The following is a 461,373-nucleotide window of genomic DNA, read 5'->3' on the forward strand; positions in this document are numbered from 1 at the left end:
CATCGTGGTCACCGTGTTCCCGTTCCCGAGGACCGCGTTCACGCTCGCCGCCGGGCTGCTGTTCGGCCCGCTCCTCGGCGTCGCCATCGGTGTGGTCGCCAGCACCATCAGCGCGGTCATCGCCCTGCTCCTGGTGCGCGCCGCGGGTTGGCAACTCAGCCACCTGGTCAAGCACCCGCGGGTCGACGTGCTCGACGCGCGGCTCCGCGAACGGGGCTGGCCTGCGATCCTGTCGATGCGGATGATTCCTGCGGTGCCGTTCTCCGTGCTCAACTACGCGGCAGGCGCCTCCGCGGTGCGGGTGCTGCCCTACACGCTGGCGTCGTTCGTCGGCCTGCTGCCCGGCACCGCCGCCGTCGTCATCCTCGGTGATGCACTCACAGGAAACATCAGTCCCCTGCTGTTCCTGGTCTCGTTGTGCACGGCCGGCCTCGGCGTCGCAGGGATGGTCTACGAGATCCGCACACACCGCCGCCACCACAGGGCGCACACGTCCGCGCAGGTCTCCCCTACGAGCGAAGCCGAGCCGGCCGTCACGCCCTGACCGAGGGCCCCTTGAGCGTCATCGCCGCGTACGTCGCGAGGAACGCCGCCGCGGGAATGGCATTGACGGGCTTGTCCTTCGCGCGGACGTGGGCGCCGACGGCGAGACCGAAGTACACCGTCAGCATCGCCGTGGTCAGTCGCGCCAGCCGGGGATACCGGCCGACCGACAACAGTCCGACGGCCGCCGCGACCTTCACCGGCGGGACGATCCTGCGCAGGTTCGCGGGCACCCCAAGATCGTCGAAGGACTTGGAGATGGCCGGCAGGGGTATCGCACATGCCACCGCGTCGCCCGCCTGGAAGGCGGCGAGCGCCGCGTAGGTCCGCTTCGACGTCAGCGCACTCATTGACCGTGCCGCGGCTGCCCGTAATCAGGGGTTGGCGGCTGGGCCTGCTGCGACAGCGGCGCGTACTGCGGCGGCGGGTCGATGACCCCCTGAACCGGAGTCCGCGCCTCGGCCACCGCCTGGGCAACCGCCTGCGCGATCTCGGGGTCGGTCTTGGTGTTGAACCACTCGGCGACCTCGGTGGAATCGTCCTCCGGCTTGGGCAGGTCTTCCTCGACGGGCGACGGCGTGTAGCGGAAGACGCCGTCCTCTCCCGGCGCACCCAGCATCTTGGCGAAGCCTTGAAGAGCGGCACCGAAGTCGCTCGGCACCAGCCAGACCTTGTTCGCCTCGCCCTTGGCCATCAGGGGCAGCGTCTGCAGGTACTGATAGGCCAGCATCTCGGGGGTCGGGCGTCCGGCCTTGATCGCGGCGAACGTCTTCTCGATGGCCTTGGCCTGGCCCTGCGCCTGCAGGTAGGACGCGGCACGTTCACCCTGGGCACGCAGCATGCGGGACTGACGGTCGGCTTCGGCGGCCAGGATGGCCGCCTGCTTGGCGCCCTCCGCGGAGAGGATCTGAGCTTGCTTCTGTCCCTCCGCCTGCTTGATCGACGCCTCCCGGTTGCCCTCGGCGGTCAGGATCATGGCACGCTTCTCGCGGTCGGCGCGCATCTGCTTCTCCATCGAGTCCTGGATCGACGGCGGCGGGTCGATGCTGCGGAGTTCCACCCGCGCGACGCGCAGTCCCCACCGGCCGGTGGCCTCGTCGAGCACGCCGCGGAGCTGGCCGTTGATCTGGTCGCGCGACGTCAGTGCCTGCTCGAGCGTCATACCGCCGACCACGTTGCGCAGCGTGGTGGTGGTGAGCTGCTCGACACCGACGATGTAGTTGCTGATCTGGTACACCGCGGCCTGCGGATTGGTGACCTGGAAGTACACGACGGTGTCGATGTTGACCGTCAGGTTGTCCTCGGTGATCACCGGCTGCGGCGGAAATGACACGACTCGCTCGCGCAGGTCGACCCTGGCGCGGATCTTGTCGATGAACGGCAACAGCAGCGTCAGCTGACCCGACACGGTCTTGCTGTAGCGGCCAAGGCGTTCGATCACCGCGGCCTCGGCCTGCGGTATCACCTTGACGGACTTGGCAACGACGACGATGGCGAACAGCACCAACACGGCCACCAGGACTAACCCGGCAACGGCACCTTCCATGACTGAATCCTCCCCAATCTCAAATGGTCTTGAAGACGACCGCGGTTGCGCCGTCGATTCGCATGATGGTGACGTGGTCGCCCGGTTCGAAGACATCGTCGTCGTTGAGCGGCCGTGCCGTCCATACCTCGCCGTCGAGTTTCACCTGGCCCTCGTGACGACCCACCCGATCGAGCACCAGTGCGCTCTTGCCTTCCAGGGCCTTCATCGGCTCGGGAAGGCCGGTGCCTGCGGTGAACCGGCGGCGCAGTGCGGGGCGCACCAGCACCACCAGCAGGAGTGCGACCACCAGGAAGACGACGCCGTCGAGCACGTAGTTGTCGACGAGCAGGCTCGACACGACGGCGGCCAATGCGCCTCCGCTGAGCATCAGGAGGAAGAGATCACCGGTCAGCGCCTCGGCACCAGCGAGGCCCAGCGCCGCGACGAGCCAAAGCAACCAAACGGGCATGGGCGCAGCCTATCGCGTGCGCAGCCTGCCGAGCCGGCAACAACTACACTGCGAGCATTATGTGGAGCCCAAGTGTTTCGCTGTCGGCGTGGAGCAACGCCTGGCTTGCCGGCCTCGCCGCGCCCGACGACGTTCTGGACGCGTTGTCACAATGGGCACCAAGGCATTCCGTCACCGCCTATGACTCGGTCGCGGCGGGGCGTACCGGGCTTCCTTGGCCCGATCTCACCGACGCGGGCGCGGTGTCACTGTTGCAGACGCTGCGCACCGCGGCGGGGCCCATCACCGGGGAGCCCGCCATCTCGGTGGCGTTGCCGGTGCCCGGTGACGTGCGGGGCCTTGCTGCAGGCACCCAGTTCCAGGCCGACGCCCTGACGGCCGGTGAGGCGATCATCGTGTCGCGACCGGGTTCGGAGGCGGTGGGACTGGTCCCGGAGTTCGCCTACGACGACGGCTATGGAGACGCTGACGAGGACCACGACTACGACCCGGAGATCAGCTGCCTTTCGTGGACCGTGTACTCGCTGTCAGACGTACCGGTCGGCGAGCACGTCGATCTCGGGGCTGCGGAGTACGAGCTCCGATCGGCGGTGCGTGCGGCCGCCGACGCCCTCACCACGCTGCGCGCGGGAGCGACGGGTGCAGACGTCGCCGATCCACGCGGACTCGTCGAGCAGGTGCTCGAGGCGGGGCGGTTGCACAAACTGCCCGAGCACGCCCCTGAGCGGGCACTTAGGGTGCTGGAGAACGCCGCCCACGTCGACGCCATCATCACCGTGAGTTCCGGGCTGATGCCGATCGGGCTGCAGTCGTCGTCCGAGATGCAGATCGCCAACGAGGCGCTTCGGCCGCTGAACGGCGTGGTGCGCACGGCGCGGATCGCCGCCGTCAGCGCGATCCTGCAATCGGCCTGGCGCCGGTAGTCACACCAGGAGGACCGCGGCGAGCGCCGCGAGGATCAGCACCAGAACAACTGCCCCGATGATCCACGGCAGCTTGCTCTTCGGTGGCGGATCCAAACGGTGGGGGTCGAAGCCCGGTTGCAGGTAATCCGGGAGGGGCCTGCCATGATCGGCAGGCTCTTCATAGGGGGCACTATCCCCGTAACCTGGCTGCACTCCGCACTACCCCCTGACTCGCGGCGCCGGTGTAAATCGACGCTATCACGGCATTTCGAGGTAGCTGCGCGGCTTTTCAGTCCGGCGCGTCTGCCACGCTACAGCCGCATTCGGGCACGGATTCCGACCCGGGCAGTCGTGCGGGTTCACTGCCGAGACGCAGCTCGTCGATCAGCTCGGCGGCCAGCCGCGCGAATCGCGGATCGGCGTTCGGCGTGGTTGCCCGTGCGAATGCGATCCCGGCTTCGTCGGCTTGGGTGCGCAGCTCGTTGTCGAGATCCCACACCACTTCGATGTGGTCGGCGACGAAGCCGATCGGGCAGACGATCACCGCCCTGGTACCCCCCTCGGCGAGCGCCGAAAGGTGGTCACCGACATCGGGTTCCAGCCAGGGCACGGTCGGCGGACCGGAACGCGACTGCCACACTTGATCGTATTCGTCGTACCCCGCGGCCGTAGCGACCAACCGCGTCGCGTAGGCCACCTGCCTGCTGTAGACCTTCGGCCCCTCGCGCTCGTCGGCCGCGATCGGGACCGAATGCGCGGTGAACACCAGCCGGGCACCGGCACGCAGGTCATCGGGCAGCGACGCCGCCGCGGCCGCGATCCCGTCGGCGAACATCTCCACGAACAGCGGATGGTCGAAGTAATGCCGCAGCTTGACCAGCTCGGGCGCGCCCTCTCCCGCCGCCGCCCTACCGCGGGCGATGTCCTCGAGGTATTGCGTGCAGCCCGAATATCCGCCCCAGGCCGACGTGGCGAACACCGCCGCTCGTCGAATACCGTTGTCCCGCATCTGGGTAACGGTGTGTTCGACGTATGGATCCCAGTTGCGGTTGCCGAAGTAGATCGGCAGGTCGGCGCCACGGCGATCGAATTCTGCGCGCATCTCCTCGATCAGCGCGCGGTTGATCCCGTTGATCGGCGAGACCCCGCCGAAGTGGAAGTAGTGCTCGGCGACCTCGTCGAGGCGTGCCGGTGGGATGTTGCGACCGCGGGTGACGTTCTCCAGGAACGGCCGAACCTGCTCGGGGCCTTCTGGGCCACCGAAGGACAGCAGAAGGACGGCATCGAGGTCCATCGCTAGAGCAACTGCGTGTGCGCGCCGCCGTCGGCGTACACGATCGTCCCCGTGGTCGCTGGCAACCAGTCGGACAGCAAAGCGCAGACGGTCTTCGCAACCGGCGTGGGGTCCTTCATGTTCCAGCCGACCGGGGCACGCTGATCCCAGCCCTCCTCGAGCAGCCGCATCTGATCGCCAGCCTCGGCACCGAGCGCACCGCCCACGATGGCACTCATCGCGAGCGTCCGGATCGGGCCTGCGGCAACCAGATTCGATCTCACCCCGAACGGACCTGCCTCACGGGCGACGAACCGGTTCACCGACTCCAGCGCGCTCTTGGCCACCGTCATCCAGTTGTAGGCAGGCATCGCACGGGTCGGGTCGAAGTCCATGCCGACGATGGAGCCGCCCGAGTTCATCACCGGCAGAGTCGCCTTGGCCAATGAGGCATACGAGTAGGCCGAGATGTGGATGCCCTTGGCGACGTCCTCGTAGGGGGCGTCGAAGAACGGGTTGATGCCCATTCCGGTCTGTGGCATGAACCCGATCGAGTGCACAACGCCGTCGAGCTTGTTGCCCTCACCGATCACCTCGGCGACGCGGTCGGCGAGGCTGTCCAGGTGCTCCTGGTTCTGCACGTCCAGCTCCAATAAGGGAGCCGGACTGGGTAAACGACCAATGATGCGCTGAATCAGCTTCATCCGATCGAACCCCGTCAGAACCAGCTCCGCCCCGGCCTCCTGCGCGACCTTGGCGATGTGGAATGCGATCGACGCGTCGGTGATGATCCCCGTGACGAGGATGCGCTTGCCTTCGAGAAACCCTGCCATGAAAGTCCTTATCTCCTTTAGTGGCCCATGCCCATGCCGCCGTCGACCGGGATCACCGCACCGGCGATGTAGCTGGCGTCCTCGGATGCGAGGAAGCTGACCGCCCCTGCGACCTCCTCGGCGGTGCCGACGCGCTTCGCAGGAATGAACTCCAGCGCCCCTGCCTGAATGCGGTCGTCCAACGCCCGGGTCATCTCGGTGTCGATGTAGCCAGGAGCCACCACGTTCGCGGTGACCCCGGCCTTGGATAGCTCCCTGGAGATCGAGCGGGCCATGCCGATCAGACCGGCCTTGGCGGCCGCGTAGTTCGCCTGGTTGCCGATACCCCACATACCTGAGACCGAACCGATGAAGATGATCCGGCCGAACCGCTTGCGCTGCATGCTCCGCGACGCGCGCTGTGCCACCCGGAACGCCCCGGTGAGGTTGGCGTTGATGACGTTTTCGAAGCGCTCCTCGGTCATCCGGATCAGGAACGCGTCCTGGGAGATGCCGGCGTTGGACACCAGCACCTCCACCGCGCCCTGGTGCTCCTCGACCTCCGTGAACGCGCGATCGACGGCAGCGGTGTCGGTGACGTCGCATTCGACGCCGAAGAGGCCCTCGGGCGCGCCCGACCCGCGGTGGGTGACGGCCACCTTGTGACCGTCGGCGGCCAGTCGTTGCGCGATGGCCAGACCGATACCGCGGTTGCCGCCGGTGACCAGAACGGAGCGCGAAACGAACTCAGGCATCCGGTAAACCTATCGTCCCGCCGCGGTCAGCCCGAAATCGACCGCCACGTCTCAGCCGGGCAGGCGGCGATTCAGCAGCAGTGCCGCCAGCGCCGCGAACGCAAGCACCAGCGCGCCGATCCGCAGCCAGCCTGCGCTGGCCTCGCCCTTGGTGGTCTCGTAGCCGATCTGCTGCTGGAGCGTGGTGAAGACCTCCTTCAGCTGCTCGAGGCTGGACGCCGTGTAGGCGTTGCCGCCGGACAGCTCGGCGATCTTCTTGAGCATCTCGGAGTCGACCGGCACCGGCTGTTGCTGGTCGTTGATCGTGACGGTGCCATACGGCGTTCCGAACGAGACCGTGGAGATCGGCACGCCCTGATCCTTCGCGGTGCGCGCGGCGGTGTAGGCGCCCTTCGGGTTCTCCGGGTTGGACGGCACCGTCTCCTTGCCGTCGGACATCAGCACGATGCGCGCGGGCGGGGGTTCGTCGCCGCCACCCATCACCGCACCGACGGTCGCGATGGCCTGCAGCGCGGTGAAGATGCCCTCACCGGTGGCGGTGCGATCGGCGAGTTGCAGTTGGTCGATCGCGGCCTTAGTGGCCGCACGGTTGGTGCTCGGCGACGTCAGCACCGTGGCGGTACCGGCATAGGCGATCAGGCCGAGGTTGATGCCAGGAGTGAGCTGGTCGGCGAACTGCTTGGCGGCCTCCTGCGCGGCGACGAGGCGACTTGGCGCCACGTCGGTGGCCCGCATCGACTGCGACACGTCGATCACCAGCATCACCACGGCGCGGTTGCGCGGAATCCGGACGTCGTGGGTGGGTCCGGCCATGGCGGCGGTCAGGAACGTCAGCGCTACCACCAACAGGATCGCGGGCAGGTGCCGCCAGCGCGACGACCGCTTCGGCGCGACGCTCTCCAACAGCTCCATGTTGGCGAAGCGCAGCATCCGCTTCTGGCGCCGCATCTGCACGACGACGTAGAGCCCGACCACGGCGAGGACCACCAAGAGGAACAGGAAGTACCAGGCGTGTTCGAAGCCCGAAAGCGTCATCGGGCCGAGCAACGGCAATGTCATGTGCAGCTAGTCATTTCGGGTCTAGCGGCCAGCGGTGAGAGCACCGCGGCGGCGATTGGCGGCAACGAACCTGACCACGTCCGCGATCCAGTCCCGGTCGGTGCGCAGGGTCATCAGTGGCGCGCCGCAGCGGCGAAGCGTGCGGGCCACCTCGGCGCGGTGGGCCTCCGCGGCCTTGGCGAAGTCGGCGCGCAACTGTGCATCGATGGTGAACTCACGGGTGACCCCGGACTCGGTGTCCTGCAGGATGACCTCGCCGACGTCGGGCAACTCGACGTCGCGCGGGTCGATGATCTCGACGCCGAGCACCTCGTGTCGTCCCGCGATGGCGCGCAATGGCCGCATCCAGTCGATCGGGCCGAGGAAGTCACTGATGATCACCGCCATGCCGCGGCGCCGCTCGGGACGGCGCAGCGCGTCGATCGCGGCACCGAGGTCACCGCGCACCCCGAGTGGCGCCTTGGGCGTGGTGGCGATGGCCCGCAACAACTCCTGTTCGTGCAGGCGGCCCGACAGCGCGGGCACCCGCCTGGTGACGTCACCGTTGGTGATGATCGCGCCGAGTCGGTTGCCGCCCCCGCTGTTCAGGAACGCGATGGACGCGGCTGCCGCCACGGCGAGGTCACGCTTCTCACACCCGGCGGTGCCGAAGTCCAGGCTCGCGGACACGTCGACCACCAGCCAGGTCTCAAGCTCGCGGTCGGCGATCATCTGTCGGACGTGCGGGTGGGTGGTGCGCGCCGTCACCGACCAGTCCATCCGCCGCACGTCGTCACCGGGCTGGTAGATGCGCGACTCCCCCGGCTCCGAACCCGGACCCGGCATCAAACCCTGATGATCACCGTGCAGGACGCCGTCGAGCTTGCGGCGCACCGTCAGCTCGAGCTTGCGCAGCGCCGCCGACAGTGCGGGATCGCGAATCTCGCCGCGTTGCAGCGACGGCAGGTCTACACGGCCCTTCGCGCCCCCAGAAGAGGGAGTCACCGACCGCTGGCCGCCGCCGCCGCGGGCATGGCGGGTGCCACCGAATGACCTTGCTGCGGAATGGCGTTCACCTGAGGCAGCCCAACCGTCTGAAGGATCCGGTTGATCACGGTCTCCGAGGAGATCTCGTCGGCGAGCGCATCGTAGGTGAGCACCAGACGGTGCCGCAGCACGTCGGGGATGACCTCGACGACGTCCTGCGGGATGACGTAGTCGCGACCACGGATCAGCGCCAGCGCGCGCGAGGACGCGATGATGCCAAGCGAGGCGCGCGGCGATGCGCCGTAGGCGATCCACGCCTTGGCATCGGGCATGCCGAACTTGTCGGGCTCGCGGGTCGCCGTGACGACGCGGACGACGTAGTCGACCAGGGCGTGGTGCACGAAGATGTTCGAGGCGACGTCCTGCAGTCTCAGCAGGTCGCCGGGGTTGAGGATCTGCTTCGGCTGGGGTGGCGTGACACCCATCCGGTAGATGATCTCGCGCTCTTCCTCGGGCGTCGGGTAGTCGATGTTCAGCTTGAACAGGAAGCGGTCACGCTGCGCCTCGGGCAGGGCGTAGACGCCTTCCTGCTCGATCGGGTTCTGCGTCGCCATGACGAGGAACGGGCTTGGCAGCGGGAAGGTCTTGCCGCCGATCGACACCTTGCGCTCGGCCATCACCTCGAGAAGGGCCGACTGCACCTTGGCGGGAGCGCGGTTGATCTCGTCGGCCAGCAGGAAGTTGACCATCACGGGGCCGACCTCGATGTCGAACTCCTCCTTGCCCGCGCGGTAGATGCGGGTACCGACGATGTCGGTGGGCACCAGGTCGGGGGTGAACTGAATGCGGGCGAACGTGCCGCCGACGACCTTGGCGAACGTCTCCACCGCCAGTGTCTTGGCCACGCCTGGCACACCCTCGAGCAGGACGTGGCCCTTCGCGAGCAGGCCGACCAGCATCCGCTCGACGAGCCGGTCCTGGCCGACGATGATGCGCTTGACCTCGAAGATCGCGCGCTCCAGCGTGTGCACCTCAGCCTGAAGTCCGCCAGCCTGTTGGCCTCCGTTGGGCGGGCCCTGCTGGGTACCCGGCGTGAAACCCTGGGTCGGGCCCTGACCGGAGAAACCTCCTGCGCCCTGCGGCGGCCCACTCGGTGACGTCATTCAGCTTCCTCCCACATGTTCAATTCCGACGGGCAGTTCAGACCGCTGGTCATGGTCCATCTTCAGGTGGCGCCAAAGCCACTCGGCGGACGCTCCCCGTCAACTATTCCAGGCACTTCGGGATCCGTCGACGTGCCCTGTCCCGAGATGGTCTCGATCAGGACTCGATGAAGCGGACCAGATGCGGCGACATGCCCGCCATTCGCACCGGACTGACGGTCACCTTCTCCGCACTTCCGGAGGCTTCGAGCATCTTGCCGCCGCCGAGATAAATCGTGACGTGTTGGCTGCCGCCAGGGCCGTAGAAGATCAGATCACCGCGTTTGGCCTGCGACGGCGCGATCGGCCTTCCCGCGTTGTACTGGTCGCCCGAGTACTTCGGGATCTGCACGCCGACGCCGGCGAACGCGTACCGGGTGAAGCCCGAGCAGTCGTAGCCGATCTTGCCCGCGTCGTAGTCGACGCCGGCGCTGGGGCCGTTGAGCGAACCGCCGCCCCAGGAGTACGGGACGCCCATCTGCGACCCGCCACGCCTGATCACGTATTCAATGGCCTGCGGGCCGCGGACCCTGCCCCCGGGATTCGCGCCGGAGGAGGGCGACGGTGCGAGACCGATGCTCTGCAGGAACTGACTGCCAAGGCTCTGCGTGGTCTGCAGTGCGAGTTGACTCACCGAGAACGCCGCGTTCGCGGCGGCCACCGGGTCGCCGGGCCCGCCGGAACTGGCGATCTTCGGCAGCGTCGGATCCCAGGCTCCGGCGTCGGGGTCGGCCACGGCGGGCGCCGCGGCACCGACCATGAGAGCGAGCGCGCACATCAACGGTGCGAGCAGCGCGGCAAAGCGAAAAGGCATTGGGGGCAAGGAAATCACCATCAGTAATCGATATAGCGGATGACGTACGGCGTCATACCGCTGGTGCGTACGGGCGAGATCTTGACGGTCGATCCGGTGTATGGGGCCTCGAGCATCTGCCCGTCACCGAGATAGAGCGTCACGTGCTGACTACCGCCGGGGCCGTAGAAGATGACGTCGCCCCTGCGCATCTGGGAGGACGGGATCTTTTGGCCCATGTCGTACTGGGCACCTGAGTAGTGCGGCAGCTTGATGCCCACCCCGGCGAAGGCGTAGAGGATTAGGCCGGAGCAGTCGAAACCGACTGTGCCCGAACCCGAGTCGATGCCGTTGCTCGGCCCCGCGGCGTTGCCGCCACCCCATGAGTACGGGACGCCCATTTGCGAGCCTGCCCGCTTGATGACGTACTCCGCGGCGTCCCTGCCGTAAACGCGGGGTATCGCACCGTTGGTGAAACCGCTTGGAGTCGGCAGGATCCCGAGCTTCTGCAGGAAGCTGCGGCCCATGTCGGCGGTGGCCTGCGCTGAGCTCGATGCGATGCCGAGGATCGTGTTGATGATCGCGATCGGGTCGCCGCCGACGAACGCACTGGGGATCGCGGGCAGCGTGACGTCCCACTCGCTGTTCGCGCCAGGATTGGCAGGCGCCGCTGCAGCCGGGGCACGATCCCAGTTGGCCGCCGGGTCGCTCGCCGCTGCTGCGGGCGTCGCAGGCACAGTGGCACGCGGTGCGGGGGCACCTGCGGGTGCCGACCACTGTTGCCTGGCCTGCTCGAGCTTGGCCTGCGCCGCTGATCGTTCGGCGGTGAGCCTGTCGAGTTCGGTCTGCTGGCCGCCGAAGGTCTGCTGCGCCTCGGTGAGCGCCGTGACGGCGGTGTCCTGGCTGGTCTGCGCGTCGATGACGGCCTGGTCGGCCTTCTGCTTGGCCAGCCGCGCAGCGGACTCCCGATTCGCCTGCTCGGTGCGGGTGCGCTGCAGGTTGGCGATGACCTGCTGGCTGCTCAGCGACAGCGTTTGTCCGGTCGCCGCCGTGTTCAGGATGTCTGCGGGATCGGTTGCGGTCACGTATGCCGCCGACGGTCCGTTCACGTAGGTCGAGGCCGCGAACTCGTCGAACCTCTGCTGCGCAGCGGCGATCGCGGCGTTGGCGTCATCGAGACCCGCCTGGCCTGCGTCGACCTCGTGCTGGGCGGCCGCGGCGGCGTCACGTGCGGTCTGAACGTCGACGATCGCCTTGTTGACGCTTTCCTGCTGGGTCTGGATGGCCGCGCCGAGGTCCTGCAGCTTCTGGTTGGCGTTGGCCACGGCGGCGACGAGTGTTGCGATTCCTTCGGGGTTGGCGGGTTCGGCGTTGGCCGTGCCCGTGCAGTGACCGAATGCCGACGCGGCCATTATGGCGACCGCAATCGAAGCCGCTCCGAATCGTCCGCGCAGCCGCGTTGCAGAGGCGCGAGAAAGGCGTCTCATTGGCTTGTGGTCTCCTCGGGCTCGACGCGAACGTCCCGGTACGTTCGTCGGGTGCTTAGTCACAGGAGTCACTTGAACAACAACTGCAACAGCAGGCACCTTTTGCACCGTACGTCACATGAAGCTCTAAAGAAACGTTAGTAACAAATTACAAGATTGTAATTGGAATGAGCGTTATCGAATGGTGATCTTGAAATTCACCACGCCCGTTTTGTGCTCAGTCAGCAGACGTGACGGGCGCCTCGGCTGGTGCCTCGACGGGTACCTCGACGACGGCCGACCGCCTGGCACGAACCTGCAGCATGCGGGTGCCCACGGCGGCCAGCGCCACCCCAAGCACGAGAATGATCGTGAATGGCGTCCATGGGAAATGCGATGCGGTCAACTCACCGACGAAATTCTGCGACGACAGCACCGGATTGCCGGTCTTCGCGACGTCTTGGCCCGCCTCCAAAGTGACGCGGTCGAACTGCCTGCTGTAAGTGCCCGCGAAGAACGGGCTGATCGCGAGCACCGTTGAATCGGGATGGAGCTTGCCGACATCGGTGGCGATATCGCGCAGTGGTGTGTCGATCGGCGGGTTGGTCGCGATCACCACGATCTTCAGGTCGATGCCCTTGGCTGCCGCGTCGGCCACGACCTGCTTGAGCGCGGCGACGTCGGCACCAGGAGCGCTCACCCCGTCGGCGGCGACGGCCGCGTTGACCGCGTTCATGTCCACGTCGGGCGGGATGTAGTCCGGCAGGAAGGGGATGACGAGCGGTCCGGTCACAGGGGCACGCTACCGCGACTCCCGATCGACTGGCAGTAGGCACGGATGAGGACAAGACTGGGAACCGCCCCGGGGGGTGGTTTACAGGACAAGCGTACTGTTAGAATCATGACCGCCGGCGACACAGCCCGTCACGGCGACAACTAAACCGGGAGTTGATGTGAGCAGCAAGGATTCCGTGAATTCATTCGGAGCCCGCGACACACTAAAGGTCGGGGACGACAGCTACGAGATCTACCGCCTCGACGCGGTGGCCGGTACCGAGAAACTCCCGTACAGCCTCAAGGTGCTCGCCGAGAACCTCCTCCGCACCGAAGATGGCGCCAACATCACCAAGGACCACATCGAGGCGATCGCCAACTGGGATCCCGAGGCCGACCCGAGCATCGAAATCCAGTTCACCCCGGCACGCGTCGTGATGCAGGACTTCACCGGCGTGCCGTGCATCGTCGACCTCGCCACGATGCGCGAAGCTGTCGGCGACCTCGGCGGTGACGCGGAGAAGGTCAACCCGCTGGCGCCCGCGGAGCTGGTCATCGACCACTCCGTGATCGTCGACGTCTTCGGCCGTGCGGACGCCTTCGAGCGCAACGTCGACATCGAATACTCGCGCAACGGCGAGCGCTACCAGTTCCTGCGTTGGGGCCAAGGCGCTTTCGATGACTTCAAGGTGGTGCCACCCGGCACGGGCATCGTGCACCAGGTGAACATCGAATACCTGGCGCGGACGGTGATGGTCCGGGACGGTGTCGCGTACCCCGACAGCTGTGTGGGCACCGACAGCCACACCACGATGGTCAACGGCCTCGGCGTGCTCGGCTGGGGCGTCGGCGGCATCGAAGCCGAGGCCGCGATGCTTGGCCAGCCGGTTTCCATGCTCATCCCCCGCGTCGTCGGCTTCAAGCTGAGCGGCGAGATCCAGCCCGGCGTCACCGCCACCGACGTGGTGCTGACCGTGACCGAGATGCTGCGCAAGCACGGCGTTGTCGGCAAGTTCGTGGAGTTCTACGGCAAGGGCGTCGCCGAAGTACCGCTGGCCAACCGCGCCACTCTTGGCAATATGAGCCCCGAATTCGGTTCCACCGCAGCGATTTTCCCGATCGACGACGTCACGATCGAGTACCTGCGCTTGACTGGCCGCGACGAGCCCCAACTCGCGCTGGTCGAGGCCTACGCCAAGGCGCAGGGCATGTGGCACGACTCTGGAGCAGGCGGGGCGCACGAGGCTGCATATTCCGAGTACCTCGAACTGGACCTTGGCGACGTCGTGCCGTCGATCGCCGGGCCCAAGCGTCCGCAGGACCGGATCCAGCTCAGCGACGCCAAGTCGGCGTTCCGCAAGGACATCCACAACTACGTCGAAGAGAACATGCCCGTCGAGTGCAGCAAGCTCGACGAGGCCGTCGACGAGTCCTTCCCCGCAAGTGATTCGGTTTCGCTGTCGTTCGCCGATGACGACGCCGTCGACGTGCAGTCGGCGGCCAATGGCGCCGAGGGCAGGCCGACCAAGCCCATCAAGGTCCGCACCGACGAGCAGGGCGAGTTCGTGCTCGATCACGGCGCGGTCGTGGTCGCGGCGATCACGTCGTGCACGAACACCTCGAACCCGTCGGTGATGCTCGGTGCCGCCCTGCTTGCCAAGAAGGCCGTCGAGAAGGGCCTGACCTCGAAGCCGTGGGTCAAGACCTCCATGGCACCCGGCTCCCAGGTGGTCAACGACTACTACAACAAGGCCAACGTCTGGCCGTATCTGGAGAAGCTGGGCTTCTTCCTGGTCGGCTACGGCTGCACCACGTGCATCGGCAACACGGGTCCGCTGCCCGAAGCGATCTCGGCGGCCATCAACGACAACGACTTGTCCGTGACGGCGGTGCTGTCGGGCAACCGGAACTTCGAGGGCCGCATCTCCCCCGACGTCAAGATGAACTACCTCGCGTCGCCGCCCCTGGTCATCGCCTACGCGCTGGCCGGCACGATGGACTTCGATTTCGAGACCGACCCACTCGGTCAGGACACCGACGGCAACGACGTCTTCCTGAAGGACATCTGGCCCTCGGCGAAGGAAATCTCCGACATCATCGCGTCGTCGATCAACCAGAAGATGTTCTCCGACAACTACGCCGACGTGTTCAAGGGCGACGAACGCTGGCAGAACCTGCCGACGCCAGCAGGCAAGACATTCGACTGGGATCCCAAGTCCACGTATGTCCGCAAGCCACCGTACTTCGACGGCATGCCCGCCGAGCCGACACCGGTCACCGACATCGCAGGCGCCAGGGTGCTGGCCCTGCTGGGAGACTCGGTCACCACCGATCACATCTCACCGGCGGGCAACATCAAGGCTGGCACGCCGGCCGCGGAGTATCTGGAGGGGCATGGCGTCGACCGCAAGGACTACAACTCCTACGGCTCGAGGCGTGGCAACCACGAGGTGATGATCCGCGGCACGTTCGCCAACATCCGCCTCAAGAACCAGTTGCTCGACGACGTCTCCGGTGGCTACACGCGCGACTTCACCCAGGACGGCGGCCCGCAGAGCTTCATCTACGACGCGGCGCAAAACTATGCGGCGCAGGACATTCCGCTGGTCGTGCTGGGCGGCAAGGAGTACGGCTCGGGATCGTCCCGCGACTGGGCGGCCAAGGGCACCAGCCTGCTCGGCGTGCGCGCGGTGATCACCGAGTCGTTCGAGCGCATCCACCGGTCCAACCTCATCGGCATGGGCGTCATCCCGCTGCAGTTCCCCGCTGGTGAATCGGCGGCGTCGCTGAAGCTGGACGGCACCGAGGTGTTCGACATCTCTGGCATCACGGGCCTCAACGAGGGCAAGACGCCGAAGACGGTGCACGTCACGGCCACCAAGGCAGACGGCTCGAAGACCGAGTTCGACGCGGTGGTGCGCATCGACACCCCAGGTGAAGCCGACTACTACCGCAACGGCGGCATCCTGCAGTACGTCCTGCGCAACATGCTGAAGACCGGGTAGCGCAGCCGGTCATGCCAAGGGTCACCGAGGATCATCTGGCTGCCCGCCGTCGCCAGATTCTCGACGGCGCACGCCGATGCTTTGCGGAGTACGGCTATGAGAAGGCGACCGTGCGGCGTCTCGAACACACCATCGGGATGTCGCGCGGCGCCATCTTTCACCACTTCAAGGACAAGGACACCTTGTTCTTCGAGCTGGCCCACGAGGACGACGAGCGGATGGCCGACGTCGCGTCGCGCGAAGGCCTGATCCAGGTGATGCGGGACCTGCTGGCCGCGCCCGATCAGCACGACTGGCTTGCCACCCGGCTGGAGATCGCGCGCAAACTGCGCAACGACCCGGCGTTTCACCGCGGTTGGTCGGAGCGCTCGGCGGAGTTGTCGGCCGCCACCGCGGAGCGCCTCCGTCAGCAGAAACAGGCCGGTCGACTGCGCGACGACGTTCCTGGCGGGGTCCTGCAGACCTATCTGGATCTCGTCCTTGACGGCTTGGTGGCGCGGCTGGCCTCCGGTGACGACCCCGAGAATCTCAGTGCGGTATTGGACTTGGTCGAGGCGTCGGTGCGCCAGCAGAGCTAGCGCGGGTTGCGGTGGTTGGGCCCGCCGCGGCTTCGCATGGTGGTACCGGACTCGCGCAGCATGCTGTGCACCGAGCCGTACGAACGTCCCGTCGCCTCGACCAATGACCTGATGCTGGCGCCTCGTTCATAGGCGTTGCGCAACTCGGTGAGCAGCTGGTCCCGAGAGTTGTTCACGTCCTGCATCGAGCATCGCCCCACTTTCCCGCGTCTCCGACTTCATGACCCGTACAACCGTCTGTTACCCAGGTTGCGAATGGTTCAATCGGGGTGAAGCGAATTCGTGGATCGTGCGGCGTCAGGCCAATTCGATGAGATCGCGGTATTCGTCGGACCAATAATCCTCTGTGCCATCGGGAAGCAACACGACGCGCTGCGGATCCAATGCCTCCGCGGCACCGGGGTCGTGTGTGACCAACACCACTGCGCCGTGGTAGCTGCGCAGCGCATCGAGCACCTGCTCACGTGACGCGGGGTCGAGGTTGTTGGTGGGCTCGTCGAGCAGCAGCACGTTCGCGGTCGACGCCACCAGGCCGGCCAGCGCCAGCCGGGTCTTCTCGCCACCGGACAGCGTGCCCGCAGGCTGATCGAGCTGTGGGCCGGTGAACATGAAGGCGCCCAGCAGGCTCCGCAGATCCTGTTCCCCGGTGTCGGGCGCGGCGTGCCGGATGTTCTCCCACACCGACGCCATTCCGTCGATCGTGTCGTGTTCCTGCGCGAAGTAGCCGAGCTTCAGCCCATGGCCTGGCTCGATCGCTCCTGCGTCGGCCTTCTCGACGCCAGCGAGGATGCGCAGCAGCGTGGTCTTGCCCGCACCGTTGAGCCCGAGTACGACGACGCGCGAACCCTTGTCGATGGCCAGGTCGACGCCGGTGAAGATCTCCAGCGAACCGTAGGTCTTGGTGAGCCCCTTGCCCACTAGTGGGGTGCGACCGCAGACCGCGGGTGTGGGAAACCTGATCTTGGCGACCTTGTCGGCCACCCGTTCGTCGTCGAGTTCAGAGATCATCCGCTCGGCGCGCCGCAGCATGTTCTGTGCGGCAACGGCTTTGGTGGCCTTGGCGCCCATCTTGGCCGCCTGGGTGCGCAGCGCGGATGCCTTCTTCTCGGCATTGGCGCGTTCGCGTCGTCGGCGCTGTTCATCGGTGGCGCGGGCATCGAGGTACTTCTGCCAGCCCATGTTGTAGACGTCGGCCTCGCCACGCACGGCGTCGAGGAACCAGACCCGGTTCACCACGTCGGCAAGCAGTTCCACGTTGTGGCTGATGACCACCAGACCACCGGTGTGGTTCTGCAGGAAGCTGCGCAGCCAGCCGATGGAGTCCGCGTCGAGGTGGTTGGTCGGCTCGTCGAGCAGCAGCGTGGTGTCCGAGCCCGAACCGGTGTCCGAGGCGGCGAACAGGATGCGGCTGAGCTCGACTCGGCGTCGCTGCCCGCCTGACAGCGTCCGCAGCGGCTGGGTCAGAACCCGTTCCGGCAGACCGAGACTCGCGCAGATCCGACCTGCCTCGCTCTCGGCCGCGTACCCGCCGAGCGCCGAGAACCGCTCCTCGAGCTCACCGTAACGACGTACTGCTTTGTCGCGGGCGGCATCGTCGGCCACCTCGGCCATGAGCGCCTGCTGCTTCTCCAGGTCGGAGAGCAGGGTATCGAGCCCGCGCGCCGAGAGCACCCGATCCCTGGCCAGCATGTCGAGGTCACCCTCCCTGGAATCCTGTGGCAGGTAGCCGATCTCGCCGGTCCGGTCGATGCTGCCTGCGTAGGGCTCACCCTCGCCCGCCAGGATCCGCATGGTGGTGGTCTTGCCGGCACCGTTGCGCCCCACCAGGCCGATCCGGTCACCGGGCTGGATCCGTAGTGCGGCTCCCTCGATGGACAGCAGCGTGCGCGCGCCGGCGCGGACCTCCAGGTCCGTTGCGGTGATCACGCTGCGTCTCCCTCTGTTCTGTTACTTGTCGTCGGTGGCCGTCGACTCCTCGCGCAAGCGCTCGTCGGTGAAGACCGGGGACCGCTTCTCCGCGCGCGCAGCAACCGCTTCCTCGAAATTGGCGGTGAGTAGGCGCACGAAGAGCTGACCCAGGCCCTCGGCCTGCATGTGGGCCTCCAGGCTACCGGCGTCCAGTCCACTCCATAGCGTGCGCTTGGTCAACTCGATACCCGGCCGCGAGAACGCGCCCATCCGCTCCGCCATCTGGTAGCAGGTATCGAGCAGTTCGTCGTCCGGCACCGTGCGCGACACCAGACCGATGCGCTCGGCCTCCTGTGCGTCGATGTCGCGGCCGGTCAGCATCGCCTCGAAGGCCCGCGACGTCCCGATCGCCTTCGGCAGCAGGTACGACAGCCCGAGCTCGCTGGCGGTCAGCCCGTTGTTGATGCCCGCCGCGCGGAAGTACGCACCCGCCGCCGCGATCCGGATGTCGCAGGCCAGGGCCAGGCACAATCCACCACCGATGGCCGCTCCGTTGACCGCGGCGATGACCGGCTGGTGCATCTTGCGCAACGCCAGGATGACGTCGTCGAGCACCTCCATCGACCGCAACGCGAACGTGGGCCTGGTCAGGCCGTCGATGTGTGGCACCGAACCTGCCGACTTGTGGTCGGCCCCCGACGAGAATCCGCGCCCGGCACCCGTGAGGACGACCACACGGGTGTCGTTGTCGTAGGTGAGCTCTTCGAGCACCTTCTTGAGCGGAACCATGACGTCGAACGCCATCGAATTCATCCGCTGGGGGCGGTTCAACGTGACCAACGCCACGTTCGGCCGGGGGTGGTCGACGAGGACCAGGGAATCGCTCGAGTTTTGCTCGCTCACGAGCAAGCACGCTATCGCGTGCCATCACGGCACTACCCCTATTGCTGTCCCGTCGCTTCGCTCGCCCCAGCCTTTAGTGCTGCTCGGCCTTGGCGTCCTCGGCGATCGCGGCGTCGATGTCGAACTCCTTGATCTTGCTGATCACGTCCTCCAGCTGCGCGGCAGGCAGCATGCCGGAGTGGCGGAAGACCATGTGGCCCTTCTTGAAGGCCATCAGCGTCGGGATCGCCTGGATCTCCGCCGCTGCGGCGAGACCCTGTTCGGCCTCGGTGTCCACCTTGGCGTGCACGACGTCGGGGTGTTTCTCCGACGACGCGGCGAAGGTCGGCGCGAACGCGCGACACGGCCCGCACCAGGACGCCCAGAAATCGACAAGCACGATCTCGTTGTCGTTGACGGTGTCGTTGAACTTTTCGGCGGTGATGTCTTGCGTACTCACACCTCTCCTAACATTGCGGTTTACCTGCTTGTTCCCAGCATGTGGTCAAGTCAACTGGGCCAGGGCCGTTTCGGCGTCGAACCCATGAAATCCATCGAGAGAATCATCGCGCAGTCTGTTCACCCATGTCGGGTCGGCGAGCAACGCCCGCCCGATCGCGATGACGTCGAACTCGCCGGATCCGAATTGGTCGAGCACCTGGTCGACCGACGCGGGCGGGATGGGCCCCCCTGGACGACCGGGCGTGAACTCGGTCTCAAGGCCCACCGAGCCGACCGCGATCACCGGGACTCCCGTGACCTTCTTCGTCCACCCGGCCAGCGTGAGGTCCAAGTCGGCGTCGGGGAAGGCGGACTTGTAGTGCCTGCGGGTGGACGGGTGGAAGACGTCGACGCCCGCGTCCACCAACGGTGCCAGCAGTTCCTGCAGTTCGGCGGGATCGTCGGCGATCGACGCGGTGTAGTCGGTCTGCTTCCACTGCGAGAACCGGAAGATGATCGGGAAGTCCGGCCCGACGGCGGCACGCACCGCGGCAACCACCTCGGCAGGGAACCGAGTGCGTCCTGCCATTTCGCCGCCGTACCCGTCGGTGCGCAAATTCGTGTTCGCCCAGAGGAATTCGTCGAGAAGATACCCGTGCGCGCCGTGCAGTTCGACGGCGTCGAAGCCGACGTCGCGCGCATTGCGGGCGGCCTTCGCGTACGAATCGGCCACGCCGGCAAGTTCGTCGGTGCGCAGTGCCCGTCCCCGTGGTTCGCCTGCGCTGTTCACCCCGGATGGGCTGACGGCGCTGACGCCGTCGGAGTCGCGACGCTCGGCGCCCTGGTGCCACAGCTGGGCGGCGATCGCGCCGCCGTGCCCGTGCACGGCCTTGGTCACCGCGCGCCACCCGGCCAGCGCTTCGTCGCCTGCCATCGTGGGCACGGTGGCCGGATAGCCAGCTTCTGGCTCCGCGAGCCTGACCCCTTCGGTGACGATCAGCCCGACGCCGCCTGCGGCGCGACGCGCGTAGTACGCGGCCACGTCCGCGCCGGGTATCCCGCCGGGCGAGGCCGCGCGGGTCATGGGCGCCATCGCGAACCGGTTGCGGATCGTCAACGACCGCACCGTCAAGGGCTGGAACAGATCGCTCACGCGTTCGTCGTAGGCCATGGGTTGGTTCAACGTCCTCTCGGCGGGTTCGATTCCGCTGGTTCGATTACTGGGCTCAGCCGAAGTTCTTGAACGCGTCGAGCAGGCGATCGCGAAACGCCGGGTCCAGCTGGTCGTCGCGAATGCTGCCGACTGCGCGCACCGTATCGCGGAACTGTTGCAGGTAGTTCTCGCAGCCGTCGCATTCGAGCAGGTGCGCGTCGAACCGGGCGCGGGTGTCCAGGTCCAGTGAGCCGTCGAGATATGCGGTGACCAGCTCGACGAGTTCGTTGCAGTCCATGGTCAGGACACCTCCCCCAGATAGTCCTCGAGCACGGCTCGTACGGCTGCGCGGCCGCGGTGCAGTAGCACCCGTTGATTGGCCCCGCTGATGTCGAGCAGGTCGCACACCTCGGCCGCGTCGAATCCGAGCATGTCGCGCAGCGTCACGACGATCCGCTGCCGGTCCGGCAGCCCGTCGAGCCCGCGCTTCGCGACCTCGACGAGTTCGCCGTCCAGCAGCGATCCCTCTGGGATCTCCGGAAAGGCTGCGGGCACGGCGTCGGATTTCCAGTGGCCAGGCCACGGATCGTCGCTGCTCCGAAACCGGGCCGGGTCGACGGTGCCGCCGGTGAACGCGGCGATCGCAGCGTCGGCGTCGCGGCGTTCGCGGATCCCGCGTGACTTGGCGATGTTGATCATGACGGCGAACAGCCACGTGCGCAGCGACGACCGGCCCTCGAATCCTGCGATCCCCTTGAGCACCGCGATCCACGCTTCCTGGACTACTTCCTCGGCGATCTCGCGGCTGGGCACGTAGCCCCTGGCCACTCGCAGCATCGCCGGGGCGTGCAGGTCGACGAGCACGACGAAGGCCCGTTCGTCGCCGGCACGGAGGCCGTCGATCAGCCGCGCTTCGTCGACGGCAACGCCCTGCGCCGCCGCATCAATTCCCCGGTCGCTACGCTGGAGCCGCGCTTGCGTGGACTGCCCGCCGATGACCATGTCACCCATCGTCGGTGAGCCGGTCGCGGGCCTGCCGATAGAAGGCGACGACGTCGTCGGCGAGTTGGTCGACGTCGTGGGCCGGGTCCAGCGGCAGCAGCGCGCCGAACGGCGCATTCCAGAACGGCCCGGTGCGGGCCGCCCACGGCCCGACGTAGGCGTAAGGCGTGTCGTGGAGGGAATCGCCTGCGGAGACCCCGTAGTTGACCTCGTCATCGGTGACCGCGACGTCGAAGTGTTCGGGCCACAGCACCGGATGTGATTCCGGCAGAGCCTGTTTCAGCGCGTACCCGCCGGCGTACAGGCTGCGATGAATCAGCTCGGCTGCTTTCGGGTCGATGTCGAGCACGGCGTCGGCGGCCAACGGGTCGACGATCTCGTAGACGCCCTCGGGCGGCCCGTAGTCGACGCCAGCGGCCGCGGCTAGTTCGCCGGGACTGCCTGCCAGCTGTGCACCCCCGTTCTGCCACACGAGGTCGGTTCCGTGCACGGCGAGCGCAAGTGCGACGCCGACGAAGCCGTCCGGTCGCACGGCGAGACGGATGGTCCCTGCGGCACGGTACTGCGGACCGGCGATCATGCTCTCGGCGATGCCGCGCAACTGTCGCCGGGTCGCGACGAACTCCATGGCTCCTCCAGCGTCAGATGAATGAGAGTTACCCGCTTTGCGTCGAGCGTTACACGTCCAACGGCTTTTCGAACCAATGATCGGCGTAGGGCTCGTCGTTGAACGCGGCGACCTCGGTGTAGCCGGACGTGCGGTACATCTGGATCGCCTCGGTCAGAACGTCCTTGGTCTCCAGCCGCATCAACCGGACGCCGTTGGCGCGGCCGTATTGCTCGAGTTCGGTCAGCAACCGCCTGCCGAGGCCGAGGCCGCGCACGCTCGAGTCCACCCACATCCGTTTGACCAGTCCGACGTCGTCAGGAAGCCAGATCAGCGCACCGCAGCCGACCGGTTCGCCGTGCAACTGGGCGACGAGCAACAGCCCCGCCGGTGGCGTCATCTCCTCGTCGGCCACCGGGCTGACCGCAGGGTCGTAGCCATCGGGGAACCGCTGCGTCAGTTCGGAGTAGTACGTCTGCAGGCAGTGCCTGGCGTTGGGATCACGGGGATCGCAAGGGCGAACCTCGACCGTCGAGGCCGTCAGCAGGCGCTCCACTTCGGCCATGGCGGTGACCAGCCGCGTCCGCTGACCGTCGTTGAGCGGACGCAGGATCGCGGCGGCAGCGTCGTCGGAGCGACGGCCAAGCGTGACGCGTTCGCGTCGTCCGGCATCGGTTAGTCGCGCCGTGCGGACGCGTCCGTCGGCGGTGCTCTGTTCGATCTGGACCAGCCCGCCGGCCTGCAGCGACCGCAACAGCCGGCTGACGTAGCCGGAGTCGAGGTCAAGCCGCGATCGCAGCGCCCGGATGTCGGCGCCGTCGACACCGATCTCCCATAGCAGCCGGTTCTCGCCGAGCGACCGGTCGCTGGCAAGGAAGTCTTCGTTGAGCACACCGATGCGCTGCGTGACGGTCCGATTGAACCGACGAACGTGCGCGACCATCTCCGCGGACATGTCTCTGACTTTAGTCAGAGGTTTCGGTTTGGTCGGCCAGTTTCGCGGCGCAATCCGAATTGGTCAGCAGCTGCTCTTGGCGCGTTGGCCACCAGGTGACTTCGATGACCAGCAACGCGAGATACACGCAGGAGGCCACGGCGTCGCGTGCCGAACCGGAGACGGTGTCCCATATCGCCATCGCCGCGGCCACCGTCAGGACGAACCAGATCAGCCACCGAAACGGGCGGGCGTTGTCGGCAGCCGCGTGCATGCCGTCGCGGTAGTCGGCGACCGGAGCCGCGAGTCGCGGATCGGTGATTCTCTCGCCGCGGCGCGCAGCACGGACCACGCTCACCCGCTGTTCGCCGGTCAGATCCCTTGCCCCAGGCCAATATCGGGTCATCCGGCGATCCATGACGATCCCCCAGCCCACACCGAGGAGGATGAACACGATCACACCGGACAGCACGATCCCGGAGTCGAGAATCGCCAAGCTGCCAAAGAAGAGCCCGGCGGCGGCACCGACCATCACACCCCTGGTCGTACGACCGCCACGCCATACCCAGGCCGGGACGGTCACCATCGACTAATTGTGCGGTTTGAGCCCCGAGTTAGACGGTGAAGCCCAGCGCCCGCAGTTGCTCGCGGCCGTCGTCGGTGATCTTGTCGGGTCCCCACGGCGGGTTCCACACCCAGTTGATCTTGATGTCGGTGACCAGACCGGCACCCACCAGTGCGGTACGCGACTGATCCTCGATGACATCGGTCAGCGGGCAGGCTGCCGACGTCAGCGTCATGTCGATCAGTGCGATGGCTCCGGCATCGGTCTGCTCCAGGTTCAGCCCGTAGACCAACCCCAGGTCGACGACGTTGATCCCCAGTTCGGGGTCGACGACGTCGCGCATCGCCTCCTCGAGGTCGGCAAACACCTCATCCGGGAGTTCTCCCCCAGTCGCTTCGCTCGTAACCTCAGGCGCTGTCTCGCTCATCCTGTTCCTCCTTCAAGTCTGATTGTGCGCTCGCTTGGGCCAATGCGTCCTTGAATGCCATCCAGCCAAGCAGCGCGCACTTCACCCGTGCCGGGTACTTCGCGACGCCTGCGAAGGCAATCCCATCGCCGATGACGTCCTCGTCACCTTCGACGGTCCCCCGCGACGACACCATGTTGGAGAACGCAGCGATGGTCGCGAGCGCGTCGTGCACGTTCTGACCGATGATCTGGTCGGTCAGCACCGATGTGGAGGCCTGACTGATCGAGCAGCCCTGGCCGTCGTACGAAATGTCGGCGACTGATGACCCGTCGTCGGACAGCGCCACCCGCACCGTGACTTCGTCACCGCAGGTCGGGTTGACGTGATGCACCTCGGCGCCGAAAGGCTCCCGCAGCCCACGGTGATGCGGGTGCTTGTAGTGATCGAGGATCACTTCCTGGTACATCTGCTCGAGCCTCATGCAAAGAACTCCACGGCACGCTTGACTCCCGCCACCAGCCGGTCGACCTCGTCGAGCGTGTTGTAGACCGCGAACGATGCGCGTGCGGTGGCGGCGATGCCGAACCTGCGGTGCAGCGGCCACGCGCAGTGGTGCCCGACGCGGACCGCCACGCCGTCGTCGTCCAGTACCTGCCCGACGTCATGCGCGTGAATCCCGTCCACCACGAAGCTCACCGGCGAACCACGCAGCTCGAGTGACGCGGGCCCGATGATCCGAATGCCCTCGATCGCGCCGAGCCCTGCCAGTGCGGCAGCGACCAGTTCGTTCTCGTGGGCTTCGACGACATCCATCCCGATGTCGCTGAGATACCTTGCGGCGGCGGCCAATCCGACCACCTGCGACGTCATTGGCGTGCCCGCCTCGAAGCGCTGCGGCGCCGGCGCATACGTGGTGGCCGCCATGGTAACGGTCTCGATCATCGAACCGCCGGTGATGAACGGCGGCAACGCTTGGAGCAGGTCCCGACGGCCGTAGAGAACGCCGATTCCGTTGGGGCCAAGCATCTTGTGCCCGGAGAATGCGGCGAAGTCGACGTCGAGGGCATGGAAGTCGACCGGTTGGTGCGGCACCGACTGGCACGCATCGAGGACGGTCAGTGCACCGACCGCCTTGGCCCGCGACACCAACTCGGCAACCGGCGCGATCGCACCCGTCACGTTCGAATGGTGGCTGAACGCAACGAGCTTCACCCGCTCGTCGAGTTCCAGCGAGTCCAGGTCGATTCGGCCGTCGTCCGTAACGCCATACCAGCGCAACGTGGCACCGGTACGGCGGGCAAGTTCCTGCCACGGGATCAGATTGGCGTGGTGTTCCAGCTCGGTGGTGACGATGACGTCGCCCGGGCCGATCGCGCGCTCGAAACGGTTGTCGCCCAACGTGTACGACACCAGGTTGATCGACTCGGTGGCGTTCTTGGTGAACACCAGCTCGTCGGTGTCGGCGCCGACGAAGGCCGCGATGTCCGCACGACCCTGCTCATAGGCGTCGGTGGACTCCTCCATCAGCTGATGGGCGCCGCGGTGCACCGACCCGTTCGAGGTGATGAGGAAGTCCCGCTCGGCGTCGAGCACCTGCAGCGGACGTTGCGAGGTGGCACCGGAATCCAGGTAGGCCAGCTGATTTCCACCACGCATCACCCGCGCCAGGATCGGGAAGTCCGCCCGGATGCTGGAGAGCTCGCGGCCGAGATCGGCAATTCGTGCCGCGGTCATGTCAGGCCCCGGCGGCCGCGGCCTGCGTGAACCGCTCGTAGCCGTTCTCTTCGAGCTCATCGGCGAGCTCGGGGCCTCCGGACTCGATGATCCGGCCGTCGACGAACACGTGCACGAACTGCGGCTGGATGTAGCGCAGGATGCGGGTGTAGTGGGTGATCAACAGGACGCCGCCGTTCTCGGTCTCGGCGTACCGGTTGACGCCCTCGCTGACGATGCGCAGGGCATCGACGTCCAGACCCGAATCGGTCTCGTCGAGGATCGCGATCTTCGGCTTGAGCACGCCGAGCTGCAGGATCTCGTGGCGCTTCTTCTCGCCGCCCGAGAATCCTTCGTTGACACTGCGTTCGGAGAAGGCCGGGTCGATGTCGAGGTCCTTCATCGCGGACTTGACCTCTTTGATCCAGTGCCGCAGCTTGGGTGCTTCACCGCGGACCGCAGTGGCTGCCGTGCGCAGGAAGTTCGACATCGAGACGCCGGGCACCTCGATCGGGTACTGCATCGCCAGGAACAGCCCGGCGCGGGCGCGCTCATCCACGGTCATCTCGAGGACGTCCTGCCCGTCGAGCGTGATCGAGCCCGAGGTGACGGTGTACTTGGGATGGCCTGCGATCGCGTATGACAACGTCGACTTACCGGACCCGTTGGGTCCCATGACGGCGTGTGTCTCCCCCGACTTCACGGTGAGGTTGACGCCCTTGAGGATCTCGATGTCGGCGCCGCCTTCGGGCGAGACGACCGAGACGTGCAGGTCCTTGACTTCCAGTGTGGTCATGTTCAGCTACTCTTCGATTCGGTGATGGCTAGTTCTCGTTCAATGGCGTCGGTGAGGCGCTCACGCACCGCGGGAACGGCGATCTTGGCGATGATCTCGCCAAAGAAGCCGCGCACGACGAGTCGACGGGCCTGCTCTTCCGGGATGCCGCGGGCACGCAGGTAGAACAGCTGCTCGTCGTCGAAACGTCCTGTCGCACTGGCGTGCCCGGCGCCGACGATCTCGCCTGTCTCGATCTCGAGGTTGGGCACCGAATCGGCGCGGGCGCCGTCGGTGAGCACCAGGTTGCGGTTCGCTTCGTAGGTGTCGGTGCCGGTGGCCTCTGCACGGATCAGCACGTCGCCGATCCACACGGTATGGGCGTCGGGCAGCTTGGAATCCGGATCACCTTGCAGCGCACCCTTGTACAGCACGTCGGACTTGCAGTTGGGCTGCGAGTGATCGACCAGTAGCCGCGACTCGAAGTGCTGACCGTCGTCGGCGAAGTAGGTACCGAGCAGCTGCGCGTCGCCGCCGGGGCCGGCGAACCGCACCGTCGCCGAGGTCCTGACGACCTCACCGCCGAGCGTGACGGCGACGTGTCCGAGAACCGCGTCCTTGCCCAATCGTGCGTGATGGGAACTCACGTGCACCATGTCGTCGGCCCAGTCGGCAATCCAGATCACACCGACATTCGCCGAGTCGCCGACGATGATCTCCACGTTGTCGGCGTACGTTCCGCTGCCTCGCAGGTCGACGACCACGGTGGCCCTCGACAGCTCCTCGACGCGGATCTGCAGGTGGCCGTACGCCGTCGCACCCGCGCCGGGACCGGTGACGGTGATCTCGATGGGCTCGGCCACCTCGGTGTCCCGTGCCACGGTGACGATCGTCGCCTGGTTGAACGACGAGAACGCCTGCGCTGCAACGCGGTCAGCGGGAACGCCGGCCTGGCCGAGACGCTCGTCGCCCCGACGGGCGGTCTCCACCGTCACGCCCGGCTGCTCGACGACCTCGATGAGTGCACTTCCGGTCGCGGGCGCTGACCCGTCGTGCAGGCCACGCAGTCGCTTGAGCGGGGTGAACCGCCACAGTTCGTCACGACCGCCGGGCACCTCGAAGGCGTTGACGTCGAACGAGGCGAACATCTCGCCCTTGTTCTTGATGATCCCTTCGGCAGCCTCAGTCAAATTCTGGGTCACTATCCGACTGCGCCTTCCATCTGAAGCTCGATGAGCCGGTTCAGCTCGAGCGCGTACTCCATCGGGAGCTCCTTGGCGATCGGCTCCACGAAGCCGCGCACCACCATCGCCATGGCCTCGTCCTCGGTCATGCCGCGGCTCATCAGGTAGAACAGCTGGTCCGCACTGACCTTGGACACGGTCGCCTCGTGACCCATCGTGACGTCGTCCTCGCGGATGTCGACATACGGGTAGGTGTCGCTGCGGCTGATCGAGTCGACCAGCAGCGCATCGCATTTCACGCTCGACTTGGAGCCGTGCGCGCCCTTGTTGACCTGAACGAGGCCGCGGTAGGACGTCCGGCCGCCGCCACGCGCGACGGACTTCGAGATGATGTTGCTCGACGTGTTCGGCGCGAGGTGCAGCATCTTGGCGCCGGTGTCCTGGTGCTGGCCCTCGCCGGCGAACGCCACGGAGAGCACCTCACCCTTGGCGTGCTCGCCGGTCATCCACACCGCCGGGTACTTCATGGTCACCTTCGAGCCGATGTTGCCGTCGACCCACTCCATGGTGGCGCCCGCCTCGGCCCTGGCCCGCTTGGTCACCAGGTTGTAGACGTTGTTCGACCAGTTCTGGATGGTGGTGTAACGGCAACGGCCGCCGGGCTTCACGATGATCTCGACGACGGCCGAGTGCAGCGAGTCGCTCTTGTAGATCGGAGCGGTACAGCCCTCGACGTAGTGCACGTAGGCGTCCTCGTCGACGATGATCAGCGTGCGCTCGAACTGACCCATGTTCTCGGTGTTGATCCGGAAGTAGGCCTGCAGCGGGATGTCGACGTGCACACCCTTCGGCACGTAGATGAACGATCCGCCCGACCACACCGCGGTGTTGAGCGCGGAGAACTTGTTGTCCCCTGCCGGAATCACGGTGCCGAAATACTGCTTGAAGATCTCGGGATGCTGCTTCAGCGCGCTGTCGGTGTCGAGGAAGATGACGCCGAGCGCCTCGAGGTCTTCACGGATCGAGTGGTAGACCACCTCGGACTCGTACTGGGCAGCGACACCGGAGACCAGCCGCTGCTTCTCCGCCTCGGGGATGCCGAGCCGGTCGTAGGTGTTCTTGATGTCGGCGGGCAGGTCGTCCCACGTGGCAGCCTGCTTCTCACTCGACCGCACGAAGTACTTGATGTTGTCGAAGTGGATGCCCTCGAGGTCGGAGCCCCAGTTCGGCATCGGCTTCTTGCCGAAGGTGCGCAGCGCCTTGAGCCGGACGTCGAGCATCCACTCGGGCTCGCTCTTCTTGGCCGAGATGTCCCGCACCACGGCCTCACTCAGACCACGCTGCGCGCTGGCGCCCGCGACGTCCGAGTCGGACCAGCCGTAGCCGTAATTGCCAAGGGAGGCAATGGCTTCCTCTTGGGTAAGGGCATCCGGGGTGGTCGTCATGTCGACACTCCTTGCTGGGTGGTGGTGGCTTCGGCGCGGGCTGAGCGCCGAATGGTGGATGGCTTCTCGGGACCGAGCGGTACGTGGGTGGTGCACGCACAGTCGCCGTTGACGATGGTGGCCAGCCGCTGGACGTGGGTGCCCAGGATCTCGGCGAAGGCTTCGCGTTCGGTCTCGCACAGCTCCGGGAACTCCTCTGCCACGTGTGAAACCGGGCAGTGGTGCTGACAGATCTGCACGCCGCCAAGCGGTCCGGTGACCGGCGTGGTGGTGGTCGCGTAGCCCGCCTCGGTGAGGGCGGTGGCAACCCGGTCGGCGGCACCCTTGACGTCACCGTCGGAGGCGTCGGTCACCCCGGCCAGGATCGTGTCGATGCGCCTGCGCGCGAACGTCTGGATCGCTTCGTCGCCACCGATCTCGCGCAGCTGACGCATGGCCGCGACCGCGAGGTCGTCGTAGGTGTGCTCGAGCTTCCCGCGCCCAGCCGCCGTGAGCCGGTACCGCTTGGCGGGCCTGCCCCTGCCGTTGTGCTGCCAGCTGGCCGCGGCGTTGGACTCGGCGTCACCATTATCGATGAGCGCATCGAGGTGACGACGCACGCCCGCCGCCGAAATGCCAAGCCGGTCACCGATCTGACTCGCCGTGACGGGGCCCTCCAGCAACAGCTGGACGATCGCCTTCCTGGTGTGACCGTCGGAGGTCGGCGCGGCAACGGCCACGCTCGAAGACTCCAAACTTAATTTCACAACACCATTGTGACGGAATTAGCGAAGCGGGGCTAGCAAGGCAACCCTTACCAGGCAGGCCCCCAGAACCCCGCCGGTTACGCTGCTCTGATGGCAGCCCGCCTACGGTCCCTCAGCTCGGCCGTCGCCCGCTGGCACGCCGATGAGTCCACCGTAGGGTCGCCGCTCGTCGCGAGCGAGGTGGCCGCGCTGCGTCGCACCCGCGTCTTCGGCGCGACGGGCACCGTATTGATGGCGATCGGGGCCCTCGGTGCGGGCGCTCGTCCCGTCGTCCAGGATCCCACGTTCGGGGTGCGGCTGCTGAACCTGCCGTCCCGCATCCAGACCGTCTCGCTGACCATGACCACCACCGGCGCGGTGATGATGGCGCTGGCGTGGCTGATGCTTGGCCGCTTCGCGCTGGGCAGCCGCCGCATGTCGCGCAGCCAGATGGACCGCACCCTGCTGCTGTGGGCGCTGCCGCTGCTGATCGCGCCGCCGATGTACAGCAGGGACGTCTACTCCTATCTCGCACAGAGTCAGATCTCGTTGCTCGGGCTCGACCCGTATCGCGTGGGGCCTGCGCCGGGGCTTGGCCTTGACCACGTGTTCACGCTGTCGGTGCCGAACATGTGGCGCGAGACGCCTGCGCCGTACGGGCCGCTGTTCTTGTGGCTGGGCCGTGGCATCTCGGAGCTGACGGGCGAGAACATCGTTGCCGCGGTGCTGTGCCACCGGATCGTGGTGCTGTTCGGCGTGGGCCTGATCGTCTGGGCCACACCGCGTTTGGCGCGGCGGTGCGGGGTGGCCGAGGTCAGCGCACTGTGGCTCGGACCGTGCAACCCGCTGCTGCTCATGCATCTCGTCGCGGGCATCCACAACGAAGCCCTGATGCTGGGTCTGATGCTGGCGGGCACCGAGTTCGCCCTGCGCGCCATCAGCCGTACTCGCGACAACCACCCCGCGGGTCCCCTGTTGCCGCGTCCTCTGCACTGGCCACAGGACCGTGCCGACTGGATGACGTGGATGCCGCTGGTGATGTTGGTCGCAGGGACCACGCTGATCACCATGTCGTCGCAGGTGAAGCTGCCGTCGCTGCTGGCAGTGGGGTTCGTTGCGATGGCTCTGGCGTGCAAGTGGGGCGGAACGTTTCGGGCCTTCGTGAGGGCGGGCGGGCTGGTGACGGCGATCGCGGTCATGGTGACGGTGCTGATCGGCTGGGCCAGCGGGCTTGGCTTCGGCTGGCTGTTCACCCTCGGCACCGCGAACGTGGTCCGGTCGTGGATGTCGCCACCGACCCTGCTCGCCCTCGGCACCGGTCAGGTGGGCATCCTGCTCGGACTCGGCGACCACACCACCGCGATCCTTGGCCTGACCCGTGCCATCGGTGTGATCCTCATCGCAATTCTGGTCTCCTACCTGCTGCTGGCCGTGTTGCGTGGCCGGCTGCACCCGGTCGGCGGCCTCGGCGTCGCACTGGGTGCGACCGTGCTGCTGTTCCCGGTGGTGCAGCCCTGGTACTTGCTGTGGGCGATCATCCCGCTGGCGACCTGGGCGACGCGGCCGGGTTTCCGCGGTACCGCCATCGCAAGCAGCCTGGTGGTGGGTATTTTCGGGCCGACGGCCAACGGCGACCGGTTCGCCTTGTTCCAGATCCTCGACGCGACGCTGGCGAGCCTCGTCATCGTGGCCATCCTGATCGCGATCACCTACCGCAGGCTGCCCTGGCGCCCACTGCCCGACGTCAACGGCACCGGGCCACCGCAGGAACCCTCCAGCGGGGAAGAGTCGCGACCACCGCCGACACCGGCCGCCAAACCTGACGCTTACGCTGAGTACCCGTGACGTCCCGTTCTGCCGTTAGCCGCTCCTCGCGCGAGCGCTCGTCGGAAATCCCAGTGCTCATACGCGGGGTGAGCAAGCGGTTCGGGTCGACGACGGCGGTCGACGGGCTCGATCTCGACGTGCAGCGGGCCGAGGTGCTTGCGCTGCTCGGGCCGAACGGCGCGGGCAAGACAACCACCATCGAGATGTGCGAGGGGTTCACCCGGCCCGACTCCGGCACCATCGAAGTCCTCGGCCTCGATCCCATCGCCGACAACGCCCAGCTGCGTGAACGCATCGGCGTGATGCTGCAGGGTGGCGGCGGCTATCCGGCGGCGCGGGCCAGGGAGATGCTCGATCTGGTCGCCGCCTACTCGGCCAACCCGCTCGACCCCGCATGGTTGATGGACACCCTCGGCCTTACCGAGTCCGCCCGCACCACCTATCGGCGGCTGTCCGGCGGCCAGCAGCAACGCCTCGCGCTGGCGTGCGCCGTGGTGGGCAGGCCGGAGCTGGTGTTCCTCGACGAGCCGACCGCAGGCATGGACGCGCACGCGCGAATCGTGGTGTGGGAGTTGATCGACGGACTGCGCCGCGACGGCGTCACGGTGGTCCTCACCACCCACCAGCTGTCCGAGGCCGAGCAGCTCGCGGACCGGTTGGTGATCATCGACCACGGCGCCGCGGTGGCCGCAGGGACTCCCGCCGAGCTGATGGGGCGCGGCGCCGAGAACCAGCTGCGCTTCTCCGCTCCCCCGAAACTCGATCTCTCACTGCTGATTTCGGCCCTGCCCGAGGACTATCGGACGGTCGAGACGACGCCAGGCGAGTACCTGGTCGAGGGCCACGTCGACCCGCAGGTACTGGCCACCGTCACCGCATGGTGCGCGCGGCTCGACGTGCTGGCCACCGACATGCGCGTCGAACAGCGCAGCCTCGAGAACGTCTTCCTCGATCTCACGGGACGGGAGCTGCGACCGTGACGAGCGCTTGCGCGAGGAACCGAGGATTATGACTTCGCTACACAACCGCTTTGCACCAGGCACCTTCACCCCCGACCCGCGACCCGCGACGGTGCCCAAGATGCTGGCCGCGCAGTTCCGCCTCGAGCTGAAGCTGTTGCTGCGCAACGGTGAACAGCTGCTGCTGACGATGTTCATCCCGATCACGCTGCTGATCGGACTGACACTGCTGCCCCTCGGCTCGTTCGGGGACAACCGGGCAGCCAGCTTCGTCCCAGCGATCATGGCGCTCGCCGTGATCTCGACGGCCTTCACCGGCCAGGCCATCGCGGTGGCCTTCGACCGGCGTTACGGCGCGCTGAAGCGATTGGGTGCGACCGCGCTTCCGGTGTGGGGAATCATCGCAGGCAAGTCGCTTGCCGTCGTCACCGTGGTGTTCCTGCAGTCGATTCTGTTGGGCGCCATCGGCTTTGCGCTGGGCTGGCGGCCGGCGATCGCCGGGCTGGCGTTGGGCGCGGTGATCATCGCGCTCGGAACGGCCGGATTCGCCGCACTGGGGCTGCTGTTGGGCGGCACCCTGCGCGCCGAGATCGTGCTGGCGGTGGCCAACCTGCTGTGGTTCGTCTTCGCAGGCCTCGGCGCCCTGACGCTCGGCGGTGGCATGGTCTCGCACGGCGTGAAATGGGTGGCCAGGCTGACTCCTTCCGGCGCCCTGACCGAGGCATTGACTCAGGCGATGATGCCGTCCGTGGACTGGTTCGGCATTGCGGTGCTCGCGGTGTGGGGCGGGGTCGCGGCCCTTTGCGCGCTGCGCTGGTTCCGCTTCACCTGAGCACCGCCGCAGGCGTCGCGCGCAGCGCCTCGACGATCAGCCTGCCGCCCAATGCGGTGACCACACCGCCTGCCACGCGATCGATCCAGTGCTTCCCGCGCAGATAGACCGCACGTGGCCGGGACGAGGAGAAGAGCACCGCAACGATGGTGTACCAACCCATTTCGACGGCGAAGGTCAGCGGCGGCAACGCCCAGAACATCCACACGGGAATCTGGGCGGGAAGGAACGCCGCGAAGATGCTCGCGTACCAGATCGCCGTCTTCGGATTGCTGAGCTGAGTCGCAAGCCCGACTACGAAGGATCGGCGCCATCCACCGGTCGCAGGCCGCCCGTCGTCGGCCGCGACGGCAAGCGGCGTTCGTGCCCCGCGCCAGAGCCGGATGCCGAGGTAGACGAGATAAGTGCCGCCAGCCACCTTCAGCGCCATGTACAGCCAGTCGACCTGCATCAGCAGCGCCTGCAGTCCGCCGAGCGCGAGGCCCGAGAAGACCATCCCACCGAGTCCCATGCCCAGCGCCGATGCCAATCCGTCGCGCCGCGACAGCGCGGCGGCGGCGCGCACCACGACGACGAAGCTCGGCCCAGGGCTGATCGCGCCGATGGCCAAGGTACCGAGAATGCTGAGGAGGGCGAGCTGTGCGGACATGACTTCATGTAACCGTCCAACTCGGCACCGCGCACGTGAGGAGCAAGACGGACAGAAGTCGAGCCCTACTACATTCTGTAGTTGAGGTTCCTTTACGATCGGTCGGTGCCCGTCGGACGGTTCTTGCTGCGGCTGGTGGACGTGCTGCCCATGCCGAGCCTGCGAACGCAACGGCTGGTGGCCGCCACGGTCGTGCTGACCCAGGGCGGTATCGCCGTCACCGGCGCCATCGTCCGCGTCACCGCGTCCGGCCTCGGCTGTCCCACCTGGCCACAGTGCTTCCCAGGCAGCTTCACACCGGTCCCCCACGCCGAAGTCGCCGTCGTCCATCAGGTTGTCGAGTTCGGCAACCGGATGATCACCTTCCTCGTCGTACTCACCGCGGCCCTTGCACTGCTGACGGTGACCCGTGCCCGCCGCCGGCGCGAGGTGCTGGTCTACGCGTGGCTGATGCCTGCCTCGACGGTCGCGCAGGCCGTCATGGGCGGGATCACGGTACTGACCGGCTTGCTGTGGTGGACGGTCGCGATCCACCTCGTCGCGTCGATGACGATGGTCTGGCTGGCAGTGCTGCTGTACGTCAAGATCGGTGAACCCGACGATGGCGTGTCGACGCCCGTGGTGCCAAGACCGTTGCGGCAATTGACCGCGTTGACGGCCGTCGTGCTGGCAGCGCAACTCGTCAGCGGCACGCTCGTGACGGGCGCCGGGCCACACGCAGGCGACAAGAGCGTCGAACAGCCGGTGCCGCGACTGCAGGTCGAGATCACCACGCTGGTGCATGTGCACAGCTCGCTGTTGGTGGCCTACCTGGCCTTGATCGTCGGCCTTGGCTTCGCCCTGGGTGCGGTGCGCGCGCCGAAGCCGGTGGTGCTGCGCCTGTGGGTGCTACTGGTGTTGGTGTGCGCGCAGGGAATGGTCGGGACGGTGCAGTTCTTCACGGGCGTGCCCGCGGCGCTGGTCGCCGTGCACGTCGCGGGGGCGGCCGCGTGCACGGCAGCCACCGCGGCGCTATGGGCCTCGATGCGAGAACGGGCCGAGCCCAAGCCGGTCGAGGGCTGACTCGACTCCAAGGGCGAATGCGCGCTGCTGCCTTGCGCGGTCTACCTCGTCGATCTGCCGCCAGCCCAGCGACGGCTCGACCAGCTCCAGTTCCAGCAGCCGCGGATCCCGAGGTCCGCCGATGACGTCGACGCGGGCGTAGAGGAACTCCGACGGCGCGATGCCAAGGTGGGCGCCTGCGGCCGCCAGCGCGGCGTGGCCGACGTCCCACAGCTCGAAGTCGGGCTCGGCGGCCTGCAGCGACTCCTCGGCGTACGTGCCGGAATCGTCGAACTCGGGCCGGTGCCCCGGCGGCGGCAGGATCGGCCCCTTGGTAAACGCGTGGGACTGCTCGCCCGCGAGGAACACCATCGCAGTCTCGCCGTCGGCGATCCGCGGGTCGTAGGGCTGCACCAGCACGGTGCGCCCAGCATCCTGCAGCGTCGCGGCGTGCTCCCGCGCCGCATCTGGATCGGTGAACCGTTGCGCGCCAACCGATCCCGCACCGACCGCCGGTTTCACGACGACTTCCCCACCGTCCAGGCTCAGCCGCTCGCCAGGGGCGAAGAACCGGCTCGGCACCGTCGGCACCCCGGCCGCGGCCAGGTCGGCCAGGTACCGCTTGTCGGTGTTCCAGGCCACCACGTCCGGCGCGTTCAGCAGGTTGGGCACCCGTCGCGTCCATGCGAGGAATTCGTCGAGCCGGTCGATGTAGTCCCACGTGGCACGCAACACCACCACGTCGGTGCGCTCGGTGTCGGGATCGTCCCAGGACAGCCAGCGGGCGTGCAGGCCGCGTGCCCGCAGCGCCTCCACCAACCCCGAATCGTCGCCGTCACCCTCCACGAGAGCGCGACAACCTGCGAAGACGATGTGCGGATGGCGAACGTTGGGCCTGGCGAGTTTCACCTTGGAATGATAGGTCGTATGTACGTCATCGAAGTCGCCGAAACCGGTGATCCAGAAGTCCTGAATTACGTCGAACGCCCGGAGCCCTCACCCGGCCCCGGCCAGGTGCTGATCAAGGCGGAGGCGATCGGCGTCAACTTCATCGACACCTACTTCCGGGCCGGCCTCTACCCGCGACCGACGCCCTTCGTCGTAGGCACCGAGGTGTGCGGCACCATCGCCGCGGTCGGTGACGACGTCGCCGCCCTGAGCGTCGGCGACCGGGTGGTCACTGCACAGGCCGACGGCGGCTACGCCGAATTCTGTTTGGCACCAGCCGATTTCGTGGCGTACGTGCCCGACGCCGTGCCCGCAGAAGTCGCCGCTTCGTCGCTACTGAAGGGCATGACCGCCCACTACCTGATCAAGTCCACCTACCCCGTGCAGCAGGGCGATACCGTTCTGCTGCACGCCGGGGCCGGCGGCGTCGGCCTGATCCTGACGCAATGGGCCACCAGCCTGGCCGTGCGGGTGATCACCACGGTGTCGACGCGGGAGAAGGGCGAGTTGTCTCGCAAGGCCGGCGCGATCGAGGTGCTCGACTACCCCAGCGAGAGCGAAGGCGGCGCGGCCGAGTTCGGTGCTCGGATCCGGGAGCTCACCGGGGGCCAAGGGGTGGCGGCGGTGTACGACGGGGTTGGCGCGTCGACGTTCGACGCCAGCCTGGCCAGCCTCGCGGTGCGCGGCACACTCGCCCTGTTCGGCGCGGCGAGCGGGCCGGTGCCACCGGTCGATCCGCAGCGGCTCAACGCTGCCGGTTCGGTCTTCCTGACGCGGCCGACCCTGGCGCACCACTCCCGCACCGCCGACGAGTTCGGCTGGCGCGCGGGTGAACTGCTCGACGCGATCTCGCAGGGCACCATCGACGTCACGGTGAGCAACCGGTACCCACTGTCGGACGCCGCCGACGCCCACCGCGACCTGGAGGGCCGCAAGACGGTCGGCTCGGTGGTCCTTGTGCCGTAAGGCCAGGCACCGCTCTAACCTTGTCGACGTGGCCGAGGACCTGATCGTGTCGCGGGCCATGGTAATTCCCGCGTCCGACTTGAGCGAACGCTTCTCCAGGTCCTCCGGCCCCGGCGGGCAGGGGGTGAACACGGCGGACAGCCGGGTCGAGCTGTCGTTCGACGTGGCCCGTTCGCCTGCGGTACCGGAGTGGTTGCGCCCTCGAATGCTGCGCCGACTCGAGGGGCGTCTCTCGGACGGCGTGCTCAGGGTGGCGGCGAGTGAGCATCGCGCGCAGCTCCAGAACCGCGCCGCCGCCCGCGAGCGGATGGCGCGCCTGCTTCGCGACGCCGCGACCGCACCTCCCCCGATCCGCAGGCCGACCAAGCCGACCAGGGGCTCGAAGGAGCGCAGGATCGAGGACAAGAAGCGTCGTGGCCAGACCAAGCTCGGCCGGCGCGGAGGCTGGGACACGAGCTAGCGGGTGTTAGTGCCCCAACACCGTCGGCAGGGCCAGCGCGGAGTCGACAGCCAGTGCGCAGAACACGACGGCAAGGTAGTTGTTCGACTGAAGGAACAGCCGCAGCGGCTTCACGGGCTCACCGCGCTTGACCCCCGAGTACAGCTGGTGGGCCATCACCAGGAACCACGCGCCCGCGATCAGCGCGACCGACGCGTACAGCCAGCCGGTGACCAACGCGAGCGCCAGGGTGGTCAGCACGGTCAGCCAGGTGTAGATCAGGATCTGCCTGGTGACCTGCCGTTCGGTGGCCACCGTCGGCAGCATCGGCACGCCTGCGGCCTTGTAGTCGTCCTTGTAGCGCATCGCCAGCGCCCAGGTGTGCGGTGGCGTCCAGAAGAAGATGATCCCGAACATCACCAGCGCAGGCCACTGGATGGTCCCCGTCACCGCGGACCAGGCGATCATCACGGGCATGCAGCCTGCCGCGCCGCCCCACACCACGTTCTGCGAGGTGCGGCGCTTCAGCAGCAGCGTGTAGACGAAGACGTAGAACAAGATCGTCGCGACGGCCAATAGGCCCGACAGCAGGTTGGTGGTCCACCACAGCCAGGCGAACGAGCCAACGGACAGCACCAGGCCGAAGATCAGCGCGTGCCGGGTTGGCACGGACTCGCGCGCCAACGGGCGCCGCGCGGTTCGCTTCATTACCTTGTCGATGTCGGCGTCGGCGACGCAGTTCAGGGTGTTGGCGCCCGCCGCGGCCAGCAGGCCGCCAACCAGGGTGTTGAGAATCAGCAGGGGGTTCACGGTGCCGCGATCGGCAAGCAGCATCGCCGGGATGGCAGTGACGAGCAACAGCTCGATCACCCGCGGCTTGGTCAGCGCGATATAGGCCAAGAGCGTGGTGCCCGTGCGGCCAGGCGCCTCGTGAAAAAAACGGCGCTCGCGAATGCTCACGCAGTTGTCTCCTCGGTGTTTCGCGGCAGCGCGCAGCTTCTACTACAGACGATGGTAGACCGCGTTCCGGGGCATCCGACAACTCAGGGTCGGTTCGGGTGAACGCCCGGACAACTTGGCCAATGCGGTCTGCAACGCCATAGCGTTCCGCACTAGGGTATTGATGGACCAACCTGCCGACCCGAGGGGTTAATACGTGACCACAGTGGAAGAGATCTCCGCCCTCACCCGCCCCAACCATCCGGACGATTGGACCGACGTCGACTCCCTCGCCGTCGACACCGTTCGGGTGCTTGCCGCCGACGCCGTGCAGAAGGTCGGCAATGGGCATCCTGGCACGGCGATGAGCCTGGCGCCGTTGGCGTACACGTTGTTCCAGCGCCAGATGATCCACGACCCGAGCGACCTGCACTGGTTGGGCAGGGACCGCTTCGTGTTGTCCTGCGGGCACTCCAGCCTCACCCTCTACATCCAGCTCTACCTTGGCGGATTCGGCCTTGAGCTCGCCGACATCGAGGCGCTGCGTACGTGGGGCAGCAAGACGCCAGGGCATCCGGAGTTCCGGCACACCCCAGGCGTGGAGATCACCACGGGACCGCTGGGCCAGGGCCTCGCCTCGGCGGTCGGCATGGCGATGGCATCACGCTACGAGCGCGGCCTCTTCGATCCGGACGCCGCACCGGGCACCAGCCCGTTCGACCACTTCATCTACGTCATCGCCTCGGACGGCGACATGGAGGAAGGGGTGACCAGCGAGGCATCGTCACTGGCAGGCACCCAGGAACTCGGCAACCTCATCGTGTTCTACGACCACAACCAGATCTCGATCGAGCACGACACCAACATCGCGCTCTCCGAGAACGTGCCCGACAGATACCGCGCCTACGGCTGGCACGTGCAGGAGGTCGAGGGCGGCGAGAACGTCGTCGGCATCGAGGCGGCCATCGAGGCGGCGAAGGCCGTTACCGACAAGCCGTCGTTCATCTCGCTGCGCACGATCATCGGCTACCCCGCACCAACCAAGATGAACACCGGTGGGGTGCACGGGTCCGCGCTCGGCGAAGAGGAAGTGGCCGCCACCAAGCGCGTGCTCGGCTTCGATCCCGACAAGACCTTCGAGGTGCGCGACGAAGTCATCGAGCACACCCGCAAGCTGGTGGACCGCGGCCGCGAGGCGCACGAGAAGTGGCAACCGGGATTCGACGCGTGGGCCGAGCGCGAGCCCGAGCGAAAGAAGCTGCTGGATCGACTGTTGGCCCAGGAACTGCCAGAGGGTTGGGACGCCGACCTGACCTACTGGGAGCCCGGCTCCAAGCCGCTGGCCACCCGCGCCGCATTCGGCAAGGTGCTCAACGACGTAGCGCCGAAGCTGCCCGAACTATGGGGCGGCTCAGCAGATCTGGCGGGCAGCAACAACACCACCATCGAGGGGGTGAACTCGTTCGGGCCGCCGTCCATCTCGACCAAGGACTACACCGCGGACTGGTACGGCCGGGTGCTGCACTTCGGCATCCGCGAACACGCGATGGGCTCGATCCTGTCCGGCATCGTCCTGCACGGGCCGACCCGCGCCTTCGGCGGCACCTTCCTGCAGTTCTCCGACTACATGCGGCCAGCGGTGCGGTTGGCCTCATTGATGGACATCGACACCATCTACGTCTGGACGCACGACTCAATCGGTCTTGGTGAAGACGGGCCGACCCACCAGCCGGTCGAGCACCTCGCCGCGTTGCGCGCGATCCCCAACCTGTCGGTGGTGCGGCCAGGCGATCCGAACGAGACGGCATACGCGTGGCGCACCATCGTGGCGCGAGGCGCGAGTAGCGGGCCGGTCGGTTTCATCCTGACCCGGCAGGGCATTCCAGTTCTGGAGGGCACCGACTCCGAGGGCGTGGCCAAGGGCGGCTACGTGCTTGGCGGCGGTAACCCCGCCGACGACGCCGACGTGATCATCATCGGCACCGGCTCCGAGCTTCAGTTGGCGGTGGAGGCACGTAAGCAGTTGGCGGAGAAGGACATCACCGCCTACGTCGTCTCGATGCCCTGCGTGGAATGGTTCGAGAGCCAGCCCAAGGAGTACCGCGACAGCGTGCTGCCCCCCGAGGTGTCGGCGCGCGTGGCGGTGGAGGCCGGCATCGCGCAGAGCTGGCACAAACTCGTCGGTGACACCGGCGAGATCGTCTCGATCGAGCACTACGGCGCTTCGGCCGACGACAAGACGTTGTTCCGTGAGTTCGGATTCACCCCGGAAGCCGTGGTGGCCGCCGCGGAACGATCAATGGACAACTGACACATCAAACCGAAGTACTAAGGAGCACCCCATGACTCAGAACCCGAACCTCGCGGCGCTGAGTGCCGCAGGCGTGTCCGTATGGCTCGACGACCTCTCGCGTGAGCGTCTGCAGACCGGCAACCTGCAGAACCTGATCGACACCCACAGCGTCGTCGGCGTCACCACCAACCCGTCGATCTTCCAGGCTGCGCTGTCGAAGGGCACCGCCTACGACGCCCAGGTGGCCGAGCTTGCCGAGCGCGGCGCCGACGTCGACGCCACCATCCGCACGGTCACCACCGACGATGTCCGCAACGCCTGCGACGTCCTGGCCAAGGTCTACGAGGCGTCGGGCGGCGTCGACGGCCGGGTGTCCATCGAGGTGGACCCGCGTCTCGCCCACGACACCGACAAGACCATCCTGCAAGCCATCGAGTTGTGGAAGATCGTCGACCGGCCCAACGTGCTGATCAAGATCCCGGCCACCAAGGCCGGGCTGCCTGCGATCACCGCCGTCATCGCCGAGGGCATCTCGGTCAACGTCACGCTGATCTTCTCCGTCGAGCGGCACGAAGCCGTCATGGACGCCTATCTCGCCGGACTGGAGAAGGCCAAGGAAGCCGGCCACGACCTGAGCAAGATCCACTCCGTCGCATCGTTCTTCGTCTCACGCGTCGACACCGAGATCGACGCAAGGCTGGAGACGATCGGCAGCGACGAGGCACTCGCGCTGCGCGGACAGGCCGGCGTGGCCAACGCGCGACTGGCGTACAAGGCCTACGAGGACGTGTTCGTCGGCGGCGCCCAGTATGAGGTCCTCAAGGCCGAAGGGGCGCGCGTGCAACGCCCGCTCTGGGCGTCGACCGGCGTGAAGAACCCCGACTACTCCGACACGCTGTACGTCACCGAACTGGTGGCGCCGAACACCGTCAACACGATGCCCGAGAAGACCATGGATGCCGTGGCCGATCACGGCGTCATCACCGGTGACACGATCTCGGGCACGTCGGAGGCGGCACAGGAGGTCTTCGACAAGCTGGAGGCCATCGGCATCGACCTGACCGACGTCTTCCTGGTGCTGGAGAACGAGGGCGTGGAGAAGTTCGAGAAATCGTGGCTGGAGCTGATCGACGCAACCCAGGGTCAGCTCGACGCAGCCGGCAAATGACATCGGGTTCCGACTGGATCAACCCGCTGCGGGACAAGCGCGACAAGCGGTTACCGCGCATCGCGGGTCCGTGTGCGGTGGTGATCTTCGGAGTGACCGGCGATCTGGCCACCAAGAAGCTGATGCCCGCGATCTACGACCTCGCCAACCGCGGGCTTCTTCCGCCCACGTTCTCTCTGGTCGGGTTCGGCCGTCGGGACTGGAGTGACCAGGACTTCGCCGACGTCGTGCTCAAGGCAGTGCAGGGACACGCGCGCACGCCCTTCCGTCAGGAGGTCTGGGACCGACTGAGTGAGGGCATCCGCTTCGCCCAAGGCGAATTCGACGACGACAAGGCCTTCGAGCGGCTGTCCGAAACCCTGGCCAAGCTCGATGCCGAGCGCGGGACCGGTGGCAATCACGCCTTCTACCTGTCGATTCCGCCGAAGGCCTTTCCCTCGGTGTGCGAGCAGCTGTCCAAGTCCGGGCTGGCCAGACCCGAAGGCGACCGGTGGAGCCGCGTCGTGATCGAGAAGCCGTTCGGTCACGATCTGGACAGTGCCCGCTCGCTCAACAAAGTGGTCAACAGCGTCTTTCCCGAGACGTCGGTGTTCCGCATCGACCACTACCTTGGCAAGGAGACGGTGCAGAACATCCTTGCGCTGCGCTTCGCCAACCAGCTGTTCGATCCGATTTGGAACGCCCACTACGTCGACCACGTCCAGATCACGATGGCCGAGGACATCGGGCTTGGCGGGCGTGGAGGTTACTACGACGGTGTCGGCGCCGCCAGAGACGTCATCCAGAACCACCTGACCCAGCTGCTGGCACTCACCGCGATGGAAGAGCCGGTCAGCTTCAAGCCCTCGGAGTTGCAGGCCGAGAAGATCAAGGTGCTTTCGGCGACGAAGCTGGTGGAGCCCTTGGGCGAGAACACCTCCCGCGGTCAGTACACCGCCGGTTGGCAGGGCGGCGAGAAGGTGGTCGGGCTCCTCGAGGAGGAGGGCTTCTCCAAGACCTCCACCACCGAGACCTTCGCCGCGATCACGTTGGAGGTCGACACCAGGCGCTGGGCGGGTGTCCCGTTCTACCTCCGCACCGGAAAGCGACTGGGCCGCAGGGTGACCGAGATCGCTCTCGTCTTCAAGCGCGCCCCGCATCTGCCGTTCGACGCCACCATGACCGACGAACTGGGCAAGAACGCGTTGGTCATTCGGGTGCAGCCCGACGAGGGCATCACGCTGCGGTTCGGCTCGAAGGTGCCGGGGCATGCCATGGAGGTCCGCGACGTCAACATGGACTTCTCCTACGGGTCGGCGTTCGCCGAGGACTCCCCCGAAGCATACGAACGCTTGATTCTCGACGTCCTGCTCGGCGAGCCGTCGTTGTTCCCCGTGAACCAGGAGGTCGAATTGTCCTGGGAGATCCTTGATCCCGCGCTCGAGTACTGGACGGCGCACGGCAAGCCCGACCCGTACGAATCGGGTGGCTGGGGGCCGGATTCGGCGTTCGAGATGTTGCAGCGGACCGGCCGGGAATGGCGGCGGCCATGACAAGCGCTTGCGCGGAACACCGAGCGGCCGTGATGAGCGCTTGCGCGAAGAACCGAGGACACTGATGATCGTCGATCTGGAAGCCACCACGACAAACGTGGTCAACAAGAAGCTCGACGGGCTGCGCGAAGAAGGTGGCGCGTTCACGATGGCCAGGGTGTTGACCCTGGTCATCGCGCCGGACAGCGAGGCCATCCTCGAGGAGTCCATCGAGGCGGCCAACGCCGCCAGCCGTGAGCACCCCTGCCGGGTGATCGTGGTCTTCGCCGTGGACCGCGATGCCGCAGACGCCCAGCTGGATGCCCAGATTCGGGTAGGCCACGACGCCGGCGCCGGTGAGGTCGTGGTGCTCAAGCTGTACGGACCGTTGGCCGCGCAGGCCAGTAGCGTCGTGACACCCTTCCTGCTGCCGGACACGCCGGTGGTGGCCTGGTGGCCTGACGTTGCCCCCCGGGTGCCGGCTCAGGATCCGTTGGGCCAGTTGGCGATCCGTCGGATCACCGATGCGACGTACGGGACCGATCCGCTTGCCTGCATCAAGAGCAGGTTGGAGGGCTACACCCCTGGCGACACCGACCTGGCGTGGAGCCGCATCACCTACTGGCGGGCGATGCTGACCTCGGCGTTGGATCAGGGGCCCCACGAGCCGATTCAGTCGGCTCTGGTGTCCGGTCTCAAGACCGAACCTGCCCTGGACGTCTTGGCTGGCTGGCTGGCCGGCCGGATCGACGGTCCGGTGAAACGGGCCGTCGGCGAGCTGAAGGTCGAGTTGGTCCGCGCCAGCGAGACGATCACGCTCAGCAGGCCACAGGACGGCCGCACCGCCACCCTGACTCGTACCGCCAAGCCCGCGGCCCTACTTCCGTTGGCGCGCAGGGAAACTCGGGAGTGCCTGGCGGAGGACATGCGCAGGCTCGACGCCGACGAGATCTACTTGTCCGCACTGCAGGGCATCGACAAGGTGGAGTATGTCTGAGACCGTCATCGAGAAGTACGCCGACGCCGACGCCCTGGTCTCCGCCGTGGGCGACCGGCTGGTTGGCGCCATCACTGGCGCCATCGATGCACGCGGCGTCGCGTACGTCGTCCTGACCGGCGGCGGAACGGGCGTCAAGCTGCTCAAGCACGTCGGCGCGCATGGTGCTGCGATCGACTGGTCGAAGGTGCATCTGTTCTGGGGTGACGACCGGTACGTGCCTGCGGACGACGACGACCGCAACGACAAACAGGCCCGCGAGGCGCTGCTGGACCACATCGACGTGCCCGCGGCCAACGTGCACGCGATGCCCGCAAGCGACGGAGAGTTCGGCGACGACATCGACGCCGCCGCCCTGTTCTACGAGCAGGTCCTGGCCGCCACCGCCGCAGACGGGGCGCCAGCACCGGATTTCGACGTGCACCTTCTCGGAATGGGTGGCGAGGGCCACGTGAACTCACTGTTCCCGCACACCCCTGCCGTCAGCGAGACCACCCGCTTGGTGGTGGGAGTGACCGACTCCCCCAAGCCGCCGCCGCGCCGCATCACGTTGACGCTGCCCGCTGTTCAGCGCTCACGCGAGGTGTGGCTGGTGGTCGCGGGCGCGGAGAAGGCCGACGCGGTGGCTGCCGCAGTAGGCGGCGCCGCAGCGGTCGACGTGCCCGCGGCGGGCGCCATCGGACGCGATGCCACGGTGTGGCTGCTCGACGAAGCCGCCGCGGCGAACCTGTAATACTGACGTCCATGGCAGACAAAGGCGTCGGCACTGGTGGACGCACCCGGCCGGCCACCGGACGGCAGCGAATCAGGACGTTGACCCAGGCTGCGCTGAACGCCGACGTCACGGTCGAGATGGTGGAGACCATCCTCACCGACCTCGGCGACACGCTGACCGTCCTCGACAAGACGACCGTCGGCCTGGACACCACGATGGACCGCTTCAACGAAACCATCACCCGCATCGACGAATTGGCGCCACGGCTGTTCAGCATGGTCGACCGCCTCGAGGCGATCGTGGAGCGCGTCGAACGCATCGTGGGTGTCGGCGAATCGGTGGTCGCGCCGTGGGCGGCGACGGAGAATGCCGTACGCGGCGCGGTCAACGCGATACGCAAGACCACCGGGCTGTAAGGGTTCCCGACCGAGTGCGGTCACCACTGGACGTCCTTCCCACTGCCGACGGCGTCGGATTGCCTTGGGACGTTCCCGTCGACGACGCCGTCGCCGCCGTTGCCACGGCACGCACCGCGTGTGGCGATTCGTTCGTGCTGCGCAGCGGCGGCACCCACTACCTGTTCACGTTCTCCCCGACCGGTGTCGAGTCGTTCTACGCGCTGCTGGAAGAAGCGGCGAGCAAGGGCGTCGCCGACTATCTGATGTTGCGGCGCAAGCTGCCCGACGAGCTATTCGCGGGCAGGCGCACGCTACCCGGGTCGTTGTTCCGCCGCGACGACGTGTCGTCATACCTGGCCAATCTCGAGCACGCACTCGACGCCACCGAGGCCGAGCTTGGCGAACGCGGCTCGGTCGACCTGTTCGGGCTCACCCGGCGGCTCGGGCACCGGATGGGGCTGGCGTCGTGGGCCGGGCCTGGCTGCGCCGACGGCGATGCCTTCGAGCGGCTGGTCGCCGCGTTCGACACGGTCGACGGGTCGGACGCGTTCGTGCACCCTGATGCGATGGCCGCGGTCGCCGCATCTGGGATGCGAGGCGAGCGGGCGGCCCTTGACGACGTAGCTGCGGTGATCGAAGATGCTCTGCTCCAGCATGATTCGGAGATTGCGCGCAACGGGTTGTTCGCGCGGATCGTCGAGGCGTGGGGGTCAGAGCCTGCGGAGGTGCGCACGCGCGGCATCGCGATGGACGTCGTCATGCCGACTGACATGGTCGTCGATCTATTGAAGTGAGGGACTTTGCTCGACGTCGGTGATGGCCAGCGCATCCACTGGGAGCTTCACGGCAATCCCGACGGCATACCAGTGGTACTGCTCCACGGCGGCCCCGGCGCAGGTGGTCCGCGCGGCACCCGAAAGCTGTTCGATCAGAAGCTCTTCCGGCTCGTCCTGTTCGATCAGCGCGGTTGCGGTGAGAGCCTGCCGAACGTGGCCGATCCCGACGTCGCGCTGGACGCGAACACCACCTGGCACCTGGTCGACGACATCGAGCGGCTCCGGGTTCAGGTGGGCGTCGAACGCTGGCTGGTGTACGGCGGGTCATGGGGGTCGACGCTCGCGCTCGCCTACGCCCAACGGCACCCCCACCGGGTCTCCGGCCTGCTCCTGGTGGCGGTCACCACGACGACTCCCGACGAGATCGACTGGCTCTATCGTGGCGCCGGACGGCTCTTCCCCGAAGCGTGGGATGCCTTTCGGGCGGGCGCGGGCGACATCGGCGACTCGAGCGCGGAGCTGATCGCCGCGTACGGCAGCCTCATCAGCAGCCCCGATCCGCGGGTGCGCGAGCGGGCTGCCTACGACTGGTGCACGTGGGAGGACGCGCTGATCGCCCACGAATCGTCCGGCTCGCCCGGAAGTTACAGCAGCCGAACGGGTCTCGACCGCATTGCCTTCGTGCGACTGTGCGCCCACTACTTCGGGAACCAGGCCTGGTTGAGCGACGGTCAGCTGCTGGCCGACGTCGGCCGGATCAGTGGCGTCCCGGGACGGCTGGTCCACGGGCGAAATGACATAGGATGCCCACCGCAAACGGCGTGGGAGCTCGCCAAGGCGTGGCCGGCCGCGCAGTTGGCGCTCATCGACGACGCCGGGCATACCGGCAGTCCCGCGTCCGCGGCAGCCATGCACGCCGCTGTCGCCGACTTGAGTCGGATGCTGGCCTAGCCGCTATTGCGCAGTGCGGTGGCCAGCCCGCTCATGGTCAGCAGGATGCCGCGCTGGACGAGTTCCTCGGTGTCACCGGAGCGATAGCGCCGCAGTAGCTCGACCTGAAGGTGGTTCAGCGGTTCGAGGTACGGGAACCGGTTGAACACCGAGCGGGCCAGCGCCGGGTTGTCGGCAAGCAGGTCGTCGTGACCGGTGATCAGCTTGTGCATCCGTAGCGTCCGTTGGTACTCGTCGACGATCTTGTCGAACACCCTGTGCCGCAGTGCTTCGTCGTCGACCAGCTCCGCGTACCGCGCGGCCAGACCCATGTCGGCCTTGGCAAGTACCTGCGCCATGTTGGACAGCACGGTCCGGAAGAACGGCCACCGCTGGTAGAGGTCCTGAAGCACCTTGAGCCGCGCCTCGGGGGTTTCGGGGCCTGCCGCGATCCAGTCCTCGAACGCCGTCCCGGTGCCGTACCACCCTGGCAGCATGACGCGGGACTGGCTCCAGGCCAGCACCCACGGGATGGCCCGCAGGTCGGCGATCGACGTGGTGGGTTTGCGGGAGGCGGGGCGGCTGCCGATGTTCAGCGCGCCGATCTCGCTCACCGGGGTGGATTCCTTGAAGTACTCGACGAAACCCGGTGTGTCGTGCACCAGTTCGCCGTACGCCTTCTGTGCCCTTGCGGCCAGGTCGTCGAGCACCTCGTAGGCGGGGCCTGCCTCGTCGCCAAGGCCCTCGACGTCCAACAGTGTCGACTCCAGCGTCGCGGCGAGCAGCGTCTCCAGGTTGCGGTGTGCCGTCCGCGGCTCGGCGTACTTGGCGGCGATCACCTCACCCTGCTCGGTGATGCGCAGCGACCCCTTCACCGCTCCTGGCGGCTGCGCGAGGATGGCGTCGTAGCTTGGCCCACCGCCGCGACCGACGGTGCCGCCGCGACCGTGGAAGAGCCGCAACCGGATTCCCGTCTTGCGGGCCGACTCCACCAGATCCAGCTCGGCCCGGTAGAGCGCCCAGTTCGCCGCGAGGTAACCGCCGTCCTTGTTGGAGTCCGAGTAGCCGAGCATGACCTCCTGGTGTTCACCGCGAGCGTGCACCAACGCGCGGTACAGCGGAAGGTCCAGTACCGCCTCGAGAATCGCCGAGCCGCGCTGCAGGTCGTCGATGGTCTCGAAGAGCGGCACGATCCCGACGGGGCTGTACGGATGCTCTCCAGATGCGTCCAGCAGGCCGGCTTCCTTCAGCAGGATCGCCGCCTCGAGCATGTCCGACACCGACTGACACATGGAGATGATGTAGTTGGGTACCGCGTTGGGCCCGAACACCTTCACCGCGCGGGCGCCTGCCGTCACGATGTCGAGTTCCTTGCGGGCGAGCTCCGACAGTTCGGCTCCCGGGCCGACAAGCGGCCTGCGCGTGGCCAGCTCGGCGACGAGCACCTCGACGCGCTCGGACTCGGGCAGGGACAGGTAGTCGGGATGCACTCCGGCCCAGGCCAGCAGCTCGGCGACGACCTCCTCGTGCACGTCGGAGTTCTGCCGTAGATCCAGACCGGACAGGTGAAAACCGAAGACGCGCACGGCTTCCCGCAACCGGGCCAGCCGGTCGTCGGCAAGCACTTCGCTGCCGTTCGCCCGAAGTGAGGCGTCCACCACGTCGAGGTCGGCCAGCAGCTCGCCAGGCGTCTCGTATCGCGGCATGCCCAGGTCGAGCAGCCGCTCGGGTTGCCTGTCGAGGATCTCGGCGGCGGTGGCCGTGAGGCGGCCGTGCACGACGCGCAATGCCCGCCGGTACGGCTCGTCCGCGCGGGCCGGCTCGGCGCACGTGTCGGCAAGGGCGGCCAGTTCGTCGCTGATCTGCACCAGCCGCACCGACATCGAGAGTTCCTCCTCGAGTGCGGTGAGCTCGACGAAGTAGTGGGCGAGTGCCATGTAGGCGGCGCTGCCGGTGGCCAGCCGGACCACGTCGGCGGTGACGTTCGGGTTGCCGTCGCGGTCGCCGCCGATCCAGGAGCCTGGCCGCAGGATCGGTTCCTCGAGCAGCTGCGCATCCGGCCAGCGCGCCTGTAGAGCCGCGCGGACCTCGGCGTTCACCCGCGGGATGACCTCGAAGAAGGCCGCAGGGTAGTAGCGAAGGCCGGTTTCGATCTCGTCTTGAATCTTCAACCGGGACAACCGGATCAGCGCGGTCTGCCACAACACCAGGATGTGGCGGCGTAGTTCGAGTTCGATGCTGCGGCCGTCGTCGGTGTGGCTGTGCCCGTGCGCGCGCAGGCGCAGGCGCATCAACTCGGTGATGCGGTGCTGGGTGTCGAAGACGGTGCGCCGCCGCGTCTCGGTGGGGTGCGCGGTGATCACCGGCGACACCAGCGCGCCGGTCAGCGCGTCGGCGACGGTTGCGGAGTCGAGGTCGGCCGATTCCAGCTTCAGGTACGTCGAGGCCAGGCTGCTGTTCTGTGGCGGCTCCCCCGCTGCGACGTGCACGGCGCGGCGGCGTTCCCGGTGGATGTCCTCGGCGACGTTGGCCAGCAGGGCGAAGTGGGTGAAGGCGCGGATGACCGGGATGGCCTGATGCACGTCGATGCCGTCGAATAGGCCAGCGAGTTCGGCACGATCGATCTCCGAGCGGCGAACCCGGAACGACTCGACCCTGGCGCGCTCGATGAGATCGAACACGGCGTCGCCGTTCTGCTCGCGGACGGTGTCGCCGAGGATGGTGCCCAGCAGCCGAATGTCCTCCCGCATCGGCTCGGTTGCTTCACGACCCACTTGCGTACGGCGCACTGAGCCGATGGGTTCGAGCACGGTGTCGGAAGCATCGGCCATGTGTCCAGTATCGACGCCCCTGGAATACCGCGCATGGTGAGGTTCCGCTCACGGAGCCGGTGCCACGATCGTGGTGGGGGCCGTTCCGATGGACGGCGCACCCACGGGGACGATCGGTTTGGCCGGGGTGGACGTGCTCGTCGACTCGGAATGCACCGCAGGCGGAGCCTTCTGCCCGTCTGGCATGACGATCGGCGTGGCCGTGGCGCCCCCGCTGCCGCCGTCGTCGGAGCCCGAGATCGAGTTCTGTGGCGGCGGCCAGTCCACGGCCGTCGGGGGCCAGCTGTCGCTGCTGCCCGAACCCGACGAGTCGCCGGGAGGCGGACAACCGGCGCCTGCCCCGAAGTCACCGGCGACGGTGCAATCGGCGGCGGCGACGCCTGTCGGCAGCACGGCGACCCACCCCGCGACCAACACGGCCGCGAAGACAGCCCTTCGAGCGGATATCCGGGACGGGCTCACAGCGAGAGGATGTCCCCGTAGGCGTTGACACTGTCATCGGACCTGTCGGTGTCGATCATCGCCGTGGCGAAGAACCGGACCGACACCGCGCCACCACAGGCATCGACCTTGACGTGCGCATCGTGGACGACGATCTCGCCGGTTCGGCCCTTGAGCGCCTTCTTGCCGAGACCTACGTTCGTGATCGTCCCTGGAAGGAGGTTGATCGACACGTTGCCGCCAAGGTCCGCGTAGGGGCCGATGTCGCTCAGTGCGTCACCAGCCCCGAGGCCGGGGTTGATCCCGATGTCTGCGTTTCCCCCGACGCTCCCACCCTCACTGAGGTCGATCTGACAGCCCAGCTGCAGGCCGAAGACGAGGGTGCCCGAGTTCACCGCGACCGCACCGTTGCCGTCGATGGTCGCGGCGGCCTTTCCCGTGACGAACCCCTCCCTGGTGAAGGCAGTGGCGGCCATGTTCGGCACGGAGTTGATGGTCATTCTGGTGAGCGCAGCACTCAGGTGCCAGCCATCGTCGGTGTCCGCGGATTGGGTCACGTCCGCGACGGGCAGCGGATCCGCTGCGGCAACGCCAGCACTCACACAGAGAAGTGCGGCGGAAAAGCCGCCGACACGCAGAAGTCCCAGCAGGTTCGCGGCCACGGCGCCGATGTTAAGGGGCGCTGCTGAGTGATTCCTGACCGTGAGCTGGGCCAGGCGAGCGGGGCTGACGGGTGCTAGGCGCCGTACTTGATCTGCAGCGCGACGCCGATGATCGAGACGACCCAGATACCGGTGACGAAGTACGTCAACCTGTCCAGGTTCTTCTCGACGACGGTCGAGCCCGAGAGGCTGGACTGAACGCCACCGCCGAACAGAGTGGACAGACCGCCACCCTTGGCACGGTGCAGCAACACCAGCAACACCACCAAGACACTGGTGACGATCAGAGTGATCTGCAGCGCGAAAACCATGAGCGCCAGAATACCGGGCGGCGCGCCGGTTTACGGAATCGGCCCGCCTGCGGCGATGGCGGACAGGATCGCGAATTGCTCCCCGTCCAGCGATGCCCCGCCGACCAGGGCGCCATCGACGTCGTCCTGCGCGACGATCTCGCCGACGTTCTTGGCGTTGACCGATCCGCCGTAGAGCACCCGTACGCCTGCAGCAATGGCCGGAGTGGACAGCTCGGCGAGTTCCTTGCGGATCGCTGCACACACCTCCTGCGCGTCGGCGGCGCTGGCGACCCGGCCGGTGCCGATCGCCCACACTGGCTCGTAGGCGATGACGATGGTGGTGAGCTGTTCTGCGGTCAGCCCGGCCAGTGAGCCCCTGAGCTGATCGGTGCAGTGCGCGACGTGGTTGCCTGCCTCGCGGATCTCCAGACCCTCGCCGATGCAGACGATCGGGGTCAGGCCGTGCTTGAACGCCGCGGCGGCCTTGGCGGCCACCAGCGCATCGTCCTCGGCGTGGTAGGTCCTGCGCTCGGAGTGCCCGACGACCGCGAACGTGCAGCCGAGCTTGGCAAGGAACGCACCGCTGATGTCGCCGGTGTAGGCGCCGGAGTCGTGCGGAGACAGATCCTGCGCCCCATAGGTGAGCTTGAGCTTGTCGCCGTCGACCAGCGTCTGCACGCTGCGCAGATCGGTGAACGGCGGGATGACGGTGACGTCGACCTTGGCGAAGTACTTCTCCGGCAACGAGAACGCGATCTTCTGCACTAGGGCGATGGCCTCGTAGTGATTGAGGTTCATCTTCCAGTTGCCGGCGATCAGCGGCTTACGGGACACGGGTCTCCTCGGTTCTTCTGGACTGCGGGGCGATCAGGACTGCTCGAGCACGGCTTCGAGAACTTCCAAGCCCGGCAGCGTCTTGCCCTCAAGGTATTCCAGCGAAGCCCCGCCGCCGGTCGAAATGTGTGAGAAGCCGTCCTCGGGCAGTCCGAGCTGGCGCACCGCAGCTGCGGAATCGCCACCGCCGACGACGCTGAAGGCGCCCTTGGCGGTCGCCCCGATGATCGCCTCGGCGACACCCTTGGTGCCCGCCGCGAACGCCGGGAACTCGAATACGCCCATGGGGCCGTTCCAGAACACGGTCTTCGCGTTCGAGAGCAGCGCGGCGAACCGCTTGACCGACTCCGGGCCGACGTCCAGGCCCATCTTGTCCTCGGGAATCTTGTCCGCCGCCACGGTCTCGGGCGGCGAGTCCGCGGCGAACTCCGCCGTGACGACGATGTCCACCGGTAGGTGGATGACATCGCCGTAGTCCTCGAGAAGCTTCTTGCAGGTGTCGATCATCTCCGGCTGACAAAGCGAGGTGCCCACCGAAAGTCCTTGCGCGGCAAGGAAGGTGTAGCACATACCGCCGCCGATGACGATGCTGTCGGCCTTGGTGGCGAGGTTCTCGATGACCGCAAGCTTGTCGGACACCTTGGACCCGCCGAGTACCACGGCGTAGGGCCGCTTGGTCGAGCTGGTGAGCTGCTCGAGCACCTTCACTTCGGTGGCCACCAGGGTGCCCGCGTAGTGCGGCAGCAGCGTGGCGACGTCATACACCGACGCCTGCTTGCGGTGCACCACCCCGAAACCGTCCGAGACGAACGCACCGTCGTCACCGACGAGCTCGACCAGTTGTTTGGCCAGCGCCAGCCGTTCGGCGTCGTCCTTGCTGGTCTCCCGCGGGTCGAAGCGGATGTTCTCCAGCAGCAGCACGTCACCGTCGGTGAGTCCCTCGGCGCGGGCCAGCGCGTCCGTGCCGACCACGTCACCAGCCAGCTGGACGTGCCTGCCGACTTGCTCGCCGAGGGCGGCCGCGACGGGCGCCAGCGAGTACTTCGGCTCCGGCCCACCCTTTGGCCTGCCGAGGTGGGCGGTGACGACGACCTTGGCCCCGGCGTCGGCCAGCGCCTTCAGCGTGGGTGCCGAGGCGATGATCCGGCCGGGATCGGTGATGTTGCCGTCTTCGTCCAGTGGGACGTTGAGGTCGGAGCGCACCAGCACTCCCCGACCCTCGACGCCAGCTGCGAGCAGGTCCTCGAGTGTCGAAACCGCCACGGTCAGAGCGACTTACCGACCAGCGCGACCAGATCGACGAGGCGGTTGGAGTAGCCCCACTCGTTGTCGTACCACGACACGACCTTGGCCTGGTTGTCGATCACCTTGGTCAGGCCGGAGTCGAAGATCGAGCTGTGCGGATCGGTGACGATGTCGCTCGACACGATCGGCGCGTCGTAGTACTTGAGGATGCCCTTGAGCGTGCCCTCGGCGGCCGCCTTGAACGCGGCGTTGATCTCGTCGGCGGTGCCGGACTTGGCCAGCTCCACGGTCAGGTCGGTGCACGATCCCGTGGGGATCGGCACCCGCAGCGCGTAGCCGTCCAGCTTGCCCTTGAGCTCGGGCAGCACCAGGCCGATGGCCTTGGCGGCACCGGTCGAGGTGGGCACGATGTTCAGCGCGGCCGCGCGAGCGCGGCGCAGGTCGCTGTGCGGGCCGTCCTGCAGATTCTGGTCCTGCGTGTAGGCGTGGATGGTCGTCATCAGGCCCTTGACGATGCCGAACTCGTCGTTGAGGACCTTGGCCAGCGGGCCGAGGCAGTTCGTGGTGCACGACGCGTTGGAGATGATGTTCTGGCTGCCGTCGTACTTGTCGTCGTTGACGCCGATGACGATGGTGATGTCCGGATCGGTGGCAGGCGCGGAGATGATGACCTTCTTGGCGCCCGCGTCCAGGTGGCCCTTGGCCTTGGCGGCGTTGGTGAAGATGCCGGTGGACTCGACGACCACGTCGACGCCCAGATCGCCCCACGGCAATTCCGACGGACCGGCCTTGACCTCGAGCGCCTTGATCTTGGTGGAGCCGACGACGATGGTGTCGTCGCCCTCCAGGCTGACGTCGTAGGGCAGCCTGCCGAGGATCGAGTCGAATTTCAGCAGGTGCGCCAGCGTGGCGTTGTCCGTGAGGTCGTTGACCGCCACGATCTCGATGTCGGTGTTGTTGCCGAGCGCCTTCTGGGCGTCCAGCGCCCTGAAGAAGTTGCGCCCGATTCGGCCGAAGCCGTTAACGCCTACCCGAACCGTCACGATCGTCACTCCCTGTTCTGTTGCGAACTACCCGGTCTACTGAGAATTGCCCGCAACCAGCCTAGTGGTGCGGCGACCGCTGCGCGACGGCCGGTCAGTGCGCGGCCAGGCTCTGGTCGATGTAGGGGTTGCCGAGCCACCTGCGCCGGATTCCCTGCAGCGTGCCGTCGTCCTCGAGTTCGGCTTGCGCGGCCGCGATTCGCTGCAGCGTCGCGTGGTCATCGAGGGCCACCGCGATCGCGATGTCCTCCCTGGAGATATTCCGTTGCACCACCTCGACACCGGCGAAGGGCGTGACGAGTTCGGTGAGCACCGGTGCCAGCTTCATGAATGCATCGCAGCCGCCGGTGGTCAGGTCTGTCAGCGCGGTGCGGATGCTGTCGTAGTCGTAGACCCGGACCGCCTTTGCCTTGCCCTCGGCCACCAGGTGTTCGGCGATGGGTTGGCTGGTGTTGCCCTGCTGGACACCGATGGTCAGCCCGGCCAGGTCGTCGATCGACCTCACTCTCGGCCATCGCTCGGTATCGATGGCGAGCGACTGGCCGGAGATCAGATAGGGCGGCGCGAAGGCGGCCTTGTGCTGCCGCTCCGGCGTCACCGTGGTTCCGGCGATGACGCAGTCGTATAGGCCTGCGGCGAGTTCGTCGAAGATGCCGTTGAAGTCGGAGCCGTCGTAGGCGACGAGCTCGACCGTCCTCCCCATCGCCACGGCGATCGCGTGGATGACGTCGATGTCGAGGCCGCCGTCACCGACGCCGTTGAACGGCGGGTCGGGGTACGCAACGCCCACTCGCAAGGTCGCCACGTGCCCAACCTAGGCCTCTTCGCCGTCTCCAACGTCGTCGTCGAGAAGTTCGTGGTCGTGGTGGATGTGGTTGATCTCGGGTGGGTCGTCGCCGATGGTCCAGGCGAGTCGGCCCTCGGGGGTGACGGTGGTGCTGGCGTGCCCGTCGCTGAGGAGTTTGTGGTCGGGCGGGCAGGCGAAGTGCAGCGTGTCGGCGTCGGTGGCGCCGTCGGGATACCAGTCCGGGGTGTGGTGCACTTCGCAGTCATAACCACCCGCGGTGCAGTCAGGCCGGGTGCAGCCCTTGTCGCGGGCGTGGCAGACGATGCGTTGGTCGGCGGTGGCGATGCGGGTGCTGCGCCCCAGATAGATCGGCCGCTCGGAATGCCCATCGAACACCGTCAGGTAGTGAAAGCCGTTGCCGGCCATCCGGATCAGATCCCGCATGGGCAGCGACGACCCACCACCGGTGCGCGCCGGCGCGGGCATCGGCACGTCCGGATCGGCCATCGCGCGGGCGGCCTGCTCCATCTGATCCACCGTCACGGTCGCGATGACAGTGACCGGGACGCCGCGATGAGCACCCAGGTTTCCCGATTCTGTGGCCGTGCGCAGGCCCCACACGACCGCGTCGTGCAGGCGCTGCGGACGGGTGCGCGTGTCGGTGACCGCGTCGACCACGGTCTGTTCGGCACCGGGCAGGTGGTGGCCGGGCCGCACCGCGGCCTGCACTGCTTCGACATAGGCCCGGCCTTCTGGGGTGATCCAGCCCGACAGTCGACTCAACCCGTCCGGGCCCTGCCGGTCCAACGTCATCGAGCGGCGGTTCATCCGGTCACGGTCATCGAACAGCCCGTCCGGGTTCAGGGTGTCGGCCAGGCGGCGCCCGACCGTCGCGACGAACGCCGCATCCTGCTTACGGGCGTGGCGCACCAGGGTGCGTTCGGCGCGGTCCTTGTGCTGGGCGGCCGCGGCGGGCAGCGCGTCGATCGCATCGCACACCTCCTTGATGTGGCCCTCACCCACCGCGCCCGCCTCGACCGCGTCGGCGAGCGCCGGAAGTTCTGGTGGCAGCGGTGTCCCGGTCAGGGAGCGGCGCGCAGTGATGCGGGCCGCGACCTTGAACCGGCGCCCGACTTCGGCGGGCACGATGCGCAACCGGCGGGCCAGCACGTCGCGCAGTTTCACCCCCGGACGTGTGACGGGTCGGTCCTCGCCGTCGGGTGGGTCGGCCAGCTCGGCGAACATCCGGTAGGACAAGCCGCCGGTGACCCGCAGCTGGGTCTCCAGCCTGTCGGTCATCTCGACGCGAAAGGCGTTGCCCACCATGTCGGTTGACGTCTCCCGCAGCCGAGTCAAGGCCGCGTCGATCACGTCGAGGTCAGCGCCAACTCGGGCGCGGGCCACCTCGGCGGCGAGGAACGGACGATCAACGGACACACCTGCACGCTAATCGCACATACGTTCGAACAACAGGCACCAAAGCCCAACCTGTGGATGAAAACGCGACTGTGGATAACTGCGGCGTCGGCGCACCAAATCGGCGAAAACGCAGACCCCTCGACCGATCGAGCCGATATGGTCCGGCTGAAGTGGGAGGCCCCAATTGTCCAACAGTCCCGTGTGCCCGTTCGCGAGCCGCACATCGGCGTTGCAGGTGTGGCTGAGGCTCACACTCGCCGCCTTCTTGCTGGCCGTCTACACCGTCATCGCGATGGCCGGTGGCGTTGCCCGTGCCGACGACGATCCGTCCGCTTCTGGTGGCGAGTCCGGTACGACGGGTGCGACTTCCCAACAGTCAGGCCCGCAGAAATCGGGCTCGGGTAGCTCCGGAACGAATGCGACGTCACACCCGGCGCCACCCGCCGATGTGGAGAAACCGGCGAAAGTTGACCCAGCCAAGCCCGATGAATCCGATCCGCCTAGCACCGGCGACACGTCGATCACGACCCCGAAGACCAAGACCCCGAAGCCCACGGCAACCACCGAACCCACTACCGCCGCGACGGCGACTGACACGACACACGCCGACACGATCAGCCCACCGCAGAACACCCCGGTCGGCACCACGGCCTCCGAGACCCCGCCGACACCCGAGACCCCACCGCTCGTGGTCCCCGAAGAAGGCTCAGCCACAACCGATTCGCCCGGAGTCGACGCCGAGCCGGCAAAGACCCTGCCTACCAACGTCTCACACGACTCGAGGCGGCCCAGCCAGCCGGCCAGTGTGGCCGCGCCAGCCAGCGCCGAGCCACGGCCGACCGCGACCGTCGAATCCAACGTGCGCAGCCTCAGGCCCCAGGTCGAACCCGACCCTGCCAGCGCCGTCGCAGCAGCCATCGCGCCGCCCGATCCTGCTCCGGTCAATCCGATTTCGTTCAATCCGCCACAGCTCGTCCAGCAGCTCACCGGGTTGGTCGCGGACGCCGGAACGATCATGGTGTCGGTCGTGCACACCGCCGCAACCGCCGTGGCGCAAGCCTTCGGACCCGACAGCTTCCTAGGCGTGCCCTACATGCTGGCCACCACGGTGGCCAACGTCGCGGCGGCCGTCGGCCGGTCGATCATCGGGGCGCCGATGTTCGAACCCACCACGGGCCAGTTCACCGTCAACTACGGCATTCTCGATGGACTGGCGTTCTTCAATCCGACCAAGCCGCCCGCCGGTGCCAATGACGACGACATCAGCGTGACCGCGGGACATCCACTACCGATCATCCTGCTCAACGGCACCCTAGCCACCCAGGGCACCAACTGGTCCGTCGGAGCACCGGTCCTGGCCAATGCGGGATACAAGGTCTACACGTTCAACTACGGCAACACCACGGGGAACCCGAACTTCCCGATCCAGGCCGTCGGCGACATCAACGACCAGTCCAGCGTGGAGCTCGCCGCCGAGGTGCAGAGAGTGCTCGACGAAACGGGTGCCCCGAAGGTCATCCTGGTCGGGCACTCTCAAGGCGGCGGGATCCTGGCCGTCAACTACATCAACAACATGGGCGGTGCGGACAAGGTGTCGCAGCTCATCGGGATTTCTCCGAGTAATCACGGTACCGACGTCGATGGCCTTGGCGGGCTACTGTCGCTGCCGATCCTGGGGTCGTTGTTCGCCGGTATCGCCAATGTGCTCGGGCCTGCCCTCTACCAACAGGCGCTGGGTTCGCCCTTCCAGCAAGAGGTCTATGGCAACGGCGATACCCGCCCAGGTGTCCTGTACACCACGATCGCGTCCGTCAACGACGAGGTCGTCACCCCCTACACGCAGCAGGCCCTCAACGGTCCGAACGTCACGAACATCGTGCTTCAGGACCTCTACCCGGGACTGGTCCTCGGCCACGCGAACATCTTCTTGAGTCCACAGGTGTGGTCGACGGTGCTCGACGCGCTGGCGAGCAACCCGGCAGCCAATCCGCTACAGGCTCACAGCACCGTCGCGGCCTGACGAACGAACTAGGCGTCCTCGAGCAGGTCCGGCGTGACCGCCGACTCGGTATCGGGGATCCCGTCCTGCTTGGCCTTGCGGTCAGCCATCGACAGGAGACGCCGAATACGGCCTGCCACGGCGTCTTTCGTCATCGGTGGCTCGGCGAGGCGGCCCAACTCCTCCAGGGATGCCTGCCGGTGCTCGACCCGCAGCCGGCCCGCCGCGGAGAGGTGATCGGGCACCGTGTCGCCGAGGATGAACAGCGCGCGCTCAACCCTGGCCGCCGCGGCCACCGCCGCCCTCGCCGAACGGCGCAGGTTCGCGTCGTCGAAGTTGGCCAGCCGGTTGGCGGTGGCCCGAACCTCGCGGCGCATCCGCCGCTCTTCCCACGTCAACCGGGTGTCCTGCGCGCCCATCCTGGTCAGCAGTGCGCCGATGGCCTCGCCGTCGCGCACCACCACACGGTCGCTCCCCCGCACCTCGCGAGCCTTGGCGCTGACACCCAGCCGCCGCGCAGCGCCGACGAGCGCGAGCGCCGCCTCCGGGCCAGGGCAACTGACCTCGAGCGCCGACGATCGACCGGGCTCGGTCAACGAGCCGTGGGCCAAAAACGCTCCCCGCCAAGCTGCTTCGGCATCGCCGACGCTGCCGCCGACCACTTGCGCTGGCAATCCGCGCACCGGGCGACCGCGCAGATCGAGCAGCCCGGTCTGCCGCGCGAGCGACTCGCCGTCCTGCGCGACGCGCACCAGGTACCGGGTGCTCTTGCGGATGCCGCTTGCCGACAACACGTGCACGACGGCGTTGTAGCCGTAGAGGTCGTGGATGTCCTTGCGCAACCGCCGCGCGATGATGCCGAGATCGACCTCTGCCTCGACCACGACGCGGCCCGCCACGATGTGCAGACCGCCTGCGAAGCGCAGCAAGGACGCCACCTCAGCACGACGCGCACTCACCGAGTTGATCACCAACCGGCTCAGCTCGTCCTTGACCTCGGCTGTCATAGCCACGAAAACGTCACCTCTCGTCGACCGACCTCACGGCGGCGGTGGGAACCGTCGGCGGCACGGGTGCGCTGCCACGTAGGCGTACGCGCTCCAAGGCAGCCGCCAATCTCGCCGGGTCATGTAATGGTGTACCAGGTCGAGACACGTCAGCAAACTCGACTTCGGCATTGAGGATCGCCGCAGTGCGCCTGAGCTGTTCACGTTCGCGCTCGCCAGGCGCCCCCGCCGCATCGACGACGATGTCGTGCACGGTGAATCCGGGTGCGTGCTGGGCCAAGACGTGGATGTGGCGTTCGGCGGAGAACCCTGCGGTCTCGCCAGGCTCGCCCACCAGATTCAGCACCAGTGCGCGCCGAGCCTGCGTCGCCTGCAACGCCTCCGCCAGCTGCGGAACCAGGACGTGAGGTATCACACTGGTGAACCACGACCCTGGTCCGAGCACCACCAGATCGGCCGCCATGATCGCGTCGATGGCCTGCCGCGTGGCAGGCGGGTTGCTCGGCAGCAGCCGCACCCGCCGCACCTTGCCCACCGTGGTGGCGAGTGCGACCTGGCCGCGGATGACGCGGCTCATGCGCGGATCGGATTCCAGACCACCGACGTCGGCCTCGATCTGAAGCGCGATCGGACACATCGGCAGCACCCGGCCCTTGAGGTCAAGGATCCGGCCCAACTCGTCGAGCGCTGCGACGGGATCGGCGAGTACCTCGTTGAGTCCGGCGAGCAACAGGTTGCCGATCGGGTGGCCGGCAAGTGCCCCGCTGCCACCGAACCGGTGCTGGATGATGGTCCCCCACATCTGACCGTGCGGACTGTCAGAGGCCAACGCCGCCAACGCCATTCGCAGATCGCCCGGTGGGACCACGTCGAGCTCGTTGCGCAGCCGGCCAGAAGAGCCACCGTCGTCGGAGACCGTCACCACGGCCGTCACGTGTGGGGTGAGCCGCCGCGCAGCGGACAGCGTCGCGTACAGCCCGTGGCCGCCGCCGAGCGCAACGATGCGGGCGCTCATTCGCGCCCCAGATCCCGGTGCAGCACGCGCACCGTCAACTGATCTCCACCCTCGAGAAGCCCGGCCAGCGCCTCGGCCATGGCCACACTGCGATGCTTGCCGCCCGTGCAGCCGATCGCGACGGTCATGTAACGCTTTCCCTCCCGGCGGTAACCGTCGATGACGACGTCCAGCAGCCGATGGTAGGTGTCGAGGAACTCCTGCGCGCCCGGTTGGCCCAGGACGTAGTCGCGCACCGCGGGGTGCTGGCCCGTGTGGAGCCGCAGTTCGTCGACCCAGTGCGGGTTGGGCAGGAACCGTACGTCCATCACGGTGTCGGCGTCCATCGGCAGCCCGTACTTGTAGCCGAACGACTCGACGGTGACGCTGGTGTCCGCGACGGTCTCGCCACCGAAGGCCCGTTCGATGCTCGCCCGCAACGCGGGTACCGACAGTGCCGACGTGTCGATCACCAGATCGGCGGTCGCGCGCACCGCCGCCAGCAGCTGCCGTTCGGCGCTAATGCCTTCGGCGAGAGTCTGATTGCCCTGCAGCGGATGGCTGCGCCGGTTCTGCTCGTAGCGGCGCACCAAGATCTCGTCGGAGGCCTCGAGGAAGAGCACCCGTGGCGTGATCCCGCGGGTGGCCAGTTCGTTGCGCACCCACTCCAGGTCGCCGGTGAATCCGCGCGATCGGACGTCCATCACCACGGCCAACTGCGTGATTCGGGAACCAGCGGCCAACCCCAGCTCGACCATCCGGGCGATCAGCTCGGGCGGTAAGTTGTCCGCGACGTACCAGCCGATGTCCTCGAGCACCTTGGCGGCCGTCCCGCGACCCGCACCGGACAGCCCGGTGACCAGGACGACGTCGATGCCTCCTGCGGTGTCATCCGCCACTGGGTCTTCTACGCCGTCCCGCAATTCCTCGGTCATTCGCGATCCGCCTCCGGCTTCTCGCTGTGTGTCATCCCCGACCCCGTCATCCCGATGCTGTGCTCCGATCATGGTCGATGATCGGTTCGGGCGCGCCCGATTCGGCTGGCACACCCAGCGCCTCCAGTACTGCCTTCGCCGTGGCCACGCCGATCCCCGGCACCGAGGTGATCTCCTCGACGCTGGCCTGTTTCAGCCGGGCCAGCGAGCCGAAGTGGGTGACCAGCGCCTTACGACGGTGCTCCCCCAGACCGCGCACCGAGTCGAGCGCCGACGCCGTCATCCGCTTCGACCGCTTGCTGCGGTGGTAGGTGATCGCGAATCGGTGCGCTTCGTCGCGTACCCGCTGCAACAGGTAGAGGCCTTCGCTGTTGCGCGGCAGAATTATGGGATCGGGTGCGTCTCCTTTTTGCGATGGTACCCACACCTCCTCCAGCCGCTTGGCCAGCCCGATCACCGCGACGTCGGTCACGCCGAGTTCGTCGAGCACCGCCGCCGCGGCGTTGACCTGCGGGGCGCCGCCGTCGACCACGAACAGGTTCGGCGGGTACGCGAACTTGCGCGATCGGCCCTCGGCGACGAGCGGGCGGTCCGCGTCGGCGACGTGCCGCAAGAACCGCCTGCGCGTCACCTCGGCGATGGACGCGACGTCGTCGGAACGGCCGCCGCCCGCGGCCTCGCGAATGGCGTAGTGCCGGTAGTCCGACTTGCGGGGCAACCCGTCCTCGAACACCACCAGAGAGGCCACCACGTCGGTACCCTGGACGTGGCTGATGTCGACGCACTCGATGCGCAGCGGCGCTGCCAAAAGACCCAGGGACTCCTGAATGCTCTGCAGTGCAGCCGATCTCGCGTTGAAGTCACCGGCACGCTTGAGCTTGTGTTGAGCCAGCGCATCCTGGGCGTTGCGGCGCACCGTCTCACCGAGCGCCCGCTTGTCGCCGCGATGCGGTATCCGCAACTGAACCCGCGATCCACGCAAGCCGGACAGCCAGATCTCAAGCTCCTCCGCGTTGCTCGGCAGCACCGGGACGAGCACCTGTCGCGGCACCGGATTGGTCGCCTCGTCGCCCGTTCCACCGAGCTCGGCCTGGTCGCCGTAGAACTGCGTGAGGAACTGTTCGACGAGCAGCTCCTGGCCGGATTCACCTGGCTCACCTGGCTTGTCGACGACCCAGCCACGCTGGCCGCGGACCCGTCCGCCGCGCACGTGGAACACCTGCACGGCCGCTTCGAGGTCGTCGTCGGCGAACGCCACCACGTCGGCGTCGGTGCCGTCGCCGAACACCACGGTCTGCTTCTCCAGCGCGCGCTTGAGCGCACCGATGTTGTCCCGCAACCGGGCGGCCCGCTCGAAGTCGAGCACCTCGGCCGCGGCGTTCATCTGCTTTTCCATCTCCCGGACCAGCCGGTCGGTCTTGCCAGCCAGGAAGTCGCAGAAGTCCTCCACGATCACCCTGTGCTCCTCGGCGCTGACCCGGCCGACGCACGGGGCCGAGCACTTGTCGATGTAGCCGAGCAGGCAGGGACGGCCAATCTGGTTGTGCCGCTTGAACACCCCTGCTGAGCAGGTCCGCGCCGGGAAGACTCTGGTCAGCAGGTCGAGGGTCTCGCGGATGGCCCAGGCATGCGAGTACGGACCGAAGTAGCGCACCCCCTTGCGGCGTGGCCCGCGATAGACGAAGAGCCGGGGATACTCCTCGTTGAGCGTCACCGCAAGAACCGGGTACGACTTGTCGTCGCGGTAGCGGATGTTGAACCGCGGGTCGAACTCCTTGATCCAGTTGTACTCGAGCTGCAGCGCCTCGACTTCGGTGCTGACCACCGTCCACTCGACGCTGCTCGCGGTCGTCACCATCTGGCGCGTGCGCGGAGCCAGCCCGTAGACGTCGGCGAAGTAGGAGTTCAGCCTGCTGCGCAGGCTCTTGGCCTTGCCGACGTAGATGACCCTGCCGTGCGGATCCCTGAACCGGTACACGCCGGGCTGCACGGGGATGGATCCCGGAGCCGGTCGGTACGTCGCTGGATCGGGCACGGGTCCCAGGTTAGTACCGCGGTCCGACCCGATTCGACGAGCGCGCTCGACACCGAGGTCGGGCGCCCAAGTCGGCTGGCCGACTGCACCCGGCGGACCATGCCGATGAACTACCGTCGAGTGATGCGGATCCCGCCCCTGACGAAGGCGACGGCCCTGCTGGCGGGGGTCGTCCTGGTACTGGCCGGATGCGGTGCCGACGAAAGCCCACCATCGACTGTGGCTGGTCCTTGCTCCGTCGTCCCCAACGGCACACCAGCCCCCAAGACGACGACGCCTGCCACGGCAGCGACCACCTCCCAGAACATCTCCACCAATCCCGAGGTCGCCACCGGCTACCGCAAGGACATGACGGCTGTGCGGACGAGCACCTTCGCGGTCGTCACCGCCAATCCACTGGCCACCCAAGAGGCCTGCCTGGTGCTGAGCAAGGGCGGCACCGCAGCCGACGCGCTCGTCACCGCGCAGGCGGTGCTTGGCCTCGTCGAGCCGCAGTCGTCGGGGATCGGGGGTGGCGGGTTCCTGCTGTACTACGACGCCTCGTCCGGCAGCGTGCAGGCCTACGACGGACGTGAGGTGGCACCCGCGGCGGCCACCGAGAACTATCTGCGGTGGATCTCCGACACGGACCGCACCGAACCCAAGCCCGACGCGCGGGCATCGGGTCGCTCCATCGGGGTACCCGGCATCCTCGCCCTCCTGAAGGAGGTGCACACCGAGCACGGCAAGACGGACTGGCGCGAGCTGTTCGACCCCGCCGTCACACTGGCAGACAACGGATTCGACGTCAGCCCGAGGCTGGCGGCCGCGATCGCGGATTCCGCACCTGAACTGCGCGTCGACGCGAACGCGTCGGCCTACTTCCTCAACGCCGACGGCGGCCCCAAGACCGCAGGCACCCGAATAACCAACCCCGCCTATTCGAAGACGTTGGGCGTCATCGCATCCGACCCGCAATCCTTGTACACCGGAGATGTCGCCCGCGCCATCGTCGCCGCGGCAACCGATGCGTCCGGGGGGCGCACGCCGAGCTTGATGACCGTCGAGGACCTGTCCGGTTACACCGTCAAGAAGCGCGAGCCGTTGTGTACTCCCTACCGCGGCAAGGAGATCTGCGGTATGCCGCCACCGTCGTCCGGGGGTATCGCGGTGGCCTCGACCCTTGGCATTCTCGAGCACCTTGCCATGGGCGACCACAAACCCGCCGATGTCGACCTCAACGGCGGCCGTCCGTCCGTGATGGGAGTTCACCTCATCTCGGAGGCCGAGCGGCTGGCGTATGCCGACCGCGACAAGTACGTCGCCGACACCGATTTCGTTCCGCTGCCCGGCGGTTCACCCAACTCGCTGCTGAACAGTGACTACCTGGCCGGCCGGGCCGCACTGATCTCCGAGCAGCACACCATGGGCACCGCGAAGCCCGGCGACTTCGGATTGCCGACCACACCTGCGCCGCCCATCCCCGAGCACGGCACCAGCCAGATCAGCGTCGTCGACGCGCAGGGCAATGCGGCGTCACTGACCACCACGGTGGAGTCGGCGTTCGGGTCGTATCACATGGTGGACGGATTCATCCTCAACAACCAGCTCACCGACTTCTCTGCCGAGCCAATGGGTCCGGACGGAGTGCCGGTGGCCAATCGGGTCCAGCCGGGCAAGCGGCCCCGCAGTTCGATGGCGCCGACGCTGGTGTTCGAGTCCGGCCAGGCCGGCGCGAGGGGCCCGCTGTACGCGGTGCTTGGCTCGCCCGGCGGCTCGGTGATCATCCAGTTCGTGGTGAAAACCGTTGTGGGGATCCTGGATTGGGGCCTCGATCCGCAGCAGGCAGTGTCGGCCGTCGACTTCGGGGCCGCGAACTCGCCGAAGACCAACGTCGGCGGTGAACACCCCGACATCGATACCTCGGATAACGGTGACCACGACCAGCTCGTTCAGGGCCTACGCAAACTCGGACACGACGTCAACCTCGCCGACCAGTCCAGCGGACTGTCAGCGATCGTGCGGACCAGCCCCGGGTGGGTGGGCGGCGCAGACCCGCGCCGCGAGGGTCTGGTGATGGGCGACACCGGCCGCTGACGGATCACCCGAGGCCGTCGATGAAGCCGCAGAACGCAGCGCCCTTCGCCTCGTAGTTCACGAACAGGTCGTAGCTTGCCGCCCCTGGCGACAGCAGGACGACGTCGACGTCGGGCAGCGCCGCGGCCACCCGGACTGCCTCGTCAAGACCGTCGACCACGTGCGTATCCGACGGACGTTCTCTGGCGAATCCGCTGCCGATGACCGTGCCGTTGGTCGGCGCTTGGATGAGCGTCACCCGCCGGGCATCGCTGCACAGGTACGCGTCGACCTGATCGTAGTTGAGGTGCCGGTCCATGCCGCCGACGATCAGCGCGATGTTGTCGTCGGGCCGCATCGACTTGAGCGCGGCGACCACGCTCTCCCCCGTCGTCGCCAACGTGTCGTCGATCCACCGGGTCTGCCCCGTGATCCGCACGGTCTGCAGCCGGTGTGGCAGACCCACGAACGTCTCGAAGGCGGCATCGGCCTCGTTCGGTGTGACCGGTCGGCCAAGCACCTCTTCGGCGGCGAGGACGGCGAGTGCGCCGTTGACGACGTTGTGTTCGTAGGCCATCAGGGACGTGCCCGCAGGTCGGCGGACCGTTTCAGGGTCGACGAGCCGCAGTGACGGCGGGAACGTGGTGACGCCGATGCGTTGGAAGGCGGCGATTGCGTCTGGAGTGGACACCAACGTCCGTGCTCCGTTGCGGAAGACGTTGGCCTTGGCGAGGTAGTAGGAATCGGTGCCGCCGTGCCAATCCAGGTGGTCCTCATAGAGATTCGTCACGACGGCCACCGCTGGCGAGGTGGTCAGCAGCGCGGCCTGCTGGCTCGACAACTCCGCGACCACGATCGCGTCGGGCTCCGGTGACAGGTCCGACAGCGGGGTGCCGATGTTTCCGGCCACCACCGCGTTGACGCCGAGTCTGCCGAGCAGGTGATTGAGGAACGACGCCGTGGTGCTCTTGCCCTTGGTGCCCGTGACGCCGATGGTCTGCGCGCCGTGGCGCGACACGAACCAGTCGGCCGCACTCGAGATGCGCGCGCCCGTGGCCCGCAGTTCGGCGAAGACGGGCTGCCGCCAAGGCACCCCAGGGCTGATGAACACGATGTCGCAGTCGCGCAGGCGATTCAGATGTTCCGCACCGCGAAACACCGTGACGCCCGCGATGTCGGCAGGCACCTCGAGGCGGCCCCGACCCACGTCGTCGACGGCCTCGATGCGCGCCGCGCCTGCGGCCGCTGCGGTCCTGGCCATCGAGACGCCTTCTCGGCCGAAACCCCAGATGCCGACGACATGACCGGCCAGCTCAGCGCTTTGGGACGGCGCCATCTCGGTCATCCAGGGTCGACGCGTACTGCGCGGGCACGTAGTGAACGTCGGGGCTCGTGTCGGCCGTGGCGGCGACGGCTTCCAGTTCGGCGCGCCGTGCTCGGAACTCCTCCACCAGCGGCAGGCCTCGCCAGTCGTCGTCGTCCACGATCGACACCAGGGACTCGGCGGCTTCGTAGTACTCCCCGACGCACTCGAAGGGCTTGTGCACACCCAACCCGACGATGTCCGAGAAACCCAGTCGATTGTCGTTGTCCGCGAACAGGTTGTGGCCGAAGATGGCCTCCACCTCGGCGCGCCCGAGGCGCGGCCCCATGAGCGCGAAGACGAATAGGCACTTGGGACAGTGCCCACACCACGTCGCACCCCGACGCCCGGCATCGAGCGCGAACGGCCGGTTGCAGCTGATGAACACCCGGAAGTATTCGGGGCTGTTGCGGAACCGGTCGGCGATCTGGGATTCGGAGAGGCCGCGCAGCAGTGAGAAGTACCGGTCCGGGTTCATGCCGTACTGCGACAGCGTGTTCCGCAGAAGCGTCTCGTAGGCGATGCTCTTCGACCATTGGTGGTTGATGTCGCGGCCCATCCAGCTGACGTTGCCGATGTTGGAGGACCGCTCGTTGGACAGCACGACGGGGCCAAGCCCGTTGGCGTCGGCGACGATCAGTCCGATGACGCTGTTGATCGCCGTGACGGGGACGTGGCCGTTGTACGCACCATCATCGTTGGCTTCGATGAGCCGCCGAGCGACGGTCCTTGTCACGTGCGTGCTGTCCAGTCCGCTGACCTCGATGCACCGGTCAATCGGATCGAACTTGTTGACGCTGAACAGCATCGGGCGCATGCCGTGATGTTTGAGGGTCTCGATGGTCACCACCGAGTCCTTGCCGCCGCCGACGGGTACTAGCGGGGCGCGCGTGCCGTCCCATTCCTCGTCCCCGACACCGGACGCCGGCGCGGCCTCAGGACCGGTGATGTCGGGGGTGAGCGCGTCGGGCAGGTCGTTGCGGTAGGCAAACTCGCCCAGTCCACCGGCGATGAGGTCGCGCAGGTAGGTCCTCTCGAAATCCGACGTCGGAAAGGCGATTTCGATCCTGGGCGGCGCGGCGGCCTTGTAGTAGCTCGGCACGCACGTCAACGTGAGCAGTCGTAGCAGCCGGACGTCCGGTGACTTCTGGAGTGCCGTGCCGAAGTTCACCGCCTCGGTGAACGACACGTCGTCAGCGGGGTCGGTGCCGCGCAGCGTGTAGCGCGCGGTGAACGCGCCGTCGGTGACGTCGTACCCGTCGATCGTCAAGACCGAAAACACCTTCGGGTCGAATCGGCGACTCATCGCGACACCAGGAACGGTGGGCGCACCTCGACGTCCACGTCGAAGACGGTATCGGCGATGCTCGCGACCGGATGCGTCTGGAAGCCCGGCGAGATCCACCATGCGCGGTCGGCGCCGGCCGGGCGGGCGTCGACCCTGCGGACGCCGGTGGTGACGCCGCAGTGATCGAGTAGGTCGAGGATGGAGGTCGGCTCGGGGTTGTCGATGCCGACCAGCCCGGCAGCGGTGTCGAAGACCAGCGCACCGAGCAGCGGAGCGCCAGCGAGCGTCCCAGCCGGGACGCCGTCGGCGTAACCGCCGTCGTTCAACCACCGCTGGATCTGGTCGACCGCGGCGCGGCTCGTCGTGCGGGCCGCCATCCGCAGCCACAGCGGATCGGTCGTACGCGGCACGTGCGGTCCGGTGTCGCAGCCGGCAATGCGCACGGCGGTCGAACCGATCGGGTCCACCACGGCGCCCGTCACGACGAAGTCGGGGCTGCCGTCGATCTCCAAAAGCGTCACGGTGGCCGCGATCAGCGCACGATCCCGTCCCGCGGCGGCGCCTGCGAATCGGTCGAGTGAGGCGTGCAGCGCGTCCCTGTCCGGCATCGGGACGTCGAAGAACTCGGCGGTCTCGGTGAGATACCGCCAGATGCCGTCGGCGTCGGGCACGGCGCCGGCGATCATCGGGACGGTGATGGTGGGCTGCGAACACAGTGAGGCAATGACTTGCGTCACTGGGACGAGCGGAGTATCGATTTCGTGTATCCGATGTGCCGACGAGGGCGCCAAGGCCAGCGTCGTCGACATGCGAAAATCGGTCACTGACAGCGAATTCTACCGTACTCGATGAACGGAGCCGTGCGACGCCGCATGAGTGCCCCCAGGGTCGCCCAACTCAACGAGTCGGATTGGCGGGTGTTCGCCAACCTCCGGCTGCGGGCGCTCGCGGACACCCTCGGGACAGACGACCCTCAGTACCGGCAGGAGATGTCGTTCACCGCAGCTCAGTGGCGGCGCCGGTTGCGTGTTCACGCGCAGTTCGTTGCGGCGATCGACGACCACCTGGTGGGACTCGTCGGCGCGCAGCGCGAGAGCGTCGAGTCCGTCTACCTGTACTCGCTGTGGGTGGCACCGCCCGCCCGCGGTCACGACCTGGCCGCGGTCTTGTTGACTGCCGCCGTGGACTGGGCCCGCGCTCAGCACGCCCGCATGGTGACGTTGCGGGTCAGCCAGGACAACGCCGCAGCGCGCGCGGTGTACGAGCGCTTGGGATTCGGCGTGACCACCGCCAACGGCAAGGCCGCCGGCCACGCCGACGAAGTCACGATGTCGTTGAGCGTGGGCTGACGTCTGGGCGGTAGCGGACGATTAGTTCGCGCACGCGATCCATCGCCACCACGGCCCGGTCCTTGTCAACGGCCTGGATCGCCATCGCCGGCGTGTACTCGTCATCGGGCAGGTCGACCCGCGCCCAGCGTGCGCCGAGCGGGAATGACACGTCGACGACCTCTGACCATGGAATCAGCTTGTAGGCCAACAGGTTCCGCACCGCTATGCCCGGTGCGCCGACGCGTAGCCGGGGCCTGGCGAACAACAGAACCAGGCAACCGATGATCACCCCGAGCAACCCGATCGCAACCTGATCGGACGTCTGGAAGATCACCCCCGACGTGCCGACCTTGAGCAGGAAACCCACCGCGATGTGAGCGGCTGCGATCACGAACGCGGCGGCGTAGGCGAAGTACGGCGTAAGGTGTGGCCGCACTTCAAGGTCCCAGGTCGGAGCGGAGCTTGCGGAGCGACCTTCCGGCACAGGGGCGGAGTCCGGACTGGTCACGAACGGGCGCGCAGGTCACGCAGCGTCAGCGCGGTGGACAGCGCTGCCGCGGCGGCCTGAGCGCCCTTGTCCTCCGCCGACCCTGGCAGTCCGGCGCGGTCGAGGGCCTGCTTCTCGTCGTTGGTCGTGAGCACGCCGTTGGCAACGGGTTTCGAGGAGTCGAGTGACACCCTGGTCAACCCCTGGGTTACCGCGTCGCAGACGTAGTCGAAATGCGGTGTCTGTCCGCGAATCACCACGCCGAGCGCCACCACTGCGTCGTGGTCCCTCGCCAAAGCCTGTGCCACGACCGGGATCTCGATGGCGCCGAGCACCCGCACCACGGTGGGCTCGGAGATGCCACTGTCCTTCGCGACGCGCAGCGAACCGTCAAGCAACGCATTGCAGATCTGCTCGTGCCAGGTGCTTGCGACGATGGCCAGGCTCACACCGGATGCGTCGACCCGTGGCAGCTCCGGTACTCCGGCGCCGCCGCTCACGGGGTCCCGCCGGAATCGGACGCGGCCGGAGGCAGGCGATCGCCGAGCAGGTAGACGGCGTCGTCGTAGCCGTCTGCCGGTACCGACTCGTCGTAGTCGTCGAGACCGGTCAGGTCGTGGCCCATCTTGTCGCGCTTGGTCATCAGATAGCGGATGTTCTCGGCGTTCGCGCGCACCGGCAGCGGCACCCGCTCGATGATGTGCAGGCCGTAGCCGTCCAAGCCGACCCGCTTGGCGGGGTTGTTGGTCAGCAGGCGCATGGACCGGATGCCCAGGTCGACGAGGATCTGCGCGCCGATGCCGTAGTCACGGGCATCCGCGGGCAGGCCCAGCTTGAGGTTGGCGTCGACGGTGTCGTCGCCTGCGTCCTGCAACTGATACGCCTGCAGCTTGTGCATCAGACCGATGCCGCGTCCCTCGTGTCCGCGCATGTAGAGCACCACACCACGGCCTTCGCGCGCGATCATCTCCATCGCGGCGTCCAACTGGGGACCGCAATCGCAGCGGCGCGAGCCGAACACGTCACCGGTCAGGCACTCGGAGTGCACGCGCACCAGGACGTCGTGGCCGTCGCTCGCGGGACCGGAGATGTCGCCACGGACCAGGGCGACGTGCTCGACGTCCTCGTAGATGCTCGTGTAGCCGACCGCCCGGAACTCGCCGTGCCGAGTCGGAATGCGTGCCTCGGCGATGCGCTCGATGTGTCGCTCGTGCTTGCGCCGCCACTCGATGAGGTCGGCGATGGAGATGAGGGCAAGGCCGTGTTCGTCTGCGAAGACCCGCAATTCGTCGGTCTGCGCCATCGCGCCTTCGTCCTTCTGGCTGACGATTTCGCAGATCGCGCCTGCGGGCTGGAGACCGGCCAGCCGGGCCAGATCCACTGCGGCCTCGGTGTGCCCTGGCCTGCGCAGAACGCCACCATCCTTGGCGCGCAAGGGCACAACGTGACCGGGCTTGGTGAATTCCTCGGCCGTGGCGGTCGGGTCGGCGAGCAGACGCATCGTGGTCGCCCGGTCAGAGGCCGAGATGCCGGTTCCGACACCGACCCTCGCGTCCACCGTCACCGTGTAGGCGGTGCCGTGCTTGTCCTGGTTGACCGCGTACATCGGCAACAGTCCGAGCCTGTCGCAGACATCGCCGTCGAGAGGCACACAGAGATAGCCGGACGTGTAGCGGACCATGAACGCGACGAGTTCGGGAGTCGCCTTCTCTGCCGCGAAGATCAGGTCGCCTTCGTTCTCGCGGTCCTCGTCGTCGATGACGACGACGGCCTTGCCCGCCGCAATGTCGGCCAGCGCCCGTTCGACCGAATCGAGCCTCGTCATCAGTGCCACCCTTGCCGGTCCCTGCCGGGACCATCGTTCAATGCTCTTCAGTATGAACCACACCGACGCTGCCGTTATTGCCCGCTCGGCCCGATACCCCTGAACTGGGCCGATGGTGGCTCAACGGGCATCGAGTAGCCCGCCGGATTCGCAGATTCAGCTCATTCGGAAGGCGTGCCTGCGTAACGGAGCAGCCGCTCGACGTACTTGGCGATGACGTCGACCTCGAGATTGACCGGTGTGCCCACCGCGGCGCGGCCCAGCGTGGTCAGCGACAGCGTGGTCGGGATCAACGACACCTCGAACCAGTCGTCCCCCAGCCCGGACACCGTCAACGACACCCCGTCGACGGTGATCGAACCCTTCTCCACGACGTAGCGGGCCAGTGCGTCGGGCAGCGCGATCCGCACCACCTCCCAGTGCTCGGACGGCGTGCGAGCGACGACGTGGCCCGTGCCGTCGACGTGGCCCTGCACGATGTGGCCGCCGAGCCTGCTGTTGATCGCGGCCGCGCGCTCGAGGTTGACCCGGCTGCCGACGTCGATGCCCCGCAGGCTCGACCGGTTGAGGGTCTCGGCCATCACGTCGGCGGTGAACGCGCCGTCGGGCAGTACCTCGACGACGGTCAGACACACCCCGTTGACGGATATGGAGTCGCCGTGTCCTGCGTCGGTGGTGACCAGCGGACCGCGGATGGCGAACCGCGCGGCGTCGGTCAGGTCCTCCTTGCCGACGACCTCACCCAATTCTTCGACGATGCCGGTGAACATGGACTTAGGTTAATCCCCGGGTCGCTTCGCTCCTGCCCGCCGGAGCTTAGAGGCGCTTCTCCCCGAAGAACGTCGCCACCGGGTTGGCGTTGAAGTTGTCGATCGCGACGTAGCCCTCGGACTCGTACAACCTTTTGGCGTGCGGCTGGCGTGGCCCGGTGTCCAGTCGCGCTACCTGATAACCGAGAGCCCGGGCGGCGTCCTCCAGCGTGTGCAGGAGCACCCGGGCGAGCCCCTGCCCGCGGGCTGCGGGCACCACGTACATCCGCTTGATCTCGCAGCTGCCGTCGGGCAGACGCTTGACACCGCCACCGCACAGCGCGACCCCGTCGCGATAGCCGACCAGGAACGTGCCTGCCGGCGGGCCGAGCTCGACGGGTCCGGCCTTCGGCATGTCGGGTGAGTTGAGGTCGAGACCGTCCCCGATGTCCCAATACAGCTCGCGCATCTCGTCGATCATCGCCGCCACCAGCGCAGCGCCATCACCCGTGCCTGCCGGCACTGGGCGAAAGTCCAGCTCAGAAGCCACGATTCCACTTCTACCCGACAGCCGGGCGGCAGGTCCATTCGCACTCACCCACTACGATGCATGTCATGCAGACGCGCCCCCGCATTGCCGTGCTCGTTTCCCTGCTCACTGCTCTCCTCGCCGCCGTCGCCCTGACCGCGGGATGCTCGTCGTCGGACAAGAAGGCCGATGCCGCGCTGCCCGACGCGGCCACGCTGTTGAAGGACTCGCAAGCGACGACCAAGGCCGAGCAGAGCGTTCACCTGCAGCTGACCGTGAACGGCGAGATCAAGCAACTGCCGATCGCCCAGATGACCGGCGATCTGACCAACGTCCCGGCCGTCGCCGCCCAAGGCAAGGCCGACATCGTGTTCCTTGGCCAGAAGTTGGAGGGCGTGAGCTTCGTCGTCGCCGACGGCACCCTCTACGGCGCGATCACCGCGAACAGCTGGCAGGACTTCGGACCGGCCGCCGACATCTATGACGTATCGGCGATCCTCAGTCCAGACAAGGGCCTGGCCAACGTGCTCGCCAACTTCTCCGACCCCAAGACCGACGGGCGCGAAACCGTGAACGGCGTGGAGACCGTCAAGGTCACCGGCACCGTCAGCGCCGACGCCGTCAACAAGATCGCCCCGCAGATCGGCGCCACCGGCCCCGTGGCAGGCACGGCCTGGGTGACCGAGGACGACAAGCACCAACTGATCCAGGCGAAGCTCGAGCCGACGCCCGGCAACAGCGTGCAGATGACGCTTTCCGACTGGGGTAAGCCGGTCACCGTCACCAAGCCCGCGGTGTAATGGCACACGCAACAAACGCGCCTGCGCGCACGAATCGCCGGTTGGCGATCACCGCAGGCGGCCTGGCGGTACTGCTCGGGGCCCTCGACACCTACGTCGTGGTGACGGTGATCCGCGACATCATGGCGGAACCGCCTGCCGGTATCGGCATCCCGATCAACCAGATCCAACGGGTGGCCCCGATCATCACCGGCTATCTGGTCGGTTACATCGCGGCGATGCCCTTGCTTGGTCGTGCCTCGGACCGATTCGGCCGCAAGCTGTTGATTCAGATCAGCTTGGCGGGTTTCGCCGCCGGCTCCGTCGTCACCGCACTGTCGACTGACCTGACCGTACTGGTGATAGGCCGCATCGTGCAGGGTACGGCCAGCGGGGCTCTGCTGCCTGTCACCCTGGCCCTTACCGCCGATCTGTGGGCGCAGCGCAACCGCGCCGCCGTGCTCGGTGGCATCGGCGCGGCACAGGAACTCGGCAGCGTGCTTGGCCCGCTGTATGGCATCGCGGTGGTCTGGGCGTTGAACTCGTGGCGGGACGTGTTCTGGATCAACGTGCCGCTGGCCGCACTGGCGATGGTGATGATCCACTTCAGCCTGCCCTCGAAGGAGAAGGGCGGACCTCCGGAGAAGATCGACGTCGTCGGCGGTGTGCTGCTCGCGATCACGCTCATCCTGGTGGTCTTCGGTCTCTACAACCCGGCACCCGACGGCAAGCAGGTGTTGCCGAGTGGAGGCGCGTGGCTGCTGGCCGGAGCCGCGGTGGCCGCCGTGGCGTTCTTCACGTGGGAGCGGTTTGCGCGCACCAAGCTGATCGACCCTGCCGGCGTGCACTTCCGGCCGTTCCTCGCCGCTCTTGGCGCCTCGTTCGCCGCGGGGGCCGCGCTGATGGTCACTCTGGTGAACGTGGAGCTGTTCGGTCAGGGCGTGCTGTCACTGAGCCAGAACGAGGCCGCGTTTCTGCTGATGCGGTTCCTGGTGGCGCTGCCGATCGGCGCGCTGCTCGGAGGATGGCTGGCCACCAAGGTCGGTGATCGGATCATCACCTTCATCGGTCTGCTGATTGCCGCGTTCGGCTACTGGCTGATCTCGCACTGGCCGGTGGACCTGCTGGCCGCCCGCCACGACTTCGGGCTGTTCACACTGCCCGCCATGGACACCGACCTGGCGTTGGCCGGCCTTGGGCTCGGCCTGGTGATCGGACCGCTGACCTCGGCCGCGCTGCGGGTGGTCCCCGCGGCCCAGCACGGCATCGCATCGTCGGCGGTGGTGGTCGCCCGGATGACCGGCATGCTGGTCGGGGTCGCGGCGCTGACGGCGTGGGGGCTCTACAGGTTCAATCAGATCCTGGTGGAGAAAATGGCCTCGCTACCAGCACCGAAGGCGGCCTCGCCGGCGGAACAGCTGCTTGCCGGCATCGAGCGTACGAGGACCGCATCCGTCGAGGCGTTTGCAGCACAGTACGGCGAGATCTTCGGAATCACTGCGATCGTGTGCGTGGTGGGTGCGTTGCTCGGTCTGCTGATCAGCGGTCGGAATGAACACGCCGACGACGCCGACCCGGCGACCGAGGCGGTCTCAGCCGAGCGGTAGCGCTCAGCAGCGCTCGAGGCCCGGCTGAAGCACCTTGAGCTCGGTGCTCTCGGCGGCCTCCGGGGTGCTCAGTACCGCGCGCAGCGGCCAGAACACCATTTCCTTGATTGCGCTCTGATCGACTGGGCGAAAACTGAGCCAGTCCTGCAATGCAGTCATGCTCATCGTCCTTTGCTCGTGGCTTACCGTGGCGCGATTATCGGCGGTGAAGACGCGATGTGGGTGGCACTGGTTGGTAACCCGCACTCATCTCTGATTCTACTGGCGCAAAACGGCCGAGATCGGTGCGCGCCACGCCCCGCGTATTTCGAACTGGTAACGAGTCGACCAACGGACGCCGAGCTGCAGTGATGGGAGTCACATTGGGCGACAAAGGAATTCCAGCTCTCATGTAGGACGGGAATTCCGCGGGGCTGCGCTCCGTTGCCGAACGCTTAGTTCGGCACCAGGCTCAGTCGGACGTCAGGGCCGACCCGGTCCATACCGTCGAAGCGCCACCGTTGCGCCTGCGCGATGCTCAGAACCCCGACGTCGTCGACCGCGGCGATCGGGCCGCCGAGCAGGATCGGGGCGACGTAGGCCAGGATGCGGTCGATCACCCCCGCCCGCAGAAATGCGCCTGCCAACGTGGGTCCGCCCTCGACGATCACGTCGATGCGGTCCGACAGCGCTCGGACGACCTCGAACGGGTCACGGGTACGGATCACCATCGTCCGCGAATCCTCGTTCAAAACCCGTGCTTCCGAGGATATTTCGCGCTCGCCGACGACGACGCGCAAGGGCTGTCGTTCGGCGACGTTGCCATCGGGCAGTCGCGCGGTGAGCGTCGGATCGTCGACGAAGATCGTGCCAGTACCGACGACGATCGCATCGGCGGCGCCGCGGCGCCGGTGTACGTCCAGCCGTGCCGCCTCGCTGGTGATCCACCGGCTGCTGCCGTCGGCCGCTGCGCTGCGCCCGTCCACGCTGGTGGCGAACTTCCACGTGAGATGCGGCTTTCCGGTGCGCTGCTTGTGCAGCCACTCGCGCAATGGACCGCCAGCCACGTCGTCGGCGAGCACACCGGCCGTTACCTGAACGCCTGCCTCGGACAGCCGCGCCGACCCGCCTGCTGCGACGGGGTTGGGATCGGCGACCGCATACGAGACGGCCGAAACACCCGCTGCGACAAGGGCATCCACGCAGGGCGGCGTCCGCCCGTGGTGGTTGCACGGTTCCAGCGTGACGACGGCAGTGCCACCCCTTGCCCGCTCCCCCGCGCGCCGCAGCGCCACCACCTCAGCGTGCGGCCCGCCGGGCGGCTCGGTGGCGCCAACGCCAGCGATCTCTCCGTCGCTGTCCAGGATCACCGCACCCACCGGCGGATTGGGGTAGGTCGTGCCCTTGACCTGCCCGGACAGGTCGATGGCCAGCCGCATGGCGGCGTCGGCGTTCACCACGTCAGGTGGTTGGAGGCCGTGGCCGCCTGCCTGCGCAACGACTCGACCGCAGCGGACGGATCGGCGGCGCCGAAGACGGCCGAACCCGCAACGAAGCAGTCCACGCCCGCCTCCGCAGCAGCTTCGATGGTATCGGCGTTGATGCCGCCGTCGATCTCCACCACGATGGTCAGCTCGCCCGCGTCGACGAGCCTGCGCACGGCAGAAACCTTGGACAACACCTCGGGGATGAACTTCTGCCCGCCGAATCCTGGCTCGACCGACATCACCAGGAGCGTGTCGAAGTCGCGCAGGATCTCCAGGTACGGCTCGATCGGCGTACCGGGCTTGACGGATAACCCCGCCTTGGCACCGGCAGCACGGATGTCGCGAGCCACACCACGGGGATCGTCGGTCGCCTCAGCGTGGAATGTCACGTTGTAGGCGCCGGCCTCGGCGTATGGCGGCGCCCAGCGGGCCGGGTCGTCGATCATCAAGTGGCAGTCCATCGGGATGTCGGTGACCTTGAGCAGGCTCTCGACCACCGGGAGCCCGAGGGTGAGGTTCGGCACGAAGTGGTTGTCCATCACGTCGACGTGCAACCAGTCGGCGCCGGCCACCGCCGCCGTCTCGTCGGCCAACCGCGCGAAGTCGGCGGCCAGGATCGACGGCGCGATCAGGGGTGCTGGCATGCCGGTCAGACTACTTGCAGGCATGCGGCGAACATCGCGTCCGTCCCATGCCTGTGCGGCCACAGCTGGACGTAGGGCCCGTCCCCGAGCTCGTCGACCGGGTCGAACAGCGGCCGGGCGTCGATCGCCCGCACGGGGTGGCGGCGGAGCGCGTCGGCCACCACGCCGACGGTCTCGGCGAGGTGCGGCGAACACGTGGCGTACAACACGACCCCACCCGGCCGGGTCAGTGCGATCGCCGATGCCAACAGCTCGCGTTGCAACTTCGCCAGACCGGATACGTCGCTGGGTTGCCGCCGCCAGCGCGCTTCAGGCCTGCGCCGCAGCGCGCCGAGACCCGTGCACGGCGCGTCTACCAGCACCCGGTCGAACGAGGCAGCGGCAAGCCCGGAATCGCGGCCGTCGACCCGCAGCACCTCCACGTCGAGTCCTGCGGTGTTCCGCTCGACGAAGTCGGCGCGGTGCGGCGCCGGTTCGACGGCCGTCACCCTGGCCCCTGATGCGGCGCCGATCGCGGCCAGCAGCGCGGTCTTGCCGCCGGGGCCAGAACACAGATCCAGCCACCGCCCCGTGTCGCCGTCGACGGGTGCAAGGGTCAGCGCCCTTGCCACCAGCTGGCTGCCCTCGTCCTGCACCAGCGCCTGCCCGTCGCGGACCGCGTCGAGCTGACCGGGATCGCCGCCGTGCAGGTAGACCGCGTATGGCGAGTAGCGCCCGGCAGTGCCGTGCACCGAAAGGGCCAGCTCCTCGGCGGTCAGCACCCCCGGTCGCGCGGCAAGGTGAACCTCTGGGCGTTCGTCGTCATTGGCCAGCAGTGCACCCAGCTGCGCCGCGTCCGCACCGAGCGCGTCGGCGAACGCCTGGGCGATCCATCGCGGGTGTGCGTGGGCGAAGGCGATGTGCCCGATCGGGTCGGTGTCGGACGGCGGCGCGAGCTCGGCGACCCACGACTCCTCGTCGCGTTTGGAGATGTTGCGGAGCACCCCGTTGACGAAACCGGCACGCGCCGTATCGAATTCGATGGCCGCCTGCTCGACCGTGGTGTCCACCGCGGCATGGGCGTCGACGCGCATCCGCAGCAGTTGGTAGGCACCGAGCCGGAGCAGGTCGAGCAGCACCGGGTCGATCTGATCGGCTGGCCGGTTCGCCGCGCTGGCGATCACGGCGTCGAGCAGACCGATGGCGCGGCAGGTGCCGTAGGTGAGTTCGGTGGCGAATGCGGCGTCCCTGCTGTCGATCTGGCGCTCGCTCAGGATCGCGGGCAGGGCCAGGTTGGCGTAGGCGTCGCGCTCCGACACCGCGCGCAGTACGTCGAACGCGGCCCGGCGCGCGGGGTCGAGTGGTTTGCGAGGTGGTCGTCGCTGGTGCGGTCGGTTCATTCGGCGTGCGCGCTCTCGTCCAGTCGGGCGCCGCGGGCCCAGTCGGCGGCGTTCATTTCCTTCTTGCCGGGCGGCTGGATCAGTCCGAGCCGCACGGGTTGCGACGCGGTGCCGATCAACACGCCCGCCCGTTCGACCCGGATTGCACCTGGCGGCAACGGATCTCGATCCGCCGTGCCTTCTTCAAGCGCGCTGACCGGTCCGACCTTGACCCGTAGGTCGCCGATCATCGTCCATGCGCCCGGGTTCGGGGTGACGGCACGGATGCGCCGATCCACCACGTGAGCGGGCAGGTTCCAGCGCACTCGCGCCTCCTCCACTGTGATCTTGGGCGCGACGGTGATGCCGTCCGGTGGTTGTGGCACGGCGGTCAGCGTCCCGTCGGCGATGCCGTCTAGCGTCGACTCCAGAAGCACGGCACCGGAGTTCGACAACCGTCCGAGGAGATCGCCTGCAGTGTCGGTCGGGCGGATCGTCTCGGTGACGACGCCGAACACCGGCCCCGAGTCAAGACTGGGCTCGATCAGGAACGTCGTCGCGCCCGTCACCGCGTCGCCTGCGGCGATGGCGGCCTGCACCGGTGCGGCACCCCGCCATGCGGGCAGAAGCGAGAAGTGCAGGTTGACCCAGCCGATCCGCGGCACTGCCAGCAAGCCATCGCGCAAAAGGGCGCCGTAGGCCACTACCGCGCAGCAATCGGGCGCGAGATCGGCCAGCTCGGCGACGAACTCCTCGCCGTTGGGGCGCTCTGGCCGCAGCACCGGGATACCTTGTTCGAGAGCGAGTTCGGCGACGGGTGACGGCCGCGGCTTTCCCCGGCGGCCCGCTGCCGCGTCGGGCCGGGTCAGTACTGCGACCACGTCGTGGCGTGGCGAGTCGATGAATCGACGCAGGGACGGCAGGGCTGGCTCGGGGGTGCCGGCGAAGACGATGCGCATGGCTTTCCGGGAGCTCACGCCGGAATCTGGTAGTACTCGCGCTCCGACACCCCGGCCAGCGGCGCGACGAACGTCCAGGGGATCGTGACGATGGTCCGGTTCAGGGTGGCCACCGCGTCGTTGTAGTACTGGCGGGCGAACGCCAGCTTGTTCTCGGTGTCCGCGAGGTTGTCCTGCAGGTTCAGGAAGTTGTTGGACGAGTTGAGCTGCGGGTAGCTCTGCCCGAGCGCGAGCACCTGGCCGAGCGCGGTGTCGAGCTCGCGTTCGGCGGCACTGCGCTGCGCCACCGACTTCCCGCCGGTGGCCGACGTCAGCGCGGCGCGCGCGTCGGTGACGTGGTCGAGGATGCCCTTCTCGTGAGACGCGAAGGTCTGCACGGTGTGCACCAGGCTGGGGATCAGCGACGCGCGACGGGTCAACTCCACGTCGATGCCGGACAGCGCCTCGGACACCCGCACATCGGCGGAGCGAATCTTGTTGTAGCCCAGCACGAAGCCGATCAACACCAGCACCAGTATGACCAGTACCAAGATCAGTAGGAATCTCACCACGAGCCGCCTCCTCCTCCTCCGCCGCCACCGCCACCGCCACCACCGCTGGAGCTTCCGCCGCTGGAGCTTCCGCCGCTGGAGCTCGACGAGGATGACGATAGCGATGCGGTGTATGCCCCGATCGACGACGACAGCGCCGATTCGAAGCTGTCGAAACTCGGCCCGCCCGAGCCACCGGCAATGCCCCAGCCGGTGGACGACGATGTCTGGTACCAGCCCGGTTGCGGCGCAACGGCACCCGTCGAGTCCTTGTACTTCTTCGCCCACAACGCGGCACTGCCCGCCGCAACGGCGAACGGCACGTAGGCGCTGTAGAGATCCTTGCGGGCGCCGAAGTCGAACCGGGTCTCGGCGGAGTCGGTGGCCAATAGCCGGTGGAATCCGCCTGCCTGCGACCACAACTGGCGGCCTGCCTCCGTGCGGCGGGTGCCGACCCCGTCCGCCCACGCGCGCACCGTGACGGCGAAGAACACTGCGAACGGCAGGCCCCACATCGTGGCTGGGAAACCCCAGCGGAAGAAGCCGCACGCCGCGAGGACCGCGGCGACCATGCCCGCCGTGCGGACCCACAGTTCCTTCTTGCGCGGGACCAGCAGGCCGTCCTTGATGGCCCACTTCTTCACCGCCGCGGCCATGTCGGTCTTGGCCGCGCTGAGTTTCAGCCCCGAGTGCGCGGACTTGTCCGCGTCGAACTCGGCACCGGGTGTGTTGATCTTGAGCGCGTGCCCGACCGCCACGGTGACCGGGTCCACGTCGGCCCACGCTGCGCGTTCGGCGATGCTCTTGACGTGCCACCCGTCGCCTGCCTGCTTCAGGTCGACCAGGCCGCGCTCGCCGAGGTAGAACAGCGTTGCGGTCAGACCGTTCTTGGGCACGCTCTCGGTGCGGATGTACTCGGTCTGGACGGGTCCGAGACCGGGCGGCGGCGCGTACTGCACGGGGAAACCCGGTGGTGGTTCGACGGTGGTGCGGTACCAGAGGTAGGCGCCGACGCCTGCGAGCACAGACAGGCCGAGGACCCACGCGACGCCCGTCACCGACTGGCCGAGGATCCGGTCCCACGTGTACGACCACGGCAGGCTGATCCGCGGCGGCACGGGCACGTCGACCCCTGCGCGCAACGTGACAGGGGTGCGGGGAGGCAGGCTCACCGCGGAGAACTCGACGGTGTTGCCATGCACGGTCAGATCGGTGCAGGCGCGTCCGTCGCCCCGCCCGACCGCACACTGCGCGCCGGTGACGTCGGCGGGCAAGGTCGCCCGGATGTGCACCCGCTGAATCTCGTTGTTCCACGACGGCGCAACGACGTTCCAGAAGAACGCCGATGTCGAGTTCGGGTCGCGGGTCGTGGTCGCGAATCGTCTGTTCTCGCCGGTGCTGCCGGGATCGAGGACGCCCGGGATGCGGTAGCGGAGCTCGTAGACGTGGGTGCCCCACGGCAGCGTCGTGTCAGGGCTGCCGATCTTGGCCACCCTGAACCGCTCCCCGTCCTCCCACAGCATCTGGTACGGGGCGGGCTCGCCGTCGAGCAGGATCGAGGTGATCTCGGGCTTCTGCCGCACCCGTGGGCTGTTCTGATTGGCGACGTCCCAATAACGGAAGATGCCGTGTCGCCCCGACGGGAACTCGGCGGTGATGGTCTCCACCGCATCGAGCGTGCCGTCCTGCGCGACCGTGAAATCGGCATCGTAGTTACTGAATACGACGGGATCGTTGGCCGCGCCCGCGCCGCCTCCGCTGCTGAGCACGTGAGGCCACAGCAGACCAATCGCGATGAGCGCCAGAAGGAACAACCAGCCGAACAGCCGCCGCATGCCACCTCCCGCTCGGCTCGGTGTGGACACCGCGCGCCCCTGAGTCCGACCTACCCTATGTGCAACGGGTCGATCTGCACACGAACGGGCTGTTGATCGTGGCGGGCGCTGAGCACGCCGGTCGCGCGGCGCAGCGCAGCCCCAAGGGCGAGGCCGCCGTCGCGCGGTACCCGAACCAGCATGCGCATCACCGGGCCGGTAGTCGCCGCATCGCCGGCTGGGCGCCGCGCTCCCGGGGGCAGCTCCACGGGCCCGAGCACCTGCGCGTCGTCGGGGAGGCGGGCGGTGTCGAGCAGGGCGGCGGTCGCAGCGGGCGGCCCGTCGACGGCGGCCATGTGCACCGCGGGAGGTAGCCCGACCTCGGTCCTGGCGTCGAGTTCGGTTTCGGCGTGCGCCACCGGATCCCACCGGATGAGTGCCTGCACGGTCGGGATGGAGGTCTCGGCGACGATGGCGACGACACCGCCGTCACCGCGATGGCGCACCAGGGCGGCGGCGGCCATCCACCGACGCAGTGCGTCCTCGGCCGCGCGCAGGTCCTGCCTGCCGAGCAGCGCCCAGCCGTCGAGCAGCAGCGCCGCCCCGTAGCCACCCTCGGCAACCGGTTCGGCGCCAGGCGTCGCGACGACGAGAGCGGGCGCGTCGGGCACCGTGCCGATGACGGCGTCCCCTCCCGATGTGATGACCGTGGTGCCGGGAAACGCCCTGCCGAGCTCCTCTGCGGTGCGGCGCGCTCCGACGACGACGGCGCGGACGGCATCGGAACCGCAGCGGACGCAGCGCAGGGCGGGGTCGGTCCTGCCGCACCACCGGCAGACCGCCCCTGCGTGGTCGCGTTCGGGCAGTGACATCGGCCCCGTGCAGTGTCTGCAGCGAGCGATGGACCTGCATTTACCGCACGCCAGCGCGGGCACGTAACCCCGTCGTGGCACCTGGACGAGCACTGGGCGCTCGGCCTTGAGGGCGGCGCGCGCGGCGTCCAGCGACATCGTCGGCAACCGTGCGGTGTGGGAGGCCGCATCGCGTTCCTGCGCGAAGGCACTGTCGTCGATCGCGATGACGCGCGGCGTGCGGGTCCGCACCACGGGCCGGGTCGCGACCAGGTCGTGAGCCCACTTGGTGCGCACCAGCGCCTGCGCCTCTGCCGTGCGGGCGTAGCCGCCGATCAGCGCCGCGCAGCGCACCTGGTGCGCCCGCAGCATCGCCACCTCGCGCGCGTGCGGGTACGGGGCGCGTGGCTCGGCAAGGGTGTCGTCGCCGTCGTCCCACACCATCACCAGACCGAGGTCGGCGACCGGCGCGAAGACCGCACTCCTGGTGCCGATCACCAGACGGGCGCGACCGCGCAATGCGGCAAGCCACCGGCGGTAGCGCTCGGAGGGCCCGAGGCCTGCGGACAGCGCCACCACCCTGGCTTCGTCGACGTGCCGGACCGCGGCGGCGTGCAGGGTGTCGACGTCGCGCTGGTCCGGCACGATGACGAGCGCGCCGCGGCCCGCGTTCACCACGACCGCCCCGGCCTCGGCCAGCCGATCGGCCCACGACTCCCCCGGCAGCGCCTGCCACACCGCGCGTGCGGCACGTCCCTCACCGAGCGCGCCGAGGAACTGCTCACCGCGTCCGTACGACGCCCACGGCGCCGGGTCGACGGCGGTCGGCACCAGTGCGGGCAGTTCGGCGACGGCCTGCTTCTCGACGTTGGCGTGCCGCGGCGGCACCGCCAGTCGCAACACGTCGGCACGGGTACCCGCGTAGCGCGCGGCCACGGCGTCGACGAGGCGGCGTACGTCGGGGGTCAGCACCTGCTCTGCGGAGACCACCTTGTCCAGCCAGCCGAGCTTGCCGACATGATCTGTGTCCGAACGTCTTTCGATGATGAAGGCGTCGACGAGCCTGCCGTGGAAGCGGACCCGCACCCGCACACCGGGCTGCGCGTCGTCGGAATGCTCGGCGGGGACGAGGTAGTCGAAGTCACGGTCGAGGTGGGGCACCTGCAGCATCGGCACCACCCGCGCGATCGGCTCGTGCTCGGCCGCCTGCTTGGTGGTGGTCACGAAGCCGGTTTAGCAGGGCCGACCGACGCCTCAGGGGTGCGGCCGAAGAAGAACCCCGCGGTGATCAACAGCAGTGACGTTGCGTACGCCCACCAGATCGGTACCGCCAGCGCCTCGGATTGCAGCACGAACTTGCCGATCCCGATCATCCCGTCGGACACCGCGAAGCACACCGCGCCCAGCGCCGTCCACGGCGTCGGCAACCGTGCCAACAGCGCGGCACAGACCATCGTGGCCAGCACCGCCATGTAGAGCGTCACCGGCACGGCCATCCCCTCGGCGATCAGCCGTGGCCAGAACCAGATCAGCAGCGCCACACACACTGCGACGAGCACCGCCGCGCCGGCCAGCCGCGGCGCGCTGCGGGTGACGAGCGGGAGCAGTGCGGCGAGGAAGCACAGGTGGGCCACCAGGAACGCGCCAAGCCCGAGCACGAATGACGGCTCCCACCACGGCATCGCGAGCAGGAAGTCCCCCGCGGCCGAGAAGACCAGTGCCGCGACCAGCCAGCGCCGTTCACGCCGGACCGAATGACCCAGCGCGGCGATCGCGAGCAACGTGGCCGCCGCCGCCTTGACCGTGGGCTGGCCAGGGAACTGGCCGGTGAGTTCGGCGCCCGACGGCAGGTGCGCGGCGGCGGCGATCAGGAACACCCCATAGCCGGCACCAACGACGGCCGCGGCCACCCACAGCAGTCGGGTACTGCGCCGCGGATACGGTGAGGCCATGTCAGACGCCGACGAGCCCAGCTCAACACCCCTCGACGCCATCCTGCAGAAGGTACTGGAAGCGGTGCCGTTCCAGTTCACAACCGATGGAGGACCCGAGGCGTCCCGGCAACGCTTCCGCGACCTGCCGCGCCGTCCCGTGCACCCCGAACTGCGCGTCGAGGACCGCACCATCGACGGACCGGCCGGCCCGATCCCGGTCCGGCTGTACTGGCCACCGGAGCCGGGTGCGACGCCGCCGCCGGTCGTGGTGTTCATCCACGGCGGCGGATGGGTCGTCGGCGACCTCGACACCTACGACGGGACGGCACGGTTGCACGCCGTGGGCGCGGGCGCCCTCGTGGTGTCGGTGGACTACCGGCTGGCACCCGAGCATCCGTTCCCCGCCGCCGTTGACGACGTGTGGGCAGCCACGCAATGGGTCGCCGAGAACGCCGCAGAACTCGGCGCCGACCCTGAACGCCTTGCCGTCGCAGGCGACTCCGCGGGCGGCAACCTCACTGCGGTGGTCGCGCTGCTGGCGCGCGACGCGGGCGGGCCACCGATCCGATTCCAGCTGCTGTGGTACCCGGCGACCACGTGGGACCCCTCGCTGCCGTCGTTCACCGAGAACGCCAACGCGCCGGTGCTCGGCACGGGCGCGGTTGGCGGGTTGTCCCGCTGGTACGCAAGCCACGTCGACCTGAAGAACCCGCCAACGACGCTGGCGCCCGCAAGGGCCGAGAACCTGTACGGACTTCCGCAGGCCTACATCGCCGTCGCAGGCCACGACCCGCTGCGCGACGACGGCAAGCGCTACGGCGAACTGCTGGCAGCTGCAGGCGTACCCGTCGAGGTGCACAACGCCACCAGCCTGGTGCACGGCTACCTCGGCTATGCGGGGGTCGTGCCAGCAGCCACCGACGCCACCGACCGTGGATTGTCGGCGTTGCGCGACGCGTTGCACTCACCATGAGCAACACGAATTCGGTCGACATCGTGCACGCGTTCTGGGATGAGGTGTGGAACGCGCACGACCCTGAGGCCGTCGACAGGTTCGTGGTCGACGACTTCCTCATCGTCAGCGGCGGCGAGGAGATCTCCGGCAGGGCCAACTTCAAGGCCTGGATCGCCGGTTTCCTTGCCAAGGTCGACGACCTGCACCTCGAGGTCGCGGAGTCCTTCCAGAACGACGATGGCAGCCGGGTGACGTCGCGCTGGGTGTTGACCGGAAGGAACAACGGCATCCTCGGCACCGCGCCCGATCAGCAGAACATCGCCATGACGGGTACCGCCGTGTGGGCGGTGCGCGAGGACGGAAAGCTGCTGTGCAACTGGGTGGAACGCGCCTCGTTCGAGCTTTACCGGCGACTCGCCGACCAGTAGGTCCCGCACTGAGCCGGCCGCGCTAACGTGAGGCCCATGACTGATACCTCGACGACGCGGCCAGACATCGACCCGATTCTCAAGGCGTTGCTGGACGCAGTCCCGCTGGAGTTCACACTCGAAGACGGCGTCGAGGTGGCCCGCGAGAGAATGCGTGCGATGACGCCACCGGCGGAGATGTCGCCGGACATGCGGATCGAGGAACGCACCGTCGGGCATGGCGAATTGGCCGACATTCCGGTGCGCATCTACTGGCCGCCCATCGAGGCTCATCAGGACCTGCCGGTCGTGGTCTTCTATCACGGCGGCGGCTGGGCGATCGGCGATCTCGACACCCACGATCTCTTGGCGCGAACGCACGCCATCGGCGCGGAGGCCATCGTCGTGTCCGTCGACTACCGGCTCGCCCCCGAACATCCGTTCCCGGCGGGCGTCGAGGACGCCTGGGCCGCCTTGCAGTGGGTCGGCGTGCACGCGGCCGAACTCGGCGGTGATCCTGCCCGCATCGCGGTGGCTGGCGACTCTGCCGGTGGCAACCTGTCGGCCGTAATGACCCTGCGGGCGCGCGACGCAGGCGGTCCGCCGCTGGAGTTCCAGCTGCTGTGGTATCCGTCCGCGGTGGGTGACCAATCGGCACCCTCCTTCATCGAGAACGCCGACGCACCGATCCTCACCCGTGACGTCATCGACGCCTTCCTGACGTGGTACCTGCCGGGGGTGGACGCCAGCGATCCCGCGTCGTTGCCGGTCGACGTCGCCCCCGCGAACGCGGCCACGCTCGCCGGCCTGCCGCCGGCGTTCATCGGTACCGCCGAGCACGACCCGCTTCGCGACGACGGCGGCCGTTACGCCGAAATGCTGTCCGCTGCAGGCGTTCCCGTGGAACTGAGCAACGAGCCCACCATGGTGCACGGATACGCCAGCCTTGCGCTCGCCTCTCCTGCGGCCGCCGAGGCCACCAACCGCGGGCTGGCTGCGCTGAGGGCAGCGCTGCACCCCGCCGGGTGACTGAGCGGTTCGTCCTCGACGTACGGTCACCGGCCGAGTGGGAGCAGTGGTTAGAGGTCAATCACGACACGGTGACCGAGGTGTGGTTGCGGCTGTTCAACAAGAGCGCAGGCGACGTGCCCCTGCCCTACACCGAGGCGGTCGAGATCGCGTTGTGCTTCGGCTGGATCGACAGCCTGGCACGTGGGCACGATGAGGTGTCGCGCATCCAGCGGTTCAGTCCGCGCAAGCCCAAGAGCGCGTGGTCGAAGTCCAATGTCGAACGGGTGCAACGACTCGTGGTCGCAGGACGAATGCGCGAGCCGGGACAACGCCAGATCGATGCCGCCAAGGCCGACGGCCGCTGGCCTGAGCACTAACCGGAACGCGGGTAGGCGCTTGGAGGCACCCCGTGCCACCGCTTGAACGCGTGACAGAACGTCGAGGTGTCGGTGTAGCCCAGCCGCGTCGACACCTGTTCCACCGTCAGGCCGACGTTGCACAACAGGTCGAGGGCCAGCGTGGAGCGGGCCTCGTTGAGCAGTGCGCGAAATGACGTGCCCTCCTCCGCGAGCTGTCGCCGCAGCGTGCGCGGGTGCACGTCCAGCTCGGCGGCCATCTCCGGAAGTGTCGGGAAGCGGCCCGATTCCCGAAACAGCTTGGTACGCGTCACCGCGGCGATGCCGCGCCGTTGTTCGTTGCGCTGCATCAGCACGTCACACTGCGCGATGCACATCTGCAGCGTGTGGCGATCCGCTTGCGGCAGTGGCTCGTCGAACATCGCGCGCGGAAAGTGCAGCCGGTTGTGAGCACGACCAAACTCTCGCCTCACGACCGGAAGCAGCTCCAGGAGCGGCGCGACCGCCTCCTGGTCGAAGGTTGCCTCGGCGGTCACCTGATCGGCGTAGCGCGCAACGACCGGAAGAGCGAAGTCGCTGACCGTCATGGAAATGCTGGTGACGTCCCGCTCCAGGAAGAAGCCGCGGACATCGGCGGGCAGATGGTCGACCGCGAACTCCAATAGGCAGCTTTCGGCTCCCTCGAACAGCTTGACGTCGATGTTCAGCATGGTCAGCGAGAAATAGCGCATCGAAACGTCGAAGAGTTCACGAAACGTCGCGCACGACATCGCCGCGAACCCGAACAAGCCGAGATGGGTCAACCGGAACCTGCTGCCCACGTCGATGCCGAGCCCGGCGTGGTCCGGCAGCGCGGCCAGAAGCCTGCGCACCGCGACGATCTCATCCGATGCGGTCACCACCGCCTCTGGGTCGTCCAGGTCGGCAGGCCCGATCCCGGTGCCCTTGAGGACGTCGGACGTCGCGACGCCGCGCTCGTTGGCGACCTCGCACAGCACCCGGGTCGTGTAGATCGGATGCCGCAGGTCAGGCGACCACGCCGTCGATGCCATCACCGTTGTTGTCCCAAAAGTTGTGTTGTCCCAAAATCTGTCCCAAACTCCCAACTCTGTGTCCCATAGTCCCATTCCACAACCATTGATGCGTTCATACGCTCGATTCATGGCGGCACCGGCGGCGCGACTGAACACGTGGACCACCACCCGTGACGCGATCACCATCGGCTTCGACGTCGGCGGCGGTTTCCTCGAACGGGCTCTCGCGCACGACATCACCCGATTCCGGTGCGGTGGAAGACGTTTCGTATCGATCACCCACCCCGACTACATCGATCACGTCCTACACACCGCCCGGCTGCGCTACGTCAAGTCCAACGAATACGAGCCCATCCGGGCGGCAGCCGGCATCAACCTGCTGACCGACGAGAGCGACTCTTGGGCCGCCCATCGGACCACCCTCAATCCCACGTTCGCGCGGCGCCACCTCAACGAACTGGTGGATCTGATGATCGACCCGATCGAACGCGTGACCGCCGACCTCGCCGACCGGGGTGACGAGGTCGTGTTCGACATGCACGCGACCATGGTCGAAACGACGCTGCGAGTGGTCGCGAATGCTCTGTTCAGCCAGGACTTCGGCCCGATCGTGCACGGCATGAAGGACCTCACCACCCGTGGCCTGCGGCGCACGGAGCGGCTGGCCAGAATCGGCCTCATCGGGCTTCTGCCGCGATCGGTCTACAACGGGATGACCTGGAGCGTGTACTCGGGAATCAGCCTGCCGCCACCACTGCGGGAAGGGCAGAAGATCATGCTGACGCTGGATGCCGCCGTCAACGACGTACTCGACGACCGCGTCGCGCATCCGACCCAATCGGCCGACCTCCTCAACGTGCTGTTCCAGGCCGACAACGGAACGTGGCCGCGCAAACGGATCCGCGACGAGGCGCTGACCTTCATGCTCGCCGGCCACGAGACCACGGCGAACGCGATGTCGTGGCTCTGGTATCTGCTGGCTCAGAACCCCGATGCGCGCGAAAAGATGCTCGCTGAAATCGACGACGTGCTCGGGCGGCGCAGGCCCACCGCCTCCGACTTGGCCGACCTGCCCTGGACGACGGCCTGCGTGCAGGAGTCGCAGCGCTACTACTCCGCCGTGTGGATGATCGGGCGCGAGGCCGTCGAACCCGACGACATCGACGGGCACCACATCCGCCAGGGCACCACCGTGCTCGTCCCCGTCCACGCGGTGCACCACGACGAGCGTTGGTGGCCGGACCCCGAAACGTTCGACCCGACGCGCTTCATTGGCGATGCCGGCAAGGACCGCCCCCGGTCGGCGTATCTTCCATTCGGGGGCGGACGGCGGATCTGCATCGGGCAGACCTTCGCATTGATGGAGATGGTGCTGATGGCGGCGATCATGAGTCAGCGGTTCACCTTCGATCGGGCGCCAGGGCATCGGGTCGAGCTCGAGGCGACACTGACGCTGCGGCCCAAACACGGCGTACAGGTCGTCGGACGCAGACGGGAGGGCTGAGGGATGCCCGACTTCAACACCATCATCGTCGGCGCCGGGTTCGCCGGCATCGGCTCGGCCATCCAGCTGGACCGGACGGGCCTCGGCGACTATCTGATCATCGAAACAGGCGACGAGCCTGGCGGAACGTGGTACTGGAACACCTATCCCGGTATCGCGGTGGACATCCCGTCGTTCTCCTACCAGTTCTCGTTCGAGCAGAGCGCGGACTGGTCACGCACGTACGCCAAGGGCAGCGAGCTCAAGGCCTACGCCGCCCGCTTGGTCGACAAGTACCGCCTGCGTCAGAAGATCAGATTCTCCACCAAGGTCACCGCGGCAGTGTTCGACGACGAATCCGGTTGGTGGCGCGTCGATCTGGACGACGGCCAGTCGCTGACGGCGCGATTCCTGGTCAACTGCAGTGGCGTTCTGACGGTGCCGAACCTGCCCGACATCGACGGCGTCGACAGCTTCGCGGGGATCACCATGCACACCGCACGGTGGGATCATTCCCAGGACCTGACGGGAAAGCGCGTCGCCATCATCGGTACCGGCGCGTCGGCGGTGCAGGTGATTCCCGAGATCGCCCCAATCGTCGAGCGCCTGACGGTGTTTCAGCGCACGCCGATATGGTGCATGCCGAAGCTGGACGTCCCGCTTCCCGCGCCAGCGCGCTGGGCCATGCGGATCCCCGGCGGGAAGGTGCTGCAACGGCTGATCAGCCAAGCCTACGTGGAGCTGACGTTCACACTGTCCGCCCAGTACTACACCGTGTTCCCGTTGGCCCGCCGCGCGGAGAAGATGGGACGGGCGTACCTGCGTCGCCAGGTGAACGACCCCGAAGTGCGCGAAAAGCTCACGCCGCGTTACGCCGTCGGCTGCAAGCGTCCTGGCTTTCACAACACGTACCTGTCGACGTACAACCGGGACAACGTGGAACTGGTCACCGAACCCATCGACAAGGTCACCGGAACCGGGGTGGCCACCGAGGACGGATCCACCCGTGACGTCGACGTGCTGATCCTCGCCACCGGGTTCAAGGTGATGGACGTCGACAGCATCCCGACGTTCCCGGTCACCGGCTCGGGCGGCCTGCCGTTGGCCAAGTTCTGGTCAGAACAACGCCTGCAGGCCTACGAGGGCGTGAGCATTCCTCGCTTTCCGAACTTCTTCACGGTGATGGGCCCCTACGGCTACGTTGGCTCGTCGTACTTCGCGCTGATCGAGACGCAGACCCACCACATCGTCCGGTGCCTGCAGCAGGCTGCGGACCGGGGCGCCACCAGGGTCGAGGTGTCCCAGGAGGCCAACGACCGCTTCTTCGCCGAGATGATGCGCAAGCGGCACCGGCAGATCTTCTGGCAGGACAGTTGCAGCCTGGCGAACAGCTACTACTTCGACAAGAACGGTGACGTGCCGCTGCGGCCCACCACCACCATGGAGGCGTACTGGCGCAGCCGCCGGTTCCCGATCGAGGACTACGCCTTCAGCCGGTAGCGCTCAGCCGATCGGCTCTGCCATCGGCACCGTCCGGTACTCGACGCTGATGACGTCCTTGGTGGCGGGGTCGGTCATCGCCACCTTCCAGCTGTCCGCAAACTGGTTGACGCCGTTGAGCATTGAGATCGTCCCCGAGATCAGAACGGTGCCTGGCCGCGCGTCACCACGCTCGGCGAGCACGTCCAGCCAGTACTTGGGTGCGAGGAGGTCGCCGAGCGTGCCTTGCTGGATCAGCTCGACGGTGTCGCCGTGGCCGACCCACGCCTCGAGAGCGATGTCGTCGAGTCGGTCGGCGACGTCCGACAGCCGCCATGCCTTGGTGCCGAGGACGTCGGGTGCTGCGTTCTTGCTCCACGCCACGCTGTGCACCTCGAGGTCACGATCGGTGTGGTCGCACGCGGCGGTGATCAACACGTCGTCGTCGGTGATGATCAGCGCCCACTCGGCCTCCCCGGAGGTCTTGCCGTGCTGGACGTCGACGCGGTCGGTCTGCTGGGCCAGATACGGCGCGATCGGGTAGAGCGCGGGGGTAGTGGTCGGAGCGGGCACGCCAAGGGCTGCCAGCTCGGCGATGTGCGATGCCACTTCGGCCTGGTCGCGTCCGGCGTAACCGGCGTTGAGCAGCGCGGTCACTTCTACCGACTCGATCGAGCCGTCGGACATGGTGAAACTGAGTTGCGACACGGTGACCTCCTATGACGCCGCGGACAGCGCTGATCCGGGCGGGTAACGATTGAAAAAATTTCAAGAAAGTAAGAACTTCAAGAAATCTGCCCTCAGGGCTTGCGCATATAACATGTATACAGAAAGTATATATACTGCACAACACACTGTGGGGAACACAGCGACCGAGACCACACCTCGATTGTCGACCTCGAACCGTCCAATCAGCAGCCGACGACACTGGGAGCGCCATGTCCAATCACAGCGCCACGACCAACCACGAAGCCGGGGACGGTACTAGTCCCCCCGTGCACCGACCCGGACTCGTCAAGGCGTTCGCGGCCAGCCTCACCGGCACAGCTCTCGAGTGGTACGACTTCGCGATCTACTCGGCGTCCGCGGCGCTGGTCTTCCCGCAGGTCTTCTTCCCCTCTTCGGATCCGCTCACCGGAACCCTCCTTGCGTTCTCGACGTACGCCGTCGGCTACGTCGCACGACCAATCGGCGGGTTCGTGTTCGGTCGCCTCGGCGACATCGTGGGACGCAAGAAACTTCTTGTCATCACGCTGATGTTGATCGGTTTCACGACCTTCGCGATCGGCGTGATCCCCAGCCACGCGTCGATCGGAATCGTCGCGCCGATCCTCCTCGTCACCATGCGGTTCGCCCAGGGCGTCGCCGTCGGCGGCGAGTGGGGCGGTGCCGTCCTGCTGTCCAGCGAATACGGCAACCCACGCCAGCGCGGGTTCTGGGCGTCGGCCGCCCAGATCGGTCCGCCGGCAGGCAACCTGATGGCCAACGGCGTCCTTGCGCTGCTGACCGTGTCGATGACGGAAGCCCAGTTCGAGAGCTGGGGTTGGCGGATCGCCTTCCTGGCATCTGCGGTTCTGGTCGGCTTCGGGTTGTGGATCCGGCTCGCGCTCGAGGACACCCCGATCTTCAAGGCCTTGCAGGAATCGGGTGAACGTCCAGATGCCCCGATCACCAAGGTCTTTCGCACTCAGAAGCGCGCGCTCATCGCCGGTGTGATGTCACGCGTCGGTCCGGACATCATGTACGCACTGTTCACCGTGTTCACCATCACGTACGGCACGATGCACCTCGGCCTGCAACGCAATCAGGTGCTCGTCGCGATCCTGATCGGCTCGGCGTTCCAATTGATCGGAATCCCGCTTGCCGGGGCGATATCGGACCGCATCAACCGGCGCCTGCTCTATGGCATCGCCGCGGTGGGCGGCCTCGTCTGGACGGTGATCTTCTTCATGACGGTCAGCAACGGGTCGTACTTGATGGTCGTCGTCGGCATCACGGTCGGCCTGGTGTTCCACTCCTTCATGTACGGGCCGCAGGCCGCATTCGTGACCGAACAGTTCGACATTCACCTGCGGTCGACGGGTTCCTCGCTCGCCTACACCATCGCGGGTGTGGTCGGTGGGGCGATGGCCCCGCTCATCTTCACCTGGCTGCTGAGCCAGTTCAACAGCTGGGTGCCGCTGGCCTGCTACGTCGGCGTGGCCATGGCCGTCACCATCGGAGGCCTGGCCCTCGGCCGCAACCCGGACGACAGCGAGGACGCCCACTACATCGAGATGGCCGAAACACTCACGCCCGCAACAGGATCTGCAAAGTAATGTCGAGATGTTCGTCGATCTTGGCTTCCGCCTTGGCCACGTCGCCGCTCGCCAACGCGTCGACGATGGCCTGGTGTTCGACACACACCGGACGCTGCCGATTGGGCGAGGCGAACACCGCGGCGAGGCCGATGCGCGACAGCCGGGCCCGCAACCCGGTGTACGTCGTGGCCAGCAATTCGCTGTTCGCGGCGTCGACGAGGGTCTGGTGGAAACGTCCGTCGAGAGCAATGAACGTCTTGGCAGACGACTCGTCGGCCGAGTCGATCAGGGTTTCCTGCTCGGCGAGGATGGTGCGCATCGTGGCGACCGGCGCGTTGCCCGCGGCAAGCACGCGCTGCGCCGCGTGCCGCTCGAGCACGCCACGCAGGTCCATCAACTCGGCGATCTGGCGGCCGGACAGCGCGGGCACTCGCGCCCCGCGCTTCGGCACCATCTCGACAAGGCCCTCGGCCTGCAACAGCAACAGCGCCTCACGCACCGGGGTGCGCGATACCCCGATCTGCGCCGCGAGTTCCTGCTCGTTGAGGAACGAACCAGTGGTGGTCGGCAACGTAAGAACCTGATCCACGATGAAGGCGTAGGCCTTCTCTCGTCCTGACGAGGGGGCCTTCTCTCGTCCTGACGAGGGGGCCTTCTCTCGTCCTGACGAGGGGGCCTTCTCTCGTCCTGACGAGGGACCACCGCCAGTCGTCTGCATACATTCTGTATACCTCAACCACCACGCCAAGCGATACAAGGAGACATCACGATGACGATTCGAATAGCTCTCGCCCAGGTGACCAGCACTGACGACGTCGCCGAAAATCTTGCCACGATCGACGACTACACCACCCGCGCGGCCGCCGACGGCGCCCGACTCGTGGTGTTCCCCGAAGCGATGATGCGGTGCTTCGGCGGTGCATCCTTGGCCGAGATCGCACAACCGCTCGACGGGCCATGGGCAACCGCGGTCCGCGCGATCGCCGAGCGCGCAGGCATCACCGTCGCCGCGGGAATGTTCACTCCTGCCGACGACGGCCGCGTCCGCAACACACTGTTGGTGACCGGCGGCGGAGTCGACGCGCACTACGACAAGATCCACCTGTTCGACGCATTCGGATTCGCCGAGTCCGATACCGTGTCACCCGGCCAGGACCCGCTGGTCCTCGAAATCGCCGGTGTTCGAGTCGGTTTCGCGATCTGCTACGACGTGCGGTTCCCTGGACTATTCCTGACGATGGCCGACAACGATGCTCGACTCAACGTCGTCTCGGCGTCGTGGGGCGCGGGCCCCGGCAAGGTCGAGCACTGGGAACTCCTCGCCCGTGCCCGCGCGCTCGACACCACGACCTTCGTCGCGGCGTGCGACCAGGCACCGCCCGCTGACTACCACGGATCGGCCCCACGGGGAGTCGGGCACAGCCTCGTCGCGGCGCCCGACGGACGCGTACTCGAAGCGCTTGGCGACGAACCCGACCTACTGATCGTCGACATCGAACTCGACGTGGTCGACGCCGTACGCCGCTCGCTCCCGGTGCTGGCGAACCGCCGGATCTGAGCCTTGCTCTAGACCGATGCCTTCAGGTCGTCGACCTTGTTGAGTTGCTCCCACGGCAGGTCGACGTCGGTGCGGCCGAAGTGGCCGTAGGCGGCAGTCTGGGCGTAGATCGGGCGCAGCAGGTCCAGGTCACGAACGATGGCGCCCGGCCGCAGGTCGAACACCGACGTGATGGCCTTCTCGATGCGGGCCGGGTCGACGGTCTCGGTGCCGAAGGTCTCGACGAACAGACCGACGGGCGCCGCCTTGCCGATCGCGTACGCGACCTGAACCTCGATGCGCTCGGCAAGGCCGGCTGCAACGACGTTCTTGGCCACCCAGCGCATCGCGTACGCGGCGGACCGGTCCACCTTGGACGGATCCTTGCCGGAGAACGCGCCGCCGCCGTGGCGGGCCCAGCCGCCGTAGGTGTCGACGATGATCTTGCGGCCGGTCAGGCCGGCGTCCCCCATCGGGCCGCCGAGCACGAACTTGCCGGTCGGATTGACGAGCAGCCGGTAGTCCGAGGTGTCCAGTGTCTCGTGGCCGAGATCGGCAAGAACCGTGTTGACGACCTTCTCGCGGATGTCGGGCGTGAGCGTGTTCACCAGATCGATGCCGTCGGCGTGCTGCGTGGAGAGCACCACGGTGTCCAGCCGCACCGGCGTCGTGCCGTCGTACTGGATGGTGACCTGGGTCTTGCCGTCCGGCCGCAGGTAGTCGACGACGCCGTTCTTGCGGACCTCGGTCAGCCGGCGGGCCAACCGGTGCGCCAGCGCGATCGGCAGCGGCATCAGTTCCGGCGTGTCCGTGATCGCGTAGCCGAACATCAGGCCCTGATCGCCTGCACCCTGGAGGTCGAGCGGGTCCGCGGCCCCCTCGACACGGGTCTCGTGGGCGGTGTCGACACCCTGGGCGATGTCGGGTGACTGCGAGCCGATCGCGACGTTCACGCCTGCGGTTGCGCCGTCGAAGCCCTTCTCCGACGAGTCGTAGCCAATCTCGAGGATCCGCTCGCGCACGATCGTGGGAATGTCGACGTAGGCGGACGTGGTGACCTCGCCTGCGACGTGCACCTGGCCGGTGGTGACCAGCGTTTCGACTGCGACGCGGGACTTGGGATCCTGCGCGAGCAGCGCGTCGAGCACCGAGTCGCTGATGGCGTCGCAGATCTTGTCGGGGTGTCCCTCGGTTACCGACTCACTGGTAAACAGCCGACCTTGGCTCACGGTGTCATTCCCTTCCGAAAAAACTTAGTTAAGCGAATCATATGCAAGTCCCGAAGCAGCAAACCCTGTGGGCCGCTCCCGCGCAACCCTTACGCGCAGAGTGTCACGTGTGACGCGTCACCCTTCCCGGCTGCGCAGGAAGGCCGCGATCGCGTCAACGATACGACTGGCCATCAATGTCTTCGACCCGTGCTCCAGCGCCGCCTCGTTGCCGTCGGCCGCCAGAAGCCACCCGTCGTTGTTGTCCACTTCGAACGCGCGGCCATCGCCGACGGCGTTGACGACCAGCAGATCACAGCCCTTGCGCTGCAGTTTCGCCCTGGCGTGGAAGAGCACGTCGCCGTTGGCATCGCCCGTCTCCGCGGCGAATCCAACGATCGCGCGCATGTTGGGCAGCTGTCCGTCGGTGCGGGCCCGCACGGTCCCGGCCAGGATGTCGTCGGTCCGGCTGAGATCGATGGCAGGGGCGTCGAGGGAGGAATCCGGGGACTTCTTGATCTTGCTGGTGGCAACGTGCGTTGGGCGGAAGTCGGCGACCGCAGCGGCCATCACCAACACGTCGGCATCGGGAACGTGCTTGGACACCGCGTCCTGCAGTTGGCTCGCCGACCCGATCCGAACCACGTCGACGCCTGCCGGGTCGACGAGGCCTGCCGTGTTGCCTGCGATCAAGGTCACCTCGGCACCACGCTGCGCGGCGACGCGTGCCACTGCGTAGCCCTGCTTGCCCGAGCTGCGGTTGCCGATGAAGCGCACCGGATCGATGGGCTCACGAGTACCGCCAGCGGTGACGAGCACCTTGACGCCTGCCAGGTCGTGGGGCAGGGCGTCGGAACGCTCGAGAAGCAGCTTGGCGAGGGTGGTGATCTCCTCCGGCTCGGGAAGCCGGCCCGCACCGCTGTCGGCGCCGGTGAGCCTGCCAGACGCCGGCTCGAGCACCACGGCACCGCGACGGCGCAGCGTGGCGACGTTCTCGACGGTGGCGGGGTGGAACCACATCTCGGTGTGCATCGCCGGGGCGAACAGCACTGGACATCGAGCGGTCAGCAGCGTGGCGGTCAGTAGGTCGTCGCCGCGGCCGGCGACGGCGCGCGAAAGGAGGTCGGCGGTGGCCGGTGCGACGACGACGAGGTCGGCGTCCTGGCCGATCCGGACGTGTGGGACCTCGTTGACGTCCTCGAACACCCCGGTGCGGACGGGCTGACCCGACAGCGCCTCGAAGGTGGCTGCTCCGACGAACTTGAGAGCCGATTCGGTGGGGACCACGCGGACGCTGTGGCCGGCCTCGGTCAGCTGCCGGACGACCGAGCACGCCTTGTAGGCGGCGATGCCTCCGGCGACGCCGACAACGATCCGCTTGCGGTCCGTACTCACGTGCTCGGCGGCCTGGCTACTGCTCGCCCTCGGTGTGCTCGAGCAGGTCGGCGTGGATTTCCCGCATCGCGATCGACAGGGGCTTCTCCTGGAGGCCGGGCTCGACCAGCGGGCCGACGTACTCGAGGATGCCGTCGCCGAGCTGGTTGTAGTAATCGTTGATCTGACGCGCCCGCTTGGCCGCGTAGATGACCAGCGCGTACTTGCTCGACGCGCGGTCGAGCAGCTCGTCGATGGGCGGATTGGTGATGCCCAGCGGCGTGTCGTAGGCGTTGGCGGCGTCGGAGTCGGGGCTCTCGACTGGGGTTGTCACGAAGAAATCTCCTGGCGTTTTCGCTTGAGGGCTAGCTAGCTGTCGGGCCGATCGGCGCTCCATTTGGCGCTGAGCTATTAACGGCCCACCAGCAAGGATACCAATTCTGCGCACGCAGACTCCAATTGGCTGTTGACGACCACCGTGTCGAACGTGTGTTGAGCTCTGAGTTCGGCCCTCGCGGTGTCGAGCCGGCGGGCCATCACCTCGGGACTCTCGGTCCCGCGGCCGACCAAACGGGCCTCCAAGACATCCCAGCTGGGCGGTGCGAGGAAGACGCTGGTGGCCTCCGGCATGGCAGCCTTCACGGACTTGGCGCCAGCGAGATCGACCTCGATGAGCACCGGGAATCCGGCGCGGGCGGCCTCACGAACGGGTGCCGCCGGCGTGCCGGATCGGTGCAGGCCACCGTGAATCTCAGCCCATTCGAGCAGCTCACCGTCGTCGATGAGCTGCTGGAATCGTTCGGCAGAGACGAACGAGTAGTCGACTCCGTCCACCTCACCAGGACGAGGCGCCCTGGTGGTGGCGGAGACGCTGAAGTGCAGGTCGGGAACGCGGTCGCGCAGGCAACGCACGACCGTCGACTTGCCGACGGCCGAGGGACCGGACAGCACGACAATTCGACTCATCGCAATCGCCGTCCGGTCCCCGCCGACGCTAGTCAGCCGTGAAGTCGAACTTTTCCAGCAGGGCCTTGCGCTGACGATCACCGAGGCCGCGCAGGCGGCGGGTCGGAGCGATCTCCAGCTCGGTCATGATTTCCTGCGCCTTGACCTTGCCCACCTTGGGCAACGCTTCCAGCAGTGCGGAAACCTTCATCTTGCCCAAGACCTCGTTGGTCTCAGCGTCCTTGAGGACCTGCTTGAGGTTGGTGCCGCCGCGCTTGAGCCGATCTTTGAGCTCGGCTCGCAGTCGACGTGCGGCAGCAGCCTTCTCCAACGCTGCCGCTCGCTGCTCGTCGGTCAACTGGGGAAGGGCCACGGTTTCCTCCGTCTCTCGGTCATCTCTTTGAGGCCGTTATTTTCTTGTCTTGACTGGTAGGAGAACCAGCCAGCGACGACGACCGTACCCACGCTGGCTGACGAAAGCTAACCCCACCCCCCTGTTTGGCCGCCAAAACTCCAGCGTGTAGAGCACGCGTTTCGGGGCGGGACCACGCCGTCACCGGCCCGATCTGGCACGATTTGTCCCCGGTCGGCCATCGATGTGCCTGCATATCAACGGTTTTGGCCGGATCGGCTCGATCTCGGCACACGGCCGAGGGTCGCGGGGATGCCCCCGGGGCGCGCAATCGGCCCACTGGTTGAGAAATTTTCGCTGGTCACGGCGTGTCGGGCGTGTCGGAGCGCTGTTCGGCCACGAGCGCGGTGTCACTTCCGTCACTTCAGTTTCATCCGTCACGTAGCTCACTCATACCCAGCGAAAAGCTGGGACACAGGTCGCCTGCATAGCGTGCGGCTGTCGGGTTGATCAAGCGGCGTCCCCGAATGCCTCGAAAGGAAAGTGGCCATGCTTCTCAAGCGCGTGACCTGTGCCTCCGCGATCGCCATCGGCGTGGGGGTCTCCGCACTGACCGCCGGGGTCGGCCTCGCGGCCGCACAGCCGGGCCCGGCGCCGTGCGGACCTCAGGGCGGTACCTGCCAGGGGCCGGGCGGTCCCGGTGGACCTCAAGGCGGACCGGGTAGGCAGGATCCCCCGCCGGACCGGGGCGGCCCAGGTGGACCCGGCGGGCCTCAGGGTGGGCCTCAAGGTGGACCTGGCGACGGCCGCGGTGGCCCTCCAGGCGGGCCCGGAGGCCCGAACGACGGGCCCGGCGGACCAGGAGGCCCAGGTGGACCCGGCGACGGGCGTGGTGGACCGGGTGGGCCGGGTGACTGGCGCAATGGACCCGGCAGCCCTGGTGGGCCGAACTGGGGTCCCCCACCCCCGGACCTCGCCTGGCGCGGGCTGGATCAGGGTCGGTACGACCACCAGCCGTTCAACTACAACGGCAGCTGGGTGCAGCCGCTCTTCAATCCCGACTTCAACAACTGGGGCTTCTGGTTCCTGGGAATCTGGATTCCGCTGTGATGGTCTAGCCGCGGGTCGTCACGTCGAATGTGCGCGTGTGGCGGAGAACTGGTCAGTTCTCCGCCACACGCGCACCATCGGCGGGGCTCATCGAACTTGCGACGACGTGCGGCCGGTGATGGCGACATCACCGGCCGCATTCGTTGTCTCCGGACGTGATCGAGCGGGCACTGCCGTTCGCGGTGTTCTTCGCGACTTCGCGGCTGCCGCGATAATCCTGAGAGCAAACGGTTTTCGTACTGTTATCGGATGCACAGCCCACGCCCACTTGGACCACAGTGCCAACCCATTTCCGCCGCTTAACGTCTTGGTGGTGAGGCGAACTCGCGCCCACGGACGAGAAGTGGAGAGACCCTGATGACCATCAAGCGAGCCATCTACGCGTCGACGCTGGCAGCCGGAGTCGGACTCGCCGGGTTGTTCGGCGTCGGCCTCGGCACGGCGTCCGCAGAACCCGGACCGCAGTGCAACGCGCCGAACAGGCCGCCTTGCGGACAGGATCAGCACGACAACCAGGGGCGGGGCGACGATCGCGGCGGCCCGGCTCCTGTCGACTGGAACCACCGCGGCATCGATCAGGGGCGGGGCGACCACCAGCCGTTCAACTGGTACGGCCAGCAGGTCAACCCGGTGTTCGACGGGGGCCACAACGCCTGGGGCTTCTGGTTCCTCGGGCAGTGGATTCCGCTGTAAGCCAAGGGAAGAAAGCGCGGCGGGTCACCGGCAACGGTGGCCCGCCGCTGCGTCTAAGCGGACAGATACGCGGCGGTGTCGCGCATCCGCTCGGCAGCGGCGCGCAGAGCGGTGACATCCGGTCCGACCCGCAGTAGCTCACGGGAAACGGCAGGCAGCAGCTGGCCGGGCAGTGCCCCCCCGAGGCCGGCCAGCGCGTCCAGCCGGCCGCCCTGCGCACCCACCCCGGGCACCAGTACCGGTCCGCCGAGTGCGCTGAGGTCCGGCACGTCTGACAGCGTGGCGCCGACGACGACGCCGACGGAACCCTTGTCCGGCAACGCGGCACGGTTCATCGAGGCGACGTCGTCGACGATGGTCTGGGCAACCGTCTTGCCTCCGATCAGCGCGCGCTGAACGCTCGCGCCCTCGGGGTTGGAGGTCGCCGCGACGACGAATACTCCGCGATCGTGCGTGGCTGCGGTATCGAACAGGGGCTGCAGCGATCCGAACCCGAGGTACGGGGTCGCCGTCACCGCGTCGGCCGCCAGTGGGGAATCGCCGGCCCATGCGGCGGCGTAGGCGGCCATCGTGGAACCGATGTCGCCGCGTTTGGCATCGGCAAGCACCATTACCCCGGATTCCCGTAGTTCGGAGATCGTGCGCTCCAATACGGAAAAGCCTGCCGCACCATAAGTCTCGAAGAACGCCACCTGCGGCTTGACCACCGCGAACCCCGCGAAGGCCTCGACGCAGACGTCGCAGAATGCGCTCAATCCAACGGCGTCCGTCGACAGCCCCCATGCGGTCAGCAGTTCGGGGTGCGGGTCGATTCCGAGGCACAGCGGCCCCCGCTCCGCCATGGCTGCGGCCAGTCTGGTGCCGAACGCCGTCACTCCGACGCGCCTCCGCCCAACTGCTCCTCGCGTGCGCCCAGCCGGGAGTGCAACTCCTGCAGCGACATCACGCCGATGTCGCCGCGGATGCCCGCCTCGATGCCCTGCACAGCGGCCGACGCACCCTGGACCGTCGTGACGCACGGAATGTTCATCGAGACCGCCGCCGACCGGATCTCGTAGCCATCGATGCGCGGCCCGGAGTTTCCGTAGGGCGTGTTGATCACCATGTCCACCTCGCCTGCGCGGATGGCGTCGACCGCCGACATCAGCGGACGGCCGCCACCTGGCTGTTCGAAGTGCTTGCGCACCACGTCGCACGGAATGCCGTTGCGGCGAAGCATCTCCGCCGTGCCCTCGGTGGCCAGCACCCGGAAGCCCAGATCGGCCAACCGCTTGACCGGGAACACCAGCGAGCGCTTGTCGCGGTTGGCCACCGAGACGAAGACCGTGCCCTCTGCGGGCAGCGAGCCGTAGGCCGCGGTCTGGCTCTTGGCGAAGGCGGTGCCGAAGTCGCGGTCGATGCCCATCACCTCGCCGGTGGACTTCATCTCGGGTCCAAGCAGCGAGTCGACCTGCGAGCCATCGGCCTTGCGGAACCGGTTGAATGGCAGCACCGCCTCCTTGACCGCGATCGGGGCGTTCGGCGCGACGCTCGCACCGTCGCCGGTCTTGACCAGAATTCCCTCGTCGCGCAGCTGGGCGATGGTGGCACCCAGCATGATTCGCGCACACGCCTTTGCGAGCGGCACTGCCGTAGCTTTTGAGACGAACGGGACCGTGCGGCTCGCGCGCGGGTTGGCCTCCAGCACGTAGAGCACGTCGTCCTTCAGTGCGTACTGCACGTTGAGCAGGCCGACCACCCCGATGCCGTGCGCGATCGCCTCGGTGGCATGCCGCACGGACTCGATGTCCTGGCGGCCGAGCGTGACGGGAGGAAGCGCGCAGGCCGAGTCGCCGGAGTGGATGCCGGCCTCCTCGATGTGCTCCATCACTCCGCCGATGTACACCTCGGTGCCGTCGCACAAGGCGTCGACGTCGATCTCTATGGCGTCCTCGAGGAAGCGGTCGACAAGGACGGGATGCTCGGGCGACAGCTGGGTGGCGCGGGTGATGTAGCCGTGCAGGGTCTGCTCGTCGTAGACGATTTCCATGCCTCGCCCACCGAGCACGTACGAGGGCCGGACCAGGACTGGGTAGCCGATGTCGGCGGCGATGCGACGGGCCTGGTCGAAACTCGTGGCCGTGCCGAAGCGCGGCGCAGGCAGTCCGGCGCGGTTGAGCACCTCGCCGAACTCGCCGCGGTCCTCGGCCAGGTCGATGGCCTTGGGGCTGGTGCCGACGATGGGCACGCCGGCATCTGCGAGCCGCTGAGCCAGGCCCAATGGCGTCTGCCCACCGAGTTGCACGATCACTCCGACAACGCCGGGACCTCCTGCACCCGAGGCGGATTCGGCGCGGTAGACCTCCAGCACGTCCTCGAAGGTCAGTGGTTCGAAGTACAGCCGATCGGCGGTGTCGTAGTCGGTGGACACGGTCTCGGGGTTGCAGTTAACCATCACGGTCTCGAAACCCGAGTCGCTCAACGTCGTTGCTGCGTGCACGCAGCTGTAGTCGAACTCGATGCCCTGGCCGATCCGGTTCGGCCCGGATCCCAGGATCAGCACCTTGGGCCGTTCGGTCTGGGGTGCGACCTCGGTCTCGGCTGCGGGGTCCAGCTCGTAGGTGCTGTAGTGATACGGCGTCTTGGCCTCGAACTCCGCCGCGCAGGTGTCCACCGTCTTGTACACCGGGTGGATGCCGAGACGCTGGCGCAATGTGCGGACACCGTTCTCGCCGGCCAGTTCCGGTCGCAGAGCGGCGATCTGACCGTCGGACAGGCCGCTGTGCTTGGCCCGGCGGAGCAGCTGATCGTCGAGCACCGGCGCGCCGAGCAGTTCGGCCCGCAGCGCGACCAGCGAGGCGATCTGCTCGACGAACCACGGGTCGACACCGGACGCCTCGGCGACCTCCTCGACCGTGGCACCTAGCCGCAACGCGAGTTCGATGTCGTAGAGGCGGCCATCGACCGGCGTCCTGAGCCCCTCGAGGACGTCGTCGAGGGTGAGGTCGGGGTCCGGGCGCGTCCAGAACCCCGCGCGGTCGGTTTCCAGTGAGCGCATCACCTTGCCGAGTGCTTCGATGAAATTGCGGCCCAACGACATCGCTTCGCCGACCGACTTCATCGTGGTGGTCAGTGTCGGGTCGGCGCCTGGGAACTTCTCGAACGCGAACCGCGGCGCCTTGACCACGACGTAGTCCAAGGTCGGCTCGAAGCAGGCCGGGGTTTCCTTGGTGATGTCGTTGACGATCTCGTCGAGCGTGTAGCCGATGGCCAGCTTGGCGGCGATCTTGGCGATCGGGAATCCGGTGGCCTTGGACGCCAGCGCGCTCGACCGCGAGACCCGTGGGTTCATCTCGATGACGACGAGGCGGCCGTCGGCCGGATCGATGGCGAACTGGATGTTGCAGCCACCGGTGTCGACTCCGACCTCGCGCAGGATCGCGATGCCCAGATCACGCATGGCCTGGTACTCGCGGTCGGTCAGCGTCATCGCGGGTGCGACGGTGACCGAGTCACCGGTGTGCACACCCATCGGGTCGAAGTTCTCGATCGAGCACACCACCACCACGTTGTCGTGGCTGTCGCGCATCAGCTCGAGCTCGAATTCCTTCCAGCCGTAGATCGATTCCTCGATCAGCACGTTCGCGCTCGGCGACGAAGCCAGCCCGTAGCCTGCCATCCGCTCGACGTCCTCGGCCGAGTACGCCATGCCAGAGCCGAGACCACCCATGGTGAACGACGGCCGAACGACGACGGGAAGGCCGAGTTCGGTGACGGTCTCGCGGACCTCGTCCATGGTGAAGCAGACACGCGACTTCGCCGACTCGCCACCGACCTTGGCGACGATGTCCTTGAACCGCTGCCGATCCTCGCCACGCTGAATGGCCTCGAAGTCCGCACCGATGAGCTCGACGCCGTAGCGCTCCAGCGCGCCGTTCTCATAGAGGGCGACCGCCGTGTTGAGTGCGGTCTGGCCGCCGAGTGTGGCCAGCAGCGCGTCGATCTTGTTGCCGCGCTCGGCCTGTTGGGCGATGACCTTCTCGACGAACGCCGGGGTGATGGGCTCGACGTAGGTATTGTCGGCGTACTCGGGGTCCGTCATGATGGTCGCCGGGTTCGAGTTGACGAGGCTGACCTGCAACCCCTCGGCACGCAGCACGCGGCAGGCCTGGGTGCCGGAGTAGTCGAACTCGCAGGCCTGCCCGATCACGATCGGCCCGGAGCCGATGACCAGCACGTGGTTGAGGTCTGTGCGGCGTGGCATCAGCGCCTGCCCTCCCCTGCCTTGACCTCGGACATGAGGTCGACGAATTGATCGAACAGGTAGTTGGCGTCGTGCGGTCCCGCCGCCGCCTCCGGGTGGTACTGCACCGAGAATGCCCGGCCGTCAACCAGTTTGATGCCTTCGACGACGCCATCGTTTGCGCAGGTGTGGCTCACCACTGCCGGGCCGAAGGCCGTGTCGAACTCCTCGCCGGCCTCACCCTCGAGGGCGAATCCGTGGTTCTGGGCGGTGACGGCGACGCGTCCGGTGGCGTGGTCCATCACCGGGATGTTGATGCCGCGGTGGCCGAACACCATCTTGTAGGTGGACCGTCCCAGCGCACGGCCGAGGATCTGGTTGCCGAAGCAGATGCCGAACAACGGGATTCCGGCTCCGAGCACCTCGCGCGTCACCTCGACGACGTGGTCGGCGGTCGCCGGGTCGCCTGGCCCGTTGGACAGGAACACCCCGTCCGGGTTCAAGTCGGCGATCTGGTCGAAGGTCACCGACGATGGCAGCACGTGGCTGCGGATGCCGCGCCTTGCGAAGTTGCGCGGTGTGTTGGTCTTGATGCCGAGGTCGAGGGCGGCCACGGTGAACCGTTGCATGCCTTCGGGTTCCACGATGTAGACGTCGTCGGTACTCACCTCGCCCGCGAGGTCGGCGCCGAGCATCGACGGCTGGTCGTTGACGCGGTCGAGCAGTTCGTCGACGGACGCATCAGCTTCATCTCCACTAAACACCCCGGCCTTCATCGACCCAGCGGTGCGCAGGTGACGGACGACGGCGCGGGTGTCGATGCCCGCGATGCCCACGATGCCCTGGCGGACCAGTTCGTCGTCGAGCGTGCCGGTGGCTCGCCAGTTCGAGGCGCGCGGCGAAGGATCCCGCACCGCGTACCCGGCCACCCAGATCTTGTCCGCACGGCTCTCGGCGTCCTCGTGATTCCAGCCGGTGTTTCCGATCTGCGGCGCGGTCGCGATGACGATCTGCCCGTGATAACTCGGATCGGTCAATGTCTCCTGATAGCCGGACATCCCGGTGGAGAACACCGCCTCGCCCAAGGTCTGTCCGATCGCGCCGAACGGCGTGCCGGTGAACACCCGCCCGTCCTCGAGGACGAGCACTGCCCTGTTCCCGCTCATGCGGCGTCCTCCTCTACCCAGTTGGCCAGGTCGCGACGATCGTCGCCGCGGAACCCGGTGTCTATCTCGGTGCCCGACGGCAGCCGCCACCTGATCGCCAAGATGCCGTCGTGCGTCAGTGCCTTGCCTGCGATGCCGCGTTCGGTACGGATCGCCGTGATGGCGTCGTCGGGAATCCAGATGGGGCCAGCGCCGCTGCGCTGCAGCATGATTCCCTCCGGATAGCGGGTGAGCGTCGCCTTGCACCGGAAGCCGAGGTCGCCGACCGCGATCCGGTCCTGCCAGCTGGGCGCGATGGTGCTGCCGACGTAGAGGCCCTTGGTGGCCGGAATGATCGCGGGTCCGACGGTGTCGGGCAGTGGCGGCAGCGCGCCGATCAGCTCGGCCTGCCGCTGAGCGCGATGCAACCAGCCACGCATCATCTGGCGGATCATGAACGCAATCAGCAGCACCAGCAGGGCCGCCATGATCAGCGATGCGACGAGCGTCGAAGTGTTCACGCCGGACTCTTGCCGTCACGCGCCGTGATCTTGCCGCGCAACATCGTCAACGTCACCGTGGCGGGCAGCGTCATGGACTCGAACGGCGTGTTGTCCGAACGGCTGGCGAGCTCAGCTCCGGTGACCGTCCACGAGGCGTCGGGGTCGACCACAGTCAGGTTGGCCGGCTCACCGACCTCCAACGGGCGGCCCTGATCCGGCAGCCCGACGATGCGGGCCGGTGCCTCGCTCATCACGCGCGCGACGTCGCGCCAGGTCAACAATCCGGTCAGCACCATGGTCTCGACGACCACCGACAGTGCCGTCTGCAGTCCAAGCATTCCTGGGCGGGCCGCGGCGAACTCGCACATCTTCTCGTGTTCGGCGTGCGGGGCGTGGTCCGTGGCGACGCAATCGATGATGCCGTCGGCCAGCGCTTGGCGCAGCGCCTGCGCGTCGCCGGCCTCTCGCAGCGGCGGGGTCACCCGGTTGCGGCCGTCATAGCTGGCCAGTCGCGAATCGTCGAGCAGAAGGTGGTGCGGGGTGACCTCGGCGGTGATCGAGATGCCTTGTCCCTTGGCCCATTTCACCAGTTCGACGGTGCCCGCGGTCGACGCGTGACAGATGTGCACCCGCGCCCCCGCATCACGGGCGAGCAATGCGTCGCGGGCGACGATCGACTCTTCCGCTGCACGCGGCCAGCCAGACAGGCCGAGCCGCGCGGCGTTGGGGCCCTCGTGCGCGACGGCGCCGACGGTCAGCCGCGGCTCCTCGGCGTGCTGGGCGATCAGCACGCCGATTCCGGTGGCGTACTCGAGGGCGCGGCGCATCACCAGCGGGTCGTGCACGCAGATGCCGTCGTCGGAGAACATCTTCACCCGCCCGACCCCGGCGGCCATCAGCCCCATCTCGGTGAGCTGGGTCCCCGCCAGACCCACGGTGACGGCGCCGACCGGGTGGACGTCGACCAGTCCGACCTCCTGGCCGCGGTACCAGACGTGGTCGGTGACCACTGCGGTGTCGGCTACCGGGTTGGTGTTGGCCATCGCGAACACCGCGGTGAATCCACCCAGTGCTGCTGCCGCCGAACCAGTTTCGATGTCCTCGGCGTACTCCCGGCCAGGTTCGCGCAGGTGCGTGTGCAGGTCGACGAACCCCGGCAGCAGCACCTGCCCCGTGGCGTCGATGACGTCGGCCATGTCGGGCACGGTCAGGCCGGGTCCGATCGCTTCGATCTGACCGTCGGAGACCAGGACGTCGACGGCTTTGCCCTCACCGTAGAGCCGCACGTTGCGGATCATGATCATGCGCTGATCGCCTCCCGTCCGGCACCGACCAGCAAGTGGAAGAGCACCGCCATCCGCACGTGTACACCATTGGAAACCTGTTGCAGGACTGCCGATTGCGACGAGTCGGCCACCGACGACGAGATCTCCATGCCGCGCAACATCGGCCCGGGATGCAGCACCACCGCGTCGCCCGACAACTGCGCCAGACGCTTCTGCGAGAGCCCGTAGAGCACCGAGTACTCCCGGGCGGACGGGAAGAAGCCGCCGTTCATCCGCTCGGCCTGCACCCGCAACATCAACACCGCGTCGGCGGCGGGCAGTTCGGCGTCGAGGTCCTGCGACACCGTCACCGGCCAGCTGGACACGCCGACCGGGAGCAGCGTCGGCGGGGCGACCAGCACCACCTCCGCGCCGAGTGTGGACAGCAGCAAGACGTTCGAGCGGGCCACCCGGCTGTGCAGGATGTCGCCGACGATGACGACCCGCTTGCCGTCGATGCTGCCCAGCCGCTGCCGGATGGTCAGCGCGTCGAGAAGCGCCTGCGTCGGATGCTCGTGGGTGCCATCGCCTGCGTTGATCACGCTGGGTCCGCCCCCGTTGGGTTCCGCAGTCCACTCCGCAAGTTGTTGTGCTGCACCGGATGCCGGATGCCGGATGATCAGCGCGTCGGCGCCGGCTGCTCGCAGGGTCAGCGCGGTGTCCCGCAGCGACTCCCCCTTGGACACCGACGAACTCGACGCGCTGACGTTGATCACGTCGCCGCTCATCCACTTGCCCGCGACCTCGAAGGACACCCGGGTGCGGGTGGAGTTCTCGTAGAACATCGTGATCACCGTGCGGCCGCGCAGCGTCGGGAGTTTCTTGACCTCGCGGCCGACGAGGGCTTCGCGGAACCGGTCGGCGTCGTCCAAGATCGCGGTCGCCTCGCCTCTGGTCAGGTCTGCTGCCGAGAGGAGATGTCGGGTGCTCATAGCTCCACCTGTCTGCTCTTCGCGCAAGCGCTCATCGCTGAGGTCCGCCGTACGACGCGATCAGCACGCCATCGCGGCCGTCATGCTCGGTCAACAGAACCTTGATGTTGTCGCTGCGGGAGGTCGGTACGTTCTTGCCGACGTAGTCCGCACGTAGCGGCAGTTCGCGGTGGCCGCGGTCGACGAGGGCGGCCAGTTGCACCGACCGCGGCCGGCCGATGTCACGCAGTGCGTCGAGTGCGGCGCGCACGGTGCGACCGGAGTACAGGACGTCGTCGACGAGCACCACCACCGCGTCGTCGACACCGCCGTCGGGAATCGACGTGTCCTCCAGCGGTCGGGGCGGCTTGATGTTCAGGTCGTCGCGGTAGAGCGTGATGTCCAGTGCGCCGGAAGGCACCGTCACACCGGCGAAGTCGGTGATGTTGCGTGCCAGCCGGGCGGCAAGCGTGACACCGCGGGTGGGGATGCCGAGCAGGACCACGTGCGGCGCTTCGGGGCCGTCCAACGCGGTCTTCTCGATGATCTGATGCGCGATGCGCGAGATGGTCCGGCCTACGTCGGCGGCGGACATCAATTCCCGGTCGGGGCTGGGGGCAGCCAAGATGACCTGGACCTCCTTCTCCGCCTCTCTGGACGGATCGTTAAAGGACGTCGAACTGCGGGGCAGCATAGCACCGCGCGCTACGCTGGCGGAAATGACAGGTCCGACGTCCTCCCCCAACGTTCCCGAGTTCGACTTCGACGCCCTCTACCGCGGGGAGAGCCCCGCCGCAGGCATGCCTGCGATCACCACTCCACCGTGGGATACCAAGGCTCCCAAGGAGACTGTGATCGGCTGGCAAGCAGCGGGACTGGTCCGCGGCGAGGTGCTCGACATCGGCTGCGGGCTCGGCGACAACGCCATCTACCTGGCCAAGCAGGGGCACTCGGTCACCGGATTGGACATCTCCCCGACCGCCCTGGTCACCGCAAGGGAGCGCGCCGTTGACGCCGGCGTCGACGTCCGGTTTGCCGTGGCCGACGCCACGACGCTCGACGGCTACACCGACGCCTTCGACACCGTCATCGACAGCGGGATGTACCACTGCCTGGACGACGACGCGAAGCGCAGCTATGCGACGGCCGTGCACCGGGCTACCCGCCCCGGCGCCAGGCTGCTGCTCAGCGCGTTCTCCGACGCCAACGCGCAGGGCCAGGAATGGCCCCGCCCGATGGTGTCCGAGCAGACGCTGCGGGACACTCTCGGCGACGCCGGCTGGGAGTTCACGTCGCTGGGCTCGGAGACCGTGTCACTGTCCCCCGACGACGTCGCGACGTTCTGGCTGCTGCAGGCCGAACGCCGCTGAGTACGCTTGCCAGGTGAATCTCGACGGCAACCAGGCGTCCATCCGCGAGGTGATCGACGCGGGTCTGCTCGCAGGTGCGGTCACCCTGGTGTGGCAGGGCGGCAAGGTGTTGCAGGTCGGCGAACTCGGCCACCGCGACGTCAACGCCAGCTCGCCGATGCAGCGCGACACCATCTTCCGGATTGCGTCGATGAGCAAGCCCGTGACGGTGGCCGCCGCGATGGCGCTGGCCGAGGAGGGCAAGTTCGCACTGGGCGATGCGGTGGCGCCGTATCTGCCCGAGATTGCCGACCTGCGGGTGATGGCCGACCCGGCCGGGCCGCTGGACAAGACCGTGCAGCTGCAACGGCCGATCACGTTCGACGACCTGATGACGCATCGCAGCGGCCTGGCGTACGCATTCTCGGTCGGCCCGCCGCTGAGCCGGGCCTACGGCAAGCTGATGTTCCGACAGGATCAGGACCGCTGGCTGGCCGAGCTCGCCCGGTTGCCACTGGCCCATCAGCCCGGCGATCACCTCACCTACAGCCACGCCACCGACGTGCTGGGCATCGCGGTGTCGCGGATCGAGGGCAAGCCGCTAGCCGACGTGTTGACCGAGCGCATCTTCGGGCCGCTCGGCATGACCTCGAGCGGATTCTCGGTCAGCCACGAGGGGCGCCGTCGGGCAGCGACGATGTACAAGCTGGACGAGCAGAACACGTTGCGCGACGACGTCATGGGCCCAGCGCCGGTGGTACCGCCGACGTTCTGCGCGGGCGGCGCCGGGCTCTGGTCGACGGCCGACGACTACCTCGCCTTCATCCGCATGCTGCTCGGGAACGGCACCGTCGACGGGGTTCGCGTGTTGTCGGAGGAGTCGGTCCGCTTGATGCGCACCGACCGGTTGACCGACGAGCAGATGAAGTTCCCGTTCCTTGGCATGCCGTTCTGGCGTGGCCGCGGCTTCGGGCTGAACTTGTCGGTGGTCACCGATCCGGCGCAGTCACGCCAGCTGTTCGGGCCAGGCGGGTTGGGCACGTTCAGTTGGCCCGGCGCCTACGGGACGTGGTGGCAGGCCGACCCGTCGGCGGACCTGATCATGCTGTACCTCATCCAGAACCATCCGGATCTGAGCCCCGACGCTGCCGCCGCTGCGGTGGCTGGCAATACGGCGCTGGCCAAGCTGCAGGCCGCCCAGCCCCGGTTCGTCCGTCGCACCTACGACGCGCTGGAGCTCTGAGCCCACACCCCCGCGCCGAGGCTGCGGGGAGAACGTCCCAAAGGCCGATTGCGCGATCTCACAGCAGTTTCGGCGCTTGCGGCACGTAGCGCAGTGTCCTCGACGCGGATGACGGTGTCGATGCGACCGAACCTGTCCCGCACCTGCTCGGTCACGCGGTTCCACTGGCGTTGGTCGGTCATGTCGGCCGCGATGGCCAAGACCCGATCGGCGGGGTAGCCGTGCATCACCCTGACCACGCCGCCGGGGTGGCGACCGATGACCGCGACCCTGCATCCGTCGGCCAGCAGCTTGCGTGCCATCCGGTACCCGGAATCGGTGTCGCCGTCCAGCACGAGGACGACAGTGGTTGTGGTGTCAGCTGTCTCGCGATCCATGACATCAGTCAACGCCCGCGATCTGGGTGCGCCATGTGCACGAGTTGTGCGGCGGGCAGGAGTTACCCGGTTCGCGCCTGCGACAGTTCGCGACTGCGGCGGCGGTGTATCGCCACGCCTGCGCCGACGATGACCGCCGCCGAGATCGCCGACAACAGGATCGACGACTGCTGTCCGGGATCGAAGGCCATCAGGACGAGGATCACGACGATGCCGACGACGGTGGCGGTGGTCAGGTACGGGAACAGCCACATCTTCACTGGGGCCTGCTCCCCCTCTGCGCGCATCTTGCGGCCGAGAACCAGCTGGCTCGAGGCGATGGCGAGGTAGACGAACAACGCGACCGCGCCGCTGGTCGCCAGGAGATAGCCGAAGATCTTCTCCGGCAACAGGTAATTGCCGATGACGGCGACGAAACCAACCACCATCGACGCGAGCACGGCCACCCACGGGGCACCGTTGCGCGCGACCTTGCGCACCACCTGGGGCGCGTCCCGGCGCGTCGCCAGCGAGAACAGCATTCGGGACGCGGTGTACAGGGCGGAGTTCAGGCACGACGCCACCGCGGTCAGGATCACTATGTCCATGATCGACGGTCGACCTGCGCGGTGCAGGACGCGGAGTCGTCGAGCGCATGGGGCTGTTTGATCAGATGGTCGACCGCTCCCTCCCGCAGCGCGGCATCGCATGGGTCCGCGCCGACGGCAGCCGCCGCGCGGAAATGCCCGTCGAGGCGTTCGACGGCAACGGTGTCGTGTCGAAGCTGGAGATCCTGCGCGGCGATCTGGTCGACGTGCTCGATCAGGCCACCAAGGACACCGTCGAGTATCGATTCGATTCCCGGATCGAGGAGCTCGTCCAGAACGACGACGGGGTCGAGGCCACCCTGTCCGACGGGACGACCGTGCATGCGGACCTCGTCGTGGGTGCCGATGGACCACATTCGGCAGTGCGGCGTCTGATGTTCGGCCCCGAGGAACAGTTCATCAAGCCACTGGGCGGCTACAACGCGTGGTTCACCGCACCGGACACCGCCGGGCTGGACGGCTGGTACCTGATGTACCAGGCAGCCGGCGGACTGAACGCGTCGCTGCGCCCGTCGCACGATCCGGCAATCGCCAAGGCCGGGTTGGCATTCCGGTCCGAGCCATTGACCTATGACCGCCGCGATCTCGATGCACAACGACAGCTGCTCGTCGACCGATTCGCCGGCGCCGGCTGGCATTCCGACGCACTGTTGGCCGCCGCCCTTGAGGCCGACGACTTCTACTTCGACGCCTTCGCCCAGGTTCACATGGACTCGTGGTCGCGGGGTCGGGTGACCCTGTGCGGCGACGCTGGCTACTGCGCGTCACCGCTGTCCGGCATGGGCACCAGCCTCGCGTTGGTGGGCACCTACCTCCTTGCCGGAGAACTGGGCCCCGCGCCGGACGCGTTGAGTTCCGAGCACCTTGACGGCGCGCTGGCCAGGTATGACCGACTGATGCGGCCCTACGTCGACAAGTGCCAGGATCTCCCATCGGGGGTCGACGGCTACGCGCCGAAGTCCAAGTCGGACATCGCAATTACCGCGCAGGTGATGAAGTGGATGCAGCGCTGGCCGTTCCGCAGCCTCGCCGCGAAGAAGTTCTTCACGACCGCTGATTCGATCGAATTGCCGGGCTACGCAGGCACTCCAGCTCGGTAACGACTCACATCGAACGCGCCAGCCCCCCGGCCGAACTGCAGCAGACATTGCACGTGGGCCACATGATCAGCCGCCTGCCGACCCGTCGGATTCCCCACGGGACATGATGAGCGACGTGATCGCCGCGAAGTCCACCACCGAGCGGAGCTGGTCCAGCGCCAGCTCCGAGTCACTTGCGCGACAACGACGCAGCAGCTCACAGTCCGCATCGAACCCAAGTACCGCCGCTCGTCGCGCCCCACTTGGCTACCGACAGTCGATGCCGCCGTTGCCGTCACTACCAGGGCCACCGCCGGACCCCCTCCCACCTGTTCGATGCGGGTAGGCCTCGACGTCGACCCGTCACGTTGCAGTGGCGTCTGACATCGTCGGTCGAGAAGTACGTAGCGATATGAGTAGAGGGATACTCATATTCGAAGATTGGAATTGACGACCACGGCAAATCATTCATGGCGCCCGTTCGCAATCGGTTCACGTCGTCCTGTCGGGGACATCTTCCGAAATGCAGCGTCAATCCAGCGTCAATCAATGACCCGGCAGTAGCCGGACCACGACCATCAGATCTGCGCAGCTACCCGAGAACCGGGGTACGCGATGCCGGCGGGTGGCCGTAGGTCGTTCCCCGTATGCTCGGCGAACCAGCCATCGCCTATGACGGCACCGCGCTACCGCACTGCACTATGCCCGATTCGATCGACTTGCCGGACTACGCAAGCCCTCTCGTTCGGTGACCAGCGCACCGGATTCAACCGCGGAACCCCCATCAGGAGACTCCTCGCACTCGCCGCGCACCCGCTCCTGCGCGGCGAGGAGCTTCGCCTCGGCGATGCGGAAGATGCCCTCCAGGGCGACGTCTTCAACGCCGAGATACTCGGCAACCATCTCGAGTGCGACACCTGCGTCGCGCAGTCTCAACGCCAGCGAGTATGCCAACGGGAGTCGCCGAAGGGCGTGCTCGCGTGCGAGGAGTTCATCGACCACCCGACCAGCGTGCATCGGTGTCGCTCACATCGACTGAGTACACCACTACTCAATATCGTCACCACCGCAGAGCAGGTGCACTCACGTCGGCTCATGCGGAGGTAGAAGCGCCGCGAGCTCGTCACGGGTAGTGGTTCCCGTCTTCCCCATCGCCCGGTAGATATGGCCTTCGATGGTGCGAACCGACAGACCTAGTCGCTGGGCAACGGCGCGGCCGGAAAACCCGGCGCCGATCAACTTCACGATCTCGCGTTCACGAGGCGTCAGCGGTAACTCCTCGGCGGCCGCAACCAGAGAAGGGGTACTCGCACCGGATCGTTGGGCCAGGGTCTCTGCTCGCGCCGTGCTCCCGAACGCGGATCCGCGCCGTCCGACGTGGCGATACGCCACCGCCGCGAGCGCCGCGGCATCTAGGGCGGCCACGATATCGCCCATGCGCTCGAACTCGTGCGATACCGCCTCGAGTTCCGCTCCATCGCCGTCATGCAGAGCCGCGGCAAATCGCGCGGCCAGACCAACGCGCGGACCCTCCACGATGGCTGCCAGATCCGTCAGTCGGCCCGCGGCACAGCCCTCACCGAACTGCGTAACCGCCTGCAGGCAGAGCACTTCGGCCGCGAATTGGCCGTTGGTTCGGGCAGTTTCGGCTGCCGACAACATGATGGTGACCGCCGCGCTCACCGCACCTTGACTGGCGGTGACCCACGCCTCGGCGAGTGCCCACTCGTAGTCCAGGAAGCGCCAGCTCGGATGCCGTTGCGTACGGAGCGTGGCAAGTGCGATCGCGGCCTCGGCGGTCGATCCGCGTACGGCGAGGGCAATCGTGCGGGCAAGCTGGTATCGGTACCCGAATCCGTTGGTCTCACCGGAAGCGGACAGCGCGTCCACCACCGGCTCGAGGAGGGAACATGCGGCCTGCAGGTCGCCGGTACCGAGGGCGGCGCGACCAGCCAGCGCGCTGTTGAACAGCTGAGCGGGCCCTGGCAGATCCGCCGACTGTTGGCGCAATCGCTCCGCCGCGCTCTGGGCGTCCGTGACCCGACCAGACAGCCACAGGGCGCTGATATGTGCGTCTGCGATCACGAACCGCGTTTGTGCTGCGTCGAAGGCGCGGTTCGCCGCCGCATATCCGGCCTGAGCCGCCGTCACCGCCTGACCGGTGCGCCCGGCGTCACCCGATCCGACGACGATCCCCCAGGCGGTCACGGCGGCAACGAGGTGGGGAAGCTGTTCGAGGTCAAGATCTCTCGATGCATTCTCCGCCGCTTCGGGCTTGCCCATTGATGCCCAATACACGGTGAGGAAGGCATCGATGCACCCGTGGCTGTACTGCACGTCGTCGACCAACTGTTTGGCACCCGATGGATCGGCAAGTGACCAGAGCATGTTGGTGGCCCGCAGAAACGCCAATCTGGCATGGTCGGCCTCGGCGAATTCACTCACGGGAGTATCCGCGAGTACCGAGTCTGACTCTTCGCCTCGACTCATCCACGAAAGCGCATGTGCACGAACGAGGTTCGCCTCGGCCCCCGCCCCGGCACGGATTGCTGCGGCACCGAGTCGGTCGGCAAGGGGAAGATCCGAAAGCCACACCGCGCCCTGTGCGGCCCGCAGGAACAGGTCCGGATCCGGTGCGAGGTCGGAATCGAGACCCAATGCCGCGCGCCGCACCACGATTCGCATGTCGTCGCGGCCGTCGCTCGCTGCAAGCTCGGTGGCGACGAGTCCGCGCAACCGCCGCAACCGGGTAGGTGCCGCGCCTTTCCTGCGCACCTCACCGTAGAGCGGATGCGCCACCCGCACTTCGACGTGGCCGTCGACGCTCTCAAGCGTGATGAGACCACGATCATCGGCATTCTCGATCGCCGCCGGAGTGGCCATCCTGGTCAGCGACGCCAGCTCGATGGGCTCTCCCACTGCGAGCGCATCGATCACGTCGTCGACCGGGGCCGGTAGGGCGCCGATCCGTGATTCGATCAACTCGACCAGACCGGGCGATACCCTCGGCTCACCGCTCCACCGCCAATAGCCGTGCACCTGCGCGAGTCGTCCGTCCGTCTCTTCCTGCTCGACGATGTTGCGTAGGTAGAGAACGTTCCCGCGGGTCAGTTTCCATAGTCGAGTGGCGGCGTCCGGATCCACGGACCCATCCAGAGCCGTCGACAGCAGCGTCGTTGACTCGTCCTGCGACAGCGGCTGCAGGTCGAGCCTTTCGAACTGGCCGCCCTTCCAAATATCGCGTGTCGCAGGAGAAATCGGCTCACCGTCGCGAACCGTCAACATCAGTTTCGCGGCGCCGCGCTGGACTATCTGCTGCAGAACGAACGTCGACAGTTCATCGAGCAGATGGACGTCGTCGACGCCGACCACCACCGGAGCACCCGAAGGTGTCGCCGTCAGCGATTCGATCACGCTGCGAACCAGTTGGAGATTGTCCGTACCCTCGGAGCCGGCCCACGACGCGAAGGCGCCCAGCGGTAACGATTGCGCCGATGACGTGGCGAGCGCCCAACGGATCTCGCACCCTCGCGACGCCGCGGACTCGAGTGCCTCGCGAGCGATGCGGCTCTTTCCCACGCCCGCGGCTCCACAAATGAGCATCCCGGAGACGTCCGAAGCCGATATTGCGGCGTCGATCGTTCGCAATTCCTCCGAGCGGCCGGTCAGCGGCCACGCAAACCGCACTTAGCCAGCCTAGGCTCACCACCAGGGTAAGCGCAGGATAACCAAGACCGCAGGGCTGAGAGCAACCTCCGATGAATTTGCCCAGGCGTCAATAGCCGACCCTCACATGGAACGCGACAGCCCCCGGCCGAACTGCAGCAGACGTTGCATTTGGGCCAGGCCGCCGTTGTCGACGGTCTTGGTGTAGCGGAACGACTCGCAGAACAGATCGGTGTCGGTGGCCGACTTCTGGTGGCTGCGCGTGATGAGTTGGGTGTACATCCTCAAACGCACCTCGGACAACCGTCGGGTCCCGTCGTCGAGCACGTCGAACTGCGTGGTCAGGATGTGGTCGGTGATGGTCGACAGCAGGATGGTCCGCACCGACGCGTCAAGGGTGCGGCGCTCATATCCCTCGGCGGACGTCGACTCGTCGTCCGCGCGCCACATGATCAGCCGCCTGCCGTCGGTGAGCACGATCTCCTGCCACAGCGCCTCACCCCAGGACTCCTCGGTCTCACCGCGAGACATGATGAACGACTTGATCGCCGAGAAGTCCACGAGCGAGCGCAATTGGTCCAGCGCCAATTCCGGATCACGCAGGTAGACCCTCGCCGCTTCCTCGAGGGTCTCGTAGGGCGCCCAGTCCTGTGGTGCAGCCATGGGAGGGGTCCGATTTCAGGCGACGACGACGCAACGGCTCACGCTTCTCATCGAACCACGAACCGCCAGCCGTCGCGCCCATGACGTGGTTACCGACCGTCAGTGCGGGAGTCCCGGGCGCGCCGGCGTTGCCGGTGCCTTCGTTGAGACTGGCGCCATTGTTGTCGCCGATCGTGCCGGACACCACGACCGACCCGTCGCCCGGGAGTTACCCCAACGATCGGATTCGGTACAGCGGCCGTCAGGAACCGTCGGGCGTCACCCGGACGGCGGCCGCGGCCGCACGAATCTGCGGGGTCACCAGCATCACCTGGCCGAGCACGCCGTTGACGAAACCCGGTGAGTCATCGGTGGACAGGCTCTTGGCCAGCTCGACCGCCTCGTCGACGGCTACCGGCTCGGGAACGTCGTCGGCGTGCAGCAGTTCCCAGACCGCCACCCGCAGGATCGCGCGATCGACGGCGGGCAGCCGCTCGAGCGTCCAGCCGTGAAGGTGCGCGGAGATCAAGTCGTCGATGTGCGCGGTGTGTTCGGTCACCCCTCGGGCCACCGTCACCGTGTAGGAATTCAGAGGCGACACCTCGGAGTCGCCTTCCGCCAGCAGGCCGCGCGACTCGGCGACCTCGCCGGGGGTCAGCCCGCGCGCCTCGGCCTCGAACAGTATGTCGACCGCGCGCTTGCGCGCCTGATGCCTGCCACGGTCCCCGCGACGGTCAGGCATGGAGCCGCGCTCCCGTCCCGAGGCCGAAGCCGTCAGGCATTAACACGACCCAAGTAACTGCCGTCACGCGAGTCGACCTTCAGCTTGTCACCGGTGTTGATGAAAAGCGGGACGTTGATCTGCGCACCGGTCTCCATCGTGGCGGGCTTGGTGCCCGCGCTGGACCGGTCGCCCTGCAGGCCGGGGTCGGTGTGGGACACGATCAATTCGACCGTCACCGGCAACTCCAGGTACAGCGGCGCACCCTCGCTGAAGGCGACCTGCACCGGCATGCCCTCGAGCAGGTAGTTCGCCGCGTCACCGACGAGGGACTCCGGCAGCGGGTGTTGCTCGAAGTCCTGGGAGTCCATGAACACGAAGTCGCTGCCGTCGCGGTACAGGTAGGTGGTGTCGCGCCGGTCGACGGTCGCGGTCTCCACCTTCACACCGGCGTTGTACGTCTTGTCGACGACCTTGCCGGACAGCACGTTCTTGAGCTTGGTGCGCACGAACGCGGGACCCTTGCCAGGCTTGACGTGCTGGAACTCGGTGATCTGCCACAGCTGCCCGTCGATTTGCAGGACGAGCCCGTTCTTGAAGTCTGCGGTCGAAGCCACGGTCGGTACTACTCCTAAAGGATGGCCAGTTCCTTGGGGAACCGGGTAAGCAATTCGGGTGCGGGTGCTTCCTCGCTGCCCACGACCAGCGTGTCCTCGATGCGGACACCGCCATGGCCGGGCAGATAGACACCAGGCTCCACGGTTACCGCAGAGCCAGCAAGCAGTGTACCGGCGGCGGACGCACTGATTCCCGGCGCTTCGTGGATCTCCAATCCGACGCCATGCCCGAGGCCGTGTCCGAAGTTCTCGGCGTACCCGGCATCGGCGATGACCTGGCGCGATGCACCGTCGACGCCCTTGAGCGACACGCCGGGCGACAATGCCTCCCGGCCGACCCGCTGCGAGGTCGCCACCAGCTCGTACAGGTCGAGCTGCCACTGCGCCACCGGCGCCAGCACGAACGTCCTGGTCATGTCGGAGTGATAGCCGCAGACCAGCGCGCCGAAGTCGATCTTGACGAAGTCACCCGCGGCCAGCACGGCGTCCGTCGGGCGGTGGTGCGGGATGGCCGAGTTGGTGCCCGCCGCGACGATGGTCTCGAAGGACACCCCGTCGGCGCCGTGGTCGAGCATCCGCGACTCGAGCTCCCTGCCGACCTCCTTCTCGGTGCGGCCCGGCCGCAGCCCGCCGCCGTTGACGAGGTCGGCGAGCGCAGCGTCGGCGGCCTCGCAGGCCAGCCTGAGCAAGGCGATCTCGCCGGCGTCCTTGATCTCGCGCAGCGCCTCGATGGTTCCCGCGGCCCGGACCAGCGTGGTGTCGCCCGCCGACTTCTGCAGGATCGCGTGATCGTCGACGGTGACCACGTGGCTCTCGAAGCCCAGCCGCCGCACGTTCCAGGCCGCCGCACGCGCCGCCAGATGCGGCCCGCAGGCCCGTTCGATGACGATCTCGGCGTCCGGCGACTGCTGGGCGGCCTGCGTTCGGTACCGCCCGTCGGTGGCCAGCACCGGCGTTTCGTGTTCGGCGAGGATCAGCAGCGCCGCGTTCGAGCCGGTGAAACCGGACAGATAACGGACGTTGACCAGGTCCGTTACCAACATGGCGTCCAACTCCGCTGCGACCAAACGGCGACGCAGCCGGTCCCGGCGCTGTGAAATCGTCACAGGTGTTGACGCTACTCGCTACGCTGTGCCCTCATGAGTAAGTGGTTGCTGCGCGGACTGGTGTTCGCGGCGCTGATGGTCGTGGTCCGGCTACTGCAGGGCGCGATGATCAATGCCTGGGAAACATGGGCCCTTTTGATCAGCATCACCCTGGTGGTGTTGTTCATCATCGCGGCATTGGTGTGGGGGCTGATCGACGGTCGCGCAGACGCCGAGGCCAATCCCGACCCGGACCGGCGCAGCGACCTGGCCATGACCTGGCTGCTCGGCGGCCTGTTCGCCGGCATCGTCAGCGGCTTCGTGGCGTGGTTCATCTCGCTGTTCTACGACAACCTCTACGCCGAGGGATTGCTCAACGAGATCAGCACGTTCGCCGCGTTCACCGCGCTCATCACGTTCCTGGCGGCCATCACGGGAGTCGCGCTGGGCCGCTACCTCGTCGACCGCAACGCACCGCCGGTACAGAGGCATGGCTCCGCCGACAGCGAGCGCGCCGACACCGACGTATTCCAGGCCGTCCGCGAGCCGGCAACGGTCGGCACGGAGACCGCGCACACCGAGGCCGAGAAGTAGTCCTAACCGCTACTGGCCAGATAGCGCAGCGCCAACAGGTACCCCTGCACGCCCAGCCCCACGATCACACCCGTCGCCACGGCGCTCAGGTATGAGTGGTGCCGGAAGTCCTCGCGGGCGTGCACGTTCGAGATGTGTACCTCGATCAGCGGTGCGCTGAGTTCCGAGCACGCATCGCGCAGCGCCACCGAGGTATGGGTCAGCGCGCCCGCGTTGAGCACCACCGGCTCGCCCGCGTCGGCGGCAGCGTGAATCCAGCCGAGCAACTCGGCTTCACTGTCGCTTTGGCGGACAACGACTTTCAGCCCCAGCTCGGCGGCCTCGCGCTCGATCCGGGCGACCAGATCGTCGTGTGTGGTGGTGCCGTAGACCGCGGGCTCACGGCGCCCGAGCCTGCCGAGGTTCGGGCCGTTGATGACGTTGACCGTCCCGCTCATCGAATTCCGATCTCCGAGTAGGCCGCCGCCACCAGCGCTGGGTCAGGGCCCTCCAGTCGGCCCGGCTTGGCCAGCCCGTCGAGGACGACGAAACGCAGCACTCCGGCACGGGTCTTCTTGTCACCGGCCATGTACTCGAGCAAGTGCGGCAGGGCGTCGGCGTCGTAGCTCACCGGCAGCCCAAGCGAGGTCAGGATCGACCGGTGCCGGTCGGCGGTGGCGTCGTCGAGCCGCCCGGCGAGCCTGCCGAGTTCGGCCGCGAACACCAACCCCACCGAGACCGCGGCACCGTGGCGCCACCGGTAGCGCTCGCGTCGCTCGATCGCATGCGCCAGGGTGTGGCCGTAGTTGAGGATCTCGCGCAGCGCGGATTCCTTCTCGTCGGCGGCCACGACCTCCGCCTTGACCGCGACCGCCCGCCGGATCAACTCGGGCAGCACCGTTCCTGCCGGGTCGAGCGCGGCCTCGGGGTCGGCCTCGATCAGATCGAGGATGACGGGGTCGGCGATGAAGCCTGCCTTCACGATCTCGGCCATGCCCGCGACGATCTCGTTGCGCGGCAACGTCTCCAGCGTGGCAAGGTCGACGAGCACCGCGAGCGGCTGGTGAAAAGCACCGACCAGGTTCTTGCCCGCGTCGGTGTTGATGCCGGTCTTGCCGCCGACTGCGGCGTCGACCATGGCCAGCAGCGTGGTCGGCACGTGCACGATGTCGACGCCGCGCAACCAGGTCGCTGCGGCGAAGCCTGCGACGTCGGTGGCAGCTCCCCCGCCAAGGCTCACGACGGCGTCGCGGCGGCCGATTCCGATGCGGCCCAACACGTCCCAGATGAAGCCGACGACCGGCAGTTCCTTGCCTGCCTCGGCATCGGGAATCTCGATGCGATGCGCGTCGACGCCCTTCTCCGACAGATGATCCCGAATCGACTCGGCGGTCTGGTTCAGCACCGGCTGATGCAGGATCGCCACCTTGTGACGGCCGTCGAGCGTCCGGGTCAGGTCATCGAGCAGACCACGACCGATGATCACCGGGTATGGCCGCTCGACGAGGACGTTGACGGTCACGGGTTCAGTCATTGCGCGCTTCCGCTCGGCGGGCCAGCGCCGCGGGACTCGGCGGGGCCTCGGTGGTTGGGGCAGGATTGAGGACGGTCGGCAGCCTGCGCCAGGACGACCTACGGCGCCGTCGGCTACGCTCGGGTTCCGTTGTGGCGCAATGCAGCCGGTGCACGATGTGGCGTACCACCGCACCGGGGTTGCGCCGGTTGGTGTTGATGCGCATCGTGGCGACCTCGCGGTACAGCGGAACCCGCGCCGACATCAGCGTGCGGAACTTCTCGGCCGCGTCCGCGCCAGCCAACAAGGGCCGCCCCGAACCGCCGCACGTGCGCCGAATACCCTCGGCGGCACTGATTTCCAGGTAGATCACGGTGTGACCGGCCAGTGCCTCGCGCACCTCGGCAGAGGTCACCGCGCCACCACCCAACGACACGATCCCGTCGGTTTCGGCCAGCGCCGCGCGCACCACGTCTGCCTCGATGCGGCGGAACTCGGGCTCGCCCTCGACGAAGATCTCGGCGATGGTGCGGCCGGTGGTCTCGACGATCTTGACGTCGGTGTCGAGCAGCGGCACGTCGAGCGCCTTGGCAAGACGCCGCCCGATGGTGGACTTGCCCGAGCCGGGCATGCCCACGAGGACGGCCTTCGGCGCCATCAGCCCGACGCCTGCTCTCCCGAATCGATCCCCCGGTCGCTGCGCTCCTGCCCGCCGGAATGACCCCGGTCGGCGATGCCACGCAGGTAGTTGTCGACATTCGCGCGGGTCTCGGCTAGCGAGTCACCGCCGAACTTCTCCAGCGCCGCGCGGGCCACCACCAACGCGACCATGGTCTCGACGACCACGCCCGCCGCGGGCACCGCGCACACGTCGGAACGCTGGTGAATGGCGACGGCTTCGTCGCCGGTGGCCATGTCGATGGTCGCCAGGGCGCGCGGCACCGTCGAGATGGGCTTCATGGCGGCCCGAACCCGAAGCGGCTGGCCGTTGGTCATGCCGCCCTCGAGGCCACCGGCGCGGTTGGTGGATCGCATCACGCCACCCGGACCGGGGTAGATCTCGTCGTGGGCGACGGTCCCGCGACGGCGCGCCGTCTCGAAGCCGTCCCCGATCTCGACGCCCTTGATGGCCTGGATGCCCATCACCGCGGCGGCGAGCTGGCTGTCCAGCTTGTTCTCGCCGCTGGTGAAGGAGCCCAGCCCGATCGGCAGTCCTTCGACGACCACCTCGACGATGCCGCCGAGCGTGTCGCCGTCCTTCTTTGCGGCCTCGATCTCGGCGATCATGGCCTCTTGCGCGTCCTTGTCGTAGGCGCGGACGGGGCTGTCGTCGATGGCGTCGCGGTCGCCCGGCTGCGGGGGCGGGCCGTCGTAGGGCTTCGACGCGCCGATGGAGATGACGTGCGACAGCACCTCGACGCCGAGTGCCTCCCGCAGGAACGCCCGGGCGACGGTGCCTGCGGCGACCCTTGCGGCGGTCTCCCGGGCGCTGGCGCGCTCGAGCACCGGACGCGCGTCGTCGAAGCCGTACTTGAGCATGCCCGCGTAGTCGGCATGGCCGGGCCGTGGGCGGGTGAGCGGCGCGTTGCGCGCCACGTCCAGGTCGGCCGCATCCACCGGATCGGCGGACATCACGGTCTCCCACTTCGGCCACTCGCTGTTGCCGATCTCGATGGCGATCGGGCCGCCCAGCGTGATCCCGTGCCTGACCCCGGCCAGCACGGTGACCTCGTCGGCCTCGAACTTCATCCTGGCGCCGCGGCCGTAGCCGAGGCGACGGCGTTTCAGCTCGCCTGCGATGTCCTCGGTGGTGACGCTTACGCCCGCAACCATGCCTTCGACCACGGCCACCAAGGCGCGGCCGTGCGATTCACCGGCAGTTATCCATCGCAACACGCGTCCCATCTTCCCACGCCGGGGAATTCCGGACGTAATCGTCTCAAGCCAGGGTGCGCTGCAGCAGCAACGTGTCGACGTACCGGCCGTGCTTGAAGCCCACGCGGGTCAGCCGTCCGGCGTCCACGAAGCCGCACCGGCGATGCAGTTCCACCGACGCCGGGTCACCCGTGTCGGCGATCACCGCGATCACCTCCCTGACTCCCAAGGCGACGCAGGCGTCGAGGAGGGCGCGCACCAGTTCGGTGCCACACCCCTTCCCGACGGCAGACGGCGCGACGTAGACGGAGTCCTCGACGGTCGCGCGATAGGCCGGCCTGGACTTCCACGGCCCGCAGTACGCGTACCCGGCAACTGCCCCGTCGCGCTCGGCGACTAGGAACGGTAGGCCTGCGTCGGTGATCGCGGCGAACCGGCGGCGCCACTCGACGCCATCCGGTGGGTCCATTTCGAACGTGGCGATGCTGGTGGCGACGTAGTGGCGGTAGATCTGGGCGATGGCGTCGAGATCGTCGAGGGTGGCGGCGCGGGTGGACATGGTCGGTAGCGTCTCACCAGGATGCCGATGACTTGAAGGCAGAGCATCGTGGCCGGAGGGCCGTCGCACCGTGACGCTGTACCGCATCCTGGTGCACATGTTCGCCGAGACCAGTCGGCATGCCGGCCACGCCGACATCGTGCGGGAGCTCGTCGACTGCAGGGTGGCACGCCGACGCGCGCAATCTGCCCTCCGATGACCGTGATTGGTGGGCCGCTCACCGCGACCGCGTGGAGCGTGCGGCAGGAGATGCTGAGCAGGCCAGCGGCCGATTCGCGTAGACGTGGCGTGGGAAGCTGGGGTACCACCGTTACCCTCGGTCCTAGAACAAACATGGCGATGACCACTCCTCAGCACCTGTCCGACCGCTACGAACTCGGTGACATCCTCGGGTTCGGCGGCATGTCGGAGGTCCACCTGGCCCGCGACGTCCGGCTGCACCGCGACGTCGCGGTCAAGGTGCTGCGCGCCGACCTCGCCCGCGACCCCAGCTTCTACTTGCGCTTCCGCCGGGAGGCCCAGAACGCCGCAGCGCTCAACCATTCGTCGATCGTCGCGGTGTACGACACGGGCGAGGCCGAGACGCCAGAGGGGCCGCTGCCCTACATCGTGATGGAGTACGTCGAGGGCGTGACGCTGCGCGACATCGTGCGCAACGACGGCCCGATGGAGCCGCAGCAGGCCGTCGAGGTCATCGCCGATGCGTGTGAGGCGCTGAACTTCAGCCACCAGCACGGCATCATCCACCGCGACGTCAAACCCGCCAACATCATGATCAGCAAGACCGGCGCGGTGAAGGTGATGGACTTCGGCATCGCCCGCGCACTTGCCGACACCGGCAACAGGCTCACCAAGACCTCCGCCGTGATCGGCACCGCCCAGTACCTGTCCCCCGAGCAGGCCAGCGGCGACAACGTCGACGCCCGCTCGGACGTGTACTCACTGGGCTGCGTGCTCTACGAAATGCTCACCGGCAAGCCACCTTTCGTCGGCGACTCACCAGTCTCGGTGGCCTACCAGCACGTGCGCAAGGACCCGGTTCGCCCGTCTCAGCGCCGTGGCGACATCTCCCCCGAGTTGGATGCCGTGGTGCTCAAGGCGCTGGCCAAGAATCCCGAGAACCGCTATCAGAGCGCGGCGGAGATGCGCACCGATCTGATCCGCGTGCACAGCGGCGAGGCACCAGACGCCCCGAAGCTGTTCACCGACGCCGAGCATTCAAACCTGCTGTCGACGGCGTCCGCACGCGGCAACCACTTGCAGCCCACCGAGCCGATTCCCGCACGCAGCAGGTCGATCCGCCGATGGGTGATCGCCGTCGCGATGCTCGCGGTGCTGGCCATCGTGGTCACGGTCGGGTTCAACGTGTTCGGTACCCGCGACGCACGTGTGCCCGACGTGCACGGTCAATCGCTCGACGCGGCCAGAACCGCGCTGGAGAACGCCGGTTTCAAGGTCAACGTCCAAACGAAGCCCGACTCCACGGTGGGTCAAGGCGAGGCCATAAACACCGAACCCGACGCCAACTCCGAGGCCCGCACGGGCGACGTCGTCACGATCAACGTCTCGATGGGCATCACACAGGTGAAGATCCCCGACTGCCTGAAGCAGACCTATCAGGAGTGCGCGAGCAAGCTCGAGGACGCCGGCTTCGAGAAGGTCGTGCAGGCGTCGAAGGCGTCGAGCCCCGACGACAAGGGCCAGGTGGTGGACATCAGTCCGCCTACCGATTCCACGTCGGCGATCACCAACGAGATCACCGTCTTCGTTGGCTCGGGACCCGGGACCGCGCCGGTGCCGCCAGTCGCCAACCAGACGGCCGACGTCGCCCAACAGATCCTCAGCGCGTCCAAGTTCACCAATGTCATCCAAGTCTCCGTCGACGGCTTGTTGCCCTCGGGCCAGGTCGTGGCCACCGTGCCGCCCGCCGGTGCGGACACGCCGCTGGACGCCCCGATCCAGGTGCAGGTCTCCAAGGGCAATCAGTTCGCCATGCCGGACCTCACGGCGAAGTTCTACACCGAGGTCGTTCCCATTCTGCAGGGACAGGGCTTCCTCGGAACACCGCTCAACGGCGGCGACGTACCGGGCCAGGACAAGGACCGCAACCGCGTCGTGAGACAAGACCCACCACCGGGCACCGGCGTGAACAAGGACGGCACCATCACGTTGTATTACGGCTCGTAGCCGCCTAGCTGCCGTAGGTGTAGCGGAGGTTGGCGTTGATGAGTTCGCCGATCCGCTTGCGCATGTGCCCGGTGAGGCTCGCGTCCGGCACCGGCTCGTCGACGTAGAGGGTCCAGCGCAGCTCGGTACCGCGGTCCGCTGGCACCAGGTCGAAGTGCAGGCGCGCATCGGGCCGCTTGAGCCACAGCGATGACCAGACCACGTGCCTGGACCGATCGGATTCGAGCACTGCCGGGGCGATCTCCTCGTCGAGAAGCAGCAGCCATGGGCGGCTCGGTTGGCGATTCGGGTCGCAGAGGTCGTCGAAGATCGCCCACGGCGGCGCGGGCTGGCTGCGTTGCCGCGAACCGATCATCACCACCGAACGAACGTAACGCGGTCCGCAACCTAGATAACGACGAGCGCCACGGCGACGGCAGCTGCAGCGCACATCGACGGACCGTGCGGCACCGTGGCATCCCTGCCGCGCAACGCAACGGCCACCGCCCAAGTCGCGGTCAGCATCGGAGCGCCCAACGCCGCCAGCACCCAGGCGTCGACGCCGAAGGATCCCGTGAGCGCGCCGACGCCGATCGCCAGCTTGACGTCCCCCGCGCCCATGCCCGCAGGCGCCGCCAGATGCACGCCGAGATAGAACAGCGCAAGGGCGAGCGCGCCGATGAGCGCAGGCACGCCGCGACCGGTGACGACCGAGACGGCAAGCACCACCGCGGCGCCCGGCAATGTCAGCGCATTGGGTAGTCGCCGCTGCCGGATGTCGTACACCGTCAGCGCCGCGAACCAGGCCAGCACGCAGGCGCACGCCACCCCCGCCCCCATCTTCGAAGGCTAACGTCAGCCGAGGGCGGCGCTCATCGCCTCTTTCGGCGCTGGGCGCCCGGTGAACTGCTCCACCTGGGCGAAGGCCTGATGCAGCAGCATGTCCAGTCCGCTGACCACCCAGCCGCCCGCGGCCGCGATCGCCTCCGCCAACGGGGTCGGCCATGGGTCGTAGATCGCGTCGAGCAACAGCCACGCCCCCGCGACCGTCGCGGCGTGCTCGGCGGCGACGCTCGCAGGCAGCGTGTTGACGACGGCATCGACGTCGCCCAGCGGGGTACCCAGCGCGACCCACCGCACGGCGACGCCGAGCCGGGCGCCGAGGGCGAGCAGCGGCTCGGCCTTGTCGCGATTGCGGGAGACGATCGACACGTCGGCCGCCCCGAGCTCCACGAGCCCGACGAGCGCTGCCGGCGCGGTGCCGCCCGAGCCGAGCACGGCGGCCCGCTCCAGGTCGGATGGGTTGCCTTCGAGCTTCGCACCGAGCGCGCCCGTAACGCCGTCGACGTCGGTGTTGTCGGCGCGCCAGCCGGCATCGGTGCGCACGAGCGTGTTGGCCGAGCCGACGAGTTCGGCACGGGTGGTGCGCTCGTCGGCGAACGCGAGTGCGGCGAACTTGCCGGGCATGGTGACCGACACCCCGACCCATTCGGGGCCGAAACCGCCGACCAGTGAAGGCAATTCGTCGGCAGTGCACTCGATGCGGTCGTAGGTCCAGTCGGTAAGACCCAGCGCGCGGTAGGCCGCGAGATGCAGCTGCGGCGACCGCGAATGCACGATCGGCGATCCCAGGACCGCCGCCCGGCGTGCGCCGTTACCGGGCGCTGTCGAGGACACCGTTGTGTCTGGCGAGTTCGATGTTCGCCAGGTGCTGCTGGTAGTCGCGGGTGAACAGCGTGGTGCCCGTCATGTCCACGGTGACGAAGTAGAGCCAGTCACCAGGCTCGGGGTTCTCCGCGGCGGCCAGTGCGGGCTGCCCGGGCGAGCAGATCGGCGTTGCCGGAAGCCCTTCGCGCACATAGGTGTTCCACGGCGTGTTTTGAGCGCGATCGCCGTCGGTGGTGGCCACCTCTTGACGATCGAGCGGGTAGTTCACCGTCGAGTCGAACTCGAGGCGGTTGTGCTCGGGTTCGGCGAGCCGGTTGTAGATGACCCTGGCCACCTTGGCGAAGTCCTGGGGTTTGGCCTCGCGCTGCACCAGCGACGCCACCGTAAGGATCTGGTACGGCGACAGGTTGGCGGCCTTGCCTGCCTCCAGCAGTCCTTCCTGCTCGTACTGCCGACTGCTACCTGCGATCAGGGTGGACAGGATGTCCTGTGCCGACGCCGACGGGTCCACGTTCCACGTGCCCGGTGCGATCAGCCCCTCGATGCGGCGGTGGTCGTTGCCGAGGGTCTTGATCGGGCCGAGCGCCCATTCCGGGATGGCCAGCGCCGACGGCTCCGCCGAACCCGCGGCCTGCTTGAGATCGTCGGCCTTGACGCACTGCTTGGTGTCATCGAGCTGCACGCAGGTGGCCTCGGAGATCAGCGTGAACACACCCTGCGTGACGTCGTTGGTCTTGACGTCGGCGATGTCGTCGAGCTGACGGCCTTCTGGGATCACAAGTCGACCGACCCGGTTCTGCGCATCGGCAAGTCTCGCAACGGCATTCGCTGCTGGGATCTCGGTGCGCACCTTGTAGAACCCGGGCTGGATCGCCGAGATCGCGGCGTTGCCCGCGGCGGCCTTCACGAAGGTCGGCACGGTCGCGATCACCTGATGGTCTAGCAGCGTCTGGCCGATCGCGGTCGTGGAGTCGCCGTTGTGGACCTCGATCACGACGTCGCTCACGCCGCCGCCCTGGTAGTCGTCCCCTGCGCCGAACAGCCCGTGCCAGAGCCGGGAACCGAGGAACACCGTGCCGATCACGACGACGATGAGGGCGGCGACCGCGAATCCGGTGACCGTCCGACGCTTGCGGCGGTTGCGCGTCGCACGGGCGCGTTCCCTGCGGCTCATGCCACGACGCGGCCTGCCGACCGACACCGGCTCCGTCCGCTCGCGGACCCAGTCGTCAGGCATCGGCCGCTCCGGTGCGGTCGGCCAGAACGGCCCGCCGCTGATCCAGCCAGGTCTGCAGAATGCCGACCGCGGCGGCCTGATCGATCATGGCCCTCTGTCCCTTCGCTTTGATGCCGGCCTCCCGCAGCTCCCGCTGCGCGGTCACAGTGGTGAGACGCTCGTCGACCAGCCGCACTGGGATCGGTGCGATGCGGGCCGCGAGCGCGTCCGCGACGGCGATCGCGTCGACGGCCGACGGCCCGGTCCGCTCGGCGAGGGTGCGCGGCAGTCCAACCACCACCTCTACCACGTCCATATCGGTGACGAGCCGGGCCAGTCGCTTCACGTGCTTGTCGGTGCGGTCGCGCCGAACCGTCTCCACCGGGGTGGCGAGGATTCCGTCGGGATCGCTGCTGGCCACACCGATGCGGACGGTACCCACGTCGACGCCGAGCCGTCGCCCGCGTCCCGGATCCGGCGGCTGCAGGCTGCCCCCGGGCCGGTCCGGCAGACGGTCTTCGGTTTCTCCCACTAAGTCAGCTCCGCTGACTCCGTGCCACCTCGGCACGAAGCGCGGCGAGGGCCGCATCGATTCCGGAGGCGCCAGAGCCGGACCCCTGCGCGAGGTCGGCCTTGCCGCCGCCGCGGCCGTTCACGGCAGCACCGAGCGTCTTGACCAAGTCATTGGCGGAAAGACCGAGATCTTGCGCGGTTGGGGTGGCCGCCACCACGAACGGCACCGAGTCGTCATCGCCCTCGGCGATCAGCGCCACCACAGCGGGGTCGGATCCGAGCTTGCCGCGAATGTCGCCGACGAGGCTGCGCAGATCGGCCGCCGACATCCCGCCGGCCATCCGCTGTGCCACCAGACGGACCTTACCCACTTGTTCGGCGCCTGCAGCGGCGTTCACCGCGGCTGCCCGCGCGTTCGCCAGCCGGGCACGATCTAGTTCCTTCTCGGCAACCTTGAGCCGCTCGATGAGGTTGGCGACCCTGGCGGGCACCTCGTCCGACGGCACCTTCAGCGACGACGCGAGGCCGGCCATGAGCGCGCGTTCCTTGGCCAGGTACTTAAAGGAGTCGAGTCCGACGTAGGCCTCGACGCGGCGCACCCCGGAGCCCACCGACGACTCACCGAGAATCGTCACGGGTCCGATCTGCGCCGAGTTGTGCACGTGCGTGCCACCGCAGAGTTCCAGTGAGAACGGGCCACCGATCTCGACCAGTCGGACGTCCTCGGGGTAGGCCTCGCCGAAGAGCGCCATCGCACCCATAGCCTTGGCCTTCTCGAGTTTGGTGTAAATGGTGTTCACTGCGAAGTCGGCCTCGACGGCTTCGTTGGTGACGACCTCGATCTGGTCGCGCTGCTCGTCGTTCAGCGCGCCCTGCCAGTTGAAGTCGAACCGCAGATAGCCGGGCCGGTTCAGGGAGCCGGCCTGAACGGCGTTGGGGCCCAACACCTGTCGCAGCGCGGCGTGCACCATATGGGTGCCGGAGTGCCCCTGGGTGGCGCCGTGGCGCCACTTCGGGTCGACGGCCGCGACGACGGTGTCGCCCTCGACGAACTCGCCCGACTCGACGGTGATGCGGTGCGCGAACAGCGTCTTGGAGATCTTCTGTACGTCGGTGACGGCGGCCTTCGCGGCCTGGCCGGAGCCGGTACCGGTGATCGATCCGATGTCGGCGATCTGGCCGCCGGACTCGGCGTACAGAGGAGTGCGGTCGAGGATCAGCTCGACGCGATCGGCGGTGAGCGTCTCGCCACCGGTGGCGGAGCCGCCGATCCCACCGGAGTGCGCGACGACGGGAACGCGCTTGCCGTCGACGAAGATGCCGAGAATCCTTGCCTCGGAAGAGAGTTCGTCGAATCCGGTGAACTCCGTTGGACCTGCGTCGACCAGTTCGCGGTAGGCGGTGAGGTCGGCGTGGGCGTGCTTGCGCGCTGCGGCGTCGGCCTTGGCACGCTGCCGCTGCTCGGCCATCAGGCCGCGGAAGCCCTCCTCGTCGACGCTCAACCCGGTCTCGGCCGCCATCTCCAGGGTCAGCTCGATCGGGAAGCCGTAGGTGTCGTGCAGGGTGAACGCGTCGGTGCCCGACAGCACCGTGGCGCCGGACGACTTCGTCGAGTTGGCGGCGTCCTCGAACAGCCGCGAACCCGCCACCAGCGTGCGGTTGAAGGCGGTCTCCTCGGCCACGGCGATGCGCTGGATCCGGTCGAAGTCCGTCACCAGTTCTGGGTACGACGGTCCCATCGCGTCGCGCACCGTGACCATCAGCTCGCTCACGATCGGGGTGTCGATGCCGAGCAGCTTGGCCGACCGGATCACCCGGCGCAGCAGGCGGCGCAGCACGTAGCCGCGGCCGTCGTTGCCGGGGCTGACGCCGTCGCCGATGATGATCGCCGCGGTACGGCTGTGGTCGGCGATGATCCGGTAGCGCACGTCGTCATCGTGATTGCCGACGCCGTACCCGCGCGGGGCGATTCCGGCGACCAGGTCGATGACCGGCCGCACCAGGTCCGTCTCGTAGACGTTGTCGACGCCCTGCAGCAGACACGCCACCCGTTCGACGCCCATGCCGGTGTCGATGTTCTTGCGCGGCAACGGCCCGAGGATCTCGAAGTCCTCCTTGCTGGTGCCCCCGCCGCGCTCGTTCTGCATGAAGACGAGGTTCCAGATCTCGATGTAGCGGTCCTCGTTGGCCTCGGGGCCGCCCTCGATTCCGTACTCCGGTCCGCGGTCGTAGTAGATCTCCGATGACGGCCCGCACGGGCCTGGGATGCCCATCGACCAGTAGTTGTCGGCCATGCCGCGGCGCTGGATGCGCACGGACGGCAGCCCGGCTATCTCCTGCCACAGCGCGATGGCCTCATCGTCATCGAGATAGACGGTGGCCCACAGTCTTTCGGGCTCGAACCCGTAGCCGCCCTGATCCTGCGGGTTCGTCAACAGGGTCCACGCGAACTCGATGGCGCCCTTCTTGAAGTAGTCGCCGAACGAGAAGTTGCCTGCCATCTGGAAGAAGGTGTTGTGCCGAGTGGTGATGCCGACCTCGTCGATGTCCGGCGTGCGGATGCATTTCTGCACACTGGTCGCGCGATTCCACGGCGGTGTCTGCTGGCCAAGGAAGTAGGGCACGAACTGCACCATGCCGGCGTTGACGAACAGCAAGTTGGGGTCGTCGAGGATCACCGATGCGCTTGGCACTTCGGTGTGTCCCGCCTTCACGAAGTGATCGAGGAAGCGCTTCCTGATCTCGTGTGTCTGCACGTGCTGTTGTCCTTAATTGGTGGAGTTTCTCGACCGCATTACAGTACCGGTCCGCATTCGGGCGGTTGACAGGCGCGGGTTGCGACCCGGAGCCGCTCCGGCGGCGACATTGGATCGGTCACGGCAAGCTCACCCGGTGCCGTTCAACCGTCGATGAAGCTCAACCTGACCGAGCGGCGGGGATTGTCCCGGTTGAGGTCGACCAGCACGACGCTCTGCCAGGTCCCCAGCAGCGGTTTGCCACTCTGCACCGGTACCGTCACCGACGGCGACACGATGCCGGGCAGGACGTGATCGGCCCCGTGCCCCGGTGCGCCGTGCGAGTGCCGGTAGCGGTCATCGCGCGGCAGCAGGCGCTCCAGCGTGTCGACCAGGTCGTCGTCGGACCCGGCGCCGGTCTCGATGATGGCCACGCCTGCGGTCGCGTGCGGGACGAACACGTTGCACAGGCCTGCGGCGTTGGGACCGCGCCTTGCGCAGAACGCCAGCACGGCATCGGTCAGATCGACTGTCCGCCGTCGGGAGGTGTCGACGTCGAGTACCTCGGTGTGCATGAGTCCGAGCCTACGAGCCGGCCGTCAAGTGAGCCCGCCAACACCATTGCCTCGGCATATCCGACGGAGGACAGTTGTCGGTGGACCGGTGGCGCTACCGGGGCGCCGCCACGACCCGACAAGGGAGGTGGATCGTGTTCGCACGAACTACCACTATCGCTGCGCAGCCATCGTCCATCGACGCAGGAATCTCGTGTGTCCGCGATGACGTGATGCCAGCGCTTCAGGAGATGGCCGGCTTCATCGGGCTGTCTCTGGTGGTCGACCGGCAGTCCGGCGAGTGCATTGCCACCAGCGCGTGGGAATCCGACGAGGCCCAGCGCGCGAGCGCCCAGGACATTGGGCCACTTCGCGATCGGGCCGCAGACGCGTTCGGCGGTCGCGCGACGGTCGAAGCGTGGGAGATCGCCGTTCTGCACCGGCAGCGCAGCTCCGACACCGGCGCCTGCATGCGAGCCACCTGGCTCGCCCTGCCTCCCGACCAGATGGATGCTGGCATCGAGTACTTCCGCTCGACTGTGCTGCCTCAAGTCGAGCACCTGGACGGATTCCGCAGTGCCAGCCTGATGGTCGAACGCGGATCGGGACGCGCGGTGTCCTCGGTGTCGTTCAGCGGCCGCGCCGCCATGGAACGCAACAGGGACCAGGCGAGGGCACTCAAGGCCGAGTCGATCCGCGCAGCGGGCGCCACCGAGGTCGCCGACGGTGAATTCGAGCTGGTGTTGGCCCACCTGCGGGTGCCCGAGCTGGCCTGACAGTCTCCCGTCGCTTCGCTCGCACCAGTACCGTCGGCGTCGCCATTGACGCTGGCGTTTGTAATTGCGCGCCAGGGGTATTGCTCAATCAGCAATCGTCCCCTGGAGGAAAGACATGACAATCACCGGCATCATCACCGCGATTCTCATCGGCGTCGTGATCGGCGTGCTCGGCCGAATGGTGGCACCCGGCAAGCAGAACATCTCCATGCTGGTCACCATCTTGGTCGGCATCGTCGCCGCATTCGTCGGCACCGCACTGGCACGGGCGATGGGAATTCCCACCGCTACCAACGGCATCGACTGGCTCGAACTGCTCGTCCAGGTCCTCGTGGCCGCGGTCGGCGTTGGCCTGGTCTCGGCGATGATGGGACGCCGCCGCGGCGGATTGTTGCGCCGTTAGTCGACCAGCAGCGCGTCGAGTCGGTCATAACCCTCGGTCATCCCGCTCTCCATCGGGGAGGACAACAGGGCGTCACGCGCCTCGACGCTCGGGCAGATCGACCGACCCCGCAACCGGCTCCGCCCGTCACCGAGATCCTCGAACCACATGAACTCGATGTTCACCATGTCCCTCGCGAGCTCGAATTCGAAGGTCTGGACGACGAATTCGTCGTCGCGGACGATGTGGAAGACGCCGTTGAACCAGTACTCGGCGCCGTCCGGACCGCGGTGCAGATACCGGTAGCCACCGCCGGTGCGGAAGTCCCAGCGCTCGATGGTCATCTCGTTGCGCGACGGCCCCAGCCACTGCTTGACGAGCTCCGGATCGGCGTGAGCGCGGAACAGTGCCGACGCCGGTGCGTCGAAGTCGCGGGTGAAGTCCATCGCCAGCGTGTCGACCGGCGCCACCAGGTTGAGTGCGTTCGTCATGGTTTCGTTCCCCTGTTCTCGTGTTCGGTGGTGTCGTGTTCGGTCATCGCCGCCAACAGCCCGTCCAGCCGGCGGTAGTTGCGTTCGGCATCCAACCGGTATCGATCGATCCAGGCCGTCAGCCGCTCCAGTGCCTCCGCGTCCAGGTGCACCGGCCTGCGCTGGGCATCCCGACTGCGGGTGACAAGGCCGGCCTGTTCGAGCACCTGAATGTGCTTGGACACTGCTTGTTTCGTGATGTCGAACGGTGCGGCCAACTCGTTGACCGTCGCCGGACCGCGTGACAACCTCGCCACGATGGCCCGCCGGACGGGGTCGGCCAGTGCCAGAAAGGCACGGTCCAGCCCCGTCTCCGCCTCTTCATCACTTCTCAATCGTCAACCTTCTCATTGATCAATCAATTGATTGATTACCAAGGTAGAAGACCTGCACGCGGGTGTCAAGGGGTCATTTCGTCGAACGCTCAGCGCTTCTTGCGGATGATGGCGCGCAGCTTGTCGAGCCGGGTGGCGATATCGCGTTCGGCACCGTGCGAGGTGGGCCGATAGTAGTCGACGCCCACCACCTCGTCTGGCGGATACTGTTGGGGCACAACACCATCGGGATGATCGTGGGCGTACTTGTAGCCGACGGCATTGCCCAGCTTCTCGGCGCCGGAGTAGTGGCCGTCGCGCAGGTGCGGCGGCACCAGACCTGCCTTGCCTGCCTTGATATCCGCCATCGCGGCCCCCAGCGCCGTCGTCACGGCGTTCGACTTGGGCGCCGACGCCAGGTGCACCGTGGCGTGCGCCAGCGTGAGCTGGGCCTCGGGAAGGCCGATCAGCTGCACGGTCTGCGCGGCGGCGACGGCCGTGGGCAACGCGGTCGGGTCGGCCATCCCGATGTCCTCGCTGGCCAGGATCATCAACCGGCGCGCGATGAATCGGGGGTCCTCCCCCGCCGTCAGCATCCTGGCCAGGTAGTGCAGGGCGGCGTCGACGTCGGACCCGCGGACCGACTTGATGAACGCGCTGATCACGTCGTAGTGCTGATCGCCGTCGCGGTCGTAGCGCACGGCCGCCTTGTCCAGCGACTCCTCGACGGTCTCGACCGTCACCCGATCGGTCGCCTCGGCCGCCACCTCCAATGCGGTCAGCGCGCGCCGGGCATCTCCAGCCGCCAGTCGAACGATCAGGTCCACGGCCTCGGGGTCGACGACCGTCTTGCCGCCAAGGCCGCGCGGATCGGCGATGGCGCGCTCGACGACCGCCTGGATCGCGTCGGGGGTCAGCGGCTGCAACTGCAGGATCAGCGACCGCGACAACAACGGCGCCACGACGGAGAAGGACGGATTCTCAGTGGTGGCCGCCACCAGCAGCACCACGCGGTTCTCCACCGCGGCCAGCAGCGCGTCCTGCTGGGTCTTGGAGAACCGGTGCACCTCGTCGATGAAGAGCACGGTCTGCTCGCCATGCGCGGCCGCCCGTCGAGCCACCTCGATGACGGCACGCACCTCCTTGACTCCAGCCGACAGCGCCGAAAGTGCCTCGAATCGCCGGCCGGTGGCCTGCGAGATCAGCGATGCGAGCGTCGTCTTACCGGTGCCGGGCGGGCCGTAGAGGATGACCGATGCGGCGCCGGATCCCTCGACCATCCGACGCAGCGGTGAGCCCTGCCGCAGCAGGTGGTCCTGGCCGACGACTTCGTCAAGACCGGCGGGCCGCATCCGGACCGCAAGGGGTGCAGAGGCGGGCGCGCCGTAACTCAGCTCGGCGCGCGGCGAATCGCCGCCGATGTCGAAAAGGCCATCAGACACAGCTCAGGCTTACCACGGATCAGTCGGCGGGTTGGGTGACGAAGTCGATGAGTTCCTCGACCCGGCCGATGAGGGCAGGCTCCAGGTCGTTCCAGTCACGCACCTTGCCGCGGATCCGCCTCCACGCCTCGGCGATGTCGGCCTGCTCGGCATGCGGCCAGCCGAGTGCTGCACAGATGCCGTGCTTCCAATCCGTTCCGCGCGGTATCACCGGCCAGGCCTGGAGCCCCAGCCGGGACGGCTTGACGGCCTGCCAGACGTCGATGTACGGGTGGCCGACGACCAGGGTGTTGGCGCCACCCGGTCCGCGCTTCACGGCGTCGGCAATCCGGGTCTCCTTCGAGCCGGCGACCAGGTGGTCGACGAGGACGCCGAGCCGGCGACCGGGCCCGGGTTGGAACTCCGCGACGATGGCGGAGAGGTCGTCGATGCCGCCGAGGTACTCGACCACGACACCCTCCACCCGAAGGTCGTGACCCCACACCTGTTCGACGAGTTCGGCGTCGTGGCGTCCCTCGACGTAGATGCGGCTCGCCAGCGCCACCTTGGCGCGCCCGCCGGTCACCGCCACCGAACCCGACGCCGTCCTGGTCGGCGCGGCGGGCGCCTGTCGCCGCGGCGGGTTGATGATCACCGGCTTGCCGTCGATGAGGTAGCCGGGGCCGATCGGGAAGGACTTCCTGCGGCCGTTGCGGTCCTCGAGTTGCATTCGCCCGTACTCGACGGCGACGATCGCACCCACGTAACCGGTCTGTGCGTCCTCGACCACCAGACCCATCTCGGCGACCTGCTCGGTGGACCGGGGTCGCCGTGAGCCGTGCGGGTCGCGGGCCAGCACGTCGGAGCCGTATCGATCGTTCACCCATCAGATCCTAGGAACGATCGGCCGATTCCGGACATCGCCACACCGACATCCCTACGATCGATCGCGTGCTCTTGAACCGCGCCACCGCCGAGGGGATCGCCGACGGCAACATCACGTTGGTACTGCGCCGCTGGGATGCGCCGCGCGCCAAATCCGGTGGTACGCAGCGCACTCCGGTGGGCACCGTGCGCATCGACGCCGTGACCGAGCATCCCGGCGGTTACCGGGTCACCGCGGCGCAGGCGGTCGCGGCCGGTTTTTCGAGCGCCAAGGCCGCGCAGACCGAGCTCGACCGTCGCCCGGCCAAGCACACCTACCTGATCACGGTGTCCTTCCTTGCGCCGGACGAACGTCCCGGGCTCGCCGCCGACGACGTGCTCACCGACGCCGACATCGCCGCCATCACCGCACGATTGGACCGCTGGGATGCCGTCGGAACACCGTGGACCCGTGACTACCTACGGATGATCGGCGAGAACGAAGCGGTCCGCGCGCCCGATCTCGCGGCGCGGGTCGGTCTGGACGTGCCCCGGTTCAAGCGCAGGGTGCGCCAGCTCAAGGGAATCGGCCTGACGATCAGTCTCGACGTGGGTTACCGGCTGAGTCCGCGGGGCAGGGCCTTCCTCGGACTCGCCGAGTGAGCGGTTAGCCGACGCGCTTGGTGTTGATGTCGAACAACACCTGCTCGCCTTCGACCTTGAGCACCTTCATGTGCGCGGAGTAGTTGCCGTCCGGGCCGGTGAACTTGCAGTCGAACTCCTGACCCACCTTCGCCTCGATACCGTCGGGGCACGTCACGTCGGTCGGCTTGAAATCGGTCTTCTCCGAGACCAGGTCGACGACGGACTGCGCGGCGCCGTCGGGCTTGATGGTCGAGGTGCCACACGCCGCGAGTTGCAGCGCTGCGGCGCCGATCAAGACGGCGGCGCCGCAGCGGATGCCAAGAGTTCGGGTCATGCTGCGGATGGTGCTAGAAGGGTTGCCAGAGGTCAATAGCAACACGGCCTTTGGCCTACTCGGCCAACTGATTGACGAGCCCGGCGAAGATGGCGGGCAGCGCGGCGGCCGCTGGCACGATCCTCGAGCGCACCGACGCGTGCGTGCTGGCCCGCAACAGGCCCGCCGTCAACAGGCGGTAGCGGCGGGACATCCGACGCCACTGGCGGTCGTAGTCGCCGGGCCGGTCCGCGCCGAAGACAACGGCGACCGGTTGACCCACGACGAACTCCTCATGCTCGCCGCCGTCCTCCTCACCGCCGGAACCGACACCACCCGCAACCAACTCGCCGCCGCCGTTCAGGTCCTCTGCGAGCATCCCGCCCAATGGGCGCTGCTAGCTCAGCATCCCGAACTGGCGCCGCAAGCTGTCGAGGAGACCATGCGCCATTCCCCCGTCGTCTTTGGCGCCCTCCGCACGGCGATCGAAGACGTCGAACTCGGCGGGGTCATCATCCCGGCCGGCACGCTCGTCATCGCCAACACCGGTGCCGCCAACCGCGATCCTGCCGTCTACGACGACCCCGACCGCCTCGACATCACCCGCGACGACCCGCCAGCGATGCTGACCTTCGGCGGCGGCGCGCACTACTGCCTCGGCGCCCACGTCGCCCGACTGGAACTCGCTGAAGCATTGACCGTCATCACGCGCCGAATGCCGAACGCTCACCGCACCGGCCCCGCCCCGTGGAAGCCGCCCAGCGGGATGAGCGGCCCGACCACCCTGCCCATCGAATTCGACACTGGGCACTGAGCACACGCCGTGAACCCCTGGAACTCACACTTAAGACCACAGAAATATTCACCGTGTCAGCCGAAGAAACCCGGGTGCCTTACTTTCCGGTCGCGCACCGGGATTCGACCGGCCCCGGGCCTACCCTGCTCAACGGGTACGGCGCCTCGTGTGCGCCGCAGCTGCCCGGCTACCTCGGTTTGTTCGGCCGGCCGTGGATGGCGCGCGGAGGCAGCTACGTGCTGGCGAACATCCTGGGCGGCGGGGAGTACGGGCCAGCGTGGCATAACCAAGTCGTACGCGAACAGTCATAAGGTCGCCGAGGACTTCGCCGCCGTTGCACGGGATTTGGTGGCAGAGGGCGTCACGACGGCTTCGCAGCTCGGCACCATCGGCGGCAGACCGTACTACGTGAAGCTCGGTCGGCGTCAGCGATGCCCAGCCGCTAGCCGATCGTTTGCATTCAGCACGACCGCGCTCGGCGTAGGCGACCGCTTCGCCGGTGGACAGTTCCGCACCCTCGGCCCACGCGCGCTCGAAGTCCGCGTCGCCCAATGCATTACGAAATGACGCGACCGCGGATTCGTGCTCGGCATCATAGATCTTGAACCGGACGGCGCCCACGCGTTGCCGCAGAGCGTCCGCCGCGCCGAACAGCCCTGCCGCTTCGCGGTGACTGCCGGTAGCGCCGGCCAGCGTCGCGAGGCACTCGAGAATATCGGGAAGGGCAAGGTACGCCTCGACGTCGGCAGCGCAGGCGAGCGCCCGGTATGCGTCGCGATCGGCCTGCTCGGAGTCACCTTGCAGGTGGTGCGGCATCCGTCCTCCGTCAAAATAGTTGTCGGACCCCGCGGCTTCTACCGCTGATGCGACAGATAAACGTGGCATCCCCGCACGCAACGGGGGCGAGTCAAGTCATTGCGGCGTCGCCAGCTCGCCCAGCTTCCGCAGCGAAGATCCGATCACCTCGCGCTGCATGTCCAAGCGCGCCGCCTCAGCCTCGGGGATGTCGACATGAACAGAGATCGTTGTGCCACCACCGTCTGCGGGTTCGAGATGCCACTGAAACACCAGATCGGAGACCATGCACGAGATGATGACACGCCGATCCTGGGCCCGGGCCTCCAAAGCCTGCGGCATCGGGAACTCGGGATACCCGTCGACGAACATCGTGTAGTCGTCGCCGTCTGCATCCGGGACTGTGGACGCGATGCCGGTCCACCACTCCGGAAACCGCACAGGGTCGTACAACAGCATCCAGACGTCTTCCGGGGCGGCGGAGGTCTGAGTCGAATCGTCAAAGCTTGGCATGGCTGCTCCCGGTGTTGAGTTGGGCAAGGTCCGCAAGCACGGTGTCGAGCTCTTCAGCCGGTGAGACTTGACCGATCACCGGCCGCCCCAAGTCGGCCAGCGCGGCGGTCGATCCGGTGGCGTCAGCAGTGGCGATGCGACGGCGCCAGGCCGCGGCGGCGCGCTCCAAATAGCGCTGCGCCCCGGCTCGGTCGCCCTGCGCTGCGGCAATCAGCCCACGCACCAATGCCATTCGCGCGACAAGCGTGTCGGGCCAATCGGCGCGCCCGACGGGCTCCAGGACGGCGGCCGCAAGTTCCTGTCCGGCATCGGTGAGTCGGCCCGAACGAGTCAGCGCCTCTGCGCGCTGTAGGCGCGCCAACGGCCTTCCGATCGAGGCGCTTTCGACGTTCAAGGCCCGCTCCAAGAACTCGGCGGCTTCGTCGTAGTAGCCGGCACGCAGCAGAACCCGACCCGTTTCGGCGTCGCTGGTCGCGGCAAGTTCTGGGCCGCCGATCTGCTCTGCCAATCGCTGAGTGGATTTGGCCACACGAATCGCCTCCGCATGCCGACCAACGCGAGACATCAGCCAGGCGCGCGAGAGTTGCACGTCGGTCTCGATGGCCAGTGGCAGCGTACCTCCGCTGGGCACGGTTCCAATCTCGTCGAGAAGTTGAAGGGCCTCACGGTAGGCGCCGGTGGACGCCAGACCCGCCGCCGCGTTGAGCAGCGATCCGTACATCAGGTCAAGACGTCCGATCGATCGGGCAATCGCGGCCGCCGCCCGCCCAGCGTCGCCGACCTCCTCGAAGCGGCCTTGCCGGATGTGAGCGAGGGTCCTGGCGATGTGGCGGCGGATGTCACGGATTGGGTCGGTGGGCAGCCGTTGGCACTGTGCGTCGATGCTGTCCAGAAGCTGTTCGCAGGAATCGGGGTCACCGGCCATCGCTTCGCACAATGCCAGGAACGCCTGCGCCTGAAGTCGCAACCGCAGCGCCGAAACACCCGCGCTGTCAATGACTTCCACCGCGGTGATGATGGACCGCCGGGCAACGAGGGGGCGACAGAGCGGGCCAGTGTTCCACTCGGCCCAGCGGATGTGCGCGGTCGCCACACCGAGCCGATCGTCGGCGGCGTCGAGGGCGTTCACCGCGCGTTCGAACCGCTCGAGCGCCTGTTCCGCCATACCCCGGTGCGCGGCCACACCCGCAAGTTCCACCACGATCTCGATGTTGGAGGGCTGCAGATCGGACGCCTCGGTCAGAAGCTCTTCGGCCCGAGTGAGCGCCCCAAGCGACATCGCGTGGTCTGCGGCGTGCATCAAGAGCCCGGCCGCTCCGTCGCGATCACCGGCGGCCAGGAGATGTCGGGCGGCCTCGCCGGCGAGTTCCGGCTCGCCATTCTCGTCGAGATCACGAGCCGCGCCGGCGTGCAGCCGGATCCGTTGCAACTGAGGCAGGTCTGCGTAGTAGGCATCGCGCACCAGCGCGTGCCGGAAATCGATCTTTCCATTGACGATCTGCAACAGTCCTGCGTCGCTTGCGGCTTCGAATACAGCGTCGAACTGGGCGTCGTCTTCCGGCCCAGCTCGACGGCGGGCGTCTTCGATGCTCAGCGCGCGCCCTGCCACGGCCATCACCTCACACAGTGCACGCGGGGAGGCCGACAGATGCCTGCGCGCGGTCTGCACGGTGAAGCGCAGCCCTTCGGCAAGGGCCGCATCTCCGCGCGCGATGGAGCGAGCCGCCTCGGCCGCCAGCAGTGCGTTGCCGTCGGCCGACGCCACCACGGTGCCGATCGCGTCGTCATCGACCACCCCAGCGTTGCGCGCGATGTCGGCAATGTCGTGATCTGCAAGGGGTCCCAGTGCGACATCGGCCAACAGCGCCTCGCAGTGACGCGCGGAGTGCTCGGCGTCGGCCAGGCCGGTTGGCAGTGGCCGGTTGCGCCGCGTCCACACCAACAGCACCGGCAGGTCCTGCACCCGCCGGCACGCGCGGGCGAGTACAACTGCGCTGGCGTCGTCACAGCCGTGCATGTCCTCCAGGACCGCCAGCACCGGTGCCGATGCTGACGCGTACGCGAGCAGATCCAACAGTCCTTCGGTGAGCCGAGCCTGCTCGAGATCAGGCGGACCAGGTGCCGCGGGTTGGATCAGCGTCGGCAGCAGCGGAGCGAGTGCCCCAGTGAACGGCTCCCCGTCGGGAACACCACCCAAGCCGCGCAGCAACGCGCTCGCAAGTTCTGCCCACGGCCAGAACGGCGGACATCCGATCGAGGACGTGGTGCCAAGCGCGACGAGACCACCGGTGTGGCGTGCCAGTTCGGTGAGCTCGGCCACTAAGCGGGTCTTTCCGATGCCGGCCTCGCCGTGCACGATCGCCACCCCGCCGCTGCCGGAACGTGCTGAGCGCCACGCCTGTCCGAGCGATTGGAGCTCCCGGTCACGGCCAACCAGCGACGCCAGTGCTGGCCGACGTAACTCCTTGGAGGCCTGCATCTTTCGATGCTGGCGCTGCTGGCTGCTGCGGATCTTCTCGGCCAGCTGCCAGGTTTCGTCCGAGGGGGCGATCTTCAATTCGCGTCGGAGCCGGTCGACGATACGCGCGTACACCGCAAGCGCCAGCGAGCGATCTCCAGTCTCCTCGTAGTGGCGCATCAGGAGACGCGCACATGTTTCGGAAAGCGGATTCAACTCCGCGGCTTGCCGGGCCCGCTCGATCGCCAATGCAAGATCGCCGTTCGCGGCCGCCTTGTCGGACCGATCCCGCAGCAGTGCGATCATCCTGTCGCGGTGCGAATCCCGCGCTAGGAGCGCCCACTCGTCATCGAGCCCCGCCAGCAACTCGCCCGAAGGCATGGCCAACGCCTCATCTAGGCGGTCTTCGGTGACGAGCTCGTCGAACCGCGCGACATCCACCTCAACGCTCCGCAATCCGATCCGGTTGCGCGACGTGTCCAGTACCGCATCGGCGTGGTCGCCGAAAGCGCGCCGCAGCGCCCACAACGCCGTGCGCACGCTATTGCGGGCGGTCGAATCGGGAACATCGGGCCACAGTGCCGAGGCGACCTCCGAACGGCTTCGCGACCCCGTATGGATGGCCAGCCACCCCAGCAGCGCCACCGCCCGGATGCTATCCGGCAGGGCCACCGCCACACCGCCAACATCAACGCCTATTTCGCCCAGCACGCGAACCGATACCGACACGCCGGATTGGTCGGCGGCCATCGCGCCCCCCAATGACCTGTTTGCGAAGTAAGCCTAACAACCAATTTGCAAAAGCGTCTCCCGAATAGGCGCGTGCAGTTGATTGACGGTGGATTGACGGTCCGTTTTCGAGACTGCGCTCGACATGTTGACAGGCAGAAAGCCTCGCGAGTCAAGCAGGAGGATCCGATATGTCCTACATAACACCGGCATCGCTGGGGAGGCCAGGCGTCGTCTCAGTTCTGCGAAATGCCGCCGCCAGGCGACCGACGCCAACCCCGGTTCTCATTTCCCGGCACGAAGTTGCGTTCAGCACCGAAGCGACGTCAGCCACACCGACTCACCGCCGGTGGCTGGACATAACCGGGCGGGCCGGTCTTGGCCGCATCCTCAGCGTGCTGACACAGCCGCGTCTTCCCCGGCCGCGCCATGAACCCGACTACTTCGGGCTGGCGCGGATGTCGCGCGAGATGGACCGACTATGACTTCCCTGGGTAACGCAATGTCGGACACAGCCGTCCAATCGGTCGACGTGGCGTCCTTGCCGCTGCCACCACGCAATCCGCTGCCTTACTGGCAACGTCTGAGGGCATTGCGGGTTCTTCACACCGGGCAGGAGGCACTGCGGGATTCGGGTGGCCCGGTGACTAGTGTCGGTTTGGGTCCGAAGCGGCTAGTTACGCCGGTGGTGCTGATCACCTCGCCGGCAGGAATCCGCGACTTCTTGGGCCGCACCGAAGCGTTCGTCGAAAAGATGATCGTCCACGAAGAGATGCGCCATTTGTTGGGCGGCAACATGTTCGACCTTACGCACGAACCGTGGCTTCCGCGCCGACGAGCACTACAGCCAGTCTTCACCAAGCAACGCGTTCAGGCGTTCGGCGGCGACATGTTTCGGGCCGCCGACACCATCGCCGCAGGCTGGTCCAATGACGGCGAGATCGATCTCGACGCCGAATGTCGCCGGCTGACCTTGCGGGCATTGGGCCGCTCGGTGTTGGGGCTGGACCTCGATGAGCACGCTGATGCGGTCGCCGAACCGGTGCGGGTCGCATTGACCTATATCGCTGACCGCGCCTTGCGGCCTTTGCGCACCCCGCGGTGGTTACCGACACCGGCGCGGCGACGGGCCCGAGCCGCCGCCGCCGCCCTGCACCAACTCGCTGGCGACATTCTGCAGGCGTGCCGCGCCGATCCCACCGTTGAGGCACCGCTCGTACACGCCCTGATCGCGGCCACCGACCCGGCGACAGGTCGTGGGCTCTCCGATGACGAGATCCGTAATGAGCTGATCGTGTTCCTGGTGGCCGGCCACGACACCACCGCTACGACATTGGGTTACGCGTTGTGGGCGTTGGGGCGTCATCACGAATTGCAGCGACGCGTCGCCGCCGAAGTCGCCGAGCTCGGGGACCGCGACCTCACCCCCGATGACGTTCCCCGATTGGCATACACGGTTCAGGTGCTGCACGAAGCCCTGCGCCTGTGCCCGCCGGCCGCCGCGGTTGGCAGGATGGCGATGCGAGACCTCGCCGTCGGCGGCTACCGAATCCCGCGTGGCACCACGCTGATCGCCGGCGTCTATGCGGTGCACCGCGACCCTCAACTCTGGGATAACCCATCGGTATTCGACCCCGACCGGTTCACGGCGGCAAACTCGAGAACACGGGACCGCTGGCAATATCTGCCATTCGGAGCCGGTCCACGATCGTGCATCGGAGACCACTTCGCGATGCTCGAAGCGACGCTGGCGCTGGCCACCATCATCCGGCGAATGGAAATCCTTTCCCTACGAGCGGATTTCCCCGTGGCCGTACCGTTCACCACGGTCGCCGCAGAAGCCATACCCGCCAAAGTAATGCGCCGTCGCGCACTTTGCAGTCAGGCCGTGAAACGGTGTTGAAACCCAATGGCGACCGACAGCATCCCCCACTGTGGCCGACGTTCGCACTCCGGCGGACATCGGATTCTCGAATCGAACCAAGCCGTATCCCGGCACGGCGAAGTCTGCTGGGCAGCAAACGAGGAACTCGATGAACAAGCCCCACCATCTCACCTCCTTGTTTCACGCACGATCATGACACCGACGGACGTTGGCGCCGCGCGGGTCGCACCGAAGGTTGACCTGTGCCTGGAACCGCTGCCGCTGCTTAGGAGCCTGTCCGCCCGACAGTTTCAGCCGTTCCAGACGCAAGAAGCCGCTGATATTGCGCATCTTCCGGCGCCGCTGACCAGTTTCATCGCGCGTGCGGCGGAAGTCGACGACGTGCGACGGCTGATCGCCGTGAGCCGGTTGGTAACCCTGAGCGGAGCGGGCGGTGCGGGCAAGACGCGTCTGGCGATGGACGTTGCCTGCAAGATGGCGACCGGGTTCGCAGACGGAGCGTGTCATGTCGATCTCGGGTCCATCTCACACCCCCATCTCGTAGCGGCCACGGTTGCTGGCGCGCTCGGATTAGCCGATCAGCGTGGTCGCGCTGGGATGGAAACCGTGCTGCGGTTTGTCGGTGATCGACAGATGCTCCTGCTGCTGGACAACTGCGAGCACCTGCTCGATGGCAACGCAGCGCTGGTCAGCGCCCTCATGCGCGCCTGCCCGAACATGAAGGTCTTAGCGACTAGCAGGGAGCCGATTGGCGTCGCCGGCGAGGTCACCTGGCGAGTGCCTTCGTTGTCACTGATCGACGAAGCGGTCGAGTTGTTCACCGAGCGAGCCCGTCTGGTGCGGCCCGCGTTCAGCCTTACTGACACGAACAGGGCCACTGTCACCGAGATCTGCCGGCGCCTTGACGGCATGCCGCTGGCCATCGAACTCGCTGCGGCGCGAGTGCGCGTCCTGTCGCCGACCGAGGTCCTCGATGGCCTGGACGACCGCTTCCTTCTCCTGACTGGTGGCGCACGCGCCGCGGCACCCCGTCAACAAACGTTGCGGGCGTCGGTCGACTGGTCGCACGCGCTACTGTCACCGCCTGATCACATCCTCGACCTGCTGACCATGCTGATCGACAAATCGTTGGTGGTAGCCGACGACCACCAGACCTATACCAGGTATCGGCTCCTGGAAACGGTGCGCCAGTATGGATTCGAGAAGCTCGGCGAGTCTGGTGAAGCAGAGAAGGTACGCAACCGCCATCGCGACTTCTACACGCTCCTAGCGGTTCTGGTGGACACCCCGGCGCAGAGCGGCCACAAGCCGGGCCTCATGCGAGCGTTACGAGAGATGGACAACCTTCGGGCCGCCTTCGCCTGGAGCCGCGAAAGCTCCAGTACCGAGGTGGCGCTGATCCTGGCGTCGTCGTTGCAGCAGTTGTGGCTTGCCTTCGGTCGCGCTAGCGAGGGGCTGGCCTGGTTTGACGCCGTCCTGACCGACGGCGAACATCACAGCGATGTGGCGTCCACGGTCCGGGCTCGCGCGTTCGCCGATAGAGCCGTGCTCCATAGCTGGGCGATGGGCACCGAACGCGCGGACCAGGCCGAACTAGCGCTGGCCATTGCCCGCGAGTGTGGCGATCGCGGGCTCCTCGCCCGCGCACTCACCGCCCGCGGCATTGTCGCCGCCCATCACGGCGAGCCGGTTCAGCAGTACTTCGGCGAGGTGGCTGAATTGGCCCGCGCGGTGGGCGACCGGTGGCGACTCAGTCAGATCCTCGGCTGGCAGGCGAACGTGGGGTTCCTGGCCGGGGACCCGATCGCAACACGCGCGGCCGCCGAAGAAGGCGGTGGCGTCGCCGACGCCATCGGTGACCGGTTCGTTGCGCGCCAGTGCCGGACGTGGGCCGCCTGGGCGCAGACAGTCACCGGTGATTTCGCTGGAGCTACAACGCAATTCGGCGCGGCGATGGACGGGACGAAGGCAGACCACGACTTGATCTGGTGGGTGCTCAGCGTCCATTGCGAGGCGCAAGCGGCGGTGTACCAGGGCGACCTGGCCGGGGCCCAGGCCGGCCTCGCCGAGGCGATGCCGGCTGTCGCCGAGCTCGGTGCGCTGTGGCGTGGCAACTCAAACGGGGTGGCGGCCGTCGCGGCGCTGGCCGCGGGCGATGTTGCCGGAGCCGATGCCGCCAGCCGCGCGGCATGGGAGGAACTGACTCCCGTCCCGACGCACCAGCACATGCACGCCTTTCTGCTCGCTGAGGTCGCCCTGGCACGCGGCGATCTGCTGGCGGCTGGTCACTGGGCGGACGAGTCCGTTTCGGTCGTAGCCGGGTGGCATCGCGTGCTGTCGTTGACCACCCGCGCCCGCGTCGAGATGGCCGGGCACGAGCCTGACCTCGCCGACCGCGATGCCCACGAGGCGCTCGCTCTCGCCGCGAGTCTCGCGGCGAATCTCGGGATTCCCGACGTACTCGAGTGTCTGGCCGCCATCGCCGGCGCTCGCGGCAGCCACCCGCGATGCGCGCGCCTATTCGGCGCCGCCGAGAGCATCCGTCGACGGATGGGCACGGTCCGCTTCAAGGTCCACGACGCTGACCATGAACTCTCGCTGCAGTCAGCGCGTAATGTAATGGGCAACAATGACTTCGACGAAGCATTCGCCGAGGGTTGCGCGCTGTCCACCCGGGACGCGATTGCCTACGCGCAGCGGGGCAAAGGACAACGCAAACGCCCACGAACGGGCTGGGCATCGCTGACCCCCGCGGAGCGCGACGTCCTCCGCCTCGTTTCCGACGGTCTCGCCAACAAGGACATTGCGAAACGGCTCCTCGTCTCACCGCGCACCGTGCAAACCCATCCCACCCACGTCTACACCAAACTCGGACTCACCTCGCGGGTACAGCTCGTCCAAGAGGCATCTCGCCGCAACGACTGGTCAGGCGCTCGATGACTCGCTGCCATGTGCAGGTCCGCAACGACCAACGACCCCCTTGAGGACGTAGGTAGTTCGCGCAGCGGAATTGCAGTAGTCGACTACTGGCGACATACGTAGGCACGCAATCGAGAATTTTCAGTAACCAGGTTTACCCACATCACCAGCCAGGGGGAACAAATGTCCACCAACGAGGGGGCGTCGTTTCGTCGCACTCACAGTGAACCGCCCGTCGGAAACCAGGAATCGACGAGTCGCGTGGTCGTCCCCTTCCGACGTCGCGTCGACGACAAGGGAGTCGATGACGGGCTTCCTCGAGCAACTGACGGCGTCGGCGAAGCCGAGGAAGTCACGACCACCCGTCGGCCCGACCCAGCGGGCGGGGAGGTCCTGTTGTGGTGATACATGCGCAGCCCAGCAGGGTTGCGGTGTCGCCGTTGACCGACGCCGCGCGCCGGTCGCCCGTCCTCGCGGTGGCCGAGCGGGTGCTCGGCATCGACTCCACGGGTGAGCGCCAGTTGTTCCCCACCTACACCGAGCTGCCGACCAAGATCCCGCTGCGCGTCTGGCAAGTGATCCGCGTCGGAAGCATGGCGGGCTACCTCGCGGTGATCGCCATGCTGTTCGTTCGCCCCGCGGCGGGCCTGTTCGCCTTCTTCCACGTGATCGTTCCGCTGTTCCCGTTGCTGATCTTCGTGGCGCCCGGAGTGTGGCGCAACATCTGTCCGCTGGCCGCCGCGAATCAAATTCCCCGCGTGCTGGGCTTTGGCCGAGACCGCACCGTGCCGGACTGGCTGCGCAACCGCAGTTACCCGATCGCGGTGCTGTTGTTCTTCGGGATCGTTGCGGCCAGGTTCTCTGGTCTGGACGACAACGGGACCGCGATGGGCGTCGTGCTCGGTGCGGTGGTCGCGGTGGCCTTCGCGGGCGGTGCCGTCTTCAAGGGGAAGAGCGGCTGGTGTAGTAGTTTCTGTCCGCTGCTGCCGTTGCAGCGCGCGTACGGGCAGACCCCGTTGCTCACGGTGCCCAACAGTCATTGCCCGACGTGCGTCGGCTGCGCCAAGAACTGCTACGACTTCAAGCCGCGCGCCGCATACCAGGCCGACCTGGCGGACCCCGATCCCCGCTGGAGTGCACCACGCAAACTCTTCGCCGCGGCGCTGCCCGGCTTCGTCCTCGGCTTCTTCGTCCTGGCCGCTCGCCTGGACACCCCGCAACCGCAAAAGTACGGGATGCTAAGCCTTTTCGTCCTGGTAAGCGTGGGCGTGTTCTTCGCGCTGGAGGGCATGTCGGCATTGAGCCCGCCCACGCTCACGATCACATGCTCGGCGGCGGCGCTGAATATCTTCTACTGGTTCTCCGCCCCCGCTTTGGTCAGCACGCTCGAGCAGATCACTGATCTGCACGCGCTTTGGTTGCGGTGGCCGATCACCGCCACGATCGCCGTACTGACGCTGCTGTGGATCGCGCGCACCAGGGTGAGCGAGCTTCAGTTCGCCTACACCACGGGGGTGCGATCCGAGCCGATCCTGCTGAGGTCCCCCACGCTGCGCGCAACGCCTCGCTCCGTAACCGGAGTGCAGGTGCGTTTCGAACCGCACGGCAATCTGGTTACCGCCGACGCCGGCACGAGCCTGCTGGAGATCGCCGAGAAACACGAGCAACCGATCGAAGCGGGCTGCCGCATGGGCATCTGTGGATCCGACCCCGTCGCAGTCCTGGACGGCATGTCCAACCTGTCGCCTCCCGAGCAGGACGAACTCGACACGCTACAGCGCCTGGGCCATGGCAGGTCCACGCGGATGGCGTGTCGGGCCAGGGTCCACAGCGGCGTGGTGCGCGTTTCGATGAGCCCCGAACCGGGCGTCGAGCACAGCGAAAGGCCAACCCGCTACGACCGGTCCATCGGCAGTGTCGTGGTGATCGGCAACGGCATCGCGGGGGTGACCGCCGCCGATTTCATTCGCCGCGGTCACCCGGACTGCGAGATCCATATCGTTGGGCAGGAGCCACACTCGCTATACAACCGGATGGGGATCTCCCGGCTCGTGCACGGCCGTTCGGCGATGGTTGGCCTGCATCTGCTGCCCGAGCACTGGAATGCCGAGCACGGCGTCACGGCGTGGCTGAACACAGTGGCCACCCGGATCGATCTGCGCTCACAGCAAGTCTTGCTCGGCACACGCGAGACGCTGCGCTATGACCGGTTGATTCTCACGATGGGCGCCAGCGCAGACGTTCCGCCGATCGACGGACTGAGCCGTCCCGGCAGCTTCGTCCTGCGCAAGGCAGAAGACGCGATGAACATCCGCGCTTACGTTCAAGAACATGGCTGCCGCCGCGCCGTGGTAGCCGGGGGCGGACTGCTGGGCCTGGAGGCCGCCGTCGCGCTGCACCGACTCGGCTTACGGGTCACGGTGCTCGAACGGGGCGCGCGCCTGCTAGGGCGCCACGTCGACCCACGGTGCTCTGAGCTTGTCGCCGATCAATTCGCAAAGGCTGGGATCGAGATATCAACTGGGGCCGAACCAGCCCATGTCTGCGGCCCATCCGCGGTGACCGGCGCAGTGCTGACCGACGGCCGCGTCTTGCCGTGCGAGGTCTTCCTCGCCGCTACCGGTATCCGTCCGAACGTCGATCTGGCCCGCGATGCGGGCGTGCCGGCCGCCCATGGCGTGCTGGTCGACGACCGAATGCAGACCCGCGTTCCCGACGTGTTCGCCGCCGGAGATGTTGCAGAGCACGCTGGCCGTGTGTTGGGGCTATGGCCCACCGCGGCCGAACAGGCACGAGTTGCTGCCGTCAACGCGCTCGGCGGCAACTCGGTCGTCAGCCCACAGATGCCCGCGATGATCCTGAAAGACGTTGGTTTTGACCTATTTTCGATCGGCCGCACCCACGCAACGTCACGCGATCAGGTCATCGTCGTCGACCGTCCGGCGATCCCGTCGTATCGACGACTCGTACTGTTCGAGGACCGCGTGATCGGAGCAGTCATCCTCGGCCACCATCCCGAGAACCGCACTGCGGTGCAGAAGGCAGTGCGGACCGGGACCATGCTCGGTGCTCCGGCCCAAAGGGCGTTACGCGCGGGTGACTGGGGCGTGATGGGCGAAGTGGCAGCTACGGTATGACCACCTGGGCAACGTAGGCGCGCCCCAAGATTCAAGAGGCTTTGTGCAGTCCGGGCGAGGCTAAGACCGCGTCAAGCCCCAGCTCGTCGCCGGGGCCTGACGCCTAGCCGACCCGCTTGGTGTTGATGTCGAACAACACCTGCTCGCCCTCGACCTTGAGCACCTTCATGTGCGCGGAGTAGTTGCCGTCCGGGCCGGTGAACTTGCAGTCGAACTCCTGACCCACCTTCGCCTCGATACCGTCCGGGCACGTCACGTCGGTCGGCTTGAAATCGGTCTTCTCCGATACCAGGTCGACGACGGACTGCGCGGCGCCGTCGGGCTTGATGGTCGAGGTGCCACACGCCGCGAGCTGCAGCGCTGCGGCGCCGATCAAGACGGCGGCGCCGCAGCGGATGCCAAGAGTTCGGGTCATGCTGCGGATGGTGCTAGAACGTTGGTCAGAGGTCAATAGCAACACGGCCTTTGGCCTACTCGGCCAACTGATTGACGAGCCCGGCGAAGACGGCGGGCAGCGCGGCGGCCGCTGGCACGATCCTCGAGCGCACCGACGCGTGCGTGCTGGCCCGCAACAGGCCCGCCGTCAACAGGCGGTAGCGGCGGGACATCCGACGCCACTGGCGGTCGTAGTCGCCGGGCCGGTCGCCGACGACGCAGCCCACCAGCAATTCGGCTGCACCGAAGGCGATCCCGAGACCCTCACCCGTCAACGCGTCGACGTAGCCGGCGGCATCCCCGACCAACAGCACCCTGCCCGCAGCCCTGGCACGCACCTTCTGCCGCAGCGGGCCGGCGGCCCGATCGTGGTCATGCGGACAACCCTTCACCCGGTCCGCGAGGGCGGCGAAATCACCGAAGTGACTGTCGAACCCGCCCCGACGGGAGGTGAGGATGGCGATGCCAACGCAGTCATCGGCGACGGGAGTGACGTAGGCCTCGGACTCGCGGCCCCAGTGCACTTCGACGTGATCGGTCCACGGCGCCACATGCACGTGCCTGCGGATACCCCACCGCCGCGTGTCGCCGGACGGAACCTCGAGACCCATCGTCCGGCGGATCGGCGAATGCAGTCCATCGGCCGCGGCGAGGTACCGGGCCTGCAGCCCACCGGCGTGTACCGACTCCGCGTCCTGGGTCACGTCGTCGACTTCGCCCTGGATGACGCGCACCCCTGCCGCGTTCGCGGCGTCGGCGAGTGCGGCGTGCAACGCGGTCCTGCGCACGCCCCGCCCGGCACCGGAACGGAACGATGCGCTCACCGACCGCCGACCGTCGAGATACGTGATGCCGCCCAACGGGTTTCCCTGCGGCCGGACGCCGAGAAGGTCCAACTGGGCGACGGTGTGCGGCATCAGACCTTCCCCGCAGGCCTTGTCGATGGCGCCGCTGCGAGGCTCGATCACGACCACTTCCAGACCCGCCCGCACCCCGTGCAGTGCAGTGGCCAGTCCGGCGGGCCCGCCCCCCGCAACGATCAGGTCGATCACGTCAGGCTTGCCAGTGCGGCGTTCTCGACCTTGATCCGCGCCATCATGAGCGCCGCGTTCAGCGCGGTGAACGCCAACGCGGTGATCCAGGCGGAGTGCACCAGCGGCAAGGCGACGCCTTCCAGCGCGACGGCCACGTAGTTGGGGTGCGACAGATAGCGGTAGGGGCCACCGGTGACCCGCGCCGCGCCGGGAACGACGATCACCCTGGTGTTCCACTGCCAGCCCAAAGTGGTGATGCACCACCACCGCAAGCCTTGCGCAGCTACCGCGACGGCGAGCATCGACCAGCCGAGAATCGGGATGAAGGGACGGTGCAGGACGAGGACTTCGGCCAGACAGGAGGCGAGCAGGGCGGTGTGCAGGACGACCATCACCGGGTAGTGGCCTGCCCCGAACTCGGAGCCGCCGCGGGCCTTGCTCGTCGCGAGGTTGCGTTGGGACACCACGAGTTCGGCAACGCGTTCGGCGGCGACCAACCCGATCAGGATCACATAGGCGATCACGCGATCAGTGCCAACGCAGAAGGACGAGTTCGGAGCAGAAGCCCGGCCCCATTGCCATCAACACGCCGGGGCTTCCACTGCGAGGGTGCTTGGCGATCGTGTCGCGCAATACGTGCAGCACTGACGCCGAGGAGAGGTTGCCCACCTCGCTGAGCGAACGCCAGGTCAGCTCGAGGGCGTCATCGGCCAGCCCGAGTGTCGCGGTGATCGCCTCGATGACCTTGGGTCCGCCTGGGTGACTCACCCAGGCGCCGACCTCATCGACGGTCAGGTCGTGGGCGGCAAGGAATTCGGTGACGTCATCGCCGAGGTAGCGTTCCACGACATCGGGCACTTCGCGGCCGAGGACGATCTGGAATCCGGAGGCACCGATGTCCCAACCCATCGTCCGCAGGGAGTCGGGATAGAGGTGGCTGCGCGAAGCGAGCACGTCCGGCCCACTCGCGCCGATGGTATCCGCGCGCCGCGCGCCTGCCGCCACCACGGCGGCCGCTCCGTCGCCGAAGAGCGAACCGGCGACGAGGTTGGCCCCGGACGGATCCGCCGTTTGCAGGGTGAGGGAGCACAATTCGACCGCCACCAGGGCGGCAACGTCATCCGGCGCTCCCCGCAGATAGTCGTTCATCCGCGCCACTCCCGCGGCGCCTGCCACGCAGCCGAGGCCGAAGATCGGCACCCTACGTACGTCGGGGCGCAAGCCCACCCGCGCGGCGATGCGCGCATCCAGTGATGGCACCGCGACGCCGGTGACGGTCGTCGACATGATCAGATCGACGTCCTCTGGGTACAAACCTGCCTCGTCGAGCGCCCCCAGCAACGCGGCGCACCCAAGCTCGGTTGCCTTGTCGATGAATACGTCGTTGGCCTGTCCGAAGTCTGCCAACTTCGGATAGTCCTCCAGCGGGAGTACCAGGTGACGTGTGGCAACCTTCGAGCTGTTGTGCAGGTGCCGGATCAAGGCCTCGTGCGGCGCGTTCACGGGCAGGTCGATCAGTTGCTGGGTGATCTCGGCTTGGGTGTAGCGATGAGGTGGCAGTGCACCATGTACACCGGCGATGACACTTGTCTTGTCCATCTAATTAACACGATTCGGGGCGCCAGTTGGTTCGATCCGGCTCCGTAAGGACGAGACGGGCGTCGTCGAGTTCCGTTCTGGGTTCGTCGTCGATCCCGATGCGCTGGTGCAGCCGTACCAACGGTTTTGGCGCCCACCAGACCCACCTGCCCAGGACGTGCATGAACGCCGGAACCAGCACCATTCGCACCAGCGTGGCATCGACGACCACGGCTAGCGTCAAGCCGAGCCCGAACAATCGCATGACCTGTGCCTGGGCCGCGATCAACGCCGCGAATGAGATCGACATCACGAGAGCGGCGGCAGTGATCACCCGTCCCGTGTGGGCCAGCCCGAGTGCGACGCTCTCGTCGTTGTCGGCGCGGGCCTGCGCAGCGTCCGAGGCCTCCGACCGGGCGGATTCCGTCTTGACCCAGTACTCGCGGATCCGGGAGATCAGGAACACCTCGTAGTCCATCGACAGGCCGAAGGCAATGCAGAACAACAACACTGGCATGTTCGCCACCAGCGTTCCGGTGGACGTCGTTCCGAGCGCCCCCAGATGGCCGTCCTGAAAGACCCAGACGAGTGCGCCGAATGCTGCCGTCAGCGACAGCACGTTGAGCACCAGCGCCTTGAGCGGTAGCACCACGGACCCAGTCAGCATGAACAACAGCACGAACGTGATCACTGCGATCAGGCCCAGCACGAGCGGCAGCCGCGACGTGATCGCATCGACACTGTCTCGGTTGGTCTGGGCGGTCCCTGCCAGTTCAACCGGTCTGTCGGCGGCCCCTGGCACTGCGTGCAGCCGGTCCAGCTGAGTCTCCGACGCGGCGGTGAACAGCGGCACCGAGGTGGAGATCGTGAGGAACGCACTCCCCTGCGCCTCACCGGTCGGCGCCGAGGGGGGTCCCACCCGGGCACCGCCGACGAACGTGCCCGTCGGCGCCGACACCGACGACACATCGGGAACCTTCGCCAGGTCCGCCGCGTAGCGGTCCACGTCACGCGGTGCCAGACCGTTCGCGTCGGGGATCACGACGGTCACCGCGGTGGCGGAGTCGTCGGCGAAGTCGTTCCTGAGTTGATCGCCAACCTGGTGCGCAGACGCCGACTTCGGCAGCACGCGGTCATCGGGAAATCCCCACCTGACCCCAAGGAACGGTGCGCCAAGTAGGACCAGGAGCGCGACCACGGCAACTCCGATCGGGACGGACCGCCGCATGACGCTCTTGGTCCACCGGTACCAGAACTGTTGCTCGAGGGGCGCAGGCACGGGGTCGGGCCGATTCAGCAGGCGCCGCACCGGTCGGCGCACGTCCAGGGAATCCAGCCTGTCGCCAAGCAGCACGATCGCCGCCGGTGCGACCACCAACGCGGCGAGTGCGGCGAACCCGACCGTGGCGACGCCCGCGTAGGCGAAGGACTTCAGGAAGTGCATCGGGAACACGATCATCGCCGCCATCGACAGCGCGACCGTCGTCGCGGAGAACAGCACGGTGCGGCCTGCCGTCATGACGGTGCGCACCAGCGCGTCGTCCGGCTTGGCACCGCCACCGAGCTCATCGCGGTAGCGGCTGATGATCAGCAGCGTGTAGTCGATCGCGAGCGCAAGGCCCATCGCGGTCGCCAGATTGAGCGCGAAGATCGACACGTCAGTGCCCAAGGCGACGAACCGCAGCACCGACATCGACCCGAGAATCGCCATCGCGCCGACCGCGACCGGCAGCGCTGCGGCAATGAGCCCGCCGAACACCCAGACCAACACCAGGAAGCTGAACGGGATGGCGATGGCCTCCATCAGCAGCAGATCGCGCTGCGACTGCGCGGTGATCTCCGCATTGACCATGGCGGCCCCGCCAGACCGCACCGTTATCGCACCGGGCTCGATCGGTGCGTCGGGCACCAATTGATCGGACAGCGTATGCGCGTACTTCATGGCGTCGTTCTCGCCGCCGGTGATGTCGGCGACGATCAGGCCGGTCTTCCCGTCCCTGCTGACCAAGTTGGCCGTGGCGCCTGCGGGGGCGGTCCACGCCGAGGTCACGTTCTTGGCGTGCGGCGATTCGCTCAGCCGTCGAGCGATGTCGGTGCCGACGGCGAGGGCATCCGGGCTTGCCGCACCGTCTGGAGCGGCAACCGTGATGATCATCTGCATGTCGCCTCGGCCGAACTTGTCGGCCAGCACTTGCGTCGCCATGGCCGATTCCGAGGTCGGGTCCTGGAACCCGCTGGCGGACAGGCTCTTGGCCACGGGGATGCCGAAGATGGCGGCCGCCACCATCACGAGCGCGGCGATCGCGATGATCCTTCGGGGCCCCGCGATCGCCAGCACCGCGATACGGAACAGCACCTTGCCTACCTTCCAAGGGCGTTCGGAGTACAACACCCGTCCTCATCACGATTCCGGGCGCCGATTGGTTCAGCAGGCCACCCGCGTGCGTGGGGCCGGTCCTGCGCAGACTTGCCTACGCCTGCTTCTCGTCGATGACGGTGTGGATGAACCGCATCTTGTTCAGTACCGCGGGGGGCAGCAAGAACGGGTAGATGTCTTCCTTGCCCATCGACCGGTTCACCATGTTCAGCCCCCATGCCAGAGGTAGCCACATCTCGATGATCGTGTCGAACCCGCTGGGGCCCAGTGTTCGTCGCTCCAAGGTGGCCCCCGACGGGGCGAACCCGAACGCCGCCGACGTGTCGAGGGTGTCGCGGATGTGCAGGTAGTGCGCGAACGTCTCGGCCCAGTCCTCCGCGGGATGCATGCTGGCGTAGGAGGACACGAAGTTCTTCGCCCATCCGGGCGGGGCGCCGTTGCGGTAGTGCCTGTCCAGCGCGGCCTGATAGTCGGTGTTCGGATCACCGAACAGGTCGGTGAAGCGCACGGCGTTGTCGGCCGACGGTCCGATCAGGCGATAGAAGTAGTAGTGCCCGATCTCGTGGCGGAAGTGGCCCAACAGTGTTCGATATGGCTCGGCCATCGCGATCCGCAACTGCTCGCGGTGCACGTCGTCGCCCTCGGCGAGGTCGAGGGTGATGACGCCGTTGTGGTGCCCGGTGAAGACCTTCTCGGTCTCGCTGGACAGCAGGTCGAACGCGAGCCCGTAGTTGACGTCCTCGTCGCGGCCGACGATCGGCAGCTTCAGCTCGTGCAGTTCGACGATCAGCCGCCGCTTGGCCTTCTCCGCGACCGCGAACGCCGCCAAGGCCTTGACGTCGCCGTCTGCAGGGCGGGTGCGGGTCAGTGCGCACGACGCGCACAGCTGCCCCGCAGGATACTTCTCGACCAGCCAGTTGCATTCGGCCAGATGAAGATTCGCGCAGAGCCGGTACTCGCGCTCGTCGACCGCGCCTGCGTGCTCGCTCTCCTCCCCTGGGGCGATGACCAACAGCGCCATGTCGTTCAGCGAGAAACCGAGCGCGCTGCCGCACGACAGGCAGACGGAATTCTCGAATGCCAACCGCTGTCCGCAATTGGGACAGGTGAAGTCACGCACGCAGGACTCCGCCCTCGAACGGCGCGACGTCCACGGACACGTCGATCACACTCTTCTCCGAGTCGGTGTAGATGATTCCCCGCAGCGGCGGCACGTCGGCGTAGTCGCGGCCGAAACCCACCACGATGTACCGCTCGTCGACCATCTGGTCGTTGGTGGGATCGAGGCCAAGCCACTGGTTTTGCGGCGTCCATACCGATGCCCAGGCGTGCGTCGCGTCGATGCCGACCATGCGTTCCTTTCCCGGTGGCGGGTCCGTTGCGAGATACCCGGAGACGTAACTGGCGGCGAGACCGTTGGCGCGCAGGCAGGCTATCGCCAGCCGCGCGAAATCCTGGCATACCCCCTCGCGGGCAGCCAGAACTTCGCCGACCTGAGTGGACACCGTCGTCGACCCCGAGCGGTAGGTGAAGTCCGAGTAGATCCGCGCGTTCAGGTTGCGCAGCACCTCGATCAAGGGCCGTCCCGGTTCGAAACTCGGTGCGGCGTAAGCGCGTACCTCGTCGGTGATCTCGGCCGGCTGCAGATCCAGGGTGAACTCGACGGCCAGCGCCGCATCGGGTCCGACCGGACGCGAGATCTCCCACGGCGCCTTCGCCGAACCGCTGCCGTACAGCTCGGCGGGGGGCGGGTCCACGTCGACGATCGAGTGGCTGGTGACCGACAGGGTCCTGTGCCGCTCGGTGACGTGGAAGTACGAGCTGATGTTGCCGTACACGTCACGGCTCGTCGAGCTGTCCGCGGCCTCGGGGTCGAGCACCAACTCGTGCGACAGGCAGCGTTGCCGTGGCAAGTCCCTTGGAGTGAGGAAGCCCCGGCCGTACGAGCTGGTCACGTCGTCGGAGTACTTGTACACGGTCCGGTGCGTCACCTCGTAGCTCCGGCCACCGCCCGCCATCGGTCCGTCAGAGCTCAAACCATTCCCCGGGTCGCTTCGCTCTCCCCCGCAAGCGGGGGGACCCCCAGCACCGGTACTCACGGCATCACGCGCCGCTCATCGGGTCCCCACAGCGGCTGCATGCCGCCGGGCAGTGACAGATGGGTCGCGGTGATCAGGCCCGACAACTCGCGCAGATCGGCGTGCATGCCACCGAGGAGCTCGGCAAGTTCGGCCCGTTTGCCTTCTGGCGTCACGGCTTCCATGTCAGCAGGGTCCAGCCGGCGCAGCCGCGCGGCGACCTCGTCGATCAACCGTTCCGGCTTGGTCGACCCCGACGACGAGGGCAGCGCCTTGAGGTCGGTGCGCAACCGCTCGAACTGATAGGCCAGCGACCGCGGGTTCTCCCCGTCGAACAGCACCAGGTCCGCCACCGCGGCCACACTGACCTTGCCAAGCATGCGCCTGCGGTAGATCACCGACGACTCGCAGGCCACCAGCGTCGACTCGGTAATCGTCTGCTCGGCACCGGGACTGCGCACGGTGGTGAGCGTGGCACTCAGTAGAGCCGTCAGCCAAATGCCCCGCTCGATGCGCTTGCCGATGTCCATCATGGTCCAGCCGACGTCCTGCACCATCGACTCGGCAGCGACCCCGGACAGGGCCAGCATGCCGGCGAGCGTCTGGCTGTGCGCGGTCGCCAGATAGGACTCGCCCTCGCTGGGCGATTCGGGCGGCCCACCCGGGTGCACGACTGCGCGCTCCACCGCGGCCAGCACCATCCAGGTGTCGTTGGACATCTGGTCGCGCACCGCGCGCGCGCTCAGACCGAGGCGTTCGACCGACTGCGCCAGCCCGCCGGGGCGGTGCCGGTCGGCGGTGAGCGACCAGAGCGTCGTCGGTGCGGTGGCCACCATCTCGGCGTCGTCGCCGTCGGCTCCCGTATTGGTTCCGGTGATCGTGCCGAGCGCGGCCAGCAATACCGGCACGCATTCGCTGCCTGCGAGTTCCCTGCGGTACCGGAATTCGTGATAGCGCTCGCGGGTCACGGTGAGCATCCGCGCCATGCTCTCCGCCCGTTCGGCGTAGCGACCGAGCCAGAAGAGATCGGACAGCACGCGGGGTGAGCTGACCGCGCGCGTCGGACTCGGTGTCATCGCGGGCAGGTCCACGGACGGCGAAGGAATCCGCTCGGCCGTCACCCGGGCCGGCGTGCGCACCCAGATGTCCTTGGCCGCAACGGTGTTCAGCTTGTAAGCCGCGTTGCCGGGGGCCAGCAGATAACCGAGCCCACCGATCATCGGGGCAAACCCGCCCCGCTGCGCGACGGTGAACAGCCGCATGCCGACGCTGCCCGCCGACAACCCGCCAGGATTCAGGTCCGTTGGGGCCGACGAGAATTGCGGCAACTCCTGGCCCACCCACTGCCATGGCGTTGCGCCGATCCGCGCGGCGAGATCCTTGCGCTGCGACGTCGATAGTGCGGGCCCGATGATCGTTTCACCGCCGGTCACCGGTTTGATCAGCAGCGTCGACAGGTGGGCCAGCAGATGCGACCGCTCCAGGTCGATGCCGCCCCAGTACGCAGGCGCGGTGTTCAGCAGCGGCTTCTCACCGAGCAGTAACTCGGCCAGTTCGGGCAGGAAGCGAAGCAGCCCTGGGCTTTCCAGGATGCCGCTGCCGAGGGTGTTGACCACGGTCACCGCCCCACGGCGCAAGACTTCGACCAGCCCGACGACGCCGAGCCGCGAGTCGGGGCGCAGGTCGAGTGGGTCGGCGTATTCGGCGTCGACGCGACGCAGCACCACGTCGACGCGCTTGAGCGTGCCGAGCGAGCGCATCCACAGCCTGCCGTCGCGGACCACCAGGTCGGCGTTCTCCACCAACGGGAAGCCCAACACGCTCGCCAGGTACGCCTGGTCGAATGCCGTCTCGGAGTGGATGCCCGGACTGAGCACCACCACGACGGGTTCCTCGGCGGACTCGGGTGCGGCGTCGATCAGCGCCAGCCGCAGCGCCTGCGCCCACGGCGAGGCTGGCCGCGGCCCGATCCGCTCATAGAGGTCGGGAATGGCGTGCGCCACCACGCGGCGGTCGGCCATCGCATAGCCGGCGCCGGACGGCGCCTGCGTCCAGTCGGCATTCACCAGGAACTCGCCCGTCGCTGCGCGGCTGACGTCGCAGCCGTGCAGGAACAACTGATGGCGCCCTGGCACGTCGATGCCACGGGCGGCCCGCACGTAACCGGGATGGCCGAACACCAGTGCCGGGGGCAGCGTGCCGCTGGTGATCGAACGGCGTGGCCCGTAGAGGTCGGCGAGCACGGCGTCGAGCAATCGGGAGCGCTGCACCAGACCGGACTCGAGGACGTCCCAGTCCGACGCCGAAATCAGCAGCGGCAACGCGTCGAGATGCCACGGGCCCGGCACCCCCGTGCCGTCGCCGTTGGTGATGGCATCGCCGTGGGGGTCGACCTGCACGAACGTAATGCCGTCGTTGTCGACGAGTCCTCGGACGACCGAGCGCAGCCGGTTCAGGCCGCCGCGACCGCGCTCCCCCACGCATTCGGCGAGTTCCTGCCAGGCGGGCCGGACGTTGCCCGCCGCGTCGACGAGCTCGTCGTAGCCGGTGCCCGCCCCGTCGCGAACGTCGAAGAGGGTCTTCTGGGCGCGCGCGGCACGGTATCCGGCCAGCACGGCATCGCCGTCGATCACGGAAGGGGTCGGCTCGGGTGAGCCGCTCGCACGAAGCACCATCAACGCAGAACGGTACGCACCCGGCGCAGATCCAAGATCCCCGGCGCGCCCACATCGGTGCTCTGGCGGGCCTGCTTCTCGCGGATGTCGGACATGTCGACCTGACCCGGTGTGAATCCGGTCGCTTCGAAGCGTCTGCCGCGGCGGGACTCGGCTTCCACGGCGTTGACGGGTGGGTTGTCATAGGACCGGCCGCCGGGATGGGACACGTGGTAGGTGCAGCCACCGCGCGACATTCCGGTGCCTGCGTCGATGAGTTCGAAGCGCAGTGGCCCGTCGACGGTGATGGTCGGGTGCAGTGCGCTCGGCGGCTGCCAGGCGCGGTAACGCACCCCGCCGACCTGAACGTCGGAGTTGTCGGTGGCCAGTAGCGGGATGGGGTGGCCGTTGGCAGTGACGACATAGCGGTGCCGGTCAGCGCCGATGAGCCGGACCTGGACGCGTTCCACCGACGAGTCGACGTAGCGGGCGGTGCCGCCTGCGGTGGACTCCTCGCCGAGCACGTTCCACGGCTCGATGGCTCCGCGCAACTCGATCTCGACGCCGTCGAACACCGCGGTGCCGATGCGCGGGAAGCGGAACTCGGTGAAGGGGTCAAGCCAGCTGGTGTCGAAGTGAACGCCGTGCGTTCTCAGGTCGGCGGCGACATCGGCGATGTCGTGAATCAGGAAGTGCGGCAACAGGTATCGGCCGTGCAGGTTGGCGCCGTGCCGGATCAGCGGCGCGCGCAGCGGCTCGTCCCAGAACCACGACACCAAGGACCGCACCAGCAGCGACTGCACCATCGCCATCTGGAAGTGCGGGGGCATCTCGAAGCCGCGCAACTCCAGGATGCCGAGGCGGCCACGCGGACTGTCGGGGCTGTACAGCTTGTCGATGCAGAACTCGGCGCGGTGGGTGTTGCCGGTGATGTCGGTGAGCAGGTGGCGCAGCGCGCGGTCGGTCACCCACGGAGCGGAGCTTGCGGAGCGACCATGACCTGAGTTGTCGCCACCGTCCGTGATCCTGGCGATCTCGGCGAACGCGATCTCCAGTTCGTAGAGCGAGTCCGAGCGGCCCTCGTCGGCCCGGGGCGCTTGCGACGTGGTGCCGATGAAGCGGCCGGCGAACAGGTAGGACAGCGCGGGGTGGCGCTGCCAGTAGGTGAGCATCGACACCAGAAGGTCGGGCCTGCGCAGCATTGGGGACTCGGCAGGAGTGATGCCGCCGAGCGTGATGTGGTTGCCGCCGCCGGTCCCGCCGTGGGTGCCGTCGAAGTCGAACGACTCGGTGGACAGCCGGGTCAGGCGCGCCTCCTCGTAGAGGGTCTCCAACTGCTGGCGCTGCTCGGCGAAACTCGCCGTCGGCGCGACGTTGACCTCGATGACACCGGGGTCGGGCGTGACGGACATCGTCACCAGGCGCGGGTCCGCGGGTGGTCCGTAGCCCTCGATGACCACAGGACAGTCCGTCTTGGCGGCGGCCGCCTCGATCCTGGTGACGAGATCGACGAAGTGCTCGAGTTCCTCTGTCGGTGGAAGGAACACGTACAGCAGGCCGTCTCGTACCTCGGCCACCATCGCGGTGACGGGCGCACCGTCGGCCTCCTCCACCACGGCGGCCGGCTGCTCGGTCTTTGGTTCGATCAGGGCGCCGTGGCGCCTCGTCGGGTCGGCGTCGAACGACGGACGCGGTGGATGCCAGCTGATCGAGTCGAGTGGCAACCGCAGACCGGCGGGTGAGTCACCGTCGAGAAGGACGATCCGACCGCGGCGCAGACGCCAGTCCGCGCTGGCCCACCCGGAGTCGTCGTCGCGCCGGTGCAGCGGCAACACGTAGGCGACGGGCTCGGCGACGGGCGTCTCGAGTTTGGCCAGCAGCCCGGCCCTTGCGTCGGTGGCGTCGGCCGCCAGATCGTCGCCCGACGCGACCGGTTCGCCCGCCGGTTGGCGCACCGACGTGGCCAGCCGGCTCAGGGCGTCCTCATACGCAGGACGCACCTGGGTGGCGGGTAGCCCGAGGCCCGCGACGATCGCGTCGAACAGGTGCCGTCCGGCGTCGGGTGCCACCTCGATCGTCTGCGACTCCGCCCACGGATCGGCAAGCAGCGCCTCGTTGGTCCACAACGGCGCACCGTCGGCACGCCAGTACAGGCCGATCTGCCAGCGCGGCAACGGTTCTCCCGGGTACCACTTGCCCTGGCTGCGTTGCACCAGCCCCTGCGGAGCCCACTGCGCCTTGAGCCGGGCCGCGAGCGCCGAGGCCCTCTGCCGCTTGTGCGGCCCGTCGGCGTCGGTGGTCCACTCCGGGTCGACCTGGTTGTCGATGGACACGAACGTCGGCTCGCCGCCCACGGTGAGGCGGACGTCCCCTGCGGCAAGGCGGTCGTCGACCCGCGCGCCGAGCGCACAGATGGCGTCCCACGCCGCGTCGGTGTACGGCAGCGTCACCCGCGGATCCTCGTGCACGCGGGTCACGACGTTGGAGAAGTCGAGCGTGGTCTCGGCCATCTCGGTGGCACCGGTGATCGGAGCAGAGGACGCCGGATGCGGGGTTGCCGAAAGCGGAATGTGCCCCTCGCCGGCGAACAGCCCCGACGTCGCGTCGAGCCCGATCCAGCCGGCGCCGGGGATGTAGACCTCGGCCCAGGCGTGCAGATCGGTGAAGTCGGCGGCCGGACCGGAGGGACCGTCGAGCGCCTTCACGTCGGAGGTCAGCTGTACCAGATAGCCGGACACGAAGCGGGCCGCCAGACCCATCTGGCGCAGGATCGACACCAGCAGCCAGGCCGAGTCGCGGCAGGATCCGATGCCGGTGCGCAGTGTGAAGTCGGGGGTCTGCACGCCGGGTTCCATGCGCAGGCTGTAGCCGACGTCCCCGTTGATCGCATGGTTGAGCGCGACAAGGAAGTCGATGGTGCGCGTGCCGGTGGCGACCGAGAAGTCCTTCACCCACGCCTGCGCCAGCTCGCCTGGGCCCGATCCCTCCTCGCCCTCGTCGACCGGGCGCAGGTAGGGCTTGAGGTCCTCGGCCAGCGCCTTGGGGTATTCGAAGGGGACGGTTTCGGCGTACTCCTCGATGAAGAAGTCGAACGGGTTGATCACCTTGAGATCGGCGATCAGGCCGACGTTGATGGTGAGGCTGCGGGTGCGGGACGGGAACACCAGCCGCGCCATGAAGTTGCCGAACGCGTCCTGCTGCCAGTTCACGAAGTGGTCGGCCGGCTCGACGGTCAGCGAGTAGGCCTCGATCGGGGTACGTGAGTGCGGCGCCGGTCGCAGCCGCACGACGTGGGGAAACACCTCCACCAGACGGTCGAACGTGTAGCTGGTGCGATGCTCCAGCGCCACCTTGATACCCATGGCGTTGATCCCACCACACCCGACACGACGACGCATGCGCGCCGCCCGGCAGAAAATTTGCGTCAAGTGTGGACGTTCCACACGATTCTGTTGTAAATTCACACGATCAACGCGAGCCGATCGGTGAATGTCCAGCAAAGCGGAGCATTTTCTGTGAATTTTCCACACATGAGGTGGATCTGAGCGTGGACGCCAAGACCCGCAGGGACCACATCGAGCAGCGTGTCCGCAGCGAACGCGAGGTCGGGTACGCCGAACTCGCCGCCGATTTCGACGTCTCCGAGATGACGATCCGCCGCGACGTGGAAGCACTGGAGACACTCGGCGTGGTCCGGCGGGTGGTGGGCGGCGCGATCGCACTGAAGGGCAAGGACAGCGAACCGTCGTTCGCGACCCGGGTGGCCGACGCCGCCGAGGAGAAGCGCCACATCGCCGACGCGGTGGCCGACCTCATCGGCCCCAGCGAGACTCTCATCCTCGACTCCGGCAGCACCGCGCTGGCGGTGGCACGCTCGCTGAAGGGGCGACGCCTCGGCCTGACCGTGGTCACCCCGAGCCTGTTGGCCGCACTGGAGTTGATCGACCAGCCCGACACCACGGTCGTTCTGACCGGCGGCGAGCTGCGGCCAGGCGAGCTCAGCCTGATCGGCCCCGCCGCCGAGGAAACCCTGGCCGGCTACAACTGCGACACCTATGTGATGGGCGTGGCAGGCATCGACGATGAGCGCGGCATCTCGGACTACCACCAGGCCGAGAGCGGCGTGAAGCGGGCGGCGAGCAGGCGGGCGGACCGCGTGATCGTGGCCGCCGACAACAGCAAGCTCGGCCGGGTCACGTTCGTGCGCATCGCCGCACTGTCCCAGGTCGACGTCATCGTCACCGACGGCGACCCGGGACATCCCGCGCTGGTCGCCGCACGCGAGGTGGGGGTCGACGTCATCTGCGTCGCGGGCCACGTGGACACGGACTCCGCTGCAGTACAGGCGGATTCGTCGTGACTATCCACACGATCGGCATCGACGTCGGCACCACGGGCACCAAGACCGTGCTGTTCGACACCAAGAGCGGCATCGTCGCCCAGGCGTCGCGCGAGACGACCCTGTACTCGCCGAGCCCGGGTTTCGCCGAGGCCGACACCGACCAGTGGTACGCCGGCGCCGTCGAATCCATCCGGGAAGTGTTGAGCACCAGCGGAATCAGCGGTGACTCCGTCGCGGCCGTTGCGGTGTCGGGAATGGTGCCCGCCGTCGTTGCCGTCGACTCCTCGGGAAAGCCGTTGCGCCGCGCCATCCTTCAGAACGATGCGAGGGCACACCGGGAGGTCGGGGAACTGGCCGCGGCACTCGACGGCGTCGACCTCGTGGCGATGACGGGTTCGGCGCTGACCCAGCAGTCGGTGGCGCCGACCACGGTGTGGCTGCGCACCCACGAACCGGACGTCTACGACCGGACGGCGCACTACGTCGGGTCCTACGACTGGGTGCTCACAGCGCTGGGCGCGGAGGTCCACGTCGAGCAGAACTGGGCTTTGGAGTCGGGGCTGTTCACCATCGACGGGGACGTCGCGGACGCCGTCCTCACCGCCGCAGGCCTCGACGCCGCCACCGTCGGGCCGGTGCACCGACCGGGCACCCGGGTCGGCGAGCTGAGCAGGGAGGCCGCCGAGCAGACGGGCCTGCCGGCAGGCACCGCTCTCATCGTCGGCGGTGCCGACCACGTGCTGTCCGCCTTCGCCGCGGGGGTGAACAAGCCGGGCGACGCATTGGTGAAACTCGGTGGCGCAGGCGATATCCTGGTCGCGAGCGACACCAGGGTCGTCGACGAGCGGCTCTACCTCGACGCGCACCCGGTGCCAGGGCAGTGGCTGCCGAACGGGTGCATGGCCACCAGCGGTAGCCTCATCCGCTGGTTTCAGGCGTTGATCGGCGGGGACGATCTCGCCGTCCTCGACGACGAGGCCGCGGCATCCAAACCTGCCGAAGTGCTGTGCCTGCCGTACTTCCTCGGCGAGAAGAGCCCGATCCACGACCCAGACCTGCGCGGTGTGTTCGCCGGAATGCACCTCGGGCACACCCGCGCGGACCTCTACCGATCGGTGCTCGAGGCGATTGCCTTCGGATTCCGCCACCACGTCGACGTGTTCACCGACATCGGCATTCGGCCCAACCGCGTGATGATCACCAACGGCGGATCGAAGTCCACACTGTGGAAGCAGATCCACGCCGACGTCCTCGGCATCGAATTGCGGCCCGTCCGTGGCCATCCCGGTGCATCACTCGGAGCTGCAATCATCGCCGCGATCGGCGTCGGCGCCCTCGACGATTGGTCGGACGCCGCCCGGTTCGTCAGCCTCGACCCACCCGTCGTGCCAGACCGGGCCCGACGAGCCGCGTACGACGACGCCTACCCGATGTGGCGCGACCTCGGGACCGCGACGGCGCCGATATCCCACGCCATGGCGAGCAGAACCCGATGATCATTTTCCCCCGTCGCTTCGCTCGCCCCGGGAATCCACCACCAAGTGAAGGGAACAGTGCCGCAATGAAGTTGACGCAAACCACGCCAAGTACGACACCTCGGCGGAGGCGGCCGTTCCTCGCCGCACCCGTACTCGCACTCCTGGCCGTACTGACGTTGCTCATCAGCGCGTGCGCGGGCAGCGGCGGCCCCGAGCCGACGCACGCGACCGGCACCGGCGAGGTCCCGAAGGACGTCGCGGGAACGGTGCGCATCCTGATGGAGAACGTGCCCGACACCGACATCGTCAAGTCGATGGTGCCCGAGTTCAACAAGGACTACCCGAACGTCAAGGTCGACATCGAGACGCTGACCTACGACCAGATGCGCGACAAGCTGGTGTCGTCGTTCCAATCATCGTCCCCCACTTACGATCTGATCATCGTCGACAACCCGTGGATGGTGGACTTCGCCAACGCGAAGTTCCTTCAGCCGCTGGATGCCAGAATCGACGGCACCCCCGACTACGACGCGAAGGACTTCTTTCCCTCGCTGACCGACATCACCACGGTCGACGGGGTGCGCTACGGCGTGCCGTTCTACAACTACGCACTCGGATACCTGTACAACACCGACTATTTGGCGCAGGCCAAGCTCGAGGTACCCAAGACCCTCGACGAGTTGGTCAGCACGTCCAAGGCGCTGAAGTCCGGTGCCAGGGCGGGCATCGCGATGCAGCCGCAGCGCGGGTACAAGATCTTCGAGGAGTGGGGTAACTGGCTCTTCGCCGCCGGTGGTTCCATCTACGACCAGAACGGCAAGGTCAGCCTCAACACCCCGCAGGCCAAGCAAGCACTGAACGCCTACATCGACACCTACAAGACCGCGGCACCGCCGAACAGCCTGAACTGGGCGTTCGACGAGGCGTTCCGGTCGGTGTCTGGCGATCAGGCCGCGTCGATGATCAGCTACAACTGGAATCTGCCCGCCCTCAACGATCCCGGCTCGGGACCGTCGGCCGGCAAGTTCAAGCTGGCCGCGATCCCCGGCGACAAGGCGGTGCTCGGCTCGTGGAGCTGGTCCATCCCTGCCAACTCCGGTGCGTCGGACGCGGGCTGGGCGTTCGCCTCGTGGCTCACGTCGAAGGTGCATGACGTTCAGCGCACCGAGAAGGGTGGCGCCGCAATCCGGCAGAGCACGCTGAAGGATCCGGCGGTGCTCGGCGGCAAGTACGGCGCCGACTACTACACGACCGTCGAGCAGATCCTGGGCAATGCGTCACCTCTGAGCCAGGGCCCCAGCGGGGAGGAGATGATCCAGGCCGTCGGCACCGAACTCAACGAGGCCGTCGCGGGCACCAAGAGCGTCGATGATGCTCTGGCCGCCGCACAGGCCGCCGCAGAGAAGATCCAAGGCTAGCCCGTCCCCCCGGGGCTAGCCCTCATGAAGCCGACCACCCCACGAAAGGAGCGATGACCACCGTGAAATTCAAACACGGCATGGTCACCCCCCTAGTCGCTCTTTTCGTCGGGGTGGTCGGTTTCTCCCTCGGTTACGCGTTCTACCTGAGCATCACCGACTACAAGCTGACCAGCCACGGCACACCGAAGTTGGTCGGTGCCGACAACTACGTCGCGACGGTGCACGACAGTGCGTTCTGGGAGGCGTTCGGCACCACCGCGACGTTCGTCTTCCTGGCGGTGGGTTTGGAGTTGGTGATCGGCCTTGCGATCGCACTGGCACTGCAAAAACAGCGCTGGGCAAAGGATCTCACCCGCTCGATGCTGCTGGCACCGATGTTCATCACGCCGATCGCCGTCGGGTTGATCTTCCGGTTCCTGCTCAACGACCAGATCGGCGCCATACCGCACCTGCTGCAAGCCGTCGGTGTCGACTACGACTTCTTCGGCCCAGGCAAGGCGCTGTTAACGCTGGCCCTCATCGACGTGTGGCAGTGGACGCCGTTCATGGTGCTGCTCCTGCTTGCAGGCTTGGAGTCGATCCCGCGGGAACCGTTGGAGGCGGCCAGAGTCGACGGCGCCCGTGGGTGGTACGTCCTTCGGCGGGTGACCCTGCCGCTGCTGGCTCCTGTGCTCGTGGTGGCGATCATGCTGCGCTGTCTGGACGCGATGAAGGTCTTCGAGTACGTGTTCGCCACCACCCGCGGCGGGCCAGGAACCGAGACCCAGACCTTGCAGTACTTCGTGTACCAGACCGGAATTCAGTTCTTCCGCCTCGGATCGGCCTCGTCGATGGCGTTCATCGTGCTGCTTCTGGTGCTGACGGTCATCGTCGTGGCGTTCCGCAGGATGGACAAGGCCAAGCAGTCATGAGGAACTCGAGGACTTTGACCACCTGCCGCGTTGCGCTGCTCTGGGCGGCGGGCGTCTCGGTGCTGTTCCCCGTGGTGTGGATTGCGCTGGCCAGCATCAAAACCCCCGAGCAACTCAATGATCCATTCCTGCTGTCGTTCGCCCCGACGCTGGACGGGTGGCGCAACGTGCTGTCGTCGGGAATCCTCGCCGCGGCGGGCCGCAGCGCGATCGTCGCGCTCACATGCGTCGGCATCAGCGTCGTGGTCGGCAGCATGGGCGCCTACGCCATCGCCCGCTACCGGGCGGGCGGCACCGCCACCCGATTCGGGATGCTGGCCGCGCAGGTGCTTCCACCCGCGGTGCTGGTGTTCCCGTTCCTCACCATGGCCTACGCCCTGCGGCTCAACGACACCCTGGTTCCGGTGATCTTCGCGCACCTGAGTTTCGTTCTGCCCGTGGTCACCTGGTTCCTGATCGGCTTCTTCGAGGCGGTCCCGCAGTCGCTCGAGGAGCAAGCTCAAGTCGACGGGTTCACCCGGTTCCAGGCGTTCCGGCTAGTCGTCCTCCCCCAGGTGTTCCCCGGCATGGGGGCGGCGGCGATCTTCGGCTTCACCCTGTCCTGGAACGACCTGTTCTACGGCTTGATCCTCGCCCCGGGCAAGGCCGCGATCCTTCCGGTGGCCATCGCCGGCTTCAACACCTTCCGTGGCGTGCAGATCGGCTCGATGAGCGCAGCCATCCTGATCGCCGTCGTCCCCGTCGTCATCGCCAGCTTCTTCATTCAGCGCCGCCTGGTGCAGGGCATCAGCGGCGGCGCGGTGAAGTTCTAGAAGAGAGGTGACTCACTACTCGTGGCAATCGTCCGATTCTCCGGCGTGAACAAGTCCTTTCGCTCGACGTCCGTCGTCAGCGATCTGAATCTGGAGCTCCCCGACGGATCGTTCACCGTCCTCGTCGGCCCGTCCGGCTGCGGCAAGTCGACGTCGTTGCGCATGCTGGCAGGATTGGAATCGGTCACGTCGGGCACGATCACGATCGCCGACCGCGACGTGACCCATCTGCAGCCGCGCGACCGCGACGTGGCGATGGTCTTCCAGAACTACGCGCTGTATCCGCACCTCTCGGTGCGGGAGAACATCGCCTTCCCCCTGCGCGCAGCCAAGGAACCGCGCGCGAACGCGCTCAAGCGGGCCGACGAGGTGGCCGAATCCCTCGGCCTGGCAAAGCTGTTGGACCGCAAGCCCAAGGCCCTCAGCGGTGGTCAGCAACAACGCGTCGCCATCGGGAGGGCCATCATTCGCGAGCCGTCGGTCTTCCTCTTCGACGAGCCACTGAGCAACCTCGACGCGAAACTACGGGTGGAGACACGCACCGAACTCCTGCAGATTCAGCGCCGCCTCGGCATCACCTGCCTCTACGTGACGCACGACCAGGAGGAGGCGATGACCCTGTCCGACCGCATGGTGGTGATGCGGGACGGACGCGCCGCGCAGGTCGGTACCCCGATCGAGGTGTTCAACTCCCCCGTCGACACCTTCGTCGCCGCGTTCGTCGGCAGCCCCAAGATGAATCTGATCGCCGGCGAACTGACCGGCGAAACCTTCACCCTGCCAAGTGGATTCGTATTGAACGTGGGACGGGTCGGGGCCAGCGGTCCCGTGACCCTCGGCGTTCGCCCCGACGACCTGGTGCCCACCGTGGCCGACGATGCCGACGCCACGGTCACACTGGTCGAGCTTCTCGGGCCACGGGCGATCGTCACCGTCGACGCCCGCGGTACCGAACTCACCTGCGTCGTGGAGGCGGCGCGGCTCTCGGGCATCACGGAGGGCACCCGGGTCGCACTGTCGGCGAGACCGGGCGCCGTGCACGCATTCGACACCAAGACCGGCCAACGCCTCGTTGGCGCCGACCAAGCGAAACACGATGGATAGGAACGAAGTGCACTTCCAAGGCGAGCGAAGCGACGGGAAAAGTTGATGACCAAGACAGTCGTGGTTACCGGTGCCGGCTCCGGAATCGGGCGCGCCATCGCCACCACCCTCGCCGAACGTGACTGGCGGGTCGTCGTCACCGACATCGACGGCGACGCCGCGCGGGCCGTCGCAGCGGCGCTGCCGGCCGGCGACGGGATCGGCCACGAATCCGCCGAGCTGAACGTCAGTTCGGCTGCCGACGCCGCGTCGGTGGCCTACGACGTGACCGACCGGATCGGCCTGGACGCCTGGGTGAGCAATGCGGGCATCTCGTTCATGCACCGCTTCCTCGAGGCGCCGATCGAGAACTACGACCAGACGATGGACGTCAACCTCAAGGGTGTGTTCGTGTGCGGGCAGGCCGCCGCCCGCGCCATGGTGCGCAGCGGCACGGCGGGCGCGATCGTCAACACCGCGTCGATGGCGGGCAAGCAGGGCCGCGTGCCGTTCCTTGCGGACTACGTGGCGTCGAAGTTCGGCGTCGTCGGCCTCACCCAGGCGATGGCCTACGAGCTCGGCGAGCACGGCATCACCGTCAACTGCGTGTGCCCCGGATACGTCGAAACCCCCATGCAGTCACGGGAACTGGAGTGGGAGGGGCAGCTGCGCGGCATCACCACCGACGGCGTCAGGGCCATGATGGTCGACGACACCCCGTTGCGTCGCCTCGAACAACCAGAGGACGTCGCGCGCTCCGTCGCGTTCCTGCTCTCCGCCGACGCCCGCTTCATCACCGGTGAGGCCCTTGCCGTCAACGGCGGCGCCTACATGGACTGACGCGCCAAAAGGCTTACGAAACACCATTACCGAGAAAGGCACACCGTGACCACCACTTGGCTCGACGAGGTCTTCAAAACCACCAAGCCCGTCATCGCCATGCTTCACCTGGCCGCCCTGCCCGGCGACCCCGGATACGACGGCGCAGCAGGCATCGCCGCCGTCGTCGCGCGCGCTCGCGAGGAACTGGATGCCCTGCAGTCGGGCGGCGTTGACGGCGTGATGATCTCCAACGAGTTCAGCCTGCCGTACCTGACCAAGACGGAACCCATCACCGCGATCACGATGGCCAGGATCATCGGCGAACTGCTGCCCGAACTGCAGGTGCCCTACGGGGTGAACGTGCTGTGGGACGGTCGAGCGTCGATCGACCTTGCCGTCGCCACCGGCGCGAAGTTCGTCCGCGAGATCTTCACCGGGGTGTACGCCAGCGACTTCGGCCTGTGGAACACCAACGTCGGCGAGGTGGCGCGGCATCGCGCCCGCGTCGGCGGTGCGGACGTGAAGTTGTTCTTCAACATCGTCCCCGAGTCCGCCACCTATCTGGCCGAGCGTGACCTCGCGTCCATCACCCGCACCACGGTGTTCGCGACGTTGCCCGACGCGATCTGCGTGTCCGGGGCGACCGCGGGCTCGCCGACGGACGCCGACGCACTGCGCACGGTGAAGTCGGCCGCGGATGCGGTGCCGGTGTTCGTGAACACGGGTGTGCGCGCCGAGAACGTTGCCGCCCAACTCGACATCGCCGACGGCGCGATCGTCGGCACGTACTTCAAGAAGGACGGCGTGTTCGAGAACCGGGCGGAGCGCTCGCGGGTCGAGGAGCTGATGTCGGAGGCGAAGAAGTTCCGCGCGCAGCTGATCTGAAGGACGTCCCCCGAAGGTCTTCGCGAGCGCTTAACCGTACGTGCAGCACGATGGCACATTTGCCATTCAGATGAGCAGTGCAAATAGCGTCCCGAACCGTTGCTGACGGGCATACGCTCAGCCCGTGGCACCACCCTAGGGGGTAATCATGGCTGCAATTGGATTCGTGGTTCCGGTCCTTCCTGGCAAAGAGCAGGCGGACCGGGACTGGATGGAGGAGATGGACGGTCCCCGCCGGGAGGCATACGAATCGCTCTGGAAGAAACACGGCTTGTCCCGGCACATGGTCTGGCAGCAGGAGACGCCTGGCGGGACAGTCGATGTCGTCTTCTTGGAGGCCGATGACATAGCTGCCGCCATGCAGGGGATCACGTCATCCGACGACGAGTTCAGTGAGTGGTTCCGCGGACGGGTGAAGGATGTCCACGGCATCGATCTGACCTCGGAGAGCCCGCCGGATTCCACGCAGATCCACGACCACCGCTTTTAGCGGCTGAGCTACCGAGGGGCCCGTTCGTAGCGAACGGCCAGTTCGTCGGCGGGCACCAGATGACCTTCCGCGCAACGAATCTCGACGGTCGCCTCGGCGCCGCAGCCTAGATGACTCAGCCGCAGCCTGCTGTCCTCCAGGTGCTTGCGGCCCCACTCGAACATGGCCCAGACCACGGGCATGAACTCGGTACCGGCGTCGGTGAGCACATACTCGTCGCGGCTGCGCTGGCCCGGCTCGCGGTAGGGCTGCTTCGCGAGCAAGCCCGCGGCCACCAGTTCCGACAGCCGGGCCGACATGGCCGCCTTCGTGATGCCGACGCGGCGGGCGAAGTCGTCGAACCGCGTGGTGCCGTAGTACGCCTCCCGCATGACCAGCATCGCCGACTTGGTCCCCACTACGGCCATCGTCTGCTCGATCGGGCAATGACCGACGGCAGACCAGGAGTCGCGTTCGGCGAGTACGCCCTGCAGGACTGTCATGTACGTCACTCCCTCGCTGGGTTGTTGTTACTAGACCTAGGTGTTACATCTAAGTATAGAGAGCAGTACTCAGCGACGAGTCCAGGAGGAACAAATGGCCGGATATTCGGACCGCGACGCCGTCATCGTGAGCGCCGTACGCACCCCGATCGGCAAGGGCAAGGCCAGCGGTGCGCTGCACGACGTGCTGCCCGCCGATCTGCTCGCGCACAGCCTGCGCGAGGTCGTCGCCCGCACCGGGGTCGATCCGGTCAAGATCGACGACGTCATCGCGGGCGCCGTCACCCAGGTCGGCGACCAGGCCCTCAACATCGCCCGCAACGCGCTGCTCGGCGCAGGCTTCCCCGAGTCCGTGCCAGGCACCACCGTGGACCGGCAGTGCGGAAGTAGCCAGCAGGCAATCTCATTCGCCGCCCAGGGCGTGCTCGCCGGGTCATACGACATCGTGATCGCCGCAGGCGTGGAGTCCATGGGCCGGGTGCCGATGGGCACCTCGGTGTTGCCTGGCAGCGACCCGTTCGGCAAGGCGTTCGCCGAGCGCTACTCGGAGGGACTCGTCCCGCAGGGCATCAGCGCCGAACTGATCGCCGCCAAGTGGGGGCTGTCGCGGACCGAGCTCGACGAGTTCTCCGCCAGCAGTCACGAGAAGGCCGCCCGCGCGACCAAGGACGGGCTCTTCGACAACGAGCTGTCTCCGATCGCGGGCTTGTCGACCGACGAGATCATCCGCCCGGAAACCACGGTCGAGACACTGGCCGGCCTGCGGCCCGCCTTCTACACAGAGGCGTACGCGGCCCGCTTCCCGCAGATCAACTGGGAGATCACGGCAGGCAACTCGTCGCCGTTGTCCGACGGCAGCGCCGCGGTGATGATCACCAGCGGCGCGGTGGCCCGCAGCCTCGGGCTGAAGCCGTTGGCCCGCATCCACACCATGACGGCAGTGGGCTCCGATCCGCTGTACATGCTGACCGGCGTCATCCCCGCCACGGAGAAGGTGCTGGCACGTGCGGGCCTGACGCTGGCCGACATCGACCTGTTCGAGGTCAACGAGGCGTTCGCGCCGGTCGTGCTGGCGTGGGCTCGCGACACCGGCGCGGATCTGGAGAAGACCAACGTCAACGGCGGTGCCATCGCGATCGGTCACCCGTTGGGCGCCAGCGGTGCCCGCATCATGACGACCATGGTCAACGCACTCGAGCAGCGCGACGGACGGTATGCCCTGCAGACGATGTGTGAGGCCGGCGGCATGGCCAACGCCACCATCATCGAGCGCCTCTAAGCGACTCGGGCACACAAACCCGCGACGAGCCCGGGTGCGCGTGCACAAGTCGCAAGGGGTTAGGCGCGGGTGAGCTCGAACAGCGGGATGATCCGACTGGTCTTCGCCTGATACTCGGTGAACACGGGTGCGATGGCGATCACCGCGGGCAGGACCTCGTCGCGTTCGGCCGTCGGCAGTTCCCGGGCGATCACGTCATACGAGTCGGCGCCGACCTCGACGCGGGCCTGCGGGTAGGCCCGCAGGTTGTGGACCCAGGCCGGATGCTTGGGCGCACCGGCGTACGAGCCGAAGATGATCGTCCTTCCGTCAAGGTCCAGGAACGCCAGCGGCGACAACCGCGGCTGCCCTGACTTCGCGCCCGTCGTCGTCAGCAGCAGCAGGTTGTCACCGAACTCGGCCACCTTGCCGCCGTTGGTCCGGAACTTCGCGACGATGTCGTCGTTGAACGCGTGTAGCGCCCCGGGGTCGGCGAGCAGCTTGTCTTTGTCGATCTCAGTCAGGTTGTCTTTGTCGATCTCGGTCATGCCTCAGTCAATCCCTTGGGCTTGGCATCTATTCCGGATTCCTTGCGCTGCTGCGGGGTGATTGGCGCAGGGGCATCGGTCAATGGATCGACGCCGCCGCCCGACTTCGGGAAGGCGATGACCTCGCGGATGGAGTCGACGCCGGCCAGCAACGCGGTGATGCGGTCCCAGCCGAAGGCGATGCCACCGTGCGGCGGTGCGCCGAAGGTGAACGCGTCCAACAGGAATCCGAACTTGTCCTGGGCTTCGTCGTGGTCGATGCCCATCATCGCGAAGACGCGCTCCTGGACGTCGCGGCGGTGGATGCGGATCGAGCCGCCGCCGATCTCGTTGCCGTTGCAGACGATGTCATAGGCGTTGGCCAGCGCACTGCCGGGATCGGTGTCGAACGTCGCCTCCGACTCCGGCTTGGGCGAGGTGAACGCGTGGTGCACGGCGGTCCACGCGCCGGAGCCCAGCGCGACGTCGCCGGCCTCGGTGGCCTCGTCGGTGCCCTCGAACAGTGGCCAGTCCACCACCCAGGTGAACGCCCATGCCGTCGGGTCGATCAGGTCCAGTCGCTTGGCGACCTCGATGCGGGTGGCGCCGAGCAGGGCACGTCCCGCTTTCGCCGAACCCGCCGAGAAGAAGATGCAGTCCCCCGGCTTCGCGCCGACGTGGGCGGCCAGGCCGTCGCGTTCGGCGTCGGTGAGGTTCTTGGCGACCGGCCCGCCGAGCGTGCCGTCCTCGGCGACGAGCACGTAGGCCAGCCCCTTGTGGCCGCGCTGCTTGGCGAACTCCTGCCAGCCGTCCAGCGTGCGCCGCGGCTGCGATGCACCGCCCGACATGACCACCGCACCGACGTACGGCGCCTGGAAGACGCGAAACGTGGTGTCGGAGAAGTACTCCGTGCACTCGACGAGCTCGAGGCCGAACCGCAGATCGGGTTTGTCGGAACCGAACCGACGCATCGCGTCGGCGTAGTCGATCCGCGGGATCGGCGTCGGCAAGTCGTATCCAACCAGCGCCCACAGCGCCTTGAGCACCTCTTCCGACACGGCGATCACGTCGTCGGCGTCGACGAAGCTCATCTCCATGTCCAGCTGGGTGAACTCGGGCTGGCGGTCGGCGCGGAAGTCCTCGTCGCGGTAGCACCGTGCGATCTGGTAGTACCGCTCCATGCCCGCGACCATCAGCAGCTGCTTGAACAGCTGCGGGCTCTGCGGCAGTGCATAGAACGACCCCGGCTGCAGACGCGCGGGCACCAGGAAGTCGCGGGCGCCCTCGGGAGTCGAGCGGGTCAGCGTCGGCGTCTCGATCTCGAGGAAGTCGTGGCTGGCCAATACGCCGCGAGCCGCCGCGTTCACCTTGGAGCGCAACCGGATTGCGTTGCCTGGGCCTTCGCGGCGCAGATCGAGGTAGCGGTACTTGAGCCTGGCTTCCTCACCCGCGGTCTCGTCGAGCTGGAACGGCAGCGGCGCACTCTCGCCCAGTACCGTCAGCGACGTTGCGTTGACCTCGATGTCGCCGGTGGCGATCTCGGTGTTGGCGTTGCCCTCGGGCCGGGTCTCGACGACACCCTCCACGGCGACGCAGAACTCGGCACGGAGATGGTGTGCCTGCTCCAGCACGCCCGCGTCGCGGAACACCACCTGCGCCACGCCGGACGCGTCGCGGAGATCGATGAAGATGACACCGCCGTGGTCACGCCGACGGGCCACCCAACCGGCCAACGTCACCTTCTGACCGGCGTCGGTGGACCGCAACGAACCGGCGGCATGACTGCGCAACACGAAAACTCCCTGGAAAATGGCCTCGGACGTGGACTGACACAGTGTAGAGGGGGCCGTTTCGTCGGTACTCTGGCGTTGGTGGATGAGCGCCTGCGCGAAGACCATGTGCCAGTTGTCAGCATTGCGGTCATCGGGCCTGGCGCCATCGGATCTACCGTCGCGGCGCTGGTGCACAGCGCGGGTCATCAGGTGATCGTGTGCGGGCGCACTGCTCGCGAGTCCATCGAAGTCAGGCCCGACGATGCGGACCCGATCGTGGTGCCCGGACCCGTGCGCACCGACCCAGACACCATCGACGGACCCGTCGGCGTGGTGATGCTGGCCGTCAAGGACACCCAGACCCAGGACGCGGCCGCGTGGTTGGCGCGCCTGTGCGATGAGAACACGGTGGTGTGCGCACTGCAGAACGGTGTCGAGCAGGTCGAGCGCGTTGGGCGCTTCTGCCCGTCGTCGACCGTGGTGCCCGCCGCGGTGTGGTTCTCCGCCGAGACACAACCCGAGGGGTGGGTCCGGCTCAGGACGGGCGTGCGCCTGGTGCTGCCCGAGGGCGAGGCCCCGCAGCGGCTGGCCGACCTACTCCGCGGACCGTTGTGCACCGTCGAATGCAGCCCCGACTTCGTCACCGCCGCCTGGCACAAACTGTTGAGCAACGCCGTCGCCGGCCTCATGGCGCTGACCGGCCGGAAGTCGGGGATGTTCCGCCGCGACGACGTGGCCCAACTGGCCAAGGAGTACCTCGCCGAATGCCTCGCGGTGGCCCGCGCCGAGGGCGCCAAGCTGGAGGACGCCGTGATCGAGGACGTCGTCGGGCTGTTCAGCGGGCTGCCCGAGGACATCACCACGTCGATACTGACCGACCGCGAACTCGGCAAGCCGATGGAGTGGGACATCCGCAACGGCGTGATCGTCCGCAAGGCCGCCGAGCACGGGCTGGCCACACCGATCAGTGCCGTCCTGGTGCCGCTGCTCGCCGCGGCCAGTGACGGACCGGGCTAGTGACTGACGGGGCGAGCGAAGCGACGAGAAATGACTGAGTAGACACCAAGCCCTAGAGTGTCTACTCATGGCCGAGTCCCATCCGAAGACCTACCAGTGCGAACACGTCGACCTCGATTTCATCGCCAGTGCGCCGTTCCGGTTCGTCAGCACAGTCGATCTCGCCATCACCCCCGAGCAGCTGTTCGAGGTGCTCGCCGACGCCGAGTCGTGGCCACACTGGGCGACATTGATCACCAAGGTGGTCTGGACCAGCCCCGAGCCGCGCAGCATCGGCACCACTCGTACGGTGAGCATGCGCGGCAACATCGTCGGTGACGAAGAGTTCATCGCATGGGAGCCGTTCTCTCACATGGCCTTCCGGTTCAACCAGAGCACGTCGAACGCGCTGTCCGCATTCGCCGAGGACTACCGGGTGGTGCCGAACCGCCGACGGCTGCCATCTGACCTGGGTGATGGCGATGAAACCGAGCGGCGTGGCAGGCCGGCTCGGCATGACCTTCTCTCGGCCGGTGATGGCGTGGCTGTTCCAGCGCTTCCTGCACAACCTGCGCCGTTACACCGACGCGCGTTACGCGACCAGCGGTCCGGTCAGTACAGACCCGACCATGCCGAACGCCTGACGGCGTCGGGATCGGCCACGGTGTCGTCGCGCGCCGAACGAATGACGCGGGTGCGACGGTCCTGCGCGTCGTAGCGCGGCCAGTCCGGACCGAGCTCTCCGGTGGAGAAGTTCAACCAGGTGCGCTGCATGCGCCTGCCCACCGATGGCTGCACCCGGCGACCCAGCGGGTGCAGCTTGCGGCCAAGGTACGACGAGTAGCTGTGTTGGACGTGCACGATCTCGCTGCCGTGTGTCGCGCCGAGCCCGAGCACCCGCAAGCTCCACGCGGCATGGTCGAACCGATAGGCGTAGGTCGGGGCGTGCGCGCTGTACGCATCGGCGAATGCCCATGCGGGAGCACAGAACATGGCGTCGGATCCGACGGCCACCAGCGCGCGGCGCCGCGGATAGTCCGGGTAGGCCTCCAGCACCCGCGCCCTGGCTTCTGGTGCCATGCGGTCGAAGTAGGCGTCGATGCTGTCCACCGTCGTCGGCAGCATCGGCGGCTTGACCCACGCGAACATCGACGCCTCGTCGCTGTTGGTGCCGACGATCAATGGAACCCTCGACACCGCGCCAATGCGGGCAGCTTCGATCGGGTGATGCGGCAGCAGGTCGACGCCGTACGTCAGCCCGTAGGCCAGCATCGGGCTCTCGGACGCACTCTCGGACTGCACCAGCCCAGCGGCGCGGCGAAGCGGGCGTTGCGGCAGCGACTTGATCTCGTCTACGCCCACCCCGAGCCGCTGCACGAAGCGGCGGGCCCGACGGGCCCGTGTCTCGCGGTCGGCGATCAGCGGCAGCGCCGGACTCTGGGCGATCGCGCGCGTGAACAGGCCATCGGACGCCGGGCTGGCCAGCAACGCCAACACCGATGTCGCACCAGCTGATTCGCCGAACACGGTGACCTGGTCCGGGTCACCGCCGAATGCGGAGATGTTGTCGCGCACCCAGGCCAGCGCCGCCAGCTGGTCGCGAAGGCACAGGTTGTCGTCGAACCCGTCGCCCAGATCGGACAGCTCGAATCCGCCGAACACGCCGAGCCGGTAGGTCACGTTGACCACCACGACGTTGCCGTTGCGGGCCAGCCGAGAACCGTTGTAGAGCTGCAACTGACCCGCGCCGTACACGAAGGCGCCACCTGGAATCCACACCATCACGGGCAGCGAGCCGGTCGGGTCTGGCGACCACACGGTGACGGTCAGGCACGCCTCGTCACGGATCTTCGGATCGTCGCGTCCTCCCCCGACGAAGGACCGGCCCTGCGGGGGCAACGGGCCGTGCTCGACGGCGTCGCGAATGCCCTGCCAGGACTGCAGCGGGGCGGGCGCGAGGAACCGCCGATCACCGACTGGCTGTTCGGCATAGGCGACGCCGCGCCATACGTTGACGCCGCCCTCGGTGGCACCTCGCAGGCGCCCATTCGAGGTGTGCGCAACGGTCGAGAGTTCGGCAACGGCGGCCACGGTTCGAATCGTAGTGTGGGAAGCTGAACCCGGCTGGCGCCCAGCCTCGCGGCGGAATGCCGACTGACGCGGACGGAGCGGTGTGATGACCTTCAACGAGGGTATGCAGATCGACACGAGCACCACGTCGAGCAGCGGTGGGGGCGGTGGAGGTGGCGGTGGCCGCGGCATCGCAATCGGTGGCGGACTCGGTGGGCTGCTGATCGTCGTGGTCGCGCTGTTCCTCGGGGTCGACCCCAGCACGGTGCTCCCCCAAGGCGGCACCAGTGAATACGACTCCCAGAGCGTCGAAGCGCCCGGTTTCGATCTGAGTCAGTGCAAGACCGGCAAGGACGCCAACACGATCGTGCAGTGCCGCGTCGTGGCCACCGGGAACTCCGTCGACGGGGTGTGGAGCCAGCTGCTGAAGGGCTACACCCGCCCGAAGGTGCGGTTGTTCAGCCAGTCGGTGAGCACGGGGTGCGGACCGGCGACGACCGACGTCGGCCCGTTCTACTGCCCGGTCGACCAGACCGCCTACTTCGACACGTCGTTCTTCCAGGTACTCACCGACCAGTTCGGTTCCAGCGGTGGGCCGTTGGCGCAGGAGTACGTCGTCGCCCACGAATTCGGCCACCACGTGCAGGACCTGCTCGGCGTCCTTGGCAAGGCCCAGCAGGGGCCAGGCGGCTCCGAGGGCAACGGCGTGCGCACCGAACTGCAGGCCGACTGCTACGCAGGCGTGTGGGCGCACTACGCCGCGATCACCAAGCAGGAGAGCACCGGCGTGCCGTTCCTGGAACCGTTGACGGACAAGGACATCGCCGACGCGCTGTCAGCCGCATCCTCGGTCGGCGACGACCGCATCCAGAAGTCCTCGACGGGCCGGGTCAACCCCGAAACGTGGACGCACGGCTCGTCGGCCGAACGGCAGAAGTGGTTCACCACCGGGCACCAGACGGGCGATCCCAACAAGTGCGACACGTTCTCCGCCCGCGACCTCGGCTGAGCGCCGCGCAGTGACTGCAAGCGACGACGTCGAGCCCGACGACAAGGACTGGACCTGGGTCCTTGGCCGCCCGTGTCCGGAGTGCGGTTTCGACGCTGCGGCCGTGCACCCCACCGACGTCGCCGGACGCATCCGCAAGGACGCAGTCAACTGGCTGACCCGACTGGAGCGCCCCGGGGTGACCGAGCGGCCGCGTCCCGGCGTGTGGTCGGTCCTGGAGTACGGATGCCACGTGCGCGACGTGCACCGGATCTTCGATCAGCGGGTGCACCTCATGCTCGACGAGGACGCTCCCCACTTCCCGAACTGGGACCAGGACCAGACGGCCCTGGCCGACGCCTACGCCTCCCAGCGGCCCGACACCGTCGCCGCCGAACTCGCGGAGGCCGCCGAAGCCGCCGCCAACACCTATGCGACGGTGCCCGACGGTGCGTGGTCGCGCCGTGGATTGCGGAGCAACGGCAGTGAGTTCACCGTCGCGTCGATCGCCGTCTATCACCTGCACGACGTCGTTCACCACGGGTGGGACGTCGATTCAGCGGATTGACCGCGTCACGCACTCTCGCACGTCCTGCACGCTCCAGCCCTCAGCGCAGCCACTCTTGCCATCTCGGCGCGACCACGTCGTGTCCGTTCGCTGCAGCACGCGACGAGCCGACACGCCCAACCTTCACGATGAGTTTGCTGTGGGGGTCTTCCAGCAATCTCTCGCCAAGACAACGAGGACACCGGCCATAGCGCCTGCTTAGAGGTGCTCACGAAAAAATAGCGAACCCGTCGAATAACAGTCCGCAGGCCTCATCGCTAACCACGATGCGCGACCTTTGACACCCGCCGACACATGACAATCAGTGTCATGACGGGCGCTTCAACTGCAGTTCAAATGGAATATCGCACGGAGCAAGCAGCGCGTTACTGGCGTGCGCGTCAATCCTCAGCAATGTACCGATCCACCCACCGACGTCCCGTCATTGACGCTGGAGCAAATCTATGCAGTCGACTTGAAAGTTTGAACATTTCGTAATCATTTCGTTGGAGACTCGGACACATTGCGTGTGGTAACTTGCAAATGGTCGGAGATACTTTGCTGAAGGGAAAATCATGAGCAGAACACGTAGGTACTTCACCGCAGCCGCCATGGCCACCGGCACCGTTGCCATGGGCGCTGCACTGGCACTGGGCTCGGCGGGGGCGGCTTCGGCCGACCAGAACGTCGTGACGAACACGGGCAACAAGATCACCCCCGGCCTCGTCAATCTCGGCGTCTTCGGCGGCAACGTCCTTGGTGGTCTCGGCGGCTTCCTGAGCACCGCCCAGGTCAACCTGGGCACCGTGGGCACCAACGCCATCACCCAGACCGGCGTCGCAGGCACCAACGCGATCAGCCAGACCGGCGTCGCAGGCACCAACGCGATCAGCCAGACCGGCGCCGCGGGCAACGGCGTGGTCTCGGCGGTTGGCACCGCGGGCAACAACGTCGTCGGCAACCACCCCTAATCAATCACCTGAACACGAGGGTATGAGCCGGTCCGCCTCGCGCGGGCCGGGCCAGACCTTCTGACACACATGGACACCGCTTCTGGCGGTGTCCATGTGTGTTTCCGGGTCCGCTCGAGGCATTGACCACATTGAACACATATCGCTAATGTGTTCAAATGCGCCCAGAGCAGGGACCCGTGACCAAGACGGTGTCCCCCACGCTGCTGGCCGCCACCACCGACACCTTGCGACGGATGGGTCCGCGCCGGTTCAGCCTCACCGCCGTCGCCGAAAACGCCGGGGTCTCACGGGGCACGGTGCACAACGCATTCGGCAGCCGCGACCACGCCATCAAGATCGCCCTCGATCACCTCGCCTCTGCCTTCATCGACGCGATGGCCACCGAGATCGACGAGGCCGAGACACTTGCCGAAAAGGTCTCGGCCGCCGCGGTTCTGATTTGTGCCCACCGGCAGAACTCCGACTCGTTCGCACCGGACAGCATCAACGAGGGCATCGTGGTGCTGCTATTGCGCAACACCGGCGACGACCTGATGCGCCGCGCCATCGAGCTGTGGAAGCCGCTGGTGCGGGCGGCCCAGCACTCCGGCGAGGTCGGCGCCGACATCGATGCCGCGCGGGCGAGCGAATGGATCGTGCGCATGCTGCTCAGCTTCGAACTGCTGCCGCCCATCGGCGTCAACCTGGACAGCCCACGGTCGGTGAAGCGATTCGTCGGCGACCACGTGATCGCAGGACTAACCGGAAGGACGACATGACCCGACCCGACTTCGAGGTAGCGATCATCGGCGCCGGCCCAGGTGGAATCGCCGCCGCACATCTGTTGCAGCGGAGGGGCATCGAGGACTTCGTGATCGTCGAACGTGGCGACGACTTCGGCGGGACGTGGCGGGACAACCACTACCCCGGTCTCGCCGTGGACATTCCGTCGCTGTGGTATCAGCTGTCATTCAGTCCGAACGCCGAGTGGAGTCGCCTGTTCGCACCGGGCCCAGAGCTCTACCGCTACTTTCAAGACACCGCGTCGAAGTTGGGGCTCTACGACCACTTGCAGGCGAATTCCGAAGTGATTCGACAACGGTGGGACGACTCAGCTGGAGTGTGGCGGCTGACGATCCGCGGGCGCCCCGACATCACCGCACGGTTCGTGATCAGCTCGGTCGGTGGCTACGTCAACGCCAAGGCCGAGATCGACATCGACGGCGTCGACGAGTTCGAAGGTACCGTTCTGCGGCCCAACGCATGGGACGACGACTACGACGCCCGCGGCAAGCGGATCGCCGTGATCGGAACCGGATCCAGCGGCGTGCAGATCGCCGCGGCGCTCTCTGTGCAGGCCAAGAGCGTGGACGTCTACCAACGCACCCCTGGTTGGGTGCTCCCGAAGATCGACTTCGAATTCTCACCGTTGGCGCGGAAGTTGTTGCGTCTTCCCGGTTCCATCGCCGCCATCAACGTGCTCGGCCGGTTGTCGATGGACGCCTTCATGGTGGTGCCCATCGTGCATCTGCTGCCGCGGCTGCCTGCGAAGGTTCTCGCCCGCGTTCTACCGCTCTACGACAAGTGGTCGCGCCTGTTGTACCGCGGACTGCTCCGTGCGACGGTCGACGACCCCGCATACCGAAGGGCGCTCGTTCCCCGGATCGGGATTCTCGCCAAACGCCCCGTCATTTCCAGTGCCTTCTTCAAGGCGTTGAACCGTCCCAACACCGCGTTGATCACGACCGCGATCGAGCGGATCACCACTACCGGGGTGCGCACTACGGACGGCGTCGAGCGCGAGGCCGATCTGATCGTGGCCGCCACCGGCTACGAGTTGTGGACCGATCCCGAGACCTATCGACGGGGAACAGTGCTTGGCGCCAACGGTTTCGACCTCGCCGAGTACTACCGTGCGCACGGGATGCGCAGTTATGCCGGCACTGCGCATCCGCGTCTACCGAACCGTTGGGAGATCGTCGGACCCACCGGCTACGTCGGCTTCGCGTGGATGGACTACGACGAGACGGTGGCCGAGCATGCGGTCCGGATCATCGACGAGACCCGTAGACGCGGTGCCCAGGTGGCCGAGGTCAGCCAGGACGCGTTCAACCGTTGGAACGATCAGATGCAGCGTCGTGGCAAGGCGATTCAGGTATACATCGTCGATTGCAATCGCGGTCAGAACAGTTACTTCGTCAACTCGCAACAAGAAGTCGTCTACTACCGGCCCCAGACCATCACCGCGTCACGGCGATTCGCCCGCCGGTCCCCGCTCGCCGACTACGAGTTCACCCAGCGGACGGTGCGCATCGCGCCCGTGCCGGTACCGAAGGAGCAACCCGCATGAGCGACACCCCGTTGGCCGGACGCGTCGCCTACGTGACGGGAGCCGCTCGCGGGCAAGGCCGCTCGCACTGCGTACGTCTGGCTCGGGCCGGCGCGGACGTCGTCGCCATCGATGCCTGCGGGCCGGTCGCCAGGCACAACGGCTACGAGCCCGCGACGTCGGAGGATCTCGCCGAGACCGTGAACCTCGTCGAAGGCGAGGGCCGCAAGATCCTCGCCAGGGAAGTCGACGTGCGCGACGCCGCAGGGCAGGAGCGGGTGATCGCCGACGCAATCGAGCAGTTCGGTCGCCTCGACATCGTGGTCGCCAACGCCGGAGTGCTGAATTGGGGCCGGCTGTGGGAGATCTCAGCCGAGCAGTGGCAAGAAACCCTCGACACCAACCTGACCGGCGTGTGGCACACCATCAAGGCCTCGGTGCCGCAGATGATCAAGGCGGGCAACGGCGGATCGATCATCACCATCAGTTCGGCGGCGGGCATCAAGGCCGTGCCGGGCTGCGGGCACTACAGCGCCAGCAAGTTCGGCGTCGTCGGGTTGACCAACTCGCTGGCGGTCGAACTGGGCGAGTTCGGGATCCGGGTCAACTCCGTTCACCCGTACGGCACCGACACCCCGATGGGCAACGACGTGTCGATGTACAAGATCCTTCAGGATCACCCGCACTACATCCACTCGTTCTCCCCCGGCGCACTGCCGACCGACTCGCTTGCCGCCCCCGACCTCATCTCCGACATCGTCGTGTGGCTGGCCGGCGACGCGTCATCGCTGGTGACCGCGGCCCAGATCCCTGCGGACAAGGGCTATCTCAAGATCTGACCTATACCCGCGCCGGCGCGTCGGCACGGGCCCGCCCGCGCAACCGCGACTCGAACACGCTCAGGATGTCGAAGTAGCGCGTGGGCGCCAGCCGGGCCAGCGCGTCGAACAGGTAGGCATCGGGTCCGACCAGGATGCGCGCCTTGCCCTGTTCCACACCGCGGTGGATGATCTCGGCCGCCTTGGCCGGCTCTGTCATGGTGATGGCGGCGAACTCCTTCACCATCTGTTCCTGGCTGCGGCCGAGGCCGTCCGGATCCTTGCGGAAACGGGCGTTGCGCACGATGTTGGTGTTGATGCCGCCAGGGTGCACGTTGATGGCCCTGACCCCGGTGCCGCGCAGCTCCTGGCGCAGCGAGTCGGTGAAACCACGGACCGCGAACTTCGCCGCACAATAAGCACTCTGGTTGGGCATGCCGACAAGCCCGAACACGCTGGAGGTGTTCACGATGGCTCCGGAGTCCTGGGCGGTCAGGATCGGCAGGAATGCCCTGGTGCCGTTGACGACGCCGTGGAAGTTGATGTCCCACAGCCAGTTGTCGTCCTCGGGCACGGAGTCCAGCACGCTCGAGGACACGGCAACGCCGGCATTGTTGAACACCGCACCAAGGGGCAGGGGCGCCCAGTCCCTGACCTCTTCGGCGAAGCCGTTCTGCGCATCGGCGTCCCGGACGTCGAGCACCTTGGTCAGCGTCGAACCACCAAGGGTCGCCTCGGTCTCCTTCAGGCCCTTCTCATCGACATCGGCAATGGCGACCGGGCAGCCGTGAGCCGAAAGGCGTTGGGCCAGAGCCCGACCGATACCGGACCCCGCGCCGGTGATGACCACCGTGCGCCCGCTGATGACGTTTGCGGCTGACTTGCTCATCGTGTCTCCTCTGACCGAGCAATTGAGACGGACGAACCGTCGAGATGGGTGGTGATCAGGTCGACGATCCGGTCCCACGCACCGGCAGGCAAATCGTGTCCCATGCCGACGATCGTCTCAAGGCGTGCACCGGGGATGGCGCTCGCGGTGGCGGCGCCACCGGTCGGGTGGACCATCCGATCCCGGTCGCCGTGAATCACCAGGGTCGGCACGTCGATCTGGCGCAGCTCGTTGGTGCGGTCCCCCGAGGCGAAGACGCCCGCCAACTGCCGAGCCACGCCGTCGGACGTGGGATCGCGATCCCATGCGATGCCGGACTTTTCGCGTATCCAACTCTCGTCGAACGGGAATCCGTGCGACCCGATGTGGCTGAACATCCGCACCGCGCCGTCGACCGCCTCGAGCCGGTTGCGCGGCGGCCTCGCGGTCGCCATCCGCCACCACGTCGACGGAGCAGGCCGCCCGATGCGTGGCGCACCGGTGGTCGACATGATCGAGGTGAGCGTGCGCACCCGGCCCGGATGGTGGGCGGCGACGGTCTGGGCGATCATTCCGCCCATCGAGATGCCGACGAGGTGGGCGTCCTGATAACCGAGCGCGTCCAGCAGACCGACGGTGTCGCGGGCCATGTCGCCGAGGTGGTACTGCCGACTGTCGCTGCCGCCGCGCAGGATCGCCAGCGGATTCGGCTTGGGAAAGCTCGCGTGTGTCGAACGGCCCACGTCGCGATTGTCGAACCGGATCACCCGGTATCCGCGCTCGGCCAACCTGACGGCGATGTCCTCTGGCCAGGTGTGCTTTTGCTGCCCCAGCCCGGCGATCAGCACGACGGGTGGCGCCGCGGCGTCACCGAATGAGTCGTAACACAATTCGATTCCACGGCCGACGGTAACAAGGTCTTCGCGCAAGCGCTCATCCGCCACAACGGGTTCGTCGCTCACGCCGACACCTCCGCCGCATCGGCGGACACCAATCTCGGTGTGTGCGGCGAGCGTCGGTACACCACCGCCCGCCCACCACGTGCGGGAGCGGTCGCGACGCCACGGGAGTGCGCGGCCTCACCAGGGGCATACGTGGTGCCGAACTCGAACTCCCGCAGCAGTGTTCGCAATGTCACGGTCATCTCCATGTTGGCGAACGCGGCGCCGATGCAGCGTCGGATGCCGCCGCCGAACGGGATCCAGGCGTGCGTGTCCGGCGGGTTGCCGACGAAGCGATCCGGGTCGAACGCCGCGGCGTCGGTGAAGCTCCGCTCGGCGGCATGGGCCAGCGAGATGCTCACCAGCACGACGTGGCGCTCGGGAATGACCCACTCCCCCAACCTCATCCGTTGCCTGGTCATTCGCGCGGTGCCGTTGATCACGGGACGGGTGCGCTGCACCTCGAAGATGGTGGCCTGGAGCAGGTCGGAGCCTCCTGCGTCGACCTCGTCGCGGAGACGGGCGAGCAGCCGTGGGTGCCTGCGCAGTCGTTCGACGGTCCACGCCAACGTGGTGGCCGTGGTCTCGTGCCCCGCCGCGAGCAAGGTGAGCAACTCGTCGGCCACGTGGTCATCGGAGATCGGCGATCCGTCGTCGTACCGCGCCTGCAGCATGAGGGCGAGGACGTCGTTGCGGTCTTCGAACCCCGGATCCCTGCGGGCGTCGGAGATGAGCCTGGCGATGACCGCGTCGTAACGGCGCCGAAGCTTCTCCACCCGGGCCCAGGGACTCCACGGACCGTAGTCGCGCCGCACCGCCGGCGGCATCACCGCAAGCCGCGATGCCTTCAACACCATCGGCGGCAGCAGTTCCCGCAGTTCTTCGAGCGCAGCACCGTCGGCGCCGAACACCGCCCGCAGGATGGCATTGAGCGTGATCCGCATCATCGACGGCATGGTCGCGAAGTCCTCGCCCTCGGGCCAGGTGGCGATCTCGCGCCGCACTTCTTCTTCGACGATGTCTTCGTAGCCCTGCATGCGCTTGCCGTGAAACGGCGGGACGAGAAGCTTGCGACGCTGCCGGTGCGGTATGCCGTCGAGGCTGAACGTCGAGCCGGGGCCGAGCACCTCGCCAAGGGTTCCCGCCCGGGCGATGAGGTCGTTGTTGGCCGTGAAGAGTTCCTTCACCAGCGCGGGATCACTGATCACCGTGGTCGGGCCGAAGATCGGCAGGTTCAGCGTGAACTCCGAACCGTGGCGCCGGGCCACGGCGGCGACGGCCTTGTCGCGGTTCACCACGAATGCGACGCCCTGCAGCAGCTTCGGGATCCGCGGTGCTGGCGGGAGCCGCACCGGGTCGTTCGTCTTTTCAGCCATGAATGGCCTCCCCCATATCTGGACCTCCAGCTCGGTACGAACAAGTACCGGTCACGGTACGCCTTGGTACCGATGGGCACAAGCCTTCGACACGTGTCGAATAGCAGAATGATCAGCCCGCCCGATCAGAACAACGTCGGTTGCGGCTCCGCCACGGCAGGCACCGGCACGGCCGCCGCGCGGAACGACCGCTGGTCGCGGTTCATTCCGTGCTTGGCGATCAAGGGGGCCGCCCGTCGGTGCAGCATCTCTCGGTAACTCGCGGGCAGATAGGCGCCGCGCCCGTACAACTCGCGGTACGTCGAGACCAGCTCTGGATGCGCGTCCGCCAGCCACGCCATGAACCAGCCGCGCGTCGAGCCGCGCAGATGCAGGCCGAACACCGTCACGCTGGTGGCGCCTGCGGCCGCGATCTGGCCGAGTAGCCCGTCGAGGTGCTCGCGCGAGTCCGTCAGCGCCGGCAGCACCGGGGCGACCATGACGTGGCAGTCCAGGCCCGCGCCGTGCACCGCCCGGATCAGCTCCAGCCTGGCCCGCGGGCCGGGGGCGCCCGGCTCGACCTCTTGATGGAGTTCGGGATCGGCGACCGCAAGCGAGATCGCCACGCTGACGTCGACGTGGCGCGCCGCATCGGTGATCAGCGCCAGGTCGCGGCGGAGCAGGGTGCCCTTCGTGAGGATCGAGAACGGAGTACCCGAATCGGCAAGTGCACCAATGATTCCGGGCATCAGCGCATACCTGCCCTCGGCTCGCTGATAGGGATCGGTGTTGGTGCCGAGCGCGACGGTCTCGTGCGTCCACGACGGACGGGCCAACTCGCGGCGGAGCACCTCGACGACGTTGGTCTTCACCACGATCTGAGTGTCGAAATCAGCACCGAAGTCGAAGTCGAGATACTCGTGGGTGGGCCTGGCGAAGCAGTACCGGCAGGCGTGACTGCACCCGCGGTAGCCGTTGACGGTGAACCGGAAGGGCAGATGGGCGGCGTTGGGCACCTTGTTCAGCGCCGACTTGCACAGCACCTCGTGGAATGTGATGCCGTCGAACTGCGGCGTGCGCACCGTGCGGGCGAACCCGATGCGCTGCAGTCCGGGCAGCGCACCGTCGTCGACCCCGACGCCCTGGCCATCCCACCGCACCCGATCATTCGAACAGTTGTTCGATTCAATGTCAATGCGACGCGGCCAACGCCCAACGAAAAGGGAAGACGCCCTCGCGTCTTCCCACTTCAATATATAGCGCACAGGGGGGCTTGCGGCAAGGCCGGGGGTATGCCGCAGAATCGCTGCCCTAAGCCAGAACTGGCAGAACATGGGGGTAGCGAGTGCGGGTGTTGTTGTCGACGTGGGGGTCGCGCGGGGACGTCGAGCCGTTGTTGGGATTCGCGGTGGCGTTGAAGGAGCTCGGCGCGGAGGTGCGGCTGTGTGCGCCGCCGGACTTCTCCGATCTGGCAGCCCGGGTGGGAGTGGAGATGGTGCCTGCGGGCAGATCGGTCCGCGAACTGGTGCACGGCGTGCACGACAGAAGGCCGTCGACGCCGGCGGATGCGCCGCGGGTGGCAGCGGAGTTGGTCGCCGCGCAGTTCGAGACGGTCGCCGCGGCCTCCGACGGATGTGATGCGGTGATCGCAACAGGCCTGATGCCCGCGGGCGTGCGTACGGTGGCCGAGGTGCGAGACATTCCCTATGTGCTGGCTGCGTTCCAGGCGCGTAGTTTTCCGGCGCCGCATCAGACACCACTGCCGCGGCCGGGCAAGCCGTTCCCGCCGGGCGTGACCGACAACCGGGTGCTGTGGGAGGTGGATGCCGAACGGGTGCAGGCGTTGTACGGCGCACCGCTCAACACTCATCGGGAAGCGCTCGGCCTGCCACCGGTCGACAACGTCCGCGACCACGTCTTCACCGACCACCCGTGGCTGGCGGCCGACCCGACGCTGGACCCGTGGCCCGGTTCGCCGGACCTCGACGTGGTGCAGACCGGTGCGTGGATCCTGCCCGACGCACGACCACTCCCGGCCGACCTGGAGGCGTTCCTCGACGCGGGTGCTCCGCCGGTGTACGTGAGCTTCGGCAGCGTTCGCGCGCCCGAGGACGCCGCAGTGGTAGCCATCGAGGCGATCCGAGCGCAGGGCCGCCGCGTAGTCGTCTCCCGGGGCTGGGCCGACCTGGCCCTGATCGACGACCGGGACGACTGCTTCGTCGTCGGCGAGGTCAACCATCAGGCACTGTTCGAGAAGGTGGCTGCCGTCGTGCACCACGGTGGTGCGGGCACCACCACGACGGCCACCCGAGCCGGCGCCCCTCAGGTGGTGGTGCCGCAGATCGCGGATCAGCCATACTGGGCAGGCCGGGTGGCCGCGCTGGGAATCGGTGTGGCACACGATGGTTCGACTCCGACGTTGGAATCCCTCTCGGCAGCGCTGAGCACGGCACTCTCCCCCGCCATCCGCGCGCGGGCGACCGCCGTCGCCGCCACGATCCGCACCGATGGGGCGACGGTGGCCGCGACGCTGCTGCTCGACGCCGTCGGCCAGGGAGTGTGATGCCCGTGTCGACTCGAGGATACGAAGACGAATTGCAGGGCGAGCGAGGCTATGTGGCCAGGCTCTACGCGCAGCTCGACGCCGAACGTGCGCGGGTGAAGGGCAGGTACGGCGAGGCATTGCGGAGCCCCATCGACCTCCAGAATGGCGAGTCACTGCTGCAGCGCGACGCCGAGGTGCGTGCGCTGGCCAAGACGGCCACGCGGCTGAACGTGGCGGACAACGGGCTCTGTTTCGGCCGGTTGGACACGCTGACGAGTGAACCCACCTACATCGGGCGCATCGGCCTGTTCGAGGAGGATTCCTACGAACCGATGCTGCTCGACTGGCGGGCACCTGCCGCGCGCGCGTTCTACGTCGCCACCGCCGCCAGTCCGGAGAACATGCGCAGACGCAGGCAGTTCCACACCCTCGGGCGTCGGGTGGTCGACTTCACCGACGAGATCCTCGGCCGCCCCGACGAGGATGCGCCCAGCGCCGTTCGGGGAGACGCCGCGTTGCTCGCCGCGGTCAATGCGCCGCGCGGTGACGGGATGCGCGACATCGTGGCGACGATCCAGGCCGAACAGGACGAGATCATCCGGCTGGATCACTCCGGGGTTGTGGTGATCGAGGGCGGCCCTGGCACCGGGAAGACCGTGGTGGCGTTGCACCGCGTCGCGTACCTGCTCTACACGCAGCGGGAGCGCATGGAGAGCAACGGTGTTCTCGTCGTCGGGCCAAACCCGGCTTTCCTCAACCACATCGGACGGGTTCTGCCATCACTTGGCGAGACCAACGTGGTGTTCATGACCACGGGTGACCTGCTGCCCTGGCTGCGCGTCACTGCGGAGGACGCCCCGGATGCCGCGCGGCTCAAGGGTTCACGGGCAATCGTGGACGTGCTCGCCGCGGCTGTGGCCGATCGCCAACGTTCGCCCGAGCAGCCGCTGTCGATCGAACTGGCCGACGTCACGGTGCGCATCGATGCCGAGACCACGGAGTGGGCCATCCAGGAGGCGCGCGCAAGCGGGCTGCCGCACAACGAGGCACGGACGGTGTTCTACGACGTCCTCACGTGGGCACTCACCGAACGGGCGATAGCCTGGATCGGTCGGGGTTGGTTGACTAGGGCTGACCGCGACGCGTGGGAGCAACTGCGGACCGACCTGCTCGAAGAGCTCGCCGAGCACGGTGCGTTCAATGCGGCACTCGATGAGTTCTGGCCCATCCTGATGCCGGAAACCGTTCTGGCAGAGCTGTACACGTCTCGCGAACGGTTACGCGCGGCGGGCGCCGACCCGGTGCTGTGGCGTGCCGACGGCGAATCGTGGACGGTGTCGGACGTGCCACTGCTCGATGAGCTGTTCGACCTTCTTGGCCGTGACAGGGCCGAGCAGGCGGCCGAGGATGCCGCGGCCGAGCGGGAACACAAGGCCGAGGCCGCGTATGCCGCGGGCGTGCTCGACCTCATGGTCAGCCGCGAGGATCTGATGGACGACGAGGACCACCTCCTCGCCACGGACATGCTCTACGCGGAGGACCTTGCAGAGCGCTTCGACGAGCGCGACACCAGGGACGTCGCCGAACGCGCTGCCGCGGACCGGGACTGGACCTACCGGCACGTCGTGGTCGACGAGGCCCAGGAACTATCCGAGATGGACTGGCGGGCGCTCATGCGGCGCTGCCCGGGCCGATCCTTCACGGTGGTGGGCGATCTCGCCCAACGTCGGTCGGCGGCAGGAGCGACGTCGTGGGACGTGATGCTGGAGCCGTACGTACCTGGCCGCTGGGTCTACCGGTCGCTGTCGGTCAACTACCGCACCCCGGCGGAGATCATGACCGTCGCCGCTGCGCTGCTCGCCGAGTTCGCGCCGGGGGTCGCCCCACCGGAGTCGGTCCGCGCGTGTGGCGTCCAGCCGTGGTCCAGGCGCGTCACCGAGGACGAACTACCCACCGCCATCGAGGAATTCGTCAGGGCCGAAGCCACGCGCGTTGGCACCAGCGTCGTGATCGGGCCACCGGGGGTGCCGGGCACGGTGCCTGCCTCGCAGACCAAAGGTCTGGAGTTCGACTCCGTTCTGGTGGTGGAGCCGGAACGGATCATCGCCGACGGCCCACGGGGTGCGGCCGGACTCTACGTCGCACTCACTCGCGCCACTCAGCGCCTCGGCATCCTGCACCTGGGCCCGTTGCCGCAGGCTCTGAGCGGCGTCGCGGAGCACGCTTGGTCAGGATGAGCCGGGCGTCGCCGTCTGGAACGTCGCGCCTGCAAGCATCAGCAGCATCCGCAGGCCGTCGGTGATCAGCTGAGCCGAGATCGAGGGATCGAGCGCATGCTGAATTCCAAGACAGATGCCGAGACTGAACAGGGAGCTTGCGGCGTCGTCGGTCGAGATGGGCAAGGTGAGCCCGGCGGAGTTCGCGACCAGCGGCAGCGACCGTCATCCCAACCTCAAGCCGACGGAACGCCAGGACGCCGCGGTCGAGGGCACGGTGTTCACCATCAGCACGGCCGAACTGGCCGCTGCCGACCACTACGAGGTGGACGACTACACCCGCGTCGCGGTGCCGTTGCGGTCAGGCAGGCCTGGGTGTACGTGTTCGACGCCTAGCGGATCACCAGCGCGACAGCTGGCAGGCCGCGCCCGTCTCGCCGTCCTGCTGGATTGCCAGCTGACCGTCGATGTAGATCTCGCAGTGCGGGTTGGGTGCCCCGGTCATGGCGTGGGCGGCGCCGCTCACGGTGACGATCGCCCATTGCGGGTCCGCGAGCGTCGTTTCGAACACCCATGGCACGCCCGGCTCGAGGTTCACCTCTTCGCGCTTCAAGAAGGCATTCGGGTCCTTGTTGTACGCAGCCTTGTCCGCAGGTTGGGCGTACAGATAGTAGAGATCGAGTCCCGTTGGGGCGGTCGACGTGACCGTGTACCGGATCTGATGACCAGCTGGCTCTGCGTTCGACGTGGCCTGGCTGAGCGCCAACCCCGCGGACGCCACCAGCGCCGCCGTCCCGAAAGCCGCCCCGACCTTGGTTATCGCTTTTCGCATGCCAGTCACATCGCCGGACGGTACCCGACCGTTACATCGCGCACCACCCGTCGCACACCCCTCACCCCCTCTCCACTCTGTTTCCCGCGAGCGCGCGTGTCTGCTGGTCTTTTCCCGGCGTGTCGCCAGCATTTGCGCGCGCTCGCAGTGAACCTAGAGCTCCAGGAGCACCGTCACCGGTCCGTCGTTGACGAGTTCAACGGCCATGTCGGCGCCGAACACACCCGTCTGCACCTGGGCTCCGAGCCGTCCGAGCGCCGCGGCGAACTCGTCGACCAGCGGTTCGGCGACGGGTCCTGGCGCGGCGGCGTTCCACGTCGGCCTGCGGCCCTTGGTGGTGTTTGCGTAGAGAGTGAACTGGCTGACCACCAGAATGGGCGCACCGATGTCGGCGGCGCTGGCCTCGCCGTCCAGGATTCGCAGTCGCCAGAGTTTGTCGGCCATCCGTCGGGCGATGTCCGAATCGTCGGTGTGCGTGACCCCGACGAACGCCAGCAGTCCCTGCCCGTCGGGCCTGATCTCACCGACGACGTCGCCGTCGACCACCACCCGCGCCGACGACACGCGCTGCACCAGCACCCGCACGTCCGCCGATGTTGCCACCCGCCTCGGTCATGGCACACTCCGGGCATGATCGCTCCCGCCGAGCCGCGCATCCTCGCCGAGGTCGGCGGGCTGGCGGTGACCGAGCAGGGACCGCTGATCGTGGTCGTGGACCGCGGCACGGGGCCGTTGGCGACCGTCGCGTTCGTGCTGGGCGTGCTGGCATTGGTGCCCGGCGGATTCGGCGCGGTGACGTTGGCGCTGTCGGCGACCAACGGTGCGGCCGTGCCCTGGTGGGTGGCCTTGATCTTCCTGCTGGTCGGCATCGCGTTCGCCGGTGCGGCGTTCGCCGTCGTGAGCCGGATCCGCGGCGCCAAGACGAAACCACTCAGTGGCTACCGGCCAGCGGCGATCTTCGACCGCGCCCAGCGGGTATTCGTCGATGCCGACGGCGTCGTGGTGGCTCCGCTGGACCATGTCCGGTTCGAGCGCCGGACACAGCTCACCTCGAGCTCCCCGATGCTGGTCGCGGTGACGCCCGGCGGTGCGTTCACCCTCAAGCGCGGCAATCCGTTCAACGGTGGCCTCGGAAACCTGGAGGACGTGCTGACCGCGGCGGTGTTCGGCGGCGCGCGGTAGGTTGCGGCGCCAACGGCAGCTGCTACCCGTCGAGCATCACAACACCGTCGCGCCATGCGTCGACGACGTCCCCGACACGCTTGTTCACTTGCGCTCGAGCCGATACGCGGTCAACGCCCGACATGAGCAGGTCGTCGTAGTCGGTGTCGACATGGCGGACGGAGGCGACGACGGCGAGGAGCACGGCGTCGCGGTCCAGGGCTCGCCCTGCGGCGCTTCGTCCTACCCTCCCGCTGCCTCGCGCCGCGGCGTGAAGTGCGATTGCCTCTGCGCGGTCGACCGGGCACCCCGGGAACTGCTCACGAATTGCTGCGGCGAACTCACCGCGAAAGCGCACGTCCTGATCGGCCCGCCGACTCTGCTCGCGCGTCCTGCGGCGAGCGCGCACGTCGGCGTCGGAGAGGCACTCTCGTGCGGCCTGTTCGATCGCGGCCGGCTCCGCCAGGATGCCTTGGCGCTCATAGCGATTGCGTCGCGTGCTCCAGCGCACCACAACGGCCGATAGACGGCTGCCTTTCGCGGCGCGCCGAGTGAGCGCGGCGTCGCCGGACGGCAGAAACTCGAGGTGGCCGAGGTCGGCGCAGTCCAGACACACTGCACCTGCCTTGTCCTTGAGAAGCAAATCGCCGGTGTCGCCACACGATGCGCACTCCCATGCATTGTGCGGAGAGATCACGGTGATCCCTCGCGGACGTGTTGGGCGCTCGACGATCGGTTCGGCAACGTCCGTTGAGCCCCAATGGGTGCGGTAGGCCTGTTCGGCCTCAGCGTCGCCGTCGGCGGTGAACTGCAGCTCTTGGTAGTCGACTTCTGACGGCACGAGGCCGCGGTCCTCGGCCCAGTGCTGCAACGCTGCGAAGGCTGCGATGACTTTGTCGGAGTCGACACCGATGCAACGATCGATCGAAGGAACACGGCCCTGCACCCACCGATCGACGTTCGGCTGAGCGAGCCAGCCGAGACCGACGATCACATCGATGGGACGGACGGATCGCCGTTCGGCCAGCAACGCCTCAGCAATCCGTGCGACTCGTGTTTCGATGCGTGCCATAGCACCACTACTCCAAGCCCAGCGCGACGCGCAACCGCTCAGGGCTCATGCGCCCGGCTGTGCCATCGTCGGCGGGGAAGCTGTCGAGGAGCTTGATCAGATCGCCTCGCCGAGTGGGATCGTCAGCTGCCTGTCGCGGCGTATGACCGTCGAGCGCGGGTATCTGTTCATCGAGCCATTTGGTTTCGTACTCGCGGATGAACTCGCCGAGCGCCTCGGCCACCGCGGGGTCCTCGGGGTCGAGCGCGCGCTCAGGCGGTCCCATTTCCGCTGCCAGTTCGGCGGCCTCCCGGGCGTCACGAATCGGGCGCCGGGAGTCATCGACGACGCGCATCGCGGGGTCGACCCTTATCAAGGTGGCCAGCACGCGATCCATCCGCTCCGCGCTGTTCGTCTCGACACGCAGCGTGTCGCCCTCGCGCACCAGCGCGGCCCGGATACGGGGCATGCCATGGGTAGTGACGTGTTCGTGCCACCGCGGTGTTTCATCGTCATGAGCCCTGTCGTAGGCCTCGTCCAATGCTGCCTCGACTCGTTCCGGATCGCCGAGACGTACCGTGGCCTGACAGATCGCCAGCGGGTCGCCTTCGGTGTTGGTCAACGTGGCTGGCGCAAACCGCCGACTCAACGCGTCCATCAGCTCCACCGGGTCGGGTTCGGCGTCGAGTAGCTCGATCAACGAATCGCGCTCGTGCAGCGCGATCGGTTCTATGCCGCCAAAGAACTGCACACTGTCGTCGCCGGCGGGCACCACGCGCGCGCAGATCAATTGACCAGACTTGAGATGGCGGCTGGCCGTCCGCGAGACCACGTCGTGCGTGTCACCACTTCGAACGTCGCGCACGGTCACGCTCACACCCGGTTTGACGTCCTCCACGTCGAACAGCGACCGTTCCACCAGCAGCCACTGCTCTGCCAACAGCCGCTCGTCGTCGGGCAGCAGAGACCCGCGCACCTCGAGAAACTCTGCGAACGCGCCACCCTCGAACAGCACGACATCCATCACGAGGTCGTCGGCCATTCCTGCGTCCACCGCCTCGAAAAGGTCGTGCGTATGTCGGTATCGCTCATAACCGACCTCGGCCAACAATTCTCGCCATCCGGCGGCATATACGTGATGAGCGGCTTTCTCGTACAACCAGTTCACCCGCTGGGCAAGCGCCAACTGCTCGCGGCCCAGATGGCATTTCTTGTACTTTCGGCCCGACCCACACCAGCACGGCTCGTTGCGGCCGAGGTCGTTGCGCGGCCCGACACGATGCGCCTGCAAGAGCGCCACCAGCGGGTGGTCCAGATCGCCTGCCCGGCGCAACAATGCCAATCCGCGCTCGACATCGCCACGATCAGAAGCGAAGCGCGCCAGGTCGATCAGGGGCAGCGGCCAGTCGGGATCCATCGACTCGGCCGCCAACAGTTCGCGCTCCGCCTCCTCGGTATCGCCGAGTCGCTCAAGTGCCACCGCACGCAGCCACCTCCATGCCACCCGTGCGGCGCGCGGCACCTTGGGCTCCATCATCTCGGCGAGCAGGCCGAGCGCCGCTGCGCCACCGTGATCGCTGCCGACGGTCTCGGCCACCAGCAGCTGCGCCAGCAGCGGGTCGGCAAGCTGGGCGCCGAGTTCTCCGGTCACGTCGTCAGAGTGGTCGGCAGGCTGCAATGTGGGACTTTCGTCAGCCTCGTCAGGCGCGTCCGCGTCGGCGTCGTCCGCGTCGTCCGCTTCCGCCAGGATCCGCCAGGTCTGGTCGTACAGCTCCAGCAGCGTGGTGAGCACCAGTGCGTCGTCGACGTCGATGCCGTGCCGCTCGGCCAGTAGTTCACACCTTCGCTCGAATTGCCAACGGCCGAAGTCGAATCCGCTGGGCGCGATCGAATCACCGCGCCGCGCCAGACCGTGGTCGTCTACGATCTCGCTCAGCGGCAGTATTGGGTCGGTGAACAGTGCGGCGTCCGCAACGCACGCAGTCCATACCGCCGCATCGACATAGGTCGGTTCGTCCGCGTCGAGAGTCGCCGCCAGACGTGCACCTGCCGTGTGCTCCGCGATGACGTCGACCCGTTCGAGGACGAGTCCCTCTGCGGTCAGCCGTAGGCCGACCGTGTCGCCGTCGGCGACGGTCAGCTTCGCCAGAGTGCCTGGAGCCAGCAGTAACACCGCGACCGGGTCGATCGCCTCGGGCGGAATGCCCCGCTCCTCAATCAACTGATCGTCGTATCCTGCCACCACGATGTTGGCCGCTGACCCGTCGGCGAGATTCTGGTAGTCCGCATGCTGGCACAGTGCAGTGATCGGGCTCAGGTCCGGCGAATGGTTGAGCATGTCATGGGTACATTCGACCGCACTGACCCGATGAGTGAACACCCGCCCGGCCAGTACCGCCGGCAGCCACACCCATCGGTCGTCGACCAGCTGTCGTGCCGGACAATCCATTTCGAGCAGGTTCCACCGAATGGTGGAGTCCGGATCATCCATGCCGCGATCCCGCAAGTGTCGCGCCAGCTCGTCTGTGCGCAACGCACCGTATTGGGTCAGTAGCTCCGCAATGGTCGCAATCTCATCGAACGTCGCCGCCACGCCGATCACCCTACGCGGGCGCCGAGACTCACCCCGGAAGTTATCCACAGGCCGCAACCGCGCCAACTCAATCTGTCGGACGCCGGACGGACACTCGCCCCGCATCGACGCGAGAGCCGAGACCGCGTCATCGGAGATCGGGGACACATGGGGAACCGGGCGAACTTCGTCCGCGTCAAGGGCCAGGACTGGCAGCTGTATTACTCGCACTGGGGAGGCTGCCCGATGCTCGACGCACTGATCGGCGGGCCGGAACTCGCGCTGCGGTACGCAGCCTCGCTGCGGCGATGCGAGAAGAACGAATGGTGTCCCCCAACATGGGCCGACGGCGGCCCTTGCATCCGGCTTCGTGGTCAACCCCGATGCGCTGGGCGACTGCGGCGTTCGCCCAACCAAGGCTGAGTGGTCCAGCTTCGTCGGCGCGTGCGATTTGATGCGATCCGTCGATGCTGAATCCGCGTAGCCGGGTTGTGCGGTGGTACCATTCGACAGGTAGAAAGGTACCAATGGCGCTGAACATCAAGGACGACTCCGTCCACGAGGCGGTCAAGCGAATCACGTCGATCACCGGAGAATCCCAAGCTCAGGCGGTGGCGACGGCGGTGCGTGAGCGGCTGGCCAGGTTGGAGAGCGACGAACTTGCCGCCCGGCTCCTGGCCATCGGTCACAAGAGCGCAAGCCGCATGAGCGCCGACGCCAAGGCGCTAGATCACGGCGCTCTGCTCTACGACGACCGGGGGCTCCCGGCGTGATCGTCGATACGTCGGCCGTGATCGCGATCCTTACTGCCGAGGACGACGCGGCGATCTACGCTCACGCGATCGCGGATGCCAGCGCGCGAAGACTGTCGGCTGCGAGCTATCTCGAGTGCGGGATTGTTCTGGACAACCAACGAGATCCTGTCATCAGCAGAAGCCTTGACGAGCTACTTGCGGAGGCGGAGTTCACGATCGAGCCGGTGACCGAGCAGCAGGCGCGGTTGGCCCGTCGGGCCTACGCGGACTTCGGCAGGGGCAGCGGTCACCCTGCCCGACTGAACTTCGGCGATTGCCTGTCTTACGCGCTGGCACTAGACACGCGGGAGCCGCTGTTGTGGAAGGGCGACGACTTCGGGCATACGGGTATTGCGTCCGCACTCGATCGGTAGGTACGCAGCGCGCGTCAACAAATGATGACGCCCCCAGAACGGCAGGTGGTCCGGCGAAGAGCTCAAGCTGCTGGCGCCGGCCCGGTCTGGCCAGGACGGTGAAGGCTCGCGGATCATTCACTCAGTTCGAAGCGCGGTTGTGCTCCGGAGATCCGAACTGCACCCCAATCGCCCTCCGCGACAAAGGCACCGCCGTCCACCGTGAGGGCGTCGATGTTCCCGAGATCCTCGTCGCCGGAAGCGTCGGTGTAGTGACTGCCATTCCGGTTGACCCGTACGACGTGAGTGACATCGGGGAAGAGCAGACTTCCGCGCGCGTAGCAGTAATGCTCGCCCGGTCGGTGTGAGCGATAGGCGGGGTGCTCCGGCGTCAGGACCGCGTCCAAGTAGAAGACGACCTGCTCCGAAGACTCCGAAATGCCAAGAACGTAGCTGTCCTCGAGATAGACACCGGCCAACACGGGAAGGCTCCTGTAGTCGATCATCGACTCATCACTTTGGCTGAATCACGATGACACTCAGGGCCACTCGTTGACGCGAGCAGCGTTGAACTGCGCGAGCACCGCACTGACAGCCTGTCCGTAATCGGTCGGTTCCCAGTCGTCGTCTAGGTTGTCGATCACCTCGTCACTGATGACCGTCGTGATTTCCTCGGCGTCCGAGGGTGAAATGACGTCGGCTTGCCGAACCCGCTCGAGCAGAGGTGGGCTTCGACGAGCCAGGATCTCGTTGAGGAGCTCCACATGCGCGGTGCCGAGAAAACTGAAGCGGCTGTCCATTCGTTCTCCTGCCGTCCCGTAACTGTTGTCGGGCCAACCGGTGATGACTTTGCCCTGCTCGCTCAGGACGACGGTGACCATGGCGGTGTTCGGTGGCACACGGTAGGTCAGCGGCCGCCGAACGCGCGCAAAATGCCGACGAATTGCGGCGTGTCGCGCAACAAACACGCGCGCTCGCGGGGAGGGGCTAGGCCAAGCGGGACAGCACCTCGGCGACGACGGCATCCGCTGCGACGTCGACCTGCTCACCCGTCGACAGATCCTTGACGCCGACCGTGCCCGCCTCGATGTCACGGTCACCGGCGACCAGCGCCACCGACGCGCCAGACCGGTCGGCGGCACGCATGGCGCCCTTGAGCCCGCGGTCGCCGTAGGCCAGGTCCACTCGCACGCCCTTGGCGCGCAGCGCCGCGACCACCTTGACCAGCTCCAGCTTGGCGGCATCGCCGAGTGGCACCGCGAACACGTCGACGGCGGTCGTCGCCCCGACCGTCTTGCCCTCGGCCTTCAGCGCCAGCATCGTGCGGTCGACGCCGAGCCCGAACCCGATGCCGGACAGATCCTGTCCACCGAGCTGACGCATCAGCCCGTCGTAACGACCGCCGCCGCCGATCCCCGACTGGGCACCAAGCCCGTCGTGCACGAACTCGAACGTCGTCTTCGTGTAGTAGTCCAGCCCACGGACCATCCGCGGGTTGATCACGTACGGCACGCCGAGCAGGTCGAGATGCGCCTGCACGGTGTCGAAGTGCTGCTTGGCGACGTCGGACAGGTGATCGAGCATCAACGGCGCGTCGGCCGTCATCTCGCGGACGTGGGGTCGCTTGTCGTCGAGCACCCGCAGCGGATTGATCTCGGCGCGCTTGCGGGTTTCTTCGTCGAGGTCGAGCTTGAACAGGAAGTCCTGCAACAGTTCCCGATACTGCGGGCGGCACGTGTCGTCGCCGAGCGAGGTGAGCTCGAGCCGGAAGCCGTCCAGCCCAAGCGACCGGAACCCGGCGTCGGCGACGGCGATGACCTCGGCGTCCAGCGCTGGGTCGTCGATCCCGATGGCCTCGATGCCCACCTGCTGCAGCTGCCGGTAGCGGCCCGCCTGCGGGCGCTCGTAGCGGAAGAACGGGCCGGAGTAGGCCAGCTTGGCGGGCAGCGGCCCGCGGTCGATGCCGTGCTCGATGACCGCGCGCATCACCCCTGCGGTGCCCTCCGGCCGCAGCGTCACGGACCGCTCGCCGCGGTCGGCGAACGTGTACATCTCCTTGCTGACGACGTCGGTGGACTCGCCGACGCCCCGCGCGAACAACGCCGTGTCCTCGAAGACGGGCAGCTCGACGTAGCCGTAGCCGGCTAGGCGCGCAGCCTCGAGCAGACCGTGGCGGACCGCGACGAACTGCGCGGACTCGGGCGGGAGGTAATCGGGGACGCCCTTTGGCGCCTGAAACTCAGTCACTTACGACAAACCTTCGAGGAATGGGTTGGTACGACGCTCAGCGCCGATGGTGGTCTTCGGACCGTGCCCAGGTAGTACCACGGTGTCGTCGTCGAGCACCAGCAGTTTTGTCACGATCGAGTTGAGCAGGTCGCGGCCGCTCCCCCCTGGCAGGTCGGTGCGGCCGATGGATTGCTTGAACAGGGTGTCACCGCTGAACGCCATATCGGTCGGGCCGTCGGTGACGCGGAAGACGACCGACCCCTTGGTGTGGCCAGGGGTGTGGTCGACCGCCACCGTGATGCCGCCGAGTTCGATCTTGTCGCCGTCACGGTCCAGTTCGACGAGTTGGCGGGGTTCCTGGAACAAGGCGCCGAAGGCCACCTGCGCCAACCGCGGACCGAAACCCTTGATCGGGTCGACCAGCATGTGCCGGTCCTCGGGGTGCACGTACACCGGGCAGCCGTACGTGTCGGCCACCTTCTGCGCCGACCACATGTGATCGATGTGGCCGTGGGTGAGGAGCACAGCCGCGGGGGTCAACCGGTTCTCGTCGAGGATGCGGCGCAGCGGCCCGAACGCACGCTGGCCCGGATCGACGACGATGGCGTCGGCCCCGGCCCGTGGCGCGAGGACGTAGCAGTTGCACTGCAACATCCCTGCAGGAAACCCCGTGAGCAACACGTCGCCCAGTTTCCCACCTCGCGTTCGCGTGGGTCGCGGCACCTACGCTCAGCATTGCCTGGCACACTCGGTGCCGACTTATGAGCGTGGTCGCCGTCCCGGCGACTGGTTCGAACACGAGGAGGACTGCGGCGGTGCCGACCAACGAACAGCGGCGGGCAACGGCCAAGCGCAAACTTGAGCGGCAGCTCGAGCGGAGGGCAGCCCAGGCCAAAAGACGACGCCTCTTGACGATCATCGGCTCGGCGGTCGGCGCAGTCCTGCTGATCGGTGCCATCGTGGCGACCGTCATCGTCACCAACAAGGATTCGCACAGCAACACCGCCTCGGCGGACACCCCGACGTCTCCGACCTCGGCGCTGCCCGCACCCCCTGCGGACGGGAAGCTCCCGCCGTTCACCGCGCCCGCCGACCTCGGCGCGAACTGCCAGTACCCGGCGGCCGAGGCCGCGAGCAAGAAGGTCAACCCTCCGCGCACCGGCAAGGTGCCGACCGATCCTGCGCAGATCAGCGCGAGCATGAGCACCAACCAGGGCAACATCGGCCTGCAGTTGGACAACGCCAAGGCGCCGTGCACCGTCAACAGCTTCGCCAGCCTGGCGCAGCAGGGCTACTTCAACGACACCCCGTGCCACCGCCTGACCACGGGCGGGCTCGCGGTCCTGCAGTGCGGTGACCCGACCGGTCAAGGCACCGGAGGTCCCGGCTACCAGTTCGCCAACGAGTACCCGACCACGCAGTATCAGCCCGACAACCCGGCGTTGCAACAGCCGGTGCTGTACCCGCGCGGCACGCTGGCCATGGCCAACGCCGGACCTGGCACCAACGGCAGCCAGTTCTTCCTGGTCTACCAGGACTCGCAGCTGCCGCCGAACTACACCGTGTTCGGCACCATCGATCAGACGGGCCTTGCCACTCTGGACAAGATCGCGGCCGGCGGAGTCGATGGCGGCGGCGGAGACGGCAAGCCGAAGCTGCCGGTGCAGATCAAGTCGATCGCGCTGGACTAAGGCCGCCACCGGCCGTGACCATCCCACCCGCGCCTTACCCGCCTCCACCGCCGTACGGCCCGCCTGGCGGCTTCTACGGGTATCCGCAGCCACGGCCCACCAACGGCATGGCCATCGCGTCGCTGGTCTGTGCGTTCCTGTTCGCGCCCCTTGGCATCGTGTTCGGGCACATCTCGATGTCGCAGATCAAGCGGACCGGTGAGCAGGGGCGGGGGCTGGCGATCGCCGGGCTGATCATCAGCTACGTACTGACCATCCTGACCATCCTCGTGGTGGTGGCCACCATCGTCTTCGCCGCCTTCGCGATCCAGATGACCAACTGGCTCGGCGTCCCGTTCAGGCCCAACCTGGACTACCCGGGCCCGACGGGCTCTTCACAGCCGGCCAGTGCCCTGCCGACGTTCAAACCGCCCGCCACGCTGGGGTCCAACTGCCAGTACCCGGCCACGACGGAGAAGGCGAGCAAGCCGAACACGCTGCCGCAGCAGGGGCGGACGTCGACCACACCTGCGACGATCGCCGCGACGATCGTCACCAACGACGGCCCGATCGGCTTGCAGCTCGACAACGCCAAGTCGCCGTGCACCGTCAACAGCTTCATCAGCCTCGCCAAGCAGGGGTACTTCGACGGCACGCCATGCCACCGCTTGACCACGTCCCAGGTGCTCGGCGTATTGCAGTGCGGTGACCCGACGGGGCTCGGCACCGGCGGGCCCGGCTACCGATTCCCCAACGAGTACCCCACGAATCAGTACAAGTTGACCGACCCCGCGCTGACGGCGCCCGCGCTGTACCCGCGCGGCTCGCTGGTGATGGCCAATACCGGGCCTGGCACCAACGGCAGCCAGTTCTACCTGGTGTACCAGGACTCACAGCTGCCGCCGACGTACACGCTGTTCGGCACGGTCGACGCGACGGGCCTTGCCACCGTTGGTCAGATCGCGGGCGCAGGGGTTCAGGACGGCAGCGACGATGGCAAGCCCGCGACCGACGTGACCATCACGTCGGTGCAGGTGAAGTAGTCACGATCCGCCGCCGGCCGTTCTAGGGTCGTGATGTGCTAGGCGCAGGTTCGCGATGAGCGACGGGAAGCAGTCGCGCGTCGCGCTCTACGCAGTGGTCGCCGGCGTCATTGGCGTGGTCGCCCTGGTCGTGGCAGTGTTCGTAACGAGAAGCATGTTGGCGGACCAGCCGCCTCGGGAACACACCCGCGTCACCTTCGAGGCGCGGTCGCCCGACGGCTCACCTCCGTCGACCGACGCACTGACGCAGACCCAGAAGATCGTCCAAGCGCGCATCGATGACCTCGGCATCCGTGGCTCCGACGTGAAGGTCGACGGCAAAGACGTGGTCATCACGGTGCCGGGTACCGACGTCGACGCCGTCCGCCGTACTGCAGCGTCAGGCGTGCTGTACCTGCGACCGGTCGTGCACGTGATGCCTGCCGCGGCTACTGCTACGGCCGACCCGGCGGCGCCGCCGAAGAGCCCCGATCCGCAGCGCATCGCCGACGAGAAGGCGCTTCGTCAGAGCACCGATCAACAGATTCAGGTTCTGGCGTTGCAGTTTCAGGCGACGCGCTGCGGCGACGAGGACGCACTGGCGAGGCGTGACGACCCCAACCTGCCGTTGGTGACGTGCTCCGAGGACCGCAAGGAGGTGTATCTGCTCGCCAAGTCCATCATCAGCGGGCAACAGGTCGAACATGCGACACACGAGCAGCGGGACGGGGATGTCGCGGTCGACGTCGCGTTCAATCACGAAGCCGCCCAAGCCCTTGCGACGTTCTCCGACGCCAACGTCGGCAACCAGGTGGCATACACGTTCGATACGCGGGTGCTCAGCGCACCGGTGCTCCAGGAGGCGATTCCTGACGGCCGCATCCAGATCACCGGTGGGTTCACCGCGGACTCCGCGCGCAAGTTCGCCGACGCGGTCAATCGCGGAACCCTGCCGCTGACACTGACGTTCGAGTCCGCGGAAACCGAGCGGGCCCCGACGGCCTAAGTCTCGACTTCCCGGTTCGCCTTCGCCACAACGGAATTCAACAGTCCCGGCACGGCGGCGTCGACCTCATCGCTGCGCAGTCGCTGGTGGGTTTGACCGTCGACGACCAGTCGCTCGGTCAGGCCGGCCTCGCGCAGGATCTTGAAGTGGTGCGTCGCAGTCGACTTGTTGATCACGTCGTAGAGCCGGGCGCACGGCATCGGTGAACCGGCGTTGTGCAGCCGGCGGACCATCTCGAGGCGGACCGGATCGGCGAGTGCGGCGAGCACCTGTTGCACGCTGCCGACGTGGGCCTCGGCGAGCTCACCGAGCTGCGATGCGGTCATTCTGTGGCCTCCATCACCGCGGGTTTGACGATCATCGAACCGAGCGTACTGTCAATTCGGTTCGACGTTCATCAAACATACCTGGCTGGAGGGGATCGTGGCGGTGGTCGCAGCCGACCGACCCACCGGCCAGACCCAGCGCGGAGCCTACTCCCTGCTCTTGGTGCTCAGCGGCGTCGCGCTCGGCGTCTCCGGTCTGCCCGCGCCGCTGTACGGCATGTACGAAGAGGTCTGGCACCTCTCCCCCTTGTCCACCACCGTGGTGTTCGCCGTCTACGCCGTAGCCGCCCTCGGTGCCGTGCTGGTGTCGGGCCGCATCTCCGACGTGGTCGGTCGCAAGCCGGTCCTGCTGGCCGCCCTTCTGGCGATGATCGTGGGCCTTGGCGTCTTCCTCATCGCCGACGACATGGCCCTGCTGCTGGTGGCGCGCACCATCCACGGCGCGGCCGTCGGTTCCATCGTGGTGGCTGGCGCGGCGGCGCTGCTCGACCTGCGTCCCGATCACGGCGCGCGATCCGGCCAACTCAGCGGCGTCAGCTTCAACATCGGAATGACGGTGGCCATCCTCGGCTCGGCAGTGCTGGCCCAGTACGCACCGCATCCCATGCGCACGCCGTATGCGGTGGTCGCGGTGATCTGCGCCGTCGTCGGCATCGGCGTGGTCGCCATGCGCGAGCCGCACTCCGCGCGCACGCGTGGTCCCATCCGGATCGCCAAACCCGCTGTGCCGCGCGAGATCCGCGGTGACTTCTGGTTCGCCGCACTCGGCGTCATGGCGTCCTGGTCGGTGCTCGGCGTGCTGCTCTCGCTCTACCCGTCGCTGGCCGCCCAGCAGACGAACGTGCACAACCTGGTGTTCGGCGGTGCCGTCGTCGGCACGACGGCGTTCGCGGCCGCACTGGCCCAGATGTGCGCCACCCGGGTGCCCGCCCGTCGTGCCGCGATCCTCGGCGACGTCGGCATGGGGCTGGTGCTGCTCGCGATGATTCCGGTACTGGCCACGCACAGTTGGATCTTGGTGCTCGCGGCCGCCGCGCTGCTGGGTGCGACGTTCGGCCTCGGCTTCGGCGGCTCGCTTCGGCACTTGGCGAACGTGGTGCCCGCCGACCGCCGCGGCGAGACCATGTCGGCGTACTACCTGCTCGCCTACACGGCCATGGCAGTCCCGACCATCGTGGCGGGCTGGGCGGCGACCCGGTGGCCACTCAGTGCGGTGTTCCCCTGGTTCGCAGGCGCGGCGGCCGTCGCATGCATCGTCGCGGCGGTGGTCGGTGCGATGAGCACCAGGGGCCGTCAGGCAGCCGACGTCACGCGATAGACGTCGTACACGCCCTCGACGTTGCGGACCACGTTGAGCACGTGTCCGAGGTGTTTGGGGTCGCCCATCTCGAAGGTGAACCGGCTGATCGCCACCCGGTCGTTGGACGTGGTCACCGACGCCGACAGGATGTTGACCTTCTCGTCGGCCAGCACGCGGGTGACGTCCGATAGCAGCCGGTGCCGATCGAGCGCCTCGACCTGGATCGCCACCAGGAACACCGACGACGGCGACGGCGCCCACTTGACCTCGATGATGCGTTCCGACTGTTGTTGCAGCGACGTGGCATTGGTGCAATCGGTGCGGTGCACGCTCACGCCGCCACCGCGGGTGACGAAGCCCATGATGTTGTCGCCGGGCACCGGGGTGCAGCACTTCGCCAGTTTGGTCAGCACGCCTGGCGCTCCCGGCACGGCGACACCGACGTCGTCGTTGGTGCGTTGACGCACCGGCATGGTGGCAGGCGTGGACCGCTCGGCGATCTCGTTCTCGGCCTCTTCGTCGCCACCGAGTTGAGCCAGTAGACGCTGCACGACGTGGCGCGCGGAGACGTGCCCCTCGCCCACCGCGGTGTACAACGCGGACACGTCGGCGTAGCGAAGCTCCCGGGCCAGTGCGCCCATCGACTCGCCGTTCATCAAGCGCTGCAAGGGAAGTCCGCTCCGGCGCACCTCGCGGGCGATGGAGTCCTTGCCCGACTCCAGCGCCTCCTCTCGCCGCTCCTTGGCGAACCACTGCCGGATCTTGGCCTTCGCGCGCGGCGAGACCACGAAGGTCTGCCAGTCGCGCGACGGCCCCGCGTTGGGCGCCTTCGAGGTGAACACCTCGACGCCTTCGCCGTTCTCGAGCTTGCGCTCCAGCGCCACCAGACGGCCGTTCACCCTGGCGCCGATGCAGCGGTGCCCGACCTCGGTGTGCACGGCGTAGGCGAAGTCGACCGGCGTCGATCCTGCGGGCAGCGTGACGACGTCGCCCTTCGGGGTGAACACGAAGATCTCCTGCACCGCGAGGTCGTAGCGCAGCGACTCGAGGAACTCGCCGGGGTCGGCGGCCTCCCGCTGCCAGTCGAGCAGTTGGCGCATCCACGCCATGTCGTCGATCTCGGCGGCGGCGTGCCCGGTCGGAACTCCGTTGCGGCCCTTGACTTCCTTGTAGCGCCAGTGCGACGCGATGCCGTACTCGGCAGTGCGGTGCATGTCGCGGGTGCGGATCTGAACCTCGAGCGGCTTGCCCTCTGGACCGACGACGGTGGTGTGCAGTGACTGGTACACCCCGTAGCGCGGCTGGGCGATGTAGTCCTTGAACCGGCCGGCCATGGGTTGCCACAGTGAATGCACGACGCCGACCGCCGCGTAGCAGTCGCGGATCTCCTCGCACAGGATCCGGACGCCGACCAGGTCGTGGATGTCGTCGAAGTCGCGGCCCTTCACGATCATCTTCTGATAGATCGACCAGTAGTGCTTGGGCCTGCTCTCCACTTCCGCGTTGATCTTCGACGCGGACAGGGTGGCGTTGATCTCGGCACGCACCTTGGCCAGGTACGTGTCGCGCGACGGCGCCCGGTCGGCCACCAGTCGCACGATCTCTTCGTACTTCTTCGGGTGCAGGATCGCGAACGACAGATCCTCGAGCTCCCACTTGACGGTGGCCATACCCAACCGATGAGCAAGCGGCGCAATGACTTCCAGCGTCTCGCGGGCCTTGCGCGCCTGCTTCTCGGGCGGCAGGAAGCGCATCGTGCGCATGTTGTGCAGCCGGTCGGCGACCTTGATCACCAGCACGCGCGGATCGCGCGCCATCGCGATGATCATCTTGCGAATGGTCTCGCCCTCGGCCGCATTGCCAAGCGTCACCTTGTCGAGCTTCGTCACACCGTCGACCAGATGGCCCACTTCGGTGCCGAACTCGGCGGTCAACGCCTCCAGCGTGTAGCCGGTGTCCTCGACGGTGTCGTGCAGCAGCGCGGCGATCAGCGTGGTGGTGTCCATCCCGAGCTCGGCCAGGATGTTGGCCACTGCGAGCGGATGGGTGATGTAGGGGTCGCCGGACTGGCGCAACTGGTCGGCATGCCGTTGCTCGGCCACCTCGTAGGCGCGCTGCAGGATCGAAAGGTCGGCCTTCGGGTGGTTCTCACGGTGCACGGCCACCAGCGGTTCGAGCACCGGGTTCATCGCACCGCGCTGTGCGGTCATGCGGCGCGCGAGCCGGGCCCGAACCCGTCGCGACGCGCTGGTGGTGCTCTTCGAGGCCCCGGCGGGGACCGCGTCCGGCGTGATGACCGGCATCGGTTGGGTCTGCGTCAGGGCGTCATCAGCCATCACCACACCTCCTGCCAGGTCGATCTCTTCTCGAGGATATCCCTCACACCACGTAGAGACTGGTGACAGGCAGCCCTTGAAGCTTTTCCCGGCCACCTAGGGCGCTTAGCTCGAGCACCACGGCGGCGCCGGTGACGACCGCGCCTGCCTTGCCGAGCAGCCGTACCGTGGCGGCAACCGTGCCTCCGGTGGCCAGTACGTCGTCGATGATCATAATCTTGCGGCCTGCAAGGTCGATGCCGTCGGCGGGCACCTCAAGCGTGGCGGTGCCGTACTCCAGGCTGTAGGACTCGGAGTGGACGGGCGGCGGCAGCTTGCCGCCCTTGCGGACCGCCAGCACACCGGTACCGAGTTTGGTCGCGACGGCCGCGCCGAGCAGAAAGCCGCGCGCATCGATGCCTGCCACCAGGTCGGCGCCCGCGGCAACGGCCGCCAGTGCGCTGGTCACCGTCGCCAGGCCGTGCGCATCGGCCAGCAATGGGGTGAGGTCCTTGAACTGGATGCCGGGCTCGGGGAAGTCCGCGACCTCGCGGGTCAGCGACGCGATCACCGCCGCCACGTCGGTCTGTTGCGAGCCGGTCACTTCATCGCCCATCGGTCCATGTTCCAGCCTGCGCCCCAGCGCGTCGGATTACTGCTCACGGCGTACATCTTGGTCGACGTCACCAAGGTCCGCTGCTGGCGGTACAACGGAAGCGTCGGCATGTCGTTCCACAGCACGGGGCTGCTCTCCCCCAGCAACCGCGCCAGCTCCTTGAGGTCCGACGTCACCGCCAGCGCATTGATCACGCCGTCCACCTGCTCGTTGGCGTAACCCGAGAGGTTGTTGCCGTTACCGCTGTGCAGATCGTGGGCGTCCATCGACGACGAACCGGTGGAACCGCTACCCGCCGCCCCGCCGGTGCTGGCCACCAGGACGTCGATCTTGTTGTCGCGCAATGTCTGTGGGCCGACGGAGTCGGCTGCGGCGTCCTGCACCGTGATGCCTGCCGCGGCGCAGGACTTGGCGATGGTTCCCACCGTGGCGGCCAGGCGCGCGTTGGGGCTCTGATATCCGATGCGCACGGTCAGCGGCTGGCCATTGATCGCCGCCCGCGCCGCGTCGGGGTTGGCCACGTTGAACTGATCGGATTCGGGTGAACTCTCGGCGGCGGTGATCGAATCCTCCGCTGCGGGGTTGAGCCGGCTGTTGGCGATCGGCACCTCGGCGTTGCGGGCGATCACGTCGCGCGGCGTGCAGAGCGCGACGGCGCGGCGGGCCGCAGGATCGGCGAGCGGGCCCGTAGGCGCGAAGATGAGTTGTTCGATACCCGCCGACGGGGTCTCGGTGCGGACGTATGCGTCGGGCACGTTGAGCGTGCCGGACGAGCCGGTTGCGACGTCGACGACTTCGTAGGTGCCCTGGTTGACACGGTCCTGGATGTCGGCGCCGCGCGGCCAGACGACGACCTTGCCGGTGACCGGCTTGGCGCCCCACCACTTGTCGTTCGCGACGAGTACGACGGCACCGTTGCCCTGGACCGAGTCCAGCTTGTACGGGCCCGAGGACGGGAACTTCTTGAGATCCAGGTCGGGGGTGAGGTTCCAGGTGGTGTTCCACAACGTGGCGATGCGGTCGATGGTCGGAGCGTCACCCGTCTGCAGCGCAGTGGTGGTATCGACGCCGAGTTCGTCGGCGATCACGTGCGACGGCATCATCGTCGTCGCCGCGAACAGTTGACCGAAGTCGACGAACGCGCGGTCCTGGGCGAACGTCACCCTGGCCTTCTTCTGCCCTGACGCACAGTCGACCGTCGCGACGTCGCCGTAGCCGGCCTGACTGGCCGCGTCGAAACCAGGGAATCGGCCCGACTGCGCCGCCCAGGCCAGCACCATGTCGTCGCAGGTGATCGGCTTGCCGTCCGAGTACACCGCGTTGTCACTGATCTGATAGTCCAGCACCAACGGGGTGCGGCCGACGACGGAGACGGTGCCGAAGTCGCGGTCACCGATCACCTGGCCCTCTGGACCGTGGTAGTTGAAGCCGGTCAGCACCCGCGCGAACGCCTGCGGCCCTGCCGACGCCGCACCCTCCACCGTATTGGTGTTGTAGGTGAGCAGCGTCCCGTCGACGGCATAGTCGATCTGGTCGGCGGAGCTCCCCGAACACCCGGACAGGACGAGCGTGCAAATCAGCGACAGCGTGGCCGCCAGCACGCCTCGCCGGGACCCGGCAGTCATCGGGCTACCGCCTGAGACTCCGCTTACCCGACGGCTTCCCAGTGGGACGGATCGGCTTAGCCCCGGGTGCGGGCTTGTCGGGCGCGACCACTGCGGTAGCCACGGATGCCCCAACGGTCTCTGGCTCGACGGCGTCGGTGGTGCCGACCTCGCCGCCGGTCTTCGCGGCAGCGCCGCGACGCCGGTTCTGCACCCGGCGGGTATGGGCCCGCACCAGCTCGGTCCGTTCACGCAATGTCACCAACAGTGGCGTTGCGAAGAAGATGGACGAGTAGGTGCCGACGATGACGCCGACGAGCTGCACCAGCGCGAGGTCCTGCAGCGTGCCGACGCCGAGCAACCACACCGCGATGACGATCAGCGCGAGGATGGGCAGCACCGAGATGAGGCTGGTGTTGATCGACCGCATGAAGGTCTGGTTGATCGCGAGGTTGGCCTGTTCGGCGAAGGTTCTTCGGGTGGTGTGCTCGAACCCGTGCACGTTCTCCTCGACCTTGTCGAACACGATGACGGTGTCGTAGAGCGAGAACCCGAGAATGGTCAGCAGCCCGATCACGGTGGCCGGGGTGACTTCGAAACCGACCAGCGAGTAGACGCCCGCGGTGGTCACGACGTCGAATACCAGGGCGGCGAGTGCGGCGACCGCCATGTATCGCTCGTAGCGAATGGCGATGTAGACCGACACGAGAGCGAGGAAGACGACCAGCGCGATGATTGCCTTCTGGGTGATCTGACCGCCCCAGGTCTCCGACACGTCAGAGCTGCTGACCTCATCCTTGCTGGGCTGACCGTCGGGTCCCTTGGGCTGAAACGCGTCGAACAACGCCGTCCGCAGCTTGTCGTTGTCCGGATTGCTTAGCTTCTCGGTACGGATCTGAATGGTGGCCGAGCCACCGTTGCCGACCTGCACCACCGTCTCGGGTCCCCTGCCAAGCGTCTTGGAGAAGACGTCCTCGACCTGCTGGGTCGTCACCTGGCCCTGTGCGCCAGCCGCGGGCATGGACACCTTGGTGCCGCCCTCGAAGTCGATCCCGAAACTGAAGCCACGCAAGAGGATGCTGGCGAGCGCAATGAGGATGATCGCGCCGCTGATGCCGAACCACAGCTTGCGCTTGCCGACGACGTCGAAGGCGCCGGTGCCGGTGTAGAGCCGGACGAAGAAGCCGTGCTTCGGCGCCGCCGAGTCGGATGTGCCCAGTTCCTCGGATGTCGACGGGGTATCGAGTTCAGTTGCGTCCACCGCGTCCGAGACGTCGTCGAGCTCGTCTTTGGAATCATGCTTGCCCATGTCGCTACCTCCCTCCCGCTGACGTTGCGGCGGCCCGGCGTTCGCGGGCGATCTGCTGCACTGCGCCGAGGCCGTTGAATGCGGGCTTGGACAACAGCGTCGACTTGGACGACAGGTACACCAGCGGCCACGTCACCAGGAACACCACGACGACGTCGAGGATGGTGGTCAAGCCCAAGGTGAACGCGAAACCCTTCACCTGCCCGATGGCAAGCACGTAGAGCACCACCGAGGCCAGCAGAGTGACCGCGTTACCGGACAGGATCGTCTTGCGGGCACGCGCCCAGCCTCGCGGTACGGCCGAGCGGAACGAGCGGCCCTCTCGGATCTCGTCCTTGATGCGTTCGAAGAACACCACGAACGAGTCGGCGGTGGTGCCGATGCCGATGATCAGACCTGCGATGCCGGCCAGGTCGAGGGTGTAGCCGATGTACCTACCGAGCAGCACCAGGATCGCGAACACCATCGCGCCCGAGGCGACCAACGACAGAGCCGTGAGCAGCCCGAGCACCCGGTAGTAGAGCAGCGAGTACAGCAACACCAGCGCCAGGCCAACGGCACCCGCGACCAGACCGGCCTTCAGAGACGTCAATCCCAGTGTCGCGGAAACGGTTTCGGCCTCGGATGACTCGAAGGACAACGGCAGCGAGCCGTACTTCAGCACGTTGGCAAGTTCGCGGGCCGAATCGTTGGTGAACTGGCCGGTGATCTGAGTCCGGCCGCCGGGGATCGCCTCGTTGATCACCGGAGCGCTGACCACCTGCGAGTCGAGGACGAACGCGGTCTGAGTGCCGACGTTGGCGGCCGTGAAGTCCGCCCAAACGCTGGAGGCGTCGCTCTTGAACTCCACGTCGACGACGTACTCGCCGCGCTGCTGGTCGAGTCCCGAGGTCGCGTTCTTGATGCCCTCACCGCTGATGATCGACTTGTCGAGCAGATAGACCTCTTTGTGGTCCTGCGAGCAGGTCACCAGAGGCAGGTTGGGGTCGTCGTTGCCTGCCAACACGTCCTCCTCGCCGCAGCGAGTGGCCTCGAACTGCAACGCAAGGACCTGAATCTGCTGATCCGTGCTCTGTCGAAGCGCCTTCTCATCGGTGATGCGCTGAGCCAGGTCGGCCTTCGGTTTGGGCCCAGGCGGCGGTGCCGGGCTCTGCGGGGCGGGACCAGGAGCAGGGCCTGGTGCGGGCGCCGGTGACGGTGTCGGCTCCGGTGACGGTGTCGGCTCCGGTGGCGCCTCTGGATAGGGCCGCGGCTGGGGAGCAGGCGCGGCGGGTGCCTCGGCGCCCGGCGCCGGACGGGGCGGTTGTCCCGGATTGGGCGCCGTGATCGGAGCCTCGGGCTCCGCAGGGGCGATGAGTGGCGGCATGCCAGGTGCACCACCCGGAATCCCCGGTGCACCAGGCAGTCCGGGTACACCACCAGGTATCCCTGGAGCTCCAGGAGCGCCACCCGGCGGGGCCTGCCCCGGGGGCGGCTGCTGGCCTGCGGCCGGCATCGAGTGGATCACCGGTCGGATGTAGAGCCGGGCGGTCTGGCCAAGGTTGCGGGCCTCGTTGCCGTCGTTGCCTGGCACCGTGATGACCAGATTCTGGCCATCGACCACGACCTCCGACCCGGAGACACCCAGCCCGTCTACGCGGGAACTGATGATCTCCTGGGCCTGTGCCAGTGCTTCACGGGTTGGGGCCGAACCGTCGGGGGTGCGTGCGGTCAGCGTGACGCGTGTCCCGCCCTGCAGATCGATGCCAAGCTTGGGCTTGGCCTGCTTGTCGCCGGTGAGGAACACCAGCAGATAAACACCGATCAGTAGAACAAGGAAGAGCGTCAGGTAACGGTACGGGTGCACCGGCGCAGAAGACGATGCCACGTTGGTTGGATCTCCTCAGGTCTGTACTACGGCACCGCAAAGGGTACGTGGTCGGGCTGAGTCCTCAGACGTCAGTCTTTGGTCTGCCGGTCCGATTCGATGACGCCACCACTCTCGGTGATCTCCGACGGGCTCGACGATGCCCCTGGCGTTTCGTCGAGGTCGTCCTCATCGTCGTCGAAGTCGTCGTCGGCATTGACGCGGTCGCGGACGGCCAACTTCATCCACGTGGTGACCACACCCGGCGCGATCTCCAGGTCGACGGTGTCGTCGCCGATGCCTGCGATGGTGGCCTGGAGGCCCGACGTGGTGTGAATGCGATCCCCCACGGTCAGCGACTCGTGCAGGTCGATGGTGGCCTGCATGGCCTTCTTCTGGCGGCGCGACGCAAAGAACATGAACGCGCCGAGGATGATGAGAAGGGGCAGGAAGACGACGAGGTCCATCTCAGCAACTGTCTTTCGTGTCGGTCTTACGGTTGTCAGCCCCCGGACGGACGGGTCACCGGGCGGCCTCTTGGTGATCCAGTGTGCCACCACTGGCGCCAGGAGCCGACCGCCCCCGTCCGCCGTCCTGGCAGTTAGCGCCACTAAACGCTCGGCCTGATCGGTGTCGGCGGACCCTGTGCCACCACACCCTCGAACCACCGAATACGCACCATTCACCCGCTCTGAGTGCGCATTCCATGCCCGACCGCCGCCCGAACCGACGTTTTCAGGCCGCATCGGAGGATTCGCCGACTAGGCTTTGGCAGGACGCTTCGACGTCGCCTTGGCGTCCCTTCGCCACACCCAGCCACCCTCGCAGGAGTCAGACGTGAGCACCCTCGAACAGAGCCGCTACCTGGCCACCCCCATCCCCGGCCCCAAGTCGGCAGCCTTGATACAACGCAAGGCCGCGGCCGTATCCACCGGCATCGGAACCACCATGGCCATCTACGCGGCGCGCGCCGGTGGCGGCATCGTCGAGGACGTCGACGGCAACCGGTTCATCGACTTGGGCTCGGGCATCGCCGTCACCACGATCGGCAACGCCTCGCCCCGTGTCGTCGATGCGGTCGCCGCGCAGGCGGCCGACTTCACCCACACCTGTTTCATGATCACGCCCTATGAGGAGTACGTCGCCGTCTGCGAGCAGCTCAACCGGCTGACTCCGATCAAGGGCGAGACGCGTTCGGCGCTGTTCAACTCGGGGTCCGAGGCCGTCGAGAACGCGATCAAGATCGCCAGGTCCTACACCCGCAAGCAGGCAGTCGTGTCCTTCGACCACGCCTATCACGGCCGCACCAACCTGACCATGGCGTTGACCGCGAAGTCGATGCCCTACAAGCACGGCTTCGGTCCGTTCGCGCCGGAGATCTACCGCGCTCCCCTGTCCTATCCGTTTCGGGATGCGGAGTTCGGAAAGGAGTTGGCCACCGACGGCGAGAAGGCCGCCCAGCGGGCGCTCAGCGTGATCGACAAACAGGTCGGGGCCGCGAACCTGGCCGCGGTCATCATCGAGCCGATTCAGGGCGAGGGCGGCTTCATCGTTCCCGCGGAGGGCTTCCTTCCCGCGCTGCTGACCTGGTGCCGCGACAACGACGTGGTGTTCATCGCCGACGAGGTACAGACCGGGTTCGCACGCACCGGCGCCATGTTCGCCTGCGAACACGAGGGCATCGACCCCGACCTGATCGTCACGGCCAAGGGCATCGCCGACGGACTGCCCCTTTCTGCGGTCACCGGCCGCGCCGAGATCATGGACGCGCCACACGTCAGCGGCCTTGGCGGCACCTACGGCGGCAACCCGGTCGCGTGCGCGGCGGCACTGGCCACCATCGCCACCATCGAGGCCGACGGACTGGTCGCGCGTGCGGCCGAGATCGAGACCCTGATGAAGACCCGACTGCACCAGATGCAGGCCGACGACGACCGGATCGGCGACGTCCGCGGTCGCGGCGCGATGATCGCCGTCGAGCTGGTGAAGTCCGGCACCACCGAACCCGATGCCGATCTCACCAAGGCGTTGTGCGCGGGCGCCCACGCCGCGGGGGTCATCGTGTTGTCCTGCGGGACGTATGGCAACGTGCTGCGTTTCCTGCCACCCCTGACCATCAGCGACGAGCTTCTCGGGGAAGGCCTCGACGTGCTCACCCAGGTCCTCGCCGGTCTCTGATCGCCATGACCACCGTTCAGAACTTCATCGGCGGCGAGCTGGTGGATTCGGTGAGCGGCGCCACGATGCCGCTCGTCGACCCGTCCACTGGTGAAACCTATGGCACCGCACCGATTTCCAACGAACAGGACATCGACAACGCCTACGCGGCTGCCGCGACGGCGTTCAAGGACTGGAAGCGCACCACGCCGTCACAACGGCAGAAGGCGTTACTGGGCTTCGCCGACGAGGTCGAAAAAGCCGCCGAGGACCTGGTGGCCGCCGAGGGCTGCAACACCGGCAAGCCCAACCACGTCACGATGGCCGAAGAGATTCCGCCGATGCTCGACCAGATCCGCTTCTTCGCTGGCGCTGCAAGGGTTTTGGAGGGCAAGTCGGCTGGCGAGTACATGGAGGGTCACACGTCGTGGATCCGGCGTGAGCCGGTCGGCGTGATCGGCCAGGTGGCCCCGTGGAACTACCCGATGATGATGGCGATCTGGAAGTTCGGTCCCGCCGTCGCCGCGGGCAACACCGTGGTGATCAAGCCCAGTGACACCACTCCGGTGACCACCGTGATGCTCGCCGAACTCGCGGCCAAGCACTTCCCGCCCGGCGTGCTCAACGTCGTCACCGGCGACCGGGTGACCGGAGCCGCCGTCGTCGCCCACCCGACACCGGAGATGGTCTCGATCACCGGGTCGGTGGCGGCAGGCCGCGCCGTCGCGGTCAGCGCAGGCGGGCACCTCAAGCGCACACACCTCGAACTCGGCGGCAAGGCGCCGGTGATCGTGTTCGGTGATGCCGACATCGCCGCTGCCGCAGAGGGAATCGCCACCGCGGGCTACTTCAACGCCGGGCAGGACTGCACGGCGGCGACCCGGGTGCTTGCGCACGCCTCGGTGGTCGAGGACCTCACGGCCGCACTCGCCGAGCAGGCCGCCGGGGCGACGACCACCTACGGCCGACCCGCAGGCGACGAGGACGCCTGGGTGCCGCCGGTGAACAACGCCAACCAGATGGAACGCGTGCTGAGCTTCTTCGACGACGTGCCCGACCACGCGAAGGTCGCGATCGGCGGACACCGCCAGGGCGACAAGGGTTTCTACGTCGAACCGACGGTGATCGGCGGCCTGAGGCAGGACGACCGGCTCACCCGGACCGAGGTCTTCGGGCCGGTCATCACCGTGCAGCCGTTCACCGACGAGGACGACGCACTGGAGAAGGCCAACGGGGTGGAGTTCGCCCTGGCGTCATCGGTATGGACGAAGGACGTCTCGACGGCCATCCGGATGTCCAACGCGCTCGACTTCGGCTGCGTCTGGATCAACACCCACATCCCGCTGGTCGCCGAGATGCCCCACGGCGGCTTCAAGTCCTCCGGGCACGGCAAGGACCTGTCGATGTACGGGCTCGAGGACTACACCCGGATCAAGCACGTAATGGTCTACACCGGTCAATGAGCGGTGCCCGTCGGGCGGCGGCCGAACAGGCCGACCCGGTTGCGCCAGCCCGCTGACCGCGAGGTCTCGTCGTCGGCCACTACCTCTGCCGGTTCCCGTTCCACCGCGACCGGTCGACGCGCGTACGCGACGTCACGCACGCTGCGGACGGACACCCGGCCCAAGGCGAACGCACCGAGGAACACGACCAACGCACCGAGCCCGTAGAAGTACGACAGCTCCAGCCAAACCCGTTGGGTGTCGGTGGACGCGACGGGCGTGCCAACGTCCCCGAGCGCCAGCGGCCCTGCGAACGCGCGGCCGACGACGAACCACGCCCCAGCAACAACGCTGAGCCAGCCGCCAAGCGTCGCGGTCGCACGGTTGCGCGATAACAGCAACAGAGCGCCACCCAGCGCGGCCGCGGCGCCAGGCAACACTTCCAACCAGCCTCGGGCCATCGACCAGTCCCGCCCCGGACTGAAGGCGAAGTCGAACGAGGGGCCGACGAACGGCACCGCCGCACCCCATATGCCCAGCACGATCAACAGAAAGCCACTTGCGGCACCCCGGCTGCGCGGCATCCGCAGTCGGCCGCCTCGGGCCCGGTCGCGAGTATCGATGTCGTTCATCTGTTCCTCCTCAGTCGCCTGCAGACATACCCACCCGACCCGGGCGCCAATCCAGGGCCGGCAACAGGCCGCTGCCAGGCCGGAAACAGCGTCATCGACCAAAAGTCGCCCAACTCGCCAGCAAATGTCGAATTTGTCGGTAGCATGCGTTCGTCGGGGGGATTCCACGACGGAGCTTGGACCAATTCAGGCCGTGCGCCCGCGCCGTCTCCGCGGGCGGGGCGACGACCACTACTAGTGAGTGCAACGCATTGGACTGGATACGCCGGTGGTGGCGACAGCCCGACCACTACGACTGGCTGTCGGGGTACCTGGCTGCGCGCAATATGCGGCGCTTCACGCGCTACATGGTCGCCTGCACCGTCGGCACCACCGGCCTAGCTCCGCTGCTCGCGCTGTTGAGCCCCTCCGCACCCGACGACGTGCGGTTTCGCGTCGTCGCAGTGTCGATAGCGACCTGCTGTGCGGTCATGGCGGTGCTGTGGCTCACGCGGTGGCCGACGCATGCTCAATCGGTGACGTTCGCGATCACCGCCAACGCGTGCATCGCGGTGTGGTGCCTTGCCCAGTCCAACCCCGCCGAAGGCATCCAAGGTGCCACCGCCTTCGTAGCGTTCGCCGGCTACGTCGCGTTCTTCCACACCAGTCGGTTTCTCGCCCTGACGCTACTCACGGCGACGGTTACGGCAACGATCCTGGCGATTCAGCTCAGCGAACACGTCGGCGTCGCCCTGACGCTGAGCAAACTCGTCGTGCTGTTCGTGAGCGTCCTTGCCGTGCCACTCTCCGCTCAGGTGCTGGTGCACATCCTTGGCATCGACGCGCTCAAGTCCGACACCGATCCCCTGACCGACCTGCCCAACCGGCGCGCGTTCGACCGATCGGTGCCGGCGATGGCGGCGGAGTCGGTTGGTGATTCGGCCGTCCTCGCCGTCGTGATGGTCGACCTGGATGCCTTCAAGCGAGTCAACGACACCGCGGGGCACGCCGCGGGCGATCAAACGTTGATCGCCGTGGCGGGCATCCTCCGGCATACGCGCCGGGGCAACTCGATCACTGCACGCATCGGCGGCGAGGAGTTCGTCGTCGCCGTGGTCGACTCCGAGCAGAGCGCCGTCGGAATGGCCGAACGTCTGCGTCGCGAGATCGCCGCGACGTCGTGGAACATCACGGCCAGCGTCGGGGTGGCCACCGCCTCACTGTCGCGGCCGCCAGAAGCGGGGATGCGCGCCCTGGTTCAGGGATTGGTGGAATCCGCGGACCGGGCCATGTACAAGGCCAAGCGCGCGGGCGGTGACCAGGTGTACGTCGTGGGCCGACTGGGTGAGGGCTACACCAGCAACCCGAGCAAGATCAAGATGACGGCGACCAACGGAAACGCGCCCTGGACCACCGCGGAGCGCGCCTTGTCCGGCGACGACACCAGAAGGACGATCGCCGCCGCGAGCATCGAACCGGTACCTGCGAGGAGCAAGGCCGCGCCGACCGGAGTGCCTCCCGAGATCGTGAACCCGATGCCCACTCCGGTCACGATCGCCAGGAAGAGGTTGTAGAACCCCTGGTTGAATGCCAGCTCCTTGGTGGCCTCCGCTGACTCGAGCGTGGTCCCGAACGTGGCGCGCGTCCGCGGCGCCGTCCACTGAAGCGACTCCAACACGAAGATGTAGACATGCAGCACCGCTGCCAATCCAGCGAATATCAATGCAGCGGTGACCATTACGCATCCACTCCCAAACTCATTCGAACATGCCCGATTGCCCAAGCCCGGTGACGCCGCTGGGCGGTGTCAAACCCAGATGGGTCCATGCCTGGCTGGTGGCCACCCGCCCACGCGGGGTGCGTGCGAGCATGCCCGCCCGCACCAGGAAAGGCTCGCACACCTCCTCGACCGTCGTGGACTCTTCGCCGACGGCCACCGCGAGCGTGGACACCCCCACCGGGCCGCCACCGAAGCTGCGGGTGAGCACCGAGAGCACGGCGCGATCCAGCCGGTCCAGACCCAGCTCGTCGACGTCGTAGACGGCCAGCGCGGCCTTCGCGATGTCGCGCGTGATGATGCCGTCGGCGCGGACCTCGGCGTAGTCGCGGACCCGGCGCAGCAGCCGGTTGGCGATGCGGGGCGTACCCCGCGATCGCCTGGCGATCTCGCTGCCCGCATCCGAGCCGAGTTCGATGCCGAGAATGCCTGCCGAGCGATACAGCACCCGCTCCAGCTCGGGAGGTTCGTAGAAGTCCATGTGGGCGGTGAAGCCGAACCGGTCGCGCAGCGGTCCGGTCAGTGCGCCGGACCGAGTGGTGGCCCCGACGAGCGTGAAGGGCGCGACCTCGAGCGGAATCGATGTCGCCCCTGGGCCCTTTCCGACGATGACGTCGACGCGGAAGTCCTCCATCGCGAGGTACAGCATCTCCTCGGCGGGCCTGGCGATGCGGTGGATCTCGTCGATGAACAACACGTCGCCCTCGACGAGGTTGGAGAGCATCGCGGCCAGGTCGCCGGCACGCAGCAGGGCTGGCCCGGACGTCACGCGCAGTGAGGTCCCCAGTTCGGCGGCGATGATCATGGCCAGCGACGTCTTGCCCAGACCCGGCGGGCCCGCGAGCAGGATGTGATCCGGTGTGCCGCCGCGGTTCTTGGCGCCCTCCAGAACCAGTTGCAGCTGCTCGCGCACCCTGGCCTGGCCGATGAACTCACCTAGCGTGCGCGGTCGCAGGCTCGCGTCGACGTCGCCCTCGCCGACCGTCAGCGCGGCGGACACCTCCCGGTCGGCGTCGTCGTCGATCTCCCGGTCGTCGTCGGCGAATCGGCTCACGCCGTCTTCCCCAGCATCGACAGCGCTGAGCGCAGCGCGCTCTGCGTAGTGGAATCGGGGTCCGCGGCGAGCACCTTGTCGGTGGCCTCCTCGGCCTGCTTGGCCGCAAACCCAAGTCCGACAAGCGCTTCCACGACGGGCACGCGCACGGCGTGCCCCACCGCGTTCGTCACACCGGGTGTCACGGGGCCGATTTTGTCACGCAGTTCGAGCACCAAGCGCTCGGCACCTCGCTTGCCGATGCCCGGCACCCGGGTCAGTGCGGTGACGTCGCCGTCGGCGAGCGCCCGGCGCAGCGCCTGCGGGTCGTAGACCGCCAATGTGGCCAGCGCGATCTTGGGCCCCACCCCGGAGACGCCGAGCAACGTGGTGAACAGATCGCGCGAGTCCCCGTCGACGAAGCCGTACAGCGTCATCGAATCCTCGCGGACGATCATCGCCGTGATCAGCCGGGCTTCGGTGCCGCGCCGCAGCGTGGACAACGTCGTCGGGGTGGTCAACACCTTGTAGCCAACGCCGGCCGCCTCGATGACGGCGTGATCGAGCGCGATGTCGAGCACCTCGCCGCGAATCGATGCGATCACGTCGCGCTCCGCGACATCCGACCCGGGGCCGCCTTGATCTTGGCCTCGTATTTCTTGCGTTGCTCGGCGGCCATCGCCTCGGCCGCGGCCATCCTGGAGATCATGGGTGCGCGCCAGCAGTGGCAGATCGCAAGCGCGAGCGCGTCGGCAGCGTCGGCGGGTGTCGGTTTGGTCTGCAGCCCAAGGATTCTGGTGACCATCTCGGTGACCTGAGCCTTGTCGGCGCGACCGTTGCCGGTGACGGCGGCCTTCACCTCACTGGGTGTGTGAAAGTGCACGTCGATGTCGCGCCTTGCGGCGGCGAGGGCGATGACCCCGCCCGCCTGCGCGGTGCCCATCGCCGTGTTCGCGTTCTGGTTGGCGAACACCCGCTCGATCGCGAGCACGTCAGGTTGGTGGGTGTCCAGCCAGTGCTCGACGACGTCGCTGATGGTCAGCAGCCGCAGCTGTAGGGGTTGGTCGGACGGGGTGCGGACCACGTCGACGTCGAGCGCGACCACCTTGCGGCCGCCGCTGCTCTCGACGACGGACAGCCCGCAGCGCGTCAGCCCAGGGTCGACGCCCATCACCCGCACTTTGACTCCTTCCCGAACAGTTGTTCGAGAGCCTAGCGGGCGGATCCGACCTCTACCGGCACGACACGCGGCAGCATTTGGACGCCCCGGTACCGCGGCGCGAGCACGCGGCCCGCGGCCAGTAGCGGTTCGGTGTCGCGCAGCGTCCGCGTAAGGACGAAGGCACCCTCCAGCGCACCGACCAGCGCGACGGTCAGGTCGCGCGCTTCGTCGTGCGAGAGTCCTCGCGCAACGAAGTACGCGGTGCCGCCGTCGAGCCAGCCGGTGAAGACGCATGCCGTGGCGTCGCGGAGTTCCTCGATCGTGTCGGCGACCTCGGCGGCGACACTGGCGACCGGGCACATGTTGGCGAAGCCGGTTTCGGCCATGTCCACGGCGGCCTGTGCGAACACCGACGCGACGGCCTCGCCGAGATCGTCGTGGGGATCGACCAGGGTGGGGATGAGTAGTCCATAGGCCGTGCCCGCGTTGATCAACGCCTCGCGCGCGATCTGCGCCTTGCCACCGGGAAAGTGATGGTAGAGCGAGCCGATCGGCGCCCCGGACGCCGCGACGACGTCCTTCATCCCGACCGCGCCATAGCCCTTGCGCCGCATCAGCTCCGCCGCGGCGGTGAGGATCGATTCCCTGGTAGTCCTTGCCAACGTCGCCTCCTGAAGACAGACTAGAGCATACGTTCTAGAATTACTGTTCTATTGGAGGTTGGTCGACGTGAAGTCGGTAGAGCTCGCTGCGGGGACCGTCGAATACCGCGAGGAGGGCGACCCGGACGGGCAGCCGGTCGTGCTGCTGCACGGCCTCTTGATGAACGACACCCAGTGGGATCTGGTCCTGCCACTGCTGCCGTCCGGCCATCGCTACCTGTTGCCGGTGCTGCCGATGGGCGGGCATCGGGTGCCGATGCGCGAGGCTGCCGACCTGACGATGCCCGGCATGGTCGGCATCGTCGCGGACTTCCTGGACGCACTCGACCTGACCGACGTCACGCTGGTGATCACCGACTGGGGTGGCGCGATCTTCCTCACCGACATCGGCCGCGACAAGCGGGTGGGCAGCATGGTGATCTGCCCGTCGGAGGCGTTCGGCAACTTTCCGCCCGGCTTCCCAGGCAAGGTCTCCTGGCTGATCAGCCGCAGCCCGCTGACGGTGTCGCTCGCGATGCGCCAGCTCCGCATCGGCTGGTTGCGTCGCCAATGGTTGATGTTCGGGATGATGGCGAAGAAGCCAGTCCCACAACACATCGTCGACGCGTGGTTCGACGCAGGCCTCAAGGACGAACGGATCCGGCGCGATCTGGTGAAGTACTGCCGCACCAAGTTCGTCAAACCCGATTTGGTGCGCAGCACCGAGCGGTTGGCCGCATTCGACGGCGACGTCCTCGTGCTGTGGAGTCACAACCCGGTCATGCCCGACGACCACGCGACGCGGCTGGCCGAGCTGACGAAGGGGTCGCTGCGGTACGTCGATGACGCGAACGTTCTGATCATGCTCGATCAGCCCGAGCAGACCGCCAGGGAAATCGGAACGTTCCTGAGCCGCCAGTCGCGCTGCGGGACGGGCCCCGGTAACTGATACTGAACGATGCGTTCAGTATCGATGTCCACCGTTGACCAATGACCGAAGACCTCGCCGACACGCAGTCGACATCCCCCGTCGCTTCGCTCGCCCCGGCAAAGACCCGGCCCGGCCGGCCTCGCAGCGAGCAGTCCAGGGCTGCCGTCCTACGTGCGGCGTCGGAGCTGATGCAGGAAGTCGGACTCCGGGCGATGACCACAGAACTGATCGCCGCCCGCAGCGGCGCGAGCAAGGCGACGATCTACAAGTGGTGGCCGAACAAGTACACCGTCGCCGTCGAGGCGTTCCTGTCGGAGATGTTGGCGGAGGCGCCCGATCCCGACTCCGGATCGGCCCGTGAAGACTTCTGCGTCGTGCTTCGCGGCGTGATGCACTTCTACACCACGCCGACCGGACGCATATTCGCGCAGCTGGTCGGCGAAGCGCAGTTCGACCCGCTGGTCCACGCCGAGTTGCGGGACGTGTTCATTCAGTCCCGGCGGCGCGTGGGCAGGGCCATCTGGGATCGCGGCGTCGCCCGTGGTGAGCTGCGCGCCGACGTCGACCCAGAGATCGCGATCGACATAGTGTTCGCACCGGCGATCTATCGCCTGGTCACAGGAAGCGGCGCACTCGACGCTGCCGCCGCCGAAGCGATCGTCGCCGCGGCGTTGTCCGGCCTCGCCGTGTGATCGACCGCACTCGTTGAACGGGGAAGTTTTCTGCTCGTGACAGCGCTGAAACCTAATGGAAACTGAACGTCCAGTTTCCATATAGGAGCTACACCATGAGCATCACGAAAGACATCCTCACGCCAGCGCTGCTGGTGGCCGCTGCGGCAGGTTCGCTTGCCCTCGCCCCGATAGCGCTAGCGGAGACGGCACAACCGCCGAACTGCGCGACCCTGAGCAGCTCGAGCACGCAATGCCAGACGCCGGGCAACGTCCAGCTGACCGCTACCCCGCCCTACGTGCCCTACCAGCAGCAATACCCGTACTTCGGCGGCGTTGTGATCCTCGATCATCATGGCCACGGCGGGTTTGGCGGACACCGCTAACAGCGGGCGAGATCAGTCCTCGTCGAGGGCTGCGGCTACCTCGTCGGATATGTCGACGTTGGAGTACACGTCCTGCACGTCGTCGGTTTCCTCGAGGGCGTCGAGCAGCTTGAGCACCTTGCGGGCGCCGTCGAGATCGACGGGCACCGTGACGGACGGCTGGAAGCTGGCCTCGGCGGATTCGTAGTCGATTCCGGCGTCCTGCAATGCCGTTCGCACGGCGACCAGATCGGTCGGCTCGGCGATGACCTCGAAGCTATCGCCAAGATCGTTGACGTCCTCGGCGCCTGCCTCAAGCACCGCCGTCAGCACGTCGTCCTCGGACAGGCCGTTCTTCTCAAGCGTGACGACGCCCTTGCGGGCGAACAGATACGCCACCGAACCCGGGTCGGCCATGTTGCCGCCGTTGCGCGTCATCGCGATTCGAACCTCGCTGGCCGCGCGGTTGCGGTTGTCGGTCAGGCACTCGATGAGCACCGCCACCCCGTTCGGGCCGTAACCCTCGTAGGTGATGGCCTGCCAGTCGGCGCCGCCGGCCTCCTCGCCAGCGCCACGCTTGCGGGCACGCTCGATGTTGTCGTTGGGCACCGACGTCTTCTTGGCCTTCTGAATGGCGTCGTACAGCGTCGGGTTGCCACCGGGGTCACCGCCGCCGGTGCGGGCCGCGACCTCGATGTTCTTGATGAGCCGGGCGAACTCCTTGCCACGGCGCGCGTCTTTGACGGCCTTTTGATGCTTGGTAGTCGCCCACTTGGAATGGCCGCTCATGCAGGTGCAACTCGCTTTCCTCAGACTGCAAGGTCAACCGTCGAGTCTACGTGGAGGTTCCCGACGAACCACACCGCCTCGGGCGCTACCCGGCCGGTTTGATCTGCCCCTCGACGTAGTGCTGCAGGTTCGGTGCGACGGCCGCGACGATCTCGTTGTCGCTCATCGACGCGACCGGCTCGATCTTCCATACGTAGCGCATCATCGCCAGGCCCATGATCTGCGACGAGATCAGGCCGCTGCGCATCAGTCGGTCGTGTTCGTCGACGCCGAGCTGAGCGAGGCCGATCAGGCTTCCCTCGACGATCTTGCGCAGCTTCTCGCGGGTCGCCTGTTCGTGTGCCGCCGTCAGCAGGATCGACCGCAGGACGGGACCGATCTCCTCGTCGGCCCAGGCGCCGAGCATCAAGCGCAACAATGCCGTGCCCAGTTCACCGACCGGCGTCGTCCACGTCTTCGCGACGTTCTCCAGCCACCTGGCCGGTGGGGCCGTCGCGGCGTCGAGCAGCGCCTCCTTCGACCCGAAGTAGTGGTAGACGAGCGCGGGATCGACGTCGGCCGTGCGGGCGATCGCGCGAATCGTCGTACCCGCCCAACCGTTTTCGGCGAACTCCTCGCGTGCGGCGGCAAGGATGCGCGCGGCGAGGACGCCCCGTTCGTCGCGCGGCCCTGGGGTGGACGACTTCTTCACCATGAATTGACTCTCACGAAAATCACCTCTTGCGTAGGCAGTAATTTCAACATACCGTGAGACTAGTTTCAACAATACGTGAAATTTAGGAGTCACGACATGACCGACACCCCGACCACCCTCGAAGCCGTCGTCGTCGGCGCCGGTCCGGTCGGCCTCGTCGCCGCTTGTGAACTGGCGCGCCGCGGCATTCGCGTTCGCGTGATCGACAAGCTGGCCGAGCCCACCACCGAGTCCCGCGCCATCGCGATCCACTCGCGCAGCCTCGACATGTTCGATCGGATGGGCATCGTCGACGACCTCGTCGCGACGGGCGCGAAGTCGATGGGGATGAAGATGTTCAGCAATGGCAGGGAGCTCTTCCACGTCGAGTTCGACGGCGTGGACAGCGCCTTCCCGTGGTCGCTGCTCACCCCCCAAACCGAGACCGAGCGGGTGTTGTTCGAGCGGCTGACCTCACTCGGCGTTTACGTCGAGCGGGGCACCGAGCTCACCGACCTGACGCAGGGCGACAACGTCGTCCAGCTGACTGTCCGCCATTCCGACGGCGCCACCGAGACGATCGCAACACCATGGGTGATCGGCGCCGACGGCAGCCACAGCACGGTGCGCCACCTGGTCGGCGCCCGCCTGGCGGGCTCGTTCAAGGGTGAGCGCTTCATTCTGGGCGACTGCGACGCCGACAGCGACCTCGCCCCTGACTCGATGCACACGATGTTCGCGCCAGAGGGCCCCGTGCTGTTCATGCCGATGCGTGACGGCCGCGCCAGGATCATGGCCGAGATCCACGACGCACCGGGCACGCCACTCAACCTTCAACCGGCCCAGGATGACCTGCAACGGATCCTCGATCAGCGGGTCGGCGGGATCACCATCACGAAGAGCCACTGGCTGACCTGCTTCGAGGTTCATCACGGGCAGGTGCCTGCCTACCGATACGGCAGGGTCTTCCTGGTCGGCGACGCCGCGCACATTCACAGTCCCGCGGGCGGACAGGGCATGAACACCGGCATGCAGGATGCGTTCAATCTCGTCTGGAAGCTGGCCGCGACGATCAGCGGTGACGGTGGCCAGGCCCTGCTCGACAGCTATCACGTGGAGCGCTACCCGGTCGCCGAGCGGGTGATCTCCTTCTCCAGCAAGCTGACCACCGCGGCCACGTTGCATGGCGGTGCCCACGTGGTTCGCAACGCGATCATGAAGGTTCTCGGCAGCATCCCCGCCGTCGGCGACAAGCTCGCCGCCCTCGTCGAGGAGATCGGCATCGGCTACCAGGGCAGCCCGGCGGTGCTCGACAGGCGGCCGCGGCATGCCGACGTCGTCGCAGGCCAGCATCTGCCCCATCCCGACGACCCCGAACTACGCAAGGAACTCGGCCGGGTCTGCTCGGCTGGCCATACCGTGCTCACCGTCGCAGCGCCGGATGGTCCGACACCCGCTGCGGGGCCGGCCGGACACGTGCAGGTCCTCATCACCTCCGACGGCGCCCCGGTCGACGGACACGACGAGACCATCGTCGATCCGGGTGGCGCCATCGCCAAGCGGTACGGCTTGCGGTCCGGCGGTCGCGTCGTCGTCCGGCCAGACGGTTACATCGGGGCCGTCACGGCGCTGGACGATCCGGCTGGGATCGCGGACTACTTCGACCTGATCGCGCGGTGATCCGGTGTACACCTACGACATCGACATCGACGCACAGACGATGTTCGACGACCGCGCAGTGCAGTTCGCCAAGTTCGGCGTACCGACCGACGACATCGAACGAGTCCGCGCGGCGGTCACCGACATGTGGTCCGACGAGCCCGGCGGCTGGGTGTTCGAATGGTCGACGCTGGCGCAGCGGTACGCCGAGTGGGGCGATCATCGGATGCGTCGTTGGTATACGGCTGCGCGAAGTTCCCCTGCCTGACCGATCAGGCCAGGGAGCGTGCATTGCAACGGCAACTCGAGGAATTCGAGCTGGCTGCAAGGGATTTCCCCGTCCGCTTCGAGCGCCGCATCATCGAAGTGCCCCGTCGCGGGGGCACCGTCGAGGTGCCGCTGCACCTCTATTCGGTCGACGGCCAATTCGCCGGCCGGCCGGTGCTGCTGCTCAGCGGCGGCGTCGACACCTGGAAGATGGACGTGCACCCGTGGTGCGAGACCTTCACGCTGAACGCAGGCGTTGGCGTGCTCGCCTTCGACCACCCTGGCACCGGTGAAACGAGAATCCCTCTGGACGGTCACGCCGACGAGGTGGTCCGCGGCATCGCCGACTACGCCCGCGGCATCGGCGACGGTCGGGTCGCGCACTTCGGCGCGTCGTTCGGCGGCAACTTCGCCGCGATGTCCGGATTGGCCGGAATCGTGGACGCCGCAGTCGATCTCGGTGGCCCCGTGGTCGACTCATTCCATCAGGAGAACCTCGCCAAACTACCCTTCGGGATGCACGACATCCTTGGCAACGCGATGGGGTGGGACCACTCCCCGACCCCGACGGAGCTCCGTGCCGGGCTCGACGAGCTGTCACGGCGGGACCTTCTTGCCCAGCAGACCAATTCGGCGATGCTGGTGATCAACGGCGCCGACGACGTGTTCATCCCTCGATCGGACACGCTGGTGTTCGAGGGTCGACGCGACACCGAGGTGCACCTACTTCCCGACAGCGGGCACGTCGCGGTGAGCAAGGCCGCCGAGGTCGTGCCCATGGTCGTCGACTGGCTCCGCCGCCACCTCCCCTAACTTGCGATTTGGGCGCGGAAATCCGCGCTCACCGCGCTCACCGCGGGTTAGCGCGCCGAAATCGCTTAGAGGGAGGCGACGAACAGGCGATGGACCCGTCGGTCGCCGGTCATTTCCGGGTGGAACGACGTCGCGAGCATCCGGCCCTGCCGGACGGCGACGGGATGCCCCGCCGCTTCGGCGAGGATCTCGACGTCGGGGCCGACGCGCTCGACCCATGGCGCGCGGATGAACACGGCGTGCATGGGTTCGTCCAGCCCTTGGAAGGCGATGTCACCCTCGAACGAGTCGACCTGCCGCCCAAAGGCGTTGCGTCGCACCGTCATGTCGATGGCACCGAGCGGCACGGCCTCTCGCCCTGGCACGCCCGCATCGTTGATCGTGGTGGCGAGCAGGATCATGCCCGCACAAGAACCGTACGCAGGCATGCCGTCGGCCAGCCGCGCCCGCAACGGCTCGAGCAGCTCGAACTCCCGCAGTAGAAGGCTCATCGCCGTGGACTCGCCACCGGGAATCACCAACGCATCGACGGCGTCCAACTCGGTCCTGCGCCGCACCGTCACGGCCTCGGCGCCTGCCTCGGTCAGCGCCGCCAGATGTTCTCGGGTATCACCTTGCAGCGCAAGGACTCCGACGCGCGCGCTCACTCGCGGTTGGGCATGAAGTCACGCTGGTAGCGGGTCAGCCCCTCCTGCATCACCGCGGCGACCATCTCGCCGTACTGGTTGAAGAGCTTGCCCTGGGTGAGCGCACGCCCGCCACACGCCGACGGCGAGGACTGGTCGTACAGCAGCCACTCGTCGGCGCGGAACGGGCGCATGAACCACATCGCGTGATCGAGCGACGCGATCATCAGGTGGTTGCGCTCCTTGGGGTGATTCACCTGTGCCGAACCGAGCAGCGTCAGGTCGCTGAGGTAGGCCAGGGCGCAGATGTGCAGCACCGGGTCGTCGGGCAGCGGATCGGTGTGGCGGAACCACACCTGCTGCTGCGAGGCCTTGCCTGGCAGCAGGGCTACCTGGTCGCGCGGCACGATGCGAACGTCCCACTCCGCGAACTGGGCGAACCCGGCATCGTCGAACGCCCCACCCGACCGGAAACCGGGCAGGTCATCCGGCGGCGGCGCGGCGGGCACGGGGTCCTGGTGCTCGATGCCACTCTGGTCGGTCTGAAACGACGCCGACATGCTGAAGATGGTCTCGCCGTGCTGGATGGCGCTCACCCGTCGGGTAGCGAACGAGCCTCCGTCGCGGAGCCGTTCGACCAGATAGACCGCGGGCGCCCTGGCATCGCCGGGCCGCAGGAAATAACCGTGCAGCGAGTGCACCTGGTAGTGCGGGTCGACCGTACGCACGGCCGACACCAGTGACTGGCCGGCCACATGACCGCCGAAAGTGCGTTGCAAGAAGCCCGATTCGGGGCTGAACACACCACCGCGGTAGATGTTGACCTCGAGCTGCTCGAGATCGAGGATCTTTTCGATCGACATGTGGCTACTGTGCCATCCGCGCATCGCGCGAGCGGCGCACCCCTACCAGCCGCGTTCGGCGAGCCGGTGTGGCTGCGCGATGTCCTCCACGTTGATGCCGACCATGGCCTCGCCCAACCCACGCGACACCTTGGCCAGCACGTCGGGATCGTCGTAGAAGGTGGTGGCCTTCACGATCGCCGCACCGCGCTCGGCGGGGTTGCCGGACTTGAAGATGCCCGAACCGACGAACACACCCTCGGCACCCAGCTGCATCATCATCGCCGCATCCGCAGGAGTGGCGATGCCACCAGCGGTGAACATCGTCACCGGCAGCTTGCCCGCCCGCGCCACCTCGACCACCAGGTCGTACGGCGCCTGCAGTTCCTTTGCCGCGACGAACAATTCGTCCTCGCTCAGCGACGACAGTCGACGGATCTCCCCGCCGATGGCCCGCATGTGCGTGGTCGCATTCGATACGTCCCCGGTACCCGCCTCGCCCTTGGAGCGGATCATCGCCGCACCCTCGGTGATCCGGCGCAACGCCTCGCCCAGGTTGGTCGCCCCGCACACGAACGGCACGGTGAACTTCCACTTGTCGATGTGGTTGGCGTAATCGGCAGGGGTCAGCACTTCGGACTCGTCGACGTAGTCCACCCCGAGGCTCTGCAGGATCTGCGCCTCCACGAAGTGACCGATGCGCGCCTTGGCCATCACCGGGATGGTGACCGCGGCGATGATGCCCTCGATCATGTCCGGGTCGCTCATCCGCGACACCCCGCCCTGGGCACGAATGTCGGCGGGCACGCGCTCGAGCGCCATCACCGCAACCGCACCCGCAGCCTCGGCGATCCGGGCCTGTTCGGGCGTGACGACGTCCATGATGACGCCGCCTTTGAGCATCTCGGCCATTCCGCGCTTGACCCGGGCGGTTCCGGTCTGGGTCACCGACCCGTTAGGTGCGGTATCCACGCTATCTCCTCCAAATAGGTACTGAACCAGTCTAGTGGCACGGCCAAATCGATTAGATCCGCATTTCTGCCAGCCATTATCGGATGGACTGCAACTCTCGTACCGGCCCGCCCGAGGCCGTCACGTTGGCCTCCGCAAGCAGTTCGGCCAACTGCAGCGGGTAGACCGTTTCACCACGGGCAGCCAGCTCACCGATGGTGTCCTCGTCACACCAACGGTGCCCGTGGATGGACCGACGCTCGAGCGCGGTGTGGCCGCTGGTCGACGGTTCGAACCGCGTTGTGCGATGGATGAAGAACATTTCCTCGCTGCGGATCACCGTGCCGTTGAATTCGAACACCGCCTCGCGCCGCCACACCGGACCGATCAGGTCGGCGGGGCTGACGATCAGCCCGGTCTCCTCCTCGATCTCGCGTACCGCGGCGTCGGGGAGCGCCTCCCCCGGTTCCACCGCGCCGCCCACCGTGAACCACCAGCGTGGCGCAACGCCTGCCTCGCTGGCCGGGTCGGAGCCACAGAACAGCAGCACGCTGCCCTGCTCGTCGAGCAGCACGACACGCGCCGACGTGCGCGGGTTCACCGGCCCGACGGAGCGCCGCGAGGATCGCTCGGCGATCTCGAAATACGTTGGCAATGCCGCGGTTCCACCGAGGTGAAGCCATCGCACCATCGGCCGCTCACGCAGCGAGAGGGTGTCGCGGACGGCGTCGTTGTGAAACCGGCGGGCTAGCATCACACGTGCCTCGGCATCGGCCAACTCCGCCACCAATGGCACCGGCAACGAAACGGGATCCACCAACGCGAGCGCCCCGGACAGCTCGTTCTCGGCGGCCTCCCGCCCGGACCGCGGCGCCCGCTCGGCGGCGTCGGCCAGTGCGGCCAACCGCACACCAGCGGCTGACCCGCCGTAGGCGTCGGTCGCGACGGCCCTCGCCACCACGGCGCGCCGCGCCAACAGGCCGTCGAGCGCAAGCCACGACAGGTCGTATCGGACGTGCAGGCGGTCCAGCCGGTTCGCGGTCTGAAAGGCCCAGACACCGCCGACCAGCAGCACCACGGCCAGAAGCACCAGCGCGATCACCAAGAGCCAACTGATCAACCCACGCCCCCAGTCGCTTCGCTCTCCCCCGCAAGCGGGGGGACCCCCAACGCCGTCACGATGCCACCTGGACCTTCGCGCCCGCCCCTGCCACCGTCTCGTAGACCCGCAGGATCTGTCGGGCCACCACCGACCAGTCGTAACGGCGCACTGCCTTCGCCGCGCCCTCGACGTAACGCTCGCGGACCGCGTCGTCGGACAGCAATTCGATCAACCCCGAAGCCAGCGCCGCCGAATCGTCGACGGGCACCAACAGGCCCGCGGCACCGTCCTCGAGCACTCGGCGGAACGCGTCGAGGTCGCTGGCCACCACGGCGGTGCCCGCGGCCATCGCCTCGACCAGCACGATGCCGAAGCTCTCGCCGCCGGTGTTCGGCGCGCAGTACACGTCGGCGCTGCGCATCGCGGATGCCTTCGCGGCGTCGTCGACAAGCCCGAGGAAGCGCAGGTGCCCGGCCAGCGCGCCTGCTTCCTCCGTCAGCTCCTCCTCGTCGCCGCGCCCGACGACGAGCACCTCGACGTCGGGCAGCGCGTCGACCAGTGCGGGCAGCGCACCGAGCAGAACCGACATGCCCTTGCGTGGTTCGTCGAAGCGACCAAGGAACAGCACGGTCTTGCCGGGTCGCGGGTACCCGTCGAGCTTCGGCGCCGTCTCGAACGAGGCGACGTCCACGCCGTTGGGAATCTCGACGGCGTCGGACCCCAGTGCCTCCATCTGCCAGCGCCTGGCCAGATCCGATACCGCGATGCGGCCGACGATCTTCTCGTGCCAGGGACGCAGAATGCCCTGAAAGACGCTGAGGGTCAACGACTTCGTGGTCGACGTGTGGAACGTCGCGACGATCGGCCCCTCGGCGATCATCAACGCAAGCATCGACAGGCTTGGTGCGTTTGGCTCGTGCAGGTGCAGCACGTCGAAGTCACCGTCGACGAGCCACTTCTTCACCGTGCGGTGGGCGGCAGGGCCGAACCGCAGCCGTGCGACCGACCCGTTGTACGGAATCGGGAGGGCCTTCCCTCCGGAGACGACGTAATCGGGCAGCGAGGCGTCCGGCGACGATGGGGCGAGCACGCTGACCACGTGTCCGTAGCCGACCATCACCTCGGCCAGCTGCAGCACGTGCGCCTGAACGCCGCCGGGTACGTCGAACGAGTACGGGCAGACCATCCCGATGCGCATCAGGACGCCTCACCGGCCAAGCGCGCCCGGCGTTCGTCCGACAGGTCGGCAATCCACTGCGGCTGCAGCATGTGCCAGTCGGCGGGATGGGCGGCGATGTCGATGGCGAACTGGTCGGCCAGCGCCTGCGTGACCACGTTGACGTCACCCGACGAGAGGTCCAACGGCGGATGGACGGTGGTCACCGTCACGTCGGGCTTGAACCAGGGGTGCGTGGGAAGCAGCGCGGCACCCGTCGCCAGCGCCAACTTGGCCGGCCCGGCGGGCAGTCGGGTGGGCTCACCGAAGAAGTCGACCTGCACACCCGACCGGGTCAGGTCGCGATCCGACATCAGGCAGACCAGCCCGTTGCTCCGGAGTCGCTCGGCCAGGATCTCGAACGGCGGCCGTTCCCCTCCGGTCAGCGGAAGCACCTCGAACCCCAGGCTCTCGCGGTAGTCGAGGAACCGCTTGTACAACGATTCGGGCTTGAGCCGTTCGGCGACGGTGGCGAAGTTGCCGTAGATGTTGGTGAGCCACACCCCTGACATGTCCCAGTTGCCACTGTGCGGAAGCGCCAAAATCGCACCGCGGCCGGCTTCCAGTGCGGCGACGACGTTCTCGCCGCCCTGCACGGCATCGTTCAGTCGGCGCGCCAACACCTGGTGATCCATCGAAGGCAACCGGAAGGCCTCCCGCCAGTACCGGGCGTAGGAGGCCAACGAAGCGCGAATCAGGCTGCCAGGCACCTCGGCGGGCGGCACCCCGATCACCCGGGCCAGGTTCTTGCGCAGTTGTTCGGGGCCGCCGCCGCGGGATGCGTACCACGCACCGGCGTCGAAGGCATTGCGGGCGGCGAACTCCGGCATGGCGCGCACCACTCGCCAGCCCGCGCCGTAGCCCAGATCGGCGAGCTGACCGCTCAGCGGAATCGTGAGCCCGCGCACACTCGGCAGTCCCGCCGACGGCGTGCTCACTGTGCGCTCGCTTCGCCTTGTGAATCGGCGTCCGGCTGAGCCGAATCAGCCTGCGGCTGCGGCGAATCCGTCTCCAGCGGCTCCATCGCGCCCGGCGAGGTGCGCACGGCGTGCACCCGCTGACCCAGTGTCACCAGGCTGGTCACCGCCAGCAGCCACATCGCGACGTGCACCAACCACGGCACGTGCAGGAACGGAACCCCCGACAGTCCCGCTCCGATCAACACGATGAGCAGCCGCTCGGGCCGTTCGATGATCCCGCCGCCACCATCGAGCCCGTTGGCCTCGGCGCGGGCCTTGATGTAGGACACCACTTGTGAGGTGACCAGACAGATCATCGTGGCCACCACCAGCGAGGTGCAGTGCGTGCCGAACGCCGCCCACCACAGCAGGCCGCAGAAGATCGCGCCGTCGGCGATCCGGTCACAGGTGGCGTCCAACACCCCGCCGAACCTGGTGCCGAAACCACGTTCGCGCGCCATCGCCCCGTCGAGCATGTCGGCAAGGACGAAGACGGCCACCGAGAATGCGCCCCACCAGAGTTGCCCGATCGGGAACAGCGTCAGCGCCGAGATCACCGTTCCCGCAGTGCCGATGATGGTGATGCTGTCCGGGGTGAGCCCGGTACGCAGCGCGGCTCTCGCCACCGGTCTGCTGAGCTTCGCGTAGGCGGCCCTGGTGAGAAGGTAGTAGTCGCTCACGGCAGGCTCGCCCACGCGGTGGCCAGCAACTCGCGGGTGTCGCGGAGCAACTGCGGAATGATCTTGGAACCACCGATGATAGTGATGAAGTTCGCGTCGCCGCCCCAGCGCGGCACGACGTGCATGTGAAGATGCTCGGCCAACGAACCACCGGCGGCCGTTCCGAGGTTGAGCCCGACGTTGAAGCCGTGCGGCCGGGACACACTCTTCATCACGCGAATCGACTTCTGCGTGAAGGCCATCAGCTCGGCGCTCTCCGCGACGGTGAGGTCCTCGAGCTCGGCCACCCTGCGGTAGGGCACCACCATCAGGTGCCCGGGGTTGTACGGGTAGAGGTTCAGCACCGCGTAGACGAGCTCGCCGCGCGCGACCACCAGTCCGTCCTCGTCCGTCATGTTGGGGATGTCGGTGAACGGTTCGGACGACTTCGCCGATCCGGTCTTGATCGCATCGGCGATGTAGTTCATCCGGTGCGGCGTCCACAGCCGTTGCAGGTGGTCGGGCTCGCCGACGCCGTGATCGACGATCTCGTGGCCGTCGTTCGATGTCACGTCGCGCCGACCTCGAGCAGTTCGGCAGTGGGAGCAGCGTTCTCACGCCGGGCGATCCAGTCCGCGATGGTCTCGACGGCCACGTCGCGAGGTACGCCGTTGACCTGGGTGCGGTCGCCGAACCGGAAGCTGACCGCGCCGGCCTCCACGTCGCGGTCACCCGCGAGCAGCATGAACGGCACCTTCTGGTTGGTCTGGTTGACGATCTTCTTCGCCATCCGATCGTCACTGGTGTCGACCTCGACGCGTATCCCCCGCGCCTTCAGTTGCGCGGCAACGCCTTCCAGGTACTCGACATGTCCGTCCGCGACCGGGATGCCCACTACCTGGACCGGCGCCAGCCAGGCGGGGAAGGCGCCCGCGTAGTGCTCGGTGAGGATGCCGAAGAACCGTTCGATCGAGCCGAACAGCGCGCGGTGGATCATCACGGGCCGCTGACGGCTGCCGTCGGCCGCGGTGTACTCGAGGTCGAACCGGTCGGGAAAGTTGAAGTCCAGCTGGATGGTCGACATCTGCCAACTGCGGCCGAGCGCATCGCGCGCCTGGACCGAGATCTTCGGTCCGTAGAACGCGGCGCCGCCCGGGTCGGGCACTAGTTCCAGGCCGGACGCTTCGGCGACCTCGGCGAGGGTGTTGGTGGCCTCTTCCCAGATCTCGTCGGAGCCGACGAACTTCTTCGGGTCCTTGGTCGACAGTTCCAGGTAGAAGTCATCGAGTCCGTAGTCGCCGAGCAGGCCGATGACGAACTTCAGTAGTGAGGTGAGTTCGTCGCGCATCTGATCACGGGTGCAGAAGATGTGCGCGTCGTCCATGGTGAGCCCGCGTACCCGGGTCAATCCGTGTACCACACCGGACTTCTCGTAGCGGTACACCGCACCGAACTCGAAGGCACGCAACGGAAGTTCGCGATAGGACCGCCCGCGGGCCCGGAAGATCAGGCAGTGCATCGGGCAGTTCATCGGCTTGAGGTAGTAGTCCTGACCCGGTTTGCGCACCGTGCCGTCCGCGTTGAATTCGGCGTCGATGTGCATCGGCGGGAACATCCCGTCGGCGTACCAATCCAGGTGCCCGGAGGTGTGGAACAGCTGCGCCTTGGTGATGTGCGGGGTGTTGACGAACTCGTAGCCGGCCTCGATGTGCTTTCGGCGCGAGTAGTCCTCGAGCTCCCGCCGGATGATGCCGCCCTTGGGGTGGAAAACCGGCAGACCAGAACCGATCTCGTCGGGGAAGCTGAACAGGTCGAGTTCAGTGCCCAGCTTGCGGTGGTCGCGCCGCTGCGCCTCCTCGATCAGCTCGAGGTGGCGGTCGAGCGCTTCCTGCGACTCCCATGCGGTGCCGTAGATGCGCTGCAGGCTGGCGTTGTCCTGATCGCCCCGCCAGTACGCGGCCGAACTGCGGGTCAGCTTGAACGCCGGGATGTACTTGGTGGTCGGGATGTGCGGACCACGGCACAGATCGCCCCAAACCCGCTCGCGGGTGCGGGGATTGAGGTTGTCGTAGGCGGTCAGCTCGGCGCCGCCGACCTCCATCACGTCGGGGTCGCCGGACTTGTCGTCGATCAACTCCAGCTTGAACGGCTCGTTGGCCAATTCCTCGCGGGCCTGGTCCTTCGACTCGTAGACGCGCCTGTCGAACAGCTGTCCTTCCTTGACGATCTGGCGCATGCGCTTCTCGAGCGCCTCGAGGTCGTCTGGCGTGAATGCCCGCGGCACGTCGAAGTCGTAGTAGAAGCCGTCGGTGATCGGCGGACCGATGCCGAGCTTCGCCTCGGGGAACATGCCCTGTACGGCCTGCGCGAGTACGTGCGCGGTCGAGTGCCGGATGACGCTGCGGCCGTCGTCGGTGTCGGCGGCGACGGGCGTCACCTCGGCGTCGGCGTCGGGTACCCAGGACAGGTCATGCAGCAGGCCTTCGGCGTCGCGCACGACGACGATGGCGTCCGGCGCCCCCCTTGTCGGCAGCTCCGCAGCACGAACCGCCGCCCCTGCGGTCGTCCCGGCAGCGACCCGGATCGGGCCTGCGAGGACGGGGCTGGCGGCGGGATTCATCGGTGGATCTCCTCGGTGCGGGTATGCGGGGGTTATCTGACCGCGACCATGCTATCGGGGAGCGTGCTGACTACCCCAGACCGATGGGGCTCTTCAGCCAGGACTGCTCGAAGCCCAACAATCCCGCGGCCCAGGCGAGCGCGCCGAACAGCCACAGCGTCGCCACCACCACCGCGGCGGTGAACAGCACGCCCAGTGCCTGGACCCACAGCCCTTGGCGCTTGAACCAGGCCATCACCTGGTCGTAACGCTCGCGGGTGAACTTGAGCAGCCGGCGTGCCCACTCGAATTCGGTGGCCAGGATCGCCAGGCCGACGAAGACGATCGCCCAGCCGGGACCCGGGTACGGGATCGCGAGGATTCCGACGCCGAGCACGGCAAGGCCGGTCACGCCGACGACGATGCGATAGGTGAAGTCGGCGGCCCTGCGCTCACGCAACGTGTCGCGCCACCTCGCCCAGCGCCGGGTAGGGCTAGTCCCCTTCTCGGGTCGCTCCGCTCCTGCCCTCCGAATGCTCATGGCTGCCCCGGCTTCAGTTTCACGAACAGTGCCTCGGCCTCGCACAGCACGGCGTCGCCGTCGAGCAGTCGCCCCGACACGAAGATCTTGCGGCCCTCCGTCCCGTCGATGGTCGCGTCGATGCCCAGTTCCCGTTCGACCGGGACGATCTGGCGGTAGTTCACGTGTAGGTAGGCCGTGCGCTGGTAGAAGCTTGCGCCGAGTTTGACGGCGGTGAAGCCGAGCAGTGAGTCGAACAGCAGGGCCAGCGCGCCGCCGTGTACTGCGCCGTTGCGACCGAGGTGATAGCGCCGGAACCGAGCGGTGCCACCGATCCGGCCGTCCTCGGTCACGGCCAGGTCGACCGGCACCTGCAGAATGTTGCCCCTGTTGGGCAGGTCCATCCGCCGCCCCGACGGGGAATGCCATTCGTCGGCGTCGTAGGGCGCCAGCTGGCGATTCAGTTCGTCGAGCACGTCGGCTGCCCTGGCGATGACGTCGTCGGGTGCGTCGGCCGAGCGGGCGTGGTCCTGGAGCGCGCGAACGGCCTCGACGAATCGCCCGTAGTCGGGCCCGCCGCGGTTGGTGGGATCCGGCGGGTTGAATCCGCCGCCGGGGTGCGCCTCTGTCGGTTCGGTAACCACACGGTCACCGTATTGCCGACGTCCTCAGCTTGCCGAGCCGGCACTGCTCAATGTGTCGAACTCCGCATCGGACAGCTCGATTCCTGCGGCCGCGACGTTCTCCTCGAGGTGCGCCACCTTCGACGTGCCTGGGATCGGCAGCATCACCGGCGAACGCTTGAGCAGCCAGGCCAGCGCCAGCTGCGACGGGCTGGAGTGGTGGTCGGCGGCGATGCGCTGCAACGGGCCGTCGGAGGCCGACAACGGTCCGCCCGCGAGCGGGAACCACGGAATGAACGCGATGCCCTCCTCGGTGACCTTGTCCAGCAGTGCCTCCGACGTACGAACGGTGAGGTTGTACATGTTCTGCACCGAGACGATGGTCGCCGTCTTCTGTGCGACGGCAAGCTGCTCGACGCTGACCTCGGACAGCCCGATGTGGCGGATCTTGCCCTCCTGCTGCAGCGCGACGAGCTCGCCGATCTGGTCCTCGGCAGGGAACTTGTCGTCGATGCGGTGCAACTGGAACAGGTCGATGCGTTCCACGCCGAGCCTGCGCAGGCTCATCTCGCACTCCTGACGGAGATACGCCGGGTAGCCCAGCACCGGCCACACATCGGGCCCGGTGCGCAGCAGACCGGCCTTGGTGGCGATGACGACGTCGGTGTAGGGGTGCAGCGCCTCGCGGATCAGCTCCTCGGAGACGTTACGGGCCGTAGGAGTTGGCGGTGTCGATGAAGTTGACGCCGAGTTCGACGGCACGGCGCAGCACGCGGATGCACTCGTCGCGGTCGGCGGGCGGCCCCCACACCCCCTTGCCGGTCAATCGCATGGCGCCGAAGCCCAGCCGGTTGACGGTCAGGTCCCCGCCGATGTCGAAGGTTCCCGATTCCCCGGCCACGGATTGGTTGCTCACGTGTACGACCGTACGCCCGTGATGACAGGCTGATCCTGTGAAGCTGAACGAGCTGGCGGCGCTGCCCCTGACCTACACCGAGGTCGGTGCGACGGCGGGCCCGCTCCCTCCGGATTACGGCCACTTGCAGGCCACCGCTGTGATCGGGCATGGCAGGCAGCGCTTCGAGGAGGCTGCCGCCGCGGTGATGCGGTGGGGCATGTTGCGTGGCGCCGGAGTGCGGGTCGAGGCGACGACGGAGGTCGCCGCGGTGGGATCGGAGGTCCTCGTCGGCCTTGGCCCGCTGCGGGCACCATGCCGGGTGGTCTACGTCGTCGACGAACCCGACCGGCGCGGGTTCGCCTACGGCACCTTGCCCGGCCACCCGGAGACCGGCGAGGAACTGTTCGCCGTCCGCTACGACCCCGCAAGTGAAGCGGTGTACGCCGAGGTGACCGCGTTCTCCAGACACGGAACGTGGTGGAGTCGCCTGGCAGGCCCCGTCACCTCACTGGCTCAGCGCGTGATCAGCAAGCGGTATCTGCGGGCCGTGTAGCTCCCGGTACCCGCCGCGCGGGCAGCAGGAGCGCCGCTCGCGTCACGACTTGGTGGGCAAGCCGTGTTCGAGTAGGTCGAAGATGGCGTCGAGAGCACCGGGATCGGGGTTGTCGCCGATGAACTGCGGGATCTCCAGTACGTAGCGGGCGGCGGCGCGCGCGGCGATGTCGTCCTGGCCACGATCGATCTCGTCGGCGATTGCGGCCGCCAGATCGTCCTCGCAGCGGATCCAGAGTTTGCGCTGGTACTCGCGCAGCGCTGGCGTGCTGGTGATCAGTTCGACCATGCGGCGGAATTCAGGGGTCGGGTCCGCTTCGAAAGGGCCACGGCCAGACATGAATTCGCGCAGGGCGGCCATCACCGACTGCCCGGCGGCTCGCTCGCGAACCGCGGCCAGCAGACCCTCCCTGCGCTCGACGCCGTCGTCGAACATCAGCGCCTCCTTGCCGTCGGGGACGTGCTTGAACAGCGTCGGCACGGAGACGTCGACCGCGTCGGCGATCTCCTTGACGCTGACCTGGTCGTAGCCGCGTTCGAGGAACAGTCGACGCGCCGCATCGGCGATCGCCTGACGCGTTTGGGCGTTCTTGCGTTCGCGGCGCCCCATCGTCGGCGTGGTCATTCGGCCATCTTAACAGAGTCACTAAATATCTTTAGTCACTTGTCTTTTTTATCGAGTTGTGTTTTCCTGGTTCGAAGCGGTGCCACACGGGGTGGCGCTCAGGTGGGTTCCGCCGCTGGATGCTTCGGTGGGCTCCGCCCACGTGGCGATGGAAGGGGGCTAATCACCATGGATGACAGCGCTATTGAATCGACGCCCGTGCTCGTGGTCGGAGGCGGGCTCGTTGGACTATCCACGGCAATGTTCCTGGCGTGGCGGGGTGTCCCATGCGTGCTCGTCGAGAAGCGCCAGGGCAGCTCGGCGCACCCCAGGGCCATCGGCTACACGACGCGGACCATCGAACTGTTCTCGCGGATCGGGATCGAGCTCCCGCCGCACGACGGCGGCGGGCCGCGCCGTGCGCGCGTCGAAAGCCTTGCAGGACAGTGGTTCGAGGAGTACCCGTGGTCGCCGGGCGGCGCGAAACTTCCCGAGATCGAGTACTCGCCGTACAATGGCACCGCCATCCCCCAGGACCGGCTCGAACCGATCCTGCGCGACAAGGCCATCGAACTCGGTGCCGAAGTCCGACTCAACACCGAGTTGATCGACGTCGCTGAAGTCGATGGCGGCGTCATCGCCACCCTGCGGCACCGCGACGGACGCGAATCGCGACTGCACGCACAGTACGTAGTGGCCGCCGATGGCGTGCACAGCCCGATGCGTCAGACGTTGGGCATCGGCCGCAGCGGACAGGGTCTGCTGGCCGTCCAGCGCAGCATCCTGTTCCGCGCTCCACTGGACGAGTACCTCGAGCACGGGATCGTCCAGTTCGAGATCGAGCAGCCCGGCTTGTCCGCGTTCCTCACCACCTACATGGACGGCCGCTGGGTCCTGATGCTCAGCGACGACGTCGACCGCAACGACGACGAACAACGCGCGGTGATTCGGCAGGCGGTCGGCCGACCCGACCTCGACGTGGACCTGTGCACCACCGGGCGTTGGGAACTGGCCGCCCTGATAGCCGACCAGTTTCGTGTTGGACGGATATTCCTCGCCGGCGACGCTGCCCACCAGCTGCCCCCCAACCGCGGCGGCTACGGCGCCAACACCGGCATCGAGGATGCCCACAACGTGGCGTGGAAGCTCGAAGCCGTCCTTTCGGGCCGATCGACACCGGACTTGTTGGACACCTACGAGGCCGAGCGGCGGCCGATCGCGTGGCTGCGCCACGAGCAGATCTTCGCCCGCGCCGACTACAAGGCGCGCCTGCAGACCGCCGTCGCCGACGTGCCGATCATCGACGACGACGCCATGGAATTCGGGCAGCTGTATCGCTCGGCCGCCGTGCTCGACGCGGGCCAAGAACTGCCGCGTGCGTTGCGGCCCGAGCAGTGGGCCGGCCAACCGGGAACGCGCGCGCCACACCTGAAGGTGCTGATCGACGGCACCGAGGGTTCGACGTTGGACGTGCTTGCACGCGGCTGGGTGTTGCTGTCCGAGGACCAGCGCTGGCAGGACGCGGCGTCGCGAGCCTGCGCCGAACTCGGCATCGACATCGCATTTGCGCACATCGGCTCCGACGTGAAACCCACTGAGCCACTGGCATTTCAGATGGCGTACGGGATCACGGCCGATGGCGCGACCCTGGTTCGTCCCGACGGTTACGTCGGGTGGCGTGCCGTCACCGCCCCGACGGACCCCGCCGCGGCGCTGACCTCCGCGCTGGGTCGCGTGTCCTGCGCTGCGGCCCAGGCATTGGCCCAACGGGTTCAGCGACTCGAGGACGTCGAAGCCATCAGGGACGTCACCGCCCGCTACGCCACCGCCGTCAACAAGGGATGGAACGGCAAGACCGTCGACCTCGACGCGATTCCATCGATCTTCACCACCGATGCCCGCTGGGTCAGCAGCGACATGGGCATCGCCACCGAGGGGCTGGACGCGATCCTCGCAGGCTTGCCCGAACACACTGCGGTGGTGCAGTTCTCGATGCACGCCTTCCTCAATCCGGTCATCACCGTCAACGTCGACATGGCAACGGGGACCTGGCTGATGTGGGTCGCCTCCATCATCGGTAACGACCCCCGCGCGGTCTACATGAGCGCGGACATGGCGTACACGCGCACCGCCGAGGGATGGCGCATCAACGGTGTCGACATCCATCAAGGCATGCTGCTCTCCGCAACCCCCTCCCCCTAAGGCGATTTGTGCACGCGGGGTCGCGCTCACCGCAAGTCAGCGTGCCGAAATCGCAAGGGTGGCAAGGTTAGCCGTCAGGCCGTCGCACTCATCGTGGGCAGCGCGAAGCCGGCCAGCGCGAGCGTCAGCAGAAACCAGCCAGCACCGTGCCAGATCGGCCACGTCCGGTAGGCACGCCAATCGGCATAGGTCTTGGCGAACGCACCCAAGGCGCCTGCGAACAAGACGGCTGACGGCCCGAATGACCAGATCACCGCTACCGGGTCCGTGATCACGAACGCGGTGAGCGCCCCCGCGGCCAGGACGACGATCACCGCGACATACCCGATGGCAGCCCGCAACGCTGGCGGGTCCCGCCACCGCTTCTCGACGTCGTTCGTCATCGCTTCTCCGTGAAGTCGGCTACGTTCGCAAAATCACTCGAGTGCGAACAGACTTCCCGGTCGCGCGACCGTCAAACGTCCGAGGCCGCTCAGACTCCCGTCGGCACCGGTGCGGTCGCGGGTTCTGGGTCGGTCGGGCGCGCAGGACGCCAGGCCGTCCTGGGAATGATGATCTGTGGCCACCAGAACCACTTGCCCATCAGCCCGGCGATCGCGGGGGTCATGAACGACCGAACGATCAAGGTGTCGAACAAGAGCCCGAGCGCGATCGTGGTGCCCACCTGGGCCATGACGATCAGATCGCTGAACGCGAACGTCGCCATCGTGGCTGCGAAGACGAGCCCCGCCGACGTCACCACCGATCCGGTGCCCGCCATCGAGCGAATGATGCCGGTCTTCAGCCCCCCGTGCAGTTCCTCCTTGAACCGGGACACCAATAGCAGGTTGTAGTCAGAACCCACGGCCAATAGCAGGATCACCGACATCGCCAGCACCATCCAGTGGAGTTCGAGGCCGAGGATGTGCTGCCAGAGGAGCACCGACAAACCGAACGATGCACCGAGCGACAGCAGCACCGTGCCGACGATCACCGCCGCCGCCACCACACTTCGGGTGATGATCAGCATGATGATGAAAATCAGTGTCACCGCTGATATTCCGGCGATCAGCAGGTCATAGAACGACCCGTCGCGCATGTCCTTGTAGGTGGCGGCCGTCCCGGCCAGGTAGATGCTGGACCCCTCGAGCGGGGTGCCCTTGATGGCTTCCTTGGCAGCCTGCTTGATGGCGTCGATGTGCGAGATGCCCTCGGCGGTCGCCGGATCACCCTCGTGGCTGATGATGAAGCGCACCGACTTGCCGTCCGGCGAGATGAAGTTCTTCATACCCCGCTTGAAGTCGGCATTGTTGAAGATCTCCGGCGGCACGTAGAACGTGTCGTCGTTCAACGAGTTGTCGAACGCATCGCCCATCGCGGTCGAGTTCTCCGACATCGCGTTCTGCTGGTCCTGCATGCCCTTTTGGGTGGCATACATCGTCAGCATGATCTGCTTCATGTGCTTCTGGGTCTCGATCTGCGGGCGCAGCAGCGTGACCATTTGCGGCATCAGCGTGTCGAGTTGCACCAGGTCGGGCACCAGCTCCTGGATGTCGGTGGTGAGCGGGTCGATTCCGTCGAGTGTGTCGAAGATCGAACGGATCGACCAGCACACCGGGATGTCGTAGCAGTGCGGTTCCCAGTACAGGTAGTTCCGCAGCGGACGGAGGAAGTCGTCGAAATTGGAGATGTTGTCCCGCAATTCGGCGATGTCGACCGTCATGGTCGTGATCTTGCCCACCATTTCGTGGGTGACGTCGGCCATCTGGCCCATCACGCTGACCATCTTCGTCATCGTGTCGATGGTCGTTTGCATGTCGTTGGCCTGCACCAGCATGTTGGCCATGGTGTCTTGGTTGTACTTGCGATTCATCGTCTGATTGGTGCTCTGCATGCCGACCTGGAACGGGATCGTGGTGTGCTTGATCGGCTTGCCGTCGGGCCGGGTGATCGTCTGGACCCGCGAGATGCCGGGCACGCGGAAGATGGCCTTCGCGATCTTGTCGATCACCAAGAAGTCGGCCGACGTCCGGAGGTCGTGATCGCTGGAGATCATCAGCAGCTCCGGATTCATCCTGGCTGCGTTGAAGTGCCTGTCGGCCACGTCGTAGCCGACGTTGGCCGGGATGTCCTGGGGCAGGTACTTGCGGGCGTCGTAGCTCGTCTTGTAGCTGGGAAGGGCGAGCAACCCGACCAGCGCCAGGGCGATCGTCGCGACGAGAATCGGACCCGGCCACCGCACGACCACGGTACCGATCCGGCGCCAACCCCTGGACCGGATCTTGCGCTTGGGTTCGAAGCGGCCGAAGCGGCTACCCAACGTGACCACCGCGGGACCCAGGGTCAGTGCCGCCATGACGGCGACGAACGTGCCGACGGCACACGGCACTCCCAGCGTTTGGAAGTACGGCAGCCGCGTGAAGCTCAGGCACAGCATTGCGCCCGCGATGGTGAGACCGGACCCAAGCACGACGTGCGCGGTCCCGTGGAACATGGTGTAGTACGCCGCTTCCCGGTCGTCGCCCGCACCTCGGGCCTCCTGGTAGCGACCGATCAGGAAGATGGCGTAGTCGGTGCCCGCGGCGATGACCATCAGGGTGAGCAGGCTCGTCGCGAACGTCGAGAGCCCGATGATGTCGTAGTAGCTGAGGAACGCGACGATCCCGCGCGCGGCACCCAGTTCGACGAACACCATCAGCAAGATCAGGATCACGGTGGTGATGGACCGGTAGACGAGCAGCAGCATCGCAAGGATCACCACGAGCGTGATCGCCGTGACGATCGCAATGCTCGTATCTCCCGCGTCGCGCTGATCCGCGATGAGTGGCGCGCCGCCGGTCACGTACGCCTTCACCCCCGGCGGCGCGGGAGTCTTGTCGACGATGTCGCGCAACGCCGTCACGGACTCGTTGGCCAGCGTTTCACCCATATTGCCGTGCAGGTAGACCTGGACGTAGGCGGACTTGCCGTCATTGCTCTGCGCGCCCGATGCGGTCAGCGGATCGCCCCAGAAGTCCGCGACGTGCTCCACGTGGGCCGTGTCGGCTTCGAACTTCTTGATCAGCTCGTCATAGAAGTGATGAGCATCGGCACCGAGGGGTTGCTCGCCCTCCAGGATGACCATGGCGCCGCTGTCGGACTTGAACTCCCGAAAGGTGCTGCCGATCTCCCGCATCGATACCGCCGACGGCGCGTCCTGGGCGTTCATCGACACCGTGTGCGCCTCGCCGACCGTCTCAAGGGGCGGTACGACGACGTTGGTGATGACGGTCAGGGCCAGCCAGCCAAGGATGATCGGCAGGGCAAGGATCCGGATGAGGTGGGCGAACTTCGAGGGCGCCTGGCGCGTGTCGCTCGACGTACCGCTCACTTAAAACGTCTCCCTCGATCACGGCCACTTCATGGGCACAGTGTGTATTGCCGCACCCGTAACACATCGAGCCGCGCGTGTAATATACCTAGTCTGTCAAACTGTATCCTCTCAACTGCTGCGTTGCTCGCGAAAGTGCGCGGCGATGTCGTCGCTGGTCGTCAGCCACACGTCGGGTTGGGCGGCGAGCCAGCCGAGCGCCTGATCGAGGTACTTGTGCCGGAACGGTTGACCGATCACGAAGGGGTGCAACGCCAGCGCCATCACGCGGCCGCTGGTCGCCGAGTCGGCGTGTAGCTGCTCGTACTGATCCATGACCATCTGGACGAACTCCGGGCCGGTGATGCCCTTGGCGAAGATCAGCAGGTCGTTGAGTTCCACCGAGTAGGGCACGCTGATCATGCCGGGGACGGTGAGCGGATAGGGCTGGTCGTCGTTGGTCCAGTCGAGCACGTACTGGAATCCGAGCTGCGCCAGCAGTTCTGGCGTGCGGTGCGTTTCGGTGAGACCAGGGCCCATCCAGCCGCATGGCGCGTGGCCGGTGGCGTCGACGATGGCGTCGACGATCTCGGCCAGCAGTTGGCGTTCCTCGTCGACGGCCAGCCCGGTGTGAAGTGTCGAGTTCGTGCGGCCGTGTGCGAGCCACGCCCAGTCCCGTTCCAGCCCTGCGGCCACGATCTGCGGGTGGTTGTCGATGACTGCCGTGTTGAGCAGGACGCTGGGACGGATGCCGTGCCGGGCGAGGCTTTCGATCGTGCGCCAGATCCCAACGCGGGCTCCGTAGTCGCGCCAGCCGTAGTTGAGCGCGTCGGGTGTCAGCTCGGCGGTGCCCGGCCAGATGCTCGTCGACGGCTGATCGAGGAGGAAGTGCTCGACGTTCAGGCCGACGTACACCGCGACTCTGGCACCGCCGGGCCACGTGATCGGTGGGCGATCGTTGATGGGGCTGTAGTCGAAGGGCGGACGAGGATGCGATGGGGTCAATCCCGGTGTGGTCATGGCCGCACGGTATGAGCTGACATCAGTGTCAGGGTCAAGCCGCGAAGGTATAACGGGCGTATGCGGATTGGTGAGCTGGCGCGACGGACCGGGGTGAGCGAACGGTCGTTGCGCTACTACGAGCAGCAGGGTCTGTTGGCATCCGACCGGACGCCAGGCGGGCAGCGCGAGTACGCCGAGCGGGCGGTCGATCGGGTGATCCACATTCAGGAGCTGTTCGCCGCCGGATTGCCAAGCAGAACGATCGGCTCCCTCCTGCCGTGCATGCGGGACAGCGACGGCGGCCCCTCCCCCGACGCCACGCCGCGTCTGGTCACCGAACTCACCGCGGAGCGGAATCGACTGGACCGCGAGATCCGCGGTCTGGCGAACACCCGTGACGTCCTCGACGGGGTCATCGCCGCCGCATCGGAAGCCAGCGTCGACTGAATCACCGTGCGTGCATCCCTTGAACGCACAGGCCCCAGCCCCACACTGGTCACGGGATGTCGCGAGCCAGGAATGGCCGCAACGCAGCGCAGCGTTGACGTTGTCAACGCATAGGAAAGTGAGATTCGTCTGTGGCCATTGCACCGGAACGGCTCCATCTGGCCGTCGCGCTCGACGGGACCGGGTGGCACCCGGCTTCCTGGCGTGAGCCCGACGCCCGCCCCGCCGACCTCCTGACCCCTCGGTACTGGACCAGCCTGGTCACCGAAGCCGAGCGTGGACTGCTGGACTTCGTCACCATCGAAGACGGGCTCACGCTGCAGTTCGACAATCCGCAGCGTGCGGATGAACGGACCGACCGGGTCCGCGGCCGGCTGGACGCCGTGCTGATCGCCTCCCGCGTCGCACCCCGCACCAGCCACATCGGCCTCATCCCGACGGCGATCACCACGCACACCGAGCCCTTCCACCTGTCGAAGGCGATCGCCACACTCGACTACGTCAGTTCCGGCCGGGCCGGCATCCGGGTGCAGGTGTCGGGAAGTCGCGATGCGGCGGCCCACTTCGGCCGCAGGACAGTCCCCGACGAGCCCAAGGACTTCGCCGACGAACTCTTCACCGAGGCCGCCGACTACGTGGAGGTCATCCGTCGGCTCTGGGACAGCTGGGAGGACGACGCCGAGATCCGCGACGTGGCCACCGGGCGATTCATCGACCGAACCAAGCTGCACTACATCGACTTCGAAGGCTCCAAGTTCTCCGTCAAGGGGCCGTCCATCACGCCGCGGCCCCCACAGGGGCAGCCCATCGTCGCCGCACTGGGCCACATCGACGTCGCCTACCGCCTGATCGCGTCGAGCGCCGACATCGGCTTCGTCACTCCCCACAGTGCCTCCGAAACCGCGACCATCGTCGACGTCATCTCAGCCCATCGGGCCGACGACCTCGCACCGGCAAAGGTGTTCGCCGATCTGGTGGTGTTCCTCGATGACACCGTCGCCGGCGCCACGGCGCGACGGGAGCGCCTCGACGCCGTACTCGGGCGCGGATACATCAGCGACGCCGAGGTTTTCGTCGGAACGCCGCAAGGGCTGGCCGACGTCTTGCAGGAGTGGCACACGGCGGGCGCTGCGGGATTCCGGCTCCGCCCCGCCACGCTGCCCCACGACCTGCTGCAGATCACCGACGGCCTTGTCCCCGAGTTGCAAAGGCGCGGGGCGTTTCACGACGCCTACCACGCCGCCACGCTGCGCGGCGCACTCGATCTGCCGCGTCCCGCCAACCGCTACTCGAACGTCTAGGAACACGAATGAGCAAGCCAGTCAAACAGATTCACCTCGCCGCGCACTTTCCCGGCGTCAACAACACCACCGTGTGGAGCGATCCCGCCTCGGGCAGCCACATCGACTTCAGTTCGTTCGTCCACTTCGCCGAGACCGCCGAACGCGGCAAGTTCGACTTCATGTTCCTCGCCGAGGGCCTGCGCCTGCGTGAGCAGGGCGGCGAGATCTACGACCTCGACGTGGTCGGACGGCCGGACACCTTCACGATTCTGGCCGCGCTCGCCGCCGTCACCGACCGGCTCGGGCTGACCGGCACCATCAACTCGACGTTCAACGAACCCTACGAAGTAGCCAGGCAATTCGCCTCGCTCGACCATCTCTCCGAGGGCCGTGCCGCATGGAACGTCGTCACGTCGTGGGATGCGTTCACCGGCGAGAACTTCCGCCGCGGTGGGTTCCTGGCCGAGAACGAGCGCTACGAGCGCGCCGAACACTTCCTCGAGGCCACACACACCCTGTTCGATTCCTGGCGCGGTGACGAGATCGTCGCCGACAAGGACAGCGGTGTGTTCCTGTCCGATCCCGCCGCAGGCGCGTTCACCTACAGAGGCGCGCACTTCGACATCAGCGGCCGGTTCAACGTCCCGCGCAGCCCCCAGGGCAGGCCGGTGATCTTCCAGGCGGGCGACTCCGACCATGGCCGCGAATTCGCCGCGTCCGCTGCCGACGCGATCTTCTCAAGGCACGGAACCCTCGCCGACGGCCAGGCCTTCTACGCCGATGTCAAGGGTCGCCTCGCCGCGCATGGGCGTCGTCCCGACCAGCTGCTCATCCTGCCTGCCGCGACGTTCGTGCTCGGCGACACCGACGCCGAGGCGGCCGACATCGCCCACGACGTCCGCCTGGCGCAGGTTTCACCGGCGACGGCGATCAAGTTCCTCGAGCAGCTCTGGAACCGCGACCTGTCCGATCACGACGCGGACGGGCCACTGCCATCCGTCGATCCGATCGTCGGGGAGAACACCATCTCGCGTGGCCGGGCCAGCGTGCGCATGCACCGCGACCCCATCGCGACCGCCAACGAGTGGCGGACCAAGGCCGAGGCCGAGAACCTGACCACCCGCGAGCTGATCGTCGAGGTCACCGGCCGCCAGAACTTCATCGGCTCACCGAGCACGGTCGCCGAGACGATCAATCACCTCGTCCAGGCCGATGCCAGCGACGGATTCATCCTGGTCCCGCACGTCACCCCCGGCGGGCTCGACCCGTTCGTCGACCAGGTCGTGCCCCTGCTGCAGGAGCGCGGCGTGTTCAGGGCCGACTACGAGGGCACCACGCTGCGCGACCACCTCGGCCTGGCTCAGCCGGCCCCTTCAGTGGCCGCGACGCGATGATTCACCAGACGCGGACGTAGTCGACGAGCATGTTCGCTGGATAGGTACCGCCTGTGGGATCTCCTCCGCCGGAACCGGCGACCGCCAGATTCAGCACGGGGAACACTTTGTAGTCGGGGAAATTGAACGGCCACCCGTCGAGGGAGTTGGCAGGAACCTCGAAGTACGGCTGCGCACCGTCGACGTAGTCCATCCAGAAGTACATTCCTGCGTCATTCCACGTGACTCGCCACGTGTGCCACGCGCTGTCCACGGGGAACGGTTGGGTGGCGAACGAGGTGCCGTCCGATTTGGCGTGCACGGTGGTTCCCGAGGGCCAGTTGGCGTTTCCGTACCACTCGGCCATGTCGATTTCGCCGCCGACCTCGGGGTGGTCGTTCGACAACCACCAGGCGGGCCAGCATCCGAGGGTCAGGCAATCGAACTTGATGCGCGCCTCCCAGGTGGTGTTGATGCCACCCCAGAAGTTGCCAACCAGCTTCCCGCTGACGTACTTGCCGTCGGGGTTCCTCGTCGCGCGGATGACCAGGTTGGAGTTGCCATCCAGGAATACGTGCTGGCGATCGTCGCGGTACTGCCCCATGTTCTCGGGCTTGTCCCAGAAGACGGGATTCCTGATGGTCTCCCGCGCCTTCGCCACATTCCACTTCGAGTAATCGGGGGCCGAGCCGGCCGGGCCGTCGAACTCGTCGTGGAACAGGTACGTCTGAGTCGCGCCGACCAGCGGCGGCGCCGTGGGCGGGGAACCCGGGCTTGCCGGTGCTGCCCCGGCCAGTGGCACTGGGAGCGCAGCAGCAAGCAGGCCAACCCCCGACATGAACAACAAGTTGCGACGATCTATCTCAGGCACAGCGAGAGAATAAGGCCCAACGTCAGATCGCGCGCAATTCCGCCGCGCGCGTCCGCGCGTCGTGTCCGCCGGTGCATCGCCGCCCCAGGTCAGCGACGTCGAGGTCGTGACCCCGTTCAGAAAACGATGGTTTGGTTGCCATATCTGATGATGCGGTCCTCGCAATGCCACAGGACGGCGCGTGACAGCACGGCTCGCTCGACGTCGGCGCCGAGACGGACCAGGTCACCGACGCCGTGCCGGTGGTCCACCCGCACGACGTCCTGTTCGATGATCGGCCCGTCGTCGAGTTCTTCAGTGACGTAGTGGGCGGTCGCCCCGACGAGTTTGACGCCGCGCTCCTTGGCCCTCCGGTAGGGCGACGCGCCGATGAACGACGGCAGGAACGAGTGATGGATGTTGATCAGGGGGCAACCGACGTCGGCCAGGAACTGAGGCGTGATGATCTGCATGTAGCGGGCCAGCACCACCAGGTCGACGTTGTGGCGCATTAGGTCGAGTTGACGCTGTTCCGCTTGTGCCCGAATGTCCTTGGTGGCGGGCACGTGCAGAAACGGCACGCCGAACGGCCGGACTTGATCGGCCAGGTCGGGGTGGTTGGAGATCACCATCACCACCGACATGTCCAGTTCACCGCGACGGTTCCGCCAGAGCAGGTCGAGGAGGCAGTGATCGTCCTTGGACGCCATGATCGCGACCCGTTTGGGTTTGGCCGCCTCCGTGAGCCGGAAGTCCATCTCGAACGGCGCGGCCACCCGGTCACCGAAGTCACGTTCCAGGGCGTCACGCGCGGCGGTCAGTCCGGGCAGATGAAAGATCGTGCGCTGCACGAACGTTCCGCCGGACTGTTCGGTCGAATGTTGATCCAGGGACACGATGTTTGCCCCGGCATCGGCCAGGAACGCACTGACGGCCGCCACCAGCCCGGGCCGGTCGCCGCAGCGCAACAACAATCGGCCGACGTCTTTCACCGGCAGCGCCCCTTGACCCACCTCGGGGTACTGCCCGCTGACCGCCGCCATGACAACAGTGTGAAGCATGACGAGGCCATCGAATGGCCACATGGCCAGGTGACCATTGCTCGCGGTGACCGGTGGCTGGTCCCCGCTGGTCCGGCCTCTCCGACCCACCCCCGTTTCAACAAAGCGATAAATAGTTTACGGTTTAAGTGAACATCGACGCAAAGGAGGCCACGAAGCGTGCGAATCATCGTCACGGGCGGCAACAGTGGCGTCGGACAGGCGACCGCGAGTGCGATGGCCGCGGCCGGTCACCAGGTCGTGATCGCCTGCCGGACGTTGAGCAAGGGCCGCGCAGCCGCCGCGGCGATGTCGGGTGACGTCGAGGTGCGCGAGCTGGACCTGGCCGATCTCACCAGCGTGCGGAAGTTCGCCGACACCGTGGACTCGGTGGACGTACTGGTCAACAACGCTGGCGTGCTCGGTCTGCCGCTCACCCGCACTGCCGACGGGTTCGAGGCGCACATCGGCACCAATCACCTGGGTCACTTCGCCCTGACATGTCTGCTCGGCGACCGGATCCGCGATCGCGTGGTGTCGGTGGCCAGCACCAACTACAACACCGCGACCATCCACTACGACGACCTCAACTATCGCAGGCGCAAGTACAACCCGTGGGCTGCATACGGAGAGTCCAAGCTCGCGAACCTGTTGATGGTGCGCCAGTTGGTCGCCCGCGGAAAGACCGCGTACGCCTCCGATCCAGGAATGACGAACACTGCGATCACCCGCGACGGTTCGGGCGCGGTGCAATGGGCGGGCCGAGTGCTCTCGCCCCACATCGCTCAGAGTCCGGAGGACGGTGCCCGCTCCACCATTCAGGCGATCACGACGACGCTGCCGAATGGCACGTACCTCTCCCCTCGCGGCCTGATGCACCAATGGGGCAAGCCGAAGCCCACGAAACTGAAGGACAAGGCAGTCGATCCGGAAAGCGCGAGGAGGCTCTGGGACATGTCGGCCGAATTGACAGGTTGCGAGTGGCAGGACGAATCATGATGGCTGACATCGACTATCAGCGACCGCAGATGCGGTTGACGCCCAGCCCCACCGCCGAGTCGCACGCCTTCTGGACCGGCGGCGAACGCGGCGAGCTGCTGATCACCCGCTGCCACGGTTGCGGGCACTTCTTCCACCCGCCAGGCCCGGCGTGCTGGCGGTGTCGCAGCATGGACGTCGCGGCGGAGCCGGTGTCCGGCAAGGCCACCGTAGCGGCCTACACGGTCAACCGGCAGACCTGGATTCCAGGTTTCGAGCCGCCGTACGTGGTGGCCATCGTCGAGTTGGACGATGAGCCCGACGTCCGGCTCATCACGAACGTAGTGGGCGTGGCGGTGGACGACGTCCAGGTCGGAATGGCCGTCGAGGTGTTCTTCGAGGACTGGACCGCGCTGTCGGGCGAGGAGGACAGCCGGGTCTGGCTACCGCTGTTCCGCCCCGTCCAATCGGTCACTGCCTGAACCCTTCTCGGAGCCAGGGCTCAGGCTGGGATCCGTCGGCCGGACGGCGCGATGCCCGAGGTGCCCAGCAGTTCGACCGTGGAGTCCTTCGCCGTGATGTGGGAACACGCGTATGCGACGATGCAGCGCAGTGCGATCGTGGCGGCTCCACCGAGCCAACGCCCAGCCGTCGTCCACTCCGAGTGCAGGCCAAGGGTGACCGGGGAACACACCCCGCCGAGGACGGCGCCGTAGCCGATCGTCGGCGTCACCAACAACCACAGCCAGCGCCAGCCGTGCAATCGCGGCGCCAGCACGAAGAGGACCGTTGCGCCGACGATCACGCCCGTGGCGTCGGCGAAGGGGAACCACACGTTCACGCCGCCCCACAGAAACGGTTGCGGCATTTCCTGTCAATGGTCGCAGGACAGGATCAATTCTGACCGTCGCGTCACCCGATGTACTTCTTCGCTTCGGGATCCCGAATCAGAACTCACCCATGGCTGACACTGCTAATGTGACAGTCGACTGTCACACAGTTCCTCTCGACGACGATGGAGTCTCGGCCATGCCCATTGCCCTACCGGTCACGCTGCGGTCGGCCGACGACCTCACCCCGGAGATTCTCACCACGCTGCTTCGTCGGTACGACCCGGCGGTCACCGTGACCGGCGTGACCTTGAACAAGACGTGGCAGGGCACCACGTCGCATCTGCATCTGGACGTCGACTATGCGGATGCGGACACCACCCTGCCCCACCGCCTGTTCGTCAAGACGCAGCTCGGCACCGTGCACGATCTACCCGAGGCCGTCGACGTCTCGCTGTCGGAAGGCGGTGGCGGCACGGTGCTACTCGACGACGAGACACGGTTCTACCGGGACCTCCGTGCCGATCTGGACGTCGAGACCATGACGACGTACTTCGCCGAGCACCTCGACGGCCCCTCGCAGTTCCTCATCGTGGCCGAGGACATCACCCTGCGTGGCGCGCAGGTACCCGACGCCGTCGCGGGGCTCTCCGTCCAACAGGTCGACGACCTGCTGGCGACGCTGAGCCAGGTGCACGCCCCGTTCTGGGACAGCCCGCGATTGCGCGACAACGGCGACCTGTCCTGGCTAAACCACCCGATCACTGGGAAGTTCGCGGAGTTCCTGCGCGCCAACGGGTTCAGTATCATTCGGATGTTCCTCGAGCTACCGTACAAGAAGGCGTTGCTCGAGGCTACGGGCGAGGACGCGGGCTCGATGGAGGCGGCTTTCTGGAAGCTGCAGGAGCACATGGCCGCAGCTCCAATGACCCTGCTGCACGGCGATCCGCACCCGCGTAATACGTACGCGCTGCCCGATGGCCGGATGGGTGTGCTCGACTGGCAACTGGTTCGGCGGGGATCGTGGGCGCACGACGTCGGCTACGCGTTGATCGGAGCGTTGCCACCCGACCTTCGGCGCGCCCACGAACGTGAACTGCTCGACAACTACCGCCGCCGACTGCGCGATGCCGGCGTCGCCGTGCCCGATCGCGAGCAGATGTGGACCACCTACCGGCGGAGCCCGGCGTGGGGCTTCTGCATGTGGGCGATCACGCCCGATCAGATGTACTCCGTCGAGATCGTCGAGACGGTGCTCGGCCGGTTCGCCGAGGCCTACTCCGACCTCGGCACCGGCGCGCTCCTGCGCTGACGTGATCCCGGCGAGCGCGCGCAAACTCGGGTTGCAGCGCGGCGTGTCGCCCGCAGACACGCGCGCTCGCGGAGAGGGGCGGCTATTTGGTGACGAATTCAGGTATGCGGTAACCGCTTTCGCCGAGGTCGACGATGCGGAGTTCTACCTTCTGGCCGATCCGGACGTCCGCGGGGTTCACGTCGACGACGGCGTTGATCCGCAGGCCAGGCTGCTCGGCCAGTTCGATGAGTCCGACGACGTAGGGCGGCATCCGCCCCGGCACCAACCCTTGGCGGACCACGATATAGCTGAAGATCGTGCCGTCACCACTCACCTCCTCGAAGTGCACCGGCCCGCCGGTGTACCGGCTGCGCTCAAGCGGTGGATGGATCCACTTCCCGGTGTCATCGCATCGGCACAGCATCAGCTTGCCGTTCTTGAGGCCTTCCCAGTACGGCGCGGTGTCGGGATCCGGGACCGGGATCGGCGGAAGGAGTGCGGAATTGGTGGTCATGGCTTCTCCCTGCTGTAGACGTTGGCGCCGCCGAACGGACCGCCGCCGGCGGTAACCAGCGCCAGTTGCGCGTTGTCGACCTGGCGCACGCCTGCCGCGTGCCGCAGTTGTAGCGCGGCTTCGTAATGGTGGTTGAGGCCGTGGATGTAGCCCTCGGAGAGCAGGCCGCCGTGCGGATTCACCACGACGTCGCCACCGTAGGTTGCGCGTCCGGTCGAGAAGTACTTGCCCACCTCGCCCTTCTCGCAGAAGCCGAAGCCCTCCATGGTGGCCATCACGGTGTAGGTGAAGCAGTCGTACATGCAGGCCAGGTCCATGTCGGCCGGGCTAAGCCCGGTCCTCTCCCAGATCTTGGGACCGGCTGTCTGCGAGTACATCTCGGTGGGATCACTCCACTCGGTCCAACCTGCCCCGCCCTGAGAGTTCGACGAGCCGACCAACCACATCGGGTCCTGTTTGCAGTTGCGGGCGATGTCCTCGCCGGTGATCAGGACGGCCACCGCGCCGTCAACCTCCGACGTGCAGTCCAGCACGCGGAACGGTTCGTTGATCCAGCGGGCGGCGAGATATTCGTCCATCGTGAGCGGCTCACGCCGCAGCGCATGCTCGTTCGGCCCGGCGTGGGTGCGCTGCGTGATGGCGATCTGCCCGAGATCCTCTGAGGTGGAGCCATATTCGTGTTGATGACGCCGAGCCCACATGGCGAACCACTGCGGTGGGACCATGAAGCCCGACGCGGTGTCGAACTGGTCGTGGTGTGGTACCTGCATCGGGCCCTCGATGTGCCCGAAGCGATAGCCCGAGCGACCGTTGAGCGAGCGGTACACCAGCACCGCCTTGCACAGACCCGCCTCGATCACCGCCGCGGCGGTGGCGATCTGGTCGGCCACCAGGTTCCCGCCGCCGTACATCGCGTTGGCCCAGGCCAATTCCTCGATGCCGAGCGCCCACCCCACGAAGATCGGTTGCTCGGAGTCGTTGGCCATGAACGTACAGATTCCGTCCACGTCGGCAGTGGTGAGCCCAGCATCTGCGATGGCCTCCCGACAGGCGGCCACCGCCATCCCGCGGGTGGTGCGGCCAGAATTGCGGCTGTAGGTCGTGCGTCCGATTCCAACGACGGCACAGGTCATGTCGTCTCTCCGATCTACTTCGGCGCCGGGTCGCGCGGGAGTCGCAGGATGCGTTCGGCGATCAGGTTTCTGACGATCTCCGATGTGCCGCCTGCGATGGTCAGGCACCTACTGAACAGATGGTCGTGCACGACGTCGGGTTCCCCGCCGACCAGGATGGCCCGGCCCGCGATACGCAGTCCCAGCTCTGCAACGCGCTGGGCGTGCTCGGCGCCGAACAGCTTGGCGATGTTTCCTTCGATACCCGCTCCGGCATCGAACACTGCCCGCGCCGCCTGGCGCAGGTTGAGGGTGGCCAACGTGTAGGCCTCGATGAGCAGCGCACCAACCTCGCGTGCCAGACCGGTGTCACCGGGTCGGTGGCGGGCCAGCAGATCGATCAGAACGTCGGCGGTCATGGTCACCGAACCACCGCCGATGGACACCCGTTCGTTGCCGAACGCGGCCATCGCCACGGTCCAGCCGGCATTCACCGCGCCCACTACGTCGTGGTCGGGCACGAATACATCGTTGAAGAACACTTCGTTGAACAGCGTCTCGCCGGTGATCTCGGTGAGCGGGCGAACCTGCACGGCTGGATCTGCCAGATCGACGATCATCGCGGTGATGCCTCTATGCTTGGCCACACTCGGATCGGTGCGCACGGTGGCCAAACCGCGCTGGCAATTGACCGCGTCACTGGTCCACACCTTCTGGCCGGTCAGCACCCAGCCGCCATCCACACGCTTGGCCTTCGTGGCGACCGCGGCTGCGTCCGACCCGGCACCGGGCTCACTGAACAGCTGGCACCACCGCAGCTCACCCTCGAGGCTGGGCCAGAGCAGGCGCTCGATCTGTTCGGCGCTGCCGTGTTGCAGCAGGGTGGGAACGACCCATTCACCGAGGCCGAGGCTGGGCTTGTCCAGACCGCGCAGGGTCTCCTCGATGATCAACTGTTCGACGCTGTCCGCGGCCCGGCCGTAGGGCGTGGGCCAGTGCGGCTGCAGGTAACCGCTGTGCGCCCAAAGCTTCTGGCGCCCGTCGGCATCGGCCACCTCGAGTTCGGCGCGGAAATCCAGTGCGGCCTGCCGGTACTGCTCGGCTTCTTCGGGCAGGTCGACCGTTTGGCCCCGACGCACCCCACCGATCTGCAGCTCGATGACGTGGTCCCGCAGCGCATCCTGGCCACCGGCGAAGGCCTGTAGCACCGTGGCTCGCCTGATGTAGAGGTGGGCGTCGTGCTCCCATGTGTAGCCGATGCCGCCGTGCACCTGCACGTTCTGCAACGCCACCCGCTGATAGGCCGTAAGAGCGTGCCCCGCGGCCATCGCGACCGCCAGGTCGGCCTCCGCACCGACGGCGCGCGCGGCGTCCCACGTCGCGGCGACGGCGAGCTCGGTGTCGACGAGCATATTCGCGCAGTGATGTTTGATCGACTGGAAGGAGCCGATCGGCCTGCCGAACTGCTCGCGGGCCACGGCGTACGCCGTGGCCATCTCGGTGCAGGCGCTGAGCCCGCCGACCGCCTCAGCTGCGGCCAGTAGTCGCACCAGCCGAGCGGCGACGGTGGCTGCCCCGGCGAATACCTCGGCAACGGGTGCGTCCGACAGCTCGAGGACGGTGACCGGGCGCATCAGCTGGTCGACGGATTCGGTGCGGGTCGCACAGACGAAGTCGCCTGCCTCGACGAGCACCAGATCGTCGCCGACCGGAAGCAGGAACAGATCGGCGCTCAGTTCGCCAAGGGTCGCCACGGCTGGGCTGCTGACCGTCGAATCGGTCAGCCGGGCATCGCTTTCCGTTCCGATGCCCGCAGCGGCATCACCCGAGACGAGCCGTGGGAGCCACCGCGCCCGCTGCTCATCGGTGCCGACCTCGGCGATCACGGCGGACACCGCCACCGTGGGAAGGAACGGACCGCCGACCGCGGCACGTCCGAGCTGCTCCGCCACGATGGTGAGCTCGGGCAGGCCGTAACCCTGACCGCCGAACTGCTCACCGACATGCAGACCCAACCACCCGGTGGAGACGATTTCCTTCCACAGGCCGTCGTTCTCCCACCACCGCCCTCGCTCGTCGGACTCCAGCAGGATGCGCCGGGCGTTTGCCGCGCCGCCGCGGCCCGCCACCATCGATTTGGCGACGTCGGCCAGGGCGCGGTGGTCTTCGGTTATTGCCAATGGCATGTGACGGCCTCACTTGTCGGGATGGGTCGGATCGCTCGAATTACCATGCGGCGCCGAATTTCTCGCGGTAGGTGACCTCGGTGGCGGGTCGACGACGGGGTGGCGAGAGCTTCTTCGCCGGCGGGCCGAGGTACACCGCTGCCATCGGCAGCAGCGTGTCTGGCAGTTCGAGTCGCTCCCGGACGCGGTCGACGCCGAACGTGGTCAGCCCGGTAGTCAGGCAGGTTCCGTATCCGAGGTCGGCCGCGGCGAGCAGCAGGTTCTGCACGGCCGGATAGATCGACGCCGCCACATACATCTCCATGACCCGTTCGGTATCGGCGCAGACCACGACGACGACCGGTGCGGCAGCGAATCCGCCACGGTTGAAGCCGAATTCGAGGTCGTTGATCAGGGCCTGGTCGTCCAGGCTGCTCTTGATGAAGTCGCCACCGCCGGCATTCCAGGTCTCGGTCCACCAGTCGGCCAACAGCTTGCGACTCTCCTCGTCGCGGACCACAACGAACGACCATGGCTGGGTGTTCTCGGCACTCGGCGCGTGCACCGCGCTCTGCAACATCTGCTCGATGTCGGCGTCGAGCACCTTGCCGTGCGGGTCGAACCGCCTGCAGGCGCGCTGCGCCAGCATCACGGTACGGAGTTCGGGCACCTCAGTCGGCCAGTCGGCGCTCGCCGCTGGGCTTCCAGGCGGTCATCGACACGGTGGTCAGGTCGAGCGTCTCGCCAAGCGACAGCTTCCCGGACATCACCCGCTCGAGGAACTGCGCCATCACGGCGTCGGGCTCCCCTTCGACCTCGTAGATCACCAGGTAGCGATGAGTCGCTGGTGGCAACTGCGCGGGCAGATCCTCGTCGTCGGGGACCTTCAACTCGCTGAGGTCGTATCGCTGCGCCGCCACCACGCCGGGCACGTCGAGCACCTCCGGCACGTGCACCTCGTCGTACCACTTGTTGAACCTGTCGTCCTCGCCCGCAATGGGATTGCTGAGCACGATGAATCGATTCTCGGCCATGGCCACGCCTTTCTGACAGGGCTCACCCGACTCGGGCTACCTCAGCACATTATGACAGTCGACTGTCACAGTCAACGCGCATCGGCAGCCGTGAACGCGGACCGTTCGATGTAGGCGTGGCCGGTCTCGCCGTCCCACTGCACCTCTGCCCAACTGATGGTGTACGCCCGTACCGGGTCCATGACGCCGTAGGGCAGACCGTCGGCCATGGATACCCACATCGACGAGCGAACCGTGCCGTCCATCGTGTGGCCGCCGTCGAGCGCGAATGAATACGTCTCGCCGGCGCGGGCCAACACCGCGGCTGGCGGCGCCGCCACGATGTCGACCTGGCGCAATGTGCCGTCCTCGACCACGTAGGCACCCTCGAGCGTGGTGCGGCCGTCGCGGGCCCAGTACCGGCACATGCCGAAGGCCCGACCACTCGGCAACACGCCGCCGGTGATGACGTGGCCACCCCAGTCCTTCAGGGTGTCCGCACCCCGCGGTCCGCGCGAATGGTCGCGCCAGCCACCGCCGTTGAATTCCGTCGTCACGCCGTCGACGGTCATTTGACCGGCCACCCGGATGAGTTGCTCGTAGTGCTCGCGGGCCCAACTCTGTTCGGCCATGCCAGCTCCGGCGGTCGCGGCGTCCCACACCGGGGTCAGACACTCGACCTCGAGGTCCAGACGGACGTGGCTCTTGGCCCCGTCGGCGAGCAGTCCGGTGCGCATCTGCTCGTAGGACGAACGCAGGCAGAAGCCGTCAAAGGTGATGCGCCACTTCTGAAACGGCTGCTCACAATGGAACTCGAGATTCGCTCCTGCGGGCTGGCGGTCGGGGACGGTGCGGTGATAAGCCCACATGGTGAGCACGCCCTGATCCTCGGGAAGCGCGATGACCACGCGGTCTTCCCATAGCTCCCACATGTCGGCGACGGTGCCCAGGTGCAACCACATCCCGATGTCGTTGACTGGGTCGTAGGGAGTGAACAGCAGGTTCTCGGTCCATGCGGGGATGTCGGGGCATGCCCGCACGGTGCGCTCGCTCTCCGGGTTCAGCCCGGACGACAACTGCTGGATCACGCTGCTCATTGGGTTTCCTTCCTATCCGGTCGACCGGGCCAGTACGGCGATCTCGCCGGTGGAGCCGTCGACCCGCACCACGTCCCCGGTGCGCAATGCCTTCGTGCCGTTCCCCGTGCCGACGACGCAGGTGATGCCGAGTTCGCGGGCCACGATCGCGCCGTGGCTGGCCGGGCTGCCGATGTCGGTGACCAGTGCGCCCGCAAGCGAGACCAGCGCGGTCCACCCAGGGTCGACGAACCTGCACACCAGTACTTCGCCGTCGGAGAGCACGTCGTCCGAATCGGCGTCGAGTACGACGCGCACGATGCCCTCGACCACGCCGGGCCCGGCGGGTGTGCCACGCACCACACCGTCGCCCGCACGCTCGGAGTCGTCGACCGCAATGGGCTCCGGCATCCCGGTGAAGATGACCGGAAGCTCCACGGCCCGATACTCTTCGCGCCGTTGCCTGCGGAAGTCGACGAGCGCGCGCGCGTTGCGCGGCAACGGTCCGAGCAGCTCTTCAGTGGTCAGGTAGAAGGTGTCGTCGGGGGATTCCAGCTTGCCTGCCGCGACCAGCTCCCGGCCGAGGGCGCCTGCGGCGGCCCTGGTTCCGTCCACCGCGGTGAGGAAGGCGGCCTTGGTGAGTTCCACCGACCGCACCTGGAATCCGGTGAATTGCAATAGCCTCCGGACCAGCTGCCGCCGCAGCGCGGGCACGCCGGCGAGTAGTTCGGTTTCCGCCCGTTCCCTCTCGGTCACCGCACGCTGCGCCCGCGCCCGCGGACGTTCGGCCTCTGACCTACCCGCGTGGACCGCGGCGATGCGGACCACTGCCTCGGGGTCCTCCCGCCACGAATGTCCGATGACATTGCCCTCGTTGGGACCGTGGAATCCGTGCCGCTCGACGAACGCCGTGACCGAGAGTTGACCCTGCCCCACCGACCACACGTCGTCGGCGAGCCTGGTCTCGATGACGCCGCCGTACCCGGCGAGCAACGTCGGCACCAGATCCGCGCGGCCAAGCCGGCCCGTGATCGACTCGACCTGGGCGCGAACGCCATTCAGGATCATCCTGCTGCGCACGTGTACCCGCATGACCGAGCTGAAGCGGTGGGCGGAATCGGCCAGCAAGGCCGTGCCGTCGACAGGATTGCCAGGCAGCACCTCGGCTCGCCACCACTGCATCTGCTCGTCGTGGGTACGCTGCGGCGCCCGGCGCTGTCGTAGCGCGGTGAGCGGCGCCTTGACCGCGACGAACGGCAGTCGGGTGGGATCGCTCTTGGTGGGGGTGGCATCGGCACGGACCGAACCCAGCAGGTCGCGTTCGAAGTCGTCACCGGTCATACCCGGCAACAGTCCGGCTAGCTCACGGGCGCGGTCGACGTTCATCGCCTGCCTGCCGTAGAAGCAGGCCGTCGCCCACCGGTTCGGGTCGTCGGGAACGATCAGCGCGGAACGGGGCAGGACGCCGAAGTCGTAGATGCCCGCGCGAGAGGCATATTCGACACCCGCACCCCAGAGCGACCAGCACAGCGGCGACAGGATGTCAGGAGTGGCCTCGCCGACGTTGGTCAGCGTCCACATGCGGTCCGGGTCGCTGCTCCCCCGAATCGGGTCCGTCAGGTCGGCGGGAACACCGTGGTCGGTCATATTCCTCCTGAACCGCTGGTGACAGTGAACTGCCACTCTTGACGGGAAGTCTGACACGGCTGGCTGGCGCTCGTCACGCGTTGACCGATCCTTTCGGCTAGCGGTTGACTGTGACAGTACGCTGTCATAGTGTTCTGGGTCACATGGCCCCGCGCGGCTCTGATGGCCCGCGCCAAATGGTGATCTTCAAACCGAAACCGGAAGGCTCGCAATGCGATTCGCCGTTTACCTGCCAAACTGCATGCACGTCGCCGCAGTCACCCAGTCGTGGGAGCACGATCTGGGCGGGCGGGACATCGCCGGCGTGGCGCAACGGGCCGAACAGCTGGGCTACTCGATGGTCTTTCTGCCCGAGCACTTCTTCACGCCGACATCTCATGTCGAACTGTCCGGGAACCACTATTTCGACGCCACCACCGCGCAGGCCTTCATCGCCGGTGCCACGTCGACGATCACCATCGGGTCGATGGTGACGATCCTTCCGCTGCACAACCCGATCATCGCCGCCAAGCAAATTAGTACCCTCGACTGGTTCAGTAACGGTCGCGCGCAAGTCACGGTCGGCGTCGGCTGGCTCAAGGACGAGTTCGACGCGATTGGCGTCCCCTTCGACAAGCGCGGCCGGATGACCGACGAGTACCTGGAGGCGATGTTTGAGCTCTGGCACAGCGATTCGCCGAGCTACGACGGCCAATTCGTCAAGTTCGACGACATCGCGTTCGGCCCAAAGCCGATCTCCTCACCCCACCCATCGGTGTGGATCGGTGGCGACGCCGACGCTGCGCTGCGCCGGGCGGCGCGGTTCGGCGACGGCTGGGCGCCGTGGCTCACCAAACCGGCGGAACTGCCCGCGAAGCTGGACTACCTACGCTCGCAGCCCGGATTCGACGACCGTCCCTTCTCGGTGTTCTACAGCCTGGCGGTGTTGTCCATCGGTCAGGAGCACGCCATCATCGACGACCCGAACGCGCAGTTCGGCCAGAGCGCTCAGCAAGTCGTCGACAACTGCAACATGCTCGTCGAGCACGGCGTCACCGACACCTGGGTCAACCCGCCACCGGTCGTCGACTTCAACGCCTACCTCGACCACATGCAGTGGGTAGCCGAGGAGATCATCCCCAAAGTGGGGTGATCCCCTTTGTCGGAGCGGAATCCGGCAATCAAACGGAGCTTCACGATGGGGCCGCACCCCTGGACGAGGCGTATGCAACGTTCCATCGCAACTTAAACGGCGTCACTCGTCCCGGATGATTCGGGTCGCACCGCGGCACTCGTGGTGCTGCTCCTCCGACGTGCCCGTCACGACACGTGAACTCCTCGGACACTAGGCGATACAGGCGGGCGCGAGGGCGTGCGCTCAGTGTGCGCGCATCCGTACGCCGTCGAAACTGTTCCACCTTTGGGGCGCAGTTCGATGACGACGCGATCCTGGCTGGCAAGCGCGCGGGCCATTGCCGCGGCCACCTTCTCATCAGGTGACTACCGCCGGCAGAACTCGGCGAAGAACCAATCCGCGGTCTCGGGTACTTCGTGCACGGTGGCCAACGTGTGCGCGCTGACCATCTGTTCGGGACCGACGTCGCTACCGGCGCTGGAAATCGCGACGCTGCGCGGCTCCCTGGCCAAGCAGGCGACGCGCGAGCGATCCCGAAAACACGTCACTCAAGAAGCACACAAGTCATTAGCCCATTTATCGATTGTGTGCTGAATCACCTCGCGGTGGGTGTCTGAAACGCGCTTCGAGGTATACCCTGAGGCTATAACTAAACTTAGTTCACTTAAGCGAGAGAGGCAGGGTGGCGATGCACATCACCATTGATGAATTGAAGTGCTGCGCAGCGGGTCAGTGCGTATTGGCCGCGCCGGACGTGTTTGACCAGCGGGAAGACGACGGCATCGTCGTTCTGCTCTGCGCCGATCCGTCCGAAGACCAGTACGACGCTGTGCGCGAGGCGGCTGCAGTGTGCCCGGCGGCCGCGATCGCGGTGCAGGAGTGATGACTCCACCGGGCGTGGTGGTCGTCGGCGCGTCGGCGGCTGGACTTTCGGTTGCTGAGACCTTGCGTCGCGACGGCTTCACCGAGCAGATCGCGCTCATCGGTGACGAGAACCAGCTGCCCTACGATCGGCCGCCGCTGTCGAAGGAGGTTCTGGCCGGCACGTGGTCCGAGGACCAGGTTCGGCTGCGTGACCCGGACAGACTCGGCGCACTCGAGCTTGATCTGCGGCTCGGCGTGCGCGCCGAGGCAGTGGACATCGCGACTCGCACTGTCGCGTTGTCCGACGGATCCGAGGTCGATTACCGCGACCTGGTCATCGCCACCGGGGTTCGCCCGCGACGCCTGCCCGGCACAGACGGCGTGGCTGGTGTGCACGTACTGCGCACCCTCGACGACGCCCGACGACTGCGTTCGGAACTGGCCGGAGGTCCGCGACTCGTGATCGTCGGCGCGGGGTTCCTAGGTGCCGAGGTAGCCTCGGTCGCCCGCGCCGCGGGGGCAACGGTCACCCTCGTCTCCGACGTCGACGCTCCGCTGTCTGATGTGCTGGGGCATGAACTGGGCCAACTCCTCATCGGAGTGCACGCCGATCATGGCGTCCGCGTTCACGCCGGAGTCAAGGTGATCGGCATCGCGACTGAAGACGGGCGGGCCACCGGTGTCCAGCTGGCGGACGGCACGACTCTGGACGCCGACGTCGTACTTGTCTCGATAGGCTCGATCCCGAACATCGAATGGCTTGCCGCAAGCGGTATCCCGACCGGCAACGGTGTGGTCTGCGACGAGTACTGCCGAGCAGCACCGGGCGTATGGGCCGCGGGCGACGTCGCGTCCTGGAATCACGTCGGGATCGGTGAACGCATTCGCGTCGAACACCGGACCAACGCCGCCGAACAGGGCATGGCCGTCGCGCGCAACATCCTGGCGGGATCCAATCCGGCTCCGTTCGTCCCGGTGCCCTACATCTGGTCGGACCAGTACGACCTGAAGATCCAGATCTACGGTCTGCCGCGCGGCGCTGAGTCGTTCACCGTCACCGACGGCAGCCTCGCCGACCGCAAACTCGTCGCCATCTATGGCAAGGGCGGCCGCACGCGTGCCGCCGTCGGCATCAACATGATGCGCCCCCTGCGTACTGCCCGATCACTGGTGGCAGAACAGGCCGAACTGACGTCCATCCTCAACGAAGGAGTAACCGCATGAGCACCCAAATAGAATCCGCTGCAGCGGAATCCACCCGAACCGCGCCGCGAGCCGGCGTCATCGGGCTGGGCATGATTGGCGGCGGCGCCGCAGTCAGCCTGGCCCGCAGCGGCAAAACCCCGGTGGTGTACGACATCCGGCCCGATGCCGCAGACGGACTGCCCGGTGTGCCCGCACCCGCGGCGTCACCGGCTCAGGTGGCCCGCGACAGCGACGTAGTCCTGGTCGCCGTCGTCGACGCCGATCAAGCTCGCCAGGTCCTCTGCGCCGACGACGGCGTGCTCTCGGCTGCACATCCAGGTCTCATCGTGGTTCTGCTGTGCACTGTTGCGGTTCCGGTGGTGTACGAACTGGCTCAGAAGTGTGCGGAAAAGGATGTGCCGCTCTTGGATTGCGGCGTCACACAGGCGGTGCCCCACGGGCTCGTCGCCATGCTCGGCGGCGACGACGCCACGGTCGCCGACGCCATGCCGGTACTGTCGGGCTTCGCCAAGGACGTGGTGCATTGCGGGCCATTGGGCGCAGGCATGGCGACCAAGATCGCCCGCAACGTCATCACCTACGGCACCTGGCGTGCCGTCTACGAGGCGGCCACGCTCGTCGAGTCCGCCGGCGTCGACCCTCGAAAACTGATCACCGCCGTCGAGGACGCCGATCCCGATGGCGCCACCCTGTTCTCCTGGCTGCGCAACCGACTCTCGGCGGAAGAAGACATCGAGGCGATGGTGCCGCAGGTGCGGCGCCTGATGGACAAGGACCTCGCCGCAGCGCAGGAGCTGGCGGCACGAAGCGACATCCTCATTCCCTTGGTCGACGCTGCCCGTGCGAACGGCGCCGAGACATTGGCCGTCCCGCGGAAGGAACTCTGATGAGTGAAACCACCGAACTCGGTCTCAAGACCATGGACGCGGTCTACGGACCAGGATTCTCCGAAACGATGCCCGAAGTCTCAAATCCGATGCTGGAAGACACGATTGACCACCTCTTCGGGGAGATCTGGAGTCGGCCGGGCCTCTCGATCCGCGACCGCCGGTTACTGGTCATCGGAGCCACCGCCGCACTGGGTCGCGCCGATCTGATCGAAATCCAGGCCCGGGGAGCGCTGCAGAACGACGAGCTGTCACCGGGCGAACTCCGCGAGGCCGTCCTGCAACTGCACTACTACGTCGGCTGGGGCAACGGCACCCAGGTCAACCGAGGCGTCGAGGCCGCCATCGGCGGACGCGACACGCAAACCAATCCAGAAGGTAAGGAGCACAACCGATGACAACCACCATTCGCGAAATGCCCATCGAGCGGGAACAACTTCTCGACCCGCCGTTGGCCTACCACCAGTTGCAAGATGAGCAACCCATCACTCGTATCCGGTTCCCCAGTGGCCGCATCGGCTGGCTGGTCACCCGCTTCGAGGAGGGCAGCCAAGTCTTCTCCGACCCACGACTGAGCTCGCAGCGGCCACGGCACGACGTGGCAGAGGAGGACGACGTCGACCCCAACGGCAACGATTCCGCCGAGGCACTGCCCCCGACGTTCAACTCCATGGACGCTCCCGACCACGGCGCGTACCGGCGTCTGCTGTCAGGCAAGTTCACGCCCAAGTCGGTCCAGGCCAACCTGCAGCCCTACATCGACACGATCGTCACCGAACATCTGGACGCCATCGAGGCGCAGGGTGCCGGCGGCGAACCGGTCGACCTCATCAATCAACTCGCCCTACCGATCCCCAGCCTGGTGATCTGCGAACTCCTGGGCGTGCCGTACGTCGATCGGGACAAGTTCCATCACGCCACCGAAGTGATGATGGACACCAGTAAGCGCCGCGCCGAGCGCGACACCGGTGCGCACTGGCTGGTGGAGTACATCACCAAGCTGGTCGCCATCAAGCGCGCCGACCCTGGTTCCGAAGGGCTACTCGCCGAGCTGATCCGCAAGAGCCAAGAGGACGGGTCGATTCTGTCCGACGAAGACCTCATCGGCATCGGCGTGCTGCTGCTGTTCGCAGGACACGACACCACCATGGCCATGATCGGCCTTTCGGCGCTGACCCTGCTCACCCATCCCGCCCAACGGCAGGACCTCGTGGAGCACCCCGAGAAGATCGGTGCCGCCGTCGAGGAACTGTTGCGTTACCTGACCATCGTTCAATTCGGCCTGGGCCGCACCGCCAAGGAGGACCTCGAGATCGGCGGCCAGGCGATCGCCAAGGGGGATCTGGTGGTGGTGGCGATGCCTGCGGCCAACCGCGACCCCCGGGTGTTCGACAACCCCGACGAGCCGGACTTCGACCGGAAGATGACCCGGCACCTGGCCTTCGGTTACGGCGTGCACCAGTGCCTCGGCCAGAACATCGCCAGGGCCGAGTTGAAGACGATTCTTCCGCAACTCTTTGCGCGCTTCCCGGGCCTGAAGCTGGCCACACCGTTGGACGAGGTCGAGATGGACACCTACGGGACCAACTACGGCGTCAAGAAGATGCTCGTGACCTGGTGACGAACGCCGTTGCGGGGCGGCCCGCCCACCCTAAGGTGGTGGGCGTGGCCGACCGTACGGAGCAGCAACCGGCGCGGCGCCGGAGCCGCCGCGGCCAGGGCGACCAACTGCGCGAAGAGGTCCTGACCGCGGTGAACCGGCTGCTCGACGACTGGGGCAGCGACGAAAAGCTCACGATGCGAGCGGTGGCCACCGAAGTCGGCGTCACCCCTGCGAGCATCTACCTCCACTTCGCCGACAAAACTGAGCTGGTGTGGGCAGCGTTGGCCGACAAGTACCGACAGTTGGCCGATCAGATGGGTGCCGCGGATACCGCAGTCGCTCGGGAAGGCCCCCGCGAGCGGCTACGTGCCCAGGTACACGCCTACTGCCGCTTCGCCATGGACAACCCGGGTCACTACCGGCTCATGTACGAAATCCGCCAACCCACCGTGGAGCGCGAGCGGATGGGACTGCACCCCGCGCGGCAAGTGTCCGCCAGGTTGCGTCGAGCGCTGGCCGCCTGCGCCGACGCGGGTTTCCCGTTGTCACTGCCGCTCTACCAGGCAACGCACACCCTGTGGACGGGCTTGCACGGCCTAGTCTCCGTGCAACACAGCCTGGCCATCGACGGCTCCCCCGACCAACTCGCCGGTATGGCCGACGGCCTCGTCGACATCGTGGTCAGCCCGCAACACCGCAACGGGCCCGCCTACCCGCCGGAGACCGACGTCGACCGTTATATCGCCGCGACGGTCATCGAGGACGGGTAACAACCCGTAGTCGGGCGCCGCACCTTCGGGCTTACGGGAGCCGGCCTTCGACGAACATACTGTCGGGGACTGCCTCATCGAGGGACGCGGGAATCAGGCGGTTGTTGGCTGCCAGCAGGTCCTCGGCGCTGATCGCGGTGACGTTCCAGTCGTGCGCCCGCAGCCAGTCAGGAACCGCGGTCCGTTCCTCCTCGTAGAGGAGGTTGCCGGACCCCGTGATGTCCTTGCCACCCAACTCGACCGCTGCCGCCCGGTATTGCTCCATCTGTTCTTCGCGGCGGGCGAAGCCTTCGGCGCTGAAGAAGTCATTGGTAAACGCCTCAACTGCCACCCGGCTCCCGTGCGCACTCAGCGATTGGATGCGGTCGAAGAGCAGGTCCTGAGCATCGGCCGTCAGATACGGCAGCAGCCCTTCGGCCGACCACGCGGTCGGAACCGTCGGATCGAAACCCGCCTCCACCAATGCCTTCGGCCAGTCCTGCCGCAGATCGATCCCGATACTGACATGGTTGGCGATGGGGGCGACGTCATGGGATTCCAGCGTCTCGGTCTTGAACCCCAGAACCTTGGGTTGGTCGACCTCATAGACGACGCTCCCGTCGGGCCAGGCCAGCCGCCACCCGCGGGCGTCCAGTCGCTGGCAGTTCACCATCGACATAGATCTTCCAGATGCCGTCGCCGGCCGCTTCGAGGAACAACTGCGCATACGGATCGCTGATCAGCGGGTCGGCGCTATCGGTGTTGCCGCCGCCCGGCCGCCGGCAACACCGAGTGCCGTAGCGCCGACGCTCTCGTTTATGTCCCAGGTGTCGTCATCGGTCCGAGCCATTCGAGTTCCCTTCGCTGCGTTGGATGAACGGCCTCGCCCACATGCAGTGGGTAGCCGAGGCGATCATCCCCAAAGTCGGATGAGCGCTTGCGCGAAGACCATTGGATCGGATGAGCCGAATCAGCTACGCGGGCTTGATGTTCAGCGGCACCGACTTCAGTGCCATGGTTCCGGTGGGCCAGGGCACCTGCGGTTCGGCGTCGCCGGCCAGCGTGTAGTCGGGAATGCGGGTGTGCCATTCCTCGAGGATGAGGCGCAGTTCCAAGCGCGCGAGGTGGGAACCCAGGCAGCGGTGTGGCCCACGCCCGAATGCGAAGTGCACCACCTTGCTGTCCGGATGCACCTCGTCGGCGTCCTCGTACCGTTGCGGATCGCGGTCGGCGCTGCCGTAGCTCAGCATCACTCTGGTGTCCTTCGGCAGCACCCGGCCGCCCACCTCCACCTCTTCGGTGGTGACTCGTGGGGCGAACGGAACGGGACCGTCGACGCGGAGCAAGTCCTCGATGAATCCCGGAATGAGGGCGAAGTCGCTGCTGATCCGTTGCCGGAGTTCATCATCCGCAGCGAGCTTGGCCAACGAGAAGCCAACGGCCGAGGTGACCGTGTCGAGGCCTGCGAGCACGAACATGAAGCACAGGCCGAGAATCTCGGTGTCGTTCATGCCACCGTCTTCGGTGTCGTGGATCAACTGGGTCAACATGTCGGTGCCGGACGTGTCCGTGCGCCGCTCGGCGATGTGCTCGTTGAGGTAGGTGAAGAGTTCCAGCGCGTAGGTCAGCACTTCGGGCGTCGGCTCGCCGCTGCCGGGGTCGGTGAACTGCAGGATCGCGTCCTTCCAGTGCACCAATCTGTCCCGGTCCGCCATCGGCAATCCGAACAGTGTCAGGAAGACCTGCGAGGGAAACGGCGTGGCGAGATCCGCCATCGCTTCGCATTCGCCCTTGGCCACGATCGCATCGATCAACTCCCCTGCCTGCCGACGCAGTTCAGGTTCGCGCTCAGCCATCTTCTTGGGGCTGAAGAACGGGTCCAACATGCGACGGAAACGGGTGTGGTCCGGCGGGTCGATCGCGATCGGTACGAGTGGGACGGGGCTGCCCAACACGTCGAACGCCTTCGCCGACGAGAAGATCTGTGGCCTCTTTGCGGCGAACTCCACAGCCGCGGCGCTGGTGAGCACGACCTCCTCACCCGAGGTGACCGCTTCGCCCCCTTCGCGTAGTTCACGCCATGCGCGCGAACGGTCGTTGGCGAAGGGCAGGTCGTTGATGTTCACGATTCCAGTCACGCCGAGTTCGGTCATGTGGTGACGATCCTCTCTGCGTGCGCCACGGCGGCGCGCAAATCCAGACACACTATGGCAGTGGACTGCCATATGTGGCAAAGTATCGTCGGCACGACAACCGGTGTCAACGATGAGCCGACGTCAGCCGTCGTTGTAGGGTCTGGACACCGAGACGGTCGAGGAGGTACGGATGGCACGGGGCGACCGTTCACCACGTGACGCACACGCGGATCGCACACGGAACGCGCTTCTCGAGGCGGCCCTGGATCTGTTCAGCGCCAACGGCTACGACGAGACCACGACGGATCAGATCGCCGAGAGCGCGGGAGTGTCTCCGCGGACGTTCTTCCGGTACTTTCCCACCAAGGAGTCGGTGCTCTTCTTCGGGGAGTACGACTTCATCGACGCGGTCAACGGGGTATACCTCGCCCAGCCCGAGGGGCTGTCCGACTTCGAGGCGATGGCCAACTCATTCGCGCTGCTCGCCCCAGGGCTCAAGCGTATTCGCAAGAGGATCGCCCAGTACCACGAAGCGGTCGCATCGTCGCTAGTGTTACTGGGCCGCGAACGCAGGAATCACGCGGCCAACGCCGAGACCGTAGCCAAGGTGATTGCCGAGCGGCGACATCTGCCGACACCCGACGACGAGTGCCGATTGCTGGCATCCGTCGGCATGCTGCTCATCGAACGCGCACTCAATCGGTGGTTGGCGACGCCGGGCCGGGCCCTCGACGACCTGATCCGCCAGGAGTTCGCGGCGCTGCCAGCAGTACTGAAGTAACTACTGGTCGTCGAAGCGGGTGCCGTCGGGACAGGCCCGCGGGGTATCCGGTCCGCAGTACTGCGTGCGCAGGTATGTCGGGTAGGTGTCGGTCGGCCCCGCGTAGAGGCCGGCGAGGTTCACCGGAAGGTCGTACACGCCGATCGCCACCACGTGCAGGAAGCCGGTGACCGCCAGCACGCGTAGCAGTCCCTTGACCCGCGGTCCGGCCCAGCGCAGCGTCTCCACGCCCGCCTCCACCCGGATCTGACCCTTGCCGTTGCGGAAGAACATCAGCGCTCCGCTGGAGCTGAGGACCAGGGACCAGAGAATGGGTCCGTAGAGCGGTATCTGCACGGTCTGACCAGCCCACAGCGTGACGCCGGGAATCGATGCGGGATAGGCGACAAGACCGTGGTGCACCGCGAAGATCTCCAGCGGAAACTCGATGGCGTACACCGCGAGCCAGCCACAGCAGAACGTGCGGACGGGTCCCAGCGTTGACCAATGGCCCCGCGCCCGACTCATCCCCCACTTGGCCACCTTGCCCATGGCGAGCGGCATCCAGACGTAGATCATTCCGATCATCAACACCGGCTCGACCATCAGCCGACTACCGGGGCTGAGCGAGCCGGGGACGTTCTCCATCCAGTTGCCGAAGTTGACCAGGCCCGCGTTGTAGAACAACACTGGCTGGAACCAGTTGATCAGGGGGTCGTGCCACCACGCGATCGCCGACCCGATCACGACGGCGGCTTCGACGCACAGTTGACGCTCGCGCAAGCTCTTGCGGACGACGTAGACGATCGCGATCAAAGCCAGTATCGGGCAGGCGATCTGGAAGGCAGTCATGGCCAACCGGGTGCCGCCCGGGATCGGATCGGGACCCGGATCCACCGGACTCGCGTTTCCCGACACGATCCACGAGGTGTAGACGTAGGCGGCGACCGCGATGCACGCTGCGCCGACGCCCGACCAGAACAACACCGGCCGAATCGACTTGATCGGTGCCGGTTCGGCCGTCGGCTCCACACGACCGATCTCGTCGGGGCTCTTGAGATCCGTCACTGCAAGGCCTCCTTTCGCAACGACCTACCAAAGATGGCAGTTCACTGTCACATAGTCAACGGCCAGCGTCGGAATGCCTCCGCCGCCTAGCGGCACGACCGGTTCATCAACGCAGCCGTCTCAAGATCGTCGACGGCCGCGCAGGCCCTGCGAAATGCCGCGTCGGTGTTCTCCTGCGCCTGCAGTCCCTGCCAGTTGACCGTCATGGCCGTCGCATCCCACGCTTCGGCGGCGAAGAGCCGGTACCGGTCGAAAGCTGCGTCGCGGCGCGGCACGTCCTGCACCCCACCGGCACGCAAACCCTCCAGGTAGCGAGCAATCAGGTCCCGCTCGTGGTCACGGCGCACTTCGGGTTCCAGGCCAGTCGTCATCCAGTACGACACTTCCCGCAGCCCAGGTCCCCGCCAGACCACCTGCCAGTCCAGCAGGCCCGATCGACCGTCGGGCCACGCGAAAGTGTTGCCTAGATGCGAGTCGCCGTGCAGCAGAGTCAGTGGCCCCGACTCGAACTCGCGGTAGTACGCCTGTGTATGGCGATCGAGCGCCGCGGCTACCTCGCGCACCGCGGGAGTCACCTCGGGGCGGTCCCGCTGCAATGCGCCAAGGCGGCCGCGGGCGTAGAAGCGCTTCAGCAGGCCATATCCCGGTCGGGTGCTCCAGGTTCGGATCCAGGACAGTTCCCGAGTCAGCCGCGGGCTCTCCCAGAATCGCGCGTGCAAAGTGGCGAACGCGTCGATGAGCCCTTGCGCGTGGGCGATGTCGCAGTCGTCGGCCATTGCGTAGGGCCGTCCGCCTGCGGAGACGATGTCGTCGAGCACGATCAGGAACCGCGCCCCTACCCCGGAATGGGCATACCAGGCGTGCGGAGCGACTCCTTCGAGATCGGCCGCTACCTGGTTGTAGAAGCGGGCTTCGTTGACGGCCATCCCCAGCGTCGCCACCATCGTGCGATTCTTGGCCGACAGCGGAGTGCTCTTGACGAAGAGATGCTTCGGAAGCCCTTCCGCCCGTCCCGCCTCGTTCCATTCGACGGCCAAGCGCCTGCGGTCTGTCGTGCCGGTGGTGCCATCGAGCAGCGAAACCCGCTGCGCCACTGCGCCAGATGCCGAACGTGCCACGTGGTGCGTCAACCATTCAGCCGTCACTTCGTCAGCGGCCGACGCTTCGGTTCCCGGTAGTTTCGGCAACACCGCCGCCACCAGTTCGCCCGCGGCGATGAGGTTGGCTGCAGTACGACGGAGGAGCGGATTCACGACGGCGATGACCTGATCTCAGATTCTGGTGACAATCGATTTATGGTCAACTAGGTTACACAAGTAAGTAGTGAACTGATTAACGCATTGAGAGGCAACGATGCTGTTAACCGCTTCGGATCTGGCACCACCGGCGACCCTTGATCCCTCTGGGGTGTGGTTCTTCAACTGGGTCGTACCGATCGCCGGCAGCGTCTTCATCGTTCTGGCGATCGCCGACGTGATCCGGCGGCGGCGCCTGACGTGGGGCTTCTTGTTCCTGTTCAACAGCCTCGCGGTGTACTGGATGGAGACCGTAGGCGACTGGGGGCAGATGCTGTTCTACAGTCCTGCGTTCGCCGAACACCATCTGCTCGAATGGCTACCGCTCAAGACGCCGAACGATCCGCTGTTCATGCCATTCGCCTACGCGGTGTACTGGGGTGTGCACGCCCTCCTGGTGTTGTGGCTGAGTCAATGGGTGTCATCGAAGTTCGGCTGGAGCATGCTCAAATCGATGATCGTGCTTGCCATTCCGATCAACTACGTCTGGGACTTCGTCGTCGAGGGCACCGCTACGGCGATGGGCTGGTGGACCTACGATCCGGGCATCGGCCCAGTGCTCGAGTGGAGCAACGGCGGCCGCATCACGCTGCTCTGGACCATCGGCATCATGTGCACGTGGCCCAATCTGATCGCCTACTGGGCTGGCAAGCCGCCGATCCGAGGGCTCAACCACTTCGAGCGGTTCTGCCGACTGGACCGCTTCACCGTGCCGAAGGTGCCGCTGCGTCCGTCCAGCGACGTCGCAGGCGCCGGCGCGGTCGCCGTGGTCACCAAGCAGGTACGGCGGACCAAGCAGCAAGAGTTCGACGACTACCTCAACTACGAGGTCACCATTCCGCGGTGGCGCTTCGAGCTCATGCGATTGGGTGCCTGGTTCGTCGTCTTCCAGGTCAGCTTTGCCGTATTCCTCGTCCTGCCGCTGGCGGTCTTGCGCTGGGCCACCGGTGCCGACAGCTCCTACATCCCATGACCGTTGAGGAGCCTGACATGAAGGACATGCCCGCAGAGTTCTTCCTTCCCCCGCAGACCAACGAAGCGTTGGCGAAGGAGACCATCCGACTGATCGCAGGGTGCGTCGCGTTCATAGTGATTCTCGGCATCATCGTGGCGTCGACGCAGGGCATCGTCTTCAGCGTGTGACACGCCGGGCTCCCGATAGAACCCCGACTCATCTAACATTAGTGTCACTTCTATCGGAGGTACGCACATGACGTCGGAGAGACTGGTTGTCTGCGCAAGCCACAGCCCAGGCAAGGAGCGCGATGTCGCGCATGCCTTCGGGCACCAGTTTCGCTCGGCACTGACCGCCGCAGCCGAGCGCGTCAAGCAGTTCGATCCAGACGTGGTGCTCGTGTTCGGCGGAGACCATCGCCGGGCGTTTCGCCACGTGGTGCCCGCCTTCGGGGTCGCGTTGACTGCGTCGATCCTGGCCGAGGGCGGCCACCCGGCAGGGTCTCTCGACGTGCCATCCGCACTCGCCCGCAGGCTGTGCGAACACCTGCTGTCTGCCGGATTCGACGTCGCCGCGTGCCGCGACATCGAGCTGGATCATGCGTTCGCCCAACCCGTTCGGGATCTCGTCGGTGAATTGGCGGACAAGCCCGTCATCCCACTACCCGTCAACTGCGCGACCGCTCCCCTCCCCGTCGGTCGCCGCGTTGCCGACTTCGGCGCGGAGGTCGGCCGGTTCCTCGACGGCATCGATCAGCGGGTATTGGTGATCGGCACCGGAGGGCTGTCCCATTCACCGCCGAGCCTTGAGATCGACACCTATGACCTCAGCGACGAGGATCGGGCGCAGATCATCTCCGAGGGCATGGCCGAGGCGCGCACCAAGATTCGGCCCGATTGGGACACCGAGGTGCTGGATGCCATGTCGGCCTGGGACATCGAGGCGCTGATTGGCCTAGTGGACTCCGCGCACGCAAGGGCGGGCGCAGGCGCCAACGAAGTTCGGACCTGGCTCGCCGCGGGCGCCGCGGGCGGCGGACGGCCAGTCACTCCACTGGTCTACGAGCCGGTGCCCGAATGGATCACGGGGATGGCGGTCGCTACGTCGGCGTGACTTTCGCTGCGCGCAGGCACCGGTGGCGGAGTAGGCGTCCGCGAGAACAGCGGCGCAGGTGCAGGCTGGCGTACCCCGTCGACGTCGACGAACACGTTGCGGCGCTGCATGTGTGGGTCGTCCATCGCCTCCGCCGCGGAGAGCACCGGGGTGACGCACGCGTCGCTGCCCTCGAACACCTGCGCCCAATGGTCGCGCGGGTGCTGCCGGAACCGGTCCGTCAGCACGTCGCGCATCACCGGCCAACCGGAGCGGTCTCGTTGTGCGCTCAGCGTGGTCGGATCGATCCCCAGCAGTCGCAGCATCTCGGCGAAGAACTCGGGCTCCAGGGCGCCCACGGCGACGTAACCGCCGTCCGCGCACTCGTAGGTGGAGTAGAACGGCGCCGAACCGTCGAAGACGTTGGCGCTCCGCTCGTCTGACCACCGGCCATCGGCGCGCATCGCCCACAACACGTGGCCAAGAACCGGGGCGCCGTTGACGATGGCGGCGTCGATCACCTGGCCGCGACCGGATGCCTGCCGTTCGACCAAAGCGGCCAACACGCCGACGACCGCGAACAGCGAGCCGCCGCCGTAGTCGCCGAGCAGGTTGAGCGGGGGCGCTGGCGGGCGGTCCGCGGGACCCATCGCATGCAGCAACCCGGTGAGGCCGATGTAGTTGATGTCGTGGCCGGCCTGCCGGGCGCGGGGGCCGGTCTGCCCCCAACCCGTGATGCGGGTGTAGACCAATCCTGGGTTGCGGCCCTGACATTCGTCGGGTCCAAGGCCCAGTCGTTCGGTGACCCCTGGCCGGAATCCCTCGAGGAGAACGTCCGCCTGATCGATCAGTCGGCGCACCTGGTCGAGGTCGCCAGCGTCCTTGAGGTCGGCGACGAAGATCCGGCGGCCGCGCAGTTGTGCGCCCGAGCCCGCTTGTCCCGGCCGCTGTACCCGCATCACCTCCGCGCCAAGGTCGGCGAGCAGCATCGCGGCATGCGGGCCTGGACCCATCCCGGCTAGTTCGACGACCTTGACCCCAGCCAAGGGACCCGCCGATACCGGCGGGGAGACATCTCCCACATGGTCAGCCTAACGCGAATCTGACAGAATGTGCATATTAGATTCACCTCGCACACCGCTAGCACAGGCATTTTGGATTTACCGCTAGCGTCCATCTGACATCGATGTCGTGACGACGGGAGTAGCGAACGTGAGCATCTCCGCGCCGCTATCGGGCATCACCGTGGTGAGCCTCGAGCAGGCGGTCGCGGCGCCGTACGCGACGCGGCAGCTCGCGGATCTCGGCGCGCGGGTGGTGAAGATCGAGCGGCCGCAGGGCGGTGACTTCGCGCGGGGTTATGACCGTGCGGTACATGGCGAGTCGAGCTACTTCGTCTGGCTCAACCGCGGCAAGGAGTCGTTGACCCTCGATCTCAAACATCCTGATGGCCAACGCATCCTGCACCGCCTGCTGGACAGTGCCGACGTGCTGGTGCAGAACCTTGCGCCGGGAGCCGCGGCACGGATGGGCCTGGACGCCGACGCGGTGGCCCGCGATCACCCGCAGACCATCACCGCCACGATCAGCGGCTACGGCCAGGACGGCCCGTGGCGTGACCGCAAGGCCTACGACCTGTTGGTGCAAGCCGAGGCCGGGTTGCTGTCGGTGACGGGCTCACCAACCGAGGTGGCGCGCACCGGCGTATCGATCGCCGACGTGGCAGCAGGCATGTTCACCTACTCCGGCATCCTCACCGCCCTCTACACACGCGCCACGACCGGCGCGGTGCACCCGGTGTCGGTGTCGTTGTTCGACGCCCTGGTCGAATGGATGTCCCAGCCGCTCTATTACGGCCACTACGGCGGAACGCCGCCGGCTCGCACGGGGGCACGCCATCCGACGATCGCCCCGTACGGCCCGTTCATCGCCGGGGACGGGGGCACGGTGTTGCTCGCGGTGCAGAACCCGCCCGAATGGCAGCGGCTGTGCGAGATCGTCTTGGATAGACCGGATCTCGTCGCCGACCCGCGGTTCGCCGCCAACCCGGACCGGGTGGCGCATCGTGACGAACTGGAGTCGATCATCACTGCCGCGGTCGCGCGGTTGAGCGCCGAGGAACTCGAGACGCGCCTGCAGGGCGCAGGTGTGGCGCACGCGCGGATGAACGACGTCGCGCAGCTGTGGCAGCATCCCGTGCTCGTCGGCCGCAACCGGTGGCACGAGGTTGCGACCCCCGGCGGTCCCGTCGGCGCGCTGCCACCGCCTGCCGGCCTGGCCGGCGTCGACCCGCTGTTCGGTGACGTGCCCGCCCTGGGCGAGCACAGTCGAAAAATCTTGCGCGAGTTGGGTTATTCGGCGGATGCGACGGAGGGCCTCATCGCGGCCGGCGTCACGACAGACCGAAGAACCCGCGCCTGATACAGGTCATCAACAACTCGATGACCTGATCGTCGACGATCGGCTCGGGCATCTCGAGGGCGGCCTGCGGCACCCGGGTGACGAGAGCGCGCAGGATCAGCGCCGAGACCACCGGGTCGAACGGATACGGGCACGGTCCGCGGATGAGCATCCTTGCCGCGCCGATGTCCATCATGACCTGGCCGTTCTCGCCGATGCCCACGATGGTCGGGTCGTCGGTGGTGCCCTCGACCCACGCCTCGATGCATCCCGAATACCGGTCATAGAACTCAACGTAGGTGGCCAACCAGTGCCGCAGGGTCGACTCGTCGGCCACCGGATCCACGTGTGCAATCCGATCCGCGAATGCCATTCCGGCTCCGTAGATCTCGGCGGCGACGGCGGCGAGCAGGTCCTGCTTGTCGCTGAAGTACTTGTAGAACGTGCCGCGTGCAACGTCGGCGGTCAAGACGATGTCGTCGACACTCGTGCTGCGGTATCCGCGTGCGCGGAACTGGGTCGCGCCGGCATCGGCCAGAGCAGTCACGGTGCTGACGGCACGGTTGCTCAACGCGGCGGTTCGCTCGCCGATGGACAGCCCCGCGATCTCCGGGACCGCGGGCACTTCGACCGCATCGACGTCGGCAGCAGGGTCGGCGCTGGCGTGCAGACGCAGCGAACTCAGCACCGACGGCGGGGTCTCGGGGAACAGCGCCAGCTGAAGGAAGACCGACAGCGTGTCGACCGCGTCCTTGGCGCTGCGGCCGTAGGCGCGGTCGGTATGTACGAACAGGTTGATGCGGTGCACCAGCGCGGTCATCGTCATGGCCGCGACTTCGGGGTCCATGCCCTTGAGGCCAGAGGCCGCGAGCCGCTCGGCGACACGGTGGTTGTAGCTGCTCACGAACCGGGCGATTTCAGGACGGACCTTGGTGTCCGACGACGCGATCGCCGTCCACTGCACGAACATCGTGGAGTACTTCTCGAACACCCAGCTCCACTCGCCCAACCACCAGTTCAGGTTGTCGAAGCCCACCTCGTCCGGGCCGAGGGGGCCGATGCGTCGAGCCACCCGGAACAACGCGCTGCCGCACTCGTTGAGCAGTTCCAGGAAGATCTCGTCCTTGCCCTTGAAGTACTGGTAGAGCGTGGCGCGCGACACGCCTGCGGCCTTGGCGATCGCGTCGACCGACGTGTCGAAGTACCCCAGCCGCCCGAACAGCTCCAGCGAGACCTCGGTGATCCGGCTGCGCGTCGTGGCGCCGCGTGCGCCGATGGCGGGGCTGGAGGGGCCGTAACTGGCCCGGCGGATGATCGAGGCGTCGGACATGGTCGTTCCAGCCTATGGCCCATCCGGGCTGCCGGTGTCGCGCAGCGGGGCGTTTCGCGGGATGAGGAACTCGGCGGTGCCGCTGATCGCGACACCACCCGAGGGGCCCGTCGCGGTCAACTCGACGCTCACCCGGTCGGCGTCCGGCTCCGCTGACACCGTGGTGATCGTGCCCGAGCACGTCAGCACGTCACCGGGCCAGACCTGCTCGCGGAAGCGGACCCCGAAACGGCGCACGTTGCGTGCACCCAGCCAATCCGCGGCGAACCCGGCCAGAAGGGCCGCCGAGAACATGCCCTGGGCGAACACCGACGGGTAGCCGGCCGATCGCGCCAGTTCGTCGTCGTAGTGCATGGGGTTCAGGTCGCCGGACGCTCCGGCGTAGCGGACGAACATCTGGCGGGTCAGCGGCCCGAACTCTCGCGGTGTCGCCTGGACACCCGTGCTTAGCGGGGTTCGATGATCTTCGCTTGCGCTCATCGCCGTCATCTCGGTGCCGTCTCGATGAACGTGGCCTTGGCTTCCGCCACCAACGTGCCTGCCGCGTCCCGGTATTCGGTGACCACGGTGGCAAAGCGCATCGTCCCGCCACGCTTGCCGGGCTTGGCGAACCGGTCAACGATCCGCTCCCGCGCCGTGACGACCTCGCCCGCGGCAGGCAATTCACCGTGGAAGACGAACTCCTGCTCGCCGTGCAGCAGGCGCTTACGGTCGAAGCCCACGTTCACCCGGACGCCCGGCGGTGCCCATCGGGCAGCGCTGGTCAAGAACGTCGGCGGGACGATCGCGTCGGGACCGCGGTAGGCGGGATCGTCGGACAACATGGCGTCGGCGAACTCGGCGATCTTGCCGCGCTCGACCACCACCTCCCACGGCTGTCCCACGCTCAGGTCGGCGTCGCTGTCGGGCGATGCACTCATAGTGACCAATAGTGTCAGAAAATATCCGGATCCGAAACTGAATCTGCGCTTCACCACGAATGAGCCGCTTGTCGAAAGATGACATCAATGCCAGAATCGGTCTCTATGGTCGAGTTGGCGGCAAGCTACGTCGCGGGCAAATGGGTGACCGGCGCGCGCGCCGAGACACTGGACGTGACGTCGCCGACCACCGGCGAGGTGCTGGGCACCGTCGCCGTCGCAGGCCGTGACGAGGTCGACGCCGCCGTCGCGGCTGCCCGCGGTGCGTTGCACGCCTGGACGCAGACCTCCCCCGCCGATCGCGGCGCCGCATTGGGCCGACTGGCCGACGCACTGAGCGCGCGCAAGGGCGAACTGGCCGACCTGACGACCGCCGAAATCGGCTCGCCGCGATCGTGGAGCACCTTCGGTCAGGTCATCACCGCGGCCGGGGTGCTGCGCGCCTACGCGGCAATCACCCCCGACCATCCCTTCACCGTTCTTCGTCCGTCGGCGACGGGCGGCACCGTGGTTGTGCGACAGGTCCCCGTCGGCGTGGTGGGGGCGATCGTGCCGTGGAACACGCCGCTTTTCATCGCCGCGTTGAAGCTCGGTCCCGCGCTGGCCGCGGGCTGCACGGTGGTGCTCAAGCCGGCGCCCGATGCACCGCTCGAATTCGGCGTGCTGATGGAAGCGATCGAAGAGGCCGGAATTCCCGACGGAGTGGTCAACGTCGTCAACGGAGGTGCCGCTACCGGCGAGGTGCTGACCGAACACCCGGACGTCGACAAGATCAGCTTCACCGGATCGACGGCCGTGGGTACCAGGATCGCCGCGTCGTGTGGATCTCGCATCCGCCGCTGCAGCACCGAACTTGGCGGCAAGTCACCGGCCATCGTGCTCCCCGACGCACTGATCGACACGACGGTGCCCGGACTGGTCGGCGGCGTGATGGGCAACAACGGCCAATTGTGTGCCGCGCTCACGCGCATCCTGCTGCCGCGCAGCCGATACGGCGAATTCGTCGCCGCCCTGACGGCCGCGGTGACGGCGCTGACCGTCGGAGATCCTGCCGACCGGGCCACCGACATCGGCCCACTGATCAACGAGGCCGCGCGCGACAGGGTCGAGGGATTCCTCCTGCGGGCCCGCGACGAGGGCGCCACCGTGCTGACCGGCGGCGAGCGACCCGACCGCCCAGGGTGGTTCGTCAGCCCGGCCCTCGTCGAGGCGACCAACGACATGGAGATCGCCCGCGAAGAGGTCTTCGGTCCGGTCGCCGTCCTCATCGCCTATGACGACGCGGGCCCTGACGACGCCGCGGAGGCGGTGTCCATCGCCAACGACTCGCGCTACGGGCTCGTCGGCGCGGTGTGGTCGGCCGACGAGGAACGTGCCGCGGCGGTGGCGGCCCAACTGCAGGTCGGGTCGGTGGCGGTGAACTCGACCGCCGTGCTCGACTTCGGCAGCCCGTTCGGCGGTTTCAAGCAGTCGGGCATCGGCCGGGAGGGCGGCCCGGAGGGCATCGCGGGGTTCGTCGAATACCAGTCCATCATTCGCTGAACCGGAAGGGATCAAATGCAGACGCAGGCAGCGGTCCTGTTCGAACGCAACACACCGTGGTCGATCGAGACCATCGAGCTCGATCCGCCGAAGGCGACCGAGGTGCTCGTCGAATTGCACGCCTCGGGCATGTGCCACTCCGACGACCACCTCGTCACCGGTGACATGCCGATCCGACTGCCCTGCATCGGCGGGCACGAAGGTGCGGGCGTGGTGAAGGCCGTCGGCGAGCACGTGTCATGGCTGGTGCCCGGCGACCACGTGGTGTTCAGCTTCATCCCGTCGTGCGGCCGGTGCCCGTCGTGCTCGACAGGCCATCAGAGCCTGTGCGACCTCGGCGCAAAGATCTACTCGGGCATGCAGATTCATGACGGCACCGCACGGCACCATCTCGGTGACGACGACCTCGCCCTGGCCTGCGGGGTCGGGTCGTTCTCGCACCACACCGTGGTACACGAGGCGAGTTGCGTGAAGATCCCGGAGCACTACCGGCTCGACCTCGCCTGCCTGCTCGGCTGCGGTTTCATCACCGGCTGGGGCTCTTCGGTCTACGCCGCGGACGTGCGGCCGGGCGATACGGTCGTGGTCGCCGGCGTCGGTGGAATCGGCGCCGCGGCAGTACAGGGTGCCCGGCTGGCGGGTGCCCGCACGATCACGGTGATCGATCCGTCGGAGTACAAGCGCGAAGAGGCCGTGAAGATGGGCGCGACGCACACGGCCGCCGATTGGGTAGAGGCCAAAGCCGTTGTCGCCGAGGCAACCTGGGATCGTGGCGCGGACAGGTTCATCTGCGCGATGGGGGTCGGCGACGGGCAGCTGGTCGGCCAGGCGCTGGCCATGACGGCCAAGCGCGGGAAGGTCGTGATCACCAACATCCATCCGATGCTCGAGCGCGACATCCGGGTGAATCTGATGGATCTCACCCTGACCGAGAAGCAGATCATCGGCACCTTGTACGGCTCGGGCAACCCACGCGCCGACATTCCGAAGATCCTCGAGTTGTACAGCGCGGGGCAGGTGGATCTCGACTCGATGGTCACCCGCACCTACCCGCTGGAGAAGGTCAACGACGGCTATGCCGACATGCACGCGGGCGCCAACATCCGCGGCGTGCTGATCTATCCGCCTGCCGAAGGGTCGAGCTAGGTCCGTACGGGCTCCCAGCCGCCCCCTTCGGCGGAGCGGCGCGCGGCGTCGATCACCGCCAGCGAGAGAAGTCCGTCCTCGAAGGTGGCCGCGGCGCTCGGTGCGCCGTCGAACGCGGGCAGCCAGTCCTGCAGCATCAGCGCCATCGCCCGGCTGGCATGGCCGGCAAGGCCTCCTGGCAACTGCTCGGGGTGAGCGGGCTCGCGTTCGTCCACCGTCAGTGGCGCCAGTCCGTCATCGGTCGCCGCGCCGAGACTGTATGCCGCGGAACGCAGGTCGCCGTCGCCGATGATCGTGCCGTCCGACCCGAAGAGTTCAAGGCGGTAGTGATCGGCATGGGCACCCATCACCGAGACGCTCAGGATGGCGGTCAGCCCGGACTCCATGCGCATCAGCAGCGCTGCCGTGTCGTCGGCGGTGACGTGCAAGGTCTCGCCGTCGGGTAGCTCACGGATCGGGTCGCTGGTCCGCACCTCGGCGCACACCGATGCCGGGCGGCCGAGCACGCTGCACAGGAAGTCCAGATCGTGCACCAACATCCCCGCCAGGTATCCGCCACCCTGCTCGCGGTCGTACATCCACCGCGCCTGCGGCGCACGGCTCGGATGCCAGTAGGACGCGCTGCGGCTGACGCGGGCAAGGTACTGGTTGCCAAGGAATCCCGATCGCACCTTGTCGGCGACGGCCAGCCAGTCGGGGTTCCACCGGTTCTCGAAGCAGCAGGCGGTCGGCACATTGGCCTCGGCGGCAGCGCGCACCATCTCGCGCGCCGCATCGAGGTCGCCGGCGAGCGGCTTCTCACACAGCACCGGCTTGCCCGTGGCAAGAGCTGCCAAGGTCATGTCGCGGTGCAGCACAGTGGGTGTCGCGACCGAGATGACGTCGAGGTCGTCGCGGGTGACGAACGACCCCCAATCGGTGGACGTCTCCTCGATGCCCAGCTTGGCGGCCGTCCGTTCCAGCCGCTCGGGGGTACGCGCGCAAAGCGCGACGGGCTCGAACCCCTTGGCGGCCCGGAACCCGGGCACCTGAACGTGTGCACCCCAGCCCACTCCGATGATGCCCACCCGCAATGTCATGTGCTCTCCTCGATCCGTTGGTCCACCCGTCTCGCACTAGTGACACTAATGTTAGATAGCTGCCGGGTTCAAGGCTGCGAGTTCGGCACATTGAACAGTCGCTGCCGGTACCCCACCGTTGCCTAAAAGTGACATGAGTGCCAGAATCGGATGTTGTGAGCGCGACCGACATCGACGAACGCCAGTTCGCACCGCTGATCGACTTGCAGTGGTGGCAGGAGCGCCCCAACGACCGGACCGAGCTGTACCGGCGTCTCCGCAACGCAGGCGGACCAGCGTTCGTCCGAACCAACCGGCCGGGGTCGCCACGGGTCCGAGGATTCTGGGCGATCGGTTCGCACCGCGACGTCGCCGACATCAGCCGCAGGCCCGCAGACTTCAGTTCCGGCCAGGGCACCCAGATCTTCGACCAGACCGCCGACATGCGCGAATACCGCGGCTCCATCATCGACATGGACGATCCCGAGCACATGCGGCTACGCAAGATCGTCTCGCGCGGCTTCACCCCCCGCATGCTCGCCGAGCTGCGCGGGCTTGCCGAGGAGACCACCGCCGAGATCCTCGACGAGATGCCGCGTTCGGGTGAATGCGACTTCGTCTCCGCGTTCGCCACCCTGCTGCCGCTGCGCATCATCGACAACATGCTCGGCGTTCCGCGCGAGCACGAGCAGTTCATCCTGCGGGCAACCAACGTCGTGCTTGGCGCCTCGGACCCCGAGTACGTGCCCGACCAGAGCGTCGCGGGCATCGAGGCCGCGGTCACCGACACCAGCGAGCAGCTCATCGATCTGCTCAAGGGAATCGCCGAGGACCGCATCGCCCACCCACGCAACGACGTGATCAGCAAGCTGGTCACCTCCGACGAGGAGAACCTGACCCCGCAGGAGCTGGCGAAGTTCTTCATCCTGTTGATCGGCGCGGGCAACGAAACCACCCGCAACGCGCTCACGCACGGCCTCCTGATCCTCAGCGCGCACCCCGAGCAGCGCGACCGACTGCTGGCGGATTACGACGAACTGGCACCGGCCGCGATCGAGGAGATCCTGCGCTACTCGAGCCCGGTGATTCACATGCGCCGCACCGTCACCCGCGACGGCGTGACGCTCACCGACGCGCAGGGCCAAGTCACCCACACCTTCAACGCGGGCGAGAAGGTCGTCGTCTGGTACCCCGCCGCCAACCGCGACCCCGCGGTCTTCGACGAGCCCGAGCGCTTCGACATCGCGCGTAAACCCAACAACCACATCGCCTTCGGCGGCCCGGGCCCGCACTTCTGTCTGGGCGCCCACCTGGCCCGGCTCGAATTGAACGTGGCGTTCAGGATGCTGTACGCCCGTTACCCGGACATCACCGCGGCGGGCGAGCCGGTGATGCTGAGATCGAACTTCGTCAACGGCATCAAACACCTGAAGGCGACGTACACACCATGAGCGAGCAAGAAACCGTGTTGTCGGATCTGACGGACGGTGTCATGACCATCACCCTGAACCGGCCCGAAGCCGCCAACGCGGTACGCCCAGAAGACCGCAACGCGCTCATCTCGCTACTGGCCGATGCCGACGCCGACGAGAAGGTGCGCGTGGTGGTGCTGCGCGCCAACGGCAAACACTTCTGCTCCGGCGCCGACGTGGGCTCGCTGGCCGAGCGACGCGCGAAGGGCGAAAAGCGCGTGCTGGAGCCGATCAAGCGCATCATGAACGGCGCACAGAAGCTCGTCGCCTGCGTGCTGGACTGCAACAAGCCGGTGATCGCCGCGGTCCACGGCGCGGCTACGGGATTGGGCGCTCACCTCGTCTACGCCTCCGATCTGGTGATCGCCACCGAAGACGCCTACTTCGCCGAGTCGTTCGTCAAGCGCGGGCTTGTCGTCGACGGCGGCGGTTGCTATCTGCTGCCCCGCCGCATCGGCATGCAGAAGGCCAAGGAGATGGCGTTCTTCGGCGAAAGGCTCTCGGCCGCTGAGGCATTGACGCTTGGCCTGGTGAACCGGGTGGTGAGTACCGTCGAGTTGGATTCCACGGTGGCCGACTTCGCAGGGCGGCTCGCGGGGGCACCAACGAGCGCGATCGCCTTCACCAAGCGACTGCTCAACGACTCCCCCGACACCGACCGGTCCGGTGCGTTCATTGCGGAGGCGATGGCGCAGGAGCTCCAGTCCTATGCGCACGACTCCAAGGAGGGCGTGCAAGCCTTCATGGAGAAGCGCCCGACCGAGTTCACCGGGTGGTGAGAGTGGCTCGGGCAGACATTCCGACCATCGACTCCACCAGCGCTCCGTACTGGGAGGCCGCCGGACGGGGTCGATTGCTGATCGCCGAGTGCGCGGGATGCGGCCGCGTGCACCACTATCCGCGACCGTTCTGTCCGCACTGCTGGAGTGAGGACGTCCACCCGGTGCTGGCCAGCGGAACGGGGACGCTGTACACGTATTCGACCGTATATGTGAACGACCTCGAGCCGTTCAAACAGCGGTTGCCCTACGTCGCGGCGATCGTCGAGCTGGCCGAAGGCCCGCGGCTGATGACCACCATCGAGGGCGCCGAGCCGGAGCGCTTGCGAGTCGGCATGGTGGTCACCGCGACGTTCCGGCCAGTCGACGAAAACGACGCGGACAGCCCGTACCTGACGGTCTTCACCACTAGCGAGGAGAGCCCATGACCGGACTACTCGACGGCAAGGTCGCCCTGGTGACCGGAGCCGGGCACGGCATCGGCCGCGGCCACGCGCTCGAGCTGGCCAAGCACGGTGCCACCGTGATCATCAACGACCTTGGCACCAGCCTGTCCGGGGAGGGCTCGGGCAAGGTGGCCGACGAGGTGGTGTCGATCATCGAAAGTCGCGGCGGCACCGCGGTTTCGGACTTCAGCGACGTCGGCGACGAGGAGCAGGTCGACCTGGCCGTCGAACGCGCCTACTCCCAACTCGGCCGCCTCGACATCGTGGTCAACAACGCGGGCATCGTGCGCGACAAGGCGATCTGGAACATGACCGTCGACGACTTCGACCTGGTGATGCGGGTGCACGTCCGCGGCAGCTGGCTGACCAGCCGGGCCGTCGCCCGCAAGTGGCGGGCGGAATCGAAGGACTCCGGCGGAAAGGTCTACGGCCGCATCATCAACACCACTTCCGGCGCTGGCCTGCACGGTCACTTCGGTCAGACCAACTACAGCGCCGCCAAGGCTGCGATCGTAGGGCTGACCCAGACCCTGAGCCTGGAGTTGGCGTCGATCGGCGCCACCGTGAACGCGATCAGCCCGGGTGGCCGCACCCGGATGTCCGCCACCATGGCCGGCGCGCAGGCTCCGATCGAGCCCGACGAGCGCGCCGAGGACGAGTTCGATCCCAAGGATCCGTCGCTTGGTTCGCCGGTGGTGGCCTGGTTGGCCAGCCCGGAAGCCGGTCACGTCAGCGGTCAGGTGATCCGGGCGATGGGTGAGAATCTCCAACTACTCAAGGGCTGGCATCCGGTGGCGTCGGTCTCCAACGGCCAACAGCGCTGGGATGCAAGCAAACTCGGCGCCATCATGGCAACTGACGTGTTCGGCACGCGCAATACCGGCCTGCGGCTGGGTGGGTGACCGCCATGTCAGACACTGCCGAGGTCGAGCGGGAGTTTCGGCGCTACTTCATGACTGGTCCCGTGCTCGAAGACTGGCACGCCTGGGCCAACCTATTCACCGACGACGCGACGTACCACGACCACTTCTACGGAACCTTCACCGGTCCCGACGAAATCACCAAGTTCCTCGAGGGGACGATGGGTGCGGCACCGCAGGTCTACAGCCCGCTCATCTGGTACGTCGTCGACGGGACGCGGGTCGCCTACAAGGTGTTCAACCGCGCCGACAACCCGGAGCCCGGCGGGCCGCCCATCGACTTCCCCTCCTTTCAATTCATCGAGTACGCCGGTGACGGCAAGTGGCGTTCCGAGGAGGACGTCTGGGTGTTGGCCGAGATGAAGCGATTCGCGCAGCGCTACGCCAAGGCCGCCGACGAACACCCGCAGACGTTGCAGCAGAAGCTGCGCCGCGAGGACTGGGGGTCATGGGTCGACTGGGCGCGCCCGGACCCCGGGCACGTGGCCGGCCCGTCATGGCTGGGCAAGGACGGCTTCACGCCGTTCGCCGGCATCCAGGACATCGACTTCGGCGTCCGCTCGCACTGACGTTTGCCGAAATGCGGGGTGCAGTCCGCGCTATGTGCCTATGCTCGGCAGACATGCCGGAGGGGGCACGCATGGATGCGGCAGCGAACCTGAAGTTGATCCAGGATCTGTATGACGCTTACATCAGCGGCGATCTACAGGCCATCATGAGGCCATTCAACGATCAGTCCGTCTGGATCGAACTCGGTGACACCCAGCGGGCGGGCGTATTTCGCGGCGCAACAGGACTTCTGGAGCATGCGATGCGGAATCAGGAGCTCACCGACGGATCTCTCACGACCGAAGTGCAGGAGATCGTCGGTGGCGAGAAGTACGTCGTCGTAGTAGAACGCGCGACTGCCCAGCGAAAAGGCCGAGCACTGGACATGCTGTGCGCGACGTCCTATCAAATGGCCAACGGCGTGGTCGCCGAAATGCGGGTGCTGCCATTCGACAGCCGGGAGTGGCAGCAGTTCTGGGAGTAACGCGATGACACAACAGCTTCGAGTGAGTCACGTGGGCACCGGTCACACCGGTGCCATGGTGCTTGGGCAGATCCTACGATCACCGCAGCTGAGCTTGACCGGCCATCTGGTTCACAGCCCTGACAAGGTGGGCCGCGACTCAGGCGAGATAGTGGGCATTGCTCCAGTCGGGGTTGTGGCCACCGCCGACATCGCAGAGTTTCTCGCCCTCGATTGCGACTGCGTGACGTATATGCCGACCGGGTCTGGTCGTGATCCTAGCGACGTGATCGACCAGATCTGCGCCATCCTTGCAACCGGCAAGGACGTGGTCGCAGCCGACCCTCAATTAGGTTTCCCGCATTCGCTCGACGAGACGTTGCAGCTGAAATTGCGCTCTGCATGCAACGAAGGCAGTAGTACATTTCTGAGCACGGGAATAGCCCCGGGGTTCGCCACCGATGTCCTGCCGGTTCATCTCGTGAGCCTGACCGCGGAGCCGACGATGATCCGCGTCGAGGAACGGCTACCGTCTGGGGCATTTCGCGGACAATCGTTTTTCGCGCATTTTGGCTTCGGGCTCACGCCCGAACAAGACGCTCAGGCGTACCAACCTGGGGCGATGATTCCGCACATGTCTACACCACTCGCGCTCGTGGCCGACGCCCTCGGCTGGACGCTCGACGGTATCAACGAACTCCGCGACATCGCGGTGGCCGACCGCGACTACACCTTCCCCGCGGGCACCATCGCTGAAAGCACCATCGCCAGCGTGCGAATGCGTTTCGAGGGAGTTGTCGCGGGCGAACCGCGAATGAGCTTCTCCTTCATCTGGTCGCTGCCCGACGATCCTCCGGACGACTGGGAGCCGCGGATTCCCCACGGCTCCGCCACGGGCCGACTCACCCGGGTCACCATCGAGGGCAACCCGACCATCCGGGTCGACCTGCACATCGATGGCGTCCTATCGGGTGCGCAGGCGACCGCCGCTCGTGTCGTCAACTCGATACCGGCCGTGTGCGCCGCAGCTCCCGGCGTCTACAGCGCACTCGAGCTCATTCCGCGAGCCTTCGGCGTCCTGTCGCACTAACGGTCAGCCAAACAGGTACAACCCGGACAGCAGCGCCCACAATCCAAGGCAGTAGCCCTCGAACGCGACCCGCAACGGCATTGGGGCACAGCGCAGTTCCATGAAGTCGAGCCCGACGAGCCGGACCTTGATCGCGGCGATCGCGAGCACCACGACCACCATCACCGATCCGGTGCCGTGGTCGACGCCCAGCGCGTAGGCGATCAGCGTCGCCACGATCAACACCAGCCACGACACTCCCGCGCGGCCACGTACGAAGGTGAGAGCCGATGGACCCGACATCAAGCCACCAGGTACAGCAACGGGAACAGCACGATCCACAACAGGTCGACGAGATGCCAGAAGCAGGCCCCACCCTCGACCACGGCCATCCGGGTCTCAGTGAGCTCGCGCCGCCGGGTCTGGGTGAGCAGGAACGTCAGCACCGCCATCCCGACGCAGACGTGGAACAGGTGCACGCCGGTGAGGATGAAGTAGTACAGGTAGAAGCGGTTGGCACCCGCGCCGTGCCCAGCAGTCACCAGCGAGTAATACTCGAACACCTTGAGCGCGATGAAGACTCCGCCGCAGACCATCGCGCCCACAACGGCCGTGCGTGCGATGTGGCGCGCCCCCGACCGCAACGCTCCCAGCGCGACGACCACGCACAACGAACTCGTCAGCAGCACCAGGGTATTGGTGAGCCCGACCCCGAGATGCAGCGTTCTGCGCGCCACGTCGAAGACTTCGGGTGCCTTGGCGCGCTCGACCATGAAGGTGGCGAAGAACGCACCGAATACCAGCATGTCGCCGAACAGGAAGACCCATGTTCCGTTCTCGCCGGGAACCCGCCGCGTCGGCGCCGCGGTGGCAGTCGGAGTGCCGAGAGTCACGACGCCGCGGTGACCAATGGTCGCTCGGCCGCCTGCTCCGCACCGATCGAGCGGAGCATGACCGCTGTCACCGCGACCATCCAGACGGAGAACGCCACCAACGGAACCCAGAAGGCGAAGACGCCGTTCCAGGCCAGCGGGCCTTCGTTGAAGATCATCACCGCCCCGCCGGGCAGCGCCAGCAGCGCGTACCAGGCGTTGAGGTAGCCGAACCATCGCGGGAAGGTCGCAGGTTCCGTCCGGTCGACGAAGGACGCCGTGGTGAGCACCAGGGCCTGCACCACCAGAGTTCCGACGATCCCGACGAACATCAACCAGAACACGTCGTTGAGCGCCTGAGTGATCTCGGGATCGCGTTGTTCGGGACGAAACGCCGCTGCCGACAACACCATCATCGGAAAGAGGAAGCCCGGCACGAAGATCACTCCGGCGAAGATTTGGGTGACCGACAGGACGCCCCATTTACCCTCGACCCGACGCACCCTCAGACAGATCGTGGCCAGGAACGGCAACGCGACGCAGGCGGCGAGCAGGCTGAATGCCAGGCCCACCCTGACCCGCAGCTTGTTGGCGATGAGGAAGTCCGTGATGTCTTTGGCGCTCGCGGTCGGTGAAAGCGGCGGGATCAGCTTGGCGATGAGCATGAAGAAGACGAAGAACAGGGCGAGCATGACGATTCCGCCCCACGCGGCAATGCGTTGGAGTTTCAGATCCATGGCCGAATTCTAGATCGAATCCGCTCAATGTTTAACTAGTTTTATGATTTTATCCGGCCTACGCGAAGAGGGCTAGTACTGCGCCATGCCCTGGTCGACCGACAGTCGGGTAGCGGTAACGAAGCGCGACTCGTCCGATGCCAGCCAACACACCGCGGCCGCAACGTCTTCCGGCTCGCAAGCCCATTGCGGCAGGAACGGAGTGCCCATGTTGTTGAGTGTGGGGTTGGTCTCGGTCGCGGCGAACAACGCGGCGATCATGTCGCCACCACCCATCGGGGTGTTGACCGGCCCCGGATGCACGCTGTTGACCCTGATGTCGTGCTTGCCCAGTTCGGCGGCGAAGGCCCTGGCCATCCCCGTCACCGCGTGCTTGCTCGCGGTGTAGTGCACCATGAACGGCTGCACCTTCACCCCCGCGTAAGAGCTGATGAGGATGATCGACCCGCCGCGGCCTCCGTCGATGATCCGTTGCGCGCCTGCCATCACCGTGTTCCACGTGCCCGTCACGTTGACGTCGATGATGTCGCGGAACGACTCCGGGGTGATTTCGTTCCACGGTGCGGGGATGCAGATTCCGGCGTTGGCCACGATGACGTCCAGTCGGCCGAACGCCTCGATGCCCTCGTCGACGGCGCTTCGCAGCGCCTCCAGGTCGCGGATGTCCGCGGCGGTGGCCATGATTCGACTACCCTTGGCCTTCACGAGCTCCACGGTCTCCGCGAGGTCATCGGGAGTGGCGGACGGGTAGCGCACTGATTCGGGCAACGGGCCTGCCAGGTCGACGGCGATGACGTCGGCCCCGTCCTCTGCCATCCGCACCGCGTGTGCACGGCCTTGTCCCCGGGCAGCCCCGGTGATGAACGCGACCTTGCCCTCGAGTCGACCCGTCATCGTGATGTCCCTCCGGTCGCCGAGTCGGCATCGCCGAGGGCCAGCGGCCCCTCCTGCACGGCGGTGCCCAACAGTCCGAGCTCCACGCCGGCCTCTGCGGCGGCCTCGCGGCAGGCGGCGATGTCCTTGCGCAGGAACGGCCCGGCCCGCTCTGCGAACTCGTCCATCCCGCCAATGCGATGGGCATGTGCCGCCACCTGGCTACCGGCGCTGCACACCTGCAGCGCGGACAGCAGCACGTCCGGCTCGACGCCCAGTTGCTCGCCGAGTTGCGTTGCCGTCGCCAGGAGTTGGGCATTTGCAGCGAACAGCAAGTTGTTGATCAGCTTGATCGCCAACGCACTACCGAGCGGACCGGTCGGCACCACCGGGCCGGCGTACGCGGCCAGGAGCGGTGTCACGGCAGCGACGGCGTCACTCGGTCCTCCGATCAGCACGGTCAGCGCGCCCGCGGCGATGTCGTCCGCCGTGCCGCTGACCGGGGCGTCGAGAACGACCGGCGCGGACGGCGAACTGTCACGTAACGCCTCGAGGGTCGACAAGTTTCCAGTGGTGTGCGAGACGAACACCGAACCCGGCTTCGCGTTGGCGATGAAACCGTCAGGCCCGAGGCCGGTTTCGCGAAGTTGGGCGTCGGAGAACAGGCAAGAAATGAGCACGTCACTGCCGCGCGCGAGGTCGGCCACCGATGCGGCCGGTACGGCGCCCTTCGCGGTCAGTCGGGCGCGGGTGTCATCGCGCCGAGCAAGTATCAGCACGTCATGGCCCGCACCGAGCAACCGCTCGACCATCGGTTCACCGAGCTGTCCGGCACCGAGGAATCCGATGGTATTGGTCATGTGGTTCTCCGGTGGTTCGTGGAGACTCAACCCGTCACGTCTCGCCCGATCAACTGCCGCGCGATCACCCACTGCAGCACTTCGTTTGCGCCCTCGAAGATCTCCAAGATCTTGGCGTCCCGGTAGAGCTCCTCCAACCGGAATGTCTCGCCCGTTTCGGAGACCTGACGGGCGAAGCCATACCCACCGAACACCTGGATCGCGTCGCGGGCCATGTCGGCAGCCAGCCTGGTGGCGAAGGTCTTGGCCATCGACGCCTCGGGTTCCGCGTGGCGGTCGCCGCCGTCGACCCGAAGTGCCGCCTTTTGGTAGAGGTTCCGTGCGCACTCGAGCTCGGTGGCCCGTTCGGCCAGCCGGTACTGCCAGTGCTGCATCGCACCAAGGGGTTTGCCGAATACGTGGCGCGTACGCATCCGCTCGACCGCGAGATCGAGCGCTGCCTGTGCGACACCCACCCCGGCAGCGGCGATGCCGATGCGACCATAGGTCAGGGTCGCCAGTGCGACGGACAACCCGCTGCCTGGCTCGCCAAGCACGTTGGTGCGCGGAACGACGACCTGGTCGAAGACGATGTCCGCGGTCAGCTGGCCGCGGTGGCCCATTTTCAGGTCGGGCGTGCCAATCCTGACACCGGGGCTGTGTTTCAGATCGATGGCAAGCATCGTCATTCCGCGCCCACTTCGACACAGGACGGCCGCCCAGTCAGCGACCGGGCTATTGGTGATCCAGCGCTTCCGACCGGTCACTACGAAGCCGTCGGGAGTCTCGTCGGCCACGGTCTGCATGGCCTCGACGGACAGGTCGCTGCTGGCGTCGGGTTCGGTGGTGGCGAACGCGAAGACGAGCTCACCCGTCACGAGTCCCGGAATGAGGCACGCCTGCAACTCCTTCGAGCCGAACGACAACGCCTTGGGCACCAGAATGCATTGCCCGTCGTAGACGCCCGCCATGCTGCTGCTGTGATAGGCGATCTCCTCGGTCGCCGTGCACGTGCCGAGCAACGGGTAGTCCAAACCACGCCCGAACTCCGCGCCGAACGGAATCTCGAAGACACCCGCGCCGGCGAGCCCGCGAAAGGCCTGCCACGGAAAGCTGTCTGCAGTCTCCTCACGCTGGCCTATCTCGGCGGCATACGGCGCGACCGTCTCCTCCACCGCGAGCCGGACTTCCCCACGGAGTTCGATCGTCTCGGCCGGAAGCCCGACGTCGTGCCACATGCGGTCCTGGGTGCGCGGCACGTTCACGTCAGCGCCAGGTCAGGTTCAGCGAGTCCAGGCCGAATATCTGACCACCGTGCTCGACGGCCTCCCCCGACACCTCGTAGTCCGGGATGCGCTTGTGCCACTCCTCGAGGATCACCGCCATCTCCTGACGGGCGAGATGCGAGCCGAGGCAACGGTGCGGGCCGCCTCCAAACGACAGATGACGCGTGACGCCGCGGTCGAGGTCGACCTTGCGGGCGTCCGGATACGCCGCCTCGTCGCGGCCCGCGAACGCCAACGAGAACGACGCCATGTCGCCCGCCTTGATCGGGCACCCATGGAAGTCCATGTCCTGGGTGGCCTTTCGGGCGGTCTGCACGATCGGGTAGGCGCGAAGCAACTCCTCCACGGCCTTGGGGATGAGTTCGGGCTCGGCAACGATCCTGGCGCGGTCGTCGGGGTGGGTGGCCAAGTGCAACAGCGCGTAGGACAGCTGGTTGGTCACCGTGTCGAGCCCGGCCATGAAGAGCAGCAGCAGGCAGTTGAGTAGGTCGATGTCGGTGATGGGCTCGCCGTCGATGGCCCAGTCGATCGCCTTGCTGACGATGTCGTCGGCGTCGGGGTCGCGGTTGTCGCGACGCTCCTGGATGAGTCCCGAGAAGTAACCCATCACCTGCATCATGCCCTCCATGCGGGCAGCGTTGACCTCATCGCCGACCCCGTCCTGGTGCAGGATCTGATCCGCCCACGCCATGAACTTCTCGAGTTCGTCGACGGGTAGGCCCATGATCACGAGGAACACCGTCGAGGGGAAGACTCTGGAGATCGAGGTCACGAAGTCGCATTCCCCGTCATCGACAAGCTTGTCGATGAGCTCACCTGCCAGCTTCTGCTGAGCGTCGTGCATACCCTTCACCCGGCCCGGCGAGAAGTATTCGGCCAGTACGTGGCGCCACTTGGCGTGGTCGGGCGGGTCGATCATGACCGGAATCCACTTGTAGGGCGGTTCCGGGTCGGTTGGCACGATGACGCTGCTGGACCACAGCTCGGGGTGCTGCAGGCCGTCGAGGATCACGGAGTTTTCGGTGAACACCCAGTAGTCCATGCCGACCTCGGTGTTGCGGAAGACCGGCCCCACCTCGTCCTTGCACCCATCGAGGAGTTTGAAGTGCGAGAGGGCCGGGGACCTTGGCGTGTTCATCTCGATGGACTTGACGGGACACGTTGCGCCTGCCTGGCTTTCGCTCATGACGTCCTTCCGAACTGGCCGCGACCGAGGCGAACTCGAAGACCGCGCGTGTGGCCACGGCGTGGACGATTCGGTCGACGGCGACTGATCGCACTAGGTTAACTATGTGAAATGGTTAACGCAATAGCGGGGCATGCGTCACCGGACCGCGAAGCCGGCGTCCAGCGGCCACGCCGTACCGGTGATGAACTTCGCCTCCTCGGACACCAGGAAGGCCACCGCGTTGGCGATGTCCTCGGGCGCGAGGACAGGGATCGGCAGCGCGTTCTGCATGGCACTGACGGCGGTGTCGCCTGCTTCGAACAGTGCCGCCATCGTCTCGTTCATCACCATCCCGGTCGCGACGCCGGTCGGATGGATGGTGTTGACGCGGATCGAATACTGGGCGTATTCGTTGGCCCACACCTGCATCAGGCCGACCAGGCCGCGCTTGGACGCCGTGTACGCCTGCCCGCCCGCTCGGTCGGTGCCGGTGCCCTTGAGCCCGGCACTCGACGACGTAATGACGATCGACCCGCCGCGGCCGCCGTCAATCAGGGAGGGCAAGGCGGCCTCCACGGTGTTCCACACGCCGAAGAGGTTGACGTCGACGATGTTGCGGAACGTCTGCCGCCGGTCGCCACCTGGGCTCAGTCGTACGACACCGGCATTGGCGATCACGATGTCCAGACGGCCGAACTCCTCCAGTCCGTCCGCCACCACCTGCTCCACGGCGTCGGCGTCCCGCACGTCGGCCTGTCGGGCGACGATGCGGCGGCCCTCCTTCTCGACGAGCCTTGCGGTCTCATCGAGATCCTCCGGGCGGGACTGCGGATAGTCGATCGAGTCGACGTCAGCGCAGATGTCCAGCCCGATGATGTCCGCGCCGTCGGCGGCTAGCCGGACCGCATGGGCGCGACCCTGACCGCGGCCCGCTCCGGTGATGAAGGCGACCTTGCCATCAAGTTTTCCCACGGGTGCGACTCCTTTACTCAGTCGGCAATGCTGCCGGTGTGAATCCTGGCCAGCCGCAGGCCTTCCTGCGGATCGTCTACCTCGATGTCCCAGTCGCTGCAGGAGCACGTGCAGCGGAAATGTCCGTTCTCCGGCAGGATCGCCTGGCCGTCACACGAACCGCCGGTGTTGGCAATGCTGGCCAGGAACTCAAGCGGCTTCTCGTGAAGGGCACTGTCATCGGACATCGGTGTTACTCCTTGACCTGACCATCGGCCCGGAACACGGGGAGCAGCCAGCCGTCGGTGATGGGCGAAAAGGCCACGCGCAACGACATTCCGATCGTGACGTCAGTCGGCGCGACGTCGACGACGTTGGACACCAACCGGGCGCCGGGCGCGTCGGGCAGGTCCAGCACGGCCGGCACCAAGAGCAGGTCGGGCATGCCAGGAAAGCCGTGCACGACTGCGAAGCTGTAAACGATGGCCTTGCCGCTCAGTTCGACCCAATTCACCTGTTTCGATTGGCAATTCGGACAGAATGGGGTCGGAGGCAGCCGAAAGGTCCCGCAGTCGGCGCACTGAGGCGCGACCAGCCGTCGTTCCTTGGCCGCCTGCCAGAACGGCTCGGTGTCCTTGTTGACGGCGATCCGGACGTGCTCGCCGGGAATGGCCGTCGCCAGAGCGAGTGCAGCGGTACTCATGCGGCCTTCCCCAAGATCAGCCCGCTGACCGGCAGGCTCGCAGGCCCACCCGTGACGAGGGCGAGTTCGGCGTCGGGGACCTGGTTGATGGCGGTGCCGCGCATCTGCTCGACTCCTTCCATGACGTGGGTCATGCCGATGATGTAGGCCTCCGACAGCTGGCCGCCGTGGGTGTTGACCGGAATCGAGCCGCCGTCATACCGGATGGCGCCGCTCTCCACGAACGCGCCGCCCTCGCCCTTGTCGCAGAACCCATAGTCCTCCAACTGCATGAGCACCATCGGGGTGAAGTGGTCATACAGCAGGGCGACGTCGATGTCGGCAGCGCCGATGCCTGCCTGCTCGTAGAGCCGATTGGCGATCGGTTTGTTGCCGGAGGAGGCGAAGTACTCGTCGGGCATCCCCATCCAGGCGAACGCCCGACCCCAGTCCTTGACTCCGCCGTGGGCGGCGGCAACCACCGGCACGGGCAGCTGCTTCAAGTCCCTTGCACGGTCCATGCTCGTGGTGATCACCGCGACGGCGCCGTCAGTCTCCTGGCAGAAGTCGTAGAGACACAAGGGTTCTGCGATCATCCGCGCGTTGAAGTAGTCCTCGAGCGTGAGGGGTTCGGGGTGCATCGCCTTCGGGCGATTCGCCGCGTTGGCCCGCGTGGAGAGCGCAATCTCGGCGAAGGCCTCGCGGCGCGTGCCGTAGAGGTACATGTGCCGCCGCGCCAGCACCGACATCAGCTGGCCGGGACCGAACAGTCCCGACGGTTGCAGGAACGAGTTGATCGGATCGGGCTCCAGCGCCGAGAACACCGAACCGAGCCTCTGCTTGGACTGCTGCAACGCCATCACGGTCACCACCACCGAGGCATCGCCCGCCACGATGGCCGCCCGCGCCAGCCCGATCGCACCCGCAGAGCCGCCGCCACCGGAGGTCAGGGCGGCGGTGAACCGAACTTCCGGAATCCCAAGGGTTTCCATGAAGTCTGCGGTGTCCATCTTCTCGGTGTAACCCGCGCTGGCGCCGGAGTAATAGGCGAAGCCGTCGATGTCGGCGACGTTCAACCCGGCATCCGCGCACGCGGCCAGGATCGATTCGCCGGCCAACTCGGTGATGGACTTGGGTAGCGAGCCGCCGCGCTTGTAGTAGGGCGTGGAGCCGATGCCGACGATCGCGACGTCGCGCAGACCGTTCGTTGCCGATGAAGTGGTCACGCGCTCAGAACTTGTCGGCCGGGATGGGCGGCACGTCGGGGAACAACTCGTAGAACGTGCCCTGGGTGATGCGCAGCCGAGTCTCGTCGCTGATGCCATCGAACAGACCCTTCAGCGTGTCCTGGGTGTGGCCGAACGTGCCCTCCATGTGCGGATAGTCACTGCCAAACATCACGTTCTCGTAGCCCATGTGCTCGAACGCGGCGACGGCTGTTTCGTCGTGCTGGAACGACGCGTAAACCTGTTCGAAGAGAATCTCTTTCGGGCTGCGGCTGAGCTTGGGCCGCACCGCGAGGTGGTGCTGGCGGTACCCCTCGAGCAGCCGGTCGCCCAGGAACGGCACCCACGTGGCACCACCCTCGGAGATGAGCACCTTCAGGTTGGGATGGCGGTCCAACGCACCGGACGCGACCATCTTCATCGCCGCGCGCTGACCCGAGAACGTCGTCTCGGCGTAATTCATGATCGCGCCGCCCGGGCCGCGGTACACCTGACCTGCGCCACCGGTCGCGCTGTTGCTGGCGGTGATGTCGACCGGATCGGTGCCGATGTGAAAGGCCAACACGATCCCGGCCTCCTCAGCTGCCGCCCAGAAGGGCTCCCAGTCGTTGCGATGCCAATCAGGCGCACTCGGGTGAGGCGTCGTCGGCAGGAACACCGCCTTGAAGCCCTTGCCTGCCGCCCACTGCAACTCCTCAACGGCGTCGTCCACCACGAGCGTGGACACCTGCGCCGTCACGACGTACCGAGGCGAGACCGCGGTAATCTCTTCGATCGCCCACTCGTTACTCGCCCGCATGCATGCCTTGAGCAGCTCCGGCGTGCGGAACGTGGACGCCCACATACCAAGTGACGGGAAGATCACCTCGCCCCAAACACCTTCCTTGTCGAGGTCCGCGAGCCGGGCCTTCGCATCACGAACGCCCTGCGGCTTCGAACTCAACTCGGCAAAGGCCACCAAAGCCGATGACGGCAGCTTGCGGCGGAAGATCTGCCCGTCGACGGAGACCGTCTCGTACTCGCCGTCCGGGTCCTTCTCGGACTTGGGGGTCAGGTCGGCCAACGCCTTGGGCAACCGCGACTGCCACAGATCCTCGGGCTCGAGGAAGTGGGAATCGCCCGAGTTCGTCCAGATCATGCTCATAGGTCCTCCACGCGTCCGATTGCTCAATCGAATGATGCCAGCTGATTCCGGCGAAGTCCACCATATCTAATGCATTAACATTATTATTTTCCTGGCATCGACCTCTCGGTAAGACTGAGGCGGACCAGGAGGAGAACCATGACGAGCACTGGGGCGAGCGCAGCGACGGGAGTGGGTTCTGAATTGGCCGCGGGTGCGCGCCGGCGAAACGCCTCGGGCGAATCGACCAGGGTGATGCTGATGGAGGTTGCCGAGCGATTGTTCGCCACCCGGGGCATCGAGGCGGTGACGCTGCGTGAGATCCAGCAGGCGGCCGGGCAGTCGAATACGTCGGTGATCCGTTACCACTTCGGCTCTCGCGACGGACTGATTCGCGCCCTGATCTCCTACCGCCAGGCGTCGCTGGGGGCTGACCGCCGGGAGATGCTCGTGAGCATGCGCGATGAGGGCAAGGAAGCAGACCCCCGCGCCGTCGTCTGGCTGCTCGTCCGTCCGTTGGCCAACAGCATCGCCGCGGGTGAGATGTTCGCGCCATTCCTGGCCCGGCTTGCCGAGGATCCGTTGGCCCGCAGCGAATATTGGCCGGACCACGTCGATGACGACTGGACGCAGGAGAAGCTGGAGGCACTGGTCGACGCCGCGCTGCAGGACCTGCCCGAACGAGTCCGACGGGGACGCACGTTTCAGCTCTACATCAGCCTGGTCAACGTGCTGGCCGCCGCGGCTCGTTCCGGGCACGGGCTCAGCGAGGCGCAGTTGCACAACTACGTGGACACCTGGGTGGGCATGCTTACCGCGCCGGTGTCGTACGAGACCCGTGCACTGCTTGCCGAACACGACGACTCAGCTACGCGCTCCGACTAACTGCCGCCGACGATCTTCTTGGCCCGCAGCTCAGCGATGGCCACGTCATCCAGTCCGACCTCGCGCAACACCGCGTCGGTGTGCTGGCCGACGGTGCAGCCCGCGTCGGCCTTCGACCGTGATCGGGAGAATCGACACAGCGGCGCGAGCCTGCGGTGTTCCTCGAAGATCGGGCTGACGGCCTCGACGGCGTACCCCGCCTCGAAGTACGGATCAGTCTGCAATACGAGCTCGGAGTTGGCCTCCACGACCTCCACGCAGCCGACGTCCTGGGCGGACAGTTCTTGTTCCCACTCCAACTTGGCTTTGGTGGCGAATACCGTTGTCAGTACTGCGATCAGCTCGTCGTCGTGCGAAGCGCGAGAGCCGACATCGGCGAAGCGCTCGTCGGCGTGAAGGTCGACGTACGGTGACATGGCCTTGGTCAACGCGGGCCATTCATGGGGAAGCGGTGCCGCGAGGAAGACGTATCCATCGGCGGCGCGGTACATCCGGTAGAGCGCGGTCATTCCAAAGAACTCGTCGTCAGCAGCCATGTTCGCCGGCCTCGACGCGTAGGCCGCGTTGTAGGAAATCATCGCCTGCTGCACGGTGCCGAGCATCGTGGTGACGACGTTGTTCAGGGCTCTGCCATGACGCTTGGCGTACAGCGCAACCAGCAGCGCCGACCCCACTCCGTGCGCCGCGATGCCGTCGGACTGCACGGCGGGGACGGCCCCACCCGCGTGCAGCTTGACCGCCCTGCGGTGCAGGTCGTCGAGGTCGACGGCCGGACCACCCGCATCGTGGCTGTCGATGAGCGCAATGCCGGACGCCGCACCGATCGACGGCGCATAGGCAGCGCGATGCGCGAATGGTCCGTCGACGCCGTACCCCGAAGTCGTCACGAAGGCCAGTTCCGGGTTGACCGCCCTGAGTGAGGCCTCGTCGATCCTCGACCGTTCGGCTGCCTTCCCGCGGAAGCACTGCAGCACGATGTCGGATCGCTTCGCCAGTTCGTACACCAACTCCAGCCCGTCGGGCTTGGTGAAGTCGATCGCGACGCTTTCCTTGCCCTGCAACACCTTTGCGCCGCCAGCCTCCGGGAATGCCACCAGATTGCGGATGTTGTCGCCCTCCAGCGGTTCGATCTTGATCACCCGGGCGCCCATGTCGGTCAGCAACGTCGCGCCGTAGGGGCCGGCGAACATACTGCCGAACTCCAGTACCGTCACCCCCTTCAACGGCGGGTCGTCGGGCGGCGCTCCGCCGGGCTCCGTCACGGCATCGACCCGGTCGACGAGGGACGGGACCTCGTTGTGTTCGCCGAGGCGCGGGGCAGGCCGCAGCTCGGTCAACGGCTTGCCATCGGCGTGGATGAGAGTCGACGGCTGGCGTACCCGCCCGAGCTCGGGGTCGACGACGGTGGTGGCACGGCCCTCGTGTGCGGTCTGCGGATGGTCCAGCGAATCCGCGGGGCTGCGGAAGAGTTCACCGCTGAGGTCGAGGTTTTCCTCCATGGCCTGCTGCCACTCGCCGAGTGTGCGAGCGCCGACCCGCTCGATCATCATGTCCCACCACTCGGTGCGGAGTTCAGGTGTCGGCAGCATGGGGAAGCCCTGCCACTTTGGATTGGCAAGCTCCCCGAGCAGATCCAACTCAGTGAGCCAGGCCCCGATCAACTTCGGCGACACCTGCGCGAACTGCAGCCAGCGGCCGTCCCTGGTCGGACACACCAGCAGCGCGTAGATGAGGTAGGCCTGCGGTCGGCCTTGGTCGTCGTAGGCGGCATCCATCGGCTCGAAGGCGCCTGGATACCGTTCGAGCACCATCTCGTAGAACCAGTTGTACGGATCCATCGAACCCATGCCGGTCACCAGATTGGTCTCGACCACCTGGCCGAGTCCGCTGGTGTCGCGCTCGAGCAGCGCGGCGAGCACGCCCTGGACGGCGGCGTGCGCCGCGCCCCAGGACGCATAGGCGAACGTGATGTAGGCAGGCCCCGGTCGCGCCGCGAGGCCCCGCTTCTCGTGCATGACGCCGGTCTTGGCCATCACCAGGGCTTCCCACCCCTTGTAGTCGCGGAACGGACCGGTTGAACCCCATCCCGTGATCGTTGCCACCACCAGTTGCGGGTAGGCCTTCGACAGCGCGTCGTGGGTGAGGCCGATGCGTTCCGCGGTGGTCGGCCGCATGGTGTTCACCATGACGTCGGCGCTTCGCAAGAGTGCACGTAATCGGTCGAGGTCTGCGTCGTCGTGTAGGTCGAGCGTCACGCTGCGCTTGCCCCGCAGCAGGGCAGGCCAGCCGGCGAGGTCGCGGAGCGGACTACCGTCGGGAGGTTCGACCATGATCACCTCGGCGCCGCAATCCGCGAAGAACTGCGTGGCCTGCGCCCCGGGCAGCGTCGTCGACAGATCGACGACTACTAGGCCGGCCAGTGGACCGTCAGACCCCGCATCGGCTTCCGGCATTCCCACTCCTACCGTGTGGTCGTAGATCTCATCACGACGTGCTGTGACGCGCGCCACGCCAGCATCTCAAGATCAAAGATTAATGTCAATGTATTAGTATTAGCGAATGACGATGCGGGAAGACGAATGACCGACGAACCCACGACCCGTGGGGGACTTTCGCAATTGCGGGCCTGGCACGGTCCTAACCTTCACAACCCGGGTGGCGGTTCCGAATACGGCGACATGATCGCCGCCCTGCGGGACTTCCTCGACAGCATCGCCGCCGCGGCCCCCGACACCGCAACGACAGTCGAGTTGATGGACGATCTGCGCGCATGGACGGGACGGCTGGACGGCATCGCCGTGACGGAAGCCCGACAGCTCTGGTCGCGGCGCCTCGACCTACCCGGCCACGGCCAGACCATGGCACCGAGCGTCATGGTCACCGATGGCGATCACGACAGCGTGCGCGGCTGCGTAAGGTTCGGTCGCTACTTCCTGGGCGGCGGTGGCGCCGCACATGGCGGCGCCATACCCCTGCTCTTCGACGAGGTTCTCGGCCAGCTCGCCAACTCCGGAGACCGCGATCCGTCGCGAACGGCATACTTGCACACCGATTATCGCTCGATCACTCCCATCGGCGAAGACCTCACGGTCCGTGGTTGGTTCGTCAGTGAGCACGGGCGCAAACGAATGCTGCGCGCTGAGCTCACCCACGGCGATACCCTGTGCGCCGAGGCAGAGGGACTGTTCATAGCACTCCGGCCAGACCAGCCATGAATCCGCCGCCGTGAAGACCCAATCAGCCATCCCTTGGCTCTGATTGCCGGCGAGCGTGCGCAAACTCGGGTTTCATCGCGGCGTGTCGCCCTCTAACACGCGCGCTCGCGGGTGGGCCGGCGCTGAATATCCCTGTCGTGCAGGGCGATCAGCTCGCGGAGAGCGATCCGGTCCGGCTTGAGCATCGCAGTCAGCGGTAGCTCGTCGACGATGAGTAGTTCGTCGGGCACCTTGTAGTCGGCGAGTTCACCGGCCACGTGAATGCGTAGCTCGGCCAACGTCGGCGGAGCGGCGCCGGCGGCCGGCACCACGAACGCGACCCCGATCTCGCCGATCACCGGTGCGGAACGGCCGACCACGGCGGCCTGCTTCACGCCGGGATGTCCGGCCAGCGTGCGCTCCACCTCGCCGGGATGCACGTTGTAGCCGCCGCGGATGTACATGTCGCCGCGCCGGCCCACCAGGGTGAGGTTGCCGTCGTCGCCGAGCTCGCCGATGTCACCGGTCCGCAACCAGCCGTCTCGCAGCACCTCTGCGGTGAGTTCCGCGTTGCGCCAGTAACCGCGCATCACGCACGGCCCCGAAACCTCGATGTCCCCGTCGGATCCGACGCGCACTTCCATTCCCGTGGCAGGCCGCCCGACGGTGCGGAACTGAACGTCGGCGGCGTCGGTGGGTTCGGTACCGGAAATGGTCGGACACTCGGTCATCGCGTATCGCACCACCAACGGGACACCGATCCGCTCGGCGACCCTGCGCACCAGCTCGGGCGGCGCCGGCGCGGTAGCCGCGACTCCGATCCGCAAGTGCGGCAGGGCCTCTGGACTGACCCCTTCGACGTCGAGCAACTTGGCCCATTGGGTCGGCACTGCACCCGCCACGGTGACCCGTTCGGCGCGCAGCACGTCGAACATGCCCTGCGCCGACCATGGCGTCGGAGGCACCACCAGCGCGCTGCCCCACACCAGTTGATCCCAGAGCTTGAACATGTACCCGGCGTGTGCGAATGGGGTCGACGTGAGCCGCCGGTCGTACGGCGCGCTCATGACACCCGCCGCCGCGGCACCAGCCGCCAGCCGGTCGGCGTCGAACACCGCCCCCTTCGGTATCCCGGTGGTCCCGCTGGTGAAGATCAGCGCAACCGGGTCTCGCCGGGTCAGCTCCACCGGGGGTAGCTCCGATCCCGAGCTGTCGCTCAACAGCGCCGTCCGTCGTAGCACGCGGGCAGTGGCCGGCGGCAACGCACCGAGCTGCTCATCAGTGACGATCAACGCGGGATCCGCCTGCTGCAGAATCGATTCGATCTCGCGGCGGCCCAGGCGCGGATTGAGGCCGGTGGTGATCGCGCCGATCATCGCCGCCGCGGCATAGCACGTCGCGTAGTCGATGCCCGACGGCAACCAGAGCGTCACGACGTCGCCCTTGCGGACGCCGAGGTCGGCGAATTGCACGGCAACGCTCCTGGCCCGGCCGATCCATTCGGCGAAGGTGATCCGCGCACCTGGCTCGACGTAGGCCTCCATGTCGCCGTGGATGGCGGCCGCAAGGTCCAGCATCGACCGGCTGTCTTCGACGTCGGAGTTCAGCGGTGCACGCACGCTCTACGGCTCCTCGGCGCCGAGAATCACCGTGCCGCTGGAGCAGAACCAGCCGCCAGTGCCGCTGACGCAAGCGATCTTCGCGTCGGGAACCTGTCGCGCGCCGCATTCGCCGCGCAGCTGGCGCGCCGCCTCCACCAACAGGAACAAGCCGCGTTGGCCCGGATGACAGGCTGACAACCCCCCACCGTCGGTATTCGTGGGAAGCTCGCCGCCCAACCGCAACGAACCCTTCTCGACGAACCGGCCACCCTCCCCCTTCGGGCAGAAGCCGAGATCCTCGAGGGTCAGCAGCAGCATGTAGGTGAACGCGTCGTAGATCTCGGCGACGTCGACATCGGACGGGCCGACGCCGGCGCGGGAAAAGGCAAGCGGCCCACTGACCGACGCCGGGCCGACGGTGAGGTCGTCCCACTGGGAGGTGAGCATGTGCGACGTGGTCTCGCCCGAGCCGAGCACCCAGACCGGCTTGCTCTTTAGGTCCTTCGCGCGCTCCGCGCTGACGAGCACGGCGGCCGCCCCGCCGTCACTGCGAATGCAGCAGTGCAGCTTGGTGAACGGGTCGGCGATCATCGGGCCGTCCAGCACGTCGTCGATGGTGATGGGATCGCGGTAGTACGCCTCGGGGTTGTCGGCCGCGTTGAAACGCGCGGACACTGCGACCTCTGCGAGCTGCTCGATGGTGGTGCCGTAGGTATGCATGTGACGCCGCGCAGCCATGGCGTACTTGGAGACCAGGGTGTGGCCGTAGGGCGCCTCCCACTGCAGCGGTCCTCTGGCGCCCCAGTTGATGTTCGCCCCCCGCAAACCCTTTCGGAGGTCGGAGCGAGCCGTCGAACCATACGTCAGCAGCACCACGTCGGCGTGTCCCGCGGTGATCGCGTCGGCCGCGTGCGCGGCCATCACCTCCCACGACGCGCCACCGACCGCGGTGGAGTCGATCCAGCGGGGCCGCAGCCCGAGGTACTCACCGACGTCGACCGGTGGCAGGGTGCCCTGACCGGTGGATGCCAGCCCGTCGACATCGCCTGGCGTCAGCCCGGCATCGGCGAGGGCGCGGCGGCTGGCCTGGGCGATCAGCTCGTAGGGGCCCTTATCATCAACACGGCCGACATCCGATAAGGCGACGCCTGCGATCGCGACGGCGCCGCTCACTGGGCGCGGTCCTGGGCAAGCAGTTCGGCGAGTACATCGGTGGGCTCACCGAACAGGTGCCGAAACACGTGGGCGCGCTTGAGGTACAGGTGCATGTCGTTCTCGAACGTGTAACCCATGCCACCGAATACCTGAATGCCTGCTGCGGCGTTGTCTACCGCGGCCGAGCCAGCCACCGTCGCCGCCGAAAGCACTTGCATCAACGCGTCGGAACGTCCGCTCGCCAGCGTGATGGCGGCGAACAACGTCTGCGCCTGGGCGGCCTCGGCCGCGATCTCCATGTCGACGCAGGTGTGCTTGATGGCCTGGTGCACACCGATCGGCTTGCCGAACTGTTCACGGGTCTTGGCGTGTTCGGTGGCCAGCGCTGCCGCGGCCGCGGCAAGGCCGGTGAGGTAGGCGGCCGCAAGCACAGACGCGCGTCCCCAGATCCATTCGTCCTCGACGGGCAGCCAGTGCAGCGGTTCGGCGGATTCGACGGTGGCAGAAGCCATCCGGGTGCCTGGGTCGGATGCATGCACGGACGTCAGCGAGCCGAGGGTTTCGATGTCGACCAGCGCGGCGCCGTGTCGGGCCACCACCAGCGCGTGGGAGGCGCCGGAGGGTTCGAACACGTCGAAGGTGCCCTTCACGGGCCGGGCGTCGCCGTCGCCGCGAAGCACCGCGAGCGCAACCAGGGTGCGTCCGGCGCCGATCCGCTCGGCCAATGCGACGTCCCCGCAGCCGGCGGCCACCCGAGCGGCCAGCGTGCACGCCAGGAATGGGCCCGGCACCAATCGCTTGCCGAGTTCGACGAACAGCAGCACCTCGTCGTCGAACGGCCGGCCCGACCCGCCGGAGACTTCGTCGAGGCCAAGGGTGAGCAGGCCCATCTCGGCGCCTTCACGCCAGAGTCGATCCGATACCAGCGTCTCCGCGTCACGGCCGGTTCGGATGCGTTCGACGGGCATCCTTTCGGCGAGGAATTCTCCTGCCGCTGTGATGATTTCGAGCTGCTCAGCTCCCGGTAGTAGGTTCACGACCATCTCCTCACCGTGCTCATCTGGGCAACCCCAGCACGCGTTCGCCGACGATGTTGCGCTGGATCTCCGACGTGCCGCCGCCGATGGACTGGGAGAAGCTGTAGTAGTAATAGCCAGCCCAGCCGTCGCTGTCCCAGCGCGATGAATGCCGGACCGATCCCGACCCCACGATGTCCATCGCCAACTTGCCGATCTCCTTGGCCAATTCGGCGTACATCAACTTGACGATCGAACCGCGCGGGCCGGGGGTCTCGGTCTTCATGGCCTCGCAGATGTTGGTGTAGGTGAGTGCCCGCAGCGACGCCACCGAAGCGCGTCCGCGGGCCAGCCGCCGTGCGATCTCGTCGTCCGCGATCGCAGGCCGACGCCCGTCGGGGCCGACGTGGTCGCGGGCATAGTCGATGAGGTCCTCGATGGTCTTGGCCAACCGCACCTGGTTGGCGGTGAAGGCAGTGCCACGCTCGAACGACAAGGTGGCCATCGCGACCGACCATCCTTCGCCGACGTCGCCGACCACGTTGGTCAGCGGGATGCGCACGTCGTCGTAGAACACCTCGCAGAACTCCGAGCCACCCTCGATGGTCTCGATCGGACGGACGTCGATACCCGGTGTGCTCATATCGCAGATCACCCAGGTGATGCCGGTGTGCCTACTGCCGGTGTTGTCCGTGCGCACCAGCAGTTCCTGGTAATCGGCGACGGTGGCGAAACTGGTCCACAGTTTCTGCCCCGATACCACCAGGTGCTCACCATCGATCACCGCCTTGGTGCGCAACGCGGCCAGGTCCGATCCGGCGTCGGGCTCGGAGAAACCCTGGCACCAGATCACCTCGCCGCGAAGGATCTTCGGCAGGTGAAAGGACTTCTGTTCGGCGTTGGCCCGAGTCATCAGGGTGGGTCCGGCGTGGGCGTTGCCGACGAAGCAGGCGTCGATGCCGGGGAACCCGCGCGCCGCGTACTCCTCGTACCAGATCAGCTGCTGCAGCAGGGTCAGACCCTTGCCGCCGTACTCGGTCGGCCAGGCGATGCCTGCCCAGCCACCGTCGGCCTGAGTGCGCTGCCAGGCCAGGTCGTACTCGCGGATGCCTGCATCGTCGCGGGGGCGCGGTTCGCTCGGCTTGTTCTCGTCGAGCCACGTGCGGACCTGGTCGCGGAACTCGAGCTGGTCGGGTGTGAAGTCGAGGTCCATTACGTCTCCGACCCGCGGTACCTGGCGGCGAGGTCTTCTGCGCCGCGCGCCAGCAGTGCGACGTCCGCCCCGACGAGCACGAAGCTGGCACCAGCCTGCACATAGCGGCGTGCCACCGACTCGTTGAACGCATTCACTCCGGCACTCTTCCCGTGCTCCACGATCGTCACCAACCCATTCTCGATGGCGCTCACCACGTCTGGATGTTCCGGCTGGCCGAGCCTGCCCATCGACGCCGCCAGATCGGCGGGCCCGATGAACACCGCATCCACCCCGTCGACGTCGGCGATGTCGCCAAGGTGCGCCAGTCCGCCGACGGTCTCCACCTGAACGGTCAACGACACCGACGCGTCTGCGGTGACGAGATAGTCAGAAATCCGGTTCCATCGTGATGCGCGGGCCAACGCGCTGCCGACGCCGCGGATGCCCTCCGGCGGGTAGCGGGTGGCCGCCACTGCCGCTGAGGCTTCACGGGGGCAGTCGATCATCGGGACGATGAGGTTCTGCACGCCGATGTCGAGCAGCCGTTTGATCAATACCGGGTCGGCGATCGGTGGACGCACCAACACGTCGACGTCGGGGTATCCGGCAAGCACCTGCAACTGCTCGAGCGTGGTGCGCAGATCGTTGGGCGCATGCTCCTGATCCAGTAGCACCCAGTCGATTCCGGACCCCGCGCAGATCTCGGTGACGTAGCCGCTGCCCGAGGCCACCCACATGCCGAACCGCGCCCCGGCCCCGATGCGCTCCGCCCACCGGTTCGTCATGACAGCGGCCCATCGAACGCGACCGACACCGTGCCCAGCGGTCCATAGTCGGCGACGAAGGTGTCCCCCGGCTCCGCGAACACCGGTTTGGTGAACGACCCGGACAGGATGACTTCGCCACGCTCCAGCGAAACACCGTGCGGAGCAAGCCGATTGGCCAACCATGCGACGCCGTTTCCGGGGTGGTTGAGCACGGCGGCGGCCACCCCGGACTCCTCGATGGTGCCGTTGCGCAGCAGGAGCGCCGCCACCCAGCGCAGGTCGACGTCCAGCGGCCGCACCACCCGGCCGCCAAGCACGAGACCTGCGTCGGCGGCGTTGTCGGCGATGGTGTCGACGATCGTGCGCAGATGACCGGTCTCGGGATCCGACATCTGGACCCTGGCGTCGAGGATCTCGAGCGCGGGGGTGACGAACTCGGTGGCCCGCAACACGTCGAACAACGTGACGCTCGGTCCCCGCAGCGCCTCCCCAAGCACGAACGCCAGCTCGACCTCAACGCGTGGCCGGATGAAGCGGCCGAGCGGGACGCGGCCGCCGTCCTCGACGAACATGTCGTCGAAGAGCGCGCCGTAGTCGGGTTCGTCGATCGACACGGACCGCTGCATCACCTTCGACGTCAGACCGATCTTGCGGCCCTTGACCTCCCGGCCGTCGGCGACCTTCAGTGCGACGAGCGCCCGCTGGACCGCGTAGGCGTCCTCGACGGTCATGTCGGGGTAGTCCAGCGACAGCTGCCGGATGGGCGTGCGCGTCTGCTCGGCCTCGTACAGCCGCCGTGCAATCTCGGCGAGCTCTGCATCGGCGGGTTTGGTCATCGCTTGAGGAATTCGACGGCAGCAGCGTTGAACGACTCGGGATCCTCGAAGTGCGGCCAGTGCCGCACCGACGGCATCTCGAACACCTCCGAGTTCGGGATCAGGTCGGCGAGGGTGCGTGCGGTGTCTTGGTATACGCCGTGATCCTTGCCGGAGGCCACGATCATCACGGGCGCCGTGATGCCGCGCCATTTGTCGTCGGGAATCAGGTTGCTCCTGCGTACCTTCTCGTCCTGCAGGATGAGCAGCCTGTCGATGGTGCTGCGGGTGTCGTCGCGGCGGTAGATGGCCTGGCGCAACCCGATCAGGTCGGGCAGCCGATTGGTCTCGTCGGCGATCAGGTGGGCGAACACCGCATGCAACGACTGCCACGTCGGATCGTTGACCGCCTTGGTGCGTTCCGCGCGGATGCGCGCCATGTTCGACGCCGAGGACTCCCGGCCCGCCGGCGACATCAGAATGACTTTGTCTACCCGATCGGGATGGCCGACTGACATCGCCGACGCTACGAATGCGCCGAGCGACATTGCGACGAAGTTGGCGGACTGCATGCCGAAGTGGTCCATCACGCCAAGCACGTGTTCGACGTAGACCGCGATCTCGTAGTCGTAGTCCGGCTTGTCGGAGAAACCGTTGCCGACCATGTCGATGGCCACACAGTGGAAGTGCTCGGACAGGACTGCAAGGTTGGGCGCGAACGTCTCCCAATGACCGCCCGTGCCATGCAGCAGGACGGCGTGCGGTTTGTTCGAGTCGCCGGCTTCCGCATACCGCGTGCGCACGGGCGCGCCGTTGACCGCGAGCTCGACGAAGCCCTGCCGAAACTCCAGCTCCTTCAGATACATCCAGATGCTGCGGTAGTGCTCGGTGTCCACGACGGCTTCCACGGCCCCTGCGGCCGCAGTGACCGGTTGCGCTTGGCTCATCTCACCTCCTCAAGTGTTACTTCTGACAATACTGTCATATAGCGCCATCACGTTCCAGCATCGTCGCATATGCTCCATGTGTGCACGTAGATAACCAGCATCTGCCACATGACGACCAGTCAGACGCCGGTGGCGCTTGGTCGTTCATCCATTGATTCTGACAGTCGTATGCGGTAGAACTGAGCGAGTGAACACTCCGGCAGGACGCCGCGTGCTCGCCGAACTCGTCAACGAGTTCGCGGCCGTGCGGTTGTCGTTGGACGTCGGCGGCAACGGCCCCCGCCTACTCGTCGAGGACCTCGAGCGCGGCGAACAGGTCTTCCTGTGCCCGCTCGAGCTGGCGAGCTTCACGCAGGCCACGCCCGAGGACCGCGAGGATTGGCTCCGGGTAGGCAACTATCGCGGCGAACGTCGACCACGGGAGCAACGGTGAGCGCACCCGACGTCGACCTGGTCGGACTGGGTATGACCGCGATGTCGTTGCGGCCCGGCTCGACACCCCTAACACTTGCCGCCGAGGCCAGCACCGTCGCGCTCGCCGATGCCGGAATCGGGCGTGCCGACGTCGACGGGCTCCTGGTCGGCTCCTCGCAGGGGATTCGGCCCGACCGGTTGGGTGTCGGCTTCGCCGCGCAGGGCGGCTTCTCCCATCTGCACCTTCTGGAGCATGTCGAGATCAAGGGCGCCACGACGATCGCGATGATTCAGCGCGCGCGCCACGCCATTGCTACGGGCGAGGCGACGACCGTGCTGTGCGTGTTCGCCGACGCGCCACTGGTGGCGGGTCGCGGCGCCGGTTCGACGTACGCGCAGAGCGGCGGCAACGTCGGGGTGCGCGGGCTGGAGCGGGCGTCGGGCCTGCTCGGGTCGGTGCCGACGTACGCACTGTTGGCTCAGCGGTGGCTGCACGTCACCGGCACCGACACCGATGCGTTGCGCTCGGTCGCCACCGCCGCACGGCGCTGGGCACGTGGCAATCCCGATGCCGTCAACCGCGACCCACTCGACGACGCAGGCTACGACGCCAGCCCGATGATCGCCGAACCACTGCGACTTCTCGACTGCGCACGACCGGTGAACGGGGCGGTCGCCATCATCCTCACCGGCCGGACTTCGGTTGGCAGCAGCCGAGTTCGGATCCGGGGCATCGGCCGGGATCATCCCGTGCGGCGCCGACGCGCGGGCGCCGAATCATGGTTCGGGGGCGGCGGTCGCGCAGTGGACGACGCACTCGAACAGGCCCGTATGACGCGCTCGGAGCTCGACGTCGCTGAGCTCTACGACCCGTTCTCGATCGTGACCCTGGTGCTGCTCGACGAATACCGACTCACCGGTGACGTTCCCGCGGGCACGTTCGTACGCGATGGACACATCGGGCCGGGTGGCGCGCTGCCGACCAACACCGGCGGTGGCCAACTGTCCGGTTTCTACCTGCAGGGCATGACGCCCCTGGCCGAGGCCGTGATCCAACTGCGCGGCACCGGCGGGCAACGTCAGGTACCCGACGCCACCGTCGCTCTCGTGGGCGGCATCGGAGGCCGGCTGGACCACCACGCGGCGCTGATCCTGGAGCGGGCGGCATGACCACCACGGCACTCGAAGACTGGCTGCTGGACCCGGCCCTGGCACCCGCGGCCGAGCACGACCCGTTGACTCCGCTGTACCGGGCCTCGGCTCGCAACGAACTCGCGCTGCCGTTCTGCGCAGCCTGCGGACAGCCGCTCGAACTCGACCAGGAAGTTTGCGACAACTGTGGTGGTGCCGAACACGACTGGCGCACAGTCGAACCCCGCGGCACCGTACACGCGGTAACACTCATGCACCGGCTCGAGCCCGGGCTGGTGCACGCCAAGGCGCCTTACCCCATCGTCGACGTCGAACTCGCCAGCGGACACCGCCTGGTGATGACGACCGCACAGCCCGCGGACCTCGCGCCTGCTATCGGCACACACATACGCATCGGCTTCCGACGCCTCGGCGACGTCGCGATCCCAGCCATCGACACCCTGGAGGACGAGTGACGACACTCGAATCAGTGCCCGCCGTCGACGAATTCGACGTCAGCAGCGTCGTCAGGAGCGATCGGGTGCACGGGTCCGTCTACACCTCGGCCGAGATCTTCCGCCGCGAGCTGGACAGCATCTTCAAGACGGGCTGGGTCTACGTCGCGCACGAGAGCGAGGTCAGCGAACCGGGCGACTACCTGACGCGGGTGATCGGCCACGACCCCGTCGTGGTGGTACGCGGCAAGGACGGCGTGGTTCGCGTGGTACTCAACCGCTGCACCCACCGAGCCAACAAGCTGTGCAACGCCGAGAAGGGCAACGCCAACTCGTTCCGGTGCCCGTATCACGGCTGGACCTTCAACAACACCGGCGCGCTGCAAGGTGTTCCGATGCGGGAAGGTTACGGCGAGGCATTCAATCAGGTGCGCGCCGACCTGGGTCTGGCCCAGGCGCCCCGAGTGGACAGCTACGGCGGCTTCGTATTCGCCTCGCTCGCGGCCGATGGCATCTCGCTGCTCGATCACCTCGGCAAGGCCACGGGCGCCATCGACCGCCTGCTCAACCTGTCCCCCACCCGCGCGATCGACCTGCGCGCCAACTGGATGAAGCACCTGCACCACGCCAACTGGAAAATGGTGGTGGAGAACAACGTCGACGGCTACCACGCCCTGTTCACCCACGCCTCGGTGTACGACGCAATCAAGCCCGCGAAGGTGTCACATGTCCCGACCAAGGTGGACGTGCTGGTCCGCGACCTCGGCAACGGCCATTCGGAGATCGACTACGCCGACGAATACCGCAAACTGGACGAGGAATTCGTCTGGTACGGCCGGATCCCGCGTACGAAGCTCGTCGGCTACATCGACGAGTTGGAGAGCGCCTACGGACCCGAGCAGGCGCACGACGCATTGGTGGTAGGTCCGCCCCACACACTGATCTGGCCCAACCTCTTCCTGGCCGAGATGAACGTCATGTTCGTCGAGCCGCAGGCCCCCGACCGCACCATCGCCTACACCACCGCCGTGCTGATCCCCGGTCAGGACGCGCTCAACGAACGCACCCTGCGCCGCTCCGAGGGCGCGATGGGCCCTGCCGGATTCCTGATCGCCGACGACGGCGAGATCGGCATGCGCAACCAAGCCGGCCTCGCCGCCGAGCTCCCGGAATGGCTGATGCTGGCCCGCGGCAGCGAAACCGATGTCACCAACGACAGCGGAATCATCAACCGGGACAAGAGCGCCGAGACGCCGCAGCGAGGGTTCTACTCGCAATGGGCGTCCGTCGTCGGCGGGGGTGCGGGAGCATGACCGTCAACACTGCGTCAGAACAGCCGACACCCACCGCCCGCCCTGCGCTGCGCCCACTCCCGGACGCCGAGCTGCTGTCGTTCCTCTTCCTCGAGGCGCGGCTGGCCGACGAGGGCCGCTACTCGGAGTGGGAGGCCCTGTGGGCCGATGACGACGACTCCGTCCTGTACCGCGTCCCCATGCACCCCGACGACGACCCGCGGACGACGCTTGCCTACATCAACGACAATCGCAGGCGCATCAAGAGCCGCGTCGCTCAGCTCAACACCGGAAATCGCCACTCCCAGACCCCGCCGTCGGTCATGCGACGCGTCATCTCCAACAGCGAGGTGGTCGACGAGGACTCCGATACCGTCACGGTCGAGTCCAACTTCGCATTGTTCGAATACCGTATTCGCCAACGCTTCTGGGCCGGCCGGGTGATCCACACGATCCGGCGCTCCCCCGAGGGTCCGCAGCTGGTTCGCAAGATCGTGCATCTGATCGACGCTGGCGGTCCGGTCGAGACGCTGGCCTTTCTCGTATGACGCTCATCGGAGACATCGCCACCAACAACGCACGCCGCTACCCGGACAAGCGGGCGCTCGTCGATGCCGGCCGGTCGCTGACCTGGTCGCAGGTCGACGAGCGGGCCCGGCGACTGGCTGGTTTCATGGCGGGCCAGGGCCTGGCACCCGGGGACCGGGTGATGGTGATCGCCCGCAATTGCATCGAGTGGCCCGAGATCTCGTTCGGACTGGCCAAGGCCGGCCTGATCGCCGTCCCGGTGAACATCCGGCTGGCCCCCGACGAGGTGGCCCACGTTCGCGACGACTGTGCCGCACGCGCGGTGATCGTCCACGCCGACCACCGCGACAAGTTCCTCGACGAACTGAGTGATCTGGCACTGGTTTTGACCATCGGGCCGGACTACGAATCCGCATTGGCGGCGGCTGATCTCGTGCAGCCGCAAATCGACATCGACCCTGACGACGTCGCCGTCATCCTCTACACCAGCGGCACCACAGGCCGCGCCAAGGGCGTGATGCACACCCACCGCGGGCTGCTATATCAGGCGGCGGACACCAACCTGGTGACCGAAGCCAATCGGTCGGACGTCATGCTGGCGACCACTCCGTTCTTCACGGCGGGCGGCATGGTGCGAACGGTGTCGTGGCTCTATCTGGGCCAGACCATGGTGATCCACCAGCGCTTCGATCCGCAGGCGGTGATCGACGAGATCGAACGCAGCGCCATCACGTTCACGACGTTCATCCCCACGATGCTGCATCGGACGCTGGCGATCTTGGAAGACGGCCCGCCGCGGGACATGTCGAGCCTTCGGCGGATCTCCTACGGTTCGGCACCCGTCCCGCCGGGTCTGGCGCGAAAGGCCATGGACCTGCTCGGCTGCGACCTGCAGCAGCGCTACGGGCTCACCGAATGCGGCGGGCAGGCCACCATTCTCACCCCGCAGGACCACCGCGACATCGTCGATGGCAGGACGTCGATCGCCACGTCGTGCGGTCACGAGACGCCGATGTGCGCGATCCGGGTCATCTCAAATCATGAAGGAGCGGACGGCACCGAATTGCCTCCCGGAGACGTCGGCGAGATCGTCATCGTCAGCCCCGCGAATGCGGTCGGCTATTGGAACCTTCCCGAGCAGACCGCGGAGACGTTCCGTCCCGACGGGCTGCGCACCGGCGATCTGGGTTACCTCGACGCGGACAACTACCTACACATCACCGGCCGCAGGACCGACCTCATCATCTCCGGCGGGTTCAACGTCTACCCCGCCGAGATCGAGAGGGTGATCGCCCAGAACCCCAGCGTGGACATGGTGGCGGTCGTCGGTGCACCCGACCAGGAGTGGGGCGAGACGCCGGTCGCGGTGGTGATTCCCAAGTCCGATGTCCATGACCAGGAGGCTCTGGCCATTGAACTGGCCGCGTTGTGCCGCGCCGAATTGGCCGGCTACAAGCAGCCCCGGAGGTTCGTGTTCTGGCGCGAGTTCCCGCTGGGCCCGGCTGGCAAGATTCTGAAGCGCGAGATAGCTAACCAGGTAAACCAGGTGGGCGACGCGGATGCGAAGATGCCGGTATCGACCGGATCGACCGAGGAGCGCGCGTGACCGAGCAGATAGACCTAGCCACCATCGAATTCCACGTGACCGATCACGTCGCCACCGTGGCGCTGAACCGACCCGAGAGGTTGAACAGCTTCACCAAGCAGATGGCCGTTGACCTCACCGCCGCCTGGGCCCGAGTGCGCGACGACGACGACATCCGGGTCGCGGTGCTGTGCGCCAACGGTGAGCGGGCCTTCTGCACGGGCATCGACGTCACCGAGGGAACCTGGTGGACGCACCAACCGGTCTTCAACCAGGAGGACCCTGGTGCCGTCCTCGGCCCCAGGGGACACAAGGTGTGGAAGCCGGTGATCGCAGCACTGCACGGCATCGTCGCCGGTGGCGCAATGTACTTCGTCAACGAATGCGATTTCGCGATCTGCAGCGAGACGGCCACGTTCTTTGACCCCCACGCCAACGCAGGCATCGTGTCGGCGCTCGAGCCGATGGGGATGCTGGCGCTTGGGGTGCCCTACGGCGAAGTGATGCGCTGGGCGCTGCTGGGCAGCGAGGAACGGATGTCGGCGCAGACCGCGTTGCGGGTCGGGATCGTGACCGAAGTCGTGCCCGACGACCAACTGCGCACGCGCGCATCCGAGTTGGCCGCCGAGATCGCCACGAGAAGGCCGCAGGGCATCCAGGGCACGGTGCGGGCGATGTGGGAGGCTCGTGATCTCACCCCCAGCCTCGCCGCCCGGCACGGCATGTCGTACACCCACATCGGCAACGCCGGGGCCACCCAGGACTCGCTGAACAACAAGAAGCGTCCGCGAACTCGATGAGGAGAACGCATGACTGACACTGCAACCGAGAAGCTGGTGGAGTTCGACCTGCTGATCGGCGGCGAGACGGCGGCCGCCGCATCGGGAGCCACCTACGACAGCGTGGATCCGTTCACCGGGCTGCCGTGGGCGCGCGTGCCCGACGGTGGTGCCGCCGACGTGGATCGCGCCGTGGCCGCCGCCCGCGCCGCGCTGAACGGCCCGTGGGGCGAGCTCACGGCGACCGCACGCGGCAAGCTGCTCTGGCGACTCGGCGAGCTCATTGCGCGCGAGGCGGAGCAGTTGGCCGACCTGGAGGTGCGCGACGGCGGCAAGCTGGTTCGCGAGATGGTCGGCCAGATGCGGGCGCTGCCAGACTACTACTTCTACTACGCAGGCCTCGCCGACAAGCTGCAGGGTGAGGTCGTCCCCGTCGACAAGCCGAACTTCTTCGTCTACACCCGGCACGAGCCCGTCGGCGTGGTCGGCGCGATCACGCCGTGGAACTCACCGCTGCTCCTGCTGACGTGGAAGCTCGCCGCGGGCCTGGCCGCCGGTTGCACGTTCGTCGTGAAGCCCAGCGACCACACCCCGACGTCGACGCTCGCGTTCGCGAAGCTGTTCGCCGAGGCGGGTTTTCCGCCTGGCGTGATCAATGTCGTCACCGGCTGGGGCCCGGAGACCGGCGCCGCGCTGGCATCGCATCCCGACGTCGACAAGATCGCGTTCACCGGATCGACGGCGACCGGCATTCACGTCGGCAAGGCCGCGATCGTGAACATGACCCGGTTCACCCTCGAGCTCGGCGGCAAGTCGGCGCAAGTCGTCTTCCCCGACGCCGACCTCGACGCCGCAGCCAACGGCGTGATCGCAGGGGTGTTCGCGGCGACCGGCCAGACCTGCCTCGCGGGATCGCGGCTGCTCGTCCACGAGAGCGTCGCCGACGCGCTGGTCGAGCGCATCGTGGCACGCGCGGCCACCATCAAACTCGGGGACCCGAAGGATCCGGAAACCGAGATGGGTCCGGTGTCCAATCAGCCGCAGTACGAAAAGGTGCTGTCGCACTTCGCCTCTGCCCGCGAACAAGGCGCGACGATTGCGTACGGCGGCGAGCCAGCCAACGAGCTCGGTGGCTTCTTCGTCAAGCCGACCGTGCTGACCGGAGTCGACCCCTCCATGCGTGCCGTCGCCGAAGAGGTCTTCGGCCCCGTCCTCGCGGTGATGACGTTCGCCGACGAGAACGAGGCCATCAACGCCGCCAACGACACCGAATTCGGGTTGGCCGCAGGCGTGTGGACCAAGGACGTCCACCGCGCACACCGGGTGGCCGCCAAACTGCGGGCCGGCACGGTGTGGGTCAACGCGTACCGCGTTGTCGCGCCTCACGTTCCATTTGGCGGCATAGGTTACAGCGGCATCGGCCGGGAGAACGGCATCGACGCCGTCAAGGACTTCACCGAGACCAAGGCGGTGTGGGTGGAGCTCTCCGGCGCCACCCGCGACCCGTTCACCCTCGGCTAGACACGAATCAAGGGAGACACCATGACCATCGACTTAGCAGCCGCGGACAAGGTACTGGCCGGTCTGCGCCCATTCCCCGTGGCGGTCACCACGATCGACGGCGGCTTCGCGAACGGCCTGATGTCGCTTTCGGCAGGCTCGGCCAGCATCGTGCCCGAGCTCCCCCGTGCCACCGTCAGCCTGACCAAGTACAACAGGACGCACGACATGCTGGTCAACTCGGGCGTCTTCGTCATGCACATGCTGTCCGCGGGACCGGACGAGATCGACGCGTCGATGGACATCATGATGACCCTTGGCGGCTCCTCTGGCCGCGACGGGGACAAGATGGCGAAGCTGCGTACCAGGCCCGGGCTTACGGGCGCGCCGATCTTGCTCGACGCGCACAGCTACGTGGAGTGCCGGATCACCGGTTCCCTCGACAATGACGAGAACACCATCTTCGTCGGCGACGTGGTTGCGGCCGAGGTGTTCAGCACGGCGCAACGGCTGCGGATCGGCGAGGCATGGGGCAAGTTGCCGCACGAATGGGTCGAGCAGTACGAGGCGAATCACGAGCCGCAGCTGCAGAGCGCACGGGACCTGCGGGCGGCTGCCGCGCAATCCGTGTGAGCGAGCCGCAGACCGGCGCCTGGGAGCTGCCGGAAGAACTAGTGCTGCTGCGAGACACCGTGCGGCGCTTCATGGATGCGCACGTGCATCCGGTCGAGGAGACACTGGACCACGACACGGTCGGGTTGCCTCGCGAGCAGCTCGTCGAGTTGCAGGACAAGGCTAGGGAGCTCGGGCTGTGGTCGCTGCAGACGCCCGCGGAGCACGGAGGCGCGGGGCTTTGCGTGCTCGGCCAGGTGGTCGTCGCCGAGGAGGCCGCGAAATGCCGGATGGGGGCCTTCTTTCCGGCCCTCGGCGCATTCGGCGGCAACCCGCCCAACATCATGTTCAAGGCATCGCCCGAGCAATTCGAGAAGTACGCCAGGCCCATCGTCGAGGGCACGATGTCCAAGGCGTACACCGCGATCACCGAGGCCTCTGGCGGGTCGGATCCGGCGCGGGCGATCAAACTCAAGGCCGTCAGAGACGGCGGCGGTGCCAATCCGGATTACGTGCTCAACGGCTCCAAGATGTGGATCTCGCACGCGCCGCACGCCGACTGGGGCGTGATCTACGCCCGCACCGGCGAGGGCCGTCAGGGCATTTCGGCTTTCATTCTGGAGAAGGACACGCCTGGCGTCACGTTCAGTCGCATCCCGGTGATGGCATCCTTCGCGCCCTACGAGCTGCACTTCGACAACGTGCGGATCCCGGCGACACAATTGATCGGCGCTGAGGGACAGGGCTTCTCGCTGGCCAGCGACTTCCTCGTGCACGGTCGCATCGTCTACGCCGCCGGGCCGATCGGCATCGCGCAGAGCGCACTCGACATGACGTGCCAGTGGGCCAGGGACCGCGACGTGTTCGGCGGCAGGCTGGCCGACAAGCAGGGCATCCAGTGGATGCTGGTGGACAGCGAGGTGGACCTGCGGGCCGCGCGACTGCTGATGTATCAGGCCGCTTGGAATGCCGATCTGGGCCGCAGCGTCCGGGTCGACGCATCAGTGGCCAAGATGTACGGCACCGAAGCCGCCTACCGGGTCATCGACCGTTGCATCCAGATTCACGGCGCGCTGGGCATCTCCACCGAACTGCCACTGGAACGCTGGTTCCGCGACCTGCGGGTCAAGCGGCTCGGCGAAGGCGCCACCGAAGTCCAGCGCGAGATCATCGCACGCTCACTGTTGAGATAGTTATACAGTTAGCTAGTTTCAGCGAATGGAGAAAAGTGCGCTACAACCTGATGTTCCCGATGCGGGCCGTCAAGCACTGGAACCGGTGGTGCGAGGGTGCCAGTATCGCCGACATCGCACGGCTGGTCGAAGATGCCGGCTTCGACGCCTTCTCGATGTCCGAACACCCCTATCCCGACAAGGAGTGGCTCGCCAACGGCGGGCACCACGCCTTCGACCCGTTCGTGTCGCTGAGCTTCGCCGCGGCCGCCACCACCCGCATCCGGCTGATCACCTACATCCTGGTGTCGGGTTACCGCAGTCCGTATCTGACCGCGAAGGCGGCCGCGAGCTTCGACCTCCTGTCCGGCGGACGGTTCACGCTGGGCACCGGCGCCGGCTATCTGAAGTCCGAATTCGAGGCGCTCGGCGCCGATTTCGACCGACGCGGAGCGCTACTCGACGAGGCGATCACTGCGTGGAAGGCGACCTGGGCTGGCGCCGACCACGACGGGCCTGCGTTCGGGGTCAGCGGGCACGTCGCGCTGCCACCGCCCCTGACCGATGGCGGTCCCCCGATCTGGATCGGCGGCAACGGCGCGGCCGCGCAACGCCGCGTCGTCGAGGTGGCCGACGGCTGGATGCCGATGGCCGCGTCGGGCGAGATGGCCACGATTACCCGCGCCCGCCCGCTCGAGGACATCGACACGCTTGGCGACTGGATCGGAACGGTCAACAAGCGACGCGCGGAGTTGGGCCGCGCGCCTGCCGACGTCGCGTTCGTCCCGTTCGAAGCCGGACTGCTTGCCAGCGGCGACTGCGCCGCATTCAGCGCGGCCGTGCAACCGCGGTTGGACGCCTACGCCAATGCGGGCGTCACCTGGGTCACCATCGAACCGGCCAGCAGGAGCTTCACCGACTTCCGCACCGACATCGACGTGCTGGCGTCGCAACTGATCCACCACTGAGCAGGTCCGATGCAGCTACCCGACCTCGTCCTCGTCCACGGCGGTGAACATGCCGGCGACTGCTGGGACCTCGTCGTCGCCGAATTGCAGCGCCAGGAACCGGCATTGCGCACGCTGGCGGTCGACTTGCCCGGTCGCGGGCGCACAGCGGGAGATCTCAAGACCGCCACCATCGGAGAGTGGGTCGATTCAATCGTCACCGATATCGCAGCCGCGGGTCTTGGCGACATCGTGATCGTTGGTCACTCGATGGCCGGCGTGACGGTGCCGGGCGTCGTCGCCAAGCTCGGCTCCGCGCGGGTTCGGGAGATGATCCTCGTCGCCGCTTTCGTCCCGCGGCAGGGACAGGCGATCGTGGACACCTTGGGCGGCCCCTTGGCGGTCTTCGCGCGCTTCGCCGCCAGGGGCGGCAGAGCCTTCAAGGTTCCGCGGGCCGCCGCGCAGTATGCGTTCTGCAACGGCATGACGAAGGAGCAGCGCCGCCTGACCATGTCGAAGCTCTATGCCGAATCGGCGAGAATCCCCGGAGAACCGGTGGACCGCAGCGCACTTCCCGACGACGTGCCGCGCACATGGATACTCACCACTCGCGACCGAGCCCTGTCGAACAAGTCGCAGCAAGCCAGCATCGCTGCACTCGGCGGTGTCGAGGACATCATCCCCATCGACGCCTGCCACGACGTGATGTTCAGCCACCCGGAACGCCTGGCACAGGTACTCCTCGAGCGATGCCGACTGCGAGAGTGAGGATCACGTGACCTCTACCAGTTTCTTCGTCACCGACGGCAAAGGTTACATGCCAACCCCTTTGGCGAGAGGGCCGTGGGGTCCGTCACTCAGCGGCAACTACATAGGCGGACTGCTCGGGCGTGCGGTCGAGAAAGAAGTCGACGACGTCGACCTGCAACCCGCCCGACTGACGGTCGACCTGCTCAGGCCGGTGGCACTCCAACCCCTGCGGGTGCATTCTTCGGTCGTGCGGGACGGCCGCCGCCTACGACTCGTCGACGCGGTCATGACTCAGAACGACGTCATGGTGGCACGGGCCAGCGCATTGTTCCTCCGGCGCAGCGAGCACGCCGTGGACAAGGTGTGGACGACGCCCGTCACGATGCCCGCGATCCCCGCTGAACCAGCGGTGGTGGCCGATGGCCTCCCGATGTTGCTTCATTCGTTCGGTCGCGATCCCGTCGCGGGCAGTCCGGGGGTTGGCGTCACGGAGTGGCGCCACGACGGGCAGAAGTTCGCGTGGGTGCGAGAGACGAAGCTCCTCGTCGATGACGAGCCTCTGTCTCCATTCACCCGGGCCGTCATGGCGGGAGACGTCACCAGCTCACTTTCCCATTGGGGCACGGAGGGACTGCAGTTCATCAATGCCGACTACACGATCACGCTCAGTCGCCTGCCGGAGGGCGTCTACATCGGACTGGCGTCGATGACGCACTACGGCCATGCCGGAGTCGCCACGGGCGTCGCGACGCTGTTCGACGACCATGGACCCATCGGCAGCGGCGTGGCGACGGCGTTGGCGAACATGGGATTCGCGCCACCGGCATCGATGGTCTCGAGCTGACCAGTCCGATGTCGCCGATGCGCACGGGCCCGGCGATATCGGACTCTACGATCGTCGAGTGACGAAACCCCTCGACGGCATCAGGGTTCTGGACTTTTCCGAGCATGGGTTCGTGCCTTCGGCCGCAGCCGCGCTGGCGGACTTCGGAGCCGATGTCATCAAAATCGAACGACCGACTGGTGACCCGATGCGGACCATCATCGGCCGCGGCATGGCGGCCAGCCGAGACGGCTACGACCATCTCTTCGAGTTCTGCCACCGCAACAAACGTGGAATCTGCCTTGACGTCGAAACCGAGTGCGGGCGTGAGGTCTTCGAGCAGTTGGTGCGTTGGGCAAAGGTCTACGTCACCAACCAGTTGCGGCGGGTGCGACGCAAGTTGCACACCGAGCCTGGCGACCTGATGGGCATCAATCCCAAGCTCGTCTACGCCAAGGGTCACGGGCAGGGCCAGCGGGGCGAGGACGCAGAAGCCGGTGGCTACGACGGGGTGTCGCATTGGGCTCGGGGCGGCGTCGCGCACGTGCTCACCGCGGCCGATGCGTCTCGACCAGTCCAGCAACGTCCGGCCCTCGGCGACTTCCCCACCGGAATGTTCTTGGCAGGCGGAATCTGCGCAGGTCTCGTCCACGTGCTGCGGACCGGGAAGGGCATCGTCGTCGACTCGTCATTGCTGGCCAGCGCGGCGTGGCCGCTGGCAACAGATCTTGCCCATGCCTCGTCGACGGGCGAGCAGATGCCGACGCCGCTGCAACCGCCGATTCGGCAGTACCGTACGACGGACGGGTACTGGGTGGCACTAATGATGATCGACGAAGGTCGTAGCTGGCTGCCCTTGTGTGCGGCGCTGGGAATCGATGGTTTCGACGAGCACGGCGTCGACGCCGAATCACGTAAGGCGGTATGGCCGCAACTGGTGGAACGCATCAGCCTGCTGATCGGCTCCTTAGACCGCGGCACCCTGACCGAGAAGCTGCGGGCCCACGATTGCATCTTCTCGTTCTTCTCCACTCCGACAGACCTTCTCGCCGATGCGGCCGCCATCGAAAACGGGTATCTGATGCCTCACCCCGACCGGCCGGACCTGCGGCTGGCGGCCACACCGGTTCAGTTCGACGACGAGTTGCCAGAGGTGCGACGTGGCGGCCCGGCCCGTGGCGAGCATTCGCGGGAGGTACTCGGCGAACTCGGATATGGCGATTCCGACGTTGCGGATCTGTTCGCCAGCGGGGCGGTAAGCGAGTGAGCGAGCAACCCGCGGCGAAGGTGCGCGTCAAGCGCGGAACGGCGCAACAGCACCTGTTGGATTCCGCACAACAACTCTTCGGCGACAAGGGCTATCGGGGAACGACGACCAAGGACATCGCCCAACACGCGGGCGTTTCAGAGAACCTCATCTTTCGGTACTTCAAGTCGAAGTCAGAATTGCTGCTCGCGTCCGTGGTCAATCCCCTATTCGAGGTTCTCCAGACGTTCCGAGACGACTGGCAGCGCGACGATGCGTTCCGGGCACAACCCCACCAGGAGGTCGTGCACACTTTCGTGGCCAGAATCGTAGATCTGATCGACAGCCATCACGGTCTAGCACGGGCGATTCTCAATGTTCTGGTAGAACGTCCTTCGGATTTCGATACTCCCGCGATCGGGGCCCGATTCGCCGCGTTGTTGACGGACATGGCTCCACCGATGGCCGAGTTCCTTGGCAATCGGGGCTTGGCGGCTACCAACCCTGGACTCGTCCTGCGAATGGGAATCATCTCGGCGATCACCAATGTCGTGCTGTTGCCGGAGTCGTACGGCGAAGGGGATCAGCCACCGACCAAGGCGGTGATCGTCGACGAGTTGACCAACTTCGTCGTCTACGGCCTGCAAGGCTCATCGAGTTAGTTAAGCGCTTACTTGACATCGTTGTGACGCCCGTCATAGGCTGCGGATCACCGCTGAATCTGCCTCTGATGGGAGCGTCATCATGTTCTGGGGCGTCGTCGTATTCGAAACCCTGTGCTGGGTGGTCTTCTTCTCCATGCTTGGCACGTTTACGTACCTGAGCTACAAGCGCAGACGTATTCTTCCCGGTCTGTGGTTCGTGCTCGGCATCTTCGCGATGTCGTGGATCGAGGCGCCGTTCGACAACGCCATGTACGCGCAGTTCCACCCCGACTTCCACCGACTCCCGGCGATCGGGCCGATCGGCATGACGCAGGGTCAACTGCCGGTCATCGCGCCTCCGGGCTACATCATGTACTTCCTGCTGCCCGCGCTCATCGCCGTGGGAATCGCGAAGCTGATCGTCAAGCGGTTCGACACCAATCGGGTGAACACGCTGATGTCGTGCGGCCTGGCGGTAGGGATCGTCTGGGACCTCTCGATCGAAGGTCTCCAGGCGCAGTACTTGCATCTCTGGACGTTCTCCCGCGTGGTGCCCGGTCTCGCCATCAGCAATGACATGGGTCTGCTGCCGTCGTACATCCCGCTGGCCATGGCGGCGTTCATCGTCTTCGCGACAGTCATGATCGGCAACACGACGCCCGAGGGTGATTCGGTGATCGATGTCTGGGCGAAGTCGAAGACGACGTCACCGGCTGCTCGCTTGGGCCTGCAGGCCGTGGCCTACATCGTGCTGTGCAACGTCGTGTATGCAGCCACCTACCTGCCACACGCCGTCACCAAATACACCGGAATGTTGACCCAGTCCGGAGTTCTGGCTCCCTACCCGGGCGAGATTGCGATCCAGCCCGAATCGGGCGCCCCGCAATCCAACGGCGTCATCGGTGCAATCATCATGTGGGGCTTATTGATTGGTTGCGTGGCGGTGACCTGGTGGTGGGCCAAGAGGGCCGATCGCCTGTTCCTCACCCCCACGTTGACGCCCGCGACCTCCTCCATCGAGGACCGCAAGCCGTCACTTGCAACGTAGGGCAACGTTTCAATGACCTACCGGGTTGCACATGGTGGGACCGGCCTAACTGGTCGGGAGGCGTTGCGGGGCATCATCAATGATCCCGACCTCGAGCTGGCCGGGGTATTGGTGACGACGCCGGAGAAAGTGAGCGTGGACGCGGGCTCGCTGTGCGGCCTCCCCGACGTCGGACTGCTCACCACCGACGACGCCGACGCGATCATCGCAGCCAAGCCGGATTGCTTCTGCTACTGCGGCACGGCCGTGCGCCGCGAAGAGCGGGCGATCGAGGACATGGCGCGGCTGCTGCGCGCCGGCATCAACGTCGTCACCATCTCCACCATCCCGATGGTCTACTCCCCGTCGGCGCCGCATCAGTGGCGCGACGCCATCGAAACCGCGTGTCGAGAAGGGCAATCAAGCTTCTATGCCACCGGCAGCGAACCCGGCGTCGCCAGCCTGAACATTCCCACCGCCATGCTCGCGGGAGCGGGACGGGTCGACAGCTACCGAATGGACGAGTACGCCCTAGGCCTCGACGAGGTCTATCCAATCTGGGACGTGCTGCACGAGTCGATGGGCTTCGGTAAGCCGGACGGCCACGTTCCGGCCCGCATCGCCTCTGGCAAGGTGCGTCACGATTGGGAGACCGTCGTTCGCTACATCGCCGAAATCCTCGGGTACGAACTCGATGCCATCGACCTCGACTGGGAGACCTTGAAGGCTCCGACCGATCTGAACACGAACGTCGGGGTGCTCGCCGCGGGGACGATCTGCGCTCACCGTTGGCAGCTCGCAGGCAAGGTCGACGGTCAGGCAGTCGTCTCGGTGCAGTACTTCGCGACGGTATCCAGCACGCCCTGGCCCGAGTCGTGGCCACGGCCAGTCGCCGAGGCCGCGAGCGCCGTCGTGTACCGCGTCGCCGGACGGCCCAACATACGCATGCAGCTGTGCTTCGACCCGCAGGACGGCGAGCAGGACCTCAACTCGGCGATTCCGCTCACCGCAATGGCGGCGGTGAATGCGATTCCGTTCGTCGTCGCGGCCGAGCCAGGTATCTACGATCCCATCGCGGGCCCGGGCGTCGTGACACGACAGGCCGTCGGCGCACGCGCAACGAGTGGGACACCGGCATGAGCCGCTACCGGGTCGCTCACTACGGCACGGGGCACACCGGCTCGCTCGTCCTGCGCCAGCTCTTGGAGCGACCCGACGTCGAGTTGGTCGGCCACCTGGTACACACCCCTGCGAAGGTCGGGCGGGACTCCGGGGAAGTCGTAGGAGTCGACCCGGTCGGGGTGCGGGCCATCGGGAGCTTCGACGAGTTCTGCGCCCTCGACGCTGACTGTGTCACCTACATGGCCACCGAGTTCGGCCGCGAGGTCGACGATGTCATCGACGAGATGTGCCGGCTGTTGGAATCTGGCAAGAACGTCCTCACCACGACCTTCATCCGGTTGGTGTATCCCGAGTCTCTGTCACCCGAAATACTCGCCAAGTTGCAGAAGGCCTGCGCTGCAGGAGAATCTGCCTTTTTCGCGACGGGTATCGCGCCGGGCTTCACCACCGACGCATTACCGGTGTACGTCGGATCCCTGTCCCAGGGTCCGCGCACGGTTCGGGTGGCCGAGCGCGTATTGCAGGGCACCTACTCGGATCCGCTGTCGTTCGCGGCGCTCGGCTTCGGCAGCGCACCCGGAGGCTCGACCACCGACCTTCCCGCAGACGTCTGGACAGTGCACTTCGAGGGCGCCCTTCAGATGCTCGCCGACGGCTACGGCTGGGAGCTGGACTCGATCAGTGCCCACCAGGATATTGCACTGGCCGACCAAGACTACGAGTTCGAAGCAGGTGCCATCCCGAAAGGCACGGTCGCCGCGGTGCGGCTGCGTTTCGACGGCATCGTGGGCGGCGAGCCACGCCTGCGGATGTCGTGGGTGTACACCATGCCCGACGAGCCGGGCGACTCGTGGTCACCAGTGCGTCCCGCAGGGTCGAACGGACGCCGTTTCACCCACATCGACATCGACGGCACCCCCAGTGTCTCGGTGAAGCTCGAATTGGACGGCGGGGAGCTTCCCGGTGGGGATGCGACCGCGGCTCGGGCGGTCAACGCGATCAAAGCCGTGTGTACCGCGACGCCAGGAGTGCACAGTGCACTGGACCTCGTGGTCACTCCGCAGGGTGTGCAAGGCATGAAGCAAGGAAATCGAACATGACCGGGCGCGACATCAACGGCGACATTCCGGCGGGGTCACCGTCTGTAAAAGTCGGTATATGTCTTGACTTCCCGATCGAGGACGTCAAACAGGCCTTCCTCGATGCCACCCGATTGGCCTTCGACGAGGCACTGGAGATCGGCACCCTGGACCGTCCCGTTCGGCTGGTCATCCGCGACGTGGAGGGTCTGCCGCGCGGCGACGCCCACGACGTCACCACTGCTTGGCAGGAACTCGTCGACGAGGGCTGCGTCGGCATCATCGGACCGATGATCAGTGACAATTCACTTGCGGTGAAAGAACACATGGCTACCTCGCCAAGGAAGGTCTCGACGATCACCTGGAGTGGCACGGACCGCCAGTACAGCGAGTACATGTTCGGATTCGGGAACGGATCGCTGCCCGAGGAGGGCTATCTGATCGCCGAGGCGATCGCGGACCGTGGCCTGAAGACCGTCGCGGTGGTCTTCGAGCGCGCCGCGCCCGGGTACGAGTATGCCGAGTTCTTCACCGACGCCTGTCGGCGTGAAGGTTTGGAGATCGTGCACAGCGAAGGCGTCGGTCAGACCGATCGCGACCTGACGAAGACCGTGTCGCGGCTACAGACGCGCAACCCGGATGCGGTGGCGTACTTCGGCTTCGGCCTGCCCGGCATCGAGATGAACTCCGCTTTCACTGCCACCGACTACAGCCCTCCCCGGTACATGTGCACGGCATTCATCAACTGCTACGTCGTGCCGCAGTGGATGAAGGGCCTACAGGGCTGGATCGGTGTCGACCAGTACGACGAGGAGAACCTGGTCGGGCAGGCCATGCAAGAACGCTTCGAGAAACGGTGGGGATACCGTCAGGAGAATTGCATCCCCACATTGGCGTTCGACTGCGCCGACGCCATGGCGCGCGGTATCGGCTTCGCCCAGACGCTCACCCCGCTCGGAGTGATGAAGGGCCTTGAGAAGGTCAAGGCCGTTCCGTCTGCGACGGGCGGTCCCGGAACCCGGATCTCGTTGGGCGTCTACAACCGTCGCGCCTGGCACGGCGTCAACTATCTGGTGCTGCGCGAGATCAACGAAGACGCCAGCGCCACCCGCCTCGTCGCACGATTCCGTAGCTGAAAGCGAGATACGAACATGGGCAATGGACTTGACGGCAAGGTCGTCTTCATCACCGGTGCCGCGCGTGGCCAGGGCCGTTCGCATGCAGTGCGATTCGCCGAAGAGGGCGCGGACATCATCGTCGTCGACCTGTGTGAGCAGATCGACAGCGTGACCTATCCGATGGCGACCCGCGAGGACCTCGACGAGACCATCAATTTGATCGAGAAGACCGGGCGTCGCTGTGTCGCCGAGCAGGCCGACGTCCGTGACTTCGACCGGCTCAAAACCGTTGTCGCCAACGGTGTGGCCGAATTCGGCCGGCTTGACTTCGTGCTGGCCAACGCGGGTATCATGCCGATCCTCGGTGATGCCTCGCACGAGATGACGGCCTATCTCGATGCCGTCAACGTGATGCTCAACGGCGTCTACTTCACCATCGAGGCTGCTCTCCCGACGCTGTTGGACAACGCCGAGGGCGGCGCGATCGTCATCACCAGCTCTTCGGCGGGGCTCAAGGCCGGCGGTATCCGGTTCAGCACCATGAGCCACGGCGGTGCCGGGTATGCCGCAGCCAAGCACGGCGTCGTCGGACTGATGCGGTATTACGCGAACAGTCTGGCGGAGAAGAACATTCGGGTGAACTCCGTGCATCCGACGGGAGTGATGACTCCGATGGTCGTCAACGAGCAGTTCATGCAATATGCAATGGAGAACCCCGAGTTCGGCGAAACCATGCAGAACTTGCTGCCAAACGTCCCGGTCGTCGAAGCCAGCGACATCACCGAAGCCATGGTCTACCTGTGCGGCACGTCAGGCCGCTACATCACCGGCATCACCCATTCGGTCGACGCTGGGCTCGTAGTCAAGTAACGCTACGTCGTGACCGACGCCGTCCATTCCAGCGGAAGACTGTGCGCGGTGCGGATTCCGGGGACGAAGTCGACGTCTTCGCCCTCGGGCACGCTGAACGGCCCGAGCGTCGCGAAGATCTCTTCGAGCGCGATCGATAGCTCTTGGCGGGCAAGATGCGAACCCAGGCAGCGATGCACACCGCCGCCGAACGCAAGGTGACGGGTGTTGTTGCGCTCGACGTCGAGCGTCAGCGGATCGTCGAATTCGCGGTCGTCGTTGTTCGCCGAGCCCAGCATCAACAGCACCATGTCACCCTTGGCGATCTCGACGTCGTGCATCACCATGTCCTGGGTGGCGTAGCGCAACACCAGCGACACCGGCGTCTCGATCCGCAGGAGCTCCTCGACGATCTGCCGCATCTTCTCCGGCTCGCTTCGCGCCGCCGCTTGGAGGTCGGCATCCTTGGCGAGACGCGTGATGACGCAGTCCAACGTGGCCGTAACGGTATCCAGTCCTGCGGCCATCTGGAGGAAGAGGATGTCCAGCATCTCGTTGCGGGTCAGCGGTTCGCCCTCGATCTCGGACTGGACCAGTCGCGTCGCGAGATCGTCTGCGGGCTCGGCGATTCGGCGGTCGAGGAGAATGTCGAAGTAGGTGTACACCTCGGTGGCCGTCTTCTTCCAGAGTGCCCGCAGCACGGTCAGGTCGTCACTGCCCGCGACGTCCTCGCCGTGCACGAAGGCGTCCTTCCAGACGAGGAACTTGTCGAGGTCCTCGCTGGGAAATCCCACGACGTCGAGGAACACCCGGCACGGGAACGGCACCGTGAAGGCGGCGTGGAAATCGGCGTGACCATCTTCGACGACCCCGGCCAGCATTTCCTTGGCGATCGCCCGAGTCTCTTCAGCCATCGCCCGCACGGCCCGCGGCGAGAACAATGGGTCGAGCAGCTTGCGATACTTGGCGTGGTTGGGAGGATCGACGTCCAAGGGGATGCAGGGCCGTTGTTGCCCCATCTCGTTGGCGCCGTTGGCCTCGAACAACTCTGGCGACCTGAGCGCTTTGTGGACGTCCTCGTAACGCGAAAGAACTACGACAGTGCCACTGCGCGACCGACTAAACGGTGCCGCCACGGCGGGGGCGAAGTCTCTCAGCCCGGCATAGACCGGCCATGGGTCATTCGCTAACGCTGGATCCGTCATCATGCTCGAAAGATCGAGTTCCATCGGCGACCGCCTCCCATTGTGACTGCGGTCACCTTATTCGCAGATCATTCCGTTAGTCAAGTGCCCACTTGACTAACGCTTGACGGACTCATATCGTGACAACGGTCACTAAGGAGCAGATGCCATGCCGCTGCAGCCGTACATGAAGCTGTTGTCAGTGGACGATCACCTGATCGAGCACCCCAAGGTCTGGACCGACCGGTTGCCGGCGAAATTCGTCGAGAAGGGGCCTCGCATCGTCGAGATCCCGCGCGGCGACGGCTTGGCGCCCATGCAGTCCTGGCTCTATGAAGACCGTCCCTACCCGTACATCGGACTCAACGCCGTGGCAGGCAAGAAGCCCGAGGAGTACGGACTGGAACCAGTCCGCTACGACGACATGATCCCGGGTTGCTACGACCCCAAGGCCCGCATCGCGGACATGGACATCGACGGCGTCGAGGCGATGCTGTGCTTCCCGTCGTTCCCCCGGTTCTGCGGCACCATCTTCCTCGAGGGTGAGGACAAGGAGTTATCGCTGTTGGGCGTGCAGGCGTGGAATGACTTCTCGCTCGACGAGTGGTGCGCCACCGATCCGGCGCGGTTCATCCCGATGGCGATGGTGCCACTGTGGGATCCGACGCTGATGGTCGCGGAGATCGAACGCGTCGCCGCCAAGGGCTGTCGCGCGATTGGCTTGCCGGACAACCCGATCAACCTTGGACTGCCGAGCTACCACACTGACCATTGGGATCCGGCGTTCTCGGCGATGGAGGAGACGAACCAGGTTGCGGTGATGCACTTCGGTTCGGGCGGCTTCCCCCCGCAGATCGCTCCGGAAGCTCCGTTCGCGGTGATGATCACCCTGATGGGGACCACGTCGATGGCGGCATGCACCGATCTGCTGTTCTCGCCGGTGTTCCACCGCCACCCGAACTTGAAGGTGGCGTTCTCCGAGGGCGGCGTCGGCTGGATGCCGTACCTCATCGAGCGGGCCGACTACGTGTGGCGAAAGCACAAGTTCTACCAGAACATTCACCCGACGATCGCTCCCTCGGAGTTGTTCAAGCGCAACATCTCTGGCTGCTTCATCGAGGATGAGGCAGGGGTGAAGAACCGCTACGACATCGGCGTCGGCAACATCACCTGGGAGTGCGACTACCCGCACTCGGACTCGTTCTGGCCAAAGAGTCGCGCCCGCGCCGAAGAAGTCTTCGCCGACGTACCCGACGACGAGGTCGCCCAGATGGTCGAACACAACACCCGGCGTTGGTACAACTTTCCCGAGGCTGGCTTCAAAGCTCATGCCGCCGCAGAGGGCAACCCCTGGCGGCCCAACGACGGCAAGGGTCCCGAACTCGCCTACGCCGGCATGGGCGCGCACGGCGAGATTGGCGACGTCCAGGCATCCCTCGGCGACCTCTTCGCCAAATGACTTCCACCAGGACGGTCGACCGACCCACGGAATCAGACAGCCACGAGCGTTTCGGACACCTGACCCCACTCGCGTGGGGCGCGATCATCGTTGGCGTAGTAGCCGTCATCTTCGCGGCCCTGAACTCGAGTCGCTCCGTCCAAGGCACCCGGGTGGGCCGCCTCGAGCCATCCTTCGTCCCGCCACGCACCGAGTTTCTCGGTATCTCCGACTGGTACGTGTATTTCGAGATCGGTTCGCTCATCATGTTCTTCGCGGTGTGGGGGACGGCGATCGTCCGGTCGCGCCGCCGCGGGAAGCCGACGCCGACGTTGTTGATGATCGCCGTGACGACCAGTCTGACGTGGCTGGACCCGATCATGAATTGGGCACCGTACGCCGCTTACGACCCGCGGATGTTCCATTTCGATGTCGACTGGTTCTGGTTCAACCTCGCCCCGACGGTCGAACCGTGGGCGGTCATCATCGGCTACGGCTACTTCTTCCTGATTCCGGCCTGGTTTACCCTCGCGGTCTACCGAAGGACCGCCGCCCGAGTGTATGTCGGGTCCTGGCTCGTCCGTCGTCCGCGGCTCGCGATACTCGTGCTGTCACTCGTCATCTGCATCGTGTGGGACGGCGTCATGGAAGCGCTGTTCGTCCGGATGGGCTTCTACACCTACACCCAGGTCATTCCCTTCGGCTCGATCTTCGCCGGTACGCCCCAACAGTTCCCGCTGATCTGGGAGGCCGTGTTGTTCGGCATCATGCTGTCGACCGCCGCACCGCTGATGTGGGTCGACGACACGGGACGCACCTGGTCGGAGATCATCGCCCGGCGCACCAAGGTCTTCGCCAAGCGGCCCTACATCGGGGCGTTCGTCATCGCCTGGGCTCTGATGAGCGTCGTCTACGTGGCTTACGGCCTTTCGTTCGGCATCGTCCGAGCCACCGGCATCGCCACTGAGACCGCCCAACACTGGCGCTATCCCGAGACCAAGGTCTTCGACCCGCAAGGCTACTTCAAGCGCAACGGTGAAACTGGTCCGTTCATGCTCGGCACGTGGGCTGGCTGGGAAGCGAGGCGGTGATAGCGGCGATTGGCGATGAGACCCCTGCTGGGCAACGTCATTCGAGCCACCGTTAGACGTGGCGCGGCCTAGGGCTGACCCGGGAACAGCTCGACGAACAGGCCCTCGGCATCGGCGACCGTCGCCGTTCCGTCGCGCAGCCGACCCGAGACGAAGCGCTTGCGGCCCTCCACACGATCCAGGGTGGCGTCGAGTTCGAGCCGTCGGCCGATCGGCGTCACGCTGCGGTAGTTGACGTGGATGTACGCCGTCCGGGACAGTGGGCGTACGCCGCTCGCGCTGAGCGGCCGAGGATCTCGTTGAACAACACAGCGTGCGCCCCACCCATCGCAGCACCGTTGCCTCCCAGGTGAAATCGGGTCAAGGTGACGTGCGCTCGCCCGACGGTGCATCGAGTGGATCGACCTGGTGGGCTGCCAGCACGTCGGCGATGTCCGAAAGCCGTTGGAGCACGCCGGCCGCCACGTCGGAGGGCAATCCGGCTCCCGCGAAGCAATCCTGGACCCGGCGCGCCTGCTCGACGAGATCTGTGAAAGACGTTCCGCCACGCTGTGGCATCAATCCCAGGTGGCCCCAGTGATCGGTCTGGCCGGCGTCGGCACTCAGGTGATGGCCCCTTCGATCTTCAGCTCGATCAGCTCGTGATCGTCGATGCCCAACTCCCGCAACACTTCATCGGTGTGCTCGGCGAACAAGGGAGCCCGGCTCAGATGGGCGGCGGCCTCGTCGAACTTCACCGGGTTGGCCACCAGCCGCTGCTTGTGGCCGTGGGCGTCCTCGACGTCGGCGATGCGTCCGTTGGCGATCAGCGACTCGTCGTTGGCCACCTCCCAGGCGTCCTGTACCGGAGCCCATTGCCCGCTCTGCAGGCTCAGCAGCCGCGTGCAGTGGTCGAAGGTCCGTGAACCGATCGCGTCGACGAGCAGCGCGGTGGCCTCATCGGCGTTGGCGGCCAGTGACTCCAGTGTCGCGAACCGTTCCTCGTCCGCCGCCTCGCCAAGACCGAAGAGCCTGCACAGCGGAGACCAGTAGCGGGTCGGCTGCAGCATCGACAGCTGGATGAAGCGGCCGTCGGAGCAACGGTAGGCCCCGGTGAGCGGGTTGCCAGGGGCTTGCGTGCGGTGGTCGATCTTGGGTAGCGGACAGCCGTAGAGCATCGCAAGGTTGACGCTGAACTGGTTGGCCCATGCCCCCACCGCGAGCAGCGACACGTCGACGACCGAGGTCTGGCCGGTCGCCTGCCTGCCATAGAGTGCGGCTGCCACCGCACCGGCAATGGTGATGCCGCCGATGTTGTCGCCGAACCCGCCTGCGGGCATCCCAGTGGGCATCTCCGCGTCGGTCGGCGTGACGCCGTCGGCGTTGCCTGCGCGCGCCCAGAACGCCGTCGCGTCGTGCGCGCCGGTGTCGCGGTCGGGCCCTTCGCTTCCGAAGCCACTGCCCGCAACGTAGATGATCGACGGGTTGATGCGTCGGATCTCGTCGAGGTCGATGCGGAGCTTGGCTCGCGCCTGGGGCAGATGATTGGTCAGGAAGACGTCGCTACGCCTGACGAGTTCCTCGAACACCGGCCGAGTCTGGTTCAGCGCCAGCGACAGTCCGACGCTGCGCTTGCCGCGGTTGGGCGCCTCCATCGTGGGCGAGAACGAGACTCCCGGCGCCGTGGCGGAGTGGCCCGCGACCGTGACCAGTCCCCGTTGCGCATCTCCGGTCACCGGGTTCTCGATCTTGATGACGTCGGCGCCCCAGTCGGCGAGCACGGCGCCTGCCGAGGGCACGAAGGTGAACTGTGCGACCTCGAGGACGCGCACGCCGGTCATCGGTTTCTGCATCTACCCACATCCGTCCTCGTGGCCAGGACTGCGCCGGCGAACAACGCCGGCGCTGCTTGATGACATCGACTCAACATCGCGACTGACCCCGGTTACGGGATCAATCGCATGGCCTCAAAATCGAGACCCGGATCACAGCAACATAGGTTACTAGGTAATCAACGTTAGGAACATACCCAAAAGGGGCTACCGGGTCCCGGAAATCCCAGCTAGCAGCGCATTCAATAGAAGTGCACGGTCACTCCCTCCCGGAACGGAGGTCGGCTGCCGCCGACCAACGGCACACCACATTCTGATATTTTTGTGGTCAAGACCACACGCTAGGCAGTAACGTGGCCTCAGTCAAGGGTCGCGCAGAAGAGTTAGAGGTTGCGGAGATGGCAGGCATGGCAGCGGGGGCGAGTTCCACTCGGGCCGCGTCGTGGGGGGCCGATGCACCCGTCGGCGAAGAGCAGGCGCGCGAGCGGCTGCTGGACGCAGCCGAAGCCTGCTACCTGGAGCGCGGCCCCACTCGAACCCGGATGAGCGACATCGCAAACCGGGCAGGCGTGCATCGCCGAACGGTGTACGACTACTTCCCCACCAAGGACGCGTTGCTCGCGGCGTCGTTTGTGCGCGCGATCAGCGGAGTGCTCGACGCCTCCGAACCCTGTTGGCACACAGCGGAACCGTTCCTGGAGCAGCTGGTCAACGCTGTGGTGATTGGACTTGAGGCGGCGCGGAGCTCTCCCGCCATGGCGCTGCTCATCGGCGCCGACGAGCTTGGCCGAACCTTTCGCGCGGCCGAGGCGTCCGACGTGTGGAGCGACAACCTCGCCAAGGCACTCGGCCAACGCATCGAAGCGGCCATGGCGGCCGGAGAAGTCCGCGACGACGTCACCGCCGAGACCATGGCGCACTGGGTAACCCGCATCGCGTTCAGCCTTGCCGCCGAACCGGGCAGGCCCGAGGACGGCGGCGACGCAGGCCTGATACGTGCCTTCGTGCCCGCGTGCCTCGCGCCCCGGCCTGCTCGGTGAGGGTCACCGTCTTCGGTGCGACAGGTCAGATCGGCCGCTTCGTCGTCGCCAAGCTGCTCGACGGAGGCCACGACATCACCGTGTACGTCCGAAATCCCGGCAAGCTGCAGGACGTCGATCCGCGCCTGACTGTCGTCACCGGAGAATTGTCCGACGCCCAGCGCGTTCGGCGCGCGGTCCACTGGGCGGATGCGGTGATAAGCGCGCTCGGCCCCTCGCTGAGCCGCGGCGCCAAGGGCACGCCCGTTACGGACGGCACCAGGAACATCATCGCCGCGATGGAGGTCGAGCACGTCTGTCGCTACCTCGGGCTGGCGACGCCCTCGGTGCCCGACCAGCGAGACGCGCCGACCCTGAAGGCGAAGATCCTGCCGGTGGTGGCTGGGCTCTTGTTCCCCAACGCACTCGCCGAAATCGTCGGCATGACGAAGGCTGTCAGCGACTCGACATTGAACTGGACCATCGCCAGGATCACCAGCCCGAACAACGGGAAGCCGAAAGGGAGTGTGCGCGCCGGTTTTCTCGGCCGCGACGAGGTCGGCTCGGCGATGTCGCGCGCCGACATCGCCGCCTTCCTGGTCGCCCAGCTCACCGATGACACGTTCGCGAGAGCGGCCCCGGCGATCAGCAACTGACCCCGCCGGTGGCCTGAACGGTCAACCCCCTCGGTAGAACGCGACGGCTCGGCGTATGGACTCGTCGATCGGCTCTGGATGCCAACCGAGTTCACGCTCGGCCTTGCCGTGATCCATCCGGGACATGATGTGCATCAGCCGCACCGAAAGGATGGACATCAGCATGTCGCGCCGGAGCACCTTTGCAGCGACGTCTCCGCAGAAGCCGAGCGCGTACATGACCTTCAGCGGAATTCCGACGCGCGGGGGCTTGGCGCCCCCGGCCTTCGCCGCGGTGCCGTACAGCTCGCGGGCGCTGATGAAGCGCTCGGAGATGATGTATCGCTCCCCGACGCGGCCCCTCTCGGCGGCCATGATTAGCGCACGGGCCGCGTCTTCGATGCCGACCACTTCCATGGACATGTCCTCGACGTACACCGGCATCTTGCCCTTCGCCGCAGCAGCCACCAGTGAGCCGTGCGGCGTCGGCTGGAAGTCGCCGGGCCCGTACGTGTTTGAGACACATAGCGCGACCGCAGGCAAGCCTCGTTCCCGCGCGTACCGAAGCACGAGGTGCTCGGCTTCGACACGCGACCGGATATAGCCCCCGCCCTTGGCCATCCAGTTGAACGGCTCGTCCTCGGTGACCGGACGGCCGTCCTCGCTGAGCGCGATGGTGCCGATGGTGCTGGTGAAGACGAAGCGGTGCAGGTCTGCGTCCACCGCGGCGTCGAGGACGTGGCGCAGCCCTTCGACGTTGGTGCGGAACAGCGGAGCCGGGTCCCGCAGCCACGCTCTGGTGTCGACGACGCAGTAGTACACGTCGTCGCAGCCCGCCATCGCCTCGCGCAGGGCCGCGTCGTCGAAGACGTCGCCGAAGTGACGCTCGACGTCGAGGTCGTCGATGGCCACCGTCGAACTGGTGCGGCGCAACAGGACTCGCACGTGTTCACCGCGTTCGACCAGTTGTCGCGTGACATGCGAACCGAGGAAGCCACTCGCGCCGATCACCAGTTTCATGCCGCCTGCCATGATTTGTGACAGTACACTGCCACAGTTCGTAGCTCGATCACGCGTAGAAGTTTGACCCACCGTCCACGTTGACGTTGGCTCCGGTGGTGTACGCGTTGCGTTCGGAGGCCAGGAAGCAAATCACCGGTCCGATGTCGGACGGAATGCCCGCGCGGCCGAGATCGGCACGCACGCCGAAGAACTCCGAGATAGGTGCCGGGCGAAACCGTGTTGGCCAGGATTCCCTCCGCCGCAAGCTCCAGCGAAAGGTTCTTCGTAATGCTGGTCAACGCCGCCTTGGCGGCCGCGTATTCGATCAAGCCGAAACCCTGACTGCGCGCCGACCGTACGGCGCTCAGCGCGCCGATGACGAAGGCATCGACGAACTGTTCGTCCGACACCTGGTCCCATGGCAGCTGTGAGACTTCCGGCCCGACGGCGCACACCAGCGAGTTGAGCTCGCCCCATCGTTCGCCCAGTTCTGCGAAGCCGTTGATGATGCTGGTGGCATGGCCCACATCCACCGAGAGCCCGACGGCGTCGGGACTGCCGAGTTCGGTCAGCCGCGCCACAGTCTCGTCGAGCGCCCCGCGTCCACGTGCCATGACCGCCACCGCGCCGTCAGCGGCGAAGCACTCGGCGGCCGCGCGTCCCATCCCCTTGCTTCCACCTTTTACGCAGACGGCAGCGCCTGCCAGACCCAGTTCCACGTCCTAACCACCCACGCCGTAGCGCTCGAGTTCGTGAGCAAGCATCCCGTCGACGGTCGCGGCGGGTGGCTCCGGAAGCGTGATCTCCGTATCACGGCTCGGCAGCTGGACCACCGCGATTCCTGATGTCGTCACCTCGTCCCGCTGGTTCTCACATCGGACCGCGACGTGAACCTCGTTGCCTACATCGGTCACTCGCTTGTCCACGACTTCGCCTCGGACCCAGGTCACGTCGCCGTGGTAGTTGAACTTGCGATGTTCGCAGCGCAGCTTCCACAGCCAGCCGTCGTCGCCGATCCAGTCCGTCAGTAGGTGGCAGAGCCAGGTTTCGCGCATCCCGCCGTAGTCATAGCTGTTGGGCAGGCCCAGCTCCTGCGCACGCGCAGGCTCCCAGTGCAGGCGCTGCACCGTGTCGGGAACGTTGAGTTCGTTCGGCGGGTAGAGCCCCGGCGCCTTGCGACGTATTCGGGCGGCGATCCCGAAAGTCCCAGGGGGCGTGAGCTGCATTCCCCATCCGAGGTGCCACACCACCACGTCGGTCGTGGTGAGCGGGCCCTTCACCCGCTGCGGCAGTTCCTCGCCGATCTGGACGTCCTCGAAATTGCGCGGCGTCGATCCACGGTGCGCCTCGGCCGCGTACGCCGCATCGATCTCCGCCAGCTGTTCGGGGGTGTACGGCTGCTGCTCCAACTGCTCCTTGGCCCGCTTCTTCGAGGTGTGGCGCTCGGCATTGATCCAAGTGCCGCGCTGAACGGCGTGCAGCTGACCATCGCCGTTGAAGTACAGGTAGTCCTGGGTGACGTGTGCGGTGCGGCCGCCGAAGCGCGAGGTCTTCTCCTCGACACCGACCTGCGCCTGAAGCACGCGGCAGCGGTCACCGAGTTGCAGTGGTCGCCACCATTCGAACTCCATCACCGCTTGGTACGAGCCGAGCCCGGCGAAGGGATCTCCCCTGAGTAACGCCTTGGTCTCCGGGTCCGGCTTGGGTGCGGCGTCCTCGCCCATCGTGTACAGGAAGGTCGGGGGTGCCACCAGCCGGCCCCAGCGCGTTCCCGCCGCGTAGTCGGGGTCGCAGTACAACGGGTTGTCGTCGCCGTAGCCGTATGCGAAGTGTCGAACGCCGTCCCAGGCCACTTCGTAGTTGTGCGGCTTGTTCTGTTGTGGGCGTGGCACCCCCAACCGCAGCCGCGACCTCGCGAACGCGTCGTCGGTGAGCACGCCGAACGTCTCGGCGGTCTGCTCCGGAAGAGTGGTCATAGGGGCCTCCTGGTCAGACGTTGCGGATCGCTTCGGCAAGCTTCTGCGGCGCATCGAGCATCACGAAGGCGGAGCAATCCGGAATCTCGATCAACGTGGCGCGAGGGAACGCATGACGCAGGCGTAGGGCGTGATCGAGGGGGAACAGCTCGTCCTCGGTTCCCCACGCCAGGGTGACGGGTCGGTCGAATGCCTCGATCGCCGGCGTAGCGCGAAGCGTCAGCGCCGGATCCAGTGACGCCGTCACCGTGACGGCATCGCGACGGGCAGCCCCGCTAGAGGCGAAGGCGCCGAAGATCTCGCGTTGCCGGTTCGGAGTCGGAGGATGCTTCGACACGGCCTTGAGAAAGAACGCCTGCCCCGGCCCGGTGGCCAACAGCCGTACGACTCCCAAGCCCAGTGCGGGGCTGAACCGGCACAACTTCACGATCTGCGCAAAGGCGCCCGGCGGAAAGTGTTCGTAGCTATCGCAATTGGTCAGCACCATACGACCAATTCGTGACGTGTCGAGTGACGGATCCCCCAGCGATGCCAGGACCAGGCCGCCGCCGGTGTCGTTGGCCACCACGGTGACGTCGGTCAGATCGAGCGCTTCCATGAAGTGCACGATGCGCCGGGCCGCCGCTTCGGCACCGAGGTCGGCGCCCTCGGACGGCGTGCTGTGTGCACCCAGCGGCCAGGTGGGCACGACATGGCGGAAGCCATCGCCCAGCTCGGTCACGACGTCGTTCCACACCGCCCCGGTGACGTACACGCCGTGCACGAACAGGACAGTTGGTCCTGTCCCCGTGTCGACGTACTCGATGTCAAGGCCGTCCACGCGGACCCGCTTGATGGTCATAGGCCTAGATCACGGCCGATGATGTCCTTCATGATCTCGGTAGTGCCGCCGAAGATGGTCATGATGCGGTTGTCCATGTAGTCGCGCGCCACCCGGTATTCCGTCATGTACCCGTAGCCGCCGTGTAGCTGCACGCAGCCGTCAATCACCTTCTTCGCCAGCTCGGTGCACCACCACTTGGCCTTCGACGCTTCGACTGCCGTCAGCTCACCGTCGACCACGGCCTGCAGGCACCGGTCGATGTACTGCTCGCCGATCTCGAGCTCGGTGTCCATCTCGGCCAACAGGAATCGGTTGTGCTGGAAGCTGCCGATCGACTGGCCGAAGGCCTTGCGGTCCTTGGCATACTGCAGTGTCTGCCGCCAGGTTTCGCGGGCACCCGCGATGGCCGAGATGGCGATGGACAACCGCTCCGACGGGAGGTTGGCCATCAGGTGATAGAAGCCACGCCCCTCCTTGCCCAACAGGTTGCCCGACGGCACTCGGACGTTCTCGAAGTTGAGCTCCGCGGTGTCCTGGTAGTGCAAACCCATCTTGTCGAGCTTGCGGCCGCGGGTGAAACCGTCCATGCCAGCCTCGACCACGAACAGGGTGAACCCCTTGTGCCCGGCGTCGGGGTCGGTGCGGCATACCACCACGACCAGATCGCAGTTGATGCCGGACGAGATGAACGTCTTGGCGCCGTTGATGATCCAGTCGTCACCATCACGGACGGCTGAGCTGCGAATGCCTGCCAGGTCGCTACCCGCGCCGGGCTCGGTCATCGCAACGGCGACGATCAACTCGCCGCTGACGATGCCCGGAAGCCAGCGCGCCTTCTGTTCGTCGTTGGACAGCCCTGAGAAGTACGGACCAACGACGTCGTTCTGCAGGCTCAGTGCCGGTGCGGGGCCGCCGTAGCGGGCGATCTCCTCGTCGATTACGGCGTTGAACCGGAAGTCGTCGACGCCACCGCCGCCGTACTCCTCGGGCATGTTGAACCCGATCAGGCCGTGCTTGCCCGCCGCGACCCACGCCGATCGGTCCACCAGCCGGTCGCTCTCCCAACGCTCGGCGTTGGGTGCCAGCTCCTGCTCGATGAACTGCCGAACCGTCTCGCGGAACGCCTCGTGATCAGCCTCTAGGACCAGTCGTTTCATTTGTCTGTCTCACTCTCCATGCAGTCGTCGCATCTCTTCGCCGACCTTGCCCGAATTGCGCGAGACGACTTGCGCCCCACGTCTTCTCAGATCGCCATCCGGAATCGGCAGTACCACGGCGCCCGTCGCCTTCGACGGGAGCAATACTTTGGCCGTGCCACGCGTGGTGGTTTCGTCCCGCTGGCTGGTAGCCGAGACGTCGAGCGACAGGACGTCGTCGGGGCCGTCTCCCTTGGCGGTGACCTTGCCGGTACAGCGGTGCACGTCCCCGTGGTAGTTGAACCCACGCATCTGGAGGTCCATCTCGGCGAGCCAACCGTCGTCGCCGATCCAGTTGGTGAGTAGATGGCTCACCCACGCCGCACGCATCTGGCCGTAGTCGTAGGGCGCCGGGATGCCAAGCGCCTGCGCACGCCCGGAGTCCCAATGCAGTCGCTGTACGACGTCCGGCACGCCGTACTCATCGGGCTGGTAGAACGCGGGCATCCGCTTGCGCAGTTGATGCGCGAACTTCAGCGGACCAACCCCGTAGCCACCCCAGCCCCACCCCATGTGCATCGAGATGATGTCGACGACGGTCAACGGGCCCTTGATGATTCCGGGCAGTTCGTCACCTACTGCGACGTCCTCCCACCACTGCGGGTCGGCGCCACGGCGCAGCTCCGACTCGTACTCGGCCTCGACCTGAGCGATCTCCTCGGGGGTCCAGTGCTTGCGCTGGATGTCCTTGAGCTTGCCGGACTTCTTGGAACCCTGGCGCTCGGCGTTGATGTAGGACTCGTCGCGGGTGGCGATCGGATTGCCGTCGAGGTCGACGTACAGGTACCGGAAGGTCTCCTTGACTGAACGGCCGCCGGAGAACTCGCTGTCCTTGACCACGACGTCCAGCGTGTAGTTCTCCGCCAACACGGGGCGGCCGGCATAGATCGGTCGGTACCACGTCCACTTCACGCCCGAGTAGTACTTGCCCGTCCCGCGAAACAGGCCGCGGAACAACTTCTTTCGCTCCGGATCGGTGAACTTCGGGGTCTGGTCCAGGCCCGTCGCGATCGGGAAGGTCGGGGATGCGATCTGCCCGTGCCAGCGCGTGCCAGGCCCGTACGTCGCATCGTGGAACAGCGGATTGTCGTCACCGCAGCCGAAGGCGAACTGCGTGAAGGCATCACCTGAAGGCAGCTTGTGCCACGCCTCGTCGCGCTGGACGACGGGGATCCCGATCTGCGCCTTCGCGCGTTCGATGTCCTCGTCGGTGATCCGGCCCTCTTCCGCGGCCGACTCCGGGTCATTCCCCGTCGCTCCGCTCGCCCCCGCACCCGACTTCTCGGTGGTGGTCATCTGCCCTCCTAGAACTTCAGCATCGCGCCCGCGTCGACCTTGAACTGCAGGCCCGTCACGAAGCGAGACTCGTCGGAGGCCAGGAAGCACACCGCATTGGAGATGTCCGAGGGCTCGACGTACGGCGTGGGCATTGCCTGCATGACGGGGAACGCCAGCAGTGCGTCGTCGCGGGTGGGCGACTCGAGGTCCGGCCGGAACTGCCGGTACATCGGTTCGCTATTGAGCATGTCGGTGTTGACGTTGGTCGGGTGAACGACGTTGGCGCGGATGGATTGTGGCGCAAGCTGCGCCGCGAGCCGGAGGGTGTAGGAGTCCACCAGTTGCTTGGCGTAGTTGTAGCCGGCTCCGCCCGGGCCCTGCGGCCCGCCCTCACCCGGCGGAAGCAGACCGGCGATCAGACCGCCAACCGACCCCGTGGTGATGATCGATGCACCGGATCTCAAGTACGGCAGCGCGGCGTGCACCGTGTTGACCACGCCGATGAAGTCGACGTCGAAGGCATCGACGAACGCTTGAATCGGCAGTCCTGTCCCCAGCGGGCAGATGCCCGCATTGGCGATGACGACGTCGAGCTTGCCGAATTCGGCTACGGCATTGGCGAGTTCGCGAGTCACGGCGGCACGATCGCGCACGTCGACCTGGGCGGTGTAGGCCTTGCGGCCGGCCTTCTCCACCTCGAGGCCGGCTTCCTCGAGGTCGCGCGGTGTCGCCAGCGGGTACTCGTTGGTCTCGATGTCGTGACAGATGTCGAAGAGGATGACGTCGGCACCCTCCTCGGCCAACTTGATGGCGTGGCTGCGGCCTTGACCGCGTGCTCCGCCCGTGACCAGAACCACTTTTCCTTCAACGCGGCCCGAACGCTTCTCCATTTTCAACGTACCTTCCGTGTCGGTTGCCGTGTCTCCGCCAAGGCCAATGCGCCTTCCTTGGCATCTTCAAATTTCAGTAGCGCAGTGAACTCACCGGTGGTGCGCTGCACGAGAATCCCCCTTCACGTGGGTTGCTCCTGCATGGCGCCGAGCTCGTCCAGCATGGTGAGCAGCCTGCGGCGGTCGACCTTGAGTGCCGCGCCGCGGGGCAGCGCGTCGACGACGAAGATGCGGGCGGGCACTTCGTAGGGGGTCAACGTGGCTCGGCAGTGTTGGCGCAGTCCCTCGCCATCGGCGGCTGCGCCGGGACGCAATTCGACTGCGGCAACTGGAATCTGGCCCAGCCGCTCGTCCGGAACGGGCGCGACGGCGGCATCGGCGACCGATGGGTGCGCACGCAGCGCCCGCACCACGGTCTCCGGGGATACCTTGAAGCCGCCGCGCACGATCACGTCGTCGGCGCGGCCATCGATGTACAGGAACCCGTCCGCGTCGAGGTGCGCGAGATCACTGGTGGTGATCCAGCCTCCGGCTCCGCCGGCCTGCGGCGAGGCGACTTGCAGCCTGCCGGGCTCGTTCACGCCGAGCGTCGCGCCGCCCTCGTCGACGATCTGCAGTTGCACCCCAGGGAAGGCGCGTCCGACACTGCCCTTCTTGTCGGCCCATTGTGCGTGAAAGTCCTTGACGGTCCAGCCGGCAACCGCGCCGGAGAACTCGGTCGCCCCGTAGACGACGAGGATCGGGATGCCGTACCGCTCGAAGAACGCGTCGACCAGTTCGGGGTCGACGGGGCTGGTGCCGGCGTTGATGGCACGGATGCTCGCCAGATCCTCCCGCGGGATGTCGGAGTCGAGCACCGACCGCATCGCCGCGGGCGGCAGTCCGGCGACGGCAGGTCGAAACTCCTTGACTACGGCATGCCAGCCCGGCACGGTGAAACGATCGAGCATCGCAATCGGGCGAGCCGCGACCAGCGACTGCAGTAACCCCCACAGCCCACCGATGTGCACGATGGGCAGCGTCACCAGGCCGACGGTTCCCGTCAACGGGGGTTTGGTTCTGGCTTCGGGACGGTCGTTGTGCCGCAGCGCCGACGCGAGGGAGGCCTCCAATTGCGCACGGGTCAAGGGAATGCGCTTGGGCGCACCGGTCGTGCCCGACGTCAGCATCTCGATGGCGACTGCCGGATCGCCGCCCACCACTTCCTTCGTGCCCCTGGCCCGGACGGCGAGTTCGGCGCCATCGAGGCTCCAGCCGGTCGCACCGAGCTCGGCGACGGTGTCGATGAAGACCTCTTCGAACCACAACGCGGGTGGCGCAAGGACGAACGACACCGCGGATGCAGCAAGATCCGCGCTGAGCCTGTCCGTTGGCTGCAGCGGACTGATGGTCACCAGCGTGCGTCCGCCCCGGAAGATCGCGATCAGCGCGGCGATGGACTCCATGCGATTGGAGAGCACGACGGCGACTCGGCCACCCGTCTCACACCCGGCCGCCGTCAGTTCCCGATCGATCCGCTCGATGAGCGAGCGGACCGTGCCCCAGGACGCCCAGCGTCCGTCGAACAGGATCATTCGGTCGTGGTCGTTGGCGTCCCAAAGCCGGCCCAGCGCCTCGTGGATGCTCGTCATCGTCACTTTCCGAATCGAGTTCTGCGGCGGATCACCGTTCCTCCGAACGTAGTCGACATGGTTTACTAGGTCAACTTTGTGAAAGGGGCTCGCGATGGACTTCGGCTTGACCGACGAACAAGACCAACTCGCTGCGGCGGAGCGGGCCTGGTTCACCAAGAACGAACCCGTCGCCAGGATCCGCGCGGCGCTGGACGCGGCGGCCGTCACCGTTGACCCCGCGGCAAGGGCGCATGCGGATGAATCCGGCCTACTGACGTTGCTGACCCCCGAGATGGGCGGCACCCACGTGGATCTCGCCGTCGTGACCGAAGCGCACGGGTACGCGGCGAGCTCGCTGCCGGTTGCGGATCTGAACGTCGCCGCCTGGCTTCTGGACAGGGTCGGCCTGCCCGCCGCCGATGGCGCTCTAGTGGGACTCACGCTTGGTCCGAAGGCCCGCACCGATGGTGCGGCGCTGCGACTTACCGGCGTCAGCCGGCCCGTGCCGATGGCCGCCGACATGGACTCCCTTGCGCTGGCCGGACAGTTCGGCGACGAGGAGTATCTGGTGGTCCTTTCCGCACCGAAAACGTCAGCCATGGCGACCCTCGACCTGACCCGATCGTGGGCCCGGCTGGACCTCGACACGACGGTCGACGAATGGACGGAGTTGCCCTCGGGCACGCTGGACCAGCTGCGCGACGCACTTGCCGTGCACCGTGCGGCTGACGCCCTTGGAGCGGCGGCGCGGTTGCTCGACATGACGGTCTCCTACGCCGGGCAGCGCGAACAGTTCGGCGCGCCCATCGGCTCGTTCCAGGCCGTCAAACATCACTGCGCAGACATGGCTGTTGGCGTGGAAGCAGGCCGAGCCTCGCTGTGGGCCGCGGCGCTCGCGCTCGACACCGCGCCGGACGCCGCACGATCGCGGGCGGCATCGGCAGCGGCGGCGTATGTGAAGTCGGCCGCTGCCCAGGTGGCGGGTAACGCCCTGCAGGTACACGGCGGCATCGGTTTCACGTGGGAACACGACCTGCATCTGTTCCTGCGCCGGATCAAGGTCGACGAGGCCTTCGACGGCACCGTCGCCGAACACCGTGCGGCGCTGGTCACGATCTGACTCTCAGCGCCGGTCACGCGGAAGGGCCAGTCCGCGTTCGGCGATCAGGTTGCGCATGATCTCCGAGCTTCCCCCTGCGATGGTGTAGGCACGCGCGTAGAGCCACTCGTCCTGCCAGCGGCCGCCATCGATGGCATCCACGTCCCCTTCCACCAGCACTCCCGCCTCCCCACCGAGTTCGACGGCGTAGCGTGCCATCTCGAGATTCAGTTCGCTGAACATCAGCTTGGCCATCGCGCCGTCGTGCATGCGTTCGGTGCCGCGCAGCCAGCGCGTGAGGTTGGCGTAGGTCAGCGCGGACAGGGCCTCGACTTCGGCGGTGAACTGCCCGATCCGGTCACGGACGCGATCGCTCTCGATGGCGGGTCGGCCGTTGACGGTGACGCGAGAAGCGAGCCCGACAAGACCTTCTATGGCCAACTTCAGCTTGACCACCGCCGCACCCACGCTGGTGCGTTCGTGTCCAAGGGTGGCATTCGCGATCGCCCAGCCCTGCCCTGGCGCCCCGATCATCGCCGAGGCGGGAACCTCGACGGCATCGAAGAACACCTCGTTGAAGTCCGAGGTTCCGGTGAGCTCGCGCAGCGGGCGGACGGTGATACCCGGGCTGGACATGTCGAGGATGAACGCGCTGATGCCCTTGTGCTTCGGGGCGTCGGAGTCGGTGCGCGCCAACAGATATCCGTAGTCGGCCCAGTGCCCGTCGGTGGTCCACACCTTCTGTCCGCTGACCGTATAGGCGTCGCCGTCGAGGACGGCCCTGGTGCGAAGCGACGCCAGATCGCTGCCAGCACCCGGCTCGCTGAACAGCTGACACCACAGTTGCCTGCCGGCCCGGATCTCCGGCAGGTGCCTGCGGCGCTGTTCGTCGGTGCCGTAGTGGATCAGCGCATGCGAGGCGAGGGCGTTGCCGCTCGGCACGCCGGGTGCCGCGGCGCGGGCCAGTTCCTCGCCAACCACGATGGCGTGCTCAGCGGAGCGGTCGGCACGGCCGCCGAACTCCGCGGGCCAGTCCGCGCCGGCGTAGCCTGCCTCGAACAAGCGCGCCGTCCAGTCCTGCATCGCCTTGAGTTCCGCCTCGTTCTCCGCACTGCGCACGCCGGCCCGCGGAGGTATGGCCGGCGCGTGCTCGGCGATGAAGGCGCGCACCTCGGCGCGGAAGCTCTCCAGCTCGGGTCCCATGCCGTATTCCACGTTGTCGTCTTCCCTTTCGGCGTGACTCGTCAGACTCCGGCTCGCTGCAGGAGCTCCCCGGCAGCCCTGTCCCGCAGCGCGTCGGTACGGCCCACCAGGACCGCGTTGGCCTGAGCGCGACGCAGCAGCAGATGGACCGGGTGTTCCCAGGTGAACCCGATGCCGCCGTGGATCTGCAGTGCCCCCTCGGCGACGGCGACGCCTGCGTCGAGCGCCGCGGCCGTGGCGAGGTCCACCAGGACGTCGGACTCGTCGGGGTCGACGTCGGCAGCCGCGAGCACCTGGCTACGGGCGCCCTCCAATGCGACCAACATGTCCGCGCACCGGTGCGACACCGCTTGGAAACTGCCTATGGCTCGGCCGAATTGGTGTCTTTCCCCCGCCCAGTCGACGGCCATCGCCAAGGCGCGCGATCCCACCCCGACCGAGTCCGCCGCCACTGCGAGCGCTGCTCGGCGGCGGGCGTCGCGGAGCAAGCGGCGCACGTCGGTGCCGTCGGCCAGCACCTCCCCCGCGGCGCCGGTCAACGTCACCGAGCCGATGGTGGCGGTCAGGTCGAAGGGCTGATGGGCCGCCACCGTGACGCCGTCGGCGTCGGCGTCGGCGTCCACGGCTACCACGACCACATGATCCCCCGCCGCTTCGCTCGCCCCAGCGCCGTCCGCGGTCCGCGCCAACACGATCAGCACCTCGGCGGTCGGCGCACCCGCCACGACCGGGACCACGCCATCCAGCGCAGCGCCGTCCCACACGGGCAGCTCCGGCCCGCTGGTGACCCAGCCGCCGTCGCCGAGAGGCACGGCGAACGACGCCGGCGCGCCCGCCGTGATCCGCTGGACCAAAGCCTTTGCGCCACACTGCACGGCGACGTCGAGCGCGGTCACGGTCGCGACGAGCGGCGCGGGCGCCAGAGCCTTCGCAGCTTCTTCGATGGCGGCGTAGAGCAACCTGGGCCTGGCACCGCCGCCGCCGAGGGATTCATCGACGGCAAGGCCCGGCAGACCGAACTCGACGAGCGCCGACCATACGTCACGTTCGGAGGCGCCGATCGGCCGCTTCCTGTCGAGCAGTGCCGCCATGTCCACCTTGGCCCGCAGTGCGCCCGCTAGCACCTCGCGCAGTTCGCGCTCGTCATCCTCGGGCACCGCGAGCGGTGCACCTGGAACGCCAGCTGCCGCGCGGGCGCCTTCCCCCCGGTGCGACGGCAGCCCGAGCACGCCCTCGGCGATGGTGTTGCGTTGGATCTCGGCGGTCCCGGCGCCGATCGTGGTCGCCCGGCTCATCAGATAGCCGAACGTCCACCGTCCGTTGTCGACGGCGTCGGGCGCCCGGCTGCCAAGCGCGGCATACGGGCCGACTGCACGAAGCGCCAGCGCATGCATGTGTTGCTCGAACTCGGATTTCACCAGCCGGTTCACCGATGCGACGCCACCGGGATCCTCGCCACGCAGGACCGTGGCCAGTGCGCGCGCACTGTTGGCGGCGATGGTGCGCACCCCGGACTCGAGGCGCGCGACGTCCTGACGGACCAGCGGATCGTCGGCAAGCCCGCGTGACACCACCAGGTCGATCACCCGGTCGGCCGTGCGGCGGTACTTGAATTCGTCGGCGAGGAAGGCGGTGGCCCGCTCGTGGCCGAGCGAGGTGCGCATGATCGACCAGCCGCCGCCCTCGTCGCCGACCCGGTTCTCGACGGGCACCTCCACGTCGTCGAGGAACACCTCGGCGAAGTGCGCCGCCCCGCTGATGTCGCGCAGCGGCCGCACGGTGACGCCCGGACTCTTCATCGGGATCAGCAGATACGTGATGCCGTCGGTCGAGCGACCGGGCGGACCGGTGCGCACCAGCGCGAACATCCAATCGGCCCGGTCGGCCATCGTGGTCCACACCTTCTGACCCGTCACCCGGTACACGTCACCGTCGAGTACCGCGCGGGTCGACAGCGACGACAGGTCGCTGCCCGCACCCGGCTCGGAAAACCCTTGACACCAGAACTCGTCCGCACGCAGCAGCGGACCGAGGAAGCGATCCTTCTGCCGCTGGGTGCCGTGCGCGATCAGGGTGGGGGCGAGGATGAACGACAGCGGGCACGGGTGTGGCGGCACGCCCGCATCGGTGGTCATCCGGTAGTAGTCCAGCTGGTCCGCCAGCGGCAACTCCAGGCCACCGACCGCGTGCGGCCATCCCGGTGCGGCCAGACGGTGGTCGACCAGCTGGGCGTGCCAGGCGCGGGCCACCTCGATTCGATCTGGTCTGTGACCCGACCGGGCGGTGTCGTCCTGTCCACGACGGAAGTCAGCGAGTAGCGACTCGAGCCGGGGACGCCAATCGACTGCCTGCATCACACCCTCACAAAGTATACCTAGTTAGTTACGTTGCAGTGTGACTGCTGGCGCGTGTGATTGGCAAGCGCCCCGTCACCCCTCTTCGAGGATCAAGGCGAGTTCGGGGCAGGCGGCGACCCCGTCACGGGTGGCCTGCTCGTCTCCCGGTCGCACGTCGTGCGCTTCGAGGATCGAATAGCCCGAGTCGTCGATCGGGAACAAGTCTGGGTCGACGGCGTAGCACTGGGCGTGGCCAACGCACTTCGCTTGCTCCAGACGAACCTTCATATGACCTCCTCCAGTCGCCGCGCAGTACTCGGTTTCGTCCACCGACATCATAAGACTAAAGGATTAACTATTTCGATGTATCTGGCATGCTTGAGATTCATGACACGAGTCACCCATGACCGCGCCCGGCCAGACCTCGGCCGAGACTCCGTGATACCGCTCGACGGGAGTTCGCGGCTGCCCCGCGAAGCGCTGGGCAACAAGGGCTTTGGCATCAACTTCATGCGCTCGCTTGGGCTGCCCGTTCCGCCGGCCTTTTGCCTCATCACCGATGTGTGCGCGATGGTGCTAGCCGGCGACGAGCGCGTCCTGGATCGCGTGTGGCCGGACGTGCTCGAGAAACTTCGGTGGCTTGAGAGCGAGACGTCGCGCACCTTCGGCCACGGCCCGCGGCCGCTGCTGCTGAGTGTGCGCTCAGGGGCGGCGCAGTCGATGCCGGGCATGCTCGACACCGTGCTCGACCTCGGCATCGACGATGCCGTTCAACAGGCGCTGGGGTCGCACGCCTCACCGGAGTTCGCCGTCGATACGCGTTCCCGGTTCCGCGCGATGTACCAGCGGATCGTTCTCGGGGACGATTCGTCCGCCGACGTGCCCGACGACCCCCTCGTCCAGCTTCGCGGCGCGATCGAAGCGGTGTTCGCCTCGTGGAACAGCCCGCGGGCGGCGGCCTACCGCGCCCACCACGGGCTCGACGGCACCGGCGGCACGGCGGTGGTGGTGCAGGCGATGGTGTTCGGAAACCTGCACCGCGACTCGGGCACCGGGGTGCTTTTCAGCCGGAATCCGGCCACCGGCGCCGACGAGCCGCTGGGCGAATGGTTGCCCGGCGCCCAGGGCGAGGACGTGGTGTCGGGCACCTTCGACTGCCTACCTCTGGACGCGTTGCGGACAGAACAGCCTCGGGTGTTCAACGAGCTGATGGCCTCGGCCAAGGAGCTCGAACGCCTTGGCCGTGATGTGCAGGACATCGAGTTCACCGTCGAGGAGGGCCGGCTCTGGCTGTTGCAGACCCGCGTCGCCAAGCGCTCCCCCCAGGCGGCCGTCCGCCTCGCGCTGAAGTTCCGCGCCTGCGGCCTCATCGACGACGCCGAAGCGCTGCGGCGCGTCACTCCCGAACACGTACGCGCCTTGCTGTCTCCCTCGTTGCAGCCCGAGACCCGGCTCGCTGCAACCCTTTTGGCCACGGGCCTGCCAGCCAGTCCAGGTGTCACGTCGGGCACGGCGTACACCGACGTCGACGCCGCACTCGACGCAGCCGACGAGGACCAGGACGTGATCCTGGTCCGCATCTCGACCAGCCCCGACGACGTCGCCGGGATGCTCGCGGCCCGGGCCATCGTGACCGAGGTCGGCGGCGCCACCTCCCACGCCGCGGTGGTTAGCCGCGAGATCGGCAGGCCCGCGGTGGTGGGCTGCGGCGCCGGAGTCGCCGCCGCCCTCGACGGCAGGTCGATCACGGTCGACGGCGGCGCGGGCGAGGTCTTCGACGGTGTACTGGAACTGACGGCGTGGTCGGAACGGGACACCCCGGACCTGGCGGAGCTGGCCGCGATCGCGCGCCGGGTACTCGGCGACGTCTGCGAGACTCCCCTGATGGCCATGCTGACTGCATTCCGACTCACCGAGAGGTCCGACGTTGGATGAACTGACGCTGCTACAGGCCGTGCGACTCAAGGGCCGGGTGCGGCACGGCGACATCGCCGCGACGCTCGACGACGACGAGGCCGCCGTCGATTCGGCGGTCAAGGAGCTCACCGAGGCGGGCCTGCTAATGGAAGGCACGACCCTTCGGCTGTCCCCGGACGGGCGGGCCCGTCTGACCGAGCTGCTCGCCGACGAGCGCCGCGGGCTCGACGCCGAGGCCTTCGCCAAGGCGTACGACGAGTTTCGCGGGGTCAACCGCGAGTTCAAGTCGCTGATCTCGCAGTGGCAGCTCAGGCACGGCGAGCCCAACGATCACGGCGACGCCGATTATGACGCCGCGGTGCTGCGGCGCCTCGACGGCGTCCACCAGGCAGTCCTGCCCATCCTGGCGTCGGCCACCCTGCAGCTGCCGCGACTGGATGCTTACCCCGCCAAGCTGTCGGCGGCGCTGGAGAAGGTGCACGCCGGGGACACCACCTGGCTGACGCGGCCCATCATCGACTCGTACCACACTGTGTGGTTCGAGCTTCACGAAGAACTGATCGGGGCCGCCGGGCTGACCCGCGAGGACGAGGCGAAGGCCGGCCACACCGAGTAGTTGGGAGCTAGCTGACCCCGACGGTGGAGGCGCCATCAGGATCCTGGCGCAGCTTCCACGTCATCTTGCGGGCCGTCACCAATGCCCACGCGCCGAATAGTCCGATCAACGCCGCATCCGGCCAATTCTGCCGGGAGGCCACCAACGCGCTGCCGACCGCGCAAAGGACGACGATGGCTTGCGCGATGCGACGCACGATGACCCTGGTGTCCATCCGTTATCCCCCTGGCTCTGCTAGACCGAGGCCAGCCGGCGATCACCCGCGAGCACCCGCGGGAAGTTCAACATCCGGCGGGCGTTCTCCTCGACGATCAGCGAGCACTCGTCGTCGGGTACGTCGGCCAGCACCTCTGCGGCGCGCTTGCGCGAGTTCGGCCAGTTGGAGTCGCTGTGCGGGAAGTCGATCTCGAGCATGATCCGATCGATCCCGATCTCGTGGCGATTCTTCAACCCATGCATGTCGTCGATGAAGCAACCCCAGAAGTGCTTGCGGAACAGCTCAGAGGGTCGGGTATCGAAGTCGATCTTCTGGTAGTAGCGGTGCCGCTCCCACACGTAGTCACTGCGTTCCAGGATGTAGGGCACCCAGCCGATGCCACCCTCGGCAAGCGAGATCTGAAGCTCGGGGAACTGCTGCAGCTTGCCGGAGAACAGCAGGTCGACCGTGGACCACATCAAGTTGGTCGAGAACAGCGCCGTCGCGACCGCAAAGGGCGCGTCCGGCACCGCCATCTGACCCGGGACCGGCTTGATCGTGGAGAACGAGAAGCCGGGCACGAAGGAGCCGGAGCCGAAGTGCAGCGACACGGGCATCTTGGCGTCCGAGCAGACCTGCCACAGGCCGTCCCAGTGATCGGAGTGGAACGACGGCAGACCAAGCGGCACCGGGCTATCCGGGAACGAGATCGTTCGGGCGCCCTTGGCGGCGACGCGCTCTGCTTCGGCCACGCAGGCGTCGATGTCCCAGGTCGGCAGGATCGCCAGTGGCACGTAGCGCTCGGGAGCAACAGCGCACCACTCGTCGATGTAGAAGTCGTTCCAGGCCTTGGTGCACAGCAGCGCCAGATCCTTGTCGTCGGCACGCTGGAACGTGCCGCCACCGAACCCGGGGAACGATGGAAAGCACAGCGCCGACTGCACGCCGTCGAGGTCCATGTCGGCGACCCGGGCAACAGGGTCGTAGCAGCCGGGAATCATGTCCTCGTAACGGACGGGGTCCATGCCCCACTCCTCCGGCGGCTTGCCCGCCACCGCGTTGAGTCCGATGGTCGGGAACACCTGCCCGTCGTAATGCCACAGATGCATGCCGTTTTCCTCGACGATCCGCGGACCCTGCTCGAGGTACTTCTGCGGCAACCGGTCCTGCCACACCCGCGGGTGCTCGACGAGATGGTCGTCGACCGAAACGATCTGGTGGTGATCCTGAAGCGGCATGGGGCTCCCTCGTCTCTGACTATGGTGGTTTCTGACTCATCGTCTTGTTTTCTGACGGTTCGTCTCACAGACTATATGACGTACGCCACACCCGTCCATAGCCCGAGAGGCCTGAAATGAACTCTCTTGACCAGCCCACCGCCGGCACCGCGCGGGAGAAGGTCGACGAGGACGACCACGACCTGCTGACGTTCGGCGAAGCGGGCGAACGGCTGCGATTGGAGATCGCCGCGGCCGCGGCCCAAATCGATCGCCAACGGCAGAACGGCCCCTCCGACGAACTCGAGAAGGCAGAGACCCGGCTAGCGGCGCTGCGGTCAGCGGCCACGCGCAACAGCGCGCAGCCCATCAATGACGCCAACTTCGAGAAGTTCTTCGGCTATCCCGGCAAGGCCAAGCGCAACCTGCCAGGACCGCCGTCCCAGTGACCTCTGCGTCGGCGCACCCGGATACTTCTTGGATGGCGCCAACTCCGGACAAGATGCGCCGACCGGGGTACGCCCCTGCCGCCAACGTCGGTGTCGGGCGCCGCGGCCTGCACACCCGCGACCGGATACTCGCATGCGCAGCGGAGGTCTTCCTGGCCAACGGGTTCCACGGCACCTCACTCGACACCATCGCCAAGGCGGCGAATGCGTCCCGCGCCACGGTCTACCAATACTTCGCGGGCAAGGACGACATCTTTCGCGAGCTGAGCGCAGTGGCCGAGCGCGACGTGCTCGTTCACGGCGAACAGCTCGGTGAGCTCGGCCCGACGATTGACGGGGTCGGTGCGTTGCACCGTTGGCTGGTGGAGTGGGCCACCATCTACGACACTCACGCCGCAACGTTCGCGGAGTATCCCGGCATCGGGAACGAGTTGGCAGTCATCGATACCGGCACCGTGGCGGAGGACTTTCATCACGTGGTGACCCAGCGGCTGCGGGGAGCCCGAGTGCAGGGCCTGGACGTCGACGACGCCGCTGCGGTGCTTGGACGAATCCCGCACATGGTGAATCTCTATCGGCACCGGACGATGTTCCCTCTGCCCGCTCGGGAGGTCGTGTCGGCGTCGTTGACCGTGGCCCTGCAGCTGATGCTGTTCCCCGAGACGCCGGCGGCCGTGCTGCGCGTCGTCGGACCGCACGACGTCCGCGAGTCGGTGACCACGCCGTTGGTGGTCGCCGATCGGACAGAATCGACACCCGCCGTCATCGACCCGCCTCTGTCGCCGATTGGCCAGGACGTGCTCTCGGTGAGCTCGGCGTTGTTCGCCGAACGCGGCTACTACGCCGTCGGCATGGAGGACATCGCGGCAGCCGCCGACCTCAGCCGCGCAACCCTGTACCGGTACTTCAGCACCAAGGTCGAGATCCTCGCCGAACTGACACGCCAGGCGACGGCCGAGATCGAGGAGCACGCCGCAGCCCTGCCACGGACGGCCGCGGGCTCGTTGATCGACTGGATGCTGGGATACGTCCGGTTTCACCGCACCTACCGGGGTGTCATTCGGGCGTGGTTGGACGGCACAGTGGCCGAGCAGCTGTCCGACGCCGCCGTGGAGCACGGCATCGGTGCAATCCACCGCGCGGTCGGTGCGTTGTTGGACACCGTCGAACTGCCCGCAGGCCTTGACGATCAGGTGGCGGGCGCGGTGTTCCTGGCGGTGTTGGGCCGGATGACGGAACCCACCGCGGCCACTGCACCCGACAGCGACGAGCGCGCCGCGGAACTCATGGCGAACCTGTTGCGCCGGTCACTGCTCCGGCAGCTGAAAGCGTAATTCATTTATCTATTTGCGCGTAGTCTCATCGACCATGACGTTCACGCACGCGGCCCGACGTTGCGCACTGACGCTAGCGCTGTTGTCGGCGATGATCACCGCGACCACCGCGCCGTCCGCGCTCGCCGACAACAAGCGGCTGAACGAGAGCGTGTTCGTCAACATCTACACCGCCCAGAAGCAGAACGGCTGCCCCACCGAGGCAAAGCTGGACGGCCGACTGGTGGCCGCCGCGCAACGCCACACGGACGATGTGCTGAACAACCCAGACGTCAACGGTGACATCGGTTCCGACGGATCCAGCCCGCAGGACCGTGCCAACGCGGCAGGCTTCAACGGCAAGGTGGCCGAGACCGTGGCGATCAACCCGGCGCTGGCGATCAGCGGCATCGAGATCCTGGCTCAGTGGTGGTACGACCCACCGTCCAAGGCCACCATGCAGGACTGCGCGAACACCGCCATCGGGGTCTGGTCCGAGAACAGCTTGTCCCGTTCCGTGGTGGTCGCGGTGTACGGCCAGCCCGCGCTGTAACTCAGCCGGCATCGGCCTTCAGGTCGGCGCGCAACCGCTTCTTGTCCACTTTGCCGCTGGGCAGCATGGGCAATTCGGTGACCAGCACCAGTCGGCGCGGCACCTTGTAGCGAGCCAGCCTCTTTCGGACGCCCTCCTGCAGCGCCTCCAACGTCGGCGGGGCACCATCGCATGGCACGACCACCGCGCAGACCGCCTCTCCCCACTTCTCGTCGGGTATCCCGACCACCGCGCAGGCGACCACCCCGTCGAGCGCGCAGATCGCGTCCTCCACCTCGGGTGAGTACACGTTCTCCCCGCCGCTGATGATCACGTCCCTCTTGCGGTCGACCAGGAACAGCAGCCCACGCTCGTCGATTCGGCCCACGTCCCCGGTGTGACACCAGCCGTCGCGCAGCGTCGCCTGGGTAGCCGCCTGATCGTCCAAGTAGCCACGGAACGTCGAGCCGGCCCGTACGACGATTTCGCCGGCCTCCCCCGCGGGCACGTCGCGTCCGTCCTCGCCGACGACGCGAATGCGTATGCCGGGGAACGGGAAACCGACCGAGCGCAACCGTTCCTCGGCGTCCGGGCTGACGAGGTCGTGCAGTTCGCGTGGCAGTCCCGACACGATCACCTCGGTCTGGCCGTAGAGGTTGAGGAAGCCCGCATCTGGCAGTGCGGCGATGGCCCGCCGCAGGATGGCCGCGGTCATCGGCGCAGCCGAGTAGACCACGGTCTGAACGGATTTCACAGAGGATTCGTCATCAACCTGGTCGAGCAACGCCTTGAGCATGACCGGCGCCAGGTGCAACAGAGTGATCCGCCGGGCGGCGATCAGCGCCACCGCATCGGCCGCGTCGAACTGCTGCTGCAGGACCACGGTCCCACCCCTGGCGTGCAGACCGCCGATGATCGCGAGCGCACCCACGTGGAACATCGGCATGTTGATCAGCCCGCGATCGGCACTGCCGCATTGCATTTCGTTGCTCATCGTGAATGCGACGTCGCGCATCTCGCGCTGCCCGAGGATGCAGCACTTGGCGGCACCGGTGGTGCCGCTGGTGAAGAGCAGACACGCGATGTCGTCGGGAACAGCGACGAATTCGGGCTCGCCACTTCGACCGCCTTCGACGAACCGCTCGTAGCCGGTCATGCCCGGGGCGAGCGAAGCGACGGGGGGATGACCTGGCGGCGCCTCGCCAGCGATCGCCACCAGCACCGGCGGCGATGGCAGTTGCCTCGCGATGTCGGCGAGCACCGGAACGAACTCGTCGGAGACGAACAAGATCCTCGGCTCGACGCGGCGTAGTACATCGGCGATCTCCGGCGGCGAGAGCCGAAAGTTGATGGTGGCCATGATGATTCCGCTGAGCTGTGTCGCAGCGATCAGCTCGCCGAACTCGATGCCGTTGCGGCTCAACACCGCGATGCGGTCCTGGCGTCGCACGCCGACGTCCGCCATCGCCGACACCAGCCGCACAGCCCGGTCCCGCAACTGCGCGTGGGTGACGGTGCGGTCGCCGTGCCGATAGGCGACCACGTCACCGAAGCGCACCGCGTTGTCGGTCACGATGTCGCCGAGCGTCAGATCGTCGGGGCGAGCGAAGCGACGGGAGAAACCGGTGGCCGGCATCGAGCGTTACCGACTGCTCAACAACATCGACCCGGCCACCGGACCACCGCCGACCGCGACGGCCACGACCTCGGGAGTCTTCGGGGCCTGCCGTTCACCACCTTCGCCCCACATCTGCACGCATGCCTCGTGCAGAAACCCCATGCCGTGCAGCCGCCCGCCGGAGAGTTGACCGCCACTGGTGTTGATCGGCAGCGAGCCGTCCAGTGCGATACGGGAGCCGTCGCCGAGAAACTCGCCGACCTTGCCGTGGTCGCAGAAGCCCATCGCCTCAAGCCACATCACGGTCAGGAAGGAGAAGCCGTCGTAGAGCTGGGCCATGTCGACGTCGGCGGGGGTCATGTTGGTGTTCTGCCACAGCGTGGCAGCGGAATCGTGGGCCGCCATCGTGGTGATGTCCGCGCGCTGGTCCCAGGTGGCACGTTCGAACATCCCCGGCCCGACGGACTCCACCGTCAGCGGGTGCCGCGGCAGGCCGTTAGCGGCGTCGCGACGCGACACGATCACCGCGGTGGCGCCGTCACAGGGCACGTCACAGTCGTAGAGGCACAGCGGTTCGGAGATCATCCTGGCGCCGAGGTAGTCGTCCATCGTCATCGGCTCGCGGTAGACCGCGTCGGGGTTGAGCCCGGCGTTGGTGCGGGCGTTGATCGCGATGAGGCCGAGGTGCTCGCGGGTCAGCCCGAAGTCGTGCATGTAGCGCTGGGCGGGCATCGCCAGCCAGTTCGCCGCAGACAGCGCCCCGAACGGCGCCATCCATTCCAGGTGCGGGGGCAGGTTGCCGCCGCCGAACAGCACCGACGCGCGGCCGCCGCCAGCCTGTTGCGCGGCGGTGGACTCCCACACCGACCGGTAGACCACGACGTGGTTGGCCAGGCCAAGGCTGACCGCCATGCACGCCTCGATCGCGGGGCCGATCTGGCCTGCGGTCTCCATCGCCGAGACGTACCAACGCGAGCGCAGCCCCAGTGCGTTGCGGACCTCCTGGATGGTCGCTCCGGAGAATCCGGCGTCGGGCACACCGGGTCCCGGGTAGCTGGCGATGCCGTCGACGTCGTCGACGCTCAAGCCGGCGTCCTCGATCGCCCGCAGCACCGCCTCGAGCGTCAGGTCCAGACCCGTCCGGCCGAGCCGCCGGCCGACCTGCGACTTGCCTGCCCCGGTGAGAATGGCCTTGCCCTCGAACGGTCCGCCGGTCATCTTGGTGAGGTTAGCCATCAGAAGACGAACCGCGCGATCAATTCGGCGACGGCAGCCGGTTTCTCGACGCCGTCGATCTCCACGGTGTGCCGCACGGTCAGGTTCACCGTGTCGTCACTGACCTTGGTGGCGTCGGCGAGGTGGGAGCGGACCCGGATCCGGCTGCCCGCCGTGACCGCGGCCAGGAAGCGCACCTTGTTCAAGCCGTAGTTGATGCCCATCTTGGCGTTCTCGACGCGATAGTTGTCCTTGCTCAGCCCGGGGATCAGCGACAGGGTCAGGAATCCGTGCGCAATCGTTGCGCCGTAGGGGCTTTCGGCCTTGGCGCGCTCGACGTCGACGTGGATCCACTGGTGATCGTTCGTGACGTCGGCGAATTCGTCGATCCGACTCTGGTCGACGTCCAGCCAGCCGCTGACCCCGAGTTCCGCACCGATCATCGATACCGCGTCATCGATCGACCCGATCACTTGCACTGACCGCTCCTGTCGCCACCTGCCCCGAAAATCCGATATCTATTTAACGGTATAGACTAGCCCCGCTCACCGGGCAACCCGCCCTTCGACGTCAGGGAGACACATGGCCACCACTCCACATTCCCCGTCGCTTCGCTCGCCCCGAGCCACGTCCCGCGCAGCGATCGTGGCCGCTGCTCGCACACCGATCGGCACCGCGCGTCGCGGCACCCTGGCCAACGTGCCCGCGGTCGAACTCGCCAAGGCCGTGGTGTCGGCCGTCATCGAACGCTCCGGACTGGATGCCGCCGACTTCGACGACCTCGTCTTGGCCGAGAGCATGCAGGGCGGTGGCGACAGCGCCCGTTACATCGCGGTGGATCTCGGCCTGACCGACATCCCCGGGCTCGCCGTCAACCGGCAATGCGCATCGAGCCTGTCCGCCATCGCGGTGGGCGCCGGGCAGATCGCGGCGGGCATGAGCCGCGCCATCCTGGCGGGCGGCATGGAGTCCATCTCCACCGGACCGATCATGCAGAAGCGCAAGCCCTTCACCACGGGCAAGTCGCCAGAGGACTACGTGCAGTGGTTCCCCGAGTCGCATCCGCCGACGGCGGAAGCGCCCGCGATGGACATGTCGATCACCGTCGCGCACAACTGCAACCTCCAGTACGGCATCACCCGCGAGGACCAGGACGAGTGGGCGCTGCGTAGCCATCAGCGCGCGATCACGGCCATCGACGCCGGATCGTTCACCGACGAGATCATCCCGATCCAGGTCCCTCAGGCCGACGGAACCACGATCACGTTCGCCGAGGACGAGCATCCGCGGCGCGGCAGTTCGATGGAGTCGCTGGCCGGACTGAAGGTGCTGCATCCCGAGATCGAGGGCTTCTCGGTGACTGCGGGGAACTCGTCGGGCATCAACGATGCGGCGGCGGTCGTCGCACTGGCGTCTCCCGATACCCGGCAAAACGTACTGGCCAACGTGCTGTCGTGGACGCAGGTGGGGTTGGATCCGACCCGCACCGGCAGCGGACCGATCAAGGCCATCCCCAAGGCGCTGGAGCTGGCGGGCCGGAAACTCGAGGACGTCGCACTGTTCGAGATCAATGAGGCGTTCGCCGCCCAGGCCGTGGCGTGTGCCCGCGAACTCGGACTCGACGAGGAGATCGTCAACGTCTACGGCTCGGGCATCAGCCTTGGCCACCCGATCGCCGCAACCGGTGCCCGGATGGTCACCTCGGCGATCTACGAGTTGCGCAGACGAGGTGGCGGCATCGGCGTGCTGTCCATGTGCGCGGGCGGCGGCATGGGTGCCGCGATGGTCATCGAGGTGGTCTGAGATGACCGCACTGATCACCGAGGGACTGTTCCGCGTCGACGGCGACCGCGCAGTGCTGTTCGGTTCGCGCAGGCGCTCGTCGGGCGTGGTGAAGTTCCCCGCCGAGCGACCCGAGCTCTTCGACGGCGCCCCGGAAATCCAGGAGGACATCGAAGCGATCGAGTTGTCCACCGAGGGCACGCTGTACACCTACACCACCCAGGAGTTCCCGCCGCCGCTTCCGTACAAGGGCAATCGGGACCCGAAAGTGTTCCAGCCGTACGTGGTTGGCTTCGTCGAATTGGCCGAGGGCGTGCTGGTGGAGACGCTGATCGTCGGCGCCGCTAGCGAACTGCACATCGGCCAGCCATTGGTGTCGACCACCACCACGCTGCAGCCCGCCGAGGGCGACCCGGTGCTTACCTTTGCGTTCCGCCCCGCCGAGTAGCGCCGGCCGACCCTCGGTCAGCGGCGCGTCATCGCCACGATCATCTCGGCGACCACCGCGATCATCTCGTCACGCTCGACGGCGACCGTCTGGCCGTGCACCGTGTACCAGGCCCGGTCGAGCAAGCCCATCACCGCGACGCCGATGACGTCAGGTGAGTGCGGGCCGTCGCCTGCGATGGCTTGACCCAACTTCCACGCCGCACGGGACACCATACGGTTGCGGGACATCCGGAAGGTGTCGTCGTCGGGGGCCGACTGAGCGGAGGCCAAGACGAACGCCCCGTGCTGATCCATGTAATCGAAGTACTTGCCGACCCAGGCCCGGACGTCGGCAGGCCCGAACGGTTCATCGGCCTCGGCCCACCTGGCGATCACCGCGAGGACGTCGTGGTAAGCCGTCTCGCCGAGGACGTTGAAGATCTCCCGCTTGTCCTTGAAGTACGTGTAGAAGCCGGCCCGCGAAATGCCGCAGGCCTCGGTGATCGCGTTGATCGGCATACCGCCGTACCCACGCTCCAGGAACAGCCGGCGGCTGGCATCCAGGATCGCCGACCGAGTGCGCTCGCCGCGGGTGCCGTCCAGTTGTTCACCGGCAGGAGCGCCCGAGGTCACCGTCATGCGGCGACTGTATATGACAGTACTGTCAAGTGCAATCACCTCATTTCATCGTGCTTTTCATGCACGTGATGGTCCAGACTTGACACAATTGTCAAGTTGCGCCAAGCTCATCTCCAAGCCCGATGTAGAGCAGCGAGAGGCACACCGATGACCCAGTTCACAGACGCACCGATCTTCGACGCCGACCAGCACATGTACGAGACTCCCGACGCGTTGCTCAAGTACCTCCCCGAGCAGTACGAGAAGGCCGTGCAGTTCGTCCAGATCGGCAGGCACACCCGGATCGCGATCCTGAACAAGATCACCGACTACATGCCCAACCCGACGTTCGAAAGGGTCGCCGCTCCCGGCGCCCACGAGAAGTTCTACTCCGGCCAGAACCCCGAGGGTCTGACGATGAGGGAGATGTCCGGCCGTGGCATCGACACGCCGCCAGGTGCACGCAACCCCGAGGACCGCATCGCCGAACTCAACGGGCAAGGCGTCGATGCGTGCCTGAACTACCCGACGCTGGCCAACCTGGTGGAGCACTCCTCGGCCGAGGATCCGGAACTGACCGCGGCCATCATCCACTCGCTGAATCAGTGGATGCTCGAGCATTGGGGCTTCAGTCACGCCAACCGGATCTTCAGCACGCCCGTCATCAACCTCGGCATCGTCGACGAGGGTCGCCGCGAACTCGAGTACATCCTGGCCAACGGCGCCAAGGTCGCGCTGATCAAGCCGGCCCCGGTATGCGGCTTCAAGGGCTGGCGCTCGCCGGCGCTGCCGGAGTTCGATCCCTTCTGGAAGGACGTCGAAGACGCCGGACTGCCGATCGTGCTGCACGCCAGCCAGCCACCGCTGCAGGAGTACATCGAGAAATGGGAACCGGCGAATACCAGTAGCGCGTTCGAGATGTCGGCGTTCAAGTGGACGGCGTTGGGCCACCGCGAGATCGCCGACATGTTGACCAGCCTGATCTGCCACGGCACCCTGACCCGGTTCCCGAAGCTGCGCATCGCCAGCGTCGAGAACGGAAGCGCCTGGATCAAACCGCTGTTCGACGATCTGGAGATGACCTACAAGAAGATGCCGCAGAACTTCCCCGAGCATCCGCACGAGGTGTTCCGACGCAACATCTGGGTCAGCCCGTTCTGGGAGGGCTCGGTTGCCGACGTCGTCGAGACCGTCGGATGGGACAAGGTGATGTTCGGCTCGGACTGGCCGCATCCCGAGGGTCTCGCAACCCCGAACGGCTACTGGAAGTACGCCGAGGGCATGGACGTGCGCCGCACCTACGACTTCATGGGCGACAACGCCCGCCGGTTCATGGGACTGCCGCTCGCCAACCCCGACCCGGCTGCCGTGAAACCGCCCGAGTTCGCCAACGCCTGACTCAAAGCCGTTCGCGCCGTAAGGACTTCTCCTCGTTCGTCGTACTCGACGCCGGTGCCACCGCCACACCGGACGCGCTCAAGGCACACATCGGGGAGAACCTCGCCAATTTCAAAGTGCCGCGGACGATCACGGTGCTCGACGAATTGCCGCGCGGCAGCACTGGCAAGATCGTCCGCCGCGAGCTTCAGGCACTCCTCGATCCGGACGGGACCAGCGCATCAGAACAGGACTAACGCGCGTTCACCGTACGGGGAATGGCTGGCCTTTGTGGTGGGCGGCCATCGCGGACCCGGATAGCCCAGGCTAAACGCCTGTCGGGTGATCGAGACCACCCGCGCACCAGGTGCTCGCGGATCCAGCCGACAATCGTCTGTTCGGGTGTCAAGGGTTGGGAATCCAGGGATTGTCGGGGAAGAACAGGATGCGCGCGACCACCAGCGGCAATGTCAGGAACACCGCGTACAGGACGTTCATCCCGATGATCCACGCGACGATCTGGTGTGCCCGCTCCCGCCAGTCGGTGATGACGGATCGCACGCCCAGCATCCGCTCGAACCAGGTGCGCCCTGTGGCATCGCGTCGATCGAGGCTCGCGACGACGGCAACAGCGAAGATGCTCAGCGGCACACCCTGATAGATCAGCTGCAGGCCGCCCTTGTCAGTGTGGATGGTCGGCCCAATCGATTCCAGATACTGGAACCAGTTCGTCACATAGGACACGCCGTCACCGGTGATGAAGTTCCACAACATGAACGGGACGAACACGGTGATCACCAGGGCGGCGACGTAGTGCACCGAGGAGTAGCGGCGGCGGAACCACCGGAAGAGGGCCAGTACTGCCGCGAATCCGCCTGCGTAGAACCACCCATACCCGGCCAACACATATACCGGTTTGTTCGGGGTCGTGTACGGAGTCTGGCCCCAGGGCAGTAGTGCGAGGTCGGGGTTGTAGTAGAGATAAGCGCCCCAGTCGGCGTAGAACTCCTGCCACCACATGGTGAAGCAACCGATGAATAACAGCGCCGCGGTATCGGGCCGACCGTTCTTGCGCCACCGGTAGAGCAGAAACGCCGCCACACCAACGAAGGCGATCCACCCGCCGACCTCGACCAACCAGGCGGCGTTCGAAGGCGGAAGGGGTCCGGCCGCCAAGGTGGCACCCGCAGAAGTCGGCATCATCGCCCTCTCTCACGTTCCGACATTATTCGTGACCTGTCGGATTTCCTACAAAGTAGATTCCTATGTCTGGTTGGTCAACGGGCGCCGTTAGGGTTGCTGTCATGACGACGGACCCAGGCTCAGGTCATAAGCGGCGATGGGGCGCCGACGTGCCACTGGGAGAGGACGAAGCGCGGGAGCGACTGCTCGTAGCGGCCGAGGCGTGCTACGCGGAACGCGGGCCGTCGCGCACCCGGATGAGCGACATTGCGGCCAAGGCGGGCGTGCATCGGTCGACCGTCTACTACTACTTCACCAACCGCGACGCCGTACTCGCCGCGGTTTTCGTCAGAGCGCTGGACGCGGTCCTGGCCGTGGCCGAACCGTGCTGGCACACAGATGAGCCCTTCCTGGATCGACTCGTCAACGCCTGCATGGTCGGCAACGCGGCCGCCCGCAGCTCGCAGGCAACGAGGTTGCTGATCACCAACGACGAAGCGGCGCATACCTACCAAGTCGCCGAGGCCTCCGACATCTGGCGCACACGACTGGCCGACGCGGTCGGCGATCGGTTGGCGAGCGCCGCAGCCGACGGCGAAGTCCGGGCCGACCTCTCCCCTCAAACTCTCGCCCGCTGGATCACCCGAATCAACTTCAGCCTCATGACCGAACCGGCAAATCCCGAAGACGGGGGCGACGAAGGCATCCTTCGCCGTCTGCTCACCGCGTCATTGGCACCCCGGCCCGATCGACGACCGACGAATTGACGTGCGCCGCGGGCGCCTAGGTCAGTCGCTGGCGGGCAGCGGCTTGGCCTCCTTGAGCACCAGAACCGTCGTGCCGACACTGAGCGTTCCGGCTCCGGCCTTGGTCACCAGTACCTCGGCATCGCTACCGTCGACGTAGCGCTTGCCCATCGTGTTGCCGTCGGCGAAGGCCGGGTCGAGCGCGGCGTCGGCGGGTCGTCCGGCGTCCAGGGGAATCATCGGCTGGCCTCCGCAGCGCAGATCGTCGAGGCTGTCGGCGGCCTTGACGACGATCACCTGGGTGTCACACACCTGGCTCTGTAGGCGGGTTCCGTTCTTGATCATGTTGCTTCCCCTTACTTGTCGACGTTCGCGTCGCTGAGACTCGCGATGATCTCGCGGCGCAGGAGCTTTCCCGTGGCGTTGGTCGGCAGCTCGTCGCGGAAGACGACCCGGTCGGGGGTGCGGGATCCGCGCAGGGCCGTCCGAACGTACTCACGCAGTTCGTCCGGGTCCGGATCGGCACCCGCAGCCGGCACGACCACGGCGACGATGGACTGACCCCACTGGTCGTCATGGACACCGACGACGGCAACCTCGTGCACGTGCGGGTGCTCGACGAGGACGTCCTCGAGCTCTGCAGGCGCGATGTTCTCGCCGCCGCGGATGATGGTGTCGTCCGAGCGGCCGGTGATGAACAGATAGCCGCCGCCGTCGAGCGTCGCGATGTCCTTGGTGGGAAACCAGCCCTCGGCGTCGAGCACCGAGCCGATGCCGGTGTACTTGCCGGACACCTGCTCGCCCCGCACGAAGAGCTCACCGGTCCCGTTGGCGTCAAGAACCGTGCCGACCTCGTCGCGGATCTGCACCTCGATGCCGGGCACCGGCTGACCGACCGAGCCGAGCCGCTTGGCGACGACATCGTCGACGTTGCCGTGCGCCTCACGGTGGTCGTCGGGAGTCAGCACCGCGATGGTGGAACTGGTCTCGGTCAAGCCGTAGGCGTTCACGAATCCGACGTTGGGCAGAAGGTCGAGTGCCTTGCGCACCAACGGAAGTGCGACCTTCGACCCGCCGTATGCCAGGTTGCGCAGCGTCGGCAGTTCAATCGGCTGCTGCTCCAGCACCGTGATGATGCGATCCAACATGGTGGGCACGACGGTCGCAGTCGTCACTCGTTCCTCGGCGACGAGTCGCACCCATTCGCGGGCGTCGAAGTTGGCCAGATACACCATCTTCCGGCCCGCATAGAGATTCGACATCGCCGCGTTGACGCCGGCGATGTGATACGGCGGCACGCAGATCAGAGCCGCGTCCGTGGCAGCAGCCGAACCGAATTCGACGGTCCCCGTGATGTAACTCGTCAGGTTGGCGTGCGACAGCTCGACGGCCTTCGGCTTCGACGTGGTACCCGACGTGAACAGAACGATCGCCACGTCATCGGGATCGGCGAACGCCGCGGCGGGTTCTGCGGTGCGCGCCGCGGCCAGGAAGTCCTCGGAAGTCAGTATCCGCGCGCCTGCATCGCCGACCATGTCGCGGTAGCGCTCGTCGACGATCACCAGCGGATCAGGCAGTCGTCCTATGAGCTCCTGGACACCGTCGGCGCTCAAGCGGTAATTGATCGGGGTGTACGGGCGCGCGGCGCGCGCTGAGGCGAAGATCAGCAACGGCTGCAGAAGGCCGCCCGAGCCGACGTAGACGACGTGTTCGGCGCCTGAGGCGGCGATCACGCCCCCTCCGCCGTCGGCGAGTGCGCTGAGTTCTCCGATGGTCAACCGATTGGCGCCGTCGACCAGCGCGATCCGCTCCGGGTCCCCCGAAACCGCCATCTCCAACAACAACGAAATGCTCAACGCCTCAGCTCTCACTAGCAGGTACGCCGATTCTAGACTCCGCTCCAGAATCAGCTATATAGTTATATGCTTAGTGGCATCAAAGTCAACGCGCACTCCTGCCGCCGGCGGGCACGACAGTGACGCCTGCCGGAAGGAATTCAATGAGCAGCATGCCCGAGATCGCCATCATCGGCGTCGGACTTCATCCCTTCGGGCGGTACGAAGACCGATCGGCGCTGGAGATGGGCGCCGTGGCGATCAGCAGGGCGCTGCGCGATGCCGGGGTGGACTGGTCGGCGGTGGGCAGCCTGTACGCAGGCAGTCTCGAGGTGTCCAACCCCGAGGCGGTGACAGGGCTCGCCGGCATGACCGGTGTCCCCGCACGGGCAACGCTCAGCGGCTGCGCCACCGGCAACTCGCTGCTGACCCTGGCTGCCCGCGACGTCCAACTCGGCGAGGCCGACATCGCGGTCGGCGTCGGGCTGGACAAGCACCCGCGCGGCGCGTTCGGCGCCGACCCATCGGTGTCGGGGTTGCCCCCGTGGTACGGCGATCAGGGCATGTTCCTGACCACCCACTACTTCGGCACCAAGATCATGCGCTACATGCACGACCACGGCATCACCGAGGAGACGCTGGCACGCGTCGCCGCGAAGAACATGGAGAACGGCGCCTTGGCGCCGCACGCGTGGCGACGCAAGCCGATGAGCATCGAGGCGATCCTGAGCTCCCCCGTCGTCAACGCTCCACTTCGCCAGTACATGTACTGCAATCCGAACGAGGGCGCCGCCGCCGTGGTGGTCTGCCGCGCAGATAAGGCCAAGCAGTACACCAATACTCCGATCTACCTGCGTTCGACGGCACTGCGCAGCCGCCGCGAAGGCGCCTACGAGCTCTTGCGCACTTCGATCGAGCTGCCCATCGTGCCCGGCACCACCGCCGAGGCCGCCAGGGCCGCCTACGAGCTGGCCGGCATCGGCCCCGATGACGTCGACGTCGCGCAACTGCAGGACACCGACGCAGGCTCGGAGATCATCCACATGGCCGAGACCGGCCTGTGCAAGGACGGCGAGCAGGAGGCGCTGCTCGCCGACGGTGCCACCAAGATCGGCGGCCGGCTGCCCATCAACACCGACGGCGGCCTGCTCGCCAACGGAGAGCCGGTCGGCGCGTCCGGCCTGCGCCAGATCTACGAGCTGGTGCAGCAATTGCGCGGCACCGCAGGGGACCGTCAGGTGCCCGACGATCCACGGGTCGCGCTCGCCCAGCTGTACGGGGCGCCGGGGACCGCCGCGGTCGCCATCCTCAGCCGATGACTCCAAACGACGGGAGCAAGTCAATGACCGACACTCAGGCCGAAACCCAGCGTCGCGCCGAGGTGGACCTCGACCACCACTCACCCGAGTTCCGCGATGACCCGTACGGGACATTTCGCAACATGCGCGAATCGGGTTGCCCCGTCGCACATTCCGACCACTACGAGGGCTTCTGGGCGCTGACCGACTACGCCTCGGTCTTCGACGCCGCCCGCGACGACGCGCTGTTCAACTCCTACCCGTCCGTCGGCGTGCCCGCCAGCGAGTTGCCGCTTCCGATCTTGCCCATCGAATCGGACCCGCCGGAGACGCAGGAGCTGCGCGAGGTCACGCTCAAGCGGTTCTCGCCGGGGTCGGCGGAACGGTTCCGCGAGGGCGCCATCGAGATGACCAACGAGGCGATCGATGCGTTCATCGAGCGCGGCGAATGCGATCTCGTCGGCGAGCTCACCACCCCCCTTCCGGCTCGGCTGATCCTGCGGCTGTTGAACTTCGACGAGTCGCGACACCTGGACTGGGTGAATTGGGTGCACAGCACCGTGCACGACCGCGCCCACGATCCGGAGAAGGCCGGGATGGCCGGCATGGAGATGTTCGGCGAGATCGTCAAGCACATGGAGCAGCGGCGCGCCGAGGGGCTTGGCGACGACCTGTTCAGCGACATCCTGCGCGGCACGCTGAACGACCAACCGCTCGACGACGGCCAGATCACCATGTACACGGTGCTGATGATGCTCGGCGGCATGGACACCACCAGCGGCTTCACCGGCAACGTGCTGCGGCGGCTGTGTGAGGATCGCAAACTGCGCCAGCAGTTCATCGACGATCCGAGCCTGATCAAGAAGGGCACCGACGAGCTACTCCGGCTGTACACACCGACACTCGGCCTCGCGCGCACCGTCTCGCGGGACGCTGAATTCCACGGCCAGCCGCTATGCCAGGGTGACCGGGCGATTCTCATGTGGGCGGCGGCCAACCGTGACCCGGCAATGTTCGAGGACCCCGACAAACTGGACCTCTCCCGCGCGAATGCCAAGAAGCAGATGGCCTTCGGGGTCGGCATGCACCGCTGCCTCGGGTCCCACTACGCCAAGATGATGTTCGACGTCATGATCACGCAGATCCTCAAGCGGCTGCCCGACTTCGAATTGGCGGAGGAACACAAGCTATTCGAGGACGCTGGCGAGGTGTACGCCGTGCGGGAACTTCGGGTCAGGTTCACGCCCGGCCCACGGACGAGCTGACGTACGGGAGAAACGCGGTGACGGCTGGCACCATCGCCGGGCTGCTGGACGAGTGCGCCGCCAGCAGACCGGATCATCCCCTATTGCGTGACGTCGCCGGTGTGACGTGGACGGTGGCCGAGGTCGCCGATCTGACCTCGGCTGCCGTGGGATGGCTGCGGGATGCCGGTGTGCGGCCCGGCATGACTGTCGCCTGGCAGTTGCCCTCGCACGTCAACGCCGCGGTGGTGATGTTGGCCCTGTCCCGGATGCCCGTCATCCAGGCTCCGGTGCTGCACCTCTACCGACTCCGCGAGGTATGCGCAGCAGTCGACGTCGCCCGCGCCGACGTCCTGTTGGTCGACGAGTCGACGGCCGCCAACGCCGCGCCGGGCCTGACCACCATCTCGGTGCCCGCCGACCTGGTCGGCCGACTCCAGACCGCAACCGCCGCAACGTCACCCGAGTTCGGCGGCCCACACTCCGCGGCGGACCCACGCTGGGTCTACTTCACATCGGGCACCACCGGCCGACCGAAGGGCGTGCGCCACACCGACGCCACCTTGCTCAGCGCCTCCCGCGGATACGTCGACCATCTCGGGGTGGGCAGCCATCCAGCCGAAGTCGGCACCATCGCCTTCCCCATCGCCCACGTCGGCGGCATCGTCTATCTCGCCACCGCATTGCTCGGCGACTTTCCGGTGTTGCTGGTGCCCAAGGTCTCCGCCGACGACCTGCCCCGGCTGCTTGCCGAGCATCGCGTGACGGTGACCGGCGCCAGCACCGCCTTCTATCAGATGCTCCTGAGCGCCCAGATGGCCGCGCCGACAACCGAATTGCTGATGCCATCGATGCGGATGCTGATCGGCGGAGGCGCAGCCTGTCCGCCCGAGGTGCACCGACAGGTGCGCGAGCACCTACGGATCCCCGTCGTGCACGCCTACGGGATGACCGAAGCACCGATGATCTGCGTCAGCCAAGCCGAAGACAGCGACGAGCAGCTGGCCAACAGTGCGGGCCTGCCGATCCCTGGCTCAGAGGTACGGATCGCCGCCAACGGTGAGATCGAGCTGCGCGGCGGCAACCTGACTCCGGGGTACGTCGAGTCCGAGCAATGGGACGGCGCGCTGACCTCGGACGGGTGGTTCCGCAGCGGCGACCGGGGTTACCTGCGTCCCGACGGGCGCATCGTGGTAACCGGTCGCACCAAGGACCTGATCATCCGCAAGGGCGAGAACGTCGCGCCCGACGAGATCGAGAGCGAACTGCTGGCCCACCCCCTCGTCGACGAGATCGCCGTACTCGGCCAGCCCGACGAGCTGCGCGGTGAGCTGGTGTGCGCGGTGGTGCGGCGCTCACCACGGCACCGCGACGTCACCCTCGACGAGCTGTGCACGTTCCTCGACGAACGCGGGCTGATGAAGCAGAAGTGGCCAGAGCGGTTGGTCGTCGTCGACGAGTTTCCGCTGACGGGACTGGGCAAGGTCGCGAAGTCCGAACTGGCCCGACAGATCGCAGGAGGCACCCGATGACGGCGTTGGCAGACGACGAACGCGAAGAACTTGCGCAGTCCGTGCGCTCCGCCTGCGAACGGTTGGCGCCCGAGGAGCGGGTCCGCGCCGTCGCCTACGGCGAGAGCGACGATGACGTGCCGGACGCCAACTCCGGCTTCGACACGGCACTCTGGGACGTGCTGTGCAACCAGGTCGGGGTGGCCGCCATCGCGCTGCCAGAACACCTGGGTGGCGCGGGCTACGGCGCTGCGGCGCTGGGCGTGGTCGCCCACGAACTGGGCCGCGCACTGGCCCCCGTGCCATTCGTCAGTTCCACCGTGCTCGCCACCGGCCTACTGGTCGACCTGACCGAACGCGACCCCGACGCCGACAAGCGCCTCGCCGGGCTCGCCGAGGGTCGGCGGACCGCCGCTGCGGCCCTCACCGGGGACGGCGGGTTATGGAGTCGGTCCGCGGTCACGTTGCGCGCCAAGGACACTAGCGACGGCTGGCGCATCGACGGCACCGTGCGCCATGTCATGGGCGGGACCGCCGCCGATGACCTCGTCGTGGTCGCCGCCGCAGAAGACGGCGAACCCGCAATCTTCCTCCTCGACCCGACCGTCGATGGCGTCGTCACCCGAGCCGAACGCGTGCTCGACGGAACCAGACCCATGGCCACCATCACGCTGAACTCCGCTCCCGCGGTACGAATCTCCGGGGATGAGCCCGTCGACGGCGTCATCGAACGCAACGTCGACATGACGCTGGCGGTGCTGTCGGCCGAACAGGTCGGCGCCTGCGAACGAGTGCTCGAGATCGCCACGGATTACGCAAGGACGCGCGAGCAATTCGGTCGGCCGATCGGCAGCTTCCAGGCCATCAAGCACAAGTGCGCCGACATGCTCGTCGACCTCGAGTGGGCGCGGTCGGCATCCCAAGCAGCTCTGCAGGCCGCCGACGGTTCGGGTGATGGCAGGGCGGCGGGCGAGGCGGGCTGGCGCGCGAGCATGGCCAAGGCGGTGTGCTCGGAGGCGCTGCGCAACGCCGTGCACGCCAACGTCCAGATACATGGCGGTATCGGTTTTACCTGGGAGGACTCCGCCCATCTCTACGTCCGGCGGGCAAGGACGGACGAGGTGGTGTTCGGGGCGCCTGCACAGCACTGGGACCGGTTGTCCGCGCTGGCCAAGCTCGTGTGACACCCGACTGACACGAGTCGACACCGTCCGCTTGCCCGTGCTCCATGCCGGTGACTAGACTCACAGCTAAATAACTAAATGTTTTTCTCTTTCCGCTCCATCAAATCCGGTCCCACGAGGAGGCACCCGTGCCGTTGCAGCCATGGATGGAATTGATCTCCGTCGACGATCACCTGATCGAACATCCGAAGGTGTGGAGCGACCGGCTGCCCAGCAAGTACCTCGAGGCCGGCCCGAAGATCATCGAGTGGGCGCGCCCCGACACCGGAGCGATGTGCCAGGTCTGGGAGTACGAGGGCCGGATCTATCCGTACATCGGCCTCAACGCCGTCGCGGGCAAGAAGCCCGAGGAGTACGGCATCGAACCAGTGCGCTACGACGACATGATCCCCGGCTGCTACGACCCCAAGGCACGGGTGGCCGACATGGACATCGACGGCGTGCAGGCCATGACCTGCTTCCCGTCGTTCCCGCGGTTCGCAGGCGCGGTGTTCTTCGAAGGCGAGGACAAGGAACTGGCCAAGTTGTGCTCGGCGGCGTGGAACGACTTCCACCTCGACGAGTGGGCTGCAACGGCGCCCGATCGCTTCGTTCCCGTCGCGATGCTTCCGTTCTGGGACGTCGAGGCAAGCGTCAAGGAGATCCACCGCGTTGCCGCCAGGGGCGCCAAGTGCGTGACGTTCCCCGACCTGCCGGACAAGCTGGGACTGCCCTCGGTGCACTCCGATCACTGGGATCCGCTCCTCTCGGCGATGGAGGAGACCGACATGGTGCTCGCGCAGCACTTCGGTTCCGGTGGCTTCCCGCCGCCGATCGCTCCGGACGCCCCGTTCGCGGTGTTCATCACGTTGATGGGCACCATGTCGATGACGGCGATGGCGGACTGGTTGTTCTCCAACACCCTGTACCGCCACCCGAAGCTGAAGATCGGCCTGTCCGAGGGCGGCATCGGCTGGATCCCCTACATCCTGGAGCGTTGCGACAGCGTGTGGCGCAAGCACCGCTTCTACAACAACATCAACCAGGATCACCCGCCGAGTTACCTGTTCAAGAAGCACATCCATGGCTGCTTCATCGAGGATGACTTCGGCGTGGAGATGCGGCACATGATCGGCGTCGACAAGATCACCTGGGAGTGCGACTACCCGCATTCGGACTCGTTCTGGCCGCAGAGCCGGGACCGTGCGGCGCAGGCGTTGCAGAAGGTGCCCGACGACGAGGTGCACCGCATCGTCGAGCTCAATGCCCGCGAGTTCTACAACTTTCCGCGGGCGGCGTGACGGGCGACGACGTGGAGCGGATCGAGCAGCTTCCGCAGTCGGACTGGACCGACCAAGATCTCCTCACCAAGGACGAGGCACGCGAGCGACTCGTCCAGGAGATCGGTCGCACCCGGGCCAGGCTCGAGGCGGTCCGCGCCAGCACGGGCGACCCCGCGCACATCGACGCGGAGATCACCCTGCTGGCCCGACGACTCAACGCGATGGAGTCGATCCGCGACGAATACAACCACTATCTCGACGGGAAATGAATCCGACCCGTCCTGCGCCAAGGAGTACTGGTGTCGGCCTTTCCTGACGTCGTCGAGGACATCGACGCACTGCGCGCGGAGATCCGTGCGTTCCTGCACCAGGCACCCAAGCCGGCCGGCCTGCGCAACTACGGGCCGACGCCCACCGCGGACGACGTCGAACCGGGCCGCGCGTGGCACCGTTACCTCGCCGATCACGGCTACACCTGCCTGCACTGGCCGCTCGAGTTCGGCGGCGCCGCAGCGACTGTCGCATACCAGGCCGTCTTCGCCGAGGAGTGTGCGCGCGCAGGCGTACCCCGTCAGCTGAACATCACCGGCGCGGATCTGGTGGGCCCGGTGCTGATCAAGTTCGGCAGCCAGAACCAGAAGGATCGCTTCCTCGACCCGATCCGGCTCGGCGACGACGTCTGGACGCAGCTGTTCTCCGAACCCGGCGCGGGGTCCGATCTGGCCAGCGTGCGCACCCGCGCCGCGCGCACCGACACCGGTTGGCGAATCGAGGGGCAGAAGGTGTGGAGTTCGGCGGCGGCTTCAGCCGACTACGGTCTGCTACTGGCCCGAACCGGCCCGGACAAACACCGCGATCTCTCGATGTTCGTCGTCCCGATGGCCACTCCGGGTGTGACGGTGCGCCCGTTGGTTCAGATGGACGGGGAGAGCAAGTTCAACGAGGTCTTCTTCGACGGCGCCGAACTGGGCGACGACGCGCTGGTCGGCGAGGCCGGGCAGGGCTGGGCCGTGGCGATGGTCACGCTGGGTCGCGAACGCCTGACATTGGGCACCCAGGCCGTGGCGATGTTCCGGCTGCACGAGCGGATGGTCGAGGCCGCCCGCGGGCACGATCTGCTGGATCCGGTGCTGTCGCGGTCGTTGACCAGATTGTGGGCCCGGATGTGGCTGCTTCGATTCACTTGGCAGCGCGCCATCGACTCGGGCGACCTCACGTCGCCGGCCTTCTCGGTGCTCAAGCTGATGACCTCGGAGACCGACCGCGACCTGGGCGACATGGCCACCGAAGTGCTTGGCACCGACGCGTGCATCGATCCGGCGGACGACGAGCTCGTCCACCACATGCTGGTCGGGCGTGCGCAGACCATCCTCGGTGGCACCAGCGAGATTCAGCGCAACATTCTCGGTGAGAGGGTGCTGGGGCTCCCCAAAGAGCCTCGGTGACAGAGTATTTGACCGCCGTGGACTTGACCAGCGCGTTGCGCGCCGTGCTGCGCCCAGGCCTGACGGTGGCGCTTGGAGACGGTGTCGGCGCGTTGAACTGCCTCGATGACGGCACGCCGGTCGGCGCGACCCTCAGCGCGGTGGCACGCGAGGTGGGCTCGGTGCGGTTGGTGCTCGGCTGGCTGCCCGTGCCGGTGGACGGCCTCCAAGTCGACGCGTTCGGTGAAGTGGCCGCCTTGATGCCCGGCTGGGGCGTTCGTGATGTACTCCGCACGCCGACAGCGCGTTTCGTACCTGCCAGACTCTCGGCCATCGGAGCGTTGCTTGCCGGGGTGCTGCGGCCCGACCTGCTGATCACCCGGCTCGTCGAACGCGACGGCCAACTCCATTTCGCCACCGAAGTGTCCTGGCAGAGTGAACTCGTACGTGCCGGAGTGCCGGTGCTGGCGATCGTGGACGGCACGGCACCGATGGCCTGCGCCCTGCCCCCGCTGGATTCGGCTCGAGTCACGGTGGTCGGTCACAGCATCGACGGTCCGGTGCGGCTACCGTCCAAGGCGCCAGAAGCGGTGCACGACGCACTCGCGGACGCCGTACTCCAGTTCGTTCCGGACGGCGCAAGGCTGCAGTACGGGCCTGGCCAGTTGGGTACCGCGCTACTGAATCGCGCGACGATGCCGCTGCAGCTCGACACGGGACTGCTCACCGACGCCGTCGTCGACCTCGACCGGCGCAGCTTGTTGGCGGCTACGCCGTCCGCGACGTATCTGATGGGCAGCGACGTGCTGTACGACTGGGCGGAAGGCAGGCCCATCCTGCGCGGTATCGAATACACCCACGATCTCACCCGACTCTCGCGTGGCGCACCGTTCATCGCGGTAAACACCGCCATCGAGATCGACCCCTACGGTCAGGTCAACGTCGAGGGCGTCGGCGACAAGGTGGTCGGCGGAATCGGCGGGCACCCCGACTACTGTGCCGCGGGCGCGATGAACCGCGGCGGGCTGTCCATCATCGCCGTGCCGTCGACGACGAACGGCCGCTCCCCCCTGGTGGAGCAGCTGAGCCGCCCGGCGTCCACCCCTGCTCACGACGTCGACGTGATCGTCACCGAGTCCGGTCACGCCGACCTGCGCGGTGCCGACTGGTCGCAGCGCCTGCGCCTGATCACCGAATTGTTCTCGAAATGAAGGAGATGACGAGCGATGCCTGACAACCCCTTGACCGGCAAGGTCGTGCTGGTCACCGGAGGCGGACGCGGCATCGGTCGCGGCCATTGCCTCGAGCTGGCCAGGCAGGGCGCGGCCGTCATCGTGAATGATCTCGGCGTCGATAGGGACGGCTCCAGTGGCGACGGATCGGGTCCGGCGGCCGACGTCGTCGCTGAGATCGAGGCGGCAGGGGGCAAGGCCGTCGCGCACACCGGTTCGGCGTCGGCGTGGGATGACGTGGCCGACATGATCTCCACTGCCGTCGAAACCTTCGGCTCCCTGACGGGCGTGGTGAACAACGCAGGCATCCTGCGCGACTCGATGGTGGCTGCCTCGACCGAGGCCGACTGGGATGCCGTGATCGCTGTGCACCTGAAGGGCACGTTCGCCGTCACGCGACATGCCTGCGAGTATTGGCGAGCACAATTCAAGGCGGGCAACCCGATCGACGCGCACATCGTGAACACGGTGTCCGGCGCGGGCCTGTGGGGCAACGTCGGGCAGAGTGCCTACGGCGCGGCCAAGGCCGCGATTGCCAACTTGACCGTCGTCACCGCAATGGAGGCACAGCGTTACGGCGTTGCGGCCAACGCGATCTCGCCGCTGGCGATGTCGCGGATGACCGCCGAGGTGTTCGGCGGCCGCGCCGACGATCCCGCCCTGGATCCCGCCCGCAGTTCCGCCGTGGTGGCCTGGCTGCAATCCGCGCAGTCATCGTGGCTGACCGGTCAGATCCTGCGCATCGACGGCGACAAGCTCACCCGCATCGACGGCTTCACCGAATCCTCTGGCGCCTACCACGCCAAAGACGGTGTTTCCTTGTCCTTTTCGGAGCTCGGTCAGGCCGTTAGCTGGCTGTACGGCACCTCCCCGCGGGGCTTGGCCGGACCGCTGCCCACGGCCTGACCTCATCCCGCTACGGCGCCCCGCCATCGGCGAAGATCGTCTGCCCGGTGACGAACGCGCCGACATCCGAGAGCAGAAAGGCGATCAGCGCACCGATCTCCTCCGGCTGCCCTGGGCGCCCGAGTGCGGCGTCGAAGCCGAAGTCCTCGACCAGCGCCCGCTCAAGCGCCTCCTCGTACGGATAGCCCTTGGACTCGGCGACGTACCCGCGGATGGCATGCAGCGCATCGGTTTCCACGGCTCCCGGCGCGACACTGTTGGCCCGGATGCCGGACTTGCCGTGGGTGCGCGCGATGCCACGGGTGAACGTGGCGACGGCCGCCTTGAGGCTGGCGTAGGGCAGCCGCGGCTCGTGCGGTGCCCGCGACGAGTAGGCGGAGGTGGTGACGATCGCACCACCGTTCACTGCCAGGTGCGGTAGTGCGGCCTGCACGCTGCGCGTCGTCGCCAGCAGCACGTCGTGAAACGCGGCGTCCCAGGCGTCGTCGTCGGAGTCGATCGGCATCATCCCCGCGGTGCCCATGGTCACGGCGATACCGTCGAGCCTGCCAAGAACCCGGGCGGCCTCGTCGACCGCCGCGACTGCCTGACCGGGCTTGCTGGCGTCGAAGACCAGGCCGTGCGCCGCGGCCGCCCCCGCTTCGACGAGCTGCGCCGTCGCGCCCTTGGCTCTGGCCTCATCACGACCGACGAGAACGACCGACGCACCTTCGCGGGCCAACACCTGCGCTGCCGCCAGCCCCATTCCCGCCGTACCGCCGACGATGACGTAACCCTTGCCCGCCATCTGGAGGTCCACCAGTCAATCTCCTATCGCGTGAAGAAGCTCAGCGGCCGCTCGACGAACTCGAACACCACGCCGTCGGGTGAGCGCAGAAACGCTATGTGCAAGCCCTCGATCTTCGTCCCCGGCAATGGGCACCACACCGGATCACCCATGCGCTCAACCGAATCGGGCACCTGCGCCAGCGCATCGTGGACGTTCTCCACCCGTAGCGCGCAGCGGTACAGGCCTTGGCGGTTCCCACCCCATGGCACCGGATCACCTCTGCGGGTGTCGGGGTGTGACACGACGGACACGCTGAACTGATGGGCGTCCTCGGCGAGTGTGTAACGTGACACCACACATTCCACCGGATCGGGCGACCCGCCGGGGGCGAGTTGCTCAGCGGCGATCTTGGCCAGCGCCGGTGCTTCGACTTCGGTGAAGCCAATCGCAGTGAGAAACTCGCCCGTCTTCACCGCATCGATTGCGGCGATGCGGATTCCAGAGAACAGCGCCCCCGGCTTTTCGCTTGGGACTTGGGTGATCTCGATGACCGCACCGTCTGGGTCGACTACGAGAACTGCCTTGGTGCCGGAGATCAGTCCATCAACGGCCGCACTCACCGTGACACCGCCGTCGCGCAACATCGTCACGGCGGCATCCAGATCCGCGACTGTCAACAGGGTCGACCGGATGCCGGGCCGCACGGGGTCCGTACTCGGGTCGCGGCTGAGCGCAGGGGTGGTGTACTCGATGGCCTCCAGCGCACAGCCGCCCCGCCCACCCCGGGCATCATAGAGAAACGCCGTCTCACAGAAGGTTTCACCGTCGAGACCCAGAATCGTGCCGTCGGTCGCGATCTTGGGGTCGGTACGCATCCGCACGGACAGCCCAAGCACCTCGCCGTAGACCCGTTCGGTGGCGTCGAGCGACGCGCAGTTGAGATTGACGTGCAGGAAGCGCCGTGCGAGGTTCTCCGAACCCACTACAGCACGACCGAGTTGATCTTGAAGTCGATGATTTCTTCCTCGTTGAAGCCGAGCTCGGCGAGCAGGGCGTCGGTGTCTGCACCGTGTTCGGGGGCGCATGTCAGCTCCAACGGCGTTTCGTCGAACTGCACCGGGCTTGCGGCCAGCGCGAACTCGTTGTCCTTGGCGTCGGTGACCCTTGGCAGGTATCCGTTGGCGATCGCCTGCGGGTCACTGTGCACCTCGTGGGCGGTGTGCATGACGTCCCACACCCCGTCGAAGCCGGCGAACGCCTTCTCCCAGTGCGGGAGGTCCTCGGATTCGAAGGCACCGCGCAACTCGGCGATGCACTCCTTGCGGTTCCCGAATCGCACTGCTGCGCTGGCGAATCGCTCATCGGCGATCAGCTCGGGCCTGCCGAGCCGGGTGCAGAAGTCCGACCAGAACCGGTCGGCCTGCAGCAGCACGAATGCGATGAACCGATTGTCCCGGGTCTTGTAGATGCTGGCGACCGGGTTCGGCATCTCGTCCAGATTGAACTTCGGGATGTCCTGACCGGTGACACCGGAACCGACGATGTCTGGGCCCAACTGCCAGATCGCGGCGTTGAGCAGCGACACGTCGACGACCGAAGGCTCACCGGTGCGCTCACGCTTCACCAGCGCCGCGGCGATTCCACCCGCGATCGCCAGACCACCGTAGGAGTCGCCGAACGCGGGCCGCTGGATGGGCGGATACGACCCGTTACCGTCGGAGTACGCATCGCCGATCCCGCCCCTCGCCCAGTACGCCGCGAGGTCGAACCCGCCCTGGGACGCGAGGTCGCCCTTGGTGCCGTAGCCGTGACCGCGGGCGTAGATGATCTTGGGGTTGCGCGCGCGGACCTGCTCGACGTCGATCCCCATCCGCTGCCGGGAGTCCGGCAGCAGATTGGTGACGAACACGTCGGCGGTCTCGATCAGCTTCATTAGCAGCTCGAGGCCCTCTGGTGTGGAGGTGTCCAGCCCGATGCTGCGCTTGCCGCGGTTGGGCTGCTCGACGAAGTGGTTCACTCCCCCTGCGCCGGTGACGATCCCGGAGCTGATCAGCCCGCGTTGCGGGTCACCGGTTTCGGGGTGCTCGACCTTGATCACGTCGGCGCCCCAGTCGGCGAGCACCGCACCTGCCGCGGGAACGAACGTCCACGCCGCGAGCTCGACCACGCGGATTCCACTGAGGATGTCGCTCACAGGGGGTAGCCAATCGTCTTGGTCTGCAGATGTTGCTCGAACCCCTCGATGCCGTTCTGTCTACCGATGCCGCTCATCTTGTAGCCACCGAACGGAGCATCCGCGCCGTAGTACATGCCACTGTTGATCATCAGCGATCCGGTCCGGATGCGGCGGGCGACGGCCATGGCGCGTTCGGTCGACCCGTGGATACCGCCCGCCAGGCCGTAGATCGAGTTGTTGGCCAACTCGACGGCACCGTCATCACCCCCGTCGTACGGCGTTATCGACAGCACCGGCCCGAAGACCTCCTCCTGGAAGATCGTGTGGTTCGGTGCGACGTCCGCAACGACGGTCGGTGCGACGAAGTACCCGCGGTCCAGACCCTCGGGGACGCCGCCGCCCGCGGTGATCCGGCCGCCGTCGGCCTTCGCGATCTCGATGTAGTTCAACACCCGCTCACGCTGTTTCGCCGACACCAGCGGGCCGCAGAAGGTGTTCGGATCGGCCGGGTCACCGACGCTGAGGGCGCCGAAGGTCGCGGTGGCAACCTCGACGGCCTGGTCGTAATGCGAGCGCGGCACCAGCATCCGGGTGGCCAACGCACAACCCTGACCGGAGTGCATCAGTGCACCGAGGCAGCCAGGCAGCGCCATGTCCATGTCGGCGTCGTCCAGGATGAGGTACGCCGACTTGCCGCCGAGCTCGAGCATGTTGCGCTTCATGGTGTCGCCGGACAGTCGCTGGATCAGCTGGCCCACGGCCGTCGATCCGGTGAAGGACACCATGTCGATCCGCGGGTCGGTGACGAGCACCTGGGCGATGTCGTTGTTCGACGTTGGCACGATGTTGACCACACCGGCTGGGATATCGGTCTTCTCGGCGATGATCCTGCCCCAGCGCAGCGCGCTCCATGGCGTCTCGATGGCCGGTTTGAGCACCATCGTGTTGCCAGTGGCCAGGATCTGGCCCATCTTGTTGCTGATGATCTCGAACGGGAAGTTCCATGGCGTGATGGCCGCGACGACACCCATCGCCTCCTTGACCACGACGCGGTTGTAGGGCACGCCCAGCTTGGCGTCCTGGTCGAGCATGCGCTCCCACTGGAAGGTCGAGATCAGCCCCGCGGGGTAACGGATGGCGTCCGCCAGCGGCCACTCCAGCTGCGCGATGTAGGTCATCCCGACCGTCGCGCCGACCTCGGCGATCAGCTCGGCGCGCATGTCCTCCTTCTCGTCCTGCAGGGCGTCGTGCAGCTGCTCGAGGCAGTGCTGGCGGAAGTCGTGATTGGTCGACCAGTCGGTGGTGTCGAACGCCCTTCGAGCGGCGGCGATCGCCTCGTCCATGTCCTCGGCGCTGGCGTCGGTGGCCACTCCGAGCAGTTCTTCGTTGGCCGGATTGATGTTGTCGACTGTGTTTCCGGTCGACGAGTCCCGCAGCCGGCCGTCGACGAAGAGCCTGGTCTCCGGGTTGAAGTTGACGGTGGCGGCGGCGATGGGTGAAGCCGTCATTGGCGATCCCTCTCATGGGAGTGGCGGTGTGAGCTAGTGTACCTTCTTATAGATAACTGTTTAGCTGATTCGGTCGAGCGGCCGGATCCAGGCACCCATGAAGGGGGAACGGATTGTCCGCCCCTGTCGACAGCGCCTTAGCCGGCCGACGCCACGACGAGTATGTATCGCAGGTCGCGGCGTACCGCGAGGACTTCCGCCGCTGGCTGAGCGAGCTGGACTGGGCCGACGAATGGCGCACGGCGGCCTTCGACAACGCCGAAGACGAACTCGCATACCACGCCACGATCCTGGCGCGCGTGCACGAGGCAGGCTGGAATCGGTACGGCTGGCCCGAGGCGGCAGGCGGGTTCGGAGGCAGCGAGATCCACCGCGCGGTCTACTTCGAGGAGCTGGCCGCGGCGATGCTGCCCGTCCCGGAACAGCACTGGACGCTCGAAGTAATCGGGCCTGCGCTCTATCAGTACGCCCCGGACCTGGCCGCCGAGTATCTGCCGAACTACCTGCGCGGCACCGAGTGGTGGGGACAGTGCTTCTCCGAGCCGGAGTCAGGCAGCGACCTGGCTGGCCTGCGGTGCCGAGCCACGGACGACGGCACCGGTGGCTTCGTGGTCAACGGGCAGAAGATCTGGACCAGTCAGGGTCCGACCGCGACCCGATTTCTGCTGCTGGCACGCACCGGGACTCCCGAGAGCAGGCACCGCGGCCTGAGCACATTCCTGGTCGACGCCGATACCCCCGGAGTCACCGTCCGTCCGATCACGCTGGCAAGCGGGCGCCGCGAACTTGCCGAGGTGTTCTTCGATGACGTCCGGGTGCCACGCGACCGGCTGATCGGCGACCTCGACGGCGGTTGGGCCGTGGTCATGTACCTGATGCAGTACGAGCGCGGCATGTACGGCTACGCCGTACTCACCACTGCGCTGACCGAGCTCGGCAGATTGCGCGCCGAGATGGCAGTGCACGGGGCGTCCGCTGCCAACCGCGAGCGCTTCGCACGGATCTACGTGGCGGTCGTGTCCGCGCAGGCCCGCGGTGCCACCACGGTGCGGGCGCTGGCCGAGGGTCGCATGGTCGGTCCGGAGAGCAGCGTCGACAAGCTGCTGTTCGCCAGAGCCGAGAAGGACATCAACGACTTGATCCTCGACGTCCGTCGTGAGTGGATGCTGACCGGAGTCGCCCCTGCGGCGACATCCGACTCCGGTAAGGAACTCAACGCCGCGCGAGCGAAGTGGTGGTACACCCGCGCCGCGACGATCATGGGCGGCTCCGCCGAGGTGCAGCGCGGCATCATCGCCGATCATCTGCTCGGACTGCCCAAGGAAAAGAGATGAACGCCCCCGCAGTGGATGAATCCTGGCCGATGATCGAGGAGGCCGTCTTCCGGCTGTTCGACGAGCTGGCAGGCAAGGGAACCGACACACACATCGGGGTCGGACGACCACTGGCCGAACTCGGATGGTCTGACATCGAAGCCGAGTACCCAATTCAGGCTTGCGAGTTGCTGTTTCGCGCGCAAGGCCGCTCCCTGGTCAATTCCGATTCCCTCGACAAGGTGATGCTGGCCGAGCTGGCCCCGCTGCTCGACGGCCCGGTCGACGGCATCGTCTTGCCTGGACTTTCCCATGGCCATGCGCCCAGTTCAGATGTCGAACGCATCACCGGAATCCTGCTCGGACCGCTGCCAAGCGCCGGGCGACTCGTCGTCCCGGTATCGAGTCCAAGCGGCACGGTCTCGATTGGAGTCATCGATGCCGACCGTCTTGAGGGCGAGAGGTTGGATACCTTCGACCCGTCCGCATATTGGACACAGGTCAGCGGACCGATGGTCGGCGACCTGATCGACGCCCCGACCGAGTGGCGTCGCGCAATAGCCGCGGCGCACCGGGCGCTGGCCACCGAGCTCGTCGCACTGGCGGACGAAGCGCTGCGGATCGCCGTCGAACACGTCAGCGTCCGCATCCAATTCGGCTCACCCATAGGCTCGTTCCAGTCGCCACGGCACTTACTTGCCGACGCATCGGCGGTCCTGGAAGGCGCGCGTGCACTACTCGGCGAGACGTGGCGATTTGGCGGGGAGCTCTCCGCGCTGACTGCCAAGGCTGCGGCCGGACGAGCGCATCGAGCGATATCCGACGCGGCTCTCCAGGTGTGTGGAGCGATCGGGTTGACCATCGAACACAACCTGCACCGGTACGTAACCCGCGGCTTCCAGATCGACTCGCTGTGCGGCTCCTACCAGCAACTCGAGGCACTGCTAGCGGACCGCCTGTTCGACGACTACGCCCCTGGCCGCGCGCTGCCCGCCATCGTCTCCTGGGCCGAGTAGAGGGAAGTACATGCGCCGCAACATCTTCGACGAGATCCACGATGACTTCCGGGCCACTGCCCGGGAGTTCTTCGAGCGCGAGTGCGTGCCGAATGTGGAGAAGTGGGAACGCGACGGCAAGGTGAGCCGCGAGGCTTGGCTGGCTGCGGGCGAGCACGGCCTGATCGGCTGGGAGTTCGACGAGAAGTACGGCGGCCTTGGCGTCAAGGACTTCCGGTTCAACCAGATCATCTCCGAGGAGATGTTCCTGACCGGGTCGGTCGGCATCGGCCTTGGCGTTCAGAACGACATCCTGATGCCGTACATGCATCAGCTCACCACCGAGGAACAGAAGGAACGCTGGCTGCCCAAGTTCATCTCCGGTGAGTACATCGGCTCGATGGCGATGTCCGAACCCGCGGCCGGATCCGACCTGGCGGGCATCAAGACCACGGCCCGTGACGAGGGTGACCACTGGGTGGTCAACGGCCAGAAGACCTTCATCAGCAACGGGCTGTTGTCCAAGCTGGTGTTGACCGCGGTGAAGACCGACCCGTCGGCCAGGCACAAGGGCATCAGCCTGCTGATGATCGAGGACGGCATGGAGGGGTTCACCCGCGGCCGCAAGCTCGACAAGATCGGCCAACACTCCGCCGACACCGCCGAGTTGTTCTTCGAGGACGTCAAGGTGCCCAAGGAGAACCTGGTCGGCGAGCTCAACCGCGGCTTCTACCATCTGGTCTCCAACCTGCCAAGCGAGCGGGTCGGCGTTGCCTGCTACGCGCTACCCGCCGCCCGCCGCGCGCTGGATCTCACGAAGGCCTATGCGCTGGAGCGCACCGCGTTCGGTCAGCCGATCGGGAAGTTCCAGGTGAACCGGCACTTCCTGGCCGAGATGCAGACCAAACTCGATGCCGCCCAGACATATCTCGATCAGTGCGTGCTCTCGGTCAACGACGGCACGCTGAGCGATCAGGACGCCGCAGGCCTGAAGTGGTGGACCTCGGAGGTTCAATGGGAGATCATCGACCGCTGCCTGCAGATGTACGGCGGCTACGGCTACATCAACGAGTACGAAGTGGCCAGGCTGTGGCGTGATTCGCGGGTGCAGCGCCTGTATGCCGGCACCACCGAAATCATGAAGGACCTCATGGGCCGCGCGATGGGCTTTTAGCGATGACGTTGATCACTGGGAGGCCGCCAATCCCCGACTCGGGTCGGAGATTCGGTTAACCTGCTAAATAATTAGTTGTTTTGTGCATTTGCACTTACCGGTGGAGGTTGCAATGGAGGTCACGAGTCTTCGGGAACCGAAGATGGCCGATCGGGTGGCCACGGTGCTGCGCCGGATGTTCATCCGGGGTGAGATCACCGAAGGCACGATGCTGCCACCGGAGTCAGAGCTGATGGAGCGCTTCGGGGTGTCGCGGCCGACGCTGCGCGAAGCGTTCCGCGTGCTCGAGTCCGAGTCCCTGATCCAGGTCCAGCGCGGGGTGCGTGGTGGAGCCCGCGTGACGCGCCCGCGGCGCGAGACGCTGGCCCGCTACGCCGGTTTGATCCTCGAGTACGAGGGCGTCACGGTGAAGGACGTCTACGACGCCCGGGTGACCCTGGAAGTTCCGATGGTCGAGCAGTTGGCCAAGTCACGCGACCCCAAGGCGATTGCCGAACTCGAGCAGATCGTCGAACGCGAGTCGCAACTGAATCCCGGCGGCGAAGCCGTCGATCAGCTGACCGACTTTCACGCCGCGATCGCGCGGTTGTCGGGCAACGACACGCTGCAGATCGTCAGCGACATGATGCACCACATCATCGAGAAGGCCAACCGCTCGCTGCAGCCAACCAAGGGCGCGCGCGCCGAGCAAGCCGCCCGCCGCTCGGCCAAGACCCACCGGATGGTGCTGGAGATGATCAAGGCAGGCGATGTCGAGAAGGCAGGCGAGCTCTGGAAGCGGCATCTACAGAAGGCAGAGGAGTACGTCCTAACCGGCGCCGAATTGGCCACGGTCGTCGACCTTCTCGAATGACTCGGGTAGACCGCGACCTGGAGCATGACACCGAGACAACCGACGCGGTCCAAGAGCGATTCCAGATCACGTACCTGGCCGCGGACGTCTCCGACGCCACCGTCACGATGTCGATGCCCATGGTGGGGTTGCGCAATCCGTTCACCGGCGCACCGGCTGTCGGACCGTTGGCCATCCTGGTCGACGCGGCGGGAGGCATGGTCAATCACTATCGACGTCGACCCGATCAATGGACGGTGTCGAGCGAGTTGTCGGTCGAGCTGAGCCCTCGAACCTTCGACGCGAACTCTGGACCCGTGCAGGCCGACGGCAGGCCGCTGGGCCCCGTCGGAGCCAGCTCACTGGGGCTCTGCACCCTCAGCTGCGGTGAGACGGTCCTCGGCGGCGGCACGGTGCGTTCCTTCTTCATTCCGGCAACCGGCGATCTGATCGCGCGGCCTCCCGAAACCCTCCATCGAACGGTGCAGACCAGCCTGGCCGACGTGATGGCCGTGGAGCACCGCACGGGCTCTGACGCCGAAGTGGTACTCGCGCAGCGGGCGGACCCGAACTTGTTCAATGAACTCGGCATCGTGCACGGCGGGGTGGCCGCCGCGGGTCTCGAACTCGTCGCGTCGGCAGCGATCAACCGCGCCAATCTCGGCGATCTGTTCCAGACCGCATCGCTCAAGGTGAACTTCTTGCGTCCGTTCATCGCGGGCCGCGACTCCCGCTACGTCGGCAGTTCGTTGCGGATTGGGCGACGCACCGCGGTCGGCGACGCGCAGGCGATCGGCGACGATGGCAAGCTCGCGATCATCGCGCGGGTGACGGCCTACCGCTGATTGTCCAACCAACCGGCGATGTCACTTCTTGGAGCGTGACCGGAAGGCCGCGACCCGCTCCTTGAACTCCGGGGTGGAGAACGATGTCAACTCCTCGGCTAGGGCATACTCCAGCACACCCTGCGCGGCGCGGGCCAGGTGCATGTTGAGCGCCACCTTCGACGAACGCAGGGCCTGTGGCGGCAGTGCGGCCAGTCGCTCGCCAAGCGCAAGCGCCTCGTCGAGCACACTATCGTCGCTGACCACCTTGGTGACCAGGTTCAGCTTCTCGGCGATCGGCGCGGTGATCCGATCGCCGAGCAGGATGTACTCCTTGGCCTTCATCATGCCGATCAACAACGGCAGCATCGCCGCGCCACCGTCACCCGCGGTCAGGCCGACGGCGACGTGCGGGTCGGCCAGGTAACTGTTCTCCCCCATCACGAGGAGGTCGGAAAGCAGTGCAATCGAGCAGCCGAGGCCGACGGCCGGGCCGTTGACAGCGGACACCAGCGGTTTCGGGAAGTTGATCACCTCGAGGAACACTGTGCGGGCTTCGTGGATCTGGAACGTGCGAGCCACCTCGTCCTCGATCAGGCGCCCGAACATCACCATGTCGCCGCCGGCCGAGAACGCCTTGCCCACACCGGTGGTCACGACCGCGCGCACATCGGCGTCGGCGTCGAGTACCCGCCAGATGGTGGCGAACGCGTGGTGCACTTCCTCGGTGACGGCGTTGAGGGCCTCGGGGCGGTTGATGCTCACGACGTGGACGTTGCCGCGCTTCTCGACCAACAGCCACGGGGCGAACTGCTCGTAGCCGGGCAGGGTGTCGGGGGCGAGCGAAGCGACGGGGGGAGATTGTGTCTCTGATGCGGTCATGGTGGAACTCCTGTCAGTTCTTGTCGCTCGAGAGGATCGTCACCGCGGACACCGCGGTCGGGCCACCGATGTTGTGCGCCAGGGCGACCCGCGCCCCGTCGACCTGATTCTCGGCTTCGCCGCGAAGTTGGTTGAACAATTCGTAGCATTGCGCCACACCGGTCGCACCCGGCGGATGACCCTTTGCCTTCAATCCCCCGCTCGGGTTGATGGGGATCGACCCACCGACGTAGTGCTCGCGGCCCTCGACCAGCTTGTACGCCTCGAAGCGCTCGGCGAAGCCGAGGTCCTCGTAGCTGATCAGCTCGACACCCGTGAAGCAGTCGTGCACTTCGGCTACGTCGATGTCCCGGGGCGTTACGCCTGCCATGGACATCGCGGCCCTGGCCGCCTTCACGGTCGGCGGGAACGTCGTCATGTCGGTCTTGTGTTGGTGCATCACCCGATCCATGCCAAGCCCGACGCCACGTACCCAGACCGGACGATCGGTGTAGCGGTCGACGACGTCCTCGGAAACCAGGATGACCGCGGCGGCACCGTCGCTCTGCGGGGTGCAGTCGTACAGCCCGAACGGGTCGACCACCATCGGGGCGGCTAGCGCCTGCTCGACGGTGATCTCGTAGCGCAGTTGAGCTTTCGGGTTCGTCAACGCGTGGAAGTGATTCTTCACCGCCACCATCGCCATGTGCTCCTTCGTGGCGGGCGACTCGTGCAGGTAGCGGTTGACGTGCAGCGCGAAGTTGGCAGGCGCGACCAGACCCAACGGGTAGTCCCAGGCGTTGTCGCGCGTCATCGCCGCCCAGTCCCAGAAGGTGCTGCTCGACGCGGTCTCGCGCACCTTGTCGGCGCCCACCACGAGCACCACGTCGTAGAACCCGGAGGCGATGGCCATGGTGCCGTTGCGAATGGCGTCATTGCCGGTGGCGCAGGCATTTTCGATGCGAGTGACCGGGATGTCGGTGAGATCGAGGGTGTCGGCAAGGATGCCCGACGGGAACCCGTCGGTGGTGGACAGCTCGCCGAACCAGGCGGCCTGGATGTCCGCTTTTTTGATGCCCTTGTCCACGTTCGCAACGCACTCGGCGTAGGCCATCGGGATCAGGTCCTTGATGCCGAGGTCGAAGTGCTCGGCGAACGGGGTCATCCCCGCCCCCACCATGGCGACCTTCCTCATGCTTGGGCTCCTTCCGCCGTGGCGGGGTAGAACGCGTATCCGTAATCGGGGATGCCAGCGCGGTCGGCGACCTTGCGCAGCACCACCGAGCCGGCCTGCCCGATGATGGCCTCGCCCGCAGGTACGCCGGTGACCTTCATCAGCACCCGCACGGGGCTGCCGTCGAGCTGAACGACGGCGATCGAGTACGGACTGGGCAGGTCCGGCACCGGGATCTGAATGGTGGTCTGGGTGTAGACGGTTCCGGTGCGCGGCAACGGCTCCAACCGATAATCGGTGACGAGGCTGCCCTCGTCGTCGACCCGGGCACGCGGCGGGAACTGCGGCGCGGTGTCGATCCCTGGCCGCTCATCGAATACCGCAGCCTCCCAACGCAATTTCGGCTCGAAGGCGCGAGCATAGGCAGGCAACGAGATCGGGATGCCGTTGCCGTCGGCGGTGCGGAACTTGGGCAGTTCGCGCGATACGGGTTCGTCGCGGCTGATCGTGGTCGGCTCCGATACCGTCACCTCGGCTGCCGTCACGCTTGATTGTTCGATGGCCAGCAGCAGTCCACTCGTCGCGCTCCGCTCGACCAGTGCGGCCAGCGCCCGGATCACACCGGATGCCGACGAGCTCGGATCCTCCAGCGCGGCCGACGTTTCGAGGTCGCCGCCGAGTTCCTTGGCCTTCACCCCGACGACCGCAGCGACGGATTGCGTGTTCGTCAGCCCCAGTCGTGCGACGGTCGACTTGACGCCGATCTCACGCTGCAACCTCGGGTCGCCGTAGTTGTGCCGGACGCCGTCCTCGCCGCGCACGGTGGTCGGCAGACTGCGGGTCTGCCGGGCCACCGCTTCCAGGCTGGTGCCCGTGGCGCCGACCAACACCGCACCCGCCGCTGCCGCCGTTACCGAGTCATCAGCGGCCAGCACCAGGGTTCCGTCCGTTGCACCGAGAATCTGGTCGAGCACTGCGGGCGCCCCACCAAGCACCTCACTGACCGCGACGTCGGCGGGCAGCGACAGCCCTGCGAGCAGTACCGCGCCGTTGCCGCCTTCCAGCAGCGGGAAGTCGCGTGACACCAAGACAACGCGTTGAGCAGTCGCATCGGGGTCCGCGGCTCGGCCTGCTGCGACCGCCATCGTCAGCGCGTCCTCATCAGGTCCCTTGACCCGGCGATCACGGACGGTCCACGGCGGCAGGTAGGTGCCGATCGAGATGACCTGAGTCATGGAGCCTCGCTTTGGTCATGGGCGGGTACGCCGCTCAACTAATGAGCTATATAGTTATAGCATTCCAGCGTACGGCCGAGCGACGGCGGAAGGGTCAACGAAGCGTGAGCAGAACCCTGAAGGATCGCGTCGTCGTGGTCACCGGCGCCAGTCGCGGCATCGGTGCCGCCATCGCCATCAGGGCCGCCGCCGACGGCGCGGCCGTGGGGCTACTCGCCAAGACCGAGACACCCAACCCCAAGATCGCGGGCACGCTGGCCGAGACCGCGACCGCCGTGGAACGCGCTGGTGGGCGGGCGCTGCCGGTGGCCTGCGACGTTCGCGACGCCGCCGCGGTCGCCTCGGCAATCGGAGCGGTCGCCGAGGCGTTCGACGGCATCGACGTCGTCATCAACAACGCCGGGGCACTGGACCTGAGGCCGACCTCGCAATTGCCTCCGAAGAACCTGCGCAAGCTGCTTGAGGTCAACGTCGAGGGGCCGTTCGCGGTGGTACAGGCCGCCCTGCCGCATCTGCGCCGGTCGAGCAACGCGCACGTGGTCAACGTCTCGCCCCCGCTGAGCCTCGACCCCCGATGGGTTGGCGCCCACGTCGGGCACACCATCGGAAAGTACGCCGAAAGCCTGCTCACACTGGGCTGGGCCGACGAGTTCGCCTCGATTCCGATCGCGGTGAACTCGCTGTGGCCGGCCACCACCGTCGCCAGCACCGGAATGATGGTCGCGATGGGCGAAGCGGCCATACGCGCACAGGCGCGCAGTCCGCAGATCATGGCCGACGCGGTGCACGCGCTGATCACCAGGCCCGCGGCGTCGTGTACCGGTCACTTCTACACCGACGAGGGGATCCTCCGCGAAGAAGGGTGGACCGACGACGACCTGTCGGAGTACCGGTTGGCCGTCCGCGAAGAGGACCTGACGCCCAACTTCTACCTTCCGTCGGCACCATTGCCCACCGTCCCGGGGGTCGTGCAGTGAATTCGTTCGACGCGTTGAGCGCCAGTGAGCCGGAGTTGGTCAAACTGCGCTTCGCCGTCCGCGATTTCCTGCGGTCCGACCTCGCCGAATTCGGCTGGACACCCGCCGTCGATGCGTGGCTCGGTCAGTGGGACGAAGGATTCTCGGCGCGTCTTGGTGCCGCTGGATTCCTCGGGCTGACGATCCCCAAACGATACGGCGGTCACCAACTGGGCCACCTGCACCGTTACGTCGTGACCGAGGAACTGATTGCCGCGGGCGCGCCGGTGGCCGCGCACTGGACCGCCGACCGACAGGTGGCGCCAAGCCTGCTGACGTATGGCACCGAGGCACAGCGCGAACGGTTGCTACCGCAAATCGTTGCGGGCAAGCTCTATTCGTCGATCGGCATGAGCGAACACGGTGCCGGATCCGATCTCGCCGCCGTGCAGACCAAAGCCGTCCGCACCGACGGCGGCTGGCAGCTTTCCGGCACCAAGGTGTGGACCAGCGGAGCACACCACGCGCATCAAGTGGTCGTGCTGGCTCGCACCAGCCCCCAGGATCCCCAGCACCGACACGACGGGTTCAGCCAGTTCCTCGTGCCCTGCGACGCCGACGGTGTTCGCGTCGAACCGATCCTCCTGATGTCGGGTGCCCACCACTTCAATGAGGTGATCCTCGACCAGGTCTTCGTGCCCGACGCCGACGTGCTCGGCGAGGTCGGCAACGGCTGGCACCAGGTGACATCCGAGTTGTCGTTCGAACGCAGCGGGCCCGAACGAATTCTGTCCACCGGCCCACTGCTGCTCGCGGCGATCCGCGCACTCGGAACCGGGCCAACGGTAGACGATCGCACCGCCGCCGATGTCGGTCACCTACTGGCGCAGCTCATCTCGCTGCGGCAGCTGTCGCTGTCCGTGGCGCGCACACTCACCGACGGCGGCGCCGCGGCGAACCCAGCTGCGCTGGTCAAGGACCTCGGCACCACGTTCGAGACCGAGTCCGTCGAGTTGATCGCCGATCTGCTGGAGGGATTGCCGCCGAATCCGGAACTGGAGACGATGCTGACGACTGCGTGGCTGCACAAGCCCATGTTCACCCTGCGCGGCGGCACCAACGAGGTGCTTCGCGGTGTGGTCGCACGTGGGATGGGGTTGAGATGACCGCACTCGCCGGAGGAGTCTTCGCCACAAAGGGCATTCAGGATGACGACGCCGACCTTCGCCAGCTCGTCGATGACCTCGGGCGACGCTCTTACGAAGCCAGCCTTGGACGCCGCGGCGTGCCCGACCGGTTCGACGCCGACCTCTGGCGCAACCTCGAAGATACCGGGCTGGCCCGATTGACGAGTACCCCCGACATGGACGCAGGCCCGTCCGAACTCGCGGTCGTGCTCTACGGGCTGGCCCGGCACGCGGCGGCGGCGCCCTTGGCCGAAACCGATGCCCTCGCAGGCTGGCTCGGGCGCCAAGCCGGCATCGAGCTACCCGATGGGCCGCTTACCGTCGCCATCGCCGACGCCGAGACCGGTGGCGCGCAAATCAGTGGCACTGCGCATGCCGTTCCGTGGGCACGGGCGTGCACCACGGTGCTCGCGGTTCAGGGTAACGGCGGCCTGCGAGTCGGCGTGCTCGACGCGTCGTCGAGCACGCTGCTCGAAGGCCACAACCTGGCCGGAGAACCGCGCGATGCGATCGCCTTCGACGTGCCTGCCGACCAGCTACACGCCGTGAACCCGTCGTTGGCTGCCGAACTCCAGATCCGCGGCGCGTGGGCACGCTGCGTACAGATCGTTGGCGCCCTTGACGCTGCCGCGGTGCTATCGGTGGAGCACACCCGCCAGAGAGTCCAGTTCGGCCGCCCGCTCAGCGCGTTCCAGTCCGTGCAGCAGTCGCTGGCCGGAATGGCCGGCGAGATCGAAAGAGCCCGCGCCGCCGTCGAACTGGCGGTCGCCCTGGCCGCCGAACACGGCTTCGACTCACCACACACCGACTACGCCGTCACCGTCGCCAAGATCACGGTCGGCCGTGCCGTCGGCCCAGTTGCGACCATTGCCCATCAACTGCACGGGGCGATCGGCGTGACCGGCGAGCATCCGCTGTGGTTGTTCACGCTGCGCGCCCAGAGCTGGGTTTCCGACTACGGCACCACCAGCCACTTCGCGCGCCGACTGGGCCGCCTCGCCCTGGCTGCGGAGGATCCATGGGATCTGGTGACGGGCGATCTGACCCAAGTCGAAAACAAGAGATGAAGGAGAACCGGTGACGGTACAACAATTCGAAGGCGCGTCGGCGATTGTCAGCGGCGGCGCAGGCGGTCTTGGCGAGGCAACGGTGCGTCGGCTGCATGCCGACGGACTGGGCGTGGTGATCGCCGATCTCGCGGCGGACAAGGGCAAGGCGCTGGCCGACGAGCTCGGCAGCCGGGCGCTGTTCGTCAGCACCGACGTGACGAGTGACGACAGCGTCCTTAGCGCCATCGAGCAGGCCAGCCAGCTCGGCCAGTTGCGCTACGCCGTCGTCGCACACGGCGGTTTCGGTGTGGCACAACGGATCGTGCAGCGCGACGGCAGCCCGGCCGACATGGGCGGCTTCAAGAAGACCATCGACCTGTACCTCAACGGCACGTACAACCTGACCCGCCTGGTGGCGGCGTCGGTGGCGACTGCGGAACCGCGCGACGGGGGGGAACGGGGCGCCATCGTGATGACCGCCTCGGTGGCCGGCTACGAGGGCCAGATCGGGCAGACGGCCTATGCCGCGGCGAAAGCCGGCGTCATCGGGTTGACCATCGCGGCTGCCCGCGACCTCAGTTCGGTGGGCATTCGGGTGAACACCATCGCGCCGGGCACCATGAAGACGCCGATCATGGAGTCGGTCGGCGAAGAGGCGATCGCCAAGTTCGCCGCCAACATTCCGTTCCCGAAGCGACTGGGCACCCCCGACGAATACGCCGATGCGGCAGCGTTCCTGCTCACCAACGGCTACGTCAACGGTGAAGTCATGCGCCTCGACGGCGCGCAGCGCTTCACCCCGAAGTAATCGGACCACTCGAGTTTGACGGCCTGGCTGCTACCGGCAGCCAGGCCGTCGGTCCGATCACCAAGCGGGGCCCGAACGTGCTTCCGAACACGAACTTCGGTTCAAGACACCAAGATTGGGTCGAATGCTGGTGACGCTCGCAGACGTCTTGAGGTTGTTCGAGCTGACAGTGCTGGGACCCGACACCTTCGAGGGCACCCAGCCCGATCCGCCCAACCACCACATCGTCGGTGGCCAGCTCGCCGCGCAGGCGTTGATGGCGGCCAGTCGGACCGCGCAGGGGCGTCGCCCGCATAGTTTGCACGTCTACTTCCTGCGCCGTGGCGACGCACGCAGGCCGGTCCGGTTCGAGGTCACCCGACTACACGACGGCGGCACGTTCACGTCCCGTCGGGTCGCGGCCACCCAGGACGGCGAGGTACTGATGGAGGGCCTCTCCTCGTTCGCCGCCGCCGTCGACTCGACCGCCTACCAGCGCCCGATGCCCGACGCGCCAGCACCCGAATCGTTGATTCCGATCGAAGAACAACTCGCCCCCTACGCCGCGGAGTTCGACGGCTGGTGGCTCGACAAACGCCCGTTCGACGTCCGGTACGTCGATCCGCCCCCGCGCATCGCCATGGACTCAGAAGAGCCTGCGGGGCCGCTGAGCCGGATCTGGCTGCGGGCCAGGGGCGCCATTCCGGCCGACCCCGTCGTGAACAGCTGCGTGCTGACCCTTCAGACCGCCCTCACGCCGGTGGAGGCCACGCTCGGACCGATGCGAAAGTCGCAGTACGACATCTCGGCGCTACTCGATCACACGGTGTGGTTCCACCGGCCCGCCGACTTCTCGAATTGGCTCTTCTACGAGCAGGCCTCACCCACCGGGGTCGCAGGTCGTGCGTTGGCGACGGGCACGGTCTACAACCGCAACGGGGATTTGGTGTGCACCGCCGCCCAGGAGGTCTACTTTCCCTCGCCCAAACATAGCTAGGCGACGCCAGCAAATGCTCCGCAGCCCGCCCATGGACGGCGCTACAGCCGGCCCTCGACCTGAAGCTCGGGGTGCACCCAGTCCGGGGAGTTCTTCTGCTTGAACGCCCGGAACCCTTCGCGTGCCTCGGGTCCGAACAGGCTCGTCTGCATGCCGATCCGGTCGAACAATCCCAGGTAGCCATCCAGGCTGGACTTGATCACGCCGCGCGCCCCAGGAGCTGTCCGGCAGCACTGCGCGAGAAGCTCTTTGGCTGTTTCGATCAGGTCGTCGTGCGGAACCACCCTGGCTACCATGCCCCACTCGACGGCCTCCTCGGCGTTCAGAGTCCGGCCGGTGAACATCAGATCCTTGGTGCGGACCGGTCCGATCATGCGTGCCAGCACCTGGCTGTAGTACGTGTCGGCGATGCCGCGGAACAACTCGGGCACGCGGAACGTCGCCCGGTCGCTGACCACGGCGAGATCGCTGCACATCGCGATCTGCAGGCCGCCACCCTGACACAGGCCGTTCACCGCCGAGACCACCGGCTTCGGCGACTGCCGCAGGATGTCGAACGGCGTGACGTCCATGCCCATCGTCGAGGCGAAGTCCATCCAGTTGTCCTCTGCGGCCTGGCCGAGGTCACCACCGGGGGCAAAGACGTCACCCGTGCCGGTGATGAGCAGACCCGCGAGATCGGGATCGGCGTTGACCCGGCTGATGGCGTACCGGATGCCGAAGTACATCGCGGGCGTCATGGCGTTGCGCGCCTTCGGACGGTCCAGGGTGCAGATCGCGAAGGCGCCTTCGCGTTTGAACGTCAGGAAGGGCGTGCCCAGCCAATCGCCGTCGGGTGGGCGCGGACCGCCATTGGGGCTATCGGACATGTGGGAATCCCTTCCATAGCGTCGACCGGCTTGTCTCCATCAAATTAGCCAAATAGTTGTATGATTCCAAACTCGCGGCGTAGCATCCACGGGGTGGCACACGTCACTGCCGCGTGCCCGCGCCGCCCTTCTCAGCGCGGCCGATAGCGAGCTACTGGAGGAATACGAATGGGTTCACTCGACGACCGGGTCGTCTTCATCACCGGCGCCGCCCGCGGGCAGGGCCGCTCGCACGCCGTGATGTGCGCCGAGCAAGGTGCCAACATCGTCGGAGTCGACATCTGTGAAGACCTCGAGATCGTGCCCTACAAGCTGGGTACTTTCGAGGATCTCGAGGAGACCGCTCGCCACGTCGAGAAGACCGGGCAGGAAATGCTTTTCAGCAAGGCTGACGTCCGCGACAAAGCGGCCCTGCAGCAGGCTTTCGACGCGGGTGTCAAGAAGTTCGGCCACATCGACACCGTCATCGCCAATGCCGGTGTGGTCTTGACCAACGCTGACGAGCGGGACGCCTCCGAAGCTCTGCGCCTCGGGCTCGACATCATGCTCATCGGGGTGTGGAACACCTTCCAGGTCGCGATTCCACACATCAAGGAGCGCGGCAAGGGCGGCAACCTGATCGCGACCAGCTCCATGATCGCGCTCCTTGATCTCACCGATGGCCGCGGCGGCACCGATGCCTACCTGACGTCGAAACTCGCGATCACCGGCCTGGTGCGCGCGTACGCACTCATGCTCGCCAACGACCGCATTCGTGTCAACGCCGTGGCGCCGACCAATTGCGCGACACCGATGATCACCGAGAACCCTGCGCTGTTCAAGGTGATCGAGGAGAACCCGCATCTGGTCAACGCGATGTCGACCGCGCTGCCGGACTTCCCGATGATCGAGCCACGCGATGTCAGCAATGCGATCCTGTTCCTGATCAGCGACGCAGGCCGCACGTTCACCGGAAGCTTGTTGAAGGTGGACGCCGGGATGGACGTCAAGCGCTAGCGACCGCACCCGATGCAATACGGAATAGCGGACCGGTCGGCCCTGATCGTCGGCGGCAGCAAGGGTATCGGCTTCGAGGTCGCCAAACAGCTTGCCGGTGAGGGAGCCCGGGTGTGCGTGCTGGCCCGGACCAAGACCGGCGTCGACGCCGCCGTCGAGACGATCCGCGGCGAGGGTGGCACGGCGATCGGCGCCACCGCAGACGTCAGCGACCCCGAGCAGCTAAACGACGCCGTGCGCCAGGTGGCCGCCGAGCACGGACCACCGCTCATCGTCATCGGCCAGGCCAAGTACCAGCGGCCAGGGGACTTCGCCGACATCACCGACGTGAACGTCTACCGCGAGTCCTTCGAACTGCACACGATGAGCCAGATCCTGCTTCTGCAGGCGGTGCTGCCTGCGATGAAGGAGGCGGGCTGGGGCCGCTTCGTGCACATCGGGTCGGCCACCGCCAAGGAGCCGGCAGGCAACATCCACCACGCAGTGGCCAATACCAGCCGTCCGTCGACGATCGGTCTGCTCAAGACCGTCTCCGACGAGTACGCCCGCTACGGCATCACCGTCAACACCGTCGCTCCCGGATGGATCGAAACGCAGAACGCCCTGGACTACCTGCGCAACCATCTCGGCACCGGCTCCGAGAAGGAGCGCAGCGAGTTCATGTTGACCGAGGCGCACGTACCAGCGGCACGCATGGGACAGCCGAACGAAATCGCCTCGCTGATCACCTATCTGTGCTCAGAACCTGCCGGATACCTCACCGGTGGCTGGATCGAAGTCGACGGCGGCCTACACAGGTCGGCGTTCTAACCCTAGGAGAACACGTGGAAACCCTTGGTGCACCCAAACTCTCCTTCGCGAGCCTGCCGATGGCGGCGGACCGTGGCGTCGGGTGGAAGACCGTTCGCGATGCCGGCCGGGTGGTGTTCATCGACGGCTGGTACTACCTATCCCACCGCGAGGACGTACTCGCCGCGCTGCGCAATCCCGAGTTGTTCTCGTCGAAGAAGGCCTTCGACGTGCTTGGCGCCCCCATCCCGCTGGTGCCCATCTCGTTCGATCCACCCGAGCACACCCGGTTCCGCAAGATCCTGCAGCCCTTCTTCAGCCCGCACACCTTGAAGGAGATGTTGCCGTCGCTTCAGAAACAGGCGATCGACATCGTCGACGAGATCGCCGAGCGGGGCGAGTGCGAGGTCGTGGCCGACATCGCGATTCCCTATCCCTCACAGGTCTTCCTGACGCTGTTCGGGCTGCCGCTTGAGGATCGCGACCGGCTCGTCGCGTGGAAGGACTCGGTGATCGCGCTTGCGGAATCACCGTCGCTGGAGGGCGTCGACCTCACTCCCGCAATGGAATTGCTCACCTACCTCACCGAAGCCGTCAACGAACGACGGGCCAACCCAGGACCGGACATCCTGTCCCAGGTGCTCACCGGAGACGATGCCCTCGACGACGCCGAGGTGATGGGGCTGAGCTTTCTGTTCGTGCTGGCCGGGCTGGACACGGTCACAGCGGCGATGACCTCGGCGCTCTTGGAACTCGCCCGCAATCCGGAGCTGCGCACCACGCTGCGCGAGGATCCCGACCAGATGAGCGTGTTCGTCGAGGAGATCGTCCGGTTGGAGCCGCCCGCCCCGATGCTGCCCCGGGTCACCACCGCGGAGGTCACGATCGGGGACATCACCCTGCCCGCCGACACGCAGGTGCGACTCTGCATCGCCGCGATCAACCGTGACGACAGCGACGAGATCTCCACCAACGACGTGGTCATGGACGGAAAGGTGCACCGGCACTGGGGCTTCGGCGGTGGGCCGCACCGCTGCCTAGGGTCGCACCTGGCCCGCATGGAGCTCACCCTCGTCCTCGACGAGTGGCTGAAGCGCATCCCCGAGTTCTCGGTGGCTGCCGGTGACGAGCCGCACATCATCTTCCCCGCACAAACCTTCGCGTTGGAGCGGCTGCCGTTGAAGCTGGGGTGAGCTGCCAAGCCGACGGCGGGTACCTGTTTCGTAGCCAGTCGGCCGGGTCGACCGTCTGCCGATTGGCTGGCGGATCTGCATGGTGTAACCCATGGCCTGGTTAGTGCCCTGAGGCCAATTTCGTTACGTCATAGCCGAATACCCAATATTTTCGGCATCTATGTCAAAAATTGACCTACTATACGAGGATGGCACAGACTCCCTGGAACCCCGACACAACGGCCATTGTCTGCGTGGAATGCCAGAACGGCGTCCTCGGGCCGGAATCGGTGTTGCCCGCGTTGGCCACCGACAGTGCCGATCTGGTGGGCAATGTGCGTCGACTGCTCGATGCCGCGCGCAAGTTCGGCGCGCGGGTGGTGCACGCCACCTACGAGGGAAGCCTCGGTGGCCGACCGACGGGAACGGCACGGCTGTGGCGCGCTTTGGGACCGGCCACCGCCCACTGGGCGCCGGGGGTCGCCGCGACTGCCGTCGTTCCCCAGCTGCTCGGGCCGGGCGACATCGTGCTGCCGCGCCATCACGGGCTGTTCCCCACCCTGGATTCGGAGTTGCTGCCGGTACTCAAGGGCTTCGGCGTGAGTACCGTCGTCCTCGCCGGGGTATCGCTGAACCTGGCCATCACCCATACCGCAGGGCACACCACCCAGGCCGGCTTCGAGCTCGTCGTTCCCCGCGACGCCGTCGGCGGCACTCCTGCCGAGTACGCCGAACAAGTGCTCAACAACACCATTGCCGTGCTCGGCAGGCTGGCCACCGTCGACCAACTGATCAGCGAATGGGACACCGCCACTGCGTAGTTCGCCGCGCGCCGTTGAGTTCAGACGGCGTCGAATCCTGAGACCAGCCAACGGTCGCCGACCCGGTCCATGGTCACCTTCATGCTGGACTGGCTACTCGTGGGTCTTTCCTTGCCCACCGTTACGGCCTGGTTGACGAACACCAGCACCACCGCATGGTTCGGCTCCGCCGACACCGACGTAGCCGCCGGGATCGTCACCGTAGCGGAGATCTGCTGCTGCCTGGCGCCGGGTATGACGACCCTCTCGATCAGGTCGGTGTAGGAATCACGGAACGCGCCGGTGGTCCTATCGCGGGCCGCGGTCAGGTCGTGTTCGACGGTGTCTGGCTTGTAGGTCAGTAGCGCAACAGTGGAATCCCTTGCAGCCTGTACTGATTCGGCTGCGACGAACTCGGAGGTCCGCACCGACGAGTCCTGCCACTTCATGAAACCTGCGGTCATCGCGAGGATCAGGGTCAGGCCCGGCAGCAGTCCGTACACCAGCACGCGCCGCCAATCAATGCCACGTTCAACGGTTTCCGCCGGGCCGTCGGCCTCCCCCGCCGTTCCGTCCGGGGTGCTCACGTCACGAACCTGACACTGGAGATCTTGAAATCGTCACCCGACTTCTGCACGGTGAGACGCATTCGCCAGGACCGCGGTGGTCCTGCAGGTTTGTCGGCGACGGACGTCGTCACCGACACCGCAACGATGGCTTGTGCCTCGCCTGGCGCGACCGATTCCAGCCCCGCCGCCATGACAGTGCCCTGCGAGCTCGACTTCTCCTTGGTGACGATGTCCACGAAGGGTTTTGCCCCCTTGGCGAACTCGTCGTGGAGCTGTCCCGTGGCGGAGTCCAGGATCCGCTTGATGTCGGCGTCGGCGTGCCGGTAGTCGATGCTCGTGATGTCCACGGCGGCCCCGTCGGCGATCCGCAGATACAGTTCACGCTCGGCCTTCACCTGCTGGGATCGATGCGCCCGATAGCCGAGCCAACCCGTGAGGGCACCCAGCGCCACGACGCTGACCATCCCGGCGACGAACGCGAGCACCAACGGAGTCGGTAAATGGCGTGCCGGCTGGATGCCGTCGGCAGCCGCATCCCCAACGTCCGTTTCACCAACCGCCTCGTCATAATCGGCGACGTCGTGTGCATCGGTTGGTACGGATTCGTCTGCTGCAGTTTGGACCTCGTCCAAATCGCCGCCCGGCGAACTCAACTCCCGGGTGGCGGAAGCAGCATCGACTGCCATGTCTGATCCTTCGAGGCGTCCCTTGCGAGGTTCGATTGGGTATGGACCTTGCCGTCCGGCCCAATGTACTTGCCGGTGGCAGGGTCGTACTCCGCCGCCGCGATTCCCGGTGGTGAAGGTGCCGCTGGCGGAGGGACTCCTGCGGCTTCGGCCGCGGCTGCAGGCGTACCGGTACGCGGCTGCGGGACCGCCTGCCCCGAAAGTGTCGCGTTCGGGTCACCCTTCCAGTTGAAGCCGTCGTTGAGCGGCACGTAGTTCTCGTCGCTCTCGCACATCGCCGCGGTCGGTGCCCGCTTGCCCGGCTTGGTCTCGCACGGAATGTTGCGTGCGCCGCGGACATTCAGCGTCGAGTCCTGGGGCACCCGGCAGTACATGTCACCATCTGGTGTGTCGGGATAATCGATCAGGGCGCCTGCCCGTTTCTGCGAGGCAGGCAGGAAACCGGTGCTGCATGTCGGCGGCACGTTGACGTTGAGGTTGAAGCTGAGGTAGGCACCCTTGTAGTCCGGTTTGGTGTTCCGGTTGGCGATACCGACACCCTGGATCATCTCGGTGCCGGAGGGCAGCAGCACCAGGAGTTGCTCGATGTCGTTCTGGTAGGTCACCGCCATTTGTCCCACGTTCACCAAGTTTGCAAGCACGATGGGCAGCGTCGGCTGCAGCTTTTCGAAGAGGGCACTGACCTCTTCGGCGGCCGGGGCCGCATTCTGCAACACACCGCGCACGGCCCCGTCGTTGTCCTTGAGCGATGTGGTGATCGTGGCGAGGTGCGACGCCCACGTCTGCACCGAATCCGATGTGTCGGTCTGGGTGTCGAGGATGGGACCCACGTTGTCGACCACGTTGGTCAGTTCGTTCAGGTTCGCCTTCGCGTCGATGCCCAGCTGGGTCGAGCCCTTGATGAAGCGCGAGATCTCGGGCCCCAGACCGCCGAACGCCGTATAGCTCTCGTCGATGGTCGTCTTGAGATCATCACCGGGGATGGCCTCGAGGCCTCGGTTGGTTGCGTTCAGCAGTTCGTTGATGTCAGGCGGCACCGTGCTGCGGTCACGGGTGATCACGTCATCCTGCTTCAGCGGCGGTGACGTACCGTCTCGCGGCAGCAGCGCTACGTACTGCTCACCGACCGCACTCTGGCTGTGCACCTCCGCCTCCAGATTCGACGGAATGTCGATCCCCGACTTGAGCGCCAACACCGCGTCGACGTTGCCGTTGACGAGCTTGACGGACTTCACCTGTCCGACCTCGGTGCCGCGATAGGTCACGTTGGCACGCTCGTAGAGTCCACCGGCCTCGGGCAGCTGCAACGTGACGTCGTACATCCCCACGCCGAGCAGCTTCGGAAGCTTCACGTAGCCGAAGGCCATCACCAGCATCGCGCTCAGCGCGACGACGACGAAGATCGCAAGCTGGATCCAGATTCGCCTGCTCAGATGCATATCAGGGTCCCTGGTCGAAGTGGTAGGGCACGGTTAGCGGGTTGCGGGCCGTGTAGGGGCTCGGCATCTGGCCGATGGTGCGGCCCCACTGCAGTTCCAGCTCGGTCAGTTCGCCCTCGAAACGCGTGCCTGTCAGCAACCCGGCGTCCAGCCGGCTCAGCGTCAGGTCGATGACGGCGACGAGGTTGGCCGTGTCTCCGCGGAGCCACTTCGTCAGCGTCGGCTTCGGGAACGGGAACGTCGAGTAAAAGTCCAGTGCGCGGGTCAGCGCTATGCCGGAGTCGGCCAACGACTGCAACACCGGGCCGACATTCTGAAGGTTCTTGACCAGCGCGTCCTTCGACTGATTTACCGAGTCAGCAGCCAACGCACTGAATTTCCCTAGCTGATCGAGGGCATCGGCCAGGTTGTTGCGCTGGTCGTTGAGAACAGCCAGTGCGTCGGGAATCGTCTTCAAAGCCTTGTCCACCACGGGCTTCTGCTCGGCGATCTGGCCGACCAGATTGTTCAAGCTGTCCGAGGCGGCGATGATGTCACCGGTCTGGTCATTGAGGTAGCTGACGAACTTGTCCAGCTGAGTGATCAGGCTGCGCAGATCGTCTTCCCTGCCGCGGAACGCGGTGCTCAGTGCCTGGGTGATGTCTTGGATGTTGCCGAGCCCGCCGCCGCTGAGCACCAGCGATACAGACGCCAGCGTCTGCTCCGTACTGGGATAGAACGACCCATCATTCAACGGGATCAGCGCACCGTCCTTCAGCCTGCCCTCCGGCGCGCCCTTTGGCGGGTTCAACTCCACGTGCAGCGAGCCGAGAAGGCTGGTCTGCCCGACGGCAGCGGTCGTGTTCGCCGGCAGAACCACGTCGCCGTTGATCGACATCGTCAGAAGCGCGTGCCAGCCCTGCCTCTCGATCTTCGTCACGTTTCCGACCGTGACGTCGCCGACGCGAACCCGGGAGTTGCGCTCGATGTTGTCGACGTCCGGCAGCTGCGCCTGGATGGTGTAGGAACCCGACCCCTTGCCCTGCGTCCCTGGCAACGGCAGCGAGTTGGCGCCCTGCCAGTCGCCGCAGCCAGACGCGCCCACCACCAGCAACGCGGTGAGGCCGCTCGACACGATCGCACGAACCACCCGCCGCAGTCGGTCCGACATCATGCCCCTCCTCCGGGCGGCACCATCAGGCCAGGCAGGCCGGCGGACGGGTCGGTCGACACCGGCGCCGCAGGCGCAAGCTGGTCGACCGGACCGCCGGGTGGTGGGGGCGTGCTCGGCACGTACGGCGGGTCAGGAGGCGGATTGCCTGCGGGCTCTTGGAATTCGGTGAACGGAGCACCCGCAGGCGGAAGCGTCCCTCCGGGTCCTGGAGGTGAGCCCGCCGGCGGCGGAATGTAGTCCGGGCGCATCCAGTCTTCGCTGTAGGTGATTTCGTTGGGCCGGGCCTGTGCGCCGACGAACAGGTTCTCGCCGAGCGGCAGGTAGTTGTACTGCCGGTTCTTGACGATCGGCGCTAGGTACTGCACGCATAGCTTCGAGGACTGCTCAGCTCCCAGTCGCGATGCGGCCTGAATTGCGCCGCAGATGAATTCGACCGGATTGGCAAATTGGTTGACCGCCAGCGCGCCGGTCAACGCACCCTGCGCCGGCTGATAGATGTTCAGGAAGTTCTGGAACGCGTTGGGCGCCACGTGAAGCAGCTGCTTGAGATCTGGGATGCTCTCGTTCAGCGTCGTCGTGATCTTGGTCAGCTCGTCTGATGTCGTGCCCAATGACTCCTTGTTGTCGGCAACGAAGCTCTGCACGTCGCCGACGACGTCGTTGATCGATGTGATGGCGTTGCCGACCTCATTCGGGCCGTTCGATAGCGCCCCCGTCACCGAGGCGAGGTTGCCGTTGAGCTCTCGCATCAACTCCCGACTGCTCTCCAAGGCCGAGACCAGGATGGAAATGTTCTTGATCGTGCTGAACAGGTCTTTGCTGTGGTCGCCAAGGGCCGAGAACGCCTGCGACAGTTTGATGATCGTGTCGCGGATGCTCACGCCTTGCCCGCGGAGATTGTCGGCCGCGGTGTGGACGAATGCGCCCAATGTGCTTACCCCACCGGGTGTGGTCGGCTGCAATGTCTCGGCCAGTCGCTTGAGTTGTACGCGGAGGTCGTCGAACTCCACCGGGACCGCAGTGCGTTCCTGCGGAATCACCGTGTCGTTCTTCATCTCCGGACCGCCGGTGTAGGCGGGTGTGAGCTGGATGGCGCGCGAGCTGACCAGCGAGGGCGACAGGATGACCGCCTTGGCGTCGGCCGGTATCTGGTATTTGCCTTCCACGTAGAAGGTGATCTTCGCGCGGTCGGGTTGCGGTTCGATCGTCTCGACCTTGCCGACCGGCACGCCGAGCACCCACACGTTGTCACCTGGGAACAGACCATTGCTGTTCGCGAAGTACCCCACGATCTTGGTCTTGCCAACAGTGCCCGACGCGCCGTTCACGACGATGACGCCGGCGATCAGCACGACTGCAAGAACCGCCGCCAGGGCAATCCGCGCGATTCGCGAATTCTTCATCACGGCGTCCCTTCAGCTGGCTGGACAGGGCCGATCGGCGCGGGGTTGTTGGCCCCCGCCGGGCCAGGGGCGGCAGGCCCGACGACCGGCGGGTCGGACAGCGGTGGCGGCGGGCCCAATTGTTGGGTCACGGGTGGATCCTGTCCTGGCGCAGGCACTTCGATCGGACCGTAGGGGGTCTGGACGTTTTGCAGACCAGGCGTCGGTGCCAGCGGCGGCGGGCCTGGCGGGGGGCCGCCGGGCGGCGGCGCGGGTAGCGGTTGGCGGTAGGGGTAGCAACCGGTGGGGCCGGGCAATGGCAAGCCAGGCGGACCGCACCCCTGATCGCCCGGCTTACCGGTGATCGCGTCAGGGATGGTCATCCGAGGGTCGCCGCCCTGTCCGGTCCGCGGATACGGGATCGGTAGTGCGGGTGTGCCCGGCTGACCGACCTGTGGGTCGTTGCGTTCCGACGGCAGGAGCACATTGGGATCGAGACCGAGGTCGGAGAACGCCGCGTCGATGAACGGCTGGACGAACTGCCCAGGCAGCAGATTGGTCACGTAGGCCTTGAAGAACGGACCGGAACCGACGGACTCACCGAGCCCAAGCGCGTACTTGTTCAGGCCCTTCAGAGCTTTCTGGACCTCGGCCTTGCGATTGTTGATAAGGGCCAAGACTCCGTTGAGCTTGTCCAGCGCGGGCTTGAGCGGTTCGCGGTTCTCGGCGATGAAACCCTTGATCTGCTGGGTCACGGCGGCGATGTTGCCGGAGATCTGATCCAGCGCCGCGCCCTGCGTCTCCAGTTGGGCCAGCAGCGCATTGGTGTCGCGGATCAGGCTGACCACTTGGTCGCTTCGCTCGCTCAGCACGCCGGTGGCCTTGTTGGCGTTTTCCAGGAGCTTGCGCAGCTCGGCATCGCGCTTGTCGATGGTCTCGGAGAACCGCGCGACCCCCTCGACGGCGACTCGCAACGCGGGCGGGGTGTCGGCGAACGTTTCTGCCAGCGTCTGCAGCGAGCTGGAGACCTGGTCGGTGTTGAGGCCACTGATCGTGGCCGTCAGGTCACCGAGGGCGTCCGCGAGCTGATACGCGGGCTTGGTCCGCTCCACGGGGATGGCGCCGGACTGCTCGCCGTCACCGCGCGGCACGACCTCGAGGTACTTCGAACCCAGCAACGTCTTCGTCTTGACAGAGGCCTCGGTCCGGTCCCCGACCCGGACGTCCTTCGCGACGTCGAAGGTGACCAACACCCGCGCGCCGTCGAGTTCGACGCCGGTGACCTTGCCCACCTGGAAACCCGATACCTGGACGGGTGCACCCGCGGCAAGTCCACTGGCCTCGCTGAAGTAAGCGGAATAATCCTTGCCGTCGTTGAAGAACGGCAGTTTGTCGTAGTTGAGCGCGCCAACAGCCACGGCAACGGTCAGCCCAACTCCTATGGCGCCGATGATGAATGGGTTGCGCTCCTGAAACGAGATCATCGTGGTGTGCACCTGCCCGAGTCCTGGCCTGCGAGCTTGACGTACACCGGCTGGCCTCCCTTGCCGTTGAGCTTCAACACGACGTCGCACAGGTAGAAGCTGAAGAAGTCGCCGTAGATGCCCTGCCGGTTGAGCACCTGGTAGGCGTCCGGCAGCGTGGCGAGCAAGTTGTCGAGGAACCCCTTGTCGGACAGCACGTTGCCTGCCGTGCGGTCGGTCTCGGCGACCACCTTCTTCAGCGGCGGCCGCGCCTGAGCCAACAGGTCGGCCACGCCGCCTGCGGCAGAGTTGGCGTACGCGACCGCATTGCTGATGTCCTGCTTTCGTCCCGCAAGGCCGCCGACAAGTTCGGAAAGGGAGGTCACCGCCTTGCCGAACTGTTTGTTGTCATCACCGAGCGAACCGAGCACGGTGTTGAGGTTCACGATCACTTGCCCGATGAGCTCGTCGCGGTCCGCGAGAGTGCTTGTCAGAGCCCCGGTCTGGTTGAGAAACGAGTTGATGGTCGCGCCCTGCCCCTGGAGTGCCTGGATCAGCTGACTGGAAAGGGCATTGACCTGGTCGGGGTCCAGCGCACGGAACAGTGGCCGGAAGCCGCCGATCAGCGCGTCCAAGTCAAGCGCAGGCGACGTGCGCGTGATCGGGATCGTGGCGCCGGCAGGGAGCGTCTTGGTTTCGCCGACTCCCTCTTCGAGTCCGAGATAACGACCGCCGATCAGGTCCGCGTAGCGGATGACCGCGCGAGTGCCCTCGGTCAAGACCACGGTGTCGTCGGCCGAGAACTTGACGACGGCGGTGGTGTCGGGTTTGAGATGGATCTCCTTGACCTTGCCCACCTCAACGCCAGCGATGCGGACGAAGTCGTCGACCTTCAGACTGGACACATTGGTGAACTCGGCACTGAAGGTCCGCTCCGCCTGGAATCGCAGCTGAGCGAAGATCGCGAACATCGCGAACATCGCGAGTAGACAGGCCGTCACGAAGATGGCGAGGCGCCACAGGGCCCCTCCCAAATTGTCCTTCACGGCTGCGACTCCTCGTGGCTGTTGGTCATGGATGGTTCGACGGTCAAGGCGCCTCTGCAGGCAATGGCGTTCCGCCTGGCGGTGGGACCCCTTCCGCCGCAGGTGGTCCCACTACAAGGGGTGGCGGCGGCGGCGCCGCCGAGGGGCTCGGCAGCGGCGTCGGTTGGACCTGCCCGGGGAACGGCGGGGTGAAGGGCTCGACTCCCGCCACGGGGCTCGCCGGATCGGGCGCACTACCAGGAGGCGGTGCCGGTGGCAGACCCGGGTACAGCGGTGTGCCGTCGGGGGCATATTGCAGTGCGCCATACGCGGGCGCGCCGGGGTACGGGATGGGCCCTGGTGCAGGTCCGTTCCCATTACGGACGCTCGGTGGCTCCGGAACGCCACGGGTGGCCGGGAAGTAATTGGCGTAGCCCGGGAAACCGATGCCTGGGTTCACCCGCATGTCGTTGCCGGTACCCCAACCGGTGTTGGTCACCATGTACCGCACCGGCCAGTTCTTCGTGACGTCGGGTAGCGCACCACACCCTGGCTTGCCGCCGGGGCCGCCCTTGGCGCCGACGATCGGCAGATTGTCCGGGTACTTGTACGGATCGTCACCGCCCAACAGCGCGACGTCGAGAATCACACCCTTGCCGTTGGTACCTCCGGTCACGTCCAGGAAGCCGGTGTCGATGGTCTCCTTGCCGCCGAGGATCAGGCAGGTCAACTCCGGGTTGTACTTCATCAGCAAGTCCGTCGTCGGTACGAGGACGTTGGAGGCCTTGACCAGGTTGTCCTTGCTCGGCCCCAGCAGGTCGATTCCACTGTGGGACAGACCGATCACGCTGACGAGCAGGGAGTCGAGGTTCTTCGCGTTGTCGGTGATCGCCGTGCTTGTGGTACTCGCCGCATCCAGAACCGTCACGATGTTCTTCGCGGCAGCACTATAGGTATCACTGAAACCCTTGAGGGACTGCCAGTCTCGGCGCACGGTTTCGGACCGCGGATTCAGTGCCATCAGCACCTCGTTGCCGTCCGAGATTCCCTGACCGATCTGGTCTCCCTGGCCACGCAAGCCCTCGCCAAGCGCGGAGAGCACGGAGTTCAGCTTGGCGGGGTCGATCTTCTGCAGCACGTCGCGCAGGTTCTGGAAGACGGTGTTGACCTCGGTGCTGACGTTGGAGGACTGAACCACGGCGCCAGGAGCGAGGTGCTGGGAGCTTGGATCGCTCGGGTAGAGGAGGTTGACGTACTTGGCGCCGAACGCGGTGGTGGCTCGGATCTCGGCCCCCACGTTCGCCGGGATCTGTTGGAGTACATCGGGATCGATCTGCAGTTGAAGGCTCACCTGACCGGTGCCGCCGTTGATTTCACCAACCCGACCGACCTGAACTCCACGCATCTTGACCTTGGCGCCCGGCTCCATCACCAGGCCCGCTCTGTCGGACGTCAGCGTCACCGTGTCGTATTGCTTGAAGGCGCCGACGAACATCATTCCGGTGCTGCCGACGAGGCCGGCGATGACCGCCAACAGGATCAGCGTCCACCATCCGGGAGCCAGTCCCTTGCCTCTTCTCGATTCCACGCGCTATCCCGAGAGGTTGAGTCCGCCGGACTGGCCGTAGATGGCCAGTGAGACGAACAAAGTCACGAACACGGAGGCGATCAATGAGGTACGTACGGCCCGCCCCACCGCCTCGCCGACTCCGGCAGGCCCGCCGGAGGCGTTGAACCCGTAGTAGGTATGGACGAGCATCACCACGATTGCCATCGAGACGGCCTGCAGGAAGGAGTAGATGAGGTCCATCGGATTCAGAAACGTGTTGAAGTAATGGTCGTAGACGCCGGTGGACTGCCCGTAGACCAGGGTGGTGCCAGTGCGCGTGGCGACGAACGCCATGATCACGGCGACGCAGTAGAGAGGAATGACGACGATCACGCCTGCCAGCACCCGGGTGGAAGCCAGGTAGGCAACCGAGCGGATCCCCATCACCTCCAGGGCGTCGATCTCCTCGCTGATGCGCATGGCGCCAAGCTGCGCCGTGGCGCCGGCTCCGATGGTCGCGGCAAGGCCGATGCCTGCCACCAGAGGTCCGACGAGGCGGACGTTGAGGAAGGCCGACGTGAAGCCTGCCAGTGCCGCGACGCCGATTTGGTCGAGCTGGTTGTAGGCCTGCACCGCGATCAGCGAGCCCGCGGACAACGTCAGGAACCCGACGATGACGATGGTGCCGCCGATGATCGCCAGTGCGCCAACACCAAGACTCATCTGAGCAATGAGCCTGATGACTTCGCTCTGGTATCGAAACAAGGCGTCGGCGATGCCCTTGATGGTCTGGGCGTAGAACTGAGTCTGACTGCCGATCCGATTCCAGCCGTCAACCCAGCCGATGAAAGTGCTTCGCAGGCGCGGAAACTGATTGCTCGCGAGGCTCACGTCGCTCCCGCCTTCACGGCGACCGCGGTGGCGATCACATTGATCACGAACAAGGCCATGAACGTGTACACGACCGTTTCGTTGACGGCGTTGCCGACCCCCTGCGGTCCCCCGCCGACGGAAATGCCCTTGTAGCAGGCAATCAGGCTGGCGGCGAGGCCGAAGAGCGCCGCCTTTATCAGCGCCGTGATGACGGCGGGCCCCTTCACCAAGAGCGTCAACCCCGCGGCGAATGCGCCAGGGGTGACGTTCTGGAAGAACACCGAGAAGACGAAGCCGCCTGCGATGCCGACGAGACACACCAGGGAAGCGAGCAGAAGGGACACCAGCGTGGCGGCCAGGACCCGAGGCACCACGAGTGCCTGGACCGGGTTGATGCCAAGCACCCGTAACGCGTCCAGTTCCTCGCGGATGGTCCGTGAGCCCAGATCGGCACACATCGCGGTGGCGCCGGCGCCAGCGATCACCAGCACCGTCACGATCGGGCCGGTTTGGGTGACCGTGCCGAGCGCAGCGCCCGTTCCGGAGAAGTCCGCCGCTCCGATCTCGACGAGCAACACATTGATGGTGAAGGTGGTCAGGACGGTGAAGGGGATCGACAGAAGGATGGTCGGCAGCAAGGCGACCCGCGCCACGAACCACGTCTGCAGGATGAACTCTCGCCATGCCCACGGCGGCCTGAACATCTGAACGAAAGTGTCTAGTGACATCGCGAAGAAGTCCCCGAGGGCGCGAACGGGCTTGCCGGCGGATTGCAGACTAACCACTACCGCCCCCTTCACGCGTCATCCGGATTGGCATGGAGTGCTGAATCCCTTCGCCGCTAAACGCTGATCACTCTTGCGCGAACTTGTGACCAGTAACACAAGCACTGCCGTCGAACCGTACACCACGATTTTCGACATGAGCAACATTCGAAGGATTCACACAAGGGGGCATCCAAGTCCACCTAGTAGAACAAGTGAGATTTGCTAGACACCTATGTGACGATCGAGGCCAAGCGTCTCATGAGTCGGCTCAAATGCGACGCGCACACGATCTCCGAGAGATCGGTCCGCGAGCGCCCCACCAGCGACTTCGCCCTCCGCGCAGGCCTGTGCGAATATCAAATGCGATCGACATCGACGAGCCATCCCCGTGCGGCGCAGCTGGCTATCGTCTCATCCCGCCGTGTTGAACAACGCGAGGCAGACCCAAAGTCGGTTGCTGTAGTTTGCCAGGGCCTCGTAGATTAGACGGCGTCACGTCAATGTCAGCAAGTATTTCCATTTGCCGCGAATTACATTTGTGCGGACATGGAGATGAATTTATCGGACAAATGTGAACACTCTTCACGGCGCAATCAATCGGGCCAGAAGATTGCATTTCTCCACGGAGATGGTTCTCCGTAAATGGGTCCCGAAAGCGGACAGGATCCTTTTCCAGTCAGCGTTTCGTCATCAAATGAAGGCCATTGCCACGGTTTCACACCTGCGCCAAAACTCGCCACCCGACGCGCATCCGCGTGCCACGAAGCACTACAGACCCGTCCCGCAGGCCACCCCCTGAGCGGCCCGATACGAGCTCGCGCATCCGGCCGACAGCGACCCGCGTCGCCGCAAGCCAAGTCTCGGGACATACCCCTTTTACCGGCCGTGCGCCCCGCTGATCACGTTCTATATCCCGCGGGGTCACGTTCGTCCGACAGGTGCGTTGGCTACCTGTGCGCTGAGCGGTCGCCGATCCCTCGGACCGCCCAGCTTCCGGCCCTTGCCCCCTTCGCGGTCGGTGACCAAGTCGAGCCCGGAAGCTCCGAGCCCGGCCGACGTCCGATTAAGACGAGCCGACTCCTTTGTTCCGACGGAGAATGTGTCAGCGGCAGGCGCGTTGTAAATAGTGAATCATCTATCCATTTATCGGATTAGATAGCTACCGATATCCGGCAGTCGGGGCCCGCGCCTCAACGCGCCATTTCGGACACTCCCGCCGCGGATATCACCTCGTTGCTCGCTAGCGGCATATGGACGCCTGCCTGCCGATTCGCGCCGTTTCTTTGCGTTGATTCCCTGTTCGCCGGAGGATCTTCGCCAACGCCGAAAGAACACCGGCACCGACCACGCGTCGGCTGCTGCGCGGCGCCGTCGATCGCCGATCCGGCTGGACCGTGACTCCGATTCGTGTTCTGACGCCGTGTACACACTTGTAGGATCCGGACCATGAACCAGTGCCTCGCCGCAGTCGTCAGTAGCTTCGCGCTCACACTGGCCGGTGTCGCCCACGCGTCGATCGCCACCGCCAGTCCTCCGTCCGACGGCGGGGACTCACCCTCCTGCGTGTACACGATGTCAGCGCCGCAGGTGGTCTCGGTGTCGGGCGTTGCGATGGTGACTGCCTCGCTGAAGCCGTTTCCGTGTACGGGACACATCAGCCCCAACTCACTGACCATCTGCATCGAAGCGCAAGGAAGCGCGCCGCCGCAGTGCGCCTTCAGAGCCGTTCCCGAGAAGGCGGAAGTATTCGTGCCCTACAAGCCAGGGACCACCTACATCACCAACGGCACCGGCTGTGGCTCGGTGTACACCACACAGGGCTCGATCTGCGCGTCCGTGGGGCCGACGTCCACGATCCTGTAACCGCGACGGCCGTTGGCGCCATCAGGATCCAGCGTTCAGCGATCGCCACAGCATCTCGGCGGCAGCAGTAGCCACGGCCGCGCGAGACATCGCGGCAATCTCGTTGTGGCGGACCATCAGCCACGATCGCTCGAGCATCGCCATCACGACCAGACCGGTAGCGGACGGATCGACGTCGACCCACGTAGGAGCCATCTTGGCGATGGCCTCCCCAAGTGCTGCTGCCGTACGACGATGTGACCGCGCCACCGCCGCGCGGAACTTTCGGTCGGCAGGCATGTCCTCCGTAGATCGGATCACGAAGGCCCCATTGCGGTCGAGGTAGTCGAAGTACCGGTCGACCCAACCCTCGACCTCCTCACGGGAGGGTGGAATCCCGAGGTCGCCGAACTCCTGCACGACCTCGAGCACCTGGCGGTAGGTCGCCGTGCCGAGCTCGATGAACAGCTCGGTCTTGTCCGAGAAGTAGTAGTAGAAGCCTGCCCTGTTGACGTCCGCCATGTCGGTGATGTCCCGGATCGTTACCCCCGAGAAGCCCTTGCGCGCGAACACGATCCGCGCGGCATCCAGAATCGACTCACGGGTGCGGTCGGACTTGCGCGCGGCTTGCGGGGGCAGGCCCTCAGACGCCATGCGGTACTGGCTCGCCTGCCGAATGCTCTGGATAGAAGCTGCTTGCCCACCGCCGCAGCGCGCGGAATCCCGCCGCTTCCGACGTCGCGAGCGCAGGCGGATCGAGGTACTGCTGATGTTCCCAGATCCGGATGTCGTCCGGCAGTGCCAGTTTGGCCGATTCCAGCCTGGCCTGAAAGTCGCCAGGTGCGCCCGACTCCTCAGCACTGATCCAGTAGCCGGCGAAGATGTCGGACCTGGTGTCATCGACCGGCGTCGCACAGATGGAGATGACGCGGATGCCGTCACGCATGTGCTCGCCGTTGAAGGCCACGCCGATTCCCGACCAGTAGATCTCGATGGTGTTCATCGTGTCGCCCTCACGGTCCTCCCCGTCGGTCCACCGCTTGCCGAAACCAACCTTGGCTACCCACGTCGAGTCGTCGGTCCGCTCGCGCAATACCACCGGGCTGATGGGGGTCCGGTGCACGAAGCGGAAGTGATGCGGATCCACGGCATTCTCCGCGATCACCTGAGGGTGCACCTTGACCTTCTCGAACCGCGTCCGGCATTCGGGGTCGAAGGGGTGGAACGTCGTTTCCCGCACGTGGGGACCGAGGACCTCGAACGCTTCGGGTGCGGCCCACAGAGGCGGTCGCGCATCGGCGTCGTGCCAGATGTAGATGGAGTCATTGAGCTCGGCCACTGGATACGAGCGCACGCGACGGCCCCTGTTGGGACGGTTCTCGTAGGGAATGCGGACGTTGCGGCCATCGCCGTTCCACACCCAGCCATGAAACGGGCACTGGATGCCGTCCTCCACTACGCAGCCGCCGTGAGCGAGGCTGGCTCCGAGATGTTGACAGTGCGCATCGAGCACCTTGACCCGACCGTCCAACTCCCGGAACAGGACGAGATCCCGCCCGAAGTAGTGCATGGGCTGCACGTCGCCGATGGCAACGTCAGCGCTCCACGCCACCTGGAACCAGCCGGTGGGCACCATGCTCGGCAATGCCTTCATCGTCGTCACGGAGACGTCCTTTCGCCACATGCGTCTTGCCCTCACCTTACCCATTTTTGACATCTTTGTCGAAAATTTGGAACGGCTTCCGCTTTGTCCCATGGCACCGCCCGGGTACAGTGACGTGTATTACTAGGTGAACGATGTCGTTCAGCAGACGGTGAGGGATCATGGACTGGGGACTCCCATGGCCGGGCCAGGCGCTCGCGGCGCAGGCCGAAGCGGCAGGCGCAAGTGCGTTCTGCGCCGGCGAATTCGCCGATCTGAACGCCTACGTGACCGCGACCGAGATGGCACACAACACGTCGACGGCGGTGTTCGGCCCTGGCATCGCCTACGCGTTCGCCCGCTCGCCATTCGTCCACGCCGCCGCGGTGCGTCACCTGTCCCGGGCGTCTGCGGGCAGGGTCTTCCTGGGCCTCGGGGCGGGCACGTCGCGGATGAACCGGGACTGGTTCGGCGTCGAAGCGGCCCATCCCGCACCCCGGATGGGCGAACTGATCGAGGTGATCAGGGCGTACCTGACCGCCGAAAACGGCGAGTCCATCCAGTATCACGGCGAGTACTACAAGATCGACGCGGACATCCGTGCTCCCGTGCTCGGCCGACTCGACGTGCCGATTCTGATCGGGGCATTCAACAAGGTCATGACGCAAACGGCGGGTCGCGTCGCCAACGGCGTTCTGGGACATGGGTTGTTCACCGATCGCTGGTGGGCCGAACTGGTGGAGCCCGCACTGCGTCACGGCGCCGAATCGAGTGGACGCGATGTCGCCGACCTGCGGCGCTGGGGCTGGCTGATCACCGCGATCGACGACGACGACCCACAGCGCGCCGTTCGAGACGCGAAGTTGCAGATCGCCTTCTATCTGACCGTGCGGACCTACGACTCGCTGGTCGAGCTGCACGGCTGGCAGGACGAGGTCGCGGCGATTCGCGCAGCGTTCCGCAGCGGCCGACCGGAGAGCATCGCCGATCACGTCACCGACGACATGCTGTGGTCGATCGCCGTGTGTGGGGATACCGCGCAGGCACGCGAAATGCTATCCGCGCGCAAGCGATTGCCCGACCTCGCGTTCACGTCGCCACCGAGTTTTCTGGTCGGACGCCGACAACGCGCACGGTACGACGCGGCGGCAATCAAGCTGATGTCCCATCAGGATTGACTTGGTGAACCTCAGAACGAAACTATCCCAACATGGTTTACTGAGTAGTACATCTGACCGACCCAGGAGGTCGTAGTGGCCCGCCAGGAATCCCTCGCGCCGATGGTCGCGCCGGAGCCAACTTCTGGCGCAGTCCGGTCCCCCAAGACCGCGGAGCTGGTAGCGCAGACGTTGCGGCGCATGGTCGTCGACGGGCAGTTGAAGGACGGCGACTTCCTGCCGTACGAGCCCGACCTGATGGCCCACTTCCAGGTCAGCAGACCAACCCTGCGAGAAGCGGTGCGCGTGCTGGAGTCCGACCGTCTCGTCGAGGTGCGACGCGGTTCGCGGACCGGTGCGAAGGTACGGGTGCCCGGCCCGGAAGTGGTAGCCCGACCGGCCGCACTGGTTCTGGCCATCTCGGGCACGACACTCGGCGACGTGATGACGGCGCGCATCGCCATCGAGCCGCATGCTGCCCGGTTGTTGGCCGATGAAGGCAGCGAGGGAGCGCACGCGGAGCTGCGCCAACTCGTAGAAGAGATCCCCCAAGCCTGGGAAGCCGGCAGGCTGGCACAAGCCTCCGCCAACCTGCACCGTCGCATGGTCGAGTTGTCGGGCAATGCCACCCTGGCGTTGATCGCCGGGATGCTGCACGAGATCGCCGTGAAGCACACCTCCGCGGCAATCCTGCGAGACCAGAATGGGGCGCCGAAGGCGCAGTACACCAAGCTGATTCGATCCTACCGCCACCTCGCCGATCTGGTGTCAGATGGCAAGGGCGCTGAGGCCGAGGCCCACTGGCGCAGGCACATGGAGATTGCCAGCGCTGCGCTGCTCAAGGGATACGAGAAAACCAAAGTCCGCGACATCATGTACTGAACTGGAGGCAGTGTGTCGACGAGCAAGCAGGTCTGGGAGGTCTGATGCGCAAGCCGCTCAACGGAGTTCGCGTGCTCGAGGTGGCGCAGTTCACCTTCGTACCGTCGGCAGGTGCCGTGCTCGCCGACTGGGGTGCGGAGGTCGTCAAGATCGAGCATCCCGTCACTGGCGACGCGCAGCGCGGCTTGGTCAAGGTCCTTGGTGCGGCTGCCTCCAAGCCGGGGTCCTCCTTCGCACCGATCATGGAAGCCCCCAACCGCGGAAAGCGCAGCGTGGGACTGGCACTCGACAACGCGGAGGGACGGCCGCTGTTCGACGAGCTGGTCCACCGAAGCGACGTGTTCCTCACCAACTATCTGCCATCGGCACGGGCGAAGCTGAGTATCGACGTCGACGACGTTCGCCGCGTCAACCCCGACATCATCTACGTGGCGGGCAGCGGCTTCGGCATGAACGGTTCCGACCGCGACGCGGGCGCGTACGACGCAACGGCGTTCTGGGCGCGCGGTGGCAGCGCCGACGGACTCAACCCGCCCGATGCCACACAATCGGCGTTCATGCCCGCTGGCGCATATGGGGACAACATCGGCGGCATGACCATCGCAGGCGGCGTGGCGGCGGCACTCTACGGGCGGCACGTCACAGGGGAACCGTCGGTGCTCGACGTTTCGCTGCTCGCCGTGGGCGCCTGGACCACCCAGTTCAGTGTCAACATGGCGATGCTGATGGGCGGGCCACTGCCCAAGGTGGAGCGCCGAACCCAAGCCCCCGGCAATCCGCTGACCGGTGCGTACCGCACCGCCGACGGCAGGTTCGTCCAACTGTCGATGTTGCAGCCCACCCGGTACTGGCCGGAGTTCTGCCGGTTGATGGGACTCGATCAGTACGCCGAGGACCCTCGGTTCGAATCACTCGCCGCGATGGCCGAGCACGCCGACATTGCGTACGGCATCGTCCACGACGCCATCGCCAAGTTGACGTTCGCCGAGTGCAAGACGGTGTTGAGCCGCGGCACCGGACAGTGGGCGCCGGTGCAGGATGCTTGGGAGATCGCGCACGACGAAGCGTTGACCGCCAATGGCCGGATCGCCAACATCGTTGATGCCGAGGGCAATTCGCAGCAACTGGTGGCCAGTCCTGTCAAGTTCGACGACGATCCGTCGGCACTGGAGCGGGCCCCGCAGTTCGCCGAGCACACCGACGAGGTGCTACGCGAACTCGGCGTCGACGACGACCGCCTCATCGAGCTGAAGATCGCCGGTGTCATCACGTAATGTCGGCAACATGGGGCCGCCGACATGACCTCCGGTGATGATGACACCGTCAAGGACCGGTTGATCAAGGCAGCAGACGCCGAGATCACGTCACGCGGTCACAATGCGGTGCAGATGGAAGTGGTCGCCAAGATCGCGGGTGTCTCACGGGCGACCGCGTTCCGCCAACTCGGCAGTGTCTCGGAGATGCTGTTGCAGGTCGCGTTGCTGCGGGCACGTCGACACATGACGGCGGTCGAAGCGGTGATGGCAACCAAGACCGGTGTCTTCGCCAAGCTGGAGGCAGCGTTGGTGTACACGGCCCGCGAATTGCCGTCCGACCCGTCGATCGCTGCACTGATCGCTCAGCACTCCGAGTCGGTACACGACCCCCGCGTGCATCAGGTTGCCGTGGAATCGATCGGCCCCGTGCTGGACGAGGGCCAGCGCAGTGGGCAGGTACGCACTGATCTCGAGATTGGCGAGATGGTCGACTTCCTGGTGGAACAGTCCTACCTCGCGGCGGAGGAGATCGACCGATCCGAAGACGAAGTACGGCGGCGCTTTCGGCACTTCGTCATCCCAGGGCTCGCTGCGTCCGACGGGTCGAGCGGCGAACACGTCTCCCGAACCATGGAGGTCGAGAACGCAGTCGGTGTGGCGATCGAGGCGCTGAGCAACCTCGCCGACCAACTACGCCGCGACCGCACCGAGTGACGTTGCCGCCGAACCGGTTGGCGCACTGACGTAGTTGCTTAGCCTGCCTTGATGCGATCCACGATCAGGTCCCGTACGAGGTCTGGATGGTCCTCGGGGATCCAGTGCGAGCCGTCGACGACCTCGAACCGGTAGGGGCCGGTGACGTAGCGCTCGCATAGCTCTGCACACCGGCGGCCGAGTGCGATGTCATCGGTGCTCCACACGTATGTGGTTGGTACCGAGACCCTTTGGAGGTACCTCGTGGAACTGAAGGGCATCGCCCGATACCAGTTGATGGCCGGGGTCAACGCACCGCTTTCGATGACGTCGGTGTGCACCTGGCGCAGGGCTTCGGCATCCATTCCGCTGTTGGCGAGCAATCGGTCGGTTTGCTTCGGGAAGCGGCGCAGCACGGTGTCGGCCAGCCACGGAATCTGGAACATGGCCATGTAGTACGACTTCAGCGCCTGAGTGCTGCTGAGCAGGGACCGCAAATACGCCCTCGAGTGAGGCACGGACACCGCGGTGAGAGTCCTCAGGAGTTCGGGGCGCCCTGCAGCAGTCGCCCACGCGACGATGGCGCCCCAGTCGTGACCGACCAGATGCACAGGCGACCCCACGGCGGCAACGAGTGCGGCGACGTCGCCGACGAGTGCGCTGATCCGGTACGCGAAGCGACCCCGCGGACGGGCAGTCGGGGTGTATCCGCGCTGGTCGAAGACCAAGGTGCGGTAGCCGGCCTCGTGCAGACCCGGCGTCACCGCGTCCCACGACTTCGAGGTCTGCGGAAACCCGTGCAGGAGAACCACGATCTCACCGCCGATCGGCCCCTCGTCCCTCACCGGGAACGTGTAACCGTCGTTCGCGAACTCGCGGATGCGTTCACTCATCGCGCTGGCTCATGTTGATGGTCCTCTCCCGGGGGCGACGTACGCCTCGACCTTTGACCAGAAAACTATGCCCGCCGGCCGACACGAAGTTGCTTAGGGTAGCCTAACGTTCGATGAGCTTCTCGTATGCGACCGTCATCGAGACGATTCAGCTGACCCCCCGCCTACGGCGTATCACGCTGAAGGTCGACGACCCCGAATTGCTCGAGGTCAAGCCGGGCGGCGACTCCGCAGTCGGTGTCTACTTCCCCATCGTCGGCCCCGACGGCGAACGCACCGGGCCGCCGACCGTGACCGGCGCCGACGGCGGCCGTTACGTCGACCCCGAGTCGGGATCCGAGGGTCGCAACTACACCGTTCGAACCCATGACGGTGACCGGATCGACCTCGACGTCATCCTGCACGCCCGCGGGCCTGGAACCGCGTGGGCCAGCTCCACCGGTCCAGGCGACCGGGTCGGGCTCGACCACGCCAGGTCCTGGTATCGGCCAGAGCCGGCGAGCGATTGGCAGCTGCTGGTCACCGATCTGTCCGGGCTGCCCGCCGCGGCCCGCATCATCTCCGAATTGCCAGGCGGTGTGCCCGTCACCGTCGTCGTCGAGGCCGCCGACCCCGAGGATCTGGAGTACCTGCCGACGCATCCGGACGTCACCGTCGTCTCGAGCGTCGGCACTGGAAACGGCCACGCCCCAAGCCGGCTCGCTCGTCTGGTCCGCGAGCTGACGCTGCCCGAGGGCCGCGGCTACTGCTGGTTCGCCGCGGAGGCCGCCGAATCCCGCGCCGTGCGAAAGTACTTCCGCGGCAACGGGTGGACGGTCGAACAACTCGACGTCACCGGTTACTGGCGGTTCGATTCCGAGACCTGGGACGCCAAGTTCGCCCTCGTCCAGGACGACGTCGTCGCGGTCTGGGAACGCGCCCTCGCCGACGGCAAGGGCGAGAGAGTCGCCGACGAGGAGTTCGACGAGGCGCTCGAACGAGCCGGCCTCTAGACGACCATGACCGCCCCTACACCATCGGCCCCTTCGCCGACTTCATCTCCGGTGGAGCCGCCCGCGCAACTCACACAACGCAGCCGGGTCGTCGGGCTGCTCGGCGCCGTGGCGCTGTTGGCCCTGACGTGCGTCGCCAGCCTTGCCATCGGCACCGAGAACGTCTCGCTGCCGACGGTGTGGCAGGCCGTCACCGACTACCACGACGTCGGGGATCAGTGGATCGTGCACGACCTGCGGATCCCGCGAACCGTGCTCGCCCTGCTCGTCGGGCTGGCCCTCGGCCTGTCGGGGACGTTGATCCAGGCCGTTGGCCGCAATCCACTCGCCGACTCCGAGATCCTCGGGATCAATTCCGGCGCAGCGTTGTTCGTCGTCTCCGCGGTCGCCTTCCTCGGCATGACTGGCATCTGGACCTACATCTGGTTCGCCTTCGCGGGCGCGCTGTTCGCGATGCTGCTGGTCTACCTGGTCGGCATGACCGGCCGAGGCACCGTCACCCCGGTCCGCGTGTTGCTCGCAGGCGTGGCGATCGGCGCGGTGATGGATGGCGTCGGCTACGCGGTCCGGCTCCGCAACCCGCAGGCCTTCAACAACATGCGGTTCTGGGACGCGGGCGCGCTCGACGCTCGCCCACTCGAGGTGGCCGCCGCGATCGCGCCGTTCATCGCCGTCGGCGCGGTGCTGTGCCTGGTCGTCGGCCGCTCGCTCAACGTCACTGCCCTTGGCGATGACCTGGCAAAGAGCATGGGCGGCAACGTCGCCCGCACCCAGATCCTCAGCCTTATCGCCGTCACCCTGCTTGCGGGCGCGGCGACCGCTGGCGCGGGCCCGATCGGCTTCGTCGGCCTGATGGTGCCGCATGCGGTGCGGAGATTCACCGGCCCGGACTGGCGCTGGATCCTCGCGTACGCCACCGCCGTCGCACCGGCTCTGCTGTTGGCGGCCGACATCGTGGGACGAGTCATCATCCGACCCGCCGAGCTGCCTGCCGGCATCGTCACCGCGTTCCTCGGCGCGCCGGTGCTGATCTGGTTGATCCGCAAGCGGGGGGCAGACCGCTCGTGACGATCACCCAGAACGACACGGCCGGAGTGACATTCGGCCGACGCCAGTGCGTGATCCGGATCGGCAACGCGTCGGCTCGAGCGTCCTGGCGCGCGATCATCGTCGTCGCGGCGCTCTTGGTCGGCGCCTTCGTCATCGCGGTCGTCGCGGTCGGCCTCGGCAAGTACACCGTCGCACCGGCCGACGTACTCGGCGTCCTGACCGGAAGCAACACCTCGTTCGACCGGGTGGTCGTCCTGGAATGGCGGATGCCCCGCATGCTGATGGCGCTGCTGATCGGCGCCGCCCTCGGCATCTCGGGCGCCATCTTCCAGGCGCTGACCCGCAATGCGCTTGGCAGCCCAGACATCATCGGCGTCACCTCGGGTGCCTACACCGGAGCGCTGATCGTCATCGCCGGGATCGGCGGCGGTTACTACGCAGTGGCCACGGGCGCGCTGATCGGCGGCCTTGTCACCGCGGTCCTCGTCTACGCACTGTCCTACCGCAACGGGCTGGCGGGCTTTCGGCTCATCGTCGTCGGCATCGCGGTCAGCGCGGTGGTGAACTCGGTGAACCAGTGGATCATCATCAAGATCGACTTCCACACCGCCGTCACCGCATCGGTGTGGCAACAGGGCACCCTCAGTGGGCAGAGCTGGTCGCAGGTGCTGCCCATGACGGTCTGCCTGGTCGTCATGGCCGCCATTCTGGTCGCCATGGGACCGCAGCTGCCCGTGCTGCAGATGGGTGACGACGCCGCAGGCGCATTGGGCGTTCGGCCCGACCGCGCCCGGCTGGCCTATCTCGTCGTCGGCGTCGGTCTGGTGGCCCTTGCCTGCGGTGCGGCAGGACCGATCTCCTTCGTCGCGCTGGCGGCGCCGCAGATCGCCAGGCGGCTCACTGCCAGCCCCGGTGTCGGCCTGGTGCCGTCGGCGGTGATGGGAGCGGTGCTGCTGCTGGTCAGCGACGTCATCGCGCAGCAGGTGTTCAGTGGCAGCGAGCTCCCCGTCGGCACGGTCACCGTTTCGCTTGGCGGCGCCTACCTGATCTACCTGCTCATCTCACAGGCGCGCCAACGATGACGTCAGCAGAAAGTGGTCATCCCGTGACAGGACAACGCGACTCACGCCTCAGCGCCGATCACCTCTCCATCGGCTACGGGGACACCGCCGTCATCGCCAACCTGTCGGTCGAGGTGCTCGACGGCCGCATCACCGCCATCGTCGGACCGAACGCGTGCGGCAAGTCCACGCTGCTGCGCGGCTTCGCCCGACTCCTGAAACCGTCTGGGGGACAAGTCATCCTCGATGGGCACGACATCGGCAGCCTGCACACCAAGGAGGTGGCTCGCCGGCTGGGGCTGCTCCCCCAGACGTCGATCGCGCCCGAAGGCATCACCGTGGCCGATCTGGTGTCGCGTGGCCGGTTCCCGCATCAGAAGGTGTTGCGCCAGTGGTCCCGCAGCGACGACGAGGCCGTCGCCGGGGCCATGCGCTGCACCGGGGTGAGCGAACTGTCCGGCCGGCTGGTCGACGAGCTGTCCGGCGGTCAGCGCCAACGGGTCTGGGTGGCCATGGTGCTCGCCCAGCAGACTCCGCTGGTGCTGCTCGACGAGCCGACGACCTACCTCGACATCGCCCATCAGGTGGAACTGCTCGACCTGTTCGCCATGCTCAACCGCGAACAGGACCGCACCGTGGTCGCGGTGCTGCACGACCTCAACCACGCCTGCCGCTACGCCGACCAGATCATTGCGATGAAGTCCGGAAGCATTGTCGCGCAAGGCGATCCGAAGTCAGTGATCACCGAGGAGCTGGTCGAGGCCGTCTACGGCCTGAAGTGCCAGATCATCGACGATCCGCAGACCGGGACGCCGTTGGTGGTACCGCGCGCGTCGCCGCACGTCCGCGCGCGGACCTGAACTCGACAGTCAGGCCGTGGCGAGGTCCGCGTGTAGGTACGGGGAGATGTTGCGCATCGCGCGCGCGACGTAGTCTTCCTTCTCCCCCACCGGAGCCACGTAGTCGAGCGCGCTCTCGGCCGCTTCGACACCCTCCAGGCGGGCGATCATCCAGGCCGCGAGATAGTGCGACGCCAGGCAGCCGCCAGCGGTGGCGACGTTGCCCTTGGCGAACAGCGGTTGGTTGACCACCTCGACGCCTGCCGCTTGGACCCACGGCTTGGTGGTCACATCGGTGCACGCGGGTACGCCGTCGAGGAGTCCGAGCTTGGCAAGCACCAACGTTCCAGAACACTGGGCGCCCAACAACTGCCGGGACGGATCGAGTTGCAACCGCGCCATCAGCTCCGGGTCGGCAACGACCTCGCGGGTCATCCGGCCGCTGCCGACGATCACCGCGTCCGCGGCGCTGGCCTCCTCGAGGGTGGCCATGGACTCGATGACCACGCCGTTCATGGAGCGGACTTTCGGCGTTGGGGTCGCGATCGACACACGCCAGTCCGACTTCTGTACCCGGTTGAGAACGCCGAGGGCGATCAGCGAGTCGAGTTCGTTGTAGCCCTCGAAGGTCAGGATGGCGATGTGCATGGGATCGTCCTTCACGGTCGGTGAATCCACATCGTAGATTGCCGCTCCTGTGACAATCAAAGAATTGTCATGCATACAATTGGCGCATGGTTGCCTCCCGCTACAAGGGTGTCGTGGATGCGTTGGCGTCCGACATCCGCGCCGGACGGCTGCCGTCGGGCACGCGGTTGCCGACGCACAGGCAGCTCGCTGCGCGTGAAGGTCTCGCCCTGGTGACCGCGTCGAGGGTCTATGCCGAGCTCGAAGCCATGGGGCTGATCAGTGGGGAACGCGGCCGCGGCACCTTCGTTCGCGAGACGGCGGTATCCCCTGCCCACGGTATCGACCAGCAGGTGGCTGCCGCCGACGTGGTAGATCTGACCTTCAACTATCCGTCGCTGCCCGGTCAGGCCGACATGCTGCGTCAGGCGCTGCGCGAGCTCGCGTCGGCAGGTGACCTCGAAGCCCTGCTCCGCTACCAGCCACATGCCGGGCGCAGGCACGAACGAGCCGCAGTAGCTCGCCATCTCAGGCAACGCGGGGTACGTGCCGGGTCCGATCAGATACTGCTCGTCAGCGGAGCCCAGCACGGCTTGGCCGCCACCGCGATGGCGACGCTGCAACCAGGAGACGTCGTCGCCGTCGACGCCTTGACCTACCCGGGATTCAAGGTGCTCGCCCAAACGCTCCGCCTGGAACTCGCAGCACTTCCCTCGGCAGGAGACGAGCCCGATCTCGATGCGCTAGAACACCTTTGTGCGACGCGGCGGATGCGTGCCCTGTATGCGATGCCGACGTTGCACAACCCACTGGGATGGGTCACGACGGAGAGCCACCGCGAGCGATTGGTTGGAATCGCGCGCAAACATGGACTTCTCATCATCGAGGACGCCGCGTACGCCTTCCTTGCCGAGAAGCCACCGCCTCCGCTGGTGACGCTCGCACCGGAGACGACCGTCTACGTCTCCGGCCTGTCCAAGAGCGTGGCGACCGGGTTGCGCTTCGGATTCATCGTGGCCCCAACCACGTTGGTGCCTGCCATCGAGCGCACCATCCGCGCCACCACGTGGAACACGCCTGCGGTGATGACGGCGATCGCGTGCCGGTGGCTCGACGACGGCACCGTCACCCGGTTGGAGACCGAGAAGCGCAACGACGCGCGAACGAGGCAGGCCATCGCCCGTGACGTGTTAGCGGACTTTCCGCACGTCGGCCATCCGTCGTCGTACTTCCTCTGGCTTCCCCTACCCGAGAGGGTCCGTGCCGACCAGATCGCGTCTGCACTGATGGCCGAACACGTCTCGGTATCCACCGCCGAACCGTTCGCCGCCTCTGCGCACGTGCCGCACGCGATCCGACTGGCCCTCGGCTCCACCGACCTGAGCACCCTGCGCGAGGCGCTCGGCACCGTCAGCCGGGTCGTCGATGCGCACGCCTACCTCTAACAATCAAAGGGCGCCCAGGTATCCGCCACCGTGCCCGAAGAAGGCCAGCGCGTCGTGGTCGATGCCGTCGTCGGTGCGGACCACGTCGAGCACCAGTCCTGGCGACTGTCCCCGGAAGGCGTCGGCCCCGGCCACGATCACCATGCCGCCATCCTCTTCGATGAAGACACGTCCTGGCGTCCCACCGTAATTGCACCGCGACACGTGCGATGCGATCAGCCGCAGCCGTTGGCCGCGAAAGTAGGTGTAGGCGTTCGGATATGGATCGGACAGCGCGCGCACGAAGCGTTCGATGCCGGCCGCGGGCCACGCCCAGTCCACCACGCTGTCGCGGTCCGAGCGCTTGTGGAAGAAGGTGCGCTGACTGAGGTCCTGCGGTACTGCGACCGCGGTGCCGAACTCCAACTGATCCAACGCCTCGGTGAGCACCTCGGGAACGAGGTCGAGGGTGGCCAGCACCAGGCTGGTACCGGTACTGGTCGCCGTGATGTCGACGGCGCGCTGCACCAGCACGTCGCCGGTGTCCAGTTCGGCGTCCATCATGTGCGCGGTCAGCCCGGTCTGGCTGGCGCCACTGATCAGCGACCAGATCACCGGCGAGAACCCGGTGAACTTGGGCAGCAAAGAATCGTGCAGGTTCAAAGTGCCGTGAGTCGGGATGGTGAACAGGTCCTCCGGCAACCGGGTGCGCCAGTTGTTGGCCACCATCACATCGGGCGCCACGGCGGCCACCCGTTCGATCAACTCCGGTGTTGGACGCTTGGCCAGGAACACCTCGATGCCCTCGGTGCGTGCCAGGTCTTCGACTGAATCGGCCCAAATCGATTCGTACTCATGGTCACTCGCCGGATGCGTGGTGACCATGCATACTTCGTGGCGAGATTTCAGCAACGCCGCAAGCGTGCGATGTCCCCACGTCTGATACCCGAGCATGACGACCCGCACGAAGACCTCCGATTCCGAATGGCTACCCAACAATGGTTAGCCTAACCTTTGATAGCATGCCTGCTAACCGCGGTGGGTACCAAGCCCACGCCGCGCACGACGCCCCACGACGGTCCAGATGTCCACACGTCCAGGCGTCCGCACGAACACGATGACGGTTGAAGGTATGGGAGGAGCGCTTTGTCCAACAATCCGTTTGACGATCAGGACGGCCGTTTTCTGGTGCTCGTCAACGACGAGGAGCAGTACTCGCTCTGGCCGACGTTCACCGGCGTCCCGGCAGGCTGGACGGTGCAGTTCGGCGGGCCCGACGGCACCGATCGCGACAGCGCATTGCGCTATGTGGACGAGAACTGGACCGACATGCGTCCCCGCTCGCTCAGGGAACACATGAGCGGCGCTGCCGCCGACGCTACCTCGAACAAGTGAGCTCTGAGGCCCAGGCAGACAACTCGATTCACTGGACCGGCGCATCGGTACTGCGCCGTACGTTGACGCGAAACCTGCGCTGGTTGATTCCGGGAACCGCGTTGATCTCGGTGCACCAACTCTGCGAGGTGGCGGTCCCCGTACTGATCGGCATCATCGTCGACAAGGCTGTCGCAACCGGCAGCGTCAGCGCCATCGTCGAGTGGATCGCGGTGCTCGCCGCGCTGTTCGGAGTGCTCACGCTGGTGTACCGCTTCGGCGCCAGACTGCTGATGTTCGCCATCGCCCGCGAATCGCATCTGCTGCGCGTCGAACTCAGCGCCAAGATTCTCGATCCCATGGGGATCCACACCGACTACAAGGTCGGCGAACTCCTGTCGATCTCGTCGGGCGACGCCGAGGAAACCGGCTACCTGATCGACTATCTGGCCCGCATCGCCGGAGCGATCGTCGCGACCATCGCGTGCGGGGCGCTCCTGCTGAGCATCGATCTGCCGCTTGGCCTGATGGTGCTGATCGGCGTGCCGATCGTGGTCGCCGGGCTGCAGCTGACCGCTCCCATCATCGCCGACCGGGTCGAACACCAGCAGGCCGAAATCGGCAGGGCCACCGCGCTGGCCACCGATCTGATCAGCGGACACCGCCCACTGCAGGGCATCGGCGCGCAGCGCAATGCCTCCGCCCGCTACCGCGTCGCGAGCCGCCGATCGCTGACCGCTGCACTGCGGGCGGCCCGGATCCAGAGCGTGCACGCCGGCGCGGCCGCGGCTGCCGGTGCACTGGCCGCGATGGCGGTTGCGGTCGCGGCGACGTACTTCGCGCTTCGCGGCGATCTGTCGATCGGTCAGTTGATCACCGTGATCGGGTTGGCGCAGTTTCTCGCCGAGCCGTTCGCGCTGCTGGCCGTTGCCCCCAGCGAGGTTGCCGAATCCCGTGGCTCGGCCAACCGGGTTGCGAAGGTGCTGGATTCGCCCGCCCGCCACCGATTCGAAGCCGCGCTGCCCGCGCCCGCTGACGTCGACCCGAGGGGTCTGACGGTCCGCGACGCCGTGCACGCGAGCCTGCACGGATTGGCTCTGGACGTCGAGCCAGGCGAATTCGTCGCCGTGCTGACCCCCGATGCGCGTGACGCCGGGGCGTTCATCGATCTGCTGTCGGGGTACGTCAGGTCTACGGACGCAGGCACCGTACGCGTCGGTGGCCGCAGGATCGGACAGATCCCGCTGGGCCAACGGCGGTCCTGTCTACTGGTCGAGCACCACAACGGCGATCTGTTCAGCGGCACCCTCGAGTCCAACCTCTCCGTGTCGGGGACCGCCGATCCCGCGGCGATACGAGTCGCACTGCAAGCGTCCTGCGCCACCGACGTCGTCGAGCTACACCCCGACGGGCTGGAGCACCCAGTCGTCGAGCGCGGCGCCAGCCTCTCGGGCGGGCAACGGCAACGCTGGACCCTGGCCAGGGCGCTCGCCGCCGACCCCGACGTACTCGTCCTGCACGACCCGACCACCTCCGTCGACGCCGTCACCGAACAGGCCATCGCCGACGGCATCCGCCGGCTGCGGGGCAACGGCAAGCGGACGACGATCGTGCTCACCAGCAGTCCCGCGCTACTCGCCGCCGCCGATCGGGTGGTACTCGTCAGCAGCGGGCGGATCGAGGCGCAGGGCTCACACAGCGAATTGGCCGATGGGCACAGCGGATACCGCTCGGCAGTCGCCCGGTGATGAGCGAGCGAAGAACAGAGTGACATGACCATCAGCGAATCCTTCACGCCACCGGTGCTGCCGGTCGCCACCACCGCACGGACCTGGTCCTGGCTCACCAACGACCTGCGCCGCCGACGCCGCGCGACCGCCGCCGCGATGCTCGTCGGCCTGGCGGCCGCGGCCGTGGCGACCGTGCCGATCTATCTGTTGGGCACCCTCGTCGACCGGGTCAGCGACGGGGACGCCGTCGCAAGCCTCGTCGGGGTGTCGGTGGTGATCGCGGTGGCCGCCCTCATCGGCGGACTTGGCACCGGGCTGTCCACTTACCTGATCACCCGGCTTGGCGAATACACGGTGGCCGATCTGCGCGAAGAGGTGCTCGACCGCGCGCTCAACCTGCCTGCCACGATGATCGAGGAGACCGGTCGCGGCGATCTGCTGTCCCGCGTCGGGGCCGACGTCGGCGCCGTCGCCAAGGCGGTGTCCCAGGTGCTGCCGGACATGCTGAACGCGTTCTTCCTCGGCATCGTGACGGTGGCAGGCATGGCCAGCATCGACTGGCGGCTGGGACTTGCTGGCGCACTGTCCATCCCGGCGTATGCCGTCGCCTTGCGGTGGTATCTGCCGCGGTCGGCGCCGAGGTACGCCGAGCAGCGGGTGGCGCTGGCCGCCCGCGCACAGGCCACGGTGGAGTCGGTCCAGGGAGCGCGGACGATCGCCGCGTACGAGATCCACGAGCGGCGGCTCACCGACATCGATCGCGAGTCCGCCCGCGCCCGTGACATCTCCGTCGGGGTCTTCACGTTGTTCACCCGCCTCGTCGGGCGAGTCAATCGAGCCGAATTCATCGGGCTCACGGCCACTTTGGTGGTCGGGTTCCTGCTGGTGCGCACCGGCACCGTCACCGTTGGGCAAACCACGGCGGCGGCGTTGATGTTCCACCGCCTGTTCAACCCGATCGGCATGATGATGTACAACTTCGACGAGATCCAGGCGGGCGCGGCGTGCCTGGCCCGTCTCGTCGGGGTCGTCGACCTGCAGACGCCTGCCCACCCCCAGGACGCGACAACGCCCCGGTCAATCCCTGCCGGATCCGACGTGGAAGTCGACGCCGTCTCGTTCGCCTATCGCTCCGGGCCCGAAGTCCTGCACGATGTTTCGCTGACCATCCCCGCGGGCACCAGGTGCGCGCTCGTCGGCACCACAGGAGCGGGCAAGACCACCCTGGCCGCCGTCGTCGCAGGGCTGCTCGCCCCCACCCGCGGGCAGACCTCCATCGGCGGGGTCCCCGTCGGTGACATCGATCGCGGGCAGCTTCGTCACTGGGTGGCCACCATCACCCAGGAAGTGCACGTCTTCTCCGGTCCGCTCGTCGACGACCTGCGCCTCATCGCGCCGGACGCGACGAGCGACGAGATCTGGACGGCGCTGCGCACGGTCGGTGCCGCGAGTTGGGTCGAGACGCTCGCCGACGGACTCGACACGTTCGTCGGTGAACAGGGACTCCAGCTGACCGCCGCGCAGGCCCAGCACATCGCCATGGCCCGCCTGGTGTTGGCCGACCCCAAGGTGGTGGTGCTCGACGAGGCCACCGCGGAGGCGGGCAGCGCGCACGCCGCCGAACTGGAAGACGCGGCGACGGCTGCGACCAAGGGCCGTACCACGCTGATCGTCGCCCACCGACTGACTCAAGCCGCCACCGCCGACCAAGTCGCCGTGATGGACGACGGACGCATCGTCGAGCGCGGCACCCACGAAGAGCTCATCGCGCTCGACGGCCGCTATGCGCGGCTGTGGCGGGCGTGGAGCACCCACAACTGAACACCCACGGAGAGGTTGCCCGGACGTGACCACGCATTCGCTGGACATCGCGGAGCTGTTGGACCAGTGGAACAACCACTCGACACCCGAGTGGACGTCCACCGTGCCTGCGCTGTTCGCCGCGCAGTGTGCGGCCACTCCCGATGCAGTTGCGGTGGTGCACGGCGACCGTCGACTGACCTACCGACAGTTGGCCGAGCGCGTCGCCCAGCTGGCGAACGCACTGCACGACAACCAGTTCCGTCCCGAGAGCATGGTCGCGGTCGGCGTGCCCCGCTCGGCCGAGATGGTGGTGTGCGCCCTGGCCGCCATGGTCGCCGGGGCCGCGTTCGTGCCGCTGGACCCCACGTGGCCGCAGCACCGCCGCAGTCAGGTGCTGGCCGACGCGGGCGCCTCCGCCGCCTTCGTCGCCGCGAACGACGAATCCCACTGGGACGTCCCGACTCTGGTGGTCGACCTCGACGACTGGCACCACGACGGGCAACCGACCCAGCCGCCGACGGTATCGGTCCAGCCCTCACAGCTCGCCTACGTCATCTTCACCTCCGGCTCGACGGGCAAGCCGAAGGGCGCGATGATCCGCCACGACGCCATCGCCGAGCGGCTGCTGTGGCAGCGTGACCACATCCTGCACTTCGGTGACGATGACGCAGCACTGTTCAAGGCGCCGTTGTCATTCGACATCTCGGTCAACGAGATCCTGCTGCCGCTGATCAGCGGCGGGCGCGTCGTGGTCGCCGAACCCGACGGCGAGAAGGATCCCGAGTACCTGCTCGATCTGATCCGCACCCAGCGCGTCACGTTCGTCTACCTGGTGTCGTCGATGCTCGACACGCTGCTCGAACTGGACCGCCTCAGTCTTGTTGACGGTGCGGCCAGCTCGCTGCAGTCTCTTCGCCACGTCTGGTGTGGCGGCGAGGTCCTCACCCCAGGACTTTTCACGCGGTTCCGCCAGCAGCTCTCGACGACGCTGTATCACGGTTACGGCCCCGCCGAAGCCACCATCGGTGTCTCCCATGTGATCTACCGAGACACCGCCGAGCGGATCGCCACCTCGATCGGCAAGCCCAACCCGCACACACAGCTCTACGTCCTCGACGACGACATGCGCCCGGTACCGCCAGGCGTCGGCGGTGAACTGTACGCCGCGGGCTTCCTGCTGGGCCGCGGATACGTCAACGCGCCATCGCTGACCGCATCGAGATTCGTGGCGAACCCGTTCGACGACACCGGGTCTCGGATGTACCGCACCGGCGATCTCGCCCGTTGGACGCCCGACGGCTCCCTGGAATTCCTGGGCCGCGCCGACAACCAGGTCAAGATTCGCGGCAGGCGCATCGAACTGGAGGAGATCGAGTCGCAACTCGCCGATCATCCCGCGGTGCGTCAGGCCGTCGTGACCGTGCACCAGCACGGCGGCGCCGAGCAGCTGGTCGGCTATCTCGTCACCGTCGACGGCGTGCCCAACGATGCGGCGCTGCACGGCGAGATCGCCGCATGGAGCCGCACTAGGTTGCCCGACTACATGGTGCCGACGCTGTTCGTCGGTCTTGACCGGGTGCCGGTGACGGCCAACGGCAAGGTCGACCGCCGTGCTCTGCCCGCACCCGACGTCGCGGGTTCGCGCACGGTGAATCCACCACGTACGCCGCGTGAAACGGTGCTGTGCGAAGCCTTCGCCGACGCGCTCGACCTCGACGAGATCGGGGTTGACGAGGACTTCTTCAGCCTCGGCGGCGACAGCATCGTCGCGATCCGGGTGGTCAGCCGGGTCCGCGCCAACGGGTTCGCACTGCGACCCCGAGACATGTTCGCCCACCGCACCGTCGAGGCACTCGCGCCGCTGTTGGTGGCGTCGGCGGCCGTCGATGCACTCGTCGGCGACGCCATCGAGCCGACCGGAGCCGCTGCGGCGACGCCGATCCTGCGCTGGCTCGATGACGTGGCAGGGCCGGGCTCCGTGCTCAACGGGTTCTACCAGGCCATGTCGCTGATCACTCCGGAGAACCTCGACGAGGACACGCTGCGCGCCGCCGTCGGCGCGACACTGGTCCGCCACCATGCACTCTGGGCGACGACGGACGGTCACGCCCGGGAGCTGAACATCCCGGCGACCTCCCCCGAAATCCAGTTCCTGATAGGCGTTCTCGACACCGGCATCGAGGACATGCGGAATCGCCTTGTCGCGACCCTCGATCCCTCCGCGGGGATCATGGTCGCATTCGGCTGGCTTCGGTCCACCGCAGGTCAAGGGCGGCTGCTCGTGGTTGCGCACCACATCGTGGTCGACAGCATTTCGCTGCGCATCCTTGCGGATGACCTCGCGGCCGCCCATCGGTTGATCGCCACGGGTCAGCCGCCCATCCTGCCCGCAGTCGAAACGTCATGGCGATCATGGGCGCAACGGCTGACCGATGCCACGGCCGCAGGCGCGTTCGACGACGACCTCGACTACTGGCAGCAGGTCTGCGCGACGTCGGAGACGCCATGGGGCGATCGTCCGCTGGACGACACCCGCGACACCGTCGCCACGGAAGCCCGGCTGACCGTCGAGTTGCCCGCCTCCGTCACCGATGCGGTGCTCACCCAGGTACCAGACCGCATCCACGGTCACGTGAACGACGCCATGGTCGCGGCGCTGTACCTGGCGCTTCGCGAGTGGCGCGCTGACGCCACCGGTCCCCTGCTCCTCGAGATGGAGGGCCACGGGCGCGAGGGCCATCAAGTCGGTGACATCGACCTGTCGGCCACCGTCGGCTGGTTCACCACGCTGTACCCCGTCGCGCTGCATGACGACGAATTCGACTGGAACGCAGCGCTATCGGACGGGGTGTCGCTGGGCGCAGCGGTGCGGTCGATCAAGGACCAGCTGCGATCCGTGCCGTCTCATGGGCTCAGCTACGGCGCGTTGCGGTATTTGCGCGGGGCGAGCGAAGCGACGGGAGAAGGGTGCGGCCACCAGGACAGCCTTGCCGCGACACCGCAGGTGTTGTTCAACTACCTCGGCCGGTTCGATACCGCCGAACGCCCGTGGGCCTTCGCCGACGACCACCTCGCCGTGATGGAGGACCGCGATCCTGCGATGCCGTTGCCCCGGCTGGTCGAGGTCAACGCCGAAGCGGTGGCGACGGGGCGCGGCACCGTGCTGCGGGCCACGTTCAGCTGGCCGACGGCTGCCATCGCCGAAGCCGAGGTCGCCCGCATCGCGCAGCGCTGGACCGAGCTCCTCACCGTGATCGCCACCAGTGCCGACGTCCGCGGGCACAGCGTCTCGGACTTTCCTCGAGTCGCCCTCGACGCCAACGACGTCACGGAACTCGAGAACGCCTATCCGGGGCTTGCCGACGTGTTGCCGCTGACCCCGACGCAACAGGGCATCTACTTCCACTCCACGTTCAGCCGCCGCCACGACCCCTACGTGGTCCAGCAGATCGTCGACATCACCGGGCCGCTGGACACCGACCGCTTCCAACACGCCACCGAAGCCGTCGTCAACCGTCACCGGACCCTGTCGGCGGCGTTCACCACGCTGTCGGACGGCACGCCCGTCGCCATTCACGCCACGCCCGTGGCACCCGACTTCGAGGTCGTCGACGCACGTGCCGAGGCAGACTCCGCGACTGTCGTCGCACAGCGCGCGGAATGGGATCGCAGCCGCCGGTTCGACCTCGCCGCCCCGCCCTTGACCCGCTACACCCTGATACGCCGCAGCGACGACGTGCACACCATGGTCCAGACGGTGCATCACATCGTCGCCGACGGATGGTCGGTGCCGATCGTGCTCGACGATCTACTGACCGCCTATACCGGGGCCGACTTCGACGGTCCTGCACCGCAATTCACCCGGTTCGTCGACTGGCTCGGCGAACGCGACGGCGACGCCGACCGGGCCGCATGGACGGGCGTGCTCGACGGGATGTCCGGGCCAACCCGAATCGCATCGGCCGACGGGACAAGAGGACTTTCCCTCTCGGCGTCGTCGACCGGTTTCGGCAGCCGCAGCATCGCGCTGCCATCGCGGGCGATCGTCGCGGCCGCCGCGGGACGCGCCGCGGTGACCATCGGCACCCTCCTGCACACCGCATGGGGTGTCACCGTGGGCCGCCTCACCGGCGAGGGTGACGTCGTGTTCGGCACCGTGGTCTCGGGACGCGGCGGCGGTCTCGACGGCATCGACCGCATGGTGGGCCTGCTGGTCAACACCGTGCCCGTGCGGGTCCAGTGGTCGCCGACCGACACGACGCTGGACGTGGCCACCCGGCTTGCCGGCGTGGAGGCCGAAGTCGTCGAGCACCACCACCTGCCACTGACCGAGGCTCACCAGATCGCCGGCGTCGGTGAACTGTTCGACTCCCTGGTCGTCATCGAAAACCTGGGCGCCACATCGCATTCCGCAGGAGATCTGACACTCGGCGAGATCGGCGTCATCGAAGCACCGCACTACCCGCTGACGGTAATGGTCGCCGTTCACGACACGGTCACGGTCACCGTCACCAACGATCGCGGGCAGGTGTCCGACGCATTCGCCGACGCCGCGGCCCAGGCGTTCGCCGATCTGCTGACCGCCATCACGTCCGACCCGGCGATCGCATTCGGTGACGTCGAACTCGGCCACCCGGCCGGGCCCGTCACCGGCGCCGAAGTCACCACGGTCACGGCACTGATCGCCGATGCCATCGCAGGCCACCGCGACGAGCCCGCCGTCGTGACAGCCAAGGACACGTTGACGTTTGGCGAACTCGACTCTCGCGCGGGCTCACTGGCACGTCAGCTCGTCGAGGCCGGGGTGCGCCGCGGCGACGTCGTGGCGCTGGCTCTCTCCCGGTCGGCCGACGCGGTCGCCGCGATGTGGGCGATCATCTCGGCAGGGGCGGCCTATCTGCCCGTCGACCCGACCTACCCGCGGGCACGCATCGAGTTCATGCTCGCGCACGCCAGCCCCCGCGCCGTGCTCGTCGACGACAGTGGGCGCGCAGCCGTCGACGGCGCCATTCCGGTCGGTACCGCAACGATCGACACCAACCTCGTGGCCGGCGCGACCGGACCATTCCAACCGGTCGAAGTCGGTCCGCTCGATGCGGTCTCGGTGCTCTACACGTCCGGTTCCACCGGGGAACCCAAGGCCGTCGTTGGCACCCACGGCGCTCTTGCGAACAGGCTGTCGTGGGCGATCGCCCAGTGGCCGGCAGCGACCCGGCTGGCCAAGAGCTCCTTGTCGTTCATCGACGGCACCACCGAGTTGCTCGCAGGCATTGCGAGCGGGGCGTGCACCGTCCTGGCCGACGACACCGCGGCCCGTGACGGACGGCGGCTCGCCGAACTGATCGCCGCCAACGGCGTTCGCCAATTGGTCGCGGTCCCGTCGCTGGCATCGGCGCTGGCCGACGAGCACGCCGCCGAGGTGCACGCAGTGGCACGGTGGATCGTCAGTGGAGAGCCGCTCGAACCCGCCCACGTGGCTGCGCTGCGCTCCGTGACCCCCGAGGCCGCGATCGTCAACTCCTACGGCTCATCCGAGGTTGCGGGCGACGTCATCGCAGGCGAACAGAACGGCGACGGCATCACCCTCGGTGCGCCGGTCCCCGGCACCGGGATCCGGGTCCTCGACTCGGCACTGCGGGAACTGCCGACCGGGGTGATCGGCGAGATCTACGCCAGCGGCGTGCAATTGGCGCGCGGGTACCTGCACCGCCCCGACCAGACCGCCACCCGATTCGTGGCCGCACCCGACGGCGGGCGGATGTATCGCACCGGCGATCTCGGCGCCCGGCTCCCCGACGGGCGGATCGTCTTCGCGGGCCGCACCGACGGACAGCTGAAGGTCAACGGCCACCGCGTCGAACCAGGCGAGGTCGAGGCCGCTCTGACCCGGCACACTGACGTACTGGATGCGGCCGTGGCGGGCACCGGTGCGACGCTCGCCGCCTTCGTGGTACTCGTTGCGGGCGCGCGCCCCGCCGACGTGTTGCTCACCGGCCTCGCCGACGAGCTGCCCCGCCATCTGGTGCCGATGTCCATCCAGGTGATCGACGCGATTCCATTGCTGCCCAACGGTAAACGTGACACCGGGGCACTGACGGCGCGTGTCGGACGGGTAGATTCCCGTCCGGCTGAATTGCTCGCCCCCGCCGACGACGTGCAACGCGCGATCGTCGACGTGGTCGCGGGCGTACTCGGCCGCGACACGGTCGGCGCCGACGAAGACTTCTTCGCGCTCGGCGGCGACAGCATCGCCGCCATCCGGGTCACCAGCAGGCTGGCAAGAGCCGGTTACCACGTCTCCACCGAAGACGTGTTCCGCCGTCGCACCGCCATCGGCCTTGCCGCGCTTCTCGGTGAGGCCCCGGTTGCGGATAGACCGAGGCAGGCGATCCCGCGCTTCGGCACCGTGCGACTGTCAGCCGAGACCATCGACGGCATCATGGCATCTGGCGCCGTAGAGGACATCTGGGCAATGTCGCCTCTGCAGCAGGGCGTCTACTACCAGAGCGCCCTCGGCGACGCCGGGGCCGGAGCAGCGTCGACCTACATCGCGCAGAACGCGTTCGACTTCGACCGCCGCGTCGACGTCGATGCCATGCAGCAGGCCTACACGGCACTGCTGCGTCGTCACCCGCAGTTGCGGGTCGGCTTCCGCACCGTCGAGCACGCCGAGGCGCAACCGGCATCCGACGCCACCGCGATGGTTCAGGTCGTGATCGCCGATCCCCCGTCGGACATCACCGTCGTCGACCTCAGCGCCGTGCACGATGCGGCGGAGGCCGCGCAGCGCACCGCCGACCACGACCGCACCGCGCCGTTCGACGTCGCGACCCCGCCCCTGCTGCGGCTCACCGTCATCCGGCTGCCCGACGGGCGCGACCGGATGCTGTTCACCTACCACTTCCTGTTGTTCGACGGGTGGTCCCGCGAGCTCGTCCTTCGGGAGTTGTTCGCGCTGTACAACTCTGGCGGTCAACGGGGTGACGTCGAACCGCATGGCGACCTGGTGTTGCAGTACCTGGAGTGGTTGCGGTCCGTCGGCGACGGCGAGGCATCCGGCGCTTGGGGCGCGCTGCTGGCCGGGCTGACCGTGCCGACGCTGGCCACCGGCGTGGAACCGGGGCAGCCCGACGCTGCCGCGGACACCGAACCGGGCCGCATCGTGGTTCGGGTGCCCGAGCATCTGACGGATCAGTTGCGCTCGCGCGCCACGGAACTGGGCGTCACGCTGAACGCCGTCATCACCGCCGCGGTCTCGACGGTGACCGGTTATTACGCGGGCGCCAGCGACGTCGTCATCGGAATCACCGTGGCCGGACGGCCGGGCGAGCTCGTCGGCATCGACGAGACCATCGGGCTGTTCCTGAACACCGTGCCCGTACGATTGGACCTGTCCCCCACGCGTACGGCGTCGGAGGCGATGCGGGCCGTCAACGACCAACGCATGTCGATGATGCGCCACGACCACCTCGGCCTCGGCCAGATCCAACGCGCCGCAGGCGATTCCGGCCGTGCCCTCTTCGACACGCTGCTTGTCCTGCAGAACTTCCTCGACGACGACACCTTCACCGACCTGGAGACGGCCCACGGCATCGTCGGCGTCGACTACCACGACACCACGCACTTCCCGCTCACCTGGGTTCTGACACCCGGCCGGGACCTGACCGTCAAACTGGAACACCGCGCTGTCGACGACCAACGCGCCCGCGAGATGGTCGATCAGCTGCTCGCGGTGTTCGAGGCGATCGCCGCTTCTCCCGACATCGCGGTTGGCGCCACCGATCTGGTCAGCCAGCGGAGGCGCACCGAACTGGAGCGTCGGTGGTCCTCCACCGAGCGGCCCTTCGAACCCGTCACCATCGCCGAACTCCTGTCCCGACAGGCCGAGCTCAACCCCGACGACGTCGCCGTGGTGTTCGGTGCGCAACAGCTCTCCTATCGCCAGTTCGATGACCGGGTGTCCCAGCTGGCGCGCTACCTGCGCGCGCACGGTGCGGCACCGGAAACGTTCGTGGCCCTCGCCCTTCCGCGCTCCATCGACATGGTGGTGGCGCTGTTCGCGGTGTTGCGGGCCGGTGCGGCCTACCTGCCGCTTGAGCTGGACCTGCCGATCGACCGGCTGCGCACCATCGTCGACGACGCCCGACCGGTGTTGCTGCTCACCACGTCTGAACGAACCGAACTGGCCGACTGCGCCCGCGGGCACGGTGCCACCGCGATCGCCGTCGACGACCCCGGCACCGTCTCGACGTTGGCCGCGACGCCCGCCGATCCGCTGACGGCCTCCGAACTCGGCGACTTCGCCACCGGGGCGCAACGCCTACAGCACCCGGCCTACCTGATCTACACCTCGGGCTCGACGGGACGCCCGAAGGGTGTGCTGACCGGATACGCCGGCCTGACCAACATGTACTTCAACCATCGTGAGGCCATCTTCGAGCCCAGCGTGGCGCGCGCGCACGCGGCGGGCAGCGACCAGCAGATCACGGTTGCCCACACCGTGTCGTTCTCGTTCGACATGTCATGGGAAGAGCTGTTCTGGCTCGTCGAGGGCCATCAGGTGCACGTCTGCGACGAGGAACTGCGCCGCGACGCCCCTGCCTTGGTCGCCTACTGCCATCGGCACCGGGTCGACGTCATCAACGTCACGCCGACCTATGCACATCACCTGCTCGACGCCGGCCTCTTGGGAGAGAGTCATACGCCCGCACTCGTGTTGCTCGGCGGCGAAGCCGTCGGTGACGGCGTCTGGTCCGCGCTGCGCGACAACCCGGCCACGGCCGGCTACAACCTCTACGGCCCCACCGAATACACCATCAACACCCTCGGCGGCGGCACCGACGACAGCGTGACTCCGACTGTCGGACAACCCATCTGGAACACCCGCGGCTACATCCTCGACGCTGCGCTACGCCCGGTCCCCGATGGGGCGACCGGTGAGCTGTACATCGCCGGAGCAGGACTGGCACGGGGCTACCACCGCAGGCCCGGCCTGACCGCGAACGCGATGATCGCGGACCCGTACGTACCCGGCGGCCGCATGTACCGCACCGGCGACCTGGTCCGGCGGCGCCCCGGCGGCGCCGAGCCGGGCATCCTCGACTACCTCGGCCGGGCCGACGATCAGGTCAAGATCCGCGGCTACCGCATCGAACTCGGTGAGGTCGAGTCCGTCCTGGAGGCCGCAGACGGCGTGGCACGCTGCGCCGTCGTCGTGCGATCCGGCACCGGAACATCGCCGGTGAAGACGCTTGCCGCCTACGTGGTTCCAGCAACCCCGCTGTCCGACGAAGCGCAGTTCATCGCTGGACTGCGCGACCACCTGGCCGACACGTTGCCCTCCTACATGGTGCCTGCCCGCTACGGCGTGGTCGATGCGCTGCCGTTGACGATCAACGGCAAGCTGGACGTCGCTGCACTGCCCGAACCGGTCGCCGCCACCCGTGGTACGACCCGCGCGCCGCGCACAGCCGTGGAGTCGACGCTGCTCGAGGTGGTTTCGGCAGTGCTGGGCATCGAGGCCGGCGGCCTCAGCGTTGATGACGACTTCTTCGCACTCGGCGGTGACAGCATCTCGTCGATCGCCGTCTGCGGCCGTGCCCGAAAGGCGGGCCTGCGCATCACGCCGCGCGACGTCTTCCGCCGCCGCACCGTGGCCGCGCTGGCAGCCGTCACCCGGGCCGACACCCAGCATCGCGACGTCGAACCCGACACCGGCGTTGGGGTCATCGCCGCGACGCCGATGCTCGCCGAGACCGAACAGTCGGTCACCCCGCTGGACAACTTCTACCAGTCGATGGTGCTGGCCACCCCCACCGGAATCACCGGCGAGCAAATGGAACTCGTCCTCCGGTCGGTGGTCGACGCGCACGGCATGCTGCGGGCACGACTCGACGCCGGCGAAGCCGGCTGGACCCTTACCGTGCCGGAGCCGGACAGCTACCCGGATCAGCTGATCCGCAGGAGACCCGGTGCGCTGACCTCAGCCGACGTCGCCGAAGCGACTGCCGCTGCGGCGGCTGAGCTCGCACCGGAAGACGGCGTCATGGTTCGCGCAGTCTGGTATGCGTCCGGCCAACTGCTGCTCGTCATTCACCATCTGGCCATCGACGGCGTCTCCTGGCGCATCATCGGCGAGGATCTCGCCAAGGCCTGGGCCGACGTGGCCGAGAGCAAGCCGGTCGCACTCGACGCCGTCCCGACGTCCTTCCGGACGTGGTCCGACACGATCGCCGCCGCACGGTTCGACAACGAAGCCGAGCACTGGAACGAGGTGCTTGCCACCGCCGACCCCGACCTCGGCAGGCGGCCCCTGGATCCTGCGATCGATACCGCGAACACCGTGCGCAGTCACACTGTCTCGTTGCCAGTCGAGATCAGCTCGGCCCTGCTGTCATCGGTGCCGTCGGCCATGAACGGCGGCGTGAACGACGTCCTTCTCACCGCGCTGTCCTTGGCACTGGCCAGGTGGCGCGCGGATCGCGGACAGGACGACGGCACGGCCACCGTGCTGAACCTCGAAGGCCACGGGCGCGAGGCCGAGTTGGTGCGTGACCTGGGGCGAGCGAAGCGACGGGGGGATGTTCAGCAGCTCGACCTATCCCGCACGGTCGGTTGGTTCACCGCGATCTACCCCGTCCGGATCGATCCCGGCCCACTGACGTGGCCCGACGTGCTCTCCGCCGGGGCGCCTTTGGCGGAATCGGCGAAGTCGGTCAAGGAACAGCTGCTCGCGGTTCCGAACCGAGGTCTCGGGTACGGCGTGCTCCGATACTTGGACCGATCGGAACCAGTCCGCGGGGTCCCACCACAGATCCTGTTCAACTATCTCGGGCGGTTCGCCGGCGGCAGCGGCCGGGACTGGGAAGCGGTCGCGGAGATCGGTGCCTTACGCGAAGGCGTCGATCCCTCGAACCCCGCTGTGGCCCTGGAGATCACCGCACTCGCCGAGGACCGACCCGACGGCACCGTGCTGACCATGACGCTGGCCTGGCCCGGCGGCTTACTGGACGACGCCGACGTCGATCGCCTTGCCACGCTGTGGTCGGAAGCCCTGACCGCATTGACCCGCTGCGTTGATCTGGCCGGGCACACGCCATCGGACTTCCCGCTCATCGAGGTGACTCAGGCCGACGTGGACGAGTGGCAACAGACGGGCGCCATCGACGACGTGCTCCCGCTGTTGCCGCTTCAGGAGGGCATGTACTTCCACAGCGCCTACGGCGACGGCGTCGACACCTACCAGGTCCAGCAGGTCGCCGAGCTGTCCGGCCCTGTCGACCCGGATGCCCTGCGCGCCAGCGTCTCCGCCGTAGTCGGCAGGCATCAGGCGCTGCGGGCCAGCTTCCGCGAGATCCAGGACGGCCGCCTCGCACAGGTGATCTGGTCCGACGTCAGCATCGAATTCCAGACCAGAGACGCCGACCTTCACGAGCTTGACGACGTTGCGGCCGAACAACTGTCGCGGCCCTTCGACCTGGCCGACGCACCGCTGGTCCGCTACACCCTGGTGAGGTTGAGCGCCGGCGAGCATCGACTGATCCAGACCATGCACCACATCGTCGCGGACGGCTGGTCCTATCCCGTGATCTTCGGCGACGTCGTCGAGCACTACAACGCCAGCGTCGGAGGAGGCGACGGAAGCATGGCGGCGACGGTTGCGGTGTCTTCCTTGCACGACCACGTCGAGGCCGTGACCGGTGGCGATCGACAAGCGGCCCGCGAGGCATGGGCAACGGCCCTCGACGGCGTCGAGCCGACCACCCTGTTCCCCGACGAGCACGTTGTCGGTGAGCATCGCAGCGCCGTCCGGCGGCTCTCCCCCGAGCTGACCAGCGCGCTGACGCAGGTGGCCCGCGACCGCGGCGTCACGCTCAGCACCGTTCTGCACGGCGCGTGGGGTCTGCTTCTCGGCCGACTGCTCGACCGGCAGCGGGTCGTCTTCGGGTCGACGGTCTCCGGTCGCGGCGGCGAGCTGTCGGGCACCGAATCCATTGTCGGGCTGCTGATCAACACCATCCCCGTGCCGATGTCGTGGGAGCACGACACCTCGGTCGCGGAAGCCATGGCGCAGTTGCAGGAACAGCAGAGCGCCCTGCTCGACGCGCAGCAGCTGGGTCTGGCCGACCTGGCCCGGCTGGCCGGCGTTCGCGACTTCTTCGACACCATGGTCGTCGTCGAGAACTTCCCGACCGTGGCCACCGACGCACCAAATCACCCGCGGGCACTGCAGTTCCGTGGCTTCACCGGGACGGATTCACCCCACTATCCGGTGTCGTTCGTCGCCTATCTCGACGATCAGCTGACCGTCGAGATCAAGTACGACGCCGGTGCGGTCACGGCACCGCAGGCCGACCGTTTCGCCGAGCGGGTCGAGCGCATCCTCGCGGCGTTCGTGGAGCAACCCGACGCGCCGGTCGGCGGAATCGACCTGCGCACCGAGGCCGAACGCCAACTCGTCGCAGGCAGCGAGTCCCGGCCAGGCCCGGACCGGACACTCGCGGACGCGTTCACCGCGGCAGCACGCAGATCGCCCGACGCGGTGGCGGTGACGTGCGGTCAAGACCAAATCACCTACGCGGAGCTCGACTTCCGCACCACTGCGGTGGCGGCGACGCTGATCGATCTCGGTGTCCGTCCCGAGTCGCGGGTGGCGGTGGCGCTACCGCGGTCGATTGATCTGATCGTCGGACTGCTTGCCGTGATCCGAGCCGGCGGCACGTACGTCCCACTGGACATCGACTCACCGGCAGCGCGTCTGCAGCACATCCTCGACGATTCCGCTCCCGTGTGCCTCCTCACCGACCGGGTAGACCGCCTGCCGGGGTCGGCGCGCCCGCCCGTGATCCTCCAGGACGCGGCGCACCGCGTCGTCGACAGCTCGCTCCCCCCGATCGACCTCTCACCCGACCACGCCGCCTACGTCATCTACACCTCCGGCTCCACCGGTCTGCCCAAGGGCGTGGCCGTCACGCACCGTGACGTCGCAGCACTGTTCCAGGCGACGTCGGACGGCGCAGCAGCACCATTCACGTTCGGGCCGGACGACGTGTGGACGATGTTCCACTCCGCAGCGTTCGACTTCTCCGTGTGGGAACTGTGGGGACCGTTGCTGCACGGCGGGCGGCTGGTGGTCGTCGAGCAAGTGGTGGCCCGCGACCCGGACCGATTCGTCGCCCTGCTGTCGTCGGAACGAGTGACGGTGCTGAATCAGACGCCGTCGGCGTTCTACCCGCTGATCGAGGCGGACCGGCGCGAACGGCCCGAGCTCGCTCTGCGCTACGTGATCTTCGGCGGCGAGGCACTCGACGTCAGCCGGCTCTCCGCCTGGTATCAGCGCCACGACGCCGAGTCGCCTCGGCTGGTCAACATGTACGGCATCACCGAGACCTGCGTGCACGTATCCCACCGACCGCTCGACGCAGCCGACGCCGAGACGAGCGCCAGCGGTCCGAGTGCGATCGGCGAACCGCTCCCTGGACTCCGAATCCATCTGCTGGACAACACCTTGCAACCCGTTCCCATCGGTGTGGTCGGCGAGATGTACATCGCTGGTGGACAACTCGCCCGCGGCTACGTCGGCCGCCCCGGCCTGACGGCAGGCCGGTTCGTGGCCAACCCTTTCGACACCGCAGGTGAGCGCCTGTACCGCAGTGGTGACACCGCCATGTGGACCGAGTCCGGCGAGCTGGTCTACGTCGGGCGATCCGACCAACAGGTCAAGGTGCGCGGCTACCGCATCGAGCTCGGTGAGGTGGAGTCGGCGATGGCCGCCCTGCCCGAGATCGCGAACGCAGCAGCCGCCGTGCGGCAAGACGACACCGGACGCACCCGGTTGATCGGCTACCTGGTCGGACGCGAAGCCGTCGACGTCGCGAAGGTGCGTGCAGATCTGGCGCAGCGCCTGCCCGACTACATGGTGCCGTCGACACTCGTCGTGCTCGACGCGCTGCCACTGACGGTCAACGGGAAGTTGGACCGCGACGCCCTACCCGAACCGGCGGAGAGGCCAGCACCCAGCACCGCATCCGTGGCACCCACCACGACGAGCACGGCGGAAACGCTGGCCGCCCTGTGCACCGAGATCCTCGGCGCGGCAGTCGGTGTCGACGACGACTTCTTCACGATGGGCGGCGACAGCATCGTCGCCATCCAACTAGTCAACCGCGCCCGACGGCTCGGGCTGCGGATCACCCCGCAGCAGGTGTTCGTCAATCGCACCCCGGCCGCACTCGCCGAGGCCGCAGGGGAAGGCACTCCGGCGGCGGTCGTCACGGACGATTCCGGACCGGACATCGGCGAAGTCATGCTGACCCCGATCGTGCAGCGCCTCGCCGAACTCGGCGGAACCGTAGCCCGATTCAACCAAGCGGAGTTGCTGCGCACCCCGGTCGGTGTGACACACGAGCAACTCGACGCCGCGATCAACGCCGTGATCGCTCGACACGATGCTCTACGAATCCGATTGAGCCGCCCGGTGCCCATACTGTGGTCGCTGGAAACCACTGCGACGAGCACGTTCTCGCTGTCCAGGGTCGATGCCGCACACATGGACGGCGACGAGCTGCGCGACGCCATCGGCGCGCAGTCCGACGCTGCCGCGGACCGATTGAACCCCGATGCCGGCACCGTCGTGCAGGCGGTGTGGTTCGACCTCGGCGCAGTACGCCAGGGCCGACTTCTCCTCGTGGTGCACCACCTGGCCATCGACGGGGTCTCGTGGCGCATCCTCATCGAGGATCTGGGCGAAGCGTGCCAGCAGCTACGGGCCGGCCAGAAGGTCGCGCTCGCGCCGGCGCCCACGTCGATCCGCGCCTACGCGCGCACCGTCAACGAGAACGCCCAGCATGCAGCGCGATTGACGGAGTTCGAGCACTGGACGTCGACGCTGGCGCCCGGCGGTGAACTCGATCCGGCGACCAACTTGGCGACCCTCACCGTCGGGTCCACCCGCGACCACGAGGTGCGGCTCACCACGGCGGAGACGGTGCCGCTGCTCACCACCGTGCCTGCGATGGCCAACGCCGACGTCACCGAAACCCTGGTGACGGCGCTGCACGTGGCCGTCGGTCGCTGGCGCGTGGCACGCGGCGGCGCACCCGACGCACCACTGGTCCTCGATCTGGAGCGCCATGGCCGCGACGGGTGGGGCGACGATCTCGACCTGTCCCGCAGCGTCGGATGGTTCACCGCGATCGCCCCGGTTCGGCTGACTGCCGGTGAGACGGCCGGCCATTACGTCGCCGTCCTCAAGGACGTCAAGGAGCGGCTGCGCGCCGCACCCCACGGTGGACTCGGCTTCGGTCAGCTGCGTTACTGCAATCCGCGTACCGCCGCCGCTCTCGGGCGCCTGCCCAAACCACAGTTGCTGTTCAACTACCTTGGCCGATGGGCTGCCGACGGTACTGGCGACTGGGATTCGGCACCCGAGGTCGACGCGCTGCGGACCGGGCCCGACCCCGACCTGGGCACCCCATACCTGTTGGAGATCAACGCGATCTGCGACGAGACGGTCGACGGTCCACGCCTGCGCGCCACGCTCACCTACGCCGATGGCGAGTTGAACGCCGATGCGGTGGCGGAGCTCGGTGAGCATTGGGTGACGGCGCTGCGCGAGCTCGGTGAGCTCGGTAGACGGACCGGCACCCATTCTCCGGTGACCGCCCTGACCCCGTCGGACGTGCCGCTCGTCGAGCTGTCCCAGCAGCAGATCGACGAGCTCACCGCGGAGGCGTCGTACCCAGTGCAGGCCATCTGGCCGCTGTCGCCGCTGCAGGAGGGCGTGTACTTCCAGGCCCGCTACGCGACGGCCGCGGTGTACATCGTGCAGAACGTCTTCGACTTCGCCGACCCGATCGACGTCGAGGCGCTGCAGGCCGCCTACTCCGCGGTGATGAGGCGAAACCCGGTGCTGCGGTCCGGCTTCTGGGGCGACGACCTTCCACAACCGGTGGCCGCCATCGCCACCGATCCGGTGTGCAGGCCCGAGCTGGTCGATTTGACCGGGCTCGAGCCGGAAGGCGTTGCGGACCGGGTCGCCGCGATCACCGCGGACGATCGGCTACGCACCTTCGATCTGACCGCGCCGCCGTTGGCCCGAATGACCGTCATCCGCACGGGTCGACACGACCGGCTGATCTTCAGCTACCACTTCCTGCTGCTCGACGGCTGGTCACGCGAACATCTGCTGCGCGAACTGTTCGCCGAGTACACGGCAGCCACGCACGGCACGGGGGCGAACCTGCCAGAGCCGTCCGCGGACTTCACCGATTACCTGCGCTGGCTGGCGGGTCGGGATCGCAGCGCGTCAGCGCAGCAATGGGCGGTGGCCCTCGCCGATCTCGCGGCACCGACGCTGCTGGTGCCCGACGCGGTGGGCACCGAACCCACGCTCGCGTTGCGACTGGACTTCACCCTCACCGATGAACAGACCGCGCAGCTCACCCAGAGCGCACGGCGAAGCGGCGTCACGCTCAACGCATTGATCAGCACCGGTCTGGCCTTGGTGCTGGCGTACGAAACCGGCAGCGACGACGTGGTCTTCGGGTCGACGGTCGCGGGGCGCCCGACCGATCTGGAGGGCATCGACTCGGTCATCGGACTGTTCCTCAACACCGTGCCGACCCGTGTTCGGCTGCGGGCGGGCCGCTCCGTCGCCGATGCCATGCGCGCGGTTCAGTCCGACCGCCTGCACCTGATGGACCACGAGTACCTTGGCCTCGGCGACATCCAGCGCGCCGTGACCGATCGGGATCGGAAGACCAACGGGGACAACGGTGCCCTCTCGGGTGGCGGTCCATTGTTCGACAGCCTCTACGTGCTACAGAACTTCCTCGACGATGACACGTTCACCGACATGGAGACCGTTCACGGCATCGTCGGGCACGATTCGATCGACGCATCGCACTACCCGCTGACCTGGGTCGCATCACCAGGGCGGCGGCTGTGGGTCAAGCTGGAGTACCGGCCCGACGTGGTGGATCGCGCACGTGCGCAACGACTCCTGGACCGGTTGCAGCAGGTGCTGCTGCATCTCAGCGGTGACGGCGACACATTGGCCGCGGTCCCAGTGGTCCTCCCCGACGAACGCCAGGCGCTGCTCGCCAGGGCCGACTCCACGCAACACGACCTGCCGGACGCCACCGTCATGGACCTCCTGGCCGAGCGTGCGGGAGCCGCTAGATCGGCGACGCTGACGGCGCTGGTGTGCGGTGGCGAGAGCATCGACTATGACCAGTTGGACGACCGGATGAACAGGCTCGCCTGGGTGCTGCGCGACCGTGGCATTGGGCCGGAATCTACAGTGGCCCTGGCCATTCCGCGGTCGATCGACGCCGTGGAGGCGCTGTTCGCCGTGCTGCGTGCGGGTGCCGCGTACCTGCCATTGGAACTGGACTATCCCGACGACCGGTTGGCCGTCATGCTCGACGACGCCGCACCCGTGTGCGTACTGACGACGAAGGCGACGGCGGCGCGCATCGCCGGCGTGGCGCCCGACTCGTGCCAGATGATCGTCCTCGACGATTCCGACGTGCTGAGCGCGTGCCAGTCGGCGTCATCGGGATGGGACGGCTACACGCCAGGCCTCGACGACCCCGCGTACGTGATCTACACGTCCGGGTCGACGGGAAAGCCCAAGGGCGTGGTGACCCCGCACCGGGGCCTGACCAACATGCACCTCAACCACCGTGAGGCGATCTTCGCGCCTGCCATCGCCAAGGCAGGCGGCCGCAGGCTGCGGATCGCACACACCGTGTCGTTCTCCTTCGACATGTCTTGGGAAGAACTGCTGTGGCTCATCGAAGGCCACGAGGTCCACATCTGTGACGAGGAACTCCGCAGGGACGCCACCGCGCTGGTGGCGTACTGCCACGAGCACCAGATCGACGTCATCAACGTCACCCCGACGTATGCGCAGTTGCTCTTCGAGGAGGGCCTGCTGGACGGCGACGACCAAGGCGGTCACCCGCCGGTGCTGGTGCTGCTCGGCGGTGAGGCGGTGTCCTCGGCGGTGTGGAATCGACTGCGCGACAGCGATACCAGTTACGGTTACAACCTCTACGGCCCCACCGAGTACACCATCAACACGCTCGGCGGCGGAACCGACGACAGCGGCACCCCAACGGTCGGCCAGCCGATCTGGAACACCCGCGACCACATTCTCGACGGCTGGTTGCGGCCGGTGCCGGACGGCATCGCGGGCGAGCTGTACATCTCCGGCGCTGGGCTGGCGCGCGGGTACCTCGGCCAACCGGCTCTGAGTGCGGGGCGCTTCGTCGCGAACCCCTTCGAGCCTGGCAGCCGGATGTATCGCACGGGCGACTTGGTGATTCGCCGCGGGGACGGCAATCTCGACTTCCTCGGCCGCACCGACGATCAGGTCAAGATTCGCGGCTACCGCGTCGAACTCGGCGACGTAGAAAGCGCAGTGGCCGCGCATCCGCTCGTCGCCCAGGCCGCCGTGATCGCCCGCCCTGATCCGAATTCCTCGGGCTCGCAACGGCTGGTGGGCTACGTCGTGCCCGTGGGGCCGTCGAATGCGCTCCCGCCGGAGTTCGTCGGCGAACTCCGATCCCACCTCAAGGGCGTGCTACCCGCCTACATGGTGCCGACGGCGATCGCGGTCCTCGACGAGCTGCCACTGACCGACAACGGCAAGCTGAACGTCCGCGCACTACCGGACGTCGCGCCGTCGAGCCAGCAGCGCACCAGCCGGGCCCCGAGGACACCGACCGAGGAGACGCTCTGCGAGGTCTTCGCCGAGGTGCTCGGCATGGAGAGCGCAGGCATTGACGACGACTTCTTCGACCTCGGTGGGCACTCCCTGCTCACCATCCGCTTGATCAGCCGGGTGCGCGCAACGCTTGGCGCCGAACTGTCGCTCGGTGACGTCTTCAACGCCCGTACCGTCGCCGGTCTCGCGGAGCGCATGGAGTCGGAACCGGCGAGAGCCTTGAGGCCCGAACTCGTCGCAGTCCCCCGGCGGGACCGCATTCCAGCGTCACCCGCGCAGGAACGCCTGCTGATTCTGGATCGGATCGGCGAAACCGGTGTGGCATACAACTATCCGCTGGCCTTCAGGGTCCGCGGTGCGCTGGACCTCGTCGCGCTCGGCAACGCCGTCACCGACGTCATCGCGAAGCACGAGACGCTACGCACCGTATTCGCCGAACACGACGGCCTGCTGTTCCAGGAGATCCTTCCGGTCGGGACCACGGCCCCGACGCACGTCGTCGACTGCGCCGACGCCGACCTTGCCACCCACGTCGCAGCCGCCGCCGAGTACCACTTCGACCTGAGCATCGAGATTCCGTTGCGGGTGACCGTGTTCAGGACGGCGGCCGACGACCACACGGTCCTGCTACTCCTGCACCACATCGCGACCGACGAATGGTCAGACACCCCGTTCGTCGACGATCTGAACAGTGCCTACCGGTCGCGGGTGACGGGCAACGGCGCGGAATTGCCTGCCCTGCCGGTGCAATACGCGGACTACACGCTGTGGCAACGCGACCTCCTGGCACGCATCGGTGAGCAACAGCTGCAGTTCTGGCGCGGGGCGCTGGCCGATGCCCCCGACGAGCTGACGCTCCCCACCGACCGACCAAGGCCGGCACGGCCGAGCGGAGCGGGCGGCACGCTGGAGGTCGAGCTGGCTGCGGAAACGGCTACTGCACTGCGTGTTCTGGCCGCGGAGCGACAGGTCAGCATGCTGATGGCACTGCACGGAGCCGTCGCGGTGTTGTTGCACCGATTGGGCGCAGGCGACGACATCGTGGTGGGCACGCCCGTTGCGGGCCGCGACGAAACGGCCCTGCACGAAGTGGTCGGTTTCTTCGTCAACACGGTGGTCCTGCGGGCCGACCTGTCAGGGAACCCGTCCTTCGACGAACTTCTGGCCCGGGTCCGGACGGCCGACCTTGCGGCGTTCGCCCATCAGGAATTGCCGTTCGAGCGGCTGGTCGAGGATCTGAACCCGCCACGCGTCGCCGGCCGCAACCCGTTGTTCAACGTCTTCGTCGGGTACCACCTGCGCGACGCCGAGGACAGCGAGATGTTCGGTCTCCCAACGCAGTGGAGCGAACCCCCGGTGTCGGCGGCCATGTTCGACCTCGGGTTCACGCTGATCGACGAACGTGCCGATGGCTCTGCAACGATCATGGCCGAGTTCAGCGGCGACCTGTTCGACGAGTCCTCGGTGCGGACATTGGCGGAGCGGCTGGCGACGATCCTGCGCCAAGTGACCGCCGACGCTGCGATTCCCGTTGGTGCCATCGACGTTCTCGGCCCCGACGAACGCAACGACCTGATCGCGGCCCGCAACGACACCGACCACCTCATCGACTCCAACGATCTGGCTTCGTCGCTATCGCGTCAGGCACGGCGGACACCGGACGCGACGGCCGTCGTATTCGACGACCGCGAATTGTCCTATGCCGACCTCGACACGTGGTCGGATCGGTTGGCGGCAAGGCTCGTCGACGAAGGCACTCGACCTGGTGCCGTCGTCGGGGTGTCGTTGCCACGATCGGTGGAGCTGATCGTCGCGTTGGTGGCCGTGGCGAAGTCGGGAGCAGCGTTCCTGCCCCTCGACCCCGACTATCCGCCAGACCGCTTGGCGTACATGATCGATGACGCGCAGCCCGCCGCGGTGCTCGACGACGCAGCGGTAGTGCAGGCGGAACGCGATGTACGGGATCGTTGGGCGCACCGGACCATCGATCCGGCCGCGTGGGCCTACGTGCTGTACACGTCGGGTTCAACAGGACGGCCGAAGGGCGTTGCCGTTCCTCAGGCAGGCATCGTGAACCGGATCGCCTGGCTGCAGCACGCCTATCCGCTGACGGTCGACGATCGGATGCTGGTGAAGACTCCGATCAGCTTCGACACCTCGGTGTGGGAGGTGTTCTGGCCGCTGAGCGTCGGGGCGACGTTGGTGGTGGCCCGCCCCGGCGGCCACCGCGACCCTGGCTATCTCGCGGAAACCATTGTGTCGCAACGGGTGACCGCGGTGGACTTCGTACCGTCGATGCTCGAGCTGTTCCTCGAGGACCCGCGTGCGGCGCAGTGCACGTCCCTGACCAGGGTGACCGTCGGCGGTGAGGCGCTGTCCACCGAACTCGCCGGTCAGTTCGCCACCGCGCTGAAGGTTCCCCTGCACAACCTGTACGGGCCCACCGAGGCGTCGGTGGACGTCCTTGGCTGGACGGCTGACGGCGGCCCCGTTGCGCTCGGCGTGCCCGGCTGGAACGTGCGCGCCTACGTGCTCGACGGCTACCTGAACCCGGTCCCCGCGGGCGCACACGGTGAGCTGTACCTGGCCGGCGTGCAGCTGGCCGACGGCTATCTGCACCGCTACGACCTCACCGCACAAAGCTTCGTCGCCAACCCGTTCGGCACCGGCGAGCGCATGTACCGCACCGGCGACGTGGTGCGTTGGCGTGGCGGCCAACTGGAGTACTTGGGACGCACCGACGATCAGATCAAGTTACGCGGTGTCCGCATCGAGCCCGGCGAGATCCAGACGGTGTTGACGACACATCCGTCTGTGTCGTCGGCTCGGGTGGTCGTGCGCAATGACCGGCTGCTGGCGTACTACCTGTCGGCCGGCGACCCATCTCCATCCCCCGTCGCTCCGCTCGCCCGCGGGGCCACCGCAGTGTCGCTGCGCGAGCACGCGACGTCGGCGCTCCCCATCCACATGGTGCCTTCGGCGTTCGTCGAGTTGGCGAGCTTCCCACTAACCCCCAGCGGAAAGCTCGACAGGAACGCCCTTCCCGACCCGCAGATCGACGCAGGCGCAGGACTTTCCCCCGTGACCGCGCAGCAGCAGCGACTCTGCGAGCTGTTCTCCGAAGTCCTTGGGGTTGGCGTCACGAGCATCGATGCCGACTTCTTCACCCTCGGCGGGCATTCACTGCTGTTGGTGCGTTTGGCGGCGACGATCCGGCGCGAGTTCGGGATCGACGTGCCCGTGGCCGACCTGATGGTGGCACCGACCGTGGCTGACGTCGCCAGCCGGTTGAGCGCCGGCACCGACGGCACGGCCGGCAGCCTCGCCCCGGTACTGCCGCTGCGGCCGTCCGGATCCCAGCCCCCGCTCTTCTGCGTGCATCCCGCCAGTGGGCTGAGCTGGCAGTTCGCCGGGCTGAAACGACACCTGCCACGAGATATTCCGCTGTACGGATTGCAGTCGGCACTGTTCACCGGTGGCGAGTTGCCCGACACCATCGGCGAACTCGCATCCGGCTACGCCGACACCGTGACCGAGATCGCACCTACCGGCCCGATCCGGCTGCTCGGATGGTCGTTCGGTGGATCGTTGGCCCTGCTGATCGCCGAAGAACTCACCAGGCGTGGCCGTAAGGTCAGTCACGTCGGAATGCTGGATGCGCGCACCGATGTCGTCGAGGACGAGGCGTTCGACCCCGCGGCCGTGCTGGCCGGTTTGCTTCGCGAGATGGGCTTCCCCGTCGACCCCGAGGCCAGGATGACGGAGGCGGAGGCGGTGGCGTTGGTGCGCGCGAGCGGTGATGCGATCGCCATTCTCGACGATGATCAGATCGCTCTGGTCATCGAAAACTACGTGGCCGCCGAGCGATTGACCGCAGCCGCGGACTACGGCCGCTACGACGGCGACGTCTTCTTCGTCGATGCCGCGATGCTGGAGATGGATCTGGTGGGCGTCGCATCCGTTGGGTGGAGGGAGCACGTCGGCGGTCAGCTGCGGGTGGTCACGCTCCAGTGCCGCCACTCCGAGCTGATGGATTCGGACACGCTGGAGCAGCTCGGTCCACTCATTGCCGCCGAACTAGATCGGTGAACACCTACGGACGCCGAAGACCCGCCGGCTCGCACCGGCGGGTCTCGACTATCGGGTGTTCGGCGTCAGGCATTCGCCAGGTCGGCGACCGGCCGGCCGTTGAGCGCGTTGGCCAATTGCGGGGTCAGCAGGTCGAGCGCGTACAGCAGCGAGTCGGGTCCGCTATAGAACAAGGCGTTGTTGAGGTTCGATTCGTTGTTGGTGTAGAGCGTGCGGTTGTCGCGCACCACCCCGAGGCGGGCGAACGCCGGGGAAGCCAGCATCTGCTCCTTGGTGGCGCCGTCGATGAACAGCAGGTCCCTATCGAGCAAGGCGCGCTTCTCCTCGCTGACGTCGCCGACCACGTCCTGGGTCTTGAAGCCCAGTGCGGTGAACAACGATCGGCGGGGGTCGTTCTCGCCGAGCAGGTAGTGCCCGCCTTCCGCGGGACCGAAGTCGACCACCGCGGTCTTGCCGTCGAACTCCGGATTGGCCTTGCGCGCCTCGTCGATCTTGCCCTGAACCTTCTCGACAAGTGCCTTGGCCTCGGCCTCCTTGCCCAGCGCCTTGCCCGTGGTGAGCATCTGCACGTTCCATGGCGTCTCCTCGTCGGCGTAATCCGACGACTGGATCACCGTTGGTGCAATCTGAGACAGCCGATCGTAGGTCTCCTTGTCGATCGTCTCGTAGATCGCGAAGATCAGATCGGGCTTCTGGGCGGCGATGGCCTCGAAGTCGATCGAATCCACTCCACCCCAGGTGGTCACGCCCTTGCCGTCGGTGGCGGCCTTGACCCAGGGCAATTCGTTGTACTGACTGGCGAATTCCCGTGTGCTGACCGGAACGACCCCCAACGGGAGCACGAAGTCCTGATCGTTCCAGCCGACGGTGACCACTCGGCTCGGATTTGCCGGCACCTTGGTCTCGCCGAACTTGTGGCTGATCGTTACCGTCTCCGGTTGTGCTGCCGGCGTTGCGCTTTCCGACGTCGAGCTACACGCCACCAGCGGGCAGACCGCCAGGACGACGGCGGCGAGAGCCGCGGCGGCATGGCGCCACCTCCGGTATTGCTTCACGCGCAAACTCCCTTCATTGGTCATCCGTGTTGGCTGTACATTAGCTTAGGCTTGCATAACTTGGGAACTCCCCCGGGTGGCCCATGAACGGGTCGATGCGCAACTCGCTAGCGGGAAGTGCTGCGTGCCAACCAATTCGAAATGAAGCCAATAGCGCGCCTACGCCGCACCAAGGTCTTGCGCGTACGCCAAAATAGGTTAGCCTTCGCTTACAACTCCGAGAAGGCTCACAGGAAACCTCACAGGTACCGGGGCCACTTCTGACGTGGCAAGAGAGGCGAGGATGCAGCGGACACTGCTCGGAGGCAAGGTTCACCGAGCGACGGTGACCCAAGCCGACCTGCACTATGTCGGATCGATCACCATCGATACGGAACTGATGGTGGCGGCCGACATCACCGAAGGTGAGCAAGTGCACGTCGTCGACATCACCACCGGCGCCCGATTGGTCACCTACGCCATCAACGGCGCCCCAGGATCGGGCGTGATCGGCATCAACGGTGCTGCGGCACATCTCATTTCGCCCGGAAACCTGGTGATCATCATGTCGTACTTGCAGGTCGACGAATCCGAACGCGCCACGCATCTGGCCAAGGTGGTGCACGTGGACTCCGCCAACCGGATCGTGGCGCTCGGGTCGGATCCCTCCGAGCCCGTGCCCGGCGCCGTCGACCAGATGGCAGGTGCGTGATGCCGGACGGCAGCGATTCCAACAGCGACAACGCCAACGGCGAAGACGGTGTGCTCGACTTCGTCGGAGTGGGCTTCGGCCCCTCCAACCTTGCGCTGGCGATCGCCGTCAAGGAGCACAACGACAACCCGGCGGTCACCACGCCGGTCTTCGCCGAGTTCGTCGAGGTCAAACCCGAGTTCGGCTGGCACACCGGAATGTTGATCCCCGGCGCGACGATGCAGGTTTCGTTCCTGAAGGACCTCGCCACACCGCGGAATCCACGCAGTGCGTTCAGCTTCCTGAGCTACCTCACCGAACGCGGCAGGCTCGCCGAGTTCATCAACTACAAGACGTTCTTTCCGACACGGCTGGAGTTCCACGACTATCTGTCATGGGCCGCCGCCAACGTCGATGCGAACGTGCGCTACGGATCTCGCGTGACGTCGATCCGCGAAGTCGGCGGCGCGTTCGATGTCGAGATCACCGGCACCCGCGCCGGTCGGTTGCGCGCCCGCAACGTGGTCATCGCCGGCGGGCTCTCTCCCCAACTGCCGCCGGGCGTCACCCGCTCGGCCCGACAGATCCACAATCACGAGTTCCTGCACGACTTGAAGCGACTGCCGACCCGTCGGCACGACCGTTTCGTCGTCGTCGGGGCGGGACAGAGCGCTGCCGAGGTGGTGGCGTACCTGCACGACATGTCGCCGTCCATCGAGGTGCATGGAGTCTTCGCGAAGTACGGCTACAGCCCGTCCGACGACAGCCCGTTCGCCAATCGCGTGTTCGATCCCGACGCCGTCGACGACTTCTATCAGGCCGACCCCGGCGTGCGTCGGCAACTCATCAACTACCACCGGAGCACCAACTATTCAGCGGTGGACCTCGACTTGATCGAAGATCTCTACGCCAGGGAGTACGCCGAACGCGTGGCGGACAACAGGCGACTGTTCCTGCGCGGCGCCTCCAGTGTGCTCGGAACA

Annotated in this window: 430 protein-coding genes and 11 pseudogenes (2 of these 441 only partly in view); 192 read left to right on the top strand and 249 right to left on the bottom strand. The window is 66.8% G+C overall.

Annotated features, from left to right (window positions below):
• Window positions 1-544, top strand: partial view of a TVP38/TMEM64 family protein gene (locus tag HNP02_RS00995; protein WP_309241354.1) — the 3' portion only. The gene continues 212 nt to the left of window position 1, outside the view; only the last 544 of its 756 coding nucleotides appear in the window; its start codon lies beyond the left edge, outside the window; it ends in the stop codon at window positions 542-544.
• Here the strand turns inward: HNP02_RS00995 and HNP02_RS01000 are convergent.
• Genes HNP02_RS01000 through HNP02_RS01010 form a run of 3 tightly spaced genes read right to left on the bottom strand, consistent with a single transcriptional unit; the run spans window position 534 to window position 2,540 of the window.
• A complete protein-coding gene (locus HNP02_RS01000) occupies window positions 534-893 on the bottom strand; it encodes a DoxX family protein (protein WP_184433240.1) in 360 nt (119 codons plus the stop codon). The genes HNP02_RS00995 and HNP02_RS01000 overlap by 11 nt on opposite strands.
• The gene (locus HNP02_RS01005; protein ID WP_184433242.1) at window positions 890-2,089 is read right to left on the bottom strand and encodes an SPFH domain-containing protein; all 1,200 of its coding nucleotides are present in this window, start codon (window positions 2,087-2,089) and stop codon (window positions 890-892) included. Before HNP02_RS01005 ends, HNP02_RS01000 begins: the two co-directional genes overlap by 4 nt.
• Window positions 2,090-2,108: 19 nt before the next feature.
• Window positions 2,109-2,540 carry an NfeD family protein gene (locus tag HNP02_RS01010; RefSeq protein ID WP_184433245.1) on the bottom strand — a complete coding sequence of 144 codons (432 nt, stop codon included), beginning with the start codon at window positions 2,538-2,540 and terminating at the stop codon, window positions 2,109-2,111.
• Between the two features lie 59 nt (window positions 2,541-2,599).
• On the opposite strand from HNP02_RS01010, the gene HNP02_RS01015 reads away from it, so the two are divergent.
• Entirely contained in the window at window positions 2,600-3,463 is an 864-nt protein-coding gene (locus HNP02_RS01015; RefSeq protein WP_184433248.1) for a hypothetical protein, read from the top strand.
• Between the two features lie 271 nt (window positions 3,464-3,734).
• Here the strand turns inward: HNP02_RS01015 and HNP02_RS01020 are convergent, their stop codons facing one another.
• From HNP02_RS01020 to HNP02_RS01060, 9 genes are all read right to left on the bottom strand, one after another.
• Window positions 3,735-4,739, bottom strand: coding sequence for a ferrochelatase (locus tag HNP02_RS01020; protein ID WP_184433251.1), 1,005 nt, complete (start codon window positions 4,737-4,739; stop codon window positions 3,735-3,737).
• A gap of 2 nt (window positions 4,740-4,741) precedes the next feature.
• Window positions 4,742-5,551 carry an NADH-dependent enoyl-ACP reductase InhA gene (gene inhA / locus HNP02_RS01025; RefSeq protein ID WP_184433254.1) on the bottom strand — a complete coding sequence of 270 codons (810 nt, stop codon included), beginning with the start codon at window positions 5,549-5,551 and terminating at the stop codon, window positions 4,742-4,744.
• Between the two features lie 17 nt (window positions 5,552-5,568).
• The gene (gene fabG1, locus HNP02_RS01030) at window positions 5,569-6,285 is read right to left on the bottom strand and encodes a 3-oxoacyl-ACP reductase FabG1 (RefSeq protein WP_184433257.1); all 717 of its coding nucleotides are present in this window, start codon (window positions 6,283-6,285) and stop codon (window positions 5,569-5,571) included.
• 51 nt (window positions 6,286-6,336) lie between these two features.
• A complete protein-coding gene (locus tag HNP02_RS01035) occupies window positions 6,337-7,344 on the bottom strand; it encodes a VWA domain-containing protein (protein ID WP_184433260.1) in 1,008 nt (335 codons plus the stop codon).
• Between the two features lie 21 nt (window positions 7,345-7,365).
• The gene (locus tag HNP02_RS01040) at window positions 7,366-8,289 is read right to left on the bottom strand and encodes a DUF58 domain-containing protein (protein ID WP_184434882.1); all 924 of its coding nucleotides are present in this window, start codon (window positions 8,287-8,289) and stop codon (window positions 7,366-7,368) included.
• Between the two features lie 35 nt (window positions 8,290-8,324).
• Window positions 8,325-9,473, bottom strand: coding sequence for a MoxR family ATPase (locus tag HNP02_RS01045; RefSeq protein WP_184433264.1), 1,149 nt, complete (start codon window positions 9,471-9,473; stop codon window positions 8,325-8,327).
• A 157-nt stretch (window positions 9,474-9,630) separates the two neighbouring features.
• Window positions 9,631-10,326: an NlpC/P60 family peptidoglycan endopeptidase RipB gene (ripB, locus tag HNP02_RS01050; protein ID WP_255506089.1), complete on the bottom strand. Its 696-nt coding sequence runs from the start codon at window positions 10,324-10,326 to the stop codon at window positions 9,631-9,633.
• Between the two features lie 20 nt (window positions 10,327-10,346).
• The gene (gene ripA, locus HNP02_RS01055) at window positions 10,347-11,792 is read right to left on the bottom strand and encodes an NlpC/P60 family peptidoglycan endopeptidase RipA (RefSeq protein ID WP_184433270.1); all 1,446 of its coding nucleotides are present in this window, start codon (window positions 11,790-11,792) and stop codon (window positions 10,347-10,349) included.
• 217 nt (window positions 11,793-12,009) lie between these two features.
• Window positions 12,010-12,564, bottom strand: a complete 555-nt coding sequence (locus HNP02_RS01060) for a DUF6676 family protein (protein ID WP_184433273.1) — start codon at window positions 12,562-12,564, stop codon at window positions 12,010-12,012.
• Between the two features lie 160 nt (window positions 12,565-12,724).
• On the opposite strand from HNP02_RS01060, the gene acnA reads away from it, so the two are divergent.
• Window positions 12,725-15,550 carry an aconitate hydratase AcnA gene (acnA, locus tag HNP02_RS01065; RefSeq protein ID WP_184433276.1) on the top strand — a complete coding sequence of 942 codons (2,826 nt, stop codon included), beginning with the start codon at window positions 12,725-12,727 and terminating at the stop codon, window positions 15,548-15,550.
• Between the two features lie 11 nt (window positions 15,551-15,561).
• Window positions 15,562-16,128: a TetR/AcrR family transcriptional regulator gene (locus HNP02_RS01070; RefSeq protein WP_184433278.1), complete on the top strand. Its 567-nt coding sequence runs from the start codon at window positions 15,562-15,564 to the stop codon at window positions 16,126-16,128.
• Here the strand turns inward: HNP02_RS01070 and HNP02_RS01075 are convergent.
• The 17 genes from HNP02_RS01075 to HNP02_RS01155 form a co-directional block, all read right to left on the bottom strand.
• Window positions 16,125-16,313 (bottom strand): helix-turn-helix domain-containing protein, encoded by a 189-nt coding sequence (locus tag HNP02_RS01075; RefSeq protein ID WP_184433281.1) that lies wholly within the window; start codon window positions 16,311-16,313, stop codon window positions 16,125-16,127. The genes HNP02_RS01070 and HNP02_RS01075 overlap by 4 nt on opposite strands.
• Window positions 16,314-16,425: 112 nt before the next feature.
• Window positions 16,426-18,054, bottom strand: coding sequence for an ABC-F family ATP-binding cassette domain-containing protein (locus HNP02_RS01080; RefSeq protein WP_184433284.1), 1,629 nt, complete (start codon window positions 18,052-18,054; stop codon window positions 16,426-16,428).
• A 21-nt stretch (window positions 18,055-18,075) separates the two neighbouring features.
• Window positions 18,076-18,954 (bottom strand): enoyl-CoA hydratase, encoded by an 879-nt coding sequence (locus tag HNP02_RS01085; protein WP_184434885.1) that lies wholly within the window; start codon window positions 18,952-18,954, stop codon window positions 18,076-18,078.
• Window positions 18,955-19,012: 58 nt separating this feature from the next.
• A complete protein-coding gene (trxA, locus tag HNP02_RS01090; RefSeq protein WP_184433287.1) occupies window positions 19,013-19,378 on the bottom strand; it encodes a thioredoxin in 366 nt (121 codons plus the stop codon).
• Window positions 19,379-19,423: 45 nt separating this feature from the next.
• Window positions 19,424-20,530, bottom strand: coding sequence for a 12-oxophytodienoate reductase (locus HNP02_RS01095; protein ID WP_184434888.1), 1,107 nt, complete (start codon window positions 20,528-20,530; stop codon window positions 19,424-19,426).
• A gap of 55 nt (window positions 20,531-20,585) precedes the next feature.
• Window positions 20,586-20,810, bottom strand: a complete 225-nt coding sequence (locus HNP02_RS01100) for an anti-sigma factor (protein ID WP_184433290.1) — start codon at window positions 20,808-20,810, stop codon at window positions 20,586-20,588.
• 2 nt (window positions 20,811-20,812) lie between these two features.
• A complete protein-coding gene (locus HNP02_RS01105; protein WP_255506090.1) occupies window positions 20,813-21,523 on the bottom strand; it encodes an RNA polymerase sigma factor in 711 nt (236 codons plus the stop codon).
• The gene (locus tag HNP02_RS01110; RefSeq protein WP_184433293.1) at window positions 21,516-22,142 is read right to left on the bottom strand and encodes a hypothetical protein; all 627 of its coding nucleotides are present in this window, start codon (window positions 22,140-22,142) and stop codon (window positions 21,516-21,518) included. Before HNP02_RS01110 ends, HNP02_RS01105 begins: the two co-directional genes overlap by 8 nt.
• Window positions 22,143-22,191: 49 nt before the next feature.
• Window positions 22,192-23,076, bottom strand: a complete 885-nt coding sequence (locus tag HNP02_RS01115; protein ID WP_184433295.1) for a bifunctional helix-turn-helix transcriptional regulator/GNAT family N-acetyltransferase — start codon at window positions 23,074-23,076, stop codon at window positions 22,192-22,194.
• A gap of 10 nt (window positions 23,077-23,086) precedes the next feature.
• Entirely contained in the window at window positions 23,087-23,641 is a 555-nt protein-coding gene (locus HNP02_RS01120) for a hypothetical protein (protein ID WP_184433297.1), read from the bottom strand.
• Window positions 23,642-23,669: 28 nt separating this feature from the next.
• Window positions 23,670-24,047, bottom strand: coding sequence for a metal-sulfur cluster assembly factor (locus tag HNP02_RS01125; protein WP_184433300.1), 378 nt, complete (start codon window positions 24,045-24,047; stop codon window positions 23,670-23,672).
• Window positions 24,028-24,510, bottom strand: coding sequence for a Fe-S cluster assembly sulfur transfer protein SufU (gene sufU, locus HNP02_RS01130; protein ID WP_184433303.1), 483 nt, complete (start codon window positions 24,508-24,510; stop codon window positions 24,028-24,030). Before sufU ends, HNP02_RS01125 begins: the two co-directional genes overlap by 20 nt.
• Window positions 24,507-25,763, bottom strand: a complete 1,257-nt coding sequence (locus HNP02_RS01135; RefSeq protein WP_184433306.1) for a cysteine desulfurase — start codon at window positions 25,761-25,763, stop codon at window positions 24,507-24,509. The genes sufU and HNP02_RS01135 overlap by 4 nt, the downstream gene beginning before the upstream one ends.
• Before the next feature lies 1 nt (window position 25,764).
• Entirely contained in the window at window positions 25,765-26,538 is a 774-nt protein-coding gene (gene sufC / locus HNP02_RS01140; protein ID WP_184433308.1) for a Fe-S cluster assembly ATPase SufC, read from the bottom strand.
• Window positions 26,539-26,540: 2 nt separating this feature from the next.
• Complete coding sequence (gene sufD / locus HNP02_RS01145) at window positions 26,541-27,665, bottom strand: Fe-S cluster assembly protein SufD (protein WP_184434894.1); 1,125 nt, start codon at window positions 27,663-27,665, stop codon at window positions 26,541-26,543.
• A gap of 53 nt (window positions 27,666-27,718) precedes the next feature.
• Window positions 27,719-29,146, bottom strand: coding sequence for a Fe-S cluster assembly protein SufB (gene sufB, locus HNP02_RS01150; protein ID WP_184433311.1), 1,428 nt, complete (start codon window positions 29,144-29,146; stop codon window positions 27,719-27,721).
• Window positions 29,143-29,865: a transcriptional regulator gene (locus tag HNP02_RS01155; protein ID WP_309241358.1), complete on the bottom strand. Its 723-nt coding sequence runs from the start codon at window positions 29,863-29,865 to the stop codon at window positions 29,143-29,145. The genes sufB and HNP02_RS01155 overlap by 4 nt, the downstream gene beginning before the upstream one ends.
• 117 nt (window positions 29,866-29,982) lie before the next feature.
• Between HNP02_RS01155 and mptB the strand changes: the two genes are divergently transcribed.
• Genes mptB through HNP02_RS01170 form a run of 3 tightly spaced genes read left to right on the top strand, consistent with a single transcriptional unit; the run spans window position 29,983 to window position 33,489 of the window.
• Window positions 29,983-31,716 carry a polyprenol phosphomannose-dependent alpha 1,6 mannosyltransferase MptB gene (gene mptB / locus HNP02_RS01160; protein WP_184433317.1) on the top strand — a complete coding sequence of 578 codons (1,734 nt, stop codon included), beginning with the start codon at window positions 29,983-29,985 and terminating at the stop codon, window positions 31,714-31,716.
• A gap of 47 nt (window positions 31,717-31,763) precedes the next feature.
• Window positions 31,764-32,678 carry an ABC transporter ATP-binding protein gene (locus tag HNP02_RS01165; RefSeq protein ID WP_375373631.1) on the top strand — a complete coding sequence of 305 codons (915 nt, stop codon included), beginning with the start codon at window positions 31,764-31,766 and terminating at the stop codon, window positions 32,676-32,678.
• A gap of 28 nt (window positions 32,679-32,706) precedes the next feature.
• Window positions 32,707-33,489: an ABC transporter permease gene (locus tag HNP02_RS01170; protein WP_184433323.1), complete on the top strand. Its 783-nt coding sequence runs from the start codon at window positions 32,707-32,709 to the stop codon at window positions 33,487-33,489.
• On the opposite strand, the gene HNP02_RS01175 is transcribed toward HNP02_RS01170, so the two are convergent.
• Entirely contained in the window at window positions 33,482-34,138 is a 657-nt protein-coding gene (locus tag HNP02_RS01175) for a LysE family translocator (protein ID WP_184433326.1), read from the bottom strand. The genes HNP02_RS01170 and HNP02_RS01175 overlap by 8 nt on opposite strands.
• Window positions 34,139-34,288: 150 nt before the next feature.
• Here HNP02_RS01175 and HNP02_RS01180 point away from each other — a divergent pair, with 150 nt between their 5' ends.
• Window positions 34,289-35,200: a heme A synthase gene (locus tag HNP02_RS01180; protein ID WP_184434897.1), complete on the top strand. Its 912-nt coding sequence runs from the start codon at window positions 34,289-34,291 to the stop codon at window positions 35,198-35,200.
• Here HNP02_RS01180 and HNP02_RS01185 read toward each other — a convergent pair.
• On the bottom strand, window positions 35,150-36,088 hold the full coding sequence (locus tag HNP02_RS01185; protein WP_184433329.1) for a RimK family alpha-L-glutamate ligase: 939 nt from the start codon (window positions 36,086-36,088) through the stop codon (window positions 35,150-35,152). The genes HNP02_RS01180 and HNP02_RS01185 overlap by 51 nt on opposite strands.
• Before the next feature lie 18 nt (window positions 36,089-36,106).
• Here HNP02_RS01185 and HNP02_RS01190 point away from each other — a divergent pair, with 18 nt between their 5' ends.
• Both HNP02_RS01190 and arfB read left to right on the top strand, forming a co-directional pair.
• Window positions 36,107-37,093 carry a quinone oxidoreductase gene (locus tag HNP02_RS01190; protein WP_184433332.1) on the top strand — a complete coding sequence of 329 codons (987 nt, stop codon included), beginning with the start codon at window positions 36,107-36,109 and terminating at the stop codon, window positions 37,091-37,093.
• A gap of 28 nt (window positions 37,094-37,121) precedes the next feature.
• Complete coding sequence (gene arfB / locus HNP02_RS01195) at window positions 37,122-37,553, top strand: alternative ribosome rescue aminoacyl-tRNA hydrolase ArfB (RefSeq protein ID WP_309241359.1); 432 nt, start codon at window positions 37,122-37,124, stop codon at window positions 37,551-37,553.
• A gap of 6 nt (window positions 37,554-37,559) precedes the next feature.
• On the opposite strand, the gene HNP02_RS01200 is transcribed toward arfB, so the two are convergent.
• Window positions 37,560-38,492 carry a heme o synthase gene (locus HNP02_RS01200; RefSeq protein ID WP_184433335.1) on the bottom strand — a complete coding sequence of 311 codons (933 nt, stop codon included), beginning with the start codon at window positions 38,490-38,492 and terminating at the stop codon, window positions 37,560-37,562.
• A gap of 196 nt (window positions 38,493-38,688) precedes the next feature.
• Here HNP02_RS01200 and tkt point away from each other — a divergent pair, with 196 nt between their 5' ends.
• The 8 genes from tkt (at window position 38,689) to pip (ending at window position 47,280) form a co-directional block, all read left to right on the top strand.
• A complete protein-coding gene (gene tkt, locus HNP02_RS01205; protein ID WP_184433338.1) occupies window positions 38,689-40,782 on the top strand; it encodes a transketolase in 2,094 nt (697 codons plus the stop codon).
• Between the two features lie 31 nt (window positions 40,783-40,813).
• The gene (gene tal, locus HNP02_RS01210; protein ID WP_184433341.1) at window positions 40,814-41,932 is read left to right on the top strand and encodes a transaldolase; all 1,119 of its coding nucleotides are present in this window, start codon (window positions 40,814-40,816) and stop codon (window positions 41,930-41,932) included.
• Window positions 41,929-43,464, top strand: a complete 1,536-nt coding sequence (gene zwf / locus HNP02_RS01215; protein WP_184433342.1) for a glucose-6-phosphate dehydrogenase — start codon at window positions 41,929-41,931, stop codon at window positions 43,462-43,464. Before tal ends, zwf begins: the two co-directional genes overlap by 4 nt.
• A 64-nt stretch (window positions 43,465-43,528) precedes the next feature.
• A complete protein-coding gene (gene opcA, locus HNP02_RS01220) occupies window positions 43,529-44,440 on the top strand; it encodes a glucose-6-phosphate dehydrogenase assembly protein OpcA (RefSeq protein WP_184433344.1) in 912 nt (303 codons plus the stop codon).
• A complete protein-coding gene (gene pgl, locus HNP02_RS01225) occupies window positions 44,433-45,173 on the top strand; it encodes a 6-phosphogluconolactonase (RefSeq protein WP_184433347.1) in 741 nt (246 codons plus the stop codon). The genes opcA and pgl overlap by 8 nt, the downstream gene beginning before the upstream one ends.
• 11 nt (window positions 45,174-45,184) lie before the next feature.
• Window positions 45,185-45,571, top strand: a complete 387-nt coding sequence (locus HNP02_RS01230; protein ID WP_184433348.1) for an ATPase — start codon at window positions 45,185-45,187, stop codon at window positions 45,569-45,571.
• A 14-nt stretch (window positions 45,572-45,585) separates the two neighbouring features.
• Entirely contained in the window at window positions 45,586-46,347 is a 762-nt protein-coding gene (locus tag HNP02_RS01235) for a hypothetical protein (protein ID WP_184433352.1), read from the top strand.
• 6 nt (window positions 46,348-46,353) lie between these two features.
• Window positions 46,354-47,280 (top strand): prolyl aminopeptidase, encoded by a 927-nt coding sequence (gene pip / locus HNP02_RS01240; RefSeq protein ID WP_184433354.1) that lies wholly within the window; start codon window positions 46,354-46,356, stop codon window positions 47,278-47,280.
• Here the strand turns inward: pip and ppc are convergent.
• From ppc to HNP02_RS01285, 9 genes are all read right to left on the bottom strand, one after another.
• Entirely contained in the window at window positions 47,277-50,090 is a 2,814-nt protein-coding gene (gene ppc / locus HNP02_RS01245) for a phosphoenolpyruvate carboxylase (RefSeq protein WP_184433358.1), read from the bottom strand. The genes pip and ppc overlap by 4 nt on opposite strands.
• Window positions 50,091-50,138: 48 nt before the next feature.
• A complete protein-coding gene (locus tag HNP02_RS01250) occupies window positions 50,139-50,552 on the bottom strand; it encodes a hypothetical protein (RefSeq protein WP_184433361.1) in 414 nt (137 codons plus the stop codon).
• Entirely contained in the window at window positions 50,549-51,133 is a 585-nt protein-coding gene (locus HNP02_RS01255; RefSeq protein ID WP_184434903.1) for an MspA family porin, read from the bottom strand. Before HNP02_RS01255 ends, HNP02_RS01250 begins: the two co-directional genes overlap by 4 nt.
• A gap of 134 nt (window positions 51,134-51,267) precedes the next feature.
• A complete protein-coding gene (gene secG / locus HNP02_RS01260) occupies window positions 51,268-51,504 on the bottom strand; it encodes a preprotein translocase subunit SecG (RefSeq protein ID WP_184433364.1) in 237 nt (78 codons plus the stop codon).
• Between the two features lie 30 nt (window positions 51,505-51,534).
• Window positions 51,535-52,320 (bottom strand): triose-phosphate isomerase, encoded by a 786-nt coding sequence (gene tpiA / locus HNP02_RS01265; protein ID WP_184433365.1) that lies wholly within the window; start codon window positions 52,318-52,320, stop codon window positions 51,535-51,537.
• Window positions 52,321-52,353: 33 nt separating this feature from the next.
• Window positions 52,354-53,583, bottom strand: coding sequence for a phosphoglycerate kinase (locus tag HNP02_RS01270; protein WP_184433369.1), 1,230 nt, complete (start codon window positions 53,581-53,583; stop codon window positions 52,354-52,356).
• A gap of 2 nt (window positions 53,584-53,585) precedes the next feature.
• Window positions 53,586-54,608, bottom strand: coding sequence for a type I glyceraldehyde-3-phosphate dehydrogenase (gene gap, locus HNP02_RS01275; protein WP_184433385.1), 1,023 nt, complete (start codon window positions 54,606-54,608; stop codon window positions 53,586-53,588).
• A 94-nt stretch (window positions 54,609-54,702) separates the two neighbouring features.
• Window positions 54,703-55,413 carry an ABC transporter substrate-binding protein gene (locus tag HNP02_RS01280; protein WP_184433388.1) on the bottom strand — a complete coding sequence of 237 codons (711 nt, stop codon included), beginning with the start codon at window positions 55,411-55,413 and terminating at the stop codon, window positions 54,703-54,705.
• Window positions 55,414-55,422: 9 nt separating this feature from the next.
• On the bottom strand, window positions 55,423-56,832 hold the full coding sequence (locus HNP02_RS01285) for a DUF222 domain-containing protein (protein WP_184433391.1): 1,410 nt from the start codon (window positions 56,830-56,832) through the stop codon (window positions 55,423-55,425).
• 166 nt (window positions 56,833-56,998) lie between these two features.
• On the opposite strand from HNP02_RS01285, the gene HNP02_RS01290 reads away from it, so the two are divergent.
• A complete protein-coding gene (locus tag HNP02_RS01290) occupies window positions 56,999-58,834 on the top strand; it encodes a triacylglycerol lipase (protein ID WP_255506091.1) in 1,836 nt (611 codons plus the stop codon).
• 8 nt (window positions 58,835-58,842) lie between these two features.
• Here HNP02_RS01290 and whiA read toward each other — a convergent pair whose 3' ends face one another.
• The 4 genes from whiA to uvrC are packed head-to-tail and all read right to left on the bottom strand — an operon-like array spanning window position 58,843 to window position 63,784.
• Window positions 58,843-59,820, bottom strand: a complete 978-nt coding sequence (whiA, locus tag HNP02_RS01295) for a DNA-binding protein WhiA (protein WP_149371503.1) — start codon at window positions 59,818-59,820, stop codon at window positions 58,843-58,845.
• Window positions 59,821-59,833: 13 nt separating this feature from the next.
• On the bottom strand, window positions 59,834-60,835 hold the full coding sequence (gene yvcK, locus HNP02_RS01300) for a uridine diphosphate-N-acetylglucosamine-binding protein YvcK (RefSeq protein WP_184433394.1): 1,002 nt from the start codon (window positions 60,833-60,835) through the stop codon (window positions 59,834-59,836).
• Window positions 60,832-61,749 (bottom strand): RNase adapter RapZ, encoded by a 918-nt coding sequence (rapZ, locus tag HNP02_RS01305; protein WP_184433397.1) that lies wholly within the window; start codon window positions 61,747-61,749, stop codon window positions 60,832-60,834. Before rapZ ends, yvcK begins: the two co-directional genes overlap by 4 nt.
• A gap of 46 nt (window positions 61,750-61,795) precedes the next feature.
• Window positions 61,796-63,784 (bottom strand): excinuclease ABC subunit UvrC, encoded by a 1,989-nt coding sequence (uvrC, locus tag HNP02_RS01310; protein ID WP_184433400.1) that lies wholly within the window; start codon window positions 63,782-63,784, stop codon window positions 61,796-61,798.
• Between the two features lie 123 nt (window positions 63,785-63,907).
• On the opposite strand from uvrC, the gene HNP02_RS01315 reads away from it, so the two are divergent.
• Window positions 63,908-65,860 (top strand): gamma-glutamyltransferase family protein, encoded by a 1,953-nt coding sequence (locus HNP02_RS01315; protein ID WP_255506092.1) that lies wholly within the window; start codon window positions 63,908-63,910, stop codon window positions 65,858-65,860.
• Window positions 65,861-65,864: 4 nt separating this feature from the next.
• Here HNP02_RS01315 and murD read toward each other — a convergent pair whose 3' ends face one another.
• From murD to HNP02_RS01330, 3 genes are read right to left on the bottom strand one after another with little or no spacing between them, the layout of a single operon-like run.
• Window positions 65,865-67,184 carry a UDP-N-acetylmuramoyl-L-alanine--D-glutamate ligase gene (murD, locus tag HNP02_RS01320; protein WP_255506093.1) on the bottom strand — a complete coding sequence of 440 codons (1,320 nt, stop codon included), beginning with the start codon at window positions 67,182-67,184 and terminating at the stop codon, window positions 65,865-65,867.
• Window positions 67,153-68,508 (bottom strand): hypothetical protein, encoded by a 1,356-nt coding sequence (locus HNP02_RS01325; RefSeq protein WP_184433406.1) that lies wholly within the window; start codon window positions 68,506-68,508, stop codon window positions 67,153-67,155. Before HNP02_RS01325 ends, murD begins: the two co-directional genes overlap by 32 nt.
• Window positions 68,505-69,227 carry a hypothetical protein gene (locus tag HNP02_RS01330; protein WP_184433409.1) on the bottom strand — a complete coding sequence of 241 codons (723 nt, stop codon included), beginning with the start codon at window positions 69,225-69,227 and terminating at the stop codon, window positions 68,505-68,507. The genes HNP02_RS01325 and HNP02_RS01330 overlap by 4 nt, the downstream gene beginning before the upstream one ends.
• Window positions 69,228-69,362: 135 nt before the next feature.
• On the opposite strand from HNP02_RS01330, the gene HNP02_RS01335 reads away from it, so the two are divergent.
• A complete protein-coding gene (locus tag HNP02_RS01335; RefSeq protein WP_184433412.1) occupies window positions 69,363-69,839 on the top strand; it encodes a GNAT family N-acetyltransferase in 477 nt (158 codons plus the stop codon).
• On the opposite strand, the gene HNP02_RS01340 is transcribed toward HNP02_RS01335, so the two are convergent.
• The 5 genes from HNP02_RS01340 to HNP02_RS01360 form a co-directional block, all read right to left on the bottom strand.
• Window positions 69,814-70,257, bottom strand: coding sequence for a PH domain-containing protein (locus HNP02_RS01340; protein WP_309241360.1), 444 nt, complete (start codon window positions 70,255-70,257; stop codon window positions 69,814-69,816). The two genes, HNP02_RS01335 and HNP02_RS01340, sit on opposite strands and share 26 nt — an antisense overlap.
• Before the next feature lie 68 nt (window positions 70,258-70,325).
• Window positions 70,326-70,808, bottom strand: a complete 483-nt coding sequence (gene ribH, locus HNP02_RS01345) for a 6,7-dimethyl-8-ribityllumazine synthase (RefSeq protein WP_184433415.1) — start codon at window positions 70,806-70,808, stop codon at window positions 70,326-70,328.
• On the bottom strand, window positions 70,805-72,133 hold the full coding sequence (locus HNP02_RS01350; RefSeq protein WP_184433418.1) for a bifunctional 3,4-dihydroxy-2-butanone-4-phosphate synthase/GTP cyclohydrolase II: 1,329 nt from the start codon (window positions 72,131-72,133) through the stop codon (window positions 70,805-70,807). Before HNP02_RS01350 ends, ribH begins: the two co-directional genes overlap by 4 nt.
• Before the next feature lie 161 nt (window positions 72,134-72,294).
• Entirely contained in the window at window positions 72,295-72,903 is a 609-nt protein-coding gene (locus tag HNP02_RS01355) for a riboflavin synthase (RefSeq protein WP_184433421.1), read from the bottom strand.
• A 46-nt stretch (window positions 72,904-72,949) separates the two neighbouring features.
• Window positions 72,950-73,432, bottom strand: coding sequence for a GNAT family N-acetyltransferase (locus HNP02_RS01360; protein WP_184433424.1), 483 nt, complete (start codon window positions 73,430-73,432; stop codon window positions 72,950-72,952).
• Window positions 73,433-73,497: 65 nt separating this feature from the next.
• On the opposite strand from HNP02_RS01360, the gene HNP02_RS01365 reads away from it, so the two are divergent.
• Both HNP02_RS01365 and HNP02_RS01370 read left to right on the top strand, forming a co-directional pair.
• The gene (locus HNP02_RS01365) at window positions 73,498-74,211 is read left to right on the top strand and encodes an LppX_LprAFG lipoprotein (RefSeq protein WP_184433441.1); all 714 of its coding nucleotides are present in this window, start codon (window positions 73,498-73,500) and stop codon (window positions 74,209-74,211) included.
• The gene (locus HNP02_RS01370) at window positions 74,211-75,797 is read left to right on the top strand and encodes an MFS transporter (protein WP_184433446.1); all 1,587 of its coding nucleotides are present in this window, start codon (window positions 74,211-74,213) and stop codon (window positions 75,795-75,797) included. Before HNP02_RS01365 ends, HNP02_RS01370 begins: the two co-directional genes overlap by 1 nt.
• Before the next feature lie 3 nt (window positions 75,798-75,800).
• Here HNP02_RS01370 and HNP02_RS01375 read toward each other — a convergent pair whose 3' ends face one another.
• The 9 genes from HNP02_RS01375 to HNP02_RS01415 form a co-directional block, all read right to left on the bottom strand.
• The gene (locus HNP02_RS01375; protein WP_184433449.1) at window positions 75,801-75,956 is read right to left on the bottom strand and encodes a hypothetical protein; all 156 of its coding nucleotides are present in this window, start codon (window positions 75,954-75,956) and stop codon (window positions 75,801-75,803) included.
• 275 nt (window positions 75,957-76,231) lie between these two features.
• Window positions 76,232-77,233 carry a bifunctional diaminohydroxyphosphoribosylaminopyrimidine deaminase/5-amino-6-(5-phosphoribosylamino)uracil reductase RibD gene (gene ribD, locus HNP02_RS01380; RefSeq protein WP_184434914.1) on the bottom strand — a complete coding sequence of 334 codons (1,002 nt, stop codon included), beginning with the start codon at window positions 77,231-77,233 and terminating at the stop codon, window positions 76,232-76,234.
• A complete protein-coding gene (rpe, locus tag HNP02_RS01385; protein WP_184433452.1) occupies window positions 77,230-77,907 on the bottom strand; it encodes a ribulose-phosphate 3-epimerase in 678 nt (225 codons plus the stop codon). Before rpe ends, ribD begins: the two co-directional genes overlap by 4 nt.
• Before the next feature lie 5 nt (window positions 77,908-77,912).
• Window positions 77,913-79,286 (bottom strand): RsmB/NOP family class I SAM-dependent RNA methyltransferase, encoded by a 1,374-nt coding sequence (locus HNP02_RS01390; protein ID WP_184433454.1) that lies wholly within the window; start codon window positions 79,284-79,286, stop codon window positions 77,913-77,915.
• The gene (gene fmt, locus HNP02_RS01395) at window positions 79,283-80,224 is read right to left on the bottom strand and encodes a methionyl-tRNA formyltransferase (RefSeq protein ID WP_184434917.1); all 942 of its coding nucleotides are present in this window, start codon (window positions 80,222-80,224) and stop codon (window positions 79,283-79,285) included. The genes HNP02_RS01390 and fmt overlap by 4 nt, the downstream gene beginning before the upstream one ends.
• Window positions 80,225-80,238: 14 nt before the next feature.
• Complete coding sequence (locus HNP02_RS01400; RefSeq protein ID WP_184433457.1) at window positions 80,239-80,775, bottom strand: LemA family protein; 537 nt, start codon at window positions 80,773-80,775, stop codon at window positions 80,239-80,241.
• Complete coding sequence (locus HNP02_RS01405; RefSeq protein WP_184433460.1) at window positions 80,769-82,589, bottom strand: DUF2207 domain-containing protein; 1,821 nt, start codon at window positions 82,587-82,589, stop codon at window positions 80,769-80,771. The genes HNP02_RS01400 and HNP02_RS01405 overlap by 7 nt, the downstream gene beginning before the upstream one ends.
• A gap of 50 nt (window positions 82,590-82,639) precedes the next feature.
• On the bottom strand, window positions 82,640-84,589 hold the full coding sequence (locus tag HNP02_RS01410) for a primosomal protein N' (protein WP_184434920.1): 1,950 nt from the start codon (window positions 84,587-84,589) through the stop codon (window positions 82,640-82,642).
• A gap of 50 nt (window positions 84,590-84,639) precedes the next feature.
• Entirely contained in the window at window positions 84,640-85,371 is a 732-nt protein-coding gene (locus tag HNP02_RS01415; protein ID WP_184433464.1) for a lysoplasmalogenase, read from the bottom strand.
• On the opposite strand from HNP02_RS01415, the gene HNP02_RS01420 reads away from it, so the two are divergent.
• From HNP02_RS01420 to HNP02_RS01435, 4 genes are read left to right on the top strand one after another with little or no spacing between them, the layout of a single operon-like run.
• Window positions 85,370-86,326 (top strand): alpha/beta hydrolase, encoded by a 957-nt coding sequence (locus HNP02_RS01420; protein ID WP_184433467.1) that lies wholly within the window; start codon window positions 85,370-85,372, stop codon window positions 86,324-86,326. The two genes, HNP02_RS01415 and HNP02_RS01420, sit on opposite strands and share 2 nt — an antisense overlap.
• Complete coding sequence (locus HNP02_RS01425) at window positions 86,323-86,736, top strand: ester cyclase (RefSeq protein WP_184433469.1); 414 nt, start codon at window positions 86,323-86,325, stop codon at window positions 86,734-86,736. Before HNP02_RS01420 ends, HNP02_RS01425 begins: the two co-directional genes overlap by 4 nt.
• Window positions 86,737-86,772: 36 nt before the next feature.
• On the top strand, window positions 86,773-87,744 hold the full coding sequence (locus tag HNP02_RS01430) for an alpha/beta hydrolase (RefSeq protein ID WP_184433472.1): 972 nt from the start codon (window positions 86,773-86,775) through the stop codon (window positions 87,742-87,744).
• On the top strand, window positions 87,741-88,103 hold the full coding sequence (locus HNP02_RS01435) for a YdeI family protein (RefSeq protein WP_184433475.1): 363 nt from the start codon (window positions 87,741-87,743) through the stop codon (window positions 88,101-88,103). Before HNP02_RS01430 ends, HNP02_RS01435 begins: the two co-directional genes overlap by 4 nt.
• Here the strand turns inward: HNP02_RS01435 and HNP02_RS01440 are convergent.
• Entirely contained in the window at window positions 88,100-89,134 is a 1,035-nt protein-coding gene (locus tag HNP02_RS01440) for an AraC family transcriptional regulator (protein WP_184433478.1), read from the bottom strand. The genes HNP02_RS01435 and HNP02_RS01440 overlap by 4 nt on opposite strands.
• 88 nt (window positions 89,135-89,222) lie before the next feature.
• Here HNP02_RS01440 and HNP02_RS01445 point away from each other — a divergent pair, with 88 nt between their 5' ends.
• Window positions 89,223-90,620, top strand: coding sequence for a cytochrome P450 (locus tag HNP02_RS01445; RefSeq protein ID WP_184433481.1), 1,398 nt, complete (start codon window positions 89,223-89,225; stop codon window positions 90,618-90,620).
• 3 nt (window positions 90,621-90,623) lie between these two features.
• The gene (locus HNP02_RS01450; RefSeq protein WP_184433484.1) at window positions 90,624-92,099 is read left to right on the top strand and encodes an NAD(P)/FAD-dependent oxidoreductase; all 1,476 of its coding nucleotides are present in this window, start codon (window positions 90,624-90,626) and stop codon (window positions 92,097-92,099) included.
• 3 nt (window positions 92,100-92,102) lie between these two features.
• Here the strand turns inward: HNP02_RS01450 and HNP02_RS01455 are convergent, their stop codons facing one another.
• Window positions 92,103-92,786, bottom strand: coding sequence for a DUF2848 domain-containing protein (locus tag HNP02_RS01455; protein WP_184433487.1), 684 nt, complete (start codon window positions 92,784-92,786; stop codon window positions 92,103-92,105).
• A 230-nt stretch (window positions 92,787-93,016) separates the two neighbouring features.
• On the opposite strand from HNP02_RS01455, the gene HNP02_RS01460 reads away from it, so the two are divergent.
• Window positions 93,017-94,396: an MFS transporter gene (locus tag HNP02_RS01460; protein WP_184433490.1), complete on the top strand. Its 1,380-nt coding sequence runs from the start codon at window positions 93,017-93,019 to the stop codon at window positions 94,394-94,396.
• Here the strand turns inward: HNP02_RS01460 and HNP02_RS01465 are convergent.
• A complete protein-coding gene (locus HNP02_RS01465) occupies window positions 94,368-95,096 on the bottom strand; it encodes a GntR family transcriptional regulator (RefSeq protein WP_184433493.1) in 729 nt (242 codons plus the stop codon). The genes HNP02_RS01460 and HNP02_RS01465 overlap by 29 nt on opposite strands.
• A 51-nt stretch (window positions 95,097-95,147) precedes the next feature.
• Here HNP02_RS01465 and HNP02_RS01470 point away from each other — a divergent pair, with 51 nt between their 5' ends.
• Entirely contained in the window at window positions 95,148-95,936 is a 789-nt protein-coding gene (locus HNP02_RS01470; protein WP_184433496.1) for a carbon-nitrogen hydrolase family protein, read from the top strand.
• Window positions 95,937-95,944: 8 nt separating this feature from the next.
• Here the strand turns inward: HNP02_RS01470 and metK are convergent, their stop codons facing one another.
• The 5 genes from metK to mihF form a co-directional block, all read right to left on the bottom strand.
• A complete protein-coding gene (gene metK / locus HNP02_RS01475; RefSeq protein ID WP_184433499.1) occupies window positions 95,945-97,144 on the bottom strand; it encodes a methionine adenosyltransferase in 1,200 nt (399 codons plus the stop codon).
• 117 nt (window positions 97,145-97,261) lie between these two features.
• Window positions 97,262-98,518 carry a bifunctional phosphopantothenoylcysteine decarboxylase/phosphopantothenate--cysteine ligase CoaBC gene (gene coaBC / locus HNP02_RS01480; RefSeq protein ID WP_184433502.1) on the bottom strand — a complete coding sequence of 419 codons (1,257 nt, stop codon included), beginning with the start codon at window positions 98,516-98,518 and terminating at the stop codon, window positions 97,262-97,264.
• Window positions 98,519-98,534: 16 nt separating this feature from the next.
• Window positions 98,535-98,831, bottom strand: a complete 297-nt coding sequence (gene rpoZ / locus HNP02_RS01485) for a DNA-directed RNA polymerase subunit omega (protein ID WP_184433505.1) — start codon at window positions 98,829-98,831, stop codon at window positions 98,535-98,537.
• A gap of 77 nt (window positions 98,832-98,908) precedes the next feature.
• Window positions 98,909-99,463: a guanylate kinase gene (gene gmk / locus HNP02_RS01490; protein ID WP_184433508.1), complete on the bottom strand. Its 555-nt coding sequence runs from the start codon at window positions 99,461-99,463 to the stop codon at window positions 98,909-98,911.
• A 28-nt stretch (window positions 99,464-99,491) separates the two neighbouring features.
• A complete protein-coding gene (gene mihF, locus HNP02_RS01495) occupies window positions 99,492-99,815 on the bottom strand; it encodes an integration host factor, actinobacterial type (protein ID WP_184433511.1) in 324 nt (107 codons plus the stop codon).
• A 528-nt stretch (window positions 99,816-100,343) separates the two neighbouring features.
• Between mihF and HNP02_RS01500 the strand changes: the two genes are divergently transcribed.
• A complete protein-coding gene (locus HNP02_RS01500; protein WP_184433514.1) occupies window positions 100,344-100,904 on the top strand; it encodes a hypothetical protein in 561 nt (186 codons plus the stop codon).
• A 357-nt stretch (window positions 100,905-101,261) separates the two neighbouring features.
• Window positions 101,262-101,597 carry a hypothetical protein gene (locus HNP02_RS01505; protein WP_184433517.1) on the top strand — a complete coding sequence of 112 codons (336 nt, stop codon included), beginning with the start codon at window positions 101,262-101,264 and terminating at the stop codon, window positions 101,595-101,597.
• Window positions 101,598-101,650: 53 nt separating this feature from the next.
• On the opposite strand, the gene pyrF is transcribed toward HNP02_RS01505, so the two are convergent.
• The 7 genes from pyrF to pyrR are packed head-to-tail and all read right to left on the bottom strand — an operon-like array spanning window position 101,651 to window position 110,397.
• On the bottom strand, window positions 101,651-102,472 hold the full coding sequence (gene pyrF, locus HNP02_RS01510) for an orotidine-5'-phosphate decarboxylase (RefSeq protein WP_184433520.1): 822 nt from the start codon (window positions 102,470-102,472) through the stop codon (window positions 101,651-101,653).
• Entirely contained in the window at window positions 102,469-105,840 is a 3,372-nt protein-coding gene (gene carB, locus HNP02_RS01515) for a carbamoyl-phosphate synthase large subunit (RefSeq protein WP_184433539.1), read from the bottom strand. Before carB ends, pyrF begins: the two co-directional genes overlap by 4 nt.
• The gene (gene carA, locus HNP02_RS01520) at window positions 105,840-106,985 is read right to left on the bottom strand and encodes a glutamine-hydrolyzing carbamoyl-phosphate synthase small subunit (protein WP_184433560.1); all 1,146 of its coding nucleotides are present in this window, start codon (window positions 106,983-106,985) and stop codon (window positions 105,840-105,842) included. Before carA ends, carB begins: the two co-directional genes overlap by 1 nt.
• Window positions 106,982-107,485 carry a transporter gene (locus HNP02_RS01525; RefSeq protein ID WP_184433563.1) on the bottom strand — a complete coding sequence of 168 codons (504 nt, stop codon included), beginning with the start codon at window positions 107,483-107,485 and terminating at the stop codon, window positions 106,982-106,984. The genes carA and HNP02_RS01525 overlap by 4 nt, the downstream gene beginning before the upstream one ends.
• A complete protein-coding gene (locus HNP02_RS01530) occupies window positions 107,482-108,771 on the bottom strand; it encodes a dihydroorotase (RefSeq protein WP_184433566.1) in 1,290 nt (429 codons plus the stop codon). The genes HNP02_RS01525 and HNP02_RS01530 overlap by 4 nt, the downstream gene beginning before the upstream one ends.
• A complete protein-coding gene (locus HNP02_RS01535) occupies window positions 108,768-109,724 on the bottom strand; it encodes an aspartate carbamoyltransferase catalytic subunit (RefSeq protein ID WP_184433570.1) in 957 nt (318 codons plus the stop codon). Before HNP02_RS01535 ends, HNP02_RS01530 begins: the two co-directional genes overlap by 4 nt.
• A 31-nt stretch (window positions 109,725-109,755) precedes the next feature.
• The gene (pyrR, locus tag HNP02_RS01540) at window positions 109,756-110,397 is read right to left on the bottom strand and encodes a bifunctional pyr operon transcriptional regulator/uracil phosphoribosyltransferase PyrR (RefSeq protein ID WP_184433572.1); all 642 of its coding nucleotides are present in this window, start codon (window positions 110,395-110,397) and stop codon (window positions 109,756-109,758) included.
• Between the two features lie 25 nt (window positions 110,398-110,422).
• Between pyrR and HNP02_RS01545 the strand changes: the two genes are divergently transcribed.
• Together HNP02_RS01545 and HNP02_RS01550 are read left to right on the top strand one after the other, a co-directional pair.
• Window positions 110,423-111,073 carry a class I SAM-dependent methyltransferase gene (locus tag HNP02_RS01545; RefSeq protein ID WP_184433575.1) on the top strand — a complete coding sequence of 217 codons (651 nt, stop codon included), beginning with the start codon at window positions 110,423-110,425 and terminating at the stop codon, window positions 111,071-111,073.
• Between the two features lie 13 nt (window positions 111,074-111,086).
• On the top strand, window positions 111,087-112,295 hold the full coding sequence (locus HNP02_RS01550; RefSeq protein ID WP_184433578.1) for a serine hydrolase: 1,209 nt from the start codon (window positions 111,087-111,089) through the stop codon (window positions 112,293-112,295).
• Here HNP02_RS01550 and HNP02_RS01555 read toward each other — a convergent pair.
• Both HNP02_RS01555 and HNP02_RS01560 read right to left on the bottom strand, forming a co-directional pair.
• On the bottom strand, window positions 112,274-112,672 hold the full coding sequence (locus HNP02_RS01555) for an SDR family NAD(P)-dependent oxidoreductase (RefSeq protein ID WP_184433581.1): 399 nt from the start codon (window positions 112,670-112,672) through the stop codon (window positions 112,274-112,276). The genes HNP02_RS01550 and HNP02_RS01555 overlap by 22 nt on opposite strands.
• A gap of 62 nt (window positions 112,673-112,734) precedes the next feature.
• Window positions 112,735-113,289 (bottom strand): annotated as a pseudogene (locus tag HNP02_RS01560) (GABA permease); the annotation flags it as partial.
• Here HNP02_RS01560 and HNP02_RS01565 point away from each other — a divergent pair.
• Window positions 113,265-114,359: pseudogene (locus HNP02_RS01565) on the top strand (FAD-dependent monooxygenase); the annotation flags it as partial. The pseudogenes HNP02_RS01560 and HNP02_RS01565 sit on opposite strands and share 25 nt — an antisense overlap.
• 678 nt (window positions 114,360-115,037) lie before the next feature.
• On the opposite strand, the gene HNP02_RS42405 reads toward HNP02_RS01565, so the two are convergent.
• From HNP02_RS42405 to HNP02_RS01595, 6 genes are all read right to left on the bottom strand, one after another.
• Entirely contained in the window at window positions 115,038-115,340 is a 303-nt protein-coding gene (locus HNP02_RS42405) for a hypothetical protein (protein WP_255506097.1), read from the bottom strand.
• A gap of 81 nt (window positions 115,341-115,421) precedes the next feature.
• Complete coding sequence (locus HNP02_RS01575; protein WP_309241362.1) at window positions 115,422-118,025, bottom strand: AAA family ATPase; 2,604 nt, start codon at window positions 118,023-118,025, stop codon at window positions 115,422-115,424.
• Between the two features lie 102 nt (window positions 118,026-118,127).
• The gene (locus HNP02_RS01580) at window positions 118,128-118,667 is read right to left on the bottom strand and encodes a hypothetical protein (protein ID WP_184433591.1); all 540 of its coding nucleotides are present in this window, start codon (window positions 118,665-118,667) and stop codon (window positions 118,128-118,130) included.
• A 241-nt stretch (window positions 118,668-118,908) separates the two neighbouring features.
• Window positions 118,909-119,388 (bottom strand): transcription antitermination factor NusB, encoded by a 480-nt coding sequence (nusB, locus tag HNP02_RS01585; RefSeq protein WP_184433593.1) that lies wholly within the window; start codon window positions 119,386-119,388, stop codon window positions 118,909-118,911.
• Window positions 119,389-119,420: 32 nt separating this feature from the next.
• On the bottom strand, window positions 119,421-119,984 hold the full coding sequence (gene efp, locus HNP02_RS01590; RefSeq protein WP_184433596.1) for an elongation factor P: 564 nt from the start codon (window positions 119,982-119,984) through the stop codon (window positions 119,421-119,423).
• Window positions 119,985-119,998: 14 nt separating this feature from the next.
• The gene (locus tag HNP02_RS01595; RefSeq protein ID WP_184433599.1) at window positions 119,999-121,090 is read right to left on the bottom strand and encodes a Xaa-Pro peptidase family protein; all 1,092 of its coding nucleotides are present in this window, start codon (window positions 121,088-121,090) and stop codon (window positions 119,999-120,001) included.
• A 33-nt stretch (window positions 121,091-121,123) separates the two neighbouring features.
• Here HNP02_RS01595 and HNP02_RS01600 point away from each other — a divergent pair, with 33 nt between their 5' ends.
• Window positions 121,124-121,663 carry a B-4DMT family transporter gene (locus HNP02_RS01600; RefSeq protein ID WP_184433601.1) on the top strand — a complete coding sequence of 180 codons (540 nt, stop codon included), beginning with the start codon at window positions 121,124-121,126 and terminating at the stop codon, window positions 121,661-121,663.
• Window positions 121,664-121,665: 2 nt separating this feature from the next.
• Here HNP02_RS01600 and aroQ read toward each other — a convergent pair whose 3' ends face one another.
• The 5 genes and pseudogenes from aroQ to HNP02_RS01625 all read right to left on the bottom strand — a co-directional run bounded on the left by aroQ (window position 121,666) and on the right by HNP02_RS01625 (window position 125,589).
• Window positions 121,666-122,100, bottom strand: coding sequence for a type II 3-dehydroquinate dehydratase (gene aroQ, locus HNP02_RS01605; protein ID WP_184433604.1), 435 nt, complete (start codon window positions 122,098-122,100; stop codon window positions 121,666-121,668).
• Window positions 122,097-123,176: a 3-dehydroquinate synthase gene (aroB, locus tag HNP02_RS01610; RefSeq protein ID WP_184433607.1), complete on the bottom strand. Its 1,080-nt coding sequence runs from the start codon at window positions 123,174-123,176 to the stop codon at window positions 122,097-122,099. The genes aroQ and aroB overlap by 4 nt, the downstream gene beginning before the upstream one ends.
• 142 nt (window positions 123,177-123,318) lie before the next feature.
• A pseudogene (locus tag HNP02_RS01615) lies at window positions 123,319-123,813 on the bottom strand (shikimate kinase); the annotation flags it as partial.
• Window positions 123,813-125,051 (bottom strand): chorismate synthase, encoded by a 1,239-nt coding sequence (gene aroC / locus HNP02_RS01620; protein WP_184433625.1) that lies wholly within the window; start codon window positions 125,049-125,051, stop codon window positions 123,813-123,815. The pseudogene HNP02_RS01615 and the gene aroC, both read right to left, overlap by 1 nt.
• 43 nt (window positions 125,052-125,094) lie before the next feature.
• Window positions 125,095-125,589 (bottom strand): GNAT family N-acetyltransferase, encoded by a 495-nt coding sequence (locus HNP02_RS01625; RefSeq protein ID WP_184433629.1) that lies wholly within the window; start codon window positions 125,587-125,589, stop codon window positions 125,095-125,097.
• A gap of 97 nt (window positions 125,590-125,686) precedes the next feature.
• On the opposite strand from HNP02_RS01625, the gene HNP02_RS43975 reads away from it, so the two are divergent.
• Both HNP02_RS43975 and pknB read left to right on the top strand, forming a co-directional pair.
• Entirely contained in the window at window positions 125,687-125,788 is a 102-nt protein-coding gene (locus HNP02_RS43975) for a DUF664 domain-containing protein (protein ID WP_375373632.1), read from the top strand.
• Window positions 125,789-125,928: 140 nt separating this feature from the next.
• Window positions 125,929-127,776 (top strand): Stk1 family PASTA domain-containing Ser/Thr kinase, encoded by a 1,848-nt coding sequence (gene pknB / locus HNP02_RS01635; RefSeq protein WP_184433632.1) that lies wholly within the window; start codon window positions 125,929-125,931, stop codon window positions 127,774-127,776.
• 4 nt (window positions 127,777-127,780) lie between these two features.
• Here pknB and HNP02_RS01640 read toward each other — a convergent pair whose 3' ends face one another.
• The 7 genes from HNP02_RS01640 to HNP02_RS01670 all read right to left on the bottom strand — a co-directional run bounded on the left by HNP02_RS01640 (window position 127,781) and on the right by HNP02_RS01670 (window position 134,462).
• Entirely contained in the window at window positions 127,781-128,131 is a 351-nt protein-coding gene (locus HNP02_RS01640) for a hypothetical protein (RefSeq protein ID WP_184434926.1), read from the bottom strand.
• A 32-nt stretch (window positions 128,132-128,163) separates the two neighbouring features.
• Window positions 128,164-128,595: an A24 family peptidase gene (locus tag HNP02_RS01645; protein WP_184433635.1), complete on the bottom strand. Its 432-nt coding sequence runs from the start codon at window positions 128,593-128,595 to the stop codon at window positions 128,164-128,166.
• Between the two features lie 15 nt (window positions 128,596-128,610).
• Window positions 128,611-129,432, bottom strand: coding sequence for a shikimate dehydrogenase (locus tag HNP02_RS01650; RefSeq protein ID WP_184433638.1), 822 nt, complete (start codon window positions 129,430-129,432; stop codon window positions 128,611-128,613).
• Window positions 129,410-130,660: an endolytic transglycosylase MltG gene (mltG, locus tag HNP02_RS01655; RefSeq protein WP_184433642.1), complete on the bottom strand. Its 1,251-nt coding sequence runs from the start codon at window positions 130,658-130,660 to the stop codon at window positions 129,410-129,412. The genes HNP02_RS01650 and mltG overlap by 23 nt, the downstream gene beginning before the upstream one ends.
• Window positions 130,653-131,171, bottom strand: a complete 519-nt coding sequence (gene ruvX, locus HNP02_RS01660) for a Holliday junction resolvase RuvX (RefSeq protein ID WP_184433646.1) — start codon at window positions 131,169-131,171, stop codon at window positions 130,653-130,655. The genes mltG and ruvX overlap by 8 nt, the downstream gene beginning before the upstream one ends.
• 4 nt (window positions 131,172-131,175) lie before the next feature.
• Window positions 131,176-133,908 carry an alanine--tRNA ligase gene (gene alaS, locus HNP02_RS01665; protein WP_184433650.1) on the bottom strand — a complete coding sequence of 911 codons (2,733 nt, stop codon included), beginning with the start codon at window positions 133,906-133,908 and terminating at the stop codon, window positions 131,176-131,178.
• A 143-nt stretch (window positions 133,909-134,051) separates the two neighbouring features.
• Window positions 134,052-134,462 (bottom strand): secondary thiamine-phosphate synthase enzyme YjbQ, encoded by a 411-nt coding sequence (locus tag HNP02_RS01670; protein ID WP_184433654.1) that lies wholly within the window; start codon window positions 134,460-134,462, stop codon window positions 134,052-134,054.
• Window positions 134,463-134,596: 134 nt separating this feature from the next.
• On the opposite strand from HNP02_RS01670, the gene HNP02_RS01675 reads away from it, so the two are divergent.
• Together HNP02_RS01675 and HNP02_RS01680 are read left to right on the top strand one after the other, a co-directional pair.
• Window positions 134,597-135,217 carry a hypothetical protein gene (locus tag HNP02_RS01675; RefSeq protein WP_184433659.1) on the top strand — a complete coding sequence of 207 codons (621 nt, stop codon included), beginning with the start codon at window positions 134,597-134,599 and terminating at the stop codon, window positions 135,215-135,217.
• A 115-nt stretch (window positions 135,218-135,332) separates the two neighbouring features.
• Entirely contained in the window at window positions 135,333-135,620 is a 288-nt protein-coding gene (locus tag HNP02_RS01680; RefSeq protein WP_184433662.1) for a GlsB/YeaQ/YmgE family stress response membrane protein, read from the top strand.
• On the opposite strand, the gene HNP02_RS01685 is transcribed toward HNP02_RS01680, so the two are convergent.
• The 4 genes from HNP02_RS01685 to HNP02_RS01700 all read right to left on the bottom strand — a co-directional run bounded on the left by HNP02_RS01685 (window position 135,617) and on the right by HNP02_RS01700 (window position 138,747).
• Complete coding sequence (locus HNP02_RS01685; RefSeq protein WP_184433665.1) at window positions 135,617-136,090, bottom strand: SRPBCC family protein; 474 nt, start codon at window positions 136,088-136,090, stop codon at window positions 135,617-135,619. The two genes, HNP02_RS01680 and HNP02_RS01685, sit on opposite strands and share 4 nt — an antisense overlap.
• Entirely contained in the window at window positions 136,087-136,464 is a 378-nt protein-coding gene (locus HNP02_RS01690) for a helix-turn-helix transcriptional regulator (RefSeq protein ID WP_184433670.1), read from the bottom strand. The genes HNP02_RS01685 and HNP02_RS01690 overlap by 4 nt, the downstream gene beginning before the upstream one ends.
• Before the next feature lie 89 nt (window positions 136,465-136,553).
• Complete coding sequence (locus HNP02_RS01695; protein WP_184433673.1) at window positions 136,554-137,885, bottom strand: replication-associated recombination protein A; 1,332 nt, start codon at window positions 137,883-137,885, stop codon at window positions 136,554-136,556.
• Between the two features lie 19 nt (window positions 137,886-137,904).
• Window positions 137,905-138,747: a DUF3097 domain-containing protein gene (locus HNP02_RS01700; protein ID WP_184433676.1), complete on the bottom strand. Its 843-nt coding sequence runs from the start codon at window positions 138,745-138,747 to the stop codon at window positions 137,905-137,907.
• Between the two features lie 68 nt (window positions 138,748-138,815).
• Between HNP02_RS01700 and HNP02_RS01705 the strand changes: the two genes are divergently transcribed.
• Complete coding sequence (locus HNP02_RS01705; RefSeq protein ID WP_184433680.1) at window positions 138,816-139,391, top strand: hypothetical protein; 576 nt, start codon at window positions 138,816-138,818, stop codon at window positions 139,389-139,391.
• 4 nt (window positions 139,392-139,395) lie between these two features.
• On the opposite strand, the gene HNP02_RS01710 is transcribed toward HNP02_RS01705, so the two are convergent.
• Entirely contained in the window at window positions 139,396-139,707 is a 312-nt protein-coding gene (locus HNP02_RS01710; RefSeq protein WP_184433683.1) for a DUF4333 domain-containing protein, read from the bottom strand.
• 55 nt (window positions 139,708-139,762) lie between these two features.
• Window positions 139,763-139,969: a hypothetical protein gene (locus tag HNP02_RS42415; protein WP_375373636.1), complete on the bottom strand. Its 207-nt coding sequence runs from the start codon at window positions 139,967-139,969 to the stop codon at window positions 139,763-139,765.
• Between HNP02_RS42415 and HNP02_RS01715 the strand changes: the two are divergent.
• From HNP02_RS01715 to HNP02_RS01725, 3 genes and pseudogenes are all read left to right on the top strand, one after another.
• A pseudogene (locus HNP02_RS01715) lies at window positions 139,934-140,500 on the top strand (cytochrome P450); the annotation flags it as partial. The gene HNP02_RS42415 and the pseudogene HNP02_RS01715 overlap by 36 nt on opposite strands.
• Before the next feature lie 53 nt (window positions 140,501-140,553).
• The gene (locus HNP02_RS01720) at window positions 140,554-140,793 is read left to right on the top strand and encodes a S9 family peptidase (protein WP_184433689.1); all 240 of its coding nucleotides are present in this window, start codon (window positions 140,554-140,556) and stop codon (window positions 140,791-140,793) included.
• A 271-nt stretch (window positions 140,794-141,064) separates the two neighbouring features.
• Window positions 141,065-141,346, top strand: coding sequence for a hypothetical protein (locus HNP02_RS01725; RefSeq protein ID WP_184433692.1), 282 nt, complete (start codon window positions 141,065-141,067; stop codon window positions 141,344-141,346).
• Between the two features lie 48 nt (window positions 141,347-141,394).
• On the opposite strand, the gene HNP02_RS01730 is transcribed toward HNP02_RS01725, so the two are convergent.
• Window positions 141,395-141,790, bottom strand: a complete 396-nt coding sequence (locus HNP02_RS01730) for an SRPBCC family protein (RefSeq protein WP_184433695.1) — start codon at window positions 141,788-141,790, stop codon at window positions 141,395-141,397.
• Window positions 141,777-144,998 (bottom strand): AAA family ATPase, encoded by a 3,222-nt coding sequence (locus HNP02_RS01735; protein WP_184433698.1) that lies wholly within the window; start codon window positions 144,996-144,998, stop codon window positions 141,777-141,779. Before HNP02_RS01735 ends, HNP02_RS01730 begins: the two co-directional genes overlap by 14 nt.
• A 481-nt stretch (window positions 144,999-145,479) precedes the next feature.
• Here HNP02_RS01735 and HNP02_RS01740 point away from each other — a divergent pair, with 481 nt between their 5' ends.
• From HNP02_RS01740 to HNP02_RS01755, 4 genes are all read left to right on the top strand, one after another.
• A complete protein-coding gene (locus HNP02_RS01740) occupies window positions 145,480-146,880 on the top strand; it encodes a cytochrome P450 (protein ID WP_184433702.1) in 1,401 nt (466 codons plus the stop codon).
• 174 nt (window positions 146,881-147,054) lie between these two features.
• A complete protein-coding gene (locus HNP02_RS01745; protein WP_184433706.1) occupies window positions 147,055-149,802 on the top strand; it encodes a LuxR C-terminal-related transcriptional regulator in 2,748 nt (915 codons plus the stop codon).
• A 162-nt stretch (window positions 149,803-149,964) separates the two neighbouring features.
• Window positions 149,965-150,186, top strand: coding sequence for a hypothetical protein (locus HNP02_RS01750; RefSeq protein WP_184433709.1), 222 nt, complete (start codon window positions 149,965-149,967; stop codon window positions 150,184-150,186).
• A complete protein-coding gene (locus HNP02_RS01755) occupies window positions 150,180-152,918 on the top strand; it encodes an FAD-dependent oxidoreductase (RefSeq protein WP_184433712.1) in 2,739 nt (912 codons plus the stop codon). The genes HNP02_RS01750 and HNP02_RS01755 overlap by 7 nt, the downstream gene beginning before the upstream one ends.
• Before the next feature lie 103 nt (window positions 152,919-153,021).
• On the opposite strand, the gene HNP02_RS01760 is transcribed toward HNP02_RS01755, so the two are convergent.
• The 9 genes from HNP02_RS01760 to HNP02_RS01800 form a co-directional block, all read right to left on the bottom strand.
• A complete protein-coding gene (locus HNP02_RS01760) occupies window positions 153,022-153,333 on the bottom strand; it encodes a DUF4333 domain-containing protein (protein ID WP_184433683.1) in 312 nt (103 codons plus the stop codon).
• Between the two features lie 55 nt (window positions 153,334-153,388).
• Window positions 153,389-154,405: an NAD(P)/FAD-dependent oxidoreductase gene (locus tag HNP02_RS01765; RefSeq protein ID WP_184433714.1), complete on the bottom strand. Its 1,017-nt coding sequence runs from the start codon at window positions 154,403-154,405 to the stop codon at window positions 153,389-153,391.
• Entirely contained in the window at window positions 154,402-154,911 is a 510-nt protein-coding gene (locus HNP02_RS01770; protein ID WP_184433717.1) for an isoprenylcysteine carboxyl methyltransferase family protein, read from the bottom strand. Before HNP02_RS01770 ends, HNP02_RS01765 begins: the two co-directional genes overlap by 4 nt.
• Before the next feature lie 4 nt (window positions 154,912-154,915).
• Window positions 154,916-155,986, bottom strand: coding sequence for a type III polyketide synthase (locus HNP02_RS01775; protein ID WP_184433720.1), 1,071 nt, complete (start codon window positions 155,984-155,986; stop codon window positions 154,916-154,918).
• Window positions 155,987-155,990: 4 nt separating this feature from the next.
• The gene (locus HNP02_RS01780; RefSeq protein WP_184433723.1) at window positions 155,991-158,321 is read right to left on the bottom strand and encodes an MMPL family transporter; all 2,331 of its coding nucleotides are present in this window, start codon (window positions 158,319-158,321) and stop codon (window positions 155,991-155,993) included.
• A gap of 115 nt (window positions 158,322-158,436) precedes the next feature.
• Window positions 158,437-159,462 (bottom strand): putative zinc-binding metallopeptidase, encoded by a 1,026-nt coding sequence (locus HNP02_RS01785; protein ID WP_184433726.1) that lies wholly within the window; start codon window positions 159,460-159,462, stop codon window positions 158,437-158,439.
• Entirely contained in the window at window positions 159,455-160,360 is a 906-nt protein-coding gene (locus HNP02_RS01790) for a transglutaminase family protein (RefSeq protein WP_184434929.1), read from the bottom strand. Before HNP02_RS01790 ends, HNP02_RS01785 begins: the two co-directional genes overlap by 8 nt.
• 77 nt (window positions 160,361-160,437) lie before the next feature.
• On the bottom strand, window positions 160,438-163,095 hold the full coding sequence (locus tag HNP02_RS01795) for a circularly permuted type 2 ATP-grasp protein (RefSeq protein ID WP_184433729.1): 2,658 nt from the start codon (window positions 163,093-163,095) through the stop codon (window positions 160,438-160,440).
• Complete coding sequence (locus tag HNP02_RS01800) at window positions 163,095-166,436, bottom strand: DUF2126 domain-containing protein (RefSeq protein WP_184433732.1); 3,342 nt, start codon at window positions 166,434-166,436, stop codon at window positions 163,095-163,097. The genes HNP02_RS01795 and HNP02_RS01800 overlap by 1 nt, the downstream gene beginning before the upstream one ends.
• A gap of 179 nt (window positions 166,437-166,615) precedes the next feature.
• On the opposite strand from HNP02_RS01800, the gene HNP02_RS01805 reads away from it, so the two are divergent.
• From HNP02_RS01805 to HNP02_RS01845, 9 genes are all read left to right on the top strand, one after another.
• On the top strand, window positions 166,616-167,434 hold the full coding sequence (locus tag HNP02_RS01805; protein ID WP_184434932.1) for a DeoR/GlpR family DNA-binding transcription regulator: 819 nt from the start codon (window positions 166,616-166,618) through the stop codon (window positions 167,432-167,434).
• Entirely contained in the window at window positions 167,431-168,912 is a 1,482-nt protein-coding gene (locus HNP02_RS01810; RefSeq protein ID WP_184433735.1) for an FGGY-family carbohydrate kinase, read from the top strand. Before HNP02_RS01805 ends, HNP02_RS01810 begins: the two co-directional genes overlap by 4 nt.
• Before the next feature lie 65 nt (window positions 168,913-168,977).
• Complete coding sequence (locus HNP02_RS01815) at window positions 168,978-170,312, top strand: ABC transporter substrate-binding protein (protein ID WP_184433738.1); 1,335 nt, start codon at window positions 168,978-168,980, stop codon at window positions 170,310-170,312.
• Window positions 170,313-170,374: 62 nt separating this feature from the next.
• Entirely contained in the window at window positions 170,375-171,226 is an 852-nt protein-coding gene (locus tag HNP02_RS01820) for a carbohydrate ABC transporter permease (RefSeq protein ID WP_184434935.1), read from the top strand.
• Window positions 171,223-172,038 carry a carbohydrate ABC transporter permease gene (locus HNP02_RS01825; protein ID WP_184433741.1) on the top strand — a complete coding sequence of 272 codons (816 nt, stop codon included), beginning with the start codon at window positions 171,223-171,225 and terminating at the stop codon, window positions 172,036-172,038. The genes HNP02_RS01820 and HNP02_RS01825 overlap by 4 nt, the downstream gene beginning before the upstream one ends.
• A 21-nt stretch (window positions 172,039-172,059) precedes the next feature.
• Window positions 172,060-173,142 (top strand): ABC transporter ATP-binding protein, encoded by a 1,083-nt coding sequence (locus tag HNP02_RS01830; RefSeq protein ID WP_184433744.1) that lies wholly within the window; start codon window positions 172,060-172,062, stop codon window positions 173,140-173,142.
• A gap of 45 nt (window positions 173,143-173,187) precedes the next feature.
• Window positions 173,188-173,961: an SDR family NAD(P)-dependent oxidoreductase gene (locus HNP02_RS01835; RefSeq protein WP_184433747.1), complete on the top strand. Its 774-nt coding sequence runs from the start codon at window positions 173,188-173,190 to the stop codon at window positions 173,959-173,961.
• 45 nt (window positions 173,962-174,006) lie between these two features.
• The gene (locus tag HNP02_RS01840; protein ID WP_184433751.1) at window positions 174,007-174,828 is read left to right on the top strand and encodes a BtpA/SgcQ family protein; all 822 of its coding nucleotides are present in this window, start codon (window positions 174,007-174,009) and stop codon (window positions 174,826-174,828) included.
• 148 nt (window positions 174,829-174,976) lie between these two features.
• Window positions 174,977-175,318 carry a hypothetical protein gene (locus HNP02_RS01845; RefSeq protein WP_184433754.1) on the top strand — a complete coding sequence of 114 codons (342 nt, stop codon included), beginning with the start codon at window positions 174,977-174,979 and terminating at the stop codon, window positions 175,316-175,318.
• A gap of 8 nt (window positions 175,319-175,326) precedes the next feature.
• Here the strand turns inward: HNP02_RS01845 and HNP02_RS01850 are convergent, their stop codons facing one another.
• Window positions 175,327-175,800, bottom strand: a complete 474-nt coding sequence (locus HNP02_RS01850; protein ID WP_184433757.1) for a helix-turn-helix domain-containing protein — start codon at window positions 175,798-175,800, stop codon at window positions 175,327-175,329.
• Between the two features lie 94 nt (window positions 175,801-175,894).
• On the opposite strand from HNP02_RS01850, the gene HNP02_RS01855 reads away from it, so the two are divergent.
• The gene (locus HNP02_RS01855) at window positions 175,895-177,079 is read left to right on the top strand and encodes a thiolase family protein (protein WP_184433760.1); all 1,185 of its coding nucleotides are present in this window, start codon (window positions 175,895-175,897) and stop codon (window positions 177,077-177,079) included.
• 59 nt (window positions 177,080-177,138) lie between these two features.
• Here HNP02_RS01855 and HNP02_RS01860 read toward each other — a convergent pair whose 3' ends face one another.
• Both HNP02_RS01860 and aspS read right to left on the bottom strand, forming a co-directional pair.
• The gene (locus tag HNP02_RS01860; protein WP_184433763.1) at window positions 177,139-177,606 is read right to left on the bottom strand and encodes a nitroreductase family deazaflavin-dependent oxidoreductase; all 468 of its coding nucleotides are present in this window, start codon (window positions 177,604-177,606) and stop codon (window positions 177,139-177,141) included.
• Window positions 177,603-179,378 (bottom strand): aspartate--tRNA ligase, encoded by a 1,776-nt coding sequence (aspS, locus tag HNP02_RS01865; RefSeq protein WP_184433766.1) that lies wholly within the window; start codon window positions 179,376-179,378, stop codon window positions 177,603-177,605. Before aspS ends, HNP02_RS01860 begins: the two co-directional genes overlap by 4 nt.
• A gap of 78 nt (window positions 179,379-179,456) precedes the next feature.
• On the opposite strand from aspS, the gene HNP02_RS01870 reads away from it, so the two are divergent.
• Both HNP02_RS01870 and HNP02_RS01875 read left to right on the top strand, forming a co-directional pair.
• Window positions 179,457-180,374: an oxidoreductase gene (locus HNP02_RS01870; protein WP_309241364.1), complete on the top strand. Its 918-nt coding sequence runs from the start codon at window positions 179,457-179,459 to the stop codon at window positions 180,372-180,374.
• A gap of 67 nt (window positions 180,375-180,441) precedes the next feature.
• Window positions 180,442-180,997, top strand: a pseudogene (locus HNP02_RS01875) (SRPBCC family protein).
• Here HNP02_RS01875 and HNP02_RS01880 read toward each other — a convergent pair.
• Entirely contained in the window at window positions 180,966-182,444 is a 1,479-nt protein-coding gene (locus HNP02_RS01880; protein WP_184433772.1) for a carboxylesterase/lipase family protein, read from the bottom strand. The pseudogene HNP02_RS01875 and the gene HNP02_RS01880 overlap by 32 nt on opposite strands.
• An 85-nt stretch (window positions 182,445-182,529) precedes the next feature.
• On the opposite strand from HNP02_RS01880, the gene HNP02_RS01885 reads away from it, so the two are divergent.
• From HNP02_RS01885 to HNP02_RS01910, 6 genes are all read left to right on the top strand, one after another.
• Entirely contained in the window at window positions 182,530-183,432 is a 903-nt protein-coding gene (locus tag HNP02_RS01885; RefSeq protein ID WP_184433775.1) for a neutral zinc metallopeptidase, read from the top strand.
• A 10-nt stretch (window positions 183,433-183,442) separates the two neighbouring features.
• On the top strand, window positions 183,443-183,979 hold the full coding sequence (locus HNP02_RS01890) for a DinB family protein (protein WP_184433778.1): 537 nt from the start codon (window positions 183,443-183,445) through the stop codon (window positions 183,977-183,979).
• Between the two features lie 554 nt (window positions 183,980-184,533).
• The gene (locus tag HNP02_RS01895) at window positions 184,534-184,929 is read left to right on the top strand and encodes a hypothetical protein (RefSeq protein WP_184433781.1); all 396 of its coding nucleotides are present in this window, start codon (window positions 184,534-184,536) and stop codon (window positions 184,927-184,929) included.
• Window positions 184,930-185,087: 158 nt separating this feature from the next.
• Window positions 185,088-185,690 (top strand): TetR/AcrR family transcriptional regulator, encoded by a 603-nt coding sequence (locus HNP02_RS01900; RefSeq protein ID WP_184433784.1) that lies wholly within the window; start codon window positions 185,088-185,090, stop codon window positions 185,688-185,690.
• Complete coding sequence (locus tag HNP02_RS01905) at window positions 185,687-187,261, top strand: NAD(P)/FAD-dependent oxidoreductase (protein WP_184433787.1); 1,575 nt, start codon at window positions 185,687-185,689, stop codon at window positions 187,259-187,261. The genes HNP02_RS01900 and HNP02_RS01905 overlap by 4 nt, the downstream gene beginning before the upstream one ends.
• The gene (locus HNP02_RS01910) at window positions 187,258-188,079 is read left to right on the top strand and encodes a mycofactocin-coupled SDR family oxidoreductase (RefSeq protein ID WP_184433790.1); all 822 of its coding nucleotides are present in this window, start codon (window positions 187,258-187,260) and stop codon (window positions 188,077-188,079) included. The genes HNP02_RS01905 and HNP02_RS01910 overlap by 4 nt, the downstream gene beginning before the upstream one ends.
• A gap of 1 nt (window position 188,080) precedes the next feature.
• Here the strand turns inward: HNP02_RS01910 and HNP02_RS01915 are convergent, their stop codons facing one another.
• The 4 genes from HNP02_RS01915 to HNP02_RS01930 form a co-directional block, all read right to left on the bottom strand.
• The gene (locus tag HNP02_RS01915) at window positions 188,081-188,947 is read right to left on the bottom strand and encodes an SDR family oxidoreductase (protein WP_184433793.1); all 867 of its coding nucleotides are present in this window, start codon (window positions 188,945-188,947) and stop codon (window positions 188,081-188,083) included.
• Window positions 188,944-189,888, bottom strand: coding sequence for an alpha/beta hydrolase (locus HNP02_RS01920; protein ID WP_309241365.1), 945 nt, complete (start codon window positions 189,886-189,888; stop codon window positions 188,944-188,946). Before HNP02_RS01920 ends, HNP02_RS01915 begins: the two co-directional genes overlap by 4 nt.
• The gene (locus tag HNP02_RS01925) at window positions 189,885-191,243 is read right to left on the bottom strand and encodes a cytochrome P450 (RefSeq protein WP_184433796.1); all 1,359 of its coding nucleotides are present in this window, start codon (window positions 191,241-191,243) and stop codon (window positions 189,885-189,887) included. Before HNP02_RS01925 ends, HNP02_RS01920 begins: the two co-directional genes overlap by 4 nt.
• 125 nt (window positions 191,244-191,368) lie before the next feature.
• Entirely contained in the window at window positions 191,369-192,382 is a 1,014-nt protein-coding gene (locus HNP02_RS01930) for an Rv2578c family radical SAM protein (protein ID WP_184433799.1), read from the bottom strand.
• Window positions 192,383-192,567: 185 nt separating this feature from the next.
• Between HNP02_RS01930 and HNP02_RS01935 the strand changes: the two genes are divergently transcribed.
• Together HNP02_RS01935 and helR are read left to right on the top strand one after the other, a co-directional pair.
• Entirely contained in the window at window positions 192,568-193,785 is a 1,218-nt protein-coding gene (locus HNP02_RS01935; protein ID WP_184433801.1) for a glycosyltransferase, read from the top strand.
• Window positions 193,786-193,790: 5 nt separating this feature from the next.
• Window positions 193,791-196,004 (top strand): RNA polymerase recycling motor ATPase HelR, encoded by a 2,214-nt coding sequence (helR, locus tag HNP02_RS01940; RefSeq protein WP_184433804.1) that lies wholly within the window; start codon window positions 193,791-193,793, stop codon window positions 196,002-196,004.
• On the opposite strand, the gene HNP02_RS01945 is transcribed toward helR, so the two are convergent.
• Complete coding sequence (locus HNP02_RS01945; RefSeq protein WP_184433809.1) at window positions 195,996-196,169, bottom strand: hypothetical protein; 174 nt, start codon at window positions 196,167-196,169, stop codon at window positions 195,996-195,998. The two genes, helR and HNP02_RS01945, sit on opposite strands and share 9 nt — an antisense overlap.
• 7 nt (window positions 196,170-196,176) lie before the next feature.
• On the opposite strand from HNP02_RS01945, the pseudogene HNP02_RS01950 reads away from it, so the two are divergent.
• A pseudogene (locus tag HNP02_RS01950) lies at window positions 196,177-196,379 on the top strand (gamma-glutamylcyclotransferase family protein); the annotation flags it as partial.
• A gap of 4 nt (window positions 196,380-196,383) precedes the next feature.
• Here HNP02_RS01950 and HNP02_RS01955 read toward each other — a convergent pair.
• Both HNP02_RS01955 and dtd read right to left on the bottom strand, forming a co-directional pair.
• Window positions 196,384-196,815, bottom strand: a complete 432-nt coding sequence (locus HNP02_RS01955) for a hypothetical protein (RefSeq protein ID WP_184433812.1) — start codon at window positions 196,813-196,815, stop codon at window positions 196,384-196,386.
• Between the two features lie 153 nt (window positions 196,816-196,968).
• Entirely contained in the window at window positions 196,969-197,400 is a 432-nt protein-coding gene (gene dtd, locus HNP02_RS01960; RefSeq protein WP_184434941.1) for a D-aminoacyl-tRNA deacylase, read from the bottom strand.
• 45 nt (window positions 197,401-197,445) lie between these two features.
• Between dtd and HNP02_RS42200 the strand changes: the two genes are divergently transcribed.
• Window positions 197,446-197,997, top strand: a complete 552-nt coding sequence (locus HNP02_RS42200) for a hypothetical protein (RefSeq protein WP_221317040.1) — start codon at window positions 197,446-197,448, stop codon at window positions 197,995-197,997.
• A gap of 22 nt (window positions 197,998-198,019) precedes the next feature.
• Here HNP02_RS42200 and HNP02_RS01970 read toward each other — a convergent pair whose 3' ends face one another.
• A complete protein-coding gene (locus tag HNP02_RS01970; protein ID WP_184433815.1) occupies window positions 198,020-199,048 on the bottom strand; it encodes a DUF2293 domain-containing protein in 1,029 nt (342 codons plus the stop codon).
• A gap of 7 nt (window positions 199,049-199,055) precedes the next feature.
• Complete coding sequence (locus tag HNP02_RS01975; protein ID WP_309241367.1) at window positions 199,056-201,620, bottom strand: SEC-C domain-containing protein; 2,565 nt, start codon at window positions 201,618-201,620, stop codon at window positions 199,056-199,058.
• Between the two features lie 506 nt (window positions 201,621-202,126).
• Between HNP02_RS01975 and HNP02_RS01980 the strand changes: the two genes are divergently transcribed.
• Window positions 202,127-202,372: a type II toxin-antitoxin system VapB family antitoxin gene (locus HNP02_RS01980; RefSeq protein ID WP_184433818.1), complete on the top strand. Its 246-nt coding sequence runs from the start codon at window positions 202,127-202,129 to the stop codon at window positions 202,370-202,372.
• Window positions 202,369-202,767, top strand: coding sequence for a type II toxin-antitoxin system VapC family toxin (locus HNP02_RS01985; protein WP_184433821.1), 399 nt, complete (start codon window positions 202,369-202,371; stop codon window positions 202,765-202,767). Before HNP02_RS01980 ends, HNP02_RS01985 begins: the two co-directional genes overlap by 4 nt.
• Before the next feature lie 113 nt (window positions 202,768-202,880).
• Here HNP02_RS01985 and HNP02_RS01990 read toward each other — a convergent pair whose 3' ends face one another.
• The 4 genes from HNP02_RS01990 to HNP02_RS02005 all read right to left on the bottom strand — a co-directional run bounded on the left by HNP02_RS01990 (window position 202,881) and on the right by HNP02_RS02005 (window position 205,656).
• Window positions 202,881-203,252, bottom strand: a complete 372-nt coding sequence (locus HNP02_RS01990; protein WP_184433824.1) for a hypothetical protein — start codon at window positions 203,250-203,252, stop codon at window positions 202,881-202,883.
• A 33-nt stretch (window positions 203,253-203,285) separates the two neighbouring features.
• Window positions 203,286-203,627, bottom strand: coding sequence for a hypothetical protein (locus HNP02_RS01995; RefSeq protein WP_184433827.1), 342 nt, complete (start codon window positions 203,625-203,627; stop codon window positions 203,286-203,288).
• 106 nt (window positions 203,628-203,733) lie between these two features.
• A complete protein-coding gene (gene hisS, locus HNP02_RS02000) occupies window positions 203,734-204,993 on the bottom strand; it encodes a histidine--tRNA ligase (protein WP_184433830.1) in 1,260 nt (419 codons plus the stop codon).
• Window positions 204,994-205,656: an MBL fold metallo-hydrolase gene (locus HNP02_RS02005; RefSeq protein ID WP_184433833.1), complete on the bottom strand. Its 663-nt coding sequence runs from the start codon at window positions 205,654-205,656 to the stop codon at window positions 204,994-204,996. It abuts the gene before it with no gap.
• A 134-nt stretch (window positions 205,657-205,790) separates the two neighbouring features.
• Here HNP02_RS02005 and HNP02_RS02010 point away from each other — a divergent pair, with 134 nt between their 5' ends.
• The 3 genes from HNP02_RS02010 to HNP02_RS02020 are packed head-to-tail and all read left to right on the top strand — an operon-like array spanning window position 205,791 to window position 208,673.
• Window positions 205,791-206,666, top strand: coding sequence for a peptidylprolyl isomerase (locus HNP02_RS02010; protein ID WP_184433836.1), 876 nt, complete (start codon window positions 205,791-205,793; stop codon window positions 206,664-206,666).
• Window positions 206,667-206,680: 14 nt separating this feature from the next.
• Window positions 206,681-207,688: a peptidylprolyl isomerase gene (locus HNP02_RS02015; protein WP_309241368.1), complete on the top strand. Its 1,008-nt coding sequence runs from the start codon at window positions 206,681-206,683 to the stop codon at window positions 207,686-207,688.
• A 55-nt stretch (window positions 207,689-207,743) separates the two neighbouring features.
• Window positions 207,744-208,673 carry a hypothetical protein gene (locus HNP02_RS02020; protein WP_184433839.1) on the top strand — a complete coding sequence of 310 codons (930 nt, stop codon included), beginning with the start codon at window positions 207,744-207,746 and terminating at the stop codon, window positions 208,671-208,673.
• Here HNP02_RS02020 and HNP02_RS02025 read toward each other — a convergent pair.
• Window positions 208,670-208,999, bottom strand: a complete 330-nt coding sequence (locus HNP02_RS02025) for a helix-turn-helix transcriptional regulator (RefSeq protein WP_184433842.1) — start codon at window positions 208,997-208,999, stop codon at window positions 208,670-208,672. The two genes, HNP02_RS02020 and HNP02_RS02025, sit on opposite strands and share 4 nt — an antisense overlap.
• Before the next feature lie 103 nt (window positions 209,000-209,102).
• Here HNP02_RS02025 and HNP02_RS02030 point away from each other — a divergent pair, with 103 nt between their 5' ends.
• Entirely contained in the window at window positions 209,103-210,317 is a 1,215-nt protein-coding gene (locus tag HNP02_RS02030) for an MFS transporter (protein WP_184434954.1), read from the top strand.
• Here HNP02_RS02030 and HNP02_RS02035 read toward each other — a convergent pair.
• The 6 genes from HNP02_RS02035 to yajC all read right to left on the bottom strand — a co-directional run bounded on the left by HNP02_RS02035 (window position 210,293) and on the right by yajC (window position 218,456).
• Window positions 210,293-212,602, bottom strand: a complete 2,310-nt coding sequence (locus tag HNP02_RS02035; RefSeq protein WP_255506160.1) for a bifunctional (p)ppGpp synthetase/guanosine-3',5'-bis(diphosphate) 3'-pyrophosphohydrolase — start codon at window positions 212,600-212,602, stop codon at window positions 210,293-210,295. The two genes, HNP02_RS02030 and HNP02_RS02035, sit on opposite strands and share 25 nt — an antisense overlap.
• 76 nt (window positions 212,603-212,678) lie before the next feature.
• Window positions 212,679-213,230, bottom strand: coding sequence for an adenine phosphoribosyltransferase (locus HNP02_RS02040; RefSeq protein WP_184433847.1), 552 nt, complete (start codon window positions 213,228-213,230; stop codon window positions 212,679-212,681).
• On the bottom strand, window positions 213,215-214,855 hold the full coding sequence (locus HNP02_RS02045) for an ABC transporter substrate-binding protein (protein WP_184433850.1): 1,641 nt from the start codon (window positions 214,853-214,855) through the stop codon (window positions 213,215-213,217). Before HNP02_RS02045 ends, HNP02_RS02040 begins: the two co-directional genes overlap by 16 nt.
• A gap of 4 nt (window positions 214,856-214,859) precedes the next feature.
• Window positions 214,860-216,143 (bottom strand): protein translocase subunit SecF, encoded by a 1,284-nt coding sequence (gene secF / locus HNP02_RS02050; RefSeq protein ID WP_184433853.1) that lies wholly within the window; start codon window positions 216,141-216,143, stop codon window positions 214,860-214,862.
• 4 nt (window positions 216,144-216,147) lie between these two features.
• Window positions 216,148-218,010, bottom strand: a complete 1,863-nt coding sequence (gene secD, locus HNP02_RS02055; protein WP_184433856.1) for a protein translocase subunit SecD — start codon at window positions 218,008-218,010, stop codon at window positions 216,148-216,150.
• A gap of 71 nt (window positions 218,011-218,081) precedes the next feature.
• A complete protein-coding gene (gene yajC, locus HNP02_RS02060; RefSeq protein ID WP_184433859.1) occupies window positions 218,082-218,456 on the bottom strand; it encodes a preprotein translocase subunit YajC in 375 nt (124 codons plus the stop codon).
• A gap of 370 nt (window positions 218,457-218,826) precedes the next feature.
• On the opposite strand from yajC, the gene gabT reads away from it, so the two are divergent.
• Window positions 218,827-220,167, top strand: coding sequence for a 4-aminobutyrate--2-oxoglutarate transaminase (gabT, locus tag HNP02_RS02065; protein WP_184433861.1), 1,341 nt, complete (start codon window positions 218,827-218,829; stop codon window positions 220,165-220,167).
• 5 nt (window positions 220,168-220,172) lie between these two features.
• Window positions 220,173-221,609 carry an aminobutyraldehyde dehydrogenase gene (locus HNP02_RS02070; RefSeq protein ID WP_184433864.1) on the top strand — a complete coding sequence of 479 codons (1,437 nt, stop codon included), beginning with the start codon at window positions 220,173-220,175 and terminating at the stop codon, window positions 221,607-221,609.
• On the opposite strand, the gene HNP02_RS02075 is transcribed toward HNP02_RS02070, so the two are convergent.
• Window positions 221,603-222,220 carry a hypothetical protein gene (locus tag HNP02_RS02075; RefSeq protein WP_255506107.1) on the bottom strand — a complete coding sequence of 206 codons (618 nt, stop codon included), beginning with the start codon at window positions 222,218-222,220 and terminating at the stop codon, window positions 221,603-221,605. The two genes, HNP02_RS02070 and HNP02_RS02075, sit on opposite strands and share 7 nt — an antisense overlap.
• Window positions 222,221-222,690: 470 nt before the next feature.
• On the opposite strand from HNP02_RS02075, the pseudogene HNP02_RS42420 reads away from it, so the two are divergent.
• Window positions 222,691-223,518, top strand: a pseudogene (locus HNP02_RS42420) (GGDEF domain-containing protein); the annotation flags it as partial.
• Between the two features lie 32 nt (window positions 223,519-223,550).
• Here the strand turns inward: HNP02_RS42420 and HNP02_RS02080 are convergent.
• From HNP02_RS02080 to HNP02_RS02100, 5 genes are read right to left on the bottom strand one after another with little or no spacing between them, the layout of a single operon-like run.
• Window positions 223,551-223,937 carry a DUF1304 domain-containing protein gene (locus HNP02_RS02080; RefSeq protein WP_184433867.1) on the bottom strand — a complete coding sequence of 129 codons (387 nt, stop codon included), beginning with the start codon at window positions 223,935-223,937 and terminating at the stop codon, window positions 223,551-223,553.
• Between the two features lie 19 nt (window positions 223,938-223,956).
• On the bottom strand, window positions 223,957-225,000 hold the full coding sequence (gene ruvB / locus HNP02_RS02085; protein ID WP_184434957.1) for a Holliday junction branch migration DNA helicase RuvB: 1,044 nt from the start codon (window positions 224,998-225,000) through the stop codon (window positions 223,957-223,959).
• Between the two features lie 26 nt (window positions 225,001-225,026).
• Complete coding sequence (gene ruvA / locus HNP02_RS02090) at window positions 225,027-225,614, bottom strand: Holliday junction branch migration protein RuvA (protein ID WP_184433870.1); 588 nt, start codon at window positions 225,612-225,614, stop codon at window positions 225,027-225,029.
• Window positions 225,611-226,189: a crossover junction endodeoxyribonuclease RuvC gene (gene ruvC / locus HNP02_RS02095; protein WP_184433873.1), complete on the bottom strand. Its 579-nt coding sequence runs from the start codon at window positions 226,187-226,189 to the stop codon at window positions 225,611-225,613. The genes ruvA and ruvC overlap by 4 nt, the downstream gene beginning before the upstream one ends.
• A gap of 32 nt (window positions 226,190-226,221) precedes the next feature.
• The gene (locus tag HNP02_RS02100) at window positions 226,222-226,833 is read right to left on the bottom strand and encodes a TetR/AcrR family transcriptional regulator (RefSeq protein ID WP_184433876.1); all 612 of its coding nucleotides are present in this window, start codon (window positions 226,831-226,833) and stop codon (window positions 226,222-226,224) included.
• A 67-nt stretch (window positions 226,834-226,900) separates the two neighbouring features.
• On the opposite strand from HNP02_RS02100, the gene HNP02_RS02105 reads away from it, so the two are divergent.
• The 3 genes from HNP02_RS02105 (at window position 226,901) to HNP02_RS02115 (ending at window position 228,800) form a co-directional block, all read left to right on the top strand.
• Window positions 226,901-227,761 carry an alpha/beta fold hydrolase gene (locus HNP02_RS02105; protein WP_184433879.1) on the top strand — a complete coding sequence of 287 codons (861 nt, stop codon included), beginning with the start codon at window positions 226,901-226,903 and terminating at the stop codon, window positions 227,759-227,761.
• A 41-nt stretch (window positions 227,762-227,802) separates the two neighbouring features.
• Window positions 227,803-228,435, top strand: coding sequence for a TetR/AcrR family transcriptional regulator (locus HNP02_RS02110; RefSeq protein ID WP_184433882.1), 633 nt, complete (start codon window positions 227,803-227,805; stop codon window positions 228,433-228,435).
• A 95-nt stretch (window positions 228,436-228,530) separates the two neighbouring features.
• On the top strand, window positions 228,531-228,800 hold the full coding sequence (locus HNP02_RS02115; RefSeq protein ID WP_184433885.1) for a hypothetical protein: 270 nt from the start codon (window positions 228,531-228,533) through the stop codon (window positions 228,798-228,800).
• Window positions 228,801-228,812: 12 nt separating this feature from the next.
• On the opposite strand, the gene HNP02_RS02120 is transcribed toward HNP02_RS02115, so the two are convergent.
• Entirely contained in the window at window positions 228,813-229,568 is a 756-nt protein-coding gene (locus HNP02_RS02120) for a YebC/PmpR family DNA-binding transcriptional regulator (RefSeq protein WP_184433888.1), read from the bottom strand.
• A gap of 85 nt (window positions 229,569-229,653) precedes the next feature.
• Complete coding sequence (locus tag HNP02_RS02125) at window positions 229,654-230,262, bottom strand: TetR family transcriptional regulator (protein ID WP_184433891.1); 609 nt, start codon at window positions 230,260-230,262, stop codon at window positions 229,654-229,656.
• A 96-nt stretch (window positions 230,263-230,358) separates the two neighbouring features.
• Here HNP02_RS02125 and HNP02_RS02130 point away from each other — a divergent pair, with 96 nt between their 5' ends.
• From HNP02_RS02130 to HNP02_RS02135, 3 genes are read left to right on the top strand one after another with little or no spacing between them, the layout of a single operon-like run.
• Window positions 230,359-231,921, top strand: a complete 1,563-nt coding sequence (locus HNP02_RS02130; RefSeq protein ID WP_184433894.1) for an FAD-dependent monooxygenase — start codon at window positions 230,359-230,361, stop codon at window positions 231,919-231,921.
• A gap of 4 nt (window positions 231,922-231,925) precedes the next feature.
• Window positions 231,926-232,168: a hypothetical protein gene (locus tag HNP02_RS42425; RefSeq protein ID WP_255506109.1), complete on the top strand. Its 243-nt coding sequence runs from the start codon at window positions 231,926-231,928 to the stop codon at window positions 232,166-232,168.
• Window positions 232,081-232,980: an alpha/beta hydrolase gene (locus tag HNP02_RS02135; RefSeq protein WP_255506110.1), complete on the top strand. Its 900-nt coding sequence runs from the start codon at window positions 232,081-232,083 to the stop codon at window positions 232,978-232,980. The genes HNP02_RS42425 and HNP02_RS02135 overlap by 88 nt, the downstream gene beginning before the upstream one ends.
• A gap of 65 nt (window positions 232,981-233,045) precedes the next feature.
• Here HNP02_RS02135 and pdxT read toward each other — a convergent pair whose 3' ends face one another.
• The 12 genes and pseudogenes from pdxT to HNP02_RS02195 form a co-directional block, all read right to left on the bottom strand.
• The gene (gene pdxT / locus HNP02_RS02140; RefSeq protein WP_184433897.1) at window positions 233,046-233,627 is read right to left on the bottom strand and encodes a pyridoxal 5'-phosphate synthase glutaminase subunit PdxT; all 582 of its coding nucleotides are present in this window, start codon (window positions 233,625-233,627) and stop codon (window positions 233,046-233,048) included.
• Window positions 233,624-234,469, bottom strand: coding sequence for an acyl-CoA thioesterase II (gene tesB / locus HNP02_RS02145; protein ID WP_184433900.1), 846 nt, complete (start codon window positions 234,467-234,469; stop codon window positions 233,624-233,626). Before tesB ends, pdxT begins: the two co-directional genes overlap by 4 nt.
• A gap of 42 nt (window positions 234,470-234,511) precedes the next feature.
• The gene (pdxS, locus tag HNP02_RS02150) at window positions 234,512-235,360 is read right to left on the bottom strand and encodes a pyridoxal 5'-phosphate synthase lyase subunit PdxS (RefSeq protein WP_255506161.1); all 849 of its coding nucleotides are present in this window, start codon (window positions 235,358-235,360) and stop codon (window positions 234,512-234,514) included.
• Between the two features lie 136 nt (window positions 235,361-235,496).
• On the bottom strand, window positions 235,497-236,516 hold the full coding sequence (locus HNP02_RS02155) for an NUDIX domain-containing protein (RefSeq protein WP_375373633.1): 1,020 nt from the start codon (window positions 236,514-236,516) through the stop codon (window positions 235,497-235,499).
• A gap of 58 nt (window positions 236,517-236,574) precedes the next feature.
• Window positions 236,575-237,699 (bottom strand): glycosyltransferase family 4 protein, encoded by a 1,125-nt coding sequence (locus HNP02_RS02160; protein ID WP_184433910.1) that lies wholly within the window; start codon window positions 237,697-237,699, stop codon window positions 236,575-236,577.
• Window positions 237,699-238,655, bottom strand: a complete 957-nt coding sequence (locus HNP02_RS02165; protein WP_184433913.1) for a phosphatidylinositol mannoside acyltransferase — start codon at window positions 238,653-238,655, stop codon at window positions 237,699-237,701. Before HNP02_RS02165 ends, HNP02_RS02160 begins: the two co-directional genes overlap by 1 nt.
• Window positions 238,652-239,356, bottom strand: coding sequence for a phosphatidylinositol phosphate synthase (gene pgsA / locus HNP02_RS02170; protein WP_184433916.1), 705 nt, complete (start codon window positions 239,354-239,356; stop codon window positions 238,652-238,654). The genes HNP02_RS02165 and pgsA overlap by 4 nt, the downstream gene beginning before the upstream one ends.
• Window positions 239,353-239,907 (bottom strand): HIT domain-containing protein, encoded by a 555-nt coding sequence (locus tag HNP02_RS02175; protein WP_184433919.1) that lies wholly within the window; start codon window positions 239,905-239,907, stop codon window positions 239,353-239,355. The genes pgsA and HNP02_RS02175 overlap by 4 nt, the downstream gene beginning before the upstream one ends.
• Window positions 239,904-241,955, bottom strand: coding sequence for a threonine--tRNA ligase (thrS, locus tag HNP02_RS02180; protein ID WP_184433922.1), 2,052 nt, complete (start codon window positions 241,953-241,955; stop codon window positions 239,904-239,906). Before thrS ends, HNP02_RS02175 begins: the two co-directional genes overlap by 4 nt.
• 70 nt (window positions 241,956-242,025) lie before the next feature.
• Window positions 242,026-242,475, bottom strand: coding sequence for a TIGR02611 family protein (locus HNP02_RS02185; protein ID WP_184433925.1), 450 nt, complete (start codon window positions 242,473-242,475; stop codon window positions 242,026-242,028).
• Window positions 242,472-243,098: a PaaI family thioesterase gene (locus HNP02_RS02190; RefSeq protein ID WP_184433928.1), complete on the bottom strand. Its 627-nt coding sequence runs from the start codon at window positions 243,096-243,098 to the stop codon at window positions 242,472-242,474. The genes HNP02_RS02185 and HNP02_RS02190 overlap by 4 nt, the downstream gene beginning before the upstream one ends.
• A 24-nt stretch (window positions 243,099-243,122) precedes the next feature.
• Window positions 243,123-243,909, bottom strand: a pseudogene (locus tag HNP02_RS02195) (aldo/keto reductase).
• Between the two features lie 121 nt (window positions 243,910-244,030).
• Between HNP02_RS02195 and HNP02_RS02200 the strand changes: the two are divergent.
• On the top strand, window positions 244,031-244,528 hold the full coding sequence (locus HNP02_RS02200; protein WP_184433931.1) for a DUF1990 domain-containing protein: 498 nt from the start codon (window positions 244,031-244,033) through the stop codon (window positions 244,526-244,528).
• Window positions 244,529-244,570: 42 nt separating this feature from the next.
• Here the strand turns inward: HNP02_RS02200 and HNP02_RS02205 are convergent, their stop codons facing one another.
• Window positions 244,571-245,152: a TetR/AcrR family transcriptional regulator gene (locus HNP02_RS02205; RefSeq protein WP_184433934.1), complete on the bottom strand. Its 582-nt coding sequence runs from the start codon at window positions 245,150-245,152 to the stop codon at window positions 244,571-244,573.
• Between the two features lie 168 nt (window positions 245,153-245,320).
• Between HNP02_RS02205 and HNP02_RS02210 the strand changes: the two genes are divergently transcribed.
• A complete protein-coding gene (locus tag HNP02_RS02210; RefSeq protein WP_184433937.1) occupies window positions 245,321-247,333 on the top strand; it encodes an FAD-dependent monooxygenase in 2,013 nt (670 codons plus the stop codon).
• A 74-nt stretch (window positions 247,334-247,407) separates the two neighbouring features.
• On the opposite strand, the gene HNP02_RS02215 is transcribed toward HNP02_RS02210, so the two are convergent.
• The 3 genes from HNP02_RS02215 to HNP02_RS02225 form a co-directional block, all read right to left on the bottom strand.
• Window positions 247,408-247,716: a hypothetical protein gene (locus tag HNP02_RS02215; RefSeq protein WP_184433942.1), complete on the bottom strand. Its 309-nt coding sequence runs from the start codon at window positions 247,714-247,716 to the stop codon at window positions 247,408-247,410.
• A gap of 89 nt (window positions 247,717-247,805) precedes the next feature.
• Window positions 247,806-250,682 (bottom strand): RND family transporter, encoded by a 2,877-nt coding sequence (locus tag HNP02_RS02220; protein WP_184433947.1) that lies wholly within the window; start codon window positions 250,680-250,682, stop codon window positions 247,806-247,808.
• Window positions 250,683-250,793: 111 nt separating this feature from the next.
• Window positions 250,794-251,681: a polysaccharide deacetylase family protein gene (locus tag HNP02_RS02225; protein ID WP_184433951.1), complete on the bottom strand. Its 888-nt coding sequence runs from the start codon at window positions 251,679-251,681 to the stop codon at window positions 250,794-250,796.
• Window positions 251,682-251,741: 60 nt separating this feature from the next.
• Here HNP02_RS02225 and HNP02_RS02230 point away from each other — a divergent pair, with 60 nt between their 5' ends.
• From HNP02_RS02230 to HNP02_RS02240, 3 genes are all read left to right on the top strand, one after another.
• Complete coding sequence (locus HNP02_RS02230) at window positions 251,742-252,110, top strand: MerR family transcriptional regulator (RefSeq protein ID WP_184433954.1); 369 nt, start codon at window positions 251,742-251,744, stop codon at window positions 252,108-252,110.
• Between the two features lie 137 nt (window positions 252,111-252,247).
• Window positions 252,248-253,411 (top strand): LLM class flavin-dependent oxidoreductase, encoded by a 1,164-nt coding sequence (locus HNP02_RS02235; protein WP_184434960.1) that lies wholly within the window; start codon window positions 252,248-252,250, stop codon window positions 253,409-253,411.
• 8 nt (window positions 253,412-253,419) lie between these two features.
• The gene (locus HNP02_RS02240) at window positions 253,420-254,787 is read left to right on the top strand and encodes an NtaA/DmoA family FMN-dependent monooxygenase (RefSeq protein ID WP_184433958.1); all 1,368 of its coding nucleotides are present in this window, start codon (window positions 253,420-253,422) and stop codon (window positions 254,785-254,787) included.
• Window position 254,788: 1 nt separating this feature from the next.
• Here HNP02_RS02240 and HNP02_RS02245 read toward each other — a convergent pair whose 3' ends face one another.
• Both HNP02_RS02245 and purU read right to left on the bottom strand, forming a co-directional pair.
• Entirely contained in the window at window positions 254,789-255,628 is an 840-nt protein-coding gene (locus HNP02_RS02245; protein WP_309241397.1) for a glycoside hydrolase family 16 protein, read from the bottom strand.
• 125 nt (window positions 255,629-255,753) lie between these two features.
• Window positions 255,754-256,659, bottom strand: coding sequence for a formyltetrahydrofolate deformylase (gene purU, locus HNP02_RS02250; protein ID WP_255506112.1), 906 nt, complete (start codon window positions 256,657-256,659; stop codon window positions 255,754-255,756).
• Between the two features lie 177 nt (window positions 256,660-256,836).
• On the opposite strand from purU, the gene HNP02_RS02255 reads away from it, so the two are divergent.
• Window positions 256,837-257,655, top strand: a complete 819-nt coding sequence (locus HNP02_RS02255) for an SDR family NAD(P)-dependent oxidoreductase (RefSeq protein WP_184433999.1) — start codon at window positions 256,837-256,839, stop codon at window positions 257,653-257,655.
• Window positions 257,652-258,116: a Zn-ribbon domain-containing OB-fold protein gene (locus HNP02_RS02260; protein ID WP_184434002.1), complete on the top strand. Its 465-nt coding sequence runs from the start codon at window positions 257,652-257,654 to the stop codon at window positions 258,114-258,116. Before HNP02_RS02255 ends, HNP02_RS02260 begins: the two co-directional genes overlap by 4 nt.
• 20 nt (window positions 258,117-258,136) lie before the next feature.
• On the opposite strand, the gene HNP02_RS02265 is transcribed toward HNP02_RS02260, so the two are convergent.
• Complete coding sequence (locus HNP02_RS02265; RefSeq protein WP_184434005.1) at window positions 258,137-258,502, bottom strand: hypothetical protein; 366 nt, start codon at window positions 258,500-258,502, stop codon at window positions 258,137-258,139.
• A 161-nt stretch (window positions 258,503-258,663) separates the two neighbouring features.
• On the opposite strand from HNP02_RS02265, the gene HNP02_RS02270 reads away from it, so the two are divergent.
• On the top strand, window positions 258,664-259,776 hold the full coding sequence (locus tag HNP02_RS02270) for a phosphotransferase (protein WP_184434008.1): 1,113 nt from the start codon (window positions 258,664-258,666) through the stop codon (window positions 259,774-259,776).
• Between the two features lie 82 nt (window positions 259,777-259,858).
• Here the strand turns inward: HNP02_RS02270 and HNP02_RS02275 are convergent, their stop codons facing one another.
• The 7 genes from HNP02_RS02275 to HNP02_RS02305 all read right to left on the bottom strand — a co-directional run bounded on the left by HNP02_RS02275 (window position 259,859) and on the right by HNP02_RS02305 (window position 267,285).
• A complete protein-coding gene (locus tag HNP02_RS02275) occupies window positions 259,859-260,272 on the bottom strand; it encodes a Zn-ribbon domain-containing OB-fold protein (RefSeq protein WP_184434028.1) in 414 nt (137 codons plus the stop codon).
• Window positions 260,269-261,405 (bottom strand): nonspecific lipid-transfer protein, encoded by a 1,137-nt coding sequence (locus HNP02_RS02280; protein WP_184434031.1) that lies wholly within the window; start codon window positions 261,403-261,405, stop codon window positions 260,269-260,271. The genes HNP02_RS02275 and HNP02_RS02280 overlap by 4 nt, the downstream gene beginning before the upstream one ends.
• Before the next feature lie 14 nt (window positions 261,406-261,419).
• Window positions 261,420-263,570 (bottom strand): acyl-CoA dehydrogenase, encoded by a 2,151-nt coding sequence (locus tag HNP02_RS02285; protein WP_184434034.1) that lies wholly within the window; start codon window positions 263,568-263,570, stop codon window positions 261,420-261,422.
• 40 nt (window positions 263,571-263,610) lie between these two features.
• Complete coding sequence (locus HNP02_RS02290) at window positions 263,611-264,219, bottom strand: nitroreductase family protein (RefSeq protein ID WP_309241370.1); 609 nt, start codon at window positions 264,217-264,219, stop codon at window positions 263,611-263,613.
• Window position 264,220: 1 nt separating this feature from the next.
• Window positions 264,221-264,583, bottom strand: a complete 363-nt coding sequence (locus tag HNP02_RS02295) for a DUF4286 family protein (protein WP_184434037.1) — start codon at window positions 264,581-264,583, stop codon at window positions 264,221-264,223.
• 71 nt (window positions 264,584-264,654) lie between these two features.
• Window positions 264,655-265,659, bottom strand: coding sequence for a 6-phosphofructokinase (locus HNP02_RS02300; RefSeq protein WP_184434040.1), 1,005 nt, complete (start codon window positions 265,657-265,659; stop codon window positions 264,655-264,657).
• 12 nt (window positions 265,660-265,671) lie between these two features.
• Window positions 265,672-267,285 carry a PEP-utilizing enzyme gene (locus HNP02_RS02305; RefSeq protein WP_184434043.1) on the bottom strand — a complete coding sequence of 538 codons (1,614 nt, stop codon included), beginning with the start codon at window positions 267,283-267,285 and terminating at the stop codon, window positions 265,672-265,674.
• A gap of 211 nt (window positions 267,286-267,496) precedes the next feature.
• On the opposite strand from HNP02_RS02305, the gene HNP02_RS02310 reads away from it, so the two are divergent.
• The 8 genes from HNP02_RS02310 (at window position 267,497) to HNP02_RS02340 (ending at window position 273,729) form a co-directional block, all read left to right on the top strand.
• Window positions 267,497-268,417: a TIGR03619 family F420-dependent LLM class oxidoreductase gene (locus HNP02_RS02310; protein WP_184434048.1), complete on the top strand. Its 921-nt coding sequence runs from the start codon at window positions 267,497-267,499 to the stop codon at window positions 268,415-268,417.
• Between the two features lie 282 nt (window positions 268,418-268,699).
• A complete protein-coding gene (locus HNP02_RS02315; RefSeq protein WP_184434051.1) occupies window positions 268,700-268,993 on the top strand; it encodes a hypothetical protein in 294 nt (97 codons plus the stop codon).
• Between the two features lie 94 nt (window positions 268,994-269,087).
• Window positions 269,088-269,282, top strand: coding sequence for a ferredoxin (locus HNP02_RS02320; protein WP_184434969.1), 195 nt, complete (start codon window positions 269,088-269,090; stop codon window positions 269,280-269,282).
• Window positions 269,282-270,487 (top strand): NAD(P)/FAD-dependent oxidoreductase, encoded by a 1,206-nt coding sequence (locus HNP02_RS02325; RefSeq protein WP_184434054.1) that lies wholly within the window; start codon window positions 269,282-269,284, stop codon window positions 270,485-270,487. Before HNP02_RS02320 ends, HNP02_RS02325 begins: the two co-directional genes overlap by 1 nt.
• On the top strand, window positions 270,484-271,356 hold the full coding sequence (locus HNP02_RS02330) for an NAD(P)-dependent oxidoreductase (RefSeq protein ID WP_221317043.1): 873 nt from the start codon (window positions 270,484-270,486) through the stop codon (window positions 271,354-271,356). Before HNP02_RS02325 ends, HNP02_RS02330 begins: the two co-directional genes overlap by 4 nt.
• Entirely contained in the window at window positions 271,356-271,754 is a 399-nt protein-coding gene (locus HNP02_RS42205; protein WP_221317044.1) for a carboxymuconolactone decarboxylase family protein, read from the top strand. Before HNP02_RS02330 ends, HNP02_RS42205 begins: the two co-directional genes overlap by 1 nt.
• Window positions 271,751-272,977, top strand: coding sequence for a cytochrome P450 (locus HNP02_RS02335; protein WP_184434057.1), 1,227 nt, complete (start codon window positions 271,751-271,753; stop codon window positions 272,975-272,977). Before HNP02_RS42205 ends, HNP02_RS02335 begins: the two co-directional genes overlap by 4 nt.
• A 44-nt stretch (window positions 272,978-273,021) precedes the next feature.
• Window positions 273,022-273,729: a TetR/AcrR family transcriptional regulator gene (locus tag HNP02_RS02340; protein WP_309241371.1), complete on the top strand. Its 708-nt coding sequence runs from the start codon at window positions 273,022-273,024 to the stop codon at window positions 273,727-273,729.
• 31 nt (window positions 273,730-273,760) lie between these two features.
• On the opposite strand, the pseudogene HNP02_RS02345 reads toward HNP02_RS02340, so the two are convergent.
• Window positions 273,761-274,558 (bottom strand): annotated as a pseudogene (locus tag HNP02_RS02345) (SAM-dependent methyltransferase).
• 124 nt (window positions 274,559-274,682) lie between these two features.
• Window positions 274,683-275,861 carry a cytochrome P450 gene (locus HNP02_RS02350; RefSeq protein ID WP_184434060.1) on the bottom strand — a complete coding sequence of 393 codons (1,179 nt, stop codon included), beginning with the start codon at window positions 275,859-275,861 and terminating at the stop codon, window positions 274,683-274,685.
• A 172-nt stretch (window positions 275,862-276,033) separates the two neighbouring features.
• On the opposite strand from HNP02_RS02350, the gene HNP02_RS02355 reads away from it, so the two are divergent.
• Window positions 276,034-276,624 carry a TetR family transcriptional regulator gene (locus tag HNP02_RS02355; protein ID WP_184434063.1) on the top strand — a complete coding sequence of 197 codons (591 nt, stop codon included), beginning with the start codon at window positions 276,034-276,036 and terminating at the stop codon, window positions 276,622-276,624.
• On the opposite strand, the gene HNP02_RS02360 is transcribed toward HNP02_RS02355, so the two are convergent.
• Window positions 276,625-277,671: a spirocyclase AveC family protein gene (locus tag HNP02_RS02360; protein WP_184434066.1), complete on the bottom strand. Its 1,047-nt coding sequence runs from the start codon at window positions 277,669-277,671 to the stop codon at window positions 276,625-276,627. It lies immediately after the preceding gene.
• An 86-nt stretch (window positions 277,672-277,757) separates the two neighbouring features.
• A complete protein-coding gene (locus HNP02_RS02365) occupies window positions 277,758-278,924 on the bottom strand; it encodes a hypothetical protein (RefSeq protein ID WP_309241372.1) in 1,167 nt (388 codons plus the stop codon).
• 100 nt (window positions 278,925-279,024) lie between these two features.
• Between HNP02_RS02365 and HNP02_RS02370 the strand changes: the two genes are divergently transcribed.
• The 3 genes from HNP02_RS02370 to HNP02_RS02380 all read left to right on the top strand — a co-directional run bounded on the left by HNP02_RS02370 (window position 279,025) and on the right by HNP02_RS02380 (window position 281,034).
• Window positions 279,025-279,939, top strand: a complete 915-nt coding sequence (locus HNP02_RS02370; protein ID WP_184434069.1) for a spirocyclase AveC family protein — start codon at window positions 279,025-279,027, stop codon at window positions 279,937-279,939.
• 17 nt (window positions 279,940-279,956) lie between these two features.
• Window positions 279,957-280,109 (top strand): hypothetical protein, encoded by a 153-nt coding sequence (locus tag HNP02_RS02375; RefSeq protein WP_184434072.1) that lies wholly within the window; start codon window positions 279,957-279,959, stop codon window positions 280,107-280,109.
• A 67-nt stretch (window positions 280,110-280,176) separates the two neighbouring features.
• On the top strand, window positions 280,177-281,034 hold the full coding sequence (locus HNP02_RS02380; protein ID WP_184434075.1) for a 3-carboxyethylcatechol 2,3-dioxygenase: 858 nt from the start codon (window positions 280,177-280,179) through the stop codon (window positions 281,032-281,034).
• Here the strand turns inward: HNP02_RS02380 and HNP02_RS02385 are convergent.
• Entirely contained in the window at window positions 280,980-282,095 is a 1,116-nt protein-coding gene (locus HNP02_RS02385) for a CaiB/BaiF CoA transferase family protein (RefSeq protein ID WP_375373626.1), read from the bottom strand. The genes HNP02_RS02380 and HNP02_RS02385 overlap by 55 nt on opposite strands.
• Before the next feature lie 130 nt (window positions 282,096-282,225).
• Between HNP02_RS02385 and HNP02_RS02390 the strand changes: the two genes are divergently transcribed.
• The gene (locus HNP02_RS02390) at window positions 282,226-283,434 is read left to right on the top strand and encodes a CaiB/BaiF CoA-transferase family protein (protein WP_184434078.1); all 1,209 of its coding nucleotides are present in this window, start codon (window positions 282,226-282,228) and stop codon (window positions 283,432-283,434) included.
• Here HNP02_RS02390 and HNP02_RS02395 read toward each other — a convergent pair.
• Genes HNP02_RS02395 through HNP02_RS02405 form a run of 3 tightly spaced genes read right to left on the bottom strand, consistent with a single transcriptional unit; the run spans window position 283,406 to window position 285,663 of the window.
• The gene (locus tag HNP02_RS02395) at window positions 283,406-284,743 is read right to left on the bottom strand and encodes a TetR/AcrR family transcriptional regulator (protein ID WP_184434081.1); all 1,338 of its coding nucleotides are present in this window, start codon (window positions 284,741-284,743) and stop codon (window positions 283,406-283,408) included. The genes HNP02_RS02390 and HNP02_RS02395 overlap by 29 nt on opposite strands.
• Before the next feature lie 12 nt (window positions 284,744-284,755).
• Window positions 284,756-285,223 (bottom strand): MaoC/PaaZ C-terminal domain-containing protein, encoded by a 468-nt coding sequence (locus tag HNP02_RS02400; protein ID WP_184434084.1) that lies wholly within the window; start codon window positions 285,221-285,223, stop codon window positions 284,756-284,758.
• A gap of 5 nt (window positions 285,224-285,228) precedes the next feature.
• Window positions 285,229-285,663 carry a MaoC family dehydratase N-terminal domain-containing protein gene (locus tag HNP02_RS02405; protein WP_184434087.1) on the bottom strand — a complete coding sequence of 145 codons (435 nt, stop codon included), beginning with the start codon at window positions 285,661-285,663 and terminating at the stop codon, window positions 285,229-285,231.
• A 78-nt stretch (window positions 285,664-285,741) separates the two neighbouring features.
• Here HNP02_RS02405 and HNP02_RS02410 point away from each other — a divergent pair, with 78 nt between their 5' ends.
• Both HNP02_RS02410 and HNP02_RS02415 read left to right on the top strand, forming a co-directional pair.
• Window positions 285,742-287,205, top strand: coding sequence for an aldehyde dehydrogenase (locus HNP02_RS02410; RefSeq protein ID WP_184434090.1), 1,464 nt, complete (start codon window positions 285,742-285,744; stop codon window positions 287,203-287,205).
• A gap of 15 nt (window positions 287,206-287,220) precedes the next feature.
• Complete coding sequence (locus HNP02_RS02415; RefSeq protein WP_184434093.1) at window positions 287,221-288,351, top strand: NDMA-dependent alcohol dehydrogenase; 1,131 nt, start codon at window positions 287,221-287,223, stop codon at window positions 288,349-288,351.
• Here HNP02_RS02415 and HNP02_RS02420 read toward each other — a convergent pair.
• Window positions 288,348-289,430: a Gfo/Idh/MocA family protein gene (locus HNP02_RS02420; protein WP_184434096.1), complete on the bottom strand. Its 1,083-nt coding sequence runs from the start codon at window positions 289,428-289,430 to the stop codon at window positions 288,348-288,350. The two genes, HNP02_RS02415 and HNP02_RS02420, sit on opposite strands and share 4 nt — an antisense overlap.
• Window positions 289,431-289,585: 155 nt before the next feature.
• On the opposite strand from HNP02_RS02420, the gene HNP02_RS02425 reads away from it, so the two are divergent.
• The 7 genes from HNP02_RS02425 (at window position 289,586) to HNP02_RS42210 (ending at window position 295,128) form a co-directional block, all read left to right on the top strand.
• Window positions 289,586-290,860, top strand: coding sequence for a cytochrome P450 (locus HNP02_RS02425; RefSeq protein WP_184434099.1), 1,275 nt, complete (start codon window positions 289,586-289,588; stop codon window positions 290,858-290,860).
• Window positions 290,857-291,660 carry an enoyl-CoA hydratase/isomerase family protein gene (locus tag HNP02_RS02430; RefSeq protein WP_184434102.1) on the top strand — a complete coding sequence of 268 codons (804 nt, stop codon included), beginning with the start codon at window positions 290,857-290,859 and terminating at the stop codon, window positions 291,658-291,660. The genes HNP02_RS02425 and HNP02_RS02430 overlap by 4 nt, the downstream gene beginning before the upstream one ends.
• Window positions 291,654-292,088, top strand: coding sequence for a Zn-ribbon domain-containing OB-fold protein (locus HNP02_RS02435; protein ID WP_184434105.1), 435 nt, complete (start codon window positions 291,654-291,656; stop codon window positions 292,086-292,088). The genes HNP02_RS02430 and HNP02_RS02435 overlap by 7 nt, the downstream gene beginning before the upstream one ends.
• On the top strand, window positions 292,085-293,008 hold the full coding sequence (locus tag HNP02_RS02440; protein WP_184434108.1) for an SDR family NAD(P)-dependent oxidoreductase: 924 nt from the start codon (window positions 292,085-292,087) through the stop codon (window positions 293,006-293,008). The genes HNP02_RS02435 and HNP02_RS02440 overlap by 4 nt, the downstream gene beginning before the upstream one ends.
• A gap of 5 nt (window positions 293,009-293,013) precedes the next feature.
• Window positions 293,014-293,595, top strand: a complete 582-nt coding sequence (locus HNP02_RS02445) for a nuclear transport factor 2 family protein (RefSeq protein ID WP_184434111.1) — start codon at window positions 293,014-293,016, stop codon at window positions 293,593-293,595.
• A gap of 53 nt (window positions 293,596-293,648) precedes the next feature.
• Window positions 293,649-294,059: a nuclear transport factor 2 family protein gene (locus HNP02_RS02450; RefSeq protein WP_184434114.1), complete on the top strand. Its 411-nt coding sequence runs from the start codon at window positions 293,649-293,651 to the stop codon at window positions 294,057-294,059.
• 232 nt (window positions 294,060-294,291) lie between these two features.
• Window positions 294,292-295,128, top strand: coding sequence for a hypothetical protein (locus tag HNP02_RS42210; protein WP_255506167.1), 837 nt, complete (start codon window positions 294,292-294,294; stop codon window positions 295,126-295,128).
• A 3-nt stretch (window positions 295,129-295,131) separates the two neighbouring features.
• Here the strand turns inward: HNP02_RS42210 and HNP02_RS02460 are convergent, their stop codons facing one another.
• The 12 genes from HNP02_RS02460 to HNP02_RS02515 all read right to left on the bottom strand — a co-directional run bounded on the left by HNP02_RS02460 (window position 295,132) and on the right by HNP02_RS02515 (window position 304,885).
• Window positions 295,132-295,410: a cytochrome C oxidase subunit IV family protein gene (locus HNP02_RS02460; RefSeq protein ID WP_184434119.1), complete on the bottom strand. Its 279-nt coding sequence runs from the start codon at window positions 295,408-295,410 to the stop codon at window positions 295,132-295,134.
• The gene (locus HNP02_RS02465) at window positions 295,410-296,000 is read right to left on the bottom strand and encodes a cytochrome c oxidase subunit 3 family protein (RefSeq protein ID WP_184434122.1); all 591 of its coding nucleotides are present in this window, start codon (window positions 295,998-296,000) and stop codon (window positions 295,410-295,412) included. The genes HNP02_RS02460 and HNP02_RS02465 overlap by 1 nt, the downstream gene beginning before the upstream one ends.
• The gene (locus HNP02_RS02470) at window positions 295,997-296,716 is read right to left on the bottom strand and encodes a hypothetical protein (protein ID WP_184434126.1); all 720 of its coding nucleotides are present in this window, start codon (window positions 296,714-296,716) and stop codon (window positions 295,997-295,999) included. Before HNP02_RS02470 ends, HNP02_RS02465 begins: the two co-directional genes overlap by 4 nt.
• A 72-nt stretch (window positions 296,717-296,788) precedes the next feature.
• Entirely contained in the window at window positions 296,789-297,610 is an 822-nt protein-coding gene (locus tag HNP02_RS02475; RefSeq protein WP_184434129.1) for a mycofactocin-coupled SDR family oxidoreductase, read from the bottom strand.
• Complete coding sequence (locus HNP02_RS02480; RefSeq protein WP_184434130.1) at window positions 297,607-298,449, bottom strand: NAD(P)-dependent oxidoreductase; 843 nt, start codon at window positions 298,447-298,449, stop codon at window positions 297,607-297,609. Before HNP02_RS02480 ends, HNP02_RS02475 begins: the two co-directional genes overlap by 4 nt.
• 26 nt (window positions 298,450-298,475) lie before the next feature.
• Complete coding sequence (locus tag HNP02_RS02485) at window positions 298,476-299,693, bottom strand: acyl-CoA dehydrogenase family protein (RefSeq protein WP_309241376.1); 1,218 nt, start codon at window positions 299,691-299,693, stop codon at window positions 298,476-298,478.
• Window position 299,694: 1 nt separating this feature from the next.
• Complete coding sequence (locus HNP02_RS02490) at window positions 299,695-300,900, bottom strand: cytochrome P450 (protein ID WP_184434134.1); 1,206 nt, start codon at window positions 300,898-300,900, stop codon at window positions 299,695-299,697.
• 138 nt (window positions 300,901-301,038) lie between these two features.
• Window positions 301,039-301,854, bottom strand: a complete 816-nt coding sequence (locus HNP02_RS02495; protein ID WP_184434137.1) for a mycofactocin-coupled SDR family oxidoreductase — start codon at window positions 301,852-301,854, stop codon at window positions 301,039-301,041.
• A gap of 17 nt (window positions 301,855-301,871) precedes the next feature.
• Window positions 301,872-302,081 carry a hypothetical protein gene (locus tag HNP02_RS02500; protein ID WP_184434140.1) on the bottom strand — a complete coding sequence of 70 codons (210 nt, stop codon included), beginning with the start codon at window positions 302,079-302,081 and terminating at the stop codon, window positions 301,872-301,874.
• A 5-nt stretch (window positions 302,082-302,086) separates the two neighbouring features.
• Complete coding sequence (locus HNP02_RS02505; RefSeq protein ID WP_184434156.1) at window positions 302,087-302,536, bottom strand: Zn-ribbon domain-containing OB-fold protein; 450 nt, start codon at window positions 302,534-302,536, stop codon at window positions 302,087-302,089.
• Window positions 302,533-303,741 (bottom strand): thiolase, encoded by a 1,209-nt coding sequence (locus HNP02_RS02510; RefSeq protein WP_184434159.1) that lies wholly within the window; start codon window positions 303,739-303,741, stop codon window positions 302,533-302,535. The genes HNP02_RS02505 and HNP02_RS02510 overlap by 4 nt, the downstream gene beginning before the upstream one ends.
• A gap of 4 nt (window positions 303,742-303,745) precedes the next feature.
• Window positions 303,746-304,885, bottom strand: a complete 1,140-nt coding sequence (locus HNP02_RS02515) for an amidohydrolase family protein (RefSeq protein ID WP_184434162.1) — start codon at window positions 304,883-304,885, stop codon at window positions 303,746-303,748.
• Window positions 304,886-305,023: 138 nt separating this feature from the next.
• On the opposite strand from HNP02_RS02515, the gene HNP02_RS02520 reads away from it, so the two are divergent.
• Window positions 305,024-305,749, top strand: coding sequence for a TetR/AcrR family transcriptional regulator (locus HNP02_RS02520; RefSeq protein ID WP_184434165.1), 726 nt, complete (start codon window positions 305,024-305,026; stop codon window positions 305,747-305,749).
• On the opposite strand, the gene HNP02_RS02525 is transcribed toward HNP02_RS02520, so the two are convergent.
• Entirely contained in the window at window positions 305,746-308,202 is a 2,457-nt protein-coding gene (locus HNP02_RS02525; protein WP_184434168.1) for a CoA transferase, read from the bottom strand. The genes HNP02_RS02520 and HNP02_RS02525 overlap by 4 nt on opposite strands.
• A 225-nt stretch (window positions 308,203-308,427) precedes the next feature.
• Between HNP02_RS02525 and HNP02_RS02530 the strand changes: the two genes are divergently transcribed.
• Complete coding sequence (locus HNP02_RS02530) at window positions 308,428-308,964, top strand: hotdog domain-containing protein (RefSeq protein WP_184434985.1); 537 nt, start codon at window positions 308,428-308,430, stop codon at window positions 308,962-308,964.
• A gap of 92 nt (window positions 308,965-309,056) precedes the next feature.
• On the opposite strand, the gene HNP02_RS02535 is transcribed toward HNP02_RS02530, so the two are convergent.
• The 7 genes from HNP02_RS02535 to HNP02_RS02565 are packed head-to-tail and all read right to left on the bottom strand — an operon-like array spanning window position 309,057 to window position 316,439.
• Window positions 309,057-310,520 carry a class I adenylate-forming enzyme family protein gene (locus HNP02_RS02535; protein WP_184434988.1) on the bottom strand — a complete coding sequence of 488 codons (1,464 nt, stop codon included), beginning with the start codon at window positions 310,518-310,520 and terminating at the stop codon, window positions 309,057-309,059.
• A 45-nt stretch (window positions 310,521-310,565) separates the two neighbouring features.
• Window positions 310,566-311,717, bottom strand: a complete 1,152-nt coding sequence (locus HNP02_RS02540; RefSeq protein ID WP_184434171.1) for an acetyl-CoA acetyltransferase — start codon at window positions 311,715-311,717, stop codon at window positions 310,566-310,568.
• Complete coding sequence (locus tag HNP02_RS02545) at window positions 311,714-312,736, bottom strand: acyl-CoA dehydrogenase family protein (protein WP_184434174.1); 1,023 nt, start codon at window positions 312,734-312,736, stop codon at window positions 311,714-311,716. The genes HNP02_RS02540 and HNP02_RS02545 overlap by 4 nt, the downstream gene beginning before the upstream one ends.
• 19 nt (window positions 312,737-312,755) lie before the next feature.
• Window positions 312,756-313,928, bottom strand: a complete 1,173-nt coding sequence (locus tag HNP02_RS02550; protein WP_184434177.1) for an acyl-CoA dehydrogenase family protein — start codon at window positions 313,926-313,928, stop codon at window positions 312,756-312,758.
• Complete coding sequence (locus tag HNP02_RS02555; RefSeq protein WP_184434181.1) at window positions 313,928-314,695, bottom strand: aldolase/citrate lyase family protein; 768 nt, start codon at window positions 314,693-314,695, stop codon at window positions 313,928-313,930. The genes HNP02_RS02550 and HNP02_RS02555 overlap by 1 nt, the downstream gene beginning before the upstream one ends.
• Window positions 314,692-315,513 carry a 2-oxo-hept-4-ene-1,7-dioate hydratase gene (hpaH, locus tag HNP02_RS02560; protein WP_184434184.1) on the bottom strand — a complete coding sequence of 274 codons (822 nt, stop codon included), beginning with the start codon at window positions 315,511-315,513 and terminating at the stop codon, window positions 314,692-314,694. The genes HNP02_RS02555 and hpaH overlap by 4 nt, the downstream gene beginning before the upstream one ends.
• Window positions 315,510-316,439, bottom strand: coding sequence for an alpha/beta fold hydrolase (locus tag HNP02_RS02565; protein ID WP_184434187.1), 930 nt, complete (start codon window positions 316,437-316,439; stop codon window positions 315,510-315,512). The genes hpaH and HNP02_RS02565 overlap by 4 nt, the downstream gene beginning before the upstream one ends.
• A 187-nt stretch (window positions 316,440-316,626) precedes the next feature.
• Between HNP02_RS02565 and HNP02_RS02570 the strand changes: the two genes are divergently transcribed.
• The 20 genes from HNP02_RS02570 to HNP02_RS02665 all read left to right on the top strand — a co-directional run bounded on the left by HNP02_RS02570 (window position 316,627) and on the right by HNP02_RS02665 (window position 335,533).
• Complete coding sequence (locus HNP02_RS02570; protein ID WP_184434189.1) at window positions 316,627-316,872, top strand: hypothetical protein; 246 nt, start codon at window positions 316,627-316,629, stop codon at window positions 316,870-316,872.
• Window positions 316,873-316,904: 32 nt separating this feature from the next.
• Entirely contained in the window at window positions 316,905-318,023 is a 1,119-nt protein-coding gene (locus tag HNP02_RS02575) for a thiolase family protein (protein WP_184434990.1), read from the top strand.
• On the top strand, window positions 318,020-318,460 hold the full coding sequence (locus HNP02_RS02580) for a Zn-ribbon domain-containing OB-fold protein (protein ID WP_184434204.1): 441 nt from the start codon (window positions 318,020-318,022) through the stop codon (window positions 318,458-318,460). The genes HNP02_RS02575 and HNP02_RS02580 overlap by 4 nt, the downstream gene beginning before the upstream one ends.
• Window positions 318,457-319,752, top strand: coding sequence for a Rieske 2Fe-2S domain-containing protein (locus HNP02_RS02585; protein ID WP_184434222.1), 1,296 nt, complete (start codon window positions 318,457-318,459; stop codon window positions 319,750-319,752). Before HNP02_RS02580 ends, HNP02_RS02585 begins: the two co-directional genes overlap by 4 nt.
• Window positions 319,749-320,279 carry an aromatic-ring-hydroxylating dioxygenase subunit beta gene (locus HNP02_RS02590; RefSeq protein ID WP_184434226.1) on the top strand — a complete coding sequence of 177 codons (531 nt, stop codon included), beginning with the start codon at window positions 319,749-319,751 and terminating at the stop codon, window positions 320,277-320,279. Before HNP02_RS02585 ends, HNP02_RS02590 begins: the two co-directional genes overlap by 4 nt.
• Entirely contained in the window at window positions 320,276-321,865 is a 1,590-nt protein-coding gene (locus tag HNP02_RS02595) for a class I adenylate-forming enzyme family protein (RefSeq protein WP_184434230.1), read from the top strand. The genes HNP02_RS02590 and HNP02_RS02595 overlap by 4 nt, the downstream gene beginning before the upstream one ends.
• A complete protein-coding gene (locus HNP02_RS02600; protein ID WP_184434234.1) occupies window positions 321,862-322,644 on the top strand; it encodes an enoyl-CoA hydratase/isomerase family protein in 783 nt (260 codons plus the stop codon). Before HNP02_RS02595 ends, HNP02_RS02600 begins: the two co-directional genes overlap by 4 nt.
• Before the next feature lie 9 nt (window positions 322,645-322,653).
• Entirely contained in the window at window positions 322,654-324,144 is a 1,491-nt protein-coding gene (locus HNP02_RS02605; protein WP_184434239.1) for an aldehyde dehydrogenase, read from the top strand.
• 21 nt (window positions 324,145-324,165) lie between these two features.
• Window positions 324,166-324,756, top strand: a complete 591-nt coding sequence (locus tag HNP02_RS02610; protein WP_184434244.1) for a flavin reductase family protein — start codon at window positions 324,166-324,168, stop codon at window positions 324,754-324,756.
• Window positions 324,753-325,928, top strand: coding sequence for an acyl-CoA dehydrogenase family protein (locus tag HNP02_RS02615; protein WP_184434262.1), 1,176 nt, complete (start codon window positions 324,753-324,755; stop codon window positions 325,926-325,928). Before HNP02_RS02610 ends, HNP02_RS02615 begins: the two co-directional genes overlap by 4 nt.
• Before the next feature lie 50 nt (window positions 325,929-325,978).
• Window positions 325,979-326,875 carry an LLM class F420-dependent oxidoreductase gene (locus HNP02_RS02620; RefSeq protein WP_184434993.1) on the top strand — a complete coding sequence of 299 codons (897 nt, stop codon included), beginning with the start codon at window positions 325,979-325,981 and terminating at the stop codon, window positions 326,873-326,875.
• A gap of 9 nt (window positions 326,876-326,884) precedes the next feature.
• Window positions 326,885-327,622, top strand: a complete 738-nt coding sequence (locus HNP02_RS02625; RefSeq protein ID WP_184434265.1) for an alpha/beta fold hydrolase — start codon at window positions 326,885-326,887, stop codon at window positions 327,620-327,622.
• A 49-nt stretch (window positions 327,623-327,671) separates the two neighbouring features.
• A complete protein-coding gene (locus tag HNP02_RS02630; RefSeq protein ID WP_184434996.1) occupies window positions 327,672-328,448 on the top strand; it encodes a thioesterase family protein in 777 nt (258 codons plus the stop codon).
• 58 nt (window positions 328,449-328,506) lie between these two features.
• Window positions 328,507-329,694: a CaiB/BaiF CoA-transferase family protein gene (locus HNP02_RS02635; RefSeq protein WP_184434268.1), complete on the top strand. Its 1,188-nt coding sequence runs from the start codon at window positions 328,507-328,509 to the stop codon at window positions 329,692-329,694.
• The gene (locus HNP02_RS02640; RefSeq protein WP_184434271.1) at window positions 329,691-330,335 is read left to right on the top strand and encodes a TetR/AcrR family transcriptional regulator; all 645 of its coding nucleotides are present in this window, start codon (window positions 329,691-329,693) and stop codon (window positions 330,333-330,335) included. The genes HNP02_RS02635 and HNP02_RS02640 overlap by 4 nt, the downstream gene beginning before the upstream one ends.
• An 82-nt stretch (window positions 330,336-330,417) precedes the next feature.
• On the top strand, window positions 330,418-331,365 hold the full coding sequence (locus HNP02_RS02645) for a spirocyclase AveC family protein (RefSeq protein ID WP_184434275.1): 948 nt from the start codon (window positions 330,418-330,420) through the stop codon (window positions 331,363-331,365).
• Window positions 331,366-331,377: 12 nt separating this feature from the next.
• On the top strand, window positions 331,378-332,484 hold the full coding sequence (locus HNP02_RS02650; protein WP_255506116.1) for a dihydrodipicolinate reductase: 1,107 nt from the start codon (window positions 331,378-331,380) through the stop codon (window positions 332,482-332,484).
• Window positions 332,481-333,566: a hypothetical protein gene (locus HNP02_RS02655; protein ID WP_184434279.1), complete on the top strand. Its 1,086-nt coding sequence runs from the start codon at window positions 332,481-332,483 to the stop codon at window positions 333,564-333,566. The genes HNP02_RS02650 and HNP02_RS02655 overlap by 4 nt, the downstream gene beginning before the upstream one ends.
• On the top strand, window positions 333,563-334,681 hold the full coding sequence (locus HNP02_RS02660) for an ABC transporter substrate-binding protein (protein WP_184434282.1): 1,119 nt from the start codon (window positions 333,563-333,565) through the stop codon (window positions 334,679-334,681). Before HNP02_RS02655 ends, HNP02_RS02660 begins: the two co-directional genes overlap by 4 nt.
• 15 nt (window positions 334,682-334,696) lie before the next feature.
• Window positions 334,697-335,533 carry a mycofactocin-coupled SDR family oxidoreductase gene (locus HNP02_RS02665; RefSeq protein WP_184434285.1) on the top strand — a complete coding sequence of 279 codons (837 nt, stop codon included), beginning with the start codon at window positions 334,697-334,699 and terminating at the stop codon, window positions 335,531-335,533.
• 2 nt (window positions 335,534-335,535) lie between these two features.
• Here the strand turns inward: HNP02_RS02665 and HNP02_RS02670 are convergent, their stop codons facing one another.
• Window positions 335,536-336,558: a cytochrome P450 gene (locus HNP02_RS02670; RefSeq protein WP_184434288.1), complete on the bottom strand. Its 1,023-nt coding sequence runs from the start codon at window positions 336,556-336,558 to the stop codon at window positions 335,536-335,538.
• 307 nt (window positions 336,559-336,865) lie between these two features.
• Between HNP02_RS02670 and HNP02_RS02675 the strand changes: the two genes are divergently transcribed.
• Together HNP02_RS02675 and HNP02_RS02680 are read left to right on the top strand one after the other, a co-directional pair.
• Complete coding sequence (locus HNP02_RS02675; RefSeq protein WP_184434291.1) at window positions 336,866-338,155, top strand: amidohydrolase family protein; 1,290 nt, start codon at window positions 336,866-336,868, stop codon at window positions 338,153-338,155.
• Complete coding sequence (locus HNP02_RS02680; RefSeq protein ID WP_184434295.1) at window positions 338,152-339,225, top strand: spirocyclase AveC family protein; 1,074 nt, start codon at window positions 338,152-338,154, stop codon at window positions 339,223-339,225. The genes HNP02_RS02675 and HNP02_RS02680 overlap by 4 nt, the downstream gene beginning before the upstream one ends.
• Window positions 339,226-339,293: 68 nt before the next feature.
• Here HNP02_RS02680 and HNP02_RS02685 read toward each other — a convergent pair whose 3' ends face one another.
• From HNP02_RS02685 to HNP02_RS02695, 3 genes are all read right to left on the bottom strand, one after another.
• The gene (locus HNP02_RS02685) at window positions 339,294-339,446 is read right to left on the bottom strand and encodes a hypothetical protein (protein ID WP_184434298.1); all 153 of its coding nucleotides are present in this window, start codon (window positions 339,444-339,446) and stop codon (window positions 339,294-339,296) included.
• 139 nt (window positions 339,447-339,585) lie between these two features.
• Entirely contained in the window at window positions 339,586-339,783 is a 198-nt protein-coding gene (locus tag HNP02_RS02690; RefSeq protein ID WP_184434302.1) for a hypothetical protein, read from the bottom strand.
• A 44-nt stretch (window positions 339,784-339,827) separates the two neighbouring features.
• Window positions 339,828-341,057 (bottom strand): CaiB/BaiF CoA-transferase family protein, encoded by a 1,230-nt coding sequence (locus HNP02_RS02695; protein ID WP_184434305.1) that lies wholly within the window; start codon window positions 341,055-341,057, stop codon window positions 339,828-339,830.
• Between the two features lie 377 nt (window positions 341,058-341,434).
• Here HNP02_RS02695 and HNP02_RS02700 point away from each other — a divergent pair, with 377 nt between their 5' ends.
• Window positions 341,435-342,076, top strand: a complete 642-nt coding sequence (locus tag HNP02_RS02700) for a TetR/AcrR family transcriptional regulator (protein ID WP_184434308.1) — start codon at window positions 341,435-341,437, stop codon at window positions 342,074-342,076.
• Window positions 342,049-342,711 (top strand): NAD(P)-dependent oxidoreductase, encoded by a 663-nt coding sequence (locus HNP02_RS02705; protein ID WP_221317175.1) that lies wholly within the window; start codon window positions 342,049-342,051, stop codon window positions 342,709-342,711. Before HNP02_RS02700 ends, HNP02_RS02705 begins: the two co-directional genes overlap by 28 nt.
• Window positions 342,712-342,732: 21 nt before the next feature.
• Here HNP02_RS02705 and HNP02_RS02710 read toward each other — a convergent pair whose 3' ends face one another.
• From HNP02_RS02710 to HNP02_RS02745, 8 genes and pseudogenes are all read right to left on the bottom strand, one after another.
• Window positions 342,733-343,722 (bottom strand): NAD-dependent epimerase/dehydratase family protein, encoded by a 990-nt coding sequence (locus HNP02_RS02710; RefSeq protein ID WP_184434311.1) that lies wholly within the window; start codon window positions 343,720-343,722, stop codon window positions 342,733-342,735.
• A 37-nt stretch (window positions 343,723-343,759) separates the two neighbouring features.
• Window positions 343,760-344,411: pseudogene (locus HNP02_RS02715) on the bottom strand (SDR family NAD(P)-dependent oxidoreductase).
• Window positions 344,412-344,414: 3 nt separating this feature from the next.
• Window positions 344,415-345,668, bottom strand: coding sequence for a MaoC family dehydratase N-terminal domain-containing protein (locus HNP02_RS02720; RefSeq protein ID WP_184434314.1), 1,254 nt, complete (start codon window positions 345,666-345,668; stop codon window positions 344,415-344,417).
• Window positions 345,669-345,681: 13 nt separating this feature from the next.
• Window positions 345,682-346,509, bottom strand: a complete 828-nt coding sequence (locus HNP02_RS02725) for an alpha/beta fold hydrolase (RefSeq protein ID WP_184434317.1) — start codon at window positions 346,507-346,509, stop codon at window positions 345,682-345,684.
• Window positions 346,506-347,648, bottom strand: a complete 1,143-nt coding sequence (locus HNP02_RS02730) for an acyl-CoA dehydrogenase family protein (protein WP_184434320.1) — start codon at window positions 347,646-347,648, stop codon at window positions 346,506-346,508. Before HNP02_RS02730 ends, HNP02_RS02725 begins: the two co-directional genes overlap by 4 nt.
• A 9-nt stretch (window positions 347,649-347,657) precedes the next feature.
• The gene (locus HNP02_RS02735; protein WP_184434323.1) at window positions 347,658-348,983 is read right to left on the bottom strand and encodes a MaoC family dehydratase N-terminal domain-containing protein; all 1,326 of its coding nucleotides are present in this window, start codon (window positions 348,981-348,983) and stop codon (window positions 347,658-347,660) included.
• An 8-nt stretch (window positions 348,984-348,991) separates the two neighbouring features.
• Window positions 348,992-349,855, bottom strand: coding sequence for a mycofactocin-coupled SDR family oxidoreductase (locus tag HNP02_RS02740; protein WP_184434325.1), 864 nt, complete (start codon window positions 349,853-349,855; stop codon window positions 348,992-348,994).
• 122 nt (window positions 349,856-349,977) lie between these two features.
• Complete coding sequence (locus HNP02_RS02745) at window positions 349,978-351,486, bottom strand: class I adenylate-forming enzyme family protein (RefSeq protein ID WP_184435005.1); 1,509 nt, start codon at window positions 351,484-351,486, stop codon at window positions 349,978-349,980.
• Window positions 351,487-351,580: 94 nt separating this feature from the next.
• On the opposite strand from HNP02_RS02745, the gene HNP02_RS02750 reads away from it, so the two are divergent.
• Entirely contained in the window at window positions 351,581-352,588 is a 1,008-nt protein-coding gene (locus tag HNP02_RS02750) for an acyl-CoA dehydrogenase family protein (RefSeq protein WP_184434328.1), read from the top strand.
• 3 nt (window positions 352,589-352,591) lie between these two features.
• Here HNP02_RS02750 and HNP02_RS02755 read toward each other — a convergent pair whose 3' ends face one another.
• The 3 genes from HNP02_RS02755 to HNP02_RS02765 all read right to left on the bottom strand — a co-directional run bounded on the left by HNP02_RS02755 (window position 352,592) and on the right by HNP02_RS02765 (window position 356,394).
• Window positions 352,592-353,782, bottom strand: coding sequence for an acyl-CoA dehydrogenase family protein (locus tag HNP02_RS02755; protein ID WP_184434332.1), 1,191 nt, complete (start codon window positions 353,780-353,782; stop codon window positions 352,592-352,594).
• Between the two features lie 29 nt (window positions 353,783-353,811).
• Entirely contained in the window at window positions 353,812-356,124 is a 2,313-nt protein-coding gene (locus tag HNP02_RS02760) for an acyl-CoA dehydrogenase family protein (protein WP_184434336.1), read from the bottom strand.
• Between the two features lie 75 nt (window positions 356,125-356,199).
• Window positions 356,200-356,394, bottom strand: coding sequence for a ferredoxin (locus tag HNP02_RS02765; protein WP_184434339.1), 195 nt, complete (start codon window positions 356,392-356,394; stop codon window positions 356,200-356,202).
• Between the two features lie 99 nt (window positions 356,395-356,493).
• Here HNP02_RS02765 and HNP02_RS02770 point away from each other — a divergent pair, with 99 nt between their 5' ends.
• Both HNP02_RS02770 and HNP02_RS02775 read left to right on the top strand, forming a co-directional pair.
• The gene (locus tag HNP02_RS02770; protein WP_221317048.1) at window positions 356,494-358,041 is read left to right on the top strand and encodes a pyruvate, phosphate dikinase; all 1,548 of its coding nucleotides are present in this window, start codon (window positions 356,494-356,496) and stop codon (window positions 358,039-358,041) included.
• Entirely contained in the window at window positions 358,034-358,639 is a 606-nt protein-coding gene (locus tag HNP02_RS02775; RefSeq protein ID WP_184434342.1) for a MarR family transcriptional regulator, read from the top strand. The genes HNP02_RS02770 and HNP02_RS02775 overlap by 8 nt, the downstream gene beginning before the upstream one ends.
• Before the next feature lie 7 nt (window positions 358,640-358,646).
• On the opposite strand, the gene HNP02_RS02780 is transcribed toward HNP02_RS02775, so the two are convergent.
• Together HNP02_RS02780 and HNP02_RS02785 are read right to left on the bottom strand one after the other, a co-directional pair.
• A complete protein-coding gene (locus HNP02_RS02780; protein ID WP_184434345.1) occupies window positions 358,647-358,853 on the bottom strand; it encodes a hypothetical protein in 207 nt (68 codons plus the stop codon).
• Window positions 358,854-358,873: 20 nt separating this feature from the next.
• A complete protein-coding gene (locus tag HNP02_RS02785; protein ID WP_184434348.1) occupies window positions 358,874-360,073 on the bottom strand; it encodes an amidohydrolase family protein in 1,200 nt (399 codons plus the stop codon).
• A gap of 116 nt (window positions 360,074-360,189) precedes the next feature.
• Here HNP02_RS02785 and HNP02_RS02790 point away from each other — a divergent pair, with 116 nt between their 5' ends.
• From HNP02_RS02790 to HNP02_RS02800, 3 genes are read left to right on the top strand one after another with little or no spacing between them, the layout of a single operon-like run.
• Window positions 360,190-360,501: an acyl-CoA synthetase gene (locus HNP02_RS02790; RefSeq protein WP_184434351.1), complete on the top strand. Its 312-nt coding sequence runs from the start codon at window positions 360,190-360,192 to the stop codon at window positions 360,499-360,501.
• A 32-nt stretch (window positions 360,502-360,533) separates the two neighbouring features.
• Entirely contained in the window at window positions 360,534-361,835 is a 1,302-nt protein-coding gene (locus HNP02_RS02795; protein ID WP_184434354.1) for a TetR/AcrR family transcriptional regulator, read from the top strand.
• Between the two features lie 34 nt (window positions 361,836-361,869).
• Window positions 361,870-362,367, top strand: coding sequence for a CAP domain-containing protein (locus HNP02_RS02800; RefSeq protein WP_184434357.1), 498 nt, complete (start codon window positions 361,870-361,872; stop codon window positions 362,365-362,367).
• A 1-nt stretch (window position 362,368) separates the two neighbouring features.
• On the opposite strand, the gene HNP02_RS02805 is transcribed toward HNP02_RS02800, so the two are convergent.
• From HNP02_RS02805 to HNP02_RS02815, 3 genes are read right to left on the bottom strand one after another with little or no spacing between them, the layout of a single operon-like run.
• On the bottom strand, window positions 362,369-363,982 hold the full coding sequence (locus tag HNP02_RS02805) for an AMP-binding protein (RefSeq protein ID WP_184434361.1): 1,614 nt from the start codon (window positions 363,980-363,982) through the stop codon (window positions 362,369-362,371).
• A gap of 6 nt (window positions 363,983-363,988) precedes the next feature.
• Window positions 363,989-365,182: a thiolase family protein gene (locus tag HNP02_RS02810; RefSeq protein ID WP_184434364.1), complete on the bottom strand. Its 1,194-nt coding sequence runs from the start codon at window positions 365,180-365,182 to the stop codon at window positions 363,989-363,991.
• Window positions 365,183-365,199: 17 nt separating this feature from the next.
• Complete coding sequence (locus HNP02_RS02815; RefSeq protein ID WP_309241379.1) at window positions 365,200-365,658, bottom strand: MaoC family dehydratase; 459 nt, start codon at window positions 365,656-365,658, stop codon at window positions 365,200-365,202.
• 103 nt (window positions 365,659-365,761) lie between these two features.
• Between HNP02_RS02815 and HNP02_RS02820 the strand changes: the two genes are divergently transcribed.
• Together HNP02_RS02820 and HNP02_RS02825 are read left to right on the top strand one after the other, a co-directional pair.
• Window positions 365,762-366,982: a thiolase family protein gene (locus tag HNP02_RS02820; protein WP_184434367.1), complete on the top strand. Its 1,221-nt coding sequence runs from the start codon at window positions 365,762-365,764 to the stop codon at window positions 366,980-366,982.
• A 1-nt stretch (window position 366,983) separates the two neighbouring features.
• Complete coding sequence (locus HNP02_RS02825) at window positions 366,984-367,409, top strand: Zn-ribbon domain-containing OB-fold protein (protein ID WP_184434370.1); 426 nt, start codon at window positions 366,984-366,986, stop codon at window positions 367,407-367,409.
• Window positions 367,410-367,426: 17 nt separating this feature from the next.
• Here the strand turns inward: HNP02_RS02825 and HNP02_RS02830 are convergent, their stop codons facing one another.
• The gene (locus tag HNP02_RS02830) at window positions 367,427-368,029 is read right to left on the bottom strand and encodes a TetR/AcrR family transcriptional regulator (RefSeq protein WP_184434373.1); all 603 of its coding nucleotides are present in this window, start codon (window positions 368,027-368,029) and stop codon (window positions 367,427-367,429) included.
• A gap of 147 nt (window positions 368,030-368,176) precedes the next feature.
• Between HNP02_RS02830 and HNP02_RS02835 the strand changes: the two genes are divergently transcribed.
• Together HNP02_RS02835 and HNP02_RS02840 are read left to right on the top strand one after the other, a co-directional pair.
• Window positions 368,177-369,406 (top strand): amidohydrolase family protein, encoded by a 1,230-nt coding sequence (locus HNP02_RS02835; RefSeq protein ID WP_184434376.1) that lies wholly within the window; start codon window positions 368,177-368,179, stop codon window positions 369,404-369,406.
• A 29-nt stretch (window positions 369,407-369,435) separates the two neighbouring features.
• Window positions 369,436-369,642, top strand: a pseudogene (locus HNP02_RS02840) (hypothetical protein); the annotation flags it as partial.
• A gap of 148 nt (window positions 369,643-369,790) precedes the next feature.
• Here HNP02_RS02840 and HNP02_RS02845 read toward each other — a convergent pair.
• Window positions 369,791-370,585 (bottom strand): spirocyclase AveC family protein, encoded by a 795-nt coding sequence (locus tag HNP02_RS02845; protein WP_255506117.1) that lies wholly within the window; start codon window positions 370,583-370,585, stop codon window positions 369,791-369,793.
• Window positions 370,586-370,689: 104 nt separating this feature from the next.
• On the opposite strand from HNP02_RS02845, the gene HNP02_RS02850 reads away from it, so the two are divergent.
• Window positions 370,690-371,334 (top strand): TetR/AcrR family transcriptional regulator, encoded by a 645-nt coding sequence (locus tag HNP02_RS02850; RefSeq protein ID WP_184434378.1) that lies wholly within the window; start codon window positions 370,690-370,692, stop codon window positions 371,332-371,334.
• 21 nt (window positions 371,335-371,355) lie between these two features.
• Here HNP02_RS02850 and HNP02_RS02855 read toward each other — a convergent pair whose 3' ends face one another.
• Both HNP02_RS02855 and HNP02_RS02860 read right to left on the bottom strand, forming a co-directional pair.
• Window positions 371,356-371,658, bottom strand: a complete 303-nt coding sequence (locus HNP02_RS02855) for a hypothetical protein (protein WP_184434381.1) — start codon at window positions 371,656-371,658, stop codon at window positions 371,356-371,358.
• An 11-nt stretch (window positions 371,659-371,669) separates the two neighbouring features.
• Window positions 371,670-373,169 carry a class I adenylate-forming enzyme family protein gene (locus tag HNP02_RS02860; protein WP_184434384.1) on the bottom strand — a complete coding sequence of 500 codons (1,500 nt, stop codon included), beginning with the start codon at window positions 373,167-373,169 and terminating at the stop codon, window positions 371,670-371,672.
• Between the two features lie 143 nt (window positions 373,170-373,312).
• Here HNP02_RS02860 and HNP02_RS02865 point away from each other — a divergent pair, with 143 nt between their 5' ends.
• The 9 genes from HNP02_RS02865 to HNP02_RS02905 all read left to right on the top strand — a co-directional run bounded on the left by HNP02_RS02865 (window position 373,313) and on the right by HNP02_RS02905 (window position 383,209).
• Window positions 373,313-374,467, top strand: a complete 1,155-nt coding sequence (locus tag HNP02_RS02865) for a thiolase family protein (protein WP_184434387.1) — start codon at window positions 373,313-373,315, stop codon at window positions 374,465-374,467.
• A 23-nt stretch (window positions 374,468-374,490) separates the two neighbouring features.
• Window positions 374,491-375,711, top strand: a complete 1,221-nt coding sequence (locus tag HNP02_RS02870; protein ID WP_184434389.1) for a cytochrome P450 — start codon at window positions 374,491-374,493, stop codon at window positions 375,709-375,711.
• Between the two features lie 17 nt (window positions 375,712-375,728).
• Window positions 375,729-377,222: a class I adenylate-forming enzyme family protein gene (locus tag HNP02_RS02875; protein WP_184434394.1), complete on the top strand. Its 1,494-nt coding sequence runs from the start codon at window positions 375,729-375,731 to the stop codon at window positions 377,220-377,222.
• Complete coding sequence (locus tag HNP02_RS02880) at window positions 377,219-378,385, top strand: acyl-CoA dehydrogenase family protein (RefSeq protein ID WP_184434397.1); 1,167 nt, start codon at window positions 377,219-377,221, stop codon at window positions 378,383-378,385. Before HNP02_RS02875 ends, HNP02_RS02880 begins: the two co-directional genes overlap by 4 nt.
• A 128-nt stretch (window positions 378,386-378,513) precedes the next feature.
• Window positions 378,514-379,665: an amidohydrolase family protein gene (locus tag HNP02_RS02885; RefSeq protein ID WP_309241381.1), complete on the top strand. Its 1,152-nt coding sequence runs from the start codon at window positions 378,514-378,516 to the stop codon at window positions 379,663-379,665.
• Window positions 379,662-379,916, top strand: a complete 255-nt coding sequence (locus tag HNP02_RS02890; protein ID WP_184434402.1) for a hypothetical protein — start codon at window positions 379,662-379,664, stop codon at window positions 379,914-379,916. Before HNP02_RS02885 ends, HNP02_RS02890 begins: the two co-directional genes overlap by 4 nt.
• A 30-nt stretch (window positions 379,917-379,946) precedes the next feature.
• Complete coding sequence (locus tag HNP02_RS02895; RefSeq protein WP_184434405.1) at window positions 379,947-381,092, top strand: acyl-CoA dehydrogenase family protein; 1,146 nt, start codon at window positions 379,947-379,949, stop codon at window positions 381,090-381,092.
• A gap of 8 nt (window positions 381,093-381,100) precedes the next feature.
• On the top strand, window positions 381,101-382,282 hold the full coding sequence (locus tag HNP02_RS02900; protein WP_184435023.1) for an acetyl-CoA hydrolase/transferase C-terminal domain-containing protein: 1,182 nt from the start codon (window positions 381,101-381,103) through the stop codon (window positions 382,280-382,282).
• 15 nt (window positions 382,283-382,297) lie between these two features.
• The gene (locus HNP02_RS02905; RefSeq protein WP_184434408.1) at window positions 382,298-383,209 is read left to right on the top strand and encodes an SDR family NAD(P)-dependent oxidoreductase; all 912 of its coding nucleotides are present in this window, start codon (window positions 382,298-382,300) and stop codon (window positions 383,207-383,209) included.
• A 10-nt stretch (window positions 383,210-383,219) separates the two neighbouring features.
• Here the strand turns inward: HNP02_RS02905 and HNP02_RS02910 are convergent, their stop codons facing one another.
• The 4 genes from HNP02_RS02910 to HNP02_RS02925 are packed head-to-tail and all read right to left on the bottom strand — an operon-like array spanning window position 383,220 to window position 387,662.
• The gene (locus tag HNP02_RS02910; protein ID WP_184435026.1) at window positions 383,220-383,996 is read right to left on the bottom strand and encodes an SDR family NAD(P)-dependent oxidoreductase; all 777 of its coding nucleotides are present in this window, start codon (window positions 383,994-383,996) and stop codon (window positions 383,220-383,222) included.
• A 23-nt stretch (window positions 383,997-384,019) separates the two neighbouring features.
• Complete coding sequence (locus tag HNP02_RS02915) at window positions 384,020-384,961, bottom strand: VOC family protein (RefSeq protein ID WP_184434412.1); 942 nt, start codon at window positions 384,959-384,961, stop codon at window positions 384,020-384,022.
• Complete coding sequence (locus HNP02_RS02920) at window positions 384,961-386,172, bottom strand: CaiB/BaiF CoA-transferase family protein (RefSeq protein ID WP_184434415.1); 1,212 nt, start codon at window positions 386,170-386,172, stop codon at window positions 384,961-384,963. Before HNP02_RS02920 ends, HNP02_RS02915 begins: the two co-directional genes overlap by 1 nt.
• The gene (locus HNP02_RS02925) at window positions 386,169-387,662 is read right to left on the bottom strand and encodes an aldehyde dehydrogenase family protein (RefSeq protein WP_184434418.1); all 1,494 of its coding nucleotides are present in this window, start codon (window positions 387,660-387,662) and stop codon (window positions 386,169-386,171) included. Before HNP02_RS02925 ends, HNP02_RS02920 begins: the two co-directional genes overlap by 4 nt.
• 113 nt (window positions 387,663-387,775) lie before the next feature.
• Here HNP02_RS02925 and HNP02_RS02930 point away from each other — a divergent pair, with 113 nt between their 5' ends.
• The 5 genes from HNP02_RS02930 (at window position 387,776) to HNP02_RS02950 (ending at window position 392,821) form a co-directional block, all read left to right on the top strand.
• Window positions 387,776-388,996 (top strand): acyl-CoA dehydrogenase family protein, encoded by a 1,221-nt coding sequence (locus HNP02_RS02930; protein ID WP_184434421.1) that lies wholly within the window; start codon window positions 387,776-387,778, stop codon window positions 388,994-388,996.
• Complete coding sequence (locus tag HNP02_RS02935) at window positions 388,993-389,991, top strand: acyl-CoA dehydrogenase family protein (RefSeq protein ID WP_255506119.1); 999 nt, start codon at window positions 388,993-388,995, stop codon at window positions 389,989-389,991. Before HNP02_RS02930 ends, HNP02_RS02935 begins: the two co-directional genes overlap by 4 nt.
• A 10-nt stretch (window positions 389,992-390,001) precedes the next feature.
• Window positions 390,002-391,144 carry an acyl-CoA dehydrogenase family protein gene (locus HNP02_RS02940; protein ID WP_184434424.1) on the top strand — a complete coding sequence of 381 codons (1,143 nt, stop codon included), beginning with the start codon at window positions 390,002-390,004 and terminating at the stop codon, window positions 391,142-391,144.
• A gap of 112 nt (window positions 391,145-391,256) precedes the next feature.
• Window positions 391,257-391,997, top strand: coding sequence for a FadR/GntR family transcriptional regulator (locus tag HNP02_RS02945; protein WP_184434427.1), 741 nt, complete (start codon window positions 391,257-391,259; stop codon window positions 391,995-391,997).
• The gene (locus tag HNP02_RS02950; protein ID WP_184434430.1) at window positions 391,994-392,821 is read left to right on the top strand and encodes a PaaI family thioesterase; all 828 of its coding nucleotides are present in this window, start codon (window positions 391,994-391,996) and stop codon (window positions 392,819-392,821) included. The genes HNP02_RS02945 and HNP02_RS02950 overlap by 4 nt, the downstream gene beginning before the upstream one ends.
• Before the next feature lie 21 nt (window positions 392,822-392,842).
• On the opposite strand, the gene HNP02_RS02955 is transcribed toward HNP02_RS02950, so the two are convergent.
• The 3 genes from HNP02_RS02955 to HNP02_RS02965 are packed head-to-tail and all read right to left on the bottom strand — an operon-like array spanning window position 392,843 to window position 396,070.
• The gene (locus tag HNP02_RS02955) at window positions 392,843-393,682 is read right to left on the bottom strand and encodes an enoyl-CoA hydratase/isomerase family protein (protein WP_184434433.1); all 840 of its coding nucleotides are present in this window, start codon (window positions 393,680-393,682) and stop codon (window positions 392,843-392,845) included.
• A 13-nt stretch (window positions 393,683-393,695) separates the two neighbouring features.
• Window positions 393,696-394,856 carry a thiolase family protein gene (locus HNP02_RS02960; RefSeq protein ID WP_184434436.1) on the bottom strand — a complete coding sequence of 387 codons (1,161 nt, stop codon included), beginning with the start codon at window positions 394,854-394,856 and terminating at the stop codon, window positions 393,696-393,698.
• Entirely contained in the window at window positions 394,853-396,070 is a 1,218-nt protein-coding gene (locus tag HNP02_RS02965; protein WP_184434447.1) for a Zn-ribbon domain-containing OB-fold protein, read from the bottom strand. Before HNP02_RS02965 ends, HNP02_RS02960 begins: the two co-directional genes overlap by 4 nt.
• A 104-nt stretch (window positions 396,071-396,174) precedes the next feature.
• Here HNP02_RS02965 and HNP02_RS02970 point away from each other — a divergent pair, with 104 nt between their 5' ends.
• The 5 genes from HNP02_RS02970 (at window position 396,175) to HNP02_RS02990 (ending at window position 401,046) form a co-directional block, all read left to right on the top strand.
• Window positions 396,175-397,047, top strand: coding sequence for an SDR family oxidoreductase (locus HNP02_RS02970; RefSeq protein ID WP_375373627.1), 873 nt, complete (start codon window positions 396,175-396,177; stop codon window positions 397,045-397,047).
• On the top strand, window positions 397,044-398,192 hold the full coding sequence (locus tag HNP02_RS02975; RefSeq protein WP_184434453.1) for an acyl-CoA dehydrogenase family protein: 1,149 nt from the start codon (window positions 397,044-397,046) through the stop codon (window positions 398,190-398,192). The genes HNP02_RS02970 and HNP02_RS02975 overlap by 4 nt, the downstream gene beginning before the upstream one ends.
• Window positions 398,189-399,280, top strand: coding sequence for an acyl-CoA dehydrogenase family protein (locus tag HNP02_RS02980; protein ID WP_184434456.1), 1,092 nt, complete (start codon window positions 398,189-398,191; stop codon window positions 399,278-399,280). The genes HNP02_RS02975 and HNP02_RS02980 overlap by 4 nt, the downstream gene beginning before the upstream one ends.
• A gap of 10 nt (window positions 399,281-399,290) precedes the next feature.
• A complete protein-coding gene (locus tag HNP02_RS02985) occupies window positions 399,291-400,070 on the top strand; it encodes an SDR family oxidoreductase (RefSeq protein ID WP_184434459.1) in 780 nt (259 codons plus the stop codon).
• 124 nt (window positions 400,071-400,194) lie between these two features.
• On the top strand, window positions 400,195-401,046 hold the full coding sequence (locus HNP02_RS02990) for an acyl-CoA thioesterase II (protein WP_184434462.1): 852 nt from the start codon (window positions 400,195-400,197) through the stop codon (window positions 401,044-401,046).
• A 41-nt stretch (window positions 401,047-401,087) separates the two neighbouring features.
• Here the strand turns inward: HNP02_RS02990 and HNP02_RS02995 are convergent, their stop codons facing one another.
• Entirely contained in the window at window positions 401,088-401,915 is an 828-nt protein-coding gene (locus tag HNP02_RS02995; RefSeq protein ID WP_184434466.1) for an enoyl-CoA hydratase/isomerase family protein, read from the bottom strand.
• Between the two features lie 168 nt (window positions 401,916-402,083).
• Here HNP02_RS02995 and HNP02_RS03000 point away from each other — a divergent pair, with 168 nt between their 5' ends.
• The 4 genes from HNP02_RS03000 to HNP02_RS03015 all read left to right on the top strand — a co-directional run bounded on the left by HNP02_RS03000 (window position 402,084) and on the right by HNP02_RS03015 (window position 405,693).
• On the top strand, window positions 402,084-402,911 hold the full coding sequence (locus HNP02_RS03000) for a mycofactocin-coupled SDR family oxidoreductase (protein WP_184434469.1): 828 nt from the start codon (window positions 402,084-402,086) through the stop codon (window positions 402,909-402,911).
• 12 nt (window positions 402,912-402,923) lie between these two features.
• Window positions 402,924-403,721: an SDR family oxidoreductase gene (locus HNP02_RS03005; RefSeq protein ID WP_184434472.1), complete on the top strand. Its 798-nt coding sequence runs from the start codon at window positions 402,924-402,926 to the stop codon at window positions 403,719-403,721.
• A gap of 59 nt (window positions 403,722-403,780) precedes the next feature.
• Complete coding sequence (locus HNP02_RS03010; protein ID WP_221317161.1) at window positions 403,781-404,893, top strand: cytochrome P450; 1,113 nt, start codon at window positions 403,781-403,783, stop codon at window positions 404,891-404,893.
• A 188-nt stretch (window positions 404,894-405,081) separates the two neighbouring features.
• Window positions 405,082-405,693, top strand: coding sequence for a cysteine hydrolase (locus tag HNP02_RS03015; protein ID WP_184434479.1), 612 nt, complete (start codon window positions 405,082-405,084; stop codon window positions 405,691-405,693).
• 20 nt (window positions 405,694-405,713) lie between these two features.
• On the opposite strand, the gene HNP02_RS03020 is transcribed toward HNP02_RS03015, so the two are convergent.
• The 10 genes from HNP02_RS03020 to HNP02_RS03065 are packed head-to-tail and all read right to left on the bottom strand — an operon-like array spanning window position 405,714 to window position 416,539.
• On the bottom strand, window positions 405,714-406,259 hold the full coding sequence (locus HNP02_RS03020) for a hypothetical protein (RefSeq protein ID WP_309241383.1): 546 nt from the start codon (window positions 406,257-406,259) through the stop codon (window positions 405,714-405,716).
• Window positions 406,256-406,927: an Mce protein gene (locus tag HNP02_RS03025; RefSeq protein WP_184434483.1), complete on the bottom strand. Its 672-nt coding sequence runs from the start codon at window positions 406,925-406,927 to the stop codon at window positions 406,256-406,258. Before HNP02_RS03025 ends, HNP02_RS03020 begins: the two co-directional genes overlap by 4 nt.
• Window positions 406,891-408,366 carry an MCE family protein gene (locus tag HNP02_RS03030; RefSeq protein ID WP_184434488.1) on the bottom strand — a complete coding sequence of 492 codons (1,476 nt, stop codon included), beginning with the start codon at window positions 408,364-408,366 and terminating at the stop codon, window positions 406,891-406,893. The genes HNP02_RS03025 and HNP02_RS03030 overlap by 37 nt, the downstream gene beginning before the upstream one ends.
• Window position 408,367: 1 nt before the next feature.
• The gene (locus tag HNP02_RS03035; RefSeq protein WP_221317163.1) at window positions 408,368-409,516 is read right to left on the bottom strand and encodes a virulence factor Mce family protein; all 1,149 of its coding nucleotides are present in this window, start codon (window positions 409,514-409,516) and stop codon (window positions 408,368-408,370) included.
• Complete coding sequence (locus HNP02_RS03040; RefSeq protein WP_184434492.1) at window positions 409,516-410,922, bottom strand: MCE family protein; 1,407 nt, start codon at window positions 410,920-410,922, stop codon at window positions 409,516-409,518. The genes HNP02_RS03035 and HNP02_RS03040 overlap by 1 nt, the downstream gene beginning before the upstream one ends.
• A complete protein-coding gene (locus HNP02_RS03045) occupies window positions 410,922-412,385 on the bottom strand; it encodes an MCE family protein (RefSeq protein WP_184434497.1) in 1,464 nt (487 codons plus the stop codon). Before HNP02_RS03045 ends, HNP02_RS03040 begins: the two co-directional genes overlap by 1 nt.
• Window positions 412,382-413,410 (bottom strand): MCE family protein, encoded by a 1,029-nt coding sequence (locus HNP02_RS03050; RefSeq protein WP_184434500.1) that lies wholly within the window; start codon window positions 413,408-413,410, stop codon window positions 412,382-412,384. The genes HNP02_RS03045 and HNP02_RS03050 overlap by 4 nt, the downstream gene beginning before the upstream one ends.
• A 43-nt stretch (window positions 413,411-413,453) precedes the next feature.
• Window positions 413,454-414,977, bottom strand: a complete 1,524-nt coding sequence (locus tag HNP02_RS03055; RefSeq protein ID WP_184434504.1) for an MCE family protein — start codon at window positions 414,975-414,977, stop codon at window positions 413,454-413,456.
• A gap of 3 nt (window positions 414,978-414,980) precedes the next feature.
• Window positions 414,981-415,829, bottom strand: a complete 849-nt coding sequence (locus tag HNP02_RS03060) for an ABC transporter permease (RefSeq protein WP_184434507.1) — start codon at window positions 415,827-415,829, stop codon at window positions 414,981-414,983.
• Complete coding sequence (locus HNP02_RS03065; protein WP_184435038.1) at window positions 415,826-416,539, bottom strand: ABC transporter permease; 714 nt, start codon at window positions 416,537-416,539, stop codon at window positions 415,826-415,828. The genes HNP02_RS03060 and HNP02_RS03065 overlap by 4 nt, the downstream gene beginning before the upstream one ends.
• Window positions 416,540-418,024: 1,485 nt before the next feature.
• Here HNP02_RS03065 and HNP02_RS03070 point away from each other — a divergent pair.
• Window positions 418,025-418,441, top strand: coding sequence for a hypothetical protein (locus tag HNP02_RS03070; protein ID WP_184434512.1), 417 nt, complete (start codon window positions 418,025-418,027; stop codon window positions 418,439-418,441).
• A gap of 21 nt (window positions 418,442-418,462) precedes the next feature.
• Here the strand turns inward: HNP02_RS03070 and HNP02_RS03075 are convergent, their stop codons facing one another.
• Window positions 418,463-419,074, bottom strand: a complete 612-nt coding sequence (locus HNP02_RS03075) for a TetR/AcrR family transcriptional regulator (RefSeq protein ID WP_184434515.1) — start codon at window positions 419,072-419,074, stop codon at window positions 418,463-418,465.
• Window positions 419,064-420,074 carry a Rieske 2Fe-2S domain-containing protein gene (locus HNP02_RS03080; protein WP_184435055.1) on the bottom strand — a complete coding sequence of 337 codons (1,011 nt, stop codon included), beginning with the start codon at window positions 420,072-420,074 and terminating at the stop codon, window positions 419,064-419,066. Before HNP02_RS03080 ends, HNP02_RS03075 begins: the two co-directional genes overlap by 11 nt.
• Window positions 420,075-420,244: 170 nt before the next feature.
• Here HNP02_RS03080 and HNP02_RS03085 point away from each other — a divergent pair, with 170 nt between their 5' ends.
• The 4 genes from HNP02_RS03085 (at window position 420,245) to HNP02_RS03100 (ending at window position 424,071) form a co-directional block, all read left to right on the top strand.
• On the top strand, window positions 420,245-421,240 hold the full coding sequence (locus HNP02_RS03085; RefSeq protein ID WP_184434518.1) for an LLM class flavin-dependent oxidoreductase: 996 nt from the start codon (window positions 420,245-420,247) through the stop codon (window positions 421,238-421,240).
• A 75-nt stretch (window positions 421,241-421,315) separates the two neighbouring features.
• Window positions 421,316-422,101, top strand: a complete 786-nt coding sequence (locus HNP02_RS03090; protein ID WP_184434522.1) for a FadR/GntR family transcriptional regulator — start codon at window positions 421,316-421,318, stop codon at window positions 422,099-422,101.
• A 44-nt stretch (window positions 422,102-422,145) separates the two neighbouring features.
• On the top strand, window positions 422,146-423,375 hold the full coding sequence (locus HNP02_RS03095) for a CaiB/BaiF CoA-transferase family protein (RefSeq protein ID WP_184434525.1): 1,230 nt from the start codon (window positions 422,146-422,148) through the stop codon (window positions 423,373-423,375).
• Between the two features lie 24 nt (window positions 423,376-423,399).
• Window positions 423,400-424,071: a TetR/AcrR family transcriptional regulator gene (locus HNP02_RS03100; protein WP_184434528.1), complete on the top strand. Its 672-nt coding sequence runs from the start codon at window positions 423,400-423,402 to the stop codon at window positions 424,069-424,071.
• A 38-nt stretch (window positions 424,072-424,109) separates the two neighbouring features.
• Here the strand turns inward: HNP02_RS03100 and HNP02_RS03105 are convergent, their stop codons facing one another.
• The gene (locus HNP02_RS03105) at window positions 424,110-424,943 is read right to left on the bottom strand and encodes an alpha/beta fold hydrolase (protein WP_184434531.1); all 834 of its coding nucleotides are present in this window, start codon (window positions 424,941-424,943) and stop codon (window positions 424,110-424,112) included.
• Between the two features lie 113 nt (window positions 424,944-425,056).
• On the opposite strand from HNP02_RS03105, the gene HNP02_RS03110 reads away from it, so the two are divergent.
• From HNP02_RS03110 to HNP02_RS03125, 4 genes are read left to right on the top strand one after another with little or no spacing between them, the layout of a single operon-like run.
• Entirely contained in the window at window positions 425,057-425,935 is an 879-nt protein-coding gene (locus HNP02_RS03110; RefSeq protein WP_184434534.1) for a siderophore-interacting protein, read from the top strand.
• Window positions 425,936-425,941: 6 nt separating this feature from the next.
• Window positions 425,942-427,003, top strand: coding sequence for an iron chelate uptake ABC transporter family permease subunit (locus tag HNP02_RS03115; RefSeq protein WP_184434537.1), 1,062 nt, complete (start codon window positions 425,942-425,944; stop codon window positions 427,001-427,003).
• 2 nt (window positions 427,004-427,005) lie between these two features.
• Complete coding sequence (locus HNP02_RS03120; RefSeq protein ID WP_375373634.1) at window positions 427,006-428,067, top strand: FecCD family ABC transporter permease; 1,062 nt, start codon at window positions 427,006-427,008, stop codon at window positions 428,065-428,067.
• On the top strand, window positions 428,064-428,906 hold the full coding sequence (locus tag HNP02_RS03125; RefSeq protein ID WP_184434540.1) for an ABC transporter ATP-binding protein: 843 nt from the start codon (window positions 428,064-428,066) through the stop codon (window positions 428,904-428,906). Before HNP02_RS03120 ends, HNP02_RS03125 begins: the two co-directional genes overlap by 4 nt.
• Before the next feature lie 9 nt (window positions 428,907-428,915).
• Here HNP02_RS03125 and HNP02_RS03130 read toward each other — a convergent pair whose 3' ends face one another.
• Window positions 428,916-429,548: a DJ-1/PfpI family protein gene (locus HNP02_RS03130; RefSeq protein ID WP_309241386.1), complete on the bottom strand. Its 633-nt coding sequence runs from the start codon at window positions 429,546-429,548 to the stop codon at window positions 428,916-428,918.
• A gap of 71 nt (window positions 429,549-429,619) precedes the next feature.
• Here HNP02_RS03130 and HNP02_RS03135 point away from each other — a divergent pair, with 71 nt between their 5' ends.
• Entirely contained in the window at window positions 429,620-430,957 is a 1,338-nt protein-coding gene (locus HNP02_RS03135; RefSeq protein WP_184434543.1) for a PLP-dependent aminotransferase family protein, read from the top strand.
• 3 nt (window positions 430,958-430,960) lie between these two features.
• On the opposite strand, the gene HNP02_RS03140 is transcribed toward HNP02_RS03135, so the two are convergent.
• On the bottom strand, window positions 430,961-431,902 hold the full coding sequence (locus HNP02_RS03140) for a methionyl-tRNA formyltransferase (RefSeq protein ID WP_184435085.1): 942 nt from the start codon (window positions 431,900-431,902) through the stop codon (window positions 430,961-430,963).
• A gap of 180 nt (window positions 431,903-432,082) precedes the next feature.
• On the opposite strand from HNP02_RS03140, the gene HNP02_RS03145 reads away from it, so the two are divergent.
• From HNP02_RS03145 to HNP02_RS03160, 4 genes are read left to right on the top strand one after another with little or no spacing between them, the layout of a single operon-like run.
• Window positions 432,083-432,331 carry an MbtH family NRPS accessory protein gene (locus HNP02_RS03145; RefSeq protein WP_184434560.1) on the top strand — a complete coding sequence of 83 codons (249 nt, stop codon included), beginning with the start codon at window positions 432,083-432,085 and terminating at the stop codon, window positions 432,329-432,331.
• Entirely contained in the window at window positions 432,328-434,058 is a 1,731-nt protein-coding gene (locus HNP02_RS03150; protein WP_309241387.1) for an ABC transporter ATP-binding protein, read from the top strand. The genes HNP02_RS03145 and HNP02_RS03150 overlap by 4 nt, the downstream gene beginning before the upstream one ends.
• A gap of 24 nt (window positions 434,059-434,082) precedes the next feature.
• Entirely contained in the window at window positions 434,083-435,861 is a 1,779-nt protein-coding gene (locus HNP02_RS03155) for an ABC transporter ATP-binding protein (RefSeq protein ID WP_184434563.1), read from the top strand.
• Complete coding sequence (locus HNP02_RS03160; RefSeq protein WP_184434566.1) at window positions 435,824-458,665, top strand: non-ribosomal peptide synthase/polyketide synthase; 22,842 nt, start codon at window positions 435,824-435,826, stop codon at window positions 458,663-458,665. Before HNP02_RS03155 ends, HNP02_RS03160 begins: the two co-directional genes overlap by 38 nt.
• 65 nt (window positions 458,666-458,730) lie before the next feature.
• On the opposite strand, the gene HNP02_RS03165 is transcribed toward HNP02_RS03160, so the two are convergent.
• Window positions 458,731-459,744 carry an ABC transporter substrate-binding protein gene (locus HNP02_RS03165; protein WP_184434569.1) on the bottom strand — a complete coding sequence of 338 codons (1,014 nt, stop codon included), beginning with the start codon at window positions 459,742-459,744 and terminating at the stop codon, window positions 458,731-458,733.
• Window positions 459,745-460,003: 259 nt separating this feature from the next.
• On the opposite strand from HNP02_RS03165, the gene panD reads away from it, so the two are divergent.
• Together panD and HNP02_RS03175 are read left to right on the top strand one after the other, a co-directional pair.
• Entirely contained in the window at window positions 460,004-460,411 is a 408-nt protein-coding gene (gene panD / locus HNP02_RS03170; RefSeq protein ID WP_184434572.1) for an aspartate 1-decarboxylase, read from the top strand.
• A protein-coding gene (locus HNP02_RS03175; protein ID WP_184434576.1) for a lysine N(6)-hydroxylase/L-ornithine N(5)-oxygenase family protein crosses the window boundary here: on the top strand, window positions 460,411-461,373 show its 5' portion. Its footprint extends 378 nt past the window's final position; 963 of the gene's 1,341 nt are visible here — the first part of the coding sequence; its start codon is at window positions 460,411-460,413; its stop codon lies beyond the right edge, outside the window. Before panD ends, HNP02_RS03175 begins: the two co-directional genes overlap by 1 nt.

Source organism: Mycobacterium sp. AZCC_0083 (assembly GCF_014202335.1).
Lineage (GTDB): Bacteria > Actinomycetota > Actinomycetes > Mycobacteriales > Mycobacteriaceae > Mycobacterium.

Coding starts and splice junctions, on each gene's coding strand:
- HNP02_RS03070 (WP_184434512.1), top strand. CDS start 418,025: ATGAACCAGTGCCTCGCCGCAGTCGTCAGTAGCTTCGCGCTCACACTG.
- HNP02_RS03015 (WP_184434479.1), top strand. CDS start 405,082: ATGGCACAGACTCCCTGGAACCCCGACACAACGGCCATTGTCTGCGTG.
- HNP02_RS02880 (WP_184434397.1), top strand. CDS start 377,219: ATGACGGCGTTGGCAGACGACGAACGCGAAGAACTTGCGCAGTCCGTG.
- HNP02_RS02760 (WP_184434336.1), bottom strand. CDS start 356,124: ATGCAGGCAGTCGATTGGCGTCCCCGGCTCGAGTCGCTACTCGCTGAC.
- HNP02_RS02575 (WP_184434990.1), top strand. CDS start 316,905: ATGACCGCGATGTCGTTGCGGCCCGGCTCGACACCCCTAACACTTGCC.
- HNP02_RS02265 (WP_184434005.1), bottom strand. CDS start 258,502: ATGCCGCAACCGTTTCTGTGGGGCGGCGTGAACGTGTGGTTCCCCTTC.
- HNP02_RS01445 (WP_184433481.1), top strand. CDS start 89,223: ATGCGTTCATACGCTCGATTCATGGCGGCACCGGCGGCGCGACTGAAC.
- HNP02_RS01900 (WP_184433784.1), top strand. CDS start 185,088: ATGCGCCCAGAGCAGGGACCCGTGACCAAGACGGTGTCCCCCACGCTG.
- HNP02_RS01685 (WP_184433665.1), bottom strand. CDS start 136,090: ATGACGAACGCACTCAACCTGGTGGCGCCGGTCGACACGCTGGCGATG.
- HNP02_RS02475 (WP_184434129.1), bottom strand. CDS start 297,610: ATGACGGGTCGACTCGAGGGCAAGGTCGCGTTCATCACCGGGGCTGCC.
- HNP02_RS02450 (WP_184434114.1), top strand. CDS start 293,649: ATGCCGGAGGGGGCACGCATGGATGCGGCAGCGAACCTGAAGTTGATC.
- HNP02_RS01105 (WP_255506090.1), bottom strand. CDS start 21,523: ATGGGTGACATGGTCATCGGCGGGCAGTCCACGCAAGCGCGGCTCCAG.
- HNP02_RS01980 (WP_184433818.1), top strand. CDS start 202,127: ATGGCGCTGAACATCAAGGACGACTCCGTCCACGAGGCGGTCAAGCGA.
- HNP02_RS01100 (WP_184433290.1), bottom strand. CDS start 20,810: ATGGACTGCAACGAACTCGTCGAGCTGGTCACCGCATATCTCGACGGC.
- HNP02_RS02950 (WP_184434430.1), top strand. CDS start 391,994: ATGACTCGGGTAGACCGCGACCTGGAGCATGACACCGAGACAACCGAC.
- HNP02_RS01680 (WP_184433662.1), top strand. CDS start 135,333: ATGACAATCACCGGCATCATCACCGCGATTCTCATCGGCGTCGTGATC.
- HNP02_RS02805 (WP_184434361.1), bottom strand. CDS start 363,982: ATGCCGGCCACCGGTTTCTCCCGTCGCTTCGCTCGCCCCGACGATCTG.
- HNP02_RS02230 (WP_184433954.1), top strand. CDS start 251,742: ATGCGGATTGGTGAGCTGGCGCGACGGACCGGGGTGAGCGAACGGTCG.
- HNP02_RS02740 (WP_184434325.1), bottom strand. CDS start 349,855: ATGGAGAAGCGTTCGGGCCGCGTTGAAGGAAAAGTGGTTCTGGTCACG.
- HNP02_RS02855 (WP_184434381.1), bottom strand. CDS start 371,658: ATGATCAAGAACGGAACCCGCCTACAGAGCCAGGTGTGTGACACCCAG.
- HNP02_RS02800 (WP_184434357.1), top strand. CDS start 361,870: ATGACGTTCACGCACGCGGCCCGACGTTGCGCACTGACGCTAGCGCTG.
- HNP02_RS02280 (WP_184434031.1), bottom strand. CDS start 261,405: ATGACCTGTGCCGTCGTTGGAATCGGACGCACGACCTACAGCCGCAAT.
- HNP02_RS02865 (WP_184434387.1), top strand. CDS start 373,313: ATGAGCAGCATGCCCGAGATCGCCATCATCGGCGTCGGACTTCATCCC.
- HNP02_RS02135 (WP_255506110.1), top strand. CDS start 232,081: ATGGTCGACGCTGGCGCAGCGGTACGCCGAGTGGGGCGATCATCGGAT.
- HNP02_RS02125 (WP_184433891.1), bottom strand. CDS start 230,262: ATGGTGAAGAAGTCGTCCACCCCAGGGCCGCGCGACGAACGGGGCGTC.
- HNP02_RS02215 (WP_184433942.1), bottom strand. CDS start 247,716: ATGACGAACGACGTCGAGAAGCGGTGGCGGGACCCGCCAGCGTTGCGG.
- fmt (WP_184434917.1), bottom strand. CDS start 80,224: ATGCGCATCGTCTTCGCCGGCACCCCCGAGCCAGCCCTGCCGTCCCTG.
- HNP02_RS02160 (WP_184433910.1), bottom strand. CDS start 237,699: ATGCGCATCGGGATGGTCTGCCCGTACTCGTTCGACGTACCCGGCGGC.
- HNP02_RS02650 (WP_255506116.1), top strand. CDS start 331,378: ATGACCTACCGGGTTGCACATGGTGGGACCGGCCTAACTGGTCGGGAG.
- HNP02_RS02130 (WP_184433894.1), top strand. CDS start 230,359: ATGACCGACACCCCGACCACCCTCGAAGCCGTCGTCGTCGGCGCCGGT.
- HNP02_RS02470 (WP_184434126.1), bottom strand. CDS start 296,716: ATGGATCTGAAACTCCAACGCATTGCCGCGTGGGGCGGAATCGTCATG.
- HNP02_RS02785 (WP_184434348.1), bottom strand. CDS start 360,073: ATGCCGCTTCAGGATCACCACCAGATCGTTTCGGTCGACGACCATCTC.
- HNP02_RS02605 (WP_184434239.1), top strand. CDS start 322,654: ATGACTGACACTGCAACCGAGAAGCTGGTGGAGTTCGACCTGCTGATC.
- HNP02_RS03080 (WP_184435055.1), bottom strand. CDS start 420,074: ATGAAGGCATTGCCGAGCATGGTGCCCACCGGCTGGTTCCAGGTGGCG.
- HNP02_RS02225 (WP_184433951.1), bottom strand. CDS start 251,681: ATGACCACACCGGGATTGACCCCATCGCATCCTCGTCCGCCCTTCGAC.
- HNP02_RS02240 (WP_184433958.1), top strand. CDS start 253,420: ATGAGCAAGCCAGTCAAACAGATTCACCTCGCCGCGCACTTTCCCGGC.
- HNP02_RS42200 (WP_221317040.1), top strand. CDS start 197,446: ATGATCGCTCCCGCCGAGCCGCGCATCCTCGCCGAGGTCGGCGGGCTG.
- HNP02_RS03085 (WP_184434518.1), top strand. CDS start 420,245: ATGGACTGGGGACTCCCATGGCCGGGCCAGGCGCTCGCGGCGCAGGCC.
- aroQ (WP_184433604.1), bottom strand. CDS start 122,100: ATGAGCGGGACGGTCAACGTCATCAACGGCCCGAACCTCGGCAGGCTC.
- HNP02_RS02025 (WP_184433842.1), bottom strand. CDS start 208,999: ATGACCGCATCGCAGCTCGGTGAGCTCGCCGAGGCCCACGTCGGCAGC.
- HNP02_RS02590 (WP_184434226.1), top strand. CDS start 319,749: ATGACCGTCAACACTGCGTCAGAACAGCCGACACCCACCGCCCGCCCT.
- HNP02_RS02445 (WP_184434111.1), top strand. CDS start 293,014: ATGTCAGACACTGCCGAGGTCGAGCGGGAGTTTCGGCGCTACTTCATG.
- HNP02_RS02440 (WP_184434108.1), top strand. CDS start 292,085: ATGACCGGACTACTCGACGGCAAGGTCGCCCTGGTGACCGGAGCCGGG.
- HNP02_RS01410 (WP_184434920.1), bottom strand. CDS start 84,589: ATGCTGCAGGTGCCCCACCTCGACCGTGACTTCGACTACCTCGTCCCC.
- HNP02_RS02770 (WP_221317048.1), top strand. CDS start 356,494: ATGACACGAGTCACCCATGACCGCGCCCGGCCAGACCTCGGCCGAGAC.
- HNP02_RS02765 (WP_184434339.1), bottom strand. CDS start 356,394: ATGAAGGTTCGTCTGGAGCAAGCGAAGTGCGTTGGCCACGCCCAGTGC.
- HNP02_RS02695 (WP_184434305.1), bottom strand. CDS start 341,057: ATGCAGAAACCGATGACCGGCGTGCGCGTCCTCGAGGTCGCACAGTTC.
- nusB (WP_184433593.1), bottom strand. CDS start 119,388: ATGCCTGACCGTCGCGGGGACCGTGGCAGGCATCAGGCGCGCAAGCGC.
- HNP02_RS02680 (WP_184434295.1), top strand. CDS start 338,152: ATGACTTCCACCAGGACGGTCGACCGACCCACGGAATCAGACAGCCAC.
- HNP02_RS01035 (WP_184433260.1), bottom strand. CDS start 7,344: ATGACATTGCCGTTGCTCGGCCCGATGACGCTTTCGGGCTTCGAACAC.
- HNP02_RS02660 (WP_184434282.1), top strand. CDS start 333,563: ATGACCGGGCGCGACATCAACGGCGACATTCCGGCGGGGTCACCGTCT.
- HNP02_RS01020 (WP_184433251.1), bottom strand. CDS start 4,739: ATGGACCTCGATGCCGTCCTTCTGCTGTCCTTCGGTGGCCCAGAAGGC.
- HNP02_RS01745 (WP_184433706.1), top strand. CDS start 147,055: ATGACACCGACGGACGTTGGCGCCGCGCGGGTCGCACCGAAGGTTGAC.
- HNP02_RS02500 (WP_184434140.1), bottom strand. CDS start 302,081: ATGTCCGATGACAGTGCCCTTCACGAGAAGCCGCTTGAGTTCCTGGCC.
- HNP02_RS02515 (WP_184434162.1), bottom strand. CDS start 304,885: ATGAGCATGATCTGGACGAACTCGGGCGATTCCCACTTCCTCGAGCCC.
- HNP02_RS02320 (WP_184434969.1), top strand. CDS start 269,088: ATGCACATCACCATTGATGAATTGAAGTGCTGCGCAGCGGGTCAGTGC.
- rapZ (WP_184433397.1), bottom strand. CDS start 61,749: ATGACCGAGGAATTGCGGGACGGCGTAGAAGACCCAGTGGCGGATGAC.
- HNP02_RS01995 (WP_184433827.1), bottom strand. CDS start 203,627: ATGGTCACCGTCGTCCTGAGCGAGCAGGGCAAAGTCATCACCGGTTGG.
- sufD (WP_184434894.1), bottom strand. CDS start 27,665: ATGTTCGCCTCGTTCGACGTCAACGCCTTCGAGGTGCCCGGCGGTCGT.
- HNP02_RS03155 (WP_184434563.1), top strand. CDS start 434,083: ATGACCATCAGCGAATCCTTCACGCCACCGGTGCTGCCGGTCGCCACC.
- HNP02_RS02490 (WP_184434134.1), bottom strand. CDS start 300,900: ATGAGCGAAAGCCAGGCAGGCGCAACGTGTCCCGTCAAGTCCATCGAG.
- HNP02_RS02505 (WP_184434156.1), bottom strand. CDS start 302,536: ATGAGTACCGCTGCACTCGCTCTGGCGACGGCCATTCCCGGCGAGCAC.
- HNP02_RS01000 (WP_184433240.1), bottom strand. CDS start 893: ATGAGTGCGCTGACGTCGAAGCGGACCTACGCGGCGCTCGCCGCCTTC.
- HNP02_RS01120 (WP_184433297.1), bottom strand. CDS start 23,641: ATGGTGACCGTCCCGGCCTGGGTATGGCGTGGCGGTCGTACGACCAGG.
- HNP02_RS03030 (WP_184434488.1), bottom strand. CDS start 408,366: ATGCATCTGAGCAGGCGAATCTGGATCCAGCTTGCGATCTTCGTCGTC.
- HNP02_RS01815 (WP_184433738.1), top strand. CDS start 168,978: ATGAAGTTGACGCAAACCACGCCAAGTACGACACCTCGGCGGAGGCGG.
- HNP02_RS02315 (WP_184434051.1), top strand. CDS start 268,700: ATGACGACGCGATCCTGGCTGGCAAGCGCGCGGGCCATTGCCGCGGCC.
- HNP02_RS02790 (WP_184434351.1), top strand. CDS start 360,190: ATGAACTCTCTTGACCAGCCCACCGCCGGCACCGCGCGGGAGAAGGTC.
- HNP02_RS02405 (WP_184434087.1), bottom strand. CDS start 285,663: ATGAGTGCATCGCCCGACAGCGACGCCGACCTGAGCGTGGGACAGCCG.
- HNP02_RS01990 (WP_184433824.1), bottom strand. CDS start 203,252: ATGATCGACTACAGGAGCCTTCCCGTGTTGGCCGGTGTCTATCTCGAG.
- HNP02_RS02700 (WP_184434308.1), top strand. CDS start 341,435: ATGGCAGGCATGGCAGCGGGGGCGAGTTCCACTCGGGCCGCGTCGTGG.
- HNP02_RS03005 (WP_184434472.1), top strand. CDS start 402,924: ATGCAATACGGAATAGCGGACCGGTCGGCCCTGATCGTCGGCGGCAGC.
- yvcK (WP_184433394.1), bottom strand. CDS start 60,835: ATGAGCGCCCGCATCGTTGCGCTCGGCGGCGGCCACGGGCTGTACGCG.
- HNP02_RS02410 (WP_184434090.1), top strand. CDS start 285,742: ATGACATCAATGCCAGAATCGGTCTCTATGGTCGAGTTGGCGGCAAGC.
- HNP02_RS02925 (WP_184434418.1), bottom strand. CDS start 387,662: ATGACGGCTTCACCCATCGCCGCCGCCACCGTCAACTTCAACCCGGAG.
- murD (WP_255506093.1), bottom strand. CDS start 67,184: ATGACCGAGATGGCGCCGTCCCAAAGCGCTGAGCTGGCCGGTCATGTC.
- HNP02_RS02825 (WP_184434370.1), top strand. CDS start 366,984: ATGACCGCACTGATCACCGAGGGACTGTTCCGCGTCGACGGCGACCGC.
- HNP02_RS01855 (WP_184433760.1), top strand. CDS start 175,895: ATGGCCGGATATTCGGACCGCGACGCCGTCATCGTGAGCGCCGTACGC.
- HNP02_RS01545 (WP_184433575.1), top strand. CDS start 110,423: ATGACAGGTCCGACGTCCTCCCCCAACGTTCCCGAGTTCGACTTCGAC.
- HNP02_RS01375 (WP_184433449.1), bottom strand. CDS start 75,956: ATGACTGCATTGCAGGACTGGCTCAGTTTTCGCCCAGTCGATCAGAGC.
- HNP02_RS02850 (WP_184434378.1), top strand. CDS start 370,690: ATGACGACGGACCCAGGCTCAGGTCATAAGCGGCGATGGGGCGCCGAC.
- HNP02_RS01640 (WP_184434926.1), bottom strand. CDS start 128,131: ATGATCGGTTCGCGGCAACGCAGCCAGCCCGCGCCGCCGTGGGCGATC.
- HNP02_RS02555 (WP_184434181.1), bottom strand. CDS start 314,695: ATGACGAACCGGTGGGCGGAGCGCATCGGGGCCGGGGCGCGGTTCGGC.
- ppc (WP_184433358.1), bottom strand. CDS start 50,090: ATGGCCGATGCTTCCGACACCGTGCTCGAACCCATCGGCTCAGTGCGC.
- HNP02_RS01845 (WP_184433754.1), top strand. CDS start 174,977: ATGGCTGCAATTGGATTCGTGGTTCCGGTCCTTCCTGGCAAAGAGCAG.
- sufB (WP_184433311.1), bottom strand. CDS start 29,146: ATGACGACCACCCCGGATGCCCTTACCCAAGAGGAAGCCATTGCCTCC.
- HNP02_RS01135 (WP_184433306.1), bottom strand. CDS start 25,763: ATGACCGCGGCACGAATTGCCGATCTCGGCCGCGAGCTCTCCAGCATC.
- HNP02_RS02735 (WP_184434323.1), bottom strand. CDS start 348,983: ATGACCACCACCGAGAAGTCGGGTGCGGGGGCGAGCGGAGCGACGGGG.
- HNP02_RS01405 (WP_184433460.1), bottom strand. CDS start 82,589: ATGCGGCGGCTGTTCGGCTGGTTGTTCCTTCTGGCGCTCATCGCGATT.
- HNP02_RS01800 (WP_184433732.1), bottom strand. CDS start 166,436: ATGGGTATCAAGGTGGCGCTGGAGCATCGCACCAGCTACACGTTCGAC.
- purU (WP_255506112.1), bottom strand. CDS start 256,659: ATGGCGGCGGTCAGCGGGCAGTACCCCGAGGTGGGTCAAGGGGCGCTG.
- HNP02_RS03045 (WP_184434497.1), bottom strand. CDS start 412,385: ATGATCTCGTTTCAGGAGCGCAACCCATTCATCATCGGCGCCATAGGA.
- HNP02_RS02675 (WP_184434291.1), top strand. CDS start 336,866: ATGCCGCTGCAGCCGTACATGAAGCTGTTGTCAGTGGACGATCACCTG.
- opcA (WP_184433344.1), top strand. CDS start 43,529: ATGATCGTCGATCTGGAAGCCACCACGACAAACGTGGTCAACAAGAAG.
- HNP02_RS01005 (WP_184433242.1), bottom strand. CDS start 2,089: ATGGAAGGTGCCGTTGCCGGGTTAGTCCTGGTGGCCGTGTTGGTGCTG.
- HNP02_RS01730 (WP_184433695.1), bottom strand. CDS start 141,790: ATGCCAAGCTTTGACGATTCGACTCAGACCTCCGCCGCCCCGGAAGAC.
- mptB (WP_184433317.1), top strand. CDS start 29,983: ATGGCAGCCCGCCTACGGTCCCTCAGCTCGGCCGTCGCCCGCTGGCAC.
- HNP02_RS03105 (WP_184434531.1), bottom strand. CDS start 424,943: ATGAGTGAACGCATCCGCGAGTTCGCGAACGACGGTTACACGTTCCCG.
- HNP02_RS01670 (WP_184433654.1), bottom strand. CDS start 134,462: ATGCACACCGAGGTACTCGACGTCGACACCTCCCGACGGCGGACAGTC.
- HNP02_RS02645 (WP_184434275.1), top strand. CDS start 330,418: ATGTTCTGGGGCGTCGTCGTATTCGAAACCCTGTGCTGGGTGGTCTTC.
- HNP02_RS02415 (WP_184434093.1), top strand. CDS start 287,221: ATGCAGACGCAGGCAGCGGTCCTGTTCGAACGCAACACACCGTGGTCG.
- HNP02_RS02725 (WP_184434317.1), bottom strand. CDS start 346,509: ATGACCATCAAGCGGGTCCGCGTGGACGGCCTTGACATCGAGTACGTC.
- HNP02_RS02870 (WP_184434389.1), top strand. CDS start 374,491: ATGACCGACACTCAGGCCGAAACCCAGCGTCGCGCCGAGGTGGACCTC.
- HNP02_RS03010 (WP_221317161.1), top strand. CDS start 403,781: ATGGCGGCGGACCGTGGCGTCGGGTGGAAGACCGTTCGCGATGCCGGC.
- HNP02_RS02370 (WP_184434069.1), top strand. CDS start 279,025: ATGCTGTTAACCGCTTCGGATCTGGCACCACCGGCGACCCTTGATCCC.
- HNP02_RS02525 (WP_184434168.1), bottom strand. CDS start 308,202: ATGCCGGAAGCCGATGCGGGGTCTGACGGTCCACTGGCCGGCCTAGTA.
- HNP02_RS01465 (WP_184433493.1), bottom strand. CDS start 95,096: ATGCAGACGACTGGCGGTGGTCCCTCGTCAGGACGAGAGAAGGCCCCC.
- HNP02_RS01415 (WP_184433464.1), bottom strand. CDS start 85,371: ATGGCCTCACCGTATCCGCGGCGCAGTACCCGACTGCTGTGGGTGGCC.
- HNP02_RS02375 (WP_184434072.1), top strand. CDS start 279,957: ATGAAGGACATGCCCGCAGAGTTCTTCCTTCCCCCGCAGACCAACGAA.
- HNP02_RS02730 (WP_184434320.1), bottom strand. CDS start 347,648: ATGAAACGACTGGTCCTAGAGGCTGATCACGAGGCGTTCCGCGAGACG.
- HNP02_RS02750 (WP_184434328.1), top strand. CDS start 351,581: ATGGACTTCGGCTTGACCGACGAACAAGACCAACTCGCTGCGGCGGAG.
- HNP02_RS42210 (WP_255506167.1), top strand. CDS start 294,292: ATGCCGACCGGGTCTGGTCGTGATCCTAGCGACGTGATCGACCAGATC.
- HNP02_RS01355 (WP_184433421.1), bottom strand. CDS start 72,903: ATGTTCACCGGCATCGTCGAAGAATTGGGTGAGGTCGTCGGCAAGGAG.
- mltG (WP_184433642.1), bottom strand. CDS start 130,660: ATGCCTGACGACTGGGTCCGCGAGCGGACGGAGCCGGTGTCGGTCGGC.
- HNP02_RS01580 (WP_184433591.1), bottom strand. CDS start 118,667: ATGGCTGCACCACAGGACTGGGCGCCCTACGAGACCCTCGAGGAAGCG.
- HNP02_RS42205 (WP_221317044.1), top strand. CDS start 271,356: ATGAGTGAAACCACCGAACTCGGTCTCAAGACCATGGACGCGGTCTAC.
- HNP02_RS01180 (WP_184434897.1), top strand. CDS start 34,289: ATGCCGAGCCTGCGAACGCAACGGCTGGTGGCCGCCACGGTCGTGCTG.
- HNP02_RS02330 (WP_221317043.1), top strand. CDS start 270,484: ATGAGCACCCAAATAGAATCCGCTGCAGCGGAATCCACCCGAACCGCG.
- HNP02_RS01315 (WP_255506092.1), top strand. CDS start 63,908: ATGCGGATCCCGCCCCTGACGAAGGCGACGGCCCTGCTGGCGGGGGTC.
- HNP02_RS02795 (WP_184434354.1), top strand. CDS start 360,534: ATGGCGCCAACTCCGGACAAGATGCGCCGACCGGGGTACGCCCCTGCC.
- HNP02_RS01905 (WP_184433787.1), top strand. CDS start 185,687: ATGACCCGACCCGACTTCGAGGTAGCGATCATCGGCGCCGGCCCAGGT.
- HNP02_RS02400 (WP_184434084.1), bottom strand. CDS start 285,223: ATGAGCGCAAGCGAAGATCATCGAACCCCGCTAAGCACGGGTGTCCAG.
- HNP02_RS01740 (WP_184433702.1), top strand. CDS start 145,480: ATGTCGGACACAGCCGTCCAATCGGTCGACGTGGCGTCCTTGCCGCTG.
- tesB (WP_184433900.1), bottom strand. CDS start 234,469: ATGTCGATCGAAAAGATCCTCGATCTCGAGCAGCTCGAGGTCAACATC.
- HNP02_RS02045 (WP_184433850.1), bottom strand. CDS start 214,855: ATGACTGCCGGGTCCCGGCGAGGCGTGCTGGCGGCCACGCTGTCGCTG.
- HNP02_RS02285 (WP_184434034.1), bottom strand. CDS start 263,570: ATGCCATTGGCAATAACCGAAGACCACCGCGCCCTGGCCGACGTCGCC.
- HNP02_RS02905 (WP_184434408.1), top strand. CDS start 382,298: ATGCCTGACAACCCCTTGACCGGCAAGGTCGTGCTGGTCACCGGAGGC.
- HNP02_RS01860 (WP_184433763.1), bottom strand. CDS start 177,606: ATGACCGAGATCGACAAAGACAACCTGACTGAGATCGACAAAGACAAG.
- HNP02_RS02335 (WP_184434057.1), top strand. CDS start 271,751: ATGACAACCACCATTCGCGAAATGCCCATCGAGCGGGAACAACTTCTC.
- thrS (WP_184433922.1), bottom strand. CDS start 241,955: ATGAATCCCGCCGCCAGCCCCGTCCTCGCAGGCCCGATCCGGGTCGCT.
- HNP02_RS02940 (WP_184434424.1), top strand. CDS start 390,002: ATGCGCCGCAACATCTTCGACGAGATCCACGATGACTTCCGGGCCACT.
- HNP02_RS03040 (WP_184434492.1), bottom strand. CDS start 410,922: ATGAAGAATTCGCGAATCGCGCGGATTGCCCTGGCGGCGGTTCTTGCA.
- HNP02_RS03095 (WP_184434525.1), top strand. CDS start 422,146: ATGCGCAAGCCGCTCAACGGAGTTCGCGTGCTCGAGGTGGCGCAGTTC.
- HNP02_RS02535 (WP_184434988.1), bottom strand. CDS start 310,520: ATGCTGGACCTTGCGGCCGCCATCCACGGCGACATGGAGGCCTACGTC.
- HNP02_RS02580 (WP_184434204.1), top strand. CDS start 318,020: ATGACCACCACGGCACTCGAAGACTGGCTGCTGGACCCGGCCCTGGCA.
- HNP02_RS02520 (WP_184434165.1), top strand. CDS start 305,024: ATGACGAGCACTGGGGCGAGCGCAGCGACGGGAGTGGGTTCTGAATTG.
- pdxS (WP_255506161.1), bottom strand. CDS start 235,360: ATGGCCGAGATGCTCAAAGGCGGCGTCATCATGGACGTCGTCACGCCC.
- HNP02_RS03115 (WP_184434537.1), top strand. CDS start 425,942: ATGACCGCCCCTACACCATCGGCCCCTTCGCCGACTTCATCTCCGGTG.
- HNP02_RS02945 (WP_184434427.1), top strand. CDS start 391,257: ATGGAGGTCACGAGTCTTCGGGAACCGAAGATGGCCGATCGGGTGGCC.
- HNP02_RS02690 (WP_184434302.1), bottom strand. CDS start 339,783: ATGCCACAGCGTGGCGGAACGTCTTTCACAGATCTCGTCGAGCAGGCG.
- HNP02_RS03125 (WP_184434540.1), top strand. CDS start 428,064: ATGACGTCAGCAGAAAGTGGTCATCCCGTGACAGGACAACGCGACTCA.
- HNP02_RS01430 (WP_184433472.1), top strand. CDS start 86,773: ATGACTGATACCTCGACGACGCGGCCAGACATCGACCCGATTCTCAAG.
- HNP02_RS02480 (WP_184434130.1), bottom strand. CDS start 298,449: ATGACCAATACCATCGGATTCCTCGGTGCCGGACAGCTCGGTGAACCG.
- HNP02_RS02990 (WP_184434462.1), top strand. CDS start 400,195: ATGCTGGTGACGCTCGCAGACGTCTTGAGGTTGTTCGAGCTGACAGTG.
- HNP02_RS01750 (WP_184433709.1), top strand. CDS start 149,965: ATGTCCACCAACGAGGGGGCGTCGTTTCGTCGCACTCACAGTGAACCG.
- pknB (WP_184433632.1), top strand. CDS start 125,929: ATGACCACTCCTCAGCACCTGTCCGACCGCTACGAACTCGGTGACATC.
- HNP02_RS02995 (WP_184434466.1), bottom strand. CDS start 401,915: ATGTCCGATAGCCCCAATGGCGGTCCGCGCCCACCCGACGGCGATTGG.
- tal (WP_184433341.1), top strand. CDS start 40,814: ATGACTCAGAACCCGAACCTCGCGGCGCTGAGTGCCGCAGGCGTGTCC.
- HNP02_RS01350 (WP_184433418.1), bottom strand. CDS start 72,133: ATGACGAGGCTCGATTCGGTCGAACGGGCGCTGGCCGACATTGCGGCG.
- HNP02_RS02260 (WP_184434002.1), top strand. CDS start 257,652: ATGATGGCTGACATCGACTATCAGCGACCGCAGATGCGGTTGACGCCC.
- HNP02_RS01125 (WP_184433300.1), bottom strand. CDS start 24,047: ATGAGCGAGACAGCGCCTGAGGTTACGAGCGAAGCGACTGGGGGAGAA.
- HNP02_RS01500 (WP_184433514.1), top strand. CDS start 100,344: ATGCTTCTCAAGCGCGTGACCTGTGCCTCCGCGATCGCCATCGGCGTG.
- HNP02_RS01970 (WP_184433815.1), bottom strand. CDS start 199,048: ATGGCACGCATCGAAACACGAGTCGCACGGATTGCTGAGGCGTTGCTG.
- secG (WP_184433364.1), bottom strand. CDS start 51,504: ATGGTTTTCGCGCTGCAGATCACTCTGATCGTCACCAGTGTCTTGGTG.
- HNP02_RS02745 (WP_184435005.1), bottom strand. CDS start 351,486: ATGACGAGCATCCACGAGGCGCTGGGCCGGCTTTGGGACGCCAACGAC.
- HNP02_RS01190 (WP_184433332.1), top strand. CDS start 36,107: ATGTACGTCATCGAAGTCGCCGAAACCGGTGATCCAGAAGTCCTGAAT.
- sufC (WP_184433308.1), bottom strand. CDS start 26,538: ATGACCACACTGGAAGTCAAGGACCTGCACGTCTCGGTCGTCTCGCCC.
- HNP02_RS02720 (WP_184434314.1), bottom strand. CDS start 345,668: ATGACCACTCTTCCGGAGCAGACCGCCGAGACGTTCGGCGTGCTCACC.
- fabG1 (WP_184433257.1), bottom strand. CDS start 6,285: ATGCCTGAGTTCGTTTCGCGCTCCGTTCTGGTCACCGGCGGCAACCGC.
- HNP02_RS43975 (WP_375373632.1), top strand. CDS start 125,687: ATGTTCGCCGAGACCAGTCGGCATGCCGGCCACGCCGACATCGTGCGG.
- HNP02_RS01370 (WP_184433446.1), top strand. CDS start 74,211: ATGGCACACGCAACAAACGCGCCTGCGCGCACGAATCGCCGGTTGGCG.
- HNP02_RS02935 (WP_255506119.1), top strand. CDS start 388,993: ATGAACGCCCCCGCAGTGGATGAATCCTGGCCGATGATCGAGGAGGCC.
- secF (WP_184433853.1), bottom strand. CDS start 216,143: ATGGGCAAGCATGATTCCAAAGACGAGCTCGACGACGTCTCGGACGCG.
- HNP02_RS02625 (WP_184434265.1), top strand. CDS start 326,885: ATGCAGCTACCCGACCTCGTCCTCGTCCACGGCGGTGAACATGCCGGC.
- HNP02_RS02270 (WP_184434008.1), top strand. CDS start 258,664: ATGCCCATTGCCCTACCGGTCACGCTGCGGTCGGCCGACGACCTCACC.
- HNP02_RS02565 (WP_184434187.1), bottom strand. CDS start 316,439: ATGAGCCAAGCGCAACCGGTCACTGCGGCCGCAGGGGCCGTGGAAGCC.
- HNP02_RS03110 (WP_184434534.1), top strand. CDS start 425,057: ATGAGCTTCTCGTATGCGACCGTCATCGAGACGATTCAGCTGACCCCC.
- HNP02_RS01450 (WP_184433484.1), top strand. CDS start 90,624: ATGCCCGACTTCAACACCATCATCGTCGGCGCCGGGTTCGCCGGCATC.
- HNP02_RS02655 (WP_184434279.1), top strand. CDS start 332,481: ATGAGCCGCTACCGGGTCGCTCACTACGGCACGGGGCACACCGGCTCG.
- sufU (WP_184433303.1), bottom strand. CDS start 24,510: ATGAGGCTCGAGCAGATGTACCAGGAAGTGATCCTCGATCACTACAAG.
- HNP02_RS02530 (WP_184434985.1), top strand. CDS start 308,428: ATGATCGCCGCCCTGCGGGACTTCCTCGACAGCATCGCCGCCGCGGCC.
- HNP02_RS02665 (WP_184434285.1), top strand. CDS start 334,697: ATGGGCAATGGACTTGACGGCAAGGTCGTCTTCATCACCGGTGCCGCG.
- HNP02_RS01895 (WP_184433781.1), top strand. CDS start 184,534: ATGAGCAGAACACGTAGGTACTTCACCGCAGCCGCCATGGCCACCGGC.
- hpaH (WP_184434184.1), bottom strand. CDS start 315,513: ATGACCAAACCCGCCGATGCAGAGCTCGCCGAGATTGCACGGCGGCTG.
- HNP02_RS02185 (WP_184433925.1), bottom strand. CDS start 242,475: ATGAGCATTCGGAGGGCAGGAGCGGAGCGACCCGAGAAGGGGACTAGC.
- HNP02_RS02075 (WP_255506107.1), bottom strand. CDS start 222,220: ATGAACGACATCGATACTCGCGACCGGGCCCGAGGCGGCCGACTGCGG.
- HNP02_RS01735 (WP_184433698.1), bottom strand. CDS start 144,998: ATGGCCGCCGACCAATCCGGCGTGTCGGTATCGGTTCGCGTGCTGGGC.
- HNP02_RS01390 (WP_184433454.1), bottom strand. CDS start 79,286: ATGAACCGACCGCACCAGCGACGACCACCTCGCAAACCACTCGACCCC.
- HNP02_RS02305 (WP_184434043.1), bottom strand. CDS start 267,285: ATGACCGACCACGGTGTTCCCGCCGACCTGACGGACCCGATTCGGGGG.
- HNP02_RS02080 (WP_184433867.1), bottom strand. CDS start 223,937: ATGGTCACCGCTGCATTGATATTCGCTGGATTGGCAGCGGTGCTGCAT.
- HNP02_RS02300 (WP_184434040.1), bottom strand. CDS start 265,659: ATGAGCAGCGTGATCCAGCAGTTGTCGTCCGGGCTGAACCCGGAGAGC.
- HNP02_RS02910 (WP_184435026.1), bottom strand. CDS start 383,996: ATGGCGGGCAAGGGTTACGTCATCGTCGGCGGTACGGCGGGAATGGGG.
- HNP02_RS02965 (WP_184434447.1), bottom strand. CDS start 396,070: ATGACTCAGGTCATCTCGATCGGCACCTACCTGCCGCCGTGGACCGTC.
- HNP02_RS03035 (WP_221317163.1), bottom strand. CDS start 409,516: ATGTCGGACCGACTGCGGCGGGTGGTTCGTGCGATCGTGTCGAGCGGC.
- HNP02_RS01460 (WP_184433490.1), top strand. CDS start 93,017: ATGTCCAATCACAGCGCCACGACCAACCACGAAGCCGGGGACGGTACT.
- HNP02_RS02960 (WP_184434436.1), bottom strand. CDS start 394,856: ATGAGGAAGGTCGCCATGGTGGGGGCGGGGATGACCCCGTTCGCCGAG.
- HNP02_RS01530 (WP_184433566.1), bottom strand. CDS start 108,771: ATGATCATGATCCGCAACGTGCGGCTCTACGGTGAGGGCAAAGCCGTC.
- HNP02_RS01470 (WP_184433496.1), top strand. CDS start 95,148: ATGACGATTCGAATAGCTCTCGCCCAGGTGACCAGCACTGACGACGTC.
- HNP02_RS01420 (WP_184433467.1), top strand. CDS start 85,370: ATGTCAGACGCCGACGAGCCCAGCTCAACACCCCTCGACGCCATCCTG.
- HNP02_RS02630 (WP_184434996.1), top strand. CDS start 327,672: ATGCCAACCCCTTTGGCGAGAGGGCCGTGGGGTCCGTCACTCAGCGGC.
- HNP02_RS01045 (WP_184433264.1), bottom strand. CDS start 9,473: ATGACGTCACCGAGTGGGCCGCCGCAGGGCGCAGGAGGTTTCTCCGGT.
- HNP02_RS01170 (WP_184433323.1), top strand. CDS start 32,707: ATGACTTCGCTACACAACCGCTTTGCACCAGGCACCTTCACCCCCGAC.
- HNP02_RS01910 (WP_184433790.1), top strand. CDS start 187,258: ATGAGCGACACCCCGTTGGCCGGACGCGTCGCCTACGTGACGGGAGCC.
- HNP02_RS01440 (WP_184433478.1), bottom strand. CDS start 89,134: ATGGCATCGACGGCGTGGTCGCCTGACCTGCGGCATCCGATCTACACG.
- HNP02_RS01600 (WP_184433601.1), top strand. CDS start 121,124: ATGAGTAAGTGGTTGCTGCGCGGACTGGTGTTCGCGGCGCTGATGGTC.
- HNP02_RS02020 (WP_184433839.1), top strand. CDS start 207,744: ATGAGCGACGGGAAGCAGTCGCGCGTCGCGCTCTACGCAGTGGTCGCC.
- zwf (WP_184433342.1), top strand. CDS start 41,929: ATGACATCGGGTTCCGACTGGATCAACCCGCTGCGGGACAAGCGCGAC.
- HNP02_RS01365 (WP_184433441.1), top strand. CDS start 73,498: ATGCAGACGCGCCCCCGCATTGCCGTGCTCGTTTCCCTGCTCACTGCT.
- panD (WP_184434572.1), top strand. CDS start 460,004: ATGCAGCGGACACTGCTCGGAGGCAAGGTTCACCGAGCGACGGTGACC.
- HNP02_RS02780 (WP_184434345.1), bottom strand. CDS start 358,853: ATGGACACCAGGGTCATCGTGCGTCGCATCGCGCAAGCCATCGTCGTC.
- HNP02_RS02120 (WP_184433888.1), bottom strand. CDS start 229,568: ATGAGCGGCCATTCCAAGTGGGCGACTACCAAGCATCAAAAGGCCGTC.
- HNP02_RS02595 (WP_184434230.1), top strand. CDS start 320,276: ATGACGCTCATCGGAGACATCGCCACCAACAACGCACGCCGCTACCCG.
- HNP02_RS01835 (WP_184433747.1), top strand. CDS start 173,188: ATGACCAAGACAGTCGTGGTTACCGGTGCCGGCTCCGGAATCGGGCGC.
- ripB (WP_255506089.1), bottom strand. CDS start 10,326: ATGCCTTTTCGCTTTGCCGCGCTGCTCGCACCGTTGATGTGCGCGCTC.
- HNP02_RS01115 (WP_184433295.1), bottom strand. CDS start 23,076: ATGTCCGCGGAGATGGTCGCGCACGTTCGTCGGTTCAATCGGACCGTC.
- HNP02_RS02350 (WP_184434060.1), bottom strand. CDS start 275,861: ATGACCGAACTCGGCGTGACTGGAATCGTGAACATCAACGACCTGCCC.
- rpe (WP_184433452.1), bottom strand. CDS start 77,907: ATGCCAGCACCCCTGATCGCGCCGTCGATCCTGGCCGCCGACTTCGCG.
- HNP02_RS01335 (WP_184433412.1), top strand. CDS start 69,363: ATGAGTGCCCCCAGGGTCGCCCAACTCAACGAGTCGGATTGGCGGGTG.
- HNP02_RS02710 (WP_184434311.1), bottom strand. CDS start 343,722: ATGGCAGGCGGCATGAAACTGGTGATCGGCGCGAGTGGCTTCCTCGGT.
- HNP02_RS03025 (WP_184434483.1), bottom strand. CDS start 406,927: ATGGCAGTCGATGCTGCTTCCGCCACCCGGGAGTTGAGTTCGCCGGGC.
- HNP02_RS03135 (WP_184434543.1), top strand. CDS start 429,620: ATGGTTGCCTCCCGCTACAAGGGTGTCGTGGATGCGTTGGCGTCCGAC.
- pgl (WP_184433347.1), top strand. CDS start 44,433: ATGTCTGAGACCGTCATCGAGAAGTACGCCGACGCCGACGCCCTGGTC.
- HNP02_RS01230 (WP_184433348.1), top strand. CDS start 45,185: ATGGCAGACAAAGGCGTCGGCACTGGTGGACGCACCCGGCCGGCCACC.
- HNP02_RS02830 (WP_184434373.1), bottom strand. CDS start 368,029: ATGACGGTGACCTCGGGCGCTCCTGCCGGTGAACAACTGGACGGCACC.
- HNP02_RS03160 (WP_184434566.1), top strand. CDS start 435,824: ATGCGCGGCTGTGGCGGGCGTGGAGCACCCACAACTGAACACCCACGG.
- HNP02_RS03100 (WP_184434528.1), top strand. CDS start 423,400: ATGACCTCCGGTGATGATGACACCGTCAAGGACCGGTTGATCAAGGCA.
- HNP02_RS01710 (WP_184433683.1), bottom strand. CDS start 139,707: ATGACCCGAACTCTTGGCATCCGCTGCGGCGCCGCCGTCTTGATCGGC.
- HNP02_RS01075 (WP_184433281.1), bottom strand. CDS start 16,313: ATGCAGGACGTGAACAACTCTCGGGACCAGCTGCTCACCGAGTTGCGC.
- HNP02_RS01775 (WP_184433720.1), bottom strand. CDS start 155,986: ATGGACAAGACAAGTGTCATCGCCGGTGTACATGGTGCACTGCCACCT.
- HNP02_RS02430 (WP_184434102.1), top strand. CDS start 290,857: ATGAGCGAGCAAGAAACCGTGTTGTCGGATCTGACGGACGGTGTCATG.
- HNP02_RS01790 (WP_184434929.1), bottom strand. CDS start 160,360: ATGGCGGGCGGTGGCCGGAGCTACGAGGTGACGCACCGGACCGTGTAC.
- HNP02_RS02380 (WP_184434075.1), top strand. CDS start 280,177: ATGACGTCGGAGAGACTGGTTGTCTGCGCAAGCCACAGCCCAGGCAAG.
- HNP02_RS01010 (WP_184433245.1), bottom strand. CDS start 2,540: ATGCCCGTTTGGTTGCTTTGGCTCGTCGCGGCGCTGGGCCTCGCTGGT.
- HNP02_RS01175 (WP_184433326.1), bottom strand. CDS start 34,138: ATGTCCGCACAGCTCGCCCTCCTCAGCATTCTCGGTACCTTGGCCATC.
- HNP02_RS02355 (WP_184434063.1), top strand. CDS start 276,034: ATGGCACGGGGCGACCGTTCACCACGTGACGCACACGCGGATCGCACA.
- HNP02_RS02610 (WP_184434244.1), top strand. CDS start 324,166: ATGACCATCGACTTAGCAGCCGCGGACAAGGTACTGGCCGGTCTGCGC.
- HNP02_RS01095 (WP_184434888.1), bottom strand. CDS start 20,530: ATGGCCTACGACGAACGCGTGAGCGATCTGTTCCAGCCCTTGACGGTG.
- HNP02_RS02980 (WP_184434456.1), top strand. CDS start 398,189: ATGACCGCACTCGCCGGAGGAGTCTTCGCCACAAAGGGCATTCAGGAT.
- HNP02_RS02550 (WP_184434177.1), bottom strand. CDS start 313,928: ATGGACCTCGACTTCACACCCGACCAGCTCGAGTTCCGCGACCAGGTC.
- HNP02_RS02040 (WP_184433847.1), bottom strand. CDS start 213,230: ATGGGCGATGAAGTGACCGGCTCGCAACAGACCGACGTGGCGGCGGTG.
- HNP02_RS02110 (WP_184433882.1), top strand. CDS start 227,803: ATGACCGAAGACCTCGCCGACACGCAGTCGACATCCCCCGTCGCTTCG.
- HNP02_RS02395 (WP_184434081.1), bottom strand. CDS start 284,743: ATGTCCGACGCCTCGATCATCCGCCGGGCCAGTTACGGCCCCTCCAGC.
- aroB (WP_184433607.1), bottom strand. CDS start 123,176: ATGACTGAACCCGTGACCGTCAACGTCCTCGTCGAGCGGCCATACCCG.
- HNP02_RS01955 (WP_184433812.1), bottom strand. CDS start 196,815: ATGCGAAAAGCGATAACCAAGGTCGGGGCGGCTTTCGGGACGGCGGCG.
- HNP02_RS01425 (WP_184433469.1), top strand. CDS start 86,323: ATGAGCAACACGAATTCGGTCGACATCGTGCACGCGTTCTGGGATGAG.
- HNP02_RS02820 (WP_184434367.1), top strand. CDS start 365,762: ATGGCCACCACTCCACATTCCCCGTCGCTTCGCTCGCCCCGAGCCACG.
- HNP02_RS03075 (WP_184434515.1), bottom strand. CDS start 419,074: ATGGCGTCTGAGGGCCTGCCCCCGCAAGCCGCGCGCAAGTCCGACCGC.
- HNP02_RS02115 (WP_184433885.1), top strand. CDS start 228,531: ATGAGCATCACGAAAGACATCCTCACGCCAGCGCTGCTGGTGGCCGCT.
- HNP02_RS01070 (WP_184433278.1), top strand. CDS start 15,562: ATGCCAAGGGTCACCGAGGATCATCTGGCTGCCCGCCGTCGCCAGATT.
- HNP02_RS01555 (WP_184433581.1), bottom strand. CDS start 112,672: ATGGATCGCGAGACAGCTGACACCACAACCACTGTCGTCCTCGTGCTG.
- gmk (WP_184433508.1), bottom strand. CDS start 99,463: ATGAGTCGAATTGTCGTGCTGTCCGGTCCCTCGGCCGTCGGCAAGTCG.
- HNP02_RS01915 (WP_184433793.1), bottom strand. CDS start 188,947: ATGAGCAAGTCAGCCGCAAACGTCATCAGCGGGCGCACGGTGGTCATC.
- HNP02_RS02845 (WP_255506117.1), bottom strand. CDS start 370,585: ATGCCGACTTCTGCGGGTGCCACCTTGGCGGCCGGACCCCTTCCGCCT.
- HNP02_RS01505 (WP_184433517.1), top strand. CDS start 101,262: ATGACCATCAAGCGAGCCATCTACGCGTCGACGCTGGCAGCCGGAGTC.
- HNP02_RS01850 (WP_184433757.1), bottom strand. CDS start 175,800: ATGACAGTCCTGCAGGGCGTACTCGCCGAACGCGACTCCTGGTCTGCC.
- HNP02_RS01760 (WP_184433683.1), bottom strand. CDS start 153,333: ATGACCCGAACTCTTGGCATCCGCTGCGGCGCCGCCGTCTTGATCGGC.
- HNP02_RS03165 (WP_184434569.1), bottom strand. CDS start 459,744: ATGACCAATGAAGGGAGTTTGCGCGTGAAGCAATACCGGAGGTGGCGC.
- HNP02_RS01885 (WP_184433775.1), top strand. CDS start 182,530: ATGACCTTCAACGAGGGTATGCAGATCGACACGAGCACCACGTCGAGC.
- HNP02_RS02035 (WP_255506160.1), bottom strand. CDS start 212,602: ATGCCGGTCATCACGCCGGACGCGGTCCCCGCCGGGGCCTCGAAGAGC.
- inhA (WP_184433254.1), bottom strand. CDS start 5,551: ATGGCAGGGTTTCTCGAAGGCAAGCGCATCCTCGTCACGGGGATCATC.
- HNP02_RS02955 (WP_184434433.1), bottom strand. CDS start 393,682: ATGACCGCATCAGAGACACAATCTCCCCCCGTCGCTTCGCTCGCCCCC.
- pyrR (WP_184433572.1), bottom strand. CDS start 110,397: ATGCTGCCCCGCAGTTCGACGTCCTTTAACGATCCGTCCAGAGAGGCG.
- HNP02_RS01325 (WP_184433406.1), bottom strand. CDS start 68,508: ATGAGTCGCCGATTCGACCCGAAGGTGTTTTCGGTCTTGACGATCGAC.
- HNP02_RS03065 (WP_184435038.1), bottom strand. CDS start 416,539: ATGTCACTAGACACTTTCGTTCAGATGTTCAGGCCGCCGTGGGCATGG.
- HNP02_RS02205 (WP_184433934.1), bottom strand. CDS start 245,152: ATGACCACGCCGACGATGGGGCGCCGCGAACGCAAGAACGCCCAAACG.
- HNP02_RS01795 (WP_184433729.1), bottom strand. CDS start 163,095: ATGGTGCTTCGTGCGAGCGGCTCACCCGAGCCGACCCCTTCCGTGATC.
- HNP02_RS01110 (WP_184433293.1), bottom strand. CDS start 22,142: ATGGAGTTCGTCGCGACCCGGCGACAGTTGCGCGGCATCGCCGAGAGC.
- HNP02_RS01825 (WP_184433741.1), top strand. CDS start 171,223: ATGAGGAACTCGAGGACTTTGACCACCTGCCGCGTTGCGCTGCTCTGG.
- HNP02_RS01625 (WP_184433629.1), bottom strand. CDS start 125,589: ATGTCCACCCGCGCCGCCACCCTCGACGATCTCGACGCCATCGCCCAG.
- HNP02_RS01015 (WP_184433248.1), top strand. CDS start 2,600: ATGTGGAGCCCAAGTGTTTCGCTGTCGGCGTGGAGCAACGCCTGGCTT.
- HNP02_RS01535 (WP_184433570.1), bottom strand. CDS start 109,724: ATGAGCACCCGACATCTCCTCTCGGCAGCAGACCTGACCAGAGGCGAG.
- HNP02_RS01645 (WP_184433635.1), bottom strand. CDS start 128,595: ATGGGGGCGGGGGTGGCGTGCGCCTGCGTGCTGGCCTGGTTCGCGGCG.
- HNP02_RS02295 (WP_184434037.1), bottom strand. CDS start 264,583: ATGGCCGAGAATCGATTCATCGTGCTCAGCAATCCCATTGCGGGCGAG.
- HNP02_RS02275 (WP_184434028.1), bottom strand. CDS start 260,272: ATGACCACCAATTCCGCACTCCTTCCGCCGATCCCGGTCCCGGATCCC.
- HNP02_RS02070 (WP_184433864.1), top strand. CDS start 220,173: ATGACCACCGTTCAGAACTTCATCGGCGGCGAGCTGGTGGATTCGGTG.
- HNP02_RS03000 (WP_184434469.1), top strand. CDS start 402,084: ATGGGTTCACTCGACGACCGGGTCGTCTTCATCACCGGCGCCGCCCGC.
- HNP02_RS01925 (WP_184433796.1), bottom strand. CDS start 191,243: ATGGCTGAAAAGACGAACGACCCGGTGCGGCTCCCGCCAGCACCGCGG.
- HNP02_RS02310 (WP_184434048.1), top strand. CDS start 267,497: ATGCGATTCGCCGTTTACCTGCCAAACTGCATGCACGTCGCCGCAGTC.
- HNP02_RS02620 (WP_184434993.1), top strand. CDS start 325,979: ATGTTCCCGATGCGGGCCGTCAAGCACTGGAACCGGTGGTGCGAGGGT.
- whiA (WP_149371503.1), bottom strand. CDS start 59,820: ATGACAGCCGAGGTCAAGGACGAGCTGAGCCGGTTGGTGATCAACTCG.
- ripA (WP_184433270.1), bottom strand. CDS start 11,792: ATGAGACGCCTTTCTCGCGCCTCTGCAACGCGGCTGCGCGGACGATTC.
- HNP02_RS02460 (WP_184434119.1), bottom strand. CDS start 295,410: ATGTCGGGTCCATCGGCTCTCACCTTCGTACGTGGCCGCGCGGGAGTG.
- carB (WP_184433539.1), bottom strand. CDS start 105,840: ATGCCACGCCGCACAGACCTCAACCACGTGCTGGTCATCGGCTCCGGG.
- HNP02_RS02420 (WP_184434096.1), bottom strand. CDS start 289,430: ATGACATTGCGGGTGGGCATCATCGGAGTGGGCTGGGGTGCACACGTT.
- HNP02_RS02810 (WP_184434364.1), bottom strand. CDS start 365,182: ATGACCGGCGGACCGTTCGAGGGCAAGGCCATTCTCACCGGGGCAGGC.
- HNP02_RS02210 (WP_184433937.1), top strand. CDS start 245,321: ATGGATGACAGCGCTATTGAATCGACGCCCGTGCTCGTGGTCGGAGGC.
- HNP02_RS02325 (WP_184434054.1), top strand. CDS start 269,282: ATGACTCCACCGGGCGTGGTGGTCGTCGGCGCGTCGGCGGCTGGACTT.
- HNP02_RS02835 (WP_184434376.1), top strand. CDS start 368,177: ATGACCCAGTTCACAGACGCACCGATCTTCGACGCCGACCAGCACATG.
- carA (WP_184433560.1), bottom strand. CDS start 106,985: ATGAGCGGGAACAGGGCAGTGCTCGTCCTCGAGGACGGGCGGGTGTTC.
- yajC (WP_184433859.1), bottom strand. CDS start 218,456: ATGGACCTCGTCGTCTTCCTGCCCCTTCTCATCATCCTCGGCGCGTTC.